The sequence below is a fragment of the Oryzisolibacter sp. LB2S genome, from assembly GCF_040732315.1.
Lineage (GTDB): Bacteria > Pseudomonadota > Gammaproteobacteria > Burkholderiales > Burkholderiaceae_C > Alicycliphilus > Alicycliphilus soli.
This window is the reverse complement of the sequence record NZ_CP160388.1, coordinates 2,784,116-3,230,727: the sequence shown is the minus strand read 5'-3', so window position 1 is coordinate 3,230,727 and position 446,612 is coordinate 2,784,116. Positions and strand designations below refer to the sequence as shown.

Sequence of the window (446,612 nt, the reverse complement as noted above, 5' to 3'; positions counted from 1 at the left end):
AGCGCCATCTGCGCGGCCCTGTGGCCATCGCCCGCGGGCGCCGACACGGCCACGCGCGACGCCGCCCTGATGGCGCATTGCCGCCAGCAGCTGCCGGCGTTCATGCTGCCACGGCAGGTGCACTGGGTGGACCAACCCCTGCCGCGCAGCCCGAATGGCAAGCTCGATCGCCAACGCTGGATACAGGAACATGGATCGCTTTGACCTCTCGGGCGCCGAGCTGCAGGTAGGGGGGCTGGCGCTGTCGCTGCTCGCCGAGCGCGTCGGCCAGACCCCGTTCTATGCCTACGACCGCGCGCTGATTGCGGCGCGCATTGCCGCCGTGCGCCAGGTGCTGCCCGCGGGCGTGCACCTGCACTACGCGATCAAGGCCAACCCCATGCCCGCCCTTGTGGGTTTCGTGCGGCCGCTGGTCGACGGCATGGACGTGGCGTCGGCGGCCGAACTGCGGCTGGCGCTGGATGCCGGGGCGGACCCGCAGGGCATAGGCTTTGCCGGCCCGGGCAAGCGCGAGGCGGAGCTGCGCCAGGCCGTGGCCTCGGGCGTGCTGCTGCATGTGGAGTCGGCGCGCGAGCTGCACCTGCTGGCCGACGCAGCCCAGTCCCTGGGCCGAGGCGCGCGCGTGGCCCTGCGCATCAACCCGGACTTTGAGCTGCGCGGCGCCGGCATGCACATGGGCGGCGGCGCCAAGCCCTTCGGCGTGGATGCCGAGCAGGCCCCGGCGCTGCTGCGGGCCATGGGCAGGCAGGGACTGGTCTTCGAGGGTTTTCATGTCTATCCGGGCTCGCAGAACCTGCGCGGCGAAGTCATTGCCGAGAGCCTGCGCCGCTCGCTCGATCTGGTGCTGCGCCTGGCGCAGGACGCGCCGGCGCCGGTGCGCAGCGTCAACCTGGGCGGGGGCTGGGGCATACCGTACTTCCCGGCAGACAGGCGGTTGGACCTCGCTCCCGTGGCCGAGGCATTGGCCCAGGTGCGAGAGCGGCTCGTGCAGGCCCAGCCCGGCGCGCATCTGGTCGTGGAGCTGGGTCGCTACCTCGTGGGCGAGGCCGGCGTGTACGTGGCCCGGGTGCTCGATCGCAAGCAGTCGCGCGACCAGGTGTTTCTCGTGACCGACGGCGGCATGCACCAGCACCTTGCGGCATCGGGCAACTTCGGGCAGGTCATACGGCGCAACTATCCCGTGGTCATTGGCAACCGGCTGCAGTCGGCCGAGCGCGAGACGGCCTCTGTGGTCGGCCCCCTGTGCACGCCGCTCGACGTGCTGGCCGACCGCATGGATCTCGCAGTCGCCGAGCCCGGCGACCTGGTGGCCGTTCTGCAGTCCGGGGCCTATGGCGCCAGCGCCAGTCCGCAGGGCTTTCTGAGCCACCCCGCGTGCCTCGAGGTGCTGGTGTAGTGGTCTGCCGGGACGGGTGCAAATGATGGATTGCATTGCATGAGTGACACGGAAAGCAGCATCTTCTTCTGGGGCTGGGTGCTGGCCGCTGGGGCCTATGGCTTGATGCTGCTGCGCCTGCTCAGCCAGCAGCACTTGCGTACCAAGGATGGCCGCATCGCGACGACGATGCTTGCGGCCGTCGTCATGACGCTGCTGTGGAGCGGCAGCAGTCTGCTGGGATTGACGAATCACCCGTCATGGTGGTTCGTGGCGCAGGTGGCAGATGTGCTGCGCTACCTTTGCTGGGCTGGCTTTGTGGCGCTGTTTCTGGCCGACCCTGAAGGGCGTTGGCGCAAGCGCTGGCCGGTGCTCGCGGCGGCGGGACTCCTGGGCGCTCCGGCCCTGGTGGCAATCGCGAATGTCGGTGCAGGCGTGACGGGGCATGCCTTCCTGATGGTGTTGCTGTCGATTGCAGGCCTGGTGCTGCTCGAGCAGTTGCTGCGCAATCTGCCGGAGGACTCCCTGTGGAGCGCCAAGCCTGTGTGCCTGGGGCTTGCGGGCACCTTTCTGTTCGATCTGTACCTGTTCTCTCAGGGCGTGCTGTTCCAGGGGCTGGATCCCGATGCATTGAGTGTCCGTCCGTTCGTGCACGCCTTCATGGTGCCCCTGCTGCTGCTGGCGACCACGCGCCACCGCAACTGGATCGCCAAGATTCACGTGTCGCACAAGGTCATCTTCCATTCGGCGTCGCTGGTGCTGGTGGGGCTGTACCTGATCTTCATGGCCGCGGTGGGCTACTACGTGCGCTATTTCGGCGGCGCATGGGGTGGGGCGCTGCAACTGGGGCTGGTTTTTCTGGCACTGGTACTGGCCATTGCCGTGGTGCTGTCGGCCTCGCTGCGCGCCACCCTGCGGGTCTTTCTGGGCAAGCACTTCTTCCGCTATCGCTTCGACTACCGCGAGGAGTGGCTGAAGTTCACCGCAACGGTGTCGAGCCACGACCACCCGCAGGAGGCGGGCCGCAACGTCATCCGGGGCCTTGCGGACATGTTGGAGAGTCCGGCGGGTGCGTTGTGGCTGCTGCGCCCGGAGGACGACCAGTTTCGCCAGGTGGCGCGCTGGAACCTGCCGCTGGCAGCGCAGACAGTGGACCGAGATGGGGCGTTGCCGGACTTTCTGCGCTCCACGGGTTGGGTGGTCAATCTCGATGAGTGGCGTGCCGCGCCATCACGCTATCGCGACATGCAGATACCGGACTGGCTGGCCCAGTATCCCCAGGCCTGGCTGTTGGTGCCGCTGTGGCAGGGCAAGGGCTTGCTGGGCTTCGTGCTGCTGGCCAGCCCGCGCACGGCCGTGGACGTGAACTGGGAGGTGATCGATCTTCTGAAGACGGCGGGTCGGCAGGCCGCGAGCATTCTTGCGCAAATGCAGGCGACCGAGGCGCTGCTCGAATCGCGCAAGTTCGAGGCCTTCAGCCGCATGTCGGCCTTCGTGGTGCACGATCTGAAAAACATTGTTGCCCAGCTGTCGCTCATGGTCAAAAACGCCAAGCGTCTGCAGAACAATCCCGAGTTTCAGGCCGACATGCTGATGACCGTGGAAAACTCTCTGGAGCGCATGCGGCAATTGATGTTGCAATTGCGTGAGGGGGCGGCATCTGGGGCAGCGGCTGTCGGTGTGGAGCTCGGCAAGATCGCCGAACGGCTCGCGGCAAATGCCGCACGCCGCGATCGCACATTGCACGTGTACAATTCGTCACATGTTTTTACGCGCGGTCACGAAGATCGACTTGAGCGCGTCATAGGGCACCTGGTGCAGAACGCACTCGATGCCACCGATGGCGCCGACCGGGTGTGGATCAAGGTCGATCGTTTCGGCAGTCATGCCCGCGTGGAGGTGGGTGACGAGGGAGAGGGCATGACCGAGGAGTTCATCCAGACGCGTTTGTTCAAACCTTTTCAGACGACCAAGGAGTCTGGCATGGGCATTGGCACTTACGAGAGCTTTCAGTACGTGCAGGAGTTGGGGGGGAAGGTGTCGGTGGACAGCAAGGTGGGCCAGGGAACGGTCGTGAGCCTGCTGCTTCCGCTCATCGAGATCAGCCGTGATTCGGACCTGCAGTTGTAGGAGAGGGACAGCATGAGTGCGGACAAGCTGCAGCCCCTGCTGATCGTCGAGGACGACCTCGCGCTGCAAAAGCAGATCAAGTGGTCGCTCGATCGTTTCGAATCCGTCACGGCACCCGACCGTGAGAACGCCATGGCGCAACTGCGCCGTCACGCCCCTGCCGTGGTGACCATGGATCTGGGGCTGCCGCCGGATGCCGATTCGGTCTCGGAAGGGTTCAGGTTGCTGGAGCAGATTCTGGCGGCCGCGCCCGACACCAAGGTCATTGTGTTGACGGGCCAGAACGACCAGGCGAACGCGCTCAAGGCCGTGGCCATGGGCGCATACGACTTCCTGGCCAAGCCCTTCGAGCCGGAGGTGCTCGATCTGTGCGTCGAGCGGGCCTTTCGCATGTACGAGTTGCAGGCCGAGAACAAGCGGCTGCAGGCGATGCAGGTGCCGGACGCGAGTGCGGGCCTCATCACGCGGGACCCGCAGATGCTGCGCATCTGCCGCACCATCGAAAAGGTGGCCAACACGAATGCGTCGGTGATGCTGCTTGGTGAAAGTGGCACGGGCAAGGAGGTGCTGGCGCGCAGCCTGCATCAGCAGTCCAACCGCAAGGGCGGAAAGTTCGTGGCCATCAATTGCGCGGCCATTCCCGAGAACCTGCTCGAAAGCGAGCTTTTCGGCTACGAAAAAGGGGCCTTCACAGGGGCCGCCAAGACCACGCCCGGCAAGATTGAGTCCGCCAATGGGGGCACGTTGATGCTCGATGAAATTGGCGATATGCCCATGCCCCTGCAGGCCAAGCTGCTGCGTTTTTTGCAGGAACGCGTGGTCGAGCGCATCGGTGGGCGCGACGTCATTCCCGTCGATGTGCGCATCGTCTGCGCCACGCATCAGAATCTTGCGCAATGCATCAAGGAAGGGCGTTTTCGCGAGGACCTGTATTACCGCCTGGCGGAAATCGTGGTCGACATACCGCCCCTGCGCGCACGCGTGGGCGATGCGGCATTGCTTGCCCATGCCTTTGTGCGCCGGTTCGGCCAGGACCATGGCCGCAACCTGAGCCTGGCCGACGATGCCTTGCGAGCGATCGAGGCCCATCCCTGGCCGGGCAACATCCGCGAACTCGAGAACCGCATCAAGCGCGCCACCATCATGGCCGATGGCAACCAGATCATGGCCGCCGATGTGGGCCTGATGGACGCCGGCAACGCGCAGGACGACCGCAGCCTCGACCTGCGCGTGGTGCGCGAGGAAGCAGAAAAACGCGCCGTACTGGCGGCGATTGCCCGTGCCGATGGTACTGTTGCCAAGGCGGCCGACCTGCTGGGCATCAGCCGTCCGACCCTGTATGACCTGATGCATCGCATGGGCCTGAAATCCTGACAAGTGAACGTGGAGGAATTTATGAAGGCTTCCGTTTCCCGCCGTTTTGGTCCTGCGGCCACCCTGGCCGTCGCACTCGTGGTGTCGGCCTGCGGTGGCGACAGCCCCGATACGCTGATCGCCTCGGCCCAGGATTACCTGAACCGCAAGGACGTGCCCGCGGCCATCATTCAGCTCAAGAATGCGCTGAAGGCGGATCCCAATTCCGCCAAGGCACGACTCATGCTCGGGCAGGCCCTGATGGCCAGCGGCGATGCGGCGGGTGCCGCGACCGAGTTCGGCAAGGCCAAGGATCAGGGCGTCCCACCCGACGAGGTCGTGCCGCTGCTGGCGCAGGCCCTGCTTCAGAGTGGCGAATTCCGCAAGATCACGACGGAGCTGGGCAAGCAGCAGCTTGCCAGCGCCGATGCCCAGGCCAGTTTCAAGACCAGCCTGGCCATCGCATGGCTGCGACAGGGGGAGCGGGAAAGGGCGAGTGAGAGCCTCGAAGATGCACTCAAGGCCAAGGCCGACTATGCCCCGGCGTTCCTGGAGCAGGCCCGCATCAGCGCGGCCAGCGGCGATCTGGACGGCGCGCTGGCGGGGCTGGACAGGGTGCCGCGTCAGTCGGCCGCCGCGCCCGAGGCGCTCAAGCTGCGCGGGGATCTGCTGCTCTATGGCAAGCAGGATCAGAAGGGTGCGATGGCCGCCTACGAGGAGGCGGTGAAGGTCGACCCCAGCTACAAGGAAGGCCGTGCCGGCATCGTTGAACTGCTGCTGGTTCAGGGCAAGCTCGACGAAGCGGACAAGGTGCTGCAGGAACTGGTCAAGGAGGTTCCTGGCCGTCCCATGACCGTGTACCTGCAGACCATGCAAGCCTATGCCAAGAAGGACTACAAGAATGGCAAGGAGCTTTCGCAGAAGCTCTTGAATATGACGCCCGAGAGCTATCGGGCGCTTGAGCTCGCCGGCATGATCGAGCTGCAGCTCGGGGCCAACGTGCAGGCCGAGGCGTTGCTGGGCAAGGCGCTGCAGATCAACCCGGGGCTGTCCATGGCCCGACGCGGCCTCATTACCACCAACGTGCGCCTGGGCCGTCTCGACAAGGCCATGGCCCTTCTGCCCCCGAATCTGGAGCAGAACGACCGCGACCCCGCCATGCTCGCTCTTGCCGGTCAGGTGTACATGCTTCAGGGTGATATGGAGCGCGCGCAGCGTTTCTTTGCGCGCGCGTCCAGGCTGGATCCCAAGGACCCCGTCAAGCGCACCACGCTGGCGCTGTCCCACCTGGCCGCGGGGCAGGGGGACACGGCACTCGGCGAGCTGCGGGATATCGCGGCGACGGACGACGGCGTGGTGGCCGACATGGCGCTGATCAATGCCCTGCTGCGTCAGGGCAAGGTGGATGACGCCCTGAAGGCCGTTGCCGCCCTGGAGAAGAAGCGTCCCACCGATGCCTTGCCGGCCTTCCTGCGTGGGCGGGCATTGCTGCAGAAGCGCGACGCCGCCGGCGCGCGCAAGGCCATGGAGCAGGCGCTGAAGCTCGATCCGGACTACTTCCCGGCCGTGGGCGTGCTGGCCGCGATCGACAACAGCGAAAAGAAGCCCGAGGACGCGCGTGCGCGGCTGGAGGCGGCCATCAAACGTCAGCCGGCCAACGTGCGTGCCTACCAGATGCTGCTGGAGCTGCGCGCCGCACATGGCGCCGACAAGGCAGAGCAGATCGGCATCTTGCGCAGGGCCATCGACGGAGCGCCCAACAGCCCAGTGCCGTCGCTGCTGCTCACCGAGTTTTTGCTGCGCAGCGGCGAGAACAAGGAGGCATTGGCCGTGGCGCAGAAGGCCGTCGCCGCCATGCCCGACGAGGCGCCGCTGCTCGATGCATTGGGGCGCGCCCAGTCCGCCAATGGTGAACACAACCAGGCATTGGCGAGCTTTGGCCGCATGCAGTCGCTGCAGCCGCAATCGCCCGTGCCCGCTTTGCGCATGGCAAGTGCCAGCCTGATCGCCGGCGACCGTGCCGCGGCCGACAAGCACCTGCGCAAGGCGCTGGAGCTCGATCCGAGGTCTCTCGAGGCGCAGCAAGGCCTGGCCAGCCTGGCCATGGATGCCAAGAAGCCCGACGAGGCGCTGGCCATCGGCCGCAGCATTCAGCAGCAAAGGCCCAAGGAACAGGTAGGCTATCTGTTGGAAGCCCAGATCCATGCCGCCAACAAGGAATGGGACAAGGCCACAGATATCCTGCGCGCCGGCCTCAAGCAGGTCGCCAGTCCGGAACTGGCCATCCGCCTGCATGGCGTGCTGGTGGCGGCGGGCAAGAAGGCGGATGCGGACCGTGTGGCCTCCGACTGGCGCCGTGCTCACCCCAAGGATCCCGCGTTCCCCTTCTACCTGGCCAGCCAGGCCTTGAATGCCAACAACCTGACCGAGGGGCTGCGCAGCTTTGAACAGGTGTTGCAGCTGCAGCCGGACAACGCCGTTGCGCTGAACAATGTGGCCTGGATCAAGGGGCAGCTCGGGCGTGATGGCGCACTCGCCGATGCCGAGCGCGCCAATACCCTGGCACCGAACCAGCCGCCCTTCATGGACACCTGGGCCATGTTGCTGTCCGCCGCCAACCAGCATGATCGTGCGATCGAGTTGCAGAAGAAGGTGGTGCAGCTGCAGCCCAAGGCGCTTGCCTACAAGCTGAACCTTGCGAAGATCTACCTCAAGGCCGGGCAGAAGGACGCGGCCAGGCCGTTGCTCGACGAGATTGCGGCGGCTGGCACGGCCTTTGGCGGTCAGGAAGAGGTGGAACGGCTGCGCAAGTCGCTGTGAACGACAGGCCCGCTGACCCGGAAGGAAACACCATGAGGCTCCAACGCGCCATTGTGCGGTGCTTGCTGCTGTTTGTCCTGCAATGCGCATGGGGCCAGGTGGCGTTGGCGCAGTTGCCCGATACCGTCGAGCGCGTCAAGCCCTCGGTGGTGCTGGTGGGCGCCTACCGCGCCACGGACAACCCGCGCTTTGAGTATGTCGGCACGGGCTTTGTGGTCGGTGATGGGCTGCGCGTGGTGACCAATGCCCATGTGGCGCAGCGCATCCCCACCGGGGGAGAGAAAGGGGCGGCGCTGGTCGTGCAGGTGCGCTCGGGCCCCAATGCCTGGGTCATGCGCCCGGCCAGGCTGCTTGAGGCCAACACCGAGCAGGACCTGGCCCTGCTGCAGATCGAGGGCGCCGCCGTGCCCGCGCTGAGCGTGGCCGCGTCCGATCACGTGCGCGAGGGACAGGATCTGGCGTTCATGGGCTTTCCCGTGGGCGGTGTGCTGGGGTTTTCTTCCGTGACGCACCGTGCCACCGTGTCCTCTATTACCACCATGGCCTTGCCCAGCCCGACCAGCCAGCAGCTCAACGCGCGTGCCATCCGCAGCATGCGCGCCGGCCCGCTGCAGGTTTTTCAGCTCGATGGCACGGCCTACCCGGGCAACAGCGGTGGGCCCCTGTTCGACCCGCAGAGCGGTGCGGTACTGGGCGTCATCAGCATGGTGTGGATCAAGGGTACGCGCGAGGCGGCCCTGAGCCAGCCCTCGGGCATCACCTACGCCATCCCCAGCCGCTACGTGCTGGAGTTGCTGGCGCGTCATCACTGATGCGCCAAGGCGCACCGGCGGTGCGCGGGTGAGGGGCTCAGGAGCGTGCCACCACGAACACGCCCGCGCAGATCAGCGCCACGCCTGCGGCGCGCACCGCGGAGACCTGCTCGCCGAGCATGAGGCCGACGAGCACCGTGAAGACAAAGCCCAGGCCCACCATGGGGTAGGCCTTGCTCACGTCCCATTTGGACAGCACACCGAGCCAGATGACGGCGCCCAGGCCGTAGAGCACGAAGCCGCCGAGCACATATCCGTTGGTCAGCACCGTGAACAGGCTGGCCAGCGAAGAGGGCTGGGCCATGGCCGCGCGCACGCCCTGATCGGACATGCCGGCCTTGAGTGAGAACTGCGCCGCGACCGACAGCATGATGCTCAGCAGGGCGGTGATCAGGGTGTTCATGGGTGCAGATCCAATGCAAGAAAATGGGCGGCCAGAACCGCGGCGACCATGGCCAGCACCACGAAACGGCTGCCGCGGTCCTTGAGGGCGTAGACCACAGGGTCGTCGTGCATCTCGCCGCGCGAGGTCTTGATCCACAGGCGCGCCATCCAGTACACCAGCCCCACGGCGACCAGCCACAGCAGCTGTGGTGTGGCATAGCGCGTCTGGGTCTCAGGCGCGCTGATGAACAGGCCGAACACGACCACGGCGCACAGGGCAGCTCCCACGCCCAGCGGCCACAGCACAACGAGATCGGTGACTCGGTAGTCCCGCCCGCGCGTGGCGGCGCTGCCCGAATCCTTGAGCACCATGAGCTCCGCGCAGCGCTTGACGAGCGCCAGGCTCAGGAAGGTGAAGACCGAGAACGCCAGCAGCCAGGAGCTCGTAGCGACGCCGATGGCCACGGCACCGGCAAGGATGCGGATGGTGAAGAGCACCGACAGCATGAGCACATCCATGAGCACATACTCCTTGACCACCCAGCTGTAGAAGATCGTCAGTGCCAGATAGGCCAGCAGCATGCCCAGAAAGCCGGGCGACACGGCCGTCGCGAGGATGAGCGACAGCACCAGCAGCACCCCGGCGACCAGAACCCCGTGGTGAATGGGCAGGGCGCCGCTGGCAAACGGCCGCAGGCGCTTGCGCGGATGGGCGCGGTCGGCCGCCAGATCCCAGAGATCGTTGACCACGTAGGTGGCCGAGGCCGCGAGAGAGAAAGCGAGAAAGGCCAGCACCATGTGCATGAGCTTGCCGATGTCGGTGAACTCGAAGGCCGTGAGCATGGGCACGAACAGCAGCACGTTCTTGATCCACTGGTGCACGCGCAGGGCGCGCAGCCAGGTGGAAAGACCGCCCGCGGGGCGCTGAAAGGTGCGCTCGATCGGCGTGTGCTCGCGCACCTCGGATGCGATGCGCTCGGGCGCGCCCACCAGGACGGCGGCCTGGGCCTGCTGCCAGATCGGCAGGTCGGCCGCGCAGTCGCCCGCATACACAAACTCCTTGCCCACCTGTTCCTGTATGGCCTGGAGCTTGGCCTTGCCCTTGAGGTTGTTCTCCGGCCGCGTGGCGAGCACCTGATCGAACAGCCCCAGGTGCCGCGCCACCGGCTCGGCGATGCTGTGATGCGCCGCCGTGGCCAGCACGATCGTGCGGCCCTGCGCCTTCTGCTCGCGCAGGTAGTCGAGCAGCGGCTGGTTGTAGGGCAGTCGGTCGGCGTCCAGGTGGACGCGCCCGGCGATCGCCTCCTTGAAGCCGGCACGGCCGCTCAGCAGCCAGAGCGGCAGCAACAGCAGACTGGTGGGTGAATGCCGGCCGAGCTCCACCAGTGATTCGAGCAGCGTGTCCGTCGGCGTGAGGGTGCCGTCCAGGTCCACGACCAGGGGAATGTCCGCTGCGCTCACTGTCCGCCCTCCTGCATTGATCTGCTGGTTGCGGCGGCTGGTCGTTGCTGCCAGCGCACCGGCGTCGATGTTGCGACGCGGGCGGTAGTTTGCCTGAATTGGGTTCAGCGACGATGGTGTGCCGGCGCGCGCGCCGCGCCACCCGCGCGCGGCGGCAGGTGGCGGAAGGTGATGCGGCCCTTGCTCAGGTCGTAGGGCGACATCTCCAGCGACACGGTGTCGCCCGCGAGCACACGGATGCGGTGCTTGCGCATCTTGCCGCCCGAGTAGGCAATGAGCCGGTGGCCGTTGTCCAGCGTGACGCGAAAGCGCGCGTCGGGCAGCACCTCGTCGACCTTGCCTTGCATCTCGATCAGTTCTTCCTTGTGGGACATGGTTCTCTTCCTTTCTTCAGGGACTGTGGTGGCCGGACATGGCCCATGGCTGGCGCCGGCCGGCCGATGCCCGGGCTCTGTGTGCAATGCACAGAAAAAAGCTGCGCCCTTTGCGCGCTTCTGGTGCGCTTGTTGGTGGCGCGGCGCATGCGATGCGATGTCGCTCGCCAGATGCCGGTATGCAAGGCTGGCATCTGCTGGCAAAGGCCGCTGCTGGCGCATGGGCCTGCAAGACGGGCCGTGCGGCTCCGGGCGGCGGTATGGTGGCGTCGGGCCGGGATGCACCCGACGCATGGCATTGCCACCCGTAAGACTGCGCCCAATGTGTCTGCGCAGAACAGCGTGTGAAGTGGCAAGCGGGTAGTCTAGTGAAAACCCTGAGTTCGTGCAGGCCGTGCCGCCATTGCCCATGCGGCCAGCTGCGGCATCGGCCCGGGCCTCGGCGCGCGCATCACCGTGCGCGGCGCAGCGTGAGGTTGATGCGGCAGTCGCCCGTGGCCGGGTGCTGGCCGGGCGCCACGGGCAGCACGCCGTGGTAGCGCAGCCGATCCACGCCGCCCCAGACCACCACATCACCATGCGCGAGCGGCACGCGCTGCGCGCGCTCTGTGCGCGTGGTGCCGCCCCACAGAAACACCGCCGGCAGGCCCAGGGAAACGGAGACGATGGGGGCGGTGAGGTCGCACTCGTCGCGGTCCTGGTGCAACGACATGCGCGCGCCGGGCGCGTAGCGGTTGATCAGGCAGGCGTCGGGCGCAAAGCCCACAAAGCCCGCGCGCTCGGCCGCCTGCCGCGCGAGCCGCGCAAACGCCGCGGGCATGGCGGGCCAGGGCCGGCCCGTGAGCGGGTCAAGCCCGGCATAGCGGTAGCCCCGCCGGTCGCTGACCCAGGAGAGTGGCCCGCAGCCCGTCATGGCCACCGACATGGACTGGCCGCCCGGCGTCTGCATATGGCGCCAGGGTGCCTCCTGCACGACATGCGCCACGCCGCGCAGCAACTCATCCGCCTGCGCCAGTGCAAAGCCGCGCAGCAGCAGCGCCTGCGCGCCGAGCGCGAAGGCGTCGGGCGCATGCGGGTCGTCGGCAAACAAATCGTCCACGGCGTGCTTGGTCATCCGCAGAGTTTGGATCAAAATGGCCTGCAGCGCTTGTCCATCAAGCGCAAACAGCTATTTTTATAAGAGCATACAAGCGGAGACAGTCATGAACATCAGCCAACTGCTGCAGCGCAGCGCCCAGGTCTTTGGCGAGCGCCCGGCCCTGCTGGCCGGCGCGCGCCCGCTGTACGACTACCGCACGCTGGCGGCGCGCGTGGCGGCGCTGGCCGGGCATCTGCGCGCGCAGTGCGGCGTGCGGCCGGGCGAGCGCGTGGCCATCTTCTCGGCCAACTGCCCCGAGTACCTGGAGGCGCTGCACGCCATCCATTGGTGCGGCGCCGTCTCCGTGCCCGTCAACTACAAGCTGCATGCGCGTGAGCTGGCCCATGTGCTGGCCGACAGCGGCGCGCGCGTGGTCTGCGTGTCCGCGGCGCTCAGGGCCGATGCCCTTGCGGCCGGAGCCGATGGGGCGCGCCTGCTGGTGCTGGGCGACGCCGCCTGGCAGTCCGCGGCCCGGGGCCAGCCGCTGGCGATGGAGGAACGCGCGCCAGAGGATCTGGCCTCGCTGTTCTACACCTCGGGCACGACGGGCCGGCCCAAGGGCGTGATGCAGACCCAGCGCAACCTGTTGGCCATGACCATGGCCTATTTCACCGACGTGGACGAGGTGCAGCCCGACGACGCCATGGTCTACGCCGCCCCCATGTCGCATGGCGCGGGCCTGTACAACTACGCCCACATGCTGCGCGGCGCGCGCCATGTCGTGCCCGAGTCGGGCGGGTTCGACCCGGCGGAGCTGGTGCGGCTCGCGCATGAGGTGGGGCGCCTCTCGCTGTTCGCCGCGCCCACCATGGTGCACAGGCTGGTGGAGCACATCCGGCACACAGGGGGCGACGGCAGCGGCTTCAAGACCATCGTCTATGGCGGTGGGCCGATGTACGTGGACGACCTGCGCCGCGCCATCGCCACCATGGGCCAGAAGTTCGTGCAGATCTATGGCCAGGGCGAATGCCCCATGACCATCACGGCGCTGGCGCGCGAACACCTGATGGACACGGCGCACCCGCGCTGGGAGCGACGCATCGCCTCGGTCGGCGTGGCTCATAGCTGTGTGGAGCTGCGCGTGGCCGACGCCGAGGACCGGCCCCTGCCCGTGGGCGAGCTCGGCGAGGTGCTGGTGCGCGGCGACACCGTCATGGCCGGCTACTGGAACAACCCCGAGGCCACGGCCCAGACCCTGCGCGGCGGCTGGCTGCACACCGGGGACGTGGGCAGCCTGGACGAGGACGGCTTTCTCACGCTGCGTGACCGCAGCAAGGACGTGATCATCTCCGGCGGCTCCAACATCTACCCGCGCGAGGTCGAGGAGGTGCTGCTCCTGCACCCGCGCGTGCGCGAGGTGGCCGTGGTCGGCCAGCGGGATGCCGAGTGGGGCGAGGTCGTCGTGGCCTTTGTCGTGGCCGAGGGCGAACCGGTGCCAGATGCAGAACTCGATGCTGAACTCGATGCCCTGTGCCTGGATCACATCGCGCGTTTCAAGCGCCCCAAGGTCTATCGCTGGCTGCCGGCCCTGCCCAAGAATGCCTATGGCAAGGTGCTCAAGACCGAGCTGCGCAGCGGGTTGTAACCACGGCGCGGTTGGGTGCATGGGGGGCGATGTGGCAGCCTCGCGGCCAATGCGGGAACATGGTGGCCATGCACCGCACCCCATGGCGCATGAGCGCCCGCGCGGACAACAAGGAGAGGACGCACCATGGCTACCTACACCGTCAAGCTGCTTGCCAAACAACCCGTGGCCCTGGGCACCATGGCCTTTCACCTGGAGAAGCCCGCGGGCTTTGAGTTCCGCGCCGGTCAGGCCTTCGAGGTCATGCTGCCCGGCGGTGCCGAGGGCGAGGACGGCAGCCACGCGTTTTCCATCGTCAGCGCGCCGCACGAGGCCGAGCTGGTGTTCGCCACCCGCATGCGGGGCAGCAGGTTCAAGCGTGCCCTCGCGTCGCTGGAGCCGGGCAGCGACCTGCAGATCGACGGGCCGTTCGGCTCGCTCACGCTGCACAAGAAGCTGGCGCGCGCGGGCGTGCTGATCGCCGGCGGCATAGGCATCACGCCCTTCATGAGCATGCTGCGTCAAGCGGCCGAACAGCGATCCGAACAGGCCCTGGTGCTGCTGTACTCCAACCGCAGACCCGAGGATGCGGCCTTCCTCGCCGAACTGCAGGCGCTCGCGGCGCGCAACCCGCACATGCGCCTCGTCGCCACCATGACCGACATGGCGCATTCGCAGCAGGCCTGGGACGGCGCCACGGGCCATATCGACGGCGCCCTGGTGCGGCGCGCCATCGCGGGGCTTGCGGACCCCATCTTCTACGTCGCGGGCCCGCCGGCCCTGGTCGAGGCCATGCGCAACACGCTTGTCGATGCGGGCGTGGATGAGGACGACGTGCGCAGCGAGGAATTCTTCGGCTATTGACAGCCTGGAGGCTCTCGGACTTGGAGCGCCGACAGCGTTCTCGAAGAGCGGTGTAGTCAAAAATGGGCTGCTGCGGTCGATTGGCAGCCGGCGACTTCCACGTCCTTCAGCCTCCTATGCGTTCCACGCCGACACGACGAAGCGCAGCCGGCCGGCAATGCCCGGGGCCGTGGTGCTGCCAAAGGCGATCGACATCACCTGCTTGCCGCTCTTGAGCGTCTTGTAGTCCAGGGACTCGGTGGCGCGCCCCGCGCTGTCGCTCTGCCAGCCGAAGCTCGCCGTCCAGGCCTCGCCCGGCACCTGGGGTGGCACCATCTCGACGACCACGGTGTCGCGGAACAGGTAGCGGCCCTCGTAGTGCATGTCGGCCCAGAACTTGCGCTCCACCTCGTAGTCGGGCACGCGCACGCCCAGCGTCAGGCCGTAGGCCAGCGAGGGCCGCGCGGGGTTGACGCGGGCACGGTTGGCAAGGAAGGCGGTGGACAGGTAGATGCTTCTGGCGTTCTTGTTCGCCGGGTCCACCAGGTCCTGGTGGCTGCGGCAGGCCACGGAGTCCTCCTCGGCCATCCTGCGCGTGAGGTACCAGCGCTTGCCGCGCGGCGAGGCCAGCAGCTCGAACTGGTAGAGCGCGTTGACGGCCTTGCCCTGGATCTCGGGCGGCAGCTGCACGGAATCGATGTCCACCCAGATGTCCACGCGCACGTCGCCGAACAGAAAGCGCGTGAGGTTCTGGTAGGCCTCCTCGCTGTTGACGATGCCGAAAAAGCCCGAATGCGAGCGGTAGGCGTAGGCCGTGGCGCAGGGGCTGGAGAGCTTGCCCTTGGCATTGACGCCCCAGACCGAGGCGTTCTCTATGCGTACCAGGCCGTCGCTGCCATGTCCGGCAAAGGTGCGCGACAGGCCCAGGGCCACGCCGTAGTCGGCCCGATTGCTGCCGATCATGCAAAAGAAGCGCTCGGACGGGAAGGCCTCCTCGGGCAGCCAGTCCACGCGCCCTGTCTTCTGGTAGAGCGTCTCGAGCTTCAGATAGCGGGCCATGTACTCGCGGTTGAAGTTGTTCATGTCCGCGGCGCTCAGCCATTGGGGCACGTTGATGCCCGCGACTTCGATGCCGTTGTGCGGCGTGGCGTAGGTGAACACCTTGTCCACGCAGGCGCGCGCCTGGTTCTCGCCCAGCTCGGGGTTCTGCAGAAAGGCGCGGCACACCAGGCCGCCCATGGAGTGCGCCACCAGATGGCAGCGAAAGTCCTCCGGCGCCAGTGCGTTGGCTGGGTTGGTGCAGACGAGCTCGCGCACGCGCAGGATCAGCTCGCTCAGGCCGCGCGCGAAATGCGAGATGTCCGGCGTCTTGCCGCTGCCCAGCAGCGCCGAGGCCTGTTCGTAGTAGCGGTAGATGACGATGGAGCGCGGTGTGATGCCGCCCTCCCATTCGCCGTCCATGATGTCCAGGCCGTTGTCGTAGACGTCGCAGTAGCCGAAGTCCGACATCAGCCGCAGCACGGGGGACTCGAAGACGAACTTCTGGGCCGGCCGGGTCTTGTCCGGCGTGGCGCGGTAGACGGTGGAGCCCAGGTTGAAGCCGCAGAACGGATCGGCCGTGGTCTCGTCCCGCTCGCGCTCGGTCATCGCATAGCCGCGCACGTAGATGATGGGGAAGAACGGGGCATGGGTGTCGGCCATGTGCGGCTCCTGGAGGATGGGTCCTCGGAGGTTCAGGCAAAGACCGGTTGGCCCGATGCGTGGCGCGCCCGCAGCTCGGCCAGCGCCTGCCGCTTCGTCAGGCCCATGCCCAGCGTGCCCACGGCCTTGTACTTGGGCGACGCGCCCAGGTGGCGGTTGCACTCGAACACGCCGATGTCGAACGCAATGCCGAAGTGGTGGTTGGAATGACCCGCACGTCCATCGACCTCTATGCCGAGCCTGGCCTGGACGGCGGCAATCATTTCCTCGATGCGCATGGTGTCCTCCAGTCGCTGCGGTGATGAAACGCAGGGCATCATCAAAATACGGACGCCATGCCATGTCAAGAACATGCTGCGCGACAATGGCCGGCCACCGTCACCGAAAGAGCGCATGCCCGCCACCGCCCCCGTCACCCTGAAGATCGACTTTGTCTCGGACGTGGTCTGCCCATGGTGCGCCATCGGTCTGGCGGCGCTCACGCAGGCGGCCGACCGCCTGGCGGGCGAGGTGCAGATCGACTGGCATTTCCAGCCCTTCGAGCTCAACCCCGGCATGGCGCCCGGGGGCGAGGATTTGTTCGATCACCTGGCGGCCAAGTACGGTGCCGGCCGCGCGCAGCTCGAGCAGACACACGCGCAGATCGCGGCGCGTGGCGCGGCCCTGGGCTTCACGTTCAGCCAGCGGCGCACGCGCATCTACAACAGCTTCGACGCGCACCGCCTGCTGCACTGGCTGGGCGAGGAGGGCGCTCGCGGCCAGCAGCTCGCGTTCCAGCGGGGGCTGTTCAAGCGCCATTTCACCGATGGCGAGAACCCGTCCGACCGCGACGTGCTGCTGCGCCTGGTGCGTGACCTGGGGCTCGATGAGGCCTGCGCGCGCGCCGTGATCGATTCCGGCGAGTTTGCCGACGCCGTGCGCGAGCGCCAGGCCTTCTACCGGGAGCAGGGCATCCATGCGGTGCCGGCCGTGATCGTCAATGAGCGCCACCTGATCGAGGGTGGCCAGCCGGTCGAGGTGTTCGAGCAGGCGCTCAGGCAGATGGCTGTCCAGTGATGCATATGCTATCTGTTCGATAGCTGTTGGCGCTTGTCTGGCAAGGCGATTTGCTTGTTTTTGTTGCAACGGCGACCTTGGCGCCTCCGTCATCCCCGAGAAGGCGGGGATCCACGGTCGCGCTGCATGAACGTGGTGATGAACCTGGATCCCCGCCTTCGCGGGATGACGGCACCACGCGGGGAGGACGGCTCCCAGCAGGGATGGCGGCCCCGCGGCCGGTGTAATCCGCCTTACCTGAGCGGAATCGGCGTCGCCCGATCCACGGGCACGGCCGTGACGCTGTTCTGTGGCGAGCCGTCGATGAGCTTGTCGGAATAGGTCAGATAGACCAGGGTGTTGCGCTTGGCGTCCACCATGCGCACCACGCGCAGGCGCTTGAACAGGAGGGACATGCGCTCGCTGAACACCTCCTGCTGGGCCTTGAGCGGCTGGCCGAAGGTGATGGGGCCGACCTGGCGGCAGGCGATCGAGGCCTCGGCGCGGTCCTCGGCCAGGCCCAGCGTGCCCTTGATGCCGCCCTTGCGCGCGCGCGAGACATAGCAGGTGACGCCGGCGACCTGCGGGTCGTCATAGGCCTCGACGATGACGTCGTGGTCGCGGCCTATCCACTGGAAGGCCGTGTCCACGGTGCCGATCTTCTCGGACTGGGCCATGCACAGGCCGGCCGTGAGCAGGCCCGCGGCGGCCAGGCAGGCGGCGCGCGGCGCCCTCATGCCGACCCCGCCGGCGCGGTGTTCGCCGCCTCGGCGCAGCGGCGGCGCAGGTGCTCCAGGGCCTCTTCGACCTGATCGACCAGCACCAGGCAGAGGTCGCCCGGCGAGAGGCGCTCGAGCGCGTGGTCTATGGCGATGAACTCACCGTGGATCTCCGTCACGTAGCGGGTGCGCGGCGCGCCCTCGAGGCCCTTGCGCAGCAGGGCCAGCACCTCGCCGTCCTCGCGGCCGCGCTGGCAGGCGTCCTGGTACAGCACCACGTCGTCGAAGGCCGCGCCCAGGATCTGGGTCTGCTCGATGATGTCCTGATCGCGCCGGTCGCCTGCGCCGCTGATAACAACGCTGCGCCGCTGGCCCGGCATGGCCTGCACGGCCTGCACCAGGGCGCGCATGGCGTCGGGGTTGTGGCCGTAGTCGGCGATCAGCGTGGCGCCGCGGTAGTCCATGATGTTGAAGCGGCCGGGGGCGTTGTCGCTGTCGGTCGTGAAGCCCGCCAGGCCCCGGCGTATGGTCTGCCAGGGCAGGCCCAGGGCCCAGGCCGCGGCCACGGCGGCCATGACGTTCTCGACCTGGAAGGCGATGCTGCCGCCGCGCGTGATCGGTATGTCGCGCAGCGCGATCGACTCGCGCCACGAGCCCTCGGCGGCCACGATATGGCCCTCGTCCACATAGACCACGCGGCTGCCCTGTGCGCGGTGCGTGGCCATGACCGGGTGGTGGCGGTCGGCGGCAAAGAAGATCACCTGGCCCGGGCAGTTGCCGGCCATCACGGCCACATGGGGGTCGGCGGCATTGAGCACGGCGTAGCCGCTCTGCGCCACGTTCTGCACGATGACGCGCTTCAAGACCGCCACATCCTCCACGGTGGTGATGTAGTTCAGGCCCAGGTGGTCGCCCGCGCCCACGTTGGTGACCACGGCCACCTCGCAGCGGTCGAAGCCCAGGCCCTCGCGCAGGATGCCGCCGCGCGCGCATTCGAGCACGGCCGCGTCGACCTCGGGGTGAAACAGCACGTTGCGCGCGCTCCTCGGGCCCGAGCAGTCGCCGCTGTCGATCTGGCGGCCGTGCACGTACACGCCGTCGGTGTTGGTCATGCCCACGCGCAGGCCATGCGCGGCCAGCAGCTGGCCGATCAGGCGCGTGGTGGTGGTCTTGCCGTTGGTGCCCGTGACGGCGACCACGGGGATGCGCCCGTCCTCGCCCGGGGCGAACAGCTGATCGACCATGGGCGCACCCACGTTGCGCGCCTTGCCGAACGAGGGCGCGAGGTGCATGCGCAGGCCGGGCGCGGCGTTGACCTCGACGATGCCGCCGCCCTGTTCCTCCAGGGGCTTGAGCATGGTCTCGCAGATCACGTCCACGCCGCAGATGTGCAGGCCAATGGTCTGGGCGGCCTCGATGGCGCGCGCGGCGATCTCGGGGTGCACGTCGTCGGTCACATCGGTGGCGCTGCCGCCCGTGGACAGGTTGGCGTTGTTGCGCAGCACCACGCGCTGGCCCTGGGCGGGCACGCTGTCGGGCGTCAGGCCCTCGGCGGCGATGCGCGCGATGGCGATGTCGTCCAGGCGCACCTTGGTCAGCGCCGTGCCATGGCCCGAGCCGCGGCGCGGGTCCTGGTTGACGATGTCCACGAGCTCGCGAATCGTGTGCTGCCCGTCGCCCAGCACCTGGGGCGGCTCGCGCCGCGCGGCGGCCACGAGCTGCTGGCCCACGACCAGCAGGCGGAAGTCGTTGCCGGGCAGAAAGCGCTCGACCATGACCTCGTCGCTGAAAGACCGCGCCGTGGCAAACGCGGCCTCGAGCTGGGCGCGGCTGGTGATGTTCACCGTCACACCCTTGCCCTGGTTGCCGTCCTGGGGCTTGACGACCACGGGCAGGCCGACCTCCTCGGCCACGGCCCAGGCGTCCTCCACGTCGGTGACGGGCCGGCCCATGGGCACGGGCACGCCCGCGGCGTGCAGCAGGCGCTTGGTCAAGTCCTTGTCCTGGGCGATGGACTCGGCCACGGCGCTGGTCAGGTCGAGCTCGGCCGCCTGGATGCGCCGCGCCTTGCTGCCCCAGCCCAGCTGCACGAGCGAGCCGCTGGTCAGGCGCCGAAACGGTATGCCGCGCGCCACGGCGGCGTCGACGATGGAGCCCGTCGAGGGGCCGATGCGGTCGTCCTCGTCGAGCTCGCGCAGCTCGGCGATCACGGCCGGCGCGTCAAACGGCTGATCCTGCAGGGCGGCCTGCAGCAGCGCCTCGGCCCGCTCCATGGCCAGGCGGCCCACCGACTCCTCGGTGTATTCCACGACCACCTGGTAGGTGCCGTCCTCCACGGTCTCGTGCGTGCGGCTGAAGGTCACGGGGCAGCCGGCCTGGGCCTGCAGCGCCAGGGCCGCGGTCTCGAGCACGTCGGCCAGCGACAGCGGCTGGTCCGCCCCCTGGGGCTGCAGCGCGCCGATCTGCGGAAAGCGCGCGCGCAGCCGGTCCTCGAAGCCGGGCAGGTGGGTGATGTCGTGCTCGTCCTCGGTGCATTGCACGATGGCCTCGATGGCCGTGCTGCGCGTCCAGAGGTTGGGGCCGCGCAGGGCGCGGATGCGGGTGATCTGCATGGTGGGTTCTTTCAGCCGTGTATCAGGTCAAATGGGGCTGTAACGCTTATGGGACAAGCGCGAGCAGCTATTGTTTTTGTGGTGCTGCGTCACGCCTGGTAGTCGAAGGTCTTGATGCCGGCGGCGATCAGGTCCGGCCCTATGTCCATGGACCAGGCCGTGGCAATGGCCGCGAGCAGGGCCGGGGTGTCGGGCCGCTGGCCGCCGGCCGGCGTCAGCGCGGCGAGGGTGCCGAGCACGCGCTCGCTCGCGCCCGTGGCCAGGATGACCTGCTCGCCGCGCACGAACACGGCGCGGCCCTCGTTGCCGTTCTCGGTGTCGGCACGGTGGGCAGCGATGACGGCGTTGTCGGCGCTGGTGGAGTACAGCAGCACCTCGCCGTCGCACAAGGGGGCGAGTTCGGCCACCTGGGCGATGTCGGCATTGAGCACGCCCGCGCCCTCGTCGAGCACCACGTCGATCTGGGTGCGCAGCACGCGCGTCATCTTGGCCTGCTCGAGCACGTCGTGGTCGGCCAGGCTCTCGTAGCCGTCCATGTCGGTCACCACGCCGACCAGGCAGCGGTCGTAGGCCAGGCCTTCCTCGAGGATGGAGCGCGCCGTGGTCTGGATCACCGCGGCCTGGGCCAGGCGGTTGGTCAGCAGGCGGTGGGCGCCGGCCCAGTTGGCGGTGTTGGTCTTCTGCGTCTGGCGGTTGGCGAGGAACATGCCCTCGCTGCTGGCCACGCCGGTCAACTTGCCCGAGAGCTGCAGCAGCCAGCCCACCAGGCGCGCGATGAAGGCGTTGTGCCGCGTGCCGGCAATGCCCACCAGAGGGATGCGGCCCGCGCCCGGGCCGTCCTCGCGCGGGAACAGGTGGTCGGCAATGGCCATGCCCACGGGGCGCGGCGCGCCGCTCGTGGGCTTGAGGTGCATGAGCAGGCCCGGGCCGGCGTTGACCTCCAGAATCGCGCCCTGGCCCTGCAGGGGCTTGGAGACGTCCTTGACGATCATGTCCATGCCCGCGATGTCCAGGCCCACGATCCGGGCCGCGAGCTGAGCGTAGTAGGCCACGTCGGGGTGCACGTCGTCGGTGCAGTCTATGGCCATGTTGCCGTTGCGCTGCAGCAGCACGCTCTGGCCCTTGGCGATGACGCTGTCGGGCGTGACGCCCTGGCGCCGCAGCTCGAGCTGGACCGCGCCCTTTTCCACGTCTATCCAGTCCAGCGGGTATTCCTGCTCGGGGCCGCGGCGCGGGTCCTGGTTGAGCACGGCGACGAGCTCGCGCAGCGTGGCCTGGCCGTTGCCGTGCACGCTCACGGTCTCGCCCTTGGTCGCGGCCACCACCTTGCCGCCCACGACCAGCAGGCGGTGCTCCACGCCGTCGATGAATTTTTCGACGATGACATCCGAGCCCTCGGGCTCGGCGAGCGCGAACGCGGCCTTGATGTCGGCCTCCTTGGAGAGCTCCAGCGTCACGCCGCGCGCGTGGTTGCCGTCGGACGGCTTGACGGTGACGGGGAAGCCGATTTCCTGCGCCACCTCCCAGGCCTCCTCGGCGCTCTTGACGATCTGGCCCTCGGGCACGGGCACGCCGCAGGAGGCCAAGAGGCGCTTGGTGAAGTCCTTGTCCTGTGCGATGCCCTCGGCGATGGCGCTGGTCTGGTCGCTCTCGGCCGTCCAGATGCGCCGCTGCGCCGCGCCGTAGCCCAGCTGCACGAGGTTGCCGTCGTTCAGGCGGATGTGCGGGATGCGGCGCTCGCTCGCGGCGTCCACGATGCAGCCGGTGGAGGGGCCGAGATAGCGGTCGTTGATGGCCGTCTTGATGGCCTGGATGGCGGCCTTGAGGTCAAACGGCTGGTCGTTGATGGCGGCCATCAGCAGGCGGTGGCCATGCTCGAGCGCCACGCGCGCCACGGCCTCCTCGGGGCAGCGGAACACCATGCGGTACACGCCGCGCCTGGAGATCTCGCGCGTCTGGCCGAACTCGGCCGGCATGCCCGAGAGGTTCAGGAGCTCGATGATCACATGCTCGAGCACATGGCCCATCCAGGTGCCGCCTTCCAGGCGCTGGATGAAGCCGCCGCGCTCGCCCACGCCGCAGGTGTGCTCCACGAGGTCGGGCAGCCAGCGCGTGAGGCGCTCGTTGAAGCCGGGGAGCTTGTTGGACGGAAAGTCTTCCAGTTCGCCCAGGTCCAGCCAGACCTCGAGGATGGGGCAGTAGGTCCAGACACTGGGGCCGCGCAGGTAGGTCGTGCGCAGCAGTTGGATATCTTTGAAGGTGGCCATGAAATGCAGGGTGGAAGATTCGGATGCCCGCCCCGTCGGGGCGGCGCCGTGGCTGAATTGTGCGCCCAGAACGGCGGGCGACTGTCTCACAGTCTGTCAGCCGGTGTCAGCCGCCGGGGCCCGCCATGCGTTAGGGGGTGATGCCGCGGTCGCGCCTGCCACCGCCGCGCGCTGGCCGACAATGCCGGCCATGGGCCAGCGCCCATGGGCCAATGCCCCGCCCGAGCGGGGACGGACTGACAGAACAAAATGCAACATCACCATTCAGTGGACGCCTCGGGTGTCTTGCCCGGCCCCTTGGGGGCCGAACTGCGAGCCGTGCTCGCACCCGATGAAAACGTCCAGGCCGCCTTCGAGGTTGACCTGACGCCCGACCTGCGCTTTGCGCCCGGCCTGCTGGTGCTCACCGAGCGGCGCCTGCTGGCCTGCGGCGCGGACGCCGGCGTCCGGCAATGGCTGCTCGCGCCCGGCATGCAGCTGCGCATGCTCGACCATGGCGGCGTGGGCACCTTGGAGCTGCACGACGCGCACGAGCGCCTGGCGCTGTGGCGCTTTACGCTCGGTCGCCACCCGCAGGCCCTGCACCTGCAGCAGAGCCTGGAGGAGCAGGTCGATCGCCTGCAAAACCCCCAGGCGGCCATCGTCCAGAAGGAGGACGTGCCGCGCTGCGCCGCCTGCGGCACGCCGCTGCCCCCCGACAGCGACGAATGCCCGGCCTGCGCACGCCTGCAGCCGCCCCAGGCCTCGACCTGGGTGCTGCTGCGCCTGTGGCGCTTCGCCCGGCCGTACAAGAAGCAGCTGGCCGCGGGCTTTGCGCTCACGCTGGCCTCCACCGCCGCGTCGCTGGTGCCGCCGTACATGACCATCCCGCTCATGGACGACATCCTCATCCCCTACCAGAGCGGCAAGGCCATAGACCCCTGGCTGGTCCTCATGTACCTGGGCGGGCTGCTGGGTGCGGCACTGCTGGCCTGGGGCCTGGGCTGGGCGCGCACCTACATCCTGGCCCTGGTGTCCGAGCGCATAGGCGCGGACCTGCGCACCAGCACCTACGAGCACCTGCTGCGCCTGTCGCTCGACTACTTCGGCAGCAAGCGCACGGGCGACCTGATGGCGCGCATAGGCTCGGAAACCGACCGCATCAACGTCTTTCTGTCGCTCAACGCGCTCGATTTCGCCACCGACGTGCTCATGATCGTCATGACCTCGGTGATCCTGTTCTCCATCAACCCCTGGCTGGCGCTGGTCACGCTGGTGCCGCTGCCCTTCATCGCCTGGCTCATCCACAACGTGCGCGACCGGCTGCGCACGGGCTTCGAGAAGATTGACCGCGTCTGGAGCGAGGTCACCAACGTGCTGGCCGACACCATTCCCGGCATCCGCGTCGTCAAGGCCTTTGCGCAGGAAGCGCGCGAGGCCCAGCGCTTTCGCGCCGCCAACCAGCACAACCTGGAGGTCAACGACAGGCTCAACAAGACCTGGAGCCTGTTCGCGCCCACGGTGTCGCTGCTGACCGAGGTCGGCCTGCTCGTGGTCTGGGGCTTCGGCATCTGGCTCGTGGCAAGAAACCAGATCACCGTCGGTGTGCTTGCGGCCTTCATTGCCTACATCGGGCGCTTCTACACGCGGCTCGACTCCATGAGCCGCATCGTGAGCGTGACGCAGAAGGCCGCGGCCGGCGCCAAGCGCATCTTCGACATCCTGGACCATGTGAGCACCGTGCCCGACCCGGCCAATCCGGTGCGCGTGGACAAGGTGGCCGGCGCCATCGAGATGCGCGACGTGGGTTTCCGCTACGGCAGCCGCACGGTGATCAAGAACCTGTCGCTGGCCATACGCCCCGGCGAGATGATCGGCCTCGTGGGTCACAGCGGCTCGGGCAAGAGCACGCTGGTGAACCTGATCAGCCGCTTCTATGACGTGAGCGACGGCGCCATCCTGGTCGACGGCGTGGACATACGCCGCATGGCCGTCTCCGACTTCCGCCGCCACATCGGCCTGGTGCTGCAGGAGCCGTTTCTGTTCTTCGGCACCATCGCCGAGAACATCGCCTACGGCAGGCCCGACGCCACGCGCGAGGAGATCGTGGCCGCCGCGCGCGCCGCGCACGCGCACGAGTTCATCCTGCGCCTGCCGCATGGCTACGACAGCCTGGTGGGCGAGCGCGGCCAGGGCCTGTCGGGCGGCGAGCGCCAGCGCATCAGCATCGCGCGCGCGCTGCTCATCGACCCGCGCATCCTGATCCTGGACGAGGCCACCTCGGCCGTGGACACCGAGACCGAGAAGGAAATCCAGAAGGCCCTGGACAACCTGGTGCAGGGCCGCACCACCATCGCCATCGCCCACCGCCTGTCCACGCTGCGCAAGGCCGACCGCCTGGTGGTCATGGACCGTGGCGAGATCGTCGAGGTCGGCCCGCACGACGAGCTCATGGCCCAGGAGGGCGCCTACTGGCGCCTCTACCAGGCCCAGGCGCGGCGGGCCGAGGAAGACGCCGAGGCCGCGGGCGTGCGCATCGAGGGGCGCGAACATTCGGCCCACCCGGCCGGCAAGTGAGAAGAGACGCCGCCATGAACACCACCACATCCCGCTTCGACCTGCACCGCAATCCCCATGGCCGCTTGGTGCTGCGCCTGCCGGACGGCACCGAGCACGAGGCCGTCACGCCCGTGCGCGCCTTCCCCATCGCCGCGCCGCTCGAGGGCCTGTCCCTGGTCGGCAGCGACGGCCATGAGCTCGCCTGGGTGCAGCGCCTGGCGGATCTGCCCGCGGCCCAGCGTGCGCTCATCGAGGAAGAGCTGGCCGCGCGCGAGTTCGTGCCGACCATCACGCGCATCCGCAGCGTGTCGAGCTTTTCCACGCCCAGCACCTGGGAGGTGGAGACCGACCGCGGCGCCGCGCAGCTCGTGCTCAAGGGCGAGGAGGACATACGCCGCCTGGCCGGGCGCACCCGGCTGCTCATCGCCGCCAGCGACGGCATGCAGTTCCACGTGCCCGACAGCACCGCCCTGGACCGGGCGTCACGCAAGCTGCTCGAAAGATTTTTGTAGCACTTGGCGCTTGCTGGACGGGCGTTACATGGCAATTGGGCTAAAAAGCCTAAATTTGCCCTGCATTTTGTCGAAATGGGTGTACGACGAGGCGGTCGCTGTATGCCCCGCCTTGTGCGCATTCACAAGGAGCCCATGCCATGCAACTGCCGCCTGTAGACCGATTGCCTGCCCAGTGGCGTTCTCAGGGCGCGGATCTGTATTCCACCGGCGCCTCGGGAGCCGTGGCCGTGCGCCCGGTGAACGCGGCCAACCCCGTCGAATCCGTGGACCGACTGGGGGAGGGCGCCACCGTGCGCGAGCCCACCCAACCCACGGCACCCGACGAGCAAAACCGTGACTGGACGCTGCCGCTGGACAAGAAGGCCAGGCCCGCCGAGGCCGAGGAGCCGCCCCGGGATCCGCCGCTGCACCAGGTGATGCTGGAATTCATCCAGTCCATGTGGCGCGCCAGCGGCAGCGCCGTGGAGCTGGCCCAGGAGGTCAACAAGACCACCCTGCAGGAGCGCCTGGCCCAGCAGGCCAGGAATGACCTGCAGTCGCCCACCTACTCCGACCCCAAGATCAAGCGCACGGGCGGCCTGTGATTCATGGGTAGTCCACTGACGATGGGCTGAAGGGGCCAACGCCATCCCCGCGAGCGCGGGCATCCACGCACGCATTGCGCCGCCGCCCCTGGCGCACGCACTTTCCAAGCGCATGGCCGCGCGGCATGATGGGCGCACCACAACGCCCATCACCGGAGGAGCGCTCCATGACGACTGCGAACCCCAATCCCGTGGAACAGATACGCACCCTGGCCCTGGTCGGGGCCGGCGCCGCCGGCAAGACCACGCTGGCCGAGGCCTTGTTGCAGGCCAGCGGCGCCATAGGAGCGATCGGCAGCGTGGAGCGCGGCAGCACCGTGAGCGACCACGACCCGCAGGAAATCAAGGTCCAGCACTCGCTGCAGGCGTCGTGCATGCATCTGTCGCACGAGGACTGCCGCGTGCACCTGATCGACACCCCCGGCCTGCCCGACTTCATAGGCCAGAGCCTGCCGGCGCTGGAGGCCGTGGAGACCTGCGCCGTCGTCATCAACGCCGCCACCGGCATCGAGCCCATGGCGCGGCGCATGATGGACTGGGCCGCCGAGCGCCGTCAGGACCGCCTGATCATCGTCAACAAGATCGACGCCGAGGGGGTGGACCTGCCCGCGCTGCTGGCCTCCATCCAGGCCGAGTTCGGCAGCGAATGCCTGCCGCTCAACCTGCCCGCCGCTGGCGCCACGCGGGTCGTGGACTGCTTCTACAACCGCGAGGGCGAGAGCGACTTCGGGGCCGTGGCCGACGCCCACCGCGCGCTGGTCGAGCAGGTGGTCGAGGTCGATGGCGACTTCGTCGAGCGCTATCTGAACGACGGCGACATCGACGCCAGCGAGCTGCACGCCCCGCTGGAGCAGGCCCTGCGCGAGGGCCACCTGATCCCGGTCTGCTTCGTCTCGGCGCGCAGCGGCGCCGGCGTGGCCGAGCTGCTCGACATCATCACGCGCCTGCTGCCCAACCCCACCGAGGGCAATCCGCCCGATTTCCTCAACGGCGAGGGCGAGGCCGCCACCCTGATGCACGCACGCCCCGACCCGGCGGCCCATGTGCTGGCGCAGGTGTTCAAGATCAGCATAGACCCCTACGTGGGGCGCCTGGCCTATGTGCGCGTGCACCAGGGCACCATCACCCCGGCGTCGCAGCTGTTCATCGGCGACGGACGCAAGCCGTTCAAGGTCGGCCATCTGTTCCTGCAGCAGGGCAAGAACCATGTGGAAGTGCCCAGCGCCGGGCCGGGCGACATCTGCACCATAGGCAAGATCGACGAGCTGCACTACGACGCCGTGCTGCACGACGCCGCCGAGGACGCGCATATCCGCCTGCGCCCGCTGCCCCTGCCGGTGCCGGTGCACGGCCTGGCCGTGCAGACCAGCAAGCGCGGCGACGAGCAGCGCCTGTGGGAGGTCATGGCCAGGCTCGTGGCCGAGGACCCCTGCCTGAAGATGGAGCGCCTGGCCAGCACGCACGAGACCGTGGTCTACGGCCTGGGCGAGCTGCACCTGCGCATGCTGCTCGAGCGCCTGCAGGGTGCCTACAAGTTCGAGGTCCAGACCCGGCCGCCGCGCATCGCCTTCCGCGAAACCATTGCGCAGGGCGCCGCGGCGCAATACCGCCACAAGAAGCAGAGCGGTGGCGCCGGGCAGTTTGGCGAGGTGCACCTGCGCGTCGAGCCGCTGCCGCGCGGCGCGGGCTTCGAGTTTGTCGATCAGGTCAAGGGTGGCGCCATTCCGGGCCAGTTCATGCCCGCGGTCGAGAAGGGCGTGCGCGAGGCGCTGGCCGAGGGCGTCATCGCCGGCTACCCCGTGCACGACATCCGCGTCATCGTGCACGACGGCAAGCACCATGCGGTCGACAGCAAGGAGGTGGCCTTCGTCACGGCCGGCAAAAAGGCCGTGCAGGCCGCCATCCGCGAGGCCGCGCCCACCGTGCTCGAGCCTGTCGCGCTGCTGACCATCACCGCGCCCGATGGCAGCACGGGTGCCATCACCGGCGACCTGTCGGCGCGCCGTGGCCTGGTCAGCGGCACCGACAGCCCGCGGCCCGGCCAGGTGGCCATCACCGCCCAGGTGCCCCTGGCCGAGCTCGTGGACTACCAGAACCGCCTCAACGCCCTCACCGCGGGCCAGGGCAGTTACACCCTGGCCCTGTCGCATTACGAGGCCGTGCCGCCGCAGGTGCAGCAGCAGCTGGCGGGTCAGTACAAGGTGCGGGAGGATGAATGAGCGCGTGGGCACCGGCCACGCGCCCACGAAGGTGCTCGCGCCGCAGCAGGCCGGCGGGCGCGTGCAGTGACCGACCGGGCCGCGTGCCGGCTGCGCGGCCTGGGGGGCGACATGCCCCGATGTCTATCTTGGTTCCAGCGCCGCGGCGATGGCATCGTCCACGCGTTCGAGCCAGATGAACTCCAGGCGCGCGCGCACCTCCTCGGGAATCTCGTCGAAGTCGCGCCGGTTGCGCGCGGGCAGCATCACGCGTGTGATGCCGGCGGCGTCGGCCGCGATGACCTTTTCCTTCACGCCGCCGATCGGCAGCACCAGGCCGCGCAGGCTGATCTCGCCCGTCATGGCGGTGTCGCTGCGCACGGTGCGACCCGTGAGCAAGGACACCAGGGCCGTGAACATGGCCACGCCGGCGCTCGGCCCGTCCTTGGGCGTGGCGCCCTCGGGCACATGCACATGCACGTCGATGCGAGCGAGTCGCTTCTCGTCGATGCCGAGCTCGCGCGCACGATGCTTGATGAGCGAGAACGCCGCCTGCGCGCTTTCCTTCATCACGTCGCCCAGCTGTCCGGTGAGGATGAGGCTGCCCTTGCCGGCGTAGCTCGTGGCCTCGATGAACAGGATGTCGCCGCCCACGGGGGTCCAGGCCATGCCGGTGGCCACGCCAGGCGTGCTGGTGCGCAGCGCGACCTCGTTCTCGAAGCGCCTGGGGCCGAGGATGCCGTGCAGGTCGTCCACGCCGATTGCCACCTGGGTGGCCGAGCCGTCGGCGATCCGCACCGCGGCGTGGCGCAGCACGCGGCCGATCTCGCGCTGCAGGTTGCGCACGCCCGCCTCGCGTGTGTAGTCGCGGATGATGGCGCGGATCGCGTCGTCGGCGAGCGTGACCTGCGCGGCGCTCACGCCGTTGGCCTCTAGCTCGCGGCGCACCAGGTAGCGCCGGGCAATCTGGAACTTCTCGTTCTCGGTGTAGCTCGACAGCTGCACGATCTCCATGCGGTCGCGCAGCGGGCCGGGGATGGTCTCCAGCGTGTTGGCGGTGGTGATGAACACCATGCGGCTCAGGTCGAACGGCACGCCCAGGTAGTTGTCGCGAAAGACGTTGTTCTGCGCCGGGTCCAGCACCTCGAGCATGGCGGCCGAAGGGTCGCCCTGGATGCCGCGGCCCATCTTGTCGATCTCGTCGAGCATCATCACGCAGTCGCGCGCCCTGGCCTTGCGGATGGCCTGAATGATGTTGCCCGGCAGCGCGCCGACATAGGTGCGCCGGTGGCCGCGGATCTCGGACTCGTCGTGCACGCCGCCCAGGCTCACATGGGCGAACGGCCGCCCCATGGCGCGCGCGATCGACTGGCCCAGCGAGGTCTTGCCCACGCCCGGCGGGCCCACGAAGCACAGGATGGGTGCCTTGCCGTGCGGCGCGAGCTTGCGCACCGCGAGGAACTCGACGATGCGCTGCTTGATCTTGTCGAGGCCGAAATGGTCCTCGTCGAGCACCCGGCGCGCGGCGGCGATGTCGATGTCGCGCGGCGCGGGCTCGGCCCAGGGCAGCTCGATCAGCCAGTCCAGATAGGTGCGCACCATGCCCGCCTCCATGGCGCCGTCGGGCATGCGCTCGTAGCGGCGCAGCTCCTTCTGCGCGGCCTCGCCGACCTCGTCGGGCATGTGGGCGGCGGCAATTCTTTTCCTCAGATCGGCCACCTCCTGCGCCTTGCCGTCGTCCTCGCCCAGCGCCTTCTGGATCGAGGCCATCTGCTCGCGCAGGATGGCGCGGCGCTGGTTCTCGTCGAGCGTGGCCTTGGTGCGCTCACCGATCTCCTGCGACAGCCGCAGCACCTCTATGCGCCTGGCGAGCAGGGCGGAGACCTTGTCCGTGCGAGCGAGCAGATCCGTGGTCTCGATGAGCTCCTGCTTCTGCGCGGGCTCGAAGTCCGAATAGGCGGCGATCAGGTCCGCGAGCGCCCCGGCCGCGCTGGCCGACTGCACGGCCAGCACCAGGGGCTGCGGCGTCTGCGGCAGCAGCTGCAGCGCCTCCATGGCCTGCTGCTTCAGGAGCAGCAGGCGCGCGGCGAGCTCGGGCCCGTCCTGTGCCGGCTCGTCCAGGAACTCGACGCGTGCGGCGAGGAAGGGGGCTTGCTGCACGAATTCGAGCACGCGAAAGCGCTGCAGACCCTGGATCACCAGGTGATGTTCGCCGTCCGGCAGATTCACGTAGCGCAGTATGTTGGCCACCGTGCCCATGCGGTGCAGCTGGTCCGGCGTGACCTCCTCGTCGCCCGCCTGGCGCTGCATCAGGATGCCTATGGGGCGTTCCTCGCGCAGCGCCTGCTGCGCCGCCAGGACCGAGCCCTCACGGCCTATGGTGATGGGGAAGACCGTGCCCGGAAACAGCACCGATTCGCGCATGGGCACGATGGGCAGCACGTCGGGCGCAAAGGTCTGCGTGGCCTCGGCGGCGGGCTGCTGCGCCGCGTTCGTGGTGATGGCCTGGCCACTGGCATCCACCAGGATGACGCCGCTGCCCTCGCTTTCGCCCTTGTGGCCTGCGTCGCTCATGGCGTCTTCTCCAGGCGAATGAGCAGACAGCCGCGCTCGCTCGCCACCTTGGCGGCCGAGTAGCGGCCGGGCGGCAGTGCGATGCGGCGCTCGAAGCGGCCCTGCGGCAGCTCCAGGCGGTGGATGACGGCGGTGCGCAGCGGCTGGGGCAGCACGCGGTGGCCGCTCACGACCAGCGCGCCCTGGTCGATGACCGCGTGCACGTCGCAGGCGTCCACGCCGGGCAGGGCCACGTAGATCAGCAGCGCATGCTCGGTCTCGAGCACGTCGACGGGCGGCTCCCACCCGGGCGCGCCCGCATGGCGCGGCTGAAACAGCTGGCGGTGCAGGCGTTCCATGTGGTCCAGCGCCGCCAGGGCGTTGGACCACATCCAGTCGGAAGATTCATCACGGCGCTTCATGGGTCGTTCCGCAGAAGGGGATACGCCATTGTGCTGCCGTTGTCCCGCGTGGGCAAAGCGGGGCGCGGGCCCCGGTCCAGGCTTCTCAGCCCTGCGGCGCGGCCTCGGGCGCCATGTTGGCAATGCCGCTGTGCACATGGCCCGCGGGCACATGGCGCGCCGCCGATTTCACATGGCCCGTCTGGTCGTCGAAGAAGAAGTCGGGCTCGAACTCGCGCAGGAACTCCCCCTTGGGCAGGCCGCCGAGGAACATGGCCTCGTCCACGGCGATGTTCCAGTCCATCAGCGTGCGGATGGCGCGCTCGTGCGCCGGGGCGCTGCGTGCGGTGACCAGTGCCGTGCGTATGCGCATCTGGGCGCCGCCGGCCTGCTGCAGCCGGTGCAGGGCGGCCAGCAGTGGCTTGAAAGGGCCTTCGGGCAGCGGCTGGGCGGCCTTGGCCTGCTCGTGCTGCTGGAAGGCCGCCAGGCCCTCGGACTGGTAGACGCGCTCGGCCTCGTCGGAGAACAGCACGGCGTCGCCGTCAAACGCAATGCGCACCTCGTGCGGGTGGGCGTCGCCCGCCTGCACCGATTCGGTGAGCACGCGCGCCGCCGGATAACCCAGGTGCAGGGCGGCGCGGACATCGCGCTCGTTGGCCGACAGGAACAGGTGTGCGCCCAGCGGCCGCAGGTAGCCGAAGGGCTCGCGCCCCTGGGTGAACACGCCGCGCTGCACGCTTGGCAGGCCATGGGCCTGGCAGGAGCGGAACACGCGCATGCCGCTCACCGGGTCGTTGCGCGACAGCAGCACCACCTCCACGCGCTGGTGGCCGCCATGGTTGAAGGCCAGCAGCTTTCTGACCAGCGAGAACGCCACGCCGGGCGGCGCCGGAATGTCCAGGCGCGCGCGCTGCAGCTCCACGTAGGCGCGGTCGTCGCCATGCTCGAAGACGCGGTTTTCCTCCTCGAAGTCGAACAGCGCGCGCGAGGAGATGGCGACGACGAGCTTGTCGTTCAGGGTCAGTGCAGCCATGTCGGTATCCTGCGGCGCGGCGCATGAAACTGGCGCAACGCAAGCGCGGGCAGCCGAGCAAGGGCCGCCCCGCAGCGACGGCTGCGTCCCCCTGCCCGCATGGCGCAGCCATGCGAGAGCGGGGGGATGGCGCGCAGCGCCTCAGGGGGGTGTTCCTTCATCTCACGAACTGATTGAGCTCAATGATGGGCTGCAGCACCGCCAGCACGATGAGCATCACGATCAGCCCCATGCTCACGATGAGCAGCGGCTCGAGGATGGTGGCCAGCTGCAGGGCACGGCGCTGCACCTCGGTGCCGAGCTGGGTGGCCGCGCGCGCGAGCATGGTGGGCAGCTGGCCGGTCTGCTCGCCCAGGCGCGCAAACATGGACACCAGGCCGGGGAAGCGCTTTTTCTGCGCTAGCGCCGAGGCCAGCGGCGCGCCCTCGCGCACCAGCACCAGGGCCTCGAGCGCGTCGGCGCGCAGCGCGCGGTTGTTCAGCGTCTCGGCCGCGGCCTGCAGGGCGCGCAGAATGGGCACGCCGGCGCCGGCCAGCATGGCCAGCGTGCCGGCAAAGCGCGCCGCGTTGTAGCCGCGCGCCAGCCGGCCGACCAGCGGCAGCCTGAGCCAGGCGGCGTCGAACTTTTCACGAAATCGGGGTCTGGCCAGCGCCACGCGGGCGCCGGCAGCTATCAAAATTATTGCGCCAAGCAGGGCCCAGCCGTAGCTGCGCACCAGGTCGCTCAGGGCCAGCATGACCACGGTGAGAAACGGCAGGGCGCGCTTGCTGCCCGCGAACGCGCTGGCCACCTGCGGCACCACATAGCCCACGAGGAAGAGCACGATGACGATGGCCACCAGGGTCACGATGGCCGGGTACAGCGCCGCGCCTATGAGCTTGGCGCGCAGCTGCTGGCGCGCCTCCAGGTCGTCGGCCAGGCTGTCGAGCACCTGGGCCAGGCCGCCACTCGATTCGCCCGCGCCGATCACCGCGCAGTAGATGTCGGAGAACTCGCGCGGGTGCTGGGCCAGTGCTCGCGCAAACGTGCTGCCCGCGTTGACCTCGGCGCGCAGCGCCGCCACCAGGTGGCGCTGGCGCTCGTCGTCGGCCTCGTCGGCCAGCGCCGTGAGCGCGCGCTCGAGCGGCAGGCCCGCGCCCACCAGGCCCGCGAGCTGGCGTGTCCAGACCGCCAGGCCCGTGGCGTTGAACACCGCCCGCGTGAACAGCCGCTGCGCCAGCGTGGGCGCGGCGCCCGCGGCGGCCTCGGGCGACAGTGCCTCCACTTCCAGCGGCACCAGCGCCTGCGCGCGCAACAGGTTGCGCGCGGCCTTGGCGCTGTCGGCATCGAGCGTGCCGCGGCGGACATGGCCCTGGCTGTCCAGGGCTTCGAAGGAATAGGCGGGCATGGGCGTGGGATCGGGGCGGTCAGGCTGCGATGGTAGCCGCAGGCAGATCCATCGCGCGTGCCGTGATGTCCAGCGACGCGAGGCGCCGCTCGGGATCGAACAGGTCGCTGACCAGCATGAACTCGTCGGCGCGCGTGGCCTCGGCCAGCGCCGCCAGGCCCGCGCGCACGCGCGCCGGCCCGCCGACCACGCCGACGGCGAGAAAGTCGGCGATGGCGCCGCGCTCGGCCAGGCTCAGGCCATCGAGGTAGTTCTGCACCGGGGGCTGCAGCCGGCCGCGCCGCCCCGTGATGATGCCCAGCACGCGCTGGTAGGTGCTGCTCGCCAGGTACTCGGCCTCCTCGTCTGTGGGCGCGGCGATGACGGGCACGCCTATCATCACATAGGGCTTTTGCAGCGCGGCCGAGGGGCGGAACAGCTCGCGGTACAGGCTGATGGCCTGGTGCAGCATGCGCGGCGCGAAGTGCGAGGCGAACGCGTAGGGCAGGCCCATGTGCGCCGCCAGCTGGGCCGAGAACAGGCTCGAGCCGAGCAGCCACAGGGGCACCTCGGTGCCCGCGCCCGGCATGGCGACGATGGCCTGGCCGGGCTGGGCGGGCGCCAGCAGCCGCTGCAGCTCGGCCACGTCGCGCGGGAAGTCGGCCTCGGTCTCCATGCGGTCGCGGCGCAGGGCGCGCATGGTGGCGCCGTCGGTGCCGGGCGCGCGCCCCAGGCCCAGGTCGATGCGGCCCGGGTAGAGCTCGGCCAGCGTGCCAAAGGCCTCGGCCACCACCAGCGGCGCGTGGTTGGGCAGCATGATGCCGCCCGAGCCCACGCGGATCGTGCGCGTGGCCCCCGCGACATGGCCCACGAGCACGGCCGTGGCCGAGCTCGCGATGCCCGGCATGTTGTGGTGCTCGGCGAGCCAGTAGCGCGCAAGGCCCAGCGACTCGGCATGGCGCGCCGTGCGCACGGCGATGTCCAGCGCCTGGGCCACCGTGCCGCCCTCGCGCACGGCGACGAGGTCGAGCATGGAAAGCCGGGGGAAGGGGGAGTTCTGTGCGTTCATGGCGCCCATTGTGGAGACATGGCCGAAACCCGGTGCCCGCACGGGAATGGATTGTTGACAGTTGCACGCCCCGGGCTACGCATGGGTGACAGAGAATCAATTGACATCAAAGTTGGCATTTTGTAACCTAATGCAACTACTCCGGGGCTGAATCGCCATCAGACCGGAGGCTTTTTTGCTTTGTCGCGGACGGGAGATGTATGGGTTTTTTCAGTCGATTGTTCCAGCCACGGGCCGACGGCCTGCAGGCGCCGTCGGACTGGACGCGTCTGCCCGACACCGATGCCAGCGAGCTCGTGCTGTTTGACGACGAGGCCAACAGGCTCATGGCGCAGTTCGATATCGACGCGGCCATTGCCACGCATGAGCGCTGGCTGCCCTGGCTGGCCACGGTGCTGCAGGGCGCGCGCGACGAGCGCCTGCGCCCCGAAGTGGTGGCCGACGACACCTGTTCCGAGCTCGGTCAGTGGCTCCATGGCAGCGGCCGCATTGCCCTGGGGCATTTCCCGGCCTTCGACATGCTGCTGCGGCGCCACCGCTACTTTCACGAGCAGGCCGCGGCCCTCATCACCCACGCCGAGGCCGGCGAGAGCGTCGCCGCAGAGCGCGCCCACAAGGCCTGCCAGCACGCGTCACGCCAGGTGGTGCTGCTGCTCAGGGAGCTGCAGCGCGGGCTGCAGCACACGCGCCGGCGGGTGGCTGCGCGCTAGCTCATCCATCGCTCACCCCTCGCGCGTCACGCGCAGCAGCTCCTCGCGGCTGGTGATGCCGGCCGCGACCAGGCGCTCGCCGTCTTCGCGCATCAGCCTCATGCCGCCGGACTGGGCCTGGGCGCGCAGCTCGGCCTCGGCCGCCTGGCCGTGGATCAGGGCGCGCAGCGCGTCGTCCACCACGAGCAGCTCGAACACGCCGGTGCGGCCCGCGTAGCCCGTGTGGCCGCAATGCGCGCAGCCCGTGCCGTTGCTGCCGCCGTGGCAGTGGCCGCAGTACCGGCGCACCAGGCGCTGGGCCAGCACGCCCAGGAGGGATGAGGACAGCAGGAACGGCTCCACCCCCATGTCGGTCAGGCGCGTGACGGCGCTGGCCGCGTCGTTGGTGTGCAGCGTGGCCAGCACCAGGTGACCCGTCAGGCTGGCCTGGATGGCGATCTGCGCGGTCTCGAAGTCGCGGATCTCGCCGATCATGATCACGTCCGGGTCCTGGCGCAGGATGGCGCGCAGGGCCTTGGCGAACGTGAGCTCGATCTTGCTGTTGACCTGGGTCTGGCCCACGCCGGGCAGCTCGTACTCGATCGGGTCTTCCACCGTCATGATGTTGCTGCGGCTCGCGTCCAGGCGCGAGAGCGCGGCGTACAGCGTGGTGGTCTTGCCCGAGCCCGTGGGGCCGGTCACGAGGATGATGCCGTGCGGCTGGGCAATCAGGGACTCCAGCCGCGCCAGCGTCTCGCCCTGCATGCCCACGGCCTCCAGGCTCAGCTTGCTCTCGCTCTTGTCCAACAGGCGCAGCACGGCGCGCTCGCCATGGGCGTTGGGCAGGGTGGAGACGCGCACGTCGATGGCGCGCGTGCCCAGCCGCAGGCTGATGCGGCCGTCCTGCGGCAGGCGCTTTTCGGAAATGTCCAGGTCCGCCATGATCTTCAGGCGGCTGATGAGCGCCGCGTGCAGTGCGCGGTTGGGCTGCACCACCTCGCGCAGCGTCCCGTCGACGCGAAAGCGCACGCTGGAATGGCGCTCGTAGGGCTCGATGTGGATGTCGCTCGCGCCGTCGCGCACGGCCTGGGTGAGCAGGGCGTTGAGCATGCGGATGATGGGCGCGTCGCCCGCGGACTCGAGCAGGTCCTCCACCGCGGGCAGCTCCTGCATCATGCGCGAGAGGTCGGCCTCCTCCTCGACCTCGCTGACCACGGTGGCGGCGCTCGACTCGCTCTGCGCGTAGGCGGCGCTGATGCGCTGGGCCAGGGCGGCGGCCTCGGTCTGCATGAACTGCTGCACTGCGTGCTTGCGCAGCACCTCGGACAGGGCGCTGGCGTCGGGCGCGGGGCCGTGCCAGAGCGTGAGCTGCTGGCCGTCGTCCTCCAGCAGCAGCTGGTGGCCGCGCGCAAAGGCGTAGGGCAGGGGGTGGCGCATGCCGGGGCCTTATTGCGGGGTGTAGAGGTTGTCGTCGGCAGCCGCGGGCGTGCTGCGTGCGGGTGCGGGCGCGGGCGCCTGGGGCGCCAGCGGCGCGAGCGTCGTCCCGGGCGTGCCCGAGCCGTTCGCGCCGCCCGGAAGCGCCGGCAGCACGGGCGCGTCGGAGACCGCGCGCATCACCGCGCTGGGCGCGGGCTGGGTGCTTTGCTGCAGCGCGCGTATGGCCTCGTAGCGGTCCATCATCAGCGCGTCGCTGGTGGCGTTGTCGCGTATCACCATGGGGCGCAGAAACACCATCAGATTGGTTTTCTTGCGCGAGCGATTCTCGTTGCGGAACAGGCTGCCGACCACGGGCAGGTCGCCCATCAGCGGCACCTTGTCCTGGCTCAGCGCGTAGCTGTCCTCGAGCAGGCCGCCGAGCACGATGACGCTGCCGTCGTCCACCATCACCGTGGACTCGATGGAGCGCTTGCTCGTCGTCGGGCCGTTGCTGTCCTTGAGCGTGCTCTCGTTGACCTTGGAGACCTCCTGGTAGAGCGTGAGCTTGACGGTGCCGTTCTCGTTGATCGTCGGGCGCACGCGCAGCATCAGGCCCACGTCCTTGCGCTCCACGGTGGTGAAGGGGCTGACCGTGCTGCCGCCCGTGGTGTTGGCGTAGGAGCCCGTGACAAAGGGCACGTTGTTGCCGATGACGATCTGCGCCTCCTCGTTGTCCAGCGTCATCAGATTCGGCGTGGACAGCACGTTGGCGTCGCCCGTGTTCTCGAGGAAGTTGGCCAGCAAGCCCAGGTAGTACTTGCCGTTGATGCGCGGTGCGACAGCCAGGTTCATGCCGCGTGCCAGCGCCTGGCTGGACAGGTTGGCGGCATTGCCCGAGGCCGCGGCCACGGCCAGGTCGATGATGTTGCCGCCCGAGACGCTGGAGTTGGTGCCGATCACGCCCACCGCGCCCTGGCCGTAGTTGCCGAAGGCGGTCTGCCACTGGATGCCGAACTCGGCCACCTTGTTGGCCGCGACCTCGACGATCAGGCTCTCGATGAGCACCTGCGCGCGCCGGCCGTCGAGCTTGTCGATGACCGCGCGAATCTGGCGGTACTGCGGCTCGGGCGCGGAGATGATGAGCGAGTTGGTCGTCGGGTCGGCCTGGATCATGCCGCCCGTGCTCGGCTGGTTGCCGCTCGCGCCGCCGCGGTTCAGCCCGCCGCCGCTGCCCGTGCCCAGGCCACCGCCGGTGCTGCTGCTGCCGGCCGCGGACAGACTGCTCTGCCCCATGCCGCCCGTGCTGCCCAGCCCGGTGGAGGTGAGGCCGCTGCCCTGGCCCGCACCTGTGCCCGTCTGGGTGGTGCCGCCAGCGCCGCCCGCGGTCGCCGCAAGCGCGGCGCGCAGCGTGGCCGCGAGCTTCACGGCGTCGGCATTCTTCAGGTACACCACGTGGATGTTGCCGCTGGCCGCCGAGCTGCCCGGCGCCGCGGGCTGGTCGAGCCGGGCCACGAGCGAGCGTACCTGGGCCAGGCGCGCCGGGTTGGCCGCGCGCACGATGATGGCGTTGCTGTGCGGCTCGGGCAGCAGCGTGGTCTTGAACGAGGTGTCCGTCTGCCCCTGGGCCGCCGCGGGCGTGGCGCCGCTGCCGCCGCCCTCGATCAGGCGCGAGACCAGCGGCGCGAGGTCCGAGGCGATCGCATGCTGCAGCGGAATCACCTCCACATCGGTGGCGTTGGACACGTCCATGGCCGCGACGATGCGCGCCAGGCGCTGCAGGTTGTCGGCATAGTCGGTGATCACCAGCGAGTTGTTGCCGGGGTTGACGTTGATGGTGTTGTTCGGGCTGATCAGGGGGCGCAGCACGGGCACCAGATTGTTCGCGTTCTCGAAGTTGAGCTTGAAGATCTGTGTGACGATCTGCCCGCCCGCCGGTGTGCCGCCGCGCCCGCCCTGGGACACGCTCACCGAGCCGGTCTGCAGCTTGGCGTCGGCCTCGGGCACGACCTTGTACAGCCCGCCCGACTCGACCACCGTGAAGCCCTGCAGGCGCAGCGCGGCCAGAAACTGCTGGAAGGCCGCCGTGGGCGTGACGGCGTTCTCCGTCACCAGATTGATCTGGCCCTTGACGCGCGGGTCCACCACCACGTTCCTGCCCGTGATGGTGGCCATGGTGCGCGCCACGGCCTCGATGTCGGCGTTGGCAAAGTTCAGCGTCACGGGCTCGCTCGCGCGCACGCTGCCGGCGTTCGCAGACCTCGTGTTTTGAGCATGAATTTGGCCTCCGGCGCTTACCAGTAAAGCGCTGGCAGCTATTGAATGAAGAGCGAATCGCAGGCGACGTCGGGAATACAAAGGCATAGGTTCACCCCAGGGTGATGATGGAACGCGCGCCGCTGCGCCGTCCGATGATGTTCAGAAGATTGGCCAGGGCCGCCTCGCGCTCGGGCGCGGCGCTGGCCTCGCCGGTAAAGCGCAGGCGCTGCCCCACCCACTGGCCGCTGCCCGACAGCAGCAGCGCGCCGTCCAGCGTGGACAGCTGCAGGCTGGGCGCATCGCTGCCCTGGCCCTGCAGCACCAGCCGGTAACTGCCCATGGGCCTGAGCGTGGACAGGCGCGAGGACATGGCCAGCGCATCGAGCTGCACCCGGCCATCGATCTGCATGCGCCCGGCGCTCCACTGCAGCGCCAGGCCCTGCGTGACGAGCTGCAGCCGGCCCTGCGGCTGCACGGTGTTCCAGGGCGTGCCCAGGCCGCCGAGCACGCCGGCCGGCCATTGGCTCTGGCCGTCGGCCACCTGCACGCGCAGCCGGCTCAGGCCGGCGCTGGCCTCAAGCGCCAGCGGCGCCGTGGTGCAGCAGTCGGCCGCAAGGCGCATGCGCACGCCGCCCCAGGCCGGGCGCAGTGACCAGTGCACGCGCCCGGGCAGCGCGGCCCGGTCGTCGCTGCCGGCGCCGCCCGTCAGCACCAGGCGGGCCGACCCGGTCCACACCGTGCCGCTCGCCTGCTGCAGCTGCAGCTGCCCGCCGCTGGCCTGCGCCACGGCGGACGCCAGCCAGCGCGCGGGCGCCCACAGCAGCAGCGCGGGCAGCGCGCCCAGGCACAGCCCGGCCACGGCCCAGCGCCAGGGTGCGCGCGGCGTGGTCGTGGCGGTCGATAGCGGCATGGAGGCGGCTTTCAAGTTGGCTCAGGCCGGCGGCAGGATCAGCACCAGCTGCCCATCCCAGCGCGCGGGCAGGCCCTGGCCACTGCGCACCAGGCGCGCCTGCACGGGCGTGGCGCGCGCCTGGCTGCGTGCCTGGTTCAGCCATTGCGCCAGGGCCTCGGCCGGCACGGCCTTGAGGGTGATGGTGACGCGCTCGCCCGCGGCCTGCAGCTGCGCGGCGCCGCCAAGCTGCTGGGCCAGCGATCCCTGCAGCGTGCGCAGCGCCTCGCCGCCCTGCGGGCGCGGCGCGTCGCGCAGCTGCAGGGCCTCGGCCTGCAGGGCCTGCATGCGCTGCAGCTGGGCGTCCGCGGCCGCATGGCGTGCGGGCGATGCGCGCAGCTGCGCGAGCGCCGGCGCCAGCGCCAGCCACCACAGCAGGGCCAGGCCGACCACGCCGGCGGCGGCAAGCACCAGGGTCTGCTCGCGCGCGGCCAGGCCGGCCCAGTGCCGGCGCAGGGTGGCGATGGGGGAGGGTGCGGTGGTCGCTGTCATGGTCGTGGTCATGGGCGCTCCTGTGCCTGCAGGAGCAGGCCGTCGTCCTGGGCGCGCGCCACATAGCCGTGGGCGGCCAGGCGCTGGTTCATGGCGGCCAGCTCCTCGGGGCCGAGGGCCACGCCGCGCAGCAGCAGCGCGTCGTCCTGGTATTCGATCTGGGCGGGCACCTGGCTTGCGGGCAGGGCGGCGCCGGCGGCGGCCATGAGCGGCTCCAGATCGCCGGGCGCCATGCTGCCCGCGGCCTGGCGCAGCTGGGCCAGCTCGCGCTCCATCTGCACGGGCGCGTCGACCACGACGCGCACCTGCGGGAAGGTCTGCGTGAGCGCGCTGCGCACGCCGGCCTGCTTGGCCGCGAGCGCCTGGCGGTCCTGCCAGGCCCAGAGGTTCAGACCGACGATCTGCAGCGCCACGGCCAGTCCGAGCGCCCAGCGCGCGGCGCGCCACTGCGGCGCGCGCGCAAGGGCATTGGCGGCGCTGCCCAGGCGACGCAGCAGGCGCCGGTGGCCGCTGCTGGCCAGGTCGAACTGCGCCAGGTCCCAGGGCCCGCGCGCGGCGGCCAGGGCGCGCTCGCTGGCGGTGCGCAGCTGCACGCGGCGGCCCAGCAGACGCTCGGCCAGGGCGGCCACGGCGGGCTCGGCGCGCACGGGGGGGCTGTCCTCTGTGGCGCCGGCGATCAGGCCGCGGGCCGCGGCCAGCGGCAGCACGGCCACGGCCTGCTGCGGGCCGTGGCCCGTGAGCACGAGCTGTGCATCCTCGGGGCTGCCCAGCACCTCGCATTCCTCCTGCCCGCTGGCCGTGGGGCCGGGCGCGAACTCGGGCACCACGCGGTCGGCCGCGCGGCCCGCGGCCTCCAGTGCCTGCAGATGGGCCCGCAGCCAGGCGCGGTCGCACACCGCCACCCAGACCGTGCTGCCGCCCTGAAAGCCGGGCGCCAGCGCAAAGTGCAGCTCGGCGGGGTCGTCGAGCAGCTGCTCCTCGAGCAGGCCCTCGAGCACGGCGCGCAGGCGCGCGGGCTGGCTGGCCGCGCCCGGCGGCAGCGTGGCGCGCTGCCAGGACAGGGCGCGCGCCGGCACCACGGCCACGACCTCGCCGGCGCGGCCCGGGTCGGGCAGCAGGGTGGCGCTGGTGCTGGCATGTTGCAGGGCCTGGTGGCCGTCGGCGGTCAGCGTGTAGCCGTAGTCGGTGCCGGCAGTCGGCAGGCCCTGGGGCAGGGTGATGACAAGAGTGCTCATGAAGGGGGGTAATCTCGCGGGCGATTCTAGGAGACTGTCGGACTTGGAAATCGCCGGCTGCAAATCGACCGCAGCGGCCCATTTTCCACCGTGTTTTTGCCCAATAGCTCGGCTATTGGGCTGCAAACCCGGCGAAAACTGGTCTCGCTGGGGCCGATTTTCGCTTTCGGCGCTCCAAGTCCGACAGCCTCCTGGGGTTGATCCTTCAGCGCCCGGTGCTGGTGCCCATGCGGTGCGCGAGGCTGCCGCGCTCGCGCCAGAGCGTGCGCACGGTGCCGCGTTGCTTGTGCACCAGGGAGCGCTCCTCGACCACGGCGCCATCGAGCCGCAGCCGCCCGCGCACCTCGAAGTAGCTGGACGCCACGCCATGCGTGGTGCTGGTGATGCGGCCGGCCTCGCGCACGAGCTGTGCGGCATCGGCCACGCTGCGAAAGTGATTCGTCTCGCGCCGCTGCACCAGGCGCTGGGCGTCGGCCATGTCGATGCCGTCGGCGCTGGCCCAGAGCACCACGGCGCTCGCCGTGTTCACGTTGACCGTGGTGCGCACGGGCAGCAGCGTGACATGGGGGACGAGCGCCGCCACGGTGTCCGGCGGCAGCCCCCACCAGCCCAGCTGGGCCGGGCTTTGCGGCAGCAGCGGCGAGCTGCCCTGGTCGCCCTCGCGCGCCGTGGCGCGCTGCATCTGGCGCGCGAGCAGGTCGAGCTGCGCGCGCGGCAGGCCCAGGTAGTCGAACAGGCGCGCAAACTGGCGCAGCGCCGTGGCGTCCACCTGCTGCTCGCCCGCGAGGTTGCGCAGGTTCAGCAGGCCCTGCTGGTCGGTGATCTGACCCGAGAGAAAGGCGTTGGCCGTGTCGGTGCTCGCGTCCTCCACCTGGGCCACGTTGTTCTGCGCGGCCAGAAAGGTCGACAGGCGCGCCTCCTCGAGCGGCACGGCCCAGGGCTCGCTGAGGTTGTCCGTGCCGTCGCCGCCGCTGGCGAGCGAGTCCTCGCGCAGGATCAGCCGTGACCAGTCGAGCGCGCCTATGAGTATCCAGGCCGATTGGATGCGCGCGCGCTCGGCGGTCTCGACCTCGATGGCGCGCCACTGCTGCCAGAGCGCGGCCGCGGCAAAGGTCGCCACCAGCGTGACGGTGAGCATGGCAGCCAGCAGGGCGGCGCCGGCCTGGCGCATGCCCCTCATGACTTGCCCCCGCCCAGCAGCGGATTGGCCCAGTCGCGCGTGATCACGCCGGGCAGGGCGCTGTCCTCGGGCAGCGTGATCTGCAGGCGCACGCCCTCGGGGATGCTGGCCGCGGCGCTGGACAGGCCCCCGGGCGTCTGCGCCAGGCTGCCCGAGGTGTTGGCCGACAGCGCATTGGCCCAGGCGCCGCCGCGGTAGAAGAACAGCTGCCAGTCGGCCAGGGGCATGAGCCGGGTCTCGGCGCGGCGCTCGGCCTCGCCGGGCGTGCGCGCCCATTGCGCGGCGCGCGCCCAGATCTGCTCCCATTCGGCGCGCGTGCGCACGGGGGGCGACTGCCACCGCAGCCACTGGGGCCTGCCGTCCACATTGCGCCTCGCCCAGGCGACGACGAGCACGCCCTCGTCGGGCTGGCGCGTGCCGCGCCGCGTGAGGCGCAGCACCTGGCCGTCCCAGGCGATCGGCTCGGTGTGGTCCACGGCCTGCAGCGCATCGAGGTCCGCGCCCCATTGGGCCAGCACGGTCTGCAGCACCAGGATGGCGTCGGCGCGCTCGCGCGTGATCTGCTGCGAGCGCACCATGCCGTCGAGCCCGCGCCAGCTCGCGATCGCCAGCAGCGCCATGACGGCGATGGCCACCAGCAGCTCGACCAGGGTGAAGCCCGAGGGCCGGCGCCGCATCATCAGTAACGTCCGACGATGGTGGACAGGCGCAGCACGGGCAGATCGGCCTCGAACACCTGGGCGTCCACGCGGCGGAACTGCGGGTTGGGCGTGGGCGACACGGTCACGGCCACCTCGTAGCCGCGCCCGGCCTGCTCGCAGGGCTGGCGCGCATCGCCTATGGCGGGCATCTGGCGCGCCAGGCGCACCTTGACGAGCTCGTTCTCGGCGCACAGATGGGCCAGCACCACGTCGGTCTGGCGCGCGGCGTTGCGCGTCAGCGCCGAGGTGGCCTGCAGCCCGGCCATGAGCGCGATGGCCACGATGGCCAGGGCCACGAGCACCTCGACCAGCGTGAAGCCCGCCTGCGGGGCTGCCCATGCACGCGTGCTCATGGCAGGGCCTGCACGGAAAACGGGCGCAGCCCGTCGGTGGCCACGCGCACGGCGCGGTCGGGATGGTTCTGGCTCACGATCACCACCTGCTGCGCGCCGATCAGCGGTTCGGGCCCGAGCCAGAGCTCGCCCGGTCCGCGCACGGCGGTGGCGCCGTCGAGCCAATGGTCGGGCAGCCGGGCCGCGGGCAGGCCCTCGAAGTGAAAGCCGCGCGCGTCGGCCCGCCAGCGCACGGCCGCGCCCGAGGCGCGCGACTGTGCGCGCGCCGACTCCAGCAGCGCCGCGAGCCGCTCGCCCTCGCGCTGCAATGCCGTGGCGCCGCTGTCACGCAGCGCCAGGCCCACCCCGGCCGTGGCCAGCGCCATGATGGCAATCACCACCAGCAGCTCCAGCAACGTGAAGCCGCGCTGGGCGGCCTGCGGCCCGCTGCCGTGGGTGTGCAGGTGCTGGCTCAAGCGGCGACTTCCGCAAATGCGTGCCCCACCGTCATCCCCGCGCAGGCGGGGATCCATCGCCGCCACGAGGGAGTCGCCCGGATCACCGCTGGATCCCCGCCTGCGCGGGGATGACGGATGGTGTCGGTATGTCGCCCGCGCGGGGATGACGCATGGTCTCGGCATGGCCGGGCCGTCGGCTTACTGCCAGCTGCCGATGTCGGCATTCTTGCCCTCGCCGCCGGATTGGCCGTCGGCGCCGAAGGACATCACGTCCACCTCGCCCTTGATGCCGGGGTTCAGGTACTGGTAGGGGTGGCCCCAGGGGTCGTTGGGCAGCTTTTCCAGGTAGGGGCGCCAGTTGCCCGGCACGGGCGCCGTCGTGGGCTTGGCGATCAGCGCCTGCAGGCCCTGTTCGGCCGAGGGGTAACGCTGGTTGTCCAGGCGGTAGAGCTTGAGCGCCTGGGAGATGTTGGCGATGTCTGTGCGCGCGGCGGTCACGCGCGCGTCGTCGGCGCGGTCGAGCACATTGGGCACGATGAGCGCGGCCAGCACGCCGATGATGACCAGCACCACCATGAGCTCGATCAGGGTGAAGCCGGCGGCCAGGCGGCGGCGCGCACGCTGCGCCAAAGAGGGATGGGAAGAGGCAAGCACGGTACTGAGAAATAGGGAGAGAGATCGGATCCGGTCAATCATAATCGGGCCATGGTGACAACTTCCCCCCACCGCTGGGCCCCGCTCCTGGCCACCCTGGCGCTCTGGGCGCTGGCCGGGGCCAGTGCCGTGTACTGGGGCCTGCGGCTGTCCGCCCCGGCCACCGGGCCGGCGCCGCTGGCGGCCGCGCCCGATGCCGTGCAGGCCGACCCGCAGGCGCTCGCGCGCCTGCTCGCTGCCCAGGCCCAGGCCGCCACGGCCGAGGCCGCACCCGCCGCGAGCCGTCTGGTGCTGCTGGGCCTGCTGGCCGGAACCGAGAGCGGCACGGGCGCGGCCCTGATCGCCGTCGACGGCAAGCCGCCCAAGCCCTACCGCGTGGGCGCGAGCGTCGAGCCCGGCCTGGTGCTGCAGTCGCTCACCCGGCGCGAGGCGCGGCTGGGCCCACAGGTCGATGGCGCCGCCACGCTGACGCTGCAGATGCCGGCGCCCAAGGGCGGGTAGCCACTGCTGAGCTACAGCTCCACCTGCACCCAATCGCCAAAGCCCGGCGCCTGCACGGGCCATTCATCGGAGCGCGGCAGGCGCGCCGGGCCATGGACCTGCAGCCAGTGCACGCAGCGCGCCACGCCCGCATGGGTGATCCAGACCACATCGCCGCCCCCGGCCCGGGCGCGGGCCGCGGCCTCGCCCAGGGCCTCGTCGACGCGCGCCAGCATGGCCGAGAGCGGCTCGCCGCCGCCGGGCGCATGGCGGGCCAGGTCGTCGGCCCAGGCGGCGATCTCCGCCTGGGCGATGGCGTCCCAGGCGAGGCCCTCCCAGGCGCCAAAGTCCATCTCCAGGATGCGCGGCTCGGGAATTGATGCCAAATCGGGTCGCAGCGCCCGCAGGTCAAGCGCGAGCAGCTCGCATCTTTGTAGCGGTGAATGCCACAATCCTGCGACGCGCGGCGGCAGCGCGGCCGCGAGGGTGCGTGCGGCGGCGCGGCTGGCCGCGGCGTCTGCCGCCAGGTCGAGGCGCCCATAGCACAGGCCATCGGCCGCGAGCGGGCGCGCATGGCGCACCAGCCACAGCCGGCTCATGGCGTGAGGGCGATGGCCGCGCCCAGGTAGAAGGCTATCTCGGCCACCTGCTGCGTGGCGCCCAGGCAGTCGCCCGTGAAGCCCTGCAGCCGCCGCGCAAAGCGCCACAGCATCCAGGCCGCGCCCAGCGCGCTGCACAGCAGGGATGCTATCAATACAAAAGCGCCTTGCGCTTGCCAGACAAGCGCCAGGGCCGGAAAACACCACAAGCTTGCAGCCAGCAGCGCGCGGCCCGATATCTGGTCCGCCAGCGGCTTGCTCTTGGACGTGGCCGTGTCGCCCACATGGGGCAGAGCGCGCACCACGACGAGCGGCCACAGGCGCGAGAGCACATGCGCGCCCGCCAGCGCCACCAGCGCGCCGGCCAGGCCCAGGTGGCCGAGCTGCGCCAGCAGCGCGAGCTTGGCGGCGAGGCTCAGCACCAGCGCCATGGCGCCGAACGCGCCTATGCGCGAGTCCTTCATGATCGTGAGCGCCCGCTCGCGCCGGTAGGCGCCGCCCAGGCCGTCGGCCACGTCGGCCAGGCCGTCCTCGTGAAAGCCTCCCGTGACCAGCACCGTGGCAATGGTGCTGCCCACGGCCGCCACCAGCGGCGCGTAGCCCTGGCCGCCGAGGGCGTGGTGGAGCAGCGCATACACGCCCACGGCCACGCCCGCCACCAGCCAGCCCACACCGGGGAAATGCGCGCTGCTGGCGCGCAGCATGGCCGGGCTGTAGCCCACCCAGGCGGCCAGCCGCCCCGTGATGGGCAGGCGCGTGAAGAACTGCACGGCCAGCAGGTAGTGGCGCAGGGCTTGCATGGGGGCCGCTTCGTCGCCTGTCGTCATTCCGGCGCAAGCCGGAATCCACCTGCGCAGGTCGCGCAAGCGTTTCTGGATTCCGGCTTTCGCCGGAATGACGGGTGGTGGCGGCTTTGACTACTGACCATTGGCCTTGAGAAACAGCCGGTACGCCGGGTTCTGCGTCTCTTCCACATAGGGGTAGCTGAGCTGCTGCAAAAAGGCGTCGAAGGCCGCGCTGTCCTCGGCCGGCACCTGCATGCCCACGAGGATGCGGCCATAGTCCGCGCCCTGGTTGCGGTAGTGGAACAGCGAGATGTTCCAGGTCGGCTGCATCAGGCTCAGAAACTTGAACAGCGCGCCGGGCCGCTCGGGGAAGGTAAAGCGCATCAGCCGCTCGTCGCGCGCCAGTGGCGAGCGCCCGCCCACCAGGTGGCGCAGATGCTCCTTGGCGAGCTCGTCATGCGTGAGGTCCAGCGACTCGAAGCCATGCTTGACGAAATTCCTGGCGATCTTCTCCGACTCGCCGCGCCCATGCGTGGACAGGCCCACGAACACATGGGCCCGCTGCTCGTGGCTGATGCGGTAGTTGAACTCCGTCACATTGCGCGGCCCGCCGGGCAGGGCACCCACCACCTCGCAGAAGCGCTTGAAGCTGCCGCGCTCCTCGGGGATGGTGACGGCGAACAGCGCCTCGCGCTCCTCGCCCACGTCGGCGCGCTCGGCCACGAAGCGCAGACGGTCGAAGTTCATGTTCGCGCCCGAGAGAATCGTGGCGTAGGTCTCGCCCCGGGTCTTGTGGCGCGCCACATACTGCTTGATGGCCGCCACGCCCAGGGCGCCCGAGGGCTCGACGATGCTGCGCGTGTCGGCAAAGATGTCCTTGATGGCGGCGCAGACGGCGTCGGTGTCCACGATCACATAGTCGTCCACCAGCGCATGGGCCACGCGGAAGGTTTCCTCGCCCACGAGCTTGACCGCCGTGCCGTCGGCAAACAGGCCCACGTCGGGCAGCTGCACGCGCTGGTGCTGGCGCGCCGACTGGGCCATGGCGTCCGAGTCGTTCATCTGCACGCCGATCACCTTGGTCTGCGGGCTCACGGCCTTGAGGTAGTTGGCCACGCCGGCGATCAGCCCGCCGCCGCCTATGGGCACGAACACGGCATCGAGCCGGTGGCTGCCCAGCGCCTGCAACTGGCGCAGCATCTCCATGGCGATCGTGCCCTGGCCGGCAATCACGTCGGGGTCGTCGAAAGGGTGGACAAAGGTCAGGCCCTCGTCCTGCTGCAGGCGCAGGGCATGCTCGTAGGCGTCCGAATAGCTGTCGCCGGCCAGCACCACCTCGCCGCCCAGGGTCTTGACGGCGTCCACCTTCACCTGGGGCGTGGTGGTCGGCATCACGATCACGGCGCGCGTGCCCAGCTTCGCCGCGCTCAGCGCCACGCCCTGGGCATGGTTGCCGGCCGAGGCGCAGATCACCCCCTTGGCCAGCTGCTCGGCTGGCAGCTGCGCCATCTTGTTGTAGGCGCCGCGGAGCTTGAAGCTGAACACCGGTTGCTGGTCCTCGCGCTTCAAAAGGATCTTGTTGTGCAGCCGGCGCGACAGCGCGCGCGCGGGCTGCAGGTCGGACTCCACGGCCACGTCGTACACGCGCGCGGTGAGGATCCGGGTCAGGTAGTCGAAGGGGGTCAGGGGCTCTGTCATGATGCGATCCGGCAGGAGCGCCATGGTGCGGGCGGCCGGGGCGCACATCATAGGCGCTGCGCGGCGGGGCACCGCCGGGCAAAAAAAAGCCCCGGGCCGCAAGGCCTGGGGCTCAATCCATCCTTTTGAGGAGATGGAGGAGACAATCGGTGCGACGCAAACCGCATCGCATGGGTGCATTGTAGCGCCGCCGGTGCTGCAATGCAGCAAAATTGCCGTCCTGCACAAAATTATTTACGGGTTCACCCTGATTTTTGGAGAAATACAACATGGAATGCACCGTCAGCTGGACCGGCAACGCCGGCACGCGCTCCGGCATGGGCTTTGTGGCAGAGACCGGCAGCGGCCATATCCTGGCCATGGATGGGGCGCCCGACGCCGACCGCCCCGGGAACGGTGGCCAGAACCTCGCGCCGCGCCCCATGGAGGCCGTGCTGGCCGGCGCCGGCGGCTGCACCGCCTATGACGTGGTGCTGATATTGAAGCGCGGGCGCCACGACGTGCGCGGCTGCAGCGTCAAACTCAGCTCTGAGCGCGCCCAGACCGACCCCAAGGTCTTCACCAAGATCCACATGCAGTTCACCGTGATCGGTCGCGGTATTCCGGCCAGCGCCGTCGAGCGCGCCATCGCCATGAGCCACGAGAAATACTGCTCCGCCAGCATCATGCTGGGCAAGACGGCCCAGATCACCACCGGGTTCACCCTGATCGAGGATTGAGGCCGCCACCCCGGGTGCGGGTGCGCGGAGACGGAGCGAAGCCTGGCGGTGGCGGATGGCACGCCGTTGCTCGTGCGCAACACGGGCCGCATCCAGAATTGGTTGACAATGTTGTGGCGCGGCAACGAAATCGCCGGAATTGGCCCGAATCTGCGGGATTTTCTTTGCGCATCCAGACGTCCTCTGTTGCAATAACACCAACTTCCCCACCAGGAGGTTGGCCCGGGGACCCGGCGGGCGGGTCGCAAGACGCAGCCCCAACCCTCACGATCCGGCGCCCTCTGTTTAACCTTGGAGTAACTAGTAATGAAAAAGTCTCTGATCGCCCTGGCAGTGCTGGCCGCTTCCGGCGCCGCAATGGCTCAGTCTTCCGTGACCCTGTTCGGCGTGGTCGACGCTGGCGTGACTTATGTTGACGGCGCGAACAACTGGTCTGGCCTGACCTCTGGCAACCAGCTGACAAGCCGCATTGGCTTCCGTGGCACGGAAGATCTGGGTGGTGGCCTGAAGGCCAACTTCTGGCTCGAAGCAGGCCTGAACCTGGACAACGGCGATGGCAACTCGGGCTACTCCGCTTCTACCGATGGCACCTCTTTTGCCTTCAAGCGCCGTTCCACCGTGGGTCTGCAAGGCGGCTTCGGTGAAGTGCGCCTGGGCCGCGAGCTGACCGCAGCCTACAACGCCGTGGCTCGTTACGACGTGTTCGGCTCCGTGGGTCTGGGTGCCTCCCAACTGTGGGGCAATGGCGGCAATGGCGATGCCGGTACTGTCAACAACGGCGCTCGCACCACCGACCAGCGCGTGAGCAATGCAGTGACCTACGTGTCGCCCAACTTCGCCGGCTTCAAGGTTGGCGTGAACTATGGCTTTGGCGAAGAGGCTGGCAAGAACAGCCAGCGTCGCTATATGGGCCTGGGCGTCACCTATGACAATGGTCCTCTGAGCCTGGGTCTGAGCGGCGAGCAACTGAGCCGCGAAGACTCCATTACCTCCGCTGGCGACATCACTGCCTGGAGCCTGGGCGGTTCGTATGATCTGGGCGTGGTCAAGCTGCTGGCTGGCTACCGTCAGTCCACCGTGGACAACTTTGCCTTCGCCACCACTGGCGCAGATGCCAAGCGCCGCGGCTACATGCTGGCTGTGACTGCCCCCGTGGGCCCTGGCCTGGTGAAGGCTTCCTACAACCGCTACCAGGACAAGCAGACTGGTTTGGCTGACGCCAAGGCCGATCACTTCGCCGTCGGTTATGTCTACAGCCTGTCCAAGCGTACTTCCGTGTACGGCACCTACGCCTACCTGAAGAACAAGAACAACGGCAACCGTTTCTCCATCAACGGCAACGCCGGTCTGGACAACGGCAAGCAGCAAGGCCTGCAAGTTGGTCTGACCCACTCGTTCTAATGCCCGGCTGGCTTGACGCCAGCCTTGCATGAAGATCCCAACCGCCACCTTCGGGTGGCGGTTTTTTTTTCGCCGCCGAGATCCGCGTCACCCAGGTAACACCAAACTAGGGGAAACGCCTGTGGTATCGATGCGATAGCGCGTCAGCCTGGGCTGGCTTGGTTTCTAGAATCAAATCTCCCATTACTTCAGAGAGAGTGAGATAGACCATGCCCCTGTTTGCAAAGAAGAGCATCATCCTGGCCGCGGTTGCCCTCGGTGGCAGCGGGGCTGCCTTGGCCCAGGCGGCCAGCACCAGCAAGGTGGAGTTGTGGGGGATTGTCGATGCCGCCGTGCGTCACACCACCAACGAGGGTGCCGGCAAGTCGAACAAGACCCAGATGCTCGGTGGCGGCATGTCGCAAAGCCGCTGGGGCATCAACGTCGAGGAAGACTTGGGCGGCGGCAGCAAGGCGCTGGTGGTTCTGGAAAACCGTTTCGATGCCGACGCGGGCAACTCGGCTGCCAATGCGCCGTTCTTCCAGCTGGCCCATGTGGGCCTGCAGGGCCGCTATGGCCGCCTGACCGCCGGTCGTCAGTGGAACGTGCTGTTCGACGTGGTGACGAGCACCTACGCGTCCTTCCCATATTCGCCCTACATGGAGGCCTACAAGCCTGAAATCGGCCTGTCCATGGGCGCGCGCACCAGCAATATGCTGAAGTACACCTTTGCCTCGTCGGATCGCAGCCTGGTGGGTTCGTTGCAGTATTCGTTTGACGAGAACAACAAGCGCGGTCAGGCGGGTTTCCCCACTGCAGCCACCGCCATTCCGGCCTATGTGCTTGGTACGCTCAACGGCGGCGCATGGAAGACCGTGGGCGGTTATCTGCGCTATGCCGCATCGGGCGCGGCCGTCGGTGGTGGCTATCTGCGCACCACGCTGCCCGGTGGCACCGAGGTCGATGCCTGGACCCTGGGTGGTTCCTATCGCACCGGGCCTTGGTACATGACGGCCGGCTATGGTTTGAACAAGGCCAAGTTCGCCACAGTGACCAGCCCGGCCATTGGGCTTGCGAACGCCGTGGACGGCGCCATTCTGGGTGCGTTCTGGAGTGGCTCGACGAACGGCGGTTTCCTGCCGGGTGACACCAACAAGCGGCAGTTGCTGAAGCTTGGCGTGGGCTATCAGCTCACGTCTCAGCTGAACCTGGGCCTGCATTACTTCCGCGGCAAGCAGTCGGGCTCTGCCACGGGTGCCTCCAACGGCAATGCCAACTTCTACGTGGCCGTCGCCGACTACGCCTTCAGCAAGCGTACCGATGCCTACTTTGGCGTCGATCACACCAGCATCAGCGGTGGCAACGCCATCGTTCTGGATCCGGTCAGCGGCGCCCGCAGCCGTACCGGCATCACCGTCGGCCTGCGTCACCGTTTCTGAGCGGTCGCAGCCAGACTGCAAGCCTCCCTCGGGAGGCTTTCTGCTTTTTGTGGCTTCGCATGGGTGTGAGGAGCGGCAGCTTGCCGCCGATGGCGCATGCCCGCGATGACAGATGATTGCCGGCGCAGGCGCTGTCAGTCAAGCGCGATGTGCTATAAAAACAATGGCATTTCTCCGATGCCCGGCGGCATGGGGAAACACTGCCTGCCACCGCTGCTTCTGGCCACGTGCGCCCCGGGCCGGTGTAGCATGGCCCGACCAACCGCGACCCCACCATGCTTGCCTTCATATTGCGCAGACTCCTGCAGGCCCTGATCGTCATGGTCACGGTGGCCTTCATCGCCTTCATGCTGTTCCAGTACGTGGGCGACCCGGTGGCCATTCTGCTGGGCCAGGACGCCACGCCCCAGCAGGTGGCCGAGATGCGCGCCGCGCTGGGGCTGGATCAGCCCTTCATCGTGCAGTTCTGGCATTTCCTCGTGAACGCCGCGCAGGGCGAGTTCGGAATCAGCCTGCGCCAGGGCGCCAAGGTCTCGCGCCTGATTGCCGAGCGCTTTCCGGCCACGCTGGAGCTGTCCCTCGTGGCGGCCTTCATCGCGCTGGCCGTGGGTGTGCCCATGGGGGTGTATGCGGCGCTCAGGCGCGGCACGCTGCTGAGCCAGCTGTTCATGACGCTGTCGCTGCTGGGCGTGTCGCTGCCCACGTTTCTGATCGGCATTCTGCTGATCCTGATCTTCTCCGTGACGCTGGGCTGGTTCCCGAGTTTCGGGCGCGGCGATGTGGTGCAGCTGGGCTGGTGGAGCACGGGGCTGCTCACGGCCAAGGGCTGGCACCACATCGTGCTGCCGGCCGTGACGCTGGCCATCTTTCAGCTCACGCTCATCATGCGGCTGGTGCGCGCCGAGATGCTGGAGGTGCTGCGCACCGACTACATCAAGTTCGCGCGTGCGCGCGGCCTGTCCGACCGCGCCATCCACTTCGGCCATGCGCTCAAGAACACGCTGGTGCCGGTGATGACCATCACCGGCCTGCAGCTCGGCGGCCTGATTGCCTTTGCCATCATCACCGAGACCGTGTTCCAGTGGCCCGGCATGGGCCTGCTGTTCATACAGGCCGTGACCTTTGCCGACATCCCCGTGATGGCCGCCTATCTGTGCCTGATCGCGCTGATCTTCGTGGTCATCAACCTGGTGGTGGACCTGCTGTATTTCGTCGTCGACCCGCGCCTGCGCGTGGGCGGCAAGGGAGGGGGGCATTGACATGCAGCCTACGCGTTTGAAGGCCGGCGGGCGCGCCTTTGCCCAGATCGCCCAGTACCACCCCGAGCTCACGGCCTTCCGGCGTGACCTGCACGCCCACCCCGAGCTCGGCTTCGAGGAGGTCTACACCAGCGCGCGCGTGCGCGAGGCCCTGCGCGCCGCGGGCGTGGACGAGGTGCACGAGGGCATAGGCCGCACGGGCGTGGTCGGCATCATCCATGGCCAGGGGCGGGGCAGCGGCAGCATGATTGGCCTGCGCGCCGACATGGATGCCCTGCCCATGACCGAGCGCAACGACTTCGCCTGGAAGTCCTGCAAGACTGGCCTGATGCACGGCTGCGGCCATGACGGCCACACCACCATGCTGGTGGGCGCGGCGCGCTATCTCGCGGCCACGCGCCATTTCGACGGCACGGCGGTGCTGATCTTCCAGCCCGGCGAGGAGGGCCTGGGCGGCGCGCGCGTGATGATCGAGGATGGGCTGTTCGAGCGCTTTCCCGTGCAGTCGGTCTATGCCATGCACAACTGGCCGGCGATGCGGCCCGGCACCGTGGGCATCAACGACGGCGCCATGATGGCTGCGGCCGACCGCGTGACCATAGAGATCACGGGCCGCGGCGGCCATGGCGCCCACCCCTACCAGACGGTGGACGTGGTGCTGGTGGCGGGCCACATCATCACGGCGGTGCAAAGCATCGTCTCGCGCAACGTGCGCGCGCTCGACAGCGCCGTCATCAGCCTGTGCGCCGTGCACGCGGGCGACCTGGGCGCTTTCAGCGTGCTGCCCGGCCAGGCTACGCTGGTGGGCACGGTGCGCGCCTTCAACCCCGCCGTGCAGGACATGGTGGCGCAGCGCATCAAGGACCTGTGCAACGCCATCGCTCTGGGCTTTGGCGCCACCGTCACGGTGCGCTACGAGCGCATCTACCCCGCCACCATCAACACCGCGGCCGAGGCCCGCTTTGCCGGCGACGTGGCCGCCGCCCTGGTGGGCGAGGACAACGTGGACCGCGACCTCGAGCCCAGCATGGGCGCGGAGGACTTCTCCTTCATGCTGCAGGCCCGGCCCGGCGCCTACCTGCGCCTGGGCCAGGGCATGGGCGCGGGCAACAGCACGCTGCACAACAGCCTGTACGACTTCAACGACGAGGTGCTGCCCCTGGGTGCGGCGCTGTATGCGGGCCTGGTGGAGCAGGCCATGCCGCTGGCGGATGTGCAATGAAATTCGACCGTAGCGCCCGTCCATCAAGCGCAAAGCGCTATTGTTTTTGATATTTTCAACGATGCTTGCCAGTACCCGTCATCCGCGCGCAGCCATCCCCCGTCATCCCCGCGCAAACACCTCCCGTCATCCCCGCGCAGGCGGGGATCCAGAGGCCACCCCAGGTGCTGGTTTGCTGCCGCCATGGATCCCCGCCTGCGCGGGGATGACGGCGGCGTGGCACGCGTCCTTTCGTCCTTCCAAACGACCCCCACGCCCATGAAGAACACCCTCTTGCGCTGGTATGACAGCGACGTGGCCCACAGCTTTCGCAGCTCGCCCGTGGCCATTCTGGCGGCGCTGATCGCGCTGGTGTGCGCCATCTGCGCGCTGTTTGCCGGCTGGGTGGCGCCGCACAATCCGTTCGACCTGTCCACACTGGAGCTCTCCGACTCGCGCCTGCCGCCCTGGTGGCTCGAGGGTGGCAGCGCCAAGTACCTGCTGGGCACGGACGACCAGGGGCGCGACATTCTCTCGGCCTTGATCTACGGCGCGCGCATCTCGCTCATCGTCGGTCTGGCCTCGGTGCTGCTGTCGGTGGTGCTGGGCGTGACGCTGGGGCTGATCGCGGGCTTTCGCGGCGGCTGGGTCGACGGCGTGCTCATGCGCCTGTGCGACGTGATGCTGTCCTTCCCCGCCATCCTGATCGCGCTGCTCATCGCCGGCGTGGCGCGCGCGGTGTTCCCGAACGCGCCCGAGTGGCTGTCGTTTGGCGTGCTGATTGCGGCCATCTCGCTCACGGGCTGGGTGCAGTACGCGCGCACCGTGCGCGGCTCCACGCTGGTCGAGCGCAACAAGGAATATGTGCAGGCTGCGCGCGTCACGGGCGTGGCTCCGTTTCGCATCATGCGCCGCCATGTGCTGCCCAATGTGCTCGGGCCGGTGATGGTGCTGGCCACCATCCAGGTGGCCACGGCCATCATCACCGAGGCCACGCTGTCCTTTCTGGGCGTGGGCGCGCCGCCCACCTCGCCGTCGCTGGGCACCTTGATCCGCATCGGCAACGACTACCTGTTTTCGGGCGAATGGTGGATCACCATCTTCCCCGGTGTCATGCTGGTGCTGATCGCGCTGTCGGTAAACCTGCTGGGGGACTGGCTGCGCGATGCCCTGAACCCACGCCTGAGATGAGAAACACCCCCCTGAGCGGCTGCGCCGCTCTGTGCAGCTGCCAAAGGCGGCAGCCCTTTGGGGGCGTCCAAGCCTGCGCAGGCAGGCTTGGAGCCGCGCCCCTCAGCCCCCGCTCTCGCATTGCTGCGCAATGCGGGCAGGCGGACGCAGCCGGCGCGGCGGGGCGGCCCTTGCGCGGCTGCCCGCGCTTTGGTTGCACCAGTTTCATGCGTAGCGCCCTGGAACACTGATATGTCCTTGCTGGAAGTACAAAACCTCGTCGTCGAATTCCCCACGCGTCGCGGCACCTTGCGCGCGCTCGACGATGTGTCGTTCTCCATCGCGCCGGGCGAGATCCTGGGCGTGGTGGGCGAGTCGGGCGCGGGCAAGTCGCTCACCGGCGCGTCCATCATCGGCCTCCTGGAGCCGCCGGGGCGCGTGGCCTCGGGTCAGATACGGCTTGAGGGCCAGCGCATCGACAACCTGCCGCACGCGCAGATGCGCCACATTCGCGGGCGCAAGATCGGCGCCATCTTCCAGGACCCGCTGACCTCGCTGAACCCGCTCTACACCGTGGGCCAGCAGCTGGTCGAGACCATCGTCACGCACCTGCCCATGAGCGGCGCAGAGGCGCGCCAGCGCGCCATCGACCTGCTCAAGGACACGGGCATTCCCGCGGCCGAGCAGCGCATAGACCATTACCCGCACCAGTTCTCCGGCGGCATGCGCCAGCGTGTGGTGATCGCGCTGGCGCTGGCGGCCGAGCCCCAGCTCATCGTGGCCGACGAGCCCACCACGGCGCTCGACGTGTCCATCCAGGCGCAGATCATTCAGCTGCTCAAGAACATCTGCAGGACGCGCGGCGCGGCCGTGATGCTGATCACGCACGACATGGGCGTGATCGCCGAGACCTGCGACCGCGTGGCCGTGATGTATGCGGGTCGCGTGGCCGAGATCGGCCCCGTGCACGAGGTCATCAACCAGCCGGCCCACCCGTACACCGCGGGTCTGATGGCCTCCATCCCCGACATGGAGCAGGACCGCGAGCGTCTGAATCAGATCGACGGCGCCATGCCGCGCCTGAATGCGATACCGAAGGGCTGCGCCTTCAACCCGCGCTGCCCGCAGGTGTTCGGCCGCTGCCGACAGGAGCGCCCCGACCTCATGGCCGCGGGCAAGACGCAGGCGGCCTGCTGGCTGCACGATTCCAGGAGCGAGGTGACCGCATGAGCAGCACGATCCAGCCGCTGGTGCAGGCGCGCGACCTGGCCCGCACCTTCGATGTGTCCGCACCCTGGCTCAACCGCGTGCTCGAGCGCAAGCCGCGCCAGCTGCTGCACGCCGTCGATGGCGTGAGCTTCGAGATCGAAAGGGGCAAGACCCTGGCCCTGGTGGGTGAGTCGGGTTGCGGCAAGAGCACCGTGGCGCGCCTGCTGGTCGGCCTGTACACACCCACGCGCGGGGGCTTCCACTTTGACGGGCAGGATGCCCATGCGGCCTTCAAGGGTGGCAAGGCCAAGGACATGCGCCGGCGCATCCAGATGATCTTCCAGGACCCCTATGCCAGCCTGAACCCGCGCTGGAAGGTGGCGGACATCATTGCCGAGCCGCTGCGCGAGCATGGCCTGCTGTCCGAGGCCGCGGCGCTCAAGGCCCGCGTGGGCGAGCTGCTGACCTCGGTCGGCCTGTCGCCGCAGGACATGGACAAGTACCCGCACCAGTTCTCGGGCGGGCAGCGCCAGCGCATCTCGATCGCACGCGCGCTCGCCACCGAGCCCGAATTCCTGGTCTGCGACGAGCCGACGAGCGCGCTCGATGTGTCAGTGCAGGCCCAGGTGCTCAACATCATGAAGGACCTGCAGAAAAAGCAGGGCCTGACCTACCTCTTCATCAGCCACAACCTGGCCGTGGTGCGCCACGTGAGCGACCAGGTCGGCGTGATGTACCTGGGGCGCCTGGTGGAACTTGCCGACAAGCGGCAGCTCTTTGCCCAGCCGCGCCACCCCTACACGCGCATGCTGCTCGACGCCATCCCCAAGATGCACGACACCGGCCGCGCGCGCACGCCCGTGCAGGGCGAGGTGCCCAACCCCCTGAGCCCGCCGCCGGGCTGCGCCTTCAACCCGCGCTGCCCCTATGCCAACGAGCGCTGCCGCACCGAGCGCCCGCAGCTGCGCGACAGCGCCGGCACCCGCGTGGCCTGCCACGCGGTGGAGGAGGGCCGCCTCCAGTGAATTGGGGGCGTTAATTGGGGTCGGATTCCAATTAGGATAGGCGCCCCTATCTCCAGGAGGTTTGCATGGCGCGCCTGCCCCGTCTCACGCTTGCGGGCTACCCGCACCACATCATTCAGCGGGGCAACAACCGCCAGGTGATCTTTGTCGACAGGCAGGATTTCGAGTGCATGCTGGGCCTGCTGACCGAGAACGCGCGGAAGTTTGGCGTGGCCGTCCATGCCTATGTGCTCATGGACAACCATTTCCACCTGCTGGCCACGCCCGCCACGACCGAGGCGCTGCCGCTGATGATGCAGGCCGTGGGCCGCAGCTATGTGCGCTATTTCAATGACCGCCATGGCCGCAGCGGCACCTTGTGGGAGGGGCGCTACCGCTCGACGCTGATCCAGACGGATCGCTACCTGCTGACCTGCATGGTCTACATCGACCTGAACCCGGTGCGCGCTGGCATGGTGGGGCGGCCGCTCGACTGGCACTGGTCCAGCCATGCCCATTACCTGGGCCAGCGCAGCGACCCGCTGGTCACGCCGCATGCGCTGTACTGGGCGCTGGGCAACACGCCGTTCGCACGCGACGCCGCCTATGCCGAGCTCGTGCACACAGGCCTGGATGCGAAGGCGCAAGGTGCGCTCACCGAGTCCGCACTGCGCGGTTGGGCCCTGGGCGACGCGGACTTTGTGGCGGATCTGCAAAAAAAATCGCCGCGCCGCGTGAGCCAGGCCAGGCGCGGACGGCCGCCGCTGGCACCTCAGGATAAGGACTGAACAGGCCTTCAGGCCAGGTGCATAAAGCGCCAGCTACTATCAAAATTGATGTGTCCCCATTAAATTGTTGATGGCAGTTCTGAGGATTTAATTGGAATCTGACCCCATTTAAAATGCTTGCTGTGCATGGGTTCATGCCTTATTCTGCGCTTCCCTGCGAATTACTGAGAAAGCGCGCGATGACCAAGGCTGCCGAGATCCAGCACCTGCAACAGCATGGCCTGTATGCCTCCCACAACGAACATGACGCCTGTGGCCTGGGGTTTGTGGCCCACATCAAGGGTGTCAAGCGCCACGACATCGTCACCGGCGCGCTGAAGATTCTGGAAAACCTCGACCACCGGGGCGCGGTCGGGGCCGACAAGCTCATGGGCGACGGCGCCGGCATCCTGATCCAGATCCCGGACCAGCTCTACCGCGAGGAGATGGCTGCCCAGGGCGTGGAGCTGCCCCCGGCGGGCGAATATGGCGTGGGCATGGTGTTCCTGCCCAAGGAGCACGCCTCGCGCCTGGCCTGCGAGCAGGAGCTCGAGCGCGCCATCAAGGCCGAGGGCCAGGTGCTGCTGGGCTGGCGCGATGTGCCGGTGAACCGCGACATGCCCATGTCGCCCACCGTGCGCGAGAAGGAGCCCATCCTGCGCCAACTGTTCATCGGCCGGGGTGCGGACGTGATCGTGCAGGACGCGCTCGAGCGCAAGCTCTACGTGATCCGCAAGACCGCCAGTGCCGCCATCCAGGCGCTCGGGCTCAAGCACAGCAAGGAATACTACGTCCCGAGCATGAGCAGCCGCACCGTGGTCTACAAGGGCCTGCTGCTGGCCGACCAGGTGGGCGTGTACTACAAGGACCTCTCGGACGAGCGCTGCGTCTCGGCCATCGGCCTGGTGCACCAGCGCTTCTCGACCAACACCTTCCCCGAGTGGCCGCTCGCCCACCCCTATCGCTATGTGGCGCACAACGGCGAGATCAACACCGTGCGCGGCAACTACAACTGGATGCTGGCGCGCGAGGGCGTGATGGCCTCGCCCGTGCTTGGCGAGGACCTGAAGAAGCTCTACCCCATCAGCTTCGCGGGCCAGTCCGACACCGCCACCTTCGACAACTGCCTGGAGCTCCTGACCATGGCCGGCTACCCGATCAGCCAGGCCGTGATGATGATGATTCCCGAGCCCTGGGAGCAGCATGAAAGCATGGACGAGCGCCGCCGCGCCTTCTACGAATACCACGCCGCGATGATCGAGCCCTGGGACGGCCCGGCGTCCATCGTGTTCACCGACGGCCGCCAGATCGGCGCCACGCTCGATCGCAACGGCCTGCGCCCCTCGCGCTACGTGGTCACCGACGACGACCTCGTCATCCTGGCCTCCGAGGCCGGCGTGCTGCCCGTGCCCGACAGCCGCGTGCTGCGCAAGTGGCGCCTGCAGCCGGGCAAGATGCTGCTCATCGACCTGGAGCAGGGCCGCCTGATCGAGGACGACGAGCTCAAGGCCAACATCGTCAACACCAAGCCCTACAAGCAGTGGATCGAAAACCTGCGCATCAAGCTCGATGACGTGCCGGCCGCACCCGGCGCCGCGCCGGTGGCCTCCGACCTGCCGCTGCTCGAGCGCCAGCAGGCCTTTGGCTTCACGCAGGAGGACATCAAGTTCCTGCTCGCCCCCATGGCCGCCAACGGCGAGGAGGGCATCGGCTCCATGGGCAACGACAGCCCGCTGGCCGTGCTCTCCGAGCGCAGCAAGCCGCTGTACAACTATTTCCGCCAGATGTTCGCCCAGGTGACGAACCCGCCGATCGACCCGATCCGCGAGGCCATCGTCATGAGCCTGGTGTCCTTCGTCGGCCCCAAGCCCAACCTGCTGGACATCAACCAGGTCAACCCGCCCATGCGGCTCGAGCTGCACCAGCCCATCCTGGACTTCGAGGGCATGGCCAAGCTGCGCGGCATCGAGCAGCACACGCACGGCAAGTTCAAGAGCGCGACCATCGACATCACCTACCCGCTCGCCTGGGGCAAGCAGGGCGTGGAGGCCAAGCTCGCCTCGCTGTGCGCGCAGGCCGTCGATGAGATCAAGGGCGGCGCCAACATCCTCATCATCAGCGACCGTCATCTGAGCGCCACCCAGGTCGCCATCCCCGCGCTGCTGGCCTTGTCGGCCATCCACCAGCATCTGGTGCGCGAAGGGCTGCGCACCACCACCGGCCTGGTGGTGGAGACCGGCACCGCGCGCGAGGTGCACCATTTCGCCGTGCTCGCGGGCTACGGCGCCGAGGCCGTCCACCCCTACCTGGCGCTCGAGACCCTGCAGGCCATGCACCAGGAGCTGCCCGGTGCGCTCAGCGCCGAGAAGGCCATCTACAACTACGTCAAGGCCATAGGCAAGGGCCTGTCCAAGATCATGTCCAAGATGGGCGTGTCCACCTATATGAGCTACTGCGGCGCGCAGCTGTTCGAGTGCGTGGGCCTGTCCGGCGACACCGTGGCCAAGTACTTCACGGGCACGGCCAGCCGCGTCGAGGGCATTGGTGTGTTCGAGATCGCCGAGGAGTCCATCCGCACCCATGTGGCTGCGTTCGGCAACGACCCGGTGCTGGCCACCATGCTCGACGCGGGCGGCGAATACGCCTGGCGCACGCGCGGCGAGGAGCACATGTGGACGCCCGACGCCATCGCCAAGCTGCAGCACGCCACGCGCGGCGGCAACTGGAACACCTACAAGGAATACGCGCAGATCATCAACGACCAGACCCGCCGCCACATGACGCTGCGTGGCCTGTTCGAGTTTCAGTTCGACCCGGCCAAGGCCGTGCCGCTCGACGAGGTTGAGCCCGCCAAGGAGATCGTCAAGCGCTTTGCCACCGGCGCCATGTCGCTGGGTTCGATCTCCACCGAGGCGCACGCCACGCTGGCCGTGGCCATGAACCGCATCGGCGGCAAGAGCAACACCGGCGAGGGCGGCGAGGATCCTGCGCGCTACCGCAAGGAGCTCAAGGGCATCTCCATCACCAAGGGCGAGAAGCTCTCGACCATCATCGGCGCCGACAAGGTCGAGTCCGACATCGACCTGCAGGACGGCGACAGCCTGCGCTCCAAGATCAAGCAGGTGGCCTCCGGGCGCTTTGGCGTCACGGCCGAATACCTGGCCTCGTCCGACCAGATCCAGATCAAGATGGCCCAGGGTGCCAAGCCAGGCGAGGGCGGCCAGCTGCCCGGCGGCAAGGTCTCTGACTACATCGGTCAGCTGCGCCACAGCGTGCCCGGCGTGGGCCTGATCAGCCCCCCGCCGCACCACGACATCTACTCCATCGAGGATCTGGCCCAGCTCATCCACGACCTGAAGAACGTGGCGCCGCACGCGGACATTTCCGTCAAGCTCGTGTCCGAGGTCGGCGTGGGCACGATTGCCGCGGGCGTGGCCAAGTGCAAGAGCGACCATGTGGTCATCGCCGGCCATGACGGCGGCACGGGCGCCTCGCCCTGGTCGTCCATCAAGCACGCGGGCAGCCCCTGGGAAATCGGCCTGGCCGAGACCCAGCAGACCCTGGTGCTGAACCGCCTGCGCGGCCGCATCCGCGTGCAGGCCGACGGCCAGATGAAGACCGGGCGCGACGTGGTCATAGGCGCGCTGCTGGGCGCGGACGAGTTCGGCTTTGCCACCGCGCCCCTGGTCGTCGAGGGCTGCGTGATGATGCGCAAGTGCCACCTCAACACCTGCCCCGTGGGCGTGGCCACGCAGGACCCGGTGCTGCGCGCCAAGTTCTCGGGCAAGCCCGAGCACGTGGTCAACTACTTCTTCTTCGTCGCCGAGGAAGTGCGCCAGATCATGGCCCAGCTCGGCGTGCGCAAGTTCGACGAGCTCATCGGCCGCACCGAGCTGCTCGACATGCGCAAAGGCATTGCGCACTGGAAGGCCCAGGGCCTCGACTTCTCGCGCCTGTTTGCACAGCCCCAGGTCGGGCCCGAGGTGGCTCGCTACCACGTCGAGTCCCAGGACCATGGCCTGGAGAAGGCGCTGGACGTCAAGCTCATCGAGCGCTGCCAGCCCGCCATAGAGCGCGGCGAGCAGGTGCGCCTGATGGAGGTGGCCAAGAACGTCAACCGCTCCGTCGGCGCCATGCTCTCGGGCGCGGTCACCAAGGTGCATCCCGAGGGCCTGCCCGACGACACCATCCGCATCCACTTCGAGGGCACGGGCGGCCAGAGCTTTGGCGCCTTCCTGTGCAACGGCATCACGCTGAACCTGACCGGCGAGGCCAATGACTACACGGGCAAGGGCCTGTCGGGCGGGCGCGTCATCGTGCGCCCGAGCCACGAGTTCCGCGGCGATGCCACGGCCAACACCATCGTCGGCAACACCGTGATGTTCGGTGCCACCAGCGGTCAGGCCTTCTTCGCCGGCGTGGCCGGCGAGCGCTTCGCCGTGCGTCTGTCGGGCGCCACGGCGGTGGTCGAGGGCGTGGGCGACCATGGCTGCGAGTACATGACCGGCGGCACCGTGGTCGTGCTGGGCAAGACCGGGCGCAACTTCGCCGCGGGCATGAGCGGCGGCGTGGCCTATGTCTACGACGAGGACGGCAAGTTCGACAGCCGCTGCAATCTGTCCATGGTGGCGCTCGAGCGCATCCTGCCGGCCGACGAGCAGGTGGCCAGCGTGGACCCGGGCCACTGGCACCGCGGCCAGACCGACGAGGAGCAGCTCAAGCGACTGCTCGAGGCGCACAGCCGCCACACGGGCAGCCGCCGTGCGCGCGAGCTGCTCGACAACTGGGCCGTCGCGCGCAGCCGCTTCGTCAAGGTCTTCCCGACCGAGTACAAGCGCGCGCTGGCCGAGATGTATGAGCGAAAAGTGCTTGAAGAGCAAGCCACGCCTGCGCAGGCAGCTCCCAAAAACGAAGCAGTAGCCGCCAAGTGAGCCACGCCCTTCCCCCCGAGGGGGAAGGGGCAGACACCCAGACACCCACGAGCAAAGACACCAGCGAAGGACCCGCACCATGGGCAAGACCACCGGTTTCATGGAATACGAGCGCATCGAGGAGGGCTACCCCGCGCCCGCCGAGCGCCTCAAGAGCTACAAGGAATTCGTCATCGGCCTCTCGAGCGACCAGGCCAAGATCCAGGCCGCGCGCTGCATGGACTGCGGCACGCCGTTCTGCAACAACGGCTGCCCGGTCAACAACATCATTCCGGACTTCAACGACCTCGTGTACCACCAGGACTGGAGGAGCGCGATCGGCGTGCTGCACAGCACCAACAACTTCCCCGAGTTCACGGGCCGCATTTGCCCCGCGCCCTGCGAGGCCGCCTGCACGCTCAACTTCAACAACGATGCGGTGGGCATCAAGAGCATAGAGCACGCCATCATCGACCGCGCCTGGGCCGAGGGCTGGGTCAAGCCACAGGTCGCGCCCCGCAAGACGGGCAAGAAGGTGGCCATCGTCGGCAGCGGCCCCGCGGGTCTGGCGGCGGCGCAGCAGCTCGCGCGCGTGGGCCATGCCGTGACCGTGTTCGAGAAGAACGACCGCGTCGGCGGCCTGCTGCGCTACGGCATTCCCGACTTCAAGCTCGACAAGGGCCATATCGACCAGCGCATCCAGCAGCTCGAGGCCGAGGGCGTGGTGTTCCGCACCGGCGTCTTCGTGGGCGCCGAGAAGGACGGCCTGGGCAAGGACAGCAAGGTCACCAACTGGGCCAAGGAAACCGTCACCCCGGTGCAGCTGCAGCAGGAGTTCGATGCCGTGCTGCTCACGGGCGGTGCCGAGCAGAGTCGCGACCTGCCCGTGCCCGGGCGTGACCTGGCCGGCATCCACTTCGCGATGGAGTTCCTGCCGCAGCAGAACAAGGTCAACGCGGGCGACAAGCTCAAGGGCCAGCTCTCTGCCTCCGGCAAGCATGTCATCGTCATCGGCGGCGGCGACACCGGCAGCGACTGCGTGGGCACGAGCAACCGCCATGGCGCCAAGAGCGTGACGCAGTTCGAGCTCATGCCCATGCCGCCGCTGGCCGAGGACAAGCCCCTGGTCTGGCCCTACTGGCCGATCAAGCTGCGCACCAGCTCCAGCCACGATGAGGGCTGCGTGCGCGAGTTCGCCATCGCCACCAAGGAGTTCATCGGCAGCAAGGGCAAGGTCACGGGTCTCAAGACCGTGCAGGTGGAGTTCAAGGACGGCAAGTTCCACGAGATCGCCGGCACCGAGAAGGAATACCAGGCCGACCTGGTGCTGCTGGCCATGGGCTTCGTCGGCCCCGTGGGCGCCGTGCTCGACGCCTTTGGCGTGGAGAAGGACATGCGCGGCAACGCGCGCGCCAGCACGGACTTCATCGGCGGCTACGCCACGAGCGTGCCCAAGGTGTTTGCCGCGGGCGACATGCGCCGCGGCCAGTCGCTCGTGGTCTGGGCCATCCGCGAGGGCCGCCAGGCCGCGCGCGCGGTCGACGAGTTTCTGATGGGCGTGAGCGACCTGCCGCGCTGAGGCCGGCGCAGGGCATGGGGCGCAGATGCCCCATGTCGCCTTGCAGACTGCAAAAACCATAGCTGCCAGCGCTTGAAATTAGGGCGCTGGAGGCCGATTCGGCTTCATGGCGGGGCATGGCGTGCACCCGCGCCGCGGCAAGGGCGTCGCCATCGGTGGGACAATGGCGGGTTTTTCCCGATATCCGCCGTCGGCTCCGTGCCGTGGCGGGCCGTTTCAACCCTTTGTTCTTTTCACAGATCGACTCGCCATGAAGAAGATTGCCGCCGTTGCCCTGTTGTCCCTGGGTGCCCTGCTGGTAGGCTGCTCCAAGCAGGAGCCTGCCGCCCCCGCAGCAGCCGCGCCCGAGCCCGTTGCCGTGACCAAGATCGTCGTCGGCCTCGACGACAACTTCCCGCCCATGGGCTTTCGTGACGAGAAGAACGAGCTCGTGGGCTTTGACATCGACATGGCCAAGGAAGCCGCCAAGCGTCTGGGCCTGGAGGTCGAGTTCAAGCCCATCGACTGGAGCGCCAAGGAGGCCGAGCTCTCGGGCAAGCGCGTCGATGCGCTGTGGAACGGCCTGACCATCACCGAGGAGCGCAAGAAGAACATCGCCTTCACCGCGCCCTACATGGAGAACCACCAGATCATCGTCGTGGCCGCGGGCTCGCCCATCAAGTCCAAGGCCGATCTGGCCGGCAAGGTCGTCGGTGCGCAGGAGGGCTCGAGCGCCGTGGACGCGATCAAGAAGGAAGAGGCGGTGTTCAACTCCTTCAAGGAATTCAAGACCTTTGGCGACAACGTCACGGCCCTGATGGACCTGACCGCCGGCCGCCTGGAGGCCGTGGTGGTCGATGAGGTCGTGGGCCGCTACTACGTGGCCAAGAAGCCCGACCAGTACGCCGTGCTCGACGACAACTTCGGCACCGAGGAATATGGCGTGGGCGTGCGCAAGGACGACGCCGAGTTGCTGGGTAAGCTGGACAAGGCCCTGGGCGAGATGAAGGCGGATGGCTCCGCCGCCAAGATTTCCGAGCAGTGGTTCGGCAAGAACATCATTAAGTAAACTCGCCCCCCGGAAAGCACACCGGCAGGGTCGCAGCACGGCCCGCCGGTGTTTGGCGTTGAGAAGCCTGTGCAACGCCTGCGTCATCCCCGCGCAGGCGGGGATCCACGAGTGCACGACGTCGTGGACTCTTCAGGCCCCTGGATTCCCGCGTGCGCGGGAATGACGCATTCACAATGGGTCCTCCGGCCTTTCTTGAGGCCCCTGTCTTATGGACTATGTTCTCTCCCTTCTGGGCCCGCTGGCGCAAGGCGCCGTGGTCACCCTGAAGCTGTTTGTCATCACGCTGCTGCTGGCCGTGCCGCTGGGCCTGGTGCTGGCGCTGGCGCGGCTGTCGCATTTCAGGCCGCTGTCGGCGGGGGTGAACGGCTATATCTGGCTCATGCGCGGCACGCCGCTCATGCTGCAGATGCTGTTCATCTACTTTGCGCTGCCCTTCGTGCCCGTGATCGGCATCCGCCTGCCGGACTTTCCGGCCGCCGTGGCGGCGTTTGCGCTCAACTACGCGGCCTACTTCGCCGAGATCTTCCGCGCCGGCATTCAGTCCGTGGACCGCGGCCAGTACGAGGCCGCCAAGGTGCTGGGCATGAGCTACGGCCAGACCATGCGCCGCATCGTGCTGCCGCAGATGGTGCGCAACATCCTGCCGCCCATGAGCAACGAGACCATCACCCTGGTCAAGGACACGTCTCTCATCTACGTGCTGGCCTTGAACGACCTGCTGCGCGCCGCGCGCGGCATCGTGCAGCGCGACTTCACGACCACGCCCTTCATCGTGGCCGCTGCCTTCTATCTGATCATGACCCTGGTGCTGACCTGGGGCTTCCAGCGCCTGGAGCAACGCTATGCCAAACATGACCAGTGATACGGCCAGGGCCGTGCCCATGATCGAGGCGCGCGACGTGAAGAAGCGCTTCGGCCACAACGAGGTGCTGCGCGGCGTGTCGCTGTCGGTGGCGCGCGGCGAGGTGGTGGCCATCATCGGCCCCTCGGGCTCGGGCAAGAGCACGTTTCTGCGCTGCCTGAACCACCTGGAGACCATCAACGCCGGTCATATCGCCATCGAGGGCCAGGCCCTGGTCACGACCGATGCCGCCGGCCAATGCCGCTACGCGCCCGATGCCGAACTGCGCCGCATCTGCGCCAAGACCGGCATGGTGTTCCAGCATTTCAACCTGTTCCCGCATCTCACGGTGCTGCAAAACCTCATCGAGGCGCCGATGGTGGTGCAGGGCGTTGCGCGCGCCGAGGCCGTGGCGCGCGCCGAGGCCCTGCTGGCCAAGGTGGGGCTGTCGCAAAAGCGTGACAACTACCCCGCGCGCCTGTCGGGTGGGCAGAAGCAGCGCGTGGCGATTGCGCGCGCGCTGTGCATGCAGCCCGACATCATGCTGTTCGACGAGCCGACCAGCGCGCTCGACCCCGAGCTCACCGGCGAGGTGCTGCGCACCATGCGCGAGCTGGCCGAGGAGCGCATGACCATGCTCGTCGTCACGCACGAGATGGGCTTTGCGCGCGAGGTCGCGCAGCGCGTGGCCTTCATGGACCAGGGCGAGCTGATCACGGCGCGGCCCGCGCAGGAGTTCTTCGCCGACCCGGGGCACGAGCGCGCGCGGGCGTTTCTCGAGCACATGCTGTAGCGTTGTGGCCTGACGGGGGATATCTCTCAGGCCGCGCTCGGGGGATACCACGTCATTGCGGCCTTCGCCGCAATGACGGTGGTCTGAGGAGGCAGCTGCTTTGGCTTTTTGGCCTCTGGAGCCCGTCAGGCAAGCGCGAAAAGCTACAAAAACAATAGTGTTTTCAGCCCGTGGTCACCACCACGGGCGGCAGCTCGGCCGGGTCGCGCACGTCGCCGAGCACATCGCCGCTCTTGAGCGGCTCGGCCGGCTGCGCGAAGAGGGCGCGCACAAAGTTGGGCTGGGCCAGCAGCGCGTGGTGCGTGGCGCCGTTGTAGAGCTCTAGGCCTCCAATGCCGCGCTCGGCGATGCGCGCGTCCACCTCCTGGGCGCTCAGCAGGGCCGGGTCGGTGCTGTCGGACGCCATGGCCATGCACCACAGCGTGCCGTACAGCGGCACATATTGCAGGTAGGGGCGGAAGATGGGAAACACCGCGCGCACCGAGGCGCCGATGCGGCGCATGCTCTCCTGCAGGTGGATGGGCGAGCCCAGGTGCAGCGACACCACGCCGCCCGGGTTCAGGATGCGGCGGCAGGCGGCGTAGAACTCGGCCGTGTACAGCTCCACGGCCGGGCCGAAGGGGTCGGTGAGGTCGAGCACGATCTGGTCGAAGCGCTCGTCGGTGGTGGCGATGAAGTCGCGCGCGTCGCCCACGCGCAGCTCGAAGCGCGGGTCGTCGAAGGCGCCCTTGTGGATGCTGCCCAGCCATTCGCGCGCCATGGCCACCACGTCGGCGTCGAGCTCGGCCATCACCACGCGCTCGATGCCGGGCAGCTTGAGCAGCTCCTCGGCCGCGCCGCCGTCGCCCCCACCCACCACCAGCGCGCGGCGCACGCCCGGGTGGGCGATGGCCGGCAGGTGCACCATGGGCTCGTGGTAGAAGAACTCGTCGCGCTCGCTGGTCATGAAGGCATCGTCGATGCGCATGACGCGGCCGAACTGCGGGTTCTCGAACACCTCGATGCGCTGCCAGGGCGATTGCTTCTGCGCCAGCGTGCGGGTGTCGCTCAGGTACAGGCCGAAGTCGGCGTTCAGGCGTTCGGCGACGAGGCGTGGGGCGGTCATGTCGGGTCTCCGTGCGGGTGGTGCGGCGCGCGCAATGGATGGCGCTCCCCATGCGGCGGCAGGGGAGGGCGGCGGCAGGTGGTGGGAATCAGGCGCGGTCGACGCGGTGCAGGTGCGGGTCGTTCGGGTTGAACGCGGCCAGCAGGTCGTCAAACAGCTTCTGCGCCTTGGGGCGGTTGTTCTCGGTGTAGTTGCAGACGTAGACGTCGAGCGTGACGTAGCCCGACTCGGGCCAGGTGTGTATGGACAGATGCGACTCGGCCAGCACGACGACGCCGGTCACGCCGCCGCCCTCGCCAAAGCTGTGGAACAGCGAACCCACCGTGGTCAGGCCGGCCGCGGCCACGCGCTCCTTGCAGAAATTCTCCAGGTAGGCGGCATCCAGCATCAGGCGGCTGTCACACAGGCAGCCATAGAGGTCGCCGATCAGGTGCAGGCCGGTGGCGCTGCGGGTTGTGGCAGGGGGCTGGATGGGGACGACGGATGGAGAGTTCTGCATTGCACTCAGGCCCTTTTGTTGGGACATGACAAAAAACGGCATGTGCGGCACAGGAATGCCGTCTGCACATGCCACCCGGTGCGCTGTCTGTGGAATGGGGTGCCTGCCACCCGTGGGGTGGGGCCAAGGGAAGGGGGAATGCCGCAGGTCGATCGACCCTTGCCGTGCCTTCGCTTGTGCCGGATGCGCCGCGACATCCTTGCACCACCGACAGCAATCCGCCCGGAAGACTTGGCCGGGCGTGACATTTCACTGAAACCTGCAATTGTAGCGAATATGCTTATGCCATCGGTGCCAAATCCACAGGCTGGCACAGAACCATCGGGCATTACCCCTATGATGTGCAGCTTTGCGGCCCTGCACCCCGGTCGGGCCGAGACCGATTCACCCCCCATGTCCTCTGACACTCCCATCTCCGCCGATGCCCTCGTGCAGCTGCGCAACGTCACCTTCGGGTACGGCGAGCGCGTGATCCTGCGCGACCTGTCGCTGGCCGTGCCGCGTGGCAAGGTCACGGCCATCATGGGCGCCTCGGGGGGCGGCAAGACCACCATCCTGCGCCTGATCGGCGGCCAGCAGCGCGCCCAGCAGGGGCAGGTGCTCGTGGCCGGGCAGGACGTGGGTGCGATGGACATGCAGCAGCTCTACGCCGCGCGCCGGCGCATGGGCATGCTGTTCCAGTTCGGTGCGCTGTTCACCGACATGAGCGTGTTCGACAACGTGGCCTTCGCGCTGCGCGAGCACACCGACCTGCCCGAGGAGCTGATCCGCGACATCGTGCTCATGAAGCTGCACGCCGTGGGCCTGCGCGGCGCGCGCGACCTCATGCCGAGCCAGATCTCGGGCGGCATGGCGCGGCGCGTGGCGCTGGCGCGCGCGATCGCGCTCGATCCCGAGCTCATCATGTACGACGAACCCTTCGCGGGGCTGGACCCGATCTCGCTGGGCACGGCGGCGCAGCTCATACGCGAGCTCAACGACGCCATGGGCCTGACCACCATCATCGTCTCGCACGACCTGGAGGAGACCTTCCGCCTGGCCGACCAGGTCATCATCCTGGGCCCGGGCACGGTGGCCGCCCAGGGCACGCCCGAGGAGGTGCGCGCCAGCCAGGATCCGCTGGTGCACCAGTTCGTGCATGCGCTGCCGGCCGGGCCCGTGCCGTTTCACTACGCCGGGCCCACCGTGGCCCAGGACTTTGGCCCGGTGGGCATGTCGCCCGCGCAGGGAGGTGGCCGATGAGCTGGTGGCGACCGTCCGACATAGGCTTTGCCGTGCGCTGCAAGCTCGCCGACATGGGCATGGCCACGCGCCTGCTCGCGCGGCTCGTGGCCCTGTTCGGCCAGAGCATGCGGCGCTTTGGCCTGGTGCGCGACCAAGTGCATTTCCTGGGCAACTACTCGCTGTCCATCATCGCCATGTCGGGCCTGTTCGTGGGCTTCGTGCTGGCGCTGCAGGGCTACAACGTGCTGCAGCTCTATGGCTCGGCCAACTCGCTGGGCCTGGTGGTCACGCTGGGCCTGGTGCGCGAGCTCGGGCCGGTGATCACGGCGCTGCTGTTTGCGGGCCGCGCGGGCACCTCGCTCACGGCCGAGATCGGCCTCATGCGTGCGGGCGAGCAGCTCTCGGCCATGGAGATGATGGCCGTCGACCCGGTGCAGCGCATCCTCGCCCCGCGCTTCTGGGGCGGCGTGATCGCCATGCCGCTGCTGGCGCTGGTGTTCAGTGCCGTGGGCGTCATCGGCGGCTGGCTCGTGGGCGTGGTGCTCATCGGCGTGGATGCGGGCGCCTTCTGGGGGCAGATGCAGGGCGGCGTCGATGTCTGGAAGGACGTGGGCAACGGCATCGTCAAGAGCCTGGTATTCGGCGTGGCCGTGACCTTCATCGCCGTGCTCCAGGGCTTCATGGCCAAACCCACGCCCGAGGGCGTGTCGCGCGCCACCACACGCACCGTGGTGATGGCGTCGCTCACCGTGCTGGGGCTGGACTTCGTCCTCACGGCACTGATGTTCAGCATTTGACAGGCGGGTAGAACCGCCACAAGGGATATTCAGGGATATTCACCATGCAGCATTCCAAGAACGATGTCTGGGTCGGGCTGTTCGTCCTGCTGGGGGCGGCGGCGCTGGTCTTTCTGGCCCTGCAGTCGGCCAACCTGCTGCAGCTCAACTTCCGCTCGGGCTATGTGATCACGGCGCGCTTTGACAACATCGGCGGATTGAAGCCCAAGGCTGCGGTGCGCAGCGCCGGCGTGGTCGTGGGCCGCGTGCAGTCCATAGGCTTCGACGACAAGACCTACCAGGCCAGCGTGGCCCTGGAGCTGGACAAGCGCTACGTCTTCCCCAAGGACAGCTCGCTCAAGATCCTGACCAGCGGCCTGCTCGGCGACCAGTACATCGGCATCGAGGCCGGTGCCGACGAACACAACCTGGCCGATGGTGATACCGTCACGGCAACACAGTCCGCCGTGGTGCTGGAGAACCTCATCGGACAGTTCCTCTACGGCAAGGCGGAAGAAAGCGCCGCCGGTGCCGGAGGCAAGAAATGACCACCTGCACAAGATTTTCCAAGGGCGCCGCACGGGCGGCGGCCCTGACCCTGGGTCTGGCCCTGCTCGGCGGCTGCGCCACGGGCCCCGACGTCCATCCGGCCGACCCCTTCGAGCCCTACAACCGCAGCATGACGCGGTTCAACGACAACGTGGACAAGGTGGTGCTCAAGCCCGTCGCCACCCTGTACCAGGACGCCACGCCGCAGCCCGTGCGCACCGGCGTGGGCAACTTCTTCGCCAACCTGGGCGATGCCTGGTCCCTCGTCAACAACCTGCTGCAGCTGCGCGGGCGCGAGGCCTATGACAGCCTGGTGCGCCTGAGCGTCAACACCGTGCTGGGCCTGGGCGGCCTGCTGGACATCGCCAGCGAGATGGGCGTGGAGCGCCACAAGCAGGACTTCGGCCTGACACTGGGCCACTGGGGCGTGCCCACGGGGCCGTACCTGGTGCTGCCGCTGCTGGGCCCGTCCACGGTGCGCGACACGGCGGCCCTGCCGGCCGACCTGTTCGTGGGTGATGCCGTGGGCTATGTGAATGACGTGCCCTGGCGCAACTCGCTCTATGCGCTGCGCTTCGTCGATCGGCGCGCGAGCCTGCTGCGTGCGACCTCGCTGCTCGACGAGGCCGCGCTCGACCCCTACAGCTTCACACGTGACGTGTACCTGAAGCTGCGCGCTGGCGGAACTGCCGAAGGCCAGGACGAAGAGGGCGGCAAGCTGCCCGAAGACTACTGACACCCCTGGTGCCCGCCCTGGCTGCAATTGCTTGCATTCAGCCATGCGGGCGACGCAATGCCTGCACAGGTGCGCACCACAATCGTGACCACACAAGCCAAGGATCACACTCCATGATGAACCGTCGAACCCTCACGCGCTGCGCAGCCGCCCTGGCATGCGCCGCCATCCTGCCCTTGCCGCTGTCCGCGCTGGCCGCCGACGAGGCGCCCGATGCGCTCGTCAAGCGCCTGTCGGCCGATGTGCTGGAGACCCTGCGCAACGACAAGTCCATCAAGGCCGGAGACATCGGCAAGATCATGGCGCTGGTGGACAAGACCATCCTGCCGCATGTGAACTTCCGCCGCATGACGGCAGCCGCCGTCGGCCCCACCTGGCGCACGGCCACGCCCGAGCAGCAGCAGCGCCTGCAGGACGAGTTCAAGCAGCTGCTGGTGCGTACCTATTCGGGGGCGCTGAGCGAGGTCACGGACCAGACCATCGTCGTCAAGCCGCTGCGCGCCGCGCCCACCGACACCGACGTACTGGTGCGCACGGAGATCCGCGGCCGCGGCGATCCGGTGCAGCTCGACTACCGTCTCGAGAAGACCCCGGGCCAGGGCAGCGGCTGGAAGATCTACAACCTGAACGTGCTCGGCGTGTGGCTGGTCGAGACCTACCGCACGCAGTTCGCCCAGGAGATCAACGCCAAGGGCATCAATGGCCTGATCGATTCCCTGGCCGCGCGCAACAAGGCCAACGCCACCGCCGCCGCCGGTGCGGCCGGCGCCAGGTAGGGCGGCGGGGATGGGCATGCTGGTTCTGCCCGCGGAGCTCACGCACCGCCAGGCGGCGGTGACGCTGCGCATGCTGCTGCAGGCGCTCGCGGCCGAGCGCGAATCGCAGGTGCTGGTCGACGCGACGCGCCTGGCCAGCTTCGACTCCTCGGCGCTGGCCGTGCTGCTGGAATGCCGCCGCACGGCGCTGTTCAACGGCCGTGGCTTCATGGTCAAGGGCCTGCCGCCGGCCCTGGCCAGCCTCGCGGGGCTGTACGGCGTGCAGGAACTCCTGCCCGCGCCGCCCGGTCCCGACGCCGATATCCCTGCGGAAGCCGCCTGAACGGCGGCATCTTAGAATGCGCGGTTCCCATGACCGCCGTATCCTTCCAATCCGTCTCCAAAGTCTTCCCCACGCCGCGCGGGCCGTTCCAGGCCCTCGATGGCGTGAGTCTGGACATCGAGGAGGGTGAGTTCTTCGGCCTGCTCGGCCCCAATGGCGCGGGCAAGACCACCATGATCAGCATCCTCGCGGGCCTGGCGCGCGCCAGCAGCGGCCGCGTGTCGGTGCTGGGCCACGACGTGCAGCAGGACTTTGCGCGCGCCCGCCGCTGCCTGGGCGTGGTGCCGCAGGAGCTGGTGTTCGACCCTTTCTTCAACGTGCGCGAGACGCTGCGCATCCAGTCGGGCTACTTTGGCGTCAAGAACAACGACGCCTGGATCGACGAGCTGCTCGAGAGCCTGGGCCTGGCCGACAAGGCCCAGGCCAACATGCGCCAGCTGTCTGGCGGCATGAAGCGGCGCGTGCTCGTGGCCCAGGCGCTGGTGCACAGGCCGCCCATCATCGTGCTCGACGAGCCCACGGCGGGCGTGGACGTCGAGTTGCGCCAGACCCTGTGGCAGTTCATCGCGCGCCTGAACAAGCAGGGCCACACGGTGCTCTTGACCACGCATTACCTCGAAGAGGCCGAGGCCCTGTGCGGGCGCATCGCCATGCTCAAGGGCGGCCGCGTGGTGGCGCTCGACAGCACCACGCGGCTGCTGCAGAGCGCCAATGCCAGCGTGCTGCAGTTCAAGACCGACGCGCCGCTTCCCGCCGCGCTCACGCCGCTGGCGCGCGTGACCGGGCGCATCGTGCAGCTTCCCGCGCATGACGCGGCCGAGATCGAGCAGCACCTGGCGCTGCTGCGCCAGGCGGGCGTGGCCAGCGAGGACGTGGAGATACGCCGCGCCGACCTCGAGGACGTGTTCCTGAAGGTCATGGGCGGCGCGCCCGCGGAGGCCACGGCATGACCGGCTGGCAGACCCTGTTCTACAAGGAGGTGCTGCGCTTCTGGAAGGTGGCCTTCCAGACCGTGGCCGCGCCCGTGCTCACGGCCGTGCTTTATCTCTTGATCTTCAGCCATGTGCTTGAGGACCGCGTGCAGGTCTATGGCCAGCTGAGCTACACGGCGTTTCTGGTGCCGGGCCTCGTCATGATGAGCGTGCTGCAGAACTCGTTCGCCAACAGCTCGTCGAGCCTCATCCAGAGCAAGATCATGGGCAACCTGGTGTTCGTGTTGCTCACGCCGCTGTCGCACTGGGCCTGGTTTTTTGCCTATGTGGGTTCGTCGGTGCTGCGCGGGCTGATCGTGGGCCTGGGGGTGTTTGCCGTCACGCTGTTCTTTGTGCGGCCGGACTTCGCCGCACCGGCGTGGGTGCTGGTGTTCGCGCTGCTGGGCGCGGCGCTGCTGGCCACGCTGGGCCTGATCGCCGGGCTGTGGGCCGACAAGTTCGACCAGATGGCGTCGTTCCAGAACTTCCTCATCATGCCCATGACGTTTCTCTCGGGCGTGTTCTATTCCATCCACTCGCTGCCCGCCTTCTGGCAGCAGGCCAGCCGCTTCAACCCGTTCTTCTACATGATCGACGGCTTTCGCCATGGCTTCTTCGGGGTCAGCGACGTCTCGCCCTGGCTGAGCCTGGCCATCGTCGGCGGCGCCTGGGCCGCCGTGAGCCTGCTGGCCCTGCATCTGCTGCGCACGGGCTACAAAATCCGGAACTGATATGACCGCTGACGACATCAAAGACATCATCCGCGCCGGCCTGACCTGCGACTACATCACGCTCGAGGGCGACGGCCGCCATTGGTACGCCGTCATCGTCTCGCCCGAGTTCGAGGGCAAGCGCCCGATCGCGCGCCACCAGCGCGTCTATGCCACGCTCGGCGAGAAGATGGCGCGCGACGAGGTGCACGCGCTGTCGATGAAGACCTTCACACCGGCCGAATGGGCCGCGGCGCAGCAGGGTTGATACTCTGTTTTTAATAGCTATCAGCGCTTGCTGGACGGGCGTTATGGCCTGATTTGATATAGAACTGTTCCATGGACAAGCTACTGGTACGCGGCGGCCGCACGCTGCACGGCGAGGTCATCATCTCCGGCGCCAAGAACGCGGCCCTGCCCGAGATGTGCGCGGCCCTGCTCACGAGCGAGCCCGTGCACCTGATCAACGTGCCGCGCCTGCACGACGTGCGCACCATGCGCAAGTTGCTCGACAACATGGGTGTGGCCACCGAGACCCATGGCGAGCGCGGCGGCATGAGCTTTGTTGCGCCCGACACGCTGACCCCCGAGGCGCCCTACGAGCTCGTCAAGACCATGCGCGCATCGGTGCTGGCCCTGGGGCCGCTCCTGGCGCGCTTTGGCCGGGCCACCGTGTCGCTGCCCGGCGGCTGCGCGATCGGCTCGCGCCCCGTGGACCAGCACATCAAGGGCCTGCAGGCCATGGGCGCGCAGATCAGCGTCGAGCATGGCTACATGATCGCCCGGCTGCCCGAGGGCCAGCAGCGCCTGCGCGGCGCGCGCATCACCACCGACATGGTCACGGTGACCGGCACCGAGAACCTGCTCATGGCCGCCACGCTGGCCGAGGGCGAGACCGTGCTGCAGAACGCCGCGCAGGAGCCCGAGATCACCGACCTGGCCGAGATGCTGATCAAGATGGGCGCGAGGATCGAGGGCCATGGCACGAGCCGCATCACCATCCAGGGCGTGCCGCGCCTGTCCGGCTGCACGCACCATGTGGTGGCCGACCGCATCGAGGCCGGCACCTTTCTGTGCGCCGTGGCCGCGACGGGTGGTGAGGCCTTTCTGCGCCACGCGCGCGCCGACCATCTGGACGCCGTCATCGACAAGCTGCGGGAGGCCGGCGCCCAGGTGGCGGCCGAGGAGGGCGGCATACGCGTCAGGAGCCCTGGCGGCGCGCGCCTCCGGGCGCAGAGCTTTCGCACCACCGAATACCCGGGCTTTCCGACCGACATGCAGGCGCAGTTCATGGCGCTGAACGTGCTGGCGCAGGGCACCTCCACGGTGACCGAGACCATCTTTGAAAACCGCTTCATGCATGTCAACGAGCTCGCGCGCCTGGGCGCGCACATCGCCATCGACAGCCGTGAGGCCACGGTGACGGGCGGCGCGCAGCTGTCGGGCGCGACCGTCATGGCGACCGACCTGCGTGCCTCGGCCAGCCTGGTGATCGCAGGCCTCGTGGCCGGTGGCGAGACGCTGGTCGACCGCATCTACCACCTCGACCGCGGCTACGACCGCATGGAAGACAAGCTGCGCGGCCTGGGCGCCGACATCGAAAGAATCAGCTCATGATCACCCTTGCCCTCTCCAAAGGCCGCATCTTCGACGAGACCCTGCCGCTCCTGGCCGCCGCCGGCATCACGGTGACGGAAGACCCCGAGAAGTCGCGCAAGCTCATCCTGCCCACCAGCCAGCCCGACGTGCGCGTGGTGCTGGTGCGCGCGAGCGACGTGCCCACCTACGTCGAATACGGCGGGGCGGACCTGGGCGTGGCGGGCAAGGACTCGCTCATCGAGCATGGCGGCCAGGGGCTGTTTCGCCCGCTGGACCTGCAGATCGCCAAATGCCGCGTGAGCGTGGCCGTGCGCGCGGGCTTCGACTACCGGGGCGCCGTCACCCAGGGCTCGCGCCTGAAGGTCGCCACCAAGTACACCAGCATCGCGCGCGACTTCTTCGCCAGCAAGGGCGTGCATGTGGACATGATCAAGCTCTACGGCAGCATGGAGCTCGCGCCGCTCACGGGCCTGGCCGACGCCATCGTGGATCTGGTGTCCACGGGCAACACCTTGAAGGCCAACAACCTGGTCGAGGTCGAGCAGATCATGGACATCAGCTCCCACTTGGTCGTGAACCAGGCGGCGCTCAAACTGAAGCAGGCGCCGCTCAAGCGCATCATCGACGCCTTTGCCTCCGCCATACCCAAGGCTTGATTCCATTCAGGTTGACACTATGCAATTCGTAGCTGCTCCCGCCCGTCTGTCAACGGTCAGCGCCAGTTTTGAGGCCGATTTTGCGGCGCGCCTGCACTGGTCGGCCGAGCAGGACGCGGCCATCGAGGAGCGCGTCGCCGCCATCCTTGCGGACGTGCAGGCGCGCGGCGACGCGGCCGTGCTCGACTGCACGCAGCGCTTCGACGGCCTGCAGGCGGCCAGCATGGCCGCGCTCGAGCTCAGCCCCGAGGAGCTCAAGGCCGCCTACGATGGCCTGCCGGACGAGCAGCGCCATGTGCTCACGGCCGCCGCCGCCCGCGTGCGCAGCTACCACGAGGCGCAGAAAAAGGCCTGCGGCGAGAGCTGGAGCTACCGCGACGAGGACGGCACGCTGCTGGGCCAGAAGGTCACGCCGCTTGATCGCGTGGGCATCTACGTGCCCGGCGGCAAGGCGGCCTACCCGAGCAGCGTGCTCATGAACGCCATCCCCGCCCATGTGGCTGGCGTGCCCGAGATCATCATGGTCGTGCCCACGCCGCGCGGTGAGAAGAACCCGCTGGTGCTGGCCGCGGCCCATGTGGCGGGCGTCACGCGCGCCTTCACCATAGGCGGCGCCCAGGCCGTCGCGGCCCTGGCCTACGGCACGGCCACCATTGCCAGGGTGGACAAGGTCACCGGCCCGGGCAACGCCTATGTGGCCAGCGCCAAGAAGCGTGTATTCGGCCAGGTGGGCATAGACATGATTGCCGGCCCGTCGGAGATTCTGGTGCTGGCCGACGGCACCACGCCTGCCGACTGGGTGGCCATGGATTTGTTCAGCCAGGCGGAGCATGACGAGCTCGCCCAGTCCATCCTGCTGTGCCCCGATGCGGCCTACATCGAAGCCGTGCAGGCCGCGATCGACCGCCTGCTGCCCCAGATGCCGCGTGCCGAGATCATCGCCAGGAGCCTCACGGGCCGCGGCGCGCTGATCCACACGCGCAGCATGGAGGAGGCCTGCGAGATCTCCAACCGCATCGCGCCCGAGCACTTGGAAATCTCCAGCACCGACCCGCACCGCTGGGAGCCGCTGCTCAGGCACGCGGGCGCCATCTTCCTCGGCGCCTATACCAGCGAGAGCCTGGGCGACTACTGCGCCGGCCCCAACCATGTGCTGCCGACGAGCGGCACGGCGCGCTTCTCCAGCCCGCTCGGTGTGTACGACTTCCAGAAGCGCAGCAGCCTCATCGAGGTGAGCGAGCAGGGCGCCCAGGTGCTGGGCAGGATCGCCAGCGTGCTCGCCCATGGCGAGGGCCTGCAGGGGCACGCGCGCGCGGCGGAGATGCGGCTCAAGCCCTGAGGATCCGCCGAGGCAGTGCCGGCGGAATGGGGCGCATGAGGGCATGGGGCGTTGCGCCCCATGCATCAGCCCTCAGCGTGTGGCCAGAAAGGCCGTGCCCGCGGCGCCGTTGGCGGTGACGCCGGTCACGATCAGCTGCGTTCCACCGGCCGCCAGGCCATAGCTCACGGCAATGCCGGTGGCCCGCTGGCCCGCGAGTTCGCAGGGCGCGGGGCCGAAATCCACGCTCACGTCAAAGACGTTCTTGCCGCTCGCGCGCGGCTGGACCTGGCCCGTGACGGTGCAGCCGTCGAAGCTTCCCTGCAGGGCGCCGCCGGTGTCTATGCTGATCTGTCCGCTCTCGCCGCTCAGGATGGAGCCAGCCCAGGTGCCGGCGATGCGCGAGACACTGGCCGGGGTCTGGTAGTTGTAGTCCGCAGTCGGGACGGGCGCGGCCGTGAAGGTCGTGGTCACGCTCGCTGAAGTGATAGTGCCACCGAAGCGCTGTCCCAGCACATAGCTGCCGCTGAGGGAGCCAGCGTGCACCTGGCCATCGTTCCAATAGTCTTTGGTTTGGGCGGTATAGCTCGTGCCGTCGCTGGCGCCCTGCGTGGCGTGCACCATGCCGGTCACTGCAATGGCGTTGCCGACTTGCGTGCCGTACAGAATCCACGAGTCGCCGTTTTCCAGCGTCAGGGAATTCACCGCCCTGCCGTTGCCCGTTGTCCCCTGGAAGGCGCCTTCGAGGCGGGCCGCGGCAGGCGCATTGTGATCGCCACCACCGCCCCCGCCGCCGCAACCCGCGAGCGCCGTCATCGCAAACAGTATTGCCAATGGAGCTGTCTTCATCATCCCGCACCTCCTCTCTTGGAATTTGTTTCGAATGTAATGTTAACTCTCGACGTGTAAATAGGCTTACCACCGAACTGTGAATTTCATTCAACGATGCGGCGCCTGTGGCGGAGGCTCGGCTCCCAATGCATGACTTCGGTGATGATCAACACGAACTTCGTGTAACACGAAATTCGTGTACTATCTGCGCCATGAAGAATCTGACCATCACCGTCGAAGACAGCGTGCTCGAATGGGCGCGCATCGAGGCGGCGCGCCGTGGCACCAGCGTCTCGCGCATGGTGGGCGACTTCATGGCCGAGATGCAGCAGCGCGAGGACGCCTATGAGCGCGCCTATCTCGCCTGGCGCACCGACGAGCGCAGCTGGCGCGCCCATGGGATTGAAGAAACCATAGCGCGTCGCGCAGTGCCGACGAGGGCTGGGGGCCAAAATGACCTAAATGCTGGAGCCGGCGCATGAACCCGGTGTTCGTCGACACCTCGGTGCTGGTGGCGGCCGAAGACGTGGCCGGCGGCGAGCTCTACCGCGCCTGCCTTGACTGGCTGGATGCGCTGTGGCGCCGGCGCACGGGCCGCACCGGCAACCAGGCCCTGGTGGAGTTCTACGACCAGGTGACCACGGCGGCATCGCCCATGCCCCAGGGTGACGCGCGTGCGGCCATTCGCCGCTATCAGACCTGGACTCCCTGGCGCACCGACGCCGCCACGCTGGAGACCGCCTGGGCCGTGCAGGCGCGCCATGACCTTCCCTTTGGTGACTGCCTGGCCGTGGCCTGTGCCCAGCACAGCGGCTGCAGCCACATGCTGAGCCTGCACCTGCCCCATGGTGCGGAATTCGGCGGCGTGACCGTGCTGCACCCGCTGCGCCAGAGCGCCCCCACGCAGGCCGAAGACGCCTGAACCCCAGAGAGAACCGATGACCGAGTCCACCACATCACCCCAGGCCCTTGAACGCATTCGCACCGACGTGCGCGCCATGCATGCCTACCACGTGCAGGATGCCGCGGGCTATCTCAAGATGGACGCGATGGAGAACCCCTTCAGCCTGCCGGATGCACTCCAGTCCGCGCTGGGCGAGCGTCTGGGGCGGCTCGCGCTCAACCGCTACCCGGGCATGCGCCAGAACGACCTGAAGGCCGCGCTCGCGCAACACGCCGATGCGCCCGAGGGCAGCGCCATCATCCTGGGCAATGGTTCGGACGAGCTCATATCGCTGCTGGCCCTGGCCTGCGCCCGGCCCGGCGCCACGGTGCTCGCGCCCGAGCCCGGCTTTGTCATGTATGCGATGAGCGCGCGCCTGCAGGGCCTGGCCTATGTGGGCGTGCCCCTCACGCCCGACTTTGCGCTCGATGTGCAGGCCATGCTGGCGGCCATCGAGCGCCACCGCCCGGCCATCACCTTCATCGCCTATCCGAACAACCCCACGGCCACGCTGTGGGACGAGGGCGCGGTGCAGGCCATCGTCGACGCCGTGGCCGCCGTGGGCGGCATCGTGGTCATGGACGAGGCCTACCAGCCCTTTGCCAGCCGCAGCTGGATCGACCGCATGCGCGCCGACCCCGCGCGCAGCGGCCATGTGCTGCTGATGCGCACGCTCAGCAAGTTCGGCCTGGCCGGCGTGCGCCTGGGCTACATGATGGGTCCTGCCGCGCTGGTGCAGGAGGTGGACAAGGTGCGCCCGCCCTACAACGTGAGCGTGCTCAACTGCGAGGCCGCGCTGTTCGCGCTCGAGCATGCCGAGGTCTTCGCCGCCCAGGCCGCCGAGCTGCGCGCCGAGCGCGATCGCATGCTGCCGCTGCTGCGCGCCATGCCGGGCGTGGACAAGGTCTGGGACAGCCAGGCCAACATGGTGCTGCTGCGCGTGGCCGATGCCACCCGTACCTTCGAGGGCATGAAGGCACGCAAGGTCCTCATCAAGAACGTTTCTACAATGCATCCATTGCTGGCCAACTGCCTGCGTCTGACGGTGGGCAGCCCTGCCGAGAACCAGCAGATGCTCGCGGCCCTGCAGGCATCCCTATGACATCTTCTGCACTCGTTCCCTCCACCCAGGACAGCCTGGCCGACCGCATCGCCGAGGTCAGCCGCAACACCGCCGAGACGCGCATCAGCGTGCGCATCAACCTCGACGGCACGGGGCAGGCCCGCCTGCACACGGGCATAGGCTTCTTCGACCACATGCTCGACCAGATCGCGCGCCACGGCCTCATCGACATGGAGGTGGACTGCGACGGCGACCTGCACATCGACGGCCACCACACGGTCGAGGACGTGGGCATCACCCTGGGCCAGGCCTTTGCGCGCGCCGTGGGGGACAAGAAGGGCATACGCCGCTACGGCCATGCCTATGTGCCGCTCGACGAGGCGCTCTCGCGCGTGGTGGTGGATTTTTCGGGCCGGCCGGGCCTGCACCTGCACATCCCGTTCACGGCGGCGAGCATCGGCGGCTTCGACACCCAGCTGACCTACGAGTTCTTCCAGGGCTTTGTGAACCACGCGGGTGTGACGCTGCACATCGACAACTTGAAGGGCATCAACGCCCACCACCAGTGCGAGACGGTGTTCAAGGCCTTTGCGCGCGCGCTGCGTGCCGCGCTCGAGCGCGACCCGCGCGCCGCGGGCGTGATCCCATCGACCAAGGGCTCGCTGTAAATACAAGCAAGAATGGCCTTCAACGCTTATCTGGCAAGCGCAAGCAGCTATGAATAATGAAGTAAAGACCGTCGTCGTCGTGGACTACGGCATGGGCAATCTGCGCTCCGTCTCGCAGGCCGTGCAGGCCGCGGCCCAGGGCAGCGGCTGGCGCGTGCTGGTGAGCGCGCGGCCCGACGAGGTGCGCGCCGCCGAGCGCGTGGTCCTGCCCGGCCAGGGCGCCATGCCCGACTGCATGCGCGAGCTGCGCGAGTCCGGCCTGCTCGAGCCGGTGCTCGAGGCCGCGGCCACCAAGCCGCTGTTCGGCGTCTGCGTGGGCATGCAGATGCTGCTCGACCACAGCGCCGAGGGAGATACACCGGGCCTGGGCTTGATCCCCGGCGAGGTCGTCAGATTCGACCTGGAGCAGCAGCGCCAGCCCGACGGCAGCCGCTACAAGGTGCCGCAGATGGGCTGGAACCGCGTGCGCCAGATGCGCCATGGCGGCCAGGCACACGCCATGTGGGCCGGCGTGCCCGACGACAGCTACTTCTACTTCGTGCACAGCTTCTACGCGCGCCCGGCGAGCGCGCTGCACTGCGCGGGCCAGGCCGACTACGGCCTGCCGTTTGCGGCCGCCATCGCGCGCGATAATATTTTTGCCACCCAGTTCCACCCCGAAAAGAGTGCCGAACAGGGCCTGGCCCTGTACCGCAACTTCCTCACCTGGAACCCCTGATTCATCAACCGGCCGGGCCCGGCCTGTGCTGCCAGCCCATTTTCTCTGCCCATCATCATGTTGCTCATCCCCGCCATCGACCTCAAGGACGGCCATTGCGTACGCCTCAAGCAAGGTGACATGGACCAATCGACCACCTTTGGTGAAGACCCCGCCGCCATGGCGCGCAAATGGGTCGATGCCGGGGCGCGCCGCCTGCATCTGGTGGACCTCAATGGCGCCTTTGCCGGTCAGCCCAAGAACCGCGCGGCCATCAAGTCCATCCTGGGCGAGGTGGGTGAGGACATCCCCGTGCAGCTCGGCGGCGGCATACGCGACCTGGACACGATCGAGCGCTACATCGACGCGGGGCTCGAATACGTCATCATCGGCACGGCCGCGGTGAAGAACCCCGGCTTTCTGAAGGACGCCTGCAGCGCCTTCGCGGGCCACATCATCGTCGGCCTGGACGCCAAGGACGGCAAGGTGGCCACCGACGGCTGGAGCAAGCTCACGGGCCACGAGGTCGTGGACCTGGCCAAGAAGTTCCAGGACTGGGGCGTGGAGTCCATCATCTACACCGACATCGGCCGCGACGGCATGCTCTCGGGCATCAACATCGAGGCCACCGTCAAGCTCGCGCAGGCGCTGACCATTCCCGTCATCGCCTCGGGCGGCCTGGCCGGCATGGCCGACATCGAGCGGCTCTGCGAGGTCGAGGAAGAGGGCGTCGAGGGCGTGATCTGTGGGCGCGCCATCTACAGCGGCGACCTGGACTTCGCCGCGGCCCAGGCGCGCGCCGACGAGCTGGCCGGCGCCTGAGAGGTTGTGAGTTTTTCCCCCATGCCTGCCTTGCTCGCCAAAACACCCCCGCTCATCGTTGCAAATACTCGCCATAGCCTGCGCTATGTCTGCGTTTTGCGCCTCGATCGGGTGCGTTTTGAGGCGCCTTTCGGGCACGAGGGAAATACTCACAGCCTCTGAGCCGGCTCAGCAGCTGGGCAGGGCCTGGCCCTTGTTGATGGAATCCACCGTGCCCAGCAGCTTCTCCCAGTAGGAGGGCAGATTCGCCCAGGGGTCGCCGACATTGTTGGCGTAGTCGTAGTGCAGGTCTGTCACATAGACCCAGCCGGTGTGGTTGCGCTCGCTCGCCGCCGTGCTCAGGCTGGCCTGCATCGTGGGACAGCCGACGGCGTCATGCACCAGCATGGCCTGCTTGACTTTGTCGTAGTCATAGACCCAGTTGTGGCTGGGCTGGGGGTTGAAGTCTGCGTAGGCGCTGGCCTGGCCCTCGAAGGTCACCAGGGTGTCGGCCACCGTGGCGTAACCGGCCGCCGGCAGGGTGCCGGGGTTGCCCACTACCAGCAGGCGGCTGTCCAAGCCCTTGATGTAGTCGTACACCTCGCGATAAAAGCCCAGCCGCGCGGTCTTGTCCGACATCTCGTCGATGAAGAAGCCGCTGATGTTCTCGCGGCCGTAGAAGGCCAGGTAGTTGTCGATATGCGTGCGCACCTTGGCCAACGAGGGATTGCCCCGGCCATAGCGCGTGGATACATACCCGATCACCTTGCCCCCGGCCTGGGTGAACTCGGCTATCGCGCGCACGTATTGCTTGTCGACCTTCCTGCCGGGACCGTTGCCCGGATTCAGGATCGCCGTGATGCGTACCGACGGCATGGCCCGGGCGCTTTGCGCGAGCCGCTCCCAGTCCGATCCGGTGGACGGATAGAAATATGCCGGCACCAGCACCTGAAAGGTCTCGCCACCGGCCGTGAGGGCTGCCCGCGGCGAAGCTTCGGCGCTGCCGGCCTTGGCGGAGATCGTGAGGGCGTCCCCGTCGCTGCCTCCACCACAGGCGGTGAGCAGAGCGCTCATGGTCAAGGTCAGGGCAGCGAGGCCCGCGGATGATCGTCGATCAGGCATGCAGCATTCCCGGATGCAGTGGCGATGCATGGATTCTGCATGGATGGGTAGAAACCAAATGTGTTTATTGCAGCATGAACGTTTGGTATTCCAGCCTATGCAGGTGCTTGGACAGCAGCAGCAGGCCCGTGGCCAGCGTGGCCAGCACCGCCAGCGCATACCCGTAGCCGTACAGGGCGGCGCCGGTGGCAAGCGTGAAGCCCGTGAGTGCGACATTGAGCAGCACGAACATGGCGCACAGCAGCAAGACCGTGCGCCGCTGATCGAGATAGAAAAAGACGTTGAGCACCGCCATCAGCCCCACCTGCAGGCCCACGCCAATCACCTGCACGTAGAGCAATGGCAGGTACAGGCGTGAGATGCCCAGGCTGTCGAGCAGCCACGGGCCGGCCACATAGGTCACGAGCACCGCCAGGGTCTGAATCTTGGCAATTTCGCCCAGGCCCTGCTGAATCGAATAGACCATCTCGTCGCGCATGGACTCGATGTATTCGAGCGAGCCGCCACTGCGCACGGCCTCGTAGAACCTGTCGTAGTACTCGACGAAGTCTGTCTCTATGCGCACCAGAAACACCGCCATGCCCGGGATGATGGACAGATACGACAGGAACACGGGCAGGTCGTAGATCAGCGACGCGCGCAGATGTCCGATGATGGGCTGCGAGGTGGGCGGGAAGTACCAGAACATGAACTTGTCGGCCCAGATTCCCAGGTTGTAGAGCAGGCCGATCGCCACCAGCGAGAGGTACAGCTTGTCCCGGTCCAGGAAGTCGAATGCAAGCAGGCGCCGCGCCGGGTGGAACTCCTTCACGATCAGCAGCCACATGCCAGCGAGCAGCACGAACTGGCCCAGCACAAAGCCGGCAAGCAGGCCCTCCAGCCCCCAGGGGCGCATGAGCAGGGCTGCGACAACGATCAAGCCGTAGGCCAGCGCGAAGAGGCCGGCGATGGCCTTGTATCGCTTCATCCCGGACAGCAGCACGGTGAGCACCCACACGCCGCTCATCAGCATGAAGCCGGCCAGCATCAGCATCCGGTAGGCCAGGCCCAGGGCCGGCAGCACCACGAACAGCGCCAGCGTGGCCAGGGTCGCCGCGCCCAGCAGCACGAGCAGCAACAGGCCGTGCAGATTCGGCATGACCAGGTGCTTGCGCTTCTCGAACAGGCGGTCGGAGATGAAGCGTGTGAACGCCAGCTGCGCCAGTCCCGTGTAGATGAGACTGCAGGCCACGAGGTAGGTGACCGAGGTCTGGAATTGCGTCACCAGCCTGGCGGGCACCACCACGCTGGCGCTGAAGATGCCCACGAGCAGAATGCCAACGATGGACAGAACCCAGGGCCCCGAGCCGATCACGCCGGCGTAGGCATAGGCCTGCACCAGTCCCAGCAGGGTGTTCTTGCGCAGCATGTGGCGCAGTTCGAATCCAATGCCGGCCATCAGGCAGCTCCCCGGGGCTGTGCCAGTGCCTGTTCATAGACCTGGCGGTAGCGATCAAACATCAGGCGGTCCGTGTAGTAGCGTTCCACGCGGGCCACGGCTGCGCGACTGGCGGCCTGCCAGCGCGCTGTGTCGCCCAGCAGGGTCAGTGCGGCATCGGCGAGCCGCTGGGGGTCGGCGATCGGCACCACCAGCCCGGAGGGGCCGAGCGCGCGGTCGGCCGGCTCGTGGCCTTCGATGAGCTGGCGGCAGGAACCCACATCGGTGGATATGGCCGGCACGCCGGCCGCATAGCCCTCGAGCAGCACCAGTGGTAGTGCCTCGCTGATCGAGGACAGCACCACCAGGCCGATGCGCGGCATCAGCGTTTCCACGCGCTGCATGCCGAGGAACTGCACATGCTCCTGCAGGCCCAGGCTGCGCACGAGGTTGCGGCATTCCTCGGCATAGGCCGGATCCTCCTCGGCGGGACCTGCGATCCAGCCCTGGGCGTCGGGGCGCTGGTTGACGACGCTGCGCATGGCACGGATGAAGGTCTTGACGTCCTTGATCGGCACGACGCGGCCAATCAGGCACAGCACCGGTGGTGGCTCGGCCGGCCGCTGCGCGCGCAGCGGGGCGAATCGTTCCAGGTGGATGCCGTTGGGTATGCAGCTGGTGCGTTCGGGCGGCGCGCCATCTTGTACCTGGCGCTGACGGTTTGCCTCGTAGAGGGCCACGATGCGATCGGCATGCGCGTAGCAGTAGCGTCCCAGCCACTCGAAGAAGCGGATCCACATCTGGCGAAAGTAGGACAGTTCCGTCGGGTCGCGCTGGAAGAGGTTGCGGTTGTCGTGTATCCACTCGCTCTTGAACAGGTCGATCTTGCGCTCCTTGGTGTAGATGCCGTGTTCCGAGAGAATGAGCGGGACACGCCGTGTCTGTGCCACCAGTCCGCCCACGAATCCGGCATAGCCGGTGGATGCGCAGTGCACCGCACGCACGGGAATCAGCCTCTTGGCGACGCCGGCGAGCAGCCACAGCGGTTGCAGCATGAGGCGCAGGGTCCAGAAGAAGTCGACGAACGAAGGGTCGGTGCAATGCGCGCGGTAGGCGTCGCAGATGAGGTCCCAGGCACGCTTGCCGTAGAGGAAGTCGCCCAGCTGCACGGCGCCACCGGGCATCATCTGCTGCGCCACGGCGTCGAAGGCCGCCATGGCTTGCGGCGGGTCCTGTTCCAGCGCGGCGAGCAGGCGCAGCACCAGGGCCTCGCCCTGGGCATCGCCCCTTCGGGGCGCCGGTTGCGGGTGCCCGGCGGCCTGCTCGTGCAGGAAATGCTCCTCGAAATGCACCACGTTGTCGGGCAGCTCGTACCTGAATCCGCTGTAGTCCGTGCGCCGGCTGCCCAGAAAGACGATGGCAAAGCGGTATTCCGGATAGGCGCGAATGATCTGGTTGATCCAGCTCGACACCCCACCGCTCACGTAAGGGAACGTTCCCTCGAGCATCAGGGCAATGTCGGCAGACTGAGCCTTGGGGTGGGTCATGACTGGGTCCAGTAGTCGATCACGGGGCGCAATCGTGGCAGCGCCCCCCATGTTCCGAGCTCACGCATCAGCGCCCGTGCCTGGGCGTGGTCGCGGCGCTCGAATGCCAGCTGTGCCAGATAGGGCAGCCCCCGTGTTGCGGGCATGCCCAGCGCGCGCGCCCGGTCGTAGGCCTGCTCCGCCTCGTCGGCACGGCCCAGCGCATGCAGCAGGCGTCCATGGCGCAGATGCATGGCGGCGTTGGCGGGCTGCTGCGCCAGCACCTGGTGGCAGTAGCGCAGCGACTCTTCGATGGCGTGCGTGCGTAGATCGCCCTGCACCAGTTCCTGGTACACGAGTTCCCAGTACAGATCCGACAGGCGCTGTGCGCTCCGAAGTCGCTGGTCGCCGTGGGCAGGGGCCGTGTCCAGGAGTTCGAGCTCATCGTCGATGGCGCGGTTGACGCGCTTCTCCAGGTTGTCGAGCATGCCGTAGGCCAGCAGGCGCAGGTCGTCGCTGGCGTCACCGAGTGCGCTGCGCAGCAGCGGCGACGCCATGCGCCCGGGCGTGAACTGCAGCGCCGCCATCGCGCGCAGCCGCTCCTGCACCGGAACGCGGTCGTTGGCCAGAAAGGACTGCAGGCCAACATGGCGGAACTGGCCCTGGCGGCGCTGGTGCTGGTCGAATTCGGGAAGTTGCACGGCGTCAAAGTCCTCTGGCCGAGGCCGATGGCGGTGCACACGCAGAATGACGAAGGCCAGCAGCACACCGAGAAAGCCGGCGACGGGCACGGCGTAGCTGCAGCAGGCCATGAGCAGCACGCTGGCCCAGCGCGGCCTGCTCAGGCGCGAGGGCAGCAGTGGCAGCAGCGCCAGCGACAACAGCAGGCTGGCGGCGGCATGCAGCAACAGATAGCTGGCCAGGGCGGTGTCCGAGCGCTCGGACAGCAGCCAGGCACCGCTCCAGGCGCCGACCTCGAGCCCCAGCGCGGCCAGACCAAGCTTGATGTTAAGCATGGGCAATGGCGCGCAGGCGCTCCACGGTGCGCAGGGGCGCTGCACCGTCAAGCGGCAGCACATGCGTGAAGATCCCCGCCTCGGCCAGCGATTGTTGGCTTCTGTGCTGCATCCAGGCTTCCAGGCGCCGGACATAGCCCTCGGCCGTGCCGCTGGTGCCCAGTGGCATGAGCACGGCCAGCACCTGGCGCTCGGGGCCTTCGATCGGCCAGACCTCGTCGAGCTCGCGTCGCAGGCGCATGATCTGTTCGGGCAAGTCCTGCTTCAGCGCCTGCGGGCGGAACTCCAGCGCCACAACAACGCTCGGCACCTGGGTTTCACGGTGCATGTGCGCCAGGCGCTGCAACTCGAAGGCAAACCGCGGGGGGCAGTCCGCCACCTGGCTCACGATGGGCTGGGCCAGTCGCTGCATGGACAGGCTGTCGGTGTAGTAGCACAACAGCAACTGCATGGTTTGCAGGCTTTCCTGCTGGAGCGCGAAGAATGGCATGTCACGCACCACAAGCAGGCCGTACATGTCGCCGGCCAGATCGACGAGCGGTGCTGCGACGAGGTAGAGGGTGTCCTGCTGTGCGGACACGGCCTGATTGATGTGGCAAAGCTGGCCAGTCCGCAGTGCCTGCTGCACCAGCGGGTCGTCGGCCTTCAGGCCATCGCAGGCACCGAGGATGGCTGCGGGCTGGGCCTGCGGCCTTGCATCCCGCACGGGGTGAATGGCCGCGCACTCGAGCTGGCAGAACTGGGACAGCACGCGCAGCAGCTGCTGTGGTGTCGGTCCTGCCCCATGCGCATCCTGCCCGGCCTGGTTGAGCTCCTTCAATGCGTCGCGCATCGACATGGGGCGGGCAATGAGTTCCTGCTCCAGCTGGTCATGTGACAGGCGCAGCAGATAGTGCTGGCGCACCAGATGTTCCAGACGCTGGTCCAGATACAGCTGCAGCGTCTCGGCGCGGCGCGCACGCGCCTGCCAGAGGCTGGAGAACTCTCCGACCAGCATCACGAGGATCAACCCGCCAAGAAAGTACAGCTGCGGAAAAACGTCCCAATGCCCCACATTGAGCCCGAGCCAGCAGGCCAGCAGCACGCTGGCACCACCCAGGCCGGCCAGGGGGCCATAGCGCAGGGCCAGCACCACCGGTACCAGCCAGGGCCATGGAAAGGCGGCCTGGGTCAGCAGTGGATCCTGGGGCGCGAACGCCAACCCCAGAACCACGGCCAGCAGGGGCAGCAACAGGGTCTCACCCACGGTGATGGCCGGATGGGTGGGCGTCGTGGCCAGCTTGCCCAGCAGGTGTCGGGGTAGTCCCCTGCCGGACGGCGCCTGTGCAGGCGCGTCGCTGCCGGGCAATCGGCGACGCTGGTTGGTGCTGTCGGGGGATATCGACATCGGCGTATCAGCGGCTGCCCGCCAGGCCCGCCTGCAGCAGTTTGCGGATCAGCTTCTGCGCCACGGCAGACAGAGCCTCACGGCTCCAGCCGCTTTGCGCGCCAGCGCCGCTCCACAGCGCCTCTCCCGTGGACACGTCCAGAATCTGCAGCGTGACACCGGCCGCGGGCTCGCCATCGACGCCGACCTTGTAGCGCCATTCCTCCACGCTGCCCGCCAGGGCATAGCGCAGCTTCTGCTCGCGCGCCCAGGCCAGTGCGTCCTGCGTGCGCTGACCATCGCCTGCGCCGAACAGACTTTCCTCCTGCGTCGATGGCGGCGCACGGCGTACCTGACCCGGGTTTTGGGCGCTCAGCAGCGCCTGCGCTATGGCCTCGGCACGCTGTCCCGCCAGCGGGGTCTCGGTGTGGTTGGCGAAGGGCAGCACGACCCAGCCTGCCTGGCGCTCCAGTTGGGGCGCACGGCCCTGGTCGACGGTGGAGCAGGCGCTGAGCAGCGCGACGGCGCCAGCCGCCAGCAGCAGGCGCATCCGTTGGGCAATAGAGGGGTGGCGGTGGAGCATGAAGGGTTCTCCTCAGAGGTATCAGGGGTCAATAGTGGAGTCGGTATGACAGTTCCAGCACGCGGGTCAGGCCAAGGGACTGCACCCCGGACTTGCCCAGGCCGAAGCTCAGGCGCAGGTGGTCGGGGCCCAGCACGCTGCCTGCCAGCCCCAGGCGCAGGTCGTAGCCCGCGCCGAGCTGGCTGTGGCGCGTGAGACTCAGACTGGCAAAGGGGCGCAGCGCGCGCGTGTGGTCCTGCTCGAAGCGCATGTTGGTGGACAGACGCAGGCCGTAGAACCGAAAACTGTCCGGCACGAAGTAGTCGGGCCCCAGACTGCTGCCCAGGCCGGCCGGCGCGATGCGCTGGAGGAAGTCCTGGCCCTGCTGCCCCAGGTGCGAGAGGGGACGGCGGTCGAATTGGTGTGTGGACCAGAACGCACCCCATTCGAGGGTGGGCGCTTCCTGGCGGAATGCATGTGCATATTCGAGCGCCGTGTGGCGTCCGCGTCCCACCTCGGCACCGGTCTGCAGCCGGTATTGTTCGTGCCAGTGCGACAGCACCAGGCTGTCCTGGCGCGTCGCCTGATAGCGCAGATCTGCCGCCAGGCGGGTCTTCATGCCGCCCAGGCGCAGTGCCAGGCTTTCCTCGCTGGGCAGTTGCCAGCCAAGCTCGCCGCGCAGCGTTAGGCGGTTGTCCAGCCGCTGCTCATGCTCCAGGGTCAGGGGGGTGGTGTCGGCATAGCCCTTGCGGCTGGCCAGCCGCAGCCGGGTGTCGCCGTCCTGATGGCGCCAGCGCAGCAGCACCGCGGCAATGTTTTCGTCGGGCGCGTGGCGCACCTGGTCCGCGGCCGTGACCTGGCGTTGCAGGCGACCCAGATCGAGTTCCAGTGCCAGCCGCGGGCTGATGGCCAGGTGCAGTTGGGCCCGTGTCAGGTCTTCGTCGATCGCGCCCAGGTCGCTCCGGCGCAGGAGCATCCCCGCGTGGTCGCTGAATGCCAGCAGGCTGTCGGACAGTTGCAGGTGCAGCGGGTGGTCGTCGGGCTGCTGCTCCTGCGTCTCGAACGCGGCGCTTTGCGCCAGTCGCGTGTCGCCCGCGGCAGCCGCGGCATTGATGCGGTCATAGCGCGGCAGTCGCTGGTCGAACTCCTGGAGCAGTTCTCCTGTCGAGGCCTTGTCGTCCTCGGCCAGGGCCACGCTGATCTGGGCCCACAGGGGGCGGTTGCTGCCCAGGCTGCGGCTGCGCGCGTACTGATGCCACAGGAAGCCGCGCTCGGCCTTGTACTCGCCCGCGTCCTGCAACCAGCCGATGGCGGTTTCCGCCGCGGCATTGGAGTAGTTGCCCTGCGCGTCCTGGTCCAGTCGCAGCAGCTCGCGCAGCACCTCCTGGGCGGGGTCACCGGGCCGCTGCTGCAGCACCAGGCGTGCGCGGGCGATGCGCCGGGTGGCATCGAGCCCCTCCTCGGAAAGCCAGCGCTGTCGTGCCTGCGCAGGAGTCAGGTTTCTGCCGCCCCGCGCCTGCATCGCCTCCTGCCATTGCCGTGACAGCAGGTGGCGGCGCAGGCGCCAGGCGCGATCGGCCTCCTGGTTCTGCTCCAGCGCATCGGCATAGTTCATGAGCCAGAGGAAGTCATCCCGGTGCGCGGCCACATGGGGCGTGAGGTAGCGGGTGAGCGCAATCTGAGGCAGCGACAGTGCCTGATAGGCCGCTGCCAGTGCGTCATGCAGATCATCGCTGGTACTCCAACTCGGCTCATGCACCGCGAGCAGCTCGCGGATGGCGGGCGCGTCGTTGCCATCGATGAGCAGCCACAGCAGCGCCTGGCGCAGCTCGGCTGAGGTCGGCTCGAGCCTGAGCGCCGCCTCGTAGTGGCGACGGGCCTGCACTGGCTGCCCGCGGTGCTGGTGATAGCTTCCCATCAGCCGCAGGAACTGTGCCGATCGGTTCATCCGGGCGAGCGAGCGCCGCGTGGCATCGGGCGCCGGGTCGAGCAGTTCCAGCGCCCGGCGGAAATCGCTCCAGCGTTCGTGGCTGGAATACGCACTCAGGGCTTCGAGCAGGTGCCGTGGCTCGTCGTGTTGCTGCCATGCCAGCAGCGCGACCGCGGCGGCCTCCAGGGGCTGCTCGGGCTGCAGCAGCCGGATGAGGGCGTCGTAGTCGGCGGAATGGGCATGGCGCCCATCCACCAGCTTGCGATAAGCGGAGATGGCGAGCTGGTGGTGCTCGCGGCTGGCCGCCAGCTGGCCCGTGAAGCGCCACAGTTCTGCGGCTGCCGTGCTCGATGCCGGCGGGCGCTCCTGCGCCGCCTGCAGCCACTGCAGGCCCAGCTCGGGCTGGCGTTGGCGCAGTGCCAGAACGGCGGCGTGCATGGCGCGCTCCGGCGTGATCTGTGCGGAATCGGCCAGCAGTTGCTGCCAGGTCTGCAGTGCCAGCTCGGGCTGGCCAGCGCGCTCGGACAACTGTGCCAGCAGTTCCAGGCCGGCCGCGCCATGGGCATGCTGGCGCAGGTAGTCAATGGCGGGCTCGGGTTCGCCAAGACGCTCCTGCGCCTCGACCAGGGCGCGCATCAGGCGCAGGTCTTCGGGGCGGCTGCGCAGCTGATGGCGCAGGGCCTGCACCAGGGCGCCATCGTCGAACTGACCCGGCGCCAGGCGCAGCACGGCCTGCCAGGCAGATTCCTGATTCGTCTGGCGCGCCAGGACCAGCCAGTGCTCGAGCGCGATGGCGGGGCGCTGTGTCCACTCCGACACCTGCGCGAGGCGCTCGCGCCAGCGCATGTCCGAAGGGTTCTGGCGCACGGCCGCCTGGGCAATGGCCCAGGCATCCTCGAGCTTGCGGTTTTCCAGGAAAACCTCGTAGCCCAGGGTATAGGTCTTGTCGTCGAAGGGCAGGGCCGGGGCGTGGGGTGCGCCGGGCCTGTCGGCCACCCGCCTTGCGAACGGGGCAGCCTGGTGCGCGAGCAGGCCGGCGCCGTCGTCATATGCCGTTGCTGCGGGTGGTGTGGTGGACTCGGCCAGCCAGACCATGGGCTGCAGTGCCGCACTTGAGTCACTGGATTCTGCCGCCGCCCATTGGATGGCCTGTTGCTCCAGGGCCATGCGCAGCAGCCGGCGGACATAGTGCTCGGCCACCTCGGGCTTGCCGGCAGCGCGTGCCAGCTGCGTGAGCATGAACAGGGTTGGCGGATCGTCGGCCAGCGGGCCGATTTCGCGTTCGGCCAGGGCCAGCGCGGCCGCGGGCTGGTTGCCCGAGCGCAATGCGGCGATGGCAGCGTAGTAGTAGGTCTTGGCCTGCTCCGGATCTGGCGCGCTCTGGCGGGCTGACAGGTAGTGCTGGGCGCAGCCTTCATAGTCGCCGCGGGCCAGCGCCTCACGGGCGGCGCGCTCGTAGTACAGCGCGGCGTCATGTGGATCGGCCGGTGCGTCCTGCCGGTTGAGCGCCTGGGCGATCGCCTGCTCGCCAAACTCGCTGGCCAGCGCGGCCAGTCGCCGTTGCCGCTCCGGCGGCCAACTCTCGTCGGCCAACAGGCGAATGTGCTGGCGCAGGCGGTGCAGCTGCGCCAGACGCCGGTCGGGTGCGTGCTGCGATACATGCTGGTACTCGCTGTAGAGCAGCTCCAACTGGGCCCACAGCGCCTCCCTGTGCAGGGCCGGGTCGCTCGACTCCAGCGCGGGCTGCAAGGTGGCACGGGCGCTGGCGGTATCGCCGTGGGCAATCTGGCGCTGCGCCAGCAGCAGGCGCAGTTGTGGGTTGCCGGGCTCGCTGCGCAGCAGGTTGTTCAGATAGGCCGTGGAAAGTTCGCTCTCGCCGCTGGCAGCCAGGCGTCGTTCGAGATCCTGGCGCGGATACATGAGCCACAGCGCTCCGCAGGCCATGGCCGTGAGTACGGCAATCTGCCAGGTGGGCGCGAGTATCGGCCGCTCAACGTGCTGGGCAGAGGATCTGGATCTGGGCAGCGACATCGGGCAGCCTGAAATGTTGCACGGCAGTGCGGGTCTGCGCGCCGGAGCGCAGGGCGGCCAGGTTGCGCTGGTTGGCGCGTACCTGGCAGGTCTGTGTGTTGGCGAGCGCGAATTCGAGCGGCACATGGCCCCGGAGCCGCAATTGCACGCGCAGGCCGTCCTCGTCCGCCGTCCACTCCTCCAGGCGGGCGTTGGCTTCGTATAGATACGGCGTGCCGATCTCGCGACCGCCGGTCTGCAGGAGCGCCGAGGGGTCGCTCAGGTGCACGTATTGGCCCTCGGTGCCCGGGCGCCAGCCGGCGACCGCCTGACTTGTGCCGGGCTGGGGCAGTCCAAGTGCATCGGGCAGCCTGACGGTGCGCAGCGCGCCGTTGCTGCTGCGCAGGCGCCAGCCCTGGCCATCGCGAGCGATGGCGTAGTCGTAGAAATCCTGCACCTTGCGCGTGAACTCCGACGCGTGCACCGGATGCAGCGGCTGTGCCAGGGCCCAGTCGTAGACCTTCTTCAGGGCCTTGAGCGCGGCCGGCTTGCTCGCCGAGTAGCTGTGGTAATAGATGCCCACGGGCTTGATGCGTCGTGGGCTGTCGGTCATCTCGAAGGTCTCTATGGCGCGCTGAAAACCATAGAACGGCCCCGTCCAGAGATTGGTGTAGATGTTCTCATTGGTGATGGGGGCGTAGACCTGCAGGAACCCATTCTTGCGTATGCCCAGGCTGCCGATGGCCGTCAGCGAGGGGTTGTCGCGGCTGATGGAGGTGTCGCCGCCGTTGATGTTGAGCAGGCCGGCGCGGTAGGTCAGCTCCAGGGCGCGGGCATTGGGCGCCGTGTCTCCGGTCCATTGAAACAGCTTGACTGGCTTGTCCTTGGGGGCCAGGCGCTCGTTGATGTAGCGGGTCGAGCCCACGATCTCGCGCTCCAGATCCATGGTGTAGCCGGGCACGGCGAGCGACTGCGCGGCCTCCGGGTTGTCCTTGAACAGCCCGTGCTGCACGCTCGTGTCCCACAGGAAGGGGTGGGAGTACGCATGACTGCCGACCTCGATATGTGGCAGGCGGAACATCTTGCGCGCAATCTCTTCCATTTCCGGACTCAGGGAGGGGTGCAGGCCGTGGGGTGCGACCTCGGCCTCGATGACCGACATGGTCTGTGGGATGCGGTACTTCTCGAAGATTTCCGTGAGCAGCACCTGCGCGGCCAGCGGGCTGCCCGGCAACTCGGCCCGAGACGGAAAGCCGTCGCCATCCACATGGGCCAGCAGCAGGCGGCGTCCGTTCTCTGTCGTGGTGTCGGGTATGGGAATCGCGGGTAGGCGCAGGGCCTGTTGCAGAAAGGCAAATGGATCAACGAGCCAGCGCGCGTCTTCGGTGCCGGGGATTTCCAGCAGCACGTTGGGGTCGAGGAGAAAGCCGCCCCAGGGCGTGATGGCACCGGCCAGGAGGCCGTGCCCACGCGCGTCGCGCAACTCCATCAGCGGCTGCGCCTGACGTGCCATGTCCGGTGTCAGCTGTACCAGCTCGGTCTGCTGTGATGGCAGGGGGGGCGGGCCTTCCAGTCCCATCATGGGGGCCATTCGTGCCTGCTGCAGCGGGCCACGAGGTTCCGTTGGAGCGCTGGCCAGGCCCAGGCTGCGCGAAAGTGCGCCGTCGGGCGCCAGGCCCCAGTTGCCCAGTACCGCCAGCGGCATGCCGTCGCCCAGCCGTGCCCGCAGCCATTGGCTCAGGGTCGCCTGGCGTGACGCGGGGATATGGCCGGAAAACCAGCTCACGACACCGGCATAGCGGTCGGGCGTGACCTGGGCCGGCAGGTCGCCACGTATGTCCACATAGTCCGTCACATAGCCCATGTGGTTCAGCGGCATCTGCAGGAAGCGATGGGCGTTGGCGTAGTTCAGCGCGGGCGAGTCGTCGCCGTTGTAGAGCACCAGTATGCGGCGTGGCACGGGTTCGATGCTGCCTATGCCGATGGTGGACAGCCGGGCGTCGGTGACCCAGGGAATGAAGCCATCGCGCAGGATTTTCTGCGCCGTCGAGCGCGCGAGGGCCCGGTCATGCGGTGCCACGTAGTCGATCACCAGCGCCGGCAGGTCGTCTCGCTGCTGCACGGTACGCAACTGCCCCAGCAGCCATTGCCGATCCTGTTCGGGGACCTCCTCGTAGCTTCGGCTCGTGGGGTTCCAGCGCCGGTAGAGCGACTCGGCGGCCACCATCTCGACCTTGCCCCGCACCCGGGGCAGGATGTCAAAGCCACGGTTGAGGATCAGCCGGATGCCGGGAAAGCGCTGGTGCAGAGTCTCGATCACGCGCACCAGGCCCTGCTGCTGTGCCTGCTCGTCAAACCTTGCGGCCAGCCGATACGAATCCAGGGTGTCGAGGAAGAAGCCACGGTAGCCACGCTCCCACAGCGGGGCGATGACGCGGCTGGCAAAGAAATCGGGCCAGGCCGCCACGCTCTGGTCCACGACATCGGACTGCCAGTCCTGGTTGCGCGCCAGCTTCCAGTGGTCTGGAATGTCCCGGTAGTAGGGGCGCGAGGGCTGCACCTCGGTCACCGATGCGTAGGCGTAGATCCGCGGCGCGGACCGTGAGGCATTGATCTGGTGGGCCGGATGATCGGGGTCGACCACCACGAGGTCGAAGGTGCGCAGCTCTCCCAATGGGATGTGATGGCCATAGTACAGGGCCACCGCCGGCGTCTCGGCATGGGCGGCGCAGGACAGCAGCAGAGCGGTCAACACCGACGACAGGCGGGCACGCCACTGCGGGAAAAAAGAAGAAAGCATTGCGGACGTCGGCCGGCGACTGACGATGAGAACGGTCTTGTGATGGGGCACGGATTATGCGGAGGGTGAATGTATCAAGTTATTGCACCTACATGGCGCCGCAGTGAGTACTTCACATTTGTTGAAGGTTTGGCGGTCACAATTGCACCTAAAGTCTTGTTACAGGAGGTTGGTAGTGATATTGGTAACCGGAGGCGCGGGCTATATCGGCTCGCACATGTGTGTGGCGCTGGCACAGGCGGGCGAGCCGTTCGTGGTGCTGGACAACTTCAGCAACAGCAGGCCTTCGGTGCTCGAGCGTGTCGGGCGCATCACCGGCCAGGTGCCCGAATGCGTGCGCGGCGATGTGCGTGATGCGGCCCTGCTGCGGCAGCTGTTCGCGCGCCACCGGTTCACGGCCGTGATCCACTTCGCGGCGCTCAAGGCCGTGGGTGAATCGGTGCGCGATCCGCTGGCCTACTACGAGAACAACGTCGCCGGCACCGTGACGCTGCTGCAGGTCATGCGTGAGGCGGGGGTGCATCAGCTCGTGTTCTCGTCCTCGGCCACGGTGTATGGCGATCCGGCCAGCCTGCCGATCCGCGAGGACTTTCCGCTCTCGGCCACCAATCCTTACGGCTGGAGCAAGCTCATGATGGAGCAGGTGCTGGCCGATGTGGACGCCAGCGAGCCCGGCCAGTGGCGCATCGCACGGCTGCGCTACTTCAATCCCGTGGGCGCGCACGAGAGCGGCCTGATCGGCGAGGACCCGCAGGGCGTGCCCAACAACCTCATGCCCTATGTGGCCCAGGTGGCGGCGGGTCGGCGCGAGTTTCTGAACGTCTGGGGCAACGACTACCCCACGCCCGACGGCACGGGCCAGCGCGACTACATCCATGTCTGCGACCTGGCCGAGGGCCATGTGGCGGCGCTGCGCTATCTGCGCGAGCACCCGGGCCTGCTGACGGTGAACCTGGGCACGGGCCGGCCCGTGTCGGTGCTGGAGATGGTGCGCGGCTTCGAGCAGGCCAGCGGCCGCCCCGTGCCCTACCAGATCGGCCCGCGCCGACCGGGCGACGTGGCCGCCTGCTGGGCCGACCCGAGCCTGGCCGAGCGGCTGCTGGGCTGGCGCACCCGGCGCGACGTGCGCGCCATGTGCGAGGACGCCTGGCGCTGGCAGGACGGCGTGGCGCGCGAGCTGGCCGACTGATCCAGGCCACTTTGGCCGCCGCGCCGTGGTATCTTGCCGGCCCCAGCCGTAGAACAACTGCCATGCTTGCCAAACGCATCATTCCCTGCCTGGACGTGACCGGTGGTCGCGTCGTCAAGGGCGTCAACTTTGTCGAACTGCGCGACGCGGGCGACCCGGTCGAGATCGCCGCGCGCTACAACGAGCAGGGCGCGGACGAGCTCACCTTCCTCGACATCACCGCCACGAGCGACGGGCGCGACCTCATCCTGCCCATCATCGAGGCCGTGGCCAGCCAGGTCTTCATACCGCTCACGGTGGGCGGCGGCGTGCGCACGGTACAGGACGTGCGCCGCCTGCTCAACGCGGGCGCGGACAAGACCAGCTTCAACTCGGCCGCCATCGCCACACCCGAGGTTATCAACCAGGCCAGCGACAAGTACGGCGCGCAGTGCATCGTCGTGGCCATCGACGCCAAGCGCCGCCAGGGCCAGGAGGTGGTCGAGCGCGGCGAGGGCTGGGACGTGTACAGCCACGGCGGGCGCAGGAACACGGGGCTGGACGCCGTGCGCTGGGCCGAGGAGATGGCGCGCCGCGGCGCGGGCGAGATCCTGCTCACCAGCATGGACCGCGACGGCACCAAGAGCGGCTTCGACCTGCAGCTCACGCGCGCCGTGAGCGACGCCGTGGGCGTGCCCGTGATCGCCTCGGGCGGCGTGGGCAACCTCGACCACCTGGCGGATGGTGTGCAGCAGGGTGGCGCCGACGCGGTGCTGGCCGCGAGCATTTTCCACTACGGCGAGTTCACCGTGCGCCAGGCCAAGGAGCACATGCGCGCGCGTGGCATCCCCGTGCGCCTGTGAGTGGTTTGAGGTCAAATCGGGCTCCAGCCCTTGCTGGACAAGCGCTGGCAGCTATCAAAATCTTTCAAGAACGCCGCAGAAGGGCAAACCTCCGACAATGGCTGGCATGAACTGGCTTGATCAAGTGAAATGGGACGCGCAGGGCCTGGTGCCCGTGATCGCGCAGGAGGCCGCCACGGGCGACGTGCTGATGTTCGCCTGGATGAACCGCGAGGCGCTGCAGAAGACCGCCGAGCTCGGCCGCGCCGTGTACTTCAGCCGCTCGCGCGGCAGGCTGTGGTTCAAGGGCGAGGAGTCCGGCCATGTGCAGCAGGTGCACGAGATGCGCCTGGACTGCGACAACGACGTGGTGCTGCTCAAGGTAACGCAGCTCGGCCACGAGCCCGGCATTGCCTGCCATACGGGGCGCCACAGCTGCTTTTTCAGCGTGCTCAAGGACGGCGCCTGGCAGGCCGTCGATCCGGTCTTGAAAGACCCCGAATCCATCTACAGGTAACGTCCATGTCCCGCAACGATTCCCCGGCGTCCGCATCCCAGGACGCGCTGGCGCGCCTGGCCGCCGTGATCGAGAGCCGCAAGCCCGCGTTGGGCAGCGACCCCGAGAAGAGCTACGTCGCACGCCTGCTGCACAAGGGGCCGGACGCCTTTCTGAAGAAGATCGGCGAGGAGGCCACCGAGGTGGTCATGGCGGCCAAGGATGTCGATCACGGCGCCGCACCCGCCAAGCTCGTGTACGAGGTGGCCGACCTGTGGTTCCACAGCATGGTGGCGCTGGCGCATTACGGTCTCTCGCCGGCCGACGTGATCGCCGAGCTCGAGCGCCGCGAGGGCACGAGCGGCATCGAGGAAAAGGCGCTGCGCAAGCTGGCAGGCCGCACCCTGGAGGAAGGAGAGGCACCGTGAGCAACGACATCATCGACGTGGAGCCGAACGAGCAGGCCGAGGGCCTGAAGGCCTGGGGCTGGGTCAGCTACATCCTGCACCTGATCGTGGCCGTGGGCGCCGTGATGCCCGGCGCGCAGCCCGGCGTGGCGCTGCTCATCATTGCCCTGGTCATCGACCTGGTAAAGAAGAACGACGCCGAGGGCACATGGCAGGCCAGCCATTTCTCCTGGCGCATCAGCACCGTGCTGTGGGCCGGCCTGCTGTACGTGGTGACGGCGCCGCTGTGGCTGTTTTTCTTCTTCCCGGGCTGGATCGCCTGGGGCCTGATCTCCATCTGGTTCCTCTACCGCATCGTGCGCGGCATGGTGGCCATGAACAAGGGCCAGGCCATCGATGGCTGAGGCTGCGGCGATGCCGACCCTGAATCTGGCTCTGCAGGGTGGCGGCTCGCATGGCGCCTTCACCTGGGGCGTGCTCGATGCGCTGCTCGAGGATGGCGGCTTTGTCTTCGAGGGCATCAGCGGCACCAGCGCCGGCGCCATGAACGCCGTGGCCCTGGCCCATGGCTTTGCCCAGGCCGCCCTGCGGCACGAGGACGCGGCCGATGCGCACGGCGAGGGCTGCGCCCTCGCGCGCGAGGCGCTTCGCGAACTGTGGAAGGGTGTGGGCGCCCTGGGCAGCCTGCTGTGGGGCGTGCCGCTGCAGGGCAATCCGCTGCTGGCCATGATGAGCCATTGGCTGTCGCCCTACCAGACCAACCCGCTGGGCATCAACCCGCTGCGCGGCCTGCTCGAGCGCGTGGTGGACTTCGACGCCCTGAGCCATGCATGCCATGCGCAGGTGCCCAAGGTGTTCGTGTGCGCGACCAATGTGCGCACGGGCCGCGGCGAGATCTTCTCGGGTGCGCGCCTGTCGGCCGACGCGGTCATGGCTTCGGCCTGCCTGCCGCTGATGTTCAAGGCCGTGCCCATCGACGGCGAGCATTACTGGGACGGGGGGTTCTCGGGCAATCCCGCGCTCTATCCGCTGATCTACGAAACGCGGTGCGCCGACGTGCTGCTGGTGCAGATCAACCCCATAGAGCACCTGGACCTGCCCGACACCGCGCCCGAGATCATGGAGCGCATGAACGAGGTCACCTTCAACGCCAGCCTGCTCGGCGAGCTGCGCGCCATCGACTTCGTGCGCCGCCTGCTCGAGCAGGGGCGCCTCGATCCGCAGCAGTACAGGGGCATGCGCATGCATCGCGTCGATGGCGGCAGCGCCCTGGCGCCGCTGGGCTCGGCGAGCAAGACGCGGGCGGACATGGGTTTCGTGAACCAGCTGTTCGATCTTGGCCGCGCCGAGGGCCTGCGCTGGCTTGCCCGCCATCGCGATGATGTGGGCGTGCGGCACACGCTGCACTTGACCGACAATCGTTAACCGTTTCAGCCGACTCGACGAGAACGCTCCATGCACGATCCCAACTGCCTTTTCTGCAAGATCATCGCCGGCCAGATTCCCTCCAGGAAGGTGTACGAGGACGAACAGGTCTATGCCTTCCATGACATCCAGCCCTGGGCGCCGGTGCACTTCCTCATCGTGCCCAGGCTGCATCTGCATTCCATGGCGGCGGTCACGCCCGAGCATGCGGGCCTGCTGGGCCACATGATGCAGCTCGCCCCGCGCCTGGCCATGGAGCAGGGCTGCAACCCCTATCCGGACGGGGGCTTCCGCATCGTCGTCAATACCGGCACGGAAGGCGGGCAAGAGGTGCACCACCTGCACATGCACGTGATCGGCGGGCCGCGCCCCTGGCGCAGGGGTTGAACCGGGGGCGGATGGACGGCATCTAAGTGCTGGCTAGGGGTATGCCCCAGCCGGGATGACCGCGACGTCTAAAATTGGGTTGCATTCGTTAGGAGATTTTCATGGGATCGTTTTCCATTTGGCACTGGCTCATCGTGCTGCTCATCGTCGTCATGGTGTTCGGCACCAAGAAGCTCAAGAACATCGGCTCTGACCTGGGCAGCGCCGTCAAGGGTTTCAAGGACGGCATGAAGGACGGCAGCAGCGGTGACGAGCCGTCGGCCGGCAATGCCGCGGCCGGTCAGGTGACCAACGCATCGACCGCCGACAAGACCACCATCGACGTGGAAGCCAAGCAAAAGAGCTGAGGCGCAAGCCTCGTTGCCTGAGCATCCTTCATGATCGATATTGGCCTGTCCAAGATGGCGCTGATCGGCGCCGTGGCACTCATCGTCATCGGCCCCGAGAAGCTGCCGCGCGTGGCGCGCACCGTGGGTACCTTGCTGGGCAAGGCGCAGCGCTATGTGGCCGATGTCAAGGCCGAGGTCAACCGCTCCATGGAGCTCGACGAGCTGCGCAAGATGAAGGAGCAGGTCGAGGGTGCCGCGCGCGACGTGGAGCAGAGCATCCAGACCAGCGCCACCGACTTCCAGCGGGACATGGAGCAGAGCCTGGGCAGCGACGCGGGCTTCTCCGCCGATGCCGGCGAGCCACTGTCCGAGCCGCCGGGCGTGGTTCCCGCCTACCGGAACCCGGGCAAGAACTGGCGCCTCAAGCGCGGCGCCGTACCCCAGTGGTACAAGGCGCGTACCGGCGTGCGCACCAAGGTGCAGTCGGGCGCGGCGCGCGTGGCGCGCTTTCGGCCGCGCAAATTCCATTGATCCGCAACCTCGTCGGCGCTCGGCAGGCCGCACAACCGAGGCGGGCCGCAGGCCTGCCATGATCCCCAGATGTCCGAAACACCGAAACCAGAAGACGAGCTCGCCGGCACCGAGCAGCCCTTCGTTCAGCACCTGATGGAGCTGCGCGACCGCCTCGTGAAGGCCATGATCGCCATTGGGGTCGCGGCCGCCCTGCTGTTTTTCTATCCCGGCCCGGGCCAGCTCTACGACCTGCTGGCCGCGCCGCTCGTGGCCCATCTGCCGCAGGGCTCGACGATGATCGCCACCTCGGTGATCTCGCCCTTCATGGTGCCCTTGAAGATTCTGCTGCTGTCGGCCTTTCTGCTGGCCCTGCCCGTCGTGCTCTACCAGGTCTGGGCCTTTGTCGCGCCCGGGCTGTACTCGCACGAGAAGCGCCTGGTGCTGCCGCTGGTCGTCTCCAGCACGGTGCTGTTCTTCGTCGGCGTGGCCTTCTGCTACTTTTTCGTGTTCGGCCAGGTGTTCAAGTTCATCCAGGGCTTTGCACCCAAGAGCATCACGGCCGCGCCCGACATCGAGGCCTATCTGGGCTTCGTCATGACCATGTTCCTGGCCTTCGGCCTCGCGTTCGAGGTGCCCATCGCCGTCGTGGTGCTGGCGCGCCTGGGCGTGGTCAGCGTGGAGCGGCTCAAGAGCTTTCGCGGCTACTTCATCGTCGCGGCCTTCGTGATCGCTGCCATCGTCACGCCGCCGGACGTGGTGTCGCAACTGGCGCTGGCCATTCCCATGTGCCTGCTGTACGAGGTCGGCATCTGGGCCGCGCAGCTGTTCATACGCCACACCCAGGCACCCGAGGATGCGCAGGAATCCACCTCCTGAGAATTGAGATAAAAAATGGCTGCCGGCACCCGTCAGTAAAGCGCCGGCAGCTATTTTTTTGATAGTTGTCCTCAGCGCCGCCGCGAGACCTGCGGGCGCGTGCCGGGCACCACGGACAGCTCCACCTCCTTGTCGCCGCGCTGCAGCGCAAAGCTGGCGGCCTGTCCCGGGCGCAGGGCGGCCACGGCGCTGAGCAGCTGCGACACGTTGTCCGTGGGCTTGCCGGCCACCTGCAGAATGACGTCGCCGGGGCGAATGCCGGCCACGGCGGCAGGGCCCCCCTGCAGCACGCCGGTGATGATCACGCCCCGGGTGGCCTGCACGCCGAAGGTCTGGGCCAGCTCGGGCGAGAGTTCGCCGGGCTCCACGCCGATCCAGCCGCGCGTGACCCGGCCGTCGCGCACGATGTCCTCGAGCACCTGCCTGGCGGTCGATACCGGAATCGCAAAGCCAATGCCCATGCTGCCGCCCGAGCGCGAGTAGATGGCGGTGTTGATGCCCATGAGGTTGCCGTTGGCGTCCACGAGCGCGCCGCCCGAGTTGCCCGGGTTGATCGCGGCGTCGGTCTGGATGAAGTTCTCGAAGGTGTTGATGCCCAGCTGCGTGCGTCCCAGCGCCGAGACAATGCCGCTGGTCACCGTCTGTCCGACGCCGAAGGGGTTGCCGATCGCCAGCACCTGGTCGCCCACGGCGAGCTTGTCCGAGTCGCCCAGCACGATGACGGGCAGCTTGTCCAGCTGCACCTTGAGCACGGCCAGGTCGGTCTCGGGGTCCGTGCCTATGACCGTGGCGCGCGCGCGGCGGCTGTCGGTGAGCGTGACCTCGATCTCGTCGGCGCCCTCGACCACATGGTTGTTGGTCAGGATGTAGCCGTCGGGGCTGATGATCACGCCGCTGCCCAGACCCGTCTGGGACTGCGGCCCCTGGTCGCCGAAGAAGAACTGGAACCAGGGGTCGTTGCTGCGCGGGTGGCGCACCTCCTTGCTCGTGGTGATGCTCACCACGGCCGGCGCCGCCTTGCGCGCGGCCACGCTGAAGCTGCCGGCCGCGGGTTGCGAGCCCACGGTGGGCGGCGCCTCGATGAGCGAAATGCCCGCCGCGCTGCGTGTGGAGCCGCGCTGCAGCCACTGGGGCTGCAGGGTCGCGACGACGAAATAGGCCGCGACGAATACCGTCACGGCTTGGGAGAACAGCAGCCAGAAGCGTTTCATGATGCGCAGAGGGAGGGTGGCCCGCGGGCGTGGCGGGAAAAGGGTAATTGTCGCGTGTTTGCCGCGGCCTCCACGGCGCTGCCGCACAATCGGCCGCATGACCATTCCGCGCAACGAGCTTCTCGCGCATTTCGATGCCCTGCTGCAACCCGAGCGTTTCAAGGACTACTGCCCCAACGGCCTGCAGGTCGAGGGCAAGCCCGAGATCGCGCGCATCGTCAGCGGCGTCACGGCCAGCCGTGCCTTGATCGACGCAGCCATTGCCGCCGGTGCCGACGCCATCTTCGTGCACCACGGCCTGTTCTGGCGCGGCATGGATGGCCGCGTCACGGGCTGGATGAAGGAGCGCCTGCAGCGCCTGCTGGCGCACGACATCAGCCTGTTCGCCTACCACCTGCCGCTCGATGCCCATGGCGAGCTCGGCAACAACGCGCAGCTCGGTCGCGTGCTTGGCTGGCAGGCCGATCGGTGCTTTGGCGAGCAGGATCTGGGCTTCATCGCGCCGGCCTCATTTGCCCGCGCCGCCGATCTGGCCGCCCATGTGCAGACGGCCTTGGCGCGCGGCGTGACGCTGGTCGCCCCCGAGGGCGAGCGCCCCATCCGGCGCGTGGCCTGGTGCACCGGGGGCGCCCAGGGTTATTTCGAATCCGCGATTGCCGCCGGGGCCGATGCCTTCGTCACGGGCGAGATCTCCGAGCCCCAGACCCATCTGGCGCGCGAGACCGGCGTGGCCTTCATCGCCGCGGGCCACCATGCCACGGAACGCTACGGCGCACCGGCCGTCGCGGCCCAGGCGGCGCAGCAGTTCGGGCTGGAGCATCGTTTCATCGACATAGACAACCCGGCCTGAAGTACTGATTGCTATACGTTTGAGAGCTTGCTGCGCTTGCGGATAGGGCGCTGGAGACATTTTTGACCTGCATATGACAGCAACGCCTGCACTTGCCATCACCCAGGGCGATCCCGCCGGCATAGGCCCGGAGATCGTTGCCAAGGCCTTTCGCGATGCGCCGCAGGATCTGCGTGGCTGCTTCGTCGTCGGCGATGTGGCCACGCTGCGCCGCGCCGCGGCCTGCCTGGAGCGGCCCGGCGAGACCAGTCTGCCCATCGCGCGACTGGCCAGCCTGGAACATCTGGACCAGGTGCCCCCGCGCTGCCTGCCCGTGTGGCAGCTGCCCGGGCTCGACGCGGAGCCCGCGCCCTGGGGTCAGGTGAGCGCGGCGGCCGGCCGTGCGGCCGCGGCCTGCGTGGTCTGGGCGGCACGCGCCGCGCTGCGCGGTGAGATCGCGGGCCTGGTGACCGCGCCGTTGCACAAGGAGGCGCTGGCCGCGGCCGGCGTGCATTACCCGGGCCATACCGAGCTGCTGCAGGCCGAGGCCGCGCGGCACGCCCGCCTGCCCGTTGCGCAGATGCCGGTGCGCATGATGCTTGCCAGTGACGAGCTGCGCACCGTGCTGGTCAGCATCCACATGTCGCTGCGCGATGCCATCGAGGCCGTCACGGTCGACAACCTGCTGCAGACCCTGGAGATCACGCATGCCGCGCTCGCGCGCAGCCTCGGGCGGGCGCCGCGCATCGCCGTGGCCGGGCTCAATCCGCATGCGGGCGAGGGCGGCCTGTTCGGCCGCGAGGAGCTGGACATCATCGCGCCCGCGATTGCGCTGGCGCGCGGGCGTGGCATGGATGTGCATGGCCCCTTTGCGCCGGACACGGTCTACATGCGTGCGCGCTCCACGCGCGAGCGCGCGGGCGAGTTCGACGTGGTCGTGGCCATGTACCACGACCAGGGTCTGATCCCCGTGAAGTATCTGGGCGTGGACAAGGGTGTGAACGTGACCCTGGGCCTGCCGCTGGTGCGCACCAGCCCCGATCACGGCACGGCCTTCGATATTGCAGGCCAGGGCGTGGCCGATGCAGCCAGCCTCATCGAGGCCGTGCGCATGGCGCGCAGGCTGTGTCCGTGAACAGGCGTCCATGAAGGACGGTGGCCGGGCAACGCAAAACGCCCGTGGCACCCATGCCACGGGCGTCAATGGCTGAGGCGATCGATCAGCGCTTGAGGCTGTCGCGGATCTCGCGCAGCAGCACGATGTCCTCGGGCGTCACGGGCTCTGCCGCGGGCGCGGCGGGGGCCTCGCGCTTGAGGCGGTTGAACTGCTTGACCATGATGAAGATGATGAACGCCAGGATGATGAAGTTCACCGCCACGGTGATGAAGCTGCCGTAGGCAAAGACCGGCACGCCGGCCTTCTTCAGTGCGTCCAGGGTGCGCGCGGTCCCCTCCGGAACGCTGCCCAGCACGATGAACAGATTGGAAAAATCGAGCTTCCCGAACACCAGGCCGACCAGCGGCATGATGAGATCGGCGACCACGGAATCGACGATCTTGCCGAATGCGGCACCAATGATCACGCCCACGGCGAGATCGATGACGTTGCCCTTGACGGCAAATTCCTTGAACTCCTGAACAATGCTCATTCTGAAAATCCTTGTAAAGCTGACTAAACACAATGAACCGGCAGAGATGCTAGCTCAACTGCGCAAGCCGCGTTGGAGCCGCCAGGTGGCCTCCGCTACAATTTGCGGTTGACCCCATAAAGAAGCATACCGAGGATCCCCATGAGTCAAACTCAGATCGACTCCAGCAAGCGGACATGGCTGATTGCCTCCAGCTGTGCTGGCGCGGTGGGCGGAGTGGCCGTTGCCGTCCCCTTCGTGAGCACGTTCCAGCCTTCCGAGAAGGCCAAGGCCGCAGGCGCTGCCGTGGAGGTGGACATCTCCAGCCTGAAGCCGGGCGAGAAGATCACCGTCGAGTGGCGTGGCAAGCCCGTGTGGATCATCAAGCGCACGCCCGAGCAGCTCGCCGAGCTGCCCAAGCTCGACAGCCAGCTGGCCGATCCCGAGTCCAAGCGCAATCCGGACGAGTTCACGCCGCCCTATGCGCGCAACGAGCATCGTTCGATCAAGCCCGAGATCCTGGTGTGCGTGGGCATCTGCACCCACCTGGGCTGCTCGCCCGTGGACAAGTTCACGCCGGGGCCCCAGCCCTCGCTGCCCGATGACTGGCAGGGCGGTTTTCTGTGCCCCTGCCACGGCTCGACCTTCGACCTGGCCGGTCGCGTGTTCAAGAACAAGCCGGCGCCGGACAACCTCGAGGTGCCTCCGCACATGTATCTGTCGGACACCAAGCTGCTCATTGGTGAAGACAAGAAGGCCTGAGGGAGCACTGACAAATGGCTGCTTACCGCGAATTCAAGGAAATCTCGCCCAACGCATCCGCTGGCGCGAAGACGATGAACTGGCTCGAAAACCGTTTCCCGACGGCCTTTGATGCCTACAAGGTTCACATGTCGGAGTACTACGCTCCGAAGAACTTCAACTTCTGGTACATCTTCGGCTCGCTGGCGCTGCTGGTGCTAGTGATCCAGATCGTCACCGGCATCTTCCTCGTGATGAACTACAAGCCCGACGCCGCCAAGGCGTTCGAGTCGGTCGAGTACATCATGCGCGACGTGCCCTGGGGCTGGCTGATCCGCTACATGCACTCCACGGGCGCATCGGCGTTCTTCATCGTCGTCTACCTGCACATGTTCCGCGGCCTGCTCTATGGCTCGTACCGCAAGCCGCGCGAACTCGTCTGGATCTTTGGCTGTGCCATCTTCCTGGCGCTCATGGCCGAGGCCTTCATGGGCTACCTGCTGCCCTGGGGTCAGATGTCCTACTGGGGCGCCCAGGTGATCGTGAACCTGTTCTCGGCCATCCCCTTCATCGGTCCCGACCTGGCGCTGCTCATCCGCGGCGACTATGTGGTGGGTGATGCCACGCTGAACCGCTTCTTCAGCTTCCACGTGATCGCCGTGCCGCTGGTGCTGCTGGGCCTGGTCGTGGCGCACCTGCTGGCGCTGCACGATGTGGGCTCGAACAACCCCGACGGCATCGAGATCAAGGGTCCCGGCAAGCCGGTGGACGAGCATGGCCATCCGCTCGACGGCGTGCCCTTCCACCCGTACTACACGGTGCACGACATCTTTGGCGTGAGCATCTTCCTGTTCATCTTCTCGGCCGTGATCTTCTTTGCTCCCGAGTTCGGTGGCTACTTCCTCGAGTACAACAACTTCATCCCCGCCGATCCGCTGAAGACGCCCAACCACATCGCACCGGTCTGGTACTTCACGCCGTTCTACTCCATGCTGCGTGCCATCACCGCAGAGATGATGTATGCGCTCATCGCCTGCGTGGTGCTCGGTGCCGGCTATGGCGTGTTCAAGGCCAGGCTGCCCGGTTTCATCAAGGCCGGCATCGCCGTGGCCGCTGCCGTGGTCATTGCGCTCATGCTGTCCATCGACGCCAAGTTCTGGGGCGTGGTGGTGATGGGTGGTGCCGTGATCATCCTGTTCTTCCTGCCCTGGCTCGACTGCAGCCCCGCGCGTTCGATCCGCTACCGCCCCACCTGGCACAAGTACCTGTATGCCATCTTCGTGGTCTGGTTCGTGATCCTGGCCTATCTGGGTGTGCAGGCGCCGTCGCCGATCGGTGAGCGAGTGTCGCAAGTCGGTACGCTGTTCTACTTCGGATTCTTCCTGCTCATGCCCTGGTGGTCGCGCCTTGGAACGCCCAAGCCCGTGCCCGATCGCGTGACGTTCAAGCCCCACTGAGCCGGAGACAACAACAATGAAGAAAGTACTTTTTTCGCTCATCGCGGCGCTGGGCTTCGTGGCCGGTGCGCATGCCTCCGAGTCCAGCATGGTCTGGGACAAGGCACCCGTTGACGTGACCAACCAGGCATCGCTGCAAAACGGTGCCAAGCTGTTCGTCAACTACTGCCTGAGCTGCCACTCTGCGGCCTTCATGCGCTTCAACCGCCTGACGGACATCGGCCTGACCGAGCAGCAGATCAAGGACAACCTGCTGTTCACCACCGACAAGATCGGCGAGACCATGCAGGCGGCCATCAACCCCAAGGAGGCCAAGGAATGGTTCGGTGCCAACCCGCCCGACCTCACCGTGATCGCGCGTTCGCGTGCCGGCTCCGGTGGTTCCGGCGCGGACTACCTCTACACCTTCCTGCGCACCTTCTATCGTGACGACACCAAGCCCACGGGCTGGAACAACCTGGCCTTTCCCAGCGTGGGCATGCCGCACGTGATGTGGCAGCTGCAGGGCGAGCGCAAGGCCGTCTTCGAGCAGCGCGAGAGCCACGGCCAGACCGAGGAGGTGTTCAAGGGCTGGGAGGAGATCTCTCCGGGCACTATGACGCCGCAGCAATATGACCAGGCTGTGGGTGATCTCGTGAACTATCTGCAGTGGATGGGCGAACCCGCGCAAAATACCCGCATTCGCATCGGCGTCTGGGTACTGCTGTTCCTCGCGGGCTTCACCTTCATCGCCTGGAGGCTGAACGCAGCCTACTGGAAGGACGTCAAGTAACCCGGTAGCCTTTGTGCGGCGCTGCGCGCCGCGCAGGTTTGTACAGAGTGGGTGCCTTGGCACCCACTCTTTTGATTTTTTAGGAGCTGTTCACCATGATGGTGCTTTACTCGGGCACGACCTGTCCCTTCTCCCATCGTTGCCGTTTCGTCCTGTTTGAAAAGGGCATGGACTTCGAGATCCGCGATGTGGACCTGTACAACAAGCCCGAAGACATCAGCGTGATGAACCCCTATGGCCAGGTTCCCATCCTGGTCGAGCGCGACCTGATCCTCTACGAGTCCAACATCATCAACGAGTACATCGACGAGCGCTTCCCGCATCCCCAGCTGATGCCTGGCGACCCGGTGGATCGGGCCCGTGTCCGCCTGTTCCTGCTCAACTTCGAGAAGGAGCTGTTCGTGCACGTGAACGTGCTCGAGTCGCGCGCCACCAAGGGCAACGAGAAGGCGCTGGAGAAGGCCCGTGCCCATATCCGCGACCGCCTGACGCAGCTCGCTCCCGTGTTCCTCAAGAACAAGTACATGCTGGGCGAAGGCTTCTCCATGCTCGACGTGGCCATCGCGCCGCTGCTGTGGCGCCTGGACTACTACGGCATCGAACTGTCGAAGAATGCAGCGCCGCTGCTCAAGTATGCAGAGCGCATCTTCTCGCGCCCGGCCTACATCGAGGCGCTGACGCCCTCGGAAAAGGTCATGCGCAAGTAATCCGTCGCCGCACTGCGCATGATGACTGTTCAAGGCCTTCCCTCCACGCGCCCCTATCTGCTGCGGGCGCTGTACGAATGGTGTTCGGACAACGGCTTCACGCCCTATCTGGTGGTGCGTGTGGACGAGTCCGTGCAGGTGCCGCGCGAATATGTCAACAATGGCGAGATCGTGCTCAACGTGAGCTATGACGCCACGAGCGGCTTGCACATCAGCAACGACTTCATCGAGTTCAAGGCACGCTTTGGCGGCAAGCCGCGCGACATTCTGGTTCCCGTGCGCAGGGTGATTGCCATCTATGCCCGTGAGAACGGGCAGGGCATGGCCTTTCCCCTGGAGGATGACGACGGGGCCGATGTCGGCAAGGAGCCAGCGATGCCCGAGTCGGCGGATACGGCGGGCGGCAACGAGCGTGGCCCCGTGCAGCTGCAATCCGTCGATGGATCCGTGGGGCAATCGCCGGACAAGACGCCACCGCCGCCGCCGCGCCCCCCGAGCGGGGGCGGGCGCCCGTCGCTCAAGCGCGTCAAGTGATCGCCATGGGTGCCTGCCGCGCACCCCTCTGCGACAGAAAGAGCCGCTGTATTCGCGGCTAGAATGCAGCCTTCGCCGGTTTAGCTCAGTTGGTAGAGCACCCGCCTTGTAAGCGGTAGGTCGTCAGTTCGAATCCGACAACCGGCACCATCTCTGTGGATGTTGGGGCCTCCCATCGCGCCACCTGCCGCCGGTCAGGACTGAATCTTCAGGCGTATCGAATCCACTTCCCACCCCCGTCTGCGCAGGTGCGCCTGAAATGCCGGCAGCAGTTGGCGCAGCTTGGCGGCCGCGGCATTGCTGCTGACCAGCAGGCACCAGCTGCCCCCATCGATCGGACCCGCCTGCACGGCCGGACGCAGCATGGGCGGGATCAGGCTCTCGATCGCCTTGAGTCGATCGCTTGAATCGCGCGTGAGTGCGGTCAGACGCGCGAGCGTCGGTGACTCCTGGCTGGCTTGCTGCAATGGAATGGCGTAGTGGCGGCGGTTCATGATCGGGGCTCTGCTATGCGCGCGCGCGGCGCGCGCCGGGGCGGTTGTTGGGGGTGGCTGCCGCTGCACGGCGCGGCAGCATGGTGGCCAATGGTGGCGCAAAGGTAGAATGACCGGCTTTGGGTCAGCCGTACCGACTGCAACCACTTGTCAACGGCGCGCGCTGCCCCCATCTGCTTGTACTTCATATCTTAGGGATTCGGTCGCTCTGCCGCTTCGCTGGCGTGTGGTGCGGTCCTGCTCGCATGGCCACCAATTTCCTCACAAAAATCTTCGGCAGCCGCAATGACCGACTGCTCAAGCAATACCGCAAGATCGTAGCCCGCATCAATGCCGCAGAGCCAGAGTACGAGAAGCTCAGTGACGAGGCCTTGCGCGGCAAGACCCAGGAGTTCAAGGACCGGCTGGCCAAGGGCGAAACACTGGACGCCCTGCTGCCCGAGGCCTTCGCCGTCGTGCGCGAGGGCTCCAAGCGCGTCATGAAGATGCGCCACTTCGACGTGCAGCTCATCGGCGGCATGGCGCTGCACTACGGCAAGATTGCCGAGATGCGCACGGGCGAGGGCAAGACCCTCACCGCGACGCTGCCCGTGTACCTCAACGCCCTGTCGGGCAAGGGCGTGCATGTGGTCACGGTGAACGACTACCTCGCCGGGCGCGACGCGCAGTGGATGGGGCGCCTCTACAACTTCCTCGGGCTCACCGTGGGCATCAACCTGCCGCAGATGCCGCGCGAGGAGAAGCAGGCCGCGTACAACGCCGACATCACCTACGGCACGAACAACGAATACGGCTTCGACTACCTGCGCGACAACATGGTGTACGACGCGCGCGAGCGTGTGCAGCGCGGGCTCAACTACGCCATCGTCGACGAGGTGGACTCCATCCTGATCGACGAGGCGCGCACGCCGCTCATCATCAGCGGCCAGGCCGAGGACCATACGGCGATCTACCTGTCCATCAACAAGGTCGTGCCGCTGCTCACGCGCCAGGAGGGCGAGGCCGACCCGCGCACGGGCGAGGGCGTGACCAAGCCGGGCGACTTCACCGTGGATCAGAAGACGCACCAGGTCTTCCTGACCGAGCAGGGCCACGAGAACGCCGAGCGCATTCTGGCGCAGGCGGGTCTGATCGCCGAGGGTGCGTCGCTCTACGATCCGGCCAACATCACGCTGGTGCATCACCTGTACGCAGCGCTGCGTGCCCATCACCTGTATCACCGTGACCAGCATTACGTGGTGCAGAACGGCGAGATCGTCATCGTCGACGAGTTCACGGGCCGCCTGATGGCCGGGCGCCGCTGGAGCGAGGGCCTGCACCAGGCCGTCGAGGCCAAGGAGGGCGTGCAGATCCAGGCTGAGAACCAGACCCTGGCCTCGATCACCTTCCAGAACTACTTCCGCCTGTACGCCAAGCTCTCGGGCATGACCGGCACGGCCGATACCGAGGCCTATGAGTTCCAGGAGATCTACGGCCTCGAGACCGTCATCATCCCGCCCAACCGGCCAAGCAAGCGCGACGACCAGCACGACCGCGTCTACAAGACCACGCGCGAGAAATACGAGGCAGCGATCGCCGACATCCGCGAATGCCATGAGCGCGGCCAGCCCGTGCTCGTGGGCACGACCTCGATCGAGAACTCCGAGATCATCGACGGCCTGCTCAACCAGGCGGGCCTGCCGCACCAAGTGCTCAATGCCAAGCAGCATGCGCGCGAGGCCGACATCGTGGCCCAGGCGGGCCGCCCGGGCATGATCACCATCGCCACCAACATGGCGGGCCGCGGCACCGACATCGTGCTCGGCGGCAACGTGGAGAAGGCCGTGGCCGCGCTCGAGGCCGACGAGACGCTGACGCCCGAGCAGCGCGCCGCGCAGATCGAGGCGCTGCGCGCGCAGTGGAAGCAGGACCACGAGAAGGTCACGGCCCTGGGCGGCCTGCGCATCATCGCCACCGAGCGGCACGAATCGCGCCGCATCGACAACCAGCTGCGTGGCCGTTCGGGCCGCCAGGGCGACCCGGGCTCGTCGCGCTTCTACCTGAGCCTGGACGACCAGCTGATGCGCATCTTCGCCGGCGACCGTGTCAAGGCCATCATGGACAGGCTCAAGATGCCCGACGGCGAGGCCATCGAGGCCGGCATCGTCACGCGCAGCATCGAGAGCGCGCAGCGCAAGGTCGAGGCACGCAACTTCGACATCCGCAAACAGCTGCTCGAATACGACGACGTCGCCAACGACCAGCGCAAGGTCATCTACCAGCAGCGCAACGAGATTCTCGACGCGCCCGACCTCGCTCCGCTGATCGCCGCCATGCGCGACGACTGCGTGGCCGACCTTGTGCGCCAGCATGTGCCCGCGGAATCGGTGGAGGAGCAGTGGGATCTGCCCGCTCTGGAGAAGGCCCTGGCCACCGACTGGCAGCTGCCCATGGCGCTGCAGCAGGAGGTGGCCGCCTCCGATGCCATCACCGACGAGGACATCCTGGAGAAGGTGCAGCAGGCCGCGCGCGAGATGTTCGACGCCAAGGTGGCGCAGGTGGGGCAGGAGAACTTCGGTCCCTTCCAGCGCGCCGTGCTGCTGCAGAGCTTTGACACCAACTGGCGCGACCACCTCTCCGCGCTCGACTACCTGCGTCAGGGCATCCACCTGCGCGGCTATGCGCAGAAGCAGCCCAAGCAGGAGTACAAGCGCGAGGCCTTCGAGTTGTTCCGCCAGCTCATCGACCAGGTCAAGAACGAGGTCACGCGCGTCATGATGACCGTACAGGTGCAGACCAACGCCCAGCTCGACGAGGCCACGCAGGCCATGGAAGAGCGCGGCGAAAACGTCAGCAACGTCACCTACACGTCTCCGACGGAGACGGGAGGCGTGGAGTCCGTGGTCGATGCGCAGACCGCCAAGGCGCCGCCGGCCCAGGCCGTGCCCGGTGTTCGCGTGGGCCGCAACGACCCCTGCCCCTGCGGCAGCGGCAAGAAATACAAGCAGTGCCACGGCAAGCTGAGCTGATGGCCCTCCACTGAACGACACGGGCCGCGGCCCGTGTTTGCCTTTATCCCCCCTTGATTCAGGAGGCTTCCATGCCCGTCAATCTCTTGGCCCCCGTGGCCTCGGACCTGCACCCCGTCGCCGGCGTGCGCATCGGCGTCGCCGAGGCCGGCGTGCGCAAGGCCAACCGCAAGGACCTGACCGTGTTCCTGCTCGACGAGGGCGCGACGGTGGCCGGCGTGTTCACGCAGAACCGCTTCTGCGCCGCGCCCGTGCAGGTCTGCCGCGAGCATCTGGACGGCGGCCAGGCGATCCGCGCCATGGTCATCAACACCGGCAACGCCAACGCCGGCACGGGTGCCGACGGCCTGGCGCGTGCACGCGCCACCTGCGCGGCGTTGGCCGGGCAGCTCGGGATCGATGCCAGCCAGGTCCTGCCGTTTTCCACCGGCGTGATCATGGAGCCGCTGCCCGTCGATCGCATCACTGCCGGCCTGCCCGCCGCCATCGCAGACGCCCAGCCCGCCCACTGGGCGCGTGCCGCCGAGGGCATCATGACCACCGACACCGTGCCCAAGGCCTTCAGCACGCAGGTGCAGATCGGCGGCGCCACGGTGACGGTGACCGGCATCTCCAAGGGCGCGGGCATGATCCGCCCGAACATGGCGACCATGCTGGGCTTTCTGGCCACCGACGCCCGCATCGCGCCCGAGCTCGTGCGCCAGCTGGTGCGCGAGCTGGCCGATCAGTCCTTCAACCGCGTGACCATAGACGGCGACACCAGCACCAACGACTCCTTCGTGCTCGTTGCCACGCACCAGGCGGGCCACGCGCCCATCACGGCGCTGGACAGCCCCGAGGGCCGGGCATTGAAGGGCGCGCTGCTGTCGGTGGCGCAAAAGCTCGCCCAGGCCATCGTGCGCGACGGCGAGGGCGCGACCAAGTTCATCACCGTGCGCGTGGAGGGTGGCAAGACCGGCGAGGAATGCCGCCAGGTGGCCTACGCCATCGCCCATTCGCCCCTCGTCAAGACGGCGTTCTTTGCGAGCGATCCGAACCTCGGCCGCATCCTCGCAGCCGTGGGCTATGCCGGCATCACCGACCTGGACCAGACGCTGATCGACCTGTACCTGGATGACGTCCATGTGGCCGTGCAGGGCGGGCGCAACCCCGACTACCGCGAGGAGGACGGCCAGCGCGTGATGAAGCAGCAGGAGATCACCGTGCGCGTGGTCCTGGGCCGCGGCCAGGCCAGCGACACCGTCTGGACCTGCGACCTGAGCCACGACTATGTGAGCATCAACGCCGACTACCGCTCCTAATCATTTTTGTAGCTGCCAGCGCTTGCTGGATAAGCGCTAGAGCCCAATATGACCGATAAGTTTGACCAGCTGATCGCGCGTGCCGAGCAGCTCATCTCCCGCATCGAGGCCGTGCTGCCGCGGCCGCTGTCGGCGCCCGACTGGCAGGCCGCGATCGCCTGGCGCTACCGCCGGCGCAGCGGCGGCCATGGCGTGCTCGAGCCCGTGCGCCATGTCTCCACCATGCGCCTGAGCGACCTCAAGGAGATCGACGCGCAAAAGGACAAGATCGAGCGCAACACGCGCCAGTTCGTCGAGGGCCGGCCGGCCAACAACGTGCTGCTCACGGGCGCGCGCGGCACGGGCAAGTCCTCGCTGATCAAGGCCTGCCTCAACAGCTACGCGCCCCAGGGCCTGCGCCTGATCGAGGTGGACAAGGCCGACCTGACCGATCTGCCCGACATCGTGGAGGTCGTCTCCGAGCGTCCCGAGAAGTTCATCATCTTCTGTGACGACCTGAGCTTCGAGGAGGGCGAGGGCGGCTACAAGGCGCTCAAGTCCATCCTCGACGGCTCGGTGGCCGCCAGCACGCCCAATGTGCTGGTCTACGCCACGAGCAACCGCCGCCATCTGCTGCCCGAGCAGATGAAGGACAACCTGAGCTACACGACGTCCGCCGACGGCGAGATCCACCCCGGCGAGGTGGTCGAGGAGAAGATCTCGCTGTCCGAGCGCTTCGGCCTGTGGGTGAGCTTCTACCCGTTCAGCCAGGATGAATACCTGGCCATCGTCGCGCAATGGCTGTCGGCCCTGGGCGTGGTGCAGGAGGCCATCGAAGCCGCGCGCCCGCAGGCCCTCGTTTGGGCGCTGGAGCGTGGCTCGCGCAGCGGCCGCGTGGCCTACCAGTTTGCGCGCGACTTTGCCGGGCGCCAGCAGCCATGAGCCGCAAGCACACCGAGGTCGCCGTCGGCATTCTGCTGCGTGCCGACGGTGCGCTGCTGCTGTCCACGCGGCCCGAGGGCAAGCCCTACGCGGGCTACTGGGAGTTTCCGGGCGGCAAGATCGAGGCGGGTGAGACCGTGGAGCAGGCGCTGCGCCGCGAGCTCATCGAGGAGCTTGGCGTGACCATTGGTCCGGCCCAGGTCTGGAAGGTGACCGAGCATGACTACCCGCACGCCCTGGTGCGCCTGCACTGGTGCAAGGTGAGCGAGTGGAGCGGCGAGTTCGAGATGCGCGAGGGTCAGACCATGAGCTGGCAGCCATGGCCGCCGCAGGTGCGCCCGATACTGCCCGGTGCCTACCCGGTGCTGCAGTGGCTGGCCGAGGAACGCGGCGAGGCCTTCGATGCCTCGCTGCTTGGCTGACTATTGAAAATATAGCTGTTGGCGCTTGCTGGTCGGGCCCTGGAGCCAAATTTTACTGATATTCACGGCTCGCGCTTGGGGTCGCCGAACTGTCCATCCTCGGGCGGTGCCTCGGCGGGCACGCGGAAGTCCTCGGCGGCCCAGGCGCCCAGGTCGATCTGCTTGCAGCGCTCGCTGCAGAACGGCCGATAGCGGTTGGCCGGGGCAAACAGGCTGGGCCCGCCACAGGTCGGGCAGACGACGGTGCGCGGGGTGGTGGGGGCGGGCTGGCTCATGTCGGGCATCAGGCGCACAGGGTGAGCTCGAAGGCCGCATCCTCTTGGCTCGCGACCAGCTTGCCGCCTTCTTCCTGGCGCATGAGGCGCACGGACACGATGAGGCGGTTGCCGCTGATCTCGGGCACCAGGCCGAGCGCTGGGTCGATGCGCAGACGCAGCAGCTGGAAGGTGCGCCCGGGCGGCAGGTTCTGCTGGAACTGGCCGCGGTCCGCCGCCACCTTTTGCGGCATGCCCGAATCGCGCAGCAGGCGCAGCAGCAGGTAGACCGATTCGGCCAGCGGGGCCAGCGTGGCGGCCCAGTGGTGCAGATCGTTCTGGCGCTGCTCGGGGCCGTGGTGCTGCCAGGCGTAGTAGGCCGGCAGGTCAAAACCGCAGGTGCCGCCGGGAATGCCCACGCGGCTGCGAATGCTCATGAGCCAGTCGTTCTCCGTCAGTGCCTGCCCGGCCTTGCCGGTCTGGGCGTTCAGCGCCGCGAAGCAGTGATCGAGCTGGGCGGTGACGGCGTCGAGCGCGGCCTCCGAGATCGAAGGGTTGCCGCGATAGGCATCGAACTGGTGCTTGTGCCGCTCCAGATCCTTGAGCACATCGGCCTTGAGGTCTGCGCGTGCGGCCACATCCATCACCTCGAACATGGTCACCAGCGCGAAGTGGTGGTCCAGGGGATGGGTGCGCGCAATGAGCTCGCCCAGGCGGCGAAACAGCTGCTCCAGCCGCAGATAGGTTCTCAGGCGTTCATTGAAAGGGTATTCGTAGAGGATCACGCTGCCGGTCTTCTGAGTGCATGCGCATCATAGCCCGAACATGGCGGCGACCTCCCGCGCCTGGGCGCGCAGTGCGGGCAGTGTCAGCCCGTCGTTGAAGACCACGATGTCGGCCGCGGCGCGCCGCACCGGCCGGCTGCTTTGCGCGGCCATGATGGCGCGCACGGCCGGCGCCTGCAGTCCGCTGCGCGCCTGCACCCGCGCCACCTGGGTGTCTTCGTGGCAGTCCACCACGAGGACGGTATCGAGCTGGCGCGACCAATGCGCCGATTCGGTGAGCAGCGGAATGTCGAACACGATGAGCCTGGCGCCCGCCTGGGCTGCGGCGTCCGCGGCGTCTGCAACGGCGCGGCCGACCAGCGGGTGGACGATGGCCTCGAGCCGCGCCTTGGCAGTCGCATCGGCAAACACCAGCTCGCGCATGCGTGCGCGGTCGAGCGCCCCCTGTGCGTCGATGAATGCGTCGCCGAACGCTTCGCGTATGGCGGCGATGGCCGCGCCACCGCTGGCCGTGACCGATCGGGCGATGGCGTCAGCGTCTATGAGCGCGGCGCCGCAGTCCTGCAGCATGGCGGCAAAGGTGCTCTTGCCGCTGCCAATGCCGCCGGTCACGCCCAGCTTCACGGGGCGCTGGCGTGCAGACCGATCTGGAGGGGTGCCCATTCACAATCCCAGCGTGGAGAAGATGAGTTGCATGATACGTCCCGGCCCCCAGAGCATGGCGGCCAGGCCGCCGCCGGCGAGGAAGGGACCGAACGGCACGTACTTGCCCTCGCGCAGGCTGCTGGCGAGTTTCATGGCAATGCCCACGATGGCGCCGATCACCGATGCCATGAGGATGATGGGCACCAGCGCCTGCCAGCCAAACCATGCGCCCAGGGCCGCAAACAGCTTGAAGTCGCCATAGCCCATGCCCTCCTTGCCCGTGGCGAGCTTGAAGCCCCAGTAGACCAGCCACAGCGACAGATACCCGGCGGCGGCGCCGATCACCGCATCCGTGGGCGCGACCTGTGTCCAGTGCAGGGTGGACGCCAGCAGCCCGGCCCACAGCAGGGGCAGGGTGATGTCGTCGGGCAGCAGCGTCGTGTCCCAGTCGATCAGGGTGAGCGCCACCAGCGCCGCGGAAAAACCGCACCAGGCCAGCGTGGCGGCGGACCAGCCCCAGCGCATGGCGCAGGCGTAGAAGAGGGCCGCCGTGGCTAGTTCCACGAGTGGGTAGCGCACGCTGATGCGCGTGCCGCAGCCCGAGCAACGCCCGCGCAGGCCCAGATAGCTGAGCACGGGGATGTTTTCGTACCAACGTACCTCATGCCCGCAGGAGGGGCAGCGCGAGCGCGGCGTCAGCAGATTGAAGGGCGCCGGGGCGGCGGCCTCCTGCTGCGCGGGCGCCAGCAGGCCGGCGTCCTGGGCGTACTGGCGGCACTCGGCCTCCCATTGCCGCTCCATCATGCGCGGCAGGCGGTGGATCACGACGTTCAGAAAACTGCCGATCAGCAGGCCCAGCACGCCGATGAGCACGGCGTCTGCGATGGTGGAACCGGTCATCAAACCACTTGCCCGAGCTTGAAGATGGGCAGGTACATGGAGACCACGATGCCGCCAATGAGCGTGCCCAGGAACACGATGATGATGGGCTCCATGAGGCTGGACAGTCCGGCCACCATCTCGTCGACCTCGGCTTCGTAGAAGTCCGCGGCCTTGCCCAGCATGTGGTCGATGGAGCCCGACTCCTCGCCGATGGCGCACATCTGCAGCACCATGGACGGGAACACATTGGCATTGCCCATGGCCGCCGTGAGGCTGGTGCCGGTGGAGACCTCCTGCTGGATCTTGTCCGTGGCCATGGCGTAGACGGAGTTGCCCGCTGCGCCACCCACGGAATCGAGCGCCTCCACCAGCGGCACGCCCGCGGCGAACATGGTCGACAGCGTGCGCGTCCAGCGGGCCACGCAGGATTTGTCGATGAGCGCACCGAAGACGGGCATCTTGAGCAGGAAGCGGTCCATGACCTGCTGCATGCGCTCGCTGCGCTTCCACGCCTGCATGAAGAAATAAAAGCCCCCGCCGATGACCCCGAATATCAGCCACCAATAGGCGACAAAGAACTCGCTGATGGCCATCACCAGCAGGGTCGGGCCCGGCAGGTCGGCGCCGAAGGAGGTGAACACCTCCTTGAACGCCGGGATCACGAAGATCATGATCACGGTCACCACGACGAATGCGACGATGAGCACCGAGATCGGGTACATCAGGGCCGATCGGATCTTGGCCTTGATGGCCTCGGTCTTCTCCATGTAGAGGGCCAGGCGATCGAGCAAGGCCTCCAGAATACCGGCGGCCTCGCCTGCCTCGACCAGGTTGCAGTACAGGCTGTCAAAGTACATGGGGTACTTGCGGAAGGCGGCATTCAGGGACGTGCCCGTTTCCACGTCGGCGCGAATGTCGTTGAGCAGCTTGGTCACACTCGGGTTGTTGTTGCCGCGGCCCACAATGTCGAATGCCTGCAGCAAAGGCACACCGGCCTTCATCATGGTGGCCATCTGGCGTGTGAACAGCGCAATATCCTTGGGCTTGATCTTCTTGCCCGCGGTCATGCGGCGCTTTTTGATCTTCGTGGGCAATACGCCCTGGCGCCGGAGCGTGGCCTTGACCTGGTTTTCTCCCGCCGCCCGGACCTCACCACGTATTATTTTTCCGCTGCGATCCTTGCCTTCCCACTCAAAGACAAAATCCTTGATGCTCCTCGATGCGATGGTCGCCATGGTGTTTTCTCTTGAATGATTATTCGTTGGTCACGGCCAGCACCTCCTCCAGGGAGGTAAGACCAATCTTGGCTTTGTACAGAGCCGCCTCGCGCAGCGAGCGCACGCCCTCCAGGCGGGCCTGAGCTGCAATGTCCATGGCGCTGCCGTCGCGCAGGATGATGCGCTGAATTTCCTCGGATATCGGCATGACCTGGTATATGCCCACCCGCCCCTTGTATCCGTTGTTGCAGGCGGAGCAACCCACAGCACGATAGGTCACCCAGGAACCGTCAATTTCCTCTTCCCTGTATCCAGCTTCGATCAGGGAGGCATGCGGAATGTCCGCCGGTTCCTTGCACTGTGGACACAGGCGCCGTGCGAGGCGCTGCGCGGTGATCAGGATGACGCTCGATGCGATATTGAAGGGCGCAATGCCCATGTTGCGCATGCGCGTGAGCGTCGTGGGCGCGTCATTGGTGTGCAGCGTGGAGAGCACCAGGTGGCCCGTCTGGGCTGCCTTGATGGAAATGTCCGCGGTCTCCAGGTCCCGGATTTCACCCACCATGATGATGTCGGGATCCTGACGCAGAAACGCCTTCAGCGCTGCGGCGAAAGTCAGGCCCGCCTTCTCGTTGACGTTGACCTGATTCACACCCGGCAGGTTGATTTCCGATGGGTCTTCGGCCGTGGCGATATTCACGCCCGGCTTGTTGAGCAGGTTCAGGCAGGTGTACAGCGAAACCGTCTTGCCGGAACCCGTGGGGCCGGTCACCAGAATCATGCCGTACGGCCGGTTGATGGCGTTCAGCAGACGCTCTTTCTCTTCCGGCTCATAGCCAAGAGCGTCAATACCGAGTTTTGCGCTGCTCGGATCCAGAATGCGGATCACGATCTTTTCACCGAACAGAGTGGGAAGTGTGCTCACCCGAAAATCGATGACGCGGTCCGGGCCGACCTTGAGCTTCATGCGCCCATCCTGAGGTACGCGCTTCTCGGAAATGTCCAGGCGTGAAATCACCTTGATTCGTGAGGCCAGCTTTTCCTTGATGGCAATGGGTGGGGACGCGATCTCGCGCAATTCGCCATCGATGCGAAAGCGCACCCGGTAGCTGTGCTCGTAGGGTTCGAAATGCAGGTCGGACGCACGCATGTTGAACGCATCCAGCAGCATCTTGTGCAGGAAGCGGACGACCGGTGCGTCTTCGACCTCTGCCGGAGCCGTGTCGTTGCTGTCCTCCGGCGCGTCCTCGACTGAGATGTCGCCAAACTCGAAATCTCCGCCTCCGACAATGCCTTCCAGCGTCTCGCTGCTGGTCTTTGCCGTCGCTTCGACCAGTTGGATCAGCTTGTCATATTCGGCGATGACCCAGTCCACCCCCATCTGCGTGGTGAACTTGATCTTCTCGGCGGCCTCCTGATGCGTGGGATCTGCCGTGGCAACGATGAGACGATTGTTGCGCTTGCTCAGCACCACCACGCGGTAGGCCTGACACAGCTTCGGGTCGAGAAGGTCGTGCGGCAGGCGCGAGCGGTCCAGCGCATCCAGGTCAAGCAGGGGGGCGCCAAAGATGGAAGAAACGGTGTGGGCCAGATCGCTGGACGTGACGGCGCTGGCTCCTATCAACTCCGCAATGAAATTCGAGCGGCCCGACAGGGACTTCTTGTAAATTTCTTCTGCGGTCTTCTGGTTCAACTTGCCGACAGACATCAATGCCCGTGCCAGACCGGGTAAGACGACAGGCTGCTCGGCCTTTGGCGTGCTATCAGCGGCGACCATGTAACTAATAGATTCTTGTGGCAATAAACGAAACGATCCTATCATCGCCGATCGCCATGGACATGTACAGGCCTGCGGCACAACCCGTTGCGTGAATGACAGTGAGCAGATGCTTTCTGGCTTGGGTGTGGAAGGCGGCCGCGAACAGGTCCGTCCCTGGAGCCAACTGTGTGGGCGTGTTCAGATCACGGGCGATCCCGGAATCGATTGCGGCGCCCTTGAATCTCTGCCGTTTGGCACAGAACCGCCAGAAAACAAAACAGCCGCGTCGTGGCGGCTGTTCTAAGTGTTTGATTTACAAGATATTTCTGGTCGGGGTGAGAGGATTCGAACCTCCGGCCTCTACGTCCCGAACGGGGTATCCCTTGCCTAAAACGCTGTTCCGTGGATTGGAGCGCTATTGTAAATCAATGACTTACGCTTGTCTTCGCGAAGCTGCGTGAAGCTAAACGCAGTGGCAAACCTGCCCGATTGCCACTGATCTGCCACTGATTTGCCACTGGAAATCGGCCACCTGGTGTGCTTCCTGTAGAGCGCTCTGCGACTGGCTGCGCGCATTTTCGCGTGTTTTGCCTATACACAAGACCTCAACTACATGGGTTCTGTGATGACCACCCCTTCCGCCTTCACCCCGCTTACCAAGCAGGCCGTTGCCGACTCGCTGGGTATCTCCATCCGCTCAGTGGAGAACTGGATAAACGACGGCACCTTGCCTGCGCCTGTCAAGCTGGGCAACCGGGTCTACTGGCACCCGGACGTGTACTTTGGCTGGCTGTCGCGCCGGCTGCAAGAAGCGCCGGTCGCGGAGTCTGAGCCGGTACCGTCCGAATTGCCCTTGGTGCCCACGCCCGCGCCATCCCGCCGTGAGGCCTCCTGCTCGGACAAAGCCGCCTCGCGTCTGCGCGCCAGTACCGAACGCAGGCTTGCCCGGCTCCAAGGGACGAACTGACGCGCTCACCACCCTTCGCCGCACCCTGACGGCGGCCAGTACGGTTCCGGGGCTGGTGGCTGCCAAGCCGGCGGGTGGATGTCTTGCCCGTAGGGGCTGCCGCCCACGTCGATGTACGTGTCCTCGATGAGCGGCAGGCCGGTCGCCGGGTTGATGTCGGGACCGTCGATGTCGAGTTCGTTGTTCATTTGCTGTTCCTCCATGGTTGGCGCATGCCCGCCCGGATCGGGCGGGCATGTGGCGCTCAGTCTTCGTCCGGGTTCATGATGGTGATGTCGTGTTCGGTTTCATCGCCGGGGCCGATGTGCAGGTGTAACGTCACGAGTCGGAGGGCGCAGTTCTCGCGCCACGGGGCACGGCATGAACTTGGAAGGGCACCCGGCAACCACCATTGACCCGCTTTACCATTCAGTTCGGAGACCACATCTCCATCAACTGAAGTCCGTACCGTTTACACAAATTTTCGGACACGCCCAGATTAAGCCGCGGACCCGCCGTAGGCGGAGCCGTCGGCTTGAAGCGCTAGTTAGCATGGTGCTTAGAGCCAGCCAAGCCACTTGACGATACCTGCCCCGGCAACAGTGGAAATGATGCCTCCGATCCATGCCATTACCTTCATGGAGGGTTCCCACTGGCCAGCCTTGAAGCCTGGGTGGCCCGGCGGTCTCAACTCCGAAGTGCAACACCCGCACCCGGGGTAATGTACGCAAATGGGATCGACATACAGGCACTTGCAACCTGAAGAGAGAATGACGCTGGCATCGCTCCACCAGCAAGGCTGGAGCCTGCGGGCCATTGGCAAGCTGCAAGGGCGCAGCCCCAGCACCATCAGCCGCGAGCTGCGGCGCAATGCCTGCGAAGGCAGCTACGCCAGCGCAGTGGCCCAACGCCTGTGCACGCAGCGACGCATTGACTCCCGCCCCTTGCCCAAACTGCATGGCGATGGTTGTCTGTGGTACCTGGTGAGCACCATGCTCAGCTGGTTGTGGTCGCCTCAGCAAATTGCCCGCACACTCAAGCGCATGTACCCCAACGATTCGGCCATGCACGCCAGCCACGAGAGCATCTACACCGCCATCTATGCCTACCCGCGAGGGGAGTTGCGTCGCCAGCTCATCTCGCTCTTGCGCCAGGGCAAGAGTACGCGCCGCCCCCGGTCGGCGGGCCAGGACAGGCGCGGGCAGATTCCCGACATGGTCTCTATCCATGTGCGCCCGCCCGAGGTCAATGACCGCGTGATGCCGGGCCACTGGGAGGGCGACCTGATCAAGGGAGCGGGTAACAAGTCTGCTGTGGGCGTGTTGGTGGAGCGTTCGACCCGCCTGGTACTGCTGTGCAAGATGCCCGACGCCTCGGCCGAGAGTGCGCTTGCCGCGTTTACCAACAAGCTGCGCCAGATCGCCGAGCCCATGCGCCAGACGCTCACCTACGACCAAGGCAAGGAGATGGCGCGGCACAAGGAGCTCGCGGCGGCCACGGGCATGCGCGTGTACTTCTGCGATCCGCACAGCCCTTGGCAGAAGGGCAGCTGCGAAAACACCAATGGCCTGCTGCGCCAGATGCTGCCCAAGGGCACAGACTTGAGCGTGCACGACCAGGATGCGCTGGACTCCATGGCCGACTTGATGAACAACCGGCCCAGGCAGACGCTGGGCTGGGACTCGCCCTATCAAGCGTTCCAGAAATTCATGGCCGCCATCAACGAGAAAAACGCAGCTACCATTCATTGAATATCAACCAGTGGTGTTGCACTTCGGAGTTGAGACCGCCCCCTTAATAAAGTCGTGGGTAACGTCTACACCTGCCTCTGCTATGTCTTGCGGCTTATAGCCCCCGCCTACGCTCAAAAAAAATACGCCGGAGCCTAGCTCGTTGAGGCGGTCAATGCTTTCCCTGACTTTTCGGTTAAGTTCATCTCGTTCGACCGCATCCGGACGCTCTGTTCTGACAATATGAACCGAGCGCAAATCGTTTGGCGAAATCAGATCGTTACCCGAGAAAAAGGAAGTGCCCTTCTCGTACGGTTTGATGAAGCGCTCACTCAGTGCATTGGCATCAAGATCCACGAACAGCACGCGGAGCTTGCTATCCGAACCTACCTTGGCGATGACGTGATGGTGGCTCATGCCTTGAGTGTTAGCGCCTGAATTAAGCCGCGCCGCGAAGCGGCGTGGGCTTGGATGAAATGTTAGAGCACACGGTTGTAGCCACAATGGGAAAGCTGCAGTACACGGAGCAGAGGGTGATTTTCCGAGATGGCGCTACGGCAAGCAATGCCACACGCGATAACCTTTGAGCGGACTTCTGCAACAAACTCATCAATAGAAATAATTTCGCCACCTGCAATGGTGTCTCTACCTTTTGGGTGAGAGGGAAATACAGCAATTTGCCGCAATGGAGTATCGGGTGGCAACCATGAGAAAACCTCACAGAAAATGAGTTTGCGGGCTGCCTCGAATTTTTTTGCGTACCTTGCTTCGCGTGTATCCCAAGTATGAGCATCAACTGACGGCTCGTAATGAACAAGGTCGCCTGTGTGCGGGTTGTAGCCAATGACATCAAGCTCCATTTCCCAGCCGCCATGTTTTAGTCGCCCGACCTTAGTATTTCGACGCACCAAGTACCCCTGCCAGTCAAGGTATTCGACGATGAGTGCTTCAAGGTGAGACATAGTGCTCTCTAACGCCCCAGCTTGCCGGCCGACAGCACGCATCGAAGCTGCGGGATGACGGTCAGGTGCAGCGCCGTGTTGGCTATCTATTTTTGTTTACATTAACTCAAACGGAGACAAAACTCCAGTAAGAACATTATTCTTCTCAATAACCAACCATAGAGTCGACTTAGGACATGCAGTAGAGGCAGCGATCAACTCCGAAACTTGATCCGTTGGTTGTACTGTTGTTGCGGGAAGCAATTTAAGGCCAACCTTGATTGCATCTTCGATAGATCGAGCCAGAGCGTTGTCTTTATCTGTGCGATTCATGGGGTGCAGGTGACAGGCAATAGCCAGCTCCGATAGTAGTTGCCACTGGTCGTCATAAAAGACTGGGAGATGAGAGAATGAGTGAGCTAACATCAGTTGACGCGCATACGCAACTGGTTGCCATGATTCGACAAGAACTGGCGATTTCACCATATAGTCCGCGACAGTGGATTTTCCTTCTGCAGAGTTCATCAATGATTCCTCTAATCCGATACAGAGTTCGACAGCAGCAGAAGTTGCATGGCGAGCGTAGGACCCTGAATGCATTGCGTCGTTTCGAGCGTGACGAAGCGTCTCGTAGAGTGCATCAAAGCGAGTAAAAAAGCCTGGGAATTTGTCAGGCAGAGAAGTGAGCAAAGGAGAGTGTTTAGCCAGATTGCCAACATCTTTCTTATATGTCCCCAAATTCCCTTTCTTTCGGTTGAGGCGCATACCTAACGCCTCAACGGCATAGCAAATCTCATGGAAACCTTCAGCGTCAGCTAAGGCAGAGTAGCGCGCCGCGCGAAGCCTATCACGCATGGCTATTCGTTCTTCTGGCCGTAGGTTGGAGCTATGCATCGGCTTTCCCGTGATGGCTAACGAATCAAGTTCAGCGATGGGGCGCGAAGCGCTTTGTCGCTCCAACGGGGCTGTATGCGCCATTGCGGCATCTCCCTGTTTCGTCATTTGAATAGTCGTGTATGCGGCCGTTTCTCGATGCCATGATTCATCAGCCGCGTGCGTATGATCTACAGATCATTTTCTTTGGCGAATGCTTTGGAAGCCCGTGAGCTTAGTTTTTCCGAAAAATCCCTTGCGGTAAGTGAAATTGAGACGACAGGACAGTTTGGATAGCCGATTCCTGGAATTTCCTTATCATATAGCGACAATATTAGACCGGATTTTCCTTTTCTGTCTATCCAAACTGCAGCGTGCTTTTGCTCTGAATCTGGCTTGCCAAGCTGATTATCAAGAAGTAAAGATAGATTCTGAAACTGCAAACGAGGGTGTGGAAAATCTGAATCTACACACCCCCTCTTTGATAAGAGGAATCCAATCCTGGCGAGACGGCCATTCATGTCAAAATTTAGGCTCCAGCTTAGAAGGGGAAGCTTTCCGATTGTTAGATTGGTCACCGCGGTGGTGCAGGACTCTCCTGGCTCTTGTAGTGAGCAAGCAGGCGCGAATATTCCACCCGTATCGGTTTCTTGCTTTTCTAGAATTGCCAGAGCATCTTTCTTCGAAAGTCCAATCGTTAATTCCTTCAGTCCATTACTTAAGTCAGCTGCCGGGGCGATTGATGGCGCTTCCAATAGCAGCAGAGTTGCCGCACAAAGCGCTGCATACTTGTTCCATTTCTTCATGAGTCACTAACTTCCACCATTGATATATGGAAATCAGCAAAGCCCGCAGTTACCAAACATTCTTGGTGCCTGGCGTCTCGCCAATTCCCCAGGGGTTCAATCGCTTTGCTGCGGATTACTTAGCTGCAGCCATTTGCTCTTGCTGACAAGCGTACTTTGCACTGCCAACAGCAGCCAAACTGGAATTTGACGACGCAGATCCTAACGGATGCAGTCGCACAACGCAGTACATTCTGTCGCATTTCGATTGGCGCCAGTCTCACCGTCCGCTCACCCAAACCTAAGATTTTGCGGATGACGCAAGGCGCCGCAGCCCTTGCGCTACCTGCCCCTCCCGCTTGCGCTGATGGTCGCTCGCGCGCATGGTCCCCCGCTGTGCACACCGCACCCGGCACACGCGGCTCTGCAGGCTCCCAATCCCAATGCGCCTTGCTGCAAACAGGGCGCCCCGTCCCAGGCGGCGCATGGCCGATGCATGGCCCGTGCATCAGAGACGGTCGAGCGATCGCCGCAGTTCCTCCTGCCGCGCAGATTCCACGCGCATCTGCTCGAGCTTCTCCTCCGCCTGCGCGATGTCTTCGTCGAGTTGCATGAGCTCCTCCTGTGCTTCGCGGAGAGTGCCCCGGGTCTGGGCCAAGGCCTCCTCAGCCAGCTCACGCCGCAGCTCGGCCTGCACGGCCCGCTCCTCGGCCTCTTGCGCCCGCTGCTGCGCCGTCTCCACCAGTGTCCGGGCCTCCTCTTGGCGAGCCCGCGCAGGCTCGAGCAGCCGCAGCCGGCCCCAGCGCATGGCCACAGAGGTGCATACCAGCAGGCCGACAGGGACGAGCAGCTTGGCCAGCACCGCCGCCCAGAACGTCAGCGACCTATCGACACCGATGCCGTCGGCGATCGCCTTGCGCCCCGGCCCGGCCACCGACGACGGGCACAGGGGCAGTATGAAGTCGCACGCCGCGGCAATGGTGGCCTGCCCGGACTGGTATGCGAGCTCGGCGGCTCGCGTGCCTTGCTGCTCCTCGAGCATCCGCACCAGTTGCTCATTCTTGGCGATGCATCGCGTCGTCAGTTGCCGCTGGTGCTCTGCATCTCGGACGAGTGACGCCACATAGCGCTCGTCACTGCAGCCGCCGAGCATCAGGGCGCCCAGCAGGGCCAGGCTCAGGATTCGCTGACGAGCTTGCATGTCACCCTCCTGTGCATTCCCTCGGGGACCGTGGTGGTTGCCCGTTGCACCCATTTGTCGGCCGCGGCAATGCGCTCCCAGAAGACCAATGGGGCACCCGGCGCGAACGCCTTGCGGTAGCGCTCAAGCAGCGCCGGCGAGTCGCTGAGGATGAGGACATGGTCGAACTTGCCGCTTCGGATGCCGTGGATGCAGCCGCCGATGAACTGGTCAAAGGAGCGCTTCCACTTGGCAGACAACTCGACCTCGACGGCGACCTGGGTGCCATTGGCGTAATGCCACAGGACGTCGGGAACCTTCTCGTCGGGGGCGCAGTGCCGGCGCAGTTCCCGCTCGGTCTCAAAATCGATGATGTCGCCCGCGGCGCGCGCGCGCCGTTTTCTCCTGGGCGATCACGTCGTGGCGCAGGAGGTTCTGATTGACCTTGTAGGGATTGACCGTGTAGGGGTAGAGCTCGTCCTCACAGGAGAGCATGCGCTCGACCTGCTCGACCCCCAGGGGCGTGAGCGTGAGAAACCCCCTGGGCACGCCCCGGGCGCAGCCGCCCGACTCCGAGCCAGTGAGGGTCAGCAGGCCTTGCTTGACGAGCCTGTGGGCGATGCCGCCGCGCTCGGTGCCGGCCACCTGCGTGAGCACCGAGGCGCTGGACCAGCCCCAGCGATAGACCCAGCGCAGCAGGGCTTCCTGGCGCTCGGCGCCGATTTGCCGGGGCGACTTGCCCCCTTGTTGGACTGCGGCGCGCCAACCCGCGTGCAGGCGCTCAATCTGTTGATTGGATTGATTGGACATAGATAAAGGGGTTCTCCCGTGCGTTGCAGGGCCGAGGGAATCCCGGCCCATATCCACGTATAGCTACGGAACGCAAATACCTTGCGCACTTTTGTGCGGCCCCGGTGGCGTGGGCCGCGGGAGGCGCGCTCCCTCCGGGATGTGACGGGGTGCTGAAGGGGAGGGCAAAGAGGGGGCACATGGGGAGGCACAAGGGGGCTGCGCTTGGCACGCCACGGGGGGCGAGGAGGCACCGATGGCGCTTGGTGGCCATGGCCGGGGGGCTGCGGCATGGGCCTGCGGGGGAGGGGGGCAGGGGGCCCGGGGGCCGCCTGAATGGAGGGCGGGTGAGCGCCTGCCTGCGCGGCCTGGTCCGCCACGCCCATGGCCGGGGAGGGTGCCGAGGCGCGCCTTTGCCGTCGGCGAGGTCTCCGACCCTGGCGCTCGATTTGCGCAGCGTCTATTGCATGTCCTTTCGTCGCCCCGGGTGCTGAAAGCACCTACGAAATGGCATGCCATAGGCGCGGGGCGCGCACCGCCGCCGTGGCGGCGGCACCGGCCGCCATGGCGGCCCCACGCCCTGGGTCGTCTTGCTATGCTGTGCATAGCAATGACTCCTTGCCGGGCATGGCTTACGGCCGCACTTCGTGTCGGCCTGCAGCGGGGGCTGGGTCGCTCGGCTGCGCCGTGCTCCTTGCCGCCCCCTCGCGGGGGGTGCCGCTCATCGCGGCCACCCGGCTTCCGTGCGTGCTCAGACGGTCCTTGCGGCCCGTCTTCGGCCTGACGGCTCGCTACGCGACACTTCGTAAGCCGGGTGGCCGCGCTTCGCTTGGCACCCCCGGGGCTTCGCCCCCCACAGAGCTTTTCCGCCGCAGTCGGCCTGACGGCCTCCGCATCGCGGCGGAAAACTCTGCGGCTCCCCCCACCAGGCTGCCGCCTGGACCGGGGCTACGGCTGACGCCTGCGCCCCCACTGGCGCGGCTCCGGCCGACCTGATGCCTGCGGCATCTGGCTCGTCGTCCGGCCCGCGCCAGCGGCGCCCCCCGCCGATGCTCCTGCGTGGATGCTTCTCCAGCGGCTGTCCGAGCTTGCCAGGGCGCCTGGTCAGGCGCCAGCGCGGATGCTCATGGCTTGCCACAGGTGTCTTGAGGCGCGACAGGGCGAGTGCAGGTCGATCTGAGCGGCACAAGACGATGCGGCAGCATCGTCCCTGGTTGCCCTTGGCTCAGACCGAATTGGGTTGTTCAGCTTGGGCACGAAAAAGCGCCACGATCAAGCGGACGTTCTCCAATGACCACGTCTGACCGGAGTTGTTGCGAAACTTTCTGTATGTCTCATTTTGTTCGCGGGCGAAAGAAGTAGGACATGGAGGACGGCTGGTGAGGGAGCCTTGGTTCCTGGATTGAGCCGGTCAGGCTGGTCATACTGAAGAACAGCCGTACTAGACGGCTGTTCTCGTGACCGAAGCCGGGGCCTTGCTGGTCAGGGCAACTTGACGTTGCAGAGGCGCAGGCGCCCGTCCTTCGTCACCGGCCTGGCTTCGAACACTTCGCCGATGGAGTCGGGCAAGCGCTTCCAAAACTTCGGCGACGACAGTGGCATCATGCCGTTCTCCCGGCACCATGAGACATAGACCATGTACACCTTGGACTTCGACGTGTCTGGAATCAGCGTGCGTTCGATTCCAGCATCTTCGACCCAGGCATGAACGGAGTTGGTCTCTGTGCGGGCGGCCTGCTTGGCGGTCAGCATCGCTGGCGGCGGAGAGGCGTCGAATCGACCCCGTGCCAGCAGACGTTGAAGTCCCTCCAGCGCCCAGTTCAGCACGCCGGTCAACTCGTGCTTGATGATGTAGGCGGCCAAGAGCGGGTCGCGCTCGGAGGCCGGAATCTCGACCGTGAACGGCACAATGTCAAAGCGTCGCCAGAAGCCGTTGGACTGGTCCCGGATGACCGGGATGTGGTTGGCCAAGATGAGCCACTTGCCGAAGACGCGCGTCGTGATGGCCGGAAGGTACTTTCGGTCGATGGGGACAGACTCAGCGGCAATCATGGTCTTGATGGTCTGCTCGCACCAATCTTGCGGCGGGGCTTCGTCGCAATAGATGAGCGACGCGCCCAGCACGATGGCGGCGTGGAAGCCATCCAGCTTGCTCGGTGACGCTGCCGCTATCCGCTCATGAAGGGCCTGCACGATGTTGGCGAGGGTGCCTTTGCCGTTCGCGCCCGAGCCAAGCCAGATCTGGGCGAGCTGGAAGCGCGCATCGGGCAGCAGCGTGTAGCCGATGTACTCCTGAACCCGGTTGCGGACGGCCGGGTCCGGAAGGATTCGGTTCAGCAGCCTCTCGAACGCTTCCGGGCGCGGGGCGGCGGGGTTGTAGTCGCAGCAAAGGGCATGACGCAGCCCGAGCGCTTTGTCATGGGGGCGCAGCACCGGCGAGCCGTCGAGGTGCAGATAGCCGTTCTGCACAGGGATGACGGCCGCGTATGTCGGCTCCGGAAGGGGTTTCAACCAGAGAAGCGCCGTTTGGTGTGCGCTCTTGGCGTTGGCAGCGTTGACAACGCCGTGATTACCGTCGGCAATCCACCGAAGCGCCATGCGCATGGCGGTCTCGTCGTCAATCATGCGCCAGTGCGTGCCGGTCCACTCGTGAAGAAACTGGTTGGCGGACGCGTAGTTGCCCGACCTCTCCAGCATCAGTGCATAGTCGATGGGCTCGAAGGGAGGACGGCGGCTCATGCGTTGCCCCCTTCCCGCGTAGCCGTGGCAGGGATGGCTGCGCGTTCTTCCTTGTGGTGCTCCATCCATTGATGGACATCCGACAGCTTGAAGCGTGCGCGTCGACCAAGGACGATGGCAGGAGGCAGGTCGTTGCCGGCTGCGCGGCGGTTGTGGATGGTTTGTGGTGCGAGAGCGATGTGGGCGCTCAGTTCGCGGGACGTCAGAAGACGTATCATGGGAAACTCCAAAGATACGCAGTCACATGACTGCCTAACGTATAGCGCGAACATCACTGCATGAACGGCGTTTTGCCGTCTTTTTTTTCACACCGCCTTGTAGGGCGCGCGTTCCCAGGTCAGTCGCACCGATGGCAACTGGATGCTGAGAGGTTGTAGCAAGGGCTGCAGCGGCGTTGACTGCGTCGCATTGCACAGGTCGCCCATCGTGACCGCCGCGCCCTTCTTCAGGCGACGCACACCATGGTGGGCCGCAACCTGGTCCGAGTCGGCGAAGGCCGCATCCAAGCGTTTCGCCAAGCTCTGGGCGCAAAGGTGCGCATACCGCAGCAGCATGCGTGTGTCGCGGTGGCCACTGAAGGCTTGCAGGTCAACCAGCGTGAAACCACCCGGTGTGTTGCTGGCGGCTTCTGCGACGCGGGAAATGGCTTCGTGGCGTAGATCGTGGATGCGCAACTCGTCATCGCCGGTCAGGTTTGCTGCTGCGCAAATGCGCACCCACGCCTTCCGCAGTCCGTCAATGGTGACGGGGAACACATGGTCGGATATGCGTGGGAGGGCGCGGAGCATGTGGACGAGGTCTTCGCGGATAGGCAGCTTGCGCGCACGCCCGTTCTTCGTTTCGGGCAGTAGGGCGGTCTGCCTGTCCAAGTCTAGTCGTGACCAGGTTAGATTCAGCGCCTCGCTGCGGCGGGCGCCTGTCATCAGCAGAAACTGAATGAGCGTTTCCAGAAGAGCGACGTGCGTGTACGTTTGCTCGGCCTCGTGCTGATACTGCTCTCGCGCTGCCTTGACAATCTTCTTGCGCCGGTAGACGGTGGAAGCCTCGTTGGCGTCCGACCGCTCTTCCTGCATCAACTGTTCAAGTCGGCGTTCAATGGACTTTGTCTGGTCTTCGGCGCGTACGGCCGCCAGAAGTCGCGCCTCCTCATCGCCCTTAAGGCGCCGGTCCCGTTCGTTGTAATACGTAGGGCGTCGGACGCCGTCCATCGGGCTTTTGACGCAAGGAACCCGCCACATGTCGATGGCGGCATTGCAGGCGGCGGCGAAGATGTCGATCTCTCTGTCCACCGTCGAGGCTGCGACGACCTGAAGCCGCTCGTCGATGTAGTCCCTGAAGTCTTCCGGCACGACATCCGCGAAAGGCTTGCGCACAAACCGGCTGGCATCCGAAGGCTCGCTCATCCGCGCACCGGTCGGCTTGCGCATTTGCTTGCCTTTCAGCGTGGCGTGCGGGTTCGGGTGCGCGGCGAGAATGGCGCCCATGTCTTCGCGCGGCAGTCCTGCGTCTTGCAGGATGGCATTGATTTTGTAGCCCTCGACCTCGAAGCTCTTGTGTCGGGGGGCTTCCTCGCGTAGGTAGCGAATCAGGATGTCTGCGAACGAAGTCCGACGAGCAAGGCCGTAGTCGATGAGGATGCCACGACGACGCTCGCTTTCAATGCGCTGCTTGATGTCGATGGCCTCTTCTTCGCTGGAGGCGAAGAGGCAGAGGTCCGGGTAGCCAACCTGACGCGCACGGATGGCGTAGTGGTTGTTGAGGCTCGCGAGCTTAGGCTTGAAGCCTTGTGCCTTCAGTTGCTCGACGTAGACCTTTATGGCCTTGGCTGCGCTGTACTCGAAGGACTTGGTGAGGTCGGCGCGGTTCTTGACCGTGACTTGAATCTTGGAGCGGTTCTCGATGGATGCCATGTCGGTGTTCCGTGGTTGTGGAACAGGCGTATAGGCATTTCGACGAGGGATGACTGCGCTGTGACAGTGCGAAGTGGCAAAAATTGCCACTGATTTGCCACTGCTGCCATCCGGTTGGCAAATCAAGAATCAAATAAGTCCTTGATTTGCAACGGAATTCCTGGTCGGGGTGAGAGGATTCGAACCTCCGGCCTCTACGTCCCGAACGTAGCGCTCTACCAGGCTAAGCTACACCCCGATGTTTCTCTGACCGGCCGAAAGCTTAGGTTCGGCGTTCGAGAAGCTGAGCCGCCAATTGTAGCAAACCTTTTGAGTAAGAATTGATCGGAAGCTTCGCGGCGGCGTCCATTGCCAGCTGAGCTTGCGTGGCGGCCGCTTCCCGGGTGGCGGTGAGTGCGCCGGTTTCCCGAATGATGGCGACGACGCGCGCAAGCTCGTTGGTGGAGCCGGTCTCGATCACGCTGCGCAAAAACTGGCGTTGCTCCGGGGTGCCGCGCTGCATGGCGACTATGAGGGGCAGGGTGACCTTGCCTTCGCGCAGATCGTCGCCCAGGTTCTTGCCCATTTCCTGTGCGTCACCGTCGTAGTCAAGTACATCGTCGATGACCTGGAATGCGGTGCCCAGAGCCTGGCCATACTCCGCACATGCCTGTTCCAGTTCTGCCGGGCTGTCGGCCAGAATGGCGGCGAGTCGGGCGCTGGCCTCGAACAGCTTGGCCGTCTTGGAGCGTATGACGTCCAGATAACCGGCCTCGTCCAGGGATGCGTCATGGGTGTTCATGAGCTGCTGGACTTCTCCTTCGGCGATGATGTTGGTGGCGTCTGCGAGTACCTGCATCACGCGCAGGCTGTTGGTCGACACCATCATCTGAAAGGCGCGCGAGTACAGAAAGTCGCCCACCAGCACGCTGGCCGGGTTGCCAAAGCTCTCGTTGGCCGTCGGGCGTCCACGGCGCAGGGTGGAGTCGTCGACCACGTCGTCGTGCAGCAGGGTGGCGGTGTGAATGAACTCCACCACGGCTGCCAGATTGAAACGCTGCGCGCCCTGATAGCCCAGGGCGCCACTGACCAGCAGCAACAGTGCCGGACGCAGCCGCTTGCCGCCGGCAGAAATGATGTAGCGGGCGACATCACCAACGAGTGGAACCGAGGATTGAAGGCGTGATGCGATGACCTTGTCCACCTCCCGCATGTCGTCGGCAATCAGGGCGAGGGTGGCGGCGGTGCTGGGGGAGTTGGCGGCCAAGGTGGTTGTTGCTTGGAAAGGTAAAACAGTAATTATAGGAAGCGGCCCGTCCGCTCCTGACCTGCGCTGGCAGGGTAACGCGCGGCTGGTGCTTTGATGCGTGACGTAGTACAATCCGCAGTTCTGTGGAAATTCGTCTACAGAAATTCAACTCAGATGAGGTTTACATGTACGCGGTCATAAAAACCGGTGGCAAGCAGTATCGCGTTGCCGCTGGCGAAAAAATCAAGGTAGAACAGATTGCTGCGGAAGTGGGCCAGGAAATCGTGATCGACCAGGTTCTGGCAGTCGGCAACGGCGCTGAACTCAAGGTGGGCACGCCCCTGGTGTCCGGCGCAACGGTGAAGGCCACGGTCGTGGCTCATGGCAAGCACGACAAGGTGCGTATCTTCAAGCTGCGTCGTCGCAAGCACTACGCGAAGCACCAGGGTCATCGCCAGCAGTTCACCGAGCTGCAGATCCAGGCGATTGCCGCTTGAACAGCTAAGGAGCTTTAGTCATGGCACAGAAAAAAGGCGGCGGCTCTACGCGAAACGGGCGTGATTCCAAGCCCAAGATGCTCGGCGTGAAGGCTTACGGTGGTGAGCTGATCAGCGCGGGTTCCATCATCGTGCGCCAGCGTGGCACGCGCATCCATCCCGGCGATAACGTCGGTGTGGGCAAGGACCACACGCTGTTCGCCCTGGTGGATGGCCATGTGTCCTTCGGCACGAAGGGTGCATTGAACAAGCATACGGTCAGCGTGACGCCGGTCTGAGGCGTCCCGGATCATTGATGCAATCACAAAGCCCCGACGCGTCGGGGCTTTGTTGTTTTTTGCGCGGGGTGCGGCCGTCGTGGCCGCCTTCGCCGATGGCACCCTGGGCCAGTCCGGCAGCGTGGGTGCGGTTCTGTAAACTGGATACCCATGAAGTTCGTCGACGAAGCCTTTATTGACATTGCGGCTGGTGATGGCGGCAATGGCTGCGTGTCGTTCAGACACGAGAAGTACAAGGAGTTCGGTGGGCCCGATGGTGGTGATGGTGGGCGCGGCGGCCATGTGTTTGCCGTGGCGGATCCGAATCTCAACACCCTGGTGGATTTCCGTTTCTCGCGGCGCCATGAGGCCAAGCGCGGCGAGCATGGCAAGGGCTCGGACATGTTTGGTGCCGCGGGCAGCGACATCACCTTGAAGATGCCCGTGGGCACCATCATCAGTGACGCGAACACCGGCGAGCAGCTCTATGAACTGCTCACGCCCGGTGAGGTGATCACGATTGCCAAGGGCGGCGATGGTGGCTTTGGCAATTTGCGTTTCAAGAGTGCCATCAACCGCGCCCCGCGCCAGAAGACGCCCGGCTGGCCGGGCGAGCGCAAGAGCCTAAAGCTCGAGCTCAAGGTGTTGGCGGATGTAGGCCTGCTGGGCATGCCCAATGCGGGCAAGTCCACCTTCATTGCCGCGGTCTCCAATGCCAGGCCGAAGATCGCCGACTACCCATTCACCACCTTGCATCCCAATCTGGGTGTGGTGCGCGTGGGGCCCGAGCAGAGCTTCGTGGTGGCAGACATCCCTGGTCTGATCGAGGGTGCATCCGAGGGCGCGGGCCTGGGGCATCAGTTCCTGCGCCATCTGCAGCGCACGCGGCTGCTGCTGCATGTCGTGGACATGGCGCCCTTCGATGACGCGGTGGATCCGGTGGCGCAGGCCAAGGCGATTGTGGCCGAGCTCAAGAAGTACGATGCAGAGCTCCATGACAAGCCGCGCTGGCTCGTGCTCAACAAGCTGGACATGGTGCCGGCCGAGGAGCGCGCAGCGCGCGTCAAGGATTTTGTCAAGCGCTTCAAGTGGAAGGGGCCGGTGTTCGAGATCTCCGCCCTGACCCGGGAGGGCTGCGAAACCCTGGTGCGTGCCATCTACCAGCATGTGCATGCGCAGCAGCAGTCCCAGGATGCGCAGCAGGAGGTGGATCCTCGTTTTGCGCGGCCCGATGCGCAGGCCTGATCTGCAGGCTTGCGTACCGCAAAAATAATAGCTTCAGCCGCTTGCTAGACAAGTGCGGAAGCACATTTTCGAGATTACATGGTTTCCAGTGTCTTGCGCGACGCGCGTCGCATCGTGGTCAAAGTCGGCTCCAGTCTCGTCACCAACGAGGGACGTGGTCTGGATGAGGTCGCCATCGGTGAGTGGGCGCGGCAGCTTGCGGCCCTGGTTCGTGGTGAGGGCGGTGTGCCGCGCGAGGTCATCATGGTCTCGAGTGGTGCGGTGGCCGAGGGCATGAAGCGCCTGGGCTGGGCCAGGCGGCCGGGTGAGCTCCATGAGCTGCAGGCTGCTGCCGCCGTCGGGCAGATGGGCCTGGCGCAGATGTACGAGACCAAGCTGCGCGAGCAGTCCATGGGCAGCGCACAGGTGCTGCTGACCCATGCCGATCTGGCCGACCGCGAACGCTATCTCAACGCACGCTCTACCCTGCTCACCCTGCTGGAACTGGGCGTTGTGCCGGTGATCAACGAGAACGACACCGTGGTCACGGACGAGATCAAGTTCGGGGACAACGACACCCTGGGCGCGCTGGTGGCGAACCTCGTGGAGGCCGACGCCCTCATCATCCTGACCGACCAGAGGGGGCTGTATACCGCCGACCCGCGCAAAGACCCCGGGGCCGAGTTCGTGCACGAGGCCAAGGCGGGCGATCCGGCGCTCGAACGCATGGCGGGCGGCGCCGGGTCCGGCATAGGCAAGGGCGGCATGCTCACCAAGATCATCGCCGCCAAGCGGGCCGCGGGATCGGGTGCGTCCACCGTGATTGCCTGGGGGCGCGAGCCCGACGTGCTGCTGCGCCTGGTCCAGGGCGAGTCCATCGGCACGCTGCTGGTCGCGCAGACGCAGAAGCAGCAGGCGCGCAAGCAGTGGATGATGGATCACCTGCAGCTGCGTGGCTCCGTGACCGTGGATGCGGGCGCCGCCGTCAAGCTGTGCGATGAGGGCAAGAGCCTGTTGCCCATCGGCATGGTGGCGGTGGAGGGTGACTTTGTGCGCGGCGACGTGATTGCCGTGCGCGATGCGGGCGGCACGGAGATTGCCCGTGGGCTGGCCAACTACGCCAGTGCCGAGGCGCGCCTGCTCTGCCGCAAGCCGTCGTCGGAATTCGAGCGCCTGCTTGGCTATGCGGCCGAGCCCGAGATGGTGCACCGGGACAACATGGTGCTGTCCCTGCGCTGATCGGTCGGTCGAGCAAACCTTGCGGCGCAGGGGGCGCAGGGGTGGTCTGGGCTACTTGTGTTCGGGCTGGCCGGATGCGTTCGTCAGCGGTGCCGGCGCGCTGTTTTGCGGATCGGGGTCGAAGCTGGCGCCGGGCGGCAACTCCATGCCCGGTTTGATCAGCAGCGAGCCCGCACGATGTGCTGCGGGTTGATTGCCCTGGGCCTCGCCCCGCGCGCGCATGCCGCTGCGCAGATAGCGGTTGCGCTGGTCGTGGCGCGGCAGAAAGCGTGCCAGCTCGGTCAGCGCCATTTCATAGACGCCGCGCTTGAATTCGACCACCACGTCCAGCGGCACCCAGTAGTCGTTCCAGCGCCAGGCGTCGAACTCCGGGTGGTTGGTGGCACGCAGGTTCAGATCCCAGTCGTGGCCCAGCAGTTGCAGCAGGAACCAGATCTGTTTCTGGCCCCGGTAATGGCCGCGCGCGTCGCGGCGGATGTACCGGTCTGGCACCTCGTAGCGCAACCAGTCCCGGGTGCGGGCGATCACACGTACCTGGCTGGGCTGCAGTCCTACCTCTTCGTGCAGTTCGCGGAACATGGCCTGCTCCGGGTTTTCTCCGCGGTCGATGCCGCCCTGAGGGAACTGCCAGCTGTGGGTGCGAATGCGCTTGCCCCAGAATACCTGGTTCTTCTGGTTGAGCAGGATGATGCCGACGTTTGGGCGGAAGCCGTCCCGGTCGAGCATAATCTAACCCCAATTCTTTATAACTGTGGTCATTATGCACGCTGCCCAGCACGCGGCAAGCGAAGCCCCCGCAGTTGCCGAGTGCGTTCGATGAAAGCTTCCCAATTCTTCATTTCCACCCTGAAAGAGGCCCCGGCCGACGCCGAGGTCGTCAGCCACAAACTCATGACCCGCGCGGGTCTCATCAAGAAGCTCGGGGCCGGCATCTACAACTACATGCCCATGGGCCTGCGCGTGATCCGCAAGGTCGAAGCCATCGTGCGCGAGGAAATGAACCGCGCCGGTGCCGTGGAATGCACCATGCCCGTGGTGCAGCCCGCCGAGCTGTGGCAGGAGACGGGGCGCTTCGAGAAGATGGGCCCCGAGCTCCTGCGCATTCAGGATCGCCACGGGCGTGACTTCGTCATACAGCCCACGAGTGAGGAAGTCGTCACCGACATCGCGCGCCAGGAGCTGCGCAGCTACAAGCAGCTGCCCAAGAACCTCTACCAAATCCAGACCAAGTTCCGTGACGAGCGCCGTCCGCGATTTGGCCTGATGCGTGGGCGCGAATTCATCATGAAGGACGCCTACAGCTTCGACCGTGACCAGGCGGGCGCCAAGGCCAGCTACCAGGTCATGGCCCAGGCCTACCGGCGCATCTTCGACCGCTTTGGCCTGACCTACCGCGCCGTGGCGGCCGACTCGGGCGCCATCGGCGGCGATCTGAGTGAGGAATTTCAGGTGATTGCAGCCACGGGTGAGGACGCCATCGTCTACTGCCCGGGCAGCGACTACGCGGCCAACATGGAAAAGGCGGAGGCCCTGGCGCCCGCCGGCCCGCGTCCCGTCGCCGCCGCGGCCATGACGCGCACGCCCACGCCGGGCAAGGCCACCTGTGCCGAGGTCGCCGAGCTGCTCGGCGTGCCGCTGCAGACAACCGTCAAGTCGCTGGTGCTGGCCACCGATGAAACCAATGAGGCGGGCGCGATCATCAAGAGCCAGGTCTGGCTGCTGCTGCTGCGCGGCGACCACGACATGAACGAGATCAAGGTCTCCAAGGTGCCGGGGCTGGACAAGGGCTTTCGCTTCGCCACCGTGGCCGAGATCGAGGCGCATTTCGGCGCCAAGCCCGGTTACCTGGGCCCGATCGGCCTGCGCCAGCCGGTGAAGATCGTCGCCGACCGCGAGGTCGCCGTCATGGCCGACTGGATCTGCGGCGCCAACGAAGAGGACTTTCACATCACCGGGGTGAACTGGGGCCGCGACCTGCCCGAGCCCGACCTTGTGGCCGACCTGCGCAACGTGGTTGCCGGTGATGCATCGCCCGACGGCAAGGGGGTGTTGGCCATCGAGCGCGGCATCGAGGTGGGCCATGTGTTCTACCTGGGCACCAAGTACTCCAAGGCCATGAACGCCACCTTCCTGGGCGAGGACGGCAAGCCCGCCTTCTTCGAGATGGGCTGCTACGGCATAGGCATCACGCGCCTGCCTGCGGCTGCCATCGAGCAAAACCATGACGAGCGCGGCATCATCTGGCCCGACGCGATTGCGCCGTTCACCGTGGTGATCTGTCCCATCGGCATGGATCGCAGCGAGGCCGTGAAGGCCGAGGCCGAGCGAATTTACGAGGCGCTGCTGGCCGGCGGCGTGGACGTGATCCTCGACGACCGCGGCGAGCGCCCCGGCGCCATGTTTGCCGACTGGGAGCTGATCGGTGTGCCGCACCGCATCACCATTGGCGACAAGGGCCTGAAGGAAGGCCAGGTGGAATACCAGCATCGCCGTGACGCCGCTGCCACCAAGGTGGGCGTGGACGCCATCCTGGCCCATGTGAAGGAGCGTCTGGCCGCATGACGGCCCGCCTGCCGCGCCGTGCCTGCCTGGCTGCATTGGCCAGCGTCCCGGTCGCCTGCCTGTTGCCTGCGGCGGCCCATGCGGGCGGACAGCTCGAAGAGCCGTTGATCGATTCGGTGCGCACGGCGCTCAGTTCCGCCGTGGCCGATCTGGCGCCGCCCGAGCCGCTGTTTGCCACCACCGAGGCGCGGCTGGCCTACCTGCGCTGGCTCGGCGCGATGAGCGATCGCCTGCGCCGCAGCAAGCCGAGCTGGGAGGTGCGGCGCGATTTTTTGCAGACCGTCTGGTATGAGTCCAAGCGCGCAGGGCTGGATGTCTCCCTGGTCATGGGCCTGATCCAGGTCGAGAGCGCGTTTCGCAAGTTCGCCGTCTCCAGCGTGGGGGCGCGTGGCTACATGCAGGTCATGCCGTTTTGGAGCCGCACAATTGGCGATGGCGACCCGGGCAAGCTGTTTCACATGCAGACCAATCTGCGCTTTGGCTGCGTCATCCTGCGCCACTATCTGGATCGTGAACGGGGTGACCTGTACCTGGCGCTGGGCCGCTACAACGGCAGCCGCGGCAAGCCGGCCTATCCGAATGCCGTGTTTGCTGCGCAGCGCCGCTGGCAGCTTCAGGATGTGGCTGCTGGCGCCTGAACCATGTCGCCGTCCTGCGGCGCGTGATCGATGCGCGTGACCATGACCTGGTCGATGCGGTAGCTGTCCACGTCCAGCACCTCGAACTTGTAGCCGCCCACGCTCACGCTGTCCGTGCGGCGCGGCACGCGGCGCAGCATGACCATGAGAAAGCCCGCCAGGGTCTCGTAGTCTCCGGCATGCGGCAGCTCGTCGAGCTGCAGCACATGCAGCACATCCTCGATGGGCGCGGTGCCGTCGATGAGCCAGGAGTCGGCGTCGCGGCGCACGATCTGCTCCTCGTCGGCGGGGCCCACCAGATCGCCCATCACGGTGCTCATCACGTCATTCAGGGTGACCACGCCCACCACGCGGCTGTACTCGTTGACGATGACGGCGAAATCCTCGTGCACCTGGCGGAAATGCGCCAGCACCTCGGCCAGCGAGAGCTGGTCGGGCAGGATCAGCACCTTGCGCACCAGCGCATCGTCGGCCAGCGACATGGGCTGGTTGTTGAGCGCGCGCTGGAACAGGTCCTTGGCGTCCACATAGCCCACCACATGATCGATGTCGCCGTCGCACACGGGGTAGGTCGAGAAGGGCTCGGCCGCGATGCGCGCGCGGATCAGCTCGTCGCTGTCGTCGCGCCGGAAGAAGGCGATGCGTTCGCGCAGCGTCATGGCCGAGGTCACGCCGCGCGAGTCGAGCTCGAACACGTTGGCAATCACCTGCTGCTCGGGCGCGGCCAGCGCGCCGTCGCGCGCACCGGCCTCGGTCATGGCCAGGATGTCCTCGGGCGTGATGCGGTTGTCGCGCTGGCTCGGCAGGCCGCTCAGGCGCAGCAGCAGGTCGGCAGCACGGCTGTAGAACCATACGATGGGCTTGAACAGCCACATGCAAGTCTGCATGGGGCGCACCACGCGCAGCGCGACCGCCTCGGGGTGGGCCATGCCCAGGCGCTTGGGGCACAGGTCGGCGAACAGGATGAACAGCGAGGTGACGGCCAGGAAGGAGGCCATGAAGCCCAGGGTCTGCGCCGACTCCTCGGGCAGCCACAGCGCCAGCAGGGCGCCCAGGTAGGGGCTGAGCGCCCCCTCGCCCACGATGCCGCCGAGGATGGCGACGGCATTGAGCCCGATCTGCACCACGGTGAAGTATTCGCCGGGCTGCTCCTGCATCTGCAACACGCGCGCGGCGCGTGCATCGCCTTCGTCGGCGAGCTGGCGCAGGCGCAGCGGGCGCGATGCGGCCAGCGAGATTTCGGCCACCGAGAAAAAGGCGCTGGCGGCAATCAACAGGGCAATGAGGAGCAGGCTGTGGGTCAATGTCAGGGTCATGGGCGCACCATGACGGGCAGTTTAGCCGCTGCCTATTGCATGAAGCCGATACGCCCCTTGCCCGGGGCGGCGTGCGGCAGGTCCTGCACCTGCACGCGTTCGCGCTGCTCCAGGCGCGCATTGCCAAAGCCGGTCATGAGGGCGCGGCGCATCTCGCGCGGTGGCATGTGGGCCAGCAGGTCCAGCACATCGGGCGCGGCCTCGGGCTCGAAGTGGCGGCCCCAGTCATGCTCGCCGCGGATGCTGCGGTACAGGCGCCGGGCAATGGCGCGCGCCTGCTCGGCGTTGGGCGGCTGCACCGCAAACACGTTCATGCGGTTCAGGATGGGGTCGGGGATGGCACGCTCGTCGTTGGCCGTGGTGATCCAGATGACCTGGCTGGCGTCTATGGCCACGTCGGCAAACTCGTCCGTGAAGCTCTGGGCCGTGTCGTGTTCGAGCAGCGCGTAGAGCGCGCCCAGCGGGTCGTACTGCGCGTCGCCCGCGGCCTTGTCGATCTCGTCGACCACGATGACCGGGTTGGCGTATTCGCCCTCCACCAGGGTCTCGAACACCTTGCCCGGGCGCGCGCCCTTCCATTGCGAGGACGAGCCCGACAGCAGCCAGCCGGCGGTCATCGAGCTCATGGGCACGAGGTTCATGCCCGTGCCCAGCAGCGCCGCGAGCTGGCGCGCGAAATGTGTCTTGCCTATGCCGGGCGCGCCCAGCAGCAGCATGGGTGTGACCTCCAGCCCGTCGCTGCTGTCCTGCGCCAGCGCCACCTGGCGGCGTACGTCGTCGAGCACTTCGGTGAAGTTGGGCAGTTCCTCGTAGAGCGGCGCCATGTCGGGCACGCCCGAGGGCTTGACCTGAAAGCGCTCGGGGCCGCGCTCGAGCATGCGCTCGTACACCGTGCGCAGTTGCTCATGCTCGCGCTGTGCGGCGCCATCCTGCAGCCGCGCGAGCTTGCGCGCCACATCCGCCGGGCGGAACACGTTGCGCATCTGGGCTACCGGCAGGCTCAGCGCGGGGGCTTGCGGAACAAGGCTGCGGCTGGTCATGGCGTCCTCCCCTGGGCAATGGCTGATTCATTCAATCACAGCGGGGGACGGCCGGTTGTCGGAAAAACCCCGTAACGCGGCCACAAAAAAGCCGCTCCGGGGAGCGGCTCCTGGGCGCGGCGTGGGGCCGTGCGCGTCAGGCCTTGTCGGCCTTGCCCAGCAGCTGCTGCAGCTCGCCCGACTCGTACATCTCCATCATGATGTCCGAGCCGCCGATGAATTCACCCTTGACGTAGAGCTGCGGAATCGTGGGCCAGTTGCTGAAGTCCTTGATGCCCTGGCGGATCTCGTCGTCCTCGAGCACGTTCACCGAGGCGATGTCCTTGGCATCGACGCCGCAGGCCTTGAGGATTTGCACGGCGCGGCCCGAGAAGCCGCACATGGGAAAGCTCGTGTTGCCCTTCATGAACAGCAGAATGTCGTTGGCCTTGACCAGTTGTTCTATGCGTTGCTTGACGTCGCTCATCGAATACTCCTGAAGTGGGGGCGGCCTGGCAGGCCGGTCAACCCATGATTATTTCATTGTGGGCGATAGCCCTACTGGTGGCCTGCCGGCAGCGACCCGCCGCTGCAGCGCACCATGCCGGCCAGATCGCGCCGTCCCTGCACCTGGGCAAAGCCCGCTGCGCGCAGGAGCGCCTGCACGGCCTCGGCCTGGTCCCAGCCATGCTCGAGCAGCAGCCAGCCACCGGGCGCCAGCCGCGCGGGCGCCTGGGCGACGATGGTGCGGATGTCATCGAGGCCGTCGGCGCCGCTGGCCAGGGCAGACAGAGGCTCATGGGTGAGCGCCGCCAGGTGCGGGTCCTGCGCCGGGATGTAGGGCGGGTTGCTGACGATGGCATCGAACGGCCCGGCCAGGCCGGCGAGCCAGTCGCCGCGCACGCATTGCACGGCCAGGCCGAGCCGCTGCGCGTTCGCGCGGGCCACGGCCAGGGCCTCGGCGCTTGCGTCCACGGCCAGCACCTGCGCGTCGGGGTGCTGCTGCTGCAGTGCCAGGGCGATGGCACCGCTGCCCGTGCCCAGGTCGGCCACGCGCGGGGCGGGGCAGGGGGCGAGTACCTCCAGCGCCCATTCGACCAGGGTCTCGGTGTCCGGGCGCGGGTCCAGCACGCGCGCGTCGACCTGCAGCGCCAGGCCGTAGAACTCCTTGTGGCCCGTGAGGTAGGCCACGGGCTCGCCCGCGGCGCGGCGCGCGCACAGGGCCTGCCAGCGTGCCAGGGGCTCGCCCGTCAGGGCGTCGCCGTCATGCGTGAGCAGCCAGGCGCGGTCGTGGGTGGCCCGGCCCAGCGCATGCAGCAGCAGCATCTGCGCGTCGATGCGCGCCAGGCCCGCGGCCTGGGCCTGGGCGAGCGCCTGGGCGATGGTGGTCATGGATGCTTCAATGTTGATAGCTTCTTGCGCTTGTATGGAGGGCGCTACAGGCCAAAATCATTCCAAACCAAGCTCGGCCAACAGCTCGGCCTCGCGCGCGTGCTGCAGGGCCTCAAGCACGTCGCCGAGCTCGCCCTCCATCACGGCCAGCAGCTTGTAGAGCGTGAGGTTGATGCGGTGGTCGGTCAGCCGCCCCTGCGGGAAGTTGTAGGTGCGGATGCGGTCGCTGCGGTCGCCTGAGCCGATCAGGCCCTTGCGCAGCGCGGCCTCCTTGGCGGCGCGCTCGCTGCGCTCCTTTTCCTGGATGCGCGCCTGCAGCACGGCCAGGGCCTTGGCCTTGTTGCTGTGCTGGCTGCGCCCGTCCTGGCATTCGGCGACGATACCCGTGGGGATGTGCACCACGCGCACGGCCGAGTCGGTCTTGTTGATGTGCTGGCCGCCGGCGCCGCTGGCGCGGAAGGTGTCTATGCGCAGGTCGGCGGGGTTGAGCGTGATGGCGGCCTGCTCATCGGGCTCGGGCATCACGGCCACAGTGCAGGCGCTGGTGTGGATGCGGCCCTGCGTCTCGGTGGCGGGCACGCGCTGCACGCGGTGGCCGCCCGACTCGAAGCGCAGCGCGCCGTACACGTTGTCGCCCTCGACGCGCAGCACCACCTCCTTGTAGCCGCCGAGCTCGCTCTCGTTGGCGCTCATGACCTCGACCTTCCAGCCCTGGGTGGCCGCGTAGCGCGTGTACATGCGCGCCAGGTCGCCAGCGAACAGGGCCGACTCGTCACCGCCCGTGCCGGCGCGGATTTCGAGGAAGGCGTTGCGCGCGTCGTCGGGGTCCTTGGGTAGCAGCAGGCGCTGGAGCTCGTCCTCGAGCTGCACCAGTTCGGCCTCGGCACTGGCGATTTCTTCCTGCGCCATCTCGGCCATGTCGGGGTCATCGAGCATCTCGCGGGCGCCGGCCAGGTCGGCCTCGCGTTGCTGATAGCGCGCGTAGCGGCCGGCGACCTGGGTCACCTCGGCATGCTCGCGCGAGATGCTGCGGTACTGCTGCATGTCGGCCATGATGTCTTCGCGCGAGAGCAGGAAGTCGAGTTCCTGCAGGCGCTGCGCATAGCGCTCCAACTGGCTGCGGAGAAAGGGTTTCATCAAACAAGAAAAAGAGGTTTGCTACTGATTAAGTAGCTGCTTGCGCTTGACTGGCAAGCGTTGGATGCCGATTTGGCTTGTGGTGTGACGGCGGGCGCCGCTACAGCCCGTTCTTGCTGTGGGTGCGCAGGAACAGGCGCGAGACCGTCTGCGCCGTCTGGGCGCGCGCGTCGGCGTCGCCCGCGCGCAGTTCGGCCATGGTGCCGTGCAGCATCTTCTGCGTGAGGCCGCGCGAGAGGGCCTCGAGCACGGTGTCTATGTCCTCGCCCTTGGCCAGCAGCTTCTTGGCGCGCGCGATCTCCAGCGCCCGCCATTCGTCGGCCTGGCTGTTGAGCTGCTGGATCAGTGGCACCACGCCGCCGCCCGTCTGGCCGGCCGGGCTGCGCAGATCCAGCCAGTGCATGAAGCTCTGCACGCCCGCGTCGATGATGGCCTCGGCCTGGGCCACGGCCGCCTGGCGATTGGCCTGGGCGGTCTGCACCACGCCGGCCAAGTCGTCCACGGTGTAGAGGTACACGTCCTCGAGCTGCTGGACCTCGGGCTCGATGTCGCGCGGCACGGCCAGGTCGACCATGAAGATGGGGCGGTGGCGGCGTTTCTTGAGCGCGCGCTCGACGGCGCCCAGGCCGATGATGGGCAGGCTGCTGGCCGTGCAGCTGATGATGGCGTCGTACTCGTGCAGGTGCTCGGGCAGGTCGGCCAGGCGCATGACCTCGCCGCCAAAGCGCGTGGCGAGCTTTTCGCCGCGCTCGAGCGTGCGGTTGGCAATGGTGATCTGTTTGGGGTTCCTGGCCGCGAAATGCGTGGCGCAGAGCTCGATCATCTCGCCCGCGCCCACGAACAGCACGCGGATCCTGGACAGATCCTCGAACAGCTGGCCCGCCAGGCGCACGGCGGCGGCCGCCATGCTGATGCTGTGCGCGCCGATGTCGGTGCTGGTGCGCACCTCCTTGGCCACGGCAAAGCTGCGCTGGAACAGCTGGTTGAGCGTGGTGCCGAGCGCGCCCGCGCCCTCGGCGGCGCGTACGGCGTCCTTCATCTGACCAAGGATCTGCGCCTCGCCCAGCACCATGGAGTCGAGCCCGCTGGCCACGCGGAAGGCGTGGCGCGCGACCAGGCCGCTCTCAAGCGTGTAGGAATGCGAGCGCAGCAGCGAGGGGCTCACGCCGCCGCTGGCGGCCAGCCAATCCAGCGTGTGATCGAGCGCCGGCGTCTGGGCGGCGCAGTACACCTCGGTGCGGTTGCAGGTGGAGATGATGGCGGTCTCCACCTCGGGGTGGCGCCCCGCGCCCTGGGCCAGCGACTGGCGCAGGGCCTGCAGCGTGGGCGCCATCTGATCCACGGCGAACGCAAAGCGTCCGCGCAGATCCAGCGGTGCGGTGTGGTGATTGATGCCAAGGGCCCAGACTGCCATGGGGGGCGATTATAAAATCGGCAGCGCAATCGGGCATGCTGCGGTGCTTTTGCTTGATTTGCATCATGTTTTCATGTCTGCCCTGGCCGCCCTCAACCACCTGCTGAACTTTGCCGCGCCGGCCGCCGCGCTGGCCGTGCTGCTCGTGCTCTGTGGCCATGTCTTTATGCGAAATCTGGCCAAACCCCACGGCTGGATTGCGCCAATAGCTATCAATTTTGCGTCCGGCTGCCTGGCCTTGGGCGCGGGCCTGGTGCTGCTCGGCCGCGACGGCCGCATGCTCACCTACGCGGCACTGGTCCTGGCCTGCGCCAGCAGCCAGTGGCTGGTGCTGCGCGGCTGGCGCGGTTGAGGCCTCGCCGCGCAGCCTGCGTCAGGGCACGAGGGCGTCGAGCTCGGGATGCATGACGACGCTCTCCTGGGCGGTGGGCTCGTTGCGTACGCCGATGAACACCGCCGGCAGCTGCGCGCTGCGGTTGACGGCGACATGCGGGACATTGGCCGGGATGAACAGGTAGTCGCCCGCCTGCGCGCGCTCGCAGTGCTGCAGGCGCTCGCCGGTCCAAAGCTCCACGTCTTCCCCGCTCAGCAGGTAAAACGCCGATTCGTGCCCCTCGTGGATATGGGCCCGCGTGCGTTCGCCGGGGCCCAGCGTGACCCGCCCGAGGAAGATGGCCCGCGCGCCCACGGTTTCCCTGCTGATGCCCGGGGTGTAGACGCTGCCTTGCGCGCTGCGATAGGACGCCGCGCCGCGGATCACCCGGCCCGTGGACAGTTCTGTATGGACTTGCATGGCGAACCTCCTCAAGGATGTGGGAATCCCCATTTTGGGTGGCTGGGTGTGGCCGGTCATGCAGCCCACGCCAAAGACTTGCAAAGAATTTCCAAGCCGGGATGACAATCACCCGAATGGAACCGCACTTGCGCTTCGGCGCCTTTGAGCTGGACACCGTCAGAGGGATCCTGTTGCGGGACGGCTCGCCCGTTGCGCTGGGGGGCCGCGCGCTCTCGGTGCTGCAGGCGCTGGTGCGCGCGGGCGGACGGATCGTCACCAAGGACGAGCTCATGGCCGCGGCCTGGCCCGGTGTCGTGGTCGAGGAGGCCAATCTGTCCGTGCAGATCGCGGCCCTGCGCAAGGTCCTGGCGGCCTCGCCCGAGGCGGGCGACTGGATAGCGACGGCGCCGCGTGTCGGCTACCGATTTGCAGGCCCGTTGCGGATCGGCGTGGTGCCGGCCGACAGGCCCTCGATCGCCGTCCTGCCCTTCGGCAACCTGAGTGCCGACGCCGGGCAGGACTATCTTGCCGACGGCATCACAGAGGACATCATCGATGCGCTGGCGCGCTACCGATGGTTCTCCGTGCTCGCGCGCCATTGCAGCTTTGCGCTCAGGGACAGTTCGCCCGGCGCGCAGCGGCTGGCGCACGAGCTCGGCGTGCGCTACCTGCTCGAGGGCAGCGTGCGCCGGTCGGGCGAGCGCATCCGCGTCGCCGTGGCCCTCAGCGATGTGCCGAGCGCCAAGCAGATCTGGGCCGAGCGGTTCGAGTTCGCGCTCACGGACATGTTTGCGGTGCAGGATCGGATCGTTGAACAGGTCGCGGGCGCGATGGAGCCAGAACTGCTCAGGCGCGAAGCATGCGTCGCGCTTGCACGCCGGCCCGGCGCCAGCGTGACGGCCTGGGATCTCGTGCGCCAGGGCACGCTCGCGTTTCACCAGGTGGCGCGCGAATCCCACCTTCGTGCGCGCACGCTCTTTCGGGAGGCTATTGCGCGCGACCCCGATCTGGCGCAGGCGCATGTCTGGCTCGCGCGGGTGTCCGCCGGCATCGTGGCCTATGGCTGGAGCGCAGATTCGCGGGCCGACACGCAGGAAGGGCTCGCGGCCGCGTTCGCGGCGATCCGCTGCGACGAGCGCAGCCCATATGCGCATTACGCGCTGGCCATCGTCAGCGCCTATGCGGACGAGCCGGCGCAGGCCGTCCGCGCCGCCACCCGCGCCCTCGAGCTGAACCCGAGTTTCGCGCTCGGCCACCTGGTGCTTGGCATGGGGCATCTCTTTGCCGGCCATCCGCGGGAGGCCATCGGTGCGCTGGAGCATGGCCTGGGGCTCAATGCCTACGATCCACAGAACTTCGTCTGGTACAACCTGCTGGCCTTCGCACGCTACTTCGCCGGGGCGTTCGAGGCCGCGCTGCACGCCGCAGAACGCGCCTGGGACATTCGCCCCACCTGGCGCCCTGCGCTGGAGCTCATGGCCTGCTGCCATCTCGCCCTGGGCGACCAGCGGGCCGCCATGCAGTGCGCGGTAAGGATGTTGTCCCTGCCGGCCCCTACCGACTGCCTGCTCGTGCCCCTGGACCGGGGCTACCCGCGGTGGCGCGAGCGCATGGACGCCGCCCTGCAATCCATCGCCCGGCCCTGATCCCGGCTGACGCGGGCCGGGGGCGAGAGTCACGCCGCGGCCTGCTCGAGCAACCACGCGCGCAGGTCCTCCAGCGCTGGCTGGGGCGCGCGCCCCTTGGGGCGGCACAGGTGGTAGCCACGGTCGAGCAGCACGGGCCGGTCCATGGTCAGGGCGATGCGCCCGGCGGCCAGCTCGGGCTCCACCAGGGCGCGCTGCACCACGGCCACGCCCAGGCCGGCGATCACGGCCTGCACCAGCAGCGACACCAGCTCGAAGTCCGCGGCCGGCACCAGCGGCCCATGGGCGCAGCCCACGCCGGCAAACCAGCGCGCCCAGTTGTCCGGGTAGTTGCTGTGAAACAGCAGCGGCCGCGTGAGCAGGTCGGCCGGCGTGCGTATGGCCTGCGGGCCCTGCAGGTCCGCGGGGCGGCAGATGGGCACGAGCTCGCGCCCTACCAGGTAGTCGGTTGCCAGGCCCGCGGGCCAGTCGCTGCGGCCCACGCGAATCCAGGCGTCGATCTCGGGTGCGGTGAGCGGGTCGTCGCGCCGGTAGGGCGCGAACGACAGGGCAATGTCCGGGTGGCGCGCCCGAAAATCGGGCAGGCGCGGAATCAGCCAGTGACTGAACAGCGAGGGCGCGACCGACAGGCGCAGCTGCCGCGGGCCGCGCCGCTGGCGCAAGGCCAGCGTGGCCGACTCGATGGTGGCCATGGATGGCCCCACGGCGTCCAGGTAGCCTGCACCCGTGGGTGTGAGCACGCTGTGCCGGCCCTCGCGCGCGAACAGTGCCACGCCCAGGTGCTCCTCGAGCCGCGCGATGGCGCGGCTGATGGCGCCCTGGGTCACGCACAGCTCCTCGGCCGCACGCGAGAAGCTGCCCAGGCGTGCCGCAGCGGCGAACGCGTGCAGCTCGTGCAGTGATGGGGAGTGAATGCGCATGCGGCCAATATATGAGCATTGGTAATGGGTGCGCGCCATTTTGTCGCTTTTCGTTGCAGTGGCGCTGGCCAAGAATGCGCCTCACCCACGTCATTGAACAGGAGTTCCCCCATGGCATTGCGCCGCACCCTGCTGTCCACCCTGACCGCCTGCGCCACGGTCGCCGCCCTCACGCCCCTGGCGCATGCCCAGTCGGGCGACTACCCGAACCGCCCGATCAAGCTGATCGTGCCCTTTGCGCCCGGCGGCACCACCGACATGGTGGCGCGCCTGCTGGCCGACAAGATGGGGCCCATCCTCGGCAAGGTCGTGGTGGTGGACAACAAGGGCGGGGCCGGTGGCTCCATCGGCGCCGACGCCATCGCCAAGGCCGCGCCCGACGGCTACACCATAGGCATGGCCACGGTGAGCACGCATGGCGCCAACCCGGCCCTCTACGCCAAGCTGCCCTATGACGCCGTGAAGGACTTTGCGCCCATCACCAACGTGATGAGCGTGCCCAGCGTGTTCGTGGTCCACCCCAGCGTGCCGGCCAAGACCATGAAGGAGTTCATCGCCCTGGCCAAGGCCAGCCCCGGCAAGTACACCTTCGCCTCGCCGGGCACGGGCTCGCTGGGCCACGCCAACATCGAGAACTTCATGCACCTGGCGGGCATTGACCTGCTGCACATCCCCTACAAGGGCGCGGGTCAGGCGGCCGCCGATGCGCTTGCCGGCCAGGTCACCGCCATGACGGACAACCTGCCCTCCACGCTGGCCAACATCCAGTCCGGCAAGCTGCGCCCGCTGGCCGTGCTGGCCTTCAAGCGCAGCCCGGTGCTGCCCGACGTGCCCACCTATGGCGAACTGGGCTTTGCCGCCATGGGCGACGGTGGCTGGTTTGGTCTGGTGGCGCCCGCGGGCACGCCCAAGGCGATCATCGCCAAGCTCAATGCCGCCGCGCACAAGGCCATGGCCCAGCCGGACTATCTGGAGAAGCAAAAGAGCATCTCCGGTGAGCCCATGGCCAACCAGCCCGAGCAGTTTGCCCAGCAGATCCGCACCGCTATCGAGCGCTACACGGTCGTGGCCAAGCGCGCCAACATCCGCATGGACTGATGGGACGCATGGAGCCGCATGACGACCTGAGCCCCCGGCCGGACGTCCCGGTCGAGGTCTGGCTCCCCACGGGCGCGCCGCTGCCGCTGGTGTGCGACTCGCCGCACAGCGGCACGGCCTATCCGGCCGACTTCGGCCACGCCGTGCCCATGGGCCTGCTGCGCCGCGGCGAGGACACCCATGTGCATCGCCTCTGGCGCAGCGCGCCGGCGCATGGCGCGACGCTGCTCGCGGCGACCTTTCCGCGCACCTACATCGACGTGAACCGCTCCGACACCGACCTGGACCCGGCGCAGATCGACGGCGACTGGCCCGTGCCGCTTGCGCCCGGCCCCAAGACGCGCCAGGGCCTGGGCCTGATCTGGCAGCACATCGTCAAGGACGGCGTGGCCACGCCGCTCTATGCGCGCCGGCGCACCGTGGCCGAGGTACAGCACCGCATCGCGCATTACTGGCGCCCCTACCACGCGCAGCTGCAACAGGCGATTGACGCGAGCGTGCGGCGCTTTGGCTGCGTGTGGCACCTGAACCTGCACTCCATGCCCAGCGACGTGTACCGCCGCCTGGGGCGCGAGGACGCACCACCGCTGGCCGACTTCGTGCTCGGCGACCGCGACGGCACGACCTGCGCGCCCGACTTCGTGCATCTGATCGCCGAGCAGCTGCGCGGCTTTGGCTACAGCGTGGCGCTGAACGAGCCCTACAAGGGCGTGGAGCTGATAGGTCGCATAGGCCAGCCGCGGCTTCGCCGCCACAGCCTGCAGATAGAGATCCGCCGTCCGATCTACATGGACGAGGAGACGCGCGCGCCCAATGCGGGCTTTGCACCGCTGCAGCAGCATCTGGACCGCTTGCTGGCGTGCGTCGCGGCCTATGTGCGCGAGCAGCCGCCGGCCTGAATCCCCGGGGAAGGGCGCAGGGGCGGCCGGGGTCAGCGGGGCGCGCCCTGCGCGTCAGGCCCCTCGAGATTGCGCGCCATCTGCCGCAGCTGCGCGAGCAGGCGCTGCTGGTCGGCGCCGTCGCTGCCCTGCAGCATCTGCCGGCCCAGGGCGGAGCGCTGTGCGCCCAGTTGCACGAACAAGGCCTCGCCCTGGGGCGTGAGCCGCAGCGCGCGGCTGCGCCTATCCTGGGCGTGGGGCAGGCGCTCGAGCCAGCCGCCTTGCTCGAGTTCATTGAGCGTGCGCGCCACCAGCGCCTTGTCGGCATGGGTGTGGCCGACCAGGTCCTTGTGCGTGCACAGCGGCTGGCGGCCGACGAACAACAGCACGCGCAGCGCGCCGGGCTGCAGCGTGCAGCCCAGGCGCTGCGCCGCGGTGCGCATGCGTGTGCGGTAGGCATGCACCAGATCGTGCAGCGCATCCAGCAGGTCGGCGGTGGACGGGGGCAGGGCGGTCATGTGGATGAATGAGAATGATTGTCATTGACTCGGGGTGCCGGAGCCGTTATATTGTTGACTAAATCAACATTTAGCGGAAGCCCTGTCCCATGTCCTTGAGCCCCGAAGTCTCTGCCGTCCCCGATGCCTGGCGTGTCGAGCGCGTGCGCCATGCGTTTGCCGCGCGTCACATGCAGTTGCTGTCGCGTGAGGTGGTCAGCCCCGGCTGTCTGCGTCTGACGCTGGGCGGCGCGGATCTGTCGACGTTCCGCAGCGACGGCTTTGACGACCATGTAAAGGTGCTGTTTCCCGTGGACGGGCAGGAGCGTCCGCTGCTGCCGCGCCTCGTGGACGGCCGCCCGCATTTCGACGCGGGCGAGCGTCCCGTGGCGCGGGACTTCACGCCCCTGGTCTGGAATGCGTCCAAGGGCACGCTGGTGCTGGAGTTCGCGCTGCACGAGTGGGGCCCCGCCGCCGAATGGGCGCGCAACGCCCCCATGGGCCAGTGGCTGGGCATTGCCGGCCCGCGCGGCAGCATGGTGGTGCCCGCGGATCTGCCCTGGCACTGCCTGCTCGGTGACGCGAGCGCCTTGCCCGCAATTGAGCGGCGCCTGGCCGAGCTGCCCGCCGGCACCACGGTCACGGTGCGCGTGCAGCTTGCGGATGCGGCCGATCGCCGCCCGCTCGCGAGCGCGGCGCGGCTCGACCTGCAATGGGTGGATGACCTGGCGCGCGCGGCGCGGGACCTGCACCTGCCCGAGGGCGACGGCTTCATCTGGGCCGCGGGCGAGCATGGCGACATGGCCGCGCTGCGCCGCGAACTGTTGGCGCGCCCCGGCGTGAACCCCCGCCGCATGCGCATATCGGCCTACTGGAAGCGCGGCATGGCGGCGCACCATGAGGAGCTGGTCGAGAACTGACCATTGGTAAAAAATGGCTGCAGCGCTTGATGGTAAAGCGCTGGCAGCTATGAAAAACGGAGTCAGCCGATCTTCAGGCCGGCTGCGCCGGCGGGCTTGACTCGGCAGTGCCGCTGGACGGGGACACCGTCGTGGTGGCCGGCGGCGACAGGGCCATGTCGGCCCCGCGCAGCGCGTCGAGGATGGCGAACAGCATGTCGCTCCTCACGCCGCTGACCCGGCGCGGGCTGCCCACATAGCCTATGGCCAGAAAGGTCAGCGTGCCGTTCTGAACGCCCTCCAGCGTCACCGAGGGCGCGGGGGCCTGCAGGATCTCCGGGTGCGTCTCGAAGGTCTGCAGGATGAGCTCGCGCATGCGCCGTGCGTCGGTATCGAGCGGTGCGGGCAGGCGCAGCAGCACGCGGCCCTGGGCGCTGTCCAGGGTCATGTTGCGCACGGTCTTGGTGATGAATTCCGAGTTGGGCACGATGACGGTGGAGCGGTCGGCGAGCTGGATCTCGGTGGCGCGCACGTTCACGCGGCGCACGTCGCCCTCGGTGTCGCCCAGCACCACCCAGTCGCCCACCTTCACGGGGCGCTCGGCCAGCAGGATGAGCCCGGAGATGAAGTTCTGCACGATGGCCTGCAGGCCAAAGCCAATGCCCACCGACAGCGCGCTCGCGACCCAGGCGATGCGCTCCACGCTGATGCCCAGGCCGGCCAGCGCCGCCGCGATCACGATCACCGCGCCCACATAGCCGAGCAGCGTGGTGATCGAGCTTTGCATGCCCGGCTCCAGCGTGGTGTGGGGGAAATAGCGCGCGCTCAGCCATTGCTTGAGCAGCCTGATGCCCAGAAAGCCCGCGGCCACCACGGCCACGGCCGTGAGCAGGGCCTGGGGCGACAGCGTGAGGTCGCCAATGCGCAGGCTGTGGTCCACCGTGGTGCCACGGCGAAAGAGTTCGTCCGGGTCCGTGCCCAGCGGCGCCATGAGAGCGACGCCCATGTAGAAGAACAGCAGCACGCGCAGCACGCCCGAGGCCAGCACCGCCGTCTGATCGAGCAGCCGCGCCTCCAGCCCCAGCACATCGCGCACGCGCGCGCCGAAGCTGCCCCTGGAGGACAGCAGTGCATCGCACAGGTCGTCGCCCAGCTGCATCAGCAGGTAGGTGGAGGCAAACACCACGCCCGACCACACGACCTGGCGCGTCACTGTGCCCGCCAGGGCCACGAAGCCCAGGGCCAGGGCCACGATGGCCACGCCCACGGCGATACCCGCGGCCGCGAGGATCAGGCCCAGCCACAGAGGGCGGCCGTCATCCCTGGCCGCGTCCGCCGCGCCGTCTGCGCCAGCGCCGGTATCGCCGTGCCCCGGCGTGGCGCGGATATGGCCCAGGGCCGCGCCTACGTTGAGTGCCAGCAGAAGCGCGAACAGGGCCTGCACCAGCGCCTCGGCCGAGAGGCTCACGCCGACGATGGCGTTCAGGTCGGCCATGAAGGTGCCCAGTGCCGAGAGTCCGGCAATCCACCAGGGAAAGGGGCTCAGGCGCCGCGCCAGGTCGTCGGAGATGGGCAGCAGGCGCCAGGAGCTGCGCCGGCGCAGCAACAGGGCATGGCCCAGCGCGACGACGAAGCTGGCATAGATAGTGGCGCGCAGGCTGGCCTGCTGCAGCGCGTGCAACGCGTCGCTGCTCACACCCCCGAGCGTGATGGCGCTCCAGGCCAACTGCAATGCCGTGCCGATGATGAACACATGGGTCAGGATGGCGACGGCGGCCAGCAGCGTGCGCCGCAGTCTGGCCGCAGGCAGGCGCAGGGGCAGCGCGCGCATCAGCAAGCGTTCGGCGAGCGACGGCCCGGCCAGTGCCAGCAGCAGCGCCAGCGCCAGGTGGCCGAACATGCTGGCGCGCTGCGGCGACTTGAGCGTGGCATCGAAGGCTGCGCGCAGGTCCGCACCCAGGGCCTGCAGGCGCGCGGCGTCGCGCGGCGCGGCGTTGCGCAGGTTGCGCCAGAAGCTCGGGCTCAGCGGCGATTCGGTGCGCATGGTCAGCGCGGCGCGGAACTGCGCACGCCGCTGGCGCACGAGGTCGGCGCCGCGCTGCTCGGCATCGACGGCGACCAGCCGCGCGAGCTTGAGCTCCGCGTCCACGGCGCTGCGCTGGCGGGTCAGGGCCTTGCGCTGCTCGGCCACGTCGGGGGCGTCGGCGGGCGCGCCCTTCTCGGGTGCCGGGCCCAGGCCTTCGAGGCGCTTGTCCAGCTCGGCCAGCTCGCCGCTGCGCCGGGTCACGATGCGCTCGGCCGCCTGGCCGATGGCGTTGATGTCGGCGAGCGTGGCGCGCCCGTCGTCATGCTCGTCGAGTTCGGCCGGTATGGCGTCGAGCTGCCTGCGCAGGTCATCGACCTGGGCCAGGGGTGTGCCGTCGCTGCTGCCCAGGTCGGCCGCGACCGCCGCGGCGCCGGGTGCGCTCCGGCCCTCTGCGGCCGCGGGCTGGGCGACCAGACACAGCAGCCAGGCGAGCATCAGGCCGACGAGCCAGCGCAGCATGGGCCGGGTCGGGTGAGCGGGGCAGGCGGGGGCCGTCGTCAGGCGGGGGCAGTGGCTGCGATTCATGGGCGCATTGTCGGCCCGCGCGCGGTTCAGGCCGGCGAGAACAGGTCCACGCGGTCGGTGATGATGCCGTCCGTGCCCAGCTGCACGAGGCGCTCGGCCGCCCATTCGTCGTTGACGGTGTAGCTCAGGCAGCGCATGCCGCTGCCATGCACGCGGGCGACCAGGGCCGCGTCCCACAGCGCGTGGTTGAGCACCATGGCCCGGCAGCCCAGGCGCAGGGCGGTCTGCACGTCGGCCGCCCCGGCCGCGCCGGCACCGTCATTGGGGCTGGCGTCGGCCAGCCGATCCACGAGGAGGCCGCGTGGCAGCTCGGGTGCGGTCGCCTGGGCGGCGGCCAGCGCCTCGGGCTTGAACGAGGTCAGCAGCGGTGGCACGGCCGCAGCCGGCCAGATGCGTGCGAGCAGCTCGGCCACGGCGCGGCCCGTGGCCTCCTCCTGGCCCGGCGTGGGCTTGATCTCGACGTTCAGGTGGTGGCCATTGGCCAGGCAGTAGCGTGCCAGCGCCTGCAGAGTGGGGATGGGCTCGCCGGCGAAGGCGCGCGAATGCCAGCGGCCGGCATCGAGCTGTGCGAGCGCGCCCATGGGCAGGGCGCCGGCCAGGCCCTGGCCGTCGGTGGTGCGCTCGAGCGTCGCGTCATGCAGCAGAAAGAGCACGCCGTCGCTCGAGAGCTTGGCGTCGCACTCGAACATGCGATAGCCATGCTGCGCGCCCAGGCGGAAGGCGGCCAGGGTGTTCTCGGGTGCGAGCTTGCCCGCGCCGCGGTGGGCAATCCAGCGGGGGTAGGGCCAGGGGGGCAGGGGGGTGTTCATCAGATTCTCTTGCCGGTTTCCAGGTTGAACCAGTGCAGGCGGTCCTCGCGCGGCAGGATCTGCGTGGCCTCGCCCGCGCGCGGATAGGGGCGGCCCTCCTCGACGCGCACGGTGACGTCTTCGCCGCCCACCTTGCCGTAGAGCAGGCGCTCGGCGCCGAGCAGCTCCACGGTCTCGACCTGGAACTGCCAGCCGCCCGCGTCCACCAGATCGATGTGCTCGGGCCGGATGCCGAGGATGCGCCCGGGCTGTCCGCCCGGCGCGCTCTTGAGCAGGTTCATGGGCGGCGAGCCTATGAAGCCCGCGACGAAGGTGGAGGCCGGCTGGTGGTAGACCTGCTCGGGCGTGCCGAACTGCTCCACGTTGCCAGCGTTCATGACGATCATGCGCTGCGCCAGCGTCATGGCCTCGACCTGGTCGTGCGTGACGAACAGGCTGGTGATGCCGAGCTCGGCGTGCAGCTTCTGGATCTCGATGCGCGTCTGGCCGCGCAGCTTGGCGTCGAGGTTGGACAGGGGTTCGTCGAACAGGAACACCTGGGGTTCGCGCACGATGGCACGGCCCATGGCCACGCGCTGGCGCTGGCCGCCCGAGAGCTCGCGCGGCTTGCGCTCGAGCAGGTGCGACAGCTCCAGGATCTGGGCGGCCTTGTCCACGCGGCGGCGAATTTCCTCCTTGGGCACCTTCGCGAGCTTGAGGCCGTAGGCCATGTTGTCGTAGTTGCTCATGTGCGGGTAGAGCGCGTAGTTCTGGAACACCATGGCGATGTTGCGCCGGGCCGGCTCCAGATCGTTGACGCGCCTGTCGCCGATGAACAGATCGCCGCCCGTGATTTCCTCCAGGCCCGCGATCATGCGCAAGAGCGTGGACTTGCCGCAGCCCGAGGGCCCGACGAGGACGATGAACTCACCATCCTTGATCTCGGCGTTCACGCCATGGATGACCTGGTTGGCCTTGGGTCCGCTGCCATAGCGCTTGATGATGTTCTTGAGGGATATGGATGCCATGTTTGCAATGAATTTGATAGCTGTTGGCGCTTGTTAGTAGGGCGCTGGTAGGCGATTTGGCTTACTTTTCGGTATCCACCAGGCCCTTGACGAACCATTTCTGCATCAGGATCACGATGGCCGTGGGCGGCAGCATGGCGATGATGGCCGTGGCCATGACGATGTTCCAGTCCACCGCGGCCTCGCCGCCGGCGAGCATGCGCTTGATGCCTATGACCACGGGGTACATGTCCTCGCTCGTGGTCATGAGCAGCGGCCACAGGTACTGGTTCCAGCCGTAGATGAACTGGATCACGAACAGCGCCGCGATCGAGGTACGCGACAGCGGCACCAGAATGTCCTTGAAGAAGCGCATGGGCCCGGCGCCGTCGATGCGCGCGGCCTCCACGAGCTCGTCGGGCACGGTGAGGAAGAACTGGCGGAACAAAAAGGTCGCCGTGGCCGAGGCGATCAAGGGCAGCGACAGGCCGGCGTAGCTGTTCAGCAGGCCCAGGTCGGCCACCACCTTGTAGGTCGGCAGAATGCGCACCTCCACGGGCAGCATCAGCGTGATGAAGATGGCCCAGAAGCACAGCATCTTGAACGGGAAGCGGAAGTACACGATGGCGAACGCCGACAGGAGCGAGATGGCGATCTTGCCCAGCGTGATGGTGATGGCGACGACGAAGCTCACCCACATCATGCGCACCACCGTGGTGTTGGAGCCGAGCTTGCCCGAGCCCACGAGCGCCGCCTGGTAGTTCTCCCAGAGATGGGCGCCGGGCAGCAGCGGCATGGGCGACTGCACGATGGCGCTGGCCGTGTGCGTGGAGGCGACGAGCGCCAGGTAGAGCGGGAAGGCGACGATGGCCACGCCCAGGATGAGCACGGCATGCGAGAGGATCGTCAGCCAGGGATTGCGGTCAACCATGGGGGCCTCAGTACTGGACTTTTTTCTCGACGTAGCGGAACTGGATCACGGTCAGTGCCACCACGATGAACATCAGGATCACCGACTGCGCGGCCGAGCCGCCCAGGTCCAGCGCCTTGAAGCCGTCCTGGTAGACCTTGTAGACCAGGATGGAGGTGGACTGGCCCGGCCCGCCCTGGGTTGCGGCGTCGATGATGCCGAAGGTGTCGAAGAAGGCGTAGACGATGTTGATCACCAGCAGGAAGAAGGTGGTGGGCGAGAGCAGTGGCAGCTGGATGTTCCAGAAGCGCCGCCAGGGGCCGGCACCATCGATGGCGGCGGCCTCGATGAGCGCCTTCGGAATCGACTGCAGGCCCGCGAGGAAGAACAGGAAGTTGTAGGAGATCTGCTTCCACACCGAGGCGATGACGATCAGCGCCATGGCCTGGTTCTCGTTCATGATGTGGTTCCACTGGTAGCCCAGCTTGCCCAGGCCGTAGGTGACGACGCCGATCGAGGGGGAGAACAGAAACACCCAGAGCACACCCGCGATCACCGGCGCGATCGCGTAGGGCACGATCAGCAGCGTCTTGTAGATCATGGCGAAGCGCACGATGCGGTCGGCGAAGATCGCCAGCACCAGCGCCAGCACGATGCCTATGCCGGCCACCAGCACCGAGAACAGCGCCGTGCGCTGGAAGGAGTTGAGGTAGGACTCGTCGTCGATCAGGCGCGCGAAGTTGTCCAGCCCCACCCATTCCACGCTGGTGCCGAACGCGTCCTCCATCTGAAAGGACTGCAGCACCGCCTGAAAGGCCGGCCAGAAGAAGAAGATGCCGATGATGAGGAGCTGCGGCGCTATCAGCACCCAGGGCAGCCAGGCGGAGCGGAACAGTACGCGTTTTTCCATGACGGTCACATGCAAAAAAACCGCCGCAGGCCCGTGGGGCCTGCGTGCGGCGGGGTGGGGCGGGCGTGCCGCTTACGGCCGGTAGGACTTCTCGAAGCGGGCGAGCAGCTCGTTGCCGCGGCTCACGATGGCGTCCATGGCCTCCTTGGCGCTCTTCTTGCCGGCCCAGACCTGCTCCATTTCCTCGTCCTCGATGACGCGGATCTGCACATAGTTGCCCAGGCGGATGCCGCGCGAGTTGTCGGTTACCTTGCGCACCATCTGGTTCACGGCCACGTCGGTGCCGGGGTGCTTCTCATAGAAGCCGGACTTGTTCGTCAGGTCGTAGGCGGCGGTGGTGATGGGCAGATAGCCCGTGCGCTGGTGGCTGGCCGCCTGCACCTTGGTCTGCGACAGGAACTCGAAGAACCTGGCCACGCCCTTGTATTCCTCGGGCTTCTTGCCGGCCATGACCCACAGCGAGGCGCCGCCGATCACGGTGTTCTGCGGCGCGCCCTTGACATCGGGGTAGTAAGGCAGGGAGGTGATGCCGTAGGCGAACTTGGCGTTCTTGGCCACGTCGCCGTAGAAGCCCGAGGAGGTCTGGATCATCGCGCACTCGCCCGACACGAACGAGGCCTGCGCGGCCGAGCCGCGGCCCTTGTAGACGAACTCGCCGTTCTTGGCCAGCTTGGCGAGATCGTCGATGTGGCGCACATGCAGCGGCGAGTTGATCTTCAGGCGCGCCTTGTAGCCATCGGCCGCCAGGCCGTTCTTGTGCGTCGCAAATTCCACGTTGTGCCAGGTCGAGAAGGACTCGAGCTGCGTCCAGCCCATCCAGGCCAGCGTCATCGGGCAGCTGTGGCCGCTGGCCTTGAGCTTCTTGGTCGCCTCGAACACCTCGGGCCAGGTGGTGGGCGGCTTGTTCGCGTCCAGGCCGGCCTTCTTGAAGGCGTCCTTGTTGTAATAGAACACCGTGGTCGAACTGTTGAACGGGAAGCTCAGCATCTGGCCGTTGGGCGCCGTGTAGTAGGCGGCCACGGCCGGGATGTAGCCCGCGGGGTTGAAGTCCGCGCCCGCGTCCTTCATGACCTTGGCCACGGGCACGGTGGCGCCCTTGCTGGCCATCATGGTGGCCGTGCCGACCTCGAACACCTGCAGGATGTGCGGCGCATTGCCCGAGCGGAACGCGGCAATGGCGGCCGTCATGGATTCGTCATACGCGCCCTTGAACACCGGCACGACCTTGTAGGCGCTCTGGCTGGCGTTGAACTCCTTGGCCAGGTCGTTGACCCATTCGTTGTTCACGGCGGTCATCGAATGCCACCACTGGATCTCGGTCTGTGCCTGTGCGGTCAGGCCCGTGGCGAACAGGCATGCGGCCAATCCCAGTTGTTTCAGTTGCATGGGTACTCCTTGTGGATGAACAAATGACATGAAGCCGGCAATGGTGCAAACGCTTCATGACGGTTTGGTGTCGTTGTCGCATGCGCAAAAAGCCGCAACAACCGGGGAAACCCGCCAGCGGACGAGCGTGCAAATTGTGACATCGCGCTGATGGTTTGTGTGCGAATGTGCTCGTTTTTGCGCGGTTTTTGGCGATGCCGCCAACATGGATGCAAACATGGATATCGGGCCGCGTCGCGCTCGCGCCGCATGCTGCGTTGCACAATGGGCCGCTTCCCAACCATGCGGCCGTTGTTCGTGCCCCGCCGCAGGCACTTTCCCCCGGATTGCCACGCCATGCCCAAGACATCCCTGGATAAAAGCAAGATCAAGTTTCTGTTGCTCGAAGGCGTGCACGAAAGCGCCGTGGAGCTGCTGCGCTCTTCCGGCTACACCCAGGTGGAACTGCTGCCCGGGGCCCTGGAGGGCGAGGAGCTGCGCCGGAAGATCGCCGACGTGCACTTCATCGGCATACGCTCGCGCACCCAGCTCACGGCCGATGTGTTGGCCCATGCCCACAAGCTCGTGGCCGTGGGGTGCTTCTGCATAGGCACGAACCAGGTGGATCTGGATGCGGCGCGCGAGCGCGGCATCGCCGTCTTCAACGCGCCGTATTCCAACACCCGCTCCGTGGCCGAGCTGGTGCTGGCCGAGGCCATTCTGCTGCTGCGCGGCATCCCCGAGAAGAACGCCGTGGCGCACCGCGGCGGCTGGCTCAAGAGCGCGACCAACGCCTTCGAGGCGCGCGGCAAGACCTTGGGCATCATCGGCTACGGCGCCATCGGCTCGCAGCTGTCGGTGCTGGCCGAGGCGCTGGGCATGCAGGTGGTGTTCCACGACGTGGTCGCCAAGCTGCCGCTGGGCAATGCGCGCCAGGCGGCCAGCCTGGCCGAGCTGCTGGCGCAAAGCGACATCGTGAGCCTGCACGTGCCCGACCTGCCCTCGACCAAGTGGATGATCAAGGCCGCCGAGATCGCGCAGATGAAGCCCGGCGCCATCCTCATCAACGCCTCGCGCGGCACGGTGGTGGAGATAGACCCGCTGGCCCAGGCGATCCGCGACAAGAAGCTGCTGGGCGCGGCCGTCGACGTGTTCCCCGTCGAGCCCAAGAGCAACAAGGATGAGTTCGTCTCTCCGCTGCGCGGGCTGGACAACGTCATCCTCACGCCGCACATCGGTGGCTCGACCATGGAGGCCCAGGCCAACATCGGCGTGGAGGTTGCGGAAAAGCTCGTGCGCTACAGCGACAACGGCACCAGCACCTCGTCCGTCAACTTCCCCGAGGTAGCGCTGCCCGCGCACCCGGGCAAGCACCGCCTGCTGCACATCCACCGCAACGTGCCGGGCGTGCTGTCGCAGATCAACGGCATCCTGTCGGACAACCAGATCAACATCTCCGGCCAGTACCTGCAGACCAACGAGGCCGTGGGTTATGTGGTGATCGACCTCGATGCGCGCTCGTCCGACCTGGCGTTGCAAAAGCTGGCCCAGGTGCCGGGCACGCTGCGCTGCCGCGTGCTGTTCTGATGATGCTATTCAAAATATAGCTGTCTGCGCTTTATGGGTGGGCGCTGGAGGGCGATTTTGCCTTGATCCTGCGCCTACACCCCGTGGGGGCGTAGTGGCACTCGCGTGCGCCGGGCGCGCCCGTGGGGCGTGACATAAAATGCCCGGCCCCGAGGCATCAGGGCGCGACGCGCCCCACCCAGGTTGACCCCATGAATGCACCGATAGCGCTGGCCGCGCTGCAGGCGCAGGGCAGCGAGCCCGTGCGCCTGCGCGAGATTCCGTACAACTACACGAGCTTTTCCGACCGGGAAATCGTCATCCGCCTGCTCGGCCAGGAGGCCTGGGGCGTGCTCGACCACCTGCGGCGCGAGCGCCGCACGGGCCGCTCGGCGCGCATGCTCTACGAGGTGCTGGGCGACATCTGGGCCGTGCAGCGCAACCCCTATCTGCAGGACGACCTGATCCAGTCGCCCGAGCGGCGCCGGCTGCTGGTGGACGCCATGCACCACCGCATGGGCGAGATCGAAAAGCGCCGCACGCCGCAGGAAGACCCCGAGCGCGACCGCCGCGTGGGCCAGCTCGTCGAGGCCGCCAACCGCGCCATCGCCGAGTTCGACGCCACGTTCGTCGAGGTCGCCGCGCTGCGCAAGCAGGTGGAAAAGCGCCTGGCGCGCCACACGGCCCGCGACAACATCAAGTTCGACGGGCTCTCGCGCGTATCTCACGTGACGGATGCGACCGACTGGCGCGTGGAGTTTCCCTTCGTCGTGCTCACGCCCGACACCGAGGCCGAGATCGCCGCGCTGGTGGCCGCCTGCATCGAGCTCGAGCTCACCATCATCCCGCGCGGCGGCGGCACGGGCTACACGGGCGGCGCCATTCCGCTGACCTGGCGCAGCGCCGTCATCAACACCGAAAAGCTCGAGGCCCTGACCGAGGTGCAGATGCGCCGCCTGCCCGGCGTCGACCACGAGGTGCCCACGGTCTGGAGCGAGGCCGGCGTCGTCACCCAGCGCGTGGCCGACGCGGCCGAACGCGCGGGCTTTGTGTTCGCGGTCGACCCGACCTCCATCGAGGCCTCGTGCATAGGCGGCAACATCGCCATGAACGCGGGCGGCAAAAAGGCCGTGCTCTGGGGCACGGCGCTCGACAACCTCGCGAGCTGGCGCATGGTCACGCCCGAGGGCGAGTGGCTCGAGGTCACGCGCCTCGATCACAACCTGGGCAAGATCCACGACGTGGAGGTGGCGAGCTTTGAGCTGGCCTACTTCCGGCCCGACGGCAGGACGGCGATTCGCACCGAACGCCTGGACATCCCGGGCAAGACCTTCCGCAAGGAGGGCCTGGGCAAGGACGTGACGGACAAGTTCCTCTCGGGCCTGCCCGGCGTGCAGAAGGAGGGTACGGACGGCATCATCACCAGCGCGCGCTGGATCGTGCACCGCATGCCGGCGCACACGCGCACCGTGTGCCTGGAATTCTTTGGCTCGGCCAAGCTGGCCGTGCCCAGCATCGTCGAGATCAAGGACTTCATGTTCGCCGAGCAGAAACGCTCGGGCGTGCTGCTCGCGGGTCTCGAACACCTGGACGACCGCTATCTCAAGGCCGTGGGCTACGCGACCAAGAGCAAGAAGGGCGGTGGCAAGTTGCCGAAGATGGTGCTCATCGGCGACATCGTGGGTGACGACCCCGACGCCGTGGCGCGCGCCACGGCCGAGGTGGTGCGCATCGCCAACTCGCGCGACGGCGAGGGCTTCACCGCCGTCAGCAGCGAGGCGCGCAAGAAGTTCTGGCTCGACCGCAAGCGCACGGCGGCCATCTCAAAGCACACCAACGCCTTCAAGATCAACGAGGACGTGGTGATCCCGCTGCCGCGCATGGCCGAGTACACCGACGGCATAGAGCGCATCAACATCGAACTGTCGCTGCGCAACAAGCTCAAGCTGTGCGACGCGCTGCAGGACTTTCTCGCGCGCCCCGACCTGCCCTGCGCCAAGCAGGGCGACGCCGCCGGCATCACCGCGACCGAGCTGCTGGGCGACCGCGTGGCCCAGGCGCAAGCCCTGGTGGCCGAGGTGCGTGCGCTCTGGCAGGGTTGGCTCGACAACGTGGCCGAGCTGTTCCCGCAGCTGCAGGACCATTCCCTGCGCGCGAGCTGGAAGACCCAGCTGCAAAGGCCGCTGGCCGACATCTTCGTGGGCGCGGCCTTCGAGCCCATCCTGAAAGAGATGGCGGCCATCCACCAGAAGGTGCTCAAGGGCCGCGTCTGGGTGGCGCTGCACATGCATGCGGGCGACGGCAATGTGCACACCAACATCCCGGTCAACAGCGACGACTACGAGATGCTGCAGACCGCGCACGAGGCCGTGGCCCGCATCATGCAGCTTGCGCGTTCGCTCGACGGCGTGATCTCTGGCGAGCATGGCATTGGCATCACCAAGCTCGAGTTCCTGTCCGACGAGGAGCTCGCGCCGTTTGCCGAGTACAAGCGCAGGGTGGACCCGCACGGGCGCTTCAACTGGGGTAAGCTGCTACGAAATCAGGAGCTGCACGCGCAGTACCCGCAAGGGCAGAGGGCCGATATTGCTCATGAAAAGTCGCGCACCTCGCTGCGCTACTCGGACCTCACCAACGCCTACACGCCGAGCTTCGGCCTCATGGGCTACGAGTCGCTCATCATGCAGCAGAGCGACATCGGCCAGATCGTGGCCAGCGTCAAGGACTGCCTGCGCTGCGGCAAGTGCAAGCCCGAATGCTCGACCCATGTGCCGCGCGCCAATCTGCTGTATTCCCCGCGCAACAAGATCCTCGCCACGTCGCTCTTGGCCGAGGCCTTTCTGTACGAGGAGCAGACGCGCCGCGGCGTGTCCAGCCACCACTGGCAGGAATTCGAGGACGTGGCCGACCACTGCACCATCTGCCACCGCTGCTACAACCCCTGCCCGGTGAAGATCGACTTCGGCGACGTGACCATGGCCATGCGCTCGCTGTTGGTCAAGATGGACAAGAAGAGCTGGCGCCCGGGCAACAAGCTGGCCATGGCCATGCTCAACGCCACCGACCCGCGCGCCATCAACCTGTTGCGCGCGGGCATGGTCAACGTCGGCTTCAAGGCCCAGCGCCTGGCCGTGGACGCGCTGCGCTCCGTGAGCAAGTCACAGACCGCGCGCCCGCCCGCGACCGTGGGCACGGCGCCGATCAAGGAGCAGGTGATCCACTTCGTCAACAAGAAGCTGCCCGGCGGTCTGCCGACCAAGACGGCGCGTGCCCTGCTCGACATCGAGAACAAGGACTACGTGCCCATCATTCGCGACCCCAGGACCAGCAGCGACTCCGAGGCGGTGTTCTACTTCCCCGGCTGCGGCTCCGAGCGCTTGTTCAGCCAGGTGGGCCTGGCCACGCAGGCCATGCTCTGGCATGCGGGCGTGCAGACCGTGCTGCCGCCAGGTTACCTGTGCTGTGGCTACCCGCAGCGCGGCAGCGGCCAGTCCGACAAGGCCGAGAAGATGATCACCGACAACCGCGTGCTGTTCCACCGCGTGGCCAATACGCTGAACTACCTGGATATCAAGACCGTGGTCGTCTCCTGCGGCACCTGCTACGACCAGCTGCAGGGCTACGAGTTCGACAAGATCTTCCCGGGCAGCCGCATCGTCGACATCCACGAGTTTCTGCTCGAAAAGGGCATCACTCTTCCCGCGGGCCAGGGCGGCTTCCTGTACCACGAGCCCTGCCACAACCCCATGAAGCAGGGCGACTCCATGCAGACGGTGCGCGCCCTCGTCGGCGACAAGGTCTTGAAGAGCGAGCGCTGCTGCGGCGAGTCGGGCACGCTGGGCGTCACGCGCCCCGACGTGTCCACCCAGGTGCGCTTCCGAAAGACCGAGGAAATCCGCAAGGGCGAGGCCCAGCTGCGCGGCAGCGGCGCCGTGGGCGCGCAGGACAACATCAAGATCCTGACCAGCTGCCCGAGCTGCCTGCAGGGCATCTCGCGCTACCAGGACGACCTGTCCACGGGCCTGCTCGAGGCCGACTACATCGTCGTCGAGATGGCGCGCCAGATCCTGGGCGAGAACTGGATGCCCGACTACGTGGCGCGTGCCAACGCCGGCGGCATCGAGCGGGTGCTGGTATGAGCTGCGTGCTCTGCGACACCGACGGTGGCCGGCTGGTCTGGCGCGGGCAGAGGCTGCGCGTCATCCATGCCGAAGAGGCGGGGTTCCCTGCCTTCTACCGCGTCATCTGGAACGCCCATGTGGCCGAGTTCTCCGACCTGTCGGAGCAGGACAGGGCGCATTGCATGCAGGCCGTGACCCTCGTCGAGGAACTGCTGCGCGCCCAGCTGGCCCCCACCAAGATCAACCTGGCGACGCTGGGCAACGTGGTGCCGCACCTGCACTGGCATGTGGTCGCGCGCTTCGACTGGGACAGCCATTTCCCCGCGCCCCTGTGGGCGCAGGCGCAGCGCGCGCGCGACGCGGCGCGCGAGGCCGCCGTCGCCCAGCGCCTGCCGGCGCTGGAGCTGGCGCTCAAGCAGCGCCTTGAACTACTGAATTGATAGCTGCTCGCGCTTGCTGCGCGGGCGCTCAAGGCCGATATGGCTTATAGGACACAACCATGGCAGGACTGACCGCTGGCGCACCCACGCCGCAATCCATCACGGTGCACGAAAAGTCGCGCATGCTGGAGTTGGTGTTCTCCGACGGCGCGCATTTTTCCATCCCCTTCGAGCTCATGCGTGTCTACTCGCCCTCGGCCGAGGTCATGGGCCATGGCCCGGGCCAGGAGGTGCTGCAGACCGGCAAGCGCGAGGTCACGCTCACCGACCTGGCCCAGGTGGGCAACTACGCGATACAGCCGAGCTTCTCCGACGGCCATGCGAGCGGCATCTACACCTGGGACTATCTCTACGCGCTCGGGCGCGACCAGGAGGCCCTGTGGCAGCGCTATCTCGATCGCCTGCAGGAGGCGGGCGTCGACCGCGATGCCCCCATGATTGCCAGGGGTCAGAAATCGGGCTGCTCCGGCCATTGATGCTATCTTCGTCATAGCTGACGGCGCTTGCCTTGCAGGCGCTGTGTGAACTTTTGATTTTTCGACACAAGCCCTACGTCTGCGCGGGGTTGTCGCTATGCGCAGTACACGCGCACCTCTAGGATGCACCCCCATGAGCACCACACATTTCGGATTTGAAACCGTTGACGAGAAGGACAAGGCGCGCCACGTGCGCGGCGTGTTCGACTCGGTGGCGCCCAAGTACGACCTGATGAACGACCTGATGTCGGCCGGCCTGCACCGCGCCTGGAAGGCCTACACCGTGATGGTGGCCAACCTGCGCGAGGGCGATCAGGTGCTGGACATCGCCGGCGGCACGGGCGACCTGTCGCTGGCCTTCGCCAAGAAGGTCGGCGCGACGGGCCGGGTGGTGCACACCGACATCAACGAGGCCATGCTGCGCGTGGGGCGCGACCGTCTCATCAACAAGGGCGTGGTGCTGCCCACGCTGGTCTGCGACGCCGAGCAGCTGCCGTTTCCCGACAACCATTTCGATCTGGTCAGCGTGGCCTTCGGCCTGCGCAACATGACGCACAAGGACGCGGCCCTCAGGGAGATGTGCCGCGTGCTCAAGCCCCGCGGGCGCCTGCTGGTGCTGGAGTTCTCCAAGGTGGCCAAGCCGCTGGAGAAGGCCTACGACTGGTATTCCTTCAGCGTGCTGCCACGCCTGGGCAAGCTGGTGGCCGGGGACGATGCGAGCTACCGCTACCTGGCCGAATCCATCCGCATGCACCCGGGCCAGGACGAGCTCAAAACCCTTATGCAGCAAAGTGGCTTTGGCCATGTGGACTATCACAACATGACGGGCGGCATCGTGGCCCTGCATGTTGGAATCAAGTGCTGAATGGTGCGCGGTCGATTTACAAAACTATCCGATGGAGTAATGCCATGAAACTGTGGTCAATGATTCTTGTCGCCATGCTCGCCGTGGTGCATCTGGATGCCGACGCTCGTCGCATGGGCGGCGGCAAGTCCATGGGCCGCCAGTCGAGCAACGTCACGCAGCGCGAGGCCACGCCGCCCACGGCGCCTGGCGCCCCCGCGCAGAACGCCGCCAGCAGCGCACCGGCCAAGCCGGCCGCGGCGCCCAATGCCGCGCAGGCCGCACCCAAGAAGCCCTGGGGCGCCATGCTCGGCGGCCTGGCCGCGGGCCTGGGCCTGGCCTGGCTGGCCAACTCGCTGGGGCTGGGCGAGGCCTTCGGCAACATCCTGCTGGTGGCGCTGCTGGCCATGGTGGTCATGGCCGTCATCGGCATGGTGATGCGTGCGCGCAACAAGCCGGCCGCAACCGCCGCTGGGGGCACGCCGTTTGCCTTCCAGGGCGCGGGCGGCCCGGCACCGACCAATGTGCAGGCGCCGCGTCAGTACAACCCCGAGAAGGTCGGCAACGACGCCTCGGCCCGCCCGTGGGAGCAGTTCTCCGCCGCGCCCCAGCAGGGTGGCAGCATGATCGGCTCGGCCCTCGCGGGCTCGCAGAACTGGGGCATTCCCGAGGGCTTTGACGTCGAGGGCTTTCTGTCCGCCGCCAAGCGCAACTTCACCACGCTGCAGGCCGCGTGGGACCGCTCGGACATCTCCACGCTGCGCTCCATGATGACGGACGAGATGGTGGGCGAGATCCGCACCCAGCTCAGCGAGCGCGAGGCGCAGCGCGGCGGCGAGCAGCCCAACCACACGGAAGTCGTCATCCTCGAGGCGCAGCTGCTCGGCATCGAGGACCTGGGCGATGGCTACATGGCCAGCGTCGAGTTCTCCGGCATGATCCGCGAGGAGCCCTCGGCAGGCCCCAGCCCCTTCCGCGAGGTCTGGAACATGACCAAGCCCAAGAACGGCAGCAGCGGCTGGCTGGTTGCGGGCCTGCAGGCGCTGCAGTAAAGGCATTGCAGTGAGGTGCCGGGCGCCCTGCGTGGCGCCCAGGTGACGCCGCCCGCGCGCGGAAATGGCGCCGCGCCGCGGCTGGCCGGATGAATGATCGGATAATCGGGGACTATGGCAACACAGTCCCCTTTTTCTTTCCTGAACGGTCTGGCGGAGCGCGTGCGGCAGGGCCCGCAGGCGCCGGCCTGGCTGGTCCATGAACTGCAGCACCGCGTGGTGCTGTTTCTCAATCATGTGCTCATGCAGGAAAGAGAGGCCATGGACCGCCTGGTGCGCCAGCGCGGCCGGGTGGCGCTGGTGCAGTGGCGCATCTACACCATGGCGCTGCAGGTCACGCCCGCGGGCCTGCTCGACCTGGCGCCCCAGGACGCTGTGCCAGACCTGCGACTGGAGATCACGGAAACCTCGCCCCTGACCCTTGCGCGTGGCGCGCTGCGCGGCGACAAGCCCACCATCCGCATCGAGGGCGACGTGCAGCTGGCCGGCGAGATCAACTGGCTGGTGGATCATGTGCGCTGGGATGTCGAGGAAGACCTGGCGCGCCTCGTCGGCGATGCGCCCGCGCGCGCCATCGCCTCCGTGGCCGGGCGGGCCGCCGATGCCCTGCGCCGCTTTGTCGGCGCGCGCGCGGGCAGCCAGGACGACGCCTCCAGCCACATGCGCCTATGAACCGCTTCTTCCGGGGCGCCACCATCATCTGGGTGGCGCTGCGCTATGGGCTCGACGAGCTGGTGCTGTCGAACTTCGACCACCCGTGGCTGCGCCTGTTCACGCGCCTCATCACCATAGGCCGGCGCCTGGATGCGCCGCGCGGCCAGCGCCTGCGCGAGGCGCTGCAGCAGCTCGGGCCGATCTTCGTGAAGTTCGGCCAGGTGCTCTCGACGCGGCGCGACCTCATGCCGCCGGACATCGCCGACGAGCTCGCGCTGCTGCAGGACCGCGTGCCCGCGTTCGACCCGCAGATCGCCATCGACACCATAGAGCGCTCGTTTCGCCGCCCGCTGGGCGAGCTCTTCGTCTCCTTCGAGCGCGAGCCCGTGGCCAGCGCCTCCATCGCCCAGGTGCACTTTGCGGTCATCCGCGACCGTGATGGCCGCGAGCGCGAGGTGGCCGTCAAGGTGCTGCGCCCGGGCATGCTGCCCGTGATCGAGAAGGACCTGGCCCTCATGCGCATGATGGCCGGCTGGGTGGAAAAGCTCTCGGCCGACGGCCGGCGCCTCAAGCCGCGCGAGGTGGTGGCCGAGTTCGACATGTATCTGCACGACGAGCTCGACCTGATGCGCGAGGCCTCCAACGCCGCCCAGCTGCGCCGCAACATGGAGGGCCTGGACCTGGTGCTCATCCCCGAGGTGTTCTGGGACTTCTGCCGCACCGACGTCATGGTCATGGAGCGCATGAAGGGCGTGCCCATCAGCCAGGTCGACCGCCTGCGCGCGGCCGGGGTGGACATTCCCAAGCTCGCGCGCGACGGCGTGACCATCTTCTTCACGCAGGTGTTTCGCGACGGCTTTTTTCACGCCGACATGCACCCCGGCAACATCCAGGTGAGCCTGGACGCGGCCACCTTCGGGCGCTACATCTCGCTCGATTTCGGCATCGTGGGCACGCTCACCGAGTACGACAAGGAATACCTGGCGCAGAACTTCACGGCCTTCTTCCGGCGCGACTACAAGCGCGTGGCCGAGCTGCACATCGAGAGCGGCTGGGTGCCCGCGACGACGCGCGTCAACGAGCTCGAATCGGCCATACGCGCGGTGTGCGAGCCTTACTTTGACCGCCCGCTCAAGGAAATCTCGCTGGGCATGGTGCTCATGCGGCTGTTTCAGACCTCGCGGCGCTTTCACGTCGAGATCCAGCCCCAGCTGGTGCTGCTGCAGAAGACGCTGCTCAACATCGAGGGCCTGGGGCGCCAGCTTGACCCCGATCTGGACCTGTGGAGCACGGCCAAGCCCTTCCTCGAGAAATGGATGCTCGAGCAGATGGGGCCGCAGCGCCTGTGGCGCGAGCTGCGCGACCAGGCGCCGCACTACGCCAAGGTGCTGCCCGACCTGCCGCGGCTGATGTACGACTACCTGCGCCGGGGCGCGCAGCCGCATCACACGGAGCTGCAGGAGCTCATCGCCACCCAGAAGCGCACCAACCGCCTGCTGCAGGCCATCCTCTATGGTGGCCTGGGCTTTGTGCTGGGCCTGCTGGCCATGCAGGTGATCGTGCGCGTGCACCTCTATTGATCCACTACCCCTCTTTGTACACAGGAGTTGCCAGGTGTTGCTCTTCATGGTGATTGCCTATCTGTTCGTCACCATCGGGATAGGCCTGTGGGCCGCCCAGCGCGTGAAGAACACGGCGGACTTCGCGATCGCAGGGCGCAGCCTGCCCATGTACATGATCATCACCACCACGTTCGCGACCTGGTTCGGCTCGGAGATCGTGCTCGGCGTGCCGGCCAAGTTCATCGAGGGCGGGCTGCACGCGGTGGTCGAGGACCCGTTCGGCGCCGGCATGTGCCTGATCCTCGTGGGTCTGTTCTTTGCGGCCAAGCTCTACCGCATGACGCTCTTGACCATCAGCGACTACTACCGCGAGCGCTACGGGCGTGCGGTGGAGATCATCTGCTCGCTGATCATCATGCTGAGCTACCTGGGCTGGGTGTCGGCCCAGGTCACGGCGCTGGGCCTGGTGTTCAACCTGCTTTCGGGCGGTGCGATCAGCATTCCCTGGGGCATGACCATAGGCGTGCTGTCCATCCTGGTCTACACGCTGTGGGGCGGCATGTGGTCGGTGGCGGTCACGGACTTCATCCAGATGCTCATCCTGGTGCTGGGACTGGTGATCCTGTCCTGGTTCGCGGCCGACATGGCCGGCGGCGCGGGCAAGGTGGTCGAGCTCATCACCAGCCGCGACATGCTGCGTTTCTGGCCGGCACCCACCTGGCACGAGATGCTGTTCTTCTTTGGCGCGGCCATCACCATGATGCTGGGCTCCATCCCGCAGCAGGACGTGTTCCAGCGCGTCATGTCGGCCAAGACCGAGCGGGCGGCCACGCATGGCACGGTCATCGGCGGCACGGCCTACATCCTGTTTGCCTTCGTGCCCATGTTCCTCGTGGCCAGCGCGCTCATCATCATGCCCGAGCAGGCGGCTGACCTGCTGGCGGAGGACCCGCAGAAGGTGCTGCCCACCCTGGTCATGGAGCGCATGCCGCTGGTGATGCAGGTGCTGTTCTTCGGCGCGCTGCTGTCGGCCATCAAGTCCTGTGCCTCGGCCACGCTGCTCGCGCCCAGCGTCACGTTCACCGAGAACATCTGGCGCCAGTTCCGGCCCGAGCACATCAGCGACCGCGAGAAGCTGCTCGCCATGCGCATCAGCGTGCTGGTGTTTGCGGCCGGGGTGCTGCTGTATTCGATAGTGATGGAAGGCACGCCCATCTACGAGCTGGTCTCGAGCGCCTACCAGGTGCCGCTGGTCGGCGCCTTCGTGCCCCTGGTGTTCGGCCTGTACTGGAAGCGCGCCAACACCCAGGGCGCGATCTGCGCCGTGGTGCTGGGCATTGGCGTGTGGCTGGTGTTCATGCTCACGCCGGCGCTGCACGAGGCCTTCCCGCAGCAGCTCGCCGGCCTGCTGTCGGCCGCCTTCGGCATGGTCGCGGGCTCGCTGGCGCCGCAGATGGTGCGCAACACGCGCGCACCCCATCACCGGGTGGTGGGAGTCGAGTAAGCGCGCAGCGCCCCTGCACCACAGAGCCCGATACTTATAATCGACGGCTTTGCACATTTTTCGCATTTCTTCGCAATGCCTATTTACGCCTACCGTTGCGGCACCTGTGGCCATGCCAAGGACGTGCTGCAAAAAATCTCCGATGCACCCTTGACCCGCTGCCCCGCATGCGGCGCCGAGACGTTTGCCAAGCAGGTCACGGCCGCGGGTTTCCAGCTCAAGGGATCGGGGTGGTATGTGACCGATTTCCGTGGGGGCTCGGGCGGCTCGGCTGGCAGCGCGGCCGCCGCCCCGGCGACCCAGGATGCTCCTAAATCTGAAGCTGCAAGCGCTTCTCCCGCAAGCGCTCCAGCCAGTTCTGACGCATAAAGTCAACCACGCTCATGGCCGCTCTGCGCAAATGGCTTTTCACGGGTCTGCTGGTCGTCGTGCCCGGCGTCATCACCGCCTGGGTGCTGAGCTGGATCGTCAGCACGCTGGATCAGACGCTCACCATCCTGCCTGGCGCCTGGCATCCGGACAAGCTGCTGGGCTTTCACATCCCGGGCTTCGGCGTGCTGCTCACGCTCGCCATACTGCTCATCATCGGCGCCTTTGCCAGCAACTTCGCGGGCCGCAAGATGGTGGCCTGGGGCGATGGGCTGGTCACGCGCATACCTGTGGTGCGCTCCATCTATTCGAGCGTCAAGCAGGTGTCGGACACGCTGTTTTCCGAGAGCGGCAACGCCTTTCGCACCGCGGTGCTGGTTCAATGGCCGCGCGAGGGCGTGTGGACCGTGGCCTTCGTCACCGGCACGCCCACGGGCGAGGTCGCGGGCTATCTGCGCGACGAATTCGTCAGCGTCTATGTGCCCACCACGCCCAACCCCACGAGCGGCTATTTCGTCATCGTGCGCAAGAGCGACTGTGTTGAACTCGAAATGAGCGTGGACGCTGCGCTCAAGTACATCGTTTCCATGGGTGTGGTGGCGCCGCCGTCCCTGGTCCCAGCGGAAGCGACCGACCGATAAACCTCACCGAACGACAGCGCCCACTGCGGGCGCAGGAAGAACCCGACATGGCCATGCGCTCCGAATACTGCGGTCTTGTGACCGAAGCCCTGATGGGCCAAACCGTTACCCTGTGCGGCTGGGTGAACCGCCGCCGCGACCATGGGGGCGTGATCTTCATCGACCTGCGCGACCGCGAAGGCTATGTGCAGGTGGTCTGCGACCCCGACCGCCCCGAGATGTTCAAGGTGGCCGAGGACATCCGCAACGAGTTCTGCATCCAGGTCAAGGGCCTGGTGCGCGCGCGTCCCGCCGGCACCACCAACGACAAGCTCAAGAGCGGCCAGATCGAAGTGCTGTGCCATGAGCTGAACGTGCTCAACGCCTCGGTGACGCCGCCGTTCCAGATGGACGACGACAACCTGTCGGAGACCACGCGCCTGACGCACCGCGTGATGGACCTGCGCCGCCCGGCCATGCAGCGCAACCTGATGCTGCGCTACAAAACGGCGATCCAGGTGCGCAACTTCCTCGACAAGGAAGGCTTCATCGACATCGAAACCCCCATGCTCGGCAAGAGCACGCCCGAGGGCGCGCGCGACTATCTGGTGCCCAGCCGCGTGCACGACGGCCAGTTCTTCGCGCTGCCGCAATCGCCCCAGCTCTACAAGCAGATGCTGATGGTGGCCGGCTACGACCGTTACTACCAGATCACCAAGTGCTTCCGTGACGAGGACCTGCGCGCCGACCGCCAGCCCGAGTTCACGCAGATCGACTGCGAAACCTCGTTCCTGAACGAGGAGGAAATCCGCGACATCTTCCAGCGCATGATCAAGGAGGTATTCCAGCAGCAGCTGGGCGTGGATCTGGGCGAGTTCCCGACCATGACCTATGCCGAGGCCGCGCGCCGCTTCGGCTCGGACAAGCCCGACCTGCGCGTCAAGCTCGAGTTCACCGAGCTGACCGACGTCATGGCCGACGTGGACTTCAAGGTCTTTTCCGGCCCCGCCACCACCCCTGGCGGCCGCGTGGTCGCCCTGCGCGTGCCCGGTGGCGCAGCCATCAGCCGTGGCGAGATCGACCAGTACACCGAGTTCGTCAAGATCTACGGCGCCAAGGGCCTGGCCTGGATCAAGGTCAATGAAGTGGCCAAGGGCCGCGACGGCCTGCAGTCGCCCATCGTGAAGAACATCCACGATGCCGCCATCGCTGAAATTCTCAAGCGCACCGGTGCGCAGGACGGCGACATCCTGTTCTTCGGCGCCGACAAGACCAAGATCGTCAACGACAGCATTGGCGCGCTGCGCCTGAAGATCGGTCACAGCGAGTTCGGCAAGCAGGGCGGCCTGTTCGAGGACCGCTGGGCCCCGCTGTGGGTGGTGGACTTCCCCATGTTCGAGCACGACGAGGAAGACAACCGCTGGGTGGCCGTGCACCACCCGTTCACGTCACCGAAGGACGGCCACGAGGACCTCATGGACACCGACCCCGGCAAGTGCCTGGCCAAGGCCTATGACATGGTGCTCAACGGCTGGGAACTGGGCGGCGGCTCCGTGCGTATCCACCGTGCCGACGTGCAGGCCAAGGTGTTCGCCGCGCTCAACATCGGTCCCGAGGACCAGCGCGCCAAGTTCGGCTACCTGCTCGACGCGCTGCAGTACGGCGCGCCCCCGCACGGCGGCCTGGCCTTTGGCCTGGATCGCCTCATCACCCTGATGACCGGCGCCGAGTCCATCCGCGACGTGATCGCCTTCCCCAAGACCCAGCGCGCGCAGGACCTGCTCACCCAGGCACCCAGCCCGGTCGACGAGAAGCAGCTGCGCGAGCTGCACATTCGCCTGCGCAATCCCGTGGCGGCGGCCTGAGGGCAGTCTTCACGCACAATCGAAGGGCGCCGCATGGCGCCCTTTTTGTTTTTGTGAGGGATAAATGGCCGTACCGGATTTTCAGTCGCTGATGCTGCCTCTGCTGCGCTTGGCTGGCGATGGACTGGAGCACGCATTTAAGGATGCAGTTGGAGTGATTGCTGACGAGTTCCAACTCACACCACAGGATCGGGAAGAGTTGCTGCCCAGCAGCAGCCGTACCACCTTGTTCTACAACCGCCTTGCGTGGGCAAAGACGCATATGACAATGGCCGGTTTGCTTGAGTCGCCGCGTCGAGGTGTGTTTTGCATTACTGCGCGAGGTAGGGATGTATTGGCGAGGAACCCACTTCGCGTGGACATGAAAACCTTGCAGCAGTATCCGGAGTATGGGCAAGCGCGGCGAGGTGAGACCGTGGGCCCGGAGATTGCGAGCGTGCCGACCATTTCAGTTAGTGAAGAGTTGACACCAGAAGAGACGATGGAACAGGCTCACCTGAGCCTGCGCAGCGGGCTGGCACGGGAGCTGTTGGAAATCATCTTGCAATGTAGCCCGGCATTTTTCGAGTTGTTGATTGTCAAGCTCATGATCAAAATGGGCTACGGCGGCAGCCGCGAGGAAGCCGGCCGTGCCGTGGGCCGCAGCGGTGATGGCGGGATTGACGGCGTCATCAACGAAGACCGCCTGGGGCTCGATGCGATTTACCTGCAGGCCAAGCGCTGGAGCAACGTGGTCGGGCGGCCCGACATTCAGCAGTTCGTCGGTGCATTGGCTGGTCAACGGGCCAGCAAAGGCGTGTTCATCACCACCTCCCGCTATACGCAGGAGGCCAAGGATTACGCCGCCAGCAGTAATTACAAGGTGGTATTGATCGACGGTGAGCGCCTGGCCGATTTGATGATCGAGCACGACCTGGGCGTTTCAGTAGCGGCCACGTACCAACTCAAGCGCATCGACTCGGATTTCTTTTCGGAGGAATGACGCCATGGCGCCGCAGGGCGGGCATTACAAAGTTCCCGAATCCGTGCTGGTGGTCATCCACACGGCCGACCTGCGCGTGCTGCTGATCCGCCGCGCCGATGCGGCCGAGGACTTCTGGCAGTCCGTGACCGGCAGCAAGGACAGCCCGGCCGAGGACTTTGCCGCCACTGCCGCGCGCGAGGTGCGGGAGGAGACGGGCATCGATGCGGCGGGCGCCGGTTGCGTGCTGCGCGACTGGGGGCTGGAGAATGTTTACGCGATTTACCCACAGTGGCGTCATCGCTACGCGCCCGGTGTATACCTGAACACCGAGCATGTGTTCGGTCTGTGCGTGCCGCCCGGGACACCCGTGGTCTTGAATCCGCGCGAACATACGGCATATGCATGGATGAGCTGGCGCGAGGCGGCCGACCGCTGCTTCTCGCCGTCCAATGCCGAGGCCATACTCTGGCTGCCACGCTTCGTCTGACGATGACCGCCTTACCCATAGAACTACCTGCCGAGCATTCGGGCATTCTGCGCGTTGCCACCTACAACATCCACAAGGGTGTGCAGGGCCTGGGCCCGGCGCGCCGGCTCGAGATCCACAACCTGGGCCTGGCCGTGGAGCAGCTCGACGCCGACATCGTGTGCCTGCAGGAAGTGCGCAAGATGAACCACAAGGAGGCCGCGTACTTCAAGCGCTGGCCGCGCGTGCCCCAGGCCGAATACCTGGCGCCCGAGGGCTATTCCTCCGTCTACCGCACGAATGCCTACACGCGCCATGGCGAGCATGGCAACGCGCTGCTCACGCGCTGGCCCGTGCTGGGCCACCAGCACGAGGACATCTCCGACCACCGCTTCGAGCAGCGCGGCCTGCTGCATGTGGAGGTGCAGTTCCAGGGGCGGCGCGTGCACGCCATCGTCGTGCACCTGGGACTGATTCCGGGCAGCCGCGTGCGCCAGGTGCGGCAGCTGCAGAGCTTCATCGAGCGCGAGGTGCCCGCGGGCGCGCCGCTCGTCGTCGCCGGCGACTTCAACGACTGGGGCCTGCAGATCAAGCGCATGCTGGCGGGCTTTGGCCTGTACGAGTACGACGATGCGCCTCAGCCCTTCACCTATCCGGCGCGCCTGCCGGTGGTGCAGCTCGATCATGTCTACGTGCGCGGGCTCACCCCGCTGGGGCTGCAGGTGCCGCGTGGGCGCATCTGGTGGCGCATGTCGGACCATCTGCCGCTGATCGCGGAATTCAGACTGTGACGGCATGGTCTTGGCCCGCCAGCGCAGGATTGCCACCGACCACGACATTCAGCTCCTGCAGGGGGCGCAGGAGTATTTTCCGGCCCTGATCGCGGACATGGATGCGGCGCTGTCCGACATCCAGTTCGAGACCTACATCTTCGACTGCACGGGCGCGGGCGCGCAGGTGGCCGAGGCACTCATGCGCGCCGCCGAGCGCGGCGTGCGCGTGCACCTCGTCGTCGACGGCGTGGGCACGGGCCGCATGGCCGAGCCCTGGCGCACGCGGCTCAGGGACGCAGGCGTGCGTCTGGAGGTGTATTCGCCGCTCGGCCCGCTGGGCCTGCTGCTGCCCATGCACTGGCGGCGCCTGCACCGCAAGCTGTGCGTGGTCGATGGCCGCGTGCTGTTCTGCGGCGGCATCAATGTGCTCGACGACTTCTACGACCCCAACCATGGCCCCCTGAGCGCGCCGCGCTTTGACTTTGCCGTGCGCGCCGTGGGCACGCTGGTGCAGCACGCCAGCGACACCATGGAGCAGCTGTGGTGGCGCATGCGCGCCGTGAGCGACGTGCGCCACCGCCGCCTGTCGCTGGCGCTGGCCGACATGCGCGCCGCCAGTGCCGCGCGCCAGGCCGTGCGGCATGCGCAGCGGCAGCAGCGTGGCATGCGCGCCCTGCTGCTGCTGCGCGACAACCTGCGCCACCGCGCGAGCATAGAGCGCGCCTATCTGCGCGCCATTGCCCAGGCGCGGCGCGAGATCATCATCGCCAACGCCTACTTCGTGCCCGGGGGCAAGCTGCGCCGCGCGCTCGTGCTGGCCGCGCGCCGCGGCGTGCGCGTGCAGCTGCTCCTGCAGGGGCGCTACGAATACTTCATGCAATACCACGCGGCGCGGCCCGTGTATGGCGCGCTGCTGGCCGCGGGCGTGGAGATCTGGGAGTACGAGCCGAGCTTTCTGCATGCCAAGGTGGCCGTGGTCGATGCGGCCACGCGCCGCGCCTGGGCCACGGTGGGATCGAGCAACCTCGACCCGCTGTCGCTGCTGCTCGCGCGCGAGGCCAACGTGGTGGTGCGCGATCCCGCCTTTGCCCAGCAGCTGCGCCAGCGCCTGGTGCGCGCGCGCGACCAGGGCGGGCGGCCGCTCGACCCGCATGAGTACGCCGCGCGCCCCTGGCGCGAGCGCGTGCTCGACCGCATCGCCTTCGGCCTCATGCGCGCGGCGCTGTGGGTCACCGGCAACCGGTACTGAACTAGCATTTGTATAGCTGCCGGCGCTTGGCGCGTAAGCGCTGGGGCCAAAAAATACCCATAAAACCCGGCGCGGCATTCACTGGTACCATGCCGCCATGTCTTCAGAACCCGCAGCCGCACCGAACGCCCCGCCGCCCGATGAGGGCCAGCCCGTGTCCGTCAAGATCCGTGAACGGCTGCTCGCCGCGCGCCGGCGCTTTCATGCCAACGACAACATTGCCGAATTCATCGAGCCCGGCGAGCTCGAGCTGCTGCTCGACGAGGTCGAGGCCAAGATGCAGGGCGTGCTCGACAGCATGGTCATCGACACCGCGGGCGACCACAACACCCAGAACACCGCGCGCCGCGTGGCCAAGATGTATGTCAACGAGGTGTTCAAGGGCCGCTATGTGCGCCCCCCCGCGATCACCGAGTTTCCGAACGCCGAGCATCTGAACGAGCTCATGATCGTCGGCCCGATCACCGTGCGCAGCGCCTGCAGCCACCATTTCTGCCCCGTGATCGGCAAGATCTGGATTGGCGTGCTGCCCAACGAGCACACCAACGTCATCGGCCTGTCCAAGTACGCGCGCCTGGTCGACTGGGTCATGGGCCGGCCCCAGATCCAGGAGGAGGCCGTGGTGCAGCTGGCCGACCTGATCATGGAGAAGACCCAGCCCGACGGCCTGGCCATCGTCATGGAGGCCAGCCATTTCTGCATGTCCTGGCGCGGCGTGCGCGAGATGGACAGCAAGATGATCAACTCCGTGATGCGCGGCGTGTTCCTCACCAACTCCACGCTGCGCCGCGAGTTTCTGGCCCTGATCCCCGGAAGGAACTGACATGCTGGTCCGTCTGCTCTACGTCAGCCGCGCGGTCGATACCTCGCCCGCGGCCATCGAGGCCATCCTCACCCAGTCGCGCCAGCACAACCCGGCCAGCGGCATCACCGGCGTGCTCTGCTACGGCGGCGGCATATTCCTGCAGGCCATCGAGGGCGGGCGCGCCACGGTCAGCGAGCTCTACGGCCATATCCAGCGCGACCCGCGCCACAAGGACGTGGAGCTGCTGGCCTTCGAGGAAATCTGCGAGCGGCGCTTCGGCGGCTGGACCATGGGCCATGTGAACCTGGCCAAGCTCAACCATTCCATCGTGCTCAAGTACTCCGAGAAGCCCGAGTTCGACCCGTATCTGACATCGGGCAAGGTGTCGTTCGCGCTGCTCGAGGAGCTCATGGCCACGGCCAGCATCATCGGCAGGGCCTGAACTCCCCACCACCGAACCCCGCCGCACCCTGGCGCAGTTCAGGACCCCCGTCATCCCAGCGCGAGCGGGGATCCACCGAAGTGCGCCGCGCCGTGCTGTTTGACCCGTCATCCCCGCGCAGGCGGGGATCCATGGCAGTGACGTTGCTCAACCTCTCCATGCCCCCGTCATCCCCGCGCAAGCGGGGATCCACGGCAGTGACGAATCAACCGATGGTGTGGCGCCTGAATCCCCGCATTCGCGGGGATGACGAGGCCTGTGGGCCGTGCATGCCCTGGCCACGCGAATCAACCCGCGCCACTACCTGAACCTGGGCCTTCCATGTCATCGAGCGCCTTCGCCCTGATCATCGTCGCGGGGCTGATCCACGCCATCTGGAACATCGCGGCCAAGAAGGCCGGGGGCGACGCGCGCTTTGCCTTCTTCACGGCCGTGCTCATGATGCTGGTCTGGGCGCCGCTGGGCTGGTGGCTGGGGCGCGGCGCCGTGCCGCTCTGGGGCGCGCGTGAATGGGCCATCGTGACGCTCAGCGGCGTGCTGCATGTGGTCTATTACGTGGTGCTGCTGCGCGGCTACCGCAAGGCGGATCTGACGGTGGTGTATCCGCTCGCGCGCGGCACGGGGCCGCTGTTGTCGGCCCTCGTGGCCATCACGCTGCTGGGCGAGCGCCTGTCGGCTCTGGGTGCGCTGGGCGTGGCCGGCGTGGTGGGCGGCGTGTTCCTGATTGCGGGTGGCCCCGGCCTGCTGCGCGCCGCGCACGAGCCCCAGGCGCGCCGGCGCGTGCGCAAGGGGATGCTGTATGGCGTGCTCACGGGCCTGTTCATCGCGAGCTACACGGTGGTCGATGGCTATGCGGTCAAGGCCATGCTGCTGTCGCCGATTCTGGTGGACTACATGGGCAACCTGGTGCGCGTGCTGGTGCTCGCGCCCGTGGCGCTGCGCGACCGTGTTGAGCTCGCCCGCCTGTGGGCCGCGCAGTGGCGCTTTGCGCTGCTGGTGGCGTTTGTCAGCCCCGTCGCCTATGTGCTGGTGCTGTTTGCCATGCAGAGCGCGCCGCTGTCGCATGTGGCGCCGGCGCGCGAGGTGTCCATGCTGTTCGCAGCGCTGCTCGGCGGCCATCTGCTGGGCGAGGGCGACCGCGCCGCGCGCCTGGCCGGTGCGGTGCTGATCGCGGCCGGCGTGGTGGCCCTGGGCCTGGGGTGAACGCCCTGGGCCTGCGGCAAGGCCCTACACCGGCCCGGTCAGCGCCACATAGGCCCTGCGCGTCTCGGGCGAGACCGCGGCCACGAGCTGGGCGTGCGAAGTCTGGTGGCGCGCCAGCATGCGTGCCGAGGCCACGGCCTTGGACTTGCAGAACCAGTGGCAGCTGTGCTGCATGAGCAGCAGCTCGGCCGTCATGGTGTAAGCGCGGTCGCGCGGCGACAGGCCGGTGTCGTTGCGCAGGGCGCGCGCAATGCCCTGCGCGTGCAGGTCGAGCAGCGCGCGCATGTCGAAGCTGGCCGCGGGAAACAGCTGCGTGGCAAACGGCAGGCCCAGCGGCAGCCGGCTCACGCGCGCGAGCTCCGCGGGCACGCGGCGAAAGTCGCTGGCAAAGCGCTCGAACTGCTCGGCCAGCTGCGTCTCGGTGGGGGCGAGCACGCCCAGCACCTGCAGGCGGCGCTCCAGGTCCTGCTCGCCCATGGCGCGCAGATAGCCCTGGGTCAGTGTCTCCATCTGCTGCTCGATCTGGTAGGGCTGCAGGTGGCGCGCGAGCAGCGCGATGCGCGTGCGCTGTTGCTGGTGGTTGAGCAGATAGGTGCCGGTAAAGGCCAGGGCCAGCACGAGAAAGAAATCCATTGCGTAAACTGAATGCGGGCGGGCGAAAGCACCGATTGTGGCGGCAGTCCGGCGCCACTCCACCGATTCCCCCTGTCTGCGAACCCCCATGCCTTCCATCGAAACCCTGCTGGCCTTCTTTGGCGTCTCCGTGCTGCTTGCCCTGTCGCCGGGGCCGGACAACATCTTCGTGCTGCTGCAGTCGGCCCAGCGCGGCTGGCGCGCCGGCATGTGCGTGGTGCTGGGCCTGTGCCTGGGGCTCGTGGGCCATACCGCGGCCGTGGCCCTGGGGCTGGCTGCGGTGTTTGCGGCCTCTGCCGTGGCGTTCACGGTGCTCAAGTTCTGCGGCGCCGCCTATCTGGCCTGGCTGGCCTGGGGCGCGCTGCGTGCGCCCGTGGCCGGTGGCGAGGCGCCTGCCGCGGGCGCGGCCGCGGCGGGCGAACGCCCCGCGGCCAGCGGCGCGCTGCGCATGGTGGGGCGCGGCGTGGTCATGAACCTCACCAACCCCAAGGTGCTGGTGTTCTTCCTGGCCTTTCTGCCGCAGTTCGCCGACCCCGCCCGCGGTGCCATGGCGCGGCAGATCATGCTGCTGGGCCTGGTGTTCATGCTGGCGACGCTGCTGGTGTTTGGCGCCATCGCCTGCTTCTCGGGCGCGTTTGGCGCCATCCTGCAGCGCTCGGCGCGCGCGCAGCGGCTGCTCAACCGCGTGGCGGCTCTGGTGTTTCTCGGCCTGGCGCTGCGCCTGGCCACGGCGCAGCGGTGATGCTTCTGTATTGATAGCTGCTAGCGCTTGCTGTATAAGCGATGGAGCCTGATTTTCTCATTGGTTTCCGGGCGGCTCGGGCCAGGGCCGCAGCGGCCCGCGCAGCCGCTCGAACGCATGGGCGATGCGCAGCACGCCCAGGTCGTCAAAGCGCGGCCCGGCGATCTGCAGGCCGACCGGCAGGCCCGCGGCGGTGTGGCCGCAGGCGATGGCGGCCGCGGGCTGCTCCGACATGTTGAACGGCACGGTGAAGGCGATGTGCTCGAGCGGCCTCAGCGGGTCGTTGGTCGGCGCGGGCAGCTCGGCGGCAAAGGCCGTGATGGGCGCCACGGGCGAGAGCACATAGTCGAACGGCGCACAGGCGCGCACCGTGGCGACGCGCGTGGCGTGGAACTGCTGGCTGGCCTCGAAGACCTGGGGGCCGGTGAGGCCCGCGGCGCTCTCGGCCCAGGCGCGGATGAAGGGCAGCACCTTGCCGCGCTCCCCAGGCGTGAGCGTGTGCAGGTCCATGAGCGAGCGCATGCGCCAGAAATGGTCCATTCCGTCGAGCATGGCGCGCGTGAGAAACGGCGCCATGGGCGTGACGATGGCGCCCGCCTGCTCGAACAGGCGCGCCGCGGCCTCGATGGCGGCGCGCACCTCGGCATCCACGGGCAGGCCGCAGCCCGCGTCGAGCAGCAGGCCCAGGCGCAGGCCGCGGAGCTGCTCGGGTGGGGCCGCGCATTGCTCCCAGGCGATGTCCTGCGCGGGCAGGCTCATGCTGTCGCGCGCGTCGGGGCGGCTGAGCACCTGCATCATCAGCGCGGCATCGCGTACCGTGCGCGTCATGGGGCCGGCGGCGCGGCCCGTGTAGGGCGGGTCTATGGGGATGCGCCCCAGGCTGGGTTTGAGGCCGAAGATGCCGCACCAGCTCGCGGGCAGGCGGATGGAGCCGCCTATGTCCGTGCCCACATGCAGCGGCGCGTAGCCGGCCGCGGCCGCCGCGCCCGCGCCGGCGCTGGAGCCGCCCGGGCCGCGGTTCAGGTCCCAGGGGTTGCGCGCCAGCGCGTGAAACGACGACAGGCCCGAGGACAGCATGCCGTAGTCCGGCATGGTGGTCTTGCTGATGAAGACCGCGCCGGCCTCGCGCAGCCGCGCCGCGGGCGGGGCGTCGGCCGCCGCGGGCACCAGGGGCAGGGCGGCCGTGCCCAGCGGCGTGGGGTCGCCGCGGGTGGCGATGTTGTCCTTGACCGTGACGGGCACGCCGTCGAGCGGCCCGCAGGGCGCGCCGCGCAGCCAGCGCGCCTCGCTGGAGCGCGCCTGCGCCAGCGCCTCCTCGGGGCGCAGCAGCCAGGTGGCGTGCAGATGCGGCTCCCAGCGCGCGATGTGTTCGAGCAGCGCGCGCGTGACCTCGACGGGCGAGAGGCTGCGCGCGCGGTAGGCGGCCAGCAGCTCGTGGGCGGACAGATCGTGCAGCGCGGTCATGACCAGGACAGGGCGGAGAGGTCGTTGACGAAGATGGGCATGTCCTTCCACAGCCCGCGCAGCTGCTTGTTGGCCACGGTCACCCATTGCGGCTGGTAGAGAAACGCATGCACCGCGTCCTCGGCCAGCATGCGCTGGGCGTCGCCGAGCAGGCGCGCGCGGTCTGCGGGGCGGGCGGCGTTCTTGATCTTCTCGTAGAGCTGGTTGAACGGCGCGGACTGGTAGCCCCAGTAGTAGTCGGGCCTGGCGAAGTTGCCCAGGTCGAAGGGCTCGACATGCGAGATCAGCGTCAGGTCGTAGTTCTTGCGCCCGTAGGTGCCCGACAGCCACTGCGCCCATTCCACGTTCTGCAGCTTGGCCGTGATGCCCACCTTGGCCAGCTGGGCCGCGATGACCTCGCCGCCCTGGCGCGCATAGGGCGCGGGCGGCAGCGTCATGGTGAGGGTGAGCGGCAGCGTCACGCCGGCCTCGGCCAGCAGCCGCTTGGCCTTCTCGGGGTCGTAGGGGTTGATGCCCGTGGTGTCCACATAGCCGAAGGCGCCCGGCACATAGTGGCTGCCAATCGGCACGCCCAGGCCGTCGGCCGCGCCCTGGATGACGGTCTTGCGGTCTATGGCCGCGGCGATCGCGCGGCGCACGCGCCGGTCACTGAGTGGCCGGCGGGCGTTGTTGATGGCCAATATGGTCTTGGCGCGCGAGCCGCTCACGATGACCTGAAAGCGTGGGTTGCTCTTGAACTGCGCCACGCTGCGCGGCGTGACGCGCGGGAAGGCGTCCACGTCGCCCGCGAGCAGCGCGGCCACCTGGGCCGCCGGATCGGGGATGAAGCGGAAGCTGGCGCGGCGTATCCTGAGGGCCGCGGCCTGGCGCCACTCGGGCCAGGCCGCGAGCGTGATGGAGGCGCCGCGGCTCCAGGCCGCGAGCCGGTAGGGGCCCGTGCCCACGGGCTTGGTGGCGTTGCCGCCCGCGCTCTTGGGCTCGACGATGATGGCCGTGGCCTGGCCAAGCAGGAACAGCAGGTCGGGCTCGATGTCCTGGTTGATGATGACCACCGTGTGCTCGTCCACCACCTGGGTGGTCAGGCCCGCAAAAAGGCGCTTGTCCTTGTTCGTGCTCTTGTCGCCGCCCGCGCGGTCGAAGGAGAACTTGACGGCCGCGGCGTTGCAGGGCTCGCCGTTGTGGAACATGGCGTCCTTGCGCAGCCGGAAGGTGTAGGTGCGCAGGTCGGGCGAGACCTCCCAGCTCTCGGCCAGCAGCGGCGAGACGCTGCCGTCGGAGTTGATCTTGGTCAGCGTCTCGTAGATGTTGTAGAGCGTGACCTCGGCGATCGACGAGGCCGCGCCGGCCGTGGGGTCCAGGCCCGGCGGCTCCAGCGTCAGCGCCAGCGTCACGCTGTCCTTCCTGCCCTGGGCCAGCGCGTGCAGCGGCGTGGCCAGAACGGCAGAGGCCAGGGCGCCGGAGGCGATGGCGGTGCGTCGGGTGAGCATGGGTGGGTTCTCCTCAAGAAAATCAACTGCCCGCGGTTGTACTACAGCGGGTGCGGGCGCGCCGACTACGGGCCGGGGCTTCAGTCCAGAAAGTCGTCGATGCGCGGCACGGCCGTGACCAGGGCCTGGGTGTAGGGGTGCTGTGGTGCGCCGAACAGGGCCTGGGGCGCGCCGCGCTCCACGACCTGGCCGCGGTAGAGCACCAGCACCTCGTCGCACAACTGCTGCACCACGGCCAGGTCGTGGCTGATGAGCAGAAAGCTCAGGCCCAGGCGCTCCTGCAGGTCGGCCAGCAGGTTGAGCACCTGGGCCTGCACCGAGACGTCGAGCGCGCTCACGGGCTCGTCGGCCACGATCAGGCGCGGGCGCGTGATGAGGGCGCGCGCGATGGCGATGCGCTGGCGCTGGCCGCCCGAGAACTCGTGCGGATACTTCAGCGCATCGCCCGGGCGCAGGCCCACCTGGGCCAGCACCTCGGCGGCGCGCTCGCGCAGCTCGGCGCGCGTGGTGCGCGTGGCAGCGGCCAGGGCCTGCAGCGGCTCGGTGACGATGGTCTCGACGCGCTGGCGCGGGTCCAGCGAGCCGTACGGGTCCTGGAACACCATCTGGAAGTCGCGCCGCGCCGCACGCAGTTCATGGGCCGGCAGACGGTGCAGGTCGCGCCCGAGCAGCTGCACGCTGCCGGCCGTGGGCACATCGAGGGCCATCACCAGACGCGCCAGCGTGGATTTGCCCGAGCCCGATTCGCCCACCACGCCCAGGCTGCGCCCCGCGTGCAGATCGAAGCTCACGCCGGCAAGCGCCGTCAGCTGCGGGCGCGGCGCAAACAGGTGCGTGCGCGGCAGCGCGTAGTCGCGCCGCAGCTCGCGCACGCGCAGCAGCGGGATATTTGTGTCAAATGGGCCTGCAGCGCCCGATGGTAGAGCGCTGGCAGCTATCGATTGCATAGTGTTCACGGTGCATCCCCCAGGCGTATGCAGCGTGCCTCATGCCCCGCGCCCAGGTCCACGGCCTGCGGCAGGGCGGCGTGGCAGGCGGCCACGGTGCGCGGGCAGCGCCCGGCAAACGGGCAGCCCGTGGGCAGGTCGGTCAGCTCGGGCACGGTGCCGGCAATGGTGGGCAGGCGGGCGCCCGTCACACGCGCCGCGCCCCATTGCGGGCGGGCGGCGAACAGGCCCTGGGTGTAGGGGTGGGCGCGCCGTTTGAAGACGGCGCGCGTGGGGCCGGCCTCGACGACGGTGCCGCCATACATCACCAGGGTGCGGCGCACGCTCTGGGCGATCACGCCCAGGTCGTGCGAGATGAGGATGAGCGCCATGTCGCGCTCGGCCACCAGGCCGTGGATCAGGTCGAGGATCTGGCGCTGCAGCGTCACGTCGAGCGCCGTGGTGGGCTCGTCGGCAATGAGCAGATCGGGCCCGCAGGCCAGCGCCATGGCGATGGTGATGCGCTGGCGCTGCCCGCCCGAGAACTGGTGGGGGTAGGCGTCGAGCCGCCGCGCGGCCTGGTCTATGCCCACGCGCTCGAGCAGGGCGATGGCCTCGGCGCGCGCCTGGGCCGCCGAGAGGCCCTGGTGCAGGCGCAGCGGCTCTGCGACCTGTTGGCCTATGCGGTGCACGGGGTTGAGGGCCGTCATGGGCTCCTGGAACACCATGGCCATGCGGTTGCCGCGCAGGCCGCACAGCGTGCGCTCGGCCAGGCCGATCAGCTCCTGGCCATGAAGGCGCACGCTGCCCTGGGCCCGCGCGCCCTCGGGCAGCAGGCCCATCAGGGCCAGGGCGGTGAGCGACTTGCCGCAGCCCGATTCGCCGATCAGGCCCAGGGTCTCGCCGCGCTCGAGCGTGAAGCCGAGGTCGTGCACGGCGCGCACCGGGCCGCGCGCCGTGGGCAGGGTGATGGCGAGCTCGCTGACCTCGAGCAGCGGGGCGGGGCTTGTCGTCATCGTTGGCGTGCGAGACGGGGGTCGAGCAGGTCGCGCAGCCCGTCGCCGAGAAGGTTCAGGCCCAGCACGGCCAGCGCAATCGCCACGCCGGGCCAGACGGCGAGCAGCGGGGCCTGGAACATCAGCGTCTGCGCCTCGGCCAGCATGCGCCCCCAGGAGGGCTGGGGCGGCTGCGTGCCCAGGCCCAGGTAGGACAGGGCGGCCTCGGCCAGGATGGCGAGCGCAAACTGTATCGTGGCCTGCACGATGAGCACCGAGGCGATGTTGGGCAGCACATGCTCGAGCGTGATGCGCCACGGCCCCTTGCCGCAGGCGCGCGCGGCCAGGATGTAGTCGCGCGCCCAGACGGCCTTGGCCGAGGCGCGCGTGACGCGCGCAAACGTCGGTATGTAGAAGATGCCGATGGCGACGATGGCGTTGACCATGCCCGGCCCGAACACCGCCGTGAGCATGATGGCCAGCAGCAGCGCCGGGAAGGCGAAGGTGAAGTCCGCCAGGCGCATCACGGCCTCCTCCACCCAGCCGCCGCGCGCCGCGGCCAGCAGGCCCAGCGCCGCGCCCAGGGCCAGGCCAATGCCCACGGCGATCACGCCCACGGCAATCGACGCGCGCGCGCCCACCAGCAAGAGCGAGGCCACGTCGCGCCCATAGGCGTCGGTGCCCAGCCAATGCGCGGCGCCGGGCGGCTGCAGCATCGCGTCCATGTCCATGTCGTTGGGTGGCCAGGGTGTCCAAAAGAGCGATAGCAGCGCCGCGGCTAGCAGCAGCGCCGTGAGCGCCGCGCCGATGGCAAAGCTGCGCTGGCCGAGCGCGCGGCGCCAGAAGCCTGGCGCGCTGGGTTGGGCGGCGGGAAGGGCGCTCACAGCCCGGCCACCTTCACGCGCGGATCTATGGCCGCGTACAGCAGGTCGACGACGAAGTTCACCAGCACCACCATGGCCGCGAGCAGCATCACGCAGTTGCGCACCACGACCAGGTCGCGGTTGGCTATGGACTGAAAGATCAGCCGGCCCAGGCCGGGCAGGTAGAACACGTTTTCCACCACGATGGTGCCGGCCAGCAGGTTGGCGAACTGCAGGCCCATGACGGTGACCACGGGAATCATGGCGTTGCGCAGCACATGGCGCCAGAGCGCGGCGCGGCGCGTGAGGCCCTTGGCGCGCGCGGTGCGCACGAAGTCCTCGCGCAGCACGTCGAGCACGGCCGAGCGCGTGATGCGCGCCAGAATCGCCGCCTGCACCACGGCCAGCGCCACGGCCGGCAGCAGCAGCGCTCCGAGCGCGGGGAGCACGCCGCCGCCGCTGGCCTCGGTCCAGCCCGGAAAGCCGCCGGCCGAGAACCATTGCAGCTTCACCGAGAACAGCAGGATGAGCAGGATGGCGAACCAGAAGTTGGGAATGGCGATGCCGATCTGCGCCAGCCCCATCACACCCCAGTCGCCCAGGCGGTTGTGGCGCGCCGCCGCATACAGGCCCGCGGCCAGGGCCAGGGCGCAGGTCAGCAGCATGGCCAAGAGCGCGAGCGGCACGGTGAGCGTGAGGCGCTCGGCGATGAGGTCGACGACCGGCGCGCCATAGGCGTGGCTGTCGCCCAGATCGCCCGTGAGCAGGCCCGCGAGCCATTGGCCGTAGCGCACCAGGGCGGGGCGGTCGAGCCCCAGCTGCGCGGCGAGTGCGGCCACGGCCTCGGGCGCGGCGTCGGGGCCGAGCAGCACCTCGGCGGCGTTGCCCGGCAGCACCTCCAGCACCCAGAACACCACGCAGGACGCGCCCAGCAGGGTCAGGATCAGCGTGGCAAGGCGTCGGAGGGCGAACAGGGCCATGCCGAAAATTCTAATGAAAAACGGGTGAGACGTCCGTCTGACAAGCGCGACCAGCTATCAAAAGCATAGTTATGCCGCAGCATCCTGGGGCGTGGCCGGCGGTGCGGGTCTGGGCGGCTTGGGGCGCGGGGGCTTGGTGGTGTGCACCTGCAGCGTGGCCTTGTCCATGTCGCCCGCGAGCATGGCGGGCCAGGCCTTGAGCGAATGGGCGATGCTGTCCTCGATGAGCTGGCGCTGGTCGGGCGCGGGTTTCTTGAGCACCCAATGGACGACCTCGGACTTCACGCCCGGGTGGCCAATGCCCAGGCGCAGGCGCCAGTAGTCACTGCTGCCGAGCTGGGCGTGGATGTCGCGCAGCCCGTTGTGGCCCGCATGGCTGCCGCCGCGCTTGAGCTTGGCCTGGCCCGGTGGCAGGTCGAGCTCGTCATGCACGACGAGGATTTCCTCGGGGGCGATCTTGTAGAAGCGCGCCAGGGCCGCCACGGACTTGCCCGAGAGGTTCATGAAGGTCTGCGGCTCGAGCAGCCAGACGCTGTGGCCGCCGACGCTGGTGCGCGCCATCAGGCCGTGGTAGGCGCGCTCGGGCACCAGCGTGGCCTTCAACTCGCGCGCCAGCGCGTCCACCCACCAGAAGCCCGCGTTGTGGCGCGTGGCCTCGTACTCCGGGCCCGGGTTGCCCAGGCCGACAAACAGTTTGATCATGGCGGCGATTATCCGTGGGGCTCAAATGCAAACGGCCCACGCAGGCGTGGGCCGTTGGTCTGTGGGCCGCGCACCTTGGGGCGCGGCCAGGCAAGCAATGCTTACTTCTTGCCCTTCTTGGCCGGTGCGGCGGCGGGTGCCGGTGCGGCAGCGGCGTCGACCACCACTTCGGGCAGCTTGATGGACACCAGGGCGGGGTTCTTGTTGGAGCCGCGCACGATGACCTTCACGCCATGGGGCACCTTCAGCGACTGCACGCCCAGGGTGGACTTGGAGGTCAGGCCGCTCAGGTCCACGGTGACGAACTCGGGCAGCTGCGAGGGCATGCACATCACGTCGACTTCGTGGATCAGCGGGGTGACCGTGCAGCCTTCGGACTTCACGGCGGGCGAGGCTTCCAGGCCTTCGAAGTGCAGCGGCACCTTCAGGTGCACGCGGGTCTTCTCGTCCACGCGCTGGAAGTCCACGTGCAGCACCTGCTGCTTGAACGGGTGGTACTGCACGTCACGCAGCAGCACCTTGGTGACCTGGCCGTTCAGTTCCATGTCCAGGATGCTGGAGTGGAAGGCTTCCTTCTTGAGGGCGTGCCACAGGGCGTTGTGATCGAGTTCGATCTGTTGGGGCTCGGCACCGCCACCGTAGACGATGCCGGGGGTCTTGCCCGAAATGCGCAGACGGCGGCTCGCACCCGTACCTTGCTTGGCGCGCTCAAAAGCGACGAATTGCATGACTGACTCCTGATGGGGCCGGCCGCGACCAGCCTGGCCCACTGTTGAAAAAGACCCCATACCCGTTCGGGCATGAGGCCTGCGTGATGTTCGCCGACGCTCAGTCGGAGAACAGGCTCGATACCGACTCTCCCTTGGAGATGCGCTGGATCACCTCGGCGATCAGCGGCGCCACGGAGAGCTGGCGAATCTTGTTGCACCCCTTGGCGGCTTCGCTCAGGGGGATGGTGTTGGTCACCACGACCTCGTCGAGGGCCGTGCCCTTGGCGATGCGCTCGATGGCCGGGCCCGAGAAGATGGGGTGCGTGCAATAGGCGTAGACGTTCTTCGCGCCACGCTCCTTGAGCACCTCGGCGGCCTTCACCAGCGTGCCTGCGGTGTCGATCATGTCGTCCATGATCACGCAGTTGCGGCCGTCGATGTCGCCGATGACATGCATGACCTCGGACACATTGGCCTTGGGACGGCGCTTGTCGATGATGGCCAGATCCGTGCCCAGCTGCTTGGCCAGGGCACGTGCGCGCACCACGCCACCCACGTCGGGGCTGACGACGATGAGGTTCTCGTACTTCTTCTGGTCCAGGTCACGCAGCAGCACCGGCGAGGCGTAGATGTTGTCCACCGGAATGTCGAAGAAGCCCTGGATCTGGTCGGCATGCAGATCCATGGTCAGCACGCGGGCCACGCCCACGGCCTGCAGCATGTTGGCCACGACCTTGGCCGAGATCGGCACGCGCGTGGAGCGCGGGCGGCGGTCCTGGCGGGCATAGCCGAAGTAGGGGATCACGGCGCTGATGCGTTCGGCCGATGCGCGCTTGAGCGCGTCGACCATGATCAGGAGCTCCATGAGGTTTTCGTTGGTCGGCGCGCAGGTCGGCTGCACCACGAACACATCGCGGGCGCGCACGTTCTGCTTGATCTCGACCGTCACCTCGCCGTCGGAAAAGCGCCCCACATCGATGGCGCCCAGCTGGGTGCCCAGATGCTGCACGATTTCGGAAGCCAGGCCGGGGTTGGCATTACCCGTGAAAACCAGAAAATCAGGGGTATTGGAATGCATGATCGACTCGGCAGTCTGGGTGATTGTCCCGTACGGGATATGAATTTTGGCAGGGGAGGAAGGATTCGAACCCTCGCATGCCGGAATCAAAATCCGGTGCCTTAACCAACTTGGCTACTCCCCTACACAGGTCGACTGCCATGGTGCAGTCAACCCTTTATCTCTTCATCCAAGACCCAATCCTGTAGTGGATGAAGCCTCAGATTATCGCACATTTTTGTCTGCCATGTTGCATTCGCATCATTCAAATCGACATCATGTGCGGTTTGCGCAAACACTGCACTACCGGAGCCGGTCATGCGCGCCTGTAATCCCTTGGTGGCCAGCCAGGCAAGAGCCTGATCGACCTCGGGGCACAGCATCTGCGCAACCGGCTGCAGATCGTTCCTGCCAAATTGGTAGGGTGCTGCAGCAAAGCCTTGGATTGTAGCATCAGCTGAATCGCGTCTGAGCAATGGATGCGAAAAAATTGCCTTGGTGTCCAGGCCAGCCTCGGGCTTGACGACGACGAGGCGGGTGTGCGGCAGTTCGTGCTCCGGCCCGAGGGGGCGGATGATGTCGCCAATGCCCTCCACCCAGGCGTTGCGTCCGCACAGGAAAAACGGCACGTCGGCGCCCAGGGCGAGGCCTATGGCCTGCAGCCGCGCGCGGGGCAGATTCAGGCGCCAGAGCCGGTTGAGCGCGAGCAGGGTGCTGGCCGCATCGGACGAGCCTCCTCCCATGCCCGCCTGGGCCGGAATGCGCTTGTGCACGCCGATATGGGCGCCCATGCGGCATCCGGTCGCCGCCTGCAGCGCACGCGCGGCGCGCAGCACCAGGTCGTCGGCGGGCAGGGTCAGGGTCAGGTCCTCGCGCGAGATGCCACCATCGGCGCGCAGCTCGAAGTGCAGGGTGTCGCACCAGTCGATCAGCATGAACACGGACTGCAGCAGATGGTAGCCATCGGGCCTGCGGCCCGTGACATGCAGGAACAGGTTCAGCTTGGCCGGCGCGGGCACGTCATACAGGCTATGCATGGGGTTCAGAGACTCAGGATGATGCGCAGCTCGGTGCGCGGCGCCGGGCTGTGGCGCGTGGCCGTGACGCGGCCCCGGTCCAGGGCGCTCAGGTCGGCCTCCCAGCCGGTGGCCTGAACCTGCTCGCCCCTGAGCCAGCCGAACAGGGCCGCTATGGGCAGCTCGGTCCCCGTGAGCTCATATACCAGGGCCGGCAGGGAGGTGGACCTGCGGACCTCCGTGCCATTGTCGAGCTCGGCATGTCCGGCGGACCACTTGAGTTTGGCGATGACGTTGCCCAGCGGATTGAACAGCGTGAGCGCGCCCGCATCGGGGCCGCCCATGAGCTCGAAGCCGGCATTGAAGGAGCGGCTCGCCTCGTCTTCGACCTGCACGGCCAGCCGGCCGCTCCAGTGGTCGGGGGCGGCGCCGCTCGGGCGCGGCGGCTGGGCGCAGGCCGCGAGCAGGGCGCCGCAAAGGCCGGCCAGCAGCAGTCGGCCGCGCCGGGGGCGGCCGGTGTGCGCGGCATTCAAGGATGCGCTCCCAGGCGCTTGATGGTGTCCCGCAGCGTCACATTGTCCTTGTCGATGCTCAGACCCTCGCGCCAGATGGCGAGTGCGCGCTCGCGCTGCCCCAGGTGCCACAGCACCTCGCCCAGGTGGGCGGCGATTTCCGCGTCGCGGCGTATGTCGAAGGCGCGCTCGAGAATCGTCAGCGCCTCCTGGTGGTGGCCCAGGCGAAACTCGACCCATCCGAGGCTGTCGGTGATGAAGGGGTCCTGGGGCGCGAGCTCGAGCGCCTTGGTGATCAGTGCCTTGGCTTCCTGCAGGCGCACGCCGCGGTCGGCCAGCGTAAAGCCCAGTGCGTTGAGCGCATGGTGGTGATCGGGTTTGCGCGCGATGATGCTGCGCAGCAGGCGCTCCATGTCCCTGGGGCGCTTGGCCTTCTCGGCCAGCATGGCCTGGTCGTAGACGAGGTCGTCGTCCTGGGGAGAGAGAGCGACGAGCTTGCCCTGCAGCTCATAGGCCTCGCGGTAGTGACCCGCCTCACGCAGCAGCTGCACCTCGGCCTGCATCTTGAGGCGCTCGCCCTCGGCATCGTGGGTGGGCGTCGCGCGGATCAGCGCACGGGCCTCGGCGAGCCGGCCCTGGCGCGCCAGCAGCGAGGCGCGCCGGCTCTGGACGGCCAGCAGCTCGGATGCGTCCTCGATGCGCGCCAGCCAGCCCTGTGCCTTGGCGAGATCACCGCGCTTTTCGGCGATCTGGGCGTGCATGAGATAGGCCTGGTTCATGGCCTGCTTGCGCTGCTCGTTGTCCGTGAGGGTGCTCTGCTGCTCGGTGAACCGCTGCAGCGACGATTCGGCCTCGTCCAGTCGATTGGCCTGCAGCTGCAGCGTCGCCTGGATCAGCCAGGCCTGCGCAAGGTCGGGATGGTCGCGTGTGACGGCCTGCACCTGCGTCAGGGCATCGTTCAGGCGCTGAGACTCTATGAGCACCCGCGCGTAGCTCATGCGCACCTCGGGGGCGGGCTCGCCGCCCAGATAACGTGCGAGCAGGGGTTCCGCCTGTGTGACCCCCGCCTCGAGCAGCTGTACGGCCAGCATGGCCGCACCATCGTCCTCGGGATCCTGCGCCAGCGCATTGCCCGCGGCCTCCAGCGCGTCGCCCCTGTCGTCGGCGGCGAGATACATGCGCCCCAGGCTGGTCCAGGCGGTCGGGCCCACGGCGGGGTGGCTGAGTTCGCCCTGCAGCGCTTCGCGCACGATGCGCGCGGCCAGTGCCTTGTCGCCTGCGCGCGCATAGAGCATGGGCAGGCTGCGTATGGCCGAGATCTTCTCTCGCGTGGACGACTGCGCGAGCTCCCGGCGCAGCGGCGCGGCGCTGTCCTCGATGCGGTTGAGCGCCACCAGAATGCGCAGCAGGTAGCGGTTGGCATCGCGTGACTGCGGCAATGCCTGCTGCCATGCGTGGACCGCGGCCAGGGCCGACTCGCCCGAGCGTGCCTGCAGCGCGATGTCGGTGGCGCGGCGATACAGCTGCGCGTCGCCGCTGCGCCGCGCAGCGTCCAGTATGAGGTTGTAGCCCAGGGCCGGGTCGCCCGCGCGGGTCGTCATCTCGCCGAGCAGCAGCTCGTAGAACAGCTCGGCATTGAGCGCGGCACTGGCCGCACCGTCCCTGTCTTCAGCGGAGGATGAAGCCGGCGGTTCGGATGTGCCGGGCTGTGCATGGGCCGGCCATGCGGCGGCCGTGATCACCGAGACCAGGGCGGCCCGCCAGAAACGCTGAGAGAAGTCCATCGGCTCATAATAATCCATGGTTTTGCGAGTTCTCGAGACATATCTTCATGCCTGAGCTGCCCGAGGTCGAGGTCACCCGGCGTGGCTTGGCCGACCCCGTGACCGGTGCGACGATTCGCGCCCTGCACCTGGGCAAGCCGCTGCGCTGGCCGCTGGGCATCGCGCCGGCGGCACTCGTGGGGCAACGCGTGCTGGCCGTGCGCAGGCGTGGCAAGTACCTGCTGCTGGACCTGCAGGAGGGCTTGCTGCTCGTGCATCTGGGCATGTCGGGCAGCCTGCGCTTTGCATCGGAGCTGCCCCCGCGCGGCGTGCATGACCACTTTGAGATGGTCACCGACCGCGGCACGCTGCGCCTGCACGATCCGCGCCGCTTTGGCGCCGTGGTGTGGGCCGCGGGCGAGGACGATCCGCGTGCGCGCAAGCTGCTTGACGCGCTGGGCGTCGAGCCCCTGGGCGATGGTTTCGACTTCTCCGCGTTTCATGCCGGCCTGCGGGCCAGTCGCATGCCCATCAAGCAGCTGCTGCTGGCGGGCAGACTGGTGGTTGGCGTGGGCAACATCTATGCCTCGGAGGTGCTGTTTCTCGCGCGCATACGGCCGACGACGCGCGCGAGCCGCATTGGCGAGCAGCGCGCACGGCGCCTGCATGCCGCGATCCGCGAGGTGCTGGCAAGGGCCGTGCAGCAGGGGGGCAGCACGCTGCGGGATTTCCACGGCCCCGACGGCGGCTCCGGCCATTTCCAGACTCAGACCCATGTCTACGGCCGCGAGGGCCTGCCGTGCACGGTCTGCGGCACACCCGTGCAGATGCTGCGCCAGGGCCAGCGCAGCAGCTATTTCTGTCCGCATTGCCAGAGGCCCTGACTGATGGGGCCGCCTGCGCCGCCGTCGGTTGCGGCCTGTGCGGGTGCTATATTGCCGCCTCTCGCCCCTGCGGGCGCGCGGGCTTGGCGCGCATTGATATTCCGGGAACGACGTGAGCCCCACATCCTCATTCAATCAACGGTTTGACCAGCATGGCGCCTGGCGGCGCGCGTTTGCGCAACGGCTGCAGCGGCTGGAGCAATGGATGGGCGCGCACGAGCTCATGGACACGGCCGTCCAGGAGCGGCTTCGGCGCCTGGAGGAGCAGGTGCGCAGCGACAAGGTGACCGTGGCCTTCGTGGCGGAGTTCTCGCGCGGCAAGTCCGAGCTCATCAACGCCATCTTCTTCGCGGGCTATGGGCGGCGCATCATGCCGGCGGGCGCGGGGCGCACCACCATGTGCCCCACGGAGCTGTGCTTCGAGGCCGGCATGGAGCCCTGTCTGCGGCTGCTTCCGATCGAGACCCGCCTGCAGCCGCTCGGGGTGGCGGAGTGGCGGCTCAGGCCCGGCAGCTGGGTCAGGCTGGCGCTGAACACCGACGACGCCGAGCAGATGGCTGCGGCGATAGCGAAGGTGTCGCAGATGCGCCGTGTCACCGTGGACGATGCACGTGCCCTGGGTTTCTGGAGCGACGCGGCCGACGCCGACAACCCCCTGCAGGACGAGGCCGGCATGGTGCAGGTGCCCATGTGGCGCCACGCCATCGTGAACCTGCCGCACCCGCTGCTCAAGCAGGGGCTGGTGATTCTCGACACCCCGGGCCTCAACGCCGTGGGGGCCGAGCCCGAGCTGACCATCAATCTCATTCCCCAGGCGCATGCCGTGGTGTTCCTGCTCGCGGCGGACACGGGCGTGACGCGCTCGGATCTGTCGATCTGGCGCGACTACCTGGGCATGGCCGAGGACGCCTTCGACGAGCGGCTCGTGGTGCTCAACAAGATCGACACGCTGTGGGATGCGCTCAGCCCGCCCGAACAGGTGCAGGCGCAGATCGAGCGCCAGCGCCTCGAATCGGCCGAGGTGCTGGGCGTGCCGGCGAGCCAGGTGATGGCCGTATCGGCGCTCAAGGGCCTGCAGGCCAAGATACGGTGCGACGACATGCTGCTGCAGGCCAGCGCCCTGCCGCAGCTCGAGGTGGCGCTGGCCACGGGCATCATGGGCCGGCGCCAGGCCATATTGCGCGCCACCGTGGCCAGCGGCGTGGCCAGCCTGCAGGCCGAGGTGCGGCGCGTGATCAACATCCGCCGCCGCGACCTGGACGACCAGATGCTGGAGCTGCGCAGCCTGCGCGGCAAGAACGCATCGGTCATAGAGGCCATGCGCGCGCGCATCGAGGTCGAGCAGCGCGAGTTCGAGGCCAGTGCCACGCGCATCCAGGCCCTCAGGGCCGTGCACCTGAAGATGCTGCGCAAGCTGTTTCTGCAGCTCGGCCCGGGTGGGCTGAAGGCGCAGCTGCAGGCCCTGGGCGATGCGTTGCAGGGCACGGGCGTCAGGCTCGGCGTGCGCAAGGTGTATGGCGAGACCTTTGCGCGCGTGCGTGCGACCCTGCAGGAGGCCGAGGCGGCAGGCATCGAGATCCACGCCATGCTCGGCGGTACCTTCCGCCAGCTCAATGCCGACTACGGCTTTTCGCTGCAGGTGCCCGCCGCACCCGCGATGCAGGACCATGTGGCGGAGCTCTCGCTCATCGAGCAGCGCCATCTGCAGTATGTGGGCGTGGTCAGCGCGCTGCGCCTGGCGCCGCAGGAGCAGGCGCAGCGCCTGCTGCGCGCCCTCGCCATGCGCGTGCGCACGGTGTACGAGGCCGTTGCCAATGACCTTGAGCTCTGGAGCAAGACGGCCCTCGCTCAGCTCGACGCGCAGCTGCGTGAGCGCGAGCGCAGCTTTGTGCGCCGCATGGAGGCGGTCGATCGCATCCAGCAGGCCGCCAGCGGGCTGGTCGAGCGCATTGCCGAGATCGAGGCGGCCGAGCAGGGTCTGGGCGGCATCGAGTCGCGCCTGCTCGAGCTCACGGCCGAACTCGTGCAGCAACCGGTCGATCACGACGCGCCGGCCGGGCAGGATCAGGCAGCCACCGTTCCGCAGCCCCTGACGACCTCGGCATGAGCGTGCCCGCGGTGCAGATCGCCGCGCAGGTGGTGCGCTGGCAGGCCGAACATGGGCGCAATGCGCTGCCCTGGCAGAACACGCGCGACCCGTATCGCGTGTGGCTGTCCGAGATCATGCTGCAGCAGACCCAGGTGGCCACGGTGCTGGACTACTACGCGCGGTTTCTCGAGCGCTTTCCCGACGTGCGCGCCCTGGCTGCGGCGCCACAGGATGATGTGCTGGCCCTGTGGAGCGGGCTGGGCTACTACAGCCGCGCGCGCAACCTGCACCGCTGCGCGCAGATCGTGGTGAGCGCGCATGGCGGCGCGTTTCCGCGCACCGTGGCCGAGCTTGCCGTGCTGCCGGGCATTGGCCGATCCACGGCCGGCGCCATTGCCGCGTTCTGCTTTGGCGTGCGCGCCCCGATTCTGGACGCCAACGTGCGGCGCGTGCTCACCCGCGTGCTGGGCTTTGGCGCCGACCTTGCGCAGGCCGCGAACGAGCGCGCGCTCTGGGATTTGGCCGAGGCCTTGCTGCCCCAGGGCGACCTCGACCGCACCATGCCGCGCTACACCCAGGGCCTGATGGATCTGGGCGCCGGCATCTGCCTGCCGCGCAACCCGCACTGCATGCTGTGCCCGCTGCAGCAGGCCTGCGTGGCGCGCCGCCAGGGCAATGCCGAGGACTACCCGGTGCGCACGCGCAGGCTCAAGCGCAGCGCCCAGGCCTGGTGGCTGCTGCTGCGTCAGGACGACGCGGGCCGGCTGTGGCTTGCGCGGCGCCCGCCCGCGGGCATCTGGGCCGGGCTGTACTGCCCGCCCGTCTATGGCAGCCGCGAGGAGCTGGAAGAGGCATTGGCCCCCGAGGGCGCCCGGGGCGCGCACGACACGCAAGATCTGCCCACGTTCACCCATGTGCTCACGCACCGCGACCTGCACCTGCACCCGGTGCTGGCGCGGGGGCAGGCGCCGGCGCCGTCATGCGCCGAGCCCGCGGCCGCGGGCTGGTTCACGCCGGGCCAATGGCAGGGCATGGGATTGCCGGCGCCGGTGCGCAAGCTGCTCGACGCCTTGTAGGCCGTTTGTGCAAAAAAATTGATAGCTGCTTGCGCTTGTTGCAAGGCCATTTGAAGATGAATTTCATTTCAAATGGCCAAAAGAAGGGCGCCAGCAGCTATCAATTCAAGAGTGCGCCTCAGATGCCGTCGAGCTCACGGTGGCGGCGCAGCGTGCTCCAGCGCTCGGAAAACTGGGCGCCGAGCTGCTCCACGAGGTACACCGAGCGGTGCTGTCCGCCCGTGCAGCCGATGGCCACGGTGACGTAGCTGCGGTGGTTCTGCGCCAGCGCGTCCAGCCAATGCTCGAGGAACTGGGCGATATGCGACTGCATCAGCGCCACCTCGGGCTGGTTGCGCAGAAACTCGGCCACGGGCTCGTCCCGGCCGGTGAGGGCGCGCAGCGCGGGCTCGTAATGCGGGTTGGGCAGCATGCGCACGTCGAACACATAGTCCGAATCAAAGGGTACGCCGCGCTTGAAGGCAAAGGACTCGAACACCAGCGTCAGCTGTCCGGGCTTGAGGGCGAGCAGCTCCTTCACATAGCTCAGCAGCTGCGCGGAGCGCAGCGTGCTGGTGTCTATGACATGGGACTGGGCGCGCAGCTCGGCCAGCAGCTCGCGTTCGAGCTCGATCGTCTGCACCAGCGCGCGCCGGCCTTCGAGCAGCTCGTCGCGCGACAGCGGGTGGCGTCGGCGCGTCTCGGAAAAGCGCCGCACCAGGGTGCCCGTGGAGGCATCGAGAAACAGCGAGCGCACGATCACGCCCTGCTCGCGCAGCCGCTGCAGTTGCTGCGGCACGAGCGGCAGGGCCGTTGCGCTGCGCACGTCCATGGCCACGGCCACGCGCTGACCATGGTGCGCGTGCTCGAGCGCGACGAAGGAGGTCAGCAGCTCCGGCGGCAGGTTGTCCACGCAGTAGTAGCCCGCATCCTCGAGCGCGTGCAGCGCAACGGACTTGCCCGAGCCGGACATGCCGGTGATGACGACGACTTCCAATGCCATGGTTCAGCCTGCTGTGGTGGTGGGAGGGGGGGACGAGGAAAACGTGGTGGAGGGATGGGCGCCACCCAGCATCTCCCGCGCATGGGCCAGCGTGGTCTCGGACAGCCGCTCGCCGCCCAGCATGCGCGCGATCTCGGCCACCCGCTGCTCGCCGCTGGCGGGCGCCACGGCGCTGGTCGTGCCCTCGGCCTGGCGGCGCTTGGAGACGACCAGATGCTGGTTGGCGCAGGCCGCCACCTGGGGCAGGTGGGTCACGGCCAGCACCTGGCGCGCGCTGCCGAGCTGCTGCATGAGCCGGCCCACGGTCTCGGCCACGGCGCCGCCCACGCCCGAATCGACCTCGTCGAAGATCAGCGTGGGCGCCTCGCCCAGCGCGCTCGTGGTGACGGAGATGGCCAGCGCAATGCGCGAGAGCTCGCCGCCCGAGGCCACCTTGCCCACGGGGCGCGGCGTCATGCCCGGGTGGCTGCTGACGAGAAAGCTCACCTGATCGAGCCCCTGCGGGCCGGGCTCGGCCGCCTTGTCCACCTGCACCTCGAAGCGTCCGCCGGTCATGCCCAGGCCCTGCATGGCCTCGGTGATGGCCTGGGCCAGCCGGGGCGCGGCCTTGGCGCGTTTTTGCGACAGAGCCCGCGCGGCCTTGAGGTAGGCCGCGCCATGGCTCTGCTCGGCGGCCTCGAGCACGGCCAGATCGGCGGCGTCGTCCAGGCGGCGCAGCGCCTGCCTCCAGCCCTCGAGCAGCGCCGGCAGCTCGGCCGGCTGGCGCCTGTAGCGGCGTGCGAGCTGCATCCATTGCGACAGGCGCGCGTCCAGCCGCTCCAGTGCCGCGGGGTCGGGCTCGGCATGGCGCAGATAGCCCTGCAGTGAATGCGCCACGTCGTCGGCCTGCGCCATGCAGGAATCGAGCACCTCGCCCAGGGCTCGAAAGGACTCTTCGAGATGTTCATGGCCCCGCAGCAGCTGGCGCGCGCGCGCCAGCGCGCTCAGGGCGCCGCCGTCCTCGTCGCCCTGCAGCGCGCCCAGGGCGCCATGGGCGCTGTCGAGCAGCGCCTGGGCGTTGGACAGGCGTGCGTGGCTGGCGTTGAGCTCGTCCCATTCGCCCTCGCGCGGCGCGAGCCTGTCGACCTCGCCGATCTGCCACTGCAGGCGCTCGCGCTCCTGCTGCAGTGTGTCCTGGGCGCTGCGCGCATGCTCCAGCGCCTTGCGCGCGTCGCGCCAGGCGCTCCAGAGCGCGGCCAGGGGCTCGACCTGGGCGCCCGCATAGGCGTCGAGCAGGCCGCGCACGGCGTCGGGCCGCGTCAGGCTCTGCCAGGCATGCTGGCCGTGGATGTCGAGCAGATGCTCGCCCAGCGCGCGCATCTGCGCGGCCGTGGCCGCAATGCCGTTGATCCAGGCGCGGCTCTTGCCCTGCAGGTCCACGGTGCGGCGCAGCAGCAGCACATCCTCATGGGGAAAGCCGGCCTCGTGGAGCCAGGCGGCCAGCGCCGCTGGGCCGGTGTCGAACTCGGCGCAGATGTCGGTGCGCGCCGCGCCCTCGCGGATCACGCCGGTGTCCGCGCGCGCGCCCAGCAGCATCTGCAGCGCATCGATCAATATCGACTTGCCCGCGCCGGTCTCGCCCGTGAGCACCGTGAAGCCCGCGTCCAGATCCAGGTCCAGCGCCTGCACGATGACGAAGTCGCGCAGCGCAATGCGTCTGAGGGCCATGCTCAGGAGCCTCCCTCGTTCCAGCGCAGCTTCTTGCGCAGGGTGGCGAAGAAGCTCCAGCCGCGCGGGTGCAGAAAACACACGCGGTGGGCCGAGCGCCGCACCAGAATCCGGTCGCCATGCTGCAGCGAGGCCAGTGACTGCATGTCGAAGTTGGCGCTGATGTCGCGCCCGCCCACCACCTCGATGGCGATCTCGGCCGCGTCGGGCAGCACGATGGGCCGGTTGGAGAGGGTGTGCGGCGCAATCGGCACCATCACCCAGCCGGGAATCAGGGGGTGGAGCATGGGCCCGCCGGCCGACAGCGCATAGGCCGTGGACCCCGTGGGCGAGGCCACGATGAGACCGTCGGCGCGCTGGTTGGAGACGAACACGCCGTCCACCTCCACGCGCAGCTCCACCATGCCCGAGGTGGAGCCGCGGTTGACCACCACGTCGTTGAGCGCCAGCGCCTCGAAGACCGACTCCCCGGCGCGCTCCACGCGTGCCTGCATCAGCGGCCTTGCGTCCTCTTCATACTCGCCATGAAATATGGCCGTGAGGGCCGCCTCGTAACCCTGCAGCGGAATGTCCGTGATGAAACCCAGCCGCCCCTGGTTGATGCCGACCAGTGGCGTGCCATAGGCCGCGAGCCTGCGGCCCACGCCCAGCATGGTGCCGTCGCCGCCGACGACGATGCACAGGTCGCAATGCCGGCCGATGTCGTCCACATCCAGCGTGTGGTAGCCGGTGATGCCGGTGCTGGCCGCGGTATCGGCCTCCAGCGTGGGTTCGCACTCCTGCTGCGCGATGAGCTGGGCAATGCTTTCAATGATGTGCCGCGAGCTGCCCGATGCCGCTCCGGCCACCGGTTGCTGGTATTTGCCTATGACGGCGACGCGACGGAAGATGGGCTTCATGCAGAAATTACATCATTAAAATGACCTGATGCTGGATGACCGCTCCAAGTTATTGCTCAAGGCGCTGGTCGAGCGATACATCGCCGACGGGCAGCCGGTGGGCTCCAGGACCTTGTCGCGGGCATCGGGCCTCGAATTGTCGCCCGCCACGATACGCAACGTGATGGCCGACCTGGAGGAGCTCGGGCTGATCGCCAGCCCCCACACCTCGGCCGGCCGCGTGCCCACCGCCAAGGGATATCGGCTGTTCGTCGACACCATGCTCACCGTGCAGCAGGAGCAGCTGCCGGCCCTGCAGATCAAGCCCGAACAGCCCCAGAAGGTCATCGCCAACGCCGCGCATCTGCTGTCGAGCCTGTCGCAGTTCGTCGGCGTGGTCATGGCGCCGCGCCGCGCCTCGGTGTTCCGTCACATCGAATTCCTGCGCCTGTCCGAGCGGCGCCTGCTGGTCATCATCGTCTCGCCCGACGGCGACGTGCAGAACCGCGTGCTGTTCACCGAGGCCGACTACAGCCAGTCGCAGCTGATCGAGGCCGCCAACTTCCTCAACGCGCACTACACCGGCCTGACCATGGAACAGGTGCGCGAACGCCTCAAGCTCGAGGTGGACCGCCTGCGCGGCGAAATTGCCGTGCTGATGCAGGCCGCGGTCAGCGTGGGCAGCGAGGCGCTGTCCGAGCAGCAGGACGAGGTCGTGATCTCGGGCGAGCGCAACCTGCTGTCCGTGAGCGATTTCTCCAGCGACATGGGCCACCTGCGCCGCGCGTTCGACCTGTTCGAGCAGAAGACCCAGATCCTGCGCTTGCTCGACATCTCCAGCCGCGCCGAGGGCGTGCGCATCTTCATAGGCGGCGAGAGCCAGGTCGTGCCCTTCGAGGAACTGTCCGTGGTCAGCGCACCCTACGAGGTCGATGGCCAGGTGGTCGGCACGCTGGGCGTGATAGGCCCGACCCGCATGCCCTACGACCGCATGATCCAGATCGTGGACATCACCTCCAAACTGGTGACCAACGCCCTGAGCCACCAGAAGTAGCGCATACAATGCGCGTTTTGCTTCACGCAAACCGGGGCGTTAGCTCAGTTGGTTAGAGCAGAGGACTCATAATCCTTTGGTCGTCGGTTCAAGTCCGCCACGCCCTACCAAGCTACACAAGGAAAGCGCGCTATTCAAAAAATAGCGCGCTTTTTTCTTGGTGACAGTCTGGTGATGTGAGGCAAAGGGGATGTTCATCGAGAAAATCAACTCGTAGCGGAGACAGTCCAGGCCGACGCCTACAACCCATCTTCGGGCGTCTACCGGATTCCGCATAGCTGGCGGCAATACGCATGAGCTTCCGGTCCGTTTCATGACACAGGAAGAAAGCGAACTATTTAGAAGGTAGTGAGCTTTGGTCTGGTGGCAGATGTTCATGCACCTCTGCGTTGCCGCTCTCGGGGCTTGCCCCCGCCTGGAAGGCGATGCCCGCCTCGCCGCGCCAAGGCGTTCTGATCTGGGCGGGATTCAGATGCTTAGGAGCGGTGCCGTTGTCACGGGCGGTGGCGTGTGCTGGCGCGGGCGATCACCTCAAAGCCGACATCATTCGCGGGTGCTGCTGGCGCGCCGTGCATGCGGGCGATCAGTGCTTCCGCGCCGAGGCGGCCGATGTAGGCACCGTCCACTTTCACGGTGGAAAGTGCGGGGATGGAGTCGACGGCCAGCGCCTGGTCGCCGAAGCCCAGCACGCCAAACTGCCGCGGAATCGCCAGTCCCAGTGCGTGGGCATGGGCAAGAACACCCTGCGCCAGCGCGTCCGAACTGCAGAAAACCGCGTCTGCATCGGGTGCCTGCATCCGAAGTGCGTCCAGGGCTTCTCGTCCCCGGCCCGCCTGGGGACTGCCCTCGGGAAAAACGATCTGTGCGGGCGTGGGCGCGCCGGCCTCGGCTGCGGCGCGCAGAAAGCCTTGCCCACGCCTCTGGGCGCGACTGTCGTCCGAGCGCAGGATGGCCGGTCGGCTGTAGCCGCAGGCCAGGAGGTGGCGCAGCGCGGCCCGGCCGGCATCCTCCTGGGAGAAGCCGATTGCCACGTCCAGCGGGTGCGGCGTGTAGTCCCACAGTTCCACCACGGGAATGTTGGCATTGAGCAGCAGGCGGCGCGTGCGCGCCGTGTGTTCGGTGCCCGTCAACACCACGCCATCGGGCCGGCGGCCGAGCATGGCCGCCAGCCAGGTCTCCTCGTGCTCGGGGTCATAGCGCGAGATTCCGAGCGTCGTCTCATAGCGCTCTGCGGCCAATGCGGTGATGAGCGCGTCCAGCATGTCCGAGAACAACGAATGTCCGATCGACGGCACGATCGCCGCCACCAGCCGGGTCTGCCGGGAGGTCAGACCTCCGGCCAATGAGTTGGGCACATAGCCCGACTGCTCGACCGCCTGCGCCACCCGGGCGCGTGTGGCCTCCGCCACCAGTTCGGGGCGGTGCAGGGCGCGCGAGGCCGTGATGGGGGAAACACCGGCCAGGCGGGCGAGGTCTTTCAGCGTCGGGGCGGAGGACGTGCGGGAGGGGCGGTTCGACATCTTGCCTCGGGATGATGAATGATTGCGTTGTCATGATAGCGATGATTCGCATCATCGACAGCAGATCGAATCCTGGTGTACCTCCGAATGGAGGCCTGGTCCCGGGCGTGAAATGCTTGCGCAATCATTTACTGGAGACCTCGATGCACAGACTCATTCTCGATCGACGCGCGGCCCTGTCCCTGGCGCTTGCCGCGGCGCTGACTCCGCTGGCGGCGCCCGCCCAGACGGCCTATCCGAACAAGCCCATCACGCTGGTGATCCCGTTCCCGCCGGGGGGGCAGACGGACGTGGTGGGGCGGCTGATTGGCGAGCGCCTGTCCAAGCGACTGGGGCAGTCGGTGATCGTGGACAACAAGCCAGGGGTCAATGGCTCGCTGGCGTCCGATGCCGTGGCACGCGCCAAGCCCGACGGCTACACCCTGGTCATCGGTGGGCCGGGTACGCATGCGATCAACCAGCTCGTGAACCCCAACGTCAAGTACGACGCCCGCAAGGACTTCACCCACATCGCCATGCTGGGCCGCGTGCCCATGCTGCTGCTGGCCTCGCCCACGCTCAAGGCCGGCACGGTGGCGGATGTGGTGGCACTGGCGAGGGCCAAGCCCGATGCCCTGAACATGGCGTTGACGGGCATAGGCTCGTCGAGCCACATGACGACCGAGCTGTTCAGGCAGGCAGCAGGCATCGGCTTCAACAACGTGCCGTACAAGGGCGATGCGCCCGCCATGACGGACGTGATGGGCGGACAGGCCGACCTTCTGTTCGTGCCCGCGACATCCTCCATCCCCTTCGCGCAGGCCGGAAAGCTGCGCGCACTGGCCGTGACGGGCGACAAGCGGCTGGCGGCGCTGCCCGGCGTGCCCACGATGTCGGAGGCGGGCCAGCCGCAGGTCATCAACTATTCGTGGACCAGTCTGGCCGGGCCCGCGGGCATGCCGGCCGAGATCGTGCAGCAGCTCAACCAGGCATGCCAGGCCATCCTGGCCGAGCCCGAGGTCGTTGCGCGGCTGGCCGCCATGAGCAACGAAACCACACCCGGCACTCCGGAGCAGGCGTCTGCCTTCATCGCCGCCGAGGTGGCGCGCTGGAGCGATGTGGTGAAAAAGGGAAACATTCAGGTCCAATGAGCATGCTGCCCATCAACCATTTCAAGCACGCCCTGCGTGCGGGTCGCACGCAGATCGGCCTTTGGTCCACCATCCCCTCGCCCTTTGTCTGCGAGCTGATCGGCGGTGCGGGTTACGACTGGGTGCTGCTGGACACCGAGCACACGCCCACCGATGTGCCGCTGATGCTGCAGCAGTTGCAGGCCGTGGCGGCCGCGCAGCCGGCGCCGGCTACGCTGCCCACGCATGCGGTGGTGCGGCCCGCATGGAACGACGCCGTGCTCATCAAGCGCTACCTGGACATCGGTGCGCAGACGTTGCTGCTGCCCTTCGTGCAGAACGCACAGGAGGCCCAGGCCGCCGTGCGCGCCATCCGCTATGCGCCCGAGGGCATACGCGGCATGGGAGGCTCGACGCGCGCATCCAACTTCGGGCGCACGGCCGACTACGCCGCGCGGGCCGCCGAGGAGCTGTGCCTGCTGGTGCAGGTGGAAACGGCCGAGGCACTGGAGCAGATCGAGGCGATTGCGGCCGTCGATGGCATCGACGGCATCTTCATCGGCCCGTCGGATCTGTCGGCCAGCCTCGGCTATCCCGGCCGTCCGCGCCACCCCGAGGTGAACCGCACCATCGACGATGCGATTCGCCGCATCCGCGCCAGCGGCAAGGCGCCCGGCATCCTGATGGTGGACGAGTCGCGCGCCCGCGAATGCCTGGAGCTGGGCGCACAGTTCGTCGCCGTGGCGCTGGACACCATCGTGCTGCGCGACGGTCTGGATGCGGCGGCCGCGCGCTTTCGTGGCCCGCCGACGGCCGCGGCGCAGGCGGCTGCCAGCAGCGGCTATTGAGGAGTGCGGCCCATGTCTTTCGATTCCCAAGCCTGGCTGGCCGAGGCGCGTGCGCTCATCGGCGAGGCCCATGTCCTGTCTGCCGATCGCGGCGACGATCTGTCCGCCTACACCCGGGACTGGCGCAACAAGTTCGAGGGCCCGGCGCTGGCAGTGCTGCGCCCGGCCAACACCGGCGAGGTGCAGGCCATCGTGCGCCTGGCCGCGCGCACCGGCGTGCACATCGTCCCCCAGGGCGGCAATACCGGCATGTGCGGCGCGTCGGTGCCCACGGCCAATGGCCCGCAGGCCATCCTGCAGCTCGGCCGGCTCAACCGCATCCTGGAGATCGACCCCGAGAACAACACGGCGACCGTGGAGGCGGGCTGCATCCTGCAGACCCTGCAGGAGCAGGCGGCCGCCGCCGGGCGGCTGTTTCCCCTGTCGCTGGGGGCCGAGGGCTCCTGCCAGATCGGCGGCAACATCGCCACCAATGCCGGCGGCGTGCAGGTGCTGCGCTACGGCAACATGCGCGACCTGGTGCTGGGCTTGGAGGTGGTGCTGCCGGATGGCGAGCGCCTGGACCTGCTGCGCGGCCTGCGCAAGGACAACACCGGCTACGACCTCAAGCAGCTCTTCATCGGCGCGGAGGGCACGCTGGGCATCATCACGGCGGCCACGGTCAAGCTGTTTCCGGCGCCCAGCGCCGAGGTTGTCGCCTTTGCCGGCGTGTTGTCGATCGCGCAGGCCGTGCGGCTGCTGGGCGCCATGCGTGGGCGGCTGGGCGAGCGCTTTGCCGCCTTCGAGCTGATTTCCGGCGAGGCGATCGCGCTGGTGCGCCGCTACTTCCCTGACACCCCGGCCCCGTTGGAGGGAGACTGGCCCTGGTATGTCCTGATGGAGGCCGCCGACGGTGACAGCGATGACGCCCTGCGCGAGGCGATGCAGGCCGCGTTGATGGCCTGCCTGGAGGAGGAATGTCTGGAGGATGTTGCCCTGGCCGGCAATCTGGCGCAGGGCCAGACGTTGTGGATGCTGCGCGAGAACATCACCCATGCCCAGCAGATGGATGGCGGCAACATCAAGCACGACATCGCGCTGCCGATCTCGCGCATCCCCGGCTTTGTCGAGCAGATGCTGCCGCGGCTGCTGCAGGCCTTCCCCGGCGCGCGGCCCATCGTCTACGGGCACCTGGGCGACGGCAATCTGCACTTCAACGTCAGCGCACCGGCCGGCATGCCACCCGCCACCTGGCAGCGCGAGACCGACGCCGTCAACCAGCTGATCCACGACGCCGTGGCGGCGCTGCGCGGCAGCATCAGCGCCGAGCACGGCATAGGCCAGCTCAAGCGCCACGAGATGCCCCTCTACAAGACGCCGGTCGAGCTCGAGGTGATGCGTCGCATCAAGCAGGCACTCGATCCGCGAGGCTTGATGAACCCGGGCAAGGTCTTGTAGATGACATCAAATCACTATTGTTGTTGTAGCTGTAGAGGCTTTATGCATAAGCCTTGGACTATGTTTCTATATAAATCAATGCGCGGTGGGGACTTCCCATTGCATGTGCTCCGTCCGGGTCCAGGCCCGGTCCGGCCGCAGGAGACGCTCCCATGAAACGCCCCTACGAAAGCCTGCGCAGCGCGCGCTGGTTCGCACCCGACGACTTTCGCTCCTTCGGCCACCGCTCGCGCGTGCTGCAGATGGGCTATGGCTACGAGGACTGGGTGGGCAAGCCCATCATTGCCATCGTCAACACCTGGAGCGACGCCAACCAGTGCCACATGCACTTCAAGCAGCGCGTCGAGGACGTCAAGCGCGGCGTGCTGCAGGCCGGCGGCTTTCCGCTGGAGCTGCCGGCCATCTCCCTGTCCGAGAGCATGGTCAAGCCCACCACCATGCTCTACCGCAACTTCCTGGCCATGGAGACCGAGGAGCTGCTGCGCAGCCATCCGGTGGACGGCGCGGTGCTGATGGGTGGCTGCGACAAGACCACACCGGGCCTGACCATGGGCGCGCTGTCCATGGGCATTCCCTTCATCTACCTGCCCGCCGGGCCCATGCTGCGCGGCAACTGGAAGGGCAAGGTGCTGGGCTCGGGCTCGGATGCCTTCAAGTACTGGGACGAGCGCCGCGCGGGCCGCCTGCCCGAGCAGGCCTGGCGCGAGATGGAGGCCGGCATTGCCCGCAGCCACGGCACCTGCATGACCATGGGCACGGCCGCCACCATGATGGGCATTGCCGAGGCCGTGGGCCTGACGCTGCCGGGCGCGAGCAGCATCCCCGCCGCCGACGCCAGCCATGTACGCATGAGTGCGGCCTGCGGCCGCCGCATCGTCGAGATGGTGTGGGACGACCTCACGCCCGCGAAGCTGCTCACGCGCGCCAACTTCGAAAACGGCATCGCCTGCGCCATGGCCATGGGCTGCTCCACCAACGCCATCATTCACCTGATCGCCATGTCGCGCCGTGCGGGCCACCCGGTCAGCCTGGCCGACTTCGACGCCGCCAGCCGCCGCGTGCCGGTGATTGCCAACATCCGGCCCAGCGGCGATGCCTATCTGATGGAGGACTTCTTCTACGCCGGCGGCCTGCGCGCCATGCTCGAGCGCATCCGCGGCCACCTGCAGACCGAGGCGCTCACGGTCAACGGCAAGACCCTCGGCGAGAACATCGCCGGCAGCGAGGTCTACAACGACGACGTGATCCGCCCGCTCGACCGGCCGATCTACGCCGAAGGCGCGCTTGCGGTACTCAAGGGCAACCTCGCGCCCGATGGCGTGGTCATCAAGCCCAGCGCCTGCGCGCCGCACCTGCTGCAGCACACGGGGCGCGCCCTGGTGTTCGACGACTATCCGGCGCTCAAGCGCGCGGTCGAGGATCCGGAGCTCGACGTTACCGGCGACGACATCCTGGTGCTGCGCAACGCCGGCCCGCTGGGCGCCGGCATGCCCGAATGGGGCATGCTGCCCATTCCCACCAAGCTGCTCAGGCAGGGCGTGACGGACATGCTGCGCCTGTCCGACGCGCGCATGAGCGGCACCAGCTACGGCGGTTGCCTGCTGCACTGCTCGCCCGAGGCGGCCATCGGCGGGCCGCTGGCGCTCGTGAAGACGGGCGACCGCATCACCGTGGACGTGCCGGCGCGCAGCATCCACCTCGAGGTCAGCGAGGAGGAGCTGGCCGCGCGCAAGGCCGCCTGGACGCCGCCGCCGCCGCGCTACGAGCGCGGCTACGGCTGGATGTTCGGGCGGCACATCCGGCAGGCCAACGAGGGCTGCGACTTCGACTTCCTGGAAACCAGCTTCGGCCGGCCCGTGCCGGAGCCCGACATCTTTTGACTGGAGGCACAGCATGAATCCCCAAACCCGCGCACAGCTGATGAAGGTCAGCACCGCCACCCTGTGTACCGCCCTGTTCAAGCGCGGCCTGCGCAACCAGACGATACAGGGTGTGCAGCCGCTCAACCCCGATCTGCCCAACATGGTGGGCGAGGCCTTCACGCTGCGCTACATGCCGGCGCGCGAGGACCGCAACGGCATTGCCGTGTTCCAGAACCGCGACCATCCGCAGCGCAAGGCGGTGGAGGAATGCCCGCGCGGCGCCGTGATGGTGATCGACAGCCGCAAGGACGCGCGCGCCGCCTCGGCCGGCGGCATCCTGCTGGCGCGCCTCATGCAGCGCGGCGTGGCCGGCGTGGTCACCGACGGCGGCTTTCGCGACAGCCCGGACATCGCCAGATACGCCATGCCCGCCTACCACTGCCGCCCCAGCGCCCCCACCAACCTGACGCTGCACGAGGCCATCGAGATCAACGGCCCCATAGGCTGCGGCGACGCGCCGGTGTTCCCGGGCGACGTGATCGTGGGCGATGCCGAGGGCGTGGTCGTGATCCCCGCCCATCTGGCCGACGAGATCGCCGCCGAGGCCACCGAGATGACCGTGTTCGAGGATTTCGTTCAGGAAAAGGTCATGGAGGGCCGCTCCATCCTGGGCCTGTACCCCCCCACGGACGAACAAAGCCGCGCCGACTTCGCCGCCTGGCGCAAGGCGTGCGGGCGCTGACCGCCAACCCCCATCCAAGGAGACACCATGAACCCTTTCGCCCATGCGGCGGCTGTTGCGCTGTTCGCGTGCAGCATGAGCGCCCAAGCCCAGGCCAACTACCCCAGCCAGCCCGTCAAATGGATCGTGCCCTATGCCCCCGGCGGCACCACCGACGTGATTGCGCGCAATCTCGCCACGCGCATGGGGACGGACCTGGGGCAGCCCGTTGTGGTCGACAACAGGCCGGGCGCGGCCACCATCATCGGAGCCACCCAGATCGCGCGCTCGGCCCCTGATGGTTACACCGTCGGAACGGCCGATTCGGGCACGCTGGCGTTCAACCCGGTGATGTACAAATCACTGACCTACAACGCCGACAAGGACTTCACGCTGATCGGCGGGCTGGGCAAGATGCCGCTGGTACTGGCCGTCACGCCCGGCTTTCCGGCCAGGAACGTGCAGGAGTTCCTGGCTCTTGTGAAGAAGTCCCCCGGCAGCATTTCCTTTGCCACGCCCGGCACCGGCTCGCCGCAGCATGTGGCGCTCGAGCTGTTCAAACAGCGCACGGGCACGGACCTGATGCATGTTCCCTACAAGGGCTCGGCCCCGGCGCTGCAGGACCTCATGGCCGGCCAGGTGCAGACCATGTTCACCGATCTGCCACCCAGCCTGTCGATGATCAAGAGTGGCAAGGTGCGCGTTCTGGCCGTCGCCACGCCACAGCGCCTGCCCCTGCTGCCCGATGTGCCCACGCTTGCCGAGGTCGGCATACCCGGCTTCGAGGCCTATGCGTGGCAGGGTTTCATCGGCCCGGCCCAGCTGTCTGAATCGGTGGTGAACAGGCTCAACAAGGATCTGGTGGCCGCGCTCCGGCATCCCGAGATGCGCGCCAGGCTGGAGGAACTGGGCATCGAGCCGATGCCCATGGCACCCGCCGAGTTCACAGCCTTCGTGCGTTCGGAGCAGAAGCTCTGGAGCGGTGTCATCAAGGCGGCCAATATCCAGTTGGACCAGTGACGAGTGGGCGGGCCGGAATGGAAGGCAGCAAGCGTACGCCCATGTCTCCCGCCCGCATCATGGGGCTGGTGTCCAGCGTCGCGGCGCCATGAGGGCGCGTTACCGATGCTGACGGCTGTCGTGCACGCTCTGGGCTAAGGTTTCGCCTTTTGCCTGGGAGTGGATATGCGGTATGGAGTGCATGCGGGTGCGTTGGTGGCCACGGCGGCCTTGGTGCTTGGCGGGTGTGCGCCGTGGGCGCCTGGGGGCGCAGCGCGGCCAGGGGATGCGGGCGCGGCGCCTGTGGGGGGGCAATGCGACGCGCAGGGCGCGCAATGGGCCCTGGGCAAGAGCGGCACGGCGCGCGTGGTGGAGGAGGCGCGCGTGCGCTCGGGCGCGCGCATGGCGCGCGTGATCTATCCGGGCCGGCCGGTGACGCTGGAGTTCAATGCCGAGCGCCTGAGCCTGGAGGTGGATGGCGGCGGCAAGGTGGTGGCCGTGCGCTGCGGCTGACCGGGTCTTCAGTCAGAGAGAAACAGCGCCTGCAGGTCGCTCAGGAAGTCAAAGCCGCGCTCGGTCGGGCGCACGCGTCCCATGTCGCGTGTGACAAGACCCTTCGCCTCGGCCTCCTGCAGACCCTTGGCGATGGCGGTGACGGCCAGGCCCGTGCGCTCGGTGAAGTCCTGCAGCGCAAAGCCCTCGCGCAGGCGCAGGGCGTTGAGCATGAATTCGAACGGCAGGTCGGCGCGGCGCACGTCCTCGTCCTGAGCGATGGCGCGGCCGGCCAGGGCGCCGGTCATGTAGAGCTGCGGGTCGCGCAGGCGCACCTGGCGCACGACGCGGTGGGCAAAGCTGAGCTTGCTGTGCGCGCCCGCGCCAATGCCCAGATAGTCGCCGAACTGCCAGTAGTTGCGGTTGTGCTGGCATTGGTGGCCGCCCCGCGCGTAGGCCGAGACCTCGTAGCGCGCCATGCCGGCGGCGCCCGTCATCTCCGTGATGCGGTCGAGCATGGCCCAGGCCTGGTCGTCCTCGGGCAGGGCCGGCGGATGCTTGGCGAAGTAGGTGTTGGGCTCTATCGTCAGGTGGTAGATGGACAGATGCGGCGGCGCGAACGCCAGCGCCTGGCGCATGTCCTCTTCCTGCTCGGCCGGCGTCTGGCCGGGCAGGGCGTACATGATGTCGAGGTTGAAGGTCTCAAACGCCTGCGCGGCCTCCTCGACGGCGGCCAGGGCCTGGGCACGGTCGTGCACGCGGCCCAGGGCCTTCAGGTGCCGGTCGTTGAAGCTCTGCACGCCCACCGACAGGCGCGTGACGCCCGCGCCGCGGTAGGCGCGAAAGCGCTCTTTCTCGAAGGTGCCGGGGTTGGCCTCGAGCGTGACCTCGCAGCCCGCCTCCAGCCGCAGGCGCGCACGGATGTCGCCCAGCAGCCGGTCTATGGACTCGGGCGAGAACAGGCTGGGCGTGCCGCCGCCGATGAAGATGGTCTGCACCGTGCGGCCCCAGATCAGGGGCAGGGCGGCCTCGAGGTCGGCCACCAGCGCGTCGAGGTAGCGCGCCTCGGGCAGCTCGCCGCGCGACTCGTGCGAGTTGAAGTCGCAGTACGGGCATTTGCGCAGGCACCAGGGCAGGTGCACGTAGAGCGACAGCGGCGGCAGGCTGGTCAGCTGCAGCAGGCCGGCGCGCATGTAGTGCTGCACGTCGCGCGGGGCGCTGCCCGATGTGGGGGTGATGGGGATGCTCATGGCGTCATCAAAACGGCTCAGGTGGCGATTCTTGTTGAAGGAGAAACCGCCGTCATCCCCGCGCAGGCGGGGATCCAGGTGCGCCACCCACGCTGTTGAATCCTGGCCGCAGTGGATCCCCGCCTGCGCGGGGATGACGGGCTCTGCGCAGATCGCGCTTTCTAGGAGGCTGTTTCTCTGGACTTAAAAACGATAGCTGCTCGCGCTTGATTCACAATGGTTTCAAGTGAAAATACCTCGAAATCACCGTGTGGCAAGCGCAGGCAGCTCACTTTTTTGTATCGCTGGCAAACCAGTGCGCGCGCATGAGCGCCAGCATCTGCGCCGCCGCCTGGCCGCGGTGGCTGTGGGCGTTCTTGACCTCGGTGGGCAGCTCGGCAAAGGTCTTGCCGAAGGCGGGCAGGATCATCACCGGGTCGAAGCCGAAGCCGCCCGTGCCGCGCGGCGCGGGGGCGATCTCGCCGGCCACGCGGCCCACGGCGATCAGCGGCTCGGGGTCCTGCGGGCTGCGCACGGCCACCAGGGTGCTGACCATGGCGGCGCTGCGGTCGTCCACGTCTTTCATCTGCTCGAGCAGCGCGCGCACGTTGTTGGCGTCGCTCTTCTCGTAGCCGAACTGGGTGGCGTAGTAGGCGGTCTGCACGCCCGGCAGGCCGCCGAAGGCCGCGACGCACAGGCCCGCGTCATCGGCCAGCGCGGGCAGGCCTGTGTGGGCGCTGGCAAAGCGCGCCTTGGCCAGTGCGTTCTCGACGAAGGTGTGAAACGGCTCCTCGGCCTCGCCCACGCCCAGATCGGCCTGGGCGATGAGCTCCACGCCCAGGGGCGCGAGCATGGCCTGCAGTTCGGCGAGCTTGCCGCGGTTGTTGGATGCGAGTACGAGTTTCATGGTCAAAATGGCCGTTTGCACTTGTGTATCAAGCGCAAGCAGCTATCAATTGCGGAGTGATTCCTGCTGCAGCCGCACGAGCTCGGCAATGCCCTTTTCGGCGAGGGCCAGCAGCCGGTCCATCTCGGCGCGCGAGAAGGCCGCGCCCTCGGCCGTGCCCTGCACCTCCACGAAATGGCCGGCGCCGGTCATGACGACGTTCATGTCGGTGTCGCAGGCCACGTCCTCGACATATTCCAGGTCCAGGAGCGGCTGGCCGTCCACGATGCCCACGGACACCGCGGCCACGGCGCCCGTGAGGGGCGAGGCGGCGATCTTGCCCGCGGCCAGCAGCGTGGCCACGGCGTCCTGGGCCGCGACCCAGGCGCCCGTGATGGCGGCCGTGCGCGTGCCGCCGTCGGCCTGGATGACGTCGCAGTCGATTTGAATCGTGCGCTCGCCAAGGGCCTTGAGGTCGAACACCGCGCGCAGGCTGCGGCCTATCAGGCGCTGGATCTCCTGTGTGCGCCCGCTCTGCTTGCCGCGCGCGGCCTCGCGGTCGCTGCGCTGGTGCGTGGCGCGCGGCAGCATGCCGTATTCGGCCGTCACCCAGCCCTCGCCGCTGCCGCGCTTGTGCGGCGGCACCTTTTCCTCGACCGAGGCCGTGCACAGCACGCGCGTGTTGCCGAACTCGATGAGCACCGAGCCCTCGGCGTGCATGGTGTAGTGGCGGGTGATACGTATGGGGCGCAGCTGGTCGGCGGCGCGGCCGCCGGGGCGGGTGGGGGTTGTGGTGGTTGTCATGTGGGCGTGGATTCAAGGGCTGGCAGGGCCGGGACGGCTGCCGGTGGCAAGGGTTGCAAAAGTGGCAAGCAGAAGGCGCGGCGGGGTGGACTACGACTTGCGCGCGGCCGTGCGCTTGATGGCCGCGTTGATCTCTGCGATCGAGCGCTCGATGGCCTCGTCGTCCAGATCGTCGACAAGGCCGTCGAGCGGGCCGGACTGGATGGTGGAGGCGAACACCTCGTCGTTGATGCTGTCCGTGGACACGCCGCTCTGCGATTCCTGCGCGGCGTTGGGCATCTCCCATTCCATGGCCACGGCGGTCACGTTGTCGCTGGCGTTGCCGGCATTGCGCAGGGCCGCCTCGACGAGATCTGGCACGGCATGCGCCACATCCTGGCGGTCGAGCTCGTGCGCGATCAGCTCGTCGCTGACCTGACTCCACAGGCCGTCGGAGCACAGCAGCATGCGATCGCCCTGTTCCAGCGGCAGCGCCGTGGTCTCGTCGAACAGCGGCTTGGTGGGCGAGCCCAGGCAGGAGAACAGCACGTTGCGGTTGACATTCTTGAGCCCCGGCGCGGCGACGTTGCGCAGCTCCTGATAGGAGTGGTCGCGCGTGCGCACGAGAATCCTGCCCTTGCGCACCAGGTACAGGCGCGAATCGCCGCAGTGGATGGCATGGGCGCAGCCGGCCTGCACCACGGCCAGGACCAGCGTGGTGCGCGGCGTGTCCAGCATGCCCTTGTCGTTGCCGTAGCGCAGGATCTGGCGGTGCGCGCCGAGCAGGGCGGCCGACAGAAACTCGGGCACGTTCTTCAGCGTGGGCCGGGCCTCGCGCTGGAACATGGAGGAGACCGTCTGTATCGCGATCTGCGCGGCGACCTCGCCGCGCGGGTGGCCGCCCATGCCGTCGGCGACCACGAACAATGCCGACTCGCGCGTGTAGCAATAGCCCATGCGGTCCTCGTTCTTCTCGCGCCCGCCGCGGCGGCTGAGCTGGAAGACGGAGAACTTCATTTGGAGCGCCCTGCGTTCGTCGTCTGACCGGGCTTGTGCAGGCTCTTCTTGGTCTCGGTCACGAGCGAATCGAGCTGCATGCGCATCTTCTCGGTCACGCTGAGCTTGGTGTAGCGGCGCTCGCCCTCGCGCGAGAGCTCCTTCTGCAGCGCAAAGACCGACTGCGGGCGCGACAGCGGATCCAGCGCCATGCACCATTCCACGACCTCGATGAGGTTGTCCGAGTAGATGCCGCGCAGCTTGCTCAGCGCCAGCGTCAGCCGGTCCTTCTCCTGGCGCTGCGGCGCCTCCGCGGGCGGAAAGCCCTGCATGCAGGCGTAGATGCAGGCGCCTATGGCGTAGATGTCGGTCCAGGGGCCCATCATCGCGTCGCGCCGGTACATCTCGGGCGCGGCAAAGCCGGGCGTGTACATGGGGCGTATGAAGTTGCCCTCCTTGGACAGCACCTCGCGCGCCGCGCCGAAGTCGATCATCACGGCGCGGTTGTCGTCGGTGATGAAGATGTTGGCTGGCTTGATGTCCAGGTGCAGCATCTTGTGCTGGTGCACGATGCGCAGCCCGCGCAGCACCTCGTCGAACAGCGAGCGGATCGTGGACTCGCGAAACACCTTCTGCGCCTTGAGCTCGCGCGCCGTGATGATGAAGTCCTGCAGGGACGCGCCCTCCAGGTGGTTCATCACCATGTAGACGGTCTCGTTCTCGCGGAAGAAGTTGAGCACGCTCACCACGGAGGGGTGCGAGATCTGCGCCAGCGAACGCCCCTCCTCGAAGAAGCTCTTGAGGCCCAGGCGGTACAGCGAGAGCTTTTCGGGCTGCACCTGGGGCAGCAGCTCGCCCGGTGCACGCGTGGCCAGCGACGCGGGCAGGTATTCCTTGATGGCCACCTGCTGGCCCTCGGCGTCCACGGCCAGATAGACCACGCCGAAACCGCCGGCCGCCAGTTTGCGCACCACGCGGTAGCCACCGATCATGGTGTTCGTGGGCAGAGGAGCGGGTTTGATCTTCGACATAGGCAGCAAGAGCGGACGCAGGCGCCAGTGGGAACCCGGATAATCGCCGGATTGCAAGCAACCAACCACCAAAGAGTCTCATGGCAGTTTACAGCATGACCGGATACGCCAGCCTGCAGCAAAGCGTGGGCGCAGCGGCCGAGGGCAGGCCCGGCAATGCTCGCCGCCTGGGCCTGGAAATACGCTCCGTCAACAGCCGCTTTCTCGACCTGTCGCTGCGACTGTCCGACGAGCTGCGCGCGCAGGAGCCCGCGCTGCGCGCCTTGGTCACGCAGCGCCTCAAGCGCGGCAAGGTCGAGGTGCGCGCCTTTGTGGACAGCGAGGAATCCTCCGCCCTGGCCGAGCCCACGCCCCGGCTGCTGCAGCGCCTTGAGGCCGTGCAGGAGGCCGTGCGCTCCTGGCTGCCCGAGGCCACCCCCCTGAGCGTGGCCGAGGCCCTGCGCCTGTGCGCGAATGCCGACGCGCCCGAGCAGGACTGGGGCGAGCCCGTGCAGGAGCTGGCGCGCCGCGCGCTCGACGACATGGTCGCGGCCCGCCTGCGCGAGGGCGAGCGCCTGGCCACCATGCTGCACGACCGGCTGCAGCAGCTGCGCGCGCTGGCGCAGCAGGCCGGCCCGCTGGTGCCGCAGCTCGTGGAGCAGCAGCGCCAGCGCTTCATGGAACGCTGGAAGGAAGCCATGCAGCTCGCCGAGGGCGCCACCGTCCCCGAGGCCGCACAGGACCGCGCGCTGACCGAGGCCACGGCCTTTGCCATCCGCATCGACGTGGCCGAGGAAATCACGCGCCTGCAGTCGCACCTGGACGAGATCGAGCGCCTGCTGAACAAGGGCGGCGAGGTCGGCAAGCGCCTGGACTTCCTGATTCAGGAGCTGCACCGCGAGGCCAACACCCTGGGCTCGAAGTCCGCGGCCATGGAGCTCACGCGCATCAGCGTGGACATGAAGGTGCTCATCGAGCAGATGCGCGAGCAGGTGCAGAACATCGAGTAGATCGGCACGTGCCCGCCGATCGGCGGGCACTCCACATCAAGCCACGGCCAGTCACGGCCGGTTCTAGAACTCCAGGTTGTCGATCAGGCGCGTGCCCCCGAGCCGCGCCGCGCCCAGCGCCACCAGCGTGCCGGCGGCGGCGTCGCCCGGCGTGGGCGGCTGCAGGTCGCTGCGCCGGCGCACGGTGAGGTAGTCGGGCGTCCAGCCCTGCTGGGTCAGTTGCGCCATGGCCTGCTGCTCCAGGTCAGGCAGCGGCGCCGCGCCCGGGGCCAGCGTGGCCTGGGCCAGTGCCTTGAGCGCCTGGGACAGCTGCACGGCCTGGGCGCGTTCGGCTTCGCTCAGGTAGCCGTTGCGCGAGCTCAGCGCCAGGCCGTCGGCGGCGCGCGCGGTGTCGCCGGCGACGATGTCCACGGGCAGGGCGAACTGCCGCACCATGTGGCGTATCACCATGAGCTGCTGGTAGTCCTTCTTGCCGAACACGGCCGTGCCGCCGCCGCTGGCGAAGAACACGGCCGAGAACAGCTTCATGACCACGGTGCACACGCCGGTGAAGAAGCCGGGGCGGAAATGCCCCTCCAGCATGTCGGCCAGCTGCGCGTCGGGCTGCACCTTGAAGGTCTGCGGCTCGGGGTACAGGTCGGTCTCGCGCGGCGCGAAGACGATGTCGCAGCCCGCGGCCTCCAGCCTGGCGCAGTCGGCGTCCCAGGTGCGCGGGTAGCTATCGAAATCCTCGTGTGGCAGAAACTGCAGGCGGTTCACGAAGATGCTCGTGACGAGCGTGTCGCCGAGCGGCCTTGCCTGGCGCACCAGGGCGATATGGCCGTCGTGCAGATTGCCCATGGTGGGCACAAAGGCCGGGCGGCCGGGGCGCGCGGCCAGGGCGGCGCGCAGTTCGGGAAGGGTGCGAGTGATTTGCATGAGAGGTCACCAGGCGTGCAGGCTGTCGTCGGGGAAGCTGCCGTTCTTCACGGCGCGCACATAGGCCTCCATGGCGCCCTTGACGCTGCCCGCGTCCTGCATGAAGTTGTGCACGAACTTTGCCATCTTGCCCAGGTTCACGCCGAGCATGTCGTGCATCACCAGCACCTGGCCGGCCGTGCCGCTGCCCGCGCCTATGCCTATGGTGTGGCAGTGCGCCAGCTCCTGTGTCAGGCTGGCCGACAGCTGCGCGGGCACCATCTCCAGCACCAGCATGGCGGCGCCCGCGTCCTGCAGCTCCAGGGCGTGGCGGCGCAGCTGCTGGGCGGCCTCGTCGTCCTTGCCCTGCACGCGGTAGCCGCCCAGGGCGTGCACCGTCTGCGGGGTCAGGCCCAGGTGGGCGCAGACGGGGATGCCGCGCTCGACGAGGAACTGCACCGTGGGCGCCGTCCAGCCGCCGCCCTCGAGCTTGACCATGTGCGCGCCCGCCTGCATCAGGCGGCTGGCGCTTCTGAGGGCCTGCTCGCGCGATTCGTGGTAGCTGCCGAAGGGCAGGTCGGCCACCACCCAGGCCGTGCCCTGCACGCGGCGCAGGCCGCGCGTCACGCTCTCGGTGTGGTAGGCCATGGTGTCCAGCGACACGCCCACGGTGCTCGGCAGACCCTGGCAGACCATGCCCAGCGAGTCGCCCACAAGTATGGTTTCCACCCCGGCCGCGTCGGCCACGGCGGCAAAGGTGGCGTCGTAGGCGGTGAGCATGGTGATCTTCTCGCCGGCCGCGCGCATCTGCGCCAGGCGCGGCAGGCTGATGGGGCGGCGCTGGGGCAGGGGAGAGGCGGGCGGTATCGTGCCGTAGGGCGTCCCGGGTGCGGTGTTGGCACTGGTCATGATCGGTCTTTCGTGGCGCGGGCTGAAAAATGCCGGGAGTCTAGGCGCATTCCCTGGCCGGTGTGGCCCATGGCCATGCACGCGATGGGCGTCATTGCCTGTGATGCTTTTCTTTTGATAGCTGCTTGCGCTTGATGGACGGGCACTGGGGCCGATTTTTGCTTGAAGCCATGCGTGCGTGCCATGCGCCCCCATGGGGATTTGCCCATGCGCATGAGGCACCCCCTGCCATGCGGCTATCCTTGGGCCCCCCGTACAGAACGACTGTGACCCCGTGATGACTCCCGATTCCATTGCCGCGCAGGTGCGCGAAGACGTGCAACGCGCGCTGCAAGAAGATGTGGGCAGCGGTGACCTGACCGCCGCCCTGGTGCCCCAAGGCCGCCGTGCGCGTGCGCGCATCCTGGCGCGCGAGTCCGCCGTGATCTGCGGCGCCCCCTGGGCCGAGGCCGCGCTGCGCGCGCTCGACCCCGATGTGCGCATCACCTGGCATGTGGCCGAGGGCCAGCGCTGCGCCGCCGACCAGGTGGTACTGGAGGCCGAGGGCGACGCGCGTGCGCTGCTGTCGGCCGAGCGCACGGCCATCAACTTTCTGCAGCTGCTCTCGGCCGTGGCCACCAAGACCGCCGTGTACGTGGCGGCCGTCCAGGGCACGCGCGCGCAGATCGTGGACACGCGCAAGACCATCCCCGGCCTGCGCCTGGCGCAGAAGTACGCCGTGCATGTGGGCGGCGGCGTGAACCACCGCATCGGCCTGCACGACGCCGTGCTGATCAAGGAAAACCACATCGCCGCCGCCGGCGGCGTGACCCCCGTGCTGCGCGCCACCGAGGCCGTGGCCGCGCGCGCCGCCTTCATCGAGATCGAGGTGGAGACCTTGGATCAGCTGCGCGAGGCGCTGGATGCGGGCGCCAGGATGGTGCTGCTGGACAACATGCCGCTGGCGCAGCTGCGCGAGGCCGTGCAGATCAACGCCGGGCGCGCCGTGCTGGAAATCTCCGGCGGCGTGACGCTCGAGAGCGTGCGCGCCCTTGCAGAAACCGGCGTGGACCGCATCTCCATTGGAGCGCTGACCAAGGACGTGAAGGCCACGGACTTTTCCATGCGCCTGGAGGAGATGGAGCACTGACAACACCCCCCTGAGGCGCTGCGCGCCTTCCCCCCGCTCTCGCGGCGCTGCGCGCTGCGGGCAGGGGGACGACGCCAGTGCTGCGGGGCGGCCCTTGCACGGCGTCTGCTGGCCTGGCGCGTGCCGGTTGCATGGGGCGTGGGCAGAAGGAGCACTGAAATGAATACCCCGATGACCATCAAAGAAGTCGAGTACGAGCAGCCTGCCGAGGGCGCCGTCTGCTCCACCAAGCACGCCTGGGCGCGCGTGCCGCCCGAGCCGTCGCCGGCCGAGCGCGCGCTGCTCAAGGACAAGATCCGCCGCCTGCTGAAAGAGAAGAACGCCGTCATGGTCTCGCACTACTACGTGCACCCGGACCTGCAGGACCTGGCCGAGGAAACGGGCGGCATCGTCAGCGATTCGCTGGAAATGGCGCGCTTTGGCCGTGACCATGCGGCCCAGACGCTGGTGGTGAGCGGCGTGCGCTTCATGGGCGAGACGGCCAAGATCCTCTCGCCCGAGAAGACCGTGCTCATGCCCGACCTGGACGCCACCTGCTCGCTGGACCTGGGCTGCCCGGTCGACGAGTTCAGCGCCTTCTGCGACCAGCACCCGGACCGCACCGTTGTCGTCTATGCCAACACCAGCGCGGCCGTGAAGGCGCGCTCGGACTGGTTGGTCACATCGAGCTGCGCGCTCGACATCGTGCGCGCGCTCAAGGACGCGGGCCACAAGATCCTCTGGGCGCCCGACCGCCATCTGGGCGACTACATCCGGCGCGAGACCGGCGCCGACATGGTGTTCTGGAACGGCGCCTGCATCGTGCACGACGAGTTCAAGGCGCTCGAGCTCGAGCTGCTGAAAAAAGAGCACCCCCAGGCCAAGGTGCTGGTGCACCCCGAGAGCCCGGCCGAGGTCATCGCCCTGGCCGACGCCGTGGGCTCGACCAGCGCCATCCTCAAGGCCGCGCGCGAGCTCGACGCCACCGAGTTCATCGTCGCCACCGACAAGGGCATGATGCACAAGCTGCGCCAGCTCAACCCGGGCAAGACCTTCTACGAGGCGCCCACCGCCGGCAACAGCGCCACCTGCAAGAGCTGCGCCCACTGCCCCTGGATGGCCATGAACGGCCTGGCCGACGTGGCGCGCGTGCTCGAGACGGGCGCCAACGCCATCCACGTGGACCCGGCCATCATCCCGCGCGCGCGCCAGCCCATCGACCGCATGCTGGCCTTCACGGCTGCGCTCAAGAACGGCCAGCCGACCGGCGCGCTCGTGCCGCATCTGGGTGCGGCGTGATGCTGGTTTGGTGGCTCCAGTAGCGACGCCTGCAAAGCCCACCGTCATCCCCGCGCAAGCGGGGATCCAGGTGCCACACAACCAGTTGATTCGTCACCGCTGTGGATCCCCGCTTGCGCGGGGATGACGGGGCCAAGGGCGCAGGCCGTAATCCAGGGCAGGGGCCCCGCACCGCCCGCTTGATGTCCGTCATGTCCGGTTACGCCGCTTGCCTGGATCGGTAAAAAAATGCCACATCAAGGCCCTTGGAAGGCGCATAGTTTTCAATCCGTCTAATCGCGATTGCTGAATTTGTCAATCGTGGTTTGTGTTGTCAACGGAGTGGAAAGGATGTGCTATGCAAAATCGCTTGATGCTTTTGGCGGCCATGCTCGGGGGTATGACGGGTTTCGCCATGGCCCAGGGCGACAGCGCTGCCGCACCCACGGGGCAGGCCGCGACCGGCATGGGCCTGAGCCGCGCCGAAGTGCTGGCCGACCTTGAGAATTGGCACCGCGCCGGCCTGAGCTTCTGGCCCGCGTCATCGTCCGAGATCGACCGGGAATACGTGGGCGACTACCGTGCTGCCCTCGCGCGCTATGAGCAGCTGCGCGCCGGCCAGACCCGGCGCGAGTCCGTGGTCCAATACCAGAACATGCCGCGCCAATGAGCCCGCCCGCACATCCGGTCGGACCCGGTCCCCACAGGCGCCCGCCAACGCGGGCGCTTTTTTTGGCCGGCGGCAGGTGTGCCATGAATGGTTTGCTTTGGCTCAAGTAGCGATAACTGTTGATTTGTCCGGCCACGGCATGCAATGTCTTCAGAGCCCGTCATCCTCGCGAACGCGATCCAGGTGCCACCGCGGGTGCGGCTCATCAACAGACATCGCTGTCCGTGCATTTGCTTTTGAATTTATAGCTGCCTGCACTTGACTGGCGGGCGCTTGAAGTGGTTTTTCCTTGTATTCCCTGATCGACTTCGCGAATCCTCAGGCACCCGATGCGGCGCGCCTGCGCCATGCCTTTGCGCGGCCGCTGCGCACGCTGGCGGCGCAGCGGCCGGGCGAGGTGCGCGCCGTGCTCGATGCGGTGGAGGCCGCCGCCCGTGCCGGCCAGTGGTGCATCGGCTGGCTGCGCTACGAGGCCGCGCCCGCCTTCGATGCGGCGCTTGCCGTGCACGCCCAGCCCCAGGGCTGCCCGCCGCTCGCCTGGTTTGCCGTGTACGACGCGCCCGCGCCCTGGCCGGCCGATGCGCCCGCGGGCCAGGCCCGCATCGACTGGGACGAGGGCCTCGCACGTGCCGACTTCGACGCCGCCCTGGCGCAGATCCAGCAGGGCATTGGCGCGGGCCGCTACTACCAGGTCAACTACACCGCGCCGCTGCACGGCCGCATGGAGGGTGACACCCGCGCGCTGTTCGCCGCGCTGCGGCGCGCCCAGCCGGGCGGCTACGCCGCGCATATCGACGACGGCGCGGGGGGCGAGCTGCTGTCCGTCTCGCCCGAGCTGTTCTTCGACTGGCACGCCGCGCCCGACGGCAGGGGCGACATCCTCACCCGCCCCATGAAGGGCACGGCCGCGCGCGGCGCCACGCCCGAGCAGGACGCCGAGCAGGCCGCGCGTCTGCGTGCCAGCGCCAAGGAGCGCGCCGAGAACGTGATGATCGTGGACCTGCTGCGCAACGACCTCTCGCGCATAGCCGAGCCGCACAGCGTGCGCGTGCCGCGCCTCTTCCACACCGAGCGGCTGCCCACCGTGTGGCAGATGACCTCCGACGTGGCGGCGCGCACGCGCGCGGGCACGCGCCTGGCCGACGTGTTTGCCGCGCTGTTTCCCTGCGGCTCGGTCACGGGCGCGCCCAAGGTCGAGGCCATGCGCGCCATCCGCGCGCTCGAATCCGGCCCGCGCGGCGTGTACTGCGGCGCCCTGGGCCTCGTGCGGCCCGACCCCGCCGGCGCCCCCGGCGCCATCGCCGCCACCTTCAACGTGCCCATACGCACGCTGGAGCTGCACGCGGGCCAGGCGCGCTGCGGCATAGGCAGTGGCATCGTCTGGGGCGCCGACGCCAGCGCCGAATGGCGCGAATGGGCCGCCAAGCGCGCCTTCGTCGAGCGCGCGAGCGCCCCCTTCGACCTGCTGGAGACCCTGGGCCTGCACGATGGCCGGCCGCGCCACCGCGACGCGCATCTGGCGCGCATGCGCGAGGCCGCCGCCCATTTCGGCTACCCCTGGGACGGCGCGCGCGTGGCCGCCTGCCTGGACGCGCTGGCCGCCGCCCATCCGCATGGCGATTGGCGCGTGCGCCTGCTGGTCGATGCCGAAGGCGCGCCGCGCGCCGAGGCCTTCGCCCTGGCCGCCACGCCCACGCCGGTGCGCCTGGCGTTGGCCGATCGCCCCTTTGCCGCCGCGCACGGGGAATGGGTGCGCCACAAGACCACGCGCCGCGCGCACTACGCGGCCTTTGCGCCGCAGCCGGGCAGCGGAGTCTTCGACACCATCCTCTACAACGAAGCCGGCGAGCTCACCGAAACCACCTTCGGCAACATCGCCGCGCTGCTGGGTGGCCGCTGGGTCACACCGCCGCTTGCCTGTGGCCTGCTGCCCGGCGTGGGCCGCGCCGTGGCGCTGCAGCAGGGCCGCGTGAGCGAGGCGGTCGTGCGCCTGCAGGATGTGCCGCGCGTGCAGGCCTGGGCCTTCATCAACAGCCTGCGGGGGTGGCTCGATGCCACGCTGGAGCACAACCCGCAACCACCGGCGGACAAGCCTTAGCAATCCCTAGGGATTACCCTGAATTGTCACATTCGGGCTGTTCAATGGGCCCGGCCCCACCGCGGGTGGCTGGCCGGGCGTGGAGGCTGCGCGCAGCGCGCATCGCTCCTACCGGCTGTTCCCTTTCATTCCAATCCATGAACAGCATGAAACAAGCAATTTTGGCCCTTGCGGCACTCACGGCGACCGCGGGTGCGGCGGCTCAAGGCTCCAACGTGACCCTTTTCGGCGTCGTCGATGCCTCCGTCGGCCGCATCTCGACCTCGGGCAAGAGCGTCACCGGCATGGCCAATGGCGGCAACTCCAGCAGCCGCCTGGGTTTTCGCGGGGTGGAAGACCTCGGCGGCGGCCTCAAGGCGGGGTTCTGGCTCGAGGGCGGCGTGAACGTCGACGATGGCACGAGCGGGGGCTTCAAGTTCGACCGCCGCTCCACCTTGAGCCTGATGGGCAACTTCGGTGAGTTGCGCCTGGGCCGCGACAAGACGCCGACCTATCTGAATCTGGAGACCTTCCATGCCTTTGGCGACAGCGGCATGGGCGGCATCAACGCCCACAACCTGGTCGGCAGCTCCGCCGCGGGCACGGCCGAGGGCAGCGCGCCCAAGCGCTTCTCCAACAGCGTCGCCTATGTGTTGCCCAAGCTCGGCGGCTTCTATGGCCAGGTGGCTCACAGCTTTGGCGAGGAGGCGGGCGACAACAGCCTCAAGAGCGCCACGGGCCTGCGCCTGGGCTATGGCAACGGGCCGTTGAACGTGGCCGTCGCCTATGGCGTGACGCGCGGCGGCACGACGGCCGCGGGCGTGGACTACAAGGCCATGAACCTCGGCGCGTCCTACAAGATCGGTGACTTCACGCCCATGGTGCTGATTGCCTCCGAGCGTGGCGCCGGCAAGCGCGTGGACCTCTACAGCGTCGGCGTGAAGATGAAGCTGGGCGCGGGCGAGCTGCGCGCGGCCTACACCGACTACAACGACAAGAAGAGCGACAACGATTCCCAGCGCTTTGCGCTCGGCTATGGCTACCAGCTCTCCAAGCGCACCGAGATCTATGGCGCCGTGGCACGCATGAACAACGACGGCGCCGCCACGCGCAAGCTGGCCTCGTCACTGAGCCCGACACCAGCCGCGGGCAAGTCCCTGACGGGCTACGAGATCGGCATTCGCCACAACTTCTGATGGCGCGCGGCGGCGCAATGCCGCCGTTTTTACCGCCCTTGTGTGCGCCCTCACCGCCGCCCGGCGCCTGTCGGGCGGCGCTGCGCCGGCGACGCCTACAGCCGCTCCTTGATGTAGGACGGGCGGTCCATGTCCACGATCTCCACGCTCAGCTGCACCATCACGCCCGCGGGGCGCGGCGTGAGGCGGCGCAGCACCTGGGCGATGCGGTTGGCCAGGTCCTGCTTGGCCTCGGGGCTGCGGCCCGAGAGCAGGCGCAGCTGCGCGTGCACAAAGGCGCGGCCCGTCGGCACGGTGCCGACCTGAAACGTGGGCGCACAGCGCACAAAGCGGGTCTTGAGATCGGCCTCGTCCAGCACCTCGGGGCTGGCGCACACAGCCGCATTGAGCTCGGCGGCGGCCTGCCCCTCGGGGAAGGCGTTCAGGTTGGGGCTGTATTCGACGGTCAGATGGGGCATGGGGTGCTTTCTGGAACAAGGTTGTGAGGATGGGGCCCTGCAAGCGCGCAAGGCCTGTAGCCGAAGGCTCCGGGCTGGCGCCCGGACCGTGGTGGATTATGCAAACGGCAGGGCGGTGTGCCGTGGACTTTGGCAGCCATGGCCGCAGGGCGTGGCATTTGGCGCAGAACGTCGCTGGAGCCTGTAAGTGCTATCTGCCTGCACTTGTTGGTGTCCGGATGGACATCACTTCGGGAATGTGGTCAGCGGGTTCCGAATAGGCTGCACTCAGCACTGCATCCTTGCACTCCGGGCGCTTGGCCCACTCGGACACCATACGCCCACCAGAGGTGGCGTGAAGCGTGTCGTTGACTTCCTTGGCCCAGGTGGCGATCTGGTTCATGAGCTGTGGCGACACGGCTTGCTTCAGCCAGATTTGATCAAGGTCGATGCGTGAACCCAACTTCTCGGAAAGTACAGAGATCGTGTACGCCGTAATGTTGGCCTGAAAGGCTTGAAACATCGAACGAAGCATTTTCTGCGTATCACGATACAGCTTGGCCTTGGCGATCATGGCCTTGTAGTCGGCCACTGTTGGCAGCACAACCTCTTGGTTGTCGGTGGGAGAGAGCGCGGCCATGAATCGATCGAAGTTCTTTTGCGAACCCATGCTGACTATGTCCGGCTTGCAGGCCCAGGCGTTGAGATATTTGGCGAGGTCTGTCTTCGTGATGCGTCGTGAGGCGGGAATGGCGTCCTTCAGCGCCTTGAGGCGGGCAGGTGTGCTCCCTTCGCGCGCGAGCAGGGTGTTGTAGCTGCCCGCAGCACGTTCATAAAACCACTGGCTTACTCCGTCGGGACAATAGACAGAACGGGAAAGTCGTTCGATTTCGACATGAAATGGTTTGTTGGCAGAGAGGTCGGATTGGCGCACCGCGTTCTGGCTGTTCGCGTAACGGGATATGTCCGACACCAGCGCTTCCTCCTGAATCGCGTCCTGCGTTTTCATGACGATGATTTTTGCCGGTACCCGGACACGACTCAGATCCGTCCCTGGGTATTTCTTCTTGGTGAAATAGAGCGACGCCGTCGTTTGGCCGCCGTTGACGATCTGCAATCCTTTGAGCCAGGCAATGCCTTGCCCGCCTTGCAGGGTCTCCCCTAGCACCATCTCGTCGGCCACGACAACAATCCCGTTGTTGTAGGCCATGAAACGCTCCGGTGCATTGCGCAGTGTTGATTGGATTCCGGCGTTCACGCTCTTGCCTCTTACGCTCAGAAAGGATCGGACGTTTGCTTCCAGCAGGCGGGCTCCGAACTTTTCATAGAGAAGCCGCAACGCTTCGCCGGGAAACGCAGTCATTGCGTAGTCGTATTCATCGTTTTCGCTTGGCACGTAGATGCAGGGCAGCGGCGATCCGGCCACCTCCTTGAAGTTGACCACCAACTCGTCGCGTGGTTTCCCTTCCGATGTATGACGGTACAGCCGTTCGATGTCCATCACCTCAAGACGTACGGCCTTCCCGCTGATTTCACGAGTCCTGAAACTCTTGGACTTGGCCACCCTGTCTGTGATGACGTAGATGCGAATCTGCTCAAGGTCGTTGTAGATGTGCTGCAGGGTACTGGCCAGCGAGGCCACGTCACTGGACTGGTCCAGCCGTTGGGCAAGCTTCCCTTCAGCGCACAGCGTCAGGAAGCGCAGGCAGCGTTCCGCCGCAGTCATGGTTTCCGAATCAGGGATGGGCGTGGGTTCATCGACGCCGGCGTACAGGCTCACGAACAGATCGAGTTGCTCGGTGTCGTCGGAGATGGAGTAACCGCTCAGCCGCAGGATGGCTCTCTCCACGCTGCCTTCGTAGTGGCACTCGACGGGTTCAAAGGTCATGCCGATCTCCGACATGTGATCCATCACAATGCTGGCGAAAACCAGTTCTTCGTAGAGTGCACCCTCGCGCATTTGAGACTTGATGGCGGATCGCGTCTCGCGCAGGAACTCGGGCAGGCTTGAACTCATATGACTCCCAATCGTTTCAATGCATCGGCGGTTGGAGTGCTTGGCACCGCAACCTTGTTCAGATCAATTTCATAGGTGACATTCGTGACGCCCAGCGGCACTTTGCCCGGCGTCAGACGAGGGAAATCGTCATTGACCTCGACGACCCAAATGTCTGTCAGCGTGAAGCGGCGGATATGGCGGTTCGCGTGGACATCGAGGTAGCCTGCGGCGATCATTCGCTCGCCGAGCAGACGCATGGCCTTTGCGTCGTCTTCGGCCGCATTGCGAATCTCAGCCACCAGCTCAGGCAGGCTTTGTCCGGATTCGGTCTGGCGCAGTCGCACCCCGGCAAGGAACAGCGGTTGTCGCACAGAATCATCGAGCTGCCCCAGCGAGCCGATCTTGGCAGGAAAACCTGCGGTCGAGAGTGTCGCCTTGACCTCAATGGATCCAGTGCCGAGCTCGAAGTCCTGAATGCCGTTGAGCGGCCCGACCCACGATTCGACGGCAGCTGCCATTGGCACACCAGCGTCGATGATGGCTCGCAGGACAGCAAGTTCACCCACCAAACCGATTTCGGCCTCTGGGCTCAGGAACTGAGCGCCTTTGCGCATGAATTCCTGCCAGGCACGGATACGTGCAAGGAAGACATGCAGCAGCCGCTTCTCGTTGGCTCCGGACTCGGTGGCCATCGCGTGGACCACGTCTACCACCATGGCTGAGAAAAGCTCCAAGCTGCCATGCGCGCTGCGCGTGAGCGCGATCCAATTGTGACTGTCGCTGTGGTGGGTCACCCGTGAGACCGTGAAGCCCTGACCTTCGGGGAGATTCTCCGCTGCGGGGATCACGTCCGACGAAAAACTTGCCAGGAGCGCCTCGTTCCTTTCCGGGAAACTCAGACCGGCAAGCAATGAGCATGACCCAATCGTCGCGATGGAGATACTGCGCCAGCCCGAAGCGTCCGTGCTGTCCCGTAATGAGCTCCAAACGAGCTCGATGTCGTCATTCAGCAGGGCCATATTCGCTCGCCCAGAGCAGGTGGTCGACCGCGTATTCAACCTTCACGCCGGAGTCACTCGACGGGAAGCTGACACCGAACGCCATGACCGGATCCTTTCGCCCGGCCAGTGCAGTGCTACCCGACTGCTGGGGATCGAGAGGGTAGAGCAGCAGGAGGCCACGCTCCGGAGACGGTGCGATGCCATTGGATGCACATCCCTTGCCACGTATGTAGCGGATCGATGGACCGTTGGGTGCATCAGGCGTGCTGGGTTTTGCGCCATTCTTCTGGCGGCCTGCGTCGGGGTTGAACATATTTCTGGTGCGTTCCAGTGCCGCGGCCCAAGCGGCATTGTCCAAATCGATTGCTTCGTCGCGGGGCGACAGCAATCGCCCAATCGCGTATCTGTCTGCGATGTCCTTGTCGGCGCTGCGCTTGGGCATGGCCTTGATGGTCAGTCCGCCGGGGAAAGTGTGATTGCCGCCTTCACCGCCACCCAGCAGGGCAACCGTCCAGGACGTCAGTTCGCCTGTCTCAGTCATGGTGTGGATGAAATCACGCAGGAGTGTGCTGTTGACCTTGCGGGCCTTTGGGTGGGTAGTGAAGGATTCGAGAAAGTCGGTAATGTGGTCGGCCGGAACTTCGTTCCAGAGAAAGCCCTCCCACTGTTGCTCCAGGGATCCACGAATGCGGCTTGGATTGATCTCGTCCGGCGTACCACATGCCGCAATGAGCCTGTTCACGGCTTCCAGGTTCCGATCGAGAACCTCATTGTCGTTGTGTATGGAAACGGTTTCGAGCAAGTCTCCACTGAACGAAAGCTGCAGGTTCTTGGCTGTTCGCATCTTCAGGGGCGAAGTCACCAGAAGGATCGGATGGGACTGCACGCGCAGGCCATAGTCCCGTGGCGTTGCGCCGCTCTCGGCCATTGCATCAAACTCCTCTCGCAGTTCCTCGGATGCATCGGCGATATGTCCAAACCACTCGATGAGATCCTCAGTGGTGTAGAGGCGACAGAGGTCGATGTACCCCGGTCGGTAGCCGAACCAGCGGCCCATCTGCATCAGCGTGTCATACATCTTCGTGGTGCGCACGAAGTAACTGGTACACAGGCCTTCCAGCGTCAGCCCGCGCGCGAGCTTGTCGCCACCTGTTGATTTCCATGCAAAGCTGACCCACCATTTCCATCGAATCTTGACCCACCCTGGTTCGTGAGCTTCACGCTCACGTTGTGGATAAGTTCTTGGCCGCCTTCTCCTTTCTGGTGGTCTGTGGTGATTGCTGTGCGGAGCTGTTCTTGAACCTGTAGCTGTCGTTGCCGGTTTCCAGAATATGGCAGTGATGCGTGAGCCGGTCCAGCAGCGCCGTGGTCATCTTGGCATCTCCGAACACATTGGCCCACTCGCTAAAGCTCAGGTTGGTGGTGATCACGACGCTCGTGCGCTCGTACAGCTTGGACAGCAGGTGGAACAGCAAAGCTCCTCCTGACGTACTGAACGGCAGGTAGCCCAGCTCATCCAGGATCACCAGGTCAGCATAGGCCAGGCGGTGCGCGATCTGCCCCGGCTTGCCCTGGGCCTTCTCCTCTTCCAGTGCATTGACCAGCTCCACCGTGGAGAAGAACCGCACCCTGCGGTGATGGTGCTCAATGGCTTGCACCCCGAGGGCCGTGGCAATGTGGGTCTTGCCCGTACCCGGTCCACCCACCAGCACCACGTTGTTGGCGTTCTCCAAGAATTCGCAGCGGTGCAACTGGCGTACCAGTGCCTCGTTAACCTCGCTGTGGCTGAAGTCAAAGCCCGCTAGGTCCCGGTATGCAGGGAACCTGGCCACCTTGATCTGGTAGGCCACCGAGCGCACTTCGCGCTCGGCGGTCTCGGCTTTGAGCAGTTGGGACAGGATGGGCTGTGCGGCGTCGAAGGCCGGTGCACCTTGCTCGGCCAGCTCCGCAACCGCCTGGGCCATGCCGTGCATCTTGAGCTCGCGCAGCATGATCACGATAGAAGCGATGGCAGGGTCATGACGCATAGCGCACCTCCCTCAATTGGTCGTAACGACGCACATTGGCTTGGGGTTCCACCGCCAGCTTGAGGGCCTGCGGCGATGTGACCGGTGCTGGAGCGGGCTTGCCGTCCAGCAAGCGGTGCAGCACGTTCAGGATGTGCGTCTTGCTGGCAGCCCCTGACTCCAGTGCCAACTCCACTGCAGCGAGCACAGCCTGTTCATCGTGGTGCAGCACGAGAGCCAGTACCTCCACCATCTCCCGGTCGCCGCCGGGTTGCTTGAGCAAGGTGGCCTGCAGTCGCTTGAAGGCCGCTGGTAGCTCCAGGAATGGGGCGCCGTTGCGCAAAGCTCCTGGTTTGCGCTGCAGCACCGCCAGGTAGTGGCGCCAGTCATAGACGGTCTGCCCAGCGCCATGGTGGTTGCGCTCGATCAGGCGCTGGTGTTCACAGATGATCTGGCCTTCGGCAGCGACCACCAGGCGATCGGCATAGACCCGCAGGCTCACCGGTCGATTGGCATACGGCGCCGGCACGCTGTAGCGATTGCGCTCGAAGTGGACCAAGCAGGTGGGTGAGACGCGCTTGGTGTGCTCCACAAAGCCATCGAAGGGCCGGGGCATCGGCATCAAGGTTGCCTTCTCTTGAGCCCAGACATCCGCGACGGTGCCCGGCAGCTTGCCGTGCTCGATCTCGTGCCACAGCGCCACGCAGCGCTCTTCAAGCCAGGCATTGAGATCGGACAGGCTTAGGAATGGCGGCACCACCTGCCACAGGCGATGGCGGGCATCGCGCACGTTCTTCTCCACTTGGCCCTTCTCCCAGCCCGACGCCGGATTGCAGAACTCGGCCTCGAACAGGAAGTGGCTGACCATGGCCGCAAAGCGCGCATTGACGTCGCGCTCTTTGCCACGGCGCACCCGGTCTACAGCGGTGCGCATGTTGTCGTAGATGCCTCGACGGGGCACGCCACCCAGGACTACGAATGCATGGTTGTGGGCATCGAACAGCATCTCGTGCGTCTGCAGGGGGTAGGCGCGCAGGTAGAACGCTCGGCTGTGGCTGAGCTTGAAGTGGGCTACCTGCAGCTTGGTGCGCACGCCAGCGAGAACAGCCCAGTCCTCGCTCCAGTCGAACTGGAAGGCCTCACCCGGGCCGAAGGTCAGGGGAACGAAGGTGCCGCGGCCAGTGGTCTGCTGGGCCACAAGGCGCTGCTCGTGCCAGAGGCGGGCGAAGGCCGCCACACGGTTGTAGGAGCCGCCATAACCGAGCGCCTGCAGATCCAGGTACATCTGCTTGATGGTGCGCCGCTGCTTGCGGGATCGGCCAGCTTCCGTCTTGAGCCAGCCGGCGAGCTTCAAGGCGAAGGGATCTAGCTTGGATGGACTGACCCGCTTGGCATAGTGCGGCTCGGCCTCGCCTGCGCGCAGGTACTTGCGGATGGTGTTGCGCGAGAGGCCCGTGCGGCGGGCGATCTCCCTGATGGACAGCTGCTCTCGCAGGGCCCAGCGCCTGATGACACTCAGTGTTGCCACGTCTATCACTCCTGGTCTCCTGCTGCTCAACAAAGCAGCAGGTTAGGGTTAGTACGTGGGTCAGGTTTGGATGGAAATCCTGGGGGTTAGTGGGTCACTTCTGCGTGGAAATCAACACGCCACCGATGGCGATGACTTTGAGTCCTCTTGCACCTTGCTCTGCGTAGTCAAGTGCATCTTTCGCTTGACCGTTCACCATGCGCACATCGATGTCTGACAGGACGTCAGGCAGCTTGGCGAGGACTTCGGCCCACGGCGTTGAGGAAGGCTGCTCCTCGGATTCGGTCAGTTTGGTGGCGATTGCCTCGGTGGTAGGAACAAAGTCGGATTCCCAAAGCTCACGCAACTGATCAATCAGCGCCTCATGGTCGATGCAGCGAGTGATTCGCAGCTTCATTTTCTGGACGAAGTCCTCGACCTGGCGGTGGACTTCCTTTTGGACGAGTGTGAAGCGTGTAACGTGAACGAGCATTGATGAGTGCTGCGCCGCTTGACCGCGAACCTCCCGGGCCGCGCACGCCAGGACGAAGGCTTGGATGGCCTCGCGCAAAGAGGGCGGTATCTCGTCCTGCCCCATGTGGCGTGGCGTGTGGTCTTTTTTGTGCTTCGGAGGCATCCAGCCCCCGCGCTCATCTTTGCTGGCGTGATCCTGGAAAACTCGCGTGAGTGGCAGGCCGCTGCGTCCTTCCGGGGTTCGCAATCCGAAGACACGTGCTGGGCCAACATAGTTGGATGGCGCGGCCAGGTTGACGATGAACGACTGCGGGAAGAGGTCGGGGCCTTCTTCGGGTGTTTCGTTCTGTCGGTGGATGAAGATATTTGCGAACGGCGTTGCGGTGTAGCCGACGTAGGCCTTCTTGGCGAAGATGTTGAGGATCTTGCGGATCCTGCTGTTGATTGCCTTGGGCTCGTGATCCTCATCGGGCTTGCCATCGGCGTCGATGTGCTGCTCGCCGGTGTCCACCGATGCGTGGTCGGCCTCGTCGTCGATCAGCAGCAACGGCAGGTTCGAGACGAAGCGCTTGCCTTGTTCGTCGGTGGTGTCTGCGACATGGCTGCGGATCCACTTGAGCAGTCGCTCCAAGACAATTTTGTGTTTCTTGACTACAAAGAGCCAAGGGCGCTCTTCCGGAGAGATGGCCAGGTGCCTCGCGATCCTGGTGTTGAAGTCGCCGGCGTTGGTACGGTTGGTTGCGCAGTTGGGCTTGATCTCGAAGTCGCGGCCTTGTTCTCCGACGCCGATCAGCTTGACGATGTCGCCCGTAGCCGAGGTTTCGTAGCCAAGAAAACCCTCTTCGAGGCGAATCTGCGTCTGCGAGCGCAGGTTGTTGTGCAGACCCGCCAGAACGATGATGATCTTGTAGCCAGAGTCCGCCGCCTTGCATATCAGGCCGGAGTAGTTTGCAGTCTTTCCGGACTGGACATGGCCCACCACCAAGCCGCGCCGATCCCAGGCGCCCCCACGGTTGGGATCCTCCATGAGTCCGAGGATACGATCCGTGGAGATGTCCACGGCATCGACAGCTGTCGCCGACATTTTCCGATCCAGCATGTCACGGTATCGTGGCCAGTATCGCCAGCTCTTCTTGCGTGCTGCATTGAGCCAGGGTTCATGGCCGGTTGTGTCGGAGAGCGCAGTGTCCTGCCCAATCCACAGACTGAATCGCCGTATCAGCTCGGCACAGGCCGCTGCCTTGTCTATGGTGTCTTCGCTGCCCGGTGCGACCACCGATGCTGCGAGTGTCACCTTCTCGGTGATCAAGGTGGTGGTAATTGGCCCCTTGTCTTTTTCCGCAATGAGCAAGCTCTGTGCGATGTTGAGTGTCGTCGCAGTCAGTGTGCTGAACTCTGGCATTGATTCTCCCTATTGTTATTTGTTGGCCTAGATCCTTGTGGGGTCGTCAAGCTGCGCGACCAGCAATGGATAGTTTTGGAATGGCTCGGTTGACAGCAGTGACTGCTTTGCAATCTCGGCGGACATGCCTCGCCGGCCGACCATGTCGGCGAAGATCGTTGCCAATACGGCTGCCACAGCTGCAGGCGGGTCGCTCGTGAAGCCTGTCTTTGGGGTGTCCTTGTTCTCGGCTGTGTCGAGCCAGATCCGTTGGACTGGTACCGACTCCTCGATTACCCGCAACATTGCCTTGACCAAAGGCTCCAGGTCGCCAGCGCTGTTCAAGACGGCCGCAATTGCAGGGTGAGTTGGCTCGATCCGATAGCGGATCCCGTCCTTCGTATGGTCTACTCTCCAGGCCTGTGCGATGGGGGTGTTGCGCTGCGTGGGCATTGGTGCTCCGCGATAGGCGAATACCCGGCGGGCGCGCTCACGCGTATCTTCAGCCAGACGGGTCAGCCACTGGCGCAGTGCGACGGGGGGGCGGGCGATTGACTTGCGCACGTCGATCTTCCAGTCGGCATCGGCCGTGTTGGGAATGTCGAGTTGAATGCGCGCAAGGCGGTGGGCATCTTCGCGGTTCCACGCTTTCGAGTTGCCGAGTCCGAGCCAGCCGCCGGCTACCAGGAGCCGTTCGTTGCGGTAGACGTAAAAGCCCTGCTGCGCAGTCCAGCCCGCTGGGCCTTCGTTTTTCCTGAACTCGTCCTTTGTCAGCTTGTCGTGGTGGGGCAGGACATGGCACTGTGCCGTAACCAGTCCCGCGTCCGTCTGCATGGCTGCGGGTGGCGAGATCCACGGCTTGGCAGGATGACCTGACATGAATGGATCCCAGGGAGCGATGGGACGGTTGTTGATGAACAGCCTCATTCGTGCGCGAGAACCTTGCAGCAGGCGATGGAAGACCATGGCCAAATGTGCTTCGACCACTACTGTCATTGCCAGGAAGTCGTCGACCGTGTAGCCAGTGGTGATGATCCGGTCGAGCTGCTCCCAGAGCACCAGCGTCCCGGCAGCCTTGCCGTCGAGGGGGGCTAGGTACTGTTCGGAACCTTCGGCAGGTCCTTCAAAAAGCAGCCAATCGCTTTGTGGAGTGGCTGCCAACTCATCGAGATCCCAGCGCAGACAGCTTCGCTTGCCGTCCTTTGTGCTGGCGACGGTCAGCCGCCGACACTGTGAGAGCGACGCAGTTTTCAACCCCATTCCGAAGCGTCCAAGGTCATCTGCCGCGCGTTGAGTCAAGGGGTTCTTGTCGCCGAGCCGCATGGCTCCTTCGAGTTCGGGGTCGCTCATGCCGCGCCCGTCGTCGAGGATCAGCACGCGGCTGTTGGCCCCCTCCCACAGGAAATCGATCCGGACCTCTCTGGCTCCGGCCGAGATGCTGTTGTCAACGATGTCGGCCAAAGCCGTCGCTGTCGAATAGCCCAGACCTCGGAGGGATTCCAGCATCGCCATCGCATGCGGCGGTGCCTTGCGCGTGGTTCCCGTCACTCTTCATGCACCTTCGATGGATTTGTCAGGACTTTTGCATCCCTTTTGCGAGCGGTGGTGCTTGCATTGGGCGCCGTACCCAGCACAGCACGCGCGAAGGGTTCCAGTCGGGCGGGGTGCTTGAGGTGTGTGATTGCCTTGGCCTCGATCTGCCGGATTCGTTCCCGTGTCACATCGAATCGCTTGCCGATCTCGTCCAGAGTCAGTGCATCGTGGACTCCGATGCCAAACCGCAGCCGCAGGACTTTTTCGGCCTTTTGCCCCTTTGTTCGCAAGGATGAGATGTAGCTCGCGAGAGCCTTCTCCCGCTGCATGGCGTTGACAAGGTCTGCGGGATCCGGCGCCGTGTAGCCTTCGCGTGCGTCGATGGCGATCATTTCATCTATGGTGTGCTCGTCGATGGGAAGGGGCTCGGGTGAGATGCGCAGTAGTTTTGCGACGGTCTCGGATGGCATCCCGGTACGCATGGCCAACTCATCGACTGTCGGCTCGCGACCGGCAGTCTCTTCGAGAGACTGTGTCGAGCGTGCCAGCAGCTGGATTTTTTCGTGGATGTGAACCGGTACTCGTATGGTTCTGGCCTTGTCGGCGATGTAACGACCGATCTGCTGGCGTATCCACCAGGTGGCGTAGGTCGAGAACCGAAAGCCGCGGCGCCAGTCGTAGCGGTCGACTGCCTTGAGCAAGCCGATGTTTCCCTCCTGTGTCAGATCGTCCAGTGGCTCGCCACTGTAGAGGTGCTTCTTCGCGTGGAAAAAGGCCAGCTTCAGATTGGCCGCAGTCATCCGATCCCTGGCTCTTCTGAATGCAGACATCGCCTTTTCATATCCAGGGCAGCGCCCTGAACCGTTGGCTGTATCGCCCAGTTCCAGGAGGAAGCGGCGGTCGAGACGCATATCTGCAAGCGCCTGGCGTATTTGTTTGGTCGATGCCTCCGCAGGGTCACTCCCTTCCATGAGCAGGGTCAACCGTCGATGTGCGTCGACGAAGGCGGAGCTGCCAATGGCGATCAATGGCTCATCAGTACGCTCGTCGTTCTCGTCTGTTGCGCCCTCGCAATTCATTTGTCCTGGTATTTCGGTGTCCAGGTTGTCTGCCGCCGTCAATCCGGGGCCGGTAGCGCCGCCAACCGAGATGGAGGCAAGCGGTCGCGAGCCAGTGATGGCGTCGGCGCCCGCTGCCAACGTCCGATTGATGCCATCGGGCCAGGTTGACAGTGCATCGAGCGCAGATTCCAGGGCGGCCTCCATCGCCTTTGCAAGCAGTATTTCCTCCTCTGCAGAGAGCAACTTCAGTTGCTGGAATTCGCGTTGGTAGATCAACAGCGGCAAATGACGGCGTGATGTCGCGCCATCGATCATGGCGAGAGCCTGGTCGAGGATTTCTTTCTCGTCGGATGTCTCTTCTGGATTGACGAATACCTCGAGAGATCCGGAGTATTCGAGACGCTCGTCCACCTCGGCACCAAGGTCGTTGATGACCATGGTCACGTACGCCTCGGCTTCTGGATTGGCGGAATGATCGTCATTCGATGCCAGGGACTGCACATTCAGCGCTGGCACGCTGCCCTCGCGCAGTGCCCTGAGCAGTAGCAGTCGCAGCTTTGCTCGGCCTTCGATGTTGTCCGCGCGAACCAGTGGCGGCACTGCCTCGGGCAGGTCTATTTCGATGTCGTCCCATTCCGCCGAGGAATCGATCGGCCTGTGAGCAGTGATGGCGGTCTGGATCGCGCGGGCCGCATCCACTACCACGTGGTTGATCTCAGGACGACTTGGTTCGCTTTCTGCTTCCCAGCCAGAGAGATCGAACGCGCCGGTGTCCACTGTGTTTGCGCCCGCAGAGAATGGTATTGGTGCCTCGATCGACGTATGTGCGACCGTGGATTCGTGCGCGGTGGGTTGGGAGGTTGTCTCTTCAGAATGGTTCGATGTGGCCACCGCAATGGTGTTGACCGACGGCAGAACAGGCTCCGTGAGCAACTCCGGAGCGACCCGAACCCAACTCTGTGGCTCTAGGGTTGCGATGGACCTTTGTCCGCATGTTGCGGCAAGGATGGCTGCTGCAGCATCCGAACCGGCGGCGATGGCTATTTCCAGGGCCGTCTTGCCTGTGGGGTCGACCAGTCCGTGATGAACACCGGCGTCCAGCAGTTGCTTGCAGATCGCTGGATTGTTGCGCGCCGCCGCGAGCATGAGGGGTGTCATGCCGTTGGCATCACGTGCGTTGAGGTCGTCACCCCGGGTGATGTGGAGTTGAAGTGCGCTTTTCACGCCCGCCACGACGGCCATTCTCAGGAAGTGGTTGAGGGGCCGGGCATTGGCCGTAGTTTGTTCATTCATTTGGAAAGGATTCCCCTCCCTGGGAATATTCGGGCGTTGCTCATTGCACAGCAGCTGCGTTTTCGCAAGCTACGGTCAGGCACAGGATCTACCTACGTGCTCACTCGTTCTTGGTTGACTGTTGGTTACAAATTCTACGAGAGTCGGCATGTATGGTGGTGTTTAACTGCCATGCGTCTTCAAGCGCTGTCCAAATGTCAGGATAGGCGTATGTTGCACATCGGACAGATTGTCTGTCGCTGATGGCACTGTCCGAGGGGCTGCGGCGGGCGATATCCGACGACATGCAACCGATCGCACAAGCATCATGCAACTAGCTACTTCCCCCCAACGCAGCCGCATGATGTCGGGTATTCGCGGCAAGAACACCTGGCCGGAACGCACGCTTCGCTCGTTTCTCTTTGCCAAGGGATTGCGCTATCGACTTCATGTCGGAACGCTGCCTGGTACACCGGATCTTGTATTCCCGAAGTACCGTGCCGTGGTGTTTGTTCACGGCTGCTTCTGGCACCGGCATGATGGGTGTCGTTACACAACCACTCCTCAAGCCAATGCAGATTTCTGGCGCCAGAAGTTTCTCGGCAATGTCGATCGTGACCGACGACATGTGGAACAACTCCGCTCCCTTGGTTGGCGTGTGGCCATCGTCTGGGAGTGCGCCCTGAAGCGGTCGCCCGAAGGCGCAGCACGAGCGGTGGAAGGGTGGTTGCACGGTGACTCAGACGTCCTGGAAATTGGTCAGCTCGCTTCGGCAAATAACGGTACCTGAGCTTGCTGTCCGGATGGGCTGCACCCTGTGGTCATCCTTGGCTTGTGATTCATTCGCCCCTTGACTTGCCGACGTCTGTTTCTGTTCATTTCGTTGAGCAGGCTTCGCACAATCCTGGCCAGCTTGTGCGCAAGCAGTGGCGGCACCGCATTGCCGACCTGGGTGTATTGCTCCGTCCGGTTGCCGGCGAAGTAGTAATTGTCCGGAAACGTCTGCAGGCGTGCAGCTTCCCTGACGGTCAGGCTTCTGCATTGCCTGGGATCGTAGTGAATGTAGTAGTGACCATCCTTGGCGATATGTGCGACCACCGTGGTTGCAGGATCGTTCTTGCACTGTACGCGGAAGCGATCCTTGAACGGGATTGCATCGGCTTTGTTGTCGCCACGCAGGTTGTGATGATCCGGCAGCAGCTTGGGAGGAAATACGTCCAGACGAGGGGAGTACTTCTGCAACTCGGCAAAGGTTGCAGCAAAGAAGTAGCGCGCCAGATCGGATGCCATGTGTGCCCGCGCTTCATGCTGGCACACGCCCCCCAGATTGCGATCGTGAAGCCATTGCTCCAGTTCGCTTGGATTGCCTTGCTTGCCTTCGTGCTGCGCCATGAAGGCGCCGCCTGTGTCTGAACTGGTCGTTTCGGCGATCAGCGTCTGCATTCTTTCGATCACTGCCGACTCGATTGCAAATCCCCAACCGTGAATATAGGAGGGTGCTGCGTGGACTGCGTTTCGCCAGGTCAGCTCCGAATCTCCTCGGGACAGCTTGCTGCGAATTTTCGGCAGATTGCCGATGGCATCACCGACAGTCACGGGAGTCGATACAGGGACAAGCAGTTGGTGCTGTGGCGCCCCTGATCCCTTGAGAACGCCAAATAGAATCACTCGGTGCCTGCTTTGTGGTACGCCATATCGCTCCGAATGAATCAGATAGTCCTCGGGTTCCAGGGTGTCGCTGTTCCCCCTTTTTGTAAAGGAGCGGATTTCGTACTCGAGTCCCTCCGCAGGCGAAGCGAGATCCGCAAGGATTCTTTCGAACATGGGGCTGCCGGAATGGCTGGACGACAGCAGTCCCTTGACGTTCTCCATTACAAAGATGGTCGGTTTGTGCACTCGGATGATCCGCAGGTATTCCTTGTACAGGAAGTGTTTTTCATCCTTGTGGAAGTCCTTGTCATTGGCGCGCCGGGCACGCCCGGCCAGAGAATAGGCTTGGCAGGGAGGGCCTCCGATGAGCACCCAGGTCTTCTGTCCGTTGAGTGCCGTACGTATTTCCGCGTCGATGCCGGCCTCATCGGATTTGCCGAGCTCCAGGCATCGCGCTTCCCGGGCGGCGTGTTTGAAGGCCTGAGCCACGGCAGGGATGCTGCGGAAGGTTGCCTCGTCGATTTCGCCACGCACGAAGCTGTAGTAGTGCCTGACATCCTTGGTGCCACGCAGGCGTCGGAACGCAGCACGCAGCATCAGCGTGCGGTGCGCTACCTCTGTCTTTTCAATGGAGAGTCCGATCTCGAAGAATGGTTGCTTGTCGTGACCCTTCAGGGAGGCAAAGCCCTCTCCAAGTCCTCCCGGGCCCGCAAAGAGGTCAATGATCGGAACGGGTGTTCTTGGCATATTGATGAGGTACGTTACACAACATCGGAAGAATTGGTTTGCGACGGTGTCGGAGGGACTGTCTCAGTACCATGCACCGCAGTTGCACCTGGTGGCTGTTTTCGTCCATCAGGGCAACGGCGGAGATGGTGAGCATATTGCTCACTATCGGCTGACCCGCGGCACCAGAATGGTCGGCGCGGCCGGGGCGGCCATTTCGGGCCAATCGCGGCTGAAGTGCAGGCCGCGGCTTTCGTGGCGCATCTGGGCGCTTTGCACGATCAGGTCGGCCACCTGCACGAGGTTGCGCAGCTCCAGCAGGTCGCGCGTGACGTGGAAGTTCGCGTAGAACTCGGCGATCTCGTCCTGCAGCAGCGCGATGCGGTGCGCGGCGCGCTCCAGGCGCTTGTTGGTGCGAACTATGCCCACGTAGTCCCACATGAAGCGGCGCAGCTCGTCCCAGTTGTGTGAGATGACGACGGATTCGTCGGCGTCGCTCACGCGGCTGTCGTCCCAGTCCGGCAGCGCGGGCGATTTGGCCGGCTGCGCCTGGCCGATATGGGCGCAGGCGGCGCGTGAAAACACCAGGCATTCGAGCAGCGAGTTGCTGGCCAGGCGGTTGGCACCGTGCAGGCCGGTGTAGGCCACTTCGCCCACGGCCAGCAGGCCCGCGAGGTCGGTGCGACCCGACAGGTCGGTGAGCACGCCGCCGCAGGTGAAATGCGCCGTGGGCACGACGGGTATGGGCGCGCGCGTGATGTCTATGCCCAGGCCCGCGCAATGCGCGAGGATGTTGGGGAAGTGCTCGTGCAGAAACTCCGGGCTTTGGTGCGAGATGTCGAGGTGCACGCAGTCCAGGCCGTGCTTCTTCATCTCGAAGTCGATGGCGCGCGCCACCACGTCGCGCGGCGCGAGCTCGGCACGCGCATCGTGCGCGGGCATGAAGCGCGTTCCGTCGGGCAGCTTGAGTTGCCCGCCCTCGCCGCGCACGGCCTCGCTGATCAGAAAGGACTTCTCGTGCGGGTGGTACAGGCCCGTGGGGTGGAACTGCACGAACTCCATGTTGCCCACGCGGCAGCCCGCGCGCCAGGCGGCGGCGATGCCGTCGCCCGTGGCCGTGTCGGGGTTGGTGGTGTAGAGGTAGACCTTGCCCGCGCCGCCCGTGGCCAGGATGGTGTGGGGCGCGCGGAAGGTCTTGACCGTGTCGCTCGCCTCGTCCAGCGCGTACAGGCCCACGCAGCGTGGCTGGCCCGCCAGGCCGAGCTTGCGCGTGGTGATCAGGTCCACCAGCGTGTGGTGCTCGAACACCGTGATGCCGGGCGTGCTGCGCACCACCTCGATCAGCGTCTTTTGCACGGCGGCGCCCGTGGCGTCGGTGGCATGGACGATGCGCCGTGCGCTGTGGCCGCCCTCGCGCGTGAGGTGCAGCTCCTCGCCCTCGAGCGTGAAGGGCACGCCCAGCGCGCGCAGCCAGCCGATGGCGGCGGGCGCGTTCTCCACCACGAAGCGCGTGGTGGACATGTCGCACAGGCCGGCGCCGGCGACCAGCGTGTCCTCGATATGTGCGGCAAAGCTGTCGTCGTCGGCCAGCACGGCGGCAATGCCGCCCTGGGCCCAGTTGCTCGAGCCGTCCTGGAGCTCGCGCTTGGTGATCACGGCCACGCGGTGCGTGGGCGCCAGCTGCAGGGCGGCGGACAGGCCGGCGAGGCCGCTGCCTACGATGAGTACGTCGAAATCTAGCGATGCCATGGTGCGGTGCGGGCAAAGGGAGCGTGCATTGTAGAGACGGCCATGGGTGCCGGACTCGTCACCGGGGTCACTGCCTTCTGGGTCACTGCTGCCTGAGCCAGTCGCGCGGCGGGGCGCCGACGGCCTGGGCAAACGCGCGCGAGAAGGCCGCCGCGCTCGCGTAGCCCAGCTGGTCGCTGACCTGCTGCACGCGCTGGCCCTGGCGCAGCAGCGTCTGTGCCAGCGACACGCGCCAGGCCAGCAGATAGGCGCCCGGCGTGATGCCGAGCGTGGCGTGGAACTGTGCGGCAAAGGCGCTGCGCGACATGCCCGCGGCCTGCGCCATGGTGGCCAGCGTCCAGTCGTGGCCGGGCCGCTCGTGCAGGCCGGTGAGCGCACGCGCCAGGCGGGGGTGGGCCAGGCCGGCGAGCAGGCCGGTCTCGATGGCGCCTGCCTCGGGGTGGTCCATCAGCCAGCGCAGCAGCTGCAGCAGCAACACCTCGAACAGTCGGCCGGCCAGCAGGCGCTGGCCGCAGCGCACGCGCTCGGTCTCGGCGAACAGCAGGGCCAGGGTGTGCTCTATGCCCGCGACCTCGGCAATCGGCAGCGCCACAAAGGCGGGCAGGGCCTGCACCAGCGGATGGCGCTCGCCGCCATCGAAGTCCAGCGTGGCGCAGACGAAGTCGCTGCCCTCCTGCGGCGCGTTGTGAAAGTCATGCTCGAGCGGGCGCGGGTAGAAGAGCAGCGTGGGCTCGCAGAGCTGCAGCCGGCGCGGTGCGCCGCTGCGCGGCCGGTGCGTGACCTGCATCTGCCCCTGCCTGAGCACATGCAGGAAGGCGCGCCCCGGCGCGGCCGCGAAATGCGTCACGCCGCACAGCGGCCCGGCGTGAAACAGGTGGGCGTGCACGCGAAAGCGCTCCAGCAGGGCGGACAGGCGATCCACGTCGCCAGGCTCGGGTGCTTTGGGGTTCATGGACGATGTGCAAAGTATCGCGGACGGATTGCGTCCAATGGTACGCATGGGAGGCGGACACTGCCAGCATGTTCCACCGCAGTCCTCAAGGAGATTTGCCATGAACCGCGTTCCCCTCATCGATCGCAGCGACACCAGCGCCGACCGCAAGGCGCTGCTCGACGAGATCCACGGTGCCTTTGGCACCACGCCTGCGATGTTTCGTGCCGTTGCCAATTCACCGGCGGCGCTCAGGAGCATGTGGGGCTCATTCGGCGCCCTGGGCGGCGGCACGTTGGGCGCGCGCCTGGGCGAGCAGATCGCCGTGGCCGTGGCCGACCGCAATGGCTGCGCCTACTGCCTGGCGGCGCACACGGCGCTGGGCCGCAAGGCCGGCGCCAGCGCCGAGGAGATGGCCGCGGCCCAGCTCGGTGAGTCGGCCGACGCCCGCACGCAGGCCGCGCTGCGCTTTGCGCTCAAGGTGGTGGCCGAGCGTGGCCGCGTGAGCGAGGCCGATGTGCAGGCACTGCGCGATGCCGGCTTCGGCGACGAGGCGGTGGTCGAGATCCTGGCCCATGTGGCGCTGAACCTGTTCACCAACTATGTGAACCTGGCGCTGGCCGTGCCGGTGGACTTCCCGGCCGTCAAGCTGCGCCACGGCGCCTGAATCGGTTCAGGCCGGGGTGTAGGCCAGGCGCACGTAGATCGGCGCAAAGGCCTCGGCCTGGGTGATCTCGATCAGGGTTTCCTTGGCCAGCTCCAGCAGCGCGATGAAGGTCACCACCAGCACGGTGCTGCCCTTCTCGGGCTGGAACAGGTCCTCGAACGGGGTGAAGCGCCGCCCCTGCAGGGCCTTGAGCACATGGCTCATGTACTCGCGCACCGAGAGCTCCTCGCGCGTGATGCGGTGGTGCTGCACGAGCTTGGCGCGCCGGAGGATGTCGCGCCAGGCCTGCTGCAGCTCGGCCACGTCCACGTCGGGAAAGCGCGGCTGCAGGCTTTGCTCTATGTACACGTTGGCGCGGATGAAGTCGCGCCCGTACTGCGGCACCTGATTCAGGCGCAGGGCGGCGAGCTTGATCTGCTCGTATTCGAGCAGGCGGCGCACCAGCTCGGCGCGCGGGTCCTCGGGCTCGGCGCCACCCTCCTGCTTGCGCGGCGGCAGCAGCATGCGCGACTTGATCTCGATCAGCATGGCCGCCATCAAGAGGTACTCGGCCGCCAGCTCCAGATTGCGGCTGCGGATCTCGTCCACATAGCCGAGGTATTGGCGCGTGACATCCACCATGGGGATGTCCAGGATGTTGAAGTTCTGCTTGCGTATCAGGTAGAGCAGCAGATCGAGCGGGCCCTCGAAGGCCTCGAGGAACACCTCCAGCGCATCGGGCGGGATGTACAGATCCTGGGGCAGGGCGAACAGCGGCTCGCCGTAGAGGCGCGCCAGCGCCACCTGATCGACCACCTCGGGCATGGCAGCGTCGGCGGCTGGCGGGTCGCTGGCCCTGCTCATGCCTTGTATTGCTATGTTATGAATAGCTGTCAGCGCTTTTCTGACAAGCGCTGGAGGCCGTTTTTATGCCTGCTTTTCGCTGTACGAGTAGTACACGTAGGGCTTTTGCTTGACGCGACCTGCGCGGTACTCGGCCCAGAGTTCGCGGTCCACGTCCTTGTCCCAGAGCAGGGCGCGGCCCGCCCGCTGCTGTGCATCGAGCTCGGGCTTCTTGCTCTTGAGCTGCTCGATGAACTGGGTGACTTCGGATTGGTAGTCGGGACGGCGGAAAATGTTCATGGACGGTTAACCTCTCAGAACCCGCGATTTTAGCGACACCCACCCATGAACCTCATGACCCGCATCACCACGGCCCTGAGTGCCGGCGCCCTGGCCCTGCTGTCGCTGGCCGGCTGTGACGACCAGCGCATCCGCGAACTGGAGGAGGACGTGTCCACCGAGGCCGACGTGCGCGCGCGCTTTGGCGAGCCCGAGCGCATCTGGCCCGAGGCCGACGGCGGCCACACGCTGGAGTACAACCGCCAGCCCGCGGGCCAGCGCAACTACATGATCACCATAGGCCCGGGCGGCAAGATGACGGCATTGCAGCAGGTGCTCGCGCCGCACCACTTCGAGAAGATCCAGCCCGGCATGGGCGAGGAGCAGGTGCGCCGCCTGCTGGGCAAGCCCGCGCGCCAGATCCCCTATGCGCTCAAGCAGCAGACCGAATGGGAATGGAACTGGGCCGACGGCACGCGGCGCATGGAGTTCATCGCCGTCTTCGACCAGCAGGGCAGGGTGGTCAGGAGCTACAGCGCCGAGAAGCTGCCGGACGGCCCCTGATCCCTGATGTTTCGTGCGCCGGCGCAGCCGGCAAGGAGAAGGCGATGCTCAAGACCTACCAGGGCTCCTGCCATTGCGGGGCCGTGCGTTTCGAGGCCGATCTGGACCTGGACCAGCCGACCTACCGCTGCAACTGCTCGATCTGCCGGCGCACGCGCTTCTGGCCCGCCATCGCGCGCGAGGGCGGGCTGCGCGTGCTGGCCGGGGAGCAGGAGCTGACCGAGTACCTGTTCCACACGCGCAAGAACCAGCATTTCTTCTGTCGGCATTGCGGCGTGCGCCCCTTCGGCGTGGGCAACGATACGCCCATGGGCAGGATGTATGGCGTGAACATCGGCTGCCTGGAGGGCGTGTCCGAGGAGGAGCTGTCGCGACTGACCATCGTGCGCGTCGATGGCCTGCACGAGCGCTGGCAGCAGGCGCCGGAGTTCGGCGCCCATCTGTAGCGGCGCCCGCGAGGGTTCAGCGGCGCAGCCAGCCCCACCACAGGCAGGCCAGGGCCGGCGCCCACAGGCACAGCCCGGCGAGCAGGTCGCCCAGGCCGTCGTCGCTGAACAGGGCGCCGACCAGGCCTATGGTGGTCAGCAGTCCCAGGGCGATGGGCCAGCCCCAGATGGCGCGCGTGCTCAAGGAGTTGTCCTGGTTCATGGGGTGACCGTTCCTTCGTCGGGAGTGGATTGCTTGATCGCCTGGCGTGCGCTTTCGGGCCGCTTGGCCAGCCACAGGTACAGGCCGCTGCCCAGCACGATGATGGAGAGAATGTCCAGCACCGCCCAGACGATCTGCATGATGCGCCCGCCATAGTCGCCAAAGTGCAGCGGCTGCGACACGAGTAGCGCCGTCAGGTACCAGGGCAGGTGCGGTGCGGCCGTGACGGCGTTGGTCTGGGCGTCGATCAGCACGGGCTGCAGCAGGCGCGAGGTGAAGGCCTCGCTGCCGCGCAGGAAGAAGGTGTGGTGGTGCGGGCTGGAGAACGCCGTGCCGGGGAAGGCGATGAAGGACAGCTGCGTGTCCGGCGCCTGTGCCAGGGCCACATCAAGCCCCTGCTGCACCGAGGCGCGCTCAGCCACCGGCACGGTGGGCTGGCCCTGGTAGGGCGCGAGCAGGCCGCTCAACTGGTCGTACTGCCAGTACTTGATGAGCAGGTCGGCCCACGTGTTGATCATGCCCGTGCCGCCGACCACGAACAGCCACACCAGCGTGACCACGCCCAGCAGGTTGTGCAGGTCCAGCCATTTGAGGCGCGTGGTGCGCTCGCGGCGCACGGTGCCAAAGTCCAGCTTGCGCATGAACGGGCTGTAGAGCACGGCACCGCTCACGATGGCCACCAGCAGCAACAAGCCCATGAAGCCCAGGAACAGCTTGCCGGCCAGGCCTGCGAACAGGTCCACGTGCAGCTTGAACATGACCCACATGAAGCCCTGGTCAAAACGCGGCTGGCCCAGCACGGCGCCGGTGCGCGCATCGATGACGACGGAGCGGAAATCATCGGTGGGCGCGGGCGTGGGCGTCATGGTGACGAACCACAGGTGGGGGTCGTCGTCGGACTGCGAGGCGAACTGCACCACGCGGTCGGGGTGCTCGGCACGCGCCACCTCCAGCACGCGGTCCAGGCTCACGCGCGGCGTGTCGGCCGGCATGGCGGGCGCCTCGACCTCGGTGCCCAGCAGGTGGCCGAGCTCGTGGTGAAAGATCAGCGGCAGGCCGGTGATGCACAGGAGCAGCATGAACACGGTGCAGACCAGGCTGCTCCACTTGTGCACCCAGGTCCAGGTCTTGAGGGTCTTGGCTTGCATGGTGGCTTGCTTCGTGGGCGGTGCTCAGTCTCAGAACTTGTAGCGCAGCGCCACCGTGGCGTTGCGTGGTGCGCCGTAGGTGAACTGGCTGAAGGCCGCGAACATGCCGTAGTAGGACTTGTCGGTCACGTTGTTCACGTTGAGCTGCAGCGACAGCTGGCGGCTCAGGTCGTAGCGTGCCATCAGGCCCACCAGGGCGTAGGCGTTCTGCTGGATGCGCTCGGGCGCGCCCAGCGGGGTGAGGGCGTCGGTGTGGGTCTTGCCCTGCCAGGTCACGCCGCCGCCCAGCGTCAGCTGGTTCCATGCGCCGGGCAGGCGGTAGGTGGTGAACAGCTTGAGCAGCCGGCGCGGGTAGATGCTGTTGACGTCGGCGCCATCGGCGTCGGTGGCCTTGAACTGCGTGTAGCTGGCCGTCATGTTCCAGCCGCGTGCCAGCTCGCCGCTGAGCTCGAGCTCGAAGCCGCGGCTCTTGGCGCCGTCGGCGGCGCGGTAGGCCGTCTCTGGCGGCACCGTGCCGGGGATGTTCTGGCCCGTGCTCTGCGCCAGGTTCTGCTGCTTGATATGGAACACAGCGGCCGACGCGTGCAGGCGCCCGTCCATGAATTCGCCCTTGGCGCCCAGCTCGAAGCTCTTGCCCTCGATGGGGTCGAGGTAGTTGCCGTGGATGTCGCGTTCCTGCTGCGGCTGGAAGATGCTGGTGTAGCTGGCGTAGGCCGACACGGCGTCGCTCAGGTCGTACACCATGCCGAGGTAGGGCGTCACCTCGTGGCTGAATTTCATGCTGAAGGGCGCGGAGAAGGCGTCGTCACCCGAACGCTCGTAGCGCGTCAGGCGTGCGCCGGCAATCACGCGCAGCGGCTCGGCCACATGCAGGCGCACGGCGCCATAGACGGCGTTCTGCGTCACGGTGTGGTCGCCGTAGTAGCTCAAGGGGGCCCAGGTGGGCTCGGGGTAGGAACCGTCCCAGTTGTTGAAGTCGGGCGCCAGGCCGCCGCTGGCCGCACGGCTGTCGGCGTTGAACTTCTGCTTGGAGTGGGTGAAGCCCAGGGCCAGCTCGTGCCTGCGGCCCAGCCATTCGAATGGGCCGCTGGCCTGCAGGCCCAGGTCGTCCTGCGTGGTCGCCACCTTGTACGAGCCGGGCCAGGTGAACATACCCAGGCCGGAGCTGCGGTCGGGCGCGCCCAGCAGGTACAGCAGCCGCGAGTCGGCCTTGCGCTTGCTGCGGTTGTAGGTGGCGCCGAGCTTCCAGCCGTTGTCGAACTGGTGCTCAAGCGCGGCAAAGGCCGTGTCGGTCACCGAGTCCCAGCGCACCCAGTCGGCCGAGGTGGTCTTGGATCGGTCCCACTCGGCGCGGCTGCCATCGGCAAACCAGACGGGCAGGCCGCCCCACATGGCGCCGCGGGTGTCGTTGTCCTGGCGGCTCAGGCCGGCGCGCAGCTGCGTGCGTGCCGTCAGGTCGGCCTCGACGGTGGCAAACAGCGTCTTGCTGTCGTCGTGCAGCAGGTCGATATGGCTGTCCTTGCTGCTGGCCTCGGCCACCACGCGGCCGCGCACGGTTTTGGCCTGGTTGAGCGGCGTGGACAGGTCGACCATGGCACGGCGCTGGCTCCAGCTGCCCAGCTCCAGCTCGGCTTGGCCGGTGAACTCCTTGCTGTGCGCGCGCTTGCGCACCAGGTTGATGGCGGCCGACGGGTCGCCCGCGCCGGTGGTCAGACCGGTGGCGCCGCGCACCACCTCGACACGGTCGTAGATGGCCAGGCTGGTCATGGCCTCGCCCGAGCTCCAGGCCTGCTCCCACGAGGTGGGCACGCCGTCGATCATCAGTGTGTTGATGTCAAAGCCGCGCGCGGTGAACTGCGCACGATGGGTTTCGTACTGGTTGACGGAGACGCCAGTGGCGTTGTTGACCACGTCGGTGATCGTCGCCAGGCCTTGGTCCTCGATGCGCTGCTGCGTGACCACGGAGACCGACTGCGGCGTGTCGCGCAGCGCCAGGCCCAGCGGCGTGGCGGTGCTGGACTTGCCGGCCGTACTGTATTGGCCGCTGCCTTCGGTGGTGTCGCTGGCGACCTCGGACTGCACCTGAACGGCCGGCAGCGTGCCGACCGCCTGTTGCGCCGCCGCCATGGCGGGCAGCGCCATCGCCATGCACAGGCTGAGCCTGTTGAGCGCCATGCCCGTTCTATCCCGCGCGATTGTTTTCTCCATCCCCATGTGTGGAACCTGTTCTGTCAGCCGCAATGAAAAAGGTGCTGCGCGATGGCAGCACCTCAGTGAATTGCATCGTCCGATGCACAATGCGCATTTTAATGCAAATGAGAACGAGTTTTATTTGAGAAGTTGATTGCGACGGGTCGGCATGGGTGCCTGCCAGGCCAGGGCAGGTGGCGCGGTGCCTGGCCTATCGGGCAGGTTTGGGCTGGTCTTGGTCTATGGCGCGATCTTGCGCTTGAGCGCCTGCGCCACCGGCTGCGGCAGGCTGGGCAGGGACTTGAGCAGCCAAGGCAGTACCTTGCGTTTGGTGCCCGAGAGCGACTCGGGCACCATGGCCTCGATCAGGTGCGGCCCGCTCTGGCCCAGGGCGTATTCCAGCGCCTGGCAAAAATCCTCGGCCGTGTGGGTGCGCGCCGCGTGCACGCCCATGCCCTGGGCCAGCTGCGCAAAGTTGAGCACCGGGCCATGCAGGTCGAGCTGCGACTTGGCCTTGGGGCCGGCCTCGTCCGCGCCCACGCGGTCGAGCTCCACATTGAGCACTGAGTAACTGGCGTTGTTGAAGATGATGGCCGTGACGTTGAGGTTTTCCCGCGCCATGGTCCACAGCGCCTGGATGGTGTACATGGCCGTGCCATCGCCGATCAGCGCGATCACCGGGCGGTCGGGGCAGGCAATGGCCGCGCCCACGGCGTTCGGCAGGCCCTGGCCTATGGCGCCGCCCGTCAGCGTGATCAGGTCGTGGCGTGGGGCGCCTTGGGTCATCACGCCCAGCATCAGGCCGCTGGTGATGGCCTCGTCGATGACGATGGCGTTGTCCGGCAGCAATGCGCCCACGGCCTTGCAGACCTTGGGCGCGGTCAGCTTGCCCGTGGGGCGGCCAGGGCGCTGGGGTGCCTGCAGGCGGGGTTGGGCAGCGCCTGCGCCCAGCGCGGCGGCGAGTTGCTCCAGGCTGGCGGCGGCGTTTTGATCGGGCGCGGCCAGGGTGTGCAGCTCACAGGTCTCGGGCACCAGGTAGCTCTTTTTGCCGGGGTAGGCAAAGAAGGACACGGGCGCCTTGGCGTCCACAAGAATCAGTTGTTCGATGGGGGCCAGCTGCACGCCCGCCATCTCGGCCAGGTAGGCGATGCGCTCCACAAACGGCAGGCCCGCGCCGCGCTCCATGCGCGTGGGAAAGCATTCGGCCAGCAGCTGCACGCCGCTGTGCGCGGCAATGCGCGCGGCGGCCAGCAGGGCGGGCTCGCGCAGCGCCTGGCCGCCGAGCAGCAGGGCGGTTTTCTTGCCGCTGCGAATGGCGTGGGCGATCGTCTGCACCGTGGTGTCCGATGCCACCGGGGCCGGCGCCAGCGTGGGCATGGCGCAGGGCTGGCCGCCCTCGCCCCAGGACACGTCGGCCGGCAGTATCAGCGTGGCCACCTGGCCCGGCAGGCCGCGTGCTGCCACTATGGCGTCCACCGCGTCCTCGCCCAGCTGCGCCGTGCTCCTGGACGTGCGCACAAAGCCGGGCGAGACGTTGCGCGCCACGGTTTCGATGTCGCTCTGCAGCTGCGCGTCGTACTGGGTGTGGGTGGTGGCGTGGTCACCCACGATGTTGACCACCGGCACCTTGCCCTTGCGCGCGTTGTGCAGATTGGCCAGACCGTTGCCCAGGCCGCAGCCCAGGTGCAAGAGCACGGCCGCGGGTTTGCCGGCCATGCGCGCGTAGCCGTCGGCCGCGCCCGTGGCCACGCCCTCGAACAGCGCGAGCACGGCGCGCATGCGCGGCTCGGAATCGAGCGCGGCGACGAAGTGCATCTCGCTGGTGCCGGGGTTGGAAAAACACAGCTCGACGCCGGCGTCGGCCAGGGTCTTGATCAGGGCTTGTGCGCCGTTCATGAATGCTCCTAATGTAATAGCTGGTTGCGCTTGTTTGGTGGGCGTTAGAGGCCTGTTTGGCTTGGATTATCGAAATGGCGGTGGCTGATCTCGGCAACGCGGGTGACGCCGGCCAGCATCATGGTCACGGCCAGCTCGCGCTGCCAGGTAGCGAGCAGCTGGCGCACGCCGGCCTCGCCGCGGCCGGCCAGCGCCCAGACCCAGGGCCGGCCCACTAGCACGCCGCGCGCGCCCAGCGCCAGGGCCTTGAACACATCGACGCCGCTGCGTATGCCGCCATCGACCAGCAGCTCGGTGCGCCCGGCGAGCGCCTGGGCAATCGCGGGCAGGGCGCGCGCGGTGGACGGCGCGCCGTCGAGCTGGCGCCCACCGTGGTTGGAGACCACGATGCCGTCGGCGCCGCTGTCCACGGCGGCCTGGGCGTCGTGCGCGTCGAGCACGCCCTTGATGAGCAAACGCCCCTTCCACTGGCCGCGCAGCCAGGCGATGTCGCGCCAGGTCACGCTGGCGTCGAACTGCGCGTCCACCCAGGCCTTGAAGGCATTCAGGTCGCGCCCGCCCGGCACCTGGGCGGCCAGGTTGCCAAAGGTCAGCGGCTTGCCGCCCAGGGCCACGCGCCGCACCCAGCCCGGGCGCGCCAGCACCTGGCCCGCGCGCAGCAGGGCCGAGCGCGCGCCGCCATGCGCCAGGCCGTTGCGCGTGTCGCGGTGGCGCAGGCCGGTGGTGGGCAGATCGACGGTGAAGACCAGCGTGCGGCTGCCCGCGTCCCAGGCCTGTTGCAAGAGCGCCTGCACGGCCCCCCGGTCGCGCAGCATGTAGAGCTGAAACCAGGGCGCTTGCCCGGCGGCGGCCGTCACCTCGGCCAGCGGGCAGATGCCCACCGTGGAGAGGGTGAACGGCACGCCCACGGCGGCGGCCGCGCGCGCGGCCTGCGCCTCGCCACGGCGCGCCATCATGCCCGCCAGGCCGATGGGCGCGAGCGCCAGCGGCAGGGCGCAGTCTTGCCCCGCGATCTGGCTGCGCGTATCGACCTGGGCCACGTCCACCAGCACGCGCTGGCGCAGGCGCAGCGCGGCAAAGTCCTGCACGTTGGCGGCCAGCGTGGCCTCGGCGCCCGCGCCGCCGTCCACGTAGTCGAACAGAAAGCGCGGCAGACGGCTTCTTGCCCGCTGGCGCCAGTCGGTGGCGGTGGCGGGGTAGCTCAGCATGGGGCCACCTGCGCGGTCGGGCCGAGGCGGCGCACGGTGAAGGCAAACAGCAGGCCGCCCGCGTACATCAGCACGCCGTAGAGCGCGCCGGGGATGGCCATGGCGTCTTCCTTGAGCACGGTGCTGGCGATCACCAGCGCCAGGGCGGCGTTCTGCACGGCGGTCTCGATCCCCAGCGTGACGGATTGACGGCGGGACAGCCGGGCCAGCGCCGCCACGGCAAAGCCCACGGCCAGCATGGTCAGGTTGAGCAGCAGGGCAAAGGGCGCCAGGCTGCTGAAGTTGGCCACCAGCAGCGCCCAGTTCTTGACCACGGCCAGCAGCACGATGAGCACGAACAGCACGGTGGCGATGCGCGTGGCGCGCGGCTCAAAGCGCTGCGCCCAGGCCGGCCAGCGCCAGCGTGCGGCCATGCCCAGGCTGACGGGCAGGCCCAGCACCAGGGCTACCTGGCCCATCATCAGGCCCACGGGCACGTCCACCGCGCGCGCCGCGCCCAGGTAATGGCCCAGCGCCCAGGTCACGATCAGCGGCAGGGTGAAGATGGTGGCCACGCTGGCCACTGCCGTGAAGCTCACGGCCAGGGCCACGTCGCCGCGCGCCAGATAGGTCAGCAGGTTGGACGTGCTGCCCGTGGGGCAGGCCGCCAGAATCATGAAGCCCACGGCAAACACGCCGGTAATCCCCCACAGGCTGAGCATGGCGTAGCAGGCCAGCGGCAGCAGCACGAAATGGCAGACCACGCCCACGATGAGCGCGCGCGGCTGGGTGAAGATGCGCTTGAAATCCGCGGGCGCGAGGCCCAGGCCGAGCGAGAACATGATGCAGGCCAGGATCAGCGGCAGCAGCAGGCTCGATGCGATGTCTCCTTGCATTTTTTGTCTCCTGTCGTTGTGCGTTGGATGTCTATCTGCGGATCACGTCGTGAGGGCCGGCCCGTCATCTCCGCGAACGCGGGGATCCGTGGCCGCCGTCAGTGGCGCCCGCCACGTTGCTGTAACCGTCATCCCCGCGAAGGCGGGGATCCATGGCTGTCGTCCATGAGCGGTCTGGAGCGTTTCTGGATCCCCGCCTTCGCGGGGATGACGGAGGGGTGTGCATCGCCTTGGCGGGGATGGCGGAGGGTTGTGCATCGGCGGAAGTCGTGAATTGCGCCATGTCAGCGGTTGCGCCAGAACATCACGTCCAGCATCCTGCGCGCCATGCCCTGGTAGGGCGGCATCAAGAAGTCCACCGTGCGCAGTGGCCCCTGGCGGAACACCGGGCGCAGCTTGGAGAAGGTCAGGAACCCTTCAAAGCCGTGGTAGTGGCCCATGCCGCTGTTGCCCACGCCGCCAAAGGGCAGGCTGTGCTGGCCCACGTGGAGCAGCGTGTCGTTGAGCGTGACGCCGCCCGAGAGCGTTTGCTGCAGATACTGCTGCTGCAGCGCCTTGTCGTCGCTGAACAGGTAGAGCGCGAGCGGGTGCGGCCGGTCGTTGATGTAGCGCAGCACCTCGTCGTGGGTTTGGTAGCTGAGGATGGGCAGCAGCGGGCCAAAGATCTCGCGCTGCATGACCTGCATGCCGTCGTGCACATTGAGGAGCGCCACAGGGGGCATGATCCGCCGCGCCGCATCGCCCTGTTGGCTCGGCGCCAGCGGCACGACCTGGGCGCCCTGGGCTACCGCGTCGGCCAGCATGGCCTGCAGGCGGTCGTACTGGCGCTGGTCGATGATGGCGGTGTAGTCGCCGTTCAAAAGATCGGGGTAGCGCTGCGCGACGATGCGCTGCGCCGCTTCGATGAAGGCCTGCTCCTGGCCGGCGGGCACGAACATGTAGTCCACGTTGGTGCAGATCTGCCCGGCGTTGAGCATCTTGACCCACAGAATGCGCTCGGCCGCCTTGTGCATGGCGTAGCCGGGCGCGACGATGGCGGGGGACTTGCCGCCCAGCTCCAGCGTCACCGGGGTCAGGTTGGCGGCAGCATTGGCCATCACCGCCTTGCCGGTTTGCGGCGAGCCGGTAAAGAACAGGTGGTTGAACGGCAACTGCGTGAACAGCGGCCCGACCGACTGGCCCGGCCCCGCGTCGCTGTCGGCAAAGAGGCTCACCTTGTCGGCAGCAAAGTATCTGGGCAGCAGCTGCTGCAGCAGGCGCGCCAGGCGTTCGGAGTTTTCCGACATCTTGACCATGGCGCGGTTACCCGCGGCCAGCGCGCCTATGAGCGGCTGCACCACCATGGCGATGGGAAAGTTCCACGGCGCAACGATGCCGATCACGCCCAGCGGCTGGGGCTGCACAAAGGCGCTGGCCAGCGGGTACTGCGTCACGTCCAGGTGGCGCTTTTGCTTTTTCATCCAGCGCGGCAGTCGGCGTATGGCGTCGAGTGCCGCCTCCTGGCCCTGCAGCAGCTCGGCAAACTGGGTTTCAAAATGGCTGCGGCAGCCAAAGTCGCGGTTTACGGCGTCGACCAGCGCGTCGCGGTTTTCAACCAGCAGGCGGTGCAGGGCGCGCAGGTCGGCGCGGCGCTCTTGCAAGCTGGGGTAGCGGTTCTGGGCAAAGGCCGCCTGCTGCGCGGCAAAGCAGTCGCGCAGATTGGCGGGCAGGTGCCCGGGCAGGTGTTCGGGGCTGTGCATGGCCTTCCAGGCGGTGCTGGGTGGGTTGGCGGTCATGGCTGTCCTTTCTGCAGTTTCTGTTGGGCGCTGCGGGCAATGCGGTCGCCCACGGCACGCGCCAGGCCCGGCAGGTGGCGCGAGAGAAAGGCGGTCAGCGCCGCCTTGGGGGTGTCGGTGATCTCGAATTCACGCCGCGCAATGCCGCGCAAAAGTGCGGGCACCGACACGTCGAGCGTGCTGCTGCCGGCAAAGGCCTTCATGGCGGCGGATACGGGGTGCATGTGCTGCTTTTCCTGCGCCACCATGGGCGTCATGATCTCGCCGGGGCAGCACAGGCTGACGGCTATGCCCTGCAGCTTCAGCTCGTAGCGCAGCGCCTCGGCGAAACCCCGCACGCCGTACTTGGACGCGCAGTAGGCGGTGTAGCCAAAGTTGCCCGTGAGTGCGGCCAGCGACGCGATGAAGGCGATCTGGCTGCCCGCGCGCATATGCGGCAGCACGGCGGCCGCGAAATGGCGCGAGCCCTTGAGGTTGATGTCGATGACGCGCTCGAAGTCCTGCGCGCTGGACTGAAGCAATGGCCCGTTGTGCAGCACGCCCGCGCTGTGAATCGCCAGATCGGGCACGCCCATGTCCCGCACCGCCTGGGCCACGGCGGCTTCGATGGCGCGGGCATCGGCCACGTCGGCGCGGTAGCAGGCAAAGCCTTGATCGGCGCTGCGGGCGGCGGCGCGCAGCTCGGCCAGCACGTCCTCGGCGGCGGAGCGGTTGAACAGGGCGATGCTCGCGCCCTCGGCCGCCAGGCGCCGCGCCATGTCGCGCCCTATGCCGCTGCTGGCGCCGGTGATGAAGACGGTGCGCGGGGCGCCGTGCTTCCAGGGGTAGCGGTGGCCGCTCATCGCTGGCCTGCGCGCACCAGGGCCGCGCATTTCTCGCCGATCATGATGGTGGGCGCGTTGGTGTTGCCGGTGGTGATGCGCGGCATGATGGACGCATCGGCCACGCGCAGGCCATCGACGCCATGCACGCGCAGGTCGGCGCCGACGACGGCGCTGGCATCGCTCGCGGGCCCCATGCGGCAGGTGCCCACGGGGTGGTATTCGGTGTCGCTGCTGGCGCGCATCTCTGCGGCAATGCCCTCGGGGTCGTTGGCGGCGATCGGCCGCAGCATGGCGCCGCGCCAGGGCGTCATGGCCGGCGCATGCATGATCTCAAGCGACTTCTGCACGCCCTTGACCAGGCGCGGCAGGTCGTCGGGGTGGCTGTAGTAGCGCGGGTCGATGGCCAGGCTGTCGCGCGCGTCGGCGCTTGTGAGGCGCACCTCGCCGCGGCTCTCGGGCCGCGTGAGCGTGACATGCAGGCCGAAGCCATGGCCCAGGTAGAGCTTGCGGCTGTGGTCCTCGACCATGGCGACGACGAACTCGAGCTCGATGTCGGCCGCGTGCACCTGGTCGTCGGTGCGCAGAAAGGCGCCGGCCTCGGCCACGTTGCTGGTGATGAGGCCGCTGCGCTCGCGCCGCCACTGCCCTATGCCGCGCAGCATCTGCCACGCGCCGCCGGGGCTGATGCCCAGGCAGCCCTCGGCCCGCAGGCTGCGCCAGTTGAGCGATGCGGTGATGTGGTCCTGCAGGTTCTGGCCCACGCCGGGCAGGGCGTGCTGCACGGCGATGCCATGGGAGCGCAGCTGGTCGGCCGGGCCCACGCCCGAGCACATCAGCAGCTGCGGCGAGCCGTAGGCGCCGGCGCTCAGAATCACCTCGCGGCGCGCGCGCACCAGGCGCTCCTGGCCGCCCTGCACGATGTGCATGCCCGCGGCGCGCCGCCCATCCCAGGCCAGACGCAGCGAGGGCGCGTGCGTCAATATCGTCAGATTGGGCCGCTGGAGGTTGGGCGTGAGGTAGGCGCGCGCGGCGCTGCAGCGCTCGCCCCCGCGCTGCGTCACCTGCGCGGGCCAGCAGCCGTCCTGCTGCGCGCCGTTGTAGTCGGGCGTGCGCGGCACGCCTGCCTGCTCGCAGGCCTGCAGGAACGCCTGGGTGGAGCCCATGCCGCTGCGCAGCCAGTCCACGCCCAGCGGGCCGCCCACGCCGTGGTAGTCGCCCGCGCCAAAGCAGGCGCTGTCCTCGGCCTTTTTGAACAGCGGCAGCACGCTGTCGTAGTCCCAGCCGGGGTTGCCCAGCTCTGCCCAATGGTCGTAGTCGCTGCGATGGCCGCGGCAGTAGACCATGGCGTTGACCGAGCTGCTGCCGCCCAGCACGCGCCCGCGTGGCTGAAAGCCGCGCCGGCCGTTCAGCCCCGGCTGAGGCACGGTGTGGTAGTGCACGGAATTCTTCTTGAGCTGCGCCTCGGCCACAAAGCCCAGCGGCGCGCGGGTGAGCACGCTGCTGTCGGGCCCACCGGCCTCGATCAGGCAGACGCTCACGCCCGGGTCCTCGCTCAGCCGGCTGGCCACCACGCAGCCGGCCGAACCGGCGCCGACGACGATGTAGTCAAATTCCATAGATGCTCCTGCTTGACTATTGATAGCTGCCAGCGCTTTAGGGGCGGGCGCTGGAGCCGTTTTTTTTATTCCAATTCAACCCGCGGCGACATGCCGCGCCGCCGCCCGCGCCGTGAGGATGCAGCCGGGCAAGAAGGTGCCCTCCAGCGATCGCTTGCCTGCAGCCCCGCCGCCGCCAAAGCCCGCCGCCTCGCCCACGCAGTACAGGCCGTCGATCGGCTGGCCATCTGCCCCCAGCACGCGGCTGTGCAAATCGGTCTGCAGCCCGCCCAGGCTTTTGCGCGTAATCAGCTGGGTCTGGATGGCAATGAACGGCCCCGCGCCCGGCCTTTGCAGCGGCGCGGGCTTGCAGGTGCGCAGGCTGTCTGGTTTCCATTGCCGCGCTTGCAGGATGCGGCGCACCTGGGTGTCGCTCTCGGGCTGGCCGCCGGGGGCAAACAGGCCGTCCCAGGCGTTCACGATGGACTGCAACTGCTCGACGCGGATGTCGTGCGAGGCCGTGAGCGCGTTCATCTTCGCGGCCAGCTCGGCCAGCGTGTCGGCCACGATGAAATGCGGGCTTTGCGCGGCCATCTGATCGACCAGGCGGTGGTTGCCCAGCAGCGTCTCCTTCACAAAGCGCAGAAACTGCCGGTCGCGGATGCGCGGGTTGTGCTCGGCGCCGGAGACGGCAAATTCCTTGAGCGCGATGCGACGGTTCAAGAGCTGCCAGGTCCAGGGCTTCTCCTGCGCGGCCACCTGCTGGCACAGCCAATGGGTGTCAAAACCCGTGACCAGGGGCTCGGGGCCCATGCGCTCGCCCCGGTGGTTGAGCCACAGGGCCGACTTGCACGGAATCAAGGAAAGCCCATGGCCCGGAAAATGCGGAAACGGGTGCGGGATGCCCGCCGCGTAGTTCCACATCTCGCCCGCGTGCGTGATGCGCGCGCCCAGCTGGTCCGCGGCCCAGTGGTGCATGCGCCCGTCGGCAAAGGGGTGGGCGCCGTTGAGCATGGTTTTGGGCAGCGGCCGCCCGGCAGGCCAGTTGCGCCGCGCCTCCTCATGGCTGCCGTTGATGCCGCCCATGGCCAGCACCACGGTGGCGGCAGACAAACGCCGCTCGCGCCCCGTGGCCTCATCCACCGCCACGGCGCCGGCGATGCGCCCGCCCGCGTGGTCCAGCTGCGTGACGCGGTGGCCGTGCAGCACCTTGAGCCGCCCGCCCTGGCCCGCGGCGTGCATCTGCTCGATGAGCCGCAGCGTGAGAAAGCGCGAGGTGCCCCAGACGATGTGGTAGCGCGGCACGCTGTTGCCGTCGCCGTTCATGCCGCGCTCGACCAGGTTCACGGCGGGCATGAACTTGATGCCTTCCCCTAGCAGCCAGTCGTACACCTGCGGCCGCGACTGCTCCACGTAGTAACGCGCCCATTGCTGGGGCCAGTGGTCATCGGGAGCCAGCTCGCCAAAGCGCTGCCAGTCGGCCAGCGCCCGCTCAGGGCTGTCGGCAATCTTCATCTTGGCCTGCAGGGGCGTTCCCACCAGCGCCATGCCGCCAAAGGCCCAAAGGGCCAGGCCGCCAAAACGCTCAGGGCTGTCGCGGTCGATGAGCGTGACGGTTTTTCCCGCGCGCAGCAGCTCCAGTGCCGTGACGATGCCCGCCAGGCCGCCGCCGATGACCAGGGTGTCGGATGCTGTCGTTGCCATTCCAGTTGTCTCCTGGGGGCAAAGATAGCGGGTAACGCCCTGTTGAAATTGACTTTAGAGGACTATCGAATTGACTTTGCAGGTCACTTCGAGATGGTGTAAGTCTGCTGGCGCGTTGCTTCGGCAAGGGGTACAACGCAGGCAGGTTCATCAGGAGCACACCATGCACCACGCTCGAACACCACCAGGCATTGCTGCACCGCCCATCGTGCTGGCTTTGGGTGAAGCAGCGCGCTTTGCACCCGGCACCATGGTGCGGATCCTTGCGCGCCAGCCTATTGGCCACTACCGCGTGCCCATCTACCTGCGTGGCAAGCAGGGCGTGGTGGAAAAGGTGATCGAACCTGCCGCCGTCGATAACGAGGAAGAGGCCTACGGCCGCAATGCCGGCAAGCGCCGTCATTACTACCGCCTGAGCCTGCTCATGACCACGATCTGGCCGCAATACGCCGGCTCGCCCAAGGACAGGCTGCACGTAGAGGTTTTTGAGAACTGGCTGGAGGAGATCCAGGTATGAGCGCTGCACATTCCCACGGCCAGGATCATGACGATCACGGTCATGACCACAAACACCCGCACCGCCCCAGCGCGCCGGACCTGCGTCCACCAGGCTATTACGAGATCATGGAAATCGCCATCAGCGAACTGCTGGCCGAGCGCAAGCTAATCGAGCCCGACGAAATCCGCCGCCAGATTGAGGTGTTGGACTCGCGCACACCGGCGCAGGGCGCGCGCATCGTCGCCCGCGCCTGGGTCGATCCCGCGTTCAAGGCGCGCCTCTTGGCCAACGGACGCACCGGTTGCGAGGAAATGGGTATCAGCTTCTACGACGACACCGAACTGATCGTGGTCGAGAACACCGACCAAGTGCACAACCTCATCGTCTGCACCCTGTGCTCTTGTTACCCACGCGCCGTGCTCGGTTTGCCGCCGGACTGGTACAAACTCAAACCCTACCGCGCGCGCGCTGTGAAAGAGCCACGCTCTTTGCTGGCGGAGTTCGGCACCTACATCCCAGACGATGTGGCCATCCACGTGCACGACTCCACCTCCATCGTGCGCTTCATGGTGCTGCCGCAGCGCCCCGCGGGCACTGACAGCCTGAATGAGAATCAGCTGGCTGCCCTTGTCACCCGCGACGCCATGATCGGCGTCGTCACCGTCGCTCCTCCCGCAAAGGCCTGAACATGACAGACACCGCCCACCTGGTCACGCGTCTGCCCAACGACATCGGCGGCGCCGATGCGCCCCCGCTCGATCGCGCCGATCATGAGTTGTTTCCCTGGGAAAAGCGCTGTCATGCCCTGGCCGACGTGTTGGACTTTCACAAAATCATCAATACCGAGGAAAAACGCCGGGGTGTGGAGGCCCTAGGCACCGAGCTGGTCAACGCGCTGAACTACTACGAGCGCTGGATCGTGGCCTTCAGCAACATCCTGTTTGAAAAGGGCATCCTCACGCCGGGCGAGCTGGCGAGAAAAATGGACGAAGTCGCCGCGCGCTTTCAGCAGGAATAAGACGGGAGCAATGCCATGAACGAACAAGGATTGGTGCGCTGCACCAGCATCTATTCCTTTGATGAAACCATTACCCGCCTGACTCAGGCCATCAAGGAGCGTGGCATCACCTTGCTGGCGCAGATACCCCATGGCGTGGCGGCGCGCAACGTGGGACTGGAGCTGCGCGATACCACGGTGCTCATCTTTGGCAACCCGCGCGGCGGCACGCCGCTGATGGCGGCCAACCAGGAGGCGGGGCTGGACTTGCCGCTGCGCATCCTGGTGTGGGTGGACGCGCAAGGCAGCACCCAGTTGACCTACAACGCTCCCACGTGGATCGCACAGCGCCATGGGCTGGGTGCGGCGCTTGATGCCGCTGTGACGCAGCTGGGTAAGGCGCTGGAGGACATCGTGCAGCGTGTGGCTGGATAGACTCTGCGGTTTTCAAAGACGCAAACAATTCCACGGAGCGTGATGAAAACCAGCAGAGTTCCTTGCCCATGGATTCACTGACGCAAGTGGTGCTCGGCGCTGCCGTCGGCGTGGCCGTGATGCGCCGGCGCACGGCCGCGTGGAAGGCCGCGCTGTGGGGCGGCGTGGCCGGCACGCTGCCCGATCTGGACGTGTTTATCGCCCATGGCGACCCGATTCTCAACATGGTGCTGCACCGCGCCGAAAGCCATGCGCTGTTCTGGCTCACGCTGTTCTTGCTTCCGTTTGCCTGGCTGGTGGCGCGCGTGCAGGGCGAATGGGGGCAGTGGCGGCGCTGGTGGCTGGCGCTGTGGCTGGCCTTGGTCACCCATCCCCTGCTCGACGCGTTCACGGTCTATGGCACGCAGTTGCTGCTGCCGTTTACCGACTACCCCGTGGCGCTGGGCAGCGTGTTCATCATCGACCCGGCCGTGACGCTTCCGTGGCTCGTCGGCCTGGCGGTGGTGCTCGTGCGCCGGGGCGATGCGCGTGGTCAGCGCGCCAATCTGTGGGGGCTGGCGCTGGGCACGGCGGTGCTCCTGGCCGGTGTGGGGCTGCAGGCGCGGGTGCAGAGCCTGGCGCGCGCCAGCCTGGCGGAGCAGGGCGTTCATCCTGAGCGCGTGCTGGTCACGCCCGCGCCGCTGTCCATGCTGCTGTGGCGCGTGGTGGCCATGGATGACGACAGCTACTACGAGGGCTTTCATGGCCTGCTCGATGCGCCCGGGCCCATGCGCTTTGACCGCTTTGACCGCGGCGCGCGCCTGGAGGCGGCGGCGGCCGCCATCGACGGCGCGCAGCGCATCAGGCGCTTCAGCCATGGCTTTTACAAGCTGCACGAGAGTGCCGGCGGCCAGCTGGTGATCACCGACCTGCGCATGGGGCAGGAGCCGCATTACAGCTTTGCCTTTGTCGTGGCACAGCGCGGCTCGGACTTTCGTGCGCTGCCGGTGGCGCAGGCCGTGGGCGGCGCCGGGCCTGTAGCGCCGGCGCTGGCCTGGCTCGCGCGGCGCATCCGGGGCGAACAGGTAGCGCCGCCGCGTTGAGGGCCAGGTCATGACCCTGCAGGCCACCGTCTCCATGAGCTGGGTGAACACCGTGCTGGACGCCGCCGCGCGCCTGGGCGTGGTGCGCGAGCAGCTGCTCGCGCAGGCCGGCATCGCGCCCGACGCGCTGCAGCAGCAGCGCTGGCCCATAGATCACATCACGCGGCTGTGGCGCGCGGCCGTGCAGGCCACGCAGGACGCGGGCTTTGGCCTCAAGGCCGGCAGCCAGGTGGGGCCGGCCAACTTCAACGTGGTGGGCGAGCTGCTGCAGGCCAGCGCCACGCTGCGCGAGGCCATCGCCGCGGTGCAGAAGTTCCAGCGCCTGATCAGCGATGGCGGGCGGCTGCAGATGGTGAACGGCGAGCGCGCGAGCTGGCTCATCTACCACGCGCGCCAGGGCACGCTGGCCTTCAGCCCGCACCAGGTGGAGGCGGTGCTGGCCGCGGTGCTGGCCTTCATCGGCGGCGCCATGGGGGGTGGCACTGCGGGCGCTAGCTTGGGTGGCGTGCGGCCGCAGCAGGTGCAGTTCAGCCACGCGCGCGTGGGGCCGCTGGCCGGCTATCGCGAGGTGTTTGCCTGCCCCGTGGCGTTCGAGCAGGCCTTCAACGGCCTGTTGCTCGACAACGCGCTGCTCGATGCGCCCCTGCCGCATGCCGACCGGCACCGCGCGCGCACGCACCAGCGCGAGGCGGCCGCGCACCTGGCGGGCCTGTCGCACGGCGGGGCGCTGGTGCAGGAGCTGCGCGCCTGGATGGCCGGCGCCCTGGCCAGCCGCGTGCCCACGCGCGCCGAGGCCGCGCGCGCGCTGGGCGTGAGCGAACGCACGCTGGCGCGGCGCATGCGGGCCCAGGGCGTGAGCTTTGCCGAATTGCTCGACGGCGTGCGCCGCGACGCCGCACTGCAGGCCGTGGCCCATACCGCGCGTCCGCTGGCCGACATTGGCCAGGCCCTGGGCTTTGCCGAGCCCGCGGTGTTCTGGCGCGCCTTCAGGCGCTGGACGGGAACCACGCCGGCGCAGTGGCGCGCGCGGCACGCCTGATGTGTGGAGTACTATTTAAAATATAGCTTGCAGCGCTTGCTGCATAAGCGCTAGGGCCTGATTTGATTCAAATTCAAATCACCTCGATCGCCTTGCCGGCGCTCGTGGTCTGGCCTGTGTCGTCCTTCCAGTGCAGGCGCAGCTCGCCGCTCTCGCGCGCGAGGAAGGTGAACTCGATGTAGGGGTTCTGCGCGATGGAGATACCCGGCTCCCAGGCGAACAGCAGGGTCTGGCCCAGGCGGGCCTCGAAGCGGGTGACGATGTTGCGCGGGCGGATTTTGCCCGCCTCGTCGCGGCGCAGGCCGCTTTCCATGACATGCTCGATCTGCGCGCGCACGCGCAGCGGCTCGCCCCTCTTCGGCGTGGCGTTGCTGATCCAGACGCGCGGTGGTTTCTGTTTCATGAGCCGCTCCTCACATGCCGCAGCCGCTGGCGGCCACGGTCACCGCATGGCTGGCCGCGAGCAGCCTGCCGCTCTTCATGCGCGCCAGCGCGTGCACCGTCTGCGACTGCGACAGGCGCACGCGCACCGATGCCTCGGCCGTGCCGGCCGCGGGGGTGAACTGCAGGCGGCAGGCCAGCGGCGAGGGGTTGAGGTCGGCCAGCACGATGAGCTCCTCGCACCAGTCACGCTCCGTGATAGGCAGCGTGACCTTGACCTTGACCGGCACGGCCGAGGGGTTGTCGGCCAGCGTGGGTACGTCCAGCTCCAGGCCCTCCGCCTGGGGCTTGCGTCCCTGGGTGAAGTCGGCCATGGCCTTGCGGAACTCGGCCGGGTTGGGCGCCAGCGCGGCATTGGTCAGCGGCGTCTTGCCCTGCGGCTGGGCCAGGGCGGGCAGGGCCAGCGCGGCGGCGCTGGCTGCCATCAGGGTTCTGCGGGTGGGATGTCGTTGCATGTCAATCGTTAGGTCGGTATGGCACGGCCCTTGGCGCTTGAAACTGGCGCGGCCCAGGCCAGCAGACGCCGTGGAGCTGGCTTTGCCAGGCCACTGGCGTCGTCCCCCTTTCCGGCGAAGCCGAGAGAAGGGGGAAGCCGTGCAGCGGCTCAGGGGCTTGTCCTCAAATCGCGAGGAAGTCGGCGAACTTGCTGCGCGCCCAGGCGAAGTCTTCCTGCACCATGTCGGCCGAGCGCACGTCCATGTCGATCTGCGTCTGGTTGACCTGGCCCTTGGCGTCCACCTCGTACTCGAACTTGACGGAGATTTCCTCCTGCGGCTCGGTGTTGACCATCATGTAGCACAGGTTGTCGGGCAGCAGCGGCGTCACCTCCTTGCCGGCCACGCGCTGGGCGATGTTCTTGGCGACGATCTGGCCGATGTAGTTGGCCACATGGCCGCTCTTGGGGTAATGGCCAAACTGTGGCGAGATGGCGCCCATGAGGTCGCCCACGAAGTACACGCTGTCATCGCTGTGCGCGTGGAACAGGCGCGGGTGCATGTCGGCCCAGCCCGTGGGCTTGCCGGTGGTGGCGTCCTTTCCGATCAGGCCCGCGTGCCAGACCATGTCGGCGGCCTGGTGCGGCGGCATCAGAATGGCCTCGTCGAACCTGAGTTCGCCGGCGCTGGTCTTGATGCGCTTGTTGAACGGGTCGACCTCCTGCACGCGTGCGTTGGGCACGTGGGTGATGATGTCCGGGTAGAGCTCGTCGAAGGCCTGCTTGTAGCCCACGCCTATGGGGGCGATCTTGGGCTTGGGGTCGAGGATGACGATCTTGCCCGGAATCTTGTTCTTCTTGATGTGCGAGGCGATCAGGCAGGCGCGCTCGTAGGGCGAGGGCGGGCAGCGGTGCGGCGGCGGCGGCAGCGTCATCACCAGCGTGCCGCCCTTGAAATCCTTCACGCGCTGCTTGAGCGCGAACATCTGCTGGTTGGGGATGTAGGCGCTGGCGAAGTGGCGGCGCGTGTGCTCGATGGCGCGCTGGTCGTCGCCGTACCAGGCATCCCAGGCGTCGCGTATGCCGCCCGAGAGGATGAGGTAGTCGTATTCGATCAGGCCGAGCGCCGTGCGCACCAGCTTCTTGTCGCGCTCAAAGCCCGTCACCTCGGTCTGCAGCAGCTGGTAGCCGTATCGGTTGGCCGGGCGCAGCATGTCGTGCTGCACGAAGTCCGTGCCCACGATGTCGACGAGCCACTTGTTGCTCATGGGGCCGGACCAGAACGTGGGGTTGCGCTCGAGCACCACCACGTCGGCATTCGGGATCAGCTCGCGCAGGTAGCGCGCGGCGGTGAGCCCCCCCCAGCCGCCGCCGCAGATCACGATGCGTGGCGCCTTGCCCTGGCGCGGCAGGATGCGCGCCTGTGGGCTGATGACGGCCGGCGCGGCCAGCGCGGTGCCGGCGATGCCGCCGGCCGCAGCGCACAGCGCAAGCGCGGGCGGGGTGATGAGAAAGCTACGACGTTGCATGGAGATCTCCTTGGGGTGATCGGTTCAGAAAAGAGAGGACGAGCAGCGCGCCCGCCACGATGCCCGCGCAGGCGGGCAGGCTGGCAAACGCCAGCGTGGACAGGCCCGACAGCCCCTGGCCGATGGAGCAGCCCACGGCGAGCACGCCGCCCAGGCCCATCAAGAGCCCGCCGCCGGCCGATGCGGCCAGGCGTGCGGGGCTGTCGAAACCCTCCCAGCGCGCGGTGCGCGTGACGAGCGCGGTGACGCAGGCCCCGGCCAGCGTGCCCGCCACGATGGCCGGGCCCAGGTTGAATGTGCGGCCCACCGCCAGTTGCAGGTAGAGCAGCCCCTCGGCCACGGGGCCGATGAAGCTCAGCGAGGTGAGCGGCACGGGCTCGAACGGGTCTGCCAGCTGGGCCGTGACCCACCAGAGCGCCGCCACCAGCGCGCCTATGACGGCGGCGCACGCCAGCGCCACGCCGTTGCCGCGCACCTGGCGCAGCGCATAGGCCGCAAGCGCCAGCGCGGGCAGGGCCGCAGCGCCCAGCGTGGCCGCGCCCGGCGGCAGGCCCTGGGCCGCCAGCCATTGCGGCAGCGCCGCGTGTTCGAGCTGCACCATGCCCCAGCCCTGCAGCCACTGGCGCAGGGGGGCGAGCACGCCCGTCAGCGTGGCCTGCGCCGCCAGGCCCAGGCACAGCAGGACGACCAGCGCGCGCAGGTTGCCGCCCGCGAGCAGCACCAGGGCGCGCGCGCCGCAGTTGCGCGCCAGCGCCATGCCCGCGCCGAACAGCAGGCCGCCCACGAACGCGCCGGGCAGCGAGAAGCGCGCGCGCACCACCTGCGCCGTGCCCAGGTCGGCCAGCCCTGCCCAGGCCAGCGCCTGCGAGGCCAGCAGCGCCACGGCCAGCGCCAGCGCAAAGGCGCGCAGGGCGGGCGCCTCGCGCAGGCCGCGCAGCAGGCAGAAGCGCCCCAGCCGCGCGGCCACGCCAAAGGCGCAGCCCATGAGGAATCCGGCCCAGAGCAACACGTCAGTGCTCCACCGCGCCGCGAGTTGCATGCGGCCTTTGAGACTGGCGCGAGCCAAGCCAGTGGCCGCCGTGCAAGGGCCGCCCCGCCGCACTGGCGGCGTACCTCTTCCCGCAGCGCGCAGCGATGCGAGTGAAGGGGGAAGGCGCGTAGCGCCACAGGGGGTTGTGCATTTATCTATCCCAGATGTCGGCGGAGATGGCCGCGTACCAGTCCTCGCCGTAGCGCGCCTCGGCCGCGCGGTAGTCGGCGCTGCCGTCGAGCGGGCTCACGCCGCCCGAGCCCGCGGGCTCGACCAGCCTGCCGCCCTCGGCGCGGTACACGCCCGCCACCGAGATGCCGTAGCCCGGCCCGATCAGGCTGTAGCAGGTGTTGGCATAGGCGGCCACGGGCGGCTCCTGCCCCAGCAGGTCGGCCGCAATGGCGGCGGCCGCCACCTTGCCCTGGGTGTTGGCCGCGAAGCCCGATTTGGGCATGGGCGCGGCGATGGTCGCGTCGCCCAGCGCGTAGATGCCCGCCACCTGGCGCGACTCGAAGCTCTCGTCCTTCACGGGCACCCAGCCGCTCGCGTCCGTCACGCCCGCGCGCGCGGCGATGAGGCCGGCCTTTTGCGGCGGGATGACGTTGAGCACGTCGGCCCGGTGGCGCGTGCCGAAGGCGGTCTCCACTTCCAGCCTGGCCGCGTCCACGCGCATCACCTGCCCGTCGTCGGACTGTTTGACCCACTCGATCATGTCGCCGTACAGCGCCTTCCAGCCCTGCTGGAACAGCGCCTGCTTGGAGAAGCTGTCCTTGGCGTCGAGCAGCAGCACTTTGCTGCGCGGCTTGTGGTGCTTGAGGTAATGCGCCACCATCGCCGCGCGCTCGTAGGGGCCGGGCGGGCAGCGGAAGGGGTTGTCCGGAATCACCATCACAAAGCGCCCGCCATCGGGCATGGCCTCGAGCTGGCGGCGCAGCAGCTGCGTCTGCGGGCCGGCCTTCCAGGCATGCGGCGCGCGCTCGGCCGCGGCCTCGTCATAGCCCTCGAGGGCGCCCCAGCGCATGTCCACTCCGGGCGAGAGCACCAGGCGGTCCCAGCGCAGCAGCTGGCCCGTGGACAGGCGCAGCGTGCGCGCGGTGCTGTCCACATCGTCGGCGCGCGCATGAATTACCTCTACGCCCGCGGCGCGCAGGCCGTCGTAGCCGTGGACCAGGCTGTCCCAGCGGCGCAGGCCGGCCAGGTAGAGGTTGGAGAACGGGCAGGTGACAAAGCGCTCGGCCGGCTCGATCAGCGTCACGCGCACCTGGGACGCGCGCTCGCGCAGGTAGCGCGCGGCCGTGGCGCCGCCAAAGCCCCCGCCCACGACCACCACATGGGCGGCGCCCGCGCGGGCATGGACGAAGGCGGGCAGCGCCAGGGCGCTGGCGAGCATGGTGCGTCGGGTGCAGGACATCAGCGGCCCTCCTTGTCGGCAAACCACTGCGCCAGGGCCTCGATCTGCGCGTCGTCGTAGCCCTTCATGAGGCGCGGCATCACCGTGGCGCCCGGCACCTGGTCGGCGCGAAACGCGCGCAGGCGCTGCAGCAGATGGCCTGCGCCGTGGCCCTGCAGGCTGGGGATGGCGCCCTTGGCGCGGCCCTCGGGGCCATGGCAGTTCACGCAGGTGCCGGCGAGCACCGAGACGTCCTGCGCGCGCAGCTGCGCGAACGCCGGCGCGCCCGCCGCCAGCGGCGCGAGCAGCAGCGTCAGGGCGATGCGGTTGAGGCGAAGGGCAGAGGGCATGAGGGCTCCGGGGCGGGCAATGCGAAACACGCCAGCAGGGCCTGGGCGTTGGGGCGGCATGGGGGGGTGGCGGCGCCCCCCGTTGCGGGGCGCGTCCCTCTTAGCCGTCACGCGGCACAAGCGGATTGGTTGGTGAAGGGCTGCGATTTTACGGGCCCATGCCGGGCCTGTGGCGCCGCGCGGTCAGGAGGCGCTGTCGGCAGGTGTTTCGGGCGCAGGGGCGGGCTCGGGGGCGGGCTCTGGCTCGTCTGCCAGCGCGTCGGCCGCCTTGCCAACCCCCTTGCCGACGATCCTGGCCGTGCCCACGGCCGCATCGGCGGCCAGGCCCACGGCGGACGCGGTCACGCCGACGGCAGTGGCCGTCACGGCCACCACCGTGCAGCCGGGCAGCAGGGCAGCGAGGCACAAGAAAGCCCCCAGGCTCAGGGGGCGTGGATTGCAGCGGCGCATGCCTCAGTGAATGCGCATGCCGGGCTGCGCGCCGGGGAAGGGCTCGAGCACGTAGATGCCGGGGTGGGCCTTCTCGTCGGCGTGGCTGGCGGCGAGCACCATGCCCTCGCTGATGCCGAACTTCATCTTGCGCGGCGCCAGGTTCGCCACCAGCACCGTGAGCTTGCCCACGAGCTGCTCGGGCCGGTACATGCTGGCGACGCCGCTGAACACGTTGCGCATCCTGCCCTCGCCCACGTCCAGCGTGAGCTGCAGCAGCTTGGTCGAGCCTTCGACGGCCTTGCACTCGACGATCTTCGCGATGCGCAGGTCGACCTTGGCGAAGTCGTCGATCTTGATCTCGGGCGCGATCTCCTCGCCGCCGGGCATGGGCTTCTCGACCACGGGCTCGGGCAGGGCGAACAGGGCGTCGAGCTGCTCGCTCGTCACGCGCTGCATCAGGTGCTGGTACTGGCCGATCTGGTGGCCCGCGCCCAGGGGGCGCTCGACATCGGCAAACTGCTCTGGGGGCACGATGAGGAAGCGGGCCACCTCGGCCGCCACCTGGGGCAGCATGGGCTTCAAGTAGATGGTGAGCATGCGGAAGGCCTCGATGCAGGTCGTGCACACGTCGTGCAGGCGCGCGTCCTGGCCTTCCTGCCTGGCCAGCTCCCAGGGCTTGTTGGCGTCCACGTACTCGTTCACGCGGTCGCACAGCTGCATCACGTCCCGCGCGGCGCGGGCCGTGTCGCGCGCCTCGTAGGCGGCGACGATGCCGTCCTTTGCGGCGCGCAGCTGGGCCAGCAGGGCCTGGCCGTCCGCGCTCACCGCACCGAGCCTGCCGCCGAAGCGCTTGGCGATGAAGCCGGCCGCGCGCGAGGCGATGTTCACGTACTTGCCTATCAGGTCGGAGTTCACGCGCAGCATGAAGTCCTCGGGGTTGAAGTCGATGTCCTCGTTCCTGCCGTTGAGCTTGGCGCCCAGGTAGTAGCGCAGCCATTCGGGGTTCATGGACAGGGACAGGTACTTGAGCGGATCGAGCCCCGTGCCGCGGCTCTTGCTCATCTTCTCGCCGTTGTTCACGGTCATGAAGCCGTGCACGCAGATCTTCGTCGGCGTCTTGCGGCCGCTGAACTTCAGCATGGCGGGCCAGAACAGCGTGTGGAAGGTGATGATGTCCTTGCCGATGAAGTGGTACTGCTCGAGCTCGGGGTCGGCCATGTAGGCGTCATAGTCCTCGCCGCGCTGGTTCAAAAGGTTCTTGAGCGAGGCCAGATAGCCCACGGGCGCGTCGAGCCAGACGTAGAAGTACTTGCCCGGCGCATCGGGGATCTCGATGCCGAAGTAGGGCGCGTCGCGCGAGATATCCCAGTCGTCCAGGCCCTCGCTGGTGCTGCCGTCGGGGTTGGTGCGCGTGCCAAACCATTCCTTGATCTTGGCAGCGACCTCTGCCTGCACATGCTGGCCGTCCTGCGTCCACTCCTTGAGGAACTCCACGCAGCGCGGGTCGGAGAGCTTGAAAAAGAAATGCTCCGAGCTCTTGAGCACCGGCTTGGCGCCCGAGAGCGCCGAGTAGGGGTTGATGAGGTCGGTGGGCGCGTAGACCGAGCTGCACACCTCGCAGTTGTCGCCGTATTGGTCCTTGGCGTGGCAGCGCGGGCATTCGCCCTTGATGAAGCGGTCGGGCAGGAACATGTTCTTCTCGGGGTCGAAGAACTGCTCTATGGTGCGCGTCTCTATGAAGCCAGCCTTCTTCAGGTCCAGGTAGATCTGCTTGGACAGCTCGTGGTTCTCGGGGCTGTCGGTGTTGCTCCAGTTGTCGAAGGCGATGTGAAAGCCGTCCAGGTACTGCTTGCGCCCGGCGGCGATGTCGGCCACGAACTGCTGGGGCGTCTTGCCGGCCTTCTCGGCCGCGATCATGATGGGCGCGCCATGGGCGTCGTCGGCGCCGACGAAGTTCACCGCATTGCCCTGCATGCGCTGGGCCCGCACCCAGGTGTCGGCCTGGATGTATTCCATGATGTGGCCGATGTGGAAGTTGCCATTGGCGTAAGGCAGGGCCGTGGTGACAAAGAGCTTGCGTTGGGACATGAACAGGGACTCGGGCTGGCAAGGTCGGGGACGAAACCGGCAATTTTAGGGCGCCCAGCACCAACGGTCGCCGCCCTGGGCCTTGGCCTGGTAGAGCGCGGCATCGGCGCGCCTGAAGAACTCGGGGTTCACCTCGTTGCTGCCGGGGATGGCCGTGGCGCCGCCCAGGCTCAGCGTCACGCAGGGCCCAGCGCTGGATGCCGGATGCGCGAGCCCGCGTGCATTCAGGCGCTGCAGCAGCTCGCCGGCGAGCTGCTGCGCCTGTGACGCATCGGTGGCGGGCAGCAGCAGCACGAACTCCTCGCCGCCGTAGCGTGCCGCGAGATCGCCGGGGCGGCGGGCGCCCTGGCGCAGCGCGACCGCAATCTCCTGCAGCACGCGGTCGCCGGCCGCATGGCCGAGTCTGTCGTTGTAGGGCTTGAACTGATCGACGTCGGCGATGATGAGCGACAGCGGCACACCCAGGCGCTGGCAGCGGCTCCATTCCTGGGTCAATGCCTCGTCGAAGCGGCGCCGGTTGGGAATGCCCGTCAGACCGTCGAGCGCGGCGATCTGCTCGAGCAGTCGCCGCTGGTGCACGATCTGCAGGTGATTGCGCACGCGCACGCGCGCGATCGACGGGTGGAAGGGCTTGGTGATGTAGTCCACCGCGCCCAGGTCCAGGCCCTGCTCCTCGTCGGCCGTGGAGTCGAGCGCCGTGATGAAGATCACCGGGATGTGGCGCGTGCTGTCCTCGCGCTTGAGGGCGTGGATCACGGCCATGCCGTCCATTTCGGGCATCAGCACGTCCAGCAGGATCAGGTCGGGCATGTGGGCGCGAGCGCGCTCGAGGGCCTGCAGGCCGTTCTTGGCCGCGATGATGCGGTACTCGCCTTCGAACAGCTCGGTCAGCAGCAGGCGGCTTTGCCTATCGTCGTCGACGATGAGCAGGGTGGGTGGGCTGTCTTGCGGATTCATGCGGGACTCTGTTCCATCTCGGTGCGCAGCAGGCCTAGCCGCTGCAGCGCACGCTCGTACTCGATGTCTTCCACCAGCTCGCACAGCTCGGGCAGGGCCTGGGCCAGTGCGGGGTGGGCGCTCGTGTGGTCTTGCAGGCGCCGCAGCACGCGCAGGGCGGCTGCATCGTCGTGCTCCAGCAGCTGCTGCAGTCGTGTCAGCAATGCGGCCAGCGTGTCGTCGTCGCCTGCGGTTGCCCGCTCCTGGGCGGGCGGGCGTTGCACCGGCTCTGCCGCCAGGGGCTGCAGCAGGGCGCAGATGCGCGCGAGCTCCGCGCCGACGCTGGCCAGCAGCGCCGCAGGTGCGGCCTCGCAGTGGGCATAGCCGTCCTCGAGCCGCCGCGCCTGTTGCGCCAGCTCCGTGGCGCCGATGGTGGCGCTGGCGGACTTGAGCGAATGCGCCAAGCGTCGCGCCAGCGGCCAGTCCGCGGCCTGCTCGGCGGCCGCGATGGCCTGCCCACAGTTCGCGGACTCGCGGACGAAGTCGCCGAGCAGGCGCAGGTACAGCTCTGGCCGGCCCAGCGTGTGCTCCAGGCCGCGTGCCGTGTCCACGCCGGGCAGTGACGGTATCTCGGGGGCGGGCGCCGGTGTGGTGGAACCGCCCGTGGCGCGGGCCGTCTGGCGCGGGGCGATCCAGCGCAGCAGTGCGGCGTGGAGCGCGTCGGGGTCTATGGGCTTGGTCAGGTGGTCCTGCATGCCGGCCTGCAGGCTGCGCTCGCGGTCGCCGTGCATGGCGTGCGCCGTCATGGCGATGATGGGCAGGCCGCGCAGGTGCGCATGGCGGCGGATCTCGCGCGTGGCCGTCAGGCCGTCCATCTCCGGCATCTGGATGTCCATGAGTACCAGGTCGTAGGCCGTCGCCAGCACCTTGTCGAGCGCTTCGCGGCCATGGGTGGCCATGTCCACACGTACCCCGGTTTCGGCCAGCAATGCCTGGGCCACGGTGCGGTTGAGCTCCACGTCATCCACCAGCAGCACGCGTGCATGGGCGATGGCGCCGAAGTCCTGGCGACCGGGCGTGGCGGCGGGCGGCAGGGCATCTGCGGGCGGCTGCGCGCCCTCGCCGTCCTGGCCCTGCAGGGCCTGGACCATGGCATCGTGCAGGGCCGATTCGTTGACGGGTTTGGTCAGTACGTGCCGCAGCCCCGCCTGCGCCACCTCGGCCTTGAGCCGGTCGCAGCTTCCGGCGGGGACCATGAGCACCGCGGGCAGCCGGTCAAGCCGCTGCGCGGCCTGGATGTTGCGCGTGGTCTCGATACCGTCCATGCCCGGCATGAGCCAGTCGACCAGGACCAGGCGATAGGCATCGCCCGCGGCGCTGGCCTGCTGCAGGCGTTCGAGCGCCTGCGCGCCGTCGTGCGCGGCCTCGGCGCGCATGCCGAACTGCTGCAGCATGGCGCAGAGGATCTCGCGCGCGCTGGCGTTGTCATCGACCACGAGCACGCGCTGGCCCCGAAGCAGCGGGGAATGAAGGCCGGTTCCGGCGTCATTGCCGCCCTGCACGCCCAGTGGCGCGGCGCTGGCCGGCGCGAACGGCAGGGTGAAGCTGAAATGGCTGCCCGTGCCCGGCTCGCTCTGCACGCCGATGCGGCCACCCATGAGCTCCACGAGCTGCCGGCAGATCGCCAGCCCCAGGCCCGAGCCGCCGAAGCGCCGGGTGATGGAGCCGTCGAGCTGGGTGAACGGCGTGAACAGCTGTGGCAGACGATCGCCGGGGATGCCCATGCCGGTGTCGCGCACGGAAAACTTCAGCAGAACCTGGCCCTCGCTGTGCTCGAGCACCCGGGTGTGCACCACGACCTCGCCGGCCTCCGTGAACTTGACGGCGTTGCTGCACAGGTTGACCAGCACCTGCGCCAGGCGCAGGGGATCGCCGTGCAGCAGGCGCGGCACGGCGGCGTCGGTACGAAACAGCAGCTCCAGCCCTTTTTGCTGCGCGCGCAGCGCGAGCTGGCCGGAGACGCCGCGCAGCACCTGCTCCAGGTCGAAGGCGATGCGCTCGATCTGCAGCTTGCCGGCCTCGATGCGCGAATAGTCCAGGATGTCGTTGATGAGCGCGAGCAGCATGTCCGAGGCCGCCAGCGCCTTTTCCTGGTAGTCGCGCTGGTGCGCAGACAGGGGCGTGCCCAGCATCAGCCTGCCCAGGCCGACGATGGCATTCATGGGCGTGCGGATCTCGTGGCTCATGCGCGCGAGGAAGTCCGACTTCGCCCGGTTCGCGTGCTGCGCCTCCTCGGTGGCCTGCAGCAGCGCGTGGGTGCGCAGCTCCACCAGCTGCTCCAGGCTCTGGTGGTATTGCGCCAGCTCCTGGTCGCGTGCCTGCAGCCTGTCGATCATCTGGTTCAGGCTCTGGCCCAGCCGGTCGAACTCATCCTCACCGCGCAGGGGGATGCGCTCGCTCAGGCCCGGGTCGTCGGCCGCGCGCGCCATCAGCGCGTTGAGCTGCTTCAGCGGTGCGGTCATGCGCCTGGCGGTGCGGGTGGACAGCCACAGCAGCAGTAGCAGCAGGGCGGCCATGCTCAGGCCGGTCTCGAGCGCCGTGCGCCAGAGCAGCTGGCGCAGGCCTTGCAGCGATGCCACGAGTTCGACATGGGCCTGGGCCGTGCCGTCGCGGCCCGGGACCGGGGCCCAGATGACGATCTGATCGGGGCCGAAGTGCATGTCCTGCCCGTCATGGCCGGGTGCCGGCGTCGTCGCGACGGTGCTGCCCGGGCGCGTGAATTCCGCAAACGGCTGGCGATGGCCTGCGACCAGCAGGCGCGCGCGCAGCACCGATGGGCTGCTTTGCACGGCCTGCAGCAGGCGTGCAGCCTCCTGGCGATCATGGAAGTCCAGGGCGGCCTGGCTGTTGATGGCGATCAGACGGGCCTGGGCACGCAGGCCATCGCTCCATTCGCTGCGGATCAGGCGCTGCTGCTGCAGCAGCATGAGCACGAACACCAGGCCCGCCGCCAGCATGATGGCGACGCAGAACCGCCAGGCGAGCCTGGCGGCAATGCTGCGTGGTTTCAGGCGTGCCCAGACCGTGCTCATGGCTCGACGATCCTGGCCAGGCGCAGCAGCTGCGCATTGAAACGGATGTTGTGCGCCTGCGCGGCCCGGCGGTTGATCAGAATGGACAGCGACTCGCCGTCGTCGGGATGCAGGGCCAGCTCGACCATGCCGCCGGCACGCGCGAAGCCCTCGATGTCCGAGACCGTGACCACCGGCGCCCAATCCAGCGTGGCCAGTATCGAGCGCAGTTGCGCGCTCTCGCTGCGCGCGATGAAGACGAAGTCGCAGTCCAGCGCCTGGTCCGCCCGCTCGGGCTGCAGCAGCTGCACGCTGCGCCCATCGATGGGCGACTGCGCGAGCCGCGCCAGCGCGCCGCCAAATGGGTTCTTGCCCAGCACGCACATCTGGATGCGCGTGCCGCCCTCCGGACGCGGCAGATAGACGAAGCGTGGCAGCTTGTACAGCAGCGCGGACTTGACGGCGTATTCCGGCACGGGTGCCGGCTGTGCCCGTGCCCCGCCCGTCAGCAGCATCAGCATGAGGGCCGTGAGCGTGAGGTGGCACAGCAATTTTTGATAGCTGCTCACGTATGTCAGGCAAGCGCTGGAGGGCATTTTTGCCAATATGGCTTGCATGCCGTGCGGCGGCATGGGCTGGCGGATCGGGACCTGGCCCGAGGGCGTTGGCCGTGCCATGGTCAGAAGCGGTAGTCCAGCGACAGCGCCCAGGTGCGTGGCTGCTGCGGCGTGTCCCAGAAGGTGCGTTCACCCGCGCCGCCCGCCGCGTAGTAGCGCCGGTCCAGCAGGTTGTACACGTCGAGCCACAGCGTGGCGCGGCCGCCGAGCAGCCTGTGCCAGCCCAGGTGCAGATCGACGAGCGTGTAGCCCGGTGTGCTGCAGCGTGCCGGGGGCATGGTGCTGCTGCGGCATGCGCCCTGGGGCAGCAGCGGGTCGGAAGGAGGCCTCTTGCGTCCGTTCGTCACATCGCCGCTCCAGTGGATCCGGGGCGTGATGCTGAAGCGGTCGCGCCAGCGCAGCGTGGTGCCGAGCTTGAGCTTGTGGCGTGCCACGTAGGGGATCTCCCAGTCCACGCCATTGCCCTCGTCGATGCGGCCGTGGATCCAGCTGGCGCTGCCCCACAGTTCGCCGGCCCAGTCGCCTGCGAGGCGAAAGCGCCATTGCAGGGACAGGTCCAGCCCCTGTTGCCATTGGCGGCCCGCGTTGCCCTTGGTTTCCGGGCGGATCAGGATGGCGCCCGGAATCGCGTGCACGTTGCCCGACTGCTGGGTGACGATCAGGTTGGTGATGCGACTGTGGTAGGCATGCGTCACCAGGTTCAGGCTGGGCGTGGGGCGCCAGTCCCAGGCGGCGCTGATGGTGCGGGACTTTTCCGGCCTCAGGTCGGGGTTGGAGACGCGAAAGTTCGTGCCTATGTAGTTGCCCTGTGCGTCCATGCTGCCGTCGAAGCGGCCGTGCGCGCCCAGGCTTTCCTCGGGCGAGGGCACGCGAAACGCTTCGCCATAGAGCAGCTTGAACACATGCCGCTCCTGCGGCTTGTAGACCATGCCCAGGCGCGGGTTGACGGCCGACCCATAGCGGCTGTGGCGATCGACGCGCAGGCCGACGCTGGTGCTCAGGGCGTCGCTCCACTGCGAATGCAGTTGCGCATAGGCCGAGAGATTGTGGAAGGCGGCGTCGTGGATCTGCGCCGGCAACGTGGTGTTCGGGTAGTACAGCCCCTGGTCATGCGCGGACTTGCCGGTGTCGTAGGGCACGGCCAGCGATGCTGCTTCCACGGCGCGGTACTTCTGCCAGCCCAGGCCGGCCTGCAGCTGCTGGCGGTCGTCGATGCGCCAGTGCAGGCTCTGCTCAATTCCGGTGCGCTCGCCCAGCTCGTAGGAATAGCTGTCCTGGTATCTGGTGTAGGTGTTGTTGTAGCGCGCCCTGGGATCGACCTCCGTGTGCGAATGGTCCAGCAGCAGCTGTGCCTCCATGTCCGGCGCGGGCCTGAACTTCCAGCGGCCATGGAAGGTGTCGGACGTCGGCTGCCACTGCGACGAGGTCAGGTAGCGGGCCATCGCCGGCGGATCGCCGGTACTCGTCAGGCCGGTGAAGCTGTGGCGAAACCACCCCAGCGTGAGGTCGTCACGCCAATCGGCGCGCGCATACAGGCTGTGGCTTGCGGTGTTGCCCGCATAGGCCTCGCGCTGGCCGGCCGGGATGACGGTCTGGCCATGGACCACCGCGGGTACGGCGGCGAAGTCACGCGGGTAATACCTGTCCAGCGGTGCGCGGTCCGCGCGCTGCCAGTGTCCGCCGAGCGACAGGTGCAGGTCACCGGCCTGGTCCAGGCCGGTGAAGAAGCTGCCCTCGCGGTGGCCGAAGCGCCCCGTGCCCAGTGATGCCCACGAGCCCTGCGGCCCACGGCCGGCGTCGGTGATGATGTTGACCACGCCGGCCACGGCATCGGCGCCGTAGAGCGCGGCCGCAGGGCCGTAGAGCACCTCGACCTGTCTGGCCATGTACAGCGCCAGATTGTTCGCCACGGGGTAGTTGCCGCCCGCGGGCGCACCTATGCGCACGCCGTCCATCAGCACCAGCAGTTTGTTCGGGCCCACATAGCCCTGGACCGCGAACTGGTTGAACTGCGACGACTTGGTCGCACCCTGCCAGTCCGTGCCGGGCAAGTCCTGCAGCAGATCGGCCAGATTCCTGTAGCGGCGTTCGCGGATCTGCGCGCGCGTGATGACCATGATCTGGGCCGGAGTCTGGTCGCGCGTTTCCTGCTGGCGCGAGGCCGTCACCACCGGCGTTGCTATCAGGTCCTGCAGCGACAGTTCGACCAGGCGCTGGGCGTCGGCTTCGAGCGAGTCCTGCGCCCACAACGGCTGGGCCGTCAGGCCCAGGAAACCCAGCATACCCGCCACGACGTAAAACCGTTGTTGCATGCGCAGCCAAACATGTTACATGTTGATAAACCTCGAATGGTAACCGCACACTCGCGTGGCCATCGCGCGCGATGTTCAACAAAGGGGTTCAGGCGTAGCAGGCCATGCGCACCGGATCACCGCGGTCGTGCCAGCCGAAGAAGGCGCAGACCTCGCCGCGTCGCGCCAGGGTGTCGCTGCGGCCCAGCGCCATGAGTTCGCGGGTGAAGGCGCGCTCGAACAGCAGATAGCTGACCAGGGCGCCGTTGTTGCCGCTGCTGTCGCTGCGCGGGCCCGCTGGAGCGGCCTTGACCCCGAGGGCACCGAGCAGGGTGCGGATGCTGCGCGGCAGATCGGCTATGTGGCGTGCGGCAATGTCGTCGATGCTGCGCGAGGGCAGCATCACGAGCAGCTCGAGCGGGCGCAGCGGGCCATGTGCGCGCTCCTCGGGTGTGCGCAGCGCCAGCAGCTCGTTGATGTGCTGCAGGTGCTCGATGTCCGAGGACAGCGCATCCAGAAAGATGTTGGACAGCGCATGGCCCGCGACCTGAGCCAGGGATGGGTAGGGCTGGCGGGTGCCCGGCGGGCATGGTGGAGGTGGTTCGTAGGCGCGGCTCGTACCGACCACCATCAGCCGGTCCGCCCCCAGGTGGATGGCGGGCGCCAGCGGCGCGGTCTGGCGCATGGAGCCATCGCCGAAATACTCGGTGTGCCCGTCGATGGGCAGTGCCGCGGCCGGAAACACCAGGGGGATGGCCGACGAGGCCAGCAGATGCTGCTGCGTGATGGGTCCGCGCGCAGACATGCGCAGCGAGCGCGCCCAGGGCCGCTGCGCGTCGCCCGCGTCGAAGAACGCCACATGCTGGCCCGAGTGGTAGCTCGACGCCGTCACGACCAGTGCGCGCAGATGGCCCTCGCGGATCAGGTGCGGCACGCGCTGCACGGGCACCAGCCGCTCCAGGAGCTCTCCGAGCGGCGCGTTGTTGAGCAGCGAATGCGGGTGGACATGCCGCCAGCGCGTGAGCGCCCAGCCCAGGGACAGCAGCGTGAGCCAGTGCGCGCCGCGCCGCATCACGTGCAGCGAGTCCGCGTGATAGACCTGGGCCGCGTGGAAATGCGCCCACACGCGCGCGATGCCGCGCACCGCGTGGTCGAAGTGGTCCGCGCCGCAGGCCAGGGCGGCTGCGTTGATCGCGCCCGCCGAGGTGCCGCTGTAGATGGCAAAGGGCGCCGGGCCATGCACATGGCCGCAGGCCGCGCGCAGCCCGGCAACCGCCTGCAGCACGCCCACCTGGTAGGCCGCGCGCGCGCCGCCGCCCGTGAGCACCAGGGCTGTGGTGGCGATGGGCGAGGCGGTGGTGGCCATGGCGGCGGCGTCCGTGTCCGTGCAGCGCCTATGTCCTGCGCGCCGGGGCCTTGAGCAGCAGCGCGGCGAGCGCCTCACCCTCGAGCAGCGCCAGGCCTTGGTCACGCGCAAAGCCGCGCGCCTGCTCGCTCACCTGGCCCTGCAGCACCACATACACACCGGTGCGCGCACCCCGCTGCTGCACCTCGGCCTGCAGCGCGCGCAGCGGCTCCACGCCATGGCTCGCGGCCTTGTAGCGGCGTGCGGCCACGAGCAGCGTCTGCTCGCCGCGGGTAATGCGCAGGTCGGCCTGTGTGCCGCTCAGGCGCTCCACCGCATGGCCCTCTGCGCTCCAGGCGTGCTCGAGCAGATCGGCAAAGTCGCGCCATGGCATGGCGGCCGCGGCATCGAGCGCGGACTGCACGCGCGCCGAGCCGGGGGCGAGCCACTGGCGCCAGGCGGCGATGCAGCCCACGACCACGATGGGCAGCGCACCGATGGCGGCAAACGGCGCGACATCGGCCGGCAGCAGCGCGCCGCAGGCCAGCACGATGGCTCCGGCAATGACGAAGCTGACCCACCAGGGCGAGCGCAGCAGGATCGCAAAACCCGAATTCGGGGCCATCTTCAACTTCACGGGGTTTCCTTCCTTGGTTCTGTGAAATGGAAGACTAACTGAGGATGTCCGAGTGGGGGCATTCGCGTCGGGGCTGTCGAGGGGCAGGCCACCGCATTCCGGCGAGCAGAAAAATTGGAATCTGACCCCAATTTACGCGCTCATTGCCGAGGGGCGGGCCTGGCCCCGCCGGCGGCACGAGAGCGAAGGGCGCTGAATCAAAAAGAGTAGCTGTCAGCGCTTTCTGGTATTGGGGAAGCGGCGGATTTTGTTCCGGATATCACCCCAGAACCAACACCTGCCGCGCCAGCGCCTCTATGCCCGCGGGCGACAGGTCCGGCGCGCCCACGCGCTGGCGCTCGTTCCAGCGCGCGAAGTTGCGCGCCTGCGAGCGTCCGTAATGCGGGTCGTAGTGCAGCCGCATCAGCTCCTCGAACAGGGGGGCGAGCTCGCGCGTGCGCGCCCAGCCCTGCCAGCGCTGCACGACCTCCTTTCCGTGCAGCTCGGTGAGTGCGCCCAGGCGGCTCGCCAGGGCCTCGGGGTCGTCGCCCAGATAGGCGTAGTCGCGCAGCAGGTAGGCCAGGCGCTCCTCGGGCGTGGCTTCGATCTCTATGCAGGCGGCCGCGCGCAGGTGCTGCACCAGCGGCACGGGCACGGACAGTCGGCCTATGCGCGCGCTCTCGCCCTCCACGTAGACGGAGCGCGTCAGGTCCATGGCCTCGAGCGCCGTGGCGATCTGGGTCTCGAAATGCTTTTGCGAGGGCTGGGCCACACCGGGAAGCTGGCCCAGCAGCGAGCCCTTGTGGCGCGCGCAATGCTCCAGGTCCAGCACCTGGGCGCCCTGGCTGGCCAGGGCGTGCAGCACGCGCGTCTTGGCGCTGCCCGTCGCGCCGACGAGCACGCGCAGGTCAAGCCGCGGCACCAGCGCCGCGATCTGATCCATCACATGCCGGCGAAAGGCCTTGTAGCCGCCCGCGAGCTGCTGCGCGTCCCAGCCCACGAGGCGCAGCCACTGCACCATGGAGCCGCTTCTCATGCCGCCGCGCCAGCAGTAGATCAGCGGGCGCCAGCCCTGGGGCTTGTCGGCGAACTGCTCGCGCAGGTGGCGCGCAAGATTCGCCGCGACCATGGCACCGCCCACGCGCCGCGCCTCGAACGCGCCCTGCTGCACGTAGATGGTGCCGACCGTGGCGCGCTCGGCATCGTCGAGCACCGGGCAGTTGATGGCGCCGGGGATGCGGTCCTCGGCAAACTCGGCGGGCGAGCGCGCGTCGATGATGGCGTCGAAGCCGTGACGGTCGGCGGGGCGTATGGGGCGGTGGTGGGACACGGGCGGTGAATCTGGGATGATGCGGCGGTTTTTCTACCCCTGATTGTCCCGTACCGCCATGAATGCCCCCGCGTCCCCTGTGTCCTCCGCAGTCCCCCGTCTCACCTCGCTGTCGCATGGCGGCGGCTGCGGCTGCAAGATCGCGCCCGGCGTGCTGTCGCAGATCCTGCAGCAAAGCGGCGCCGCGGGCCTCATGCCGCCGGAGCTGCTGGTGGGCATAGAGACGGCGGACGACGCGGCCGTCTACCGCTTGAACGACAGCCAGGCGCTGGTCGCGACCACGGACTTCTTCATGCCCATCGTGGACGACCCTTACGAGTTTGGCCGCATCGCCGCCACCAATGCCCTGAGCGACGTCTACGCCATGGGCGGGCGGCCCATCATGGCGCTGGCCCTGGTGGCCATGCCCGTGAACCAGCTGCCGCTCGATGTCATAGGCGCCATTCTGCGCGGCGGCCAGGACACATGCCGCGCCGCCGGCATACCGATTGCGGGCGGGCACACGATCGACTCGGTCGAGCCCATCTACGGCCTCGTCGCCATGGGCCTGGTGCACCCCGAGCGCGTGCGCAGGAACGCCGGCGCGCGCGCGGGCGATGTGCTGGTGTTGGGCAAGCCGCTGGGTGTGGGCGTGTACTCGGCGGCGCTCAAGAAAGAGCAGCTGTCCGAGTCGCATTACCGCGAGATGATCGCGAGCACCACGCGTTTGAACACCCCCGGGCCGCTGCTGGCCGAGCTGCCCGGCGTGCACGCCATCACCGATGTGACCGGCTTCGGCCTGGCCGGCCATGGACTGGAAATGGCGCGCGGCGCCGCGGCCACGGTGCAGATCGACTGGGCGCGCGTGCCGCTGCTGCCCGGCGTGGCCGAGCTGGCCGCCGCGGGCTTCGTGACCGGCGCGAGCGGCCGCAACTGGGCCGGCTATGGCGCGGACGTGCGGCTGGCGGAAGGCCTGCCGGCCACGGTCCAGGCCATCGCCACCGACCCGCAGACCTCGGGCGGGCTGCTCGTGGCCTGTGCGCCTGACAGCGTGGATGAGGTGCTGGCCATCTTCGCGCGCGAGGGCTTTGCCCATGCCGCGGTCATCGGCGGCGTGCAGGCCGGGCCGGCGCGGCTGGAGCTGCGTTGAGCGAGCCCGCCGCCACATCGACCGGGCAGGCCGGGCAGGGCGGGCAGGGCGGGCTGCGCGAGCTCTCGCCCGCCTATTTCGGCCTGGTCATGGCCACGGGCATTGTCTCGCTTGTGGCGGACATGCAGGGCTGGCCTCTGCTGGCGCGCGCGTTGCTGGCGCTCAACGCCGTGCAGTATCTGGTGCTCTGGGCCCTGTTCGGCCTGCGCGCCTGGCGCCACCCGCGGCGCTTCTTTGGCGACATGGTGGACCACGCGCGCGGCATGGGCTACTTCACCATGGTGGCGGCCACGGGCATTCTGGCGAGCCAGGCCATCGTGCTGCTCGGCGATGTGGCGCTGGGCTTTGCCCTGTGGGCGCTGGCGGCGCTGCTGTGGGTGCTGCTCACCTACACCATCTTCACGGCCTTCACGATTCGCGGGTACAAGCCCACGCTGGACCAGGGCATCAGCGGGGCCTGGCTGCTGGCCGTGGTGTCCACGCAGGCGCTGGCCGTCTGCAGCGCGCTGCTGGCCGCGCGCATAGGCCAGCCGCTGCGGCTGGAGCTCAACCTCCTGGCGCTGTCCATGTGGCTGTGGGGCGGCATGCTCTACATCTGGATGATGGCGCTGATCTTCTACCGCTACCTGTTCTTCCCGTTCTCGCCCAGTGACCTGTCACCGCCCTACTGGATCAACATGGGGGCCATGGCGATCTCCACGCTGGCCGGCTCGCTCCTGATCCTGAACGCGCCGCAGGCACCGTTCCTGGTGTCGCTGCTGCCCTTCCTCAAGGGCTTCACGGTGTTCTACTGGGCCGCGGGCACCTGGTGGATTCCGATGCTGGTGCTGCTCGGGATCTGGCGCCATGTCGTGCGCCGCTTTCCGCTGCGCTACGACCCGCTGTACTGGGGCGCGGTGTTTCCGCTCGGCATGTACGCGGCCTGCACCTGGCAGATGGACCGGGCCATGGAGTTTGGCTTTCTCGACGCGCTGCCGCGGCTGTTCTTCCCCGTGGCCCTGCTGGCCTGGCTGCTGACCTTCGCCGGCATGCTGCGCAGCCTTGCGCGCCAGCTGCGTGGCGCATAGCCACCCAGGGTAACCGATAGGCACAGGCGCGCCAGTGCCAAGGCCGCTTCGCTAGACTCGGCCTTTCCCTTCAGCGAACAACACAGCCATGGCATTGACAGAGCAGGACCTGCTGGCGGCACTCGCCAGCGTCCAGGACCCGCACACGGGCAAGGATTTCGTGAGCACGCGCGCCGTGCGCAACGTGCAGATCAGCGGCGGTGACGTCGCCTTCGACGTCGAGCTGGGCTACCCCGCCAAGAGCCTGGTGCCGGCGCTGCGCCAGCAGTTCATCGCCGCGGCCCGCGCCCTTGAGGGTGTGGCCAACGTCTCGGTCAACATTACCAGCAAGGTCATCGCGCATGCGGTTCAGCGCGGCGTGCAGCTGCTGCCGGGCGTGAAGAACATCATCGCCGTGGCCTCGGGCAAGGGCGGCGTGGGCAAGAGCACCACGGCCGCCAACCTGGCGCTGGCGCTGGCGGCAGAGGGCGCGCGCGTGGGCGTGCTCGACGCCGACATTTACGGCCCGAGCCAGCCCATGATGCTCGGCGTGAGCGGCCGGCCCGAGAGCCTGGACGGCAAGAACATGGAGCCGCTCGAGAGCCACGGCGTGCAGGTCATGTCCATAGGCTTTCTCGTGGAGCCGGACCAGGCCATGATCTGGCGCGGCCCCATGGCCACGCAGGCGCTGGAGCAGCTCCTGCGCCAGACGAACTGGAAGGACCTCGACTACCTCATCGTCGACATGCCGCCGGGCACGGGCGACATCCAGCTCACGCTGTCCCAGCGCGTGCCCATCACGGGGGCCGTCATCGTCACCACGCCGCAGGACATCGCGCTGCTCGACGCGAAGAAGGGCATCACCATGTTCCAGAAGGTGGGCGTGCCCATCCTCGGCATCGTGGAGAACATGGCCGTGCATGTGTGCAGCAACTGCGGCCATGTCGAGCACATCTTCGGCGCCGACGGCGGCAAAAAGATGGCCCAGGACTACGGCATGGCCTACCTGGGCGCGCTGCCGCTGGCGCTGCAGATCCGAGAGCAGGCCGACAGCGGTCGCCCCACCGTGGTGGCCGACCCCGACGGCGAGGTGGCGCAGATCTACAAGCAGGTGGCGCGCGACGTGGCCGTGAAGATCGCCCAGCAGTCCAAGGACTTCTCGGCCAAGTTCCCGACCATCACCATCAGCAAGAGCTCCTGACGCCGCGGGCCGCCGCGCCGCTCATTCCTCGAAGGCAGAACCCATGTCGTCCGAGCAGAAGATTCAGTTCTACAAGGGCCCTGCGGGCGGCTGGGGCGCGTTGAACAGCGTCAAGAACACGCTGCTGCGCCAGGAGATTCCGGTCAAGGGCGTCAAGACGCTGCTCTCGGCCAACCAGCCCGACGGCTTCGACTGCCCGGGCTGCGCCTGGCCGGATCGCAACCACCATTCGGCCTTCGAGTTCTGCGAGAACGGTGTCAAGGCCGTCGCCGCCGAGGCCACGGCGCGGCGCGTGGGCCCCGAGTTCTTCGCCCGCCACAGCGTGAGCGAGCTGGCCGCGCAGAGCGACTTCTGGCTCGAGGACCAGGGCCGGCTCACCCACCCCATGGTCTATGACGCGGCCAGCGACCATTACCGGCCCATCGCCTGGGACCAGGCCTTCGCCCTCATTGCGCGCCACCTGAACCGGCTGCCGGACCCGAACCAGGCCATCTTCTACACCTCGGGCCGCACGAGCAACGAGGCGGCCTTTCTCTACCAGCTGTTCGTGCGCCAGTACGGCACCAACAACTTCCCGGACTGCTCCAACATGTGCCACGAGCCCAGCGGCTCTGCCATGCGGCCGCAGATCGGCGTGGGCAAGGGCACGGTGACGCTCGATGATTTCACCCGCGCCGACGCCATCTTCATCTTCGGCCAGAACCCCGGCACCAACCACCCGCGCATGCTTGGCGAGCTGCGCGCGGCGCACAAGCGCGGCGCGCGCATCGTGAGCCTCAACCCGCTGCGCGAGCGCGGGCTCGAGCGCTTTGCCGACCCGCAGGACAAGCTGGAGATGGCGACCTTCGGATCCACGCCCATCAGCACGCATTACTTCCAGCTGCGCGTGGGCGGCGACATGGCGGCCGTCAAGGGCATGATGAAGCATGTCATCGAGCGCGAGGATGCTGTGGGCGGCGTGCTCGACCACGCCTTCATCGCGCAGCACACGACGGGCTTCGACGCGCTGGCCGCCGACCTGCGCGCCGAGGACTGGGCCGTGCTGGAGCAGGAGTCCGGCCTCACCGAGGCGCAGATGCGCAGCGCCGGCGATGTCTACATCGGCGCCGGCAGCGTCATCGCCTGCTGGGGCATGGGCATCACCCAGCACATGCACGCGGTGGCGACGATTCAGAGCATCGTCAACCTGCTCATGCTGCGCGGCAACCTGGGGCGGCCCGGCGCCGGCGCCTGCCCCGTGCGCGGCCACAGCAACGTGCAGGGCGACCGCACCATGGGCATCTGGGAAAAGCCCCCGGCCGCGCTGCTCGACCGCCTGGAAGATGTCTATGGCTTTGCGCCGCCGCGCGCCGACGGCGTGGACACCGTGGAGGCCATCGCGCGCATGCGCGACGGCCAGGCGCAGGTGTTCATCGCCCTGGGCGGCAACTTCGCCGCCGCCACGCCCGACACCTACGAGACCTGGAAGGCCCTGCGCCGCTGCGACCTGACCGTGCATGTGGCCACCAAGCTCAACCGCAGCCATGTGGTGCATGGGCGCGAGGCGCTGATCCTGCCCTGCCTGGGGCGCACCGAGATCGACATGCAGGCCGCTGGCCCGCAGGGCGTGACGGTGGAGGACTCCATGAGCATGGTGCACGTGAGCATGGGCATCAACCCGCCCGCGTCGGATCAGCTGCTGTCCGAGCCCGCCATCGTCGCGCACCTGGCCGCGGCCACGCTGGGCGGGGACGGGCCCCCACGCTCCCCTGCTTCGCAAGGTCCGCTGCCCCCCGAGGGGGCCGCCTTTTGCCTTGGGGCGGCCCGGCGGCAAAAGAGCGCCGTACCCTGGCTCTGGCTGGTGGAGGATTACGCGCGCATCCGCGACGAGATCGAGAAGATCTTCCCGGACTTTCACGACTTCAACGCCCGCGTGGCCGTGCCCGGGGGCTTTCGCCTGCGCAACACCGCGAGCGAGCGCCTCTGGGCCACGGACAGCGGCAGGGCCGCCTTTGCGGTGCATGCCGTGCCGCGCGACACACCCGCGCACCGTGCCCGCGCGCGCCATGCGGACGGCATTGTCTTCACGCTGCTGACCACGCGCTCGCACGACCAGTACAACACCACGATCTATGGCATGGACGACCGCTACCGCGGTGTCTATGGCCAGCGCCGCGTGGTCTTCATCCACGCCGAGGACATCCGCGCCCTGGGCCTCAAGGATGGCGACCTGGTGGACATCCACACCGTGTGGGACGACGGCCAGCAGCGCAGCGTGGCGGGCTTTCGCCTCGTGGCCTACGACATTCCGCGCGGCAACCTCGCGGCCTACTACCCCGAGACCAACCCGCTCGTGCCGCTGTCGGCCGTGGCGCTGGCGGCGGGCACGCCCACGTCCAAGTCCATCCCCGTGCTGCTCTTGCCGCACCGAGCCGCGAGCGACCGGTGAGCCCGCTGGACGAGGCCATCCTGCGCGCGCTGGCCGAGGAGGGCCGGGGCGCCGCCATGTCCCTGCCGCGGCTGGCCAAGCGGCTCGAGCTGAGCGCCAGCGTACTGCTGCGCTCCCTCAGCCTGCTGGGCGACGCCCGCATCGCGGGCCGTCCCGGCCCCGGCTGGGTGCGCGTGTGGCAGGAGGAGGGGCGCTGGCTGGTAGCGCTTACCGAGGCCGGTTGGGCTTGGCAGAGGGCTACATAAATGATAGCTATATGCGCTTAGTGGGTAAGCGTTGGAGGCCGATTTTCCTTGATGGCGGAAGGGAGAGGGAGTCGAACCCACCGGCCGCGCGTGGCGCAACCCACCGGGTTTGAAGCCCGGGCGCCCCACCGGGGACGCTTCCCTTCCAAAATCTGACCCCCACGCTCCACTGCTGCGCGGGTCGCTGCCCCCCGAGGGGGCCGCTTTTTGCCTTGGGGCGGCCCGGCGGCAAAAGTCAATCGCGCGCCGCAAACAGCGGTGTGCCCGGGCGCAGCAGATGCGCGTCCTTCACGCGGCGCGTGAAGCCCACGCGGTCGAAGAACTCCAGCAGCTGAATGGCGCGCTTGCGCCCCAGGCCCGTGGCGTCGCGGAAGGCCGCGGCCTGCACCGCGTCGCCCTGCGCCATGCAGCCGCGTGCGATGGCGGCCAGGCGCTCGATTGTAGGCAGCGGATAGTACAGGTCTTTGACGCACTGAAAGACTTCGCCGCGCCGCGCAAGGCTTGCCAGGGTCTGGCGCACCAGGGCCTCGGCGGCGCCGCTGTCCTGGGCCAGGGTGCGCACCCAGGGTGGGTCGAAGCCGCCGGCCAGCAGCAGCGGCATGAGCCGCTGGGCCAGTTGCTCCTCGGCGGCGCTCATGTGCGCGGCATGCGCGGGCAGGTGCAGCCAATGGCCGCTGCGCACCACCGCGCCACGGGCCACGAGGTCGTCGACCAGATGCTGCCAGAGCGCATCGCCCGCGCGCGGCGCCGCCAGGCGCCTGAGGCGCCGCAGGTCAGGGCCAATCTCCTGGGGTTGACTCTCGTGGAAGGCCTGCAGGCGCTCCAGGGCCTGCGCCTGCAGTGCCTGCAGCCGGGCCGGGGCGATGGCGGCCCTGCCGCCGTCGAGGCGGATGGCCGCCTCGGGCAGGGGCAGGTCCTGCGGACCGGGCAGGGCCTCGGCGCGGGCGGTCTGCACCAGGTCCAGGCCCAGCGGGGATTGGTCGAGCAGGGCGGCGATGCGCGCGCCGCGCTCAGGCAGGGCCTGGGCGGCCAGCTGCGCCAGGCGCTCGGGCGTGCCCCGCCAGCGTTGGGGCGCGAAGGGGTCGAGCACGCGCACCCCGGCCATGGTGCGCGTGGCCGATGCGTCGCGCAGCACGCCGCGGTCGCCGTGCCAGGCGGCCACGCCGGCGTGCAGCACCAGCTGGGCCAGGGCCGTGGCGCCGGGGGCGAGGCTGGCGCCCTCGAGCAGCACGATGCTGCCCATCACGTCGCTGCTGCCCAGGTGCACGTGCACGGGCGTGCCCGAGCGCAGGGGCTTGGGTTCGTCGGGCCAGAGCGAACACTCGACGTCGATGCGCGTGGTGGCGAGAGCGATGGCGGGCGCGCAGGCCCAGTCGCCGCGGTGCACCGCGTCCTTGGCCAGGCCGGCGAGCGCCAGCGCGCAGCGCTGGCCCGCGTGGGCCGCTTCGGCGGGCTGGTTCTGTGCGTGGATGCCGCGCACGCGCAGTGGCTCGCGCGTGCCCTGTCTCTGTGGCGTGAGCTGCAGCGCGTCGCCCACCTGCAGGCGGCCGCTGGCCACGGTGCCGGTGACCACGGTGCCCACGCCGGCCAGCGTGAAGGCGCGGTCTATGGCCAGGCGGAAGGCGCGCGCGCCGTCCTGCGCCGCGCCGCTGTGCTGTCGCCCGGCGCAGGCGAGCAGGTGCGCGCGCAGGGCGTCAATGCCCTCGCCCGTGATGGCCGAGACGGGGTAGAGAGGCGCATCGGCCAGCGCCGTGGGCGCGAGCAGCGCGCGCACCTGCGCCTGCAGCTGGGCCAGGCGAGAGGCGCGCGTGGCGGGGTCGAGCCGGTCGATCTTGGTGATGGCCACCGTGCCCTGCGCCACGCCGAGCAGCGCCAGCACGGCCAGGTGCTCGCGCGTCTGCGGCATCACGCCGTCGTCGGCAGCCACGATGAGCAGCGCATGGGCAATGCCCGTGGCGCCCGCGAGCATGGTGTGCAGCAGCCGCTCGTGGCCCGGCATGTCCACAAAGCCCAGCGAGAGCGGCCGGCCCTGGGCGCCCTCCGCGTGCAGGTAGGCGTAGCCCAGCTCTATCGAGATGCCACGGCGCTTTTCCTCGGGGAGCCGGTCGGTCTCCACGCCCGTGAGCGCACGCACGAGCGCGGTCTTGCCGTGGTCGATATGGCCTGCGGTGCCGATGATCATGGCTTTGTTGCTCTTGATTGAATAGCTGTTCGCGCTTGTGGGGCAAGCGTTGGCGGCCGATTTTGCTTGAAACTTGAATCTACTCCTGCGCCAGCGCCTCGGCCAGCCGCGGTAGCTGCGCCGTGAAGGCGGGCATGTCGGCGGCCTCCAGGCAGCGCAGGTCGAGCCAGAGCGCGTCGCTCGCGATGCGGCCTATGACGGGGCGGGGCAGGGCGCGCAGCGCGGCCTCCAGGCGAGCGAGCGCGCGGCCCGCACGTTTCGCGCTGGCGGGCGCAATGGCCAGGCCAAAACTGGGCAGCTGGTCCACGGGCAGGGCGCCGCTGCCGATCTGGCTGAACAGCGCGGCGGTGCGCACCGTGTACTCGGCGCCCAGGGCGGCCTGCAGCGGGGCCAGCAGTTGCTCGGCCTGGGCGCGCATGTCGGCCTGCGGCCGGGTGAACAGGCGCAGCGTGGTCAGGCGCTCGGGCAGGCGCTCGGGCGTGAGGTACAGGCGCAGCACGGGCTCGAGCGCGGCAAGGGTCAGCTTGCCCACGCGCAGCGCGCGCTTGAGCGGGTTCTTCTTGATCCTGGCGATCAGGTCCTTGCGCCCGACGATCAATCCGGCCTGCGGGCCGCCGAGCAGCTTGTCGCCGCTGAAGGTGACGATGTCGGCGCCGGCGGCGACCACGTCGCGCACCGTGGGCTCGTGCGGCAGGCCCCATTGGGCCAGGTCCACCAGCGTGCCGCTGCCCAGATCGACGGCCAGCGGCAGGCCGCGCGCGTGGGCGATCTGCGCCACCTCGGCCTCGCTCACGCTCTTGGTGAAGCCCGTGACGGCGTAGTTGCTGCAATGCACCTTCATGAGCAGGGCGGTGCGCTCGGTGATGGCCTCGGCATAGTCCTTGGCGTGGGTGCGGTTGGTGGTGCCCACCTCGACCAGCCTGGCGCCTGCGCGGCCCATGATGTCGGGGATGCGAAAGGCGCCGCCGATCTCGACCAATTCGCCGCGCGAGACGATGACTTCCTTGCGCGGCGCGAGGGCGTTGAGCGTGAGCAGCACGGCCGCGGCGTTGTTGTTGACCACGGTGGCGGCCTCGGCGCCCGTGAGCTCGCGCAGCAGGTCGGTGATGAGGTCGTCGCGGTCGCCGCGCCCGCCGGTGGCGAGGTCGAATTCGAGGTTGGCCGGCGTGGTGAGCGCCTGCACCACGGCGCGCACGGCCTCGTCGGGCAGCAGGGCGCGCCCCAGGTTGGTGTGCAGCACCGTGCCCGTGAGGTTGAACACGGCCGTGAGGCGCGGCGCCAGGCGCTCGGCCAGATGCTGGCGGGCGCGCGTGGCCAGGGCCTCGGGCGCGAGCTGATCGGCCGCAAGTTCGCCCGCAAGCGCGGCCGGGCGCAGCGCATCGAGCGCGGCGCGCACGGCCGCCGTGGTGGCGCTGGCGCCATGCTCGGCGGCGAGCGCGCGCGCAAGCGGCGTGGACAGCACGCGGTCCACGCTGGGCAGGCGGGCGGCGCCGCTCATGCCGGGGCGTCCCCGGCGTCGGCCATGGGCAGCAGCGGGTTCATGCTGGCGCGGGCAAACGGCGTGTCGGCCATGAGCAGATCGAGCAGCAGGCTGGCCAGGTCGTCGGCCAGGGGCTCGGCCAGTGGGTCTTTTTCCTGGTTGGTGAGCTTGCGGTAGCTGTGGCATTGGTCGCAGGTTTCGGCCAGAACGACCTCGTCCTTCAGGCTGCCGTCCTCGCTTTGCAGGCCCTGGTAGTGCACGCCCTTGGTCGATTCGCAGTGGCTGCACTTGACGCGCACCATGTGCCATTCGGTGCAGCAGGTGCCGCAGTGCAGGTAGCGCAGGCCGGCCTCGCGCCCGCCGATGCGCAGCACGCTGGCCGCGGGGGCGCTGCCGCACACGGGGCAGATGGTGGCGGGGTCGGTGTAGGGAATGTCGGCCTCCTGCAGGCGGCTGGCGCGGTCCGCAAACACCACCTGCAGCGCGGCCATGACGATGGGCGCGGCGGCCAGGTCGTCCGGCCCTGCGAGCAGGCCCATGAGCGTGCGGCGCGCGAGCGCGTCGCGCGCATCCGCGGGCATGGCGCGCAGGGCCTGCAGCGTGGGCTGCAGGGCCTGGGGCAGCTCGGCCGCACCGTCGAGCGCGGCGAGCAGCTCGTCGAGCACGCCCAGCCAGGCGGGGTCGATGTGGCTGGCCGCGGGCAGCAGGGGCATGGAATGCTCTTGCGCCCGGGCGATCTGCGCGGGATCGGGCGCGCTGGTCTGCACCTTGCCCGCGGCCTGCTGCTGGGCACGCACCAGTCGGGCCAGAAAGCGCAGGTAGTCGCCAATCGGGTTGCCCTCGGCCTTTTGCGCCAGGCGCGCTGCGCGCTCGGCAAACAGGCTGGCGGGCTGGGGCAGGCGGGTGCGCAGCAGGCTGGTGCGGTCCAGGGCCTCGATCTCGCCGGGTTGAAGAATGCGTTGCACGGAATCAGGTCTCCAGAAATGAAACTGCCGCCGGGCAGGGTCGCTGCTGGCGGCAGAAACGATGGCAGGGTATCAGCTTTCGGCGCTGCCTGACCTGGGGCGCTGCCCAGGCCAGCAGACGCCGCGGAGCTGGCTTTGCCAGGCCGCTGGCGGCGTCCCCCTGGGGGGAAGGCGCCGCAGGCGACTCAGGGGGGGTTAGTTGTTATCGCCCGTCACCTTGCGGTACCAGCCGCGGTGGTGCTGCTTGGCCCATGCGCGCGTGACCGTGCCGTACATCATGGCGCGTATGGTGCCGCGGGTCCAGATGGCGGCATACACGTGCAGGATGATGAGGCCGATCATCCACACGGCGGCCACGGCGTGCAGCACGGAGGCGGCGCGTATCACGGTGATGGGCGGCGTCCACCAGGCGCGCCACATCAGCACGCCGCTGGCCGTGATGGCCAGCATGCCGACCACCAGCCCCCAGAACAGCAGCTTCTGGCCACCGTTGTACTTGCCCTGTTCGGGCATGTCGTGGTCGTCGCCGTCTACCATCTTGTTGACGTTCTTGAGCCATTCGATGTCGCGCTGCTCGATCATGTTGAGTGCGGCAAAGCGCACGGCCATGGCCAGGAAGAACACGAACATCACCACCCCGACGTAGGGGTGCAGGATGCGCGTCCAGGGCCCGCCGCCGAACAACTGCGTGAGCGGGAAGAACGCCGGGTGGAAGAACGCCAGGCCCGAAAGCGCGAGCAGGATGAAGCAGATGCCCACGATCCAGTGGTTGGCGCGCTCGCCGGCCGTGTAGCGCTGCAGGTCGCGTGGATTGCGTCTCATGGCTGGCTCTCCTTGTGCGTGGCATCGGCCTCACGGTCCTGGCGGTCCATCTCGTCCTCGAGCTCCTTGGACACGTCGTTGGGCCCCTTGGTGATGTAGTGGAACAGGCTGCCCAGCGCCGCGGCGCCCAGCGCGGCCATGGCGATGGGCTTGGACATGCCCTTCCACAGCCCGACCAGCGGGCTGATCCTGGGCTCGTCGGGCAGGCCCTGGTAGAGCGAGGGCTTGTCCGCATGGTGCAGCACGTACATGACATGCGTGCCGCCCACGCCGGCCGGGTCGTACAGGCCGGCCTTGTCAAAGCCGCGTTCCTTGAGGTCGGCGATGCGCTCCTCGGCATGGTCCTTCATGGCCTTCTTGGTGCCGAACACGATGGCGCCTGTGGGGCAGGTCTTGACGCAGGCCGGCTCCTGGCCCACGGCCACGCGGTCCGAGCACAGCGTGCACTTGTAGGCCTTGCTGTCCTTCTTGGAGATGCGCGGCACGTTGAACGGGCAGCCCGTCACGCAGTAGCCGCAGCCTATGCACTTCTCCTCATGGAAGTCCACGATGCCGTTGGTGTACTGCACGATGGCGCCGGGCGAGGGGCAGGCCTTGAGGCAGCCCGGGTCCTCGCAGTGCATGCAGCCGTCCTTGCGGATCAGCCATTCCAGGTTGCCCGTGGCCTCGTTGTCGTACTCGGTGAAGCGCATCACCGTCCACGCGTTCTCGGTCAGGTCGTTGGGGTTGTCGTAGACACCCACGTTCACGCCGGGCTCCTGGCGCAGGTCGTTCCACTCCATGCAGGCGGTCTGGCAGGCCTTGCAGCCGATGCACTTGGAGACATCGATGAGCTTGGCCACCTCGCCCGACTGCGGGGTGCGTGCCTGGGGGGCCGGGGTGGTGGTGGCCGAGAGGCGCTTGATATCGAGGGATTGCAATGACATCGTGCCTCCTTACACCTTCTCGACCTTCACGAGGAAGGTCTTGAATTCCGGCGTGTTGGTGTTGCCGTCGCCCACGAAGGGCGTCAGCGTGTTGGCCAGGTAGCCCGGCTTGGTCACGCCCTTGAAGCCCCAGTGGATGGGGATGCCCACATGGTGCACGGTCCTGCCCTCGATCGTCATTGGCTTGATGCGCTTGGTGACCACGGCCACGGCCTTGATGTGGCCCCGCTTGGAGCTGACCTTGACCTTGTCGCCGGCGACGATGCCGAGCTCCTTGGCCAGGGCCTCGCCGATCTCGACGAACTGCTCGGGCTGGGTGATGGCATTGACCAGCGCATGCTTGGTCCAGTAGTGGAAATGCTCGGTCAGGCGGTAGGTCGTGCCCACATGCGGGAAGTCCTTGGCCTTGCCGAAGGTCTCCCAGATGTTGTCGAACACCCGCGCGGCCGGCGAGGACGTGGCCTTGGGGTTGTTCGGATACATCGGGTTCATGCCCAGCGGCGTGTCGAACGGCTCGTAGTGCGTGGGGAAGGGCCCCTCGTTGAGCCCCTTGCGCGCGAAGAAGCGCGCCACGCCCTCGGGCGTCATGATGAACGGGCCGGCACCGGTCTCGGGTGCCAGCGTGGCGCCCATGTCCGGCACGTCGGCGCCGCCCCAGGCCTTGCCGTTCCACTCCACGAGCCTGCGCCGCGGGTTGAAGGGCTTGCCCTGCACGTCGCAGGATGCGCGGTTGTAGAGCACGCGGCGGTTGGCCGGCCAGGCCCAGGCCCAGTTCAGCGTGTTGCCAATGCCCGTGGGGTCGGAGTTGTCGCGCCGGCCCATCTGGTTGCCCGCCTGCGTCCAGGCGCCCGCGTAGATCCAGCAGCCGCTGGCCGTGGAGCCATCGTCGCGCAGCTCGCCGAAGCCCGAGACCTGCTGGCCCGCGGCACGCAGGACCTTGGTCGGGTCCTTGGGGTCAAGCAGGTCGACCAGGGCCTTGCCGTTGTATTCCTTGGCGAGTTCCTCCGAGCTCGGGTGGTCGGGCTGGGCGTATTTCCAGTCCAGGTTGAGGATGGGGTCGGCGAACGCGCCGCCTTCCTTGGCGTAGAGCGCCTTCAGGCGGTGGTGCAGCGCGGCCATGATGGCCACGTCGGTCTTGGCCTCGCCCGGGGGCTCGGCGGCCTTCCAGTGCCACTGCAGCACGCGCGAGGAGCTGACGACCGCACCCTCTTCCTCGGCGAAGCAGGTGGTGGGCAGGCGGAAGACCTCGGTCTGAATGTCCTCGGACTTGACGTCGTTGAACTCGCCATGGTTCTTCCAGAACTCCGAGGTCTCGGTGGCCAGCGGGTCCATGATGACCAGGAACTTGAGCTTGGCCAGACCGTCGCGCACGCGTGTGCTGTTGGACAGCGAGGCGATCGGGTTGAAGCCCTGCGCGATGTAGCCGTTGACCTTGCCCTCGTTCATGAGCTGGAAGTACTGCAGCATGTCGTACTGCTTGTCCAGCTTGGGCAGGTAGTCGTAGGCCCAGTTGTTCTCGGCCGTGGCGGTGGCGCCGAACCAGGACTTCATCAGGCTGACGTGGAACTTGGGGTAGTGCTGCCAATAGCTCATCTGGCCCGCGCGCAGGGGCTTTTGCGTGCGCGCGGCGATGTAGGCCTGGTAGTCCTGCTCCTTCTCGCCCGGCAGCGTCAGGTAGCCCGGCAGGCTGGCCGACAGCAGCCCCAGGTCCGTGAGGCCCTGGATGTTGGAGTGACCGCGCAGCGCATTCATGCCGCCGCCGGCCACGCCAATGTTGCCGCACAGCAGCTGCACCATGGCCGCGCAGCGCAGGATCTGCGCGCCGATGGAATGCTGCGTCCAGCCCAGCGCGTACATGATGGTGGCGGCGCGCCCAGCCACGGCCGTGGAGGCGAACTTCTCGGCCACGTGCAGGAACTTCTCCTTCGGCGTGCCGCAGACGCTCTCGACCTTCTCGGGTGTGTAGCTCTCGTAATGTTTCTTCAGCAGCTGGTAGACGCAGCGCGGGTGCTGCAGGGTCGGGTCGGTTTTGACATACCCGTCCTCGCCGAGCTCGTAATCCCAGCTCTTCTTGTCGTACTGGCGCTTTTCCTCGTTGTAGCCCGAGAAGATGCCGTCCACGAATTCAAAGTCATCGCGCACGATGAAGCTGAAGTCCGTGTAGTTGTGCACGTACTCGTGGTGGATCTTGTCGTTGGACAGGAGGTAATTGATGATCCCGCCCAGGAACACGATGTCGCTGCCCGAGCGGATGGGGGCATAGAAATCGGCCAGGGCCGCCGAGCGGTTGAAGCGCGGGTCGACCACCATGAAGTGCGCCTTGTTGTGCGCCTTCGCTTCGGTCACCCACTTGAAGCCGCAGGGGTGCGCTTCGGCGGCATTGCCGCCCATGATCAAAATAACGTCCGCGTTCTTGATGTCGACCCAATGGTTCGTCATCGCTCCACGGCCAAACGTCGGGGCAAGACCTGCCACCGTCGGGCCGTGTCAGACACGTGCCTGGTTGTCGAACGCCAGCAGGCCCCAGGAGCGGGCCACCTTGTGCGTGATGTAGCCGGCCTCGTTGCTCGCGGCCGAGGCCGCCAGCATGCCGGTGGTGAGCCAGCGGTTGACGGTGAGGCCGTCATCCGTCCTGGCCTGGAAGTTCGCGTCGCGGTCGTCCTTGAGCAACTTGGCGATGCGGGTCAGCGCATCGTCCCAGGACATGCGCTGCCATTCCTTGGAGCCAGGTGCGCGGTACTCGGGGTAGAGCAGGCGGTTGGGGCTGTTGATGAAGTCCAGCAGGCCCGCGCCCTTGGGGCAGAGCGTGCCGCGGTTGACCGGGTGATCCGGGTCGCCCTCGACGTGGATCACGGACGACTTGGCGTTCATCGCCCCGTCGCCCAGGGAATACATCAGCAGGCCACAGCCGACCGAGCAATAGGTGCAGGTCTGGCGTGTGACGGTGGTGGCGGCCAGCTTGTACTGGCGCACCTCGGCAAGCGCGGTGGCGGGCGAAAAGCCCATGGCGACAAGGCTGGAGCCAACCAGCCCCGCGCCACTCACGCGAAAGAAATGCCGGCGGTTCATGTCCATGACGGAACCTCCTCTCGTGGGGTTGTTATTGGTGGGGTCATCTTGGGTGCGCGTCTTTCTCTGGACCACAGGGTTACTACGTAGTCCATCCCCTTGACACGAATGGCGTGCCCGGCGCAGACGCGGGGCGCCGATCATAAGTTCAACAAGGGCCCTCTTGCGGGCTGGGCTCGACTCTTTTCATCGCCACCTGGCATGGCGATAACGCAACTGCGCCCGTAGGAATGGACGTCGCTGGTATGGTGCGCGCATGCCGATGCACGACCTGTCCGAGACCGCCGAAACCACGCCGCCGCTTGCGCCCCTGAGTCCCCTGTGGGCCGGCCAATGGTGCGGTGGCAGCGGTGCGTTTGCGCAGAGCATGCAGGCGGTGGAGGTGGCGGCCGAGGTGCCCGTGGCCCTGGTCTTCAACGGCATCTCGCACGCCGTGATGATGGCCACGCCGCAGGATCTGGCCGAGTTTGCCGTGGGCTTCGCGCTCAGCGAGGGCGTGGTCGAGCGGCCCGAGGACTGCCGCGATGTCGAGGTGCAGACCCACGGCGTGGGCACGCCCGACGCGAGCTGCAGCGTGCACATGGAGATTGCGCCGCGCCAGTTTGCGCGCCTGAAGGAGCGCCGCCGCGTGCTGGCCGGCCGCACGGGCTGCGGCGTCTGCGGCATCGAAAGCCTGCAGGCGCTGGACCTGCACCCCGCGCCCCTGGCCGCGCCCGTCTGGCGCGAGGGCCTCGGCGCCGCCACCGTATTGCGTCCCTTCGAGGCGCTGGGCGCGCGCCAGCTGCTCAACGCGCGCGCGGGCTCGGTCCATGCCGCGGGCTGGGCCCGGCCCGATGGGGAGCTCGTCGACGTGCTCGAGGACGTGGGCCGGCACAACGCGCTCGACAAGCTGTTCGGGCGCCTGGCGCTCACGGGCCGGCTGGGAGAGCCGGGCTTTGTCGTCATGACCAGCCGCACCAGCTACGAGCTGGTGCGCAAATGCGCGCGCATGGGCGTGCCGGCCTTTGCCACGATCTCCGCGCCCACCTCGCTCGCGCTGCAGCTCGCGCGCGAGGCGGGCATGCAGCTGTGGGGCCTGTGCCGCCCCCCGAGCGCCTTGCGCTATGTTTGATAGTGCTGTTTTGTTGATAGCTGTTTGCGCTTGATGGACAAGGGTCAAATGCCAAAAACACTCCAAACATCGGTATGGGCGCTGGGTTGGCGCACGCTGTGGCGCGACCTGCGCGCGGGCGAGCTGCGCCTGCTCATGGTGGCCGTGCTGCTCGCCGTGGCCGCGCTCACCTCGGTCGGCTTCTTTGCCGACCGGCTGCGCGGCGGCCTCGAGCGCGACGCGCTGCAACTGCTGGGCGGCGACATGGTGGTGGCCAGCGACAACCCCACGCCTGCGGCCGTCGTCGAGCGCGCGCGCGCCCTGGGCCTTGAGACGGTGAGCACGCTGGGCTTTCCCACCATGGCGCGCGCCGGCGACGCCCAGGGCGGCGCGAGTCGCCTGGTCGCGCTCAAGAGCGTGGAGCCGGGCTACCCGCTGCGCGGGCGCCTGCAGGTGACGGCCGACGCCGAGCGCCCCGGCGGCCCCACACACGACATCCCCGCGCGCGGCGAGGTCTGGGTGGACGCGCCGCTGCTGAACGCGCTGTCGCTCGGCCTGGGCGACGCGCTCCTGCTGGGCGACGCCGAGCTGCGCATTGCGCGCATCATCACGCTCGAGCCCGACCGTGGCGCGGGCTTCATGAGCTTTGCCCCGCGCGTCATGATCAACGCGCTCGACCTGCCTGCCACCGGCCTGGTCCAGCCCGCAAGCCGCATCGCCTACCGCTTCGCCGTGGCCGGCGCGCCCGATGCCGTGGCGCGCTTTGCCGCCTGGATGGACGAGGCCATCGCCGGCCCGGGCATGCGCGGCGTGCGCGTGGAGTCGCTCGACAGCGGCCGCCCCGAGATGCGCCAGACGCTGGACCGCGCGCAGAAATTCCTCAACCTCGTGGCGCTGCTGGCCGCGCTGCTCTCGGCCGTGGCCGTGGCCCTGGCCGCGCGCGGCTTTGCCAACGACCATCTGGACACGGCCGCGCTATTGCGCGTGCTCGGCCAGAGCCAGCGCCGCATCGCCGGCGCCTATGTGCTGGAGTTTCTGCTCGTCGGCCTGTGCGCCAGCGCCCTGGGCGTGCTGCTGGGCTATGCCGTGCACCATGGCTTTGTGCTGCTGCTCGCGGGCCTGGTGGCGTCGGCCCTTCCCGCGGCCGGCCCCTGGCCCGTGCTGCTCGGCGTGGGCGTGGGTCTCACACTGATGTGCGCCTTTGGCCTGCCGCCCGTGCTGCAACTCGCGCGCGTGCCGCCGCTGCGCGTCATGCGCCGCGATCTGGGCGCCGTGCGCCCCGCGTCGCTGGCCGTGCTCGGCCTGGGGCTGGCGGGTTTTGCCGCGCTGCTGCTCGTCATCAGCCGCGACTGGAAGCTCGGCGCCATCGCCGTGGGCGGCTTTGCCGCGGCCGTGCTACTGTTTGCCGGCCTGGCCTGGCTGTCCGTGCGGCTGCTGCGCCGGGTCGTGAGCGAGACCACCGCACCGCGCTGGCTGGTGCTGGCCACGCGCCAGATCGCCGCGCGCCCGGCCTATGCCGTGGTGCAGGTGGCGAGCCTGGCCGTGGGCCTGCTGGCACTGGTGCTGCTGGTGCTGCTGCGCACCGACCTCATTGCGAGCTGGCAGAACGCCACGCCGGCCCATGCGCCCAACCGCTTCGTGATCAACATCATGCCGGACCAGGCCGAGGACTTTCGCGCGCGGCTGCGCGAGGCGGGCGTCGCGCAGTACGACTGGTACCCCATGTTCCGCGGGCGTCTCGTGGCCATCAACGACCGCCCCGTGCGCCTGGAGGACTACCCCGACGACCGCGCCAAGGGCCTGGTGGACCGCGAGTTCAACCTCTCCAACGCCGGCCGGCCGCCCACGCACAACAGCATCTCGGCCGGGCGCTGGACGCCCGAGGAGGCCGGCGCCGTGAGCGTGGAGGAGGGCATTGCCAAGACCCTGGGCCTCACGCTCGGCGACCGGCTGCGCTTTGATATCGGCGGCATGCCCAGCGAGGTGCGCATCACCAGCCTGCGCCATGTGGACTGGAGCTCCATGCGCGCCAACTTCTTCGTCATGTACCCCGTCTCGCACATGGCCGACGTGCCCATGACCTACCTGGCCGCCTACCGCGCGCCAGACCTCCCGGGCTTCGACAACGCCCTGGTGCGCGCCTTTCCGAACGTGACCAACGTGGACATGAGCGCCACGCTGGCCCAGGTGCAGGGCGTGCTGGGCCAGGTGATACGCGCGGTGGAGTTTCTGTTTGCCTTCACCCTGGCCGCGGGCCTGGTCGTGCTGTTTGCCGCCGTCACCGCCACGCGCGAGGAGCGCGCGCGCGAGTTCGCCATCATGCGCGCCGTGGGCGCGCGCGCCAGCCTGCTGCGCCAGGTGCAGCGCGCCGAGCTCGCGGGCGTGGGCCTGCTCGCGGGCCTGCTCGCGAGCTGCGTGGCCGTGGCCGTGGGCTGGGCGCTGGCGCGCTACGTGTTCGACTTCAGCTGGACCGCGCGGCCGTGGGTGCCGCTCGCGGGCAGCCTGGCGGGCGCGCTGCTGGCGCTGGCCGCCGGCTGGTGGGGGCTGCGCGAGGTGCTGCGCCGCCCCGTGGTGCAGACCCTGCGCAGCGCCGCGCAGGATTGAGGGGAGGAGCCTCCATGCAGACACATGACCGGCTGGACGGCCCGCCCGACTGGGCCCAGGCCCCCGAGGGCTGGGACTGGCTCGCCCAGGATCAGGACGGACGCTGGTTCTGGTACCGCACCGAGCCTACGCCGGGCTTTGGCGGCGGCGTCTGGCGCTCGAACTCGCGCAACCAGCAGTACGCGGGCCAGGGCCAGCCCAACCCGGCATGGGACGAGTCGCTGCAGCGCCGTCCAGCGTAGAAAAGGGTCCAGGCAACGCTGGCCGTTGACTGCGCGCAAGGCCTGCAAGGCCCGCCGTCATCCCCGCGCAGGCGGGGATCCAAGTGTCACGCAAAGCCTTGTTTCGTCACTGTCGTGGATCCCCACCTGCGCGGGGATGACGGGACTGGGCGCATCCGTACGGGTGCACTTTGAAATTGATAGCTTCTACCGCTTGTTGGTAGGGCGCTGGAGCCTGATTTGACTGATGAACTAAGTGCCGGCAACGACCTGGCCACGGCCCTGGCCGAGGCCCTGCAGCAGGCCGAGGGCGGGCCCGTGCAGCATCTGCAGACGCATTTGTCGCACCTGCTGCTCACGCCCCGTCATGCCTACAAACTGAAAAAACCGCTCTGCCTGCCGTTTGCCGACTTCTCCACGCTGGCCGCGCGCCGGCATTTCTGCGCCGAGGAGCTGCGCCTGAACCAGCGCCTGGCGCCCGCGCTCTACCTGGACATGCTGCCCGTGCTCGGTGGCGCGCAGGGGCCGCGCCTGGGTCAGGCTGGTGATGAGGGTGATGAGGGCGAGGCCATCGACTGGGTGCTGCGCATGCGGCGCTTTCCCGCGGGCAGCGAGCTCGACACCCTGGTGAGCGCCGGCCGCCTGGCGCCCGAGGCGCTGGACGCGTTTGCCGAGCGCCTGGCGCGCTTTCATGCCGAGGCGCCCGTGGCGCCCGCAGATGGCCCGGGCGGCGACTGGGGCAGCGCCGCGCAGGTGGGCCAGGCGATAGGCGCGGTGTTCGATCAGCTCGACGCGCTGCTGGGCGCCGCCGAGCGCGCGCGCCTGGCCGCGCTGCGGCAATGGTTCGACGCGCGCCAGCCGCAGCTGTCCGCCCACTGGGCCGCGCGCCGCGCCGCGGGCCGGGTGCGCGAGGGCCATGGCGACCTGCACCTGGGCAATGTGGTGTGCGTCGATGGCGTTGTCACGGCCTTCGACTGCCTGGAGTTCAGCCCCGCATTGCGCTGGATCGACGTCATGGCCGATGCGGGTTTTTTCACCATGGACCTGCATGCCCATGGCCGCGGCGACCTGGCCTGGCGCTTTCTCGACGGCTATCTGGCCACGGGCGGCGACTACGAGGGCCTGGCCGTGCTGCGCCCCTACGAGGTCTACCGCGCCCTGGTGCGCGCCATGGCCGGGCGGCTGCGCGCGGCCCAAGGGGGTGAAATGAAGGGGCCGGACTACCTGGCCTGCGCCGAGCGCCTGGCCGCGCCTGCCGCGCCGCGCCTTCTCATCACCCATGGGCTGTCGGGCTCGGGCAAGTCCACCGTGGCCGCGCGGCTGCTCGAGCAGGGCGCCGTGCGCCTGCGCTCGGACGTGGAGCGCAAGCGCCTTTATGGCCTGGCGCCGCTCGCCGATTCGGCCGCCCAGGGCCTCGATATCTATACGCCCGAGGCCTCGCGGCGCACCTTTGCTCACCTTGCGCAGCAGGCGCGGGCCGTGCTGCTCGCGGGCTGGCCCGTGATCGTGGACGCGGCCTTTCTGCGCCGCGCCGAGCGCGAGCAATTCCACGCGCTGGCGCGCGGCCTGGGCCTGCCCTTTGCCATCCTGCACTGCCACGCCGCGCCCGACAGCCTGCGCGCGCGCGTGCAGCGGCGCCTGGCGGCGGGTACCGACCCGTCGGAGGCCGACCTTGCCGTGCTCGCGCGCCAGCAGCAACATGCCGAGCCGCTGGCGCCCGAGGAACTGCCCCATGTCATGGACCTGGCCACCGACCAGCCCTGGGACGCGGGCGCACTCTGGCAGCGCTGGTTGGCCATGACGGGGCAGGGGACTTGATGCTCGTCAACACGGGCGCCGCCGCCGGTGGCATGCTGGATCCATGACTACCAGCACTCTGACCGACTCCCAACGCCAGCAGCTGCGCGCCCAGTTGGAGCAGCGCAAGGAGCAGTTGCTGCAGCAACTCGACGCCGTCCAGCGCGACACCCTGGACGTGGCCAAGGCCACCAGCCAGGGTGACGCCGAGGAGCCCGGCAGCCCGCGCGACCAGGCCAACAGCATGGCCGCCAGCATGGTGCGCGACGCCGAGGCCGCGCGCGATCATGCCGAACTCGTCGCCGTGCGCGCCGCCCTCGAGCGCATGGGCGACGGCAGCTATGGCGAATGCCTGGACTGCGGCAAGAGCGTGGGCGTGCCGCGCCTGCTGGCCCAGCCCTCGGCCCTGCGCTGCATCGCCTGCCAGTCCAAGCTCGAGGCGCGGGGGCATCGTTGAGCCCTCGGGCAGGAAATGGGCCGGGTTTCTACAATTGCGCCCATGTCCGATTCCGATCTGTCGCCCGCCGCCGTTGCCACGCCCTTTGAGTGGATAGGCGGCGAGGCCACCCTGCGCCAGCTGGTGGACCGCTTCTACGACCTCATGGATCTCGAGCCCGGCTACGCCGAGCTGCGCGCCACGCATGGCAGCACGCTCGATGACGCGCGCAACAAGCTGTTCTGGTTTCTCTGCGGCTGGCTCGGCGGGCCAGACTACTACCAGGAGCGCTTCGGCCACCCGCGCCTGCGCGCGCGCCACATGCCGTTTTCCATCGGCATCCTCGAGCGCGACCAATGGGTCACCTGCATGGACCAGGCCATGGGCGAGGTCGGCGTGCCCGAGGAGCTGCGCACGCGGCTCAACCAGAGCTTCATGAACACCGCCGACTGGATGCGCAACCGCGCGGGCTGATCCCGGCATCCCTGAACCACCGCGACGCCAGTACCGTGGATCCCCGTCCCGGATCGATGTCCGGGATGACGTTCTTGCGCGGGGATGACGGGGCCGTTTTTTTCAGCGGCCTTGGCACCTGGCACCTGGCGCCTCTTTTTCTCATCGCATGTCTGCCGTTTCCACTCTTGCCGCCGCCCCATCGGCCGCGGCCGCCCGCAGCCCGCTGCAGCAATGGCTGGCCGTGCTGGCCCTGGCCATGGGCGCCTTCATCTTCAACACCAGCGAGTTCGTGCCCGTGGGCCTGCTCAGCGACATCGGCGCGAGCCTTGGCATGCCCGCCGGGCAGGTCGGGCTGATGCTGACCATCTACGCCTGGATCGTGGCGCTGGCGTCCCTGCCCTGCATGCTGCTCACGCGCCACATAGAGCGCCGCCGGCTGCTGCTCGCGGTGTTCGGCCTGTTCATCGCAAGCCATGTGCTGACCGCGTTCGCGTGGAACTTCGCCTCGCTCGTGGCGGCGCGCACGGGCGTGGCGCTGTCGCATGCGGTGTTCTGGTCGATCACGGCGTCGCTCGCGGTGCGCGTGGCGCCGCCGGGGCGGCGCGCCCAGGCGCTGGGGCTGCTGGCCACGGGCACGTCGGTGGCCATGGTGCTGGGCATTCCGCTCGGGCGCGTCGTGGGCCAGGCGCTGGGCTGGCGCGTGAGCTTTGCGCTCATCGGTGCGCTGGCGCTGCTCGTCATGCTGGGCCTGCGCGTGCTGCTGCCGCGCCTGCCGAGCGAAAACGTGGGCTCGGTGCGCAGCCTGCCGCTGCTCGCGCGCCGGCCGGCGCTGGTGGCGCTGTATCTGCTCACGGTGCTGCTGGTCACGGGGCAGTTCACCACCTACAGCTATATCGAGCCCTTTGTGCAGCAGGTCGCGGGCCATGGCCCGGGCGTGACCACCACGGTGCTGCTGCTGTTTGGCGGCGCGGGGTTCCTGGGCAGCCTGCTGTTTGGCTGGCTCGGGCTGCGCTTTGCGCGCGGCTTTCTGCTCACGGCCATTGTCGTGCTCAGCGCCTGCCTGCTGCTGCTCGGGCCGATGGCGCACCATATGTGGGCGCTGTATGCGCTGGCCGCGGTCTGGGGCGTGGCGCTGATCTGCTTTGTGCTCTCCATGCAGTCCAAGGTGCTGCGCCTGGCGCATGACGCGACCGATGTGGCCATGGCGCTGTTCTCGGGCATTTTCAACGTCGGCATTGGCGCGGGCGCGCTGCTGGGCAGCCAGGTCATCGCCCACGCGGGCCTGGCCCAGGTGGGCTGGGCGGGCGGCGCCGTGGGCGTGCTCGCCAGCCTGTGGTGCGCGTTCACCTTTGTGGTCTGGGCGCCGAGCTTTCGCCTGGATGCAGATTCAAAAAATATAGCTGCTAGCGTTTGATGGACGGGCGCTGGAGCCCGGTTTCTCTTGAAGCGTATCAGCCACCCAGCCGTCGCCCCGGCGCCAGCAGTACCACCAGCGCGCCCGCGCCGCCGTCGGCCGCGCGGGCCTGGACGAAGGCCAGCACCTCCTTTTTCTGCACCAGCCAGGCCTGTACGCGGCCCTTGAGCACGGGGGTTCTGCCCGGCGAGCCCAGGCCCTTGCCGTGCACGATGCGCACGCAGCGCAGGCCCGTGCGGTGCGCCAGCCGGATGAATTCGCCCAGGGCCTCGCGCGCCTCGTCGCGGCGCAGGCCGTGCAGGTCCAGCTGGCGCTGGATGCTCCAGTGGCCGGCGCGCAGGCGGCGCGTGACGTCCAGGCCCATGCCGGGGCGGCGAAAACTCAGCTGATCGTCCACGTCGAGCAGCGTGCTCACGTCGAAGTCGTCGCTCAGCGATTCGCGCAGCACGCTTTGCTCGTCGAGCGCGCGCTGCACGGGCTGGGGCTCGGGCGGCCTGGGCTGGTGCCAGTGGCGTTCGGCCTGGCCCTTGAGCGGCAGCACGGCGCCCACGGCGTCGGCAAACAGATGGCGCTCGGCGCGCGCGCGGCGTTCGGCCTCCTGCCGCTGGCGCTCGCGTTCGGCGGCCTGGGCGGCGGCCTCCTGCAGGGCGCGGCGCAGGGGCTTGAGTTCGGCGAAGGATCGGGCGGTGAGGGGCGCGTTCATGGCGGCGCGCCGTTTGTACCGCAGCGCCCATGCCCGGCGCGCGGGGGCAGGTATTCGGCGGCGATGAACTGTGTGACCTGGGCGGGGTTGAAGTTGTCGTCGCTCACGAACACCAGTACGCAGCCGCTGCCCTGGGCGCCCTCCTTGAGCGGCGCGCCCCAGGTCATGCCCTCGATGTTGTCGGGCGTGAGGCCGAGCTTTGCGAGGTCGGCCACCAGGGTCTTGGGCGCGGGGCGGTGGTTGCCGGGCGTGAGGGTGGGCAGGGTCAGGGTGTCGCTGGCCGCGCGCGTGTCTATGCGGTACAGGCGCGCGCCAAAGCCCGCGCCGGCGCTGTAGTCGCGCTCGAGCACAAGCAGGTGGTCGGGCCCGTCGGCCAGGATTTCGCTCACGCCGTTGATCTGCGGGCCGGGCAGGCGGCGCGTGCGCGGCACGGGGTCGGGCGCGTAGGCGATCTGGCGCAGGGCCCGGCCGCTCGCGATGTCGATCTGCGTGATGCGCACGGGCGCGCCGGCGCTCGTGGGCGTGGCCCGGTCGCCGTCCTGCTTCCAGGGCAGCTCCATGGCCAGCCAGGCGCTCTGGCCGTCGGGGGACAGGGCCAGGCCCTCGAGCGTGCCGTTGCCGCGTGGGCCGGTCTTGCGCGCGGGCGTGAAGCTCTCGGGCAGGGGCAGGGCGCGCACGGGGCTGGCGTCGGCGCGGGCCTGGCGCAGCTGCGGGCCGAAGTTGCGGCCAAGGTTGTGGCCAAAGTCGCCCTCGCTGGTCCACAGAAAGCCCTGGGCGCCGGGCAGCCAGCGCACGGCCTCGGCGTCGGGGCGGTCCATGTCGGCGCGCGGGCGCCACCAGGGCGCAAACGGCTGGCCGCTCGTGTGCAGCAGCGCGTGCACGCCGGTGAACTGCGGCGTGGCCAGGCCGTGCGCGCCGTAGTTCAGGCGGGCGGTGTAGACATGGGGCTGGCGCGCGTCGCTGATGACGAGGTATTCGTCGCGGCCTGCGTCGTAGTCGATGCCCGAGAGTCCGCCCAGCGTGGTGCCGCCGTACTCCGTGCCTGGAGGGATCTCGGCCACGCCGATCAGGCGCAGCGCGGGCGCCGGCATGGTGCCCGGGGCCGGCGGCGCCGGTGGGGTGTGCGGCACGGCGCAGCCGGCGAGCGCCAGCAGCGTGACCCAGGCCCAGCGCGGCATGCTCACACCAGCCCCTGCTCGGCCATGGACAGGGCCGCGCCCGGCGCGACGATGACATGGTCGAGCACGCGCACGTCCACCAGGGCCAGCGCGGCCTTGAGGGTCTGGGTCAGGGCCTCGTCGGCGCGGCTGGGCTGCACGCTGCCGCTGGGGTGGTTGTGCGCCAGCACCACGGCCGCGGCCTGGTGGTGCAGGGCGCGCAGCACCACCTCGCGCGGGTAGACGCTGGTCTGCGTGAGCGTGCCGCGAAACAGCTCCTCCATGGCGATGAGCCGGTTCTGGCTGTCGAGCATCAGCACGGCAAACACCTCGTGCGCGCGCGCCGCCAGGTGCAGCTGCAGGTAATGCTTGACGGCGTCGGGGCTGTCGAACAGCGTGCGCTCGCGCAGCTGCTGGGCCAGGGCGCGGCGCGCGAGCTCCAGCACCGCGACGAGCTCGGCGCGCTTGGCCGGGCCCAGGCCCTTGATGCGCGCCAGGTCCGCGGCGCCGGCATGCAGCAGGCCCGCCATGCCGTCAAAGCCACCGCCCGTGATGCGGCCGCGCTCGTCGAGCACGGGCGGGGCCAGCAGCTCCTGGGCCAGCTGCAGCACGCCCTTGCCGGCCATGCCGGTGCGCAGCAGGATGGCCAGCAGCTCGGCGTCGGACAGCGCGGCGGGGCCGCGTGAGAGCAGCTTCTCGCGGGGCTGGGCGTCCTGGGGCAGGTCTTTGAGGGGCATGAGGGGAGGGCGGGCGCCCGGCGCAGGGCCGTGGGGGTATACCCGGTTTTCTACAATGGCGGCAGTTTATCGAGAGCCTTCATGACCACAGACACCACCACCGCCGCCACCGGCCTGCCCACCGTGCAGCAGGGGTCCTTTCTCACGCTGCACTACCGCCTGGCCGGCCCGGCGGGCACCGTGATCAACACCTTCGAGGGCAAGCCCGCCACGCTGTCGGTGGGCACGGGCGAGCTCTCGCCGGCGCTCGAGCAGCGCCTGATCGGCCTGACTGAAGGAGCACGCGCGACCTTCGAGCTCGCCGCGGGCGAGGCCTTTGGCGAGCGCAACCCCGACATGCAGCAATGGGTGGCGCGCAAGCTGCTCGACGAGTTGGGCGACCCCGACGAGGACTACAGCGTGGGCGACGTGGTGGAGTTCCCCACGCCCGACGGCATGGGCAAGTACGCCGGCGTGGCGCTGCAGGTGAGGGACGACGGCGCGGTGCGCTTTGACTTCAACCACCCGCTGGCGGGCGTGCCCGTGACGTTCGAGGTGCAGCTCATCGGTGTGCTCTGAGCGTATGCAGAAACCGCAGGAAATCGTCCTGGCCGAGCCGCGCGGCTTCTGCGCGGGAGTGGACCGGGCCATAGAGATCGTCGAGCGTGCGCTGAAAAAATTTGGCCGCCCGATCTACGTGCGCCACGAGATCGTGCACAACACCTATGTGGTCAACGACCTCAAGGCCAAGGGCGCGATCTTCATCGAGGACCTGGCCGAGGTGCCGCCCGGCGCCACGCTGATCTTCAGCGCCCATGGCGTGAGCCGCGCCGTGCAGGACGAGGCGCGCGCGCGCGGCTTCTCCATCTTCGACGCCACCTGCCCGCTGGTGACCAAGGTGCATGTCGAGGTCGCCAAGCTGGCTAAAGAAGGCTACGAGTTCATCATGATCGGCCACAAGGGCCACCCCGAGGTCGAGGGCACGATGGGCCAGCTCGATCACGGCATCCACCTCGTCGAGGATGTGGCCGACGTGGCGCGCGTGCAGCCCGCGCAGACCGAGAAGCTCGCCGTGGTCACGCAGACCACGCTCTCCGTGGACGACGCGGCCGAGATCACCGCCGCGGTGCGCGCGCGCTTTCCGAGCATCCGCGAGCCCAAGCAGCAGGACATCTGCTACGCCACGCAGAACCGCCAGGATGCGGTCAAGCTGCTCAGCCCCCAGGTGGACCTGGTGGTCGTGGTCGGCAGCCCGACGAGCAGCAACAGCAACCGCCTGCGCGAGCTGGCCGAGCGCCTGGGCACGCCCGCCTATATGGTCGATTCGGCCGACGAGCTGCGCGCCGAGTGGTTCGACAACATCGCGCGCGTGGGCCTGACGGCCGGCGCCTCGGCGCCCGAGGTGCTGGTGCAGGCCGTGATCGCGCGCATCAAGGAGCTGGGCGCGGTCTCGGTGCGCAAGATGAGCGGCATAGAGGAGACGCTGAAGTTCCCCCTGCCCAAGGGCCTGAAGCTCGACCCGACCACCGGCGGGCCGGTGGCAGGGGAGACCGCCTGAATGGCGCTCTGCGCCCTCCTGCCGGCGCGCGGCCGTCGATGAATGCTCCTGTAAACGTAGCTGTTGGCGCTTTGTGGGTGGGCGCTGGAGCCGTTTTTCATGCCTATCCCAAATCCGGTGCCAGGGTAGGATATGCGGCAGCCCGCGGCCCCGGCCATTGCAGAATGCGGGAGTTCTTACAATTGCCGCTTCTTCACACCCTGGGGGCAGGTCGGGCCCCCCGCTTATGGAAATAGCAATACTGTTCGCCCTCATCCTGCTCAATGGCGCCTTCGCCATGTCCGAGCTGGCTCTGGTCTCCGCGCGCAAGACGCGCCTGCAGAAGCTGATCGATGAGGGCGATAGCGGGGCCATCGCCGCCGCCAAGCTGGGCGAAGACCCGACGCGCTTTCTCTCCACCATCCAGATCGGCATCACCTCGATCGGTGTGCTCAACGGCATCGTGGGCGAGTCGGCCCTGGCCAAGCCCCTGGGCGAATGGCTCATCGGCCTGGGGATGCAGGCGCAGTACGCGAGCTACATCGCCACCGGTCTGGTGGTGGTGCTGATCACCTATTTCTCCATCGTCGTCGGCGAGCTCGTGCCCAAGCGTCTGGGGCAAAGCCACCCCGAGGCGCTGGCGCGCGTCGTGGCGCGCCCCATCAACTGGCTGGCGCTGGCCACCAAGCCCTTTGTGCGCCTGTTGTCGATCTCCACCGAGGGTCTGCTGCGCGCCCTGGGCGTGAGGCAGCAGCAGGGCAGTGCCGTGACCGAGGACGAGATCCACGCCGTGCTGGCCGAGGGCACGAGCGCCGGCGTGATCGAGTCGCACGAGCACCAGATGGTGCGCAACGTGTTCCGACTCGATGACCGGCAGATCGGCTCGCTCATGGTACCGCGCGCCGACGTGGTGTGCCTCGATGTGCAGGATGCCTTCGAGGACAACCTGCGTCGCATCGATGAATCGGACCATGCGCGCTTTCCCGTCGTGCGCGGCGGCATGGAGGACATCGTGGGCGTGCTCAGCGCGCGCAAGTGGCTCTCGCGCGCCGCACGCGACGCGGCCGCGCGCGACCTGGCCACGCAGCCCTTGCAGGCACCGCTGTACGTGCCCGAGACCATCAACGCGCGCGAGCTGCTGGACAACTTCCGCCAGTCGGACATGCACATGGCCTTCGTCATCGACGAGTATGGCGAGGTGCAGGGCATCGTCACGCTGCAGGATCTGGTCGAGGCCATCACTGGCGAGTTCCAGTCGCCCGACCCCGACGATTCCTGGGCCGTCCAGCGCGAGGATGGCAGCTGGCTGCTCGACGGCCATATTCCCGTGCCCGAGCTCAAGGACCGCCTGCAGCTGGCCACCGTGCCGCAGGAGGATCGCGGGCGCTACCAGACCCTGAGCGGCATGATGATGCTGCTCACCGGCAAGCTGCCCAGCGTCACCGACACCGTGCAGTGGGAGAGCTGGCGCTTCGAGGTCATCGACATGGACGGCAAGACCATAGACAAGGTGCTGGCCACACGCCTGCCCGAGGTCGAGCTGCACCTGGGCGATCAGGGCGTGAGCGGGGATTGAGCGCGGCGCCTGCCCCTCAGCTCCACAGATCGAGTGGTGGATCTGCCACCACCGCGCGCAGGATGTCGGTGCGCGTCACGAATCCCACGAGCAGCCCGTGCTCGTCGGTCACGGGCAGGCCCGGCAGGCCGGTGTCCAGCAGCACCGGGGCCACGCGCCGCAGCTCGGTGTCGGCCGCCACCGTGGGCACGGGGCTGACCATGACCTCGGCGACCGCACGGCGCGCCCGCGCAATCGCCAGCGGCACGGCCGCGGGCTGGGGCAGCAGATCGTCAGGTGCCAGATCGGCACGCAGCAGCAGGCCGACCACCTGTCCCTCGGTGTTGACGACCGGCGCCTGGGCCACGCGCTGCTCGCGCAGCATGAGCCAGGCCTCGTGGGCGGGCATGTCGGGCGGCACCGTCACCGCACCCATGGTCATCATGTCGGCCACGCGCAGTACGGGCTGGCGCGGTGGTCTGGGCCCCTGTTCGGTCTGCACATAGGCGGCCGCGGCCTCCTGCAGCCGCTGTTGCTGCGCCGTCTGCGCGGGTCTGGCGCCGGGCGTGCCGCTCGTGCCATCGGGGTCCATGGCGCGCGCGCGCAGCCCCTGGGGGCGCTGAACGCGCTGCACGGGCGCGAGCTGTGCGAGCTTGGCCGGGCCGCCGCGGTAGATCTGCCCCGACGGGCCAAACACGAAGAACATCGCCTTCCCTCCTATGGCCATGATATCGGTGCCCGCCCACTAAAATCGAGGGCTATGCTAGACATCCTCCTCCTTCGCAAAGACCTTGCATCGGCCGTCGCCCGGCTCGAATCGCGCAAGAAGCCCCAGGCCTTCCTGAACGTGGAGGCCTTCCAGGCCCTGGAATCCGAGCGCAAGACGCTGCAGACCCGCACCGAGGAGCTGCAGTCTCAGCGCAACCAGCTGTCCAAGCAGATCGGCCAGCTCATGGGCAAGGGCGAGAAGGACGCCGCCGAGGCCGCCAAGGCCCAGGTGGCCGCGTTCAAGGCGGAGCTGGAGCAGTCCGCGGCCCGCCTCGACCAGATCCAGGCCGAGCTGCAGGCCATGCTCGCGGCCGTGCCCAATCTGCCGCACGAGAGCGTGCCCGTGGGGGCCGACGAGACCGGCAACGTGGAGGTGCGCCGCTGGGGCAGCCCCAAGGCCTTCGACTTCGAGGTCAGGGACCATGTCGATCTCGGTGCCCCGCTGGGCCTGGACTTCGATCTGGGCACCAAGCTCTCGGGCTCGCGCTTCACGGTCATGAAGGGGCCGGTGGCGCGCCTGCACCGGGCGCTCGCGCAGTTCATGCTCGATGTGCAGACCGGCGAGCATGGCTACACCGAGTGCTATGTGCCCTACATCGTCAACTCCGACAGCCTCAAGGGCACGGGCCAGCTGCCCAAGTTCGAGGCCGACCTGTTCGCCGCCCAAAAGGGTGGCCAGGACGCGGAGCCCGTGCCGGACAACGCCCAGCTCTACCTCATCCCCACGAGCGAGGTGCCCCTCACCAACATCGTGCGTGACGAGGTGCTGGCCGAGAGCGCACTGCCGATCCGGCTCACGGCGCATTCGCCATGCTTTCGCTCCGAGGCAGGCAGCTACGGCCGCGACACGCGCGGCATGATCCGCCAGCACCAGTTCGACAAGGTCGAGATGGTGCAGATCGTGCACCCCGACAAGAGCTATGAGGCGCTCGAGGAGATGACCGCTCATGCCGAGGCCATCCTGCAGAAGCTGGGCCTGCCCTACCGCGTGGTCTGTCTGTGCACGGGCGACATGGGCTTTGGCAGCGCCAAGACCTACGACCTCGAGGTCTGGCTGCCTGCGCAGGGCACGTACCGCGAGATCAGCTCGGTGAGCAACTGCGAGGCCTTCCAGGCGCGCCGCATGCAGGCGCGCTTCAAGAACGCCCAGGGCAAGAACGAACTGGTGCACACGCTGAACGGATCGGGCCTGGCCGTGGGTCGCACGCTGGTGGCGGTACTGGAGAACTACCAGAACGCCGATGGCAGCATCACCGTGCCCGAGGTGCTGCGCCCCTATATGGGGGGTGTGAGCGTGCTGCGCGCACACGCGGCGTAGGCGCGCAGCCGTTGGCCCAAAACGCGCTGCCAGCGCAGCGTTTTTTGTGTGCGGATGGGTGCCCGATGGTCAGCGCTGGGCCAGTTCCTGCGGCGTGGGGCCGTGGCCGAGCATGCGCAGCCCCAAGGGGGCGCCGCCGGTGCCACGCACCGAGGTCATGACCTTGAAGGCCACCGCCTGCACCTGGTCGGGCAGGCGCACAAAGGCGCTTTTCTGCACCAGGGTGTCGCCGTTGACGAATGCCCAGGTGAAGAACTCCAGCGCCGCCAGCGTTCGGGCGGGCTGGGTGCTCACCTGCGGAAGCACGACGAATGTGCCCATGGTGATGGGCCATACGCCCGGGCCTGGCAGATCGGTCAGCGTTTGGGCGTAGCTGCCATCCTGCATCCAGCTGCTTTGCAGCAAGGCACGGCGAAAGCCCTGTACCGAAGGCGCCAGGAATTGCCCGGCAGCGTTCTGCATCTGGGCGCTGCTCAGGTGATGGGGCTGGACGTAGCCATAGTCGACGTAGCCGATGGCATAGGGCGTATCGCGCACGGTGCGCGCCATGGCGGCGCTGCCCTTGACGCCCACGAAATGCGCTGGCCAGGCCAGGCGGGTGGCCCGGCCGTATTGGGTGCGCCAGGCGGGTGAGACCTTGCTCAGATAGTCGGCCAAGTTGTACGTCGTGCCCGAGCCGTCGGAGCGCACCACCACGCCAATGGGCGCCTCGGGCAGTGCCAGCCCGGGGTTGAGTGCAGCAATGGCCGGCGCATTCCAGTGGGTGATCCTGCCCAGGAAAATCTGGCTGAGCACCTCGCCATTGAGGCGCAGGCGCCCCGTCTCCACACCTGGCAGGTGGAACACGGGCACGATGCCGGTGACGGCCACCGGGAAGGTGACCAAGCCCTGGGTCTGCAGCTCCTTCGGCGTCAGGGCCACGTCCGAGGCGCCAAAGCTGACGGCGCCGGCGCGAATTCTCTCCAGCCCCTGCGAAGACCCTACGGCCTCGTATTCCACCGCCATGCCCGTTGCCTGAGCGTAGGCCTGGGCCCAGCTGTGGTAGATCGGCGCGGCAGCGGAAGAACCCGCCCCCGTCACGGGCTGAGCCTGTGCCCCCAGCCCGAATGTCACCAACCACGCACCCACCAGCCGCCAAACGGGCATAGCCACCTCCATCATCCGTACAAACCCTGTAGTGGCGGTATTGGAGCGGCGCAGTATGAACGTTGCATGACAAGGCGCGGCGGTTTTGCTCTGGCAGCAGAAAACTACTGCTAGAATCGCTGGCTTCGACGCTGCGGAGAGGTGGCAGAGTGGTCGAATGTACCTGACTCGAAATCAGGCGTACGTGCAAGCGTACCGAGGGTTCGAATCCCTCCCTCTCCGCCATTTGGCATTGTAAATCAATGACTTGCGTTTGATTTTTGGTGCTGCACCACATAAATGCCCACATAAGACAAGCCTCCATCGGAGGCTTTTTTTATTGGCAGGAACCCGGGCGATTCATGGTGCTTAGGGCTGCGTGAGGGCCTTGTCCTTCACGCACAAAACGCGCCAACGTCCTTGAACATGTCCGATGATGCGATATCAACCGCGCCAAAGAGCAGGGGCATCATGCGCGGTATGGGATTTTTGCGGCCAAGGCAATCTTCTCTCATAGTTCCACTGCCGGATCTGGCATCCCGAAGGGTTGATTCTTGCCCCGGACTCTAGAAGGCTACCGCCCTTTCCTCAGCGCAGCTTGCACCACCGTTGTAGGCATGCTGTTCTTCGGCGCTGCAATCGGAGCCGCATTGCGCCACCCGGTGGCACCGTTGTCGATGCTGTCCGTGCTTGTGGCGCTCTCGTTCTGGGTCATGTGGCGGCCGAATCAGATCTGGTTTCTCTTGCCTGCGCTGCTGCCCGTTGCGAATTTCATGCCTTGGACGGGCTGGTGGCTCGTGGACGAGTCGGATCTATTGCTGCTCGCGTTGCTGGCGGGAACATACATGCGCTGGGGTGTGGATGCGTGGCGCGGGCATGCTTCCTTGGATGGCCGTATGCCGCTGGGCATGCGGTGGATGTGCTGGGCAATGCTGGTGTTGTTGGTACTGGGGAGCGCGCGAGGACTCGATGATGCGCGTGGGTCTCTGTCGTGGACAGAGCTGTTTGCCGCTCTGTGGACGCACGGGGCTTATGGCGACTATGACCTGCCCGGCAATACGCTGCGCGTCGCCAAGAGTCTTTGGTGGGGACTGTGGCTTGCACCAATCCTTTGTCGGTCGATCCAGGGTAGCTTGGTGTACTTGGCGCGAGGCATGCTCTTCGGGCTTCTCTGCGTTGTTGTCATCGTGCTGTGGGAGCGTGCCTTGTATGTGGGGTGGCTGGATTTCACGACCAGTTACCGAACGGTGGCCTGGTTCTGGGAAATGCACGTGGGAGGGGCCGCCATAGATGCGTATCTGGTCATGGCATTGCCATTTGCGTGGTGGGCGGTGTGGTCGGCGCCCCAAGGGTGGCGCTGGTATGCAGCTGCCGTACTGGTGCTGTTGGCGACCTATGCGGTGTTGACCACGTATTCTCGCGGGCTGTACCTGGCGGTGATCCTCACGGCTGTGGGTATGGCAGTGCTCGCGCATATTTTTCAGCTGAAGGCGCCCGATGCAACGTTCTGGCATCGCAGGGCCATGGCTTGCTTGCTGGCTGCAGTGGTGCTGGAAGTACTCGCGGTTTGGTCGGGTGGCGTTTTCATGTCGGATCGTCTGGTGCGGTCCAATACCGATCTGTACCAACGCGTGGCGCATTGGAAGCGGGGAGTGGCTTTGCTTCATACGCCTGAGCAGTGGCTCTGGGGGGTGGGCGCTGGGCGCCTGCCAGCCCACTACAGCACGCAGACGGACGGAGGCAGTTTGCCAGGCAGCGTGCGCTGGTTGCCGAATGCCCATGGTGGCCTTGCTCCCTGGTTGTTCGGCCCGGAACGCCCCGGAACCAGTGGCGAATTGGGCTTGACTCAGCGTGTAGCCTCGGTGGCGGGAGAGGGATACACGGTCCGCATGCGGGCGGATTTTGACGCTCCGGTGTGGATGAAGGTGCAACTGTGCGAACAGCACTTGCTCTACATGGCGAGGTGCCAGTTGCGTACACGCCAGGTGACGGCTGCGAGCAAGACGGGTGATGGTTGGCTGGTGTTGCCGTTGCTAGGCCCCGCGTTCGTGCCTGACGAACCGTTTGCGGCAATGAGAGGTGGCGTGCTGTCGATCAAGGTCCTGCATGGTCGGGGGCCTGTGGCGCTTAAGGAGGTGGAGCTGATTGATCCATCGGGTGGACAATTGTTGAAGAATTCAGACTTTGCACATGGGGCACATTTCTGGAGCCCCATTGCCTATGGCAATTTCCTGCCCTGGCACATGGACAATCTGGTTCTGGAACTGCTGATCGAGCGGGGAGCGGTGGGGCTTTTGGCATTGGCTGCGGTGGTATCGTGGGCTCTTGTCACAATGCTCAGGCAAGCTCGGCGGGGGCGTCCATTGGCCCTGGTGGTTGGTGCTGCCATCATGGCTGTTCTGATGGCGGGGATGGTGGTCAGCGTGACCGAGATCCCTCGGGTCTGTCTTGTACTGTGGTTGCTTCTTGTCGTATCATTTTGTATCAATGATGATCGGTGCGCGCAAGTCGCAGGGAGCCTTCCGGATAGGCGGACTTTTGAGTGATTGATATATGTGCTCAATCTGCACGGGAACGTAACCGTATCGGTAATGCGTCGTATTGATGTGTCAACCTATTGAGGTTGTGCCTGTTTTTCCGGCGCGTGGCTTGGGGTGTTGGGGGGTGAGATGATAAAGATATTCAATCACTATTTTCGGCAGAGGGTTGTGCTGCAATCCATGCTGTATGTTGCTCTGCTCGTGGGTGCTTTTGTTGCGGCGATGATCTGGCAGGCGGGAAGGGGTTTATTCAATGGCGAGGCCATCTCCCTGGGGTTGATTCGTGGTGGTTTGATCGCTGTTGGTATATTGGGTGTCAATCACGCGCTGGGGATCTATGATTGGGCAGCCAACCTCACCGTCGGTCAGGTGCGGGCCCGTGCGGTCTTGTCTTTTGTGCTTTCCATCGCAGTTGCTGTTGCGATTTTGATGCTGTTGCCGTTGGATCCACCTTATCACAACGACCAAGTCTTATTGGTGTTGTTGCTGATGGTCGCGGCCATGTTGGTTTTGCGTTTGCTGGGCAGTGACCTCTTGCCCGCTTCTTATAAGCGACGCCGTGTTTTGATCTATGGAACTGGGTCGCGTGCACTTATTGCGGGGCAGTCGTTGATGGAGAATGATCCCAGCATTGAGTTGGTGGGATATTTTCGTGGGCCTCAGGAGAAAGATCCTGTGGCAGCAAGGGTGAATGTCGTTTCTGAGGGCAAAACGCTGACCGAGGTGGTTGCTGAGTTTGATGTCAATGAGATAGTGGTTGCGGTGACTGAGCGGCGTGGTGGAAGCATGCCCCTGCGTGAATTGCTTGATTGCAAGTTGCGTGGTATTCAAGTCATTGATTTGGCGACTCATTTTGAACAATTGCTCGGTCAGATCCACCTTGAGGCCGTGTCTGCGGGTTGGTTGATTTTTGGTGATGGATTCCGGCAGGGCTTTTTGCGCTCCGCAATAAAGCGCACATTCGATATTGTCGGCTCCGGGGTGCTGCTGTTGGTTGCGGCGCCGATCATGTTGTTGACCGCACTCGCTATAGTTATTGAGAGTGGCATGCCGATTTTCTATCGTCAGGAACGAGTTGGGTTGAATGGTCGCAGCTTCAATGTCATAAAGTTTCGCAGCATGCGGCAGGATGCCGAGAAGGACGGCACACCCCGATGGGCGGGAAGTGGCGACACCAGGGTGACCAGGGTTGGTCGATTCATACGGAAGACGCGCATAGACGAGCTTCCGCAGTTGTTGTGTGTGCTCAAGGGGGATATGAGCCTGGTGGGACCGCGGCCAGAGCGCCCTTATTTTGTGGAGAGCCTGACACGTGATATTCCGTACTATGCCTTGCGCCATGGCATAAAGCCGGGGCTGACAGGGTGGGCACAGGTGCGCTATCACTACGGCGCATCTGTCAAGGATGCCGAGCAGAAGCTCCAGTACGATTTGTACTATGTGAAGAACAATTCTTGGTTTCTCGATCTCATCGTCTTGTTTGAGACCGTGGGGGTTGTTCTTACCGGCAAGGGTGCTCAGTAGGGCAGGGCTCCGTTTGCCCGGCCATGGGTAGGAGTAACTGAAACTCGGTGCCCGCGCCAACGCTGCTGTTGACCTGTACTTTCCCGCCATGGCGCTGAAGCACCGTCTGCACCAGGGCCAGGCCCAATCCGATGCCCGCTATTCCTGGGTGGCTTCCCGTATGTAGGCGCTTGAATGGCTGAAACAGGTGATCCTGCTTCTCCGGCGCAATTCCCGGGCCTTGGTCGCGCACGCTGATCACCCAGTAGGGTGCACTTTGTGTCAACGCGCAGTGCACCGTGCCATTGGCGGGGCTGAACTTGATGGCGTTTCCGATTACGTTGCCAATGGCCCGACCGATGAGACCCGGGTCCCCCTGGATGGATGCGCTGTCGGGGCGAGTGAGCTCCAATTTCACCTTGTGAGCCTGTGCAGCGGCCCACGCATCGTCGACGGCCGTTTCCAGTGCGATTGCGAGGTCGAATGAAACACTGCGGAATTCTTGAGCCTCGGCATGGGCCAGCTGTACAAAGCCCTGCGTCATGGCGAGGGCGGAATGCGCGTGGCGCTCGATCCGCGCCAGCAACTGCGGCCCGGCCATTTGCTCTGGAAACTCGCGCTGCATTTCCAGCAGTGTGAGAATGGACGCGACCGGAGCACGCATATCGTGTGAGATGAAGTGCAATGCCTGGTCGCGTTGTTGCTGCGCATGGTGCATGTCGGTCAGGTCAACCAGGGTGATCAGCCACACGGTTGCCTCGCCCAGCACAAATGGCCTGCTCAGCATGAGCAGGTGACGTCCCTGTCCATCGCGGCCTTCCTGCTGCGGGGGGATGTGGCCCAGGTCGCCTGCCGTCTGTGGCAGCAGGGGCCTGCCCGAGTCCGGGTGGACGAGATCGGCCAGAAGGCTTGCAATAGGGTGGCCTTGCCACGCCTTGGGCTGTGCGAGGTGGCGCAAGGCCGCTTCGTTGGCAAGGTTGATATGGCCGTCAGCGCTGCACACAAAGGTGGGTGACGGCAGGTGTTGCAGGCTGTCGTAGACGAATTGGTGCAGTCGGCGCAGACGGTCGGTTGCATCCTCCACCGCGTGGATGCGCCTCTCGAGCAAGTCACCGCGTGGTTGAACTCGCTCCTGCCGTTCGGCAACCGGAGACAGCCCAGCGCGCAGCAACGCGTGCATTTCCAGTTCCAGGAAATGAGCGGCGGCACTGAGTCGGCGCCAACTCCACAGGGGATATGCAGTGGCTATGCCTATAAGGGCCGGGCCGACCGTAAACTGCCGGCCCAGCCATGCCGGTGCAAGCGCACCGATCGCCAGGGTGCTCACGAGGAGGGCCGCGCAACTCATCAAGCCGGACAGCGGGCCGAGCAGCGCGATGGCGAGCAGCCCAAGAGCGACCGGGATCAGATTGATGGCGATGATCCATGCCTCGGATGTCGGCCGGATCTCCCAGTGCATGAGCTCGGCATTGAGGGCATGGCCGATCATCTCGACGCCGGGTATGCGCTCGGCATGGGCCACCATGGGCGCGGCAAACATGTCACCCAGACCGGTGGCAGTGGCGCCGACGATCACATACTTGTCGCGCAGTACATTGTTTGGAATGTGCCCGGTGAGTACATCGACATAGGAATAGGTAGTGAATGCGGGATTTCCCCGCGCAAAGCGCAGAACACGCAAATCGCGCTGGGTCCATGGCCCTGACGCAGGTGCAGCGTTGCCGGCGCATGCGGGCAATGCCTGTCCTGCGGCGCACAGCAGGGCCGTGCTGAAGTGAGGCCAGGGTGCCATTTGTGGCCCTTCGGTCAGGTACAGGCGGCGTGCGACTCCATCGGTGTCGAGCATCATCTGCACATGACCTAGCTGGTCGGCGGCGTTGCGCAGCAATGGCATTGGTGCATCGGGCATGCTGCGTGCGCCCAGGTCTCTGCGCGCCACGGGCAGTACGACATGGCCGCTGCGCTCCAGCGCACGCGCCAGGAGCAGGTCATCGCCCGGGTAGTCCGCGTCCTCTTCGCCAAACAGAATGTCCAGGCCTATGGCACGAGGGCCTTGGGCCGTGATCTGGTCCACGAGTTGTGCGTGCAGTGCGCGACGCCAGGGCCAGCGACCTATGGCATCAATGCTGCGGTCATCGATGGCGACGACGACGATATCGGGATGAGCCGGTCGTGCCGACAGGCGCATGCCTGCGTCCTGTATCAGATGATCGAGGGCCCGCAAGCCGGCCGTGCTGCACAGCCATGCCACAAAGCCCAGCAGCAGCAGCGACAGTGCAACCCATTCGCGACGCAGGTTGCGGCGGTAGGCCGGCTGTGCCGAGGGGGGCTTGGACTCCCGGGGTGGACTGCTCACGGGCGTGACAACGGACGTCCGTCAGACGATGTGACCGGATCGCCCGCTCCCGTCCGTACTGCAGCAAATGTGCGCACACGACGTGGTGTGGAGAACTCGCTCTCCAGGCCCGAGGGGTTGCGGACTTGAATGCGCACGTAGTAATGGCCCGGGGCAAGACCCGAATTGCTCCATTCGGGACTGGTCAGGCGCTCATCAATGATGAGGTTTGAAAAATCCTCCGAGTCGGCGAGCTGCAGACGATAGCCTTGGCCTGGCTCGCCGGTCCACCGCAGATGCAGGCCAGATCCGTCAGCGCTTTCCTGGAGCGTTGCAACATTGAGCGCAGCAGGGTTGTCGGCCACGGTGAATGGCTCGCCTGGACCGTATGGGCCCTGGTCGTCACGGCCATCGGGCAGCGCACGAATACTGGCTGCGCGCCAGTAGTAGCTGCCGGGTGGGAGGGCCGCGACCTGCGCACTGCAATCGGGCGCGTGAACCTCGTCCAGTACCGGTGCGGCAAAACTGGCATCGCCGGCGACCTGGATGCGGTAGCGCGCGCTGCCCGAGACCTGTGTGCACAACAGTTTGCCCTGCGCCCGGGAAACCGTGGAGCCCCGTGTCGGCGTTTGATACAGCGGCGCAATGGGATGAGCCTTCACCGCGATGACGCGCGTTGCAACCCGCCCGGGAAGATCCCCGCTGTCGATGGCGCGCACCGCGAGGTGGTAGCTACCATCCTCGACCGCCCGCAGCCTTACCGAGGGGCCGGTGAACGTTTCGTCCCGAACGACTTCAGTGAGGTCCGCGTCACGCGCCAGCTGAACCTGGTAGGCCACCGCAGCCGTCACGGGTGTGAGCGCGAGCGTGAGAAAGTCCGCGTCGTGCACCGTGTCGGGAAGGCCCGAAAGATCGGGCGCGGGCAGCAGTGTGCGCGGGGTGCTTGGTTGGCCATCTGCCGCCACGGCCAATCCTTGGCCCGCGTCGACCATGGTCGCGGCTGCAGACTTTGGCGATGTCACCATGACCCGACCCTCCGTGACGGCGGTGAGCGTGCGCTCGTCACCGGGCAGGATGACTGCAAAGCGTGTGCCGCGTACGCTGGTCGAGGCTTTGGGGGTGTGAATCTCCAATCGCCGCTCACCGGCGCCGTTTGGTGGCACGGAGGTCTCGACGCTGCCACGCTGCAGTTCGAGTACCGACTGTGCGCTGCCTGCGCGACCGCGGCGGCGCAGCAGCTGGAGGCGCAAGTCGGTATCGGCACGCACGCGGATCAGTGTCCCATCGGCCAGGCGCACGGTGACGAAGGAGTCAGCCGAACCTACCTGGAGGCGGGCACCCTCGGGCAGCGACTGGCCTGCCTTGACGCTCGACGTGGGACCGCCCTCTGGGGCGGTGACGTTCACCTGACCCTGGACGAAGCTCGCCTGTGCCATGCCTCGGGGCAGCAGTTGCATTGGTATGCGAAGCGTCGCGCCTGGTTGCAGCCGGCGTACGTCGGCGACGTGATTGTGAGCCTGAAGCCTGGGCCACAGCATTGGCGTGCCCAGGTAATGCGCGGACAACGCCTCGAGCGTGTCGCCGCGCTGGATCTTGTGCTCGATGTCCTGCGATGCTCCCTGCGCTCCAGGGTGTGCCCAGACCGCGCAGACGGCCAATGTCAGGGGAATGACGCGCGGTAGCGGCATGAATCGTGGCTGTAGCGTTGCCATGTCGTGTTCTCTGTGGAAGCAGTGCGTCCGCGCCTTGAGCGCGGCGATCAGCGGCTCGACTACGAGGAATGACCGGAGTCCGCGCCGGCCGCCTCTTGCGCGTCTGGCTTGACGGCCTCGAATCGGTAGCCGACGCCATAGACGGCGGTGATCATGTAGCCATTGCTCGGACGCAGATCCAGCAGGCCGCGCAGGCGTGAAACATGGGTGTCGAGCGAGCGTGAGATGATTTCCGCGCTCTGACCCCAGATGATCTCGCGCAAATGATCACGTGACAGCAGGCGTCCCATGTTCTGGAACAGGAACAAGGCAAGCTCATACTCACGCGCCTTGAGTTCCACGGGCGTTCCATCCATTTCCAGGTGGCGCGTCTCGGGCAGAAAACGGTAGCGGCCGAATTCCAGCACGCCGTTGGCGCTGCTGGGGTAGGCGCGGCGCAGCAAGGCCCCGACACGGGCCGAGAATTCGGCCACGCGCACGGGTTTGACCATGAAGTCGTCGGCCCCGCTGGCCAGGCCCTCGACGATGTCGCTTTCGGTCTGGCGGTTGGTCACGAAAAGAATGGGCAACTCGTTGCCCACGAGTTGGCGAACCTTGCCCACGAGCTCGGGGCCTTCGATATCGGGCAGCTGCCAGTCGACGATCAGCAGGTCGAAGGTTTCACGCCGCAAATCCTTGAGCAGTGCCGCTCCCGTATCGTAGGTACGGCAGAAATGCCCCATGCTCGAAAGGGCGTGAGTGAAGAACTCGAGTTGAAGCGGGTCGTCGTCCAATGACGCTATGCGCATGCCACTCCTTGTGGGCGAGGGAATCGAAGGCGGGACGTGCGGTGGCATGCCCCAGCAACTGGCGCCCTCGCGTCGCAGTCACTGGGCGGCAGCCTCGTACCGGGTGAACAAAGCAAGTATCGATCTTACTAAACCGACCGGTTGCATCTGCGGAGCAGAGAGGGGGCGCCGGTCGGGTATGCGATCGGTATCAGGTGGCTCAGCTACCCGAATCGGCGGATGCGGCCAGAACCCGAAGAGCCGCGGCAACGTCGTCACTCGAGACGCCGGCAACCGGCACCAGATGATGCGCCAGGGCCTGCAGGGCGCCGGCTTCCCGTTGCAGCCGTGCGATGGCCTGGCCGGCCTCGCGGGGGGCGGCAAAGCCGGCGCTTTGCAGCAGCAGCCTGCCATCGGCGGTCAGCAGCTTGAAGTAGAACTTGCCATCGGCCTCGCGGTACTGCTTGAACACGGGCAGTTCCGCCTTGTCTGCCTTGGGGGCTGCCCGGGTGGGTGCTGCCGCGCTGGACAACGAGCGCAAACCCACGGCAGTGCGCAATGTCTGCAGGAACGGACGGGCGATGGCACGGGCGCGTTCCGCACCCGCCTGCAGCGTGACCTCGACCTTCTCGGGGTGGGCCATCAGGTCGTCATAGCGCGCACGCATGGGCGCGATCTCCCGATCCACGCACTGGAACAACATCTGCTTGGCCTCGCCCCAGGCGATGCCATCGGCGTAGGCGCGCCGCATGGCGGCAGTCTCCTCGGGTGTCGCAAAGGCCTGGTACAGCTGGAACAGGGCGGAGCCCTCGACCTCCTTGGGCTCGCCCGGCATGCGCGAATCGGTGACGACGGAGCCAATGAGCTTTCTGAGCTGCGCCGGTGCGCAGAACAGCGGGATGGTGTTGTCGTAGCTTTTGCTCATCTTGCGCCCGTCAAGACCCAGCAGCGTGGCCACGTTGTCCTCTATCGCGGCCTCGGGCAGCGCGAAATGATCGCCATAGAGGTGGTTGAAGCTCGCGGCGATGTCGCGTGCCATCTCTATGTGCTGGATCTGGTCGCGGCCCACGGGTACCTGGTGCGCGTTGAACATCAGGATGTCGGCGGCCATCAGCACCGGGTACATGAACAGGCCGGCGCTCACGCCGTCGTCGGCCTCGCGTCCGGCCTCGGCGTTCTTGTCCTGCACGGCCTTGTAGGCATGGGCCCGATTGAGCAGGCCCTTGCCGGTAACGCAGGTCAGGAACCAGGTGAGTTCCGGGATCTCGGGGATGTCCGACTGGCGGTAGAACGTGACGCGCTCGGGATCGAGTCCCGCGGCCAGCCAGCTGGCCGCGATCTCCAGCGTGGAGCGGTGCACGCGCTCCGGCTCCTGGCATTTGATGAGCGCGTGGTAGTCGGCGAGAAAGTAGAAGTTCTCCACCCCCGGCGTACGGGTGGCGGCGATGGCGGGGCGCATCATGCCCGCGTAGTTCCCCAGATGTGGGGTGCCCGAGGGGGTGATGCCGGTGAGAAAGCGCGTGGTGCTCATGGATCAGCGAAGCAAGGCGGTGAATGGCGAAATCAACAGGTCGATGACGATGTAGCCCAGTGACATCAGCGGACGCAGCCACAGCTGCCCCACGATGCCGCCCACGACCAGGGCCAGCACGATGAAGAAGCCATAGGGCTCGATGCGCGCGACGAGCTGCGCCTGCTTCCAGGGCAGCAGGCCGACGAGGATGCGGCCTCCGTCGAGCGGCGGCAGCGGAAACAGGTTGAAGGCCCACATCACCAGGTTCACCGCGATGCCGGCGCGTGCCATTTCGATGAAGAACCGCTCGTGCGTGCCGAGAGCGGCCAGCAGCACCAGCAGCAGCGCCCAGGCCAGAGCCTGTACGAAGTTGGAGGCCGGCCCCGCCAGCGCCACCCACACCATGTCCCGTTTGGGGTTGCGCAGGAGATGGAAGTTGACCGGTACCGGCTTGGCATAACCGAACAGGAACGCACCCGAGGTCGCGAAGTACAGCAGCAGCGGCATCAGTATGGTGCCCACGGGGTCGATATGCCTGAGCGGGTTGAGCGTCACGCGCCCCAGCATGGCGGCCGTGCGGTCACCGAAATGCCGGGCCGTGTAGCCGTGCGCCGCCTCGTGCACCGTGATGGAGAACAGCACGGGCAGGGCATAGATGAGTACGGTTTGAATGAGATTGGAGATGTCCACGGCACCGATTGTGTCAGACGCCGCGCCGGGCGCAGGCCTGGCGCACGCGGTGGCGATCAGCGGGCGCCCTCAGAGCCCGAGGGCCTGCAGGCTGCCGCGCCCCTCGCGCACCACGACCGCCTCGCCACCGGTGCCCATGGCCGTGAGATCGATCACCGTGGTCGGCTCCAGCGGGCAGGCGCCGGCGTCGATGATGCCGTCGAGCTGCTTCTCGTAGCGTTCGCGGATTTCCTGCGGGTCGTTCAGCGGCTCATCCTCGCCAGCCGGGATCAGCGTGCTCGCCAGCAGCGGCGCGCCGTGCAGTTCCAGCAGCATCTGCAGTCCCTTGCGGTCGGGCACGCGCAGGCCTATGGTCTTGCGCTGTGGATGGCAGACGCGCCGCGGCACTTCCTTGGTGGCGTCCAGGATGAAGGTGTAGGGCCCGGGCGTGGCCAGCTTGAGCAGCCGGTACTGGCGATTGTCCACATGGGCATAGCTGGCCAGCTCCGACAGGTCGCGGCACAGCAGGGTCAGGTGGTGCTTGTCGTTGATCTGGCGCAGCCTGCGAATGCGATCGACGGCATCGCGATCGTCCAGGCGGCACACGAGTGCGTAGCTGGAGTCCGTGGGCACGGCGAGGATGTCGCCCCCTGCAAGCAGCGTCGCCGCCTGCTTGAGCAGGCGCGGCTGAGGGTTGTCGGCATAGATCTCGAAATATTGGGCCATGGTGGGTCGCTCAGGCGGCAAAGGGAGCCTTGGGAGCTCGGAGGATGCGGTCGGACAGCAGCTCCCACACGGGTGTGAGCTGTGCGGGCAGGTCGGGCAGGGTGCCAAGGTCGGTATGCGACTCCTCCGGGCCGTGGAAGTCGCTGCCGCGCGAGGCCGCCAGGCCGAACTCCTGGGCCATGTCGGCGTAGATGCGGTACTCGGCGCTCGTGTGGCTGCCGGTGACCACCTCCACCGCCTGGCCGCCAAGCTGTCTGAACTCGGAGAACAGCGCGTACTCCTCGTTGGCGGTGAAGCGGTAGCGTCCCGGATGGGCAATCACCGCCACCCCGCCCGCATCACGAATCCAGCGCACGGCGTCGCGCAGGTCGGCCCAGTAGTGCGGCACAAAGCCGGGCTTGCCCTCCGTCAGGTACTTGCGGAACACGGCGCCCATGTCGCGGCAGACGCCGGTGTCCACGAGGTAGCGCGCGAAATGCGTGCGCGAGATCAATGCCGGATTGCCCGCGTAGCACAGCGCACCCTCATACGCGCCCGGGATGCCGGCCCGGGCGAGCTGCTCGGCGATGTCGCGTGCGCGCTGGTCTCGCCCGCCGCGTGTGGTGGCCAGACCGCGCGCCAGCTGCGCGTCGTCCGCGTCGAATCCCAGCCCGACGATATGCACCGTAGTGCCGATGAATGTGACGGATATCTCCGTGCCCGTGAGGTAGTCCATGCCCAGCGCATGCGCGGCGGCCGCGGCGCGGTGCTGGCCGCCGATCTCATCGTGGTCCGTCAGCGCCCAGAGCCGCACGCCGTTGGCGTGCGCGCGCGCGGCGAGCTCCTCTGGGGCGAGGGTGCCGTCGGATACCAGCGAGTGGCAATGCAAGTCGGCGTTCAGTGAATGAGACACGGTTTCATTGTAGGTGGCGACGCTTTCGTGCGCGGTCGCAGGGGGCTTGCGAGACGTGGCCCGGTTGAATGTAACGACAGGTTAAGTAATCGCAGCTCGTGCCGATAATCCATGTGCCCTTGTTGGCAAGTACTTGTGAGGCTATCCTTACCACGCCGTGGTTTCTTTGCTATGAATATTCATGATCTGTCCGTGTCGCGCAAGCTCTGGGCCCTCGTTCTGGGCCTGATGCTGTCCATGTCGTTGTTGTTGGGAGGGGTGCTGACCTACATGGTGCGCGTGGACGACGAAGCCGCGCGCGTCGTGCAGTTCAATCAGGATCGCATCAGCCTTGCCCTGCGCTGGAAGGGGCTGACCGCGGTGTCCGTGGATCAGGCCGTCAATGCCCTGGCCACGTCCGATGAGTTGTTGATGACGCGCCTTCAGCAGAAGGTCAAGGCGGGCATCGAGAGCATCAACGAGGTGCAGAAGCAGGTGGAGGCAGCAGTAACCACTGCCGCCGGCAAGGCCCAGATCGAGCGTATCGCGGAGGCCCGCAAGGTGGTACTGGCCGAACTGGCCGAGGGCAACAGGCGACGCGCCGACGGTGACATTGCGGGCGCGCAGGGCATTGTCGAGAACAGGCTCATGCCGGCCGTGACCCGCTATGTGGCCGAGCAGGACGCGTTCGTGCAGCTTCAGGAGCGTCAGCGCGATGCGGCCAAGCAGAGCGCCGCGGATGCGCGCCGGACTGCCATCTGGGTCGGCGCGGTCATTGCCTTCGTCGTGGTGAGCCTGGGCCTGCTGCTCGCGCACCTGCTGGTGCGCTCCATCACCACGCCGCTGACACGCGCCGTGGGGCTGGCCGACCAGATTGCCGCGGGCGACCTGACGCAGGACGTGCACGACGAGCGACGCGACGAGCTGGGCCAGCTGCTGCGCGCACTCTCGGCCATGACGGCGCGCCTGCGCGGCGTGGTGGGCGAGGTGCGCTCGGGCGTGGAATCGGTCTCGTCCGCCTCCAGCCAGATCGCCACGGGCAACCAGGACCTGTCGGCACGCACCGAACAGACCGCCGCCAACCTCGAAGAGACGGCGGCCAGCATGGAAGAGCTCACCGCCACCGTGACGCAAAGCGCCGACACCGCACGCCAGGCCAACCAGCTCGCGGCCAACGCGGCCCAGGCGGCCGAGCGCGGCGGCGAGGTGGTGGGCCAGGTCGTGACCAGCATGCAGCAGATCACCGACTCCAGCCGCAAGATCGCCGACATCATCGGCGTGATCGACGGCATCGCCTTCCAGACCAACATCCTCGCGCTCAACGCCGCCGTCGAGGCCGCGCGCGCAGGCGAGCAGGGCCGCGGCTTTGCCGTGGTCGCCGGCGAGGTGCGCTCGCTGGCCCAGCGCAGCGCCGAGGCCGCCAAGGAGATCAAGCAGCTCATCACCACCAGCGTGAGCAACGTGGAGTCGGGCTCGGCGCAGGTGGAGCAGGCGGGCCAGAGCATGCAGGAGATCGTGCACAGCGTGCGCCGCGTGAGCGACCTGATCGGCGAGATCACGGCCTCGAGCACCGAGCAGCGCGACGGCATCAGCCAGGTGAACCAGGCGGTGGCCAACCTCGATCAGATGACGCAGCAGAACGCGGCGCTGGTGGAAGAGGCGAGCGCCGCCGCGGCCTCGATGAGCGAGCAGGCGCAGCGCCTGTCGCAGGTGGTGGCGGTGTTCAACGTGGGCAACATGGGCAACGCTGCGCCGGCGCAGCCGCGCACACCGGCCGCGGCGGCCGTCAGCAAGACGCCCGCGGCTGCAGCCCCTGCGCCACGTCCGCAGGCGGCCAAGCCCCGGCCGGCCCCCGCCGCGCCGCGCATCGCCGCTGCCGCGGCAAGCGCCAGGCAACCAGTGGTCGCAGGCGCGGACGATGACTGGGAAAGCTTCTGAAAACCATAGCGTGCAACGCTGACCAGGCGGCCGCAGCGGCGCATCTGGAGCCTTGAGTCAAACAACGGGGCGGCGATTTTTATAATCGCCGCCCCATTTTTTGCATTTTCTATGCTGACCACTTCCCGCCCCAGCGCCGCACAGCGCCCCTTGCCGTCCCTGATCTTCGCCAGCCGCTGGCTGCAACTGCCCCTGTACCTGGGGTTGATTGCGGCCCAGGCGGTGTATGTGTTTCATTTCTGGGTGGAGCTCATTCACCTGCTGGAGGCCGCCCTGGGCGACGAGCAGGCGCTGCAGGCCCTGGTCACGGGCATCGGCTACAAGAGTGACGCGCCGCTGACCAGCCTGAACGAGACGGTGATCATGCTCGTGGTGCTGGCGCTGATCGACGTGGTGATGATCTCCAACCTGCTCATCATGGTCATCGTCGGCGGCTACGAGACCTTTGTGAGCCGCATGAACCTCGAGGGTCACCCGGACCAGCCCGAGTGGCTGAGCCATGTGAACGCCTCGGTGCTCAAGGTCAAGCTGGCCACGGCCATCATCGGCATCAGCTCCATCCACCTGCTCAAGACCTTTATCAACGCCGGCAACTATTCCGAAAAGGTGTTGATGTGGCAGGCCATCATCCACATCGCCTTCCTGCTCAGCGCCCTGGCGATCGCGCTCACCGACCGGCTGCTGAGCCACAGCCACGGCGACGACGGGCATTGAGCCTCAGGTGGGGCGGGTTCAGCGCTGCACCCCCTCCACCAGAAACTGCACACGCCGCTCGCCGCGCCATTCGTTCACGTCGAGGCGAAAGGCCAGCAGCGCGCGCTCGGGCAGCTGCTCGGTGTGGCCGAACCAGATGGCGTCCACCGGCCGGCCCTGGTGCAGCAGCTTGATCTGCAGGTGGTTGCGTGCCTCGCCCACCAGGCGCTGGCTCAGCACCTGCACCTCCTCGCTGAAGGTGGGCGGGGCAAAGCCCTGGCCCCAGACCTCGCGCTGCAGCTGGTCCACGAGCTCGGCGCGGCAGTATTCGGGCGCGAGCGGGCCGTCGGTCTCCAGGCGCCGGGTGAGGGTGGCCGCGTCCAGCCATTCGCTGGCGACTTGGGCGAAGGCCTGCTCGAAGGTCTCGAAATGCTCCTCGGCCACGGTGCAGCCGGCGGCCATGGCGTGGCCGCCGAATTTGAGGATCACGCCCGGGTGGCGCTTGGCCACCAGGTCCAGCGCGTCGCGCAGATGAAAGCCAGCGATCGAGCGGCCCGAGCCCTTGAGCTCATGCTCCCTGCCGGGCGCACCGCTGGCGGCAAACACGAAGCAGGGGCGGTGCAGCCGGTCCTTGATGCGCGAGGCGACGATGCCCACCACGCCCTCGTGGAAGTCGGGGTCGAACACGCTGATGGCGGGCGGCGGCTCCTCGCCCTCGTCGAACAAATCCTCGGCCAGCAGCATGGCCTGCTCGCGCATGCCGCCCTCGAGCTCGCGGCGCTCGCGGTTGATGGCGTCGAGCTGGCGCGCCAGATCCGCGGCGCGGCCCGCGTCGTCGGTCAGCAGGCATTCGATGCCCAGCGTCATGTCGGCCAGGCGCCCGGCGGCGTTGATGCGCGGGCCCAGCGCAAAGCCGCAGTCGAAGGTGGTGGCGGCCTCGGCCCGGCGGCCCGCGGCGTCGAACAGCGCGCGAATGCCGGCCTGCATCTGGCCCGCGCGTATGCGCCTCAAGCCCTGGGCCACCAGGCGGCGGTTGTTGTTGTCGAGGCGCACCACGTCGGCCACCGTGCCCAGTGCCACCAGCGGCAGCAGGGGTTCGAGCCGCGGCTGGCTGGCCTGGTCGAAGCGCCCGCGCGCGCGCAGCTCGGCGCGCAGCTGCATGAGCACGTAGAACATCACGCCCACGCCGGCGATGGACTTGCTCTCGAAGCCGCAGCCGGGCTGGTTGGGGTTGACGATGGCGTCGGCCGCGGGCAGCTCGGGGCCGGGCAGGTGGTGGTCGGTGATCAACACCGACAGGCCCAGGGCCTTGGCCTCGCGCACGCCGTCCACGCTGGCGATGCCGTTGTCCACGGTGATGAGCAGGTCCGCGCCCTTGTCAAATACGCGTCGCGCGATGGCGGCCGTGAGGCCGTAGCCGTCCACCACGCGGTCGGGCACCAGGTAGTCCACATCGCGTGCGCCCAGAAGGCGCAGCCCGCGCACTGCCACGGCGCAGGCGGTGGCGCCGTCGCAGTCGTAGTCGGCCACGATGACCATGCGCCTGTCCTGCGCGATGGCGTCAGCCAGCAGCGTGGCCGCCTGCTGCACGCCCTTGAGCGCGGCGGGCGGCAGCAGGCGCGCCAGTGCGTCGTCGAGCTCGTCCTTGGCGCGTATGCCGCGCGCCGCGTACAGGCGCGCCAGCAGCGGGTGCACGCCGGCCTGCTCCAGCGCCCAGACGGCGCGCGGGGGAATGTCTCTTTCTATGATTTTCATAGCTGCTCGCGCACACTGGTAAAGCGCTGGGGTCTGAAAAGGCTTTGAATCCGCTGGCCCAGGCCGCGCGGCGCCGTGTGCCAGGCCATGGCGCTGCGCTCGCCGCACAGCGTCAGGCGGGCGCCGCCGCCGCGCGCCACATGGTCCGCCAGGTGGGCGACGGGACCGGCGTCCAGCGCCCGCCAGGCCTCGGCCCAGGCGCGCCAGTCCTCGCGCAGCGCGGCCTCGAGCAGCGTGGTGGGCATGTCCGGCGCGTCGGTGGAGGCGGGTGCCTGGGCCAGGGCGCCCGCGCCATGCACCCAGAAGGCGTTGACGGGCGGCAGGCCGCGCGCGGCGCGCGCGTCGTTGAAGGGGTGGGTGTAGAGCAGCATCTGCATCTCGCTGTGCAGGCGGTGCAGGGCGCGGGCCTGCTGCTTGTCGGGCAGCCAGGGGCTCACGTCGCGGCCCTGCACGCGCTCGAGCGAGGCCGTGACCAGGCCCTGGAAGGGCGCGCCACAGGCCAGCCAGCGCGTGGGCTGGTCGTAGATCAGCGTGATGCCGTCCTCGGCGAACCAGGGCGCGAGTATCGCCAGCAGCGCGCGCGAATCCTCCTCGGTCAGCCGCAGCAGCGCCGGGTCGCCCAGCAGCACATGGTTGGCGCCGGCCTGCCACTGGCAGGGAGTGATGAAGGCCCAGGCCTGTGTCAGCGCATCTTCTGCGCCGCCTTGCAGGCGCTGCCAGGCGGCCCAGGGCGGGGCGTTGCCGGCCAGGTCCAGGTGGCGCGCCAGGGCGCGCTCGTGCGGCGGCGTGGGGTCGGCCTCGCTGCCGGCGTCCAGGCCCGCTGGCGACAGGCGCGCGAGCAGCCGGTCGAGCTGCGGCAGGGCCAGGCCCTGCAGGGCCTGTTGGCATCCCTCGGCGTGGCTTGCGGCCAGGGGGATGAGCAAATGGGGGGTGGGGGACATGGGGCGCTATTGTCCGGGATGCCACAATCGCGGGTTCCGCGCGGCCGGTGAGTCCCCGGCGACGCGCAAGTCTTCCACACCATGCAAATTCCCTACGAACTGGCCCTGGGCTGGCGCTACACCCGCGCCGGTCGCGCCACGCGGCGCAACGGCTTCATCTCCTTCATCTCGGGCGTGTCCATGCTGGGCATTGCGCTCGGGGTGGCGGCGCTCATCATCGTGCTGTCGGTGATGAACGGCTTTCAGAAGGAGGTGCGCGACCGCATGCTCAGCGTGGTCTCGCACATCGAGATCTTCGCGCCCGGCGGCGCCGCGCTGCCCGACCTGGAGCGCACGCTGGCCGAGGCGCGCGCCAACCCCCACGTGATCGGCGCCGCGCCCTTTGTCGCGGCCCAGGCGCTCCTGGCGCGCGGCGAGGACATGAAGGGCGTGCTGGTGCGCGGCATTGACCCCGCGCGCGAGGGCGAGGTGACGGATCTGGCAGCCGAGAACGTGCAAGGCCTCAAGGCCCTGGTACCGGGCGAGTTCCGCGTCATCCTGGGCGCCGAGCTCGCGCAGCAGCTCGGCGTGCGGCCGGGCGACGCGGTGACGCTGATCGCGCCCTCGGGCCAGGTCACGCCCGCGGGCGTGCTGCCGCGCCTCAAGCAGATGACGGTGGCGGGCACCTTCCACTCGGGCCACTATGAATACGACTCGGCCCTGGTGCTCATGGCGCATCAGGACGCCGAGCGCATCTTCCGCCTCGAGGGGCCGACCGGCGTGCGCCTGAAGCTCAAGAACCTGCACGAGGCGCCCGAGGTCACGCAGCAGCTCGCGCGCAGCCTCTCGGGCGACCTGTTGATCCGCGACTGGACGCAGCAGAACAAGACCTGGTTTGCCGCCGTGCAGCTGGAAAAACGCATGATGTTCATCATCCTCACGCTCATCGTCGCGGTGGCGGCGTTCAACCTCGTCTCCACCCTCGTCATGACCGTGCAGGACAAGCGCGCCGACATCGCCATCCTGCGCACGCTGGGCGCGAGCCCGCAGAGCATCATGGGCGTCTTCGTGGTGCAGGGCGCCATGGTGGGCGTGATAGGCACGCTGGCCGGGCTGCTGCTGGGGCTTGGCATCGCCTTCAACATCGACGTCATCGTGCCGGCGATCGAGCGCGCGCTGCACACCAACTTTCTGCCCAAGGACATCTACCTCATCAGCCGCATGCCCAGCGACCCGCAGAGCAGCGACATCGTGCCGATTGCCGTGATCTCGCTGATCCTGGCCTTCGTCGCCACCCTGTACCCGAGCTGGCGCGCCAGCCGCGTCAACCCCGCGGAGGCGCTGCGCTATGAATAACGAAGCTATGGACGCTTACCAGACAAGCGCTGGAGGCCAAAATGTCTTCAAGAACCAGGTGGTGCTCCAGGCCCAGGGCCTGGCCAAGCGTTTCACCGAGGGCCGGCTCGATGTGAGCGTGCTCGGCGGCGTGGACCTGGCCGTGCACGCGGGCGAGACCCTGGCCATCGTCGGCGCCTCGGGCTCGGGCAAGAGCACGCTATTGCACCTGCTCGGCGGGCTCGATGCGCCCACGGCGGGCACGGTCACGCTCCGCGACCAGGCGGTGCATGCGCTCTCGCCCGCGCAGCAGGGGCGGCTGCGCAACGCGCAGCTGGGCTTCATCTACCAGTTTCACCACCTGCTGCCCGAGTTTTCCGCCCAGGACAACGTGGCCATGCCGCTGCGCATACGCCGCCTGCCCTACGAGCAATGCATCACCCAGGCGCGGCAGATGCTGGCCGCCGTGGGCCTGGCCGAGCGCGTCCTGCACCGCCCGGCCGAGCTCTCGGGCGGCGAGCGCCAGCGCGTGGCGATTGCCCGCGCCCTGGTCACGCGCCCGGCCTGCGTGCTGGCCGACGAGCCCACGGGCAACCTGGACCGCGCCACGGCCGATGCGGTGTTTGCGCTCATGCTGCGCCTGGCGCGGGAGCAGGGGACGGCGTTTGTCATGGTCACGCATGACGAGTCGCTGGCGGCGCGCTGTGACCGGGTGCTGCGCTTGGTGGCCGGAGTATTGACGGAAAAATAGGCTGTGCCCCTTTGTGGTGGCGCCCATGCAGCTCCTGGTTTGATAGTAGGCATGGGCCTTGGCATGCTGCGCCCGCTCCCCGGCTTCGTGCGCAAGACGGATGAGCCGGCCAGAGCCGGCGAGTGACTGTCGGTTTTCTTGACACCTGTCCACGCCCGAATAGCTATGGCCCGTGTACGAGGCAGCGTTTTGACCGTCGGTTTTCTTTACACGCAACGATGACTGTTGAGTTGGTGTTGAAGAAAATCCCTTTTGTTTCAATGACTTGCGGCGCGTCCGAATTTTGGTACGGGATATGCTTAAACACGAGGGGGCGGTTTGTGTGCGTCACCAGTTGGAATATTCCCGGCGACCAGGCGGCCTCGTGTGCCAAACCATTCACAGGAGCCATCATGAAACACTTTGCCAAACTTCTGCTTGCAGCGGGTGCGGTTGCCTTCAGTGCCCTGAGCCACGCAGGCCCGATAGTGACCGTTTGGAATGCAGCGGTCGACGGGAGCTGGTCGGCATTTGCGCCCAATCCCGGCGTAACCCAGACGGGTGACACGTTGCATTGGGGTACTCCTACTACAGCAGGCGGCGGTGTTCAGAGCAGCCTGGCGATTACCGACCCCGCGCCAACAAATGTGAATACGATAATCGGCGGCGGCATGCCCGTCCCGCCCTATATTGCCCCCAGCGTCACGCTGACGCACAACAACCGCCCCATCACCGGGAGCTCCCTGACGGATGCGACGCTGGACGTTTCGCTGGTACTGACGCCGGTGAGTCCCGCAGGTTCAGCTCTCCCCCCCGACGTGATCAGTTACCAGATCAGGTTCGTCGAAACGCCGAACAGTAACCCCTGCCCCGTGCCTGGTAGCCCGACTCCCTGCAACGACATCTTCGTGCAGCTTTCTGGCTTCCTCAACCAGAGCTTTACCTATGACGGCAACACCTACTTTGTGAATGCCATCCCGACCTCGGGTGGGGTGCTGAGCACGCTGCCGCCATCCGCATGTGCTGCGGCCGGGCTGGGTGCAGGCTGCTTCGGCTTCACGACGCCGGAAAACGCTAGCACGGCCCTTTCGTTCGGCCTCACCATCTCCACCAACCCGCTGCAGGTACCCGAGCCTGGATCACTGGCCCTGGTGGGTCTGGCGCTGGCCGGCCTGGGCTATGTGGCACGTCGCCGCTCTACCAAGGCCTGATGAGGGTGTGAAAGGCGTCACCGCAATGCGGTGACACCAGGCAGAACAAGGGGCTGCGCCAGGGGCGCAGCCCCTTTGCTTTTGCGCTTGGCATGACAAGTGTCATGTGGTTTTGCTGTCGTGGCGTGGTCATGCGGGTTCTCCGGCCTGGCATGGCGTGGGTGCCAACCTCCAGGACATCAAGCCATGGCGGCTGCCATGGGCGCAGCAGTCCCTTGGCGGCTCCTCGGGTGCAGCGGCGTCACAGCACTCTGCCGAACCACCACACCGACAAGCCCCCCGCCAGCAACAGCAGCATGGCCCCGGCCAGGGCCAGCAGTGCCGACACCTCGGTCTCCTTGGTTTCCACCGCGATGCGCGAGCTCAGCGTCTCGTAGACCTTGCGCAGGTCCTGCGCCGTGGCGGCGTGGAAATACTCGGCGTTGGTGCGCAGGGCCACGGCCTTGAGCGTGTCCTCGTCCAGGCGCACGCGCATGGACCAGCCCTCGAAGCCGATGATCTCGCCCTCGACCGTGCCCACGCCCACGGTGTAGACACGCACGCCGCGGTCGGCGGCCCATTGGGCGGCCTCCATCGGGTCCACGCCCGTGGTGCGCTGGCCGTCGGTGAGCATGATGATGGCGGCCGACCGGTAGGAGCCCGGGGCCACGGGCGTGAAGGCGGGCTTGTCGGGCTCGGGGCGGGCGATCTCGTCGATGGGGCGCACGCGCATGGCCTCGCGTCCGCCCAGGGCCGCGATGTCTATGCCCGCATCGGGGAACAGCGCCGCCAGCGCCACCATGAGCCCGTTGCCCGTGGCCGTGCCGCGCTGCAGCTGAAAGCTGTCAATCGCCTTGATCAGGTCCTCGTGGCTTTGCGTGGGCAGTTGCGCAAGCTGGGCCGTGCCGGCGAAGGCGACCACGCCTACGCGGACATGGCGCGGCAAGTCCTTGATGAAGGCCTTGGCGGCGTTCTGCGCGGCCGTCAGGCGGTCGGGCTCCACGTCGGTGGCGCGCATGCTGCCCGACACGTCCATGGCCAGGATGATGGTCTGGTGCTGCGACGGCAGCTGGAGCACCGCCAGAGGCCGCGCCGCCGCGAGCAGCAGCGCGGTGAGGCCGAGCAGGAACAGCAGCGGCGGCAGATGGCGGCGCCAGCCCTGGCCCCGGCCCATGGCCTGGCGCACCAGGGCCAGGCCGGGGTAGGGCAGGGCCTGGGCCTTGCGCCGGTGGAGCAACCACAGGTAGAGCAGCACCAGGAGCGGCACGATGGCCAGCAGCCACAGCAGGTCGGGCCAGAGAAACACCATGGTCGCCTCCTTTGCGGGTCGCTGGCCGTCAGCCGTGGTGGGCCGCGAGCGCGGGCCGGGCGGTGGCGGCGCGCGGGCGGTGTCCGCGCAGCTCCATGAAGCGCAGCAGCGCGGCCAGCAGGTCGTCGTCGGTGGACAGCTCCAGCGTGTCCACGCCGGCGCGGGTGAGGGCCGAGCGCAGCTCGGCCTCGCGCTGCGCGGCCAGGCGCGCGAAGCGGTGGCGAAAGCCGCGCTCGTGGGTGTCGACCTGCAGCTGCTCGCCGGTCTCGGGGTCGCGCAGCAGCAGCAGGCCCATGTCGGGCAGGGTCAGCTCCAATGGGTCGAGCAGGCGCACGGCCACCACGTCGTGGCGCTGCGCCAGGCGCGCCAGCGGCCTGTCCCAGCCCGGGGTGCTCAGAAAGTCCGACAGCACGAACAGCGCAGAGCGCCGGCGCAGCAGGGCCTGGGCGCGGTCGAGCAGGCGCCGCAGGTCGGTGACGCCGGGCGGCGCGGCGAAGCTGGGCAGCGGCGCGTGGCTGGTGATGGCGTGCAGCAGGCGCAGCACCTGGGCGCGCCCGCCGCGCGCGCTCAGCACCGGGCCCAGGGTGGCGCTGCCGTCATGCAGCATGGCGCCCACGCGGTTGCCCTGACGCTGCAGCAGGCGCGCGAGCACGCCGACGAAGCCGGTGGCCAGGTCGCGCTTGGCCTGGCCCGGCGCGCCAAAGTCCACCGAGGGGCTCAGGTCCAGCAGAAACCAGGCCGTCATGTCCCGGTCCTCGGTGTAGACGCGCACATGGGGCGTGGCCAGGCGTGCCGTGACGTTCCAGTCGATATGGCGCACATCGTCGTGCGGCTGGTATTCGCGCAGGTCGGCCAGGTCGATGCCGGCTCCGCGCAGCAGCGTGCGCGCACCGCCCTGCAGCAGGCCATCGAGGCGGCGGATCACCGTCCATTCCAGGCGCTCGAGCAGGCGCTCGGCGGCGCCCGGTGCCGTCCGCGCCGGGAGCGGGGCCGTCTCAGGCACGGCGGGCCTCCGCGGCGGCGGCCTGCTCGGCCCAATGGTGCAGCGGGCGCGCGGGCGGCGGCAGCTCGGCCATGATGCGCTGGATCAGCGTGTCCGCGTCCACACCCTCGGCCAGCGCCTCGTAGCTCAGGGCGATGCGGTGGCGCAGCACGTCGTGCGCGAGCTCCAGCAGGTCCTCGGGCAGCGCGTAGCCGCGCCCGCGCAGCAGGGCCAGGGCCTGGGCGCCCTCGGCCAGGGCGATGGTGGCGCGCGGGCTGGCGCCGCAGGCGATATGGCCGGCCAGCTCGCGCAGGCCATGCTGCGCCGGCGCGCGCGTGGCCGCCACGAGGCGCACGCCGTACTGGATGAGCGAGGGATCCACATAGACCTTGCGGCAGTCCCGCTGCAGCTGCGCGAGCTGCTCCGTCGTGGCCACGGGCGCCACCTCCACGGGCGGGGCCAGCGCGCGCTGGGCGATCACGTATTCCTCCTCCTCGCTCGGGTAGGCTATCAGCACCTTCATCATGAAGCGGTCCACCTGGGCCTCGGGCAGCTGGTAGGTGCCCTCGGTCTCTATGGGGTTTTGCGTGGCCATGACCACGAAGGGCTCGGGCACCGGGTGGCTGTGGCCGGCAATGGTCACCTGGCGCTCCTGCATGACCTCGAGCAGCGCGCTCTGCACCTTGGCCGGCGCACGGTTGATCTCGTCGGCCAGCAGCAGATGGGCGAACACCGGGCCCAGCGTGGTGCTGAACTCGCCCGTGCGCTGGTTGTACATGCGCGTGCCCGTGAGGTCGGCGGGCACCAGGTCGGGCGTGAACTGTATGCGCTTGAACTGGCCCTGGATGCAGGCCGCCAGCGTCTTCACGGTGAGCGTCTTGGCCAGGCCCGGCACGCCCTCGACGAGCAGGTGGCCCTGGGCCAGCATGGCGACCATCACGCGCTCGAGAAAGCGGTCCTGGCCGACGACGACGCGCTTGACCTCGTAGAGGATCTGCTCCATGAGCGTGGCGCTGGCGGGGGGGACGTTGTGCATGGTGCTCTCCTCGCGTGAACGGTCAGAACGGCGACATGCCGGCGGCGCGCGCCGCGTTCTCTATGGGTACGGCAAAGCCTATGCCGAGGAAGGTGCGCGCGGGCGTGGGGTTGAGGATGGCGGTGACTATGCCCACGACCTCGCCGTCGAACGTGATCAGCGGTCCGCCCGAATTGCCCGGGTTGGCCGCGGCGTCGAACTGGATCAGGTCGGAGAGCTCCTGCCCCCCTTCGGGCGACTCGAAGGTGCGCCCCAGGCCCGAGACCACGCCCGCCGATGCCGACGGCCCGATGCCGAACGGAAAGCCGATGACGACCACGCCATCGCCCGCGCGCAGGTTCTGCGTGGAGCGCAGCGGCGCGGCCTGCAGATCGTCGGGCACCTCATGCGCCTGCAGCACGGCCAGGTCGTTCTCGGGCTGGGTGCCGCTGATGCTGGCGTTGGTTTCGGTGCCATCGGTGAAGGTGACGCTGATGCGGTCGGCGTCGCGCACCACATGCAGGTTGGTCAGGATCACGCCCCTGTCGACGATGACCACGCCCGTGCCCACGCTGCGCTCGACCTCCTCGCCCTTGCGGGTGCGCCCAAGGCCTATGACGCGCACCACCGAGGGCACCACGGCCTCGGCCGCGCGTGCGGCGGCCGACGGCAGGGTGCGCGTCTGCAGCGTGTGCAGCACGGCCGCGTCGATGGCCTTTTGCGTGATGGTGGGCGCCGCGGGCGGCTGGCGCCACCACAGGCCCATGACCAGCAGCAGGGCCAGCAGCGCCAGGGCCGCCCCTTGCAGCTGCAGCGCCGTGGGGCGGCGCCGGCGTCGTGGCGGGCCGTCCTGGTCCGTGGGGGGGATTGGAGTGTCGGGCGCGTTGGGCGCGTCGGGCGTGGCCGGCGCCGCGGGCAGGCGCGCGCGGGCGCTGCGGGAAGGGCTGTAGCGGGCGGGCCGGGGCATGCAGGCACCTCCATGACGCAAGGGGTGGCAGGGCGTTCACGGTAGCACGGAAAGCGCTTGCGCGCATCGCCCCCCCGCATGGGCGCGGAGCGGTGCGGGCCGGTGCAGGCGCCCGGGCCAGGGGCGCAGGCAGCGGGCTCAGGTGCCGGCGGGCGCTTGTTCGGGGGCCGCCTGATCGAACGCGGCCACGGCGTTGGCCGCATACATCAGCGCGGGGCCGCCGCCCATGTAGACGGCGATGGCCAGGGTCTCGTGCACCTCGGCGCGCGTGGCGCCCAGGCGCGCCAGGGCCTGGGTGTGAAAGCCTATGCAGCCGTCGCAGCGCGCGGCCACGCCAATGCCCAGGGCGATCAGCTCCTTGGTCTTGGCGTCGATGGCGCCCGCGGTGAGTGCGGCCTTGCCCATGGCGTTGAAGCCCTGCATCACCTCGGGCTGGCTGGTGCGCAACTGGCTCACGTTGCCGGAGATTTCGCGTGTGAGGGTCTTGTAGTCGGTGCTGGAGGACATGGTGGGTTCCTTGGGTTGAGAAAGAAACGCGCCGGCTTGACGCATGTATTAGTATCGTCTAAATTAGAAAGGTATAAATTTGCGCCTTTGCAAAAAGGAGCATTTCAGTGAGCACGGCCATCGATCAGGAATTCATGCAGCAAGGCGCGGCCCGCGCCGCGGCACTGCTGCGGACGGTGGGCAATGAGCAGAGGTTGCTGGTGCTGTGCCTGCTCATAGAGCAGGGCGAGGCCTCGGTGGGGACGCTGCTCGAGCAGGTGCAGCTGAGCCAGTCCGCGCTGTCGCAGCATCTGGCGCGCATGCGCGAGGAGGGTCTTGTGGCCTACCGGCGCGACGCGCAGACCCTGTACTACCGCATTGCCGACCCCGCGGTGAAGAAGCTGATCGCGACGCTCAAGGACATCTACTGCGCCTGAGCGCCGTGCAGCCAGGTTTTGTTGTCAATCAGGAGAGAAATCATGAAAAACGTTGGAGGTCTCGATCGTGGCCTGCGCATCGTCGTCGGGCTGGTGCTCATCGCCCTGGCCGCCACGGGCACCGTGGGCTGGTGGGGCTGGATAGGCGTGGTGCCGCTGCTCACGGGCCTCGTCGGCGGCTGCCCGGCCTATTCGCTGCTGGGCATCAACACCTGCGCCGTGCGCAAGAACGACGGCGCCTGACCGGGGTGGCATGATCCGGCGCATGCAGCGCTGGATAGACACCCATTGCCACCTCGACGAATTCGTGGCCCATGGCGGCCAGGCCTGGGCCGATGCCGAGCGCGCCCGGGCGGCCGCGGCCGGCGTGGCGCATTGCGTGCTGCCGGCCGTGGAGCTGGCCAATCTGGAGGCCGTGCGCGACATGGCGCGGCGCCACGGCGACAGCTATGCGCTCGGCATACACCCGCTCTACACCCCGCGGGCCGGTGAGGGTGATCTCGACGTCCTGGCCGATGCCCTTGCGCAATACCGCGACGACCCGCGGCTCGTGGCCGTGGGCGAGATCGGGCTGGACTACTTCGTGCCCGGCCTGGATCCCGCGCGCCAGGAGCATTTCTACCGCGCCCAGCTGCAGCTGGCCCGGCGCCATGACCTGCCGGTGATCCTGCATGTGCGCCGCTCGGCCGACCGGCTGCTCAAGGGCCTGCGCGAGCTGCCCGTGCGTGGCGGCATCGCCCATGCCTTCAATGGCAGCCTGCAGCAGGCCCATGCCTTCATCGCCATGGGCTTCAAGCTCGGCTTTGGCGGCGCCGTGACCTATGAGCGCGCGCTGCAGCTGCGCCGCCTGGCGGCCGAGCTGCCGCCAGACGCCCTGGTGCTCGAGACCGACGCGCCCGACATCCCGCCGTACTGGCTCTACGTCACGGCCGCCGAGCGCGCCGCGGGTCGCGCCCCCGCGCGCAACAGCCCGGCAGAGCTGCCGCGCATCGCCGCCGTGGTGGCCGGCCTGCGCGGCATGACCAGTGCGGAGCTGTCCCAGGCCACGCACGCCAACGCCTGCGCGGCCCTGCCGCGGCTCGCTGGGCTTGTGGGATGATTTTGGGTGTTTTCGGCCTCTGGCGCTTGTGGGACAAGCGCGAGCAGCTATGCTATTGATAGTTTCTCCAGACCCTCATGCAGCCTTTGCACCCACCCCTGTCCTCCGCTCCCCGGCTTGCCGGCCTGCCGCCCGTCGTGGGGCCTGGCACGCGCGTGCTGGTGCTGGGCAGCTTTCCGGGGCGGGCGTCGCTGGTCGCGCAGCAGTACTACGGCCATCCGCAGAACCATTTCTGGCCCATCCTCGCGGCGCTGTGGCCGCAGCATCCGCTGCCTGGGCGCGAGGACTACCCCGCGCGCTGCCGCTGGCTGCTGGCGCGGGGCCTGGGGCTGTGGGACGTGTATGCCGCCTGCGAGCGTGAGGGCAGTCTGGACGCCAGCATCCGCAATGCGCAGATCAACGACTTCGCCGGCCTGCTGATCGGGCTGCCGGGCCTGGCCGCCATCGCCCACAATGGCGGGGAGAGTTTTCGCCACGCCAGGGCCGTGCGCAGCGGCCTGGGGCCCGATGGCCAGGCGCGCATCGCCAGCCTGCGCCTGCCGTCGACCAGCCCGGCGAACGCGTCGTGGAGTTTCGAGAAAAAACTGAACGCCTGGGCCGAGGCCCTGGCAACTTTTGGATTGGTATAGCAACTTGGCACGCAAGAAAACCACCGCCGCCGAACTGCCCGAGGTCAGCGTCTCCGACGATGGCGAGGTGCGCCACCTGCACCTGGGCACGCCCTGGATACAGGGCTCCATGCGCATAGACGCGCCGTTTGACCTGGAGCTCGAATATGTGCAGCGCATGATGGCCTGGCTGCTCTTCGTGCCCGCGCCCAGCGTGGCCCGGCGCCACGCCATGCAGCTGGGCCTGGGCGCGGGCGCCATCACCAAGTTCTGCCGCAAGAAGCTGCGCATGTGCTGCACCGCCATCGAGCTCAACCCGCGCGTGGAGGCCGTCTGCCGCGCCTGGTTCAAGCTGCCGCCCGACGGCCCCATGCAGCGCGTGGTGCTGGCCGACGCGGCCCAGGAGATCAAGAAGCCCGAATGGCGCGCCACCGTGGACGCGCTGGCCGTGGACCTGTATGACCACGACGCGGCCGCGCCCGTGCTCGACAGCGCCGAGTTCTACGCCGACTGCCGCGCGCTGCTGACCGAGGACGGCTGCCTCACGGTGAACCTCTTTGGCCGCTCGTCGAGCTACGAGCGCAGCGTGGCGCAGCTGGCCGAGGCCTTTGGCGCGGATGCCCTGTGGGCCTTCAAGCCCACGCGCGAGGGCAACACCGTGGTGCTGGCCCAGCGCACGCCCACGCCCACGCGCCCGAAACGCGCCGAGCTGCTCGAGCGCGCCGAGGTCGTGCAGGAGCGCTGGGGCCTGCCGGCGCCGAAGTGGCTGCGCGTCTTCAAGCCCGTGGCCTGATTCACTGAACACACCATGACACTTGCCGCACATCACGCCAGCCCCCCCGCAGCTGCAGACCACCGGGGCCCGCTGCACTGGCGTCAGATCGTGGACTGGCTGCGCGCCGATGGCGTGATCGACGCCGAGCAGGCAGAGCGCACCGTGGCGCGCTGCGCCCAGGCCGAGAGCAGCCAACACCCGCTGGTGCGCCTGGGCCACCTGAGCATGCAGCGCGCGGCCGACGGCAAGCCGCTGGACGTGGACATGCTCACCGAATACGTGGCCCGGCGCGCGGGCCTGGCGTTTCTGCGCATAGACCCGCTCAAGGTGGACGTGGGCCGCGTCGCCGACGCCATGAGCGCGAGCTACGCCGAGCGCCACCGCGTGCTGCCCGTGCAGGTCACGGCGCACGAGGTGGTCGTGGTCACGGCCGAGCCCTTCATCGACGACTGGGTGGCCGAGGTCGAGCGCCAGGCCAGGCGCAGCGTGCGCCGCGTCATGGCCAGCCCGCAGGACATACAGCGCTTCACGGCGGAGTTCTACGCGCTCGCCAAGTCCGTGCGCGAGGCGCAGAAGAGCGGCGGCGGCGCGGGCGGCAGCAGCTTCGAGCAGCTCGTGGAGCTGGGCAAGACCAACAAGCAGCTCGACGCCAACGATCAGGGCGTGATCCGCGTCGTGGACTGGCTCTGGCAATACGCCTTTGATCAGCGCGCCAGCGACATACACCTGGAGCCGCGGCGCGAGCAGGGCGTGATCCGCTTTCGCATCGACGGCGTGCTGCACGCCGTCTACCAGATGCCCATGGGCGTGCTCAACGCCATGGTGGCGCGCGTCAAGCTGCTCGGGCGCATGGACGTGGTGGAGAAGCGCCGCCCGCAGGACGGCCGCATCAAGACGCGCAACCCGCGCGGCGACGAGGTCGAGATGCGCCTGTCGACCCTGCCCACGGCCTTCGGCGAGAAGATGGTGATGCGCATCTTCGACCCCGACAACGCCGTCAAGGACCTGGATGCGCTGGGCTTCACCACGCATGACGCCGAGCGCTGGGAGGCCTTGGTCAAGCGCCCGCACGGCATCATCCTCGTCACCGGCCCCACGGGCTCGGGCAAGACCACGACGCTGTACTCCACACTGAAGCGCGTGGCCACGGAGGAGGTCAACGTGAGCACGGTGGAGGACCCGATCGAGATGATCGAGCCCAGCTTCAACCAGACCCAGGTGCAGCCCCAGCTCGACTTCACCTTCGCCGAGGGCCTGCGTGCGCTGATGCGCCAGGACCCGGACGTGATCATGGTCGGCGAGATCCGCGACCTGCAGACGGCCGACATGGCGGTGCAGGCCGCGCTCACGGGCCACCTGGTGTTCAGCACCCTGCACACCAACGACGCGCCCAGCGCCGTCACGCGCCTCATGGAGCTGGGCGTGCCGCCCTACCTCATCAACGCCACGCTGCTGGGCGTGCTGGCCCAGCGCCTGGTGCGCACGCTGTGCAGAAAGTGCCGCGAGATCGACGCCGCCGCCGACCCCGAGGTGCTGGCCGACATGATCCGGCCCTGGAAGATCAGCGGCGGCTACCGCGCCTACAAACCGGTGGGCTGCGTGGACTGCCGCATGACGGGCTTTCGCGGCCGCATGGGGCTGTACGAGCTGCTCACCGTGAGCGAGGCGCTCAAGAGCCAGATCCACCAGTCGCCCTCCATCGACGCGCTGCGCCGCCAGGCCGTGCAGGACGGCATGCGCCCGCTGCGCCTGGCCGGTGCGCTGCGTGCGGCCGAGGGGCTGACGACCCTGGAAGAGGTGATCGCAGCCACGCCGCCGCTGGAGTAGCTCGGCTGGCCTGGCCCGCCGGTGTGCAAGGGGCGCTCCGGGCTTGGAGGGTCTTGCAGGTTGCTCTTGTTTTGGGAGCTTGAGAGGCTCTTGAATACTGCGCTAGGGGCGAAATTGGCCGCGCATGCACGTGCATGTGGCGCGGAGCAATGGATGGCGATGTGCAACAGATTTCCGATCATGCTCGCGCCCCTCAAGCACACGCTGCTGCCCGGCCGTGCGGGCCGCGCGCACATCGGACTGGGGCTAGGGAAAACCTGTAGGTAACGGTAGGTGGAACCCACATGAAGGAGGGCGACCCTGGGTCTCACAATCGCCCCTCGTATTCCAATCGGGAGACTTTTGTGAGAATCAAGAGCCAACAGGATTTCTTTTCCGGCTTGATGTTTCTGGTTGTCGGTGTCGCCTTTGCCTGGGGCGCGACTACTTACAACGTGGGAACGGGCGCCCGCATGGGGCCAGGCTACTTTCCTCTGCTGCTGGGCATTTTGCTGGCCGTCATCGGCGTCGGCATCATGCTCAAGGCCGTCATCGTCGAGACCGTGGACGGCGAGAAGATCGGCAAATGGGCATGGAAGCAGATCTTCTTCATCATCGCCGCCAACCTGCTGTTTGGCGTGCTGCTCGCCGGCCTGCCCAGCATTGGCATTCCGGCCATGGGCCTGATCATCGCGATCTACGGGCTGACCTTCGTGGCCAGCCTGGCCGGGCATGAGTTCCACTTCAAGGAGGTGTTCATCCTGGCCACCATTCTTGCGGCCGGCAGCTACGCGGCCTTCATCTGGGGACTGAAGCTGCAGTTCCCGGTCTGGCCCAGCTTCATCGTGGGTTGACAGGGAGACTGGACCATGGAATTGTTTGAGCATCTCTCGACGGGTTTTGGCGTTGCGTTCACGTTCCAGAACCTGATTTACTGCTTCATCGGCTGCCTGCTGGGCACCCTGATCGGCGTGCTGCCGGGCGTCGGCCCCGTGGCCACCATCGCCATGCTGCTGCCGGCCACCTACGCGCTGCCCCCGGTGGCCGCGCTCATCATGCTGGCCGGCATCTACTACGGCGCGCAGTACGGCGGCTCGACCACCGCCATTTTGGTGAACCTGCCGGGCGAATCGTCCTCGGTCGTCACCGTGATCGACGGCTACCAGATGGCGCGCAACGGCCGCGCGGGGCCGGCGCTGGCGGCGGCCGGCATAGGCTCGTTCTTCGCGGGCTGCGTGGGCACGCTTATCCTCGCGGCCTTTGCGCCGCCGCTGACCGAGGTGGCCTTCAAGTTCGGCCCGGCCGAGTATTTCTCGCTCATGGTGCTGGGCCTGATCGGCGCCGTGGTGCTGGCCTCGGGCTCGCTGCTCAAGGCCGTGGGCATGATCGTGCTGGGCCTGCTGCTGGGCCTGGTGGGCACGGACGTGAACTCGGGCGTCGCGCGCTACAGCTTCGACATTCCCGAGCTGACCGACGGCATCAGCTTCACCGTGATCGCCATGGGTGTGTTCGGCTACGGCGAAATCATCGCCAACCTGTCCAAGCCCGCCCATGAGCGCGAGGTGTTCACCGGCAAGGTGCAGGGCCTGTTCCCCACCGCGCAGGACTTCAGGCGCATGTTCCCCGCGATGCTGCGCGGCACGGCCCTGGGTTCGTCCCTGGGCATCCTGCCCGGCGGCGGCGCGCTGCTGTCGGCCTTTGCTGCCTATACGATCGAGAAGAAGACCAAGCTCAAGCCCGGTGAAGTGCCGTTCGGCAAGGGCAACATCCGCGGCGTGACGGCGCCCGAGTCGGCCAACAACGCCGGTTCGCAGACCTCCTTCATCCCGCTGCTCACGCTGGGCATTCCGCCCAACGCCGTGATGGCGCTGATGGTGGGCGCCATGACCATCCACAACATCCAGCCCGGCCCGCAGGTCATGACCAGCAACCCCGAGCTGTTCTGGGGTCTGATCGCCTCCATGTGGATCGGTAACGCCATGCTGATTGTCCTGAACCTGCCGCTCATCGGCATGTGGATCAAGCTGCTCACCGTGCCCTACCGCTGGCTGTTCCCCTCCATCGTGCTGTTCTGCGCGATCGGGGTGTACTCCACCAACAACAACACCTTCGACGTGTGGATGGTGGGCATCTTCGGCATCGTCGGCTATCTGTTCTACAAGCTCGGCGTGGAACCCGCGCCGCTGCTGCTCGGCTTCATCCTGGGGCCGATGATGGAAGAGAACCTGCGCCGTGCGCTGCTGCTCTCGCGCGGCGAGTGGAGCGTGCTGGTTACGCGCCCGCTCTCCGCTGGCCTGCTGGCCGCGGCGGCCCTGCTGCTCATCATCGTGCTGCTGCCCGCGGTGAGCAAACGGCGTGAGGAGGCCTTCGTCGAAGAGGACTGATCGCTGCCTCCTTGACGCATCACGCACGCACGGCACCTTCGGGTGCCGTGCTGCTTTGCGCCGACAATACCGCTCCATGCCCCAGGACATCGCCCTCGCACAGCACCCGCAGCGCGCGCAGCTGCACAACGAAATCCATGCCCGCCCGCCCGAGGCCCTGGGCACGGCGGTGGCGATCACCCATGTGGTGATGTGGGCCGACGCGGCGCAGCGCGAGGCCAGCCGCGCGCACCTGGAGCGGTTGTTGCGCGACCAGCACCAGGCCCTGCCCGACGCGCACGGCACCCATCTGCGCGCCGACCTGGGGGCGTTTCGCCTGCGCTGGGAGCTGCACACCGAATTCGTCACCTGGACCTTCAGCGTGCCGCTGACGGGCGATGCCGGCAAGCAGGGCATGCCCGCGTCCGCGTCGGCGGCCGTGCCGCATGACTGGCTCGCCCAGCTGCCGGGCCAATGCCTGTGCCAGCTGCAGCTCTGGGTGTTGCCCACGCGCGAGTTTGACGAGCCGCCGCAGCTCTCCGCGCTGCTGCGCGAGGACTCGCTCGTGGCCTCGAGCGTGGCCCATGGCCATGGCGAGGTGTTCACCGATTTCTGCATCCATGCCGACGGCAGCTCGCGCATGCTGCTCTTGGCGGGCAGCATGGCGCCGCGGCGCCTGGGGCGGCTGGTGCAGCGTCTGCTCGAGATCGAGACCTACCGCATGGCCGGCCTGCTCGGTCTGCCCGTGGCGCGCGAGGCCGCGGCCGTGCTGGCGCGGGCCGAACGCGAGCTCGCGGCCCTGGCCGACGCCATACGCTCGGCCGATCGCGATACCGAGCCCGAGCTGCTCGACCGCCTGACGCGCCTGGCGGGGCAGGTCGAGAGCCAGTACGCCGCCACGCATGCGCGCTTTTCCGCGAGCAGCGCCTACTTCGAGCTCGTGGACCGGCGCATACGCGACATTGCCGAGTCGCGCCTGGGCGGCATGCAGACCATTGGCGAATTCATGGACCGGCGCCTGAGCCCCGCGCGCAGCACCTGCGAATGGGTGGCGCGCCGGCAGGACGCGCTGAGCCAGCGCGTCTCGCGCATCAGCAACCTGCTGCGCACGCGCGTGGAGATCGAGCAGCAGCAGAGCAGCCAGGCCCTGCTGGCCGCCATGAACCAGCGCCAGGACCTGCAGCTCAAGCTGCAGTCGACGGTGGAGGGCCTGTCGGTGGCCGCCATCACCTACTACATCGTCGGCCTCGTGAGCTACCTGGCCAAGGGCGCCAAGGCACTGGGCTGGCCCTGGTCGCCCGAGACCACGGCCGCCGTCGCCATACCGCTGGTGGCGGGCAGCGTCTGGTGGTCGCTGCGCAGCCTGCACCGGCGCATGTTCAAGCACTGAAGGAGTGGATATGGACCTGGGAATCGCGGGCAAATGGGCCCTGGTATGCGGCGCGAGCAAGGGCCTGGGCCTGGGCTGCGCAGAGGCGCTGGCGCGCGAGGGCGTGAACCTCGTGATCGTCGCGCGCACGCCCGATGCGCTTCAGGCTGCTGCTTCACAATTGATAGCTATTGGCACTGATGGGGCAAGCGCTGGAGGCCAAAAACATGCCAAGCCCCAGGTGCTGGCCGTGGCTGCGGACATCACCACCCCCGAGGGTCGCGCGGCGGCCTTCGGCGTGGCAGGCGGGCCGGGTCGGGACTTCGACATCCTCGTCACCAACGCCGGCGGTCCGCCGACCGGGGACTTTCGCGACTGGGAGCGCGACGCCTGGATCCGTGCCGTGGATGCCAACATGCTCACGCCCATAGAGCTCATCCGCGCCACGGTGGACGGCATGGCCGCGCGCGGCTTTGGCCGCATCGTGAACATCACGTCGAGTGCCGTGAAGGCGCCCATCGACATCCTGGGTCTGTCCAACGGCGCGCGCAGCGGCCTCACGGGATTCGTGGCGGGACTTGCGCGCGGCAGCATTGCGGCGCGCGGCGTCACGGTCAACAACCTGCTGCCGGGCAAGTTCGACACCGACCGGCTCGCCGCCACTCACCAGGGCGCGGCCGCGAAGACGGGCAAGAGCGTGCAGGAGGCGCGCCTGGCACAGCAGGCCGCTATTCCCGCGCGGCGCTTCGGTACGCCCCAGGAGTTTGGCGCCATCTGCGCCTTCCTGTGCAGCCAGCAGGCGGGCTACATCACGGGCCAGAACATCCTGGCCGATGGCGGCGCCTATCCGGGCACGTTCTGACTGCGCCTATCGGCGTGAGGACACCACGATGCCCGCGACGATGAGCGCGAACGCCGCCGCGTGGTACAGGTGCGGCGCCTCGCCCAGAAACGCCGCCGACAGCACGGCCGCGAACAGCGGCGTGAGGTTGATGAAGAAACTGCCGATCACCGGCCCCGCGCGCTGCACGCCCACGCCCCAGAAGCGGTAGGCCAGGATGGCCGGGCCGATGGCGATGAAGGCCAGGCCCGCCGCGAGCGGCCAGCCCCAGTGGATTTGCGTGTGGCCCAGCGACCATTCCACGCCCGCAAACGCGCCCGACCAGCCCACGCCGAAGACGAGCTGTGCCATCAGAAATGCGGCCCAGTCGCCGCGCACGTCCTGCGGCTCGCTGGTGCGCACCAGCAGCCAGCTGTAGAAGGCCCAGGAGATCGTGGCCAGCACCATGTACAGATCGCCCGGCACCAGGCGCAGCGCCAGCAGTTCCTGCCAGCTGCCGCGGCTCAGCACCAGCAGCACGCCGGCCACCGACAGCAGCGCGCCGACCACCTGCCGGCGCGTGGCCGGCACGCCAAAGCACAGCGTGCCCACGATGAGCATCCACACCGGCATGCCCGAGCCCACCAGCGTCACATTGAGCGGCGTCGAGGTCTGCAGCGCCAGGTACTGCAGCGCGTTGTAGCTGCCGATGCCGAACAGGCCCAGGGCCGCGTAGCGGCGCCAGTGCGGCCACAGGCCGCTTGCGGGGCGCAGTACCTGCCAGGCCAGCGGCAGCATCAGCACGAAGGCCAGCAGCCAGCGGACAAAGTTCAGCGTGATGGGCGGGATCAGCGTGTGCAGCGCGCGCCCCACCACGGCGTTGCCGGCCCACATCAGGGGCGCGGCGGCAAGCATGGCGGCGGTGGCGGGGGAGAGTCGTTGGGTCATAGGGCCTGCGACTGTAAGCGAGGAATGCCGCCCCGCGCCGCACATGGGTTGGCAAAACATGGCACGATCGCCGCGACTTTCCTGGAGACGCTAACCCATGACCCTCGCCGTACAGATCAGCCAGCATGGCGGCCCCGAAGCATTGCAAGTCGTCGACGTGCAGGTGGGCGACCCCGGCCCGGGCCAGGTGCGCATACGCCACCGGGCCGTGGGCCTGAACTTCATCGACGTCTATCACCGCACGGGGCTGTACCCGCTCACCATGCCCGCGGGCATAGGCATGGAGGGGGCCGGTGTGATCGAGGCCGTGGGCGAGGGCGTCACGCACCTGAAGGTGGGCGACCGCGCGGCCTATGCCAGCAACCCGCCGGGCAGCTATGCCGAGGCGCGCGTCATGCCCGCGATGTGCGTCTGCCGGCTGCCCGATGCCATAGCTTTCGAAACCGGCGCGGCCATGATGCTCAAGGGCCTCACGGCGCAATACCTGCTGAAAAAGGCGCGCCCCGTCGAGGGCCTGGAGCCGGGCGACTTCGTGCTGTTTCACGCGGCCGCGGGCGGCGTGGGGCTGATCGCCTGCCAATGGGCGCGCGCGCTCGGCCTGCGCCTCATTGCCACCGCGGGCAGCGACGCCAAATGCCAGCTGGCGCTGGCCAATGGTGCGGCCCATGCCATCAACTATCGCAACGAGGACTTTGCCGCGCGCGTCAAGGACATCACGGGCGGCCAGGGCGTGAAGGTGGTCTACGACTCGGTGGGCAAGGACACCTGGGACGGCTCGCTCGACTGCCTGCGCCCCTTTGGCCTGATGGTGAGCTTTGGCAACGCCTCGGGCCCGGTGCCGCCGTTTGCGCCCGCGGCGCTGGGCGCCAAGGGCTCGCTCTACGTCACGCGCCAGACGCTGTTCACGCATATCCGCACGCGCGAGGCCACGCAGGCCATGGCCGACGAGCTGTTTGCCGTGGTGGCCAGCGGCCAGGTCAAGATCCACATCGCGCAGCGCTATGCGCTCACCGATGTGCAGCAGGCGCATCGCGACCTGGAGGCGCGCAAGACCACGGGCTCCACCATCCTCACGCTGCCATGACCGCCGCCGCCCCGGCCTGGGTGGCGGCCGCGCGTGACGCAGCCCGGCGCGCGCCGGCCGCGCCGCGCGTGCCGCTGCTGCTCGGCGGCGAGCGCGTGGGTTCAGTCGATGCGCAGGTTTTTGATGATATTGGCCTGCAGCGCTTGCTGGACAAGCGCTGGCAGCTATTGAAAACAGAGTACCAGGGCGCGCCCGCCTGGGCGCTTGCGGGCGACGACCCCACGGCCGCGCTCAACGCCCTGGCCGTAGCGCTGCGCGCGGCCGGCCGCTGCGGTCCCTGGCGCGACGAGCAGCTCGCCGTCTGCGCCGCCGATGGCCGGCGCCTGGCTACGGTGGAGCGCGGGGCGGTGCGTGTGCTGGGGATCGCCACACGCGCCGTGCACCTGGTCGGCTGCACGCCGGATGGCAGCATGTGGGTGCAGCAGCGCGCCCAGACCAAGGCCAACAACCCCGGCATGTGGGACACGCTCATGGGCGGCATGGTCTCGGCCGCTGACGACCTGGACCAGGCCCTCGCGCGCGAGACCTGGGAGGAGGCGGGCCTGCGCCTAGCCGAGCTCGAGGGCCTGGCCCATGGCGGGCAGGTGGATTTCGCGCTGCCCAGCGACGAGGGCGGCGGCTGCGGCTACATGCGCGAGCGCATAGCCTGGTTTCGCGCCACGCTGCCCGCGGGGCTGCGGCCGGTCAACCAGGACGGCGAGGTGGCGCGCTTTGAGCTTCTGCACCATGCCCGCGTGCAGGCCCGCCTGGCCGAGGGCGCCTTCACGCCCGAGGCGGCGCTGGTGCTGGCCGCGTTCTACGGCTGGTAGCCGCGCCTGGGCCACAATCGGGCGCCCGCCGCCTCCATATCCATCCCGCCCCCACATTCCCCCTCATGGCCCGTTCACGCCTGCTTCCCGACAACTTCACCCTGGCCCTGGTGGCCGTCGTCATTCTGGCCAGCCTGCTGCCGGCATCGGGCGTCGTGGGCGCGTTCTTCGAGAAGGCCACCGTGGCCGTGGTGGCGCTGTTGTTCTTCATGCATGGTGCCAAGCTCTCGCGCGAGGCCGTGCTCGCGGGCCTTGCTCACTGGCGCCTGCACCTGCTGGTGGTGGCCTGCACCTTTGCGCTGTTCCCGGTGCTGGGTCTGGTGCTGCGGCCGCTGCTCGAGCCGCTGGTCACGCCCGAGCTGTACCTGGGCGTGCTGTTTCTGTGCGTGCTGCCGGCCACGGTGCAGTCGGCCATTGCCTTCACGGCCGTGGCGCGCGGCAACATGGCGGCGGCCATCTGCAGCGCATCGGCCTCCACGCTGCTGGGCATCTTCATCACACCGCTGCTGGTGCCGCTGGTGCTGCCCGTGGCGGGCGCGGCCCAGCAGGACATGCTGGGCAGCATAGGCCGCATCATGCTGCAGCTCATGCTGCCCTTCATCGCGGGCCATCTGCTGCGCCCGGTGATCGGCGGCTTCATCGCGCGCCATGCGGCGGGGCTCAAGTTCGTGGACCAGGGCTCGGTGCTGCTGGTGGTCTACACCGCCTTCAGCGCGGCCGTGGTGGCGGGGCTCTGGCGCCAGCTGCCGCTGCCGGCGCTCGCGGGCCTGTTGGTGGTGTGCGCGGTGATTCTGGGCGCGGCGCTCACGGCCACCACCTGGCTCGCGCGGCGCCTGGGGTTCTCGAAGGAGGACGAGATCACCATCGTCTTCTGCGGCTCCAAGAAGAGCCTGGTGAGTGGCGTGCCCATGGCCAAGGTGTTGTTCGCCTCGCAGGCGGCCGGCGCCATCGTGCTGCCGCTGATGGTGTTCCACCAGATGCAGCTCATGGTCTGCGCGGTGCTGGCCCAGCGCTACGCGCGCCGGCGCTGACCCGGCGCGGCCGTCACTGCCGCTCGCCCTGGGGCGCGGCGGTCTCGTCGTTGTGCGACTGCAGCGGGCGGATGGCGCTGTTGGCCTCGAGCACCGGGTAGGCGACCGAGCACAGCAGCGAGTTGATGCGCTTGAGGTCGCTGATGATGTCGATGTGCAGCGAGCTCGTCTCAATGCTCTGAATGGTGTTGTCGGCCAGGCGATTGAGGTGGGTGGCGGCGTAGGCCAGCTCCAGCTCGCGAAAGCGCGTCTTTTCCTGCAGCAGCTTTTGCGCGTCGCGCACATTGCCGGTCAGGAACACGCTCATGGCCAGGCGCAGATTGGCCACCAGGTGGTCGTGCATCTCGTTGATCTCCTGCAGGCCGGCGTGCGAGAACTGGCGCCCCTTCTTGATCTTCTTGTCCTCCACGTCCTGCAGCACGCGCTCGACCAGGTCGCCCACCTGCTCCATGTTGATGGTGAAGCCTATGATTTCCGTCCAGCGCCGGCCCTCGGCCTCGTCGAGCTCGGAGCGCGAGAGCTTGGTCATGTAGTACTTGATGGACGAATACAGGCTGTCCACCTGGTCGTCCAGCGCGCGCAGCTCGGCCCCGAGCTTCTGGTCATCGGTCTGCCACACGGTCTTGAGGCCGTTGAGCATGGTCTCGACGAGGTCGGCCAGGTGCAGGGCCTCGCGCGCGGCGCAGGAGATGGCCAGCGACGGCGTGGACAGGGCCGAGGCGTCGAGGTGGTGCGGGCGCGACAGCGCGGCCGATACCTCCTCCTTGGGCGTGATGTTCTCCACAACCTTGGCAATCAGGCCGGTCAGGGGCAGGCACAGCAGCGTGACCATGGCGTTGAAGGCCAGGTGGAACAGCACCACCTGGCTCACCTTGTCGGGCACCAGGGTCTGGATATGGTGGTGCCACAGGCCGATGACCGGAATCATGACCAACGCGCCCACCATCTTGAACAGCAGATTGCCCAGCGGCACCTGGCGCGTCTGCACGCTGGCGCGCAGCGTGGTGAGCACGGCCAGCAGGCCGCTGCCCAGGTTGGCGCCCACGACCAGCCCCAGGGCCACCTCGGTCGGAATGCCGCCCGAGCCCGCGAGCGTGGCCACCAGCAGCACCGTGGCCAGGCTGGAGTAGGACACCACGGCGAGGATGGCGCCGACCAGCACCTCCAGCGTGATGTCGCTGGTCAGCGTCATGAGCAGGGCGCGCACGACCTCGGACTGGGTCAGCACCAGCGTGGACTCGGTGATCAGGCGCAGGGCCAGCAGCATCAGGCCCAGTCCGATGAACACGCGCCCCACGCGGCCGGCCTTGGCGTCCTGGCGCGCAACGAACAGCACCACGCCGACGAAGATGCACAGCGGCGAGAGCCAGGACAGGTCCAGCGAGAACACCACCGCCATGAGGGCCGAGCCTACGTCGGCGCCCAGCATCACGGTCAGCGCCGCCATCAGCGAGATCATGCCCTGGCCCACAAAGGCCGAGACGATGAGCGCCGTGGCCGTGCTCGACTGCACCACCGCCGTCACCCCAATGCCCGAAAACACCGCCAGCAGCTGCGTGCGCACGCCGCGCGCGATGAGCTGGCGCAGATTGGCGCCAAACACGCGCAGGATGCCGGTGCGCACCATCTGTATGCCCCAGACGAGCAGGGCGATGGCGGCGAGCAGATTGAGCAGATGCTTCATGAGGGACGGTCGTGGAATGCTATCAGTCTATGAGCATGCCATTCTCGTGGAAAGGATAGGGGCCTTCAAAGATTCCCGAGGCCGCGAGGTGAGAAACCAGGCGCTCGCCATCCCAGGCATGGATGCGAAAGGCCGGCGGCTCCAGCATCCAGGCCGAGGCCGCCGCGGGCTGCAGGTCCAGCGCCACCTGGTGCGCCGGCGACGGGCAGGTGCTGGCGATGGTGCCGCCAAAGCGCACGTCGATGGCGCGGTGCAGGTGGCCGCAGATGATGCGTTCCACGTTCGGGTGGCGCGCGACGATGGCCTCGAGCTCCTGCGCGCCCGCGAGCAGCCCGATCTTGTCCATGTGGCCGATGAGCGTGCGAAACGGCGGGTGGTGCATGGCGATCACGACCGGCTCGCCCTGGCAGGTGGTCAGCTCCCGCTCCAGCCAGGCCAGGCGCGCCTCGCACAGCGCGCCATGGCTCTGGCCCGGCACCACGGTATCGAGCGCAATCAGGCGCAGCGGGCCTACGCGCACGCTGTACTGCACGAACTCGCCGTCGCCCTGCAGGTAGACATGGTGGGCAAAGCTTTTGCGCAGCTGCACGCGCTCGTCGTGGTTGCCGGGCAGCAGGTAGACGGGCAGGTCGGCGAGTGGCGCCAGCAGTTCGGCCAGATGCGCGTATTCGGCCTCGCGGCCGAAGTCGCACAGGTCGCCGGTGAGCACGAGCGCGTCGGGCCGCTGGGGCAGGGCCAGCAGGCTGTCGATGGCGCGCCTGAGATAGGGCGTGGTGTCGATGCGCCCATAGGCCAGGCGGCCGGGCTCGCGGATATGCGGGTCCGTGATCTGGGCGAGAAAGGTGTACGGTGCGGTGCTCATGGGGTGACCTCTGCGGTGCTCATCAGGCGTTGCGGATCGATGTGGATGCCCACCTCGTCGCCATCGCGGTAGGGCGCGTCGCGCGCCACATCGGCCAGCAGCGTGCCGGGCACGCCGTCGGCCTGCAGGCGCAGCTGCACGCGGTCGCCCAGGAAGCAGCGCTGGGTGACCCGGGCCACGCCCCAGCCGTCCTGGCGCGGGCCAATCTGTATGTCCTCGGGGCGCACCAGCAGCGCGCCCTGGTTCAGCGCGGGCGGGCAGGCGAGGGTGGCGCCGCCTATCGTGAGCACGCCGCGCGCGAGCGACTCGGGCGAGCGCTCTATGCGGTTGACCCGGCCGAGGAACTCGGCCACGAAGGGGTGGGTGGGCGCGCGGTACAGGTCCTCGCCGCGGCCCACCTGCACGATGCGCCCGGCGCGCATCACGGCCAGCCGGTCGGCGATCGCCATGGCCTCCTGCTGGTCGTGCGTGACGTGGATGGCGGTGATGTGCAGGCGGCGCAGCAGCTCGGCCAGTTCCTCGCGCAGCGACTCCTTGAGTTTGGCGTCCAGGGCCGCGAGCGGCTCGTCGAGCAGCAGCACGCGCGGGCGCACGGCCACGGCGCGCGCCAGGGCCACGCGCTGGCGCTGGCCGCCCGAGAGCTCGCCCGGGCGCCTGGATTCCAGACCTGTCAGGCGCGTGAGCTCCACGAGCTCGCCCACGGCGCGGCGCTCCTCGGCGGCCGAGACGCCGCGTATGCGCAGGCCGTAGCCGATGTTGGCGGCCACGCTCATCTGCGGGAACAGCGCGTAGCTCTGGAACACCATGCCCACGCCGCGCTGCTCCACCGGGCGGTGGGTCACGTCCTGGTCGCCGAACAGGATGCGCCCGCCCGCGTCCAGCGTCTCGAGCCCGGCGATCAGGCGCAGCAGCGTGGTCTTGCCGCAGCCCGAGGGGCCGAGCAGCGCCAGCACCTCGCCGGGCTCGACATGCAGGCTCGTGGGTTGCAGTCCGCGCGTGCCGTCGGCGTAGGTTTTGGAGCAGTGGTCGATCTCGACCGGTATGCGTTCAAGTTCCATAGCGTTTCTGCATGAGCTGGGCCAGGGCCTGCAGGGCCCACAGCACCGGGAGGATGACGATGAAGAACACCAGCGTGTAGGCCGATCCGACCTCTATGCGCATGGACGCATAGCTGTCGGCCAGGCCCACGGGCAGGGTGCGCGTGAGCGGCGTGTGCAGCATCCAGGTCAGGTTGAACTCGCCCACCGAGAGCGTGAACACCATCAGGCCGCCGGCCACGATGGCCGGGAACACGGCCGGCACGAGCACGCCGAGAAAGCGCTGGGGAAAGCTCGCGCCCAGCGTGCGCGCGGCTTCCTCGAGCGCGATCAGGTCGTTGCGCTGGAAGGCCGAGGCCACGGTGCGCACCATGAAGGGCAGGGTGAACACGATGTGGCCGACGAGGATGAAGGCGAAGCTCTGGCGGAAGGCCGCCATCTGTCCATAGACCAGGATCAGCGCCAGCGCCGTCGCCAGGCCCGGCACGGCCACGGGCAGGGTCAGCAGCTCCTCGAAGGCGCGCGCCAGGCGCGAACGGCTGCGTGCGAGCGCGTAGGCGCAGGGCACGCCGAGCAATGCCGTCGCCACGACGCACAGCGCGGCGATCACGAGCGACGCGCCCACGGTGCTGCCATAGACCTCCCAGACTTCCCGGAGCCAGCGCAGCGTAAGGCCGCTTCGGATTCCGGTGCTGTAGTTGTTCACGAGGCCCGCGAGCACCGACAGCAGCATGGGAGCGACCATGAACACGGTGGTGAGCGCCGTCACGGCGAACAGGAACGGAGCCGGTTTCTGGGCATGGGTTCGCATGGGCGGCCCTCCTCAACCCACATTGCTGCCGAAGCGGCGCGTGAGAAACAGCGCCAGCCAGGTGACGATGCCGAGCGCGATCGACAGCGATGCGGCCAGCGCGAAGTTGGCGTAGTTGGTGAACTCGTTGTAGATGGTGATGGGCACGACCTCGAACTTGCTCGCCAGCGTGAACGCGGTGCCGAACGCACCCATGGAGGTGGCGAACACGATGGCGCCGCAGGCCACCGTGGTGGGTGCGAGCTCGGGTATCCACACATCGCGCACGATGCGCAGGCGCGATGCGCCCAGCGAGCGTGCGGCCTCCTCGAGCTGCAGGTCCATGGCCTCGGCGGCCGCGGTGTAGGTCGCAATGGCGCGCGGCAGCGAGAAGTACAGGTACGCCAGAAACATGCCCAGCAGGCCGTAGGCGAAGGTGATGCGCTCGCCCACGAGCCGGCTCGAGAGGTCGGCCACCAGCCCCTGGCGCCCGCCCAGCAGGATCACGAAGAAGCCGATGATCACGCCGGGGAACGACAGCGGCAGCGTCAGCAGCGCCAGCAGCAGCTGCTTGCCGACGAAGCTGCGCCGCGCGAGATAGATGCCTATGGTGGCGCCTGTCACCAGCGTGGCCAGGGTCACGGCGATCGACAGCAGCAGGGTGTTGAGCATGCTCTCGACGTAGCGCCCGTCGGTGAGCACGACGAAATAGGTCTTCCACCCCTGCTCGGCCGGCAGCAGCAGGAGCTGCAATGCCGGCAGCAGCCAGAACGCGAGGAAGAACACCCCCGCCGGCGCCGCGCAGCCGGCGAGCAGCAGGCGCTGGCGCGAGCTCACCGCACTTCCTTGAGATAGCGGTCGGAGAACGCGCGCTGCGCCGCCGCCATGCGGTCGTAGTCCACGGTCCTGGCGCGCGCGTATTCCGACGCGGGCAGGAACTGCGCCTGCACCTCCTTGGGCATGGCGCTCGCGCGCACCGGGCGCAGATAGGCCTTGGCCCAGATCGACTGTCCCTCGTCGGAGAGCACGAAGTCGAGCACCTTCTTCGCCTCGGCCGGGTGCGGTGCCTTGTTGACCAGGCTCATCACGTAGGGCACGACCACCGTGCCCTCGGCCTGAATGACGAACTGCACGTTGGCGCCGTCCTTGTACCTGGCCCGGTAGGCGTTGAAGTCATAGTCCAGCAGGATGGCGATCTCGCCCGAGAGCACGCGCGCGTACGAGGTCTGCTTGGGCACGATGGGTTCGTTCTTCTGCAGTGCCTTGAAGTAGTCGATGGCCGGCGCGAAGTCGGCCAGCGAGCCGCCGCGTGCCTCGTTCACGGCCACGGCGCCCACATAGCCGACGAAGGCCGAGGCCGGATCGAGGTAGCCGATCAGTCCCTTGTAGTCGGGCTTGAGCAGATCGGCCCAGGACTTCGGTACCGGCTTGCCCTTGAGCGCGTCCACGTTGACCATGAAGCCCAACGTGCCCGAGTGGATGCTGAACCAGTGGCCAGCCGGATCCTTCATGCCATCGGGGATCTCCTTCCAGTGGGCGGGCTGGTAGGGGGCGACCACGCCGTCCTTCTGCGCCTGGATGGCGAAGGTCACGCCCAGGTAGGTGACATCGGCCACGGGGCGTGCCTTCTCGGCCACGAGCTGTGCCAGGGCCTGGCCCGAGTTCTTGTTGTCCGCCGGCACGGTGATGCCGGTTTTGGCCTTGATGACGCGCAGCTGCGTGCCCCAGTCGGCCCACTCGGTCGGGCAGTTGTAGCAGATGGCGGTCTGCGCCCAGGCGCCGCCGGCGGCCAGGCCGGCGGCCGCGAGCACGCCGATGCGGGCAAGGCGTTGCAAGGTCGAGGTCATGGGGTTACTCCTTGTGGTGAGACGGGGCGGGAGGATGGGCTGCGGCCCGACGCTTCGGGCACAGCCCCGGTGGCGGCGCTGCAGGATTCGCCGTCGTGAAACGCATGGGGCAGATAGAGGCTGTCGGCCGCCGTGGGCAGCCGGTTGCGCTCCATGGCGTGGACCAGCAGATCCACGGCGTGGCGGCCCATGTCGTGGCTGGGCTGGGCGATGGTGCTCAGGGCAGGGGTCAGGTCCTGGCCGATGGCAATGCCGTCGAAGCCGACGACGGAGAGGTCCTGCGGCACGCTCAGGCCCGACAGATGCGCGGCCCGTATGGCGCGAATGGCAAGCAGGTCGTTGGAGCAGAACAATGCCGTGGGCCGGGGCTGGGCCTGCAGGTAGCGCGAGAGCGCCATCACGGCGCTGGTGACGAAGGGCACCTCGACGAGCGCGGGGGGCACGAGGCCCGCCTGCGCCATGCCGCGCAGGTAGCCGCGGTAGCGCTGCTGCGCCCGGTCGGAGGCCGCCAGCGTGCCGCTGACCATGGCGATGCGGCGGTGGCCAAGGGCAGCGAGCCGCGCCACGACCTCGGCGGCCGCCGCCTCGCCGTCGACCGAAACGCAGGGATGTTCTGCATGGGCGTTGTAGACCAGCACATAGGGCAGTTCGACGCCGCGCAGGCGCTCGAGGGCCTGGGAGTCCGTGGGGTTGGCGACGGTGAGAATCATGCCGTCGACGCCGCCGGCCAGCAGCTGCGTGACGGCCTGCCTCTCCTGCTCGTCGTCATAGCCCGTCATGGCGGGCAGGATGGCGTAGCCATTTCTGGCCGCGGCCAGGGCGATGCCCTGCAGGCATTCGGCAAAGACCGGATTGAGCAGCGTGGGCAGCACCACGCCCAGCACGCGGCTGCGCTGGGTGCGCAATGTGCGGGCGATGGCGTTGGGCTGGTAGCCGAGCTCGCGCGCGGCATGCGCGACCAGCTCACGCGTGGCCGGGGCGACCTTGTCGGGGCAGTTGAAGGCGCGCGACACCGTCGCGGCCGAGACGCCGGCACGTGCTGCAACGGCGTGAATGTTCTGGGGTTCCTTGGGCATGGGGGCGTGATGGAAACGATTTCATTTCATCACGCCAGTATGACGCCCAAGTGACACAGGGCGTTGCGGGTTAACCCCAGGCCAGGGCCATCAGCCTCCGCGTCGCACGCGCAGCAGCTCGTCGAGGATCAGGCAGGCCGCGCCCACGGTGATGGCGCAGTCGGCCACGTTGAAGGCCGGGAAATGCCAGCCGCGCAGGTGAAAGTCCAGAAAGTCCACCACATAGCCATGCTGCAGGCGATCCACCACGTTGCCTATGGCGCCGCCCAGGATGGACGACAGCGCGAAGGCGAACAGCCGCTGCCCCGGGTGCTGGCGCAGCTGCCACAGGATGAAGGCCGCCACCACCACGGCGATGCCGGTGAACAGCCAGCGCTGCCAGCCCCCGGCGTCGGCCAGGAAGGAGAAGGCCGCGCCCGTGTTGTGCGCGCGCACGACGTTGAAGAAGCTGGTCACGTAGGTGGCGTCGCCCAGGCGGTAGTAGCCCAGGATCAGCGTCTTGGTGAACTGGTCGGCGATGACGAGCAGCAGGGCCCAGGCCAGCCAGGGCCACATGCGCGCGCCGCCGCTCTTGCCCGCGCGCGCCATCAGGCGTGCAGGCGGGCTTCACCCGCGCCGTGGAGGTTGCTGTCGCAGCGCCCGCACAGCGTGGGGTGCTCTGGGTTGTGGCCGACGTCGGCGCGGTAATGCCAGCAGCGCTCGCATTTCTGGTCAGAACTGGCCTGAACGCTTATCTGTAGCGCGTCGCCAGCTATCAGGTTGATAGTGGAGACGATGAACACGAACTTCAGGTCATTGCCCAGGCTGGCGAGCAGCGCATGGTCCTCTGGCGCGGCCGTGAGCGTGATCGTGGCCTGCAGCGACGAGCCCACGACGCCGGCGGCGCGCAGGTTCTCGATCTCCTTGTTCACCGCGTCGCGGATCTGGCGCAGGCGCTGCCACTTGGCCAGCAGCGCCTCGTCCCCGGCGGGCAGGGTCTCGAAGGTCTCGAGGAAGATGGATTCGCTCTTGCCGAAGATCTTCCAGGCCTCCTCGGCCGTGAACGACAGAAACGGCGCCATCCAGCGCAGCATGGCGTGGGTGATCTGGTGGAGCGCCGTCTGCGCGCTGCGCCGCGCAAGGCTCTTGGGCGCGGTGGTGTAGAGCCGGTCCTTGAGCACGTCGAGGTAGAAGCCCCCGAGGTCCTCGGAGCAGAACAGCTGCAGCTTGGCGACTACGGGGTGGAATTCGTACACCTTGTAATGTGCGAGCACCTCGGCCTGGAACTCGGCCGCACGCGCGAGCGCCCAGCGGTCTATCTCCAGCATGTCGCCATAGGCCACGGCGTCGCGGGCCGGGTCGAAGTCGCTCACGTTGGCGAGCAGGAAGCGCAGCGTGTTGCGGATGCGGCGGTAGGCGTCGACCACGCGCGCGAGGATCTTGTCGTCGATGGCAAGGTCGCCCGAATAGTCGGTGGCCGCGCACCACAGGCGGATGATCTCGGCGCCCATCTTGGAGCTGACCTCCTGCGGCGAGACCGTGTTGCCCAGCGACTTGCTCATCTTCTTGCCCTGGCCATCCACGGTGAAGCCGTGCGTGAGCAGGCCGCGATATGGCGCGCGGCCGAAGATGGCACTGGCGAGCAAGAGCGAACTATGGAACCAGCCGCGGTGCTGGTCGTGGCCCTCCAGGTACAGGTCGGCCTCGGGGCCCTCGTCGTGGTGCATGCCCGCGTGCGTGCCGCGCAGCACATGCCAGAAGGTGGAGCCCGAGTCGAACCAGACCTCGAGGATGTCGGTGCTCTTGGTGTAGTGCGCCGCATCCTCCTTGCCCAGGATGTCCTCCGCCATCACGCGGCTCCAGGCCTCGATGCCGCCGGCGTCCACGATGGCGGCGGCCTGGTCGATGATCTCCAGCGTGCGCGGGTGCAGCTCGCCGCTGTCCACATGCAGGAAGAAGGGCAGGGGCACGCCCCACGAGCGCTGGCGCGAGATGCACCAGTCGGGGCGACCGGCGATCATGTCGCGCAGGCGTGCCTTGCCGTTCTCGGGGTAGAAGCTGGTTTTTTCGATAGCTGCCAGCGCAATCTGGCGCAGGGTTTGCGCGGGTTTTTGTGCGGGGTCGGTGAACACGCCCTCGCCCTCGTCCATGCGCACGAACCATTGCGCGGCCGCGCGGTAGATCACCGGGCTCTTGTGGCGCCAGCAATGCGGGTAGCTGTGCGTGATGCCGGCCGTGCCCATGAGGCGGCCCGCCACCTTGAGCGCATCGATGATGACGGGCACGGCCTTCCAGATGGACTGGCCGCCGAACAGCGGGAAGTCCTCGGCGTACTGGCCATGGCCCTGCACGGGGTTGAGGATGTCCTCGTACTTGAGGCCATGGGCCACGCAGCTGTTGAAGTCGTCCACGCCATAGGCCGGGGCGCTGTGCACGATGCCGGTGCCGTCCTCTGCCGTGGCGTAGTCCGCCACATAGACGGGCGAGATGCGGTCATAGCCCTTGTCCACATGTGCCAGCGGGTGCTTGAAGGGCATGAGGTCGAGCTTCTGGCCCACCGTGGTGGCGACGACCTGGCCGGTGATGCCCCAGCGCTCCAGGCATTTGTCGACGAGCGCGCTGGCCACGATGAGCAGGCCGCGTTCGGTATCGACCAGGCTGTATTCGAGCTCGGGGTTGACGTTGAGCGCCTGGTTGGCCGGAATCGTCCAGGCCGTGGTGGTCCAGATCACGGCAAAGGCGGGCTTGGCGAGGCTGGGCAGGCCAAAGGCCGCGGCCAGGCGCGCCGGGTCGGCCGCGGGGAACATCACGTCCAGCGTCTGGCTCTTCTTGTCTGCGTACTCGATCTCGAACTCGGCAAGCGACGAGGCGCAGTCGAAGCACCAGTACACGGGCTTGAGCCCTCGGTAGACGAAGCCGCGCTCCATGACCTTTTTGAGCGCGCGCAGCTGGCCGGCCTCGCTCGCGAAGTTCATGGTCTTGTAGGGGTTGTCCCATTCGCCGAGCACGCCCAGGCGCTTGAAGTCCGCCATCTGCTGCGCGATCTGCTCGGTGGCAAAGGCGCGGCCCTTGGCCTGCATCTCGTCGCGCGGCAGGTTGCGGCCGTGCAGCTTCTCGATGGCGTTCTCGATCGGCAGACCGTGGCAGTCCCAGCCCGGGGTGTAGAGCGCGTCGAAGCCCTCGAGCTGACGGCTCTTGACGATCATGTCCTTGAGGATCTTGTTGACCGCGTGGCCGATGTGGATCTGACCGTTGGCATACGGCGGGCCGTCGTGCAGGATGAACTTCGGCGCCCCACGGCGTGCGTCGCGCAGCTTCCTGTAGATGCCCTTCTCGTCCCATTCCTTGGCCCAGGCGGGCTCGCGCCTGGGCAGGTCGCCGCGCATGGGGAACGGCGTGTCGGGCATGTTGAGTGTGGCGCGGTAGGCGCTCTCGGGGGCTTTCTTGGGCGTGGCTTCGGACATCGGTGCAAACCTTCAAAACATGGGCGCTCCGGACACTGGCGGCCCGAAGCGGAGCGGAACCTGGATGGGGGAGGGGCGAAGGCGGCCCCGTCAAATTCGGTCGCGGGTGGTCTGGCGACGGGTCTCGGCGTGCGTGGAGGCGAAGAAGGCGCGCGCGTCCTCGCAGTCCCTGGCAATGCCGGCCGTGAGGGCGTCAAGGCTGTCGTATTTCAGCTCGTCGTGCAGTTTGTGCAGCAGTTCCACGCGCACGATTTTACCGTAGGCCCCTTCGGCGCCCAGGTGCTCGGGCCAGGCGAGGCAATGCGTCTCGAGCAGCACGCGCCCGCCGTTGACGTCCTGCGGGTCGAGCGAGGGGCGCACGCCCAGGTTGGCCACGCCCGGCAGGGGCTCGTCGTGCAGGCCGTGCACGAGCACGGCGAAGATGCCGCTGGCGGCCGGCTTCCAGTGCGCAAAGCGCAGGTTGAGCGTGCGAAATCCGTCCTGGTGCGGGCCGCTGGCGGCCGAGCGTCCCAGTTGACGCCCGAGCTTGCGCCCGTGCACCACATGGCCCGATATCGCGTAAGGGCGGCCGAGCAGACGCGCCGCATCCTGCATGCGGCCCGCGGCCAGCGCCTCGCGCACGGCGGTGCTGGACACGCGCAGGCCATGCACCTCGTAGCTCATCATGCGCGCCACCTCGAAGCCATGCGCGGGGCCGGCCGCGTCGAGCATGGCGTAGTCGCCCACACGCTGGCTGCCAAAGCGAAAGTCGTCGCCCACCAGCAGGTAGCGCGCGCCCAGGCCGCGGACCACCACGTTTTCGATGAAGTCCTGGGCCGACAGGCTGGCCAGCCCTTCGTTGAACGGCAGCACGATGGTCTGCTGCACGCCGCAGCGCGCGAGCTCCGAGAGCTTGTCACGCAGCGTGCCTATGCGCGCCGGGGCGAGCTCGGGGCGCCTGTGCCGCCCGGCGAAGTAGTCGCGCGGGTGCGGCTCGAAGGTCAGCACGCAGCTTTGCACGCCACGGTGCTGGGCCTCGTTGTTGAGCAGCGCGAGCATGGCCTGGTGGCCGCGGTGTACGCCGTCGAAGTTGCCTATCGTGAGGGCACAGGCCGGCGCCACCTCGGGATGATGGAAGCCGCGGAATATCTTCATCGCAGTGCTTTTCTTTTGATAGCGATTTGCGCAAGTCCATCAAGCGCCTGACGCCAATTTCATATGAAAAGAGTATATTGTGCGCTACCGGCACGCCCCGTGTGGCTGCGCCGGCGAGGCGTGAACATCGTGATTCTTGTGCACTGAGACAGGAGGCGGGTGGTGAAGGTCTTGAAGCTGTCGGCCCAGGGGCTGCCGCAATCGTGGATATCGCTCGAGCAGGCGGTCACGCATTACGCCGCCGGCGAGGTGCGCTGGGAGATCGGCGCGCAGGTGGCGCTGTTTCGCGGCGGACACAATGCCATCACGGGCGTGCAGTCACAGATTGCCGTGAGCAGCATCATAGGCACGCGCGGCGTGCCCAAGATCAACCCCTTCGACCTGCGCCCCAGTCTGACCAATTCCAAGCTGTTCGCGCGCGACCGCAACATCTGCGCCTACTGCGGCGGGCATTTCCGCGAGGAGGAGCTGACGCGCGAACACATCGTGCCGTTTGCCAGGCAGGGCCTCAATCACTGGATGAACGTGGTCACGGCCTGCCGCCCCTGCAACCACCGCAAGGGCCCGCGCACGCCCGAGCAGGCCCATATGCCGCTGCTCTACGCGCCCTACGTGCCCAGCCTGTGGGAAGACTTCATCCTGCGCAACCGCCGCATACTGGCCGACCAGATGGAGTTTCTGATGGCCCATGTGCCCAAGTCATCACGCCTGCTGAGTTGACGCGCTGGTGGCATGCCGTTGCGGTGGTGGCACGGGCACGTAATTCCACTACGGTGCCAGGGGTGGGTTGAAAACTAGAATGGCCGGTTTCCCCATCCCATCAACCACCCTGTTGCGAGTGCTTCCCATGAACCTGTCCCGCCGCGTCCTTGCCGCTGCCTGCGCCGCCTCCGTGCTGTCCGTATTCACTGGTACCGTTTCTGCGCAGCAGGCCAGGGAGGTCAAGCTCGGCTACGCGCTGGCCGTCAACTCGCACTACGGCGCGGCGGCACAGGCCTGGGCCGATTCGGTCGAGAAGGGCACGAACGGCGCCTTCAAGTTCAAGCAATTCCCCTCCAGCGCCCTGGGCGGCGAGCGCGAGCTCATCGAGGGGCTGCAGCTGGGCACCGTGGAGGCCGTCATCGTCTCCACGGGCGCATTGAGCAACTTCGTGCCCGAGGTGGGCGTGGTGGACATCCCGTTTCTGTTCCGCGACACGCAGCATGCGCGTGCCGTGCTCGACGGCCCCTTCGGCCAGGACCTGCTGACCAAGTTCCACAAGCGCGGCCTGATTGCGCTGGCCTGGGGCGAGCAGGGCTTTCGTCACCTGACGAACAACAAGCATGCCGTGCAGAAGGTCGAGGATCTCAAGGGCCTGAAGATCCGCGTGACCGAGAACCCCGTGCACATCACGGCCTTCAAGACCCTGGGCGCGTCGCCCACGCCCATGTCCTGGCCCGAGGTGATAGGCGCGCTGCAGCAGGGCACGATAGACGGCCAGGAAAACCCGATCTCGGTGCTGGCGTCGACCAAGCTGTGGCAGGTGCAGAAGCACCTTACGCTCACGGCGCACGTGTACGCGCCGGTGGCGCTGATCGTCTCGCCCAACTTCTGGGCCAGCCTGAACGATGCGCAGAAGGCCGCCTTCACGCAGGGCGCCAAGCTCGGGGCTCTGGCCTCGCGCGCCTTTGTGGACGCCGTCGAGAAGAAGGGTGTGGAGGAGGCCAAGAGCCACGGCATGCAGGTGGTGACCAGCGTGGACCAGGCGGCCTTCCGCGCCGCGCTCGAGCCGGCATACAAGCAGTACGCGACCAAGTTCGGCCAGAAGTCTCTGGACGCCATCGCCGCCGTGAAGTAAGCGCTCTATAGCGCTGCACCCGCACCCGCCCGGCCCTGCCCGGGCGGTTTGGTTTCAACCCCTTGGACAACGGCGCGTGCGCCGCCCCTTCCCATGCTCGATCGTGTTGAACGTACCTTGGTAGTCTGCAACCGCTGGGTGATCATCGTGTTGCTGCTGGCCATGGCCTGCATCGTGTTTGCCAACGTGGTGCTGCGCTACACCACGGGCGACTCCATCGTCTGGGCCGAGGAGGTGGCGCGGCATCTGATGATCTGGTGCACCTTTCTGGGCGCGGGGCTGGTGCTGCGCTTTGGCGGCCATGTGGCCATAGACAACCTGCACGGTGCGGTCGGCCCGCGCATGGCGCGTGTGATTCGCGCCGTGGTGGTGGTGGGCGTGGGGCTGTTCTGCATCGTGATGACGTATTTCTCGGTGCTCTATGTCTGGGCCACGCGCTTTCAGACCACGGCCGCCACCGATGTGCCCATGGCCTGGATCTACGTTGCCATGCCCGTGGGCTTCGTGCTGATGCTGGTGCACCTGCTCTTTGTTGCGCGCGGCTACATCGCCGATGGCAGTTATGTCGAGTCGGGCGAGATGGGCGCCGACGCGGCGGCCTCCATCTGAGCGGGGGGCGACGACATGACTCTCACGCTTTTCATCGCCATCATCGTGCTGCTGGCCCTGGGCTTTCCGGTGGCCTTTGCATTGGCCATCTCGGCGGCCCTGGCCGTCTTCGTCGGGGGGCGCTACCCGCAGCTCGTGGTGTTCAAGGAGATGTTCACGGGCATAGACAGCTTTCCGCTCATGGCCGTGCCCTTCTTCATCCTCGCGGCCGAGCTTATGTCGGGCGGGGCACTCACCGCCGTGCTGCTGCGCTTTGCCGCGCAGTTCGTGGGGCATCTGCGTGGTGGCCTCGGTTATGCCAACGTGCTGTCGCTCACGCTGTTCTCGGGCATCTCGGGCTCGGCGCTGGCCGATGCGGCAGGCCCGGGCTCGATGATGGTGAAGATGATGGACAGGGCCGGCTATGGCCGCCCCTACGCCGCGGCGCTCACGGCGAGCACTTCCATCGTGGGCCCCATCATCCCGCCCTCGGTCAGCATGATCATCTACGCGCTGCAGGACGAGAATGTCTCGGTGGGCGGCCTGTTCGTGGCGGGTTTCGTGCCGGGCATCCTGATCGCCGTCGCCATGGCCATCGTGAACTGGTGGGTGTGCAGAAAGCGCGACTACCGTTCGCGCGAGCCGCGCCCGACGGGCCGCGAGATGCTCGTCACCAGCATCAAGGCCATCCCCGCACTGCTGCTCATCGTGCTCATCATCGTGGGCATACGCTTTGGCATCTTCACCCCCACCGAGGCCTCGGTGGTCGCGGTGTTCTATGCGCTGGTCTGCGGCAAGTGGATTTATCGCACGCTCGAGTGGAAGGCCGTGCCCGGCATTGCGGCGCGCTCGGCCATGCTGACCTCGTCGGTGCTGCTGGTCATGGCCACGTCGGCGGCGTTTGCCTGGGTGCTCACGGTGGAGGGTATTCCTCAGTATCTGTCGCAGCTCATCGTCAGCTGGAATCTGTCGCCGATCATGTTCCTCGTGGCCGTGAACCTGCTGTTGCTGGTCTTCGGCATCTTCATGGAACCGCTGCCCGGCGTGATGATCCTCGTGCCCATCCTGGCGCCGATCGCCAGCGCGCTCGGCATAGACCCGACGCATTTCGCCATGGTGGTGATCGTCAACCTCACGCTGGGCATGATCACGCCGCCCGTGGGCGGGCTGCTGTTCGTCACGGCCGTGTCCACGCGCGTGTCGATCACGGCGCTCACGCGCGAGATGCCGCTGTTTCTGCTCGCGCATTTCATCGTGCTGGCGCTGCTGACCTTTGTGCCGGCGCTCTCGACCTGGTTGCCGCACGCGTTGGGATTTTGAGCCGCTGCGGATCGAATTTCCTTTTTGGCGTGAAAAACTGGGCTAGAATGCGGGCTTCCCTGAAATGCCCAGGTGGCGGAATTGGTAGACGCACTAGTTTCAGGTACTAGCGCTGAGAGGCGTGGAGGTTCGAGTCCTCTCCTGGGCACCACAGTTCACTGTAATCCGCAAGGTTCAGGGCGCAGAGCCGCTTCCGTGGAAGCGGCTTTTTGCTTTTTGTAGCTCTGACTTCAGTAGCTGTACTGCAGACCCAGCGTGGCCGTATCCACGTCGGAGTTGCGGTCGACAAAGTGCAGGCGGTGACGCTCCCATTCCAGTACCGCCGACCACTGCGGCGTGAATGCCCAACGCAGTCCCGCGCCATAGGACAGGCCGAAGCCACTGTCCTTGCCCAGCTGCACGCCATAGCCGCCCATCCCCTGCGTACGGGTGCGCCCATACAGGGAGCCCACTCGACCCAGAAGGTCGAGCTGCGGAGTCAGCGGCAGCCGACCGATCAGACTCAGGCCCAGCCCGCGCGCACGGGTGTCGCCGCCGATGCGGTGGGCCTTGCCCATGTCGAGGTAGCTGACTTCGAGTCCCAGGTTGGGATGGAAATAGACACCCGTGTACAGCCTGATGGCCGTGTCCCGGTCGTCAAAGTCAAAGGAGCCGCTGCCGCTGCGCAGGTCGTACCTGGACATGCCGCCACTCATGCCGACATAGCCCGATGGTGGCTGGTCCGACGAAGGCGGGGTGCGCAACTGCGCCAGACCGGCAGGGATGCCACAGCCCATCAGCGCGGCACACAACAGGAGTTGAAGGCTCGATCGCATGCACCCTCCTCAGTCATGTCTGATGTTCTGCGGCCCAATTTACGACCGCAGGGGGATAGGGTCTGTGCGTGGCAGAGAGGCGCATGCGTAGGAATAATCTGACGATCTCAAGGGTTTACCCGGGCGATCCTGGGGGCAGTCGGCCGGCGGTTAAACTCGCGCCTTTCGCAGGCTTGTCACACGATGGCGACCCTGCGGCGTCACAAAACACCAAAGTTCGATCAGGATTCGACATGTTGTTTGGAAAGCTGTTGCCCCGCGAGGGCAATTTTTTCGATATGTTCAACCAGCATGCCGACCGTATCGTCGAAGCGGCGCGCGCGTTCTCGCAGCTGGTGGCCAACTACGGCGATGCCCACCTGCGGGACCAGTACAACCAGGATGTGGACAACGCAGAGCGCGCCGCAGACCGTGTGACGCATGAGGTCAACCGCGCGCTGCACAGCACCTTCATCACGCCCATCGACCGCGAGCAGATCCACTCGCTGATCAACACCATGGACGATGTGGCCGACCTGTTCCAGGATTCGGCCGAGGCCATGGCGCTGTATGACATCCGTCACATGACGGACGAGATCTCGCGCCTGACGGACCTGAGCGTCAAATGCGTGGAGCGCGTGCGCGATGCGGTCAAGCTGCTCGCGCGCATTGCTGACCCGGCCATGGCCGAGGCGGCGCTCAAGACCTGCGAGGAGATCGACCGCCTCGAGGGCGATGCCGATCGCGTGCTGCGCAGCGCCATGAGCAAGCTGTTCCGCGAGGAAACCGATGTGCGCGAGCTCATCAAGCTCAAGGCCATCTACGAGTTGCTCGAGACCATCACCGACAAGTGCGAGGATGTGGCCAACCTGATCGAGGGCGTGATCCTCGAGAACTCCTGATCCGCCGCTAGGGCAACTCACACCATGGAACCGGTACAAACCGCCCTGTGGGTCGTGGTCGTGTTGGTGGCGCTGGCCATCCTGTTCGATTTCATGAACGGGTTTCACGACGCGGCCAATTCGATTGCCACCGTGGTCTCCACGGGCGTTCTCAGGCCCACCCAGGCCGTCGTGTTCGCGGCGTTCTTCAACTTCATCGCCATCTTCATCTTCCACCTGAGTGTGGCGGCCACCGTGGGCAAGGGCATTGCCGACCCGGGAGTGGTCGACACCCATGTCGTCTTCGGCGCGCTGGTGGGGGCGATCACATGGAATGTGATCACCTGGTACTACGGCATTCCCAGCAGCTCCTCGCACGCGCTCATCGGCGGCATCGTCGGCGCCGTGGTGGCCAAGTCGGGCACCGGTGCGCTGGTGGCCAGCGGCATCTTCAAGACCGTGGCCTTCATCTTCATCTCGCCGCTGCTCGGCTTCGTGCTCGGTTCGCTGATGATGGTCTGCGTGGCCTGGATCTTCCGGCGCACGCGCCCGAACAAGGTGGACAAATGGTTCCGCCGTCTGCAGCTGCTCTCGGCCGGAGCCTACAGCCTGGGCCATGGCGGCAACGACGCACAGAAGACCATAGGCATCATCTGGCTGCTGCTGATCGCCACGGGCTATGCCTCGGCCAGCGACAGCTCGCCGCCCATCTGGGCTATCGTCTCCTGCTATGCGGCCATCGGCATGGGCACCATGTTCGGCGGCTGGCGCATCGTCAAGACCATGGGGCAGAAGATCACCAAGCTCAAGCCCGTGGGCGGCTTCTGCGCCGAAAGCGGCGGAGCGCTCACGCTGTTCCTTGCCACCATGCTGGGCGTGCCGGTCTCCACCACCCACACCATCACCGGCGCCATCGTCGGCGTGGGCTCCACGCAGCGCGCCAGTGCCGTGCGCTGGGGCGTGGCGGGCAATATCGTCTGGGCCTGGATTCTGACCATTCCTGCCAGTGCCTTCGTGGCCGCCGTGGCCTACTGGATCAGTCTGCAGCTCTACTGATTACTGCGAAATTAATAGCTTTCAGCGCTTGATGGATAAGCGCTGGAGCCTAATTTTCCTGTGAAATCTTGCGCCCCTCGCGCACCTGGTACTCGAAGTAGTGCTGCAGGCTGTACGCGATGCTGGCGAGCAGCACGCCCGCGCCCACGAGCAGCGATGTCGTGACGGCAAACACCGTGAACCAGTTGGTGCGCCCGGGCGGGGCGTCGGGGGCTGCGCTGCGGTTGAAGCGCGCATTCCATTTCTCTGGCGGCATCAGGCCATAGATGATGGCGCACAGCGCACATCCGGCCATCGTGAAGCCCAGCAGGGGGATCAGCAGCCAGCTGAGCTGATCGTCCTGCCCCCATTGCTGCAGCCGCTCGATGCCATACAGCCCGAGCGCCGTGGGCACGGGCAGCAGCCAGCCGAGCATGTCGCCAGCGCCATAGAGGTAGAAGCGGTGCAGGCCCAGGGGGCCTCCCAGGAAGGCGAGCCAGGCGGCAATGGTCTTGTTCTTCATGGCGTGGATTATTGGCGCTGCATCACTCGGGTGGCGTGGAGTCGCCCGCACCCAGGGGTTTTTCCATGAGCACGATGTCGCGCCAGGCGCCGAACTTCCAGCCCACCGAGCGCATCACGCCGACCTCCGTGAAGCCCGCGGCGCGGTGCAGCGCCACGGAGCCCACGTTGGCCGAATCGCCGATCACGGCCATGAGCTTGCGCACGCCCGCGGCCTGCGCCTGCTGCGCCAGCGCGTCGAGCAGCAGCCGACCGAGTCCGCGCCCGCGTGCGCCGTCTGCGACGTAGACGGAGTCTTCCGCCGAGAAGCGGTAGGCCGGTCGGGGCTTGAACCAGTTGCAGTAGCAAAAACCCAGCACCTGGCCCCGCTCCTCGGCGACGAGGTAGGGCAGCCCACGGCCGAGCACCTCGGCGCGGCGTGCAGCCATCTCGGCGCAGGTGGGTGGATCGATCTCGAAGGTGCCCGTGCCGTGCAGCACATGGTGGGCGTAGATGGCGGTGATGGCGGGCAGGTCGCCGTCACTGCTCGCGCGAATCATAGGCATTGACGTGGATATGGATATAATTGCCGGCTTTGCTGCGTGTCGCTGGCCGGGTGGCCAAGTCGCGTGTCTCAAACGCAGTGAAAACAGCGCAGCAGTTGCTGCACAACCACCCGAAGGATTCATTATGGTCGTGATTCGACTCTCCCGCGGCGGCTCCAAGGGCCGTCCGTTCTTCAACATCGTCGTCGCCGACAAGCGCGTGCGCCGCGATGGCCGCTTCATCGAGCGCCTGGGCTTCTACAACCCCTCCGCCAAGGAAGGCGAAGAGGGTCTGCGCATCGCCCAGGACCGCCTGACCTACTGGAAGGGCGTGGGCGCACAGACCTCCGCTACCGTGGATCGTCTGGTCAAGCAGGCCGCCAAGAAGGCCGCCTGATCCGCGCGCACTGCCACGCAGGCGGGCTCCGGCGCAACGGCGACCGGACCCGCCTTTTTTCGTTTCCGAGTTCTCGCATATCCACGCCATGTCACAACCTCCCGTTCTGGAAGCCGCCGACCTGCCTGCAGACGCCGTGGAGGTGGGCCGCATCGCCGATGCCTGGGGAGTGAAGGGCTGGTTCAAGGTGCTGCCCTACAGCAGCGCCCCCGAGGCCTTGTTTGCCAGCAAGACCTGGTTTCTGCAGCCCGCGGAAAGGGGCGGCAAGAGCTTTTTCGTCGGCACCGTTCAGCTGCCGATACGCCAGGCACGCAGCCATTCCGACGCCATCGTCGCCTGGGCCCGGGGCGTGGATGACCGTGACGCCGCCGAGGCGCTGCGCGGCGCGCGCGTCTTCGTGCCGCGAGAGAGCTTCCCCGCGACGCAGGAGGACGAGTACTACTGGGTCGATCTCATCGGACTGACCGTCGTCAACCGCGAGGGTGTCAACTTGGGCGTGGTGCGCGAACTGCTCGCCACAGGCCCGCAGACGACCCTGGTGCTCGGCTATGAGCATGAAGGCAAGCCCCAGCAACGCATGATTCCCTTTGTCTCCGCCTATGTGGACAAGGTGGATCTGGCCGGACGCTGCATCACGGTCGACTGGCAGCCCGACTATTGACGTTCCGATGCGCTTCGACGTCATCACCCTGTTTCCCGAGCTGTTCGAGCCCTTTCTGGCCAGCGGCGTGACGCGCCGTGCCTATGCATCGGGCCAGGTGCAGGTGCGGCTGTGGAATCTGCGCGACCATGCCGAGGGCAACTACCGCCGCGTGGACGACCGCCCCTTTGGCGGCGGTCCGGGCATGGTCATGATGGCCGAGCCCCTGGCGCGCTGTCTCGCCGCCATTCGCGCCGATCGCGCGGAGCAGGAGGAGACGCGCGCCCCTCTGGTCCTGTTCTCGCCCATAGGCCGCCGGCTGGATCACGCACAGGTCGAAGGCTGGAGCGCTGGAGCGGGCGCCATCCTGCTGTGCGGGCGCTACGAGGGCGTGGATCAGCGCTTCATCGACGCCCATGTCGACGTGCAGATCAGCCTGGGCGACTTCGTGTTGTCGGGTGGGGAGATCGCCGCCATGGCGCTGCTCGACGCCGTGGCGCGCCTGCAACCCGGCGTGCTGCACGATGAGGGCAGTCACCAGCTCGACAGCTTCAACCCCGCGCTCGACGGCCTGCTGGACTGCCCGCACTACACCAGGCCCGAACAATGGATGGGCCAGGCCGTGCCCGCACCGCTGATGTCGGGCCACCATGCGCAGATCGAGCGCTGGCGCCGCGAGCAGCGCCTGTTGATCACGGCGCAGCACCGCCCCGACCTGCTGGCCGCGGCGCGCAGCCGCGGCGAGCTGACGCGCCAGGACGAAGAATTCCTCGCGCTTCGGTCAGGATCGAAATAATCAAGCTATAATCTTCGTCTACGGTGGCTGTAGCTCAGTTGGTAGAGTCCAGGATTGTGATTCCTGTTGTCGTGGGTTCGAGTCCCATCAGCCACCCCAGATAACACAAGGAAAGCGCGCTATCAATTCGGTAGCGCGCTTTTTCTTTGGGCGCCGCAATCGTGGCTTGATTCCTCGATCAAGCGGTGCTGCCCGTGCCGGCGCGCCGCGATCGTGTCTCGGTATTGGGAGCTCAGCCATTGCTCCACTGTCCGCCAAGCACCTTGTAGAGCGTGACACGGTTGACCTGCTCGGCCAGGCGCAGCAAGATCTCGGTCTGCTGCGCCGCATAGAGCGAGCGCTGGGCGTCCAACACGGCGAGATAGCTGTCCGCACCAAGGCGAAAGCGCGCGTCCGACAGCTCCAGCGCGCGCTGGCTGGCCTGCACCAGCGAGCGCTGGGCAACGAGGCGCTCGTCCAGCGTGGCGCGCTCGGCGAGCGCGTCGGCCACCTCGCGAAACGCCGTCTGTATCGCCTTCTCGTACTGGGCCAGCGCCTGGTCGCGCGTGAGCTCGGCCACGCGCAGCGCGGCTCGGTTGCGCCCGGCGTCGAATATGGGCAGGCGCAGCTGCGGTGCAAAACTCCAGGTGCCGTTGCCGCCATCGAACAGGCCGGAGAGCGCATTGCTCGCCGTGCCCACCGAGGCTGTCAGGGTGATGGCAGGGAAGAAGGCCGCGCGCGCCGCGCCGATGTTGGCGTGGCTGGCGCGCAGCACATGCTCAGCCGCGCGCAGGTCGGGGCGGTGCAGCAGCACGGCGGAGGGCAGCTCGGGCGCGATGGCCAGCAGCGCCGTGGCCGGTGCCGCGGCGGCGGCCAGCGTGGGGATGGTGCCGGCTTTGTCTGAGGGCGGCGCTTCGGGCTGAGCAGCGGCATCGGGCAGCAGCGCCGCGTCCACGGGCGTGCCCACGAGCAGCGTCAGGGCGTGGCGGTCGCGCGCCAGTTGCGAGGTGAAGGCGGCCGCGTCCACGCGTGCGCTGTCCGCGCTGGCCTGCGCCTGCGCCAGGGCCAGGGCGGAGCTCGCGCCCAGCGCGTGGCTGCGGCGCGTGAGCTCGAGCGCCTGCTGGCGTGTGCGCAGCGTCTCGCGTGCCAGCAGCAGGCGCCGCGCATCGGCGTCGAGCTGCAGCCAGGCGTTCATGACCTCGGCCACCAGGCTCAGCTGCACGCTGCGGCGGTTCTCCTCGACGCGGAAAAACTCCTGCAGCGCGGCCTCGTTGAGGTTGCGCACGCGGCCGAAGAAGTCGATCTCGTAGCTGCTGAAGCCCAGCGTGGCGCTGTATTGGCCGCTGGTGTTGGGGCGGCCCGCGGTGGTCAGGTCGTCGGCTGTGTGCGTGCGATTGGCGGCGCCGGTGGCGTTCACCGTGGGCAGCAGGTCGGCGCGTGTGATGCCGTACTGGGCGCGCGCGCGCTCCATGGCCAAGAGCGCGACGCGCAGGTCGCGGTTGTGCTCCAGCGCCAGGGCGACGAGGCGGCGCAGGCGCGGCTCCTGCACGAAGTCCTGCCAGGCCATGGGGCCGGACTCGGGCAGCGGCAGCGCATCCGCAGCGTTGCCGCCCGGGGGCAGGGCGGGGGCCATGTTGTCGGGCACGGGCAGTGGCGGCTGCTGGTAGCGCGGCGCAAGATTGCAGCCCGCGAGCAGGGCGCAGGCCAGGGAGATGGTGCAAAGCCTGGATGTGTTGAGGCGCGTCATGCGGCGCTCTCCGGGTGATGGGTGGGCGCGGCTTGGGGTGCATCCTCATGACGTGAATGGCTCTTGAACCAGCTGCGGATCAGCAAAAAGAACACCGGCACCATGAAGATGCCGAGCACCGTGGAGGCCACCATGCCGCCGAGCACGGCCGTGCCGATGGCATTGCGTCCGCCAGCGCCGGCGCCCGTGCCCAGGGCCAGCGGCAGCACGCCGAAGCCAAAGGCCAGCGAGGTCATGAGGATGGGGCGCAGGCGCAGGCGCACGGCCTCCAGCGTGGCATCGAAGAGCCGGCGGCCCTGTTCCTGCAGCTGCACGGCAAATTCCACGATCAGGATGGCGTTCTTGGATGCCAGGCCTACGGTGGTGATCAGGCCGACCTGAAAATACACGTCGTTGGCGAGACCCCGCGACCAGGTTGCAAGCAGTGCGCCCAGCACCCCGAGGGGCACGGCCAGCATCACCGACATGGGCACGGTCCAGCTCTCGTACAGCGCCGCCAGGCACAGGAACACGAACAGGATGGAGACCGCGTAGAGCATGGGCGCCTGGGCGCCCGACTGCCGCTCCTGCAGCGAGGCGCCGGTCCACTCGTAGGCAATGCCCTGGGGCATGTCCTTCAATATGTCCTCGACGACCTTCATCGCCACGCCCGAGCTCACGCCCGGTGCCGCACTGCCCACCAGCTCATAGGCGGGCGCGCCGTTGTAGCGCATGAGCTGGGGCGAGCCATGGGCCCAGTAGGCGCGCGAGAAGGCGCCAAACGGCACCATCTCGCCGTTCTTGTTGCGCACGGCCCATTTGCCCAGGTCCTGCGGCAGCATGCGGTGCGGCGCGTCGCCCTGGATGTAGACGCGCTTGACGCGGCCGTTGTGCAGAAAGTCGTTGACATAGGTGCCGCCAATGCTGCTCGCGAGCACGCCGTTGATGGCGTCGTAGCTCAGGCCCAGGGCCGCGGCCTTGCGGTCGTCGATGTCCAGGCGCAGCTCGGTGGCGTCGTCCAGGTTCGTGGCGCGCAGGCTGGTGAGCTCGGGGCGTTTCTGCGCCTCGGCCAGAAACCTGTTCTTCGCGTCCAGCAGCGCCTGGTGGCCCAGGCCGTTGACGTCCTTGAGCATGAAGTTGAAGCCCGAGGTCGAGCCCAGGCTGCGCACCGCGGGCGGCGGCGAGATGAAGATGCGCGCGTCGCGGATCCTGGCCAAGTCCTCGGTCGCGCGGTGCGCGATCGCGCCCGCGGACTGGCTGGCCAGCGGGCGTTCGGACCAGGGCTTGAGGCGTATGAAGGCGCGCGCCGAGCTCTGGTCGCCCGACAGGCCCGAGACCTGGTTGAAGCTGATGACCTCGGGCACGGTCTTGAAATAGGCGTTGACCTCGTCGAGCACGCCTTGCAGTCGCGCATCGGTCGCGCCCGCGGGCAGGTTGATGGTGCCGAACACATAGCCCTGGTCCTCCTCGGGCAGAAAGGCCGTGGGCACGCGCGCCAGAATCCACCACACGGCCAGGCAGATGGCCGCAAAGATCAGCAGCATGCGCCTGGCGCGCTGCAGCATCCAGCCCACGCGGCTTTGGTAGCGCGTGGCGCCGGCGTCAAAGCGGCGGTTGAACCAGATGAAGAAGCGGTCGTTCAGGCCCAGCAGCCCGGTGCGCACGCGCGGCTCTTGCGCCATGTGCGCGGGTGCCTTGAGGATGCTCGCGCACAGCGCGGGCGTGAGCGTGAGCGCCACGAATACCGACAGCGCCATGGCCGAGACGATGGTGATGGAGAACTGGCGGTAGATCACGCCCGTGGAGCCGCCAAAGAAGGCCATGGGCACGAACACCGCAGCGAGCGTGACGCCTATGCCCACGAGGGCCGGCGTGATCTCGCGCATGGACTGGCGTGTGGCCTCCTTTGGGGGCAGGCCGGTGTCGTGCATCACGCGCTCGACGTTCTCCACCACCACGATGGCGTCGTCCACCAGCAGGCCGATGGCGAGCACCAGCGCGAACATGGTCAGCGTGTTGATCGAGTAACCCGCTGCGGACAGCACGCCGAAGGTGCCCAGCAGCACCACGGGCACGGCAATCGCCGGGATCAGCGTGGCGCGCAGGTTCTGCAGGAAGACGAACATCACCAGCACCACCAGCACCATGGCTTCGGCCAGCGTGGTTACCACCTCCCGGATGGAGGCGCGCACAAAGGGCGTGGAGTCGGAGCTGACGAAATAGTCGATCTGGTTGGGGAAGAAGGGTTTGAGCTCGGCGAGCTTGGCGGCCACGGCGTCGGACACGGCCATGGCATTGGCGCCGTCGGCCAGCACGATGCCCAGGCCCGCGCCGGGCCGGCCGTTGAGCTTGGCCTTGACCGACAGGGTGTCGGGGCCGAGTTCCACGCGCGCCACATCCTTGACCGTGACCACGGCGCCGTCGGTGGCGGTCTTGAGCACGATGGCTTCGAACTCCGGCACCGTCTGCAGCTTGGTTCGCGCCGTGATCGTGGCGTTGAGCTGCTGGTCGGGCACGGCGGGCAGGGCGCCGAGCTGGCCGGCCGAGACCTGGGCGTTCTGCGCGTTGAGCGCGGCGATCAGGTCCGAGGGCATGAGCTGGAATTTCTCCATCCTGGCCGGATCCATCCAGATGCGCATGGCGTAGGAGGTGCCGAACACGCGCACGTCGCCCACGCCGTCGATGCGGCCGATCACGTCCACCAGGTTGGAGTTCAGATAGTCGCCTACGTCCACGGCCGTGACCCTGGGATCGTCCGAGAAGAAGGCGTAGGTCACGAGATAGTCCGTGCCGCCCTTGTTGATGAACACGCCGCGGCTCTTGACCGCTTCGGGCAGGCGGTTCATGGCCGCCTGCAGCTTGTTCTGCACCTGCACCTGGGCCACGTCGATGTTGGTGCCGGGCGTGAACGTCAGCGTGGTGGCCGAGCGGCCCGACGCGTCCGACGTCGAGCTCATGTAGATCATGTTGTCTATGCCCTTGAGCTGCTGCTCGATGATCTGCGTGACCGAGTTTTCCACGGTCTCGGCCGAGGCACCCGTGTACTGTGCCGATATGGTCACGCGCGGCGGCGCGATGTCGGGGTATTGCTCGAGCGGTAGCGTGAAGATTGCCAGCGCGCCGGCGAGCATGATGATGATGGACAGCACCCACGCGAAGATGGGGCGGTTGATGAAGAACTGGGCCATGGCGGTCTGCCGCGTTTACTTCGAGGCGCCGGCGCGCGGGGCGGCGATGTCCACGCCCTGCCCCACGGTCTGGCCATCGGCCGCGGGCAGGGCGGGGCGCTTGCCGTCCTCGGGCGCCGTGGGTATGGCGGCGCCGCCGTTCTTCGCGTTCAGCTCCACCGCCTGGGGGCTGACCTTGTCGCCGGGCTTGATGCGTTGAAAGCCGTCGACCACCAGGCGCTCGCCGGCCTTGAGGCCGCTGTCGACGAGCCAGCGGCTGCCCAGGGCGCGCGCGAGCTCCACGGTGCGCTTTTCCACCACATCGCCTTCGCCCACCACCAGGACGCTGGCGCGCCCGGTCAGGTCACGGCTCACGGCCTGCTGCGGAATCAATAGCGCGTCGCTCGCCACGCCCGTGGGCAGCAGCGCCTGCACATACATGCCGGGCATGAGCAGACCGTCCGGGTTGGGCACCACGGCGCGCAGCGTCACCGTGCCCGTTGTGTCGTTGACGATCATCCCGGCGAACTGCAGCCGGCCCTCGTGCGCGTAGTCGCTGCCATCGTCCAGGCGTATGCGCACGCGCGCCTGGTTGCCGTCCACCTTCTGGTAGCGGCCGGCCTCCCAGTCGCGCTTGAGCTGCAGCAGGTCGGTGCTCGACTGCGTGAAGTCAACGTACATAGGGTCCATCTGTACGATGGTTGTGAGCGCATTGGCCTGGTTGGCCGTGACCAGGGCGCCCGGCGTGACGCTGGACAGGCTGGTGCGCCCGGCAATCGGCGCCTCGATGCGGCTGTAGCGCAGATTGATGCGCGCCGTCTCCAGATTGGCGCGTGCCACGCCCACGTCGGCACGCGACTGGGCGGCGGCCGCCTGGCTCTCGTCGAAGGCCTGGCGGCTGATGGCGTATATCTTCACGAGTTCGGCGTTGCGCCGGGCCGTGGCCTCCTGCGTGCGCGCGCTGGCCTCGGCCTTGGCGAGCGCGGCCTCGGCGCTGGCCACGGCGGCGCGCAGAGACCGGTCGTCGAGCTGGTAGAGCGCCTGGCCGCGCTGCACCAGAGCTCCTTCGGTGAACAGGCGCTGCTGCAGGATGCCCGAGACCTGGGGACGCACCTCGGCACTCAGATAGGCGCGCGTGCGGCCGGGCAGGGTGGCATCGAGCTGCTGCTTCTGCGGCTGCAGCGTGATCACGCCGACCGGCGTGGGCCCCTGTGGTGTGGTCGGTTGCTGTCCCTTGTCGCCGCAGGCCGTCAGACCCAGCAACAGAGCACATGTCGCCAGCCAGATTCCCCGGTGTGGGCGGCGTCGGTCCGTGGTCTGGGCCATGGTGCGCCCAGGTGACGGGTGAGCAGGGAGGTCGCGGTGCGCGGGAGTCATGGGGCTAGGGGCTGTGGGGGCAGCGAAGGCATTGTCCTGGCCGGAATGGGCCAAGGTCCTGGGGCATCCAGCGGTTGTTACAGAAAGTCAGACCAGACTGTCGCATATTGGCGCCCTGCATGTGGCGGTGGATGCGGTTCTTTATGCTTCTTTACATGGCAGACGCATGGCGCCGGCGTCGATGCCCGCAAGTGCAAACAAGCATGAACGCCGAGGGAAAGGGGGGCGAGCGTCACCTTCTGACATAGGCCGCGGCGCCGATGGCGCCTACCATAGCGCCACGCGCGGCCGCGTGCGCCGCCGACAACCAGGCAAGGAGCAAACCACCATGAGCACCCCCGAATCCAATCAATTGCTTGCCGCCCAGCTGCTGGAGCAGCTGCAGGGCCCGTCGCTGCAGCGGATGGCCGAACAACTGGGCACTGACCAGGCCCAGACCCAAAGTGCCGTCGAAATGGCGCTGCCGCTGCTGCTGGGCGGGCTGGGGCGCAATGCGCAGGACGCGCAGGGGGCAGAGGCGCTGTTTGGCGCGCTTCAGCGTGACCATATGCCGGCCGGCTCGCAACAGGCCATGGGCCTGGGGGGCGCCGATCTGGGCGGCTTGCTGGGCTCCTTGCTTGGCGGTGGCGCTCAGATGGGGGCGGCACCGGGCGGGGATGCCGGTGCGGCCATCCTCGGGCATATCTTCGGCGGTGGGCGCGAGCGCGCCGAGTCCGCCCTCGGTCAGGCGTCGGGCCTCGGGGGCAATGCCGGCCAGCTGCTGCAGATGTTGGCGCCCATCGTCATGTCCTTCCTCGCGCAGCGCGTGAGCGCCGGCGGCATGGATGCGGGCGGCCTGGGCCAGATGCTGGGTCAGGAGCGCGCACGTGCCCAGGGCGCCGGAATGCCCGGCGGCGACCTGCTGGGAAGCCTGCTCGACCAGGACGGTGATGGTCAGCTGGGACTGGGCGATCTGGTCAAGATCGGCGCCGGGCTGCTCGGTGGGCGTCGCTGAAGGGCATGTCGTTGCAACTGTGCCTCGGTTCCGTGGAAACTTTCGGCTAAGCTTTCACCACGTTCCACTGCCCGGGAGGCCGACATGACCAGCGTTGCAGAAATCCTCAAGTCCAAACCCGAAGCCAAGGTGCATTCGGTCGCGCCGTCGGATACCGTGCTCACGGCGCTCAAGCTCATGGCCGACAAGCGCATCGGCGCGCTCCTGGTCATGGAGGGCGAGCGGATCGCGGGCATCTTCACCGAGCGCGACTATGCCCGCAAGGTGGTGCTGCTGGGCCGCGCCTCCATCGACACGCCGGTGCGCGAGGTCATGACGAGCGCGGTGCGCTTTGTGCACCCATCCAACAGCGCGGAGCAATGCATGGCCGTGATGACCGAGAACCGCCTGCGCCACCTGCCGGTGCTCGACGGTGAGCGCGTCGTCGGCCTGGTGTCCATCGGCGACCTGGTCAAGAGCGTGATTTCCGAGCAGCAGTTCATCATCACCGAGATGGAGCGCTACATCACCGGCGCCCGGTGACCTCCAAAGCCCCCGTGGCCGCCGCAACCCGGGGCGGCCACTACACTCGCAGGCATGAGTCTGCTGATCCTGGGCATCGAATCCTCCTGTGACGAAACCGGCGTGGCCCTGGTGCGCGCCGACGATGGCGCCGCCGTGCCCCGGCTGCTGGCGCACGCGCTGCACAGCCAGATTGCGATGCACCAGGACTATGGCGGCGTGGTGCCAGAGCTCGCCAGCCGTGACCATATCCGCCGTGTGCTGCCGCTGACCGAGACGGTGCTGCAAGACGCCGGCGAGCGTCTGGATGCCGTGGACGTGGTCGCCTACACGCGCGGCCCAGGGCTTGCCGGGGCGCTGCTGGTGGGCGCGGGCGTGGCCTGCGCGCTGGGCGCGGCGCTCGACAAGCCCGTGCTGGGCGTGCACCACCTCGAGGGCCATCTGCTCTCGCCCTTTCTGAGCAGCGACCCGCCCGAGTTTCCGTTTGTCGCGCTGCTCGTCTCGGGCGGCCACACCCAGCTCATGCGCGTGGACGGCGTGGGCCGCTACGAGATCCTGGGCGAAACCATTGACGACGCGGCCGGAGAGGCCTTCGACAAGTCGGCCAAGCTCATGGGCCTGGGCTATCCCGGCGGCCCCGCGCTGTCGCGCCTGGCCGAGCGGGGCGACGCCAAGGCCTTCAAGCTGCCGCGGCCGCTGCTGCACAGCGGCGACCTGGATTTTTCCTTTGCCGGGCTCAAGACTGCGGTGCTGACCCAGGCGAAGAAGCTGGGCGATGAACTCGAGGCGCGCAAGGCCGACCTTGCCGCGAGCACCCAGGCCGCCATCGTCGAGGTGCTGGTCAAGAAAACCCTGGCGGCGCTCAAGCAAACCGGCATGCGGCGCGTGGTCGTGGCCGGTGGTGTCGGGGCCAACCGGCTGCTGCGCGCCCAGCTCGACGCCGCCTGCGCCGAGCGACACGTGCGCGTGCACTACCCCGAGTTGCACCTGTGCACCGACAACGGCGCCATGATCGCCATGGCCGCGGCCATGCGGCTGCAGTCGGGCCGGCAGCAGGCCAACCGCGACTACGCCTTCGATGTGAAGCCGCGCTGGCCGCTCGATGCGATTGCGAGCTGAGCGACACCCTCGGCCATCTTTACAAAAGTTCATCGGGCGCTGGCGGGGCCGACAAGCGGCCTTGCAACAATGCGTGGCATGCCGCCTTTCCCGTTATTTGTTACATCAAGATTCAAGCTGGAGCCTCACTCCCGGGCATCGCTGCTCGCCGTCCTGCTGCTTGCCGGCTGCGCCACAAAGGCGCCGCCAACGCCGGCGATCGACGTGAGTGTTCCCGCCGCCTGGTCTGGCCAGCAGTCGCCGGCTGCGCCGCAGGCGGCCGATCTTTCCCAATGGTGGCAGCAGCTAGGCGATGACCGGCTCACGGGCCTGATGGAGCAGGCGCTGCGCGCGCACACCAGCATGCGCAGCGCCCTCGCGGCCGTGGAGCAGGCGCGCGCCCAGCGCGATGTGCAGGCCGCGGGCCTGCTGCCGTCGCTCGATGCCTCGGGTTCGGCCCAGCGCAGCCGCAGCCGTGGCAGCACGGGCAACAGCTTTCAGCTGGGGCTGGATGCGAGTTGGGAGCCCGACCTGTTTGGCCGCATCGCCAGCGGCGTGCGCGCCAGCGAGGCCGACCTGCTGTCGGCCGAGGCCGGCGTGGCCGCCGCGCAGGTGGCGCTGTCGGCCGAGGTGGCGCTGAACTACATCAGCCTGCGCAGCCAGCAGGAGCGCCTGGCCATTGCCGAGCGCAACCTGGCCGCGCAGCGCGAGACGGCGCAGATCACCGCCTGGCGCATGCAGGCGGGCCTGGCCAGCGCGCTCGTGGAGCAGCAGGCGCGCACCATCGTCGAGCAGACGGCCGCCCAGCTGCCCGCGCTGCGCGCCGGCATTGCCCAGGCGCGCCATGCGCTCGCGGTGCTCACGGGCCAGCCGCCCGCGGCACTGAACCAGCTGCTCACCGCCAGCGCGCCCGTCCCGCAGCCGCCCCAGGACCTGGCGCTGGCCTTTCCAGCAGACACGCTGCGCCAGCGCCCCGATGTGCGCCAGGCCGAGCTCGGCGTGCGCGCCGCCTGGGAGCGCGTGGTCCAGGCCGAGGCCCAGCGCCTGCCCAGCCTGCGCATAGGCGGCACGCTGGGCCTGAGTGCGCTCACCGTGGGCGCGCTCACGGGTGGCGGCGCCACGGTGGCCTCGCTGCTCGCCAGCGTGTCGCTGCCGGTCTTTGACGGCGGCGCGCTGCGCGCCCAGGTGCGCGTGCAGCAGGCGGCACTGGAGCAGGCCCGCGTGGGCTATGAGGCCGCGGTGCTCACCGCGCTCAAGGACGTGGAGGACGCCCTGGTGGCGCTGCGCGGCGACCGCGACCGGCTTGCGCGCCTGAACGCCGCCGCCGAGGCGGCCGGCCATGCGGCCCTGCTGGCGCAGCAGCAGTACGCCAGCGGCCTGGTGGATTTTCAGACCGTGCTGGAGACGCAGCGCACGCTGCTCACGGCGCAGGACAGCGTGGCCAGCACCGTGGCCAGCGTGGCGACCGACCATGTGCGCCTGTACAAGGCGCTCGGCGGCGGATGGCAGGCAGCAGAGCAACAACCATGACAGAAAAACAATCGACGAACTCCGCCGCACCCGCGGCGCAGGACTTGCAGACTCTTTTGGGCGACGGCCTGGCACGGCGCTGGTGGCAAAGCATCACCCTGTGGCTGGCGCTGCTGGCGCTGGTGGCCGTAGCTGGTGGCTGGTGGTACTGGCAGGCGGGCAAGCGCGCCCAGGCCACGCCGCGTTACGTGACACAGGAGGTACAGCGTGGCCAGGTCAGGCTGACCGTGGCGGCCAATGGCACGCTGCAGCCCACGCGCTCGGTGAACATCGGCAGCGAACTGTCGGGCACGGTGCGCCGCGTGCTCGTTGACGTCAACGACCAGGTGAAGAAGGGCCAGGTGCTGGTCGAGCTGGACACGACCAAGCTCGACGCCCAGGTGCTGCGCTCGCGCGCCGCCGTGGCCTCGGCACAGGCGCAGCTGGCGCAGGCCACGGCGACCGTGAAGGAGGCGCGCGCGGCCCTGGCGCGCCTGGAAGAGGTGGCGCGCCTGTCGGGCGGCAAGGTGCCCTCGGCCGCCGAGCTAGACACCGGCCGCGCCGCCTACGACCGCGCCGTGGCCAACGAGGCCGCCGCGCGCGCCAGCGTGCAGGACGCGAGGGCGGCCCTGGCGACCGATGAGACCAATGTCACCAAGGCCTCGATACGCTCGCCCATCGACGGCGTGGTGCTGTCGCGCGCCGTGGAGCCGGGCAATGCCGTGGCGGCCTCGCTGCAGGCCGTGACGCTGCTCACGCTGGCCGAGGATTTGACGCGCCTGCGCCTGGAGGTCAGCGTCGACGAGGCCGACGTGGGCTCCGTTCGGCCGGGCCAGGCGGCGAGCTTCACCGTCAGCGCTTACCCCTCGCGGCCCTATCCGGCGCGCACCACGCGCGTGGCCTTTGGCTCGACCAAGACCGACAACGTGGTCACCTACATCACCTACCTGGAAGTGGACAACGCTGACCTGAGCCTGCGCCCCGGCATGACGGCCGCGGCCACCATCACCTCGACCGAGAGGAACGATGTGCTCACTGTGCCCAACACGGCCCTGCGCTTCAAGCCCGCCGCGGGCGGTGGTGCGGCTGCAGAGGGGGGCGGTGCCAAGGCGAGTGGCGGCGGCATCATGGGCCAGCTCATGCCGCGCATGCCGCGGCCGCCCTCGGGCCAGCGCCGCGGTGCCAATGGGGACGGCAAGGGCAGCGCCAATGGCGGCGCCGCGCAGCGCCAGATCTGGGTGCTCGAGGACGGCGTGCCCCGTGCCATGAGCGTCAAGGTGGGCATCAGCGACGGGCGCGTGACCGAGGTGGAGTCGGAAGGCCTGCAGCCTGGCATGCAGGTCATCACCGACCAGCTGGCCGCGGGGGCGCGGCCATGACCGGCGCCGAGCCGCTGATCCGGCTGCGCGGCATCACCAAGGTCTATGGCGAGGGCGATCTGGCCTTCCAGGCGCTCAAGGGCGTGGACCTGGACATCGCCAGTGGCGAATTCCTCGCCATCATGGGCCCGAGTGGTTCGGGCAAGTCCACGGCCATGAACCTGATCGGCTGCCTGGACCGGCCGAGCGCGGGCAGCTACCTGTTTCGCGGCCTGCCCGTGCACTCGCTCTCGCGCGACGACCGGGCGCGGCTGCGCCGGCGCTTTCTGGGCTTTGTGTTCCAGGGCTTCAACCTGCTGGCGCGCACCTCCGCGCAGGAGAACGTGGAGCTGCCGCTGCTCTACCGCGGCGAAAGCGCGGCCGCGCGCCACAAGGCGGCGGCGCGTGCGCTCGAATCGGTGGGCCTCAAGGGCTGGGAGCACCACACGCCCGCGGAGCTCTCGGGCGGGCAGCAGCAGCGCGTGGCGATCGCGCGCGCCATCGTCACCGAGCCTGCCGTGCTGCTGGCCGACGAGCCCACGGGCAACCTGGACTCGCAGCGCAGCCGCGAGATCATGGAGCTGCTCTGGCGCCTGAACGCCGAGCGCGGCATCACCGTGCTCATGGTCACGCACGAGCCGGACATGGCGCAGTACGCGCGTCGCATCGTGCGCTTCGTCGACGGGCGCATCGACAGCGACCAGCCCAACCCCCATCCCCATGCGCTGGAGCGGGCGGAGGTGGCGCCATGATGCTGCTCAACTCCCTGCTGCTCGCGCTGCGCTCGATACGGCGCAACCTGATGCGCTCCTTTCTCACGGTGCTGGGCATCGTCATCGGTGTGAGCGCGGTCATCACCATGGTCACGCTGGGCAACGGGGCCACGCTCTCCGTGCAGGCCCAGATCGCCAGCCTGGGCACCAACCTGCTGCAGGTGCGCCCGGGCCAGCGCATGGGTCCGGGTGGCGCCAGCGGTGCGCCCTCGTTCAAGGATGTGGACGCTGATGCGATCGCGCAGCAGATCGGCGGCATCCTGGCCGTGGCGCCCGAGGCGCGCACCAGCGCCACCGCGGTGGCCGGCGGGCGCAACTGGAGCACCAGCGTGCTCGGCAGTACCAACGCCTGGCTGCAGACGGGCGGCTGGACGCTGGCCAGCGGCCGCGAATTCACCGTGGATGAGCAGCGCGTGGGAGCGGCCGTGTGCCTGATCGGCCAGACCGTGCGCCGCGAGCTGTTTGGCAGCGGCGACGCCGACCCGATCGGTCAGCGCGTGCGCGTGCGCCAGTTCTCCTGCGAGGTGGTGGGCGTGCTGGCCTCGAAGGGGCAGGGCGCGTTCGGCAACGACCAGGACGACCTGGTGCTGCTGCCGCTCAAGACCCTGCAGCGGCGCGTGACCGGCAGCACGCGCGTGCCCACGCTGCTGGTGTCGATGAAGGACGGCAGCGATGCCGAGCGCGTCAAGGCCAGCCTGACCGAGCTGCTGCGCGAGCGGCGCAAGCTCTCGGACACTGACGACGACAACTTCAACGTGCTCGACACCAAGCAGCTCGCCGACACTCTCTCGGGCACCACGCGCGTCATGACCACGCTGCTGGGCGCCGTGGCCGCCGTGAGCCTGCTGGTGGGCGGCATAGGCATCATGAACATCATGCTGGTGAGTGTGACCGAGCGCACGCGCGAGATCGGTCTGCGCCTGGCCATCGGCGCGCTCGAGCGCGAGGTGCTGATGCAGTTCCTCATCGAGGCCGTGGTGCTGGCCGCGCTCGGGGGGCTTCTGGGCATCGTGCTGGCGACGGGGGCCTCCGTGCTGCTGTCCCAGGTCATGGGCATACCCTATGTGTTCCACCCGGGCGTGAACGTCCTCGCGTTCGCCTTCTCGGCCGTCATCGGCGTGCTGTTCGGCTTCTTTCCCGCGCGGCGCGCGGCGCGGCTCGACCCCATAGAGGCCTTGCGCCACGAGTGATGGCGCGGCGCCCTACATCAGCAGGGTCTGCGCGACGATCACCGTGCCGATGAGGAGGTTCACGCCCACCAGGGCGCGGATGCGCGCCAGCACCTGGCCGCCCGCGCTCCAGTCCGACGACTTCACGGCCTGCTCCAGGCGATCGAGCAGCGCGAAGTAGATGTAGACGAAGATCACCATCATCACGATGCCCAGCGTGGCCATGATGGTCCACTTGAGCGGCATGGAAAACGCGCCGTCCGACCCGATGCTCACGGCGCCGATCATGCCCAGCCCGCTGGTGAGCACCAGCACGATGGCCACGGCCACCGCGCCCAGAAAGCGCTGCAGCACGCCATGCATGAGCCGCACGCGCTGCGGCGCCTCGAGCTGCTGTGCCGCGGGCCGCAGACAGAAATGGGCGAAGAACATGCCGCCTATCCACACGATGATGGACAGCACATGGGTGAGCTTGAGGGCGTTGTAGATCATGAATCGGCGCGATGGGGGAAAACCCGCGATTGTGCCGACCCGCACTGCCCATGGGGTCAATCGTCGAGCGAGGCGCTCCAGCGGTCGCCCCAGTCGTGCTGCAACCTGTCCATGCTGCGCCGGTCGCGCTTGGTGGGCCGGCCCTCGCGCAGGCTGGCCGCGGGCTCGGGCGCGAGGCGCCGGGCCTGGGCGGCGCGCTCGCGCTCGGCGATGCTCTCGGGTGTCTCCTCGTAGAGCTGCTGGGCCACGGGCGCGGGGCCGCGGTAGCTGCTCAGGGCGCGCACGACCACCGTGCGCACGATGGGCCCCTGGCGCAGGGTCACGCGGTCGCCGGCGCGCAGATCGCGCGCGGCCTTGGCGGCCTGGCCGTTGACGGTGACGCGGCCCTTGCCGATTTCCTCCACGGCCAGGCTGCGCGTCTTGTAGAAGCGCGCGCACCACAGCCATTTGTCCAGGCGCATGGATTCGGGGGGTGTCGTCATGGGGCGATTGTGCTCTCGTCAGGTCGGGGCGAGCGGCAGGCGTACCACGGCGTCCAGCCCCAGCACGCGCGCGCCCTGGCGGCGGTTGCTCAGGGTGATGCCGCCGCCCAGGGCGCGGGTGATCTCCTGGCAGATGGCCAGGCCCAGGCCCGAACCCCTGCGCACGTCGCCGGCGGAGAAGGGTTCGAAGAGCCTTGCCGCCAGCTCGTCGTCAATGCCCGGGCCCGCGTCGGCAATGGTCAGCAGGGCCTGGCCGCCGTCCACACGCAGCGTCACGGTCAACGGGCTGCCCGGCGGCGCATGGCGTATGGCGTTGTGCAGCAGGTTGCGGCACAGCTCGCGCAGCATCCAGGCATGGGCCTGGATGGGCGCAGCCGCGGTGTCTATGCCGAAGTCCAGGTCGGCCTGGGCGATCAGCGGCGACAGGTCCAGCGCCACCTCGCGCAGCACCTCGTCGAGCCGCGTCACGGGCCGCTCGCCCTGCTGGCGCAGCTGCTCCACCCTGGCCAGCGCCAGCATCTGGTTGGCCAGCTGCGTCGCGCGCTCCACGGTGGCGGCGATCTCGGCAAGCGCCTGCTCGGGCGGCAGGTCGCCGCGCTGGGCGGACTGCGCCTGGGTCTTGAGCACGGCCAGCGGCGTGCGCAGCTGGTGCGAGGCGTCGCGCACGAAGCGCTTCTGGTGCGCGAGCAGATGGGCCAGGCGCTGCATCACGGCGTTGGTGGCGGCGATCAAGGGCTGCAGCTCGCGCGGCGCGGCCGTGGCGGCGATGGGGGAGAGGTCGCCCTCGGCGCGCGCCTGCAGGCTGCTGCTCAGGCGCCGCACCGGCCGCGTGGCGCGCTGCACCACCAGCACCACGATGGCGGCGATGAGCGCCAGCATCAGCGCCTGGCGCACCAGCGTGTCGCGCAGGATCTGCAGCGCCGCGGCGTGGCGCAGCTCCAGCGTCTCGGCCACCTGGATCACGGCCATGCCGCGGCCCTCGGGGCTCGCCACGGGCTGCAAGAGCGCGGCCACCCGCACCGGGCGGCCGCGGAAGCCGGCGTCGTAGAAGTCCACCAGCGCCGCATAGGGCGGGCGCTGGGCGATGCGGCCCTGCCACATGGGCAGCTCGTCAAAGCCGGAAATCAGCTCGCCGCGCAGGCTGGAGATGCGGTAATACATGCGGCTCTGGTTGTCGGCCTCGAAGGCCTCGAGCGCCGCGTAGGGCACGGTCACGCGCAGCCGGGCCGCCTCGTCGTAGCCATGCACCTCGATCTGCTCGCCTATGGTCTTGGCCGAGGCCAGCAGCGTGCGGTCGTAGGCCGTGTTCAGCGCCGCGAGTGCCTGGCGGTGCAGGCTGTAGGTGTTCAGGCCCACGAGCAGCAGCGTGGGCAGCAGAATGCCCGCGAGCAGCTGGCGGCGCAGGGACCTCTGGCGCGTCATGCCGGGGGCTCAGGCCTCGGCCTTGAGCAGATAGCCCAGGCCGCGCAGCGTCATCAGCGCCACGCCCGTGCCGGCGAGCTTCTTGCGCAGGCGGTAGACCACGACCTCGATGGCCTCGTACTGCACCTCGCTCTGACCAGGGAAGACGAGCTCGTAGAGCCGCTCCTTCGGCACGGCGCGGCCGGGCTGGGCGAGCAGGGCGCGCATCAGCGCCTGCTCGCGCGGCGTGAGGTCCATGGGCGCGCCATGCAGGTAGATTGCTTCACTCTCTTTTTCGTAGCTGATGGCGCCCAGGGTATGGGCGCTGGAGGCCGATCTGCCATCAAATCCATCGCCGCTGCGGCGCACCAGGGCGCGCAGCCGCGCCTCGAGCTCGTCGAGGTCGAAAGGCTTGGGCAGGTAGTCGTCCGCGCCGGCGTTCAGGCCCAGCACGCGGTCGCCGACGGTGCCGCGCGCCGTCAGCAGCAGCACGGGCGTGCGCAGTCCGCCGGCGCGCGCCTGCGCCAGCACCTGCAGGCCATCGAGGCCGGGCAGGGTCAGGTCCAGCACCACGGCGTCGGGCGGGCGGGTGCGCCACTCGGCAAGCGCGGCGCGGCCATCGGCCATGGCCGTCACGGCCATGCCGCGGCGCGTGAGCGAGCGCTGCAGCGTGGCCTGCATGGTGGCGTCGTCCTCGACCAGAAGCAGTTGCATGGGGCGATTATCGAGCGCGCCCAAAGAGGCGCGGCGCGCACGTGGAATGCGCGAAAACCCTAGTGCCCTGGACAGCCGTTTGACAGCTTGCCCGCGCATCATCGCGGCCGTTGGACGTTCCATTTTCAAAAGCAAGGAGACAGACATGCGCCGTGACCACTTTCTGAAATCCCTGGCGGCCCTGGCGGCCGTGGGCAGCCTGCCGCTGTCGGCGCGCGCCGCCGTGGCCATGAAGATGATGCTGCCCGCCAACCCCGGCGGCGGCTGGGACACGACGGGCCGCGCCCTGGGCAAGGCGCTGCAGGATGCGGGCGTGGCCTCGAGCGTGAGCTTCGAGAACAAGGGCGGAGCGGCCGGTGCGATCGGTCTGGCGCAGTTCCTCAACGGCTACAAGGGCGACCCGCATGCGCTGATGATCATGGGCGCGGTGATGGTGGGTGGCATCATCACCGGCAAGCCGCCGGTGAATCTGAGCCAGGCCACGCCGATCGCGCGCCTGACGAGCGAATACAACGTCTTCGTGCTGCCGGCCAGCTCGCCGCTCAAGACCATGGCCGATGTGGTGGCCCAGCTCAAGAAGGACCCGGGCAGCGTCAAGTGGGGCGGCGGCTCGCGCGGCTCCACCGAGCACATTGCCGCGGCCATGCTCGCGCGCGCCGTGGGCGTGGATCCGGCCAGGATCAACTACGTGGCCTTCCGCGGGGGCGGCGAGGCCGTGGCAGCCATCCTGGGTGGCAACGTCACCGTGGGCGGCAGCGGCTACAGCGAATTTGCCGAGTACATCAGCGCGGGCAAGATGCGCGCCATCGGCGTGACCTCGGCCCAGCGGCTCAAGGACTTGCCCGACGTGCCCACGCTCAGGGAGCAGGGCATAGACGTGGAGATCGGCAACTGGCGTGGCGTGTACGGCGCGCCGGGCATCTCGGCCGAGCAGCGCAAGGCCCTGGTCGCCATGGTGGACAAGGCCGTCAAGTCCAAGGCCTGGGCCGAGGCGCTCGAGAAGAACGGCTGGACGCCCGCCTGGCTGGCCGGTGACGAGTTCGGCCGCTTCGTGGACCAGGAGTTCGCCAGCCTGCGCGCGACCATGGTCAAGTCCGGCATGGTCTGACGGTTTACTCTTCTTTCGATAGCTGTTGACGCTCGTAAACAGGGCGTCAACCCCTTGTTTTGTCTCTTCCGTCATCCCCGCGAAAGCGGGGATCCATGCGCGCGCCTGGTTCGCCATGGCCGTGGATTCCCGCCCGCGTGGGAATGACGGGTTCAACCGCCGGCGCCCGGGCAGGGCGCCCGATTCCAACCCCGAGGTCGCAGTCATGTCCGAGCCTGTTCCTTCTCCCGAGCCCAGCGCCGTGCCGTCGCCGCTGTGGCAGGCCGCCATGGGTGCGGCCGTGATTTTGGTGGCAGCTGCCATGGCCTTTGGCGCGCTCCAGATTCCGGGCGACGCCGGCTACGGCGGCGTGGGCCCGAACTTTCTGCCCTGGGTGTGCGCGGCGGTGCTCGCGCTGTGCGGCGTGCTGCTGGTGCGCGAGGCGCTCACGGGCGGCTACCGCGAGGCGGCGGACCCGGGCGGCGCGCCGCACGCGGCGCTCATGCCCTTTGCCTGGGTGACGGCCGGGCTGCTGCTCAATGCCGCGCTCATCGAGACCCTGGGCTTCATTCTGGGCTGCACGCTGTGCTATCTGCTGGCCGTTCAGGGCCTGCGGCGCGCCAGCGGCCAGCGGGGGCGCCTCGCCCCGGCCGCGCTGGCCGTGGATGTGGTCACGGGGCTGGCAATCGCGGCGCCGGTGTTCTGGCTGTTCACGCAATTCCTGGCCATCAACCTGCCGGGGCTGACCAATACGGGGTGGCTGTGATGGAGATCTTCGACGCATTGCTGGCCGGCTTTGCCACGGCGGTCACGCCGGCCAATCTGCTCTGGGCCCTGGTGGGCTGCGCCCTGGGCACGGCCGTGGGTGTGCTGCCCGGCATAGGCCCGGCCGTGGCCGTGGCCATGCTGCTGCCCATCACGGCCAAGGTGGACATGACGGCCTCCATGATCTTCTTTGCCGGCATCTACTACGGCGCCATGTATGGCGGCTCGACCACCTCCATCCTGCTCAACACGCCGGGCGAGACCTCGAGCATGGTCACGGCCATGGAGGGCAACAAGATGGCCAAGAGCGGCCGCGCGGGTGCGGCCCTGGCCACGGCGGCCATAGGCTCCTTCGTCGCCGGCACGGTGGCCACCGTGGTGGTGACGCTGTTTGCGCCCGCCGTGGCCGAGTTTGCCGTGCGGCTCGGCCCGCCCGAGTACTTCATGCTCATGGTGCTGGCCTTCACCACGGTCAGCGCCGTGCTCGGTCAGAGCACGCTGCGCGGCATGACGGCGCTGTTCGTCGGCCTGGCCCTGGGTTGCGTGGGCATGGACCAGATCTCGGGCGCGGCGCGCTACACGGGCGGCAAGATGGAGCTGCTCGACGGCATAGACATCGTGCTCGTCGCCGTGGGTCTGTTCGCCGTGGCCGAGGTGCTGTATGCCGCGCTCTACGAGGGCCGGGTGGAGGAGTCGCAGAACAAACTCACGCGCGTGCACATGACGGCGCGCGACTGGCGCCGCTCCTGGCCCGCCTGGCTGCGCGGCACCGTCATCGGAACGCCGTTTGGCTGCATTCCCGCGGGCGGCACCGAGATCCCCACCTTTCTGAGCTATGCCACCGAGAAGCGGCTGGCCAGGGGCGAGGACAAGGCCGAGTTCGGCGGCAAGGGCGCCATCGAGGGCGTGGCCGGCCCCGAGGCAGCGAACAACGCCACGGTGACGGCGGCGCTGATTCCGCTGCTCACGCTGGGCATTCCCACGAGCAACACCACGGCCGTGCTGCTTGGGGCCTTCCAGAACTATGGCATCAACCCCGGGCCGCAGCTGTTCACGAGCTCGGCGGCGCTGGTGTGGGCGCTGATCGCCTCGCTCTACATCGGCAACCTCATGCTGCTGGTGCTCAACCTGCCCATGGTGGGCCTGTGGGTGAAGCTCTTGAAGATCCCGCGCCCGCAGCTCTACGCAGGCATCCTGATCTTTGCCACCGTGGGGGCCTATGGCATGCGCCAGAGCACCTTCGACCTGTTCCTGCTCTATGCCATCGGCCTGCTGGGCGTGCTCATGCGGCGCTTCGACTTCCCCACGGCGCCGGTGGTCGTGGGCATGATCCTCGGGCCGCTGGCCGAGGCGCAGATGCGCAACGCCGTCTCCATCGGCGAGGGCAGCTGGTGGATCTTCGTGCAGCGCCCCATGTCGCTCACGCTCGTGCTCATCGTGCTGGCCGTGCTCATCGTGCCGCGCGTGCTGCGCCGCTGGGCCGAGCGCAACCTCGCGCGCGCGCGCCAGAACGTCGACGACATCAGCTGAGCGCGGCGCGCACAGGGCCGTGCACCGCCGGCCCGCGCCCTCGGGTTTCCTCGTGGCGGCCGGCAGGTGGTTTTGGGTATCGTGCGTTGCGTCGAACATCATCAGAGGAGACGACATGCGACTTCACGAGGGGACAAGGCTGCGCTGGGTCATGACGGCCGTATCGGTGGCTGCGCTGGCGGCCTGCGGCAGCTCCGGGCCATCGAACGACCTGCCCACGGGCATCAAGCAGATCAGCGCCACGGACTACCCGGCCACCACCGTGGGCACGGGTGCCACGGCCGCCACGCAGGATCTGCTCACGGGCGGCGTGGGCAAGACCGGCCTGGGCGCAGCCGCCGCGCCGGCCTATGCCGACCCGGCCAACCCCACGGCGGCCGAGCTGCGCCGCAACGCGCTGTACTCCAACTACCGCGGCATCCTCGACCCCTCGGCCAAGGGCGGCTACGGCCTGCTGTATGGCCCCAACGTCACGGCCGATGGGCAGGTGACGGCGGGCGAGGGCCTGATTCCCGGCCGTGAATATCTGGCCGTGCTCGACGACGGCTCGGGGCGCAAGCAGACCGTGATCGCCGTGCAGGTGCCCGACAGCTTCGACCGCAACAACCCCTGCATTGTGCTCGGGCCCTCGTCGGGCTCGCGCGGCGTGTACGGCGCCATTGGCACGGCGGGCGAATGGGGGCTGAAGAAGGGCTGCGCCGTGGCGCTGACCGACGCGGGCAAGGGCGTGGGCCTGCACAACCTGGCGGACGACACGGTCAACAGGATCGACGGCACCCGCGCCACGCGTACCGTGGCGGGCGCGCTGAGCTTCTTTGCCGCCAACCTGACCGATGCCGCGCGCGCGGCCTTCAACGCGGCCTTCCCGAACCGCATCGCCATCAAACATGCGCATTCGCAGCAGAACCCCGAGAAGGACTGGGGCCAGGACACGCTGGCCGCGGCCCGCTATGCGCTCTACGTGCTCAACGAGCGCTATGGCGCGCCCGGTGACCGCGTGCCCTTCACCAGTGGCAACACGCTGGTGATTGCGGGCTCGGCCTCCAACGGCGGTGCGGCATCGCTGCGCGCGGCCGAGCAGGACGAGGGTGGCCTGATCGACGGCGTGGTGGCCTCCGAGCCCGTGACCGAGATGCCCGCCAGCGCGGGCTATGGCATACAGGTCGGCGGTGCCGCGGTAGCGGGCTACGGCAAGACGCTGGCCGACTACACCACCTACGGCAACATCTACCAGCCCTGCGCAGCCCTGGCGGCGGACGCCGCGCTGACGGAGGTGTCGATCTACAACTACATAGGCCTCGCCGGCATGACGGCGCGCGCCACCGCGCGCTGCGACGGCCTGGCGGCCAAGGGCCTGGTGAGCGGCGCAACGACGGCCGAGCGTGCGGCCGACGCCCTGGCCAGGCTGCGCGCCTATGGCTGGACCACCGACAACGACAGCATGCACAACGCCCATTACGGCCTGGGCAACGGCCCCATCCTCTCGGCCATGTACACCATGGCCTATGGCCGCTTTGGCGTGGACGCCAGGCTGTGCAACGCGAGCTTTGCCGCGGTCAACGCCACGGGGGACGTGGTGGCGGCCACGCCCGCGGCGCTGGCGAGCAGCTTTGCCACCGCCAACGGCACGGCCAATGGCACGCCGGCCGGCGTGGTCTACGACGACTCCCTGGGCGGCGCCAAGGCCTGGCAGTTCGCGGTATCGCCATCGACGGGCGTGGCCGACTTCGGCCTGGACAACGCGCTGTGCCAGCACGCGCTGGTCAGCGGCAAGGACCCGGTGACGGGCGCGGCGCTCACGGACAGCAGCCACCCCACGAAGGCGCAGAGCGACGCCGTGCGCGCCGGCATCGCCGAGGTGCTGCACAGCGCCAACCTGCGCGGCAAGCCGACCATCATCGTCGCCGGCCGCAGCGATGCGCTGGTGCCCGTGAACCACAACGCGCGCGCCTACACGGCGCTCAACCGCAGCGTCGAGGGCGCGGCGAGCAAGCTGCGCTATGTCGAGGTGGTCAATGGCCAGCATTTCGACGCCTTCCTGCCCTTTGCCGGCTTTGACACGCGCTTCGTGCCGCTGCACCCCTACTTCAACCAGGCCATGGATGCGATGTGGGCGCACCTGAAGACCGGCGCCGCCCTGCCGGCCAACCAGGTCGTGCGCACCACGCCGCGCGGCGGCATGCCGGGCGCCGCGCCGCAGATCACGGCCGCCAACGTGCCGCCCTTTGTGGCCACGCCCGCGGCGGCCGATCAGATCGGCTTCAGCGGCAACACCATCACCGTGCCGCACTGACGAGCAGCGGCGCGACGGCGCCGTGGCGCAAAACGAAGAAGGCCTCCGATCGGAGGCCTTCTTGCGTTGAGTGAGGTGGCTTCAGTCGGGCATGGAGCAATGCCCGCCCGTGGCGGCCTGGCCCGATCCGGCGGCGATCAGCGGCGGCTCCAGGCGCAGGTCCACGGGTTTGGATGCGGCCCAGTCCCAGGCCAGGAAGGCGGCCAGCACGGCCCAGAAGACCAGGCGCAGCGTGGTGTGTTGTGTCATCGCAGATCCCCCCTCAGAAGCCGAAGTGGCGGCGGATGCGCAGGCCCAGGAGCGTGCCGGCAAAGGCCAGCGGCACCCAGATCCAGCCGTGGATGCTGCCCGTGGAAATGCCCGAGAGCATGGCGCCCACGTTGCAGCCAAAGGCCAGGCGCGAGCTGTAGCCGAGCGCCAGCCCCGCGACCAGGGCCACGGCCCATTGCGTGCCGTTCAAAGGCTTGGCACTGGTAGGCTTTCCCGCCGACACCCACAGCGCGCCGCCCAGGATGCCGATGTTGGTGATGCTGGTCACGTCCATGAGCACCGTCTCCTGCAGGCGCGCGGCGTTGCCGCCCTGGCTCCAGAACCAGTTGTGGGCCAGGTCCACCGTGCCGCTGGCCTGGGCGAGCTTGGCCGCCCACAGGCCAAAGCCATAGACGACGCCCCAGGGCTGGCCGGCGATCACCAGGTTCAGCGTGGCCAGCAGCGCGAGCAGCACGGCGCCCAGCATCCACTTGCGCACCACGAGTGGCCTGGGGGCCTGGCCCGTGCCGGCGCGCCGTGCGTACCAGCGCACGGCGATGGCGATGACGGTCAGCGCAGCCAGCGTCATGAGCAGGGCGCGTTGCCACCCGTATTCGGTGACCAGGCCTACGGGCTGGGTACGGCCCAGGTCCAGCCAGAAGCCCAGGTGCAGCGAGCCCAGAAAGCTGCCCAGCGCAAACAGCGGGAGGATGGCGGCGTTCATGGGAATGCCCAGGCCCGCCTTGTAGAGCGTGCCGCTGCCGCAGCCGTCGGCAATCTGCATGCACAGGCCGAACACGAAGGCGCCGACGAGCAGGCTGACGCTGGGCGGGCCGAGCGCGGCCGTGAGCTCGGGGTAATGCCCGAGCAGCGGCATGGCCAGGGCCGCGGCCAGCGCCAGCAGCAGCAACTGGCCCATGACGCCGCTGGCGTCCCTGTCCTCGACCAGCATGCGCCAGCCCGTGGTGAAGCCAAAGCGCTGGCCCGCGAGCACCGCACCGAGCCCCAGGCCCACGATGAACAGCGCGGCCTGGCGTGCCGACACCGCCCACAGCAGCCAGAGCGTGAATGCGGCCAGCAGGGCCGCGAGGGGGAATCGCTTCATCTCTATGGTTCTATGAAAAAGAGAGCTGCCAGCGCTTGTCCACAAAGCGCTGGAGGCCGATTTTGCTTCAAACTGTGCTTACTTGAACTTGCGTTCCCACCATTGCCTGGCGTCGTAGGCCAGGGCCTCGAAGCGGCTGGGCTGGTTGGCCATGGGCGGCACGTCGGCGGACTGCGTCCAGTCCACCATGGAGCCGGCGTAGAGCTTCACGCCCGGCAGGCCGGCGACCTCGGACAGGCCGAACCAGTCGGTTGCGGCCCAGTGGCCGGTGTTGCAGAAGGCCACCAGATCCTGGCCCTGCGCGCGCTGAACCTTGGCGGCAATCTTCTGTGCCGCGGCCTGGTTCACGAAGGTGGTGGTGCCGGGCACGAACCATTGGTTGAAGTCGAGCTGCTGGGCGCCGGGCAGGGTGCCGGCGAGCTTGGCCGCGGGCGCGCGCACCTTGCCCTGGTAGAAGGCCTCGGGGCGCGAGTCGACCAGGGCGGCGTTGCTCAGCTCAATGTTCCGGCGCACGCTCTCGCGCGTGGCCAGCAGGCTGGCGTCCACCTGGGGCTGGTAGCTGCTGCGCGCCACCTGGGGCACGGCGGCGTCCTGGGCCAGTTTGGCGTCGGCCCAGGCCTTCATGCCGCCGTTGAGGATGGACAGCTCCTTGAGTCCGAGCAGCTTGAGCGTCCAGTACACGCGCGCCGCGGCGCCGAAGTCCGTGGCATCGGCGCCGGTGGAGACGACGACCGCATGGGTGGCGGGCGTGAGGCCCAGCGACTGCACGAGCTCGGTCAGTTTGGCCGTGTCGATCAGCGCGCCAGGGTTGTCGGCCGGGCCGCGCCATTTGCCATAGGGCGCACTGATGGCGCCGGGAATGTGCTGCGCGCCATAGGCGGCGGGGTCGCGGATGTCGATCACGCGCGGGGCATTGGCCTGGCCGACCTGGGCGCCGAGCTCGGCCGGCGTGAGCAGCGGCTGCGCCGCCCAGGCGGCGTGGGCGGCGGCAAACAAGGCGATGGCAAGCAGTTTCTTCATGGCGGGTCCTGCGACAGGCGATTCAATGGTGGCCACGATTGTCCTGGCGCTCCTTCTATCTGCAAACTACAGATTGGAGGTTTTCTTATGTTGTCCAGTCATAAGTGACGGGCGCAGGCGGTGCGGGGTCGCGCGCGGTGGACTGGCTTACCATTGCAGACCGCGACAGTCAGCCTTGTTGTGTCCGTAGCCGGCTTCCGGGCCGCTTCATCACCCGAATCCATTGTCTTGCCGCACCCATGCCATCGAGCCACAGCCCCCACCTCCCCCCATCGCTTGCACTGCCCATGGTGCGCACGATCGGCCTGCTGCGTCCGCTGTCCTGGCTGGGCCTGGCCTTGCGCGACATGGCGCGCGCGCCCCTGCTGAGCCTGGTCCATGGCCTGTTCCTGGCGCTGTTCGGCGCGGCCATCATGGCGCTGGGGCATGACAGGTTCTGGTTCGTCGCGGGCACGTTGTCGGGCTTTCTGATCGTGGGGCCGGTGGTGGCCACCAGCCTGTACGCCATCAGCCGCGCGCTCGAGCGTGGCGAGCCCGTGGGCCTGGGCCTGGTGTGGCAGACCTGGACGCGCTGGCAGCGCAGCCATGCGGGGGCGCAGCAACACCAGGGCTACTGGAGCCTGGTGCGCTTCGGCCTGCTGCTGGCGCTGGCGGCGACGGGCTGGGTGGCGATCTCTGCGTCGCTCATCTACACCATGTCGCCCGTGCGCATCGACACGCCCATGGACTTTCTGCGCCATGTGGTGCTGGGCAGCGACGGCGCGCTGTTCGCCATCTGGCTGGCGCTGGGCAGCTTTCTGGCGGCGCCCATTTTTGCGTCCAGCGTCGTGGCCATGCCGCTGCTGCTGGACAGGCGCATCAGCGTCAGCCGCGCGGTGCTGACGAGCTGGGCCGTCGTGCTGGCCAACCCCGTGCCCATGGCGCTGTGGGCGGCGCTGATCGTGATGCTGACCCTGCTCGGTCTGGGCACGCTGCTTGTCGGGCTCGTGCTCGTGATGCCGCTGCTCGGCCATGCGAGCTGGCACGCCTATCGTGACCTGGTCGATGCCTCGGCGTTTGCGACGGTGGACGCGGAACGCGCGTAGTGCCAGCCTGAGTTTGTAGGATCCTGTCGTGATTTTTGGTTTCACAGAACAAGAAATAGCCCATTTCTTCCTCACCTACGGCGTAGGTGCCTTCATCCTGTTCATGGTGTTCATCATCCTGCAGCTGGCGCGCGAGTCCAAGGCCGGCAGGTTTGGCACCTTCGTGATCTTTCTGGGCCTGGGCGTGGGCTTCATCGGCTATCTGGCCAAGATCGTCATCCAGTGGTGGATGGAGCGCTGACGTCTGCCGCGCTCACATCGATCATCCCCGGCGCGGCACGCGCCTGCGCCCGAGCGTCATGGCCTGCCAGGCGCGGCGATAGGCCAGCAATGTGTTCTCGGCGCGCGCCTGCACGCTGCCCGCAACGGCTTCGTCCGGCGGCAGGCCCGCGGCCATGCCGGTGAGCAGGGCGATGCCTTCGCTCACATGCTGGGCCACGTACACATGAAAGCGCCCGGCGGCCACGGCGTCGACCACCTGGGGCGAGAGCATGAGGTGGCGCCGGTTGCGCGCGGGTATCAGCACGCCCTGCGTGCCGGTCAGGCCCGCCTGGGCGCAGACGCGAAACCAGCCCTCGATCTTTTCGTTGAGGCCGCCCACGGGCAGCACCTCGCCATGCTGGTTGAGCGCGCCGGTGACGGCGATGTCCTGACGCAGCGCCAGGCCCGACAGTGACGACAGCAGCGCGTACAGCTCGGCACACGATGCCGAGTCGCCCTCGATGCCGCTGTATTCCTGCTCGAAGACGATGGAGGCGTTGAGCGCCAGCGGCGCCAGATGGCCGAACAGCGCGCTCAGGTAGCTCTGCAGTATCAGCACGCCCTTGTCGTGGATGGGGCCGGAGAGCGCGACCTCGCGCTCGATGTTCACCAGTCCCTCCTGGCCCGCATGGGTGCGCGCCGTGATGCGCACCGGAAAGCCGAAGCGGTAGTCCCCCATGTCGATCTGGGTGAGCGCGTTGAGCTGGCCCACGCGCTGGCCCTCGAGCGTGATGAGCAGCTCGCCCTCGGCAATTGCCTCGTGCATGGCTTCCTCGGGGGCGTTGTGGCGCTGGCGTCGGGCAAGAAGCGCCGCCTCGACGTCGCAGGCGTCGGCGAGCTGCGCGCCGCGTGCGCGCGCCTGCGCGCAGCTTTCGACGAGCAGCGCCTCCAGGCTGGCAAAGCTGGCGCTCTGGCGTGCCTGGTCGTCCGCCTCGCGGTGCGTGAATTCGAGCAGGCGCGCCACGGCCGCGGCGCTGCAGTGCGGCAGGCCACGGCGCGCGCAGGAGTGGGCCATGAACACGGCGCTCGCGAAATGCGTCTGGCTGCTGGCGGCAAAGCGCTCGGCAAAGTCCACCTTGACGCGAAAGCGCCGCGCGAGGTCGGCGTCGCCGTCCTGCAGCAGGTAGTACTCGGCCGCCGTGCCTATGAGCACGAGCTTGACCTCCACCTCCACGCCCTCGGGCTGCAGGGCCACGGTGGCGCCGTGGCTGGCCGTCTGGTCCTCGATGGCCAGGCGGTTGCAGCGCAGGAATCGGCGCAGCCGCTCCCACAGCGGCGCGTCGGCCACCAGGTCGCGCAGGAACAGCATCAGAAAGCCGCCATGCGCGCGCAGCAGGGCACCGGCGTGGATGTCGGAGAAGTCGGCGTAGGGTGCGTCCTCGCCCGATTCGTACTGGATATGGCCGAACAGGTTGCGCAGCTGCGGGTTGTCCTCGACCACGACCGGCGCGCCCTTGAGGGCCGCGTTGTCCACGGCCAGGTTCACCTGGCACAGGGCCAGCAGGTCGGCGAGCTGGCTGCGGCGCTCGTCCTCCACGGCGTCGCTGGCCTGCGTGCCGTCGGGCGGCACGAACAGCTCCAGGTTGTCCAGCACCTCGCGCTGCACCTGGTCGAGCCAGCGCCCGAGCTTGACCGCATCCTTGATCTGCTTGCGCAGTCCCTGGCGGATGTCATCGAGGCCATGCGTGACGATGGGCCCGGCGGTCTGGCGCAAGAGCTGCGCCAGCGCCTCGTCGCGTGCGCGCTCGAGCGGTCTGGTGCGGTCGAGAAAACGCACGATCTCGGCGCGCAGGTCGGCCTCGGCCTGCTGGATGCGGGCGCGCTCCTCGTCGTCCAGTGCGGCGGCCTCGGTCTCGGTCAAGGGCTCCTCGCCGCTCGCGCCCAGCAGCGTGAAGACCATCTGGCCCTCGTCGCGCGCCAGGCGAAAGCGCCGCGCGCGCGCGAACTCGGCGAGCTGGCCAAAAGCGCGCGCCTCCTCGCTCTGGTACTGCTTCTGGATGCGCTCGCCTTCGCTTTTGACGTCGGGCGCGGCCAGGCGCTTGGGGATGTCGGCCTCGAGCTGGCGGCTCCAGGCCGCGATCTGGTCGCGCAGCTGGCGGCCCTGGCCCGCGGGCAGGCGCAGCGCGCGCGGGCGCTCGGGCGTGTCGAAGTCGTGCAGAAAGCACAGGTCGGGCGGCACGGGGCGGCCGGTGGCCGCGTCGCGCATGGCCTGGCGCATGAGCGAGGCGCGGCCGCTGCCCACCTCGCCGAGCACGAAAAGGTGGTAGTCGGGCTGCTGCATGGCCAGGCCAAAGCGCGCGGCGTCGAAGGCGCGTTGCTGGCCTATCCAGGGCAGGGGCTCGTCCACGAGGGCGCGCGTGTCGGCAAAGCCCAAGCTCTCGGGGTCAATGTGCAGGCGCAGCTCGCGCGGCGCAAGCCGGGGGCAGGGCGTGGTCATGGCTGGCCTCCGGCGGCAGGGTCGGTCCAGCCGGCCAGATGTTGCTGTGCGATGCGGCCCAGCGCCGTGATCCAGGCGGGGCTGTCGTTCAGGCAGGGGATGTAGCGGAACTCCTGACCGCCCGCGTGCAGAAAGGCTTCGCGCGCCTCCTGGTTGATCTCCTCCAGCGTCTCCAGGCAGTCGGCGGCAAAGCCGGGGCACATCACGTCCACGCGGCGCGTGCCGGCGCGCGCCAGCGCCACCAGCCGGGGCTCGGTATAGGGCTCGAGCCATTTGGCCTTGCCAAAGCGCGACTGGAAGGTCAGCTGCCATTGCGCGGGCGTCAGGCCCAGGGCCTCGGCCAGCAGGCGCGCCGTGGTGCGGCATTGCTCGGCATAGGGGTCGCCCAGGCGCACATTGCGCTCGGGAATGCCGTGAAAGCTCATCACCAGCTGCTCGGCCGGGCCGCCCTCGCGCTGCCAATGGGCGCGCACGGATTGCGCCAGGGCGGCGATGTAGTCCGGGTGGTCGTGGTAGTCGTTCACGAAGCGCAGCTCGGGAAAGTGGCGCGAGCGGCGCGTCCACGCGGCCACGTCGTCCACAACGCTGGCGGTGGTGGTGGCCGAATACTGCGGGTACAGCGGCAGCACCAGCACGCGCCGGATGCCCTGGTCCTGCAGGGCCTGCAGCTGCTCGGCAATGGCGGGCCGGCCGTAGCGCATGGCGGGCAGCACCTGCACCTGGTGTCCGGCCTCGCCGAGCCAGCCGCGCAGCATCACGGCCTGTTTGGTCGTCCACACCGCCAGGGGTGAGCCATCGGGCGTCCAGATGCTCGCGTACTTGGCGGCCGACTGCGCGGGCCGCGTGCGCAGGATGATGCCGTGCAGTATGGGCAGCCAGAGCGCGCGCGGGATCTCCACCACGCGCGGGTCGGCCAGGAACTGCGCGAGATAGCGGCGCAGCGCCGGCGCGGTGGGCGCGTCGGGCGTGCCCAGGTTGCACAGCAGGATGGCGGTGCCTTGGGCGGGAAATGGTTCTTTTCGTGGATCCATGTCCGATTCTCGCCCACGCGGGTGGGTGAGCCGGCCATGTGGACTACGGGCATGGCGTGAGGGCCGGACATGCATGCGTATGCATGGTGGCCGCGGCCATCGGGGCAGATGTGCGCTGCCTGATACGGGCCGAGCAAGCCCGGATCAGGCGAGGCGCGGTGCGTGCGGCGGTGCTGGAGCGCTGTGTGAAGCCCTTTCCGAGCCGGCGTTCAAGGGCTTCCGATGGACCGCTGCACGGCGTTGGCGATATCGGCCTGCAACTGGGCGGCGCGCAACATGCTCAGCCCATTGCTGGTGATGTCGAGCGTCGTGGAGTTGATGATGCTCTGGTTGTTCAGGCTGTTCTGGATGACGAGTCCAGGGCCAATGCCAGGGATGATGCTCACAATCGCGGTCGGAGCGGGCGCTGCGCTGGCACCGCCCACATTGGTGGTACTACCGGCGGGAGGGGTGACCGCGGGTGTTGGACTGGTCGTTGCCGCGGGAACCGTCGCTGCGGAACTGACCGTCACCGTGGGACCGGTCGTCGGGGGCGCCGTGGTCGCCGCGTTGCTTGGTGCGCCTGCGCCTGCGGGGGTGGAAGCGGAGCTGGCCACCGGTGTGGTGGTCGTCGCAGGGGCAGGTGTGGTTGGCGAGCTGACCGCCGCCGTGGGGCTGGTTGTTGCGGTGGGGGTGCTCGTCGCGGTGGGGGTGGTCGCTGGCGCAGGATTGATGGGCGGTATCTGCGCGGCGACGGCTGCGGCGGGCGCCGAAACGAATGTATTGCCGGGCCCGTTCTGAACCAGGTTCAGCGAGAGCAACTGCTGGCCGATCTGTGCGGCCTGTGCGGTGGTGAGTTGCGACAGCTGGCCAAGATTCAGGGTGCTCTCCGTGATCAACGCGCCATTGATGTAGAGCGTGCGCGAGATGCCCAGCGTGACAAGCAAACCCGTGTCCAGCGCAAAACCACCCCGCATCTGCGCCAGCGTGGAGTCGGGCACGGTCAGCCATGTCTGGGATGTCCGGCTCTGAGCCTGTACTGAAGTGGCGGAAAGCATTACCAAGCCCCATGCACCCAGGTGCCGGGACAGTGACAGGAGGTGTGACATCAGAAGCCTCCAGGTCCATGTTTGGACAGGCTGATTCCGGCCATGCTGTCGCGGCCTACGCCTTCGATCAGCGGTGCCTTGGGTGCGGCGCGCCAGTCCGCCTGTCGGTTGAACTGTGCAAGCTGCGTTCGGTTGTGAATCACGAACAGCAGCCTGTTGGGCCATAGGGCCTCAAAGTCGCTGCGCAGCATGGACCGTGTTCCCTGGGCCGGGTCACCCAGCAGCACGCGACCTGCCTGCAGTCCCTTGATGACAACGAAATGTTGATAACCGTTCTCGTTGATCAACGCCAGCGCGGGCAGGCCCGCACTGGCCAGCTTGTCCAATGGTTGCTCGAAGCCATCCGCGGCAAAGCCCAGACTCGCGAGATAGCGCTTCATGTCCAGCAGCGAAAAGCCTTCGCGCCGGATCTTTTCCTGGTCACCGTGTTGGTACATGTACTCGAACACCATTTGCTCGGTGACCGGGGTGTTGTAGTGATGGGTCAACAGGGTGGCGACTGCGGCCGAACCGCAGCTGAAGTCATACTGCTGCAGCATGGTGCCCGCCAGACGGGACTGGCGCATGCTGACCACTGGCACCGCTACCCCGCCCATGCCGATCGCGGGGAAGTAGGCCGGGGTTCTCGGCGCGTTCTGCGCGTGTGCGCTCAAGACCACCGCGCTCACCGCCAGGGCGACCGCTCGCACCCATGCATGGACATGGCCCGTATTCATGACATGTGTGCAGGACATGATGGCAACTCTCGAGGAACATGGGCGTGGCGCAGCGTGTCGCGCCATCGAGCCATCAATTCATCTGCAGATTGACGATGGTGGCGTTCTGAATCAGAACGTTGGCACCGGAGTTCTGTATGACCACCGGCAGACCGCTCATGTTGGCAAAGGAGCCAGCATCAATGGTGTTGTTGCCTGTGTTGACGCGCGACGCCGTATTGCCTGCGGTAACGCCGCTGAGTTCCATGTCGTTGTGCACCAAGGTTCCCCCGCGCATCTGCTCCAGGGTATCCGTCGCCACCGGCTTGGAAAAAAGCGACTCCGGTGCCTGTGTGTTGGGGGCGGCCGATTGGGCGCTGGCCTGCGTGGCGAACAGACACGCAAGAACCCCCGTCAAGGACCAGAGCGAATGACTGACATGCATGACTTGTCCCCTGACATGGTTGAAGAAGCGGCAACCGCCGCCGGCGCGGCCGAACTTCGTGCCGGGTGGCAGTCAGTCCGGTCGCGCCCGGCGTAGGTTGCCGGGCTTACAGGCAGTCAGCGGACGCCAGAGCCGCCACCCACAGCCAGGTTGGCCTGGACGTTCACGCTTTGCTGAGCAAGCGATGCGAAGCCGCTGTTCTGGCTGGTCACCATGATGCCGGCGGCCGATTGGCCGACGCTCGTCATGCTGTTGGACATGTTGAACGTCCCGGCGCTCACACGAACGGTGCCACCGCTGCCGCCACTGCCGCTGCCGCCAGCGCCGCCGGTGCCGCCGGATGCGGTGTTGGTGCCGCCATCGCCGGCGCCACCAGCGCCGCCCATGCCATAACCGCCGTTGCCGCCGTTGCCGGCAGTGTTGCCGCCATTGCTGGCGTTGCCATTGGAGGCATAGCCGCTGGAGCCACTGCCGGCACCGCCTCCGGCTGCGGCGCCGCCGGTGCGACTGCTCGCGCCGCCATTGCCGTCCGCAGTGCCACCGGCGGCGCTAGACGACGCGGTCCCATCGTAGCCGTTGTGGTTGGCGCGTGCGTTGCCGTTAGATGCATCGGACGAGGCCCATCCCTTGTTGGAGCCATTGGCACCGCCGCCATCGGCATTGCCACCGCTGCCGCCGTCTGCGTGACCGCTGCGGACACTGCCGTTGGCGGACTTGCCGCTGTCGGCCCAGCCGCCATCGCCGCCATCGCCGCCATAGCCCTTGCCGCCATCGCCACCGATGCCCATGCCCTTGGCGTATCCGCCCGAGGCCTTGCCGCCATCACCGCCGATGCCCTTCGCACCGTCAGCCGAGCCCTTGTTGAACGCGTGGTTGCCGATGTTGGAAATCGAGTTGTAGGACACCGAGCCCTCGAGCTTGGACACTGCCACGGCCTTGCTGACATTGAATGCATCAGTGAACGTCGCGGTAGAGCCGTTGTTTACGGCTGCCGAGCGTGAGGCCTTGGCAATGGCGTCGCCCGAATGCTTGTTGGTACTGGCGTCGTGCTTGTCGATCGCGATCGACTTGCTATAGCTGCTGTTGTCGGTGTTGTACGACTTGTCGACGTCGTTAATGGTCTTGTCGTAGGAGCTGTTGTCCGTGTTGTACGACTTGTAGGTGTCTGTGTTAGTGCTGTTGTTGGTCTTGGTTATGGTGTTTGTTGTGGTGTCAGCACTGGAGTTGTCGCCCTTATGGGTGTGCTGATCATTGTTCTCTGCGAACGCCATGCCACTGATACCAAATAGCACTGCAATGGCCGAGGCCAAAAGTGTCTTTTTCATAGATCCTCCGGAGGTTGAAAAAGTTAAAACATGCTTGCTAACGGAAGTGATATGCGTTGCCGCAGATCGACCGGCACAAAGCAGCATCCATGCCAGCGATGTGGCAATCAGCCACTACCACGCGATAGATCGTTCAAATGCATTTGTATCGGTGTGTACGTGGTGTCCAGGGTGTGGCCTGGAGTGGACTGCGAAGCTGTGTTGAGGGTCCGACTGTCACGAGCCTGAGACGGTGGGACGACGCATTGCGGTTCTGAGTCCGGTGGATATCCGCGTCCGATTGCGCTAACGCCATGAAATCCAAGGGCGAACCCGGCGCATGGCGCTGGGTTTGGTGGTGTCACAAAACTGTGATTGCGATATTTGGCGGTGTATCAAGCGCTGGAGGGCACAACAGGCATCCCACCCGCATGGATGGCATGGCCAAAAGCGATCAGCGCCGCCCATGGGACCTCTCATGACGCGTTGCAGCATCAGGTGAACACTGTTTTGCTTACACTTTCTTGCCTCCTTTTTCTTGGGGTTTGCATTGATTAACGTTTACGCTGGTCCAGCGGCGATGCAAGCGTTGCGTGGGTACGGTGCTTATTGACACGTCACTACGGAGGCAAGGTATGCGGCGACAGGGTTTATCTCGCTCCACTTCTTTGTGTGGAGCCATAGCGACCGCGTTCGTCGGTCAGTGGGCGCAGGCACAGGTGTCGCCTGCTGACAATCCAGGGCCTTCCGAGGCCAGCACCATCGAGCGCCTGGAGCGTCTGCAGCGTCAACTCGACGAGCAGAAGCAGGAAATCGAGCGGCTGCGGCGTCTGGTGTCCCCGCAACAAGGCCGCCCGACCGGCGCGGCGCAAACGCCTGCGTCCGAGGGCGCGAGCGCCGGCGATGCGGCGGGCGAGGCCCAGCGCGCGGTACAGGTTGGCGTGGCGCCTGCGACGCAGAACCAGCCGCCGGCCGTGGCCCCCCTGTTCGAGCAACCCGGCATCCTGACGCAGCCCGGCAAATATGTGCTCGAGCCTTCGTTCCAGTATGGCTACTCCTCCAGCAACCGAGTGGCACTCATTGGATACACCATCATTCCGGCGTTGGTCATCGGGCTGATCGACGTGCGTGAGGTCAAGCGCAACACGCTGACGGCGGCATTGACCGCGCGCTGGGGCCTGACCAACAGGATGGAGGCCGAGTTACGGATTCCCTACGTTCATCGCAGCGACTCCACCATCAGTCGCGAGATCAATGCAGGGGCCGCGAGTGAGCGCGCGTTCGACAGCAGCGGCAGCGCCATCGGTGATGTGGAGCTGGCGCTGCGCTACCAGCTCAATCAGCCCGCACCGGACCAGCCCTACCTCATCGGCGGCCTGCGCTTCAAGACGCGCACGGGCAAGGACCCCTTCGAGGTGGTGACCGACTGCGTGACGCGCTGCGTGGGCAATACGACCGGCACGGGCCTGCCTCTGGACCTGCCCACGGGTTCGGGGTTCTACTCGCTGCAGCCCAGCCTGACCTGGCTGATGGCATCCGATCCGGCGGTGTTCTTCGGCAGCATCAGCTACACGCACAACTTCCGCCGCAACAACCTCTCACGGCGCGTGCTGAACGGTGAGGAGGAGTTCATCGGTTCGGTCAAGCCCGGCGATGTCATCGGCCTGAACTTTGGCATGGGCATGGCGCTCAACGATCGCTCATCGTTCAGCATCGGCATGGAGCTCAACTCCGTCGGCCGCACCAAGCAGAACGGCGCGCGCGTTCCGACTTCGGTGCGCACGCAGCTGGCCTCGCTGCTGCTGGGCTATTCCTACCGCCTGTCGGCCACGCGGACGCTCAATGTGTCCGTGGGTGCGGGGCTGACCCGCGATACCCCCGACCTCACGCTGACCGTGCGTATTCCCATGACCTTCTGAGCTTTTGCGTCTGGGGCGTGCACCGTGGAGGGGGTCATGAACAAGACAGATGTACTGTGCCTTGCGCTGGGTGGGGATGGCCTGGACGTCGTCATGCATGTCCTGCAGCAGCAAGGCTGGCAGGTATCCCATGTGTCCGGCGCGTCGGCAGCCCTGGCAGAGCTTGGGATGCGCCGTCACGGTGTCGGGCTGATGCGAGTGGGGGATACGACGGAGGCCACGTTGCACGCGATGGAGCAATGCGTTCAGGCCTGCCCCGGCATGGAATGGGTGGCGCTCTGTGACGAGGCATTCCTGGAGTCGGCACCGTTCAGAGACCTGATTCTGGAGAGCTTCTTCGACTACCAGCTGATGCCGCTGGACTGGAATGAGACGCTGCACCTGCTCGACCACCTGGCCCGGCGTGCAAGGCTGCGCCAGCAGCGTAGAGCTGCAGTGGTGCAGGGCGAAGCACTGGGCATGGTCGGCAACAGCCCGCCGATGCAGCAGCTGCGCCAGACCATCAGGAAGGTGGCGACGGCGCAGGCCTGCGTGCTTATCGGGGGCGAAAGCGGGACGGGCAAGGAACTGGCGGCGCGTGCCGTCCATGAATGTTCGCAGCGCAGGGCCGGGCCTTTCGTCGCCGTCAACTGTGCAGCCATTGCGCCGTCGCTGATTCAGTCCGAACTCTTCGGCTATGAGCGAGGAGCGTTCACGGGGGCTACGACGCTCAAGCGGGGCGTCATCGAGATGGCGCAGGGAGGGACGCTGTTCCTCGATGAGATTGGCGACCTGCCGCTTGACCTGCAGGCCAATCTGCTGCGATTCCTGCAGAACAAGACCATTAACCGTGTGGGCGGGGTGTCGCACCTGGAGGTCGATGTGCGCGTGATCGCTGCGTCGCATGTGGACCTGGGCGATGCCGTGGCGCGCGGGCGCTTTCGCGAGGACCTGTTCTACCGCCTCAATGTGTTGACACTGACCATGCCGCCGCTGCGCAAGCGCATGGAGGATGTGGCACCACTGGCCGAGCATTTCTTCCGGCTGTGTGCCAACGAGCGTTCCGCGCGCCTGCAGGGATTCAGCGTCCATGCGCTGGCGGCCATGGCCGACTACACCTGGCCCGGCAATGTGCGCGAGCTCTGCAACCGCGTGCTGCGCGCCGTGGTCATGAGCGATTCGCGTTGGATTACTCCGGCCGATCTGGGCCTGGCGCAGACCCTGCCTGTGACGAGGACGGATCTGGATGCGGCGCGCACCCGCGCTGAGCGCGACGCCATACATCACACGTTGCTGCGCGTCGGGCACAACGTGACCCATGCGGCCCGCGAACTGGGCGTCTCGCGCATGACGCTGTATCGCCTCATGGACAAGCATGGCCTGGCGCCGATGACGCGCGAGGAGATGAACGGCATCCAGGCCGCCGTGCCCTGACCGACGGGCGTGCACGGCGCGCATGGTCGGAGGCGCCGTCACGGTGAACTGCCGCGGAGAACGCAGAGCGTTTTCGCCCGACAATGGCGCCCGGAAGAAGACGGGCAGGCGCGGCCGGTGCGGCCGCGATGAATGGGCGCTCCATGCCCACCATGCCCGATGTCTGCACTTGGATCAGCCGTGGAAACAAGCCTGGATATCGCACGCATACGCGCCATCACCATCGACCTGGATGACACGCTCTGGCCCGTCTGGCCGGCCATTGCGCGCGCCGAAGCGGTCCTGGCCGACTGGCTGGCGGCGCATGCGCCGGCCACTGCGGCGCTCTTCGGCGACGCCCAGGCGCTGCGTGCCATCCGTGTCCGCATGGAGGCCTTGCGCCCCGACCTGCGGCATGACCTGAGCGCACTGCGCCGCGAGTCCATCCGCATGGCGCTTGTCCAGGCGGGGGACGATCCGCAACTGGCGGAGCCGGCGTTCGATTGCTTCTTTGCCGAACGCCAGCGTGTGGATCTGTTTGAGGATGCGCTCGCGACGCTCGATTTCCTGGCCTCACGCTATCCGGTCGTGGCCTTGTCCAACGGCAACGCGGATGTTCAGCGCATAGGCATCGGCAGGTATTTCGCGGCCAGCCTGAGCGCCACGCAGTTCGGTGTGGCCAAGCCCGATGCGCGCATCTTTCATGCGGGTGCGCTGGCCGCGGGCGCCGAGCCTGGCGCGGTGCTGCATGTGGGGGACGACGCGCTGCTCGACGCGCAGGGCGCGCTGGATGCGGGCATGCAGGCCGCGTGGCTGAACACGGCGGGCGCCGCATGGCCGCGCGATGGCGCGCCGCCGCACGCCACCGTGCCCAGCCTCACGGCGCTGTGCGAGCTGCTGGCCTGACGCGGTCCCAGCGCCGCAGCACCCATTTCTCCAGCTCCGCCACCACGAACACCAGCGCGCCCGCGAGCAGCACACGCAGCCATTCATCGGGCGCGAGGTCGGTGGAGCCGAACACCGCCTGCAGCCAGGGCGCATGCACGAAGGCCAGTTGCAGCATGGCGCAGGCCGCCATCGCCAGCAGTACCTGCGGGTTGCCCAGCAGTCCCTCGCGCGTGAGCGCACTGCGCAGGACATGGCGGCTGCTGAGCAAGTAGAACATCTCGGCCGCGACCACGGTGCTGACGGCCACGGTGCGCGCCGTCTCCAGGCTGGCGCCGCGCTCGAGCTCCCACAGAAACAGTCCGAGTGCGGCGCCCGCCATGAGCAGCGACACCATGAAGATGCGCCACACGAACAGGCCCGAGAGCAGTGAGTCGCGCGGATCGCGCGGCGGGCGCTGCATCACATCGCTCTCGGTGGGCTCGAAGGCCAGCGCCAGGCCCAGCGTTCCCGAGGTGGCGAGGTTGATCCACAGCACCTGTGCGGCGGTCAGCGGCAGTTGCAGCGCAAAGGCAATGGCGAAGAACACCACCAGTGCCTCGCCTCCGTTGGTGGGCAGCATGAACAGGATGAACTTGCGCACGTTGTCGTAGACGCCGCGGCCCTCGCGCACGGCTGCGCCCAGCGTGGCGAAGTTGTCGTCGGCCAGCACCATGGCGGCGGCGTCCTTGGCCGCTTCGGTGCCGTTGCGGCCCATGGCCACGCCCACGTCGGCGCGCTTGAGGGCCGGGGCGTCGTTGACGCCGTCGCCCGTCATGGCGACGACCTCGCCGCGCGCCTGCAGGGCCTGTACCAGGCGAATCTTGTGCTCCGGGCTGGCGCGTGCGAACACGTCCACGTTGTCCACGACCTCGCGCAGTGCGTCGTCGTCCATGAGCTCGATCTCGGCGCCCGTGAGGGCGGGGCGCCCCAGGCCTATGCCCAGCTGCGCGCCGATCGCGCGCGCCGTCTCGCCATGGTCGCCGGTGATCATCTTCACGCGCACGCCGGCCGAATGGCATTCGGCCACGGCGGCCATGGCCTCGGGCCGCGGCGGGTCCATGCTGCCCAGGATGCCCAGCAAGGTGAAGCCGCCCTCCATGTCCTGCCACGACAGCGTGCTCTGCCGCGCGGGCACCCGCTTGACCGCGACGGCCAGCACGCGCAGTGCGCGCGCGGCACAGTCGTTGGCGGCGCGGCGCCAGTAGTCATGGTCGAGCGCGGCCGGCTCCTGCGCGCCAAGCCGGGTGGTGGCCTGGCTGTCGCACATGTCCAGCACGCGTTCGGGCGCGCCCTTGAGCAGGATGAGCGCCTGCCCGTCCTCGCTGGCCCGGTCGTGGTGCAGCGTGGCCATGAAGCGGTGCTCCGACTCGAACGGAATCGCGTCGATGCGCGGCAGTGCCTCGTGCGTGGCCGGGCCATCGAGTCCGGCCTTGAGGGCAAAGGTGAGCAGCGCACCCTCGGTCGGGTCGCCGGTCAGCGTCCAGCCCTCGGCGCCCTGGTGCAGCGCGCTGTCGTTGCACAGCAGGGCCGCGCGGGCCATGCCCTGCAGCACGGGGTCGCCGGCGGGCGAGGCGTCCATGCCGCCAACCTGAAAGCCACCCTGCGGCGCGTAGCCGCTGCCCGTCACCTCGTACACGCGGCCTGCGGTCACGGCGCGCTGCACCGTCATCTCGTTGCAGGTGAGGGTGCCGGTCTTGTCCGAGCAAATGACGGTGACCGACCCCAGCGTCTCCACGGCCGGCAGGTGCCGGATGATGGCGCGGTGCCTGGCCATGCGGCGCACGCCCAGCGCGAGCGTGACGGTCATGATGGCCGGCAGTCCCTCGGGGATGGCCGACGCGGCAAGTGCCACGGCCATCAGGAACATGTCGCCAGGCGCCTGTCCGCGCCAGAGCACGCCAATCGCGAAGGTGGCGAGCACGAACACCAGGATGGCTCCCGCCAGCCAGTGGCTGAAGTGCGCGATCTGGCGCAAGAGCGGCGTGGTACCCGTCTCGACCTGTGCCAGCAGGGCGCTGATGCGGCCCAGCTCGGTACGGGTGCCTGTGGCAGCGACGGCGCCCACGGCCGTTCCCGCGGCCACCAGCGTGCCCGAGTACAGCATGCCGCGGCGGTCACCCAGCGGCGCGTCCTCGGCCACGGGGTCTTCGTTCTTGTCGCTGGGCACGGATTCGCCGGTCAGCACGGCCTCGTCGGCGCGCAGGCTCTTGGCCGAGAGGATGCGCAGGTCCGCGGGCACCTTGTCGCCCGAGGCCAGCAGCACGATGTCGCCGGGCACGAGCTGCTCGGCCGCGATCTGCTGGCGCTCTCCGCCGCGCAGCACCGTGGTCTGGGGCGAGAGCATGCGGCGGATCGCGTCCAGCGCCGACTCTGCCTTGCCCTCCTGCACGAAGCCCAGGATGGCATTGACAATCACCGCGCCCAGCAGCACGCCCGTGTCTATCCAGTGGCCCAGCGCGGCCGTGATGACGGCCGAGACCAGCATCACGTAGATCAGCACGTTGTTGAACTGTGCCAGCAGCCTGCGCCATGCGGGCCGGCGCGGCGGAGCGGGCAGCTGGTTCGGGCCGTGCTGTATCAGGCGCTGCGCGGCCTCGGCATGGGGCAGACCATGATGCACGTCGGTGGCCAGGTGCGTGGCGATGTCGCTCGCGGGCAGGGCGTGCCAGGGGGTGTCTTGGTGGTGTGCAGTCGGCGTCGTCGGCATGCAGGGTGTGCGCCCGGTGGGGCGCACCGGGCCATGCGAAAGGGGAAGCTGTGGTGCAGCCAGTCTAGGGTGCCGGTATGGCCTGGCGCGCCCATGCCCTAGCTGAACAGGCGGAATACGGTCCTGAGACCGTGCGCAAAACTATCAAATCAATAGCTGTCAGCGCTTGATGGTAAAGCGCTGCAGCCATATTTGACTTAAATCAGAAAGTCCCGCAATGCCTGCAGGGTGGCGTCGGGCGCCTCGGTCATCTGGTGGTGGCCCACGGGCAGTTCGACTATCTGTACGGTCTTGCCCGCGTCACGCGCCGCCCGAATCAGGCCTTGCGCGGCCTTCGGCGGCGTCATCTGATCCTGCGCGCCCAGCGCGAACAGCACCGGGCAGTCTATGGCGGCGATGGCCTGCTCGCCGTTGGCATAGCTGTCGCAGGCCACGAAGCCGCGATGGAACACATTGACCTGCGGGTTGCTGCGCAGCACACGCCGGCCCAGGGCCATGCCCGCGCCATAGACCCATTGGCCCGCGCCGAGCGGCGGCGCCAGGGTGCTGCGCGAAAACACGTTCACCATGCGCAGCGCCTTCTCCGGCTCGTTCAGAGCGGATTCGATGAGTGCCGGCGACACCTTCATCGGGAAGGCCGTGCCCACGAGCGCCAGGTGGCTCACGCGCTGCCCCAGGCGTGCGGCGGCCTCCAGCGCGATCAGCGATCCCCAGCTGTGGCCCACGAGCGCGGCCCGGGCAACGCCCAGCGCATCGAGCAGGGCAGCGATGAAGTCGGCCGCCTGCTCCACGCTCTCGGGCGCATCGCCCTTGCTGCGGCTGTGGCCGGGCAGGTCCACGGCCAGCACGTTCCAGCCGTGGTGGGCCATGTAGCGGCTTTGCAGCGCCCAGACGCTGTGGTCGTTGAGCACGCCGTGGATGAAGACCACGGTGGGTTGGGTGGCATCGAAGGGCTTGCCGCCGCTGTAGCAATAGGTCTGTGCGCCGTTGACCAGCACCTGCATCACGCACCCGCCTTTTCTGCAGCCTTGAGGGCGCGCTTGAGGTCGTCGATGAGGTCGTCGGCATCCTCCAGGCCTATGGACAGGCGTATCGTCCCCTGGCCTATGCCGGCGGCGGCGAGCGCCTCGTCGCTCAGGCGGTGGTGCGTGGTGCTTGCGGGGTGGATGACCAGGCTGCGGCAGTCGCCCACGTTGGCCAGGTGCGAGAAGAGCTTGAGCGCCTCGATGAAGGCCTTGCCCTGCGCGCGGCTGCCCTTGATGTCGAAGCTGAACACCGAGCCCGCGCCGCGCGGCAGCAGCCTTTGCGCCAGTGCGTGGCTGGGGTGCGACTCGAGCAGCGGGTGGCCCACGCGCGAGACGAAGGGGTGGCTCGCGAGGAGCTGCACGATCTTTTCGGTGTTGCGCATGTGCTGTTGCATGCGCAGCGGCAGGGTCTCTATGCCCTGCAGGATCAGCCAGGCGGTGTGCGGGCTCATGCAGGCGCCGAAGTCGCGCAGGCCCTCGCGGCGCGCGCGCAGCAAAAAGGCGCCCACGGTGCTTTCCTCGGCAAACACCATGTTGTGAAAGCCGTCGTAGGGCTGGGTCAGCTCGGTGAATCTGCCGGAGGCCTCCCAGTCGAAGCTGCCGCCATCGACCAGCACGCCGCCAATCACCGTGCCATGGCCCGAGAGGAACTTGGTGGCCGAGTGGTAGACCAAATCCGCGCCATGCTCGAAGGGCTTGATGAGCCAGGGCGAGGTGAGCGTGGAGTCGACGAGCAGCGGCACGCCGGCCTCATGGGCGATGTGCGCGACGGCCGGAATGTCCAGCACCTCGAGGCCGGGGTTACCCACGGTCTCGCCAAAAAAGAGCCGGGTGTTGGGCCGCACGGCGGCGCGCCAGCCGGCCATGTCGCCGGGTTTGACAAACGTGGTCTCTATGCCGAAGCGCCGCAGCGTGTAGGCCAGCAGGTTCTGCGAGCCGCCATAGAGCGCCGTGCTCGCCACGATATGGCCGCCCGCGCCCATCAGCGTGCAGATGGCCAGGTGCAGCGCCGCCTGGCCGCTGGCCGTGGCGATCGCGCCCACGCCGCCCTCGAGCGCGGCCACGCGCTGCTCGAGCACGGCGTTCGTGGGGTTGCTGATGCGGCTGTACACATGGCCCGCGCGCTCCATGTTGAACAGGGAGGCGGCATGGTCGCTGGACTCGAAGACGAACGAGGTCGTCAGATGGATGGGCACGGCGCGCGCGCCCGTGGCGGGGTCGGGCTGCGCGCCCGCGTGCAGGGCGAGGGTGTCAAAGCCGGGGTCGGAGTATCCGGGCATCCATGTCTCCAGGGTGGTGAAACTGCGCGCCATTGTGGGCTATATTTCCCCGCCATCAGTCTGCACGCGGCGCCCGCGGCGCCACCCGGAGTTCCCCATGAAAGTCAGCGACATCCTGCGCCTCAAAGGCAACACCCTCTACACCGTGAGTCCGGACGAGCCACTGGCCCGCGCCGTGGAAACCATGGCCGAGAAGGACATTGGCTCGCTGGTGGTCATGGAGCATGGCGACCTGGTGGGCATGCTGACCTTCCGTGAGGTGATCCAGATGCTGGTGAGGAACGGCGGCGGCGTCGGCACCATGCTGGTCCGCACGGCCATGGACGACGCCCCCGTGACCTGCACGCTGGAGACCGACATGGACGAGGTGCGCCGCATGATGCTGGGCTGCCATGCGCGCTACATGCCGGTGATGGACCAGCGCATGCTCATGGGCGTGGTGAGCTTCTATGACGTGGCCAAGGCCGTGGTGGACAGCCAGAACTTCGAGAACCGCCTGCTCAAGGCCTATATCCGCGACTGGCCGCAGGAAGAAACGCCGCCCGCCCACTGACCTTTGGATCAAATCGGCTTCCAGCGCCCGTCCGACAAGCGCTGGAAGCTATTTTTTTCATAGTTGAGGCCGCTCGGGGATAATCTCGCCCCTATGAGCGGCAACACCCTTGGCACCCTTTTCTGCGTCACCAACTTCGGTGAATCCCATGGCCCGGCCATTGGCTGCGTGATCGACGGCTGCCCACCGGGCATGGCGCTGTGCGAGGCCGACATCCAGGCCGACCTGGACCGTCGCCGCCCCGGCACCAGCCGCCATGTGACGCAGAGGAACGAGCCCGATGCGGTCGAAATCCTCTCGGGCGTCTACGAGGGCAAGACCACGGGCACGCCGATCGCGCTCCTGATCCGCAACCAGGACCAGCGCAGCAAGGACTACGGCAACATCGCCCAGAGCTTCCGCCCGGGCCATGCCGACTACGCCTATTGGCACAAGTACGGCCTGCGCGACCCGCGCGGCGGCGGGCGCTCGTCCGCGCGCCTGACGGCGCCCACCGTGGCTGCCGGTGCCGTGGCCAAGAAATGGCTGGCCGAGAAATACGGCACGCGCTTTCGCGCCTGCATGACGCAGCTGGGCGAGCTGCCCATCCCTTTCGAGGGCTGGGAGCATGTGCCCAACAACCCGTTCTTCGCCCCCGTGGCTGATGTGCAGCAATACGAGGACTACATGGATGCGCTGCGCAAGAGCGGCGACTCCTGCGGCGCGCGCATCCGCGTGCAAGCCAGCGGCGTGCCCGTGGGCCTGGGCGAGCCGCTCTACGACAAGCTCGACGCCGACATCGCCTACGTGATGATGGGGCTGAACGCCGTCAAGGGCGTGGAGATAGGCGCGGGCTTTGCGAGCGTGGCCCAGCGCGGCACCACGCATGGCGACTCGCTCACGCCCCAGGGCTTTGCGAGCAACAACGCGGGCGGCATCCTCGGCGGCATCAGCACGGGCCAGGACATCGAGGTGCAGCTGGCCATCAAGCCGACCAGCTCCATCATCAGCCCGCGCGAGTCCATCGACATCCACGGCCAGAGCACCGAGGTCATCACCAAGGGGCGTCACGACCCCTGCGTCGGCATACGCGCCGCGCCGATTGCCGAGGCGCTCTTGGCGCTGGTGCTCATGGACCATGCGCTGCGCCAGCGCGCGCAGTGTGGCGACGTGCATCAGGCCGTGCCGCCGATTCCCGCGAGTATTTGAGTAAAAAGTGGCTCCAGCGCTTGTCCATCAACCGCTGGCAGCTATTGAATGAGTAGCGCGGTTACTTGCGCACCTCGTCGACGAGCGCGCGGAATTCGTCGATGTCCTCGAAGCTGCGGTAGACGCTCGCGTAGCGGATGTAGGCCACCTTGTCGAGTTTCTTCAGCTCGCGCATCACCAGTTCGCCGATGCGGGCGGAGATCACCTCGCGCTGGCCCAGGTGCAGCAGCTTTTCCTCGATGCGCTCGATGGCCGAGTCGATCTGCACCGTGCTCACCGGGCGTTTGCGCAGCGCCAGCTTGAAGGAGCCGAGCAGCTTGTTGCGGTCGTATTCGACGCGGCGGCCGTCCTTCTTGACGACGGTGGGGAAATTGACCTCGGGCCGCTCGTAGGTCGTGAAGCGCTTTTCACAGGCGCCGCATTGGCGCCTGCGGCGGATGAAGTCCCCGTCCTCGGACACACGGGTCTCGATGACCTGGGTGTCCTGGTGGCTGCAGAAAGGGCACCTCATCGCGGCGGCGGCTCGGGGGCCGTATCAGCGATAGACCGGGAAGCGGCTGGTCAGCGCCTGCACCTTGGCCCGCACGGCGGCCAGGTTGGCCTCGTCGTGCGGGTTGTCCAGCACATCGGCCATCAGGTTGGCGGTGATGCGCGTTTCCTCTTCCTTGAAGCCGCGCGTGGTAATCGCCGGCGTGCCCACGCGCACGCCGCTGGTCACCATGGGCTTTTGCGGGTCGTTGGGGATGGCGTTCTTGTTGATGGTGATGTGCGCCTTGCCCAGGGCGGCCTCGGCCTCCTTGCCGGTGATGCCCTTGGCACGCAGGTCCACCAGCATCACATGGCTTTCGGTGCGGCCGCTGACGATGCGAAGACCCCGCTCGGTCAGCGTCTGGGCGAACACCTTGGCATTCCTGGTCACCTGCTGTTGGTAGGCCTTGAACTCGGGCGACAGTGCCTCCTTGAAGGCCACGGCCTTGGCGGCGATCACATGCTCGAGCGGGCCGCCCTGCAGGCCAGGGAAGATGGCGCTGTTGATGGCCTTCTCATGCTCGGCCTTCATCAGGATGATGCCGCCGCGCGGGCCGCGCAGGCTCTTGTGCGTGGTGGAGGTGACCACGTCGGCGAACGGCACGGGGTTGGGGTACTCGCCTGCGACCACCAGGCCGGCGTAATGGGCAATGTCCACCCAGAAGATGGCGCCGACTTCCTTGGCCACGCGCGCCATGCGCTCGAAGTCGATGCGCAGCGCGTAGGCCGATGCGCCGCCGATGATGAGTTTGGGCTTGTGCTCGCGCGCCTTGGCCTCGAACGCGTCGTAGTCGATCTCTTCCTGTGCATTCAGGCCGTAGGAGACCACGTTGAACCACTTGCCCGACATGTTCAGCGCCATGCCGTGCGTCAGGTGACCGCCCTCGGCCAGGCTCATGCCCAGAATGGTGTCGCCGGGCTTGAGGAACGCCATCAACACGGCCTGGTTGGCCTGCGAGCCCGAGTTGGGCTGCACGTTGGCGGCCTCGGCGCCGAACAGCTGCTTGATGCGGTCGATGGCGAGCTGCTCGATCACGTCCACGTTCTCGCAGCCGCCGTAGTAGCGCTTGCCGGGGTAGCCCTCGGCGTACTTGTTGGTCAGTTGCGAGCCCTGCGCGGCCATGACGGCGGGCGAGGCGTAGTTCTCGCTGGCGATCAGCTCGATGTGTTGTTCCTGGCGCAGGTTCTCGGCCTGGATGGCGGCCCACACTTCAGGATCGGTTTGTTCGACGAGGATATTGCGTTGATACATGGCAGTCCGATGAACTAAGAGTCCCTTGGCAATCAAGGGCTGCCCAGGCGAACGACGGATCGCTGCGGGGCACTGCTTGCCATATCCGCGCGGTACGCTCCCCAGTGGTTTGCAGAAAAAACAGCCTTTCTGCCGGTCTCCACGTCAGCGGCGCGGCCTCGAGGTCGCGCGCCTATCGCCAGTTGCGTACCCCGCTAGTGTAGCGGAGCAGGTCCTCGCCCTGCCCGTGGTGGGCTACTCGGAATGCTCAGCTGTTGCCGAGCAGCGCGACCTTTTCCTCTGTCTGCGGCTCGGTGGATGCCGTTTCGGCAGCAGCGGGAGCCTTGTTGGGGACTTCCGGCTTGGCGACGGTCACCGGGCGACCCGCCACCTGACGCAGGCGGAAATGCTCGGCCAGCACCTTCGCGGCATAGCCGCCGTCGCTGGGCAGGTTGGCGGCGCCCACGTAGTAGCGCAGACCGCCTTCGAGGGAGCCGGCGCGGGCAATGCATTCCTGCAGTACCTTGACGCCCACGCGCAGGTTGGCAACAGGGTCGAACGCCGCGAGGCGGCCGCCAAAGCCTTCGTACTTGTCGGTGTGCACGCTGGTCATGACCTGCATCAGCCCCTGGGCGCCGACGGAGCTCTGCGCAAACGGGTTGAAGCTCGACTCGATGGCGATGATGGCCAGAATCAGCGTCGGATCGAGTTTGGTGCGCCGGCCGACGTCATAGGCCTCGGTGACCAGCGCGGCCAGCGGCTCGGGGGCGACGCGGTACTTCTTGCTCAGCCAATAGGCGACGGCCGCCTGCTCGCGCGGCAACTCCTTGGGGTTGATGGCCACGGCCCGCTCGCTCGCGGCCGGCTCCAGGGCGAAGCCAATCTCCTCGACATGGCGCGCGTGGAGCCATGCCCGCAGCTGCTCCTCCCCGGCCTGGCGCAAGTCGGGGCGGGCCGTGAGGGTGATCGCGGCGAAGGCGACCGCCAGGCCGAGCAGGGCAAAGCCGCTGTGCGTGATTTCAAGAAAACCGCTGAGCACATCGGCGGCAAAGGTGCGCACGCCGGTCATCGCTTTTCCTGATGCTGTCATAGCTGTTCCTTTCAGAGGCGGATCCCACAGGGCGCAGCGTCTTGTGCGCACGCTGAAGGCTCCGGTCTTGCCAGCTGTTCTGGCATGGATTGCCTGGTCGACCGGTCCGTGCCATGGCGCGCGGCGTCATGGATGCTTGCGAACCGATCCGGTCCAGGCCGGGTTACGGCAGAGGCATGTGGGCCTCCGTTCTTGAAGATGCGCGGATTCTAGGGGGCGTCAAAATGCACAGTCAAGAATATAGATTCATTTAAACATAGTAAAAAGTAGTTTGTATACTGGATTGAAACCCGAAATCTGATGAATTTCTGGGCATTTGTGCCCGGACGTGTCGTGGAAGGGCGGGCCCGAAATGAAAGCATCAATCGGATGCTGTGCCCGATAGGTAGAAGCAGCTGGAAAGAAGCGGCGGGCTTTGCTACCTTTGAGTCGCCCGGACGATTCGGGCGACCGCCGGAAGGAGCGATACCAGCGCGACGAAGGATCTCAGGTCCGTGTCGCAGCGTGGAGCCACCGCTTTCAAGGCACCCCCTGGAGGCAATACCTTGCCTCCTGCGCCAGGGACGATCCTCTCCCTGGTCGCAAAAGATGGCAAAGGACCGTTGTGTCTGCCGTCAAGCCCGGTACGCGGAAGGACTCCGTCTGCCGGGCTTTCTTTTTGCAGTTTTTTACACTTCCTCCCGGGCGTTCGCTGCTCCAATGGCGCAAAACACTTGGGATGGCGTGTCGGATGATGCAAATTGGTCAGGCGTTGAAAGGCAATCGTTGGGTCCGGCGCATGCTGTGGCTTGTGGCGGGCTGGTTGCTGTTGTGGCTGGTCGCATGGCTGGCGGTGCCGCCTATCGCCCGCACGCAGATCGAACGCCATGCCTCCGAGGCCCTGGGGCGCAAGGTCACCGTGGCCAGGGTGGAGTTCTCCCCCTGGTCCTTGGAGGCCACGCTGCACGGTCTGGGCATCGCCTCTCAGGATGGCTCATCCTCCCAGGTGCAGGTGGGGCGCATCTATATGGATGCGGAGTTGCAGTCCCTGTGGCGGCTGGCACCGGTCGTGGATGCGGTGCAGGTGGACGACCCCGTGATCCATGTCTCGCGCAGCGCCAGCGGTTCATGGGACTTTGAGGACGTGTTGGCGCGCCTGAACGAGCAGTCCAAGCCCAAGGACGAGCCGTCCACCGTGCCGCGCTTCGCGATCTACAACATCGCCGTGAACGGCGGCGCAGCCGACTTCGACGACCGCGCCGTCGACAGAACGCATACGCTGCGCGATCTCAGGCTGCAGATTCCGTTTCTGAGCAGCTTCTCGGCCGACCGGGAGGTCCGGGTTACGCCACGCCTGGCGTTCGAGCTCAACGGCAGTGCGTTCGATTCGGCCGCCGAGGCCACGCCGTTCGCCGACAACCGGCACACCGATCTGAACCTGCGCTTCCAGGACTTTGACCTCGCGCCGCTGGGTGCTTACCTGCCGGGCAGCGTGCCGGTGCGCCTGGGCGCCGGGCGGCTCGGCGCGGATCTGCGCATAGGCTTCGAGCAGGCCGGCGAGGCGCTGCTCAGGATCCGGGGCGCCGTGCAGCTCAAGGGCGCGCAGATCACCGACGCGGGCGGGCGGGCCTTGCTGGATTTTTCCGACCTGCAGGTGCGGCTCAAGGACGTTCAGCCCCTGCAGCGTATGGTGGATATCGAGTCCATCGATCTGACCGGCGCGCAGGCGTACCTGCGTCGGGCAGCCAACGGGGCAGTGGAGCTGCCGGCCATGGGGGACCAGACCGAACAGTCAGATGCCGCCCAGGTGGCGCCGGCCGCCGATGCGTCGCAGGGCGCATGGCAGCTGCGCCTTGCCCGTCTGGGCCTGCGCGACGCGAGCGTCGATTGGCAGGACGCGAGCCTGCCCGGCGGCAAGGCCGAATGGCGGGCCGACAAGGTCCAGTTGCAGGCCACGGAGATTGCGCTGCCCCAGCAGCAGCCCCTGCAGTTTCGCGCGAGCGCGCAGCTCACGGGGGGCTCCGCCCGGGGCGAGGCCGCGCGACTGGCCATGGAGGGACAGGCGACCGACAGCCAGGCCAAGGCCGCCGTGTCCCTGCGTGGGCTGCCGCTGGAGATGGCGGCGCCGTATCTGGCGCAGCTCATCCAGCCCGGGCTGACGGGTATGGTCGACGCCGACCTCGGCTTGGCCAGGCAGGGCAAGGCCATGGCCGCCCAGGTGGCGCGCCTGTCGGTCGACAGGCTGGCCCTGCAGTGCCCGGCCGCCGCAAACTGCGCGGGCCTGCGCCGGGCCGGTGTTGCCGATGCGGGGAAAACCTCGCTGCTCGAATGGGGGCAGCTGGAGGTCACCGATACCCTGGCGCTCCTGCCCGCGCAGCGCGTGACGGTGGGACGGGTGCTGCTCAATGGGCCCAAGGCCCTGGTGTCGCGCAGCCGCAAAGGCGAATGGATGTTCGAGCAATGGCTGGCTCAGGTTCCAGCAGCGCCCGCGGCAAAGGCGTCGCGGCGGCAGGACGGGGCTGCGGCGAAGGCAGAGGGCGCAGCCTGGGCCGTCCAGCTTGCCGCGCTGGAGGTCAACGGCGCGAGCGTCGCCGTGCGTGACGAGCTGCCGCAGCGGCCGGTCGCGCTTCGGGCCTCGGGCCTGCAGCTGCGCGTGCGTGATCTGTCCTATGCCGACGGTCGGCTGACTCCCGCCACCGTGCAGCTCGACACACGCGTCGCCGCGGGCCGCACCGAGCCGGGGCGCCTGCGCTGGGATGGCTCGCTGGCCATGAACCCCGCCCTGAACGTGCAGGGCAGGCTGCATGCCCAGCACCTGCCGCTGCACGCCTTCGAGCCCTATGTCACGGCGGACCTGAATGTGGACATCCTGCGTGCCGATGGCAGCTTCGACGGGCGGTTGCGCTATACCCAGGAGAAGGCGGGGCCGCGGGTGTCCGTGAGCGGAGACGCATCGCTCGACGAGGTGCGCGTGCGTGCCAAGGACGAGGATGGCGACGATGGCGCGGACGAGCGCAGCACCCGCATCGCCGAGCGCGGCGAAGAGCTGCTGCGCTGGAAGACGCTGGCGCTGCGCGGCGTCGCCGTGGATCTGCGCCCCGGCAGGCCCCTGTCGCTGGACGTGCAGGAGACCGCACTGAGCGACTTTTTCGCGCGCGTCATCGTTCATGAAAACGGCCGCATCAACCTGCAGGACCTGCGCAAGGGTGAAGCCTCGGACGCGCCCGCCGCCACACCACCGGCGCAGGCCGAGGGCAATGCGCCGGGCGCGGCCAGCACGCAGGTGCCGGCAGCGGCACCGCCCGCCGACCCCATGGCGCCGGTGATCCGCTTCGGCCCGGTGGCCCTGACCAATGGGGCCGTGCGTTTCTCGGATTTTTTCATCAAGCCCAACTATTCGGCCGACCTGAGCGAGCTCACGGGCCGGCTCAGTGCCTTCTCGTCGGTTCCCGCGGCGGAGGGCGCCGAGCCCGCCATGGCCGACCTGGAGCTCCATGGCCGTGCCCAGGGCACTGCCGCGCTGGAGATCCTGGGCAAGGTCAATCCGCTTGCCAAGCCATTGGCGCTCGACGTTCAGGGCCACATGACCGACCTGGAACTGCCGCCGCTCTCGCCCTACAGCGTCAAATATGCGGGCCATGGCATCGAACGCGGCAAGCTCAGCATGGACGTGGCCTACAAGGTCCAGCCCGATGGACAGCTCACGGCCAGCAACCGGCTGGTGCTCAAGCAGCTGGCGTTCGGCGACCCCGTGGAAGGGGCGCCCGCCAGCCTGCCCGTGCGCCTGGCCGTGGCCTTGCTCGCGGACCGCAACGGTGTGATCGATGTGGAGCTGCCCATCAGCGGTTCGCTCAACGATCCGCAGTTCAGCCTCGGAGGAGTGATCCTCAAGGTCATCGGCAACCTCGTGATGAAGGCCATCACCGCGCCGTTTTCCCTGCTCGCCGGTGCGTTCGGCGGGGGCGACGAGCAGGGCGTGGTGAGCTTTGCGCCCGGCAGCAGCGTGCTCGACGACAAGGCCCGCGAACTGCTTGACAAGATCGCCAAGCAGCTGGCCGACAGACCCGCCCTGCAGGTCACGGTGGTCGGCTGGGCACAGCCGCAGGCGGAGCGGGCGGCGTGGAAGCGCCAGCGCCTGGCGGACCTCGTGTTGGCGCAGAAGCGCCGCGCAGCCGCGTCCGCTGGCGCCGCGCCGGCCGACGTGGTGTCGGTCAGCGAGGCGGAATACCCGGCCCTGCTCAAGGAGGCCTATCGCCGTGCCGACATCAAGAAGCCGCGCAACCTGATCGGCATGGCCAAGGATCTGCCGCAGGCCGAGATGGAGGCCCTGCTGCTCGACAGCATCGCGGTGCCGGAGAGCGCCATGTCGGACCTGGCGCTGGCGCGCGGTGTCGCCGTGCGCGACTACCTGGCGAGCCGCCAGGTGCCCGCCGATCGCCTGTTCGTCGGCGCCCCCAAGCTGCAGCCCGAGGGCGAGGGTGCGACCAGGTGGACGCCCAAGGCGGAGCTGGCGCTGGCCACGCGTTGAGGACGCCTCGGGCGCATGCCCCATCGACCCCGGAGCAATTCGGGCGAAAATAGCGCCTTTGCCGGTGGCGGGCGTACCGCCACATGCACGGGCTGGAGCCGGCCGATGCGGCCGGCCCGCCATTCATTTCATTGGATCCATGTTTCCCTTTTCCTCTCGCAACACAATGTCTGACGCACCTGAAGCGACCCCGGTCCCGGCCAAAACCAGCGAGCCGCACCCCCTCGATGCGTTGACGGGCGGCGCCTTTTCCGCGGCCACGTCGGGCGAGCGCTCGGCGCGTATCCGCGAATGGCTTGCCACGCAGCCCGCCACCGACAAGTTGCAGGAAGTGTTCAAGGAGCTCAGCGCCCGCGACAAGGGCGCCGCGCGCGCCGTGCGCGAGCGGCTCGACGAGATTCGCCGCGCACAGGGCCAGGCGGCCATTGCCGCCGAATGGCAGGCCAAGGCCGAGGCCCTGCTGGCTGCGGCCCAGCTCAACATTGCCGATGCCCTGGCCTGGCAGCGCGACGCGGCCAAGGCCGGCGCGCCGCTGTCGCGCGAGCCCCTGTCGCAGCTCAAGGCGCAGCTGAGCGAACGCGTCAAGACCATCGAGGACCTGCAGCATCGCGTGCAGGTGCAGCGCGAGGCCGCGGTGCTGCTCGCGCAGCGCATCGAGGTGCTGTCCACCAAGCCCTGGCAGGACGCGCAGAACGCCCTCGAGGCCCTGACGGCCGACGTCGGCCGCTGGCAGGAGCAGGCCCAGGCGCTGACCGGCGACGCCGCGTGGTCCAGCGTGGAGGCGCGCTTTCCGACCCAGCTCGAATCCTCGCGCAGCCAGCTGCTCGTGGTCTGGGAGGCCTTCCAGTCCGCGCTGGCGCTGACCGCGGCGGCCGCCCAGGATGCCTCCGCGCCCCTGCCGCCCGTGCCCGTCTGGGCCGACGAGCTGCGCCAGGCGCGCGGCCTGCCGGCCGAGGCCGCGGCGACTGCGCCCCGTGCGCCCGCCAGGCCCAAGGTCGACCCCGAGGTGCGCGACAAGGCCATGCAGGCCGTGCGCGAGGCGCTGGGCAAGCTCGAGCAGGAAACCGCCCAGGGCCATGGCAAGGCCAGCGCCGGCGCCGCCACGGCGCTGCGCGCCGTGCTCAAGGTGCATGGCCGCTTCATCGACGCCGAGCTCGAGCGCAAGGTGCATGCGGCGCTCGTGGCCGCCGGCGAGCTCGAAGGCTGGCAGCGCTGGAGCGCCGACCAGCTGCGCGAAGACCTGGTGGCGCGCGCCGAGGCGCTGCTCGCCCGCCCCGACGGACAGGCGCTGGGCGGACGCAAGATGCAGGAGTCGCTGCGCCAGTTGCGCGAGCAGTGGAAGCAGGCCGACCAGGGCGCTCCGGCCAACCATGGGCTGTGGAAGAAGTTTGACGATGCCTGCAACGCCGCCCACAAGGTCGTCGAGGCATGGCTCGAGAAGGTGCGCGCCGAAGGGGCCGAGCACCGCGCGCAGCGCATGGCTCTGATCGAGGAGCTCAACCAATGGGCGCAGGCCCAGGCCGGCGCGGCCGCCGCAGACTGGAAGGCGGCCAACCGCGCACTGCATCAGTTTGGCGAGCGCTGGCGCTCCGGCGGCCATGTGAGCGAGAAGATCTACGCCGAGCTGCAGCCGCTGTGGAAGCAGGCCGTGGCCACGGCGTCTGCGCCGCTGGAGGCTGCGCAAAAGGCCAGCCTGCAGCTGCGCCAGGCCATGATTGCCGAGGCCGAGGCCCTGGGCGCCGCGGCCACGCTGCGCATCGACGCCGTCAAGGCATTGCAGCAGCGCTGGCAGGCCGAGGCGCAGACCGTGCCGCTCGACCGCCGCCAGGAGCAAAAGCTCTGGGACGCCTTCCGCAAGCCCATTGACGAGGCCTTCAACCGCAAGACCGCCGAGCGCGAGCGCGGCGCCGCGCAGATGAGCGCACGCGACCGTGCGGTGCTAGACGCCTCCAAGGCGCTCGAGGCGGCCAACGCCACGGGTGACGCGCAGCAGATCCGCGCGGCCATGGCGGCGCTGGAACTCGCGCTCAAGGAGCAGGCGGGGCAGGGCGCTGCCGCAGCATCACAGCAGAATCAGGCTGAAGGCCAGGCGGATCAAGTGCAAGCAGCTACAAAAACAGAAGCAAAAACAGAAGCCGGTGAGTCCGCAGAGGCCCCCGCGCGGCCCGCGCCGGCCGCACGCCCCGTGGTCGCCGTGCGCGGCGATGACCGCCCCGGCATGCGCAAGTCCGAGCCCGCGCCGCAGGGCCGCGGCGGCCGCGGCGGGCCCGAGCGCCGTGACACACGCGATGGCCGTGGCCCGCGCGACGGTGCCGGGCGTGGCCGTGAGCGCGAAGGCATGGCCGCGCGTGGCCCGCGCCTGGGCGATGCCGCCTTCCGCGCCCAGCGCGAAGCCATGGAGCATGCGCAGAGCGCGCTGCGCAAGCTCGCGGCCCAGGCCCATGGCGAGGCGCTCACCCAGCTCATGACGGCCTGGAAGAGCCGCGACGCCGGTCAGCTGCCCAGCGCGCAGGAACTCGGCGGCAAGGTGTCGGCCAGCGTGCGCACGGCCTGGAGCCAGGCCCTGTCCCAGGCCGCAGGGGCCACGGCCGACCAGGCCCTGCTGCGCCTGGAGATCGCCGCCGAGGTGCCCACGCCCGCCGACCAGCTGGCCGCGCGCCGCGCGCTGCAGCTGCAGATGCTCACGCGCCGCAACGACCCCGCGCCCGCCGATACCTGGGCCCAGGATGCCGCCCAGGTTCTGGCCGGCGCCAGCGACGATGCCAGCGCACGCCGCCTGCAGGCGGCGCTGAAGGTGCTGCTGCGCAAGTGATCCGCAAGTGATCCCTACGGCCGCCCCGGCGAAGGCCGGGAGCCCATGAAAAAATGCCCGGTGCGATGCGCCGGGCATTTTTTTGATAGCTGCTTGCGCTTGCTGTGCAAGTGCTGGAGGCTGATTGGATGCTCAAACCGCCAATCCTTCGGATGCACCCGCAATGCCCGTCATCGCCGCGAAGGCGGGGATCCACAGAAGCCATGAAGCCACGGCGCGGGAGCCACCGGGATCCCCGCTTTCGCGGGGATGACAGGGATGTCGGGTGTGTCGGCGGGGATGACGGGGTATCGGTGGATGACGCGGGTTGTCTCAACAACACCAATCGCTGCCTGAACCCGATCCGCGGTGCCTATTTCTTGACGCTGCCGTCCTCGAGCTGCGCCAGGGCCGCATTGCCGCCCAGCGACAGCAGGCCGGCGCGCGCGTACACGCCGAGCTTGCCGCGCGTGTCGGAGATGTCGAGGTTGCGCATGGTCAGCTGGCCGATGCGGTCGAGCGGCGAGAACGGCGCGTCCTCGACCTTCTCCATCGACAGGCGCTCGGGCGCGTAGGTCAGGTTGGGGCTTTCGGTGTTCAGGATGCTGTAATCGTTGCCGCGACGCAGCTCCAGCGTGACGGTGCCGGTCACGGCGCGCGCCACCCAGCGCTGGGCGGTCTCGCGCAGCATGATGGCCTGGGGGTCGAACCAGCGGCCCTGGTACAGCAGGCGTCCGAGCTTGAGGCCGTTGAGGCGGTACTGCTCGATGGTGTCCTCGTTGTGGATGCCGGTCACCAGGCGCTCGTAGGCGATGTGCAAGAGGGCCATGCCCGGGGCCTCGTAGATGCCGCGGCTCTTGGCCTCGATGATGCGGTTCTCGATCTGGTCGCTCATGCCCAGGCCATGGCGGCCGCCGATGCGGTTGGCCTCGAGGAACAGTTCCACGGGGTCGGCGATTTCGCGGCCGTTGAGCGCCACGGGCCGGCCCTCGTCAAAGGTGACGGAGACTTCCTCGGCCGGCACATCGACCTCCGGCTTCCAGAACGCCACGCCCATGATGGGGTTGACGATGCGGATGCCGCTGTTCAAGAACTCCAGGTCCTTGGCCTCGTGCGTCGCGCCCAGCATGTTGCTGTCCGTGCTGTAGGCCTTCTCGGCGCTCATCTTGTAGCCAAAGCCTTCCTTCGTCATGAAGGCCGACATCTCGGCGCGCCCGCCAAGCTCGTCGATGAAGGCCTGGTCCAGCCAGGGCTTGTAGATGCGCAGGCTGGGGTTGGTGAGCAGCCCGTAGCGGTAGAAGCGCTCGATGTCGTTGCCCTTGAAGGTGGAGCCGTCGCCCCAGATGTGCACGTCGTCCTCCTTCATCGCGGCCACCAGCATGGTGCCCGTGACGGCGCGGCCCAGCGGCGTGGTGTTGAAGTAGGCGATGCCACCGGTGGAGATGTGGAACGCCCCGGCCTGGATGGCGGCAATGCCCTCGTGCGCGAGCTGCGTGCGGCAGTCGATCAGGCGTGCCTGCTCGGCGCCGTACTCCATGGCCTTGCGCGGGATGGCGTCGTAGTCCTGCTCGTCGGGCTGGCCCAGGTTGGCGGTGTAGGCGTAGGGAATGGCGCCCTTGTTCTTCATCCAGCGCAGCGCGGCGCTGGTATCGAGGCCGCCCGAGAAGGCGATGCCGACCTTCTGGCCGACGGGGAGGTTTTGCAGGATGGTTGCCATGGAAAGCTCTTCAAAAACAATAGCTTGTCGCGCTTGCTGCGCAAGGGCTGGAGGCCAAAAAAGACGATAAATATCAGCCGAAGTGGCAGATGTAGTGATAGGCCTCGGCCACGCGGATGTCGAAGCTGGAGTTGCCCGGGATGCTGAACCGGTCGCCGGGGCCGGAGCGGAGCCAGGCCTCGCTGCCCGCAAGGCGGTATTCGCAGGAGCCGGCCACGCATTCCATGATCTCGGGCGCGCCGGTGTTGAAGGTGAGCGTCGCGGGCAGCACCACGCCGACCGACTTCTTCGTGCCGTCGGGGTAGGTGATGCCGTGGCTCACGCATTTGCCGTCAAAGTAGACATTGGCCTGGGTGCTGACGGTGACGCCGGCAATCGATTCGGTGGTCATGATGGTGGCTGCAGATCAGGGACAAACCGGCGATTTTAGGCCGCTGCCGCGGACCGTGGCGGCGCCGCCGCCGTGAAGGCGCGAAACAGGGTTGGGGGCGGGCTTCGTGCCCACCCGAATCAATAGCCCCCGTAGGGGTAGTGCGGGCGCGGCGGACGGTGCGGGTGGTACGGACGGTGTGGGTAGCCGTAGGGCGCGCTGAATTCGATGATGGTCGGGGGCGGCTGCACGATATAGGCGGGCGGGCCAGGCTGCGTGCCCAGCACCACGCCGGGCTGCGCGTAGCCGCTGCCGTAGCGGTTGCCATAGGTCTGCGCGTCGTCGGAGGGCATGAGCGGCACGGCGGGCTGTACCGACAGGGCGATCCACTCGCCCGGATCGGACTGGGTGCGCGTGCGATGGCGACGCCCGGCGTATTCGTAGACCACGTCATAGCCGATCACGCGGCTCTCGTAATAGGTCTCGGTGGTGCAGCGCTGCACGTTCCGGTAGCCCGAGGGGCCGGCCTCGATCTGGTTGCCCAGCACGGCACCGCCGATCACGCCCAGGGCCGTGGCCGCGGCGCGCCCGCCGCCCCCGCCGATGGCATTGCCCGCGGCGCCGCCGGCAATGGCGCCCAGCACGGCACCCGCGCCGGTCGTGGGGCGCGGGCCGCCGTACACCGTTTCATTGCCGCAGACCTGCTGCGGCACCGCCACCTGCTGGGTGATGGGCGTGGCCGACAGCACGCGGCCCATCTCCTGTGCCTGTGTGACGGCGGCACCCGTGGTGGCCGCGGTCACGAGGGCGAAGACAACGATGTTTCTCATGACAGGAATACTCCTTTCGACCCTGCCATAACGCATGACGCGCGAGGGTCGCCGACAGTTTCAGTGCCCTGTGCGAACGACCTGCGGCGCGTGCGTAAATCTGGGTAAAGAGACGTCCATGGATGCTCACGCGCCGGCGGCCAGCTCGCGCCATGCGTCGGCCTTAAAGCCCACGGTCACGCGGCCCGTGGGCGTGCCGCTCCATTCGACCACGGGACGCTTGATGACCGAGGGGTGCTCGCGCATCAGGGCCGCGGCGCTTTCGGCGTCCTGGGCGCGGGCCTGCACGGCGGCGTCCAGGCGGCGCCAGGTCGTGCCCTGGCGGTTGAGCAGCTTCTCCCAGCCCACGGCGGCCATCCAGCCGGCCAGGCGCTCGGCCGGAACGCCCTGCTTCTTGAAGTCGTGGAACTGGCAGGCCAGTCCCTGGTCCTGCAGCCAGGCGCGCGCCTTCTTGACGGTGTCGCAGTTGGGAATGCCGTAGAGGATGATGGTGGTGGGGCTGTTCATGGGGTCGATCATCGCCCATGCGTGGCTCGGCGACAATTCGGCCCGCTATGCATACATTCCCCCAGACATTGGAAGGCTGGCTGGCGCACTGCGAGCAGCTGCACCCCCAGAACATCGACATGGGCCTGGCCCGCGTGGGCGAGGTGGCCCGCCGGCTGGCGCTGCGCTTTGACTGCCCGGTGATCACCGTGGCGGGCACCAATGGCAAGGGTTCGACCTGCGCGCTCATCGAATCCGTGGCGCGCCAGGCAGGCTACCGCACGGGTGTGTATTCCTCGCCGCACCTGGTGCGCTTCGAGGAGCGCTGCCGCATCCAGGGCGACGTCGTCGACGGCGCATCGCTGGTCGCGCATTTCGAGGCCGTCGAGCGCGCGCGCACCGAGGGCGGCGCCGAGGTGTCGCTGACCTACTTCGAGTTCACCACGCTCGCCATCCTGCGCCTGATGAGCCAGGCGCGGCTCGATGTGGCGATTCTCGAGGTCGGCCTGGGCGGGCGGCTCGACGCCACCAACATCATCGACGCGGACTGCGCCGTCATCACCAGCGTGGATGTCGACCATGTGGAGTATCTCGGCCCCGACCGCGAGACCATAGGCCGCGAGAAGGCCGGCATCATGCGCACCGGGCGCCCGGTTGTGGTCAGCGACCCCATGCCGCCGCAGAGCGTGATCGACCATGCGCGCGAGATCGGCGCCGAGCTGTGGCGCTTCGGCCAGGACTTCAACTACTCGGGCGACAAGCAGCAATGGGCCTGGGCCGGGCGCGGGCGGCGCTACGCGGGCCTGGCCTATCCGGCGCTGCGCGGGGCGAACCAGCTGATCAACGCCTCGGGCGCGCTGGCCGCGCTCGAGGCGCTGCGCAGCCGCCTGCCCGTCACGGCCCAGGCCGTGCGCCTGGGCCTGGCGCAGGTGGAGCTGCCCGGGCGCTTTCAGGTGGTGGCGGGCCAGCCCACGCTGGTGCTGGATGTGGCGCACAACCCGCATTCGGTCGCGGCGCTCACGGCCAATCTGGACGCCATGGCCTACTTTCCGGCCACGCACGCGGTGTTCGGCGCCATGGCCGACAAGGATCTCAAGCCCATGCTGGCCCGGATAGGGCCGCTGGTCGACCATTGGTACTTCACTGACCTGCCCACGCCGCGCGCCGAGACGGCCGCGAGCCTGCAACGCCAGTGGAACGCCCTGCAGATGGTCGCAGGCGGGCGCCGCCAGGTCGGCACCAGCCTGCATGCCAGCCCCGAGGATGCCTTGCGCGCCGCCATGGCCGCGGCGGACCCGGCTGATAGAATCGTGGTCTTTGGCTCGTTCTACACGGTGGGTGGTGTGCTCAAGGATGGAGTGCCCCGCCTGCAGGCCAAGCATCTGAGCGCATAACGGCTGCGCAGCACTCCATGGCATTTTTCAAGTTTCGATGGCCCGGCAGCTCGGAGCCCAAGGGCGACGGCAGCAAGTCCGCCACCAGGCGCTCGCGCGCGGGCGCCCAGGCCGAAAGCATCGAGGAGATGCGCCGGCGTGCGCGCCATCGCCTGATCGGCGCGGCCGTGCTGGTGCTGGCCGGCGTGGTGGGCTTTCCGCTGGTGTTCGACACCCAGCCCAGGCCGGTTGCGGTCAATGTGGCCATCGACATTCCCGATCGCAACAAGGTGCCGCCGCTGGTCCTGCCGCCCAAGGATGGCGCCGGCGCGGGCCAGGCGGCCGTGGCCGAGCCGGCAACGGCCGGGCTCGACGACGGCGAGGAGGTGCTGAGCAGCGCGCCGCGGACGGAGCCGGCGCAGTCCGTCCAGGCACAGCCTCAGGCCCAGGCTCAGGCACAGCACAAGCCGGCCGTCGAGGCCAAACCCGAGCCCAAGCCCGAACCCAGGCCGGAGCCCAAGCCCGAGGCCAAGCCGAAGCCCGAGCCCAAGCCGGAACCGAAGCCTGAGCCCAAGCCAGAACCGAAGCCGGCTGCCAGGCCCGAGGCGTCCGCAGAGTCCAGGCCCGCGCGCGTCGACGACGCCGCGCGCGCACGCGCCCTGCTGGAGGGGCGCAGCGTGCAGGCGCGGGCCGAGAGCCCCGCGGCCGCGGAGCAGGGCCGCTTCATCGTGCAGGTGGGCGCATTTGCCGATGCCGACAAGGTGCGCGAGGTGCGCCAGCGGCTCGAGCGCTCCGGGCTCAAGACCTATACCCAGGTGGTGGACACCAAGGATGGCAAGCGCACGCGCGTGCGCCTGGGGCCGTTCGAGAGCCGCGCCGATGCCGACAAGGCGGTCGGGCGCGTGAAGGCGGCGGGGCTGTCGGCGTCGGTGCTGACGCTGTAGCCGGGCGCCGCAGTTGCTGGATGGACTGCGCATGGCGGCGCTGGACTGGATTTTTCTCACCGTGCTGGCGGCGTCCCTGCTGATCGGGGCGTGGCGCGGGCTGGTGTTCGAGCTGTTTTCGCTGGCCGGCTGGGTGGTGGCGTTTTTTGCCGCCCAGTGGTATGCCGATGCGGCGGGAGCGTGGCTGCCCATGGGGCAGGCCGATGCGGCGTGGCGCCATGTGGCGGGATTCATCCTGGTCTTCGTGGCCACGGTGTTCGCCTGGGGCCTGCTGGCCTGGCTGGCGCAGAAGCTGGTGTCGGCCGTGGGCCTGCGGCCTGCCGACCGCGCCCTGGGCGCCTTGTTCGGCGCGCTGCGTGGCCTGGTGCTCTTGCTGGCGGTGGTGCTGGTGGTGGGGTGGCTGCAGTTGCAGCAGGCGCCCTGGTGGCAGCAGTCGCAGGCCGTCCCCTGGCTGGAGGCCGCGCTCAAGGGCCTGCGGCCCATGTTGCCGGCGCAGCTGGGGCAGCATCTGCCGGCGTGAATCGTGCCGCTGCGCGCAGCGGTCTGGAATGTGTTTGGGCGGGGCGGTCCCGCCGCTGAAATGGAACGCGAACTATGTGTGGAATCGTCGGCGTGGTCAGCAAGACCCCTGTCAATCAGCTGATCTATGACGCCTTGCTGCTGCTGCAGCACCGGGGGCAGGACGCCGCGGGCATTGTCACGCAGGAGGGGCGCAAGTTCTTCATGCACAAGGCCAAGGGCATGGTGCGCGACGTGTTCCGCACGCGCAACATGCGCGCGCTGCCGGGCCCGGTCGGCCTGGGCCAGGTGCGCTACCCCACGGCGGGCAATGCGTCGAGCGAGGAGGAGGCCCAGCCCTTCTACGTGAATGCGCCGTTCGGCATCGTCATGGTGCACAACGGCAATCTGACCAACGCCAAGCAGCTGCGCCGCGAGCTGGCCGAGACGGATCACCGCCACACGAATACCGAGAGCGATTCCGAGGTGCTGCTCAACGTGCTTGCGCACGAGCTCGCGCGCGCCAGCAGCGGCGCGCCGCTGCAGGTCGATGACGTGTTCGCCGCCGTGCGTGCGGTGCACAAGCGCCTCAAGGGCTCCTACGCCGTCGTGGCCCTGATCGCGGGCTACGGCCTGCTGGCCTTCCGCGACCCCTTCGGCATCCGCCCGCTGTGCCTGGGCCGCGGTGCCGACGGCACGGTGATGGTGGCCAGCGAGTCCGTGGCGCTCGAGGGCACGCTGCACCAGCTCGAGCGCGACGTGGCCCCCGGCGAGGCGGTGTTCGTGCACCTCGATGGCCGTATCGAGACCCGGCAATGCGCCGAGCAGCCAAGCCTGAACCCCTGCGTGTTCGAGTATGTCTATCTGGCGCGCCCCGACTCGGTCATGGACGGCATCTCGGTCTACCAGGCGCGCCTGAACATGGGCGAGACGCTGGCCAAGCGCGTGGTCTCCACCGTGCCGCCGAGCGAGATCGATGCCATCATCCCGATTCCCGAATCGAGCCGCCCGAGCGCTATGCAGCTCGCGCAGCTGCTGGGCATTCCGTATCGCGAGGGCTTCGTCAAGAACCGCTACGTGGGGCGCACCTTCATCATGCCGGGGCAGAGCACGCGCAAGAAGTCGGTGCGCCAGAAGCTCAACGCCATCGCCAGCGAATTCAAGGGCAAGCGCGTGCTGCTCGTCGACGACTCCATCGTGCGCGGCACCACCTCCAAGGAGATCGTGCAGATGGCGCGTGACGCGGGCGCCGTCAAGGTCTATCTGGCCTCGGCCGCGCCACCCGTGCGCCATCCCAACGTCTACGGCATCGACATGCCCACGCGCACCGAGCTCGTCGCGCACAACCGCACAGTCGAGGAGATCCGCCAGGTCATAGGCGCGGACGCCTTGATCTACCAGGACGTGGATGCCATGAAGCAGACCGTGGGCATGATCAATCCCAAGGTCCATGGCTTCGAGGCCTCGTGCTTCGACGGTGTGTACATCACCGGCGACATCTCCGACGAGGAGGTCACCGCCCTCAACGAGGGGCGCCAGCGCGGCGGCGAGGACGAGGCGGAGGACACCTCGCGCCTGTCCCTGCCCAATGCGCAGGAGTCGTGACACGAGTCCGTGGACTGTCAAAAAGATGAGCGCCTCGCGCTTGTCTGGGCTGATTTTCTGGTCGTTTTGTGCCTGAATGCACGATCCACCAAGCGTCAGCAGCTCTTATTTTCAAAGCATCCTAGATATCGTGAACGATCATTCCTTGCCGCCGGGCCTGCATCCGGACACTCTTGCCGTGCGCCAGGCCGTCGAGCGCAGCCAATGGGGCGAGCACAGCGAGGCCCTGTACCTGACGAGCAGCTTCGTGCAGAGCGACTGCGCCACGGCCGCCGAGCGCTTTGCCAACGCCGAGCTCGGCTACACCTACACCCGCACCGCCAACCCGACGGTGGCGAGCTTCGAGCAGCGCCTGGCGGCCATGGAGGGCACGGAATGCGCCGTGGCCGCCAGCACCGGCATGGCGGCCATCCTGCTCGTGGCGCTGACGGCGCTCAAGGCCGGTGACCATGTGGTGGCCTCGCAGTCCATGTTCGGCTCCACCATGAAGCTGCTGGGCACCGAGATGGCGCGCTTTGGCGTCGAGACCACCTTTGTGTCCCAGACCGACTCTGCCGCCTGGAAGGCGGCCGTGCGCCCGAACACGCGCATGCTGTTTGCCGAGACGCCGACCAATCCGCTGACCGACCTGTGCGACATCGCCCAGCTCGCCGACATCGCGCACAACCACGGCGCGCTGCTGACGGTGGACAACAGCTTCGCCTCGCCCGTGTTGCAGCGCCCCGCGGAGTTTGGTGCCGACCTCATCGTGCACTCGGGCACCAAGCTCATCGACGGCCAGGGCCGTGTCATGGCCGGCGCCGTGTGCGGCACGACGGCGCTGGTCGACAAGGTCATGGGCACCTTTCTGCGCAGCGGCGGCCTCAACCTCTCGCCGTTCAACGCCTGGGTGGTCTTGAAGGGCCTGGAGACGCTGGCGCTGCGCGTCAAGGCCGAGAGCGCCGCCGCGCTGGAGCTGGCGCGCTGGCTCGAAGGCCACCCCAAGGTCGCGCGCGTGTACTACCCCGGCCTGGAAAGCCACCCGCAGCACCAGCTCGCCATGCGCCAGCAGTCGGGCATGGGCGGCACGGTGCTGGCGTTTGACGTGGTGGGCCAGGGCGCCGAGCAGCTGCGCGCCAACGCCTTCCATGTGGTCGACAGCACGCGCCTGTGCTCTATCACCGCCAACCTGGGCGACGTCAAGACCACCATCACCCACCCGGCCAGTACCTCGCATGGGCGTCTGACCGAGGAGCAGCGCCAGGCCGCCGGCATTGGCCAGGGCCTGATTCGCATCTCGGTGGGCCTGGAACATCTGAACGATCTGAAGGCCGACCTGCTGCGCGGCCTGGACACCCTGCAATGACACAGAAAGTACGTACCCGATTCGCTCCGTCCCCCACGGGCTTCATCCACCTGGGCAACATCCGCTCGGCGCTCTACCCCTGGGCCTTTGCCCGCGCCAACGGTGGCGACTTCATCCTGCGCATCGAAGACACGGATCTGGAGCGCTCCACCCAGGCCTCGGTCGACGTCATCCTGGAGGGCATGGCCTGGCTGCAGCTAGACCATGACGAGGGCCCGTACTACCAGATGCAGCGCATGGACCGCTACCGCGAGGTGCTCGAACGGCTCAAGGCCAGCGGCCATGTCTATCCCTGCTACATGAGCGTGCAGGAACTCGACGCGCTGCGCGAGCGCCAGATGGCCAACAAGGAAAAGCCGCGCTACGACGGCACCTGGCGCCCCGAGCCGGGCAAGCAGCTGCCGCCCATTCCCGAAGGCGTGCAGCCCGTGCTGCGCTTCAAGACGCCGCAAACCGGCGTGGTGGCCTGGGACGACAAGTGCAAGGGCCGCATCGAGTTTCAGAACAGCGAGCTCGACGACCTGGTCATCGCCCGCCCCGACGGCACGCCCACCTACAACTTCTGCGTCTGCGTGGACGACATGGACATGGGCATCACCCATGTTATCCGTGGCGACGACCATGTGAACAACACGCCGCGCCAGATCCATATCTTCGAGGCCCTGGGTGCGCAGGTGCCGGTGTTTGCCCACCTGCCCACCGTGCTCAACGAAGCCGGCGAGAAGATGAGCAAGAGAAACGGCGCCAAGGCCGTCACGCAGTACCGTGACGAGGGCTACCTGCCCGACGCCATGGTCAACTATCTCGCGCGCCTGGGCTGGAGCCATGGCGACGACGAGATCTTCTCGCGCGCGCAGTTCCTGGAATGGTTCAACCTCGACCACCTGGGGCGCAGCGCCGGTCAGTTCGACGAGGCCAAGCTGCGCTGGGTCAACGCCCAGCACATGAAGGCGCTGGACGATGCCGAACTGGCCCGCCTGGTCACGCCGTTCGCCGAAAAGGCGGGCGTGCCGGCAGCCCAGCTGGACGAGCGCCTGCCGCGCATCTGCGCGCTGTTCAAGGACCGCTGCGACACCCTGGTCGACCTGGCCGCCTGGGTGCGCCTGTTCTATGTGGACGCCATCGAGCGCAACGCCGAAGACCTGGCCAAGCATGTGACGGAAGCGGCCCAGCCGCTGCTCGCCGCCTTTGCTGCTGCCATGCAGAGCGTGGAATGGAACAAGGACGCGATCGCCGCGGCCCTCAAGCAGGTGCTCAAGGAGCAGGGCGCCAAGATGCCGCAGCTGGCCATGCCCGTGCGCGTGCTCACCATGGGCACGGCGCACACGCCATCGGTCGATGCGGTGCTGGAATTGCTTGGGCGCGAAAAAATTCTCGCGCGTTTGCAAAACCACTGAAACTCTGTATATAATTTGAGGCTCAGGTGATGACGACAACGAAGCAGTTCGAGGTTGACATCAACGGGGGTATAGCTCAGCTGGGAGAGCGCTTGCATGGCATGCAAGAGGTCAGCGGTTCGATCCCGCTTACCTCCACCACCTGAAAAATCGAACGGAAGTTCTTAGGTTTTGACCCTATCGTCTAGAGGCCTAGGACATCACCCTTTCACGGTGAGTACCGGGGTTCGAATCCCCGTAGGGTCGCCAAGTTTTATTGCACTTGGACTCGCAAGAGTCGAACGCAATACCGACGCGGAGTGGTAGTTCAGTCGGTTAGAATACCGGCCTGTCACGCCGGGGGTCGCGGGTTCGAGTCCCGTCCACTCCGCCAAGAGTTTGAGGCAAAGCCGTTGCAAGTCCATGACATGCAACGGCTTTTTGCTTTTTCAAGGCTGCTGCGGCAGTGCGGCCGCCCTTGGCGCCCGGCAGTCCGGGCGCTCAGGGTATTCCTGTCCGTATCGCGGCCGTGGCCTCTCTAGAATCTGTTGCACTGCAATACACGACGGGCGAGAGACCCGAGGAGCCGTAAGTGACCGACACCAATCCCACGCCGGAAGCCAAGAGCGCGCAGCGCGTCATCAAGAAATACCCCAATCGCCGCCTGTACGACACTTCCACGTCGACCTATGTCACGCTGGCCGAGGTCAAGCAGCTGGTCATGAACGGCGAGTCGGTCGTCGTGCGCGATGCCAAGAGCGGCGAGGACCTCACGCGCAGCATCCTGCTGCAGATCATCCTGGAGGAGGAGGCCGGCGGCGCGCCCATGTTCAGCGAGGCGGCGCTGGCCAACATCATCCGCTTCTACGGCCACGCCATGCAGGGCTTCATGGGCAGCTACCTTGAGAAGAACGTGCAGATGTTCACCGAGATGCAGGCCAAGCTGGCCGAGCAGACCCAGGGCTTCACGCCCGAGATGTGGTCGCAGTTCATGAACCTGCAGTCACCCATGATGAAGGGGCTGATGGGCAACTACATGGAGCAGTCGCAAACCATGTACCAGCAGATGCAGGAGCAGATGCAGAAGCAGACCGAGCAGATGCTGGGTGCGTTCGGCATCAAGAAGCGCTGAAGGCCGACTGAAGGCCGACAGCAACGCCGGTTTCGGCCAAACTGGGACAATACGGGGATGAGCGATGCACTCTCCCCCACGAAAACCCCGAAGATCGGCTTCGTCAGCCTGGGCTGCCCCAAGAACCTGACGGACTCCGAACTCATACTCACGCAGCTCTCGGCCGAGGGCTACGAGACCTCCAAGACCTTCCAGGGCGCGGACCTGGTCATCGTCAACACCTGCGGCTTCATCGACGACGCCGTGCGCGAGAGCCTGGACACCATTGGCGAGGCGCTGGCCGACAACGGCAAGGTCATCGTCACCGGCTGCCTGGGTGCGCGTGCCGATGACGGCGGTGGCAACCTCGTCAAGGGCGTGCACCCCAATGTGCTCGCCGTCACCGGCCCGCATGCCGCGCAGGAGGTCATGGAGCATGTGCACCAGCACCTGCCCAAGCCGCACGACCCCTTCCTGGACCTGGTGCCCGGCAGCTTTGGCGATGCCGGCATCAAGCTCACGCCGCGCCACTATGCCTACCTGAAGATCAGCGAGGGCTGCAACCATCGCTGCACGTTCTGCATCATCCCGTCGATGCGCGGCGACCTGGTCTCGCGCCCCGTGGGCGACGTGCTCAAGGAGGCGCGCGCGCTGTTCGAGGGCGGCGTCAAGGAGCTCTTGGTCGTGAGCCAGGACACCTCGGCCTACGGCGTGGACGTGAAGTACCGCACCGGCTTCTGGGACGGCAAGCCCGTGCGCACGCGCCTGCTCGAGCTGGTCCAGACCCTGGGCGAGATCGCCAAGGGCTACGGCGCCTGGGTGCGCCTGCACTATGTCTACCCCTATCCGAGCGTGGACGACATCATCCCGCTGATGCAGGATGGCCTGGTGCTGCCCTATCTGGACGTGCCCTTCCAGCACAGCCACCCCGATGTTCTGAAGCGCATGAAGCGCCCGGCCAGCGGCGAGAAGAACCTCGAGCGCATCCAGCGCTGGCGCGAGATGTGCCCCGAGCTCGTGATTCGCAGCACCTTCATCGCGGGCTTCCCCGGCGAGACCGAGGAGGAGTTTGCCCACTTGCTGGACTTCCTGCGCGAGGCCCAGATCGACCGCGCCGGCTGCTTTGCCTACAGCAATGTCAAGGGCGCGGCCGCCAACGATCTGCCCGGCATGCTGCCCCAGGAGCTGCGCGAGGAGCGCCGCGCGCGCTTCATGGCCGTGGCAGAGGAAGTCTCCACCGCGCGCCTGCAGCGACGCGTGGGCCAGACCCTGCAGGTGCTGGTCGACAAGTCCGTAGGCCTGGGCAAGAAGGGCGGCGTGGGCCGCAGCTGGGCCGATGCGCCCGAGATTGACGGCCTTGTGC

Annotated in this window: 405 protein-coding genes, 11 tRNA genes and 1 riboswitch (2 of these 417 running past the window's edge); of the genes, 210 read left to right on the top strand and 206 right to left on the bottom strand. The window is 67.7% G+C overall.

Going from position 1 to position 446,612, the window contains the following annotated elements; all coding sequences use genetic code 11:
* The 6 genes in view from ABUE11_RS15255 to ABUE11_RS15230 are tightly spaced (at most 39 nt apart) and all read left to right on the top strand, a layout consistent with a single transcriptional unit that may run on beyond the window.
* Positions 1–204, top strand: the 3' portion of a protein-coding gene (locus ABUE11_RS15255; RefSeq protein ID WP_367066188.1) for an acyl-CoA ligase (AMP-forming), exosortase A system-associated. Its footprint begins 1,449 nt before the window's first position; only the last 204 of its 1,653 coding nucleotides appear in the window; the start codon falls outside the window, past its left edge; it ends in the stop codon at positions 202–204.
* Positions 191–1,396 carry a pyridoxal-dependent decarboxylase, exosortase A system-associated gene (locus ABUE11_RS15250; protein WP_367066187.1) on the top strand — a complete coding sequence of 402 codons (1,206 nt, stop codon included), beginning with the start codon at positions 191–193 and terminating at the stop codon, positions 1,394–1,396. The genes ABUE11_RS15255 and ABUE11_RS15250 overlap by 14 nt, the downstream gene beginning before the upstream one ends.
* 39 nt (positions 1,397–1,435) lie before the next feature.
* On the top strand, positions 1,436–3,505 hold the full coding sequence (gene prsK / locus ABUE11_RS15245; protein WP_367066186.1) for an XrtA/PEP-CTERM system histidine kinase PrsK: 2,070 nt from the start codon (positions 1,436–1,438) through the stop codon (positions 3,503–3,505).
* Between the two features lie 12 nt (positions 3,506–3,517).
* Positions 3,518–4,879: a PEP-CTERM-box response regulator transcription factor gene (gene prsR, locus ABUE11_RS15240; protein WP_367066185.1), complete on the top strand. Its 1,362-nt coding sequence runs from the start codon at positions 3,518–3,520 to the stop codon at positions 4,877–4,879.
* 21 nt (positions 4,880–4,900) lie between these two features.
* On the top strand, positions 4,901–7,678 hold the full coding sequence (gene prsT / locus ABUE11_RS15235) for an XrtA/PEP-CTERM system TPR-repeat protein PrsT (protein ID WP_367066184.1): 2,778 nt from the start codon (positions 4,901–4,903) through the stop codon (positions 7,676–7,678).
* A gap of 32 nt (positions 7,679–7,710) precedes the next feature.
* Positions 7,711–8,490: a serine protease gene (locus ABUE11_RS15230; protein ID WP_367066182.1), complete on the top strand. Its 780-nt coding sequence runs from the start codon at positions 7,711–7,713 to the stop codon at positions 8,488–8,490.
* Between the two features lie 37 nt (positions 8,491–8,527).
* Here ABUE11_RS15230 and ABUE11_RS15225 read toward each other — a convergent pair whose 3' ends face one another.
* From ABUE11_RS15225 to alkB, 4 genes are all read right to left on the bottom strand, one after another.
* Positions 8,528–8,893, bottom strand: coding sequence for a hypothetical protein (locus tag ABUE11_RS15225; protein WP_367066180.1), 366 nt, complete (start codon positions 8,891–8,893; stop codon positions 8,528–8,530).
* A complete protein-coding gene (locus tag ABUE11_RS15220; protein ID WP_367066179.1) occupies positions 8,890–10,335 on the bottom strand; it encodes a UbiA family prenyltransferase in 1,446 nt (481 codons plus the stop codon). The genes ABUE11_RS15225 and ABUE11_RS15220 overlap by 4 nt, the downstream gene beginning before the upstream one ends.
* 104 nt (positions 10,336–10,439) lie before the next feature.
* Entirely contained in the window at positions 10,440–10,709 is a 270-nt protein-coding gene (infA, locus tag ABUE11_RS15215) for a translation initiation factor IF-1 (RefSeq protein WP_367066177.1), read from the bottom strand.
* A gap of 451 nt (positions 10,710–11,160) precedes the next feature.
* The gene (alkB, locus tag ABUE11_RS15210; protein WP_367066176.1) at positions 11,161–11,823 is read right to left on the bottom strand and encodes a DNA oxidative demethylase AlkB; all 663 of its coding nucleotides are present in this window, start codon (positions 11,821–11,823) and stop codon (positions 11,161–11,163) included.
* Positions 11,824–11,911: 88 nt separating this feature from the next.
* Between alkB and ABUE11_RS15205 the strand changes: the two genes are divergently transcribed.
* Together ABUE11_RS15205 and ABUE11_RS15200 are read left to right on the top strand one after the other, a co-directional pair.
* Positions 11,912–13,432 carry an AMP-binding protein gene (locus tag ABUE11_RS15205; RefSeq protein WP_367066174.1) on the top strand — a complete coding sequence of 507 codons (1,521 nt, stop codon included), beginning with the start codon at positions 11,912–11,914 and terminating at the stop codon, positions 13,430–13,432.
* A 126-nt stretch (positions 13,433–13,558) separates the two neighbouring features.
* A complete protein-coding gene (locus ABUE11_RS15200) occupies positions 13,559–14,275 on the top strand; it encodes an FAD-dependent oxidoreductase (protein ID WP_367066172.1) in 717 nt (238 codons plus the stop codon).
* Positions 14,276–14,389: 114 nt separating this feature from the next.
* Here the strand turns inward: ABUE11_RS15200 and ABUE11_RS15195 are convergent, their stop codons facing one another.
* Both ABUE11_RS15195 and ABUE11_RS15190 read right to left on the bottom strand, forming a co-directional pair.
* Positions 14,390–15,955 (bottom strand): hypothetical protein, encoded by a 1,566-nt coding sequence (locus ABUE11_RS15195; RefSeq protein ID WP_367066171.1) that lies wholly within the window; start codon positions 15,953–15,955, stop codon positions 14,390–14,392.
* A gap of 32 nt (positions 15,956–15,987) precedes the next feature.
* Complete coding sequence (locus ABUE11_RS15190) at positions 15,988–16,233, bottom strand: hypothetical protein (RefSeq protein ID WP_367066170.1); 246 nt, start codon at positions 16,231–16,233, stop codon at positions 15,988–15,990.
* A gap of 115 nt (positions 16,234–16,348) precedes the next feature.
* Here ABUE11_RS15190 and ABUE11_RS15185 point away from each other — a divergent pair, with 115 nt between their 5' ends.
* Positions 16,349–17,011 carry a DsbA family oxidoreductase gene (locus ABUE11_RS15185; protein WP_367066168.1) on the top strand — a complete coding sequence of 221 codons (663 nt, stop codon included), beginning with the start codon at positions 16,349–16,351 and terminating at the stop codon, positions 17,009–17,011.
* Between the two features lie 233 nt (positions 17,012–17,244).
* Here ABUE11_RS15185 and ABUE11_RS15180 read toward each other — a convergent pair whose 3' ends face one another.
* From ABUE11_RS15180 to cphA (ABUE11_RS15170), 3 genes are all read right to left on the bottom strand, one after another.
* Complete coding sequence (locus tag ABUE11_RS15180) at positions 17,245–17,667, bottom strand: CreA family protein (protein WP_367068835.1); 423 nt, start codon at positions 17,665–17,667, stop codon at positions 17,245–17,247.
* Positions 17,668–17,723: 56 nt separating this feature from the next.
* Positions 17,724–20,321 carry a cyanophycin synthetase gene (gene cphA, locus ABUE11_RS15175; protein ID WP_367066167.1) on the bottom strand — a complete coding sequence of 866 codons (2,598 nt, stop codon included), beginning with the start codon at positions 20,319–20,321 and terminating at the stop codon, positions 17,724–17,726.
* A gap of 89 nt (positions 20,322–20,410) precedes the next feature.
* On the bottom strand, positions 20,411–22,588 hold the full coding sequence (gene cphA / locus ABUE11_RS15170) for a cyanophycin synthetase (RefSeq protein WP_367066166.1): 2,178 nt from the start codon (positions 22,586–22,588) through the stop codon (positions 20,411–20,413).
* Between the two features lie 249 nt (positions 22,589–22,837).
* Between cphA (ABUE11_RS15170) and ABUE11_RS15165 the strand changes: the two genes are divergently transcribed.
* From ABUE11_RS15165 to fusA, 4 genes are all read left to right on the top strand, one after another.
* Positions 22,838–25,144, top strand: a complete 2,307-nt coding sequence (locus tag ABUE11_RS15165) for an ABC transporter transmembrane domain-containing protein (RefSeq protein WP_367066165.1) — start codon at positions 22,838–22,840, stop codon at positions 25,142–25,144.
* Between the two features lie 14 nt (positions 25,145–25,158).
* A complete protein-coding gene (locus ABUE11_RS15160) occupies positions 25,159–25,638 on the top strand; it encodes a DUF1854 domain-containing protein (RefSeq protein WP_367066164.1) in 480 nt (159 codons plus the stop codon).
* A gap of 140 nt (positions 25,639–25,778) precedes the next feature.
* Positions 25,779–26,225, top strand: a complete 447-nt coding sequence (locus tag ABUE11_RS15155; RefSeq protein ID WP_367066163.1) for a hypothetical protein — start codon at positions 25,779–25,781, stop codon at positions 26,223–26,225.
* A gap of 167 nt (positions 26,226–26,392) precedes the next feature.
* Positions 26,393–28,444: an elongation factor G gene (gene fusA / locus ABUE11_RS15150; protein WP_367066162.1), complete on the top strand. Its 2,052-nt coding sequence runs from the start codon at positions 26,393–26,395 to the stop codon at positions 28,442–28,444.
* Between the two features lie 123 nt (positions 28,445–28,567).
* On the opposite strand, the gene lon is transcribed toward fusA, so the two are convergent.
* The 5 genes from lon to ABUE11_RS15125 all read right to left on the bottom strand — a co-directional run bounded on the left by lon (position 28,568) and on the right by ABUE11_RS15125 (position 34,845).
* Positions 28,568–30,847 carry an endopeptidase La gene (lon, locus tag ABUE11_RS15145; protein ID WP_367068834.1) on the bottom strand — a complete coding sequence of 760 codons (2,280 nt, stop codon included), beginning with the start codon at positions 30,845–30,847 and terminating at the stop codon, positions 28,568–28,570.
* Between the two features lie 146 nt (positions 30,848–30,993).
* Positions 30,994–31,398, bottom strand: a complete 405-nt coding sequence (locus ABUE11_RS15140; RefSeq protein ID WP_367066161.1) for an Hsp20/alpha crystallin family protein — start codon at positions 31,396–31,398, stop codon at positions 30,994–30,996.
* Between the two features lie 85 nt (positions 31,399–31,483).
* Complete coding sequence (locus ABUE11_RS15135) at positions 31,484–32,410, bottom strand: 5'-nucleotidase (protein ID WP_367066160.1); 927 nt, start codon at positions 32,408–32,410, stop codon at positions 31,484–31,486.
* Positions 32,411–32,567: 157 nt separating this feature from the next.
* Positions 32,568–33,797, bottom strand: a complete 1,230-nt coding sequence (gspF, locus tag ABUE11_RS15130) for a type II secretion system inner membrane protein GspF (RefSeq protein WP_367066159.1) — start codon at positions 33,795–33,797, stop codon at positions 32,568–32,570.
* A gap of 19 nt (positions 33,798–33,816) precedes the next feature.
* On the bottom strand, positions 33,817–34,845 hold the full coding sequence (locus ABUE11_RS15125) for an LLM class flavin-dependent oxidoreductase (RefSeq protein WP_367066157.1): 1,029 nt from the start codon (positions 34,843–34,845) through the stop codon (positions 33,817–33,819).
* A gap of 200 nt (positions 34,846–35,045) precedes the next feature.
* Between ABUE11_RS15125 and ABUE11_RS15120 the strand changes: the two genes are divergently transcribed.
* Positions 35,046–35,555 carry a CZB domain-containing protein gene (locus tag ABUE11_RS15120; protein ID WP_367066156.1) on the top strand — a complete coding sequence of 170 codons (510 nt, stop codon included), beginning with the start codon at positions 35,046–35,048 and terminating at the stop codon, positions 35,553–35,555.
* 12 nt (positions 35,556–35,567) lie between these two features.
* On the opposite strand, the gene ABUE11_RS15115 is transcribed toward ABUE11_RS15120, so the two are convergent.
* The 10 genes from ABUE11_RS15115 to gspG form a co-directional block, all read right to left on the bottom strand.
* The gene (locus ABUE11_RS15115; protein WP_367066155.1) at positions 35,568–36,971 is read right to left on the bottom strand and encodes an ATPase, T2SS/T4P/T4SS family; all 1,404 of its coding nucleotides are present in this window, start codon (positions 36,969–36,971) and stop codon (positions 35,568–35,570) included.
* A gap of 9 nt (positions 36,972–36,980) precedes the next feature.
* Complete coding sequence (gspD, locus tag ABUE11_RS15110) at positions 36,981–39,311, bottom strand: type II secretion system secretin GspD (protein WP_367066154.1); 2,331 nt, start codon at positions 39,309–39,311, stop codon at positions 36,981–36,983.
* Positions 39,312–39,315: 4 nt separating this feature from the next.
* On the bottom strand, positions 39,316–40,116 hold the full coding sequence (locus tag ABUE11_RS15105; protein WP_367066153.1) for a type II secretion system protein N: 801 nt from the start codon (positions 40,114–40,116) through the stop codon (positions 39,316–39,318).
* 21 nt (positions 40,117–40,137) lie between these two features.
* Positions 40,138–40,647 (bottom strand): type II secretion system protein GspM, encoded by a 510-nt coding sequence (gene gspM / locus ABUE11_RS15100; protein WP_367068833.1) that lies wholly within the window; start codon positions 40,645–40,647, stop codon positions 40,138–40,140.
* An 8-nt stretch (positions 40,648–40,655) separates the two neighbouring features.
* The gene (gspL, locus tag ABUE11_RS15095) at positions 40,656–41,882 is read right to left on the bottom strand and encodes a type II secretion system protein GspL (protein ID WP_367066152.1); all 1,227 of its coding nucleotides are present in this window, start codon (positions 41,880–41,882) and stop codon (positions 40,656–40,658) included.
* A 205-nt stretch (positions 41,883–42,087) separates the two neighbouring features.
* Positions 42,088–43,062 (bottom strand): type II secretion system minor pseudopilin GspK, encoded by a 975-nt coding sequence (gene gspK, locus ABUE11_RS15090; protein WP_367066151.1) that lies wholly within the window; start codon positions 43,060–43,062, stop codon positions 42,088–42,090.
* A complete protein-coding gene (locus ABUE11_RS15085; protein WP_367066150.1) occupies positions 43,059–43,742 on the bottom strand; it encodes a prepilin-type N-terminal cleavage/methylation domain-containing protein in 684 nt (227 codons plus the stop codon). The genes gspK and ABUE11_RS15085 overlap by 4 nt, the downstream gene beginning before the upstream one ends.
* Positions 43,742–44,116, bottom strand: coding sequence for a type II secretion system minor pseudopilin GspI (gene gspI / locus ABUE11_RS15080; protein WP_367066149.1), 375 nt, complete (start codon positions 44,114–44,116; stop codon positions 43,742–43,744). The genes ABUE11_RS15085 and gspI overlap by 1 nt, the downstream gene beginning before the upstream one ends.
* Positions 44,113–44,571, bottom strand: a complete 459-nt coding sequence (locus tag ABUE11_RS15075) for a prepilin-type N-terminal cleavage/methylation domain-containing protein (RefSeq protein ID WP_367066148.1) — start codon at positions 44,569–44,571, stop codon at positions 44,113–44,115. The genes gspI and ABUE11_RS15075 overlap by 4 nt, the downstream gene beginning before the upstream one ends.
* Positions 44,572–44,751: 180 nt before the next feature.
* Entirely contained in the window at positions 44,752–45,249 is a 498-nt protein-coding gene (gspG, locus tag ABUE11_RS15070) for a type II secretion system major pseudopilin GspG (RefSeq protein WP_367066147.1), read from the bottom strand.
* Between the two features lie 9 nt (positions 45,250–45,258).
* On the opposite strand from gspG, the gene ABUE11_RS15065 reads away from it, so the two are divergent.
* Entirely contained in the window at positions 45,259–45,708 is a 450-nt protein-coding gene (locus ABUE11_RS15065) for a type II secretion system protein N (protein ID WP_367066146.1), read from the top strand.
* An 11-nt stretch (positions 45,709–45,719) separates the two neighbouring features.
* Here ABUE11_RS15065 and ABUE11_RS15060 read toward each other — a convergent pair whose 3' ends face one another.
* From ABUE11_RS15060 to ilvA, 3 genes are all read right to left on the bottom strand, one after another.
* On the bottom strand, positions 45,720–46,286 hold the full coding sequence (locus ABUE11_RS15060) for a histidine phosphatase family protein (RefSeq protein ID WP_367066145.1): 567 nt from the start codon (positions 46,284–46,286) through the stop codon (positions 45,720–45,722).
* Positions 46,283–47,086, bottom strand: a complete 804-nt coding sequence (locus tag ABUE11_RS15055; protein ID WP_367066144.1) for an adenosylcobinamide-GDP ribazoletransferase — start codon at positions 47,084–47,086, stop codon at positions 46,283–46,285. Before ABUE11_RS15055 ends, ABUE11_RS15060 begins: the two co-directional genes overlap by 4 nt.
* 117 nt (positions 47,087–47,203) lie before the next feature.
* Complete coding sequence (ilvA, locus tag ABUE11_RS15050; RefSeq protein ID WP_367066143.1) at positions 47,204–48,769, bottom strand: threonine ammonia-lyase, biosynthetic; 1,566 nt, start codon at positions 48,767–48,769, stop codon at positions 47,204–47,206.
* A gap of 269 nt (positions 48,770–49,038) precedes the next feature.
* On the opposite strand from ilvA, the gene ABUE11_RS15045 reads away from it, so the two are divergent.
* The 14 genes from ABUE11_RS15045 to ABUE11_RS14980 all read left to right on the top strand — a co-directional run bounded on the left by ABUE11_RS15045 (position 49,039) and on the right by ABUE11_RS14980 (position 68,091).
* Positions 49,039–49,488 (top strand): OsmC family protein, encoded by a 450-nt coding sequence (locus ABUE11_RS15045; RefSeq protein ID WP_367066141.1) that lies wholly within the window; start codon positions 49,039–49,041, stop codon positions 49,486–49,488.
* Positions 49,489–49,794: 306 nt separating this feature from the next.
* Entirely contained in the window at positions 49,795–50,889 is a 1,095-nt protein-coding gene (locus ABUE11_RS15040) for a porin (RefSeq protein ID WP_367066140.1), read from the top strand.
* 209 nt (positions 50,890–51,098) lie between these two features.
* Entirely contained in the window at positions 51,099–52,307 is a 1,209-nt protein-coding gene (locus ABUE11_RS15035; protein WP_367066138.1) for a porin, read from the top strand.
* Between the two features lie 275 nt (positions 52,308–52,582).
* Positions 52,583–53,566 carry an ABC transporter permease gene (locus ABUE11_RS15030; protein WP_367066136.1) on the top strand — a complete coding sequence of 328 codons (984 nt, stop codon included), beginning with the start codon at positions 52,583–52,585 and terminating at the stop codon, positions 53,564–53,566.
* A 1-nt stretch (position 53,567) separates the two neighbouring features.
* Complete coding sequence (locus ABUE11_RS15025; protein ID WP_367066135.1) at positions 53,568–54,788, top strand: M20 aminoacylase family protein; 1,221 nt, start codon at positions 53,568–53,570, stop codon at positions 54,786–54,788.
* A gap of 258 nt (positions 54,789–55,046) precedes the next feature.
* Entirely contained in the window at positions 55,047–55,958 is a 912-nt protein-coding gene (locus tag ABUE11_RS15020) for an ABC transporter permease (protein WP_367066133.1), read from the top strand.
* 231 nt (positions 55,959–56,189) lie between these two features.
* A complete protein-coding gene (locus tag ABUE11_RS15015; RefSeq protein ID WP_367066132.1) occupies positions 56,190–57,167 on the top strand; it encodes an ABC transporter ATP-binding protein in 978 nt (325 codons plus the stop codon).
* Positions 57,164–58,171 (top strand): dipeptide ABC transporter ATP-binding protein, encoded by a 1,008-nt coding sequence (locus ABUE11_RS15010; protein WP_367066131.1) that lies wholly within the window; start codon positions 57,164–57,166, stop codon positions 58,169–58,171. The genes ABUE11_RS15015 and ABUE11_RS15010 overlap by 4 nt, the downstream gene beginning before the upstream one ends.
* 65 nt (positions 58,172–58,236) lie before the next feature.
* Positions 58,237–58,938, top strand: a complete 702-nt coding sequence (locus ABUE11_RS15005; protein ID WP_367066130.1) for a transposase — start codon at positions 58,237–58,239, stop codon at positions 58,936–58,938.
* Between the two features lie 179 nt (positions 58,939–59,117).
* The gene (locus ABUE11_RS15000; RefSeq protein WP_367066129.1) at positions 59,118–63,848 is read left to right on the top strand and encodes a glutamate synthase-related protein; all 4,731 of its coding nucleotides are present in this window, start codon (positions 59,118–59,120) and stop codon (positions 63,846–63,848) included.
* 79 nt (positions 63,849–63,927) lie between these two features.
* Positions 63,928–65,406 (top strand): glutamate synthase subunit beta, encoded by a 1,479-nt coding sequence (locus ABUE11_RS14995; protein WP_367066128.1) that lies wholly within the window; start codon positions 63,928–63,930, stop codon positions 65,404–65,406.
* A gap of 250 nt (positions 65,407–65,656) precedes the next feature.
* Positions 65,657–66,454 (top strand): amino acid ABC transporter substrate-binding protein, encoded by a 798-nt coding sequence (locus ABUE11_RS14990; RefSeq protein ID WP_367066127.1) that lies wholly within the window; start codon positions 65,657–65,659, stop codon positions 66,452–66,454.
* Between the two features lie 211 nt (positions 66,455–66,665).
* Positions 66,666–67,319, top strand: coding sequence for an amino acid ABC transporter permease (locus ABUE11_RS14985; protein ID WP_367066126.1), 654 nt, complete (start codon positions 66,666–66,668; stop codon positions 67,317–67,319).
* A complete protein-coding gene (locus ABUE11_RS14980) occupies positions 67,300–68,091 on the top strand; it encodes an amino acid ABC transporter ATP-binding protein (RefSeq protein WP_367066125.1) in 792 nt (263 codons plus the stop codon). Before ABUE11_RS14985 ends, ABUE11_RS14980 begins: the two co-directional genes overlap by 20 nt.
* Positions 68,092–68,254: 163 nt before the next feature.
* On the opposite strand, the gene speE is transcribed toward ABUE11_RS14980, so the two are convergent.
* Positions 68,255–69,196 (bottom strand): polyamine aminopropyltransferase, encoded by a 942-nt coding sequence (gene speE, locus ABUE11_RS14975; RefSeq protein WP_367066124.1) that lies wholly within the window; start codon positions 69,194–69,196, stop codon positions 68,255–68,257.
* A gap of 88 nt (positions 69,197–69,284) precedes the next feature.
* Complete coding sequence (speD, locus tag ABUE11_RS14970; RefSeq protein ID WP_367068832.1) at positions 69,285–69,695, bottom strand: adenosylmethionine decarboxylase; 411 nt, start codon at positions 69,693–69,695, stop codon at positions 69,285–69,287.
* A 393-nt stretch (positions 69,696–70,088) separates the two neighbouring features.
* On the opposite strand from speD, the gene ABUE11_RS14965 reads away from it, so the two are divergent.
* The 12 genes from ABUE11_RS14965 (at position 70,089) to hisD (ending at position 79,353) form a co-directional block, all read left to right on the top strand.
* Positions 70,089–70,937, top strand: a complete 849-nt coding sequence (locus ABUE11_RS14965) for an ABC transporter ATP-binding protein (protein ID WP_367066123.1) — start codon at positions 70,089–70,091, stop codon at positions 70,935–70,937.
* Positions 70,934–71,716 carry a lipid asymmetry maintenance ABC transporter permease subunit MlaE gene (gene mlaE, locus ABUE11_RS14960; protein ID WP_367066122.1) on the top strand — a complete coding sequence of 261 codons (783 nt, stop codon included), beginning with the start codon at positions 70,934–70,936 and terminating at the stop codon, positions 71,714–71,716. The genes ABUE11_RS14965 and mlaE overlap by 4 nt, the downstream gene beginning before the upstream one ends.
* 44 nt (positions 71,717–71,760) lie before the next feature.
* Positions 71,761–72,243, top strand: a complete 483-nt coding sequence (gene mlaD / locus ABUE11_RS14955; RefSeq protein ID WP_367066120.1) for an outer membrane lipid asymmetry maintenance protein MlaD — start codon at positions 71,761–71,763, stop codon at positions 72,241–72,243.
* Complete coding sequence (locus ABUE11_RS14950; RefSeq protein WP_367066119.1) at positions 72,240–72,980, top strand: VacJ family lipoprotein; 741 nt, start codon at positions 72,240–72,242, stop codon at positions 72,978–72,980. The genes mlaD and ABUE11_RS14950 overlap by 4 nt, the downstream gene beginning before the upstream one ends.
* A 113-nt stretch (positions 72,981–73,093) precedes the next feature.
* Positions 73,094–73,756, top strand: coding sequence for an ABC transporter substrate-binding protein (locus tag ABUE11_RS14945; protein ID WP_367066117.1), 663 nt, complete (start codon positions 73,094–73,096; stop codon positions 73,754–73,756).
* 16 nt (positions 73,757–73,772) lie between these two features.
* The gene (locus ABUE11_RS14940) at positions 73,773–74,078 is read left to right on the top strand and encodes an STAS domain-containing protein (protein WP_367066116.1); all 306 of its coding nucleotides are present in this window, start codon (positions 73,773–73,775) and stop codon (positions 74,076–74,078) included.
* A 29-nt stretch (positions 74,079–74,107) separates the two neighbouring features.
* Positions 74,108–75,028, top strand: coding sequence for an ABC transporter ATP-binding protein (locus ABUE11_RS14935; RefSeq protein WP_367066114.1), 921 nt, complete (start codon positions 74,108–74,110; stop codon positions 75,026–75,028).
* On the top strand, positions 75,025–75,780 hold the full coding sequence (locus tag ABUE11_RS14930) for an ABC transporter permease (protein ID WP_367066113.1): 756 nt from the start codon (positions 75,025–75,027) through the stop codon (positions 75,778–75,780). Before ABUE11_RS14935 ends, ABUE11_RS14930 begins: the two co-directional genes overlap by 4 nt.
* 1 nt (position 75,781) lies before the next feature.
* Entirely contained in the window at positions 75,782–76,027 is a 246-nt protein-coding gene (locus ABUE11_RS14925) for a BolA family protein (protein ID WP_367066112.1), read from the top strand.
* Between the two features lie 71 nt (positions 76,028–76,098).
* Complete coding sequence (gene murA, locus ABUE11_RS14920) at positions 76,099–77,376, top strand: UDP-N-acetylglucosamine 1-carboxyvinyltransferase (protein ID WP_367066110.1); 1,278 nt, start codon at positions 76,099–76,101, stop codon at positions 77,374–77,376.
* Positions 77,373–78,014, top strand: a complete 642-nt coding sequence (hisG, locus tag ABUE11_RS14915) for an ATP phosphoribosyltransferase (RefSeq protein ID WP_367066109.1) — start codon at positions 77,373–77,375, stop codon at positions 78,012–78,014. The genes murA and hisG overlap by 4 nt, the downstream gene beginning before the upstream one ends.
* Positions 78,015–78,033: 19 nt before the next feature.
* Complete coding sequence (gene hisD, locus ABUE11_RS14910; RefSeq protein ID WP_367066108.1) at positions 78,034–79,353, top strand: histidinol dehydrogenase; 1,320 nt, start codon at positions 78,034–78,036, stop codon at positions 79,351–79,353.
* 72 nt (positions 79,354–79,425) lie between these two features.
* Here the strand turns inward: hisD and ABUE11_RS14905 are convergent, their stop codons facing one another.
* The gene (locus tag ABUE11_RS14905) at positions 79,426–80,184 is read right to left on the bottom strand and encodes a hypothetical protein (protein WP_367066107.1); all 759 of its coding nucleotides are present in this window, start codon (positions 80,182–80,184) and stop codon (positions 79,426–79,428) included.
* 191 nt (positions 80,185–80,375) lie between these two features.
* Here ABUE11_RS14905 and ABUE11_RS14900 point away from each other — a divergent pair, with 191 nt between their 5' ends.
* The 6 genes from ABUE11_RS14900 to hisA are packed head-to-tail and all read left to right on the top strand — an operon-like array spanning position 80,376 to position 84,356.
* Complete coding sequence (locus tag ABUE11_RS14900) at positions 80,376–80,645, top strand: DUF6364 family protein (RefSeq protein ID WP_367066105.1); 270 nt, start codon at positions 80,376–80,378, stop codon at positions 80,643–80,645.
* Positions 80,642–81,085, top strand: coding sequence for a PIN domain-containing protein (locus ABUE11_RS14895; RefSeq protein WP_367066103.1), 444 nt, complete (start codon positions 80,642–80,644; stop codon positions 81,083–81,085). Before ABUE11_RS14900 ends, ABUE11_RS14895 begins: the two co-directional genes overlap by 4 nt.
* Positions 81,086–81,101: 16 nt before the next feature.
* Positions 81,102–82,208 carry a histidinol-phosphate transaminase gene (hisC, locus tag ABUE11_RS14890; RefSeq protein WP_367066101.1) on the top strand — a complete coding sequence of 369 codons (1,107 nt, stop codon included), beginning with the start codon at positions 81,102–81,104 and terminating at the stop codon, positions 82,206–82,208.
* A complete protein-coding gene (gene hisB, locus ABUE11_RS14885; RefSeq protein WP_367066099.1) occupies positions 82,205–82,837 on the top strand; it encodes an imidazoleglycerol-phosphate dehydratase HisB in 633 nt (210 codons plus the stop codon). Before hisC ends, hisB begins: the two co-directional genes overlap by 4 nt.
* A 49-nt stretch (positions 82,838–82,886) precedes the next feature.
* The gene (gene hisH / locus ABUE11_RS14880) at positions 82,887–83,555 is read left to right on the top strand and encodes an imidazole glycerol phosphate synthase subunit HisH (RefSeq protein ID WP_367066097.1); all 669 of its coding nucleotides are present in this window, start codon (positions 82,887–82,889) and stop codon (positions 83,553–83,555) included.
* A gap of 57 nt (positions 83,556–83,612) precedes the next feature.
* Entirely contained in the window at positions 83,613–84,356 is a 744-nt protein-coding gene (gene hisA / locus ABUE11_RS14875) for a 1-(5-phosphoribosyl)-5-[(5-phosphoribosylamino)methylideneamino]imidazole-4-carboxamide isomerase (protein ID WP_367066095.1), read from the top strand.
* Positions 84,357–84,524: 168 nt separating this feature from the next.
* Here hisA and ABUE11_RS14870 read toward each other — a convergent pair whose 3' ends face one another.
* From ABUE11_RS14870 to ABUE11_RS14835, 8 genes are all read right to left on the bottom strand, one after another.
* Positions 84,525–85,409 carry a spherulation-specific family 4 protein gene (locus tag ABUE11_RS14870; protein WP_367066094.1) on the bottom strand — a complete coding sequence of 295 codons (885 nt, stop codon included), beginning with the start codon at positions 85,407–85,409 and terminating at the stop codon, positions 84,525–84,527.
* Between the two features lie 112 nt (positions 85,410–85,521).
* Positions 85,522–86,895: an exopolysaccharide Pel transporter PelG gene (gene pelG / locus ABUE11_RS14865; protein ID WP_367066093.1), complete on the bottom strand. Its 1,374-nt coding sequence runs from the start codon at positions 86,893–86,895 to the stop codon at positions 85,522–85,524.
* Complete coding sequence (gene pelF, locus ABUE11_RS14860; RefSeq protein WP_367066092.1) at positions 86,895–88,421, bottom strand: GT4 family glycosyltransferase PelF; 1,527 nt, start codon at positions 88,419–88,421, stop codon at positions 86,895–86,897. Before pelF ends, pelG begins: the two co-directional genes overlap by 1 nt.
* A complete protein-coding gene (locus ABUE11_RS14855; RefSeq protein ID WP_367066090.1) occupies positions 88,418–89,416 on the bottom strand; it encodes a tetratricopeptide repeat protein in 999 nt (332 codons plus the stop codon). The genes pelF and ABUE11_RS14855 overlap by 4 nt, the downstream gene beginning before the upstream one ends.
* Positions 89,409–90,803, bottom strand: a complete 1,395-nt coding sequence (locus ABUE11_RS14850) for a PelD GGDEF domain-containing protein (protein WP_367066089.1) — start codon at positions 90,801–90,803, stop codon at positions 89,409–89,411. Before ABUE11_RS14850 ends, ABUE11_RS14855 begins: the two co-directional genes overlap by 8 nt.
* Before the next feature lie 7 nt (positions 90,804–90,810).
* Complete coding sequence (locus ABUE11_RS14845) at positions 90,811–91,365, bottom strand: penicillin-binding protein activator LpoB (RefSeq protein ID WP_367066087.1); 555 nt, start codon at positions 91,363–91,365, stop codon at positions 90,811–90,813.
* Between the two features lie 28 nt (positions 91,366–91,393).
* Entirely contained in the window at positions 91,394–95,305 is a 3,912-nt protein-coding gene (locus tag ABUE11_RS14840; RefSeq protein WP_367066086.1) for a tetratricopeptide repeat protein, read from the bottom strand.
* Entirely contained in the window at positions 95,265–98,084 is a 2,820-nt protein-coding gene (locus ABUE11_RS14835; protein ID WP_367066085.1) for a bifunctional glycoside hydrolase 114/ polysaccharide deacetylase family protein, read from the bottom strand. Before ABUE11_RS14835 ends, ABUE11_RS14840 begins: the two co-directional genes overlap by 41 nt.
* Before the next feature lie 175 nt (positions 98,085–98,259).
* On the opposite strand from ABUE11_RS14835, the gene galE reads away from it, so the two are divergent.
* From galE to tatC, 10 genes are all read left to right on the top strand, one after another.
* The gene (gene galE, locus ABUE11_RS14830) at positions 98,260–99,273 is read left to right on the top strand and encodes a UDP-glucose 4-epimerase GalE (RefSeq protein WP_367066084.1); all 1,014 of its coding nucleotides are present in this window, start codon (positions 98,260–98,262) and stop codon (positions 99,271–99,273) included.
* A gap of 62 nt (positions 99,274–99,335) precedes the next feature.
* On the top strand, positions 99,336–100,115 hold the full coding sequence (hisF, locus tag ABUE11_RS14825; protein ID WP_367066083.1) for an imidazole glycerol phosphate synthase subunit HisF: 780 nt from the start codon (positions 99,336–99,338) through the stop codon (positions 100,113–100,115).
* Positions 100,116–100,212: 97 nt separating this feature from the next.
* Positions 100,213–100,611: a phosphoribosyl-AMP cyclohydrolase gene (gene hisI / locus ABUE11_RS14820; protein ID WP_367066082.1), complete on the top strand. Its 399-nt coding sequence runs from the start codon at positions 100,213–100,215 to the stop codon at positions 100,609–100,611.
* Between the two features lie 5 nt (positions 100,612–100,616).
* Positions 100,617–101,018: a phosphoribosyl-ATP diphosphatase gene (locus ABUE11_RS14815; RefSeq protein ID WP_367066081.1), complete on the top strand. Its 402-nt coding sequence runs from the start codon at positions 100,617–100,619 to the stop codon at positions 101,016–101,018.
* A complete protein-coding gene (locus ABUE11_RS14810) occupies positions 101,015–101,401 on the top strand; it encodes a hypothetical protein (RefSeq protein WP_367066080.1) in 387 nt (128 codons plus the stop codon). The genes ABUE11_RS14815 and ABUE11_RS14810 overlap by 4 nt, the downstream gene beginning before the upstream one ends.
* Complete coding sequence (locus ABUE11_RS14805) at positions 101,394–102,422, top strand: patatin-like phospholipase family protein (RefSeq protein ID WP_367066078.1); 1,029 nt, start codon at positions 101,394–101,396, stop codon at positions 102,420–102,422. Before ABUE11_RS14810 ends, ABUE11_RS14805 begins: the two co-directional genes overlap by 8 nt.
* A 30-nt stretch (positions 102,423–102,452) precedes the next feature.
* Entirely contained in the window at positions 102,453–102,809 is a 357-nt protein-coding gene (locus ABUE11_RS14800) for a histidine triad nucleotide-binding protein (protein ID WP_367066077.1), read from the top strand.
* Between the two features lie 101 nt (positions 102,810–102,910).
* Positions 102,911–103,156 (top strand): Sec-independent protein translocase subunit TatA, encoded by a 246-nt coding sequence (tatA, locus tag ABUE11_RS14795; RefSeq protein ID WP_367066075.1) that lies wholly within the window; start codon positions 102,911–102,913, stop codon positions 103,154–103,156.
* Between the two features lie 30 nt (positions 103,157–103,186).
* Positions 103,187–103,669, top strand: a complete 483-nt coding sequence (gene tatB / locus ABUE11_RS14790) for a Sec-independent protein translocase protein TatB (protein ID WP_367066073.1) — start codon at positions 103,187–103,189, stop codon at positions 103,667–103,669.
* 69 nt (positions 103,670–103,738) lie between these two features.
* Positions 103,739–104,527, top strand: coding sequence for a twin-arginine translocase subunit TatC (tatC, locus tag ABUE11_RS14785; RefSeq protein ID WP_367066071.1), 789 nt, complete (start codon positions 103,739–103,741; stop codon positions 104,525–104,527).
* Positions 104,528–104,598: 71 nt separating this feature from the next.
* Here the strand turns inward: tatC and ABUE11_RS14780 are convergent, their stop codons facing one another.
* Positions 104,599–105,738, bottom strand: coding sequence for a Do family serine endopeptidase (locus tag ABUE11_RS14780; RefSeq protein ID WP_367066069.1), 1,140 nt, complete (start codon positions 105,736–105,738; stop codon positions 104,599–104,601).
* Positions 105,739–105,835: 97 nt separating this feature from the next.
* On the opposite strand from ABUE11_RS14780, the gene ABUE11_RS14775 reads away from it, so the two are divergent.
* Positions 105,836–106,588, top strand: coding sequence for a Nif3-like dinuclear metal center hexameric protein (locus tag ABUE11_RS14775; protein ID WP_367066068.1), 753 nt, complete (start codon positions 105,836–105,838; stop codon positions 106,586–106,588).
* Positions 106,589–106,661: 73 nt separating this feature from the next.
* The gene (gene pdxA, locus ABUE11_RS14770) at positions 106,662–107,702 is read left to right on the top strand and encodes a 4-hydroxythreonine-4-phosphate dehydrogenase PdxA (RefSeq protein WP_367066067.1); all 1,041 of its coding nucleotides are present in this window, start codon (positions 106,662–106,664) and stop codon (positions 107,700–107,702) included.
* Positions 107,703–107,787: 85 nt separating this feature from the next.
* Here the strand turns inward: pdxA and mscL are convergent, their stop codons facing one another.
* Positions 107,788–108,216: a large conductance mechanosensitive channel protein MscL gene (mscL, locus tag ABUE11_RS14765; protein WP_367066066.1), complete on the bottom strand. Its 429-nt coding sequence runs from the start codon at positions 108,214–108,216 to the stop codon at positions 107,788–107,790.
* 141 nt (positions 108,217–108,357) lie between these two features.
* On the opposite strand from mscL, the gene petA reads away from it, so the two are divergent.
* From petA to ABUE11_RS14735, 6 genes are all read left to right on the top strand, one after another.
* Positions 108,358–108,957 carry a ubiquinol-cytochrome c reductase iron-sulfur subunit gene (gene petA / locus ABUE11_RS14760; RefSeq protein WP_367066064.1) on the top strand — a complete coding sequence of 200 codons (600 nt, stop codon included), beginning with the start codon at positions 108,358–108,360 and terminating at the stop codon, positions 108,955–108,957.
* A 14-nt stretch (positions 108,958–108,971) separates the two neighbouring features.
* A complete protein-coding gene (locus ABUE11_RS14755; RefSeq protein WP_367066062.1) occupies positions 108,972–110,393 on the top strand; it encodes a cytochrome bc complex cytochrome b subunit in 1,422 nt (473 codons plus the stop codon).
* 16 nt (positions 110,394–110,409) lie between these two features.
* Entirely contained in the window at positions 110,410–111,165 is a 756-nt protein-coding gene (locus ABUE11_RS14750) for a cytochrome c1 (protein WP_367066061.1), read from the top strand.
* A 95-nt stretch (positions 111,166–111,260) separates the two neighbouring features.
* Positions 111,261–111,872 (top strand): glutathione S-transferase N-terminal domain-containing protein, encoded by a 612-nt coding sequence (locus ABUE11_RS14745; protein ID WP_367066059.1) that lies wholly within the window; start codon positions 111,261–111,263, stop codon positions 111,870–111,872.
* Between the two features lie 21 nt (positions 111,873–111,893).
* Positions 111,894–112,406, top strand: a complete 513-nt coding sequence (locus ABUE11_RS14740) for a ClpXP protease specificity-enhancing factor (RefSeq protein ID WP_367068831.1) — start codon at positions 111,894–111,896, stop codon at positions 112,404–112,406.
* A gap of 74 nt (positions 112,407–112,480) precedes the next feature.
* A tRNA-Thr gene (locus ABUE11_RS14735) sits at positions 112,481–112,556 on the top strand.
* 44 nt (positions 112,557–112,600) lie between these two features.
* Here ABUE11_RS14735 and ABUE11_RS14730 read toward each other — a convergent pair.
* Positions 112,601–112,900 (bottom strand): DciA family protein, encoded by a 300-nt coding sequence (locus tag ABUE11_RS14730; RefSeq protein WP_367066057.1) that lies wholly within the window; start codon positions 112,898–112,900, stop codon positions 112,601–112,603.
* A 245-nt stretch (positions 112,901–113,145) separates the two neighbouring features.
* Between ABUE11_RS14730 and secA the strand changes: the two genes are divergently transcribed.
* The 4 genes from secA (at position 113,146) to ABUE11_RS14710 (ending at position 118,552) form a co-directional block, all read left to right on the top strand.
* Positions 113,146–115,908 (top strand): preprotein translocase subunit SecA, encoded by a 2,763-nt coding sequence (gene secA, locus ABUE11_RS14725; protein ID WP_367066055.1) that lies wholly within the window; start codon positions 113,146–113,148, stop codon positions 115,906–115,908.
* A gap of 71 nt (positions 115,909–115,979) precedes the next feature.
* Positions 115,980–117,209 (top strand): bifunctional glutamate N-acetyltransferase/amino-acid acetyltransferase ArgJ, encoded by a 1,230-nt coding sequence (gene argJ, locus ABUE11_RS14720; protein WP_367066054.1) that lies wholly within the window; start codon positions 115,980–115,982, stop codon positions 117,207–117,209.
* A 48-nt stretch (positions 117,210–117,257) separates the two neighbouring features.
* The gene (locus tag ABUE11_RS14715) at positions 117,258–118,130 is read left to right on the top strand and encodes an ATP-binding protein (protein WP_367066052.1); all 873 of its coding nucleotides are present in this window, start codon (positions 117,258–117,260) and stop codon (positions 118,128–118,130) included.
* Positions 118,127–118,552: an NUDIX domain-containing protein gene (locus ABUE11_RS14710; RefSeq protein WP_367066050.1), complete on the top strand. Its 426-nt coding sequence runs from the start codon at positions 118,127–118,129 to the stop codon at positions 118,550–118,552. The genes ABUE11_RS14715 and ABUE11_RS14710 overlap by 4 nt, the downstream gene beginning before the upstream one ends.
* 62 nt (positions 118,553–118,614) lie before the next feature.
* On the opposite strand, the gene ABUE11_RS14705 is transcribed toward ABUE11_RS14710, so the two are convergent.
* Genes ABUE11_RS14705 through pilB form a run of 6 tightly spaced genes read right to left on the bottom strand, consistent with a single transcriptional unit; the run spans position 118,615 to position 124,112 of the window.
* Positions 118,615–118,827, bottom strand: a complete 213-nt coding sequence (locus ABUE11_RS14705; RefSeq protein WP_367066049.1) for a DNA gyrase inhibitor YacG — start codon at positions 118,825–118,827, stop codon at positions 118,615–118,617.
* Between the two features lie 8 nt (positions 118,828–118,835).
* Complete coding sequence (gene zapD / locus ABUE11_RS14700; protein ID WP_367066048.1) at positions 118,836–119,591, bottom strand: cell division protein ZapD; 756 nt, start codon at positions 119,589–119,591, stop codon at positions 118,836–118,838.
* Between the two features lie 27 nt (positions 119,592–119,618).
* Positions 119,619–120,254 carry a dephospho-CoA kinase gene (gene coaE, locus ABUE11_RS14695; protein WP_367066047.1) on the bottom strand — a complete coding sequence of 212 codons (636 nt, stop codon included), beginning with the start codon at positions 120,252–120,254 and terminating at the stop codon, positions 119,619–119,621.
* Complete coding sequence (locus tag ABUE11_RS14690) at positions 120,255–121,136, bottom strand: A24 family peptidase (protein ID WP_367066046.1); 882 nt, start codon at positions 121,134–121,136, stop codon at positions 120,255–120,257.
* The gene (locus ABUE11_RS14685) at positions 121,136–122,353 is read right to left on the bottom strand and encodes a type II secretion system F family protein (RefSeq protein WP_367066045.1); all 1,218 of its coding nucleotides are present in this window, start codon (positions 122,351–122,353) and stop codon (positions 121,136–121,138) included. Before ABUE11_RS14685 ends, ABUE11_RS14690 begins: the two co-directional genes overlap by 1 nt.
* Before the next feature lie 19 nt (positions 122,354–122,372).
* Positions 122,373–124,112 (bottom strand): type IV-A pilus assembly ATPase PilB, encoded by a 1,740-nt coding sequence (pilB, locus tag ABUE11_RS14680; protein WP_367066044.1) that lies wholly within the window; start codon positions 124,110–124,112, stop codon positions 122,373–122,375.
* A gap of 607 nt (positions 124,113–124,719) precedes the next feature.
* On the opposite strand from pilB, the gene ABUE11_RS14675 reads away from it, so the two are divergent.
* Entirely contained in the window at positions 124,720–125,061 is a 342-nt protein-coding gene (locus ABUE11_RS14675; RefSeq protein WP_367066042.1) for a helix-turn-helix domain-containing protein, read from the top strand.
* Positions 125,062–125,066: 5 nt separating this feature from the next.
* On the opposite strand, the gene ABUE11_RS14670 is transcribed toward ABUE11_RS14675, so the two are convergent.
* Positions 125,067–125,249: a hypothetical protein gene (locus tag ABUE11_RS14670; protein WP_367066040.1), complete on the bottom strand. Its 183-nt coding sequence runs from the start codon at positions 125,247–125,249 to the stop codon at positions 125,067–125,069.
* A 522-nt stretch (positions 125,250–125,771) separates the two neighbouring features.
* Here ABUE11_RS14670 and ABUE11_RS14665 point away from each other — a divergent pair.
* Positions 125,772–126,791: an IS30 family transposase gene (locus tag ABUE11_RS14665; RefSeq protein WP_367066039.1), complete on the top strand. Its 1,020-nt coding sequence runs from the start codon at positions 125,772–125,774 to the stop codon at positions 126,789–126,791.
* A gap of 3 nt (positions 126,792–126,794) precedes the next feature.
* Here ABUE11_RS14665 and ABUE11_RS14660 read toward each other — a convergent pair whose 3' ends face one another.
* The 12 genes from ABUE11_RS14660 to ABUE11_RS14605 form a co-directional block, all read right to left on the bottom strand.
* Entirely contained in the window at positions 126,795–127,187 is a 393-nt protein-coding gene (locus ABUE11_RS14660; RefSeq protein ID WP_367066038.1) for a hypothetical protein, read from the bottom strand.
* 62 nt (positions 127,188–127,249) lie between these two features.
* Positions 127,250–127,732: a hypothetical protein gene (locus ABUE11_RS14655; RefSeq protein ID WP_367066037.1), complete on the bottom strand. Its 483-nt coding sequence runs from the start codon at positions 127,730–127,732 to the stop codon at positions 127,250–127,252.
* Positions 127,733–127,828: 96 nt separating this feature from the next.
* Positions 127,829–128,713 carry a hypothetical protein gene (locus tag ABUE11_RS14650; RefSeq protein WP_367066036.1) on the bottom strand — a complete coding sequence of 295 codons (885 nt, stop codon included), beginning with the start codon at positions 128,711–128,713 and terminating at the stop codon, positions 127,829–127,831.
* 62 nt (positions 128,714–128,775) lie between these two features.
* Positions 128,776–129,390 (bottom strand): hypothetical protein, encoded by a 615-nt coding sequence (locus ABUE11_RS14645; RefSeq protein WP_367066035.1) that lies wholly within the window; start codon positions 129,388–129,390, stop codon positions 128,776–128,778.
* 487 nt (positions 129,391–129,877) lie between these two features.
* On the bottom strand, positions 129,878–130,570 hold the full coding sequence (locus tag ABUE11_RS14640; protein ID WP_367066034.1) for a hypothetical protein: 693 nt from the start codon (positions 130,568–130,570) through the stop codon (positions 129,878–129,880).
* On the bottom strand, positions 130,546–130,809 hold the full coding sequence (locus tag ABUE11_RS14635) for a hypothetical protein (protein WP_367066033.1): 264 nt from the start codon (positions 130,807–130,809) through the stop codon (positions 130,546–130,548). The genes ABUE11_RS14640 and ABUE11_RS14635 overlap by 25 nt, the downstream gene beginning before the upstream one ends.
* A gap of 100 nt (positions 130,810–130,909) precedes the next feature.
* Positions 130,910–131,359, bottom strand: a complete 450-nt coding sequence (locus ABUE11_RS14630; RefSeq protein ID WP_367066032.1) for a hypothetical protein — start codon at positions 131,357–131,359, stop codon at positions 130,910–130,912.
* Positions 131,360–132,820: 1,461 nt separating this feature from the next.
* Positions 132,821–134,077, bottom strand: coding sequence for a phage/plasmid primase, P4 family (locus ABUE11_RS14625; protein ID WP_367066031.1), 1,257 nt, complete (start codon positions 134,075–134,077; stop codon positions 132,821–132,823).
* A complete protein-coding gene (locus ABUE11_RS14620) occupies positions 134,074–134,295 on the bottom strand; it encodes a helix-turn-helix domain-containing protein (protein WP_367066030.1) in 222 nt (73 codons plus the stop codon). The genes ABUE11_RS14625 and ABUE11_RS14620 overlap by 4 nt, the downstream gene beginning before the upstream one ends.
* An 87-nt stretch (positions 134,296–134,382) precedes the next feature.
* Positions 134,383–135,987 carry a site-specific integrase gene (locus ABUE11_RS14615; RefSeq protein ID WP_367066029.1) on the bottom strand — a complete coding sequence of 535 codons (1,605 nt, stop codon included), beginning with the start codon at positions 135,985–135,987 and terminating at the stop codon, positions 134,383–134,385.
* 161 nt (positions 135,988–136,148) lie between these two features.
* Positions 136,149–136,225: transfer RNA gene (locus ABUE11_RS14610), tRNA-Pro, on the bottom strand.
* 24 nt (positions 136,226–136,249) lie between these two features.
* Positions 136,250–137,233 (bottom strand): polyprenyl synthetase family protein, encoded by a 984-nt coding sequence (locus ABUE11_RS14605; RefSeq protein ID WP_367066027.1) that lies wholly within the window; start codon positions 137,231–137,233, stop codon positions 136,250–136,252.
* A 167-nt stretch (positions 137,234–137,400) separates the two neighbouring features.
* Here ABUE11_RS14605 and rplU point away from each other — a divergent pair, with 167 nt between their 5' ends.
* The 4 genes from rplU (at position 137,401) to proB (ending at position 140,432) form a co-directional block, all read left to right on the top strand.
* Positions 137,401–137,712 (top strand): 50S ribosomal protein L21, encoded by a 312-nt coding sequence (rplU, locus tag ABUE11_RS14600; RefSeq protein WP_367066026.1) that lies wholly within the window; start codon positions 137,401–137,403, stop codon positions 137,710–137,712.
* A 20-nt stretch (positions 137,713–137,732) separates the two neighbouring features.
* Positions 137,733–137,990 (top strand): 50S ribosomal protein L27, encoded by a 258-nt coding sequence (rpmA, locus tag ABUE11_RS14595; protein ID WP_367066024.1) that lies wholly within the window; start codon positions 137,733–137,735, stop codon positions 137,988–137,990.
* 150 nt (positions 137,991–138,140) lie between these two features.
* Positions 138,141–139,214, top strand: coding sequence for an Obg family GTPase CgtA (gene cgtA, locus ABUE11_RS14590; RefSeq protein WP_367066023.1), 1,074 nt, complete (start codon positions 138,141–138,143; stop codon positions 139,212–139,214).
* Positions 139,215–139,292: 78 nt separating this feature from the next.
* A complete protein-coding gene (proB, locus tag ABUE11_RS14585) occupies positions 139,293–140,432 on the top strand; it encodes a glutamate 5-kinase (RefSeq protein ID WP_367066022.1) in 1,140 nt (379 codons plus the stop codon).
* Between the two features lie 51 nt (positions 140,433–140,483).
* On the opposite strand, the gene ABUE11_RS14580 is transcribed toward proB, so the two are convergent.
* A complete protein-coding gene (locus tag ABUE11_RS14580; RefSeq protein ID WP_367066021.1) occupies positions 140,484–141,158 on the bottom strand; it encodes an RNA pyrophosphohydrolase in 675 nt (224 codons plus the stop codon).
* Positions 141,159–141,248: 90 nt separating this feature from the next.
* Here ABUE11_RS14580 and ABUE11_RS14575 point away from each other — a divergent pair, with 90 nt between their 5' ends.
* A complete protein-coding gene (locus tag ABUE11_RS14575) occupies positions 141,249–142,994 on the top strand; it encodes a proline--tRNA ligase (RefSeq protein WP_367066020.1) in 1,746 nt (581 codons plus the stop codon).
* Positions 142,991–143,632, top strand: coding sequence for a lytic transglycosylase domain-containing protein (locus ABUE11_RS14570; RefSeq protein WP_367066018.1), 642 nt, complete (start codon positions 142,991–142,993; stop codon positions 143,630–143,632). The genes ABUE11_RS14575 and ABUE11_RS14570 overlap by 4 nt, the downstream gene beginning before the upstream one ends.
* Here the strand turns inward: ABUE11_RS14570 and ABUE11_RS14565 are convergent.
* From ABUE11_RS14565 to hemA, 6 genes are all read right to left on the bottom strand, one after another.
* Entirely contained in the window at positions 143,608–144,942 is a 1,335-nt protein-coding gene (locus tag ABUE11_RS14565; RefSeq protein ID WP_367068830.1) for a hemolysin family protein, read from the bottom strand. The genes ABUE11_RS14570 and ABUE11_RS14565 overlap by 25 nt on opposite strands.
* A 38-nt stretch (positions 144,943–144,980) precedes the next feature.
* Positions 144,981–145,988, bottom strand: coding sequence for an AAA family ATPase (locus ABUE11_RS14560; protein ID WP_367066017.1), 1,008 nt, complete (start codon positions 145,986–145,988; stop codon positions 144,981–144,983).
* 136 nt (positions 145,989–146,124) lie between these two features.
* Entirely contained in the window at positions 146,125–146,454 is a 330-nt protein-coding gene (grxD, locus tag ABUE11_RS14555) for a Grx4 family monothiol glutaredoxin (protein ID WP_367066015.1), read from the bottom strand.
* A 71-nt stretch (positions 146,455–146,525) separates the two neighbouring features.
* Positions 146,526–147,359 (bottom strand): peptide chain release factor N(5)-glutamine methyltransferase, encoded by an 834-nt coding sequence (gene prmC, locus ABUE11_RS14550; protein ID WP_367066014.1) that lies wholly within the window; start codon positions 147,357–147,359, stop codon positions 146,526–146,528.
* Between the two features lie 57 nt (positions 147,360–147,416).
* Positions 147,417–148,496 carry a peptide chain release factor 1 gene (gene prfA, locus ABUE11_RS14545; RefSeq protein ID WP_367066012.1) on the bottom strand — a complete coding sequence of 360 codons (1,080 nt, stop codon included), beginning with the start codon at positions 148,494–148,496 and terminating at the stop codon, positions 147,417–147,419.
* 100 nt (positions 148,497–148,596) lie between these two features.
* A complete protein-coding gene (hemA, locus tag ABUE11_RS14540; protein ID WP_367066011.1) occupies positions 148,597–149,910 on the bottom strand; it encodes a glutamyl-tRNA reductase in 1,314 nt (437 codons plus the stop codon).
* 73 nt (positions 149,911–149,983) lie between these two features.
* Here hemA and ABUE11_RS14535 point away from each other — a divergent pair, with 73 nt between their 5' ends.
* On the top strand, positions 149,984–150,262 hold the full coding sequence (locus tag ABUE11_RS14535; RefSeq protein WP_367066010.1) for a hypothetical protein: 279 nt from the start codon (positions 149,984–149,986) through the stop codon (positions 150,260–150,262).
* A gap of 21 nt (positions 150,263–150,283) precedes the next feature.
* On the opposite strand, the gene ABUE11_RS14530 is transcribed toward ABUE11_RS14535, so the two are convergent.
* Positions 150,284–150,703 carry a cupin domain-containing protein gene (locus ABUE11_RS14530; RefSeq protein WP_367066008.1) on the bottom strand — a complete coding sequence of 140 codons (420 nt, stop codon included), beginning with the start codon at positions 150,701–150,703 and terminating at the stop codon, positions 150,284–150,286.
* A 116-nt stretch (positions 150,704–150,819) separates the two neighbouring features.
* Here ABUE11_RS14530 and ABUE11_RS14525 point away from each other — a divergent pair, with 116 nt between their 5' ends.
* Positions 150,820–152,331 (top strand): winged helix-turn-helix domain-containing protein, encoded by a 1,512-nt coding sequence (locus tag ABUE11_RS14525; protein WP_367066006.1) that lies wholly within the window; start codon positions 150,820–150,822, stop codon positions 152,329–152,331.
* 29 nt (positions 152,332–152,360) lie between these two features.
* Here the strand turns inward: ABUE11_RS14525 and ABUE11_RS14520 are convergent, their stop codons facing one another.
* On the bottom strand, positions 152,361–153,251 hold the full coding sequence (locus ABUE11_RS14520; RefSeq protein ID WP_367066005.1) for a LysR substrate-binding domain-containing protein: 891 nt from the start codon (positions 153,249–153,251) through the stop codon (positions 152,361–152,363).
* Between the two features lie 111 nt (positions 153,252–153,362).
* Here ABUE11_RS14520 and ABUE11_RS14515 point away from each other — a divergent pair, with 111 nt between their 5' ends.
* A complete protein-coding gene (locus ABUE11_RS14515; protein ID WP_367066003.1) occupies positions 153,363–154,349 on the top strand; it encodes a tripartite tricarboxylate transporter substrate binding protein BugE in 987 nt (328 codons plus the stop codon).
* Positions 154,349–155,248 carry an N-formylglutamate amidohydrolase gene (locus ABUE11_RS14510; RefSeq protein WP_367066002.1) on the top strand — a complete coding sequence of 300 codons (900 nt, stop codon included), beginning with the start codon at positions 154,349–154,351 and terminating at the stop codon, positions 155,246–155,248. Before ABUE11_RS14515 ends, ABUE11_RS14510 begins: the two co-directional genes overlap by 1 nt.
* 32 nt (positions 155,249–155,280) lie before the next feature.
* Here ABUE11_RS14510 and ABUE11_RS14505 read toward each other — a convergent pair whose 3' ends face one another.
* Complete coding sequence (locus tag ABUE11_RS14505) at positions 155,281–155,745, bottom strand: MarR family winged helix-turn-helix transcriptional regulator (RefSeq protein ID WP_367066000.1); 465 nt, start codon at positions 155,743–155,745, stop codon at positions 155,281–155,283.
* A gap of 89 nt (positions 155,746–155,834) precedes the next feature.
* Here ABUE11_RS14505 and ABUE11_RS14500 point away from each other — a divergent pair, with 89 nt between their 5' ends.
* The gene (locus tag ABUE11_RS14500) at positions 155,835–156,644 is read left to right on the top strand and encodes a siderophore-interacting protein (RefSeq protein ID WP_367065999.1); all 810 of its coding nucleotides are present in this window, start codon (positions 155,835–155,837) and stop codon (positions 156,642–156,644) included.
* 73 nt (positions 156,645–156,717) lie between these two features.
* Here ABUE11_RS14500 and ABUE11_RS14495 read toward each other — a convergent pair whose 3' ends face one another.
* The 6 genes from ABUE11_RS14495 to ugpB all read right to left on the bottom strand — a co-directional run bounded on the left by ABUE11_RS14495 (position 156,718) and on the right by ugpB (position 164,235).
* Entirely contained in the window at positions 156,718–159,144 is a 2,427-nt protein-coding gene (locus ABUE11_RS14495; RefSeq protein ID WP_367068829.1) for a DUF3772 domain-containing protein, read from the bottom strand.
* 116 nt (positions 159,145–159,260) lie between these two features.
* Positions 159,261–160,043: a glycerophosphodiester phosphodiesterase gene (gene ugpQ / locus ABUE11_RS14490; protein ID WP_367065998.1), complete on the bottom strand. Its 783-nt coding sequence runs from the start codon at positions 160,041–160,043 to the stop codon at positions 159,261–159,263.
* Entirely contained in the window at positions 160,043–161,050 is a 1,008-nt protein-coding gene (ugpC, locus tag ABUE11_RS14485) for a sn-glycerol-3-phosphate ABC transporter ATP-binding protein UgpC (protein WP_367065997.1), read from the bottom strand. Before ugpC ends, ugpQ begins: the two co-directional genes overlap by 1 nt.
* A 61-nt stretch (positions 161,051–161,111) precedes the next feature.
* Positions 161,112–161,960 carry a sn-glycerol-3-phosphate ABC transporter permease UgpE gene (gene ugpE / locus ABUE11_RS14480; protein ID WP_367065996.1) on the bottom strand — a complete coding sequence of 283 codons (849 nt, stop codon included), beginning with the start codon at positions 161,958–161,960 and terminating at the stop codon, positions 161,112–161,114.
* Between the two features lie 7 nt (positions 161,961–161,967).
* Positions 161,968–162,849: a sn-glycerol-3-phosphate ABC transporter permease UgpA gene (gene ugpA / locus ABUE11_RS14475; protein WP_367065995.1), complete on the bottom strand. Its 882-nt coding sequence runs from the start codon at positions 162,847–162,849 to the stop codon at positions 161,968–161,970.
* Positions 162,850–162,921: 72 nt separating this feature from the next.
* Positions 162,922–164,235 carry a sn-glycerol-3-phosphate ABC transporter substrate-binding protein UgpB gene (gene ugpB / locus ABUE11_RS14470; protein WP_367065994.1) on the bottom strand — a complete coding sequence of 438 codons (1,314 nt, stop codon included), beginning with the start codon at positions 164,233–164,235 and terminating at the stop codon, positions 162,922–162,924.
* Positions 164,236–164,571: 336 nt separating this feature from the next.
* On the opposite strand from ugpB, the gene serA reads away from it, so the two are divergent.
* The 19 genes from serA to ABUE11_RS14375 all read left to right on the top strand — a co-directional run bounded on the left by serA (position 164,572) and on the right by ABUE11_RS14375 (position 185,189).
* Positions 164,572–165,801 carry a phosphoglycerate dehydrogenase gene (gene serA / locus ABUE11_RS14465; RefSeq protein WP_367065993.1) on the top strand — a complete coding sequence of 410 codons (1,230 nt, stop codon included), beginning with the start codon at positions 164,572–164,574 and terminating at the stop codon, positions 165,799–165,801.
* 191 nt (positions 165,802–165,992) lie between these two features.
* On the top strand, positions 165,993–169,919 hold the full coding sequence (locus ABUE11_RS14460; RefSeq protein WP_367065992.1) for a DUF3683 domain-containing protein: 3,927 nt from the start codon (positions 165,993–165,995) through the stop codon (positions 169,917–169,919).
* The gene (locus tag ABUE11_RS14455; RefSeq protein WP_367065991.1) at positions 169,916–170,341 is read left to right on the top strand and encodes an HIT family protein; all 426 of its coding nucleotides are present in this window, start codon (positions 169,916–169,918) and stop codon (positions 170,339–170,341) included. The genes ABUE11_RS14460 and ABUE11_RS14455 overlap by 4 nt, the downstream gene beginning before the upstream one ends.
* A gap of 59 nt (positions 170,342–170,400) precedes the next feature.
* The gene (locus ABUE11_RS14450; protein ID WP_367065990.1) at positions 170,401–170,817 is read left to right on the top strand and encodes a DUF971 domain-containing protein; all 417 of its coding nucleotides are present in this window, start codon (positions 170,401–170,403) and stop codon (positions 170,815–170,817) included.
* Positions 170,818–170,950: 133 nt separating this feature from the next.
* Positions 170,951–171,682 (top strand): bifunctional demethylmenaquinone methyltransferase/2-methoxy-6-polyprenyl-1,4-benzoquinol methylase UbiE, encoded by a 732-nt coding sequence (ubiE, locus tag ABUE11_RS14445; protein ID WP_367065989.1) that lies wholly within the window; start codon positions 170,951–170,953, stop codon positions 171,680–171,682.
* Between the two features lie 44 nt (positions 171,683–171,726).
* On the top strand, positions 171,727–172,713 hold the full coding sequence (locus ABUE11_RS14440) for a Tim44-like domain-containing protein (RefSeq protein WP_367065987.1): 987 nt from the start codon (positions 171,727–171,729) through the stop codon (positions 172,711–172,713).
* 114 nt (positions 172,714–172,827) lie between these two features.
* Entirely contained in the window at positions 172,828–173,385 is a 558-nt protein-coding gene (locus ABUE11_RS14435; protein ID WP_367065986.1) for a hypothetical protein, read from the top strand.
* Positions 173,382–174,947: a ubiquinone biosynthesis regulatory protein kinase UbiB gene (gene ubiB / locus ABUE11_RS14430; RefSeq protein WP_367065985.1), complete on the top strand. Its 1,566-nt coding sequence runs from the start codon at positions 173,382–173,384 to the stop codon at positions 174,945–174,947. The genes ABUE11_RS14435 and ubiB overlap by 4 nt, the downstream gene beginning before the upstream one ends.
* A gap of 34 nt (positions 174,948–174,981) precedes the next feature.
* Complete coding sequence (locus ABUE11_RS14425; protein ID WP_367065984.1) at positions 174,982–176,433, top strand: sodium:solute symporter family protein; 1,452 nt, start codon at positions 174,982–174,984, stop codon at positions 176,431–176,433.
* A 75-nt stretch (positions 176,434–176,508) separates the two neighbouring features.
* Positions 176,509–176,802, top strand: coding sequence for an FmdB family zinc ribbon protein (locus ABUE11_RS14420; RefSeq protein ID WP_367065982.1), 294 nt, complete (start codon positions 176,509–176,511; stop codon positions 176,800–176,802).
* A gap of 14 nt (positions 176,803–176,816) precedes the next feature.
* Positions 176,817–177,443: a DUF502 domain-containing protein gene (locus ABUE11_RS14415; RefSeq protein ID WP_367065980.1), complete on the top strand. Its 627-nt coding sequence runs from the start codon at positions 176,817–176,819 to the stop codon at positions 177,441–177,443.
* Between the two features lie 47 nt (positions 177,444–177,490).
* Positions 177,491–179,287 (top strand): aspartate--tRNA ligase, encoded by a 1,797-nt coding sequence (gene aspS, locus ABUE11_RS14410; protein WP_367065978.1) that lies wholly within the window; start codon positions 177,491–177,493, stop codon positions 179,285–179,287.
* 64 nt (positions 179,288–179,351) lie between these two features.
* The gene (locus ABUE11_RS14405; RefSeq protein ID WP_367065977.1) at positions 179,352–180,269 is read left to right on the top strand and encodes a restriction endonuclease; all 918 of its coding nucleotides are present in this window, start codon (positions 179,352–179,354) and stop codon (positions 180,267–180,269) included.
* 4 nt (positions 180,270–180,273) lie between these two features.
* Complete coding sequence (gene nudB / locus ABUE11_RS14400; protein WP_367065975.1) at positions 180,274–180,738, top strand: dihydroneopterin triphosphate diphosphatase; 465 nt, start codon at positions 180,274–180,276, stop codon at positions 180,736–180,738.
* Positions 180,739–180,740: 2 nt separating this feature from the next.
* Positions 180,741–181,508 (top strand): endonuclease/exonuclease/phosphatase family protein, encoded by a 768-nt coding sequence (locus tag ABUE11_RS14395; protein WP_367065973.1) that lies wholly within the window; start codon positions 180,741–180,743, stop codon positions 181,506–181,508.
* Positions 181,509–181,512: 4 nt separating this feature from the next.
* Positions 181,513–182,739 carry a cardiolipin synthase ClsB gene (gene clsB, locus ABUE11_RS14390; RefSeq protein WP_367065972.1) on the top strand — a complete coding sequence of 409 codons (1,227 nt, stop codon included), beginning with the start codon at positions 181,513–181,515 and terminating at the stop codon, positions 182,737–182,739.
* 97 nt (positions 182,740–182,836) lie between these two features.
* Positions 182,837–183,562: a GTP cyclohydrolase I gene (gene folE / locus ABUE11_RS14385; protein WP_367065971.1), complete on the top strand. Its 726-nt coding sequence runs from the start codon at positions 182,837–182,839 to the stop codon at positions 183,560–183,562.
* 1 nt (position 183,563) lies between these two features.
* Positions 183,564–183,986: a BLUF domain-containing protein gene (locus ABUE11_RS14380; protein WP_367065969.1), complete on the top strand. Its 423-nt coding sequence runs from the start codon at positions 183,564–183,566 to the stop codon at positions 183,984–183,986.
* A gap of 321 nt (positions 183,987–184,307) precedes the next feature.
* Positions 184,308–185,189: an EamA family transporter gene (locus tag ABUE11_RS14375; RefSeq protein ID WP_367065967.1), complete on the top strand. Its 882-nt coding sequence runs from the start codon at positions 184,308–184,310 to the stop codon at positions 185,187–185,189.
* A 24-nt stretch (positions 185,190–185,213) separates the two neighbouring features.
* Here ABUE11_RS14375 and ABUE11_RS14370 read toward each other — a convergent pair whose 3' ends face one another.
* Positions 185,214–185,822 (bottom strand): hypothetical protein, encoded by a 609-nt coding sequence (locus ABUE11_RS14370; RefSeq protein WP_367065965.1) that lies wholly within the window; start codon positions 185,820–185,822, stop codon positions 185,214–185,216.
* A gap of 88 nt (positions 185,823–185,910) precedes the next feature.
* Here ABUE11_RS14370 and ABUE11_RS14365 point away from each other — a divergent pair, with 88 nt between their 5' ends.
* A complete protein-coding gene (locus ABUE11_RS14365; protein WP_367065963.1) occupies positions 185,911–186,564 on the top strand; it encodes a LysE family translocator in 654 nt (217 codons plus the stop codon).
* 57 nt (positions 186,565–186,621) lie between these two features.
* On the opposite strand, the gene ABUE11_RS14360 is transcribed toward ABUE11_RS14365, so the two are convergent.
* From ABUE11_RS14360 to ABUE11_RS14300, 13 genes are all read right to left on the bottom strand, one after another.
* The gene (locus ABUE11_RS14360; RefSeq protein WP_367065962.1) at positions 186,622–188,028 is read right to left on the bottom strand and encodes an amidase; all 1,407 of its coding nucleotides are present in this window, start codon (positions 188,026–188,028) and stop codon (positions 186,622–186,624) included.
* The gene (locus ABUE11_RS14355) at positions 188,025–189,515 is read right to left on the bottom strand and encodes an ABC transporter substrate-binding protein (RefSeq protein ID WP_367065961.1); all 1,491 of its coding nucleotides are present in this window, start codon (positions 189,513–189,515) and stop codon (positions 188,025–188,027) included. Before ABUE11_RS14355 ends, ABUE11_RS14360 begins: the two co-directional genes overlap by 4 nt.
* Before the next feature lie 80 nt (positions 189,516–189,595).
* On the bottom strand, positions 189,596–190,471 hold the full coding sequence (locus ABUE11_RS14350; protein WP_367065960.1) for an ATP-binding cassette domain-containing protein: 876 nt from the start codon (positions 190,469–190,471) through the stop codon (positions 189,596–189,598).
* Positions 190,468–191,457, bottom strand: a complete 990-nt coding sequence (locus ABUE11_RS14345) for an ABC transporter ATP-binding protein (RefSeq protein ID WP_367065959.1) — start codon at positions 191,455–191,457, stop codon at positions 190,468–190,470. Before ABUE11_RS14345 ends, ABUE11_RS14350 begins: the two co-directional genes overlap by 4 nt.
* Positions 191,454–192,320 carry an ABC transporter permease gene (locus tag ABUE11_RS14340; RefSeq protein WP_367065958.1) on the bottom strand — a complete coding sequence of 289 codons (867 nt, stop codon included), beginning with the start codon at positions 192,318–192,320 and terminating at the stop codon, positions 191,454–191,456. The genes ABUE11_RS14345 and ABUE11_RS14340 overlap by 4 nt, the downstream gene beginning before the upstream one ends.
* Positions 192,317–193,279, bottom strand: coding sequence for an ABC transporter permease (locus ABUE11_RS14335; protein WP_367065957.1), 963 nt, complete (start codon positions 193,277–193,279; stop codon positions 192,317–192,319). The genes ABUE11_RS14340 and ABUE11_RS14335 overlap by 4 nt, the downstream gene beginning before the upstream one ends.
* A gap of 69 nt (positions 193,280–193,348) precedes the next feature.
* The gene (pth, locus tag ABUE11_RS14330) at positions 193,349–193,981 is read right to left on the bottom strand and encodes an aminoacyl-tRNA hydrolase (RefSeq protein ID WP_367065956.1); all 633 of its coding nucleotides are present in this window, start codon (positions 193,979–193,981) and stop codon (positions 193,349–193,351) included.
* Between the two features lie 101 nt (positions 193,982–194,082).
* Entirely contained in the window at positions 194,083–194,709 is a 627-nt protein-coding gene (locus ABUE11_RS14325) for a 50S ribosomal protein L25/general stress protein Ctc (RefSeq protein WP_367065955.1), read from the bottom strand.
* 100 nt (positions 194,710–194,809) lie between these two features.
* Complete coding sequence (locus tag ABUE11_RS14320) at positions 194,810–195,769, bottom strand: ribose-phosphate pyrophosphokinase (RefSeq protein ID WP_367065954.1); 960 nt, start codon at positions 195,767–195,769, stop codon at positions 194,810–194,812.
* Between the two features lie 47 nt (positions 195,770–195,816).
* Positions 195,817–195,893, bottom strand: a tRNA-Gln gene (locus ABUE11_RS14315).
* Between the two features lie 25 nt (positions 195,894–195,918).
* The gene (gene ispE, locus ABUE11_RS14310; RefSeq protein WP_367065953.1) at positions 195,919–196,785 is read right to left on the bottom strand and encodes a 4-(cytidine 5'-diphospho)-2-C-methyl-D-erythritol kinase; all 867 of its coding nucleotides are present in this window, start codon (positions 196,783–196,785) and stop codon (positions 195,919–195,921) included.
* A 5-nt stretch (positions 196,786–196,790) separates the two neighbouring features.
* Positions 196,791–197,297: a lipoprotein insertase outer membrane protein LolB gene (locus ABUE11_RS14305; RefSeq protein ID WP_367065951.1), complete on the bottom strand. Its 507-nt coding sequence runs from the start codon at positions 197,295–197,297 to the stop codon at positions 196,791–196,793.
* The gene (locus tag ABUE11_RS14300; protein WP_367065950.1) at positions 197,294–199,078 is read right to left on the bottom strand and encodes a tetratricopeptide repeat protein; all 1,785 of its coding nucleotides are present in this window, start codon (positions 199,076–199,078) and stop codon (positions 197,294–197,296) included. Before ABUE11_RS14300 ends, ABUE11_RS14305 begins: the two co-directional genes overlap by 4 nt.
* 29 nt (positions 199,079–199,107) lie before the next feature.
* On the opposite strand from ABUE11_RS14300, the gene mutM reads away from it, so the two are divergent.
* From mutM to mutY, 3 genes are all read left to right on the top strand, one after another.
* Entirely contained in the window at positions 199,108–199,923 is an 816-nt protein-coding gene (gene mutM, locus ABUE11_RS14295; protein ID WP_367065949.1) for a bifunctional DNA-formamidopyrimidine glycosylase/DNA-(apurinic or apyrimidinic site) lyase, read from the top strand.
* Between the two features lie 205 nt (positions 199,924–200,128).
* Positions 200,129–202,030 (top strand): dynamin family protein, encoded by a 1,902-nt coding sequence (locus ABUE11_RS14290; RefSeq protein WP_367068828.1) that lies wholly within the window; start codon positions 200,129–200,131, stop codon positions 202,028–202,030.
* Entirely contained in the window at positions 202,027–203,088 is a 1,062-nt protein-coding gene (gene mutY, locus ABUE11_RS14285) for an A/G-specific adenine glycosylase (RefSeq protein WP_367065948.1), read from the top strand. Before ABUE11_RS14290 ends, mutY begins: the two co-directional genes overlap by 4 nt.
* Before the next feature lie 118 nt (positions 203,089–203,206).
* On the opposite strand, the gene rapZ is transcribed toward mutY, so the two are convergent.
* The 3 genes from rapZ to ABUE11_RS14270 are packed head-to-tail and all read right to left on the bottom strand — an operon-like array spanning position 203,207 to position 206,676.
* Positions 203,207–204,070 carry an RNase adapter RapZ gene (gene rapZ, locus ABUE11_RS14280; RefSeq protein ID WP_367065947.1) on the bottom strand — a complete coding sequence of 288 codons (864 nt, stop codon included), beginning with the start codon at positions 204,068–204,070 and terminating at the stop codon, positions 203,207–203,209.
* Positions 204,071–204,073: 3 nt separating this feature from the next.
* Entirely contained in the window at positions 204,074–205,777 is a 1,704-nt protein-coding gene (gene recN, locus ABUE11_RS14275) for a DNA repair protein RecN (protein WP_367065945.1), read from the bottom strand.
* Between the two features lie 2 nt (positions 205,778–205,779).
* A complete protein-coding gene (locus ABUE11_RS14270) occupies positions 205,780–206,676 on the bottom strand; it encodes an NAD kinase (RefSeq protein ID WP_367065944.1) in 897 nt (298 codons plus the stop codon).
* A 28-nt stretch (positions 206,677–206,704) separates the two neighbouring features.
* Here ABUE11_RS14270 and hrcA point away from each other — a divergent pair, with 28 nt between their 5' ends.
* Positions 206,705–207,709, top strand: coding sequence for a heat-inducible transcriptional repressor HrcA (hrcA, locus tag ABUE11_RS14265; protein WP_367065943.1), 1,005 nt, complete (start codon positions 206,705–206,707; stop codon positions 207,707–207,709).
* Between the two features lie 33 nt (positions 207,710–207,742).
* A tRNA-Ile gene (locus ABUE11_RS14260) sits at positions 207,743–207,819 on the top strand.
* 384 nt (positions 207,820–208,203) lie between these two features.
* On the opposite strand, the gene ABUE11_RS14255 is transcribed toward ABUE11_RS14260, so the two are convergent.
* The gene (locus ABUE11_RS14255) at positions 208,204–209,229 is read right to left on the bottom strand and encodes a LacI family DNA-binding transcriptional regulator (RefSeq protein ID WP_367065942.1); all 1,026 of its coding nucleotides are present in this window, start codon (positions 209,227–209,229) and stop codon (positions 208,204–208,206) included.
* Between the two features lie 143 nt (positions 209,230–209,372).
* On the opposite strand from ABUE11_RS14255, the gene ABUE11_RS14250 reads away from it, so the two are divergent.
* From ABUE11_RS14250 to ABUE11_RS14220, 7 genes are all read left to right on the top strand, one after another.
* Positions 209,373–210,359, top strand: coding sequence for a tripartite tricarboxylate transporter substrate binding protein (locus tag ABUE11_RS14250; protein WP_367065940.1), 987 nt, complete (start codon positions 209,373–209,375; stop codon positions 210,357–210,359).
* Positions 210,356–211,186 carry an HpcH/HpaI aldolase/citrate lyase family protein gene (locus ABUE11_RS14245; protein WP_367065939.1) on the top strand — a complete coding sequence of 277 codons (831 nt, stop codon included), beginning with the start codon at positions 210,356–210,358 and terminating at the stop codon, positions 211,184–211,186. The genes ABUE11_RS14250 and ABUE11_RS14245 overlap by 4 nt, the downstream gene beginning before the upstream one ends.
* 12 nt (positions 211,187–211,198) lie before the next feature.
* Positions 211,199–212,623 carry an FAD-binding oxidoreductase gene (locus ABUE11_RS14240; protein ID WP_367065937.1) on the top strand — a complete coding sequence of 475 codons (1,425 nt, stop codon included), beginning with the start codon at positions 211,199–211,201 and terminating at the stop codon, positions 212,621–212,623.
* A 152-nt stretch (positions 212,624–212,775) separates the two neighbouring features.
* Positions 212,776–214,503, top strand: coding sequence for an L-arabinonate dehydratase (araD, locus tag ABUE11_RS14235; RefSeq protein WP_367065936.1), 1,728 nt, complete (start codon positions 212,776–212,778; stop codon positions 214,501–214,503).
* A 13-nt stretch (positions 214,504–214,516) separates the two neighbouring features.
* Complete coding sequence (locus tag ABUE11_RS14230) at positions 214,517–215,227, top strand: ribonuclease activity regulator RraA (protein ID WP_367065935.1); 711 nt, start codon at positions 214,517–214,519, stop codon at positions 215,225–215,227.
* A 75-nt stretch (positions 215,228–215,302) separates the two neighbouring features.
* Positions 215,303–216,226 (top strand): tripartite tricarboxylate transporter substrate binding protein, encoded by a 924-nt coding sequence (locus ABUE11_RS14225; RefSeq protein WP_367068827.1) that lies wholly within the window; start codon positions 215,303–215,305, stop codon positions 216,224–216,226.
* 165 nt (positions 216,227–216,391) lie between these two features.
* Positions 216,392–216,718, top strand: coding sequence for an I78 family peptidase inhibitor (locus ABUE11_RS14220; RefSeq protein ID WP_367065933.1), 327 nt, complete (start codon positions 216,392–216,394; stop codon positions 216,716–216,718).
* Between the two features lie 8 nt (positions 216,719–216,726).
* On the opposite strand, the gene hemW is transcribed toward ABUE11_RS14220, so the two are convergent.
* The 5 genes from hemW to ABUE11_RS14195 form a co-directional block, all read right to left on the bottom strand.
* Complete coding sequence (hemW, locus tag ABUE11_RS14215; protein WP_367065932.1) at positions 216,727–217,947, bottom strand: radical SAM family heme chaperone HemW; 1,221 nt, start codon at positions 217,945–217,947, stop codon at positions 216,727–216,729.
* A 268-nt stretch (positions 217,948–218,215) separates the two neighbouring features.
* Positions 218,216–218,833, bottom strand: coding sequence for an RdgB/HAM1 family non-canonical purine NTP pyrophosphatase (gene rdgB / locus ABUE11_RS14210; RefSeq protein WP_367065931.1), 618 nt, complete (start codon positions 218,831–218,833; stop codon positions 218,216–218,218).
* Between the two features lie 45 nt (positions 218,834–218,878).
* Positions 218,879–219,616 carry a ribonuclease PH gene (rph, locus tag ABUE11_RS14205; RefSeq protein WP_367065929.1) on the bottom strand — a complete coding sequence of 246 codons (738 nt, stop codon included), beginning with the start codon at positions 219,614–219,616 and terminating at the stop codon, positions 218,879–218,881.
* Positions 219,617–219,706: 90 nt separating this feature from the next.
* Positions 219,707–220,612, bottom strand: coding sequence for a PP2C family serine/threonine-protein phosphatase (locus tag ABUE11_RS14200; protein ID WP_367065928.1), 906 nt, complete (start codon positions 220,610–220,612; stop codon positions 219,707–219,709).
* Entirely contained in the window at positions 220,609–221,622 is a 1,014-nt protein-coding gene (locus ABUE11_RS14195) for a serine/threonine-protein kinase (RefSeq protein WP_367065927.1), read from the bottom strand. The genes ABUE11_RS14200 and ABUE11_RS14195 overlap by 4 nt, the downstream gene beginning before the upstream one ends.
* Positions 221,623–221,702: 80 nt before the next feature.
* Between ABUE11_RS14195 and ABUE11_RS14190 the strand changes: the two genes are divergently transcribed.
* A complete protein-coding gene (locus ABUE11_RS14190) occupies positions 221,703–222,611 on the top strand; it encodes a YicC/YloC family endoribonuclease (protein ID WP_367065926.1) in 909 nt (302 codons plus the stop codon).
* 63 nt (positions 222,612–222,674) lie between these two features.
* On the opposite strand, the gene panC is transcribed toward ABUE11_RS14190, so the two are convergent.
* Together panC and panB are read right to left on the bottom strand one after the other, a co-directional pair.
* A complete protein-coding gene (panC, locus tag ABUE11_RS14185) occupies positions 222,675–223,529 on the bottom strand; it encodes a pantoate--beta-alanine ligase (protein WP_367065925.1) in 855 nt (284 codons plus the stop codon).
* Positions 223,530–223,535: 6 nt separating this feature from the next.
* Positions 223,536–224,417, bottom strand: coding sequence for a 3-methyl-2-oxobutanoate hydroxymethyltransferase (panB, locus tag ABUE11_RS14180; protein ID WP_367065924.1), 882 nt, complete (start codon positions 224,415–224,417; stop codon positions 223,536–223,538).
* A gap of 277 nt (positions 224,418–224,694) precedes the next feature.
* Between panB and nadC the strand changes: the two genes are divergently transcribed.
* From nadC to ABUE11_RS14155, 5 genes are all read left to right on the top strand, one after another.
* Positions 224,695–225,546 carry a carboxylating nicotinate-nucleotide diphosphorylase gene (gene nadC / locus ABUE11_RS14175; protein ID WP_367065922.1) on the top strand — a complete coding sequence of 284 codons (852 nt, stop codon included), beginning with the start codon at positions 224,695–224,697 and terminating at the stop codon, positions 225,544–225,546.
* Positions 225,547–225,705: 159 nt separating this feature from the next.
* Positions 225,706–226,824, top strand: coding sequence for a quinolinate synthase NadA (nadA, locus tag ABUE11_RS14170; protein WP_367065921.1), 1,119 nt, complete (start codon positions 225,706–225,708; stop codon positions 226,822–226,824).
* Positions 226,825–227,203: 379 nt separating this feature from the next.
* Positions 227,204–227,473, top strand: a complete 270-nt coding sequence (locus ABUE11_RS14165; protein ID WP_367065920.1) for a hypothetical protein — start codon at positions 227,204–227,206, stop codon at positions 227,471–227,473.
* Positions 227,474–227,762: 289 nt separating this feature from the next.
* Positions 227,763–229,571, top strand: coding sequence for a chorismate-binding protein (locus ABUE11_RS14160; protein ID WP_367065919.1), 1,809 nt, complete (start codon positions 227,763–227,765; stop codon positions 229,569–229,571).
* A 146-nt stretch (positions 229,572–229,717) separates the two neighbouring features.
* Positions 229,718–230,746, top strand: a complete 1,029-nt coding sequence (locus ABUE11_RS14155; protein ID WP_367065917.1) for a porin — start codon at positions 229,718–229,720, stop codon at positions 230,744–230,746.
* 95 nt (positions 230,747–230,841) lie between these two features.
* On the opposite strand, the gene ABUE11_RS14150 is transcribed toward ABUE11_RS14155, so the two are convergent.
* From ABUE11_RS14150 to ABUE11_RS14110, 9 genes are all read right to left on the bottom strand, one after another.
* Positions 230,842–231,204, bottom strand: a complete 363-nt coding sequence (locus tag ABUE11_RS14150; protein WP_367065916.1) for a 5-carboxymethyl-2-hydroxymuconate Delta-isomerase — start codon at positions 231,202–231,204, stop codon at positions 230,842–230,844.
* A 190-nt stretch (positions 231,205–231,394) separates the two neighbouring features.
* Complete coding sequence (locus ABUE11_RS14145; protein WP_367065915.1) at positions 231,395–233,200, bottom strand: AIPR family protein; 1,806 nt, start codon at positions 233,198–233,200, stop codon at positions 231,395–231,397.
* The gene (locus ABUE11_RS14140) at positions 233,197–234,201 is read right to left on the bottom strand and encodes a PD-(D/E)XK motif protein (protein WP_367065914.1); all 1,005 of its coding nucleotides are present in this window, start codon (positions 234,199–234,201) and stop codon (positions 233,197–233,199) included. The genes ABUE11_RS14145 and ABUE11_RS14140 overlap by 4 nt, the downstream gene beginning before the upstream one ends.
* A complete protein-coding gene (locus ABUE11_RS14135) occupies positions 234,185–235,276 on the bottom strand; it encodes a Z1 domain-containing protein (RefSeq protein ID WP_367065913.1) in 1,092 nt (363 codons plus the stop codon). Before ABUE11_RS14135 ends, ABUE11_RS14140 begins: the two co-directional genes overlap by 17 nt.
* 130 nt (positions 235,277–235,406) lie before the next feature.
* Entirely contained in the window at positions 235,407–236,210 is an 804-nt protein-coding gene (istB, locus tag ABUE11_RS14130) for an IS21-like element helper ATPase IstB (protein WP_367065472.1), read from the bottom strand.
* On the bottom strand, positions 236,200–237,726 hold the full coding sequence (gene istA, locus ABUE11_RS14125; RefSeq protein WP_367065473.1) for an IS21 family transposase: 1,527 nt from the start codon (positions 237,724–237,726) through the stop codon (positions 236,200–236,202). The genes istB and istA overlap by 11 nt, the downstream gene beginning before the upstream one ends.
* Before the next feature lie 85 nt (positions 237,727–237,811).
* Complete coding sequence (locus ABUE11_RS14120) at positions 237,812–239,572, bottom strand: Z1 domain-containing protein (protein ID WP_367065912.1); 1,761 nt, start codon at positions 239,570–239,572, stop codon at positions 237,812–237,814.
* A 27-nt stretch (positions 239,573–239,599) separates the two neighbouring features.
* Positions 239,600–241,063 (bottom strand): ATP-binding protein, encoded by a 1,464-nt coding sequence (locus ABUE11_RS14115; protein ID WP_367065911.1) that lies wholly within the window; start codon positions 241,061–241,063, stop codon positions 239,600–239,602.
* A gap of 32 nt (positions 241,064–241,095) precedes the next feature.
* Positions 241,096–243,438 (bottom strand): sigma-70 family RNA polymerase sigma factor, encoded by a 2,343-nt coding sequence (locus tag ABUE11_RS14110; protein ID WP_367065910.1) that lies wholly within the window; start codon positions 243,436–243,438, stop codon positions 241,096–241,098.
* A 307-nt stretch (positions 243,439–243,745) separates the two neighbouring features.
* On the opposite strand from ABUE11_RS14110, the gene ABUE11_RS14105 reads away from it, so the two are divergent.
* Positions 243,746–244,207, top strand: a complete 462-nt coding sequence (locus ABUE11_RS14105; RefSeq protein ID WP_367065909.1) for a very short patch repair endonuclease — start codon at positions 243,746–243,748, stop codon at positions 244,205–244,207.
* On the opposite strand, the gene dcm is transcribed toward ABUE11_RS14105, so the two are convergent.
* The 3 genes from dcm to ABUE11_RS14090 all read right to left on the bottom strand — a co-directional run bounded on the left by dcm (position 244,177) and on the right by ABUE11_RS14090 (position 248,494).
* Positions 244,177–245,814 (bottom strand): DNA (cytosine-5-)-methyltransferase, encoded by a 1,638-nt coding sequence (gene dcm / locus ABUE11_RS14100; RefSeq protein ID WP_367065908.1) that lies wholly within the window; start codon positions 245,812–245,814, stop codon positions 244,177–244,179. The genes ABUE11_RS14105 and dcm overlap by 31 nt on opposite strands.
* A 144-nt stretch (positions 245,815–245,958) precedes the next feature.
* Complete coding sequence (gene nadB / locus ABUE11_RS14095; RefSeq protein WP_367065907.1) at positions 245,959–247,542, bottom strand: L-aspartate oxidase; 1,584 nt, start codon at positions 247,540–247,542, stop codon at positions 245,959–245,961.
* An 82-nt stretch (positions 247,543–247,624) separates the two neighbouring features.
* Positions 247,625–248,494 carry an AraC family transcriptional regulator gene (locus ABUE11_RS14090; protein WP_367065906.1) on the bottom strand — a complete coding sequence of 290 codons (870 nt, stop codon included), beginning with the start codon at positions 248,492–248,494 and terminating at the stop codon, positions 247,625–247,627.
* Positions 248,495–248,594: 100 nt separating this feature from the next.
* On the opposite strand from ABUE11_RS14090, the gene ABUE11_RS14085 reads away from it, so the two are divergent.
* Positions 248,595–249,140 (top strand): peroxidase-related enzyme, encoded by a 546-nt coding sequence (locus ABUE11_RS14085; protein WP_367065905.1) that lies wholly within the window; start codon positions 248,595–248,597, stop codon positions 249,138–249,140.
* A 6-nt stretch (positions 249,141–249,146) separates the two neighbouring features.
* Here the strand turns inward: ABUE11_RS14085 and ABUE11_RS14080 are convergent, their stop codons facing one another.
* Together ABUE11_RS14080 and ABUE11_RS14075 are read right to left on the bottom strand one after the other, a co-directional pair.
* Entirely contained in the window at positions 249,147–249,983 is an 837-nt protein-coding gene (locus tag ABUE11_RS14080) for a ScpA family protein (RefSeq protein WP_367065904.1), read from the bottom strand.
* A gap of 63 nt (positions 249,984–250,046) precedes the next feature.
* Positions 250,047–250,262, bottom strand: a complete 216-nt coding sequence (locus tag ABUE11_RS14075; protein ID WP_367065902.1) for a DUF3460 family protein — start codon at positions 250,260–250,262, stop codon at positions 250,047–250,049.
* A 45-nt stretch (positions 250,263–250,307) separates the two neighbouring features.
* Here ABUE11_RS14075 and ABUE11_RS14070 point away from each other — a divergent pair, with 45 nt between their 5' ends.
* Both ABUE11_RS14070 and ABUE11_RS14065 read left to right on the top strand, forming a co-directional pair.
* The gene (locus ABUE11_RS14070; RefSeq protein WP_367065901.1) at positions 250,308–250,805 is read left to right on the top strand and encodes an outer membrane protein assembly factor BamE; all 498 of its coding nucleotides are present in this window, start codon (positions 250,308–250,310) and stop codon (positions 250,803–250,805) included.
* Positions 250,806–250,849: 44 nt separating this feature from the next.
* On the top strand, positions 250,850–251,251 hold the full coding sequence (locus tag ABUE11_RS14065; RefSeq protein ID WP_367065899.1) for a GFA family protein: 402 nt from the start codon (positions 250,850–250,852) through the stop codon (positions 251,249–251,251).
* A 16-nt stretch (positions 251,252–251,267) separates the two neighbouring features.
* Here the strand turns inward: ABUE11_RS14065 and ABUE11_RS14060 are convergent, their stop codons facing one another.
* Genes ABUE11_RS14060 through ABUE11_RS14050 form a run of 3 tightly spaced genes read right to left on the bottom strand, consistent with a single transcriptional unit; the run spans position 251,268 to position 254,776 of the window.
* Positions 251,268–251,453: a hypothetical protein gene (locus ABUE11_RS14060; protein ID WP_367065897.1), complete on the bottom strand. Its 186-nt coding sequence runs from the start codon at positions 251,451–251,453 to the stop codon at positions 251,268–251,270.
* Positions 251,450–252,601: a PepSY domain-containing protein gene (locus ABUE11_RS14055; RefSeq protein WP_367065895.1), complete on the bottom strand. Its 1,152-nt coding sequence runs from the start codon at positions 252,599–252,601 to the stop codon at positions 251,450–251,452. Before ABUE11_RS14055 ends, ABUE11_RS14060 begins: the two co-directional genes overlap by 4 nt.
* Positions 252,602–252,631: 30 nt before the next feature.
* On the bottom strand, positions 252,632–254,776 hold the full coding sequence (locus tag ABUE11_RS14050) for a TonB-dependent siderophore receptor (RefSeq protein ID WP_367065894.1): 2,145 nt from the start codon (positions 254,774–254,776) through the stop codon (positions 252,632–252,634).
* Here ABUE11_RS14050 and ABUE11_RS14045 point away from each other — a divergent pair.
* Entirely contained in the window at positions 254,775–254,945 is a 171-nt protein-coding gene (locus tag ABUE11_RS14045) for a hypothetical protein (protein WP_367065893.1), read from the top strand. The two genes, ABUE11_RS14050 and ABUE11_RS14045, sit on opposite strands and share 2 nt — an antisense overlap.
* 86 nt (positions 254,946–255,031) lie before the next feature.
* On the opposite strand, the gene ABUE11_RS14040 is transcribed toward ABUE11_RS14045, so the two are convergent.
* From ABUE11_RS14040 to ABUE11_RS14010, 7 genes are all read right to left on the bottom strand, one after another.
* A complete protein-coding gene (locus tag ABUE11_RS14040) occupies positions 255,032–256,687 on the bottom strand; it encodes an acetolactate synthase large subunit (protein WP_367065891.1) in 1,656 nt (551 codons plus the stop codon).
* Between the two features lie 44 nt (positions 256,688–256,731).
* Entirely contained in the window at positions 256,732–257,895 is a 1,164-nt protein-coding gene (locus ABUE11_RS14035) for an L-lactate dehydrogenase (protein WP_367065890.1), read from the bottom strand.
* Positions 257,889–258,770, bottom strand: a complete 882-nt coding sequence (locus tag ABUE11_RS14030; protein ID WP_367065889.1) for a bile acid:sodium symporter family protein — start codon at positions 258,768–258,770, stop codon at positions 257,889–257,891. Before ABUE11_RS14030 ends, ABUE11_RS14035 begins: the two co-directional genes overlap by 7 nt.
* A 284-nt stretch (positions 258,771–259,054) precedes the next feature.
* On the bottom strand, positions 259,055–260,545 hold the full coding sequence (locus ABUE11_RS14025) for a coniferyl aldehyde dehydrogenase (RefSeq protein WP_367065888.1): 1,491 nt from the start codon (positions 260,543–260,545) through the stop codon (positions 259,055–259,057).
* The gene (locus tag ABUE11_RS14020) at positions 260,542–261,387 is read right to left on the bottom strand and encodes an SDR family NAD(P)-dependent oxidoreductase (protein ID WP_367065887.1); all 846 of its coding nucleotides are present in this window, start codon (positions 261,385–261,387) and stop codon (positions 260,542–260,544) included. The genes ABUE11_RS14025 and ABUE11_RS14020 overlap by 4 nt, the downstream gene beginning before the upstream one ends.
* Positions 261,384–262,985 (bottom strand): GMC family oxidoreductase N-terminal domain-containing protein, encoded by a 1,602-nt coding sequence (locus ABUE11_RS14015; RefSeq protein WP_367065886.1) that lies wholly within the window; start codon positions 262,983–262,985, stop codon positions 261,384–261,386. The genes ABUE11_RS14020 and ABUE11_RS14015 overlap by 4 nt, the downstream gene beginning before the upstream one ends.
* Positions 262,986–263,060: 75 nt before the next feature.
* A complete protein-coding gene (locus ABUE11_RS14010) occupies positions 263,061–264,668 on the bottom strand; it encodes an FAD-dependent oxidoreductase (RefSeq protein ID WP_367065885.1) in 1,608 nt (535 codons plus the stop codon).
* Positions 264,669–264,831: 163 nt separating this feature from the next.
* On the opposite strand from ABUE11_RS14010, the gene ABUE11_RS14005 reads away from it, so the two are divergent.
* The 6 genes from ABUE11_RS14005 (at position 264,832) to ABUE11_RS13980 (ending at position 268,720) form a co-directional block, all read left to right on the top strand.
* Positions 264,832–265,185, top strand: a complete 354-nt coding sequence (locus ABUE11_RS14005; RefSeq protein WP_367065884.1) for an SH3-like domain-containing protein — start codon at positions 264,832–264,834, stop codon at positions 265,183–265,185.
* The gene (locus ABUE11_RS14000) at positions 265,182–265,853 is read left to right on the top strand and encodes a nitrile hydratase subunit alpha (RefSeq protein ID WP_367065883.1); all 672 of its coding nucleotides are present in this window, start codon (positions 265,182–265,184) and stop codon (positions 265,851–265,853) included. Before ABUE11_RS14005 ends, ABUE11_RS14000 begins: the two co-directional genes overlap by 4 nt.
* Before the next feature lie 2 nt (positions 265,854–265,855).
* A complete protein-coding gene (locus tag ABUE11_RS13995) occupies positions 265,856–266,185 on the top strand; it encodes a hypothetical protein (protein ID WP_367065882.1) in 330 nt (109 codons plus the stop codon).
* Positions 266,186–266,200: 15 nt separating this feature from the next.
* Positions 266,201–266,599: a DUF302 domain-containing protein gene (locus ABUE11_RS13990; protein WP_367065881.1), complete on the top strand. Its 399-nt coding sequence runs from the start codon at positions 266,201–266,203 to the stop codon at positions 266,597–266,599.
* A gap of 68 nt (positions 266,600–266,667) precedes the next feature.
* The gene (locus tag ABUE11_RS13985) at positions 266,668–267,681 is read left to right on the top strand and encodes a metal-dependent hydrolase (protein ID WP_367065880.1); all 1,014 of its coding nucleotides are present in this window, start codon (positions 266,668–266,670) and stop codon (positions 267,679–267,681) included.
* A gap of 10 nt (positions 267,682–267,691) precedes the next feature.
* Positions 267,692–268,720, top strand: coding sequence for an AraC family transcriptional regulator (locus ABUE11_RS13980; protein WP_367065879.1), 1,029 nt, complete (start codon positions 267,692–267,694; stop codon positions 268,718–268,720).
* 73 nt (positions 268,721–268,793) lie between these two features.
* On the opposite strand, the gene soxZ is transcribed toward ABUE11_RS13980, so the two are convergent.
* The 15 genes from soxZ to mnmH form a co-directional block, all read right to left on the bottom strand.
* Complete coding sequence (gene soxZ / locus ABUE11_RS13975; RefSeq protein ID WP_367065878.1) at positions 268,794–269,123, bottom strand: thiosulfate oxidation carrier complex protein SoxZ; 330 nt, start codon at positions 269,121–269,123, stop codon at positions 268,794–268,796.
* 10 nt (positions 269,124–269,133) lie between these two features.
* Positions 269,134–269,616, bottom strand: coding sequence for a thiosulfate oxidation carrier protein SoxY (locus tag ABUE11_RS13970; RefSeq protein WP_367065877.1), 483 nt, complete (start codon positions 269,614–269,616; stop codon positions 269,134–269,136).
* 163 nt (positions 269,617–269,779) lie between these two features.
* Complete coding sequence (locus tag ABUE11_RS13965; RefSeq protein ID WP_367065875.1) at positions 269,780–271,123, bottom strand: FAD/NAD(P)-binding oxidoreductase; 1,344 nt, start codon at positions 271,121–271,123, stop codon at positions 269,780–269,782.
* A complete protein-coding gene (locus ABUE11_RS13960; protein WP_367065873.1) occupies positions 271,110–272,132 on the bottom strand; it encodes a YeeE/YedE thiosulfate transporter family protein in 1,023 nt (340 codons plus the stop codon). Before ABUE11_RS13960 ends, ABUE11_RS13965 begins: the two co-directional genes overlap by 14 nt.
* A 172-nt stretch (positions 272,133–272,304) precedes the next feature.
* Positions 272,305–273,564 (bottom strand): FCSD flavin-binding domain-containing protein, encoded by a 1,260-nt coding sequence (locus ABUE11_RS13955; RefSeq protein WP_367065872.1) that lies wholly within the window; start codon positions 273,562–273,564, stop codon positions 272,305–272,307.
* A complete protein-coding gene (locus ABUE11_RS13950) occupies positions 273,564–273,893 on the bottom strand; it encodes a c-type cytochrome (RefSeq protein ID WP_367065870.1) in 330 nt (109 codons plus the stop codon). Before ABUE11_RS13950 ends, ABUE11_RS13955 begins: the two co-directional genes overlap by 1 nt.
* Positions 273,894–274,076: 183 nt before the next feature.
* On the bottom strand, positions 274,077–274,343 hold the full coding sequence (locus ABUE11_RS13945) for a hypothetical protein (protein ID WP_367065868.1): 267 nt from the start codon (positions 274,341–274,343) through the stop codon (positions 274,077–274,079).
* Between the two features lie 3 nt (positions 274,344–274,346).
* Positions 274,347–276,413, bottom strand: coding sequence for a methionine--tRNA ligase (metG, locus tag ABUE11_RS13940; RefSeq protein WP_367065866.1), 2,067 nt, complete (start codon positions 276,411–276,413; stop codon positions 274,347–274,349).
* 45 nt (positions 276,414–276,458) lie between these two features.
* The gene (locus ABUE11_RS13935) at positions 276,459–277,370 is read right to left on the bottom strand and encodes a diguanylate cyclase (protein WP_367065865.1); all 912 of its coding nucleotides are present in this window, start codon (positions 277,368–277,370) and stop codon (positions 276,459–276,461) included.
* On the bottom strand, positions 277,367–280,441 hold the full coding sequence (locus ABUE11_RS13930; RefSeq protein ID WP_367065864.1) for a response regulator: 3,075 nt from the start codon (positions 280,439–280,441) through the stop codon (positions 277,367–277,369). The genes ABUE11_RS13935 and ABUE11_RS13930 overlap by 4 nt, the downstream gene beginning before the upstream one ends.
* On the bottom strand, positions 280,438–280,989 hold the full coding sequence (locus ABUE11_RS13925; RefSeq protein ID WP_367065863.1) for a YfiR family protein: 552 nt from the start codon (positions 280,987–280,989) through the stop codon (positions 280,438–280,440). Before ABUE11_RS13925 ends, ABUE11_RS13930 begins: the two co-directional genes overlap by 4 nt.
* A gap of 110 nt (positions 280,990–281,099) precedes the next feature.
* Complete coding sequence (locus ABUE11_RS13920) at positions 281,100–283,349, bottom strand: TonB-dependent receptor (RefSeq protein WP_367065862.1); 2,250 nt, start codon at positions 283,347–283,349, stop codon at positions 281,100–281,102.
* A gap of 88 nt (positions 283,350–283,437) precedes the next feature.
* Entirely contained in the window at positions 283,438–284,694 is a 1,257-nt protein-coding gene (locus ABUE11_RS13915) for a patatin-like phospholipase family protein (RefSeq protein ID WP_367065861.1), read from the bottom strand.
* Between the two features lie 28 nt (positions 284,695–284,722).
* On the bottom strand, positions 284,723–285,298 hold the full coding sequence (locus ABUE11_RS13910) for a restriction endonuclease (RefSeq protein WP_367068826.1): 576 nt from the start codon (positions 285,296–285,298) through the stop codon (positions 284,723–284,725).
* A 271-nt stretch (positions 285,299–285,569) separates the two neighbouring features.
* Positions 285,570–286,619 (bottom strand): tRNA 2-selenouridine(34) synthase MnmH, encoded by a 1,050-nt coding sequence (gene mnmH, locus ABUE11_RS13905; RefSeq protein WP_367065860.1) that lies wholly within the window; start codon positions 286,617–286,619, stop codon positions 285,570–285,572.
* 58 nt (positions 286,620–286,677) lie between these two features.
* On the opposite strand from mnmH, the gene selD reads away from it, so the two are divergent.
* The 5 genes from selD (at position 286,678) to ABUE11_RS13880 (ending at position 292,668) form a co-directional block, all read left to right on the top strand.
* Positions 286,678–287,748, top strand: a complete 1,071-nt coding sequence (selD, locus tag ABUE11_RS13900) for a selenide, water dikinase SelD (RefSeq protein WP_367065859.1) — start codon at positions 286,678–286,680, stop codon at positions 287,746–287,748.
* On the top strand, positions 287,745–288,815 hold the full coding sequence (locus tag ABUE11_RS13895; protein ID WP_367065858.1) for a tellurite resistance/C4-dicarboxylate transporter family protein: 1,071 nt from the start codon (positions 287,745–287,747) through the stop codon (positions 288,813–288,815). The genes selD and ABUE11_RS13895 overlap by 4 nt, the downstream gene beginning before the upstream one ends.
* 88 nt (positions 288,816–288,903) lie before the next feature.
* Positions 288,904–289,995 carry an iron-sulfur cluster carrier protein ApbC gene (apbC, locus tag ABUE11_RS13890; protein ID WP_367065857.1) on the top strand — a complete coding sequence of 364 codons (1,092 nt, stop codon included), beginning with the start codon at positions 288,904–288,906 and terminating at the stop codon, positions 289,993–289,995.
* A gap of 43 nt (positions 289,996–290,038) precedes the next feature.
* Positions 290,039–292,423 carry an FdhF/YdeP family oxidoreductase gene (locus ABUE11_RS13885; RefSeq protein ID WP_367065856.1) on the top strand — a complete coding sequence of 795 codons (2,385 nt, stop codon included), beginning with the start codon at positions 290,039–290,041 and terminating at the stop codon, positions 292,421–292,423.
* 56 nt (positions 292,424–292,479) lie between these two features.
* Positions 292,480–292,668, top strand: a complete 189-nt coding sequence (locus ABUE11_RS13880) for a hypothetical protein (protein ID WP_367068825.1) — start codon at positions 292,480–292,482, stop codon at positions 292,666–292,668.
* Between the two features lie 52 nt (positions 292,669–292,720).
* On the opposite strand, the gene ABUE11_RS13875 is transcribed toward ABUE11_RS13880, so the two are convergent.
* The 7 genes from ABUE11_RS13875 to fdnG all read right to left on the bottom strand — a co-directional run bounded on the left by ABUE11_RS13875 (position 292,721) and on the right by fdnG (position 302,118).
* Positions 292,721–292,815: transfer RNA gene (locus tag ABUE11_RS13875), tRNA-Sec, on the bottom strand.
* Positions 292,816–292,903: 88 nt separating this feature from the next.
* Positions 292,904–294,850, bottom strand: a complete 1,947-nt coding sequence (gene selB, locus ABUE11_RS13870) for a selenocysteine-specific translation elongation factor (RefSeq protein WP_367065855.1) — start codon at positions 294,848–294,850, stop codon at positions 292,904–292,906.
* A 79-nt stretch (positions 294,851–294,929) separates the two neighbouring features.
* Positions 294,930–296,348: an L-seryl-tRNA(Sec) selenium transferase gene (selA, locus tag ABUE11_RS13865; RefSeq protein ID WP_367065854.1), complete on the bottom strand. Its 1,419-nt coding sequence runs from the start codon at positions 296,346–296,348 to the stop codon at positions 294,930–294,932.
* On the bottom strand, positions 296,345–297,295 hold the full coding sequence (gene fdhE, locus ABUE11_RS13860; RefSeq protein WP_367065853.1) for a formate dehydrogenase accessory protein FdhE: 951 nt from the start codon (positions 297,293–297,295) through the stop codon (positions 296,345–296,347). The genes selA and fdhE overlap by 4 nt, the downstream gene beginning before the upstream one ends.
* Before the next feature lie 195 nt (positions 297,296–297,490).
* Positions 297,491–298,117, bottom strand: coding sequence for a formate dehydrogenase subunit gamma (locus ABUE11_RS13855; protein ID WP_367065852.1), 627 nt, complete (start codon positions 298,115–298,117; stop codon positions 297,491–297,493).
* The gene (fdxH, locus tag ABUE11_RS13850; RefSeq protein ID WP_367065851.1) at positions 298,114–299,043 is read right to left on the bottom strand and encodes a formate dehydrogenase subunit beta; all 930 of its coding nucleotides are present in this window, start codon (positions 299,041–299,043) and stop codon (positions 298,114–298,116) included. The genes ABUE11_RS13855 and fdxH overlap by 4 nt, the downstream gene beginning before the upstream one ends.
* Before the next feature lie 9 nt (positions 299,044–299,052).
* A complete protein-coding gene (gene fdnG / locus ABUE11_RS13845) occupies positions 299,053–302,118 on the bottom strand; it encodes a formate dehydrogenase-N subunit alpha (protein ID WP_367065850.1) in 3,066 nt (1,021 codons plus the stop codon).
* Positions 302,119–302,368: 250 nt separating this feature from the next.
* Here fdnG and fdhD point away from each other — a divergent pair, with 250 nt between their 5' ends.
* From fdhD to ABUE11_RS13810, 7 genes are all read left to right on the top strand, one after another.
* The gene (gene fdhD / locus ABUE11_RS13840; protein WP_367065849.1) at positions 302,369–303,223 is read left to right on the top strand and encodes a formate dehydrogenase accessory sulfurtransferase FdhD; all 855 of its coding nucleotides are present in this window, start codon (positions 302,369–302,371) and stop codon (positions 303,221–303,223) included.
* A 48-nt stretch (positions 303,224–303,271) separates the two neighbouring features.
* A complete protein-coding gene (locus tag ABUE11_RS13835) occupies positions 303,272–305,806 on the top strand; it encodes an FtsX-like permease family protein (protein ID WP_367065848.1) in 2,535 nt (844 codons plus the stop codon).
* A gap of 14 nt (positions 305,807–305,820) precedes the next feature.
* Complete coding sequence (locus ABUE11_RS13830; RefSeq protein WP_367065847.1) at positions 305,821–306,048, top strand: hypothetical protein; 228 nt, start codon at positions 305,821–305,823, stop codon at positions 306,046–306,048.
* A 219-nt stretch (positions 306,049–306,267) separates the two neighbouring features.
* Entirely contained in the window at positions 306,268–307,845 is a 1,578-nt protein-coding gene (locus ABUE11_RS13825; protein WP_367065846.1) for an AAA family ATPase, read from the top strand.
* A gap of 43 nt (positions 307,846–307,888) precedes the next feature.
* On the top strand, positions 307,889–308,281 hold the full coding sequence (locus ABUE11_RS13820) for a TraR/DksA family transcriptional regulator (RefSeq protein ID WP_367065845.1): 393 nt from the start codon (positions 307,889–307,891) through the stop codon (positions 308,279–308,281).
* A gap of 42 nt (positions 308,282–308,323) precedes the next feature.
* Complete coding sequence (locus tag ABUE11_RS13815) at positions 308,324–308,734, top strand: group II truncated hemoglobin (RefSeq protein ID WP_367065844.1); 411 nt, start codon at positions 308,324–308,326, stop codon at positions 308,732–308,734.
* Positions 308,735–308,882: 148 nt separating this feature from the next.
* Entirely contained in the window at positions 308,883–310,130 is a 1,248-nt protein-coding gene (locus ABUE11_RS13810; RefSeq protein WP_367065843.1) for a sugar transporter, read from the top strand.
* A 37-nt stretch (positions 310,131–310,167) separates the two neighbouring features.
* Here the strand turns inward: ABUE11_RS13810 and ABUE11_RS13805 are convergent, their stop codons facing one another.
* The 3 genes from ABUE11_RS13805 to radC are packed head-to-tail and all read right to left on the bottom strand — an operon-like array spanning position 310,168 to position 312,727.
* Positions 310,168–310,833, bottom strand: a complete 666-nt coding sequence (locus ABUE11_RS13805; RefSeq protein WP_367065842.1) for a Smr/MutS family protein — start codon at positions 310,831–310,833, stop codon at positions 310,168–310,170.
* Complete coding sequence (locus ABUE11_RS13800) at positions 310,830–312,011, bottom strand: esterase-like activity of phytase family protein (RefSeq protein WP_367068823.1); 1,182 nt, start codon at positions 312,009–312,011, stop codon at positions 310,830–310,832. The genes ABUE11_RS13805 and ABUE11_RS13800 overlap by 4 nt, the downstream gene beginning before the upstream one ends.
* A 2-nt stretch (positions 312,012–312,013) precedes the next feature.
* Entirely contained in the window at positions 312,014–312,727 is a 714-nt protein-coding gene (radC, locus tag ABUE11_RS13795) for a DNA repair protein RadC (RefSeq protein WP_367065841.1), read from the bottom strand.
* 81 nt (positions 312,728–312,808) lie between these two features.
* On the opposite strand from radC, the gene ABUE11_RS13790 reads away from it, so the two are divergent.
* From ABUE11_RS13790 to ABUE11_RS13780, 3 genes are all read left to right on the top strand, one after another.
* Complete coding sequence (locus ABUE11_RS13790; protein WP_367065840.1) at positions 312,809–313,285, top strand: FKBP-type peptidyl-prolyl cis-trans isomerase; 477 nt, start codon at positions 312,809–312,811, stop codon at positions 313,283–313,285.
* Positions 313,286–313,289: 4 nt separating this feature from the next.
* On the top strand, positions 313,290–314,264 hold the full coding sequence (gene ispH, locus ABUE11_RS13785; protein WP_367065839.1) for a 4-hydroxy-3-methylbut-2-enyl diphosphate reductase: 975 nt from the start codon (positions 313,290–313,292) through the stop codon (positions 314,262–314,264).
* Between the two features lie 226 nt (positions 314,265–314,490).
* Positions 314,491–315,819, top strand: a complete 1,329-nt coding sequence (locus ABUE11_RS13780; RefSeq protein ID WP_367065838.1) for a hemolysin family protein — start codon at positions 314,491–314,493, stop codon at positions 315,817–315,819.
* A 16-nt stretch (positions 315,820–315,835) separates the two neighbouring features.
* On the opposite strand, the gene ABUE11_RS13775 is transcribed toward ABUE11_RS13780, so the two are convergent.
* Positions 315,836–316,504, bottom strand: coding sequence for a CBS domain-containing protein (locus tag ABUE11_RS13775; RefSeq protein WP_367065837.1), 669 nt, complete (start codon positions 316,502–316,504; stop codon positions 315,836–315,838).
* A gap of 54 nt (positions 316,505–316,558) precedes the next feature.
* Here ABUE11_RS13775 and serS point away from each other — a divergent pair, with 54 nt between their 5' ends.
* Positions 316,559–317,884 (top strand): serine--tRNA ligase, encoded by a 1,326-nt coding sequence (serS, locus tag ABUE11_RS13770; RefSeq protein WP_367065836.1) that lies wholly within the window; start codon positions 316,559–316,561, stop codon positions 317,882–317,884.
* Between the two features lie 69 nt (positions 317,885–317,953).
* Here serS and pstS read toward each other — a convergent pair whose 3' ends face one another.
* Positions 317,954–319,030, bottom strand: coding sequence for a phosphate ABC transporter substrate-binding protein PstS (gene pstS / locus ABUE11_RS13765; protein ID WP_367068822.1), 1,077 nt, complete (start codon positions 319,028–319,030; stop codon positions 317,954–317,956).
* 135 nt (positions 319,031–319,165) lie between these two features.
* Here pstS and ABUE11_RS13760 point away from each other — a divergent pair.
* The 3 genes from ABUE11_RS13760 to ABUE11_RS13750 all read left to right on the top strand — a co-directional run bounded on the left by ABUE11_RS13760 (position 319,166) and on the right by ABUE11_RS13750 (position 323,073).
* Positions 319,166–319,255, top strand: a tRNA-Ser gene (locus tag ABUE11_RS13760).
* 371 nt (positions 319,256–319,626) lie between these two features.
* Positions 319,627–321,555, top strand: coding sequence for a hypothetical protein (locus tag ABUE11_RS13755; protein WP_367065835.1), 1,929 nt, complete (start codon positions 319,627–319,629; stop codon positions 321,553–321,555).
* A 123-nt stretch (positions 321,556–321,678) separates the two neighbouring features.
* A complete protein-coding gene (locus ABUE11_RS13750) occupies positions 321,679–323,073 on the top strand; it encodes a TIGR03013 family XrtA/PEP-CTERM system glycosyltransferase (RefSeq protein WP_367065834.1) in 1,395 nt (464 codons plus the stop codon).
* Here the strand turns inward: ABUE11_RS13750 and ABUE11_RS13745 are convergent.
* From ABUE11_RS13745 to ABUE11_RS13715, 7 genes are all read right to left on the bottom strand, one after another.
* On the bottom strand, positions 323,051–325,408 hold the full coding sequence (locus tag ABUE11_RS13745; RefSeq protein ID WP_367065833.1) for a CHASE2 domain-containing protein: 2,358 nt from the start codon (positions 325,406–325,408) through the stop codon (positions 323,051–323,053). The genes ABUE11_RS13750 and ABUE11_RS13745 overlap by 23 nt on opposite strands.
* Positions 325,405–327,099, bottom strand: a complete 1,695-nt coding sequence (locus ABUE11_RS13740; protein ID WP_367065832.1) for a FecR domain-containing protein — start codon at positions 327,097–327,099, stop codon at positions 325,405–325,407. The genes ABUE11_RS13745 and ABUE11_RS13740 overlap by 4 nt, the downstream gene beginning before the upstream one ends.
* A 59-nt stretch (positions 327,100–327,158) precedes the next feature.
* Entirely contained in the window at positions 327,159–327,887 is a 729-nt protein-coding gene (locus ABUE11_RS13735) for a response regulator transcription factor (protein WP_367065831.1), read from the bottom strand.
* 199 nt (positions 327,888–328,086) lie between these two features.
* Complete coding sequence (locus ABUE11_RS13730; protein ID WP_367065830.1) at positions 328,087–329,397, bottom strand: tryptophan--tRNA ligase; 1,311 nt, start codon at positions 329,395–329,397, stop codon at positions 328,087–328,089.
* A gap of 3 nt (positions 329,398–329,400) precedes the next feature.
* A complete protein-coding gene (locus ABUE11_RS13725) occupies positions 329,401–330,069 on the bottom strand; it encodes a site-2 protease family protein (protein ID WP_367065829.1) in 669 nt (222 codons plus the stop codon).
* A 69-nt stretch (positions 330,070–330,138) separates the two neighbouring features.
* Positions 330,139–330,774 (bottom strand): L-threonylcarbamoyladenylate synthase, encoded by a 636-nt coding sequence (locus ABUE11_RS13720; protein WP_367065828.1) that lies wholly within the window; start codon positions 330,772–330,774, stop codon positions 330,139–330,141.
* Between the two features lie 10 nt (positions 330,775–330,784).
* On the bottom strand, positions 330,785–331,666 hold the full coding sequence (locus tag ABUE11_RS13715; RefSeq protein WP_367065827.1) for a 3',5'-nucleoside bisphosphate phosphatase: 882 nt from the start codon (positions 331,664–331,666) through the stop codon (positions 330,785–330,787).
* 171 nt (positions 331,667–331,837) lie between these two features.
* On the opposite strand from ABUE11_RS13715, the gene ABUE11_RS13710 reads away from it, so the two are divergent.
* Together ABUE11_RS13710 and ABUE11_RS13705 are read left to right on the top strand one after the other, a co-directional pair.
* Positions 331,838–333,583: a methyl-accepting chemotaxis protein gene (locus tag ABUE11_RS13710; RefSeq protein ID WP_367065826.1), complete on the top strand. Its 1,746-nt coding sequence runs from the start codon at positions 331,838–331,840 to the stop codon at positions 333,581–333,583.
* Positions 333,584–333,694: 111 nt separating this feature from the next.
* Positions 333,695–334,297, top strand: a complete 603-nt coding sequence (locus tag ABUE11_RS13705; protein ID WP_367065825.1) for a TIGR00645 family protein — start codon at positions 333,695–333,697, stop codon at positions 334,295–334,297.
* Positions 334,298–334,315: 18 nt separating this feature from the next.
* On the opposite strand, the gene recJ is transcribed toward ABUE11_RS13705, so the two are convergent.
* Complete coding sequence (gene recJ, locus ABUE11_RS13700) at positions 334,316–336,031, bottom strand: single-stranded-DNA-specific exonuclease RecJ (RefSeq protein ID WP_367065824.1); 1,716 nt, start codon at positions 336,029–336,031, stop codon at positions 334,316–334,318.
* The gene (locus ABUE11_RS13695; protein ID WP_367065823.1) at positions 336,028–336,972 is read right to left on the bottom strand and encodes a phosphoglycerate mutase; all 945 of its coding nucleotides are present in this window, start codon (positions 336,970–336,972) and stop codon (positions 336,028–336,030) included. Before ABUE11_RS13695 ends, recJ begins: the two co-directional genes overlap by 4 nt.
* An 81-nt stretch (positions 336,973–337,053) precedes the next feature.
* On the opposite strand from ABUE11_RS13695, the gene ABUE11_RS13690 reads away from it, so the two are divergent.
* The 3 genes from ABUE11_RS13690 (at position 337,054) to ABUE11_RS13680 (ending at position 340,227) form a co-directional block, all read left to right on the top strand.
* Positions 337,054–338,307, top strand: coding sequence for a lipoprotein-releasing ABC transporter permease subunit (locus tag ABUE11_RS13690; protein WP_367065822.1), 1,254 nt, complete (start codon positions 337,054–337,056; stop codon positions 338,305–338,307).
* 7 nt (positions 338,308–338,314) lie between these two features.
* Entirely contained in the window at positions 338,315–339,037 is a 723-nt protein-coding gene (locus ABUE11_RS13685; protein ID WP_367068821.1) for an ATP-binding cassette domain-containing protein, read from the top strand.
* 392 nt (positions 339,038–339,429) lie between these two features.
* Entirely contained in the window at positions 339,430–340,227 is a 798-nt protein-coding gene (locus tag ABUE11_RS13680; protein ID WP_367065821.1) for a THxN family PEP-CTERM protein, read from the top strand.
* Between the two features lie 241 nt (positions 340,228–340,468).
* Here the strand turns inward: ABUE11_RS13680 and ABUE11_RS13675 are convergent, their stop codons facing one another.
* The 5 genes from ABUE11_RS13675 to ABUE11_RS13655 form a co-directional block, all read right to left on the bottom strand.
* Positions 340,469–341,515 carry a VWA domain-containing protein gene (locus ABUE11_RS13675; protein ID WP_367065820.1) on the bottom strand — a complete coding sequence of 349 codons (1,047 nt, stop codon included), beginning with the start codon at positions 341,513–341,515 and terminating at the stop codon, positions 340,469–340,471.
* A gap of 28 nt (positions 341,516–341,543) precedes the next feature.
* Entirely contained in the window at positions 341,544–342,518 is a 975-nt protein-coding gene (locus ABUE11_RS13670; RefSeq protein WP_367065819.1) for a DUF58 domain-containing protein, read from the bottom strand.
* Positions 342,511–343,533: a MoxR family ATPase gene (locus ABUE11_RS13665; protein WP_367065818.1), complete on the bottom strand. Its 1,023-nt coding sequence runs from the start codon at positions 343,531–343,533 to the stop codon at positions 342,511–342,513. The genes ABUE11_RS13670 and ABUE11_RS13665 overlap by 8 nt, the downstream gene beginning before the upstream one ends.
* Positions 343,534–343,555: 22 nt before the next feature.
* Positions 343,556–344,479 carry a trypsin-like peptidase domain-containing protein gene (locus ABUE11_RS13660; RefSeq protein ID WP_367065817.1) on the bottom strand — a complete coding sequence of 308 codons (924 nt, stop codon included), beginning with the start codon at positions 344,477–344,479 and terminating at the stop codon, positions 343,556–343,558.
* 138 nt (positions 344,480–344,617) lie between these two features.
* Positions 344,618–344,986, bottom strand: coding sequence for a carboxymuconolactone decarboxylase family protein (locus tag ABUE11_RS13655; protein WP_367065816.1), 369 nt, complete (start codon positions 344,984–344,986; stop codon positions 344,618–344,620).
* 134 nt (positions 344,987–345,120) lie between these two features.
* Between ABUE11_RS13655 and ABUE11_RS13650 the strand changes: the two genes are divergently transcribed.
* From ABUE11_RS13650 to ABUE11_RS13605, 10 genes are all read left to right on the top strand, one after another.
* Complete coding sequence (locus ABUE11_RS13650; RefSeq protein WP_367068820.1) at positions 345,121–345,402, top strand: metalloregulator ArsR/SmtB family transcription factor; 282 nt, start codon at positions 345,121–345,123, stop codon at positions 345,400–345,402.
* A 39-nt stretch (positions 345,403–345,441) separates the two neighbouring features.
* Positions 345,442–345,645, top strand: coding sequence for a DUF2892 domain-containing protein (locus ABUE11_RS13645; protein ID WP_367068819.1), 204 nt, complete (start codon positions 345,442–345,444; stop codon positions 345,643–345,645).
* A gap of 22 nt (positions 345,646–345,667) precedes the next feature.
* Entirely contained in the window at positions 345,668–346,501 is an 834-nt protein-coding gene (locus ABUE11_RS13640; RefSeq protein WP_367065815.1) for a TatD family hydrolase, read from the top strand.
* Between the two features lie 77 nt (positions 346,502–346,578).
* A complete protein-coding gene (locus ABUE11_RS13635; protein WP_367065814.1) occupies positions 346,579–347,130 on the top strand; it encodes a DNA-deoxyinosine glycosylase in 552 nt (183 codons plus the stop codon).
* Positions 347,131–347,134: 4 nt separating this feature from the next.
* Positions 347,135–347,902 carry a spermidine synthase gene (locus ABUE11_RS13630; RefSeq protein WP_367065813.1) on the top strand — a complete coding sequence of 256 codons (768 nt, stop codon included), beginning with the start codon at positions 347,135–347,137 and terminating at the stop codon, positions 347,900–347,902.
* A 15-nt stretch (positions 347,903–347,917) separates the two neighbouring features.
* Positions 347,918–349,711 (top strand): ATPase, T2SS/T4P/T4SS family, encoded by a 1,794-nt coding sequence (locus tag ABUE11_RS13625; RefSeq protein ID WP_367065812.1) that lies wholly within the window; start codon positions 347,918–347,920, stop codon positions 349,709–349,711.
* A 344-nt stretch (positions 349,712–350,055) separates the two neighbouring features.
* Positions 350,056–350,544: a tripartite tricarboxylate transporter TctB family protein gene (locus ABUE11_RS13620; protein ID WP_367065811.1), complete on the top strand. Its 489-nt coding sequence runs from the start codon at positions 350,056–350,058 to the stop codon at positions 350,542–350,544.
* Between the two features lie 15 nt (positions 350,545–350,559).
* Complete coding sequence (locus ABUE11_RS13615) at positions 350,560–352,074, top strand: tripartite tricarboxylate transporter permease (protein WP_367065810.1); 1,515 nt, start codon at positions 350,560–350,562, stop codon at positions 352,072–352,074.
* Positions 352,075–352,150: 76 nt separating this feature from the next.
* A complete protein-coding gene (locus ABUE11_RS13610; protein ID WP_367065809.1) occupies positions 352,151–353,443 on the top strand; it encodes a DUF3422 domain-containing protein in 1,293 nt (430 codons plus the stop codon).
* 10 nt (positions 353,444–353,453) lie between these two features.
* Positions 353,454–354,284: an SDR family oxidoreductase gene (locus ABUE11_RS13605; protein WP_367065808.1), complete on the top strand. Its 831-nt coding sequence runs from the start codon at positions 353,454–353,456 to the stop codon at positions 354,282–354,284.
* Positions 354,285–354,290: 6 nt separating this feature from the next.
* Here the strand turns inward: ABUE11_RS13605 and ABUE11_RS13600 are convergent, their stop codons facing one another.
* Positions 354,291–355,190: a DMT family transporter gene (locus ABUE11_RS13600; protein ID WP_367065807.1), complete on the bottom strand. Its 900-nt coding sequence runs from the start codon at positions 355,188–355,190 to the stop codon at positions 354,291–354,293.
* Between the two features lie 97 nt (positions 355,191–355,287).
* Here ABUE11_RS13600 and ABUE11_RS13595 point away from each other — a divergent pair, with 97 nt between their 5' ends.
* The 3 genes from ABUE11_RS13595 (at position 355,288) to ABUE11_RS13585 (ending at position 358,114) form a co-directional block, all read left to right on the top strand.
* Positions 355,288–356,274 (top strand): quinone oxidoreductase, encoded by a 987-nt coding sequence (locus ABUE11_RS13595; protein ID WP_367065806.1) that lies wholly within the window; start codon positions 355,288–355,290, stop codon positions 356,272–356,274.
* Positions 356,271–357,083: an NUDIX domain-containing protein gene (locus ABUE11_RS13590; protein ID WP_367065805.1), complete on the top strand. Its 813-nt coding sequence runs from the start codon at positions 356,271–356,273 to the stop codon at positions 357,081–357,083. Before ABUE11_RS13595 ends, ABUE11_RS13590 begins: the two co-directional genes overlap by 4 nt.
* Before the next feature lie 65 nt (positions 357,084–357,148).
* Positions 357,149–358,114, top strand: coding sequence for a bile acid:sodium symporter family protein (locus tag ABUE11_RS13585; RefSeq protein ID WP_367065804.1), 966 nt, complete (start codon positions 357,149–357,151; stop codon positions 358,112–358,114).
* A 13-nt stretch (positions 358,115–358,127) separates the two neighbouring features.
* Here the strand turns inward: ABUE11_RS13585 and ABUE11_RS13580 are convergent, their stop codons facing one another.
* The 10 genes from ABUE11_RS13580 to ABUE11_RS13535 form a co-directional block, all read right to left on the bottom strand.
* Positions 358,128–359,798: a Na/Pi cotransporter family protein gene (locus ABUE11_RS13580; protein WP_367065803.1), complete on the bottom strand. Its 1,671-nt coding sequence runs from the start codon at positions 359,796–359,798 to the stop codon at positions 358,128–358,130.
* Positions 359,799–359,820: 22 nt separating this feature from the next.
* Positions 359,821–360,660, bottom strand: coding sequence for a phosphodiesterase (locus tag ABUE11_RS13575; protein ID WP_367065802.1), 840 nt, complete (start codon positions 360,658–360,660; stop codon positions 359,821–359,823).
* Positions 360,657–361,718: an ABC transporter ATP-binding protein gene (locus tag ABUE11_RS13570; RefSeq protein ID WP_367065801.1), complete on the bottom strand. Its 1,062-nt coding sequence runs from the start codon at positions 361,716–361,718 to the stop codon at positions 360,657–360,659. Before ABUE11_RS13570 ends, ABUE11_RS13575 begins: the two co-directional genes overlap by 4 nt.
* Positions 361,708–362,508, bottom strand: a complete 801-nt coding sequence (locus tag ABUE11_RS13565; protein ID WP_367065800.1) for an ABC transporter permease subunit — start codon at positions 362,506–362,508, stop codon at positions 361,708–361,710. Before ABUE11_RS13565 ends, ABUE11_RS13570 begins: the two co-directional genes overlap by 11 nt.
* 12 nt (positions 362,509–362,520) lie before the next feature.
* Positions 362,521–363,324, bottom strand: coding sequence for an ABC transporter permease subunit (locus ABUE11_RS13560; RefSeq protein WP_367065798.1), 804 nt, complete (start codon positions 363,322–363,324; stop codon positions 362,521–362,523).
* Entirely contained in the window at positions 363,321–364,334 is a 1,014-nt protein-coding gene (locus ABUE11_RS13555; RefSeq protein ID WP_367065797.1) for an ABC transporter substrate-binding protein, read from the bottom strand. Before ABUE11_RS13555 ends, ABUE11_RS13560 begins: the two co-directional genes overlap by 4 nt.
* Positions 364,331–365,410, bottom strand: coding sequence for a LacI family DNA-binding transcriptional regulator (locus ABUE11_RS13550; RefSeq protein ID WP_367065796.1), 1,080 nt, complete (start codon positions 365,408–365,410; stop codon positions 364,331–364,333). The genes ABUE11_RS13555 and ABUE11_RS13550 overlap by 4 nt, the downstream gene beginning before the upstream one ends.
* 90 nt (positions 365,411–365,500) lie before the next feature.
* Positions 365,501–365,998, bottom strand: a complete 498-nt coding sequence (gene lspA, locus ABUE11_RS13545) for a signal peptidase II (RefSeq protein WP_367065795.1) — start codon at positions 365,996–365,998, stop codon at positions 365,501–365,503.
* Positions 365,998–368,853: an isoleucine--tRNA ligase gene (gene ileS / locus ABUE11_RS13540; protein WP_367065794.1), complete on the bottom strand. Its 2,856-nt coding sequence runs from the start codon at positions 368,851–368,853 to the stop codon at positions 365,998–366,000. Before ileS ends, lspA begins: the two co-directional genes overlap by 1 nt.
* 90 nt (positions 368,854–368,943) lie before the next feature.
* Positions 368,944–369,987 (bottom strand): bifunctional riboflavin kinase/FAD synthetase, encoded by a 1,044-nt coding sequence (locus ABUE11_RS13535; protein WP_367065793.1) that lies wholly within the window; start codon positions 369,985–369,987, stop codon positions 368,944–368,946.
* A 162-nt stretch (positions 369,988–370,149) separates the two neighbouring features.
* On the opposite strand from ABUE11_RS13535, the gene ABUE11_RS13530 reads away from it, so the two are divergent.
* The 5 genes from ABUE11_RS13530 (at position 370,150) to ABUE11_RS13510 (ending at position 373,883) form a co-directional block, all read left to right on the top strand.
* Positions 370,150–370,707 carry an HNH endonuclease gene (locus ABUE11_RS13530; protein WP_367065792.1) on the top strand — a complete coding sequence of 186 codons (558 nt, stop codon included), beginning with the start codon at positions 370,150–370,152 and terminating at the stop codon, positions 370,705–370,707.
* Between the two features lie 127 nt (positions 370,708–370,834).
* A complete protein-coding gene (locus ABUE11_RS13525) occupies positions 370,835–371,824 on the top strand; it encodes a TRAP transporter substrate-binding protein (RefSeq protein WP_367065791.1) in 990 nt (329 codons plus the stop codon).
* Positions 371,825–371,917: 93 nt separating this feature from the next.
* Positions 371,918–372,433 (top strand): TRAP transporter small permease, encoded by a 516-nt coding sequence (locus ABUE11_RS13520; RefSeq protein ID WP_367065790.1) that lies wholly within the window; start codon positions 371,918–371,920, stop codon positions 372,431–372,433.
* A 15-nt stretch (positions 372,434–372,448) separates the two neighbouring features.
* Complete coding sequence (locus ABUE11_RS13515) at positions 372,449–373,732, top strand: TRAP transporter large permease (RefSeq protein ID WP_367065788.1); 1,284 nt, start codon at positions 372,449–372,451, stop codon at positions 373,730–373,732.
* Positions 373,733–373,798: 66 nt separating this feature from the next.
* Positions 373,799–373,883 (top strand) — tRNA-Leu (locus ABUE11_RS13510).
* 79 nt (positions 373,884–373,962) lie between these two features.
* Here ABUE11_RS13510 and ABUE11_RS13505 read toward each other — a convergent pair.
* On the bottom strand, positions 373,963–374,547 hold the full coding sequence (locus tag ABUE11_RS13505) for an outer membrane beta-barrel protein (protein WP_367065787.1): 585 nt from the start codon (positions 374,545–374,547) through the stop codon (positions 373,963–373,965).
* A 233-nt stretch (positions 374,548–374,780) separates the two neighbouring features.
* Here ABUE11_RS13505 and ABUE11_RS13500 point away from each other — a divergent pair, with 233 nt between their 5' ends.
* Positions 374,781–375,428 (top strand): DUF47 family protein, encoded by a 648-nt coding sequence (locus tag ABUE11_RS13500; RefSeq protein WP_367065786.1) that lies wholly within the window; start codon positions 374,781–374,783, stop codon positions 375,426–375,428.
* A gap of 24 nt (positions 375,429–375,452) precedes the next feature.
* Entirely contained in the window at positions 375,453–376,463 is a 1,011-nt protein-coding gene (locus ABUE11_RS13495) for an inorganic phosphate transporter (RefSeq protein WP_367065785.1), read from the top strand.
* A 49-nt stretch (positions 376,464–376,512) separates the two neighbouring features.
* Here ABUE11_RS13495 and ABUE11_RS13490 read toward each other — a convergent pair whose 3' ends face one another.
* Together ABUE11_RS13490 and ABUE11_RS13485 are read right to left on the bottom strand one after the other, a co-directional pair.
* The gene (locus ABUE11_RS13490; RefSeq protein ID WP_367065783.1) at positions 376,513–376,965 is read right to left on the bottom strand and encodes a hypothetical protein; all 453 of its coding nucleotides are present in this window, start codon (positions 376,963–376,965) and stop codon (positions 376,513–376,515) included.
* Between the two features lie 22 nt (positions 376,966–376,987).
* Positions 376,988–377,509 carry an N-acetyltransferase family protein gene (locus tag ABUE11_RS13485; RefSeq protein ID WP_367065781.1) on the bottom strand — a complete coding sequence of 174 codons (522 nt, stop codon included), beginning with the start codon at positions 377,507–377,509 and terminating at the stop codon, positions 376,988–376,990.
* A gap of 124 nt (positions 377,510–377,633) precedes the next feature.
* Here ABUE11_RS13485 and rpsP point away from each other — a divergent pair, with 124 nt between their 5' ends.
* From rpsP to ABUE11_RS13465, 4 genes are all read left to right on the top strand, one after another.
* A complete protein-coding gene (rpsP, locus tag ABUE11_RS13480) occupies positions 377,634–377,885 on the top strand; it encodes a 30S ribosomal protein S16 (RefSeq protein WP_367065780.1) in 252 nt (83 codons plus the stop codon).
* An 88-nt stretch (positions 377,886–377,973) separates the two neighbouring features.
* On the top strand, positions 377,974–378,546 hold the full coding sequence (rimM, locus tag ABUE11_RS13475) for a ribosome maturation factor RimM (RefSeq protein WP_367065779.1): 573 nt from the start codon (positions 377,974–377,976) through the stop codon (positions 378,544–378,546).
* 7 nt (positions 378,547–378,553) lie between these two features.
* A complete protein-coding gene (gene trmD, locus ABUE11_RS13470; protein ID WP_367065778.1) occupies positions 378,554–379,321 on the top strand; it encodes a tRNA (guanosine(37)-N1)-methyltransferase TrmD in 768 nt (255 codons plus the stop codon).
* A 23-nt stretch (positions 379,322–379,344) separates the two neighbouring features.
* A tRNA-His gene (locus ABUE11_RS13465) sits at positions 379,345–379,420 on the top strand.
* 133 nt (positions 379,421–379,553) lie between these two features.
* On the opposite strand, the gene ABUE11_RS13460 is transcribed toward ABUE11_RS13465, so the two are convergent.
* Genes ABUE11_RS13460 through ABUE11_RS13450 form a run of 3 tightly spaced genes read right to left on the bottom strand, consistent with a single transcriptional unit; the run spans position 379,554 to position 385,519 of the window.
* Positions 379,554–381,047, bottom strand: coding sequence for an efflux transporter outer membrane subunit (locus ABUE11_RS13460; protein WP_367065776.1), 1,494 nt, complete (start codon positions 381,045–381,047; stop codon positions 379,554–379,556).
* Entirely contained in the window at positions 381,044–384,214 is a 3,171-nt protein-coding gene (locus ABUE11_RS13455) for an efflux RND transporter permease subunit (protein ID WP_367065775.1), read from the bottom strand. The genes ABUE11_RS13460 and ABUE11_RS13455 overlap by 4 nt, the downstream gene beginning before the upstream one ends.
* Positions 384,215–384,229: 15 nt before the next feature.
* Complete coding sequence (locus ABUE11_RS13450) at positions 384,230–385,519, bottom strand: efflux RND transporter periplasmic adaptor subunit (RefSeq protein ID WP_367065773.1); 1,290 nt, start codon at positions 385,517–385,519, stop codon at positions 384,230–384,232.
* Positions 385,520–385,898: 379 nt separating this feature from the next.
* Between ABUE11_RS13450 and ABUE11_RS13445 the strand changes: the two genes are divergently transcribed.
* The 7 genes from ABUE11_RS13445 to ABUE11_RS13415 all read left to right on the top strand — a co-directional run bounded on the left by ABUE11_RS13445 (position 385,899) and on the right by ABUE11_RS13415 (position 392,993).
* Positions 385,899–386,564 (top strand): DUF937 domain-containing protein, encoded by a 666-nt coding sequence (locus ABUE11_RS13445; protein WP_367065772.1) that lies wholly within the window; start codon positions 385,899–385,901, stop codon positions 386,562–386,564.
* A gap of 84 nt (positions 386,565–386,648) precedes the next feature.
* Positions 386,649–387,086 carry a CBS domain-containing protein gene (locus tag ABUE11_RS13440; protein ID WP_367065771.1) on the top strand — a complete coding sequence of 146 codons (438 nt, stop codon included), beginning with the start codon at positions 386,649–386,651 and terminating at the stop codon, positions 387,084–387,086.
* Positions 387,087–387,140: 54 nt separating this feature from the next.
* Positions 387,141–388,184 (top strand): tRNA (adenosine(37)-N6)-threonylcarbamoyltransferase complex transferase subunit TsaD, encoded by a 1,044-nt coding sequence (gene tsaD, locus ABUE11_RS13435; protein ID WP_367065770.1) that lies wholly within the window; start codon positions 387,141–387,143, stop codon positions 388,182–388,184.
* A gap of 78 nt (positions 388,185–388,262) precedes the next feature.
* A complete protein-coding gene (locus ABUE11_RS13430; RefSeq protein WP_367065769.1) occupies positions 388,263–389,693 on the top strand; it encodes an efflux transporter outer membrane subunit in 1,431 nt (476 codons plus the stop codon).
* Entirely contained in the window at positions 389,690–391,051 is a 1,362-nt protein-coding gene (locus ABUE11_RS13425; protein WP_367065767.1) for an efflux RND transporter periplasmic adaptor subunit, read from the top strand. Before ABUE11_RS13430 ends, ABUE11_RS13425 begins: the two co-directional genes overlap by 4 nt.
* Positions 391,048–391,782, top strand: a complete 735-nt coding sequence (locus tag ABUE11_RS13420) for an ABC transporter ATP-binding protein (RefSeq protein WP_367065766.1) — start codon at positions 391,048–391,050, stop codon at positions 391,780–391,782. The genes ABUE11_RS13425 and ABUE11_RS13420 overlap by 4 nt, the downstream gene beginning before the upstream one ends.
* The gene (locus ABUE11_RS13415) at positions 391,782–392,993 is read left to right on the top strand and encodes an ABC transporter permease (RefSeq protein ID WP_367068818.1); all 1,212 of its coding nucleotides are present in this window, start codon (positions 391,782–391,784) and stop codon (positions 392,991–392,993) included. Before ABUE11_RS13420 ends, ABUE11_RS13415 begins: the two co-directional genes overlap by 1 nt.
* A gap of 12 nt (positions 392,994–393,005) precedes the next feature.
* Here ABUE11_RS13415 and ABUE11_RS13410 read toward each other — a convergent pair whose 3' ends face one another.
* Genes ABUE11_RS13410 through ABUE11_RS13395 form a run of 4 tightly spaced genes read right to left on the bottom strand, consistent with a single transcriptional unit; the run spans position 393,006 to position 396,061 of the window.
* The gene (locus ABUE11_RS13410; protein WP_367065765.1) at positions 393,006–393,464 is read right to left on the bottom strand and encodes a CopD family protein; all 459 of its coding nucleotides are present in this window, start codon (positions 393,462–393,464) and stop codon (positions 393,006–393,008) included.
* A gap of 56 nt (positions 393,465–393,520) precedes the next feature.
* Entirely contained in the window at positions 393,521–393,946 is a 426-nt protein-coding gene (locus ABUE11_RS13405) for a S4 domain-containing protein (RefSeq protein ID WP_367065764.1), read from the bottom strand.
* Positions 393,947–393,964: 18 nt separating this feature from the next.
* Positions 393,965–395,368 (bottom strand): sensor histidine kinase N-terminal domain-containing protein, encoded by a 1,404-nt coding sequence (locus ABUE11_RS13400; protein ID WP_367065763.1) that lies wholly within the window; start codon positions 395,366–395,368, stop codon positions 393,965–393,967.
* 9 nt (positions 395,369–395,377) lie between these two features.
* Entirely contained in the window at positions 395,378–396,061 is a 684-nt protein-coding gene (locus tag ABUE11_RS13395) for a response regulator (protein WP_367065762.1), read from the bottom strand.
* A 145-nt stretch (positions 396,062–396,206) separates the two neighbouring features.
* Here ABUE11_RS13395 and ABUE11_RS13390 point away from each other — a divergent pair, with 145 nt between their 5' ends.
* The 4 genes from ABUE11_RS13390 to ABUE11_RS13375 all read left to right on the top strand — a co-directional run bounded on the left by ABUE11_RS13390 (position 396,207) and on the right by ABUE11_RS13375 (position 401,736).
* The gene (locus ABUE11_RS13390) at positions 396,207–397,169 is read left to right on the top strand and encodes a tripartite tricarboxylate transporter substrate-binding protein (RefSeq protein ID WP_367065761.1); all 963 of its coding nucleotides are present in this window, start codon (positions 396,207–396,209) and stop codon (positions 397,167–397,169) included.
* 205 nt (positions 397,170–397,374) lie between these two features.
* Positions 397,375–397,914, top strand: coding sequence for a tripartite tricarboxylate transporter TctB family protein (locus ABUE11_RS13385; protein ID WP_367065760.1), 540 nt, complete (start codon positions 397,375–397,377; stop codon positions 397,912–397,914).
* Complete coding sequence (locus ABUE11_RS13380; protein ID WP_367065758.1) at positions 397,914–399,443, top strand: tripartite tricarboxylate transporter permease; 1,530 nt, start codon at positions 397,914–397,916, stop codon at positions 399,441–399,443. The genes ABUE11_RS13385 and ABUE11_RS13380 overlap by 1 nt, the downstream gene beginning before the upstream one ends.
* Positions 399,444–399,558: 115 nt before the next feature.
* Positions 399,559–401,736 (top strand): 3-hydroxybutyrate oligomer hydrolase family protein, encoded by a 2,178-nt coding sequence (locus tag ABUE11_RS13375; protein WP_367065757.1) that lies wholly within the window; start codon positions 399,559–399,561, stop codon positions 401,734–401,736.
* A gap of 81 nt (positions 401,737–401,817) precedes the next feature.
* Here the strand turns inward: ABUE11_RS13375 and ABUE11_RS13370 are convergent, their stop codons facing one another.
* The 3 genes from ABUE11_RS13370 to ABUE11_RS13360 all read right to left on the bottom strand — a co-directional run bounded on the left by ABUE11_RS13370 (position 401,818) and on the right by ABUE11_RS13360 (position 404,110).
* A complete protein-coding gene (locus ABUE11_RS13370; RefSeq protein WP_367065756.1) occupies positions 401,818–401,985 on the bottom strand; it encodes a hypothetical protein in 168 nt (55 codons plus the stop codon).
* A 13-nt stretch (positions 401,986–401,998) separates the two neighbouring features.
* The gene (locus ABUE11_RS13365; RefSeq protein ID WP_367065754.1) at positions 401,999–403,090 is read right to left on the bottom strand and encodes a YeeE/YedE thiosulfate transporter family protein; all 1,092 of its coding nucleotides are present in this window, start codon (positions 403,088–403,090) and stop codon (positions 401,999–402,001) included.
* A 78-nt stretch (positions 403,091–403,168) separates the two neighbouring features.
* The gene (locus tag ABUE11_RS13360; RefSeq protein ID WP_367065753.1) at positions 403,169–404,110 is read right to left on the bottom strand and encodes a rhodanese-like domain-containing protein; all 942 of its coding nucleotides are present in this window, start codon (positions 404,108–404,110) and stop codon (positions 403,169–403,171) included.
* Positions 404,111–404,349: 239 nt separating this feature from the next.
* Here ABUE11_RS13360 and ABUE11_RS13355 point away from each other — a divergent pair, with 239 nt between their 5' ends.
* Together ABUE11_RS13355 and ABUE11_RS13350 are read left to right on the top strand one after the other, a co-directional pair.
* Positions 404,350–405,195: a DUF2189 domain-containing protein gene (locus ABUE11_RS13355; RefSeq protein WP_367065752.1), complete on the top strand. Its 846-nt coding sequence runs from the start codon at positions 404,350–404,352 to the stop codon at positions 405,193–405,195.
* A gap of 28 nt (positions 405,196–405,223) precedes the next feature.
* Positions 405,224–405,436 carry a DUF2788 domain-containing protein gene (locus ABUE11_RS13350; RefSeq protein WP_367065751.1) on the top strand — a complete coding sequence of 71 codons (213 nt, stop codon included), beginning with the start codon at positions 405,224–405,226 and terminating at the stop codon, positions 405,434–405,436.
* Positions 405,437–405,457: 21 nt separating this feature from the next.
* On the opposite strand, the gene ABUE11_RS13345 is transcribed toward ABUE11_RS13350, so the two are convergent.
* The 6 genes from ABUE11_RS13345 to ABUE11_RS13320 form a co-directional block, all read right to left on the bottom strand.
* Positions 405,458–407,893 carry an ATP-binding protein gene (locus ABUE11_RS13345; RefSeq protein ID WP_367065750.1) on the bottom strand — a complete coding sequence of 812 codons (2,436 nt, stop codon included), beginning with the start codon at positions 407,891–407,893 and terminating at the stop codon, positions 405,458–405,460.
* Positions 407,890–408,924 carry a ferrochelatase gene (gene hemH / locus ABUE11_RS13340; RefSeq protein ID WP_367065749.1) on the bottom strand — a complete coding sequence of 345 codons (1,035 nt, stop codon included), beginning with the start codon at positions 408,922–408,924 and terminating at the stop codon, positions 407,890–407,892. Before hemH ends, ABUE11_RS13345 begins: the two co-directional genes overlap by 4 nt.
* Positions 408,925–409,133: 209 nt before the next feature.
* On the bottom strand, positions 409,134–410,012 hold the full coding sequence (locus ABUE11_RS13335; RefSeq protein WP_367065748.1) for a hypothetical protein: 879 nt from the start codon (positions 410,010–410,012) through the stop codon (positions 409,134–409,136).
* Positions 410,012–410,746: a C39 family peptidase gene (locus ABUE11_RS13330; protein WP_367065747.1), complete on the bottom strand. Its 735-nt coding sequence runs from the start codon at positions 410,744–410,746 to the stop codon at positions 410,012–410,014. The genes ABUE11_RS13335 and ABUE11_RS13330 overlap by 1 nt, the downstream gene beginning before the upstream one ends.
* A 55-nt stretch (positions 410,747–410,801) precedes the next feature.
* On the bottom strand, positions 410,802–411,152 hold the full coding sequence (locus ABUE11_RS13325) for a hypothetical protein (RefSeq protein ID WP_367065746.1): 351 nt from the start codon (positions 411,150–411,152) through the stop codon (positions 410,802–410,804).
* A 116-nt stretch (positions 411,153–411,268) separates the two neighbouring features.
* Positions 411,269–412,477 carry a hypothetical protein gene (locus ABUE11_RS13320; RefSeq protein WP_367065745.1) on the bottom strand — a complete coding sequence of 403 codons (1,209 nt, stop codon included), beginning with the start codon at positions 412,475–412,477 and terminating at the stop codon, positions 411,269–411,271.
* 698 nt (positions 412,478–413,175) lie between these two features.
* On the opposite strand from ABUE11_RS13320, the gene ABUE11_RS13315 reads away from it, so the two are divergent.
* From ABUE11_RS13315 to ABUE11_RS13305, 3 genes are all read left to right on the top strand, one after another.
* Positions 413,176–414,375 carry an acetate kinase gene (locus ABUE11_RS13315; RefSeq protein ID WP_367065744.1) on the top strand — a complete coding sequence of 400 codons (1,200 nt, stop codon included), beginning with the start codon at positions 413,176–413,178 and terminating at the stop codon, positions 414,373–414,375.
* Between the two features lie 36 nt (positions 414,376–414,411).
* Entirely contained in the window at positions 414,412–415,788 is a 1,377-nt protein-coding gene (locus ABUE11_RS13310) for a sigma-54 dependent transcriptional regulator (protein WP_367065743.1), read from the top strand.
* 180 nt (positions 415,789–415,968) lie between these two features.
* Positions 415,969–416,673: an HAD family hydrolase gene (locus tag ABUE11_RS13305; protein WP_367065741.1), complete on the top strand. Its 705-nt coding sequence runs from the start codon at positions 415,969–415,971 to the stop codon at positions 416,671–416,673.
* Here the strand turns inward: ABUE11_RS13305 and ABUE11_RS13300 are convergent.
* The 3 genes from ABUE11_RS13300 to ABUE11_RS13290 all read right to left on the bottom strand — a co-directional run bounded on the left by ABUE11_RS13300 (position 416,645) and on the right by ABUE11_RS13290 (position 421,706).
* The gene (locus tag ABUE11_RS13300; RefSeq protein WP_367065740.1) at positions 416,645–419,401 is read right to left on the bottom strand and encodes a cation-transporting P-type ATPase; all 2,757 of its coding nucleotides are present in this window, start codon (positions 419,399–419,401) and stop codon (positions 416,645–416,647) included. The genes ABUE11_RS13305 and ABUE11_RS13300 overlap by 29 nt on opposite strands.
* 197 nt (positions 419,402–419,598) lie before the next feature.
* Complete coding sequence (locus tag ABUE11_RS13295; protein WP_367065739.1) at positions 419,599–420,405, bottom strand: alpha/beta hydrolase; 807 nt, start codon at positions 420,403–420,405, stop codon at positions 419,599–419,601.
* Positions 420,405–421,706 (bottom strand): O-acetylhomoserine aminocarboxypropyltransferase, encoded by a 1,302-nt coding sequence (locus ABUE11_RS13290; RefSeq protein WP_367065738.1) that lies wholly within the window; start codon positions 421,704–421,706, stop codon positions 420,405–420,407. The genes ABUE11_RS13295 and ABUE11_RS13290 overlap by 1 nt, the downstream gene beginning before the upstream one ends.
* Before the next feature lie 97 nt (positions 421,707–421,803).
* On the opposite strand from ABUE11_RS13290, the gene ABUE11_RS13285 reads away from it, so the two are divergent.
* Complete coding sequence (locus tag ABUE11_RS13285; protein WP_367065737.1) at positions 421,804–422,259, top strand: CBS domain-containing protein; 456 nt, start codon at positions 421,804–421,806, stop codon at positions 422,257–422,259.
* Between the two features lie 93 nt (positions 422,260–422,352).
* Positions 422,353–423,447: a chorismate synthase gene (aroC, locus tag ABUE11_RS13280; protein WP_367065736.1), complete on the top strand. Its 1,095-nt coding sequence runs from the start codon at positions 422,353–422,355 to the stop codon at positions 423,445–423,447.
* 61 nt (positions 423,448–423,508) lie between these two features.
* Here aroC and nrdR read toward each other — a convergent pair whose 3' ends face one another.
* The 3 genes from nrdR to ABUE11_RS13265 all read right to left on the bottom strand — a co-directional run bounded on the left by nrdR (position 423,509) and on the right by ABUE11_RS13265 (position 426,296).
* On the bottom strand, positions 423,509–423,958 hold the full coding sequence (gene nrdR, locus ABUE11_RS13275; protein WP_367065735.1) for a transcriptional regulator NrdR: 450 nt from the start codon (positions 423,956–423,958) through the stop codon (positions 423,509–423,511).
* A gap of 24 nt (positions 423,959–423,982) precedes the next feature.
* Complete coding sequence (gene glyA, locus ABUE11_RS13270) at positions 423,983–425,227, bottom strand: serine hydroxymethyltransferase (RefSeq protein WP_367065734.1); 1,245 nt, start codon at positions 425,225–425,227, stop codon at positions 423,983–423,985.
* Positions 425,228–425,261: 34 nt separating this feature from the next.
* Positions 425,262–425,423, bottom strand: a riboswitch (ZMP/ZTP riboswitch).
* A 51-nt stretch (positions 425,424–425,474) separates the two neighbouring features.
* Positions 425,475–426,296, bottom strand: a complete 822-nt coding sequence (locus ABUE11_RS13265) for a lytic transglycosylase domain-containing protein (RefSeq protein ID WP_367065733.1) — start codon at positions 426,294–426,296, stop codon at positions 425,475–425,477.
* Between the two features lie 778 nt (positions 426,297–427,074).
* Between ABUE11_RS13265 and ABUE11_RS13260 the strand changes: the two genes are divergently transcribed.
* Both ABUE11_RS13260 and ABUE11_RS13255 read left to right on the top strand, forming a co-directional pair.
* Positions 427,075–430,803, top strand: a complete 3,729-nt coding sequence (locus ABUE11_RS13260) for a DUF748 domain-containing protein (protein WP_367065732.1) — start codon at positions 427,075–427,077, stop codon at positions 430,801–430,803.
* A 166-nt stretch (positions 430,804–430,969) separates the two neighbouring features.
* Positions 430,970–433,615 carry a DUF349 domain-containing protein gene (locus ABUE11_RS13255; RefSeq protein WP_367065731.1) on the top strand — a complete coding sequence of 882 codons (2,646 nt, stop codon included), beginning with the start codon at positions 430,970–430,972 and terminating at the stop codon, positions 433,613–433,615.
* A gap of 352 nt (positions 433,616–433,967) precedes the next feature.
* Here the strand turns inward: ABUE11_RS13255 and argG are convergent, their stop codons facing one another.
* The 4 genes from argG to ABUE11_RS13235 all read right to left on the bottom strand — a co-directional run bounded on the left by argG (position 433,968) and on the right by ABUE11_RS13235 (position 437,018).
* Positions 433,968–435,311, bottom strand: coding sequence for an argininosuccinate synthase (gene argG / locus ABUE11_RS13250; RefSeq protein ID WP_367065729.1), 1,344 nt, complete (start codon positions 435,309–435,311; stop codon positions 433,968–433,970).
* A 73-nt stretch (positions 435,312–435,384) separates the two neighbouring features.
* A complete protein-coding gene (locus tag ABUE11_RS13245; RefSeq protein ID WP_367065728.1) occupies positions 435,385–435,702 on the bottom strand; it encodes a pyrimidine/purine nucleoside phosphorylase in 318 nt (105 codons plus the stop codon).
* A gap of 119 nt (positions 435,703–435,821) precedes the next feature.
* Entirely contained in the window at positions 435,822–436,511 is a 690-nt protein-coding gene (locus ABUE11_RS13240; RefSeq protein ID WP_367065727.1) for a glycine zipper 2TM domain-containing protein, read from the bottom strand.
* A gap of 126 nt (positions 436,512–436,637) precedes the next feature.
* Positions 436,638–437,018, bottom strand: a complete 381-nt coding sequence (locus tag ABUE11_RS13235) for an ArsC family reductase (RefSeq protein ID WP_367065726.1) — start codon at positions 437,016–437,018, stop codon at positions 436,638–436,640.
* A 47-nt stretch (positions 437,019–437,065) separates the two neighbouring features.
* On the opposite strand from ABUE11_RS13235, the gene folC reads away from it, so the two are divergent.
* From folC to rimO, 11 genes are all read left to right on the top strand, one after another.
* Positions 437,066–438,391: a bifunctional tetrahydrofolate synthase/dihydrofolate synthase gene (gene folC, locus ABUE11_RS13230; RefSeq protein ID WP_367065725.1), complete on the top strand. Its 1,326-nt coding sequence runs from the start codon at positions 437,066–437,068 to the stop codon at positions 438,389–438,391.
* A gap of 17 nt (positions 438,392–438,408) precedes the next feature.
* A complete protein-coding gene (locus ABUE11_RS13225) occupies positions 438,409–439,314 on the top strand; it encodes an SPOR domain-containing protein (protein WP_367065724.1) in 906 nt (301 codons plus the stop codon).
* Positions 439,315–439,345: 31 nt separating this feature from the next.
* Positions 439,346–439,834: a CvpA family protein gene (locus ABUE11_RS13220; protein WP_367065723.1), complete on the top strand. Its 489-nt coding sequence runs from the start codon at positions 439,346–439,348 to the stop codon at positions 439,832–439,834.
* Positions 439,835–439,908: 74 nt separating this feature from the next.
* Complete coding sequence (gene purF / locus ABUE11_RS13215) at positions 439,909–441,417, top strand: amidophosphoribosyltransferase (protein ID WP_367065722.1); 1,509 nt, start codon at positions 439,909–439,911, stop codon at positions 441,415–441,417.
* 130 nt (positions 441,418–441,547) lie between these two features.
* Positions 441,548–442,762, top strand: a complete 1,215-nt coding sequence (locus ABUE11_RS13210; protein WP_367065721.1) for an O-succinylhomoserine sulfhydrylase — start codon at positions 441,548–441,550, stop codon at positions 442,760–442,762.
* On the top strand, positions 442,759–444,159 hold the full coding sequence (gltX, locus tag ABUE11_RS13205; RefSeq protein ID WP_367065720.1) for a glutamate--tRNA ligase: 1,401 nt from the start codon (positions 442,759–442,761) through the stop codon (positions 444,157–444,159). Before ABUE11_RS13210 ends, gltX begins: the two co-directional genes overlap by 4 nt.
* A 65-nt stretch (positions 444,160–444,224) precedes the next feature.
* Positions 444,225–444,300 (top strand) — tRNA-Ala (locus ABUE11_RS13200).
* A gap of 32 nt (positions 444,301–444,332) precedes the next feature.
* Positions 444,333–444,408: transfer RNA gene (locus ABUE11_RS13195), tRNA-Glu, on the top strand.
* Between the two features lie 47 nt (positions 444,409–444,455).
* Positions 444,456–444,532, top strand: a tRNA-Asp gene (locus tag ABUE11_RS13190).
* Between the two features lie 198 nt (positions 444,533–444,730).
* Positions 444,731–445,270, top strand: coding sequence for a polyhydroxyalkanoate synthesis repressor PhaR (gene phaR / locus ABUE11_RS13185; RefSeq protein ID WP_367065718.1), 540 nt, complete (start codon positions 444,731–444,733; stop codon positions 445,268–445,270).
* A 57-nt stretch (positions 445,271–445,327) separates the two neighbouring features.
* Positions 445,328–446,612, top strand: the 5' portion of a protein-coding gene (gene rimO / locus ABUE11_RS13180) for a 30S ribosomal protein S12 methylthiotransferase RimO (RefSeq protein ID WP_367065716.1). Its footprint extends 107 nt past the window's final position; the window shows 1,285 of its 1,392 coding nt (coding positions 1–1,285); it begins with the start codon at positions 445,328–445,330; its stop codon lies beyond the right edge, outside the window.

What these genes read in the sequence shown, in the direction of transcription:
- ABUE11_RS15250 (WP_367066187.1), top strand. Translation starts at nt 191, where the DNA reads ATGGATCGCTTTGACCTCTCGGGCGCCGAGCTGCAGGTAGGGGGGCTG.
- prsK (WP_367066186.1), top strand. Translation starts at nt 1,436, where the DNA reads ATGAGTGACACGGAAAGCAGCATCTTCTTCTGGGGCTGGGTGCTGGCC.
- prsR (WP_367066185.1), top strand. Translation starts at nt 3,518, where the DNA reads ATGAGTGCGGACAAGCTGCAGCCCCTGCTGATCGTCGAGGACGACCTC.
- prsT (WP_367066184.1), top strand. Translation starts at nt 4,901, where the DNA reads ATGAAGGCTTCCGTTTCCCGCCGTTTTGGTCCTGCGGCCACCCTGGCC.
- ABUE11_RS15230 (WP_367066182.1), top strand. Translation starts at nt 7,711, where the DNA reads ATGAGGCTCCAACGCGCCATTGTGCGGTGCTTGCTGCTGTTTGTCCTG.
- ABUE11_RS15225 (WP_367066180.1), bottom strand. Translation starts at nt 8,893, where the DNA reads ATGAACACCCTGATCACCGCCCTGCTGAGCATCATGCTGTCGGTCGCG.
- infA (WP_367066177.1), bottom strand. Translation starts at nt 10,709, where the DNA reads ATGTCCCACAAGGAAGAACTGATCGAGATGCAAGGCAAGGTCGACGAG.
- alkB (WP_367066176.1), bottom strand. Translation starts at nt 11,823, where the DNA reads ATGACCAAGCACGCCGTGGACGATTTGTTTGCCGACGACCCGCATGCG.
- ABUE11_RS15205 (WP_367066174.1), top strand. Translation starts at nt 11,912, where the DNA reads ATGAACATCAGCCAACTGCTGCAGCGCAGCGCCCAGGTCTTTGGCGAG.
- ABUE11_RS15200 (WP_367066172.1), top strand. Translation starts at nt 13,559, where the DNA reads ATGGCTACCTACACCGTCAAGCTGCTTGCCAAACAACCCGTGGCCCTG.
- ABUE11_RS15195 (WP_367066171.1), bottom strand. Translation starts at nt 15,955, where the DNA reads ATGGCCGACACCCATGCCCCGTTCTTCCCCATCATCTACGTGCGCGGC.
- ABUE11_RS15190 (WP_367066170.1), bottom strand. Translation starts at nt 16,233, where the DNA reads ATGCGCATCGAGGAAATGATTGCCGCCGTCCAGGCCAGGCTCGGCATA.
- ABUE11_RS15185 (WP_367066168.1), top strand. Translation starts at nt 16,349, where the DNA reads ATGCCCGCCACCGCCCCCGTCACCCTGAAGATCGACTTTGTCTCGGAC.
- ABUE11_RS15180 (WP_367068835.1), bottom strand. Translation starts at nt 17,667, where the DNA reads ATGGCCCAGTCCGAGAAGATCGGCACCGTGGACACGGCCTTCCAGTGG.
- cphA (WP_367066167.1), bottom strand. Translation starts at nt 20,321, where the DNA reads ATGCAGATCACCCGCATCCGCGCCCTGCGCGGCCCCAACCTCTGGACG.
- cphA (WP_367066166.1), bottom strand. Translation starts at nt 22,588, where the DNA reads ATGGCCACCTTCAAAGATATCCAACTGCTGCGCACGACCTACCTGCGC.
- ABUE11_RS15165 (WP_367066165.1), top strand. Translation starts at nt 22,838, where the DNA reads ATGCAACATCACCATTCAGTGGACGCCTCGGGTGTCTTGCCCGGCCCC.
- ABUE11_RS15160 (WP_367066164.1), top strand. Translation starts at nt 25,159, where the DNA reads ATGAACACCACCACATCCCGCTTCGACCTGCACCGCAATCCCCATGGC.
- ABUE11_RS15155 (WP_367066163.1), top strand. Translation starts at nt 25,779, where the DNA reads ATGCAACTGCCGCCTGTAGACCGATTGCCTGCCCAGTGGCGTTCTCAG.
- fusA (WP_367066162.1), top strand. Translation starts at nt 26,393, where the DNA reads ATGACGACTGCGAACCCCAATCCCGTGGAACAGATACGCACCCTGGCC.
- lon (WP_367068834.1), bottom strand. Translation starts at nt 30,847, where the DNA reads ATGCGCGAATCGGTGCTGTTTCCGGGCACGGTCTTCCCCATCACCATA.
- ABUE11_RS15140 (WP_367066161.1), bottom strand. Translation starts at nt 31,398, where the DNA reads ATGAAGCGCCGTGATGAATCTTCCGACTGGATGTGGTCCAACGCCCTG.
- ABUE11_RS15135 (WP_367066160.1), bottom strand. Translation starts at nt 32,410, where the DNA reads ATGGCTGCACTGACCCTGAACGACAAGCTCGTCGTCGCCATCTCCTCG.
- gspF (WP_367066159.1), bottom strand. Translation starts at nt 33,797, where the DNA reads ATGCCCGCCTATTCCTTCGAAGCCCTGGACAGCCAGGGCCATGTCCGC.
- ABUE11_RS15125 (WP_367066157.1), bottom strand. Translation starts at nt 34,845, where the DNA reads ATGAACGCACAGAACTCCCCCTTCCCCCGGCTTTCCATGCTCGACCTC.
- ABUE11_RS15120 (WP_367066156.1), top strand. Translation starts at nt 35,046, where the DNA reads ATGGGTTTTTTCAGTCGATTGTTCCAGCCACGGGCCGACGGCCTGCAG.
- ABUE11_RS15115 (WP_367066155.1), bottom strand. Translation starts at nt 36,971, where the DNA reads ATGCGCCACCCCCTGCCCTACGCCTTTGCGCGCGGCCACCAGCTGCTG.
- gspD (WP_367066154.1), bottom strand. Translation starts at nt 39,311, where the DNA reads ATGCCTTTGTATTCCCGACGTCGCCTGCGATTCGCTCTTCATTCAATA.
- ABUE11_RS15105 (WP_367066153.1), bottom strand. Translation starts at nt 40,116, where the DNA reads ATGCCGCTATCGACCGCCACGACCACGCCGCGCGCACCCTGGCGCTGG.
- gspM (WP_367068833.1), bottom strand. Translation starts at nt 40,647, where the DNA reads ATGACAGCGACCACCGCACCCTCCCCCATCGCCACCCTGCGCCGGCAC.
- gspL (WP_367066152.1), bottom strand. Translation starts at nt 41,882, where the DNA reads ATGAGCACTCTTGTCATCACCCTGCCCCAGGGCCTGCCGACTGCCGGC.
- gspK (WP_367066151.1), bottom strand. Translation starts at nt 43,062, where the DNA reads ATGAGGGGCATGCGCCAGGCCGGCGCCGCCCTGCTGGCTGCCATGCTC.
- ABUE11_RS15085 (WP_367066150.1), bottom strand. Translation starts at nt 43,742, where the DNA reads ATGATGCGGCGCCGGCCCTCGGGCTTCACCCTGGTCGAGCTGCTGGTG.
- gspI (WP_367066149.1), bottom strand. Translation starts at nt 44,116, where the DNA reads ATGAGCACGCGTGCATGGGCAGCCCCGCAGGCGGGCTTCACGCTGGTC.
- gspG (WP_367066147.1), bottom strand. Translation starts at nt 45,249, where the DNA reads ATGATTGACCGGATCCGATCTCTCTCCCTATTTCTCAGTACCGTGCTT.
- ABUE11_RS15065 (WP_367066146.1), top strand. Translation starts at nt 45,259, where the DNA reads ATGGTGACAACTTCCCCCCACCGCTGGGCCCCGCTCCTGGCCACCCTG.
- ABUE11_RS15060 (WP_367066145.1), bottom strand. Translation starts at nt 46,286, where the DNA reads ATGAGCCGGCTGTGGCTGGTGCGCCATGCGCGCCCGCTCGCGGCCGAT.
- ABUE11_RS15055 (WP_367066144.1), bottom strand. Translation starts at nt 47,086, where the DNA reads ATGCAAGCCCTGCGCCACTACCTGCTGGCCGTGCAGTTCTTCACGCGC.
- ilvA (WP_367066143.1), bottom strand. Translation starts at nt 48,769, where the DNA reads ATGACAGAGCCCCTGACCCCCTTCGACTACCTGACCCGGATCCTCACC.
- ABUE11_RS15045 (WP_367066141.1), top strand. Translation starts at nt 49,039, where the DNA reads ATGGAATGCACCGTCAGCTGGACCGGCAACGCCGGCACGCGCTCCGGC.
- ABUE11_RS15040 (WP_367066140.1), top strand. Translation starts at nt 49,795, where the DNA reads ATGAAAAAGTCTCTGATCGCCCTGGCAGTGCTGGCCGCTTCCGGCGCC.
- ABUE11_RS15035 (WP_367066138.1), top strand. Translation starts at nt 51,099, where the DNA reads ATGCCCCTGTTTGCAAAGAAGAGCATCATCCTGGCCGCGGTTGCCCTC.
- ABUE11_RS15030 (WP_367066136.1), top strand. Translation starts at nt 52,583, where the DNA reads ATGCTTGCCTTCATATTGCGCAGACTCCTGCAGGCCCTGATCGTCATG.
- ABUE11_RS15025 (WP_367066135.1), top strand. Translation starts at nt 53,568, where the DNA reads ATGCAGCCTACGCGTTTGAAGGCCGGCGGGCGCGCCTTTGCCCAGATC.
- ABUE11_RS15020 (WP_367066133.1), top strand. Translation starts at nt 55,047, where the DNA reads ATGAAGAACACCCTCTTGCGCTGGTATGACAGCGACGTGGCCCACAGC.
- ABUE11_RS15015 (WP_367066132.1), top strand. Translation starts at nt 56,190, where the DNA reads ATGTCCTTGCTGGAAGTACAAAACCTCGTCGTCGAATTCCCCACGCGT.
- ABUE11_RS15010 (WP_367066131.1), top strand. Translation starts at nt 57,164, where the DNA reads ATGAGCAGCACGATCCAGCCGCTGGTGCAGGCGCGCGACCTGGCCCGC.
- ABUE11_RS15005 (WP_367066130.1), top strand. Translation starts at nt 58,237, where the DNA reads ATGGCGCGCCTGCCCCGTCTCACGCTTGCGGGCTACCCGCACCACATC.
- ABUE11_RS15000 (WP_367066129.1), top strand. Translation starts at nt 59,118, where the DNA reads ATGACCAAGGCTGCCGAGATCCAGCACCTGCAACAGCATGGCCTGTAT.
- ABUE11_RS14995 (WP_367066128.1), top strand. Translation starts at nt 63,928, where the DNA reads ATGGGCAAGACCACCGGTTTCATGGAATACGAGCGCATCGAGGAGGGC.
- ABUE11_RS14990 (WP_367066127.1), top strand. Translation starts at nt 65,657, where the DNA reads ATGAAGAAGATTGCCGCCGTTGCCCTGTTGTCCCTGGGTGCCCTGCTG.
- ABUE11_RS14985 (WP_367066126.1), top strand. Translation starts at nt 66,666, where the DNA reads ATGGACTATGTTCTCTCCCTTCTGGGCCCGCTGGCGCAAGGCGCCGTG.
- ABUE11_RS14980 (WP_367066125.1), top strand. Translation starts at nt 67,300, where the DNA reads ATGCCAAACATGACCAGTGATACGGCCAGGGCCGTGCCCATGATCGAG.
- speE (WP_367066124.1), bottom strand. Translation starts at nt 69,196, where the DNA reads ATGACCGCCCCACGCCTCGTCGCCGAACGCCTGAACGCCGACTTCGGC.
- speD (WP_367068832.1), bottom strand. Translation starts at nt 69,695, where the DNA reads ATGCAGAACTCTCCATCCGTCGTCCCCATCCAGCCCCCTGCCACAACC.
- ABUE11_RS14965 (WP_367066123.1), top strand. Translation starts at nt 70,089, where the DNA reads ATGTCCTCTGACACTCCCATCTCCGCCGATGCCCTCGTGCAGCTGCGC.
- mlaE (WP_367066122.1), top strand. Translation starts at nt 70,934, where the DNA reads ATGAGCTGGTGGCGACCGTCCGACATAGGCTTTGCCGTGCGCTGCAAG.
- mlaD (WP_367066120.1), top strand. Translation starts at nt 71,761, where the DNA reads ATGCAGCATTCCAAGAACGATGTCTGGGTCGGGCTGTTCGTCCTGCTG.
- ABUE11_RS14950 (WP_367066119.1), top strand. Translation starts at nt 72,240, where the DNA reads ATGACCACCTGCACAAGATTTTCCAAGGGCGCCGCACGGGCGGCGGCC.
- ABUE11_RS14945 (WP_367066117.1), top strand. Translation starts at nt 73,094, where the DNA reads ATGATGAACCGTCGAACCCTCACGCGCTGCGCAGCCGCCCTGGCATGC.
- ABUE11_RS14940 (WP_367066116.1), top strand. Translation starts at nt 73,773, where the DNA reads ATGCTGGTTCTGCCCGCGGAGCTCACGCACCGCCAGGCGGCGGTGACG.
- ABUE11_RS14935 (WP_367066114.1), top strand. Translation starts at nt 74,108, where the DNA reads ATGACCGCCGTATCCTTCCAATCCGTCTCCAAAGTCTTCCCCACGCCG.
- ABUE11_RS14930 (WP_367066113.1), top strand. Translation starts at nt 75,025, where the DNA reads ATGACCGGCTGGCAGACCCTGTTCTACAAGGAGGTGCTGCGCTTCTGG.
- ABUE11_RS14925 (WP_367066112.1), top strand. Translation starts at nt 75,782, where the DNA reads ATGACCGCTGACGACATCAAAGACATCATCCGCGCCGGCCTGACCTGC.
- murA (WP_367066110.1), top strand. Translation starts at nt 76,099, where the DNA reads ATGGACAAGCTACTGGTACGCGGCGGCCGCACGCTGCACGGCGAGGTC.
- hisG (WP_367066109.1), top strand. Translation starts at nt 77,373, where the DNA reads ATGATCACCCTTGCCCTCTCCAAAGGCCGCATCTTCGACGAGACCCTG.
- hisD (WP_367066108.1), top strand. Translation starts at nt 78,034, where the DNA reads ATGCAATTCGTAGCTGCTCCCGCCCGTCTGTCAACGGTCAGCGCCAGT.
- ABUE11_RS14905 (WP_367066107.1), bottom strand. Translation starts at nt 80,184, where the DNA reads ATGATGAAGACAGCTCCATTGGCAATACTGTTTGCGATGACGGCGCTC.
- ABUE11_RS14900 (WP_367066105.1), top strand. Translation starts at nt 80,376, where the DNA reads ATGAAGAATCTGACCATCACCGTCGAAGACAGCGTGCTCGAATGGGCG.
- ABUE11_RS14895 (WP_367066103.1), top strand. Translation starts at nt 80,642, where the DNA reads ATGAACCCGGTGTTCGTCGACACCTCGGTGCTGGTGGCGGCCGAAGAC.
- hisC (WP_367066101.1), top strand. Translation starts at nt 81,102, where the DNA reads ATGACCGAGTCCACCACATCACCCCAGGCCCTTGAACGCATTCGCACC.
- hisB (WP_367066099.1), top strand. Translation starts at nt 82,205, where the DNA reads ATGACATCTTCTGCACTCGTTCCCTCCACCCAGGACAGCCTGGCCGAC.
- hisH (WP_367066097.1), top strand. Translation starts at nt 82,887, where the DNA reads ATGAATAATGAAGTAAAGACCGTCGTCGTCGTGGACTACGGCATGGGC.
- hisA (WP_367066095.1), top strand. Translation starts at nt 83,613, where the DNA reads ATGTTGCTCATCCCCGCCATCGACCTCAAGGACGGCCATTGCGTACGC.
- ABUE11_RS14870 (WP_367066094.1), bottom strand. Translation starts at nt 85,409, where the DNA reads ATGAGCGCTCTGCTCACCGCCTGTGGTGGAGGCAGCGACGGGGACGCC.
- pelG (WP_367066093.1), bottom strand. Translation starts at nt 86,895, where the DNA reads ATGGCCGGCATTGGATTCGAACTGCGCCACATGCTGCGCAAGAACACC.
- pelF (WP_367066092.1), bottom strand. Translation starts at nt 88,421, where the DNA reads ATGACCCACCCCAAGGCTCAGTCTGCCGACATTGCCCTGATGCTCGAG.
- ABUE11_RS14855 (WP_367066090.1), bottom strand. Translation starts at nt 89,416, where the DNA reads ATGCTTAACATCAAGCTTGGTCTGGCCGCGCTGGGGCTCGAGGTCGGC.
- ABUE11_RS14850 (WP_367066089.1), bottom strand. Translation starts at nt 90,803, where the DNA reads ATGTCGATATCCCCCGACAGCACCAACCAGCGTCGCCGATTGCCCGGC.
- ABUE11_RS14845 (WP_367066087.1), bottom strand. Translation starts at nt 91,365, where the DNA reads ATGCTCCACCGCCACCCCTCTATTGCCCAACGGATGCGCCTGCTGCTG.
- ABUE11_RS14840 (WP_367066086.1), bottom strand. Translation starts at nt 95,305, where the DNA reads ATGTCGCTGCCCAGATCCAGATCCTCTGCCCAGCACGTTGAGCGGCCG.
- ABUE11_RS14835 (WP_367066085.1), bottom strand. Translation starts at nt 98,084, where the DNA reads ATGCTTTCTTCTTTTTTCCCGCAGTGGCGTGCCCGCCTGTCGTCGGTG.
- hisF (WP_367066083.1), top strand. Translation starts at nt 99,336, where the DNA reads ATGCTTGCCAAACGCATCATTCCCTGCCTGGACGTGACCGGTGGTCGC.
- hisI (WP_367066082.1), top strand. Translation starts at nt 100,213, where the DNA reads ATGGCTGGCATGAACTGGCTTGATCAAGTGAAATGGGACGCGCAGGGC.
- ABUE11_RS14815 (WP_367066081.1), top strand. Translation starts at nt 100,617, where the DNA reads ATGTCCCGCAACGATTCCCCGGCGTCCGCATCCCAGGACGCGCTGGCG.
- ABUE11_RS14805 (WP_367066078.1), top strand. Translation starts at nt 101,394, where the DNA reads ATGGCTGAGGCTGCGGCGATGCCGACCCTGAATCTGGCTCTGCAGGGT.
- ABUE11_RS14800 (WP_367066077.1), top strand. Translation starts at nt 102,453, where the DNA reads ATGCACGATCCCAACTGCCTTTTCTGCAAGATCATCGCCGGCCAGATT.
- tatA (WP_367066075.1), top strand. Translation starts at nt 102,911, where the DNA reads ATGGGATCGTTTTCCATTTGGCACTGGCTCATCGTGCTGCTCATCGTC.
- tatB (WP_367066073.1), top strand. Translation starts at nt 103,187, where the DNA reads ATGATCGATATTGGCCTGTCCAAGATGGCGCTGATCGGCGCCGTGGCA.
- tatC (WP_367066071.1), top strand. Translation starts at nt 103,739, where the DNA reads ATGTCCGAAACACCGAAACCAGAAGACGAGCTCGCCGGCACCGAGCAG.
- ABUE11_RS14780 (WP_367066069.1), bottom strand. Translation starts at nt 105,738, where the DNA reads ATGAAACGCTTCTGGCTGCTGTTCTCCCAAGCCGTGACGGTATTCGTC.
- ABUE11_RS14775 (WP_367066068.1), top strand. Translation starts at nt 105,836, where the DNA reads ATGACCATTCCGCGCAACGAGCTTCTCGCGCATTTCGATGCCCTGCTG.
- pdxA (WP_367066067.1), top strand. Translation starts at nt 106,662, where the DNA reads ATGACAGCAACGCCTGCACTTGCCATCACCCAGGGCGATCCCGCCGGC.
- mscL (WP_367066066.1), bottom strand. Translation starts at nt 108,216, where the DNA reads ATGAGCATTGTTCAGGAGTTCAAGGAATTTGCCGTCAAGGGCAACGTC.
- petA (WP_367066064.1), top strand. Translation starts at nt 108,358, where the DNA reads ATGAGTCAAACTCAGATCGACTCCAGCAAGCGGACATGGCTGATTGCC.
- ABUE11_RS14755 (WP_367066062.1), top strand. Translation starts at nt 108,972, where the DNA reads ATGGCTGCTTACCGCGAATTCAAGGAAATCTCGCCCAACGCATCCGCT.
- ABUE11_RS14750 (WP_367066061.1), top strand. Translation starts at nt 110,410, where the DNA reads ATGAAGAAAGTACTTTTTTCGCTCATCGCGGCGCTGGGCTTCGTGGCC.
- ABUE11_RS14745 (WP_367066059.1), top strand. Translation starts at nt 111,261, where the DNA reads ATGATGGTGCTTTACTCGGGCACGACCTGTCCCTTCTCCCATCGTTGC.
- ABUE11_RS14740 (WP_367068831.1), top strand. Translation starts at nt 111,894, where the DNA reads ATGACTGTTCAAGGCCTTCCCTCCACGCGCCCCTATCTGCTGCGGGCG.
- ABUE11_RS14730 (WP_367066057.1), bottom strand. Translation starts at nt 112,900, where the DNA reads ATGAACCGCCGCCACTACGCCATTCCATTGCAGCAAGCCAGCCAGGAG.
- secA (WP_367066055.1), top strand. Translation starts at nt 113,146, where the DNA reads ATGGCCACCAATTTCCTCACAAAAATCTTCGGCAGCCGCAATGACCGA.
- argJ (WP_367066054.1), top strand. Translation starts at nt 115,980, where the DNA reads ATGCCCGTCAATCTCTTGGCCCCCGTGGCCTCGGACCTGCACCCCGTC.
- ABUE11_RS14715 (WP_367066052.1), top strand. Translation starts at nt 117,258, where the DNA reads ATGACCGATAAGTTTGACCAGCTGATCGCGCGTGCCGAGCAGCTCATC.
- ABUE11_RS14710 (WP_367066050.1), top strand. Translation starts at nt 118,127, where the DNA reads ATGAGCCGCAAGCACACCGAGGTCGCCGTCGGCATTCTGCTGCGTGCC.
- ABUE11_RS14705 (WP_367066049.1), bottom strand. Translation starts at nt 118,827, where the DNA reads ATGAGCCAGCCCGCCCCCACCACCCCGCGCACCGTCGTCTGCCCGACC.
- coaE (WP_367066047.1), bottom strand. Translation starts at nt 120,254, where the DNA reads ATGGGCACCCCTCCAGATCGGTCTGCACGCCAGCGCCCCGTGAAGCTG.
- ABUE11_RS14690 (WP_367066046.1), bottom strand. Translation starts at nt 121,136, where the DNA reads ATGACCGGTTCCACCATCGCAGACGCCGTGCTCATCGGCGTGCTGGGC.
- ABUE11_RS14685 (WP_367066045.1), bottom strand. Translation starts at nt 122,353, where the DNA reads ATGGCGACCATCGCATCGAGGAGCATCAAGGATTTTGTCTTTGAGTGG.
- pilB (WP_367066044.1), bottom strand. Translation starts at nt 124,112, where the DNA reads ATGGTCGCCGCTGATAGCACGCCAAAGGCCGAGCAGCCTGTCGTCTTA.
- ABUE11_RS14675 (WP_367066042.1), top strand. Translation starts at nt 124,720, where the DNA reads ATGACCACCCCTTCCGCCTTCACCCCGCTTACCAAGCAGGCCGTTGCC.
- ABUE11_RS14670 (WP_367066040.1), bottom strand. Translation starts at nt 125,249, where the DNA reads ATGAACAACGAACTCGACATCGACGGTCCCGACATCAACCCGGCGACC.
- ABUE11_RS14665 (WP_367066039.1), top strand. Translation starts at nt 125,772, where the DNA reads ATGGGATCGACATACAGGCACTTGCAACCTGAAGAGAGAATGACGCTG.
- ABUE11_RS14660 (WP_367066038.1), bottom strand. Translation starts at nt 127,187, where the DNA reads ATGAGCCACCATCACGTCATCGCCAAGGTAGGTTCGGATAGCAAGCTC.
- ABUE11_RS14655 (WP_367066037.1), bottom strand. Translation starts at nt 127,732, where the DNA reads ATGTCTCACCTTGAAGCACTCATCGTCGAATACCTTGACTGGCAGGGG.
- ABUE11_RS14650 (WP_367066036.1), bottom strand. Translation starts at nt 128,713, where the DNA reads ATGACGAAACAGGGAGATGCCGCAATGGCGCATACAGCCCCGTTGGAG.
- ABUE11_RS14645 (WP_367066035.1), bottom strand. Translation starts at nt 129,390, where the DNA reads ATGAAGAAATGGAACAAGTATGCAGCGCTTTGTGCGGCAACTCTGCTG.
- ABUE11_RS14640 (WP_367066034.1), bottom strand. Translation starts at nt 130,570, where the DNA reads ATGCAAGCTCGTCAGCGAATCCTGAGCCTGGCCCTGCTGGGCGCCCTG.
- ABUE11_RS14630 (WP_367066032.1), bottom strand. Translation starts at nt 131,359, where the DNA reads ATGTCCAATCAATCCAATCAACAGATTGAGCGCCTGCACGCGGGTTGG.
- ABUE11_RS14625 (WP_367066031.1), bottom strand. Translation starts at nt 134,077, where the DNA reads ATGAGCCGCCGTCCTCCCTTCGAGCCCATCGACTATGCACTGATGCTG.
- ABUE11_RS14620 (WP_367066030.1), bottom strand. Translation starts at nt 134,295, where the DNA reads ATGATACGTCTTCTGACGTCCCGCGAACTGAGCGCCCACATCGCTCTC.
- ABUE11_RS14615 (WP_367066029.1), bottom strand. Translation starts at nt 135,987, where the DNA reads ATGGCATCCATCGAGAACCGCTCCAAGATTCAAGTCACGGTCAAGAAC.
- rplU (WP_367066026.1), top strand. Translation starts at nt 137,401, where the DNA reads ATGTACGCGGTCATAAAAACCGGTGGCAAGCAGTATCGCGTTGCCGCT.
- rpmA (WP_367066024.1), top strand. Translation starts at nt 137,733, where the DNA reads ATGGCACAGAAAAAAGGCGGCGGCTCTACGCGAAACGGGCGTGATTCC.
- cgtA (WP_367066023.1), top strand. Translation starts at nt 138,141, where the DNA reads ATGAAGTTCGTCGACGAAGCCTTTATTGACATTGCGGCTGGTGATGGC.
- proB (WP_367066022.1), top strand. Translation starts at nt 139,293, where the DNA reads ATGGTTTCCAGTGTCTTGCGCGACGCGCGTCGCATCGTGGTCAAAGTC.
- ABUE11_RS14580 (WP_367066021.1), bottom strand. Translation starts at nt 141,158, where the DNA reads ATGCTCGACCGGGACGGCTTCCGCCCAAACGTCGGCATCATCCTGCTC.
- ABUE11_RS14575 (WP_367066020.1), top strand. Translation starts at nt 141,249, where the DNA reads ATGAAAGCTTCCCAATTCTTCATTTCCACCCTGAAAGAGGCCCCGGCC.
- ABUE11_RS14570 (WP_367066018.1), top strand. Translation starts at nt 142,991, where the DNA reads ATGACGGCCCGCCTGCCGCGCCGTGCCTGCCTGGCTGCATTGGCCAGC.
- ABUE11_RS14560 (WP_367066017.1), bottom strand. Translation starts at nt 145,988, where the DNA reads ATGACCAGCCGCAGCCTTGTTCCGCAAGCCCCCGCGCTGAGCCTGCCG.
- grxD (WP_367066015.1), bottom strand. Translation starts at nt 146,454, where the DNA reads ATGAGCGACGTCAAGCAACGCATAGAACAACTGGTCAAGGCCAACGAC.
- prmC (WP_367066014.1), bottom strand. Translation starts at nt 147,359, where the DNA reads ATGACCACCATCGCCCAGGCGCTCGCCCAGGCCCAGGCCGCGGGCCTG.
- prfA (WP_367066012.1), bottom strand. Translation starts at nt 148,496, where the DNA reads ATGAAACCCTTTCTCCGCAGCCAGTTGGAGCGCTATGCGCAGCGCCTG.
- hemA (WP_367066011.1), bottom strand. Translation starts at nt 149,910, where the DNA reads ATGGCAGTCTGGGCCCTTGGCATCAATCACCACACCGCACCGCTGGAT.
- ABUE11_RS14535 (WP_367066010.1), top strand. Translation starts at nt 149,984, where the DNA reads ATGTCTGCCCTGGCCGCCCTCAACCACCTGCTGAACTTTGCCGCGCCG.
- ABUE11_RS14530 (WP_367066008.1), bottom strand. Translation starts at nt 150,703, where the DNA reads ATGCAAGTCCATACAGAACTGTCCACGGGCCGGGTGATCCGCGGCGCG.
- ABUE11_RS14525 (WP_367066006.1), top strand. Translation starts at nt 150,820, where the DNA reads ATGGAACCGCACTTGCGCTTCGGCGCCTTTGAGCTGGACACCGTCAGA.
- ABUE11_RS14520 (WP_367066005.1), bottom strand. Translation starts at nt 153,251, where the DNA reads ATGCGCATTCACTCCCCATCACTGCACGAGCTGCACGCGTTCGCCGCT.
- ABUE11_RS14515 (WP_367066003.1), top strand. Translation starts at nt 153,363, where the DNA reads ATGGCATTGCGCCGCACCCTGCTGTCCACCCTGACCGCCTGCGCCACG.
- ABUE11_RS14510 (WP_367066002.1), top strand. Translation starts at nt 154,349, where the DNA reads ATGGGACGCATGGAGCCGCATGACGACCTGAGCCCCCGGCCGGACGTC.
- ABUE11_RS14505 (WP_367066000.1), bottom strand. Translation starts at nt 155,745, where the DNA reads ATGACCGCCCTGCCCCCGTCCACCGCCGACCTGCTGGATGCGCTGCAC.
- ABUE11_RS14500 (WP_367065999.1), top strand. Translation starts at nt 155,835, where the DNA reads ATGTCCTTGAGCCCCGAAGTCTCTGCCGTCCCCGATGCCTGGCGTGTC.
- ABUE11_RS14495 (WP_367068829.1), bottom strand. Translation starts at nt 159,144, where the DNA reads ATGCTCGCCTGGCTGCTGTGTCTGGTCGCCCAGCCCGCGGCCGCAGAG.
- ugpQ (WP_367065998.1), bottom strand. Translation starts at nt 160,043, where the DNA reads ATGAACACCCCCCTGCCCCCCTGGCCCTACCCCCGCTGGATTGCCCAC.
- ugpC (WP_367065997.1), bottom strand. Translation starts at nt 161,050, where the DNA reads ATGGCATCCATATCCCTCAAGAACATCATCAAGCGCTATGGCAGCGGA.
- ugpE (WP_367065996.1), bottom strand. Translation starts at nt 161,960, where the DNA reads ATGGTTGACCGCAATCCCTGGCTGACGATCCTCTCGCATGCCGTGCTC.
- ugpA (WP_367065995.1), bottom strand. Translation starts at nt 162,849, where the DNA reads ATGGAAAAACGCGTACTGTTCCGCTCCGCCTGGCTGCCCTGGGTGCTG.
- ugpB (WP_367065994.1), bottom strand. Translation starts at nt 164,235, where the DNA reads ATGCAACTGAAACAACTGGGATTGGCCGCATGCCTGTTCGCCACGGGC.
- serA (WP_367065993.1), top strand. Translation starts at nt 164,572, where the DNA reads ATGCCCAAGACATCCCTGGATAAAAGCAAGATCAAGTTTCTGTTGCTC.
- ABUE11_RS14460 (WP_367065992.1), top strand. Translation starts at nt 165,993, where the DNA reads ATGAATGCACCGATAGCGCTGGCCGCGCTGCAGGCGCAGGGCAGCGAG.
- ABUE11_RS14455 (WP_367065991.1), top strand. Translation starts at nt 169,916, where the DNA reads ATGAGCTGCGTGCTCTGCGACACCGACGGTGGCCGGCTGGTCTGGCGC.
- ABUE11_RS14450 (WP_367065990.1), top strand. Translation starts at nt 170,401, where the DNA reads ATGGCAGGACTGACCGCTGGCGCACCCACGCCGCAATCCATCACGGTG.
- ubiE (WP_367065989.1), top strand. Translation starts at nt 170,951, where the DNA reads ATGAGCACCACACATTTCGGATTTGAAACCGTTGACGAGAAGGACAAG.
- ABUE11_RS14440 (WP_367065987.1), top strand. Translation starts at nt 171,727, where the DNA reads ATGAAACTGTGGTCAATGATTCTTGTCGCCATGCTCGCCGTGGTGCAT.
- ABUE11_RS14435 (WP_367065986.1), top strand. Translation starts at nt 172,828, where the DNA reads ATGGCAACACAGTCCCCTTTTTCTTTCCTGAACGGTCTGGCGGAGCGC.
- ubiB (WP_367065985.1), top strand. Translation starts at nt 173,382, where the DNA reads ATGAACCGCTTCTTCCGGGGCGCCACCATCATCTGGGTGGCGCTGCGC.
- ABUE11_RS14420 (WP_367065982.1), top strand. Translation starts at nt 176,509, where the DNA reads ATGCCTATTTACGCCTACCGTTGCGGCACCTGTGGCCATGCCAAGGAC.
- ABUE11_RS14415 (WP_367065980.1), top strand. Translation starts at nt 176,817, where the DNA reads ATGGCCGCTCTGCGCAAATGGCTTTTCACGGGTCTGCTGGTCGTCGTG.
- aspS (WP_367065978.1), top strand. Translation starts at nt 177,491, where the DNA reads ATGGCCATGCGCTCCGAATACTGCGGTCTTGTGACCGAAGCCCTGATG.
- ABUE11_RS14405 (WP_367065977.1), top strand. Translation starts at nt 179,352, where the DNA reads ATGGCCGTACCGGATTTTCAGTCGCTGATGCTGCCTCTGCTGCGCTTG.
- nudB (WP_367065975.1), top strand. Translation starts at nt 180,274, where the DNA reads ATGGCGCCGCAGGGCGGGCATTACAAAGTTCCCGAATCCGTGCTGGTG.
- ABUE11_RS14395 (WP_367065973.1), top strand. Translation starts at nt 180,741, where the DNA reads ATGACCGCCTTACCCATAGAACTACCTGCCGAGCATTCGGGCATTCTG.
- clsB (WP_367065972.1), top strand. Translation starts at nt 181,513, where the DNA reads ATGGTCTTGGCCCGCCAGCGCAGGATTGCCACCGACCACGACATTCAG.
- folE (WP_367065971.1), top strand. Translation starts at nt 182,837, where the DNA reads ATGTCTTCAGAACCCGCAGCCGCACCGAACGCCCCGCCGCCCGATGAG.
- ABUE11_RS14380 (WP_367065969.1), top strand. Translation starts at nt 183,564, where the DNA reads ATGCTGGTCCGTCTGCTCTACGTCAGCCGCGCGGTCGATACCTCGCCC.
- ABUE11_RS14375 (WP_367065967.1), top strand. Translation starts at nt 184,308, where the DNA reads ATGTCATCGAGCGCCTTCGCCCTGATCATCGTCGCGGGGCTGATCCAC.
- ABUE11_RS14370 (WP_367065965.1), bottom strand. Translation starts at nt 185,822, where the DNA reads ATGGATTTCTTTCTCGTGCTGGCCCTGGCCTTTACCGGCACCTATCTG.
- ABUE11_RS14365 (WP_367065963.1), top strand. Translation starts at nt 185,911, where the DNA reads ATGCCTTCCATCGAAACCCTGCTGGCCTTCTTTGGCGTCTCCGTGCTG.
- ABUE11_RS14360 (WP_367065962.1), bottom strand. Translation starts at nt 188,028, where the DNA reads ATGACCGCGCTGCACGATCTGTCCGCCCACGAGCTGCTGGCCGCCTAC.
- ABUE11_RS14355 (WP_367065961.1), bottom strand. Translation starts at nt 189,515, where the DNA reads ATGCTCACCCGACGCACCGCCATCGCCTCCGGCGCCCTGGCCTCTGCC.
- ABUE11_RS14345 (WP_367065959.1), bottom strand. Translation starts at nt 191,457, where the DNA reads ATGACGACAAGCCCCGCCCCGCTGCTCGAGGTCAGCGAGCTCGCCATC.
- ABUE11_RS14335 (WP_367065957.1), bottom strand. Translation starts at nt 193,279, where the DNA reads ATGGCCCTGTTCGCCCTCCGACGCCTTGCCACGCTGATCCTGACCCTG.
- pth (WP_367065956.1), bottom strand. Translation starts at nt 193,981, where the DNA reads ATGATCAAACTGTTTGTCGGCCTGGGCAACCCGGGCCCGGAGTACGAG.
- ABUE11_RS14325 (WP_367065955.1), bottom strand. Translation starts at nt 194,709, where the DNA reads ATGCAATTCGTCGCTTTTGAGCGCGCCAAGCAAGGTACGGGTGCGAGC.
- ABUE11_RS14320 (WP_367065954.1), bottom strand. Translation starts at nt 195,769, where the DNA reads ATGCATTCCAATACCCCTGATTTTCTGGTTTTCACGGGTAATGCCAAC.
- ispE (WP_367065953.1), bottom strand. Translation starts at nt 196,785, where the DNA reads ATGCATAGCCTGTATGACGTGCCCGCGCCGGCCAAGCTGAACCTGTTC.
- ABUE11_RS14300 (WP_367065950.1), bottom strand. Translation starts at nt 199,078, where the DNA reads ATGGATTATTATGAGCCGATGGACTTCTCTCAGCGTTTCTGGCGGGCC.
- mutM (WP_367065949.1), top strand. Translation starts at nt 199,108, where the DNA reads ATGCCTGAGCTGCCCGAGGTCGAGGTCACCCGGCGTGGCTTGGCCGAC.
- ABUE11_RS14290 (WP_367068828.1), top strand. Translation starts at nt 200,129, where the DNA reads ATGGGCGCGCACGAGCTCATGGACACGGCCGTCCAGGAGCGGCTTCGG.
- mutY (WP_367065948.1), top strand. Translation starts at nt 202,027, where the DNA reads ATGAGCGTGCCCGCGGTGCAGATCGCCGCGCAGGTGGTGCGCTGGCAG.
- rapZ (WP_367065947.1), bottom strand. Translation starts at nt 204,070, where the DNA reads ATGGCATTGGAAGTCGTCGTCATCACCGGCATGTCCGGCTCGGGCAAG.
- recN (WP_367065945.1), bottom strand. Translation starts at nt 205,777, where the DNA reads ATGGCCCTCAGACGCATTGCGCTGCGCGACTTCGTCATCGTGCAGGCG.
- ABUE11_RS14270 (WP_367065944.1), bottom strand. Translation starts at nt 206,676, where the DNA reads ATGAAGCCCATCTTCCGTCGCGTCGCCGTCATAGGCAAATACCAGCAA.
- hrcA (WP_367065943.1), top strand. Translation starts at nt 206,705, where the DNA reads ATGCTGGATGACCGCTCCAAGTTATTGCTCAAGGCGCTGGTCGAGCGA.
- ABUE11_RS14255 (WP_367065942.1), bottom strand. Translation starts at nt 209,229, where the DNA reads ATGTCGAACCGCCCCTCCCGCACGTCCTCCGCCCCGACGCTGAAAGAC.
- ABUE11_RS14250 (WP_367065940.1), top strand. Translation starts at nt 209,373, where the DNA reads ATGCACAGACTCATTCTCGATCGACGCGCGGCCCTGTCCCTGGCGCTT.
- ABUE11_RS14245 (WP_367065939.1), top strand. Translation starts at nt 210,356, where the DNA reads ATGAGCATGCTGCCCATCAACCATTTCAAGCACGCCCTGCGTGCGGGT.
- ABUE11_RS14240 (WP_367065937.1), top strand. Translation starts at nt 211,199, where the DNA reads ATGTCTTTCGATTCCCAAGCCTGGCTGGCCGAGGCGCGTGCGCTCATC.
- araD (WP_367065936.1), top strand. Translation starts at nt 212,776, where the DNA reads ATGAAACGCCCCTACGAAAGCCTGCGCAGCGCGCGCTGGTTCGCACCC.
- ABUE11_RS14230 (WP_367065935.1), top strand. Translation starts at nt 214,517, where the DNA reads ATGAATCCCCAAACCCGCGCACAGCTGATGAAGGTCAGCACCGCCACC.
- ABUE11_RS14225 (WP_367068827.1), top strand. Translation starts at nt 215,303, where the DNA reads ATGAGCGCCCAAGCCCAGGCCAACTACCCCAGCCAGCCCGTCAAATGG.
- ABUE11_RS14220 (WP_367065933.1), top strand. Translation starts at nt 216,392, where the DNA reads ATGCGGTATGGAGTGCATGCGGGTGCGTTGGTGGCCACGGCGGCCTTG.
- hemW (WP_367065932.1), bottom strand. Translation starts at nt 217,947, where the DNA reads ATGAGCATCCCCATCACCCCCACATCGGGCAGCGCCCCGCGCGACGTG.
- rdgB (WP_367065931.1), bottom strand. Translation starts at nt 218,833, where the DNA reads ATGAAACTCGTACTCGCATCCAACAACCGCGGCAAGCTCGCCGAACTG.
- rph (WP_367065929.1), bottom strand. Translation starts at nt 219,616, where the DNA reads ATGACAACCACCACAACCCCCACCCGCCCCGGCGGCCGCGCCGCCGAC.
- ABUE11_RS14200 (WP_367065928.1), bottom strand. Translation starts at nt 220,612, where the DNA reads ATGAAGTTCTCCGTCTTCCAGCTCAGCCGCCGCGGCGGGCGCGAGAAG.
- ABUE11_RS14195 (WP_367065927.1), bottom strand. Translation starts at nt 221,622, where the DNA reads ATGTCGAAGATCAAACCCGCTCCTCTGCCCACGAACACCATGATCGGT.
- ABUE11_RS14190 (WP_367065926.1), top strand. Translation starts at nt 221,703, where the DNA reads ATGGCAGTTTACAGCATGACCGGATACGCCAGCCTGCAGCAAAGCGTG.
- panC (WP_367065925.1), bottom strand. Translation starts at nt 223,529, where the DNA reads ATGCAAATCACTCGCACCCTTCCCGAACTGCGCGCCGCCCTGGCCGCG.
- panB (WP_367065924.1), bottom strand. Translation starts at nt 224,417, where the DNA reads ATGACCAGTGCCAACACCGCACCCGGGACGCCCTACGGCACGATACCG.
- nadC (WP_367065922.1), top strand. Translation starts at nt 224,695, where the DNA reads ATGACTCCCGATTCCATTGCCGCGCAGGTGCGCGAAGACGTGCAACGC.
- nadA (WP_367065921.1), top strand. Translation starts at nt 225,706, where the DNA reads ATGAATACCCCGATGACCATCAAAGAAGTCGAGTACGAGCAGCCTGCC.
- ABUE11_RS14165 (WP_367065920.1), top strand. Translation starts at nt 227,204, where the DNA reads ATGACGGGTTTCGCCATGGCCCAGGGCGACAGCGCTGCCGCACCCACG.
- ABUE11_RS14155 (WP_367065917.1), top strand. Translation starts at nt 229,718, where the DNA reads ATGAAACAAGCAATTTTGGCCCTTGCGGCACTCACGGCGACCGCGGGT.
- ABUE11_RS14150 (WP_367065916.1), bottom strand. Translation starts at nt 231,204, where the DNA reads ATGCCCCATCTGACCGTCGAATACAGCCCCAACCTGAACGCCTTCCCC.
- ABUE11_RS14145 (WP_367065915.1), bottom strand. Translation starts at nt 233,200, where the DNA reads ATGAGTTCAAGCCTGCCCGAGTTCCTGCGCGAGACGCGATCCGCCATC.
- ABUE11_RS14140 (WP_367065914.1), bottom strand. Translation starts at nt 234,201, where the DNA reads ATGGCCCTGCTGAATGACGACATCGAGCTCGTTTGGAGCTCATTACGG.
- istB (WP_367065472.1), bottom strand. Translation starts at nt 236,210, where the DNA reads ATGCGTCATGACCCTGCCATCGCTTCTATCGTGATCATGCTGCGCGAG.
- ABUE11_RS14120 (WP_367065912.1), bottom strand. Translation starts at nt 239,572, where the DNA reads ATGCCAGAGTTCAGCACACTGACTGCGACGACACTCAACATCGCACAG.
- ABUE11_RS14115 (WP_367065911.1), bottom strand. Translation starts at nt 241,063, where the DNA reads ATGGCGATGCTGGAATCCCTCCGAGGTCTGGGCTATTCGACAGCGACG.
- ABUE11_RS14110 (WP_367065910.1), bottom strand. Translation starts at nt 243,438, where the DNA reads ATGAATGAACAAACTACGGCCAATGCCCGGCCCCTCAACCACTTCCTG.
- ABUE11_RS14105 (WP_367065909.1), top strand. Translation starts at nt 243,746, where the DNA reads ATGCAACTAGCTACTTCCCCCCAACGCAGCCGCATGATGTCGGGTATT.
- dcm (WP_367065908.1), bottom strand. Translation starts at nt 245,814, where the DNA reads ATGCCAAGAACACCCGTTCCGATCATTGACCTCTTTGCGGGCCCGGGA.
- nadB (WP_367065907.1), bottom strand. Translation starts at nt 247,542, where the DNA reads ATGGCATCGCTAGATTTCGACGTACTCATCGTAGGCAGCGGCCTCGCC.
- ABUE11_RS14090 (WP_367065906.1), bottom strand. Translation starts at nt 248,494, where the DNA reads ATGAACCCCAAAGCACCCGAGCCTGGCGACGTGGATCGCCTGTCCGCC.
- ABUE11_RS14085 (WP_367065905.1), top strand. Translation starts at nt 248,595, where the DNA reads ATGAACCGCGTTCCCCTCATCGATCGCAGCGACACCAGCGCCGACCGC.
- ABUE11_RS14080 (WP_367065904.1), bottom strand. Translation starts at nt 249,983, where the DNA reads ATGAGCAGGGCCAGCGACCCGCCAGCCGCCGACGCTGCCATGCCCGAG.
- ABUE11_RS14075 (WP_367065902.1), bottom strand. Translation starts at nt 250,262, where the DNA reads ATGAACATTTTCCGCCGTCCCGACTACCAATCCGAAGTCACCCAGTTC.
- ABUE11_RS14070 (WP_367065901.1), top strand. Translation starts at nt 250,308, where the DNA reads ATGAACCTCATGACCCGCATCACCACGGCCCTGAGTGCCGGCGCCCTG.
- ABUE11_RS14065 (WP_367065899.1), top strand. Translation starts at nt 250,850, where the DNA reads ATGCTCAAGACCTACCAGGGCTCCTGCCATTGCGGGGCCGTGCGTTTC.
- ABUE11_RS14060 (WP_367065897.1), bottom strand. Translation starts at nt 251,453, where the DNA reads ATGAACCAGGACAACTCCTTGAGCACGCGCGCCATCTGGGGCTGGCCC.
- ABUE11_RS14055 (WP_367065895.1), bottom strand. Translation starts at nt 252,601, where the DNA reads ATGCAAGCCAAGACCCTCAAGACCTGGACCTGGGTGCACAAGTGGAGC.
- ABUE11_RS14045 (WP_367065893.1), top strand. Translation starts at nt 254,775, where the DNA reads ATGCCCGTTCTATCCCGCGCGATTGTTTTCTCCATCCCCATGTGTGGA.
- ABUE11_RS14050 (WP_367065894.1), bottom strand. Translation starts at nt 254,776, where the DNA reads ATGGCGCTCAACAGGCTCAGCCTGTGCATGGCGATGGCGCTGCCCGCC.
- ABUE11_RS14040 (WP_367065891.1), bottom strand. Translation starts at nt 256,687, where the DNA reads ATGAACGGCGCACAAGCCCTGATCAAGACCCTGGCCGACGCCGGCGTC.
- ABUE11_RS14035 (WP_367065890.1), bottom strand. Translation starts at nt 257,895, where the DNA reads ATGCTGAGCTACCCCGCCACCGCCACCGACTGGCGCCAGCGGGCAAGA.
- ABUE11_RS14030 (WP_367065889.1), bottom strand. Translation starts at nt 258,770, where the DNA reads ATGCAAGGAGACATCGCATCGAGCCTGCTGCTGCCGCTGATCCTGGCC.
- ABUE11_RS14025 (WP_367065888.1), bottom strand. Translation starts at nt 260,545, where the DNA reads ATGACCGCCAACCCACCCAGCACCGCCTGGAAGGCCATGCACAGCCCC.
- ABUE11_RS14020 (WP_367065887.1), bottom strand. Translation starts at nt 261,387, where the DNA reads ATGAGCGGCCACCGCTACCCCTGGAAGCACGGCGCCCCGCGCACCGTC.
- ABUE11_RS14015 (WP_367065886.1), bottom strand. Translation starts at nt 262,985, where the DNA reads ATGGAATTTGACTACATCGTCGTCGGCGCCGGTTCGGCCGGCTGCGTG.
- ABUE11_RS14010 (WP_367065885.1), bottom strand. Translation starts at nt 264,668, where the DNA reads ATGGCAACGACAGCATCCGACACCCTGGTCATCGGCGGCGGCCTGGCG.
- ABUE11_RS14005 (WP_367065884.1), top strand. Translation starts at nt 264,832, where the DNA reads ATGCACCACGCTCGAACACCACCAGGCATTGCTGCACCGCCCATCGTG.
- ABUE11_RS14000 (WP_367065883.1), top strand. Translation starts at nt 265,182, where the DNA reads ATGAGCGCTGCACATTCCCACGGCCAGGATCATGACGATCACGGTCAT.
- ABUE11_RS13995 (WP_367065882.1), top strand. Translation starts at nt 265,856, where the DNA reads ATGACAGACACCGCCCACCTGGTCACGCGTCTGCCCAACGACATCGGC.
- ABUE11_RS13990 (WP_367065881.1), top strand. Translation starts at nt 266,201, where the DNA reads ATGAACGAACAAGGATTGGTGCGCTGCACCAGCATCTATTCCTTTGAT.
- ABUE11_RS13985 (WP_367065880.1), top strand. Translation starts at nt 266,668, where the DNA reads ATGGATTCACTGACGCAAGTGGTGCTCGGCGCTGCCGTCGGCGTGGCC.
- ABUE11_RS13980 (WP_367065879.1), top strand. Translation starts at nt 267,692, where the DNA reads ATGACCCTGCAGGCCACCGTCTCCATGAGCTGGGTGAACACCGTGCTG.
- soxZ (WP_367065878.1), bottom strand. Translation starts at nt 269,123, where the DNA reads ATGAAACAGAAACCACCGCGCGTCTGGATCAGCAACGCCACGCCGAAG.
- ABUE11_RS13970 (WP_367065877.1), bottom strand. Translation starts at nt 269,616, where the DNA reads ATGCAACGACATCCCACCCGCAGAACCCTGATGGCAGCCAGCGCCGCC.
- ABUE11_RS13965 (WP_367065875.1), bottom strand. Translation starts at nt 271,123, where the DNA reads ATGCAACGTCGTAGCTTTCTCATCACCCCGCCCGCGCTTGCGCTGTGC.
- ABUE11_RS13955 (WP_367065872.1), bottom strand. Translation starts at nt 273,564, where the DNA reads ATGTCCTGCACCCGACGCACCATGCTCGCCAGCGCCCTGGCGCTGCCC.
- ABUE11_RS13950 (WP_367065870.1), bottom strand. Translation starts at nt 273,893, where the DNA reads ATGCCCTCTGCCCTTCGCCTCAACCGCATCGCCCTGACGCTGCTGCTC.
- ABUE11_RS13945 (WP_367065868.1), bottom strand. Translation starts at nt 274,343, where the DNA reads ATGCGCCGCTGCAATCCACGCCCCCTGAGCCTGGGGGCTTTCTTGTGC.
- metG (WP_367065866.1), bottom strand. Translation starts at nt 276,413, where the DNA reads ATGTCCCAACGCAAGCTCTTTGTCACCACGGCCCTGCCTTACGCCAAT.
- ABUE11_RS13935 (WP_367065865.1), bottom strand. Translation starts at nt 277,370, where the DNA reads ATGAATCCGCAAGACAGCCCACCCACCCTGCTCATCGTCGACGACGAT.
- ABUE11_RS13930 (WP_367065864.1), bottom strand. Translation starts at nt 280,441, where the DNA reads ATGAGCACGGTCTGGGCACGCCTGAAACCACGCAGCATTGCCGCCAGG.
- ABUE11_RS13920 (WP_367065862.1), bottom strand. Translation starts at nt 283,349, where the DNA reads ATGCAACAACGGTTTTACGTCGTGGCGGGTATGCTGGGTTTCCTGGGC.
- ABUE11_RS13915 (WP_367065861.1), bottom strand. Translation starts at nt 284,694, where the DNA reads ATGGCCACCACCGCCTCGCCCATCGCCACCACAGCCCTGGTGCTCACG.
- ABUE11_RS13910 (WP_367068826.1), bottom strand. Translation starts at nt 285,298, where the DNA reads ATGGCCCCGAATTCGGGTTTTGCGATCCTGCTGCGCTCGCCCTGGTGG.
- selD (WP_367065859.1), top strand. Translation starts at nt 286,678, where the DNA reads ATGAATGCCCCCGCGTCCCCTGTGTCCTCCGCAGTCCCCCGTCTCACC.
- apbC (WP_367065857.1), top strand. Translation starts at nt 288,904, where the DNA reads ATGGCATTGACAGAGCAGGACCTGCTGGCGGCACTCGCCAGCGTCCAG.
- ABUE11_RS13885 (WP_367065856.1), top strand. Translation starts at nt 290,039, where the DNA reads ATGTCGTCCGAGCAGAAGATTCAGTTCTACAAGGGCCCTGCGGGCGGC.
- ABUE11_RS13880 (WP_367068825.1), top strand. Translation starts at nt 292,480, where the DNA reads ATGTCCCTGCCGCGGCTGGCCAAGCGGCTCGAGCTGAGCGCCAGCGTA.
- selB (WP_367065855.1), bottom strand. Translation starts at nt 294,850, where the DNA reads ATGATCATCGGCACCGCAGGCCATATCGACCACGGCAAGACCGCGCTC.
- selA (WP_367065854.1), bottom strand. Translation starts at nt 296,348, where the DNA reads ATGAGCGGCGCCGCCCGCCTGCCCAGCGTGGACCGCGTGCTGTCCACG.
- ABUE11_RS13855 (WP_367065852.1), bottom strand. Translation starts at nt 298,117, where the DNA reads ATGAGACGCAATCCACGCGACCTGCAGCGCTACACGGCCGGCGAGCGC.
- fdxH (WP_367065851.1), bottom strand. Translation starts at nt 299,043, where the DNA reads ATGTCATTGCAATCCCTCGATATCAAGCGCCTCTCGGCCACCACCACC.
- fdhD (WP_367065849.1), top strand. Translation starts at nt 302,369, where the DNA reads ATGCCGATGCACGACCTGTCCGAGACCGCCGAAACCACGCCGCCGCTT.
- ABUE11_RS13835 (WP_367065848.1), top strand. Translation starts at nt 303,272, where the DNA reads ATGCCAAAAACACTCCAAACATCGGTATGGGCGCTGGGTTGGCGCACG.
- ABUE11_RS13830 (WP_367065847.1), top strand. Translation starts at nt 305,821, where the DNA reads ATGCAGACACATGACCGGCTGGACGGCCCGCCCGACTGGGCCCAGGCC.
- ABUE11_RS13820 (WP_367065845.1), top strand. Translation starts at nt 307,889, where the DNA reads ATGACTACCAGCACTCTGACCGACTCCCAACGCCAGCAGCTGCGCGCC.
- ABUE11_RS13815 (WP_367065844.1), top strand. Translation starts at nt 308,324, where the DNA reads ATGTCCGATTCCGATCTGTCGCCCGCCGCCGTTGCCACGCCCTTTGAG.
- ABUE11_RS13810 (WP_367065843.1), top strand. Translation starts at nt 308,883, where the DNA reads ATGTCTGCCGTTTCCACTCTTGCCGCCGCCCCATCGGCCGCGGCCGCC.
- ABUE11_RS13805 (WP_367065842.1), bottom strand. Translation starts at nt 310,833, where the DNA reads ATGAACGCGCCCCTCACCGCCCGATCCTTCGCCGAACTCAAGCCCCTG.
- ABUE11_RS13800 (WP_367068823.1), bottom strand. Translation starts at nt 312,011, where the DNA reads ATGCCGCGCTGGGCCTGGGTCACGCTGCTGGCGCTCGCCGGCTGCGCC.
- radC (WP_367065841.1), bottom strand. Translation starts at nt 312,727, where the DNA reads ATGCCCCTCAAAGACCTGCCCCAGGACGCCCAGCCCCGCGAGAAGCTG.
- ABUE11_RS13790 (WP_367065840.1), top strand. Translation starts at nt 312,809, where the DNA reads ATGACCACAGACACCACCACCGCCGCCACCGGCCTGCCCACCGTGCAG.
- ispH (WP_367065839.1), top strand. Translation starts at nt 313,290, where the DNA reads ATGCAGAAACCGCAGGAAATCGTCCTGGCCGAGCCGCGCGGCTTCTGC.
- ABUE11_RS13780 (WP_367065838.1), top strand. Translation starts at nt 314,491, where the DNA reads ATGGAAATAGCAATACTGTTCGCCCTCATCCTGCTCAATGGCGCCTTC.
- ABUE11_RS13775 (WP_367065837.1), bottom strand. Translation starts at nt 316,504, where the DNA reads ATGTTCTTCGTGTTTGGCCCGTCGGGGCAGATCTACCGCGGCGGCCCG.
- serS (WP_367065836.1), top strand. Translation starts at nt 316,559, where the DNA reads ATGCTAGACATCCTCCTCCTTCGCAAAGACCTTGCATCGGCCGTCGCC.
- pstS (WP_367068822.1), bottom strand. Translation starts at nt 319,030, where the DNA reads ATGCCCGTTTGGCGGCTGGTGGGTGCGTGGTTGGTGACATTCGGGCTG.
- ABUE11_RS13755 (WP_367065835.1), top strand. Translation starts at nt 319,627, where the DNA reads ATGCTGTTCTTCGGCGCTGCAATCGGAGCCGCATTGCGCCACCCGGTG.
- ABUE11_RS13750 (WP_367065834.1), top strand. Translation starts at nt 321,679, where the DNA reads ATGATAAAGATATTCAATCACTATTTTCGGCAGAGGGTTGTGCTGCAA.
- ABUE11_RS13740 (WP_367065832.1), bottom strand. Translation starts at nt 327,099, where the DNA reads ATGGCAACGCTACAGCCACGATTCATGCCGCTACCGCGCGTCATTCCC.
- ABUE11_RS13735 (WP_367065831.1), bottom strand. Translation starts at nt 327,887, where the DNA reads ATGCGCATAGCGTCATTGGACGACGACCCGCTTCAACTCGAGTTCTTC.
- ABUE11_RS13730 (WP_367065830.1), bottom strand. Translation starts at nt 329,397, where the DNA reads ATGAGCACCACGCGCTTTCTCACCGGCATCACCCCCTCGGGCACCCCA.
- ABUE11_RS13720 (WP_367065828.1), bottom strand. Translation starts at nt 330,774, where the DNA reads ATGGCCCAATATTTCGAGATCTATGCCGACAACCCTCAGCCGCGCCTG.
- ABUE11_RS13710 (WP_367065826.1), top strand. Translation starts at nt 331,838, where the DNA reads ATGAATATTCATGATCTGTCCGTGTCGCGCAAGCTCTGGGCCCTCGTT.
- ABUE11_RS13705 (WP_367065825.1), top strand. Translation starts at nt 333,695, where the DNA reads ATGCTGACCACTTCCCGCCCCAGCGCCGCACAGCGCCCCTTGCCGTCC.
- recJ (WP_367065824.1), bottom strand. Translation starts at nt 336,031, where the DNA reads ATGAAAATCATAGAAAGAGACATTCCCCCGCGCGCCGTCTGGGCGCTG.
- ABUE11_RS13695 (WP_367065823.1), bottom strand. Translation starts at nt 336,972, where the DNA reads ATGTCCCCCACCCCCCATTTGCTCATCCCCCTGGCCGCAAGCCACGCC.
- ABUE11_RS13690 (WP_367065822.1), top strand. Translation starts at nt 337,054, where the DNA reads ATGCAAATTCCCTACGAACTGGCCCTGGGCTGGCGCTACACCCGCGCC.
- ABUE11_RS13685 (WP_367068821.1), top strand. Translation starts at nt 338,315, where the DNA reads ATGGACGCTTACCAGACAAGCGCTGGAGGCCAAAATGTCTTCAAGAAC.
- ABUE11_RS13680 (WP_367065821.1), top strand. Translation starts at nt 339,430, where the DNA reads ATGAAACACTTTGCCAAACTTCTGCTTGCAGCGGGTGCGGTTGCCTTC.
- ABUE11_RS13675 (WP_367065820.1), bottom strand. Translation starts at nt 341,515, where the DNA reads ATGGTGTTTCTCTGGCCCGACCTGCTGTGGCTGCTGGCCATCGTGCCG.
- ABUE11_RS13665 (WP_367065818.1), bottom strand. Translation starts at nt 343,533, where the DNA reads ATGCACAACGTCCCCCCCGCCAGCGCCACGCTCATGGAGCAGATCCTC.
- ABUE11_RS13660 (WP_367065817.1), bottom strand. Translation starts at nt 344,479, where the DNA reads ATGCCCCGGCCCGCCCGCTACAGCCCTTCCCGCAGCGCCCGCGCGCGC.
- ABUE11_RS13655 (WP_367065816.1), bottom strand. Translation starts at nt 344,986, where the DNA reads ATGTCCTCCAGCACCGACTACAAGACCCTCACACGCGAAATCTCCGGC.
- ABUE11_RS13650 (WP_367068820.1), top strand. Translation starts at nt 345,121, where the DNA reads ATGCAGCAAGGCGCGGCCCGCGCCGCGGCACTGCTGCGGACGGTGGGC.
- ABUE11_RS13640 (WP_367065815.1), top strand. Translation starts at nt 345,668, where the DNA reads ATGCAGCGCTGGATAGACACCCATTGCCACCTCGACGAATTCGTGGCC.
- ABUE11_RS13635 (WP_367065814.1), top strand. Translation starts at nt 346,579, where the DNA reads ATGCAGCCTTTGCACCCACCCCTGTCCTCCGCTCCCCGGCTTGCCGGC.
- ABUE11_RS13625 (WP_367065812.1), top strand. Translation starts at nt 347,918, where the DNA reads ATGACACTTGCCGCACATCACGCCAGCCCCCCCGCAGCTGCAGACCAC.
- ABUE11_RS13615 (WP_367065810.1), top strand. Translation starts at nt 350,560, where the DNA reads ATGGAATTGTTTGAGCATCTCTCGACGGGTTTTGGCGTTGCGTTCACG.
- ABUE11_RS13610 (WP_367065809.1), top strand. Translation starts at nt 352,151, where the DNA reads ATGCCCCAGGACATCGCCCTCGCACAGCACCCGCAGCGCGCGCAGCTG.
- ABUE11_RS13605 (WP_367065808.1), top strand. Translation starts at nt 353,454, where the DNA reads ATGGACCTGGGAATCGCGGGCAAATGGGCCCTGGTATGCGGCGCGAGC.
- ABUE11_RS13600 (WP_367065807.1), bottom strand. Translation starts at nt 355,190, where the DNA reads ATGACCCAACGACTCTCCCCCGCCACCGCCGCCATGCTTGCCGCCGCG.
- ABUE11_RS13595 (WP_367065806.1), top strand. Translation starts at nt 355,288, where the DNA reads ATGACCCTCGCCGTACAGATCAGCCAGCATGGCGGCCCCGAAGCATTG.
- ABUE11_RS13590 (WP_367065805.1), top strand. Translation starts at nt 356,271, where the DNA reads ATGACCGCCGCCGCCCCGGCCTGGGTGGCGGCCGCGCGTGACGCAGCC.
- ABUE11_RS13585 (WP_367065804.1), top strand. Translation starts at nt 357,149, where the DNA reads ATGGCCCGTTCACGCCTGCTTCCCGACAACTTCACCCTGGCCCTGGTG.
- ABUE11_RS13580 (WP_367065803.1), bottom strand. Translation starts at nt 359,798, where the DNA reads ATGAAGCATCTGCTCAATCTGCTCGCCGCCATCGCCCTGCTCGTCTGG.
- ABUE11_RS13575 (WP_367065802.1), bottom strand. Translation starts at nt 360,660, where the DNA reads ATGAGCACCGCACCGTACACCTTTCTCGCCCAGATCACGGACCCGCAT.
- ABUE11_RS13570 (WP_367065801.1), bottom strand. Translation starts at nt 361,718, where the DNA reads ATGGAACTTGAACGCATACCGGTCGAGATCGACCACTGCTCCAAAACC.
- ABUE11_RS13565 (WP_367065800.1), bottom strand. Translation starts at nt 362,508, where the DNA reads ATGCGAACCCATGCCCAGAAACCGGCTCCGTTCCTGTTCGCCGTGACG.
- ABUE11_RS13555 (WP_367065797.1), bottom strand. Translation starts at nt 364,334, where the DNA reads ATGACCTCGACCTTGCAACGCCTTGCCCGCATCGGCGTGCTCGCGGCC.
- ABUE11_RS13550 (WP_367065796.1), bottom strand. Translation starts at nt 365,410, where the DNA reads ATGCCCAAGGAACCCCAGAACATTCACGCCGTTGCAGCACGTGCCGGC.
- lspA (WP_367065795.1), bottom strand. Translation starts at nt 365,998, where the DNA reads ATGGCGCGCGCGGGCAAGAGCGGCGGCGCGCGCATGTGGCCCTGGCTG.
- ileS (WP_367065794.1), bottom strand. Translation starts at nt 368,853, where the DNA reads ATGTCCGAAGCCACGCCCAAGAAAGCCCCCGAGAGCGCCTACCGCGCC.
- ABUE11_RS13535 (WP_367065793.1), bottom strand. Translation starts at nt 369,987, where the DNA reads ATGAAGATATTCCGCGGCTTCCATCATCCCGAGGTGGCGCCGGCCTGT.
- ABUE11_RS13525 (WP_367065791.1), top strand. Translation starts at nt 370,835, where the DNA reads ATGAACCTGTCCCGCCGCGTCCTTGCCGCTGCCTGCGCCGCCTCCGTG.
- ABUE11_RS13520 (WP_367065790.1), top strand. Translation starts at nt 371,918, where the DNA reads ATGCTCGATCGTGTTGAACGTACCTTGGTAGTCTGCAACCGCTGGGTG.
- ABUE11_RS13515 (WP_367065788.1), top strand. Translation starts at nt 372,449, where the DNA reads ATGACTCTCACGCTTTTCATCGCCATCATCGTGCTGCTGGCCCTGGGC.
- ABUE11_RS13505 (WP_367065787.1), bottom strand. Translation starts at nt 374,547, where the DNA reads ATGCGATCGAGCCTTCAACTCCTGTTGTGTGCCGCGCTGATGGGCTGT.
- ABUE11_RS13500 (WP_367065786.1), top strand. Translation starts at nt 374,781, where the DNA reads ATGTTGTTTGGAAAGCTGTTGCCCCGCGAGGGCAATTTTTTCGATATG.
- ABUE11_RS13495 (WP_367065785.1), top strand. Translation starts at nt 375,453, where the DNA reads ATGGAACCGGTACAAACCGCCCTGTGGGTCGTGGTCGTGTTGGTGGCG.
- ABUE11_RS13490 (WP_367065783.1), bottom strand. Translation starts at nt 376,965, where the DNA reads ATGAAGAACAAGACCATTGCCGCCTGGCTCGCCTTCCTGGGAGGCCCC.
- ABUE11_RS13485 (WP_367065781.1), bottom strand. Translation starts at nt 377,509, where the DNA reads ATGCCTATGATTCGCGCGAGCAGTGACGGCGACCTGCCCGCCATCACC.
- rpsP (WP_367065780.1), top strand. Translation starts at nt 377,634, where the DNA reads ATGGTCGTGATTCGACTCTCCCGCGGCGGCTCCAAGGGCCGTCCGTTC.
- rimM (WP_367065779.1), top strand. Translation starts at nt 377,974, where the DNA reads ATGTCACAACCTCCCGTTCTGGAAGCCGCCGACCTGCCTGCAGACGCC.
- trmD (WP_367065778.1), top strand. Translation starts at nt 378,554, where the DNA reads ATGCGCTTCGACGTCATCACCCTGTTTCCCGAGCTGTTCGAGCCCTTT.
- ABUE11_RS13460 (WP_367065776.1), bottom strand. Translation starts at nt 381,047, where the DNA reads ATGACGCGCCTCAACACATCCAGGCTTTGCACCATCTCCCTGGCCTGC.
- ABUE11_RS13455 (WP_367065775.1), bottom strand. Translation starts at nt 384,214, where the DNA reads ATGGCCCAGTTCTTCATCAACCGCCCCATCTTCGCGTGGGTGCTGTCC.
- ABUE11_RS13450 (WP_367065773.1), bottom strand. Translation starts at nt 385,519, where the DNA reads ATGGCCCAGACCACGGACCGACGCCGCCCACACCGGGGAATCTGGCTG.
- ABUE11_RS13445 (WP_367065772.1), top strand. Translation starts at nt 385,899, where the DNA reads ATGAGCACCCCCGAATCCAATCAATTGCTTGCCGCCCAGCTGCTGGAG.
- ABUE11_RS13440 (WP_367065771.1), top strand. Translation starts at nt 386,649, where the DNA reads ATGACCAGCGTTGCAGAAATCCTCAAGTCCAAACCCGAAGCCAAGGTG.
- tsaD (WP_367065770.1), top strand. Translation starts at nt 387,141, where the DNA reads ATGAGTCTGCTGATCCTGGGCATCGAATCCTCCTGTGACGAAACCGGC.
- ABUE11_RS13430 (WP_367065769.1), top strand. Translation starts at nt 388,263, where the DNA reads ATGCCGCCTTTCCCGTTATTTGTTACATCAAGATTCAAGCTGGAGCCT.
- ABUE11_RS13425 (WP_367065767.1), top strand. Translation starts at nt 389,690, where the DNA reads ATGACAGAAAAACAATCGACGAACTCCGCCGCACCCGCGGCGCAGGAC.
- ABUE11_RS13420 (WP_367065766.1), top strand. Translation starts at nt 391,048, where the DNA reads ATGACCGGCGCCGAGCCGCTGATCCGGCTGCGCGGCATCACCAAGGTC.
- ABUE11_RS13415 (WP_367068818.1), top strand. Translation starts at nt 391,782, where the DNA reads ATGCTGCTCAACTCCCTGCTGCTCGCGCTGCGCTCGATACGGCGCAAC.
- ABUE11_RS13410 (WP_367065765.1), bottom strand. Translation starts at nt 393,464, where the DNA reads ATGATCTACAACGCCCTCAAGCTCACCCATGTGCTGTCCATCATCGTG.
- ABUE11_RS13405 (WP_367065764.1), bottom strand. Translation starts at nt 393,946, where the DNA reads ATGACGACACCCCCCGAATCCATGCGCCTGGACAAATGGCTGTGGTGC.
- ABUE11_RS13400 (WP_367065763.1), bottom strand. Translation starts at nt 395,368, where the DNA reads ATGACGCGCCAGAGGTCCCTGCGCCGCCAGCTGCTCGCGGGCATTCTG.
- ABUE11_RS13395 (WP_367065762.1), bottom strand. Translation starts at nt 396,061, where the DNA reads ATGCAACTGCTTCTGGTCGAGGACGACGCCACCATGCAGGCCACGCTG.
- ABUE11_RS13390 (WP_367065761.1), top strand. Translation starts at nt 396,207, where the DNA reads ATGCGCCGTGACCACTTTCTGAAATCCCTGGCGGCCCTGGCGGCCGTG.
- ABUE11_RS13385 (WP_367065760.1), top strand. Translation starts at nt 397,375, where the DNA reads ATGTCCGAGCCTGTTCCTTCTCCCGAGCCCAGCGCCGTGCCGTCGCCG.
- ABUE11_RS13380 (WP_367065758.1), top strand. Translation starts at nt 397,914, where the DNA reads ATGGAGATCTTCGACGCATTGCTGGCCGGCTTTGCCACGGCGGTCACG.
- ABUE11_RS13375 (WP_367065757.1), top strand. Translation starts at nt 399,559, where the DNA reads ATGCGACTTCACGAGGGGACAAGGCTGCGCTGGGTCATGACGGCCGTA.
- ABUE11_RS13370 (WP_367065756.1), bottom strand. Translation starts at nt 401,985, where the DNA reads ATGACACAACACACCACGCTGCGCCTGGTCTTCTGGGCCGTGCTGGCC.
- ABUE11_RS13365 (WP_367065754.1), bottom strand. Translation starts at nt 403,090, where the DNA reads ATGAAGCGATTCCCCCTCGCGGCCCTGCTGGCCGCATTCACGCTCTGG.
- ABUE11_RS13360 (WP_367065753.1), bottom strand. Translation starts at nt 404,110, where the DNA reads ATGAAGAAACTGCTTGCCATCGCCTTGTTTGCCGCCGCCCACGCCGCC.
- ABUE11_RS13355 (WP_367065752.1), top strand. Translation starts at nt 404,350, where the DNA reads ATGCCATCGAGCCACAGCCCCCACCTCCCCCCATCGCTTGCACTGCCC.
- ABUE11_RS13345 (WP_367065750.1), bottom strand. Translation starts at nt 407,893, where the DNA reads ATGACCACGCCCTGCCCCCGGCTTGCGCCGCGCGAGCTGCGCCTGCAC.
- hemH (WP_367065749.1), bottom strand. Translation starts at nt 408,924, where the DNA reads ATGGATCCACGAAAAGAACCATTTCCCGCCCAAGGCACCGCCATCCTG.
- ABUE11_RS13335 (WP_367065748.1), bottom strand. Translation starts at nt 410,012, where the DNA reads ATGTCACACCTCCTGTCACTGTCCCGGCACCTGGGTGCATGGGGCTTG.
- ABUE11_RS13330 (WP_367065747.1), bottom strand. Translation starts at nt 410,746, where the DNA reads ATGTCCTGCACACATGTCATGAATACGGGCCATGTCCATGCATGGGTG.
- ABUE11_RS13325 (WP_367065746.1), bottom strand. Translation starts at nt 411,152, where the DNA reads ATGCATGTCAGTCATTCGCTCTGGTCCTTGACGGGGGTTCTTGCGTGT.
- ABUE11_RS13320 (WP_367065745.1), bottom strand. Translation starts at nt 412,477, where the DNA reads ATGAAAAAGACACTTTTGGCCTCGGCCATTGCAGTGCTATTTGGTATC.
- ABUE11_RS13310 (WP_367065743.1), top strand. Translation starts at nt 414,412, where the DNA reads ATGAACAAGACAGATGTACTGTGCCTTGCGCTGGGTGGGGATGGCCTG.
- ABUE11_RS13300 (WP_367065740.1), bottom strand. Translation starts at nt 419,401, where the DNA reads ATGCCGACGACGCCGACTGCACACCACCAAGACACCCCCTGGCACGCC.
- ABUE11_RS13295 (WP_367065739.1), bottom strand. Translation starts at nt 420,405, where the DNA reads ATGCAGGTGCTGGTCAACGGCGCACAGACCTATTGCTACAGCGGCGGC.
- ABUE11_RS13290 (WP_367065738.1), bottom strand. Translation starts at nt 421,706, where the DNA reads ATGCCCGGATACTCCGACCCCGGCTTTGACACCCTCGCCCTGCACGCG.
- ABUE11_RS13285 (WP_367065737.1), top strand. Translation starts at nt 421,804, where the DNA reads ATGAAAGTCAGCGACATCCTGCGCCTCAAAGGCAACACCCTCTACACC.
- aroC (WP_367065736.1), top strand. Translation starts at nt 422,353, where the DNA reads ATGAGCGGCAACACCCTTGGCACCCTTTTCTGCGTCACCAACTTCGGT.
- nrdR (WP_367065735.1), bottom strand. Translation starts at nt 423,958, where the DNA reads ATGAGGTGCCCTTTCTGCAGCCACCAGGACACCCAGGTCATCGAGACC.
- glyA (WP_367065734.1), bottom strand. Translation starts at nt 425,227, where the DNA reads ATGTATCAACGCAATATCCTCGTCGAACAAACCGATCCTGAAGTGTGG.
- ABUE11_RS13265 (WP_367065733.1), bottom strand. Translation starts at nt 426,296, where the DNA reads ATGACAGCATCAGGAAAAGCGATGACCGGCGTGCGCACCTTTGCCGCC.
- ABUE11_RS13260 (WP_367065732.1), top strand. Translation starts at nt 427,075, where the DNA reads ATGCTGTGGCTTGTGGCGGGCTGGTTGCTGTTGTGGCTGGTCGCATGG.
- ABUE11_RS13255 (WP_367065731.1), top strand. Translation starts at nt 430,970, where the DNA reads ATGTCTGACGCACCTGAAGCGACCCCGGTCCCGGCCAAAACCAGCGAG.
- argG (WP_367065729.1), bottom strand. Translation starts at nt 435,311, where the DNA reads ATGGCAACCATCCTGCAAAACCTCCCCGTCGGCCAGAAGGTCGGCATC.
- ABUE11_RS13245 (WP_367065728.1), bottom strand. Translation starts at nt 435,702, where the DNA reads ATGACCACCGAATCGATTGCCGGCGTCACCGTCAGCACCCAGGCCAAT.
- ABUE11_RS13240 (WP_367065727.1), bottom strand. Translation starts at nt 436,511, where the DNA reads ATGAGAAACATCGTTGTCTTCGCCCTCGTGACCGCGGCCACCACGGGT.
- ABUE11_RS13235 (WP_367065726.1), bottom strand. Translation starts at nt 437,018, where the DNA reads ATGAACAGCCCCACCACCATCATCCTCTACGGCATTCCCAACTGCGAC.
- folC (WP_367065725.1), top strand. Translation starts at nt 437,066, where the DNA reads ATGCATACATTCCCCCAGACATTGGAAGGCTGGCTGGCGCACTGCGAG.
- ABUE11_RS13225 (WP_367065724.1), top strand. Translation starts at nt 438,409, where the DNA reads ATGGCATTTTTCAAGTTTCGATGGCCCGGCAGCTCGGAGCCCAAGGGC.
- ABUE11_RS13220 (WP_367065723.1), top strand. Translation starts at nt 439,346, where the DNA reads ATGGCGGCGCTGGACTGGATTTTTCTCACCGTGCTGGCGGCGTCCCTG.
- purF (WP_367065722.1), top strand. Translation starts at nt 439,909, where the DNA reads ATGTGTGGAATCGTCGGCGTGGTCAGCAAGACCCCTGTCAATCAGCTG.
- gltX (WP_367065720.1), top strand. Translation starts at nt 442,759, where the DNA reads ATGACACAGAAAGTACGTACCCGATTCGCTCCGTCCCCCACGGGCTTC.